Raw genomic sequence first — 461,373 nt, 5'->3', positions numbered from 1 at the left:
TTTTCAATGTCGCCTATTATACTTATTCCAGATGCTCCTGGATTATCCAAGGAGAAGTCAATAGCACTGATAATTGTATCTATTCCGGTAGTATCTGATGCTTCGTCTATTACTAATCCATTTACGCCGTTATTGGATAAGAGTATTCTGTAGGTGTCATCTCCTTGACCGCCTCTCATTGTTCCACCACCCGTACCGGCAATTTCTAAGAAATCATTACCAGTACCGCCACGGAGAAGTGAACCTGTAGCTCCTTTTAAGATATCTGAGCCAGCACCACCAATTAAGGTTGTGTTAATAGCTCCTGGTTCACTAACGAAAGTGTCGTTTCCCGATGTACCTTGAATTGATAGACCTGCTTGTTCTTCTTCAATTTTGAACTGTGCCATAATTAGCGACTCCTCTGATTTTGTATGTATTTTTGAACTTAACTCAAGTTAAGCATTTGCTGGTAAAGATATGTCAATATCAATACTACAGTATTTACAGTTTAAATGTTGAGTTAATACCTTGTCTATTGTAAGTGTAGTTTAATCTACATCCACTAGACATCCACTAGACTTTATGTTTTGATGTGTCCCTAATAACAAAAGTTATAGTGTAATTACTATCTAGTAGTAACTTGACTATTAACAAATGTGTATAAGCTGATTCTTCTGAATTTCTATCATAAAAATGCTATTTTGAGTATGTTGTTCATGAGAACTTCATAAACAACTCATCTAATTATGTAATCTTAAGGGTAGTTACATGATTATTTAGTGTGGATGTGTTTTTGTACTAACAGACTGTGAACCGCTAAAAAGTTTTACTGTTTAAATAGGGTTTAATTTCCTGTAAGGTTGCTATCTGCTTTCTTTTTAAGAAACGATAGGTTTGAAAACAATCCTGATCTACTGGTTGCCGCATTTTTATTTTGTTTAGAGCAGTTTTATAGCCCCGATAAAATCCTTCTAACATATAAAGCGGACGACGAACTTTAAGACCAAACCACATCCCTTTTAATGTAGTTCCTAATAAAGAAATTGCCAACATATTGATAGGAGCATTAAAGTAGGGAAATAAAATATCATTTTGGCGGCCAAAAACATCAGGTCTTTTAGAAATTCGATTTGGGGGTTGGTGGTGGTGAATAGGATCAGCCATACCCAAACGTACATAATAACCTTGTTGTAAAAGTCGTATACAAGCGTCTCCTTCTTCTCCCATATAGAAGAATATCTCCCTGTAACCTCCTATGGCAAGGAACTTTTCCCTGTCAACAGCGTGAGCAGCTGCGACATAGGCATGAGTCACATATATTTGTTTATGATCGGGGGCTTGTGTCCAGATAATTTGATCTTGTAAAATGTTGATAAAAGGAATAGCAACTGCGCCAACTTGTGGGTCATCAAATTCTTTTAGGGTTTGCTCAATTGTGTATTGAGAATTAAGAATTGAGTCGTCATCTAGGGGAAAAACTATTTTGGTTTTGGATAGCTCAATACCTTTATTTCGCTGATAGCAAGGGCCTTTATTTTCGGATGAGCGATAATAGGGGATGTCAGGAAAATCACGAGACATCATTTCACTTGTCTCATCTGTAGAATTATCATCCATGACAATGATATCAACAGCAACACTCTGACGTTTTGCAGCTTGAATCGATTTTTTTAGTAATTCACATCTATTATGTGTTGTAAGTATTATTGTGGCTTGAGCAGTCATCATTAGTAAAGTATAGAAATTAATAGAGCAGATAGATCAGAGAAAATTTTTTTAATTAATTTTGTGAGGCTATAAATAAAAATTATGTTTAGGTTGAGGTTCTGTGCTTAATTACTTTTGCTGGTACACCTACGGCGATCGCTTTTTCTGGTAAATCTTTAGTGACTACACTACCAGCACCTACTACAGTATCATTACCAATAGTAACACCTTTGAGTATTGTTACATTGGCTCCTATCCAAACGCGATCGCCTATTTTAGTGGGTTTGCTCACCATAGGCTGTTCAAGAGGAGGAAAATTTAGGTCAGTTCCATGATTATGGTCTGTTATATAACAACCTGGCCCAATTGCACAATGATTACCAATAGTTACAGATTCAATAGCATCAAGAAAAGTATGACGGTTAATGTAGGTATGAGAACCAATATAAATTTTAGGATGGAGTAGGGTTTCACCACTACACAAAAGAATTACACCTTGATCAAGCGCACAATTGTTTTCAATTTCAATATCCTGGAAATTACGGGAAATTTCAATTTGGCGCATCCAGACGTAACCGTTTAATTTAACCCCTAAAGCACGATAATATAAATTAAGCCACCGGCTTTCTAAACCATTAATTAATCTTTTTCCACCGATTAGAGAAGACCTAATAATTTGCATTAGCTGGCAATTAGTGTTGTAATTTTGCTGATATTATTAGAGCGACTGCTCTCATTTTCCCAGCTAATACTTTTGGTAAATCAATCCAACCTTGCAATTTTGTCAGTAAAGCAACGATGCCAAATACTTGCAGCACAGCTAATTTTAAATAATACTGCCATTGCTGACGGTCTAATATTTTAGTCATTACATAATGACGGTTTACTAAATCCATTTCTGCTAAAACACCAGGGTTATTTTTATGATCACCGGTTTGACTATCATGAAAAATCCTAGCCGTACGAGCATTAACTAATTTCCAATTTTTCCCAACTGTTAACGATAAGGTAACATCTTCCATTAAAGAGTAACCCTTAAAAATTTCTGGAAATAAAGGATTGGGTAATGCTTCCCTAAGATACAGGACACAGGTTGTATTTAGCCATTCGACAGGAACAACTTCCGGTAAATCTTGCCGATCTTCTGGTAATAAATTCATAGCTGGGCCAATACATTTACCTGCATAACTGCTTTCTGACTGTCCATGTAGAAATCGAAAGAGCAAGCGGCTAATATTTCCTGGTGGTAAATATTTTTGATTGGTAATCATAGCATTTACCCCACCAATTTTAGTGTCACTTTGTAGAGCATTCCACAATCTGGAGACACATTCAGGTTCAAATAAGATATCATCATCCAGTAGCAAAATAGTATTTTGAGTTGCATAACTCATTGCCTGATTGCGTTGAATAGCAGCGCCCAGTTTTGTTGCTTTATGGTAGTAAATTTTAGTTAGCAGTCCGGGAATTGTACTGTCACAAATTTGTTGAGTGCTATCATTATCTGAACCATCTACCACAATCATTTCTAAAGGTTGTGCTGACTGTTGGGCTAAAGTCCCAAGCATTCTCCTGAATGGTTCAGATCTATTTCTTGTGGGAACTAAAGCAGTAATGGGTAGTTTAGTTTTCATGCGTATACTTGAATCTAAATTTCAATCATTATTAAAACTACTAGGTTGCTGTGTAGAATATCTAGAACTGCTTTGTATGTAAAAAATCTACATACTGTGATTGAGAAACCTTGGAAATGACCTCTTCATAATTTTCTATGATTGATTCAAGATTATCTGGCACAATCTTCAAAAGAGTAGTACCGATTAAGTGACTATCAATATCTAAAAAATCAAAGATATTATTTAAGGTATTTTGATGTTGTTTTTGTCTTAGTAAATCATCCTCGTAGGTAATAGTAATATGAGGTATGTTTCTCAGAACATCTGCTTCTTCTTTTAAGAATTTTTCACGCTTACTCATAATTTCTATGAGCAGTTCACAATCAACATTAATTTTTGATTTTTCTTTTAATTCTTGACTAACTTTAAGATGATATTGATTTTTATTTAATGCAACTAAGTTTGAAAGTGCATGCCTGAATAAGTTATCTCTTTTTAGGTAGATAATTTTCCAATTATTTTTGTGTAAATTTTCAAGAAAATATTTAGGGTCTTTAATTTTTTGAACTTGAGTTAATTGATATATTTTGACCTTGAATCCATAGATACTCTTGGAGGAATTTTTTGATTTTCCATTAATATAAGAATTAGGAAAAAATACATGATCATACAAAATTTCCCTATCACAATGTAATTTTGGGTGTGAATTGAGTAAGTCACACAATAATGTACTACCTGTTCTACCTTGAGAAAAAATGACAAACTTATCATCTGCTTTATATGAATTTAAAAGAGAATCAAGGTAGATGTTAAATTCATTTTTTCGTCGCGATAGTATGTTGGTTATTTTGGAATTTTTTAAATTCATTTTATTTTTGATTTCTATATTTACAAGACATTTAAAAAAAGCACATCCTCTTAATAAACCGCATATTCATTACAGCGGTTTTCGCTCTAATGAAGTACAATCCAGAGTGGAGAAGCCCCGCTACGGGGTTGACTATAAAAAAGTATACCTCACCACAGCATGAGGTGCTATATAATATCAAAAACATTCTTTATAAAGACCAATCTAAAAAACTCAATCCAGTTAAACATCGTAGCTTCTCAACATCTTCAGACAAAATAGACTTCAAATATATTAAAAGCTGTTCATCCACAACTGGGTATCCAACTTTGCTTTGAAAAACAGTGGGAAAAAGATTACAAAAACGCAATCCAGATGGTAGTTTTGAGATACTATATCCTAAATCAGTCAATCTTCTTTTTGCCGAAGAGCGATGATAGGTTTTATTAAATGCTGGGTGTTCAAATGAGGAATCAACACCTAGAAAATTAAATATTTTTTGGAGAGTTTGATTCCGATTTTTATCTAATTCTTCTAGAGTTAGAAACAAAATTTGGTCTATTTTATAAGTTGATAAAAATTTATCTATCTGAAAATAATATCTACTAGTATTGATATAGTTATTATTTTTATCATCTTGTAAAGCATCAATTAGTGAGCGCTGTTCTTGATGATCTACAAACTGATGGAAATAGTGTGATAAAATTCTATTGATGGGATCACGTAGAATGTAAATTAATTTAGCGTCAGGTGATATAGATGCCATCCGCTGCGGAATCCCTGCAAAAAGATGGTGTTTTGTATAGTTAGGTGAGGACTCACCAAATATTTTTACTTCTTTATTGATAGGAAATTGATTACTATACCAATCTAACCCTTGATTCCAATTTTTTTCTAAGATAAAGAAATCTAATTCTTTTAGGGTTGACATTTGAATATTTGGATGTAAATTTAAATAATTATGTAAACTGCTTGTTCCGCTTTTCATAGCACCAATAATGATTAGATTGGGAATAACCTTATTCATATCTTTTTTTCCTATCTGTTTAATTTAAGTTTAGTAATTGTCTTTTAAATTTAGCTATCATTTCAGCAGATTCAAATCCCAAAGAGTAATATATTTTTTGATAAAACCAAGGGGCTGTAGAATTAGGTAGTTTGAAGTTATTATCTAAATTATGTATTGTCTTGATAAGACTTTTTGCCCATTTTGGATTAAACAACCAAATAATCCTAGCACACTCAAATCTGGATTTATTTATTGCATACAAACGCTCATGATTGAGTTCACCAATTAACCGTAAATGTAATTCTAGATTATTTGTAATTTCTAACCGATGTTGATAGGTTAATGTTTTATCTTTTTTACAAACAGTTGACTCACTCCACTGTCTATAAACTGAACCAGAGTTATGACAATATGCAAATCCTTTTCCAGCTTTGAGTAGTCGTAAATATAATTCATGTTCTTGACACACAGGTTGATCAGTTTTCCAACCTCCTACATCTAAAATAGCCTGTTTTTTCCAAAGCGGACTTCCTGTTTGTGGTAAGTACCAAAGAGCTAATAGTATATATGGATCATGAGGTTTGGGAATAGATAGGACTTCCTGTTTTAACATTTCTGTTTCCCAATATTCAAGAATACTAGGACTATAAATGATATCTATATGAGGAAACTGCTTTAGAAAATTAATCTGTTTTTCAATCTTATCAGGAAGTAAATAATCATCAGCATCTAGATATTGTAACCATGTTCCTGTGCTGAGTTCTAGTAAACGATTTCTGGCAGCATTTCCACCTTTATTTGCTCCTGTTTCCCAATGAATAGAATTACCAAAACTCTTGATTATTTCTAAACTATTATCCGTAGAGCCATCATCAACAACAATTACTTCTTTGTTCAGATAGGTTTGATTTAATGCACTTTCTATAGCTTGTGTGATCCATTTTTCTGCATTGTAGCAGGGAATCAGAATGCTAACTTTATTCATTACAGATTTGTCAATTATAAATTAGGTAAAAACTGTGCATATTCAGTATTTTTGAGACGATCTATTACTTCATCATAATTTTCTATTTCTTCCCGCAGGTCTCTTGAAGTCGTTTTTTTCAACTTTGTTTGAATTGTTTTTTCTGGTAATTTTAAATGGTTACAGATACGGTTGCAAGTTGTTTGATGATTTTCTGAATCCTCAAGATCATGCTCATAAGAAATATTTAAATAATGTAACCCTTCTAATGCCTCATTTTCCCATTTTGTTTGTTTTAATTTTCCTTCCATCCATTCGATTACTTGATCTGGATCAATTTTAATTTTAGTTTTGTTTAATTTACTATTTTCAGAAGTTATCACCCAAGTATTCCGGTACTTACCAATTATTCCAGAGATGGTCTGACGAAAAATATCTTTTCTTTCTAGTCGGATTATTTTCCAACCCTCTGCATAAAAATCACAAATAAACTTGTTTAAATCTATTTTTTGAGTGGCTGTCAAGTGATATGGTTTAACTTTAAATCCCCATGCTACTTCTTTTTGATATTGCCTTGCAGCCATTGATTTTATATAAAGGTTAGGGAAAGAGACTGGATACATCAGTAATTCCCCTTCACAGAGAATTTGAGGATGTGAATCCAGAAGACTTTGTAATAAAGAACTACCTGTTCTACCTTGAGATAAAATAATAAATTTAGTCTGAGGTAAAACTAATTTCTTTGATAATCCTACTGCGTAAGTATAGTATTCTCTAAGAATGATTCTGGATATTTTTTTAGGCATAGATTGTTTGGATAATTGCATGATAATTTCTTTAAATTAAGAGTAATTGATTATTGATTTTGGTAAGACTTTAAAAGTCAAAATTCACTAAGTTAAATTATCTACAACTTAACAAGTCATTGAAAATAGTAGCAGTTTTTTTACCGATTTCATGCCACGATAATTTATCACATTCCTGATTTACTAACTCACTTAATTTGCTTAGATCCATCTGATTACTGAGTTTTAAACTATTAAATAATCCTTGCTGATCTTGATAATCATAAAGCAATAAATTTGCTTGACCTAAAGTTTCCAATATACTATCAGTACGAGGAGCAATAATAGGTTTATTGTAAGACATTGCTAAAATTAGACTACCAGAGGTTAAAATTTTTTCAAAAGGAAGAACTACAACATCAGCAGCACTAAAAAAAATATGTATCTTACTATCTTCTACAAAATTGGCATTAATAACAACTCCCTGGATATTAGCAGCTAATTGATTTAACTTTTGCAGGTAAAATTCATCTAATGCTTTTCCGACTATTAATAAGGTACTGTCTTTAAGAAATTCTTGATTTTCTTCCCAAACTTTGAGTAAGCGTTCTAATCCCTTATAAGGTCTTAGCAAACCTAAGTTAAGATAAACTTTTCCAGATAGTGGAATTCCTAAAATTTTTCTGGCTTCCAATTGAGGAATTGCATGATCATAAATTTCTCGATAGTGTCCATGGGGAACTACATCAATTTTTAACTGATTAAAGTTATAATTTAGAGTAAAATGTTTTATAGATAAAGAATCATGGACAATGATTCTATCTGCTAGATACAACAGATTTTGTTGCACCCAGTGTTCTAGAATTGGAAACTTGGCATCATGGGAAATGTGATTATGAATAGTCCAAACAACTTCTATACCTGCAAATTTAGTTAAAACAATATCTATTAAAAATTTGCATGAATAAATAAATTTGACTATTATATTTTTACCTTTTAAGTATGAATTTAGCCAGTGAAGATGTAGAACATCTATGTTTTGATTTTTTTTTAAAGTTCTATATATTGGCAAGAAACGATAGTATCCATCAGGAAATACAACTTCCACGCCTTCATTGCCTAATGCTTGAGATAAAAGTGTTTGATAGGGGTTGATGGTGCGGTAATCTGGCATCATTAAGACTCTTAGCGGCTTTGTCGTGTCTATATTGCCATCACTCATCACTTTATTTCCTCTAAAAATCTATTTTTCACCAAATGGCAAATACCTTCACGATACATTAAATGCCGAATTTTTCCTACATAATGTCGAGATGGAGAACCATTGATACTACCTTCTAAATGAACATCATAAGCAAGGGGTAGCAATTCCACTCCAAACCGAGAACTACACAAAGCATAAATAGTTTGTTCAATACGCCAGAAATGTCCAATAATATTAGGTAAAGATAAAAATTCTTCTATCCAAGCAAAATTCAAAGAATCTTTATGAATTAGTCCTAATCCTGAATTTATTCTGTCAGCTAAATGGAAACCAAGATGGTTTTTGACAGTTTCAGGATCAACTGTGTAAGCACTTTGCACATCAGCATTCAGTGAATTAAATTTATATTCTGGTTTCTCAATACGATTAAGTAGTTCCGTTGGTTCTTTAAAAAAGAGGATATCACTATCTAGGAGTAATAAGCGATCGCTTTGCAAATATGCAGCAAAATCAAATACTTTAGGTGATAAGTGATTGGTTTTACGAAACTCTAAACAGTGAGGATAAGATGATAGTAATGGTAAAACTTTTTCGTCAGCTTGTTTTCTGTTAATAATTCGCGCTTCTGGAAAATGATACTGTAAAGTTGTAATGTTTTCCTCAGTTAAAGTTCCATCATCATGAATACACAGAGCGTACTGACGCTGAGAAAAATGATAAAAAGATTTCAATGTCCAAACCAAGTTTAGCCAATCACTAGCAGAAGTTAAAACATGAATTTCACACTCTTTGCTAGTATTACCTTTTACAGGTAAAGAACTGAGAATTTTATTTCTCACTATATCCCGATAATAAGCCGTTCCCAGACCATGCTGATAATTTTGTTGGAGTTTGAGAATTAAAGAACCAAGAGACATATAGTTTAATAATTTATGATGGTTGGCAATATTAACGGACTTGTTTAAGTTAGCACGAGAATTCAGTCATTAATTGGTATTACGGAAATTAATTAACTTATACAATTTCATTCACTTTAGACAAATTTCTGTAGGCGGTTTTGGCTTTTTTGTGCAAAGATGAGTAAGACTGTGACCATTGTTTTAAAGTTCTAAACACCTGTAATTCAACTCCAAAGTTATTGTCCTGAGAAGCTATTGTTTGTGTAAAATTGCTTTTGACTTCATCATATAAATTCATATCTAGAGAGTTATGGGATTCAATTAACTTATAAGTATCTTCACTCGGTCTATAAGATTTTCTACTTTGATGACCTACTCGTTGTTTAGTGTATAAGCAAGATGTCATTTTCCAACCTAGATTTTTCTTGAGAAGTAATAAAGTTGGATCAAATTCTTCTGTAATTCCTACAACACTAAAGTAAGACTGAAGGTTATTTTTGGCAATTTCTAACATTTTTTCAGAACATTTACCAAAATCCGTTTCAAAGTTTTTACCTGATAAAAAACGCACCTGAGCATTTTCAGTCAGTTTTGATATCCCACTTGTCACAAAATCTTCTAGTGTCATATTATTTAATCCAACTTCTTTGTGTAACCAGTGGTGAGGTACATTAATAATATGGAAGTAGTCGGAAATAACTCGCTCTACTGGGTGTCTAAGTATGGTTAAATAAGTAAAAGGTCTATCAAAATATTTGTGATACCCAAAACAATAATGTCCAGAAACAATTTTTAATTGCTGTTTCTTGTGATCATCAAAATCTGGAACGAAAAAATCTGAATTATATTGTTGATCTGTTTTAAATATCTCTACCGAGTTATATTGCTTCCCAATAATTGAGTGCATAGTAGTTCCACCAGTTTTTGGTAGATGAATAAAAAATACTAATTTCTCCTGTAATTTGTCGTTTAATTCATTTAACATTTTTATTTTTCCCAGGTTAAATTTTGCTACAGTTGCAGTCAATAGTAGATAGAGAAATATTTGCTTATATAAACAGATTTTTGGTGACTTTTTTTATTTTTTGCTTTACTTTAGATAACATCTTGTCTATTTTACTCTTTTGTAATTTATTTTTCTCAACACCTGTTGTTGATTGATCTGCTGTATGTAATTCTAGGCTTTCTGAAATTGTTTTTTAGGTCTAATAATGATTGTGTACTATGTTCAGTATCTATTTCCAGATTAGACATTTAAAAAAACTGTAAGCTGGAGAGTTTATAATTAAATCTTTCTCTTCTACAGTTAGCTCGACATTATCTTTAAAGTTTATGGTAATAGAAATTGTTTTAGTGTCAGATTTATACAAAATTTCATTTTATAAATCTATTGAACCAATGTTTGAATCTGCCTTGAAAAGATGAAACCAGCAATATTTGTGGATATCTTACAACCACTCCCATAGTCTTAAACCAACGAACTAATTTTCCATCATTATTAATTACAGACTGTTCAACTTCATCTAGAAACTTAACTTTATATAACCATTTACCTTGCAAAATTAATCTTTGCTGCCAAGATAGGTTTGTAAGTTTATCCCACAAAAGAGGACGTACTAAATCTAACAATTCATTAGCTACTTTTTCACTTTGATTTGACTTTTGCTGATCAGTAAATCGGAAACAAGATAACTCAACATCCAAACTATTAATCATACCTCCTGCCTGAATTATTCTTCGCCAATAATCGTAATCCATGACAAAGTAAAGTTCTTCGTTAAACAAACCTATTTTTTCTGTAATTCTTCGACTCCAAAAAACTTCAGGTTGCACAAATTGGCGTTTTTTCCACCATACATCCCATAGGTCTAAAATTTCTGACAAGGTGTTGATATTGCCAAATTGTTCGCCGATTTTTTCCCCTTGCTGATTTACGTACCTGCAAATTCCATGCAGTAAATCTGTTTCAGGAAATTTCAAAAAATGTTCAGCTACTTTAAATAGTGTTCCTGGTAAATAATAATCATCGCTATTTAGATAAGCTATGATCTCACCTGTTGCCTTAGATAGTCCTTTATTAATAGCATGAGTTTGCCCTTGATCCGGCTCACTAACCCAATAGGATATTAAAGACTCATACTTTTTAATAATATCAACTGTATTATCTGTACTACCTCCATCAATGATGATGTATTCTAAATTTGGATAGCCTTGCGAAACTATTGACTGAATAGTTTCTTCAATAAAATTTCCTTGATTATAACTGGGTGTAATAATGGTGATGCGAGGAAAGGTTGAAGTATTGATTAGTTCTGATAATTCATTCTTGTTATCTTTTGCACAGTCATAATTTTCTTTGTGTACTTGAGTAATAGATAATAAAGAATTAACTGTTTGCTCGTTTGTCATCTAAGTTTATAACCTTAACTTAATTCACAGTATACCCGCAACGCTTCATAGTATGACCTAGATATTCTTCAATTAGGTTAAGTTGTTCAGCCGTAAGTTTTTCAAGCCATTGCTTATTTGTTGCTTCACCTATAAACTGAGCTTTCTCTTGTCTTTCATGTCTAGGCATTCCCTTGGTTTCCTTAGAACGCATTTTTTCTACTGCTGCCGCTTGGAGAGCGCGTTGTACATCTTCTGATGTAAACTGAATACCCATTATCGTACTTAGTTTCATGATTTCTGGTTCAGGATTTAGCAATAAGTCTTCATATTTAATCAGTTCTATTTCAACACCTATATTTTCATACCCCATACCTATCCAGGAATTAACGTGTTCTTGCCATGAACAAGGCCAAATTCTTCCAGTAATCCAGTCCCAGATAAACTTATCAAAGTTAATACTATATCTGAAATTGTTTAAGTATTTGTAATGAGATATTAATATGTCTCTTGGGTCTCTAACTATGTAAACTACTTTTTTATAATTTTTAACTGATGCCCTATTTTTAATATTATTGTTAACAACATATGGATAATGACTTTTAATTACATGAAAGTTAGACTTGATTAAGTCTTTTGTAAAAATTGGCTGGTGAATATCTGGAACATAATTTTGTAATTCCTCAATGCTGTCACCTGATTTATGGTATAAAAGTTCAGACATAATAACTCTCATCCATGTGTTTCCTGAACGTGGATAAGAAACTAAATAAACATCATTTTCTGTAGGTTTATATTTTTCAGCAGAACCTGCTTTTGATAAAAAAGTTAATTTACGAATTGACTGAGAAAGTGAATTTTTCATAGCTATATTTTTGGATTTATACCAAATTCTGATTTTAGTTGTCTTCGCTTACAACTTCCCATTGAAGCTCTGGACATAAAACTCCTGGCCAGCGTTGATAGTCTGTGTAGGTTGAGTGATGATTTCCAGCACCAACAACCGAAAACATCATCAGTTCAATGGGTTCTAAGAGATACTGTTTACCTGGAATTCCTGCCCATAGTTTGATCACATAATTACTCAAGTTCATCAATTTTCCAGGAATACGACATATAGAAGTATGATGTCCAGGTAAGCCGTTTTCACTCTGGCGTTGTCCATGGTCTGTAGTTGTAAATGCTATCTCACCAGTTTGGGTTAACACTTGTAAAACTAGACGCATCCCTTCTATATTTTTGAATAACTGATAGTGAATGTGAATGATAATTTCTTCCTGAGCAGAGAATGATGATCTTATTTCTCCACTATTGGAGAATATTGCTACCTTTGATAACCTAAAATTTTCACTACCTGGAGCATCATCTATATCCCATATAGTTTCTCCTGATTCAGCTTGGTTGTTAGCAACTTTTGCTAAATATTCACTAATGCAATCTTCTGCATTTCCTTGTTTAATAATTGTTCCCGCATTCAAGACAATGCCTTGATTACAAAGTGCGCGAACTGCGCCAATATTATGACTCACAAATAAAATTGTTCGCCCTTCAGATGCTACATTTTCCATTTTTCCTAAACACTTTTTTTGAAATGCTGCATCTCCTACCGCTAATACTTCATCTACAACTAAAATCTCCGGTTCTAAATGTGCTGCTACTGCAAAAGCTAACCTTACATACATCCCAGAAGAGTAATGTTTTACTGGGGTATCCAAAAACTTCTCTACCTCAGAAAAGTCTACAATTTCATCAAATTTGCGTTTAATTTCGGCTTTACTCATTCCCAGAATTGCACCATTAAGATATATATTTTCTCTTCCTGTTAACTCTGGATGAAAACCTGTTCCCACTTCCAATAAACTAGCAACTCGTCCCTTAATATTTATGCGTCCTTCAGTGGGTTCTGTAATCCTGCTTAAAATTTTTAATAAAGTTGATTTTCCTGCACCATTACGCCCAATAATTCCAACTCTATCGCCTTGTTTAATATCAAAAAATAAATCTTTTAAAGCCCAAAATTCTTCCAAATTTGGATTTTCTTTGACAGCTTTTGGGTTGATTAAACTACCAAGAGATTTGACCTTGTTAGATATTACATCACGCAATGCTGTATATTTTTCCTTTTGCTGGAGTCCAATAATATATTTTTTACCCAGGTTCTCAACGCGAATAATTGGATAAGACATTTGTTTTTAATTTATTTTAATTTTAAATTAATATCCACAGATTTAAAATCTTGATTCTCTTATTTCGTAATATTTCAGACTCATGCAATATATTTCATTAAAGTCAACGCTTTATGCTTAATTTTATTTTAATATAAAACCTTTTTCATCAACAGATGAATCAGAATCAGATATAAAAAATCATCAACCTTGACTACTAAAAGATATTCTATCAGCCAGCCAATCTAAATCACATCGGCGAACGTTCTTTCCATTTTGCGAAAGTACCAAATGCCACTAAACAATAATGAAAATACGAGTATTAAGGATAGACAAAACCCTGGTAAATATAAAGTTGCTTTACCACCTAAAATTGCCCAACGGAAACCATCTATTACGCCTACCATCGGGTTAATTGAGTATAGCAATCTCCACTTTTCAGGAACAACACTGCTACTAAATCCTACGGGTGAAACATACAAACCAAACTGGACAATAAATGGCACAATATAACGGAAATCCCGATATTGAACATTTAAGGATGCAAACCATAAACCTGCTCCCATTGAAGCAGCAAAGGCAATAGTAATAAATAAGGGTAAGGTCAAAATTCGCCAACTGGGAACGAAATTATACCAAATCATCAAGGCTAGTAAAATCATCCCCGAAATCATAAAGTCCACAAAACTAACTACTATTGCACTTGTAGGTACAACTAAACGAGGGAAATATATTTTAGAAATTAGTCTGGCATTGGTAACTAAACTACTACTACATTCTGACAGCGAATTGGCGAAAAACTGCCAAGGTAACATGGCTGAAAAGACGAGAATGGGGTAAGGTACTCCTTCAGATGGTAATTTTGCTAGTCTTCCAAATATAACTGTAAACACTATCATAGTTAGGAACGGACGAATTAACGCCCAAGCAATACCAATAACTGTTTGTTTATAACGTACTAAAATGTCTCGCCATGCGAGGAAATAAAATAACTCCCGATAGCGCCACAAGTCTTTCCAATATTGCCCTTCTGTTCTTCCCGCTTCAATTATTAATTCTGGTGGGGAACTGATGTCTTTCATAATTTTGCCTATACGAGCCTCAATGGCTTATTTTCTGAATATTATTTTTTTGATTTAATTTTGATTTAATTTTTAATCCAAAAATCTTTGATGCTGTTACCACCCAAAACATGGGATTGTCTAAATGTAAATTCTCCCACAGAAGGATTTCTATGAGGGTTAATTACCCCTGTTGCTTGTTGCCACAGTTCTGTTGGTGCTAATGATAATTCATATACAGATTCTTGTTTGTGGACGTGATACCATTTAGTTTCTTGACAATCTTCACACCAAAAAGCCTCTAACCACTCTCCCTCTAAAGGAACTGCTGTTTTGGCAGCAACTAACATTAAGGCTTCTTTTCGTCTTATCCCTCTCTTTTGTAGCTGTCCTGCTTGTTCAGCAAATAGGCTATATTTTTGACTCATGCTATCCATGTAAGAACTATGCACTGGACAATATATAGCTCTACGTTTGGAACGTTTTCGATTTCGGTCACACCTTCTCTGCACTTCGGCCTCCAAAATTACTTTGATACAACAAATATCATAAGAAGGTTGCGATGGAGGGACTGAGATCAATTAGACCATCGAAGCCCTTCTCCTAATTTAAAAGTTAAGTTATTCAATTGGTAACTTTAAACGTTGGTAAACTAGCTAACTATTATATCATGTTGATATTATTTATCTAGTTTGTTCATACAATTAAGAACTAGATTTTTCTAGGACACGGAAATATTCTTTAGCTATAATTTGCGGTGTAAAATTTGATTGTAAGTACTGTCTAGAGGCTTTACCCATTAATTCTGCTAGTTTGCGATCGCTGCTCAATAAACGAATAAATTCAGCTAGGGCGAAACTATCTCCATTCTCTACGCTTACGCCACATTTACCTTCAGTTATTAGCTGCCGTAAATAAGAGTGTTTTGAACAAATCACTGCTATTGGTCTTCCAGATGCTAATGCTGGGTAAAGTTTACTAGGAGCAACTAAGCTTTCCATCCCAGAATCTACACTTACCAAGGATAAATCGCAAGCTGTTAATGAGTAAGGTAACACTTCCTTGTCCTGATAGGGTAGAAACAGAAAATTGGTTAATCCTGATTTTTTTACCGCCTCCATAAAACTTTTTCGCTTTGCGCCACTGCCAATGCAAACGAACTGTATAGGTTCATTTCTGAGTTGTTTAGCAGTTTCTAGAATTGTATCAGTGTCGTGACACCTGCCCATATTACCAGAATAAAGGACAGTAAATTTGTTAACTAAATTGTGTTGTTTTGCAAACCAATTTTTTTCTTTACTAATAGGTACAATTAATTCAGGATCTCCCCAACTGTGAATTACAGATACTTTATCCGTTACTTCAGGACAGATTGATATTATTCTCTCCCTCATATCAGGACTTAAGACTATAATTCCTTTTGATTTCCGCCATATTCTCCTATTAAGTTCTCTCCAGAATCCTGCTAACCAATGGTTTTTTGGTATTACTCCCAAGGCGATTGCTATATCTGGATACAGATCATAGATTAGACAAACGTAGGAAATACCCAAACAAAGATGGGCTAGATACGCAGCTATGGGTAAAAACGGGGGCGCGGACGTAATTAAAAATACATTATGTTTGCGAAAGTTTTTAATTAAATGCAGAAAAGCACGCAATGTAAACAAGACACCATTTACTGCTTTACCACGAATCCTACCAGACCAAGCTTGTGTAGAACGCGATCGCTGAATACGAATACCACCCAACTTTTCTAGTGCTGGCGCATTTGCAGTTGAAAAAGCATAGCCAGGTTGCCCTGTAAAAACCTCAAGGTTTAAATTTTGCTGCTCTAATTGCCTAGCTAACTCTTCAATTAATTGTCCGGTAGCAGCATAGTCAGGAGGATAAAATTCAGTAATTATTGATACTTTCAATACTGCTTTATTGTTTTTATCCTGTGATTTAGCAACTTCAGATAATTCTAAGGGCGATACAGTTTGTTTGTTATTTTTTTTCTCTTGATGTATTTTCTTATTTTCAGCACTGGTGCTTTTAGATGTGTGTAGCCAGTTTTTTTGTTGACTTAACTCCTGACTAGGGGATGAATTTGATTTGGAAATGATTGTCTTTTTCGGCCAGAATGCCATGGGCTTATTTTCCTGTAGAAAATTTTTTAGAATTACAGGTAATATGATTTACAAAGGTTATCCGGAAATGAGCTTTCCTTCATCTCTATCAATTTCTAAGTAAGTTAACAGTAAATATTCTCAAACAGATACTCATCATTTGCCAACAAAGCTAAACTATTTCCGGACAGAAATCAGAATAATTACTATTATCTATCAAAGATTTGTGTATATAAATTCTGAATTACCATATTGGTAAAGTAATGTCTTGCCAATTTGCCATAATTTTGTCATAAACATCATTTAAAAAAGCTTTTTGTAAGATAACAGAATCTGGGGACTATGTTAATGAGAATTTGCTCAAAACTCATTCCTTCTACTTATATCAGAATATAATTTATTGCAAAAGTTCCTATATTTAATAAACTACACGTACTTTTTAAAACCTCAAACTATACCTCATCGTATCCATACTGAATAAAAAACCTTTCGATTGTTTACTACGATAAGTTTTATAACTTAGACATTAACTAGTTGATTCATTGTATTTGCTAATTAAACTGCGACGCAATTTATCCAAAGCCGTGGATGCACTTAAATACTGAATAAAGGCTCTATTTCGCATAGATCCAAATCTACATTCATAATTTATTACCTGATCTTCCGGACCAGCTAATCCAATATAAACTAAACCCACAGGTTTTGTATCCGTCCCTCCAGTCGGACCAGCAATACCTGTAATACTTAATCCCCATTTAGTATTGAGAGAATTTTTAACACCAACTGCCATTTGTTCGGCTACTTTAGCACTCACCGCTCCAAAATTTTCTAAATCTTCAGAATTAACTGCCAACAATCTAACTTTGACAGAATTATCATAGGCAATTACACCGCCCCAAAAGTAATCAGAACTACCAGGAATTTCTGTTAGTAGTTGCCCTAATCCACCACCAGTACAAGATTCTGCCACAGATAAAGTTCCCCCTGATGATCGCAATAATCCACCAACAACAGAAGCCAAGGTCTCATTATCAGTGCCGTAATAATCTAAACCAGCAATTTCTCTTAATTGTTGTTCAACAGGTGAAATTAATGCTGCTGCTGCTTGTGAATTAGATGCTTTGGCAGAAATTCTTAACCGTACTTCTCCCTTACCAGCATAGGGTGCTACAGTGGGATTAGGTAAATTAAAGTAAGCAGATACTTTTTCAGCTAATACTGATTCACCAATACCCCAAAATTTTAAACTACGGCTATAAATAATCTCCTCACCCCAACCCTGACTTTTCAGAAAAGGAACTGCTGTATCTGTCCACATCCGGTGCATTTCGCTAGGTACACCAGGAAAGGTAAAAATAGTTAATCCCGGACGGGGTTGCCAGATAATGCCTGGTGCTGTTCCCGTAGGATTAGGTAACACTTCTGCACCTTGGGGAATTAATGCTTGTTTACGGTTGCTTGGAGACATCACTCTGTCTCTCTGGGCAAATTTATTAGTGATATCTTCAATAATGTCAGCCCGTTCCACCAAGGGAACACCAAAAAAATCAGCGATGGTTTCACAGGTAAGGTCATCAGGTGTTGGTCCTAGTCCACCGGTGAAAATCAAAATTTCTGCCCTGGATGTGGCAATTTCAATTACTTGTTTAAGCCTTTCAGGGTTATCCCCTACCACTGTTTGATAGTAATGAGGAATACCCAACTTTGCTAACTGCTGGGCAATAAATTGAGAATTACTGTTAAGAATATCTCCTAACAGCAGTTCAGTTCCAACACAAATAATTTCTGCACTCATGAAACTAGAAAATATGAAGACGCTATAGTTATCGGTTAATGCTAATGACTAAAATCAAGATTGTCGAGAAAGTTTCCAAACTCGCCAGATAGCATAGCTTAACACAGAGGTAGATGCACAGGCATAGGTAACACCGCTAGGAATACCAGCAATGGCTAATGCTAAACTACCTACCCAAAGGGTTAAAGAGTAAATAAACAAAACTGTTAACCTATGAGATAAACCAGCTTGGAGTAAACGATGATGTAAATGGCGTTTATCTGCGATAAAAGGAGATTTGCCATGGCGCAGTCGGGATAAAATTACTGCTGACATATCTACAATTGGTACTGCTAAAATTAAATAGGGCAAGACAACAGCAGTAAAGGCAGGGATTTTTACCAAACCAATCACACCTACCGCAGCTAAGGTAAAGCCCATAAAATAAGATCCACCATCACCCATAAAGATTTGAGCAGGGTTAAAGTTATATCGAAGGAATCCCAAGGCCGCACCAGCTAAAGCAGCAGCTATTAAAGCCGCAGCTGGTTGGTGCATAAATAGGGATACCAATAGCATTACCACAGCAGCAATTCCACTTACTCCCGCTGCTAGTCCATCTAAACCATCAATCCAGTTAATAGCATTAACCATTCCCACTAGCCAAATAACTGTAATTGGCAAACTCAACCAGTATAGATTAACAATGCCAATGGTAGGAACAGTGACAAAATCTATACTTACCCCTGCTTTCCAAGCACCAATGGCTATTAATACTTGTAGCAGTAAGCGCAAAAAGGGAGATAGGTTTAATAAGTCATCTGCTAAACCGATGAAGAAAAACCCCATCCCACCAAATGTTACGCCCCAAATTTGCCATTCTTTTTCTGGGGGTAAGTTGGCAAAACCTCCTAACCACCAGACAATTAATAGGGAGATAATAGTACCAGCAAAAATAGATACTCCTCCTAAACGTACCATTGGGTGTTGATGAATTTTTCTCCCACCAGGTTTATCTACACGTCCATTTTTGATGCCAAACTTTTTGACATCGGGAATAGTCCAAAGAACGACTACTGCGGCTACAAGAAAGGCTATCAGATGATAAATCTGGGCAGGCATCGGTATTTCTAATAATTAGTTGGTATCAATACTTGCTGCTTGTTGGAGAAATGATTGGAGGATAAGTGAAAGAAAAACCTGAAAGTTTTAACTATTTACTTTTTCCTAGACCTAATTATTTAAAAATCAGGATTTTCTCCGAGCAGTATTGTGGTTGATATGAAAAAATTTGTGTGAGGATTATTGCTACAAATTATATTTACTACATTTAGGGTATTTATCAGCATAAGAGTTTTTGAATATTAGATATTCACTTAAATAGATAGTTATGTAGTAGATAATCTTGGTATTTAATGAATTATTAATTACAGAGCTTACGCAAAAAATATTGGATAGATTTGATGTTTTTTAGCCCTAATTTAGTGATTTACTGCCAAATTATTTAATTTTTTTAGGTTGTAGACTCAAATCCTTCACTATAGGATTAGCTATTGACTAAACTAAAATTTTTATCCACTCATATTTTAGATTTGAGATCATCATAGTCATCCCAAATCTAAAATAAATTTTTAACTACTTAGACTATGGCTGGAATAGGAACTTCTAAATGAGGGTATAGTGGGAAACGTTCGCATAAGGATGCTACTCGACGACGACAATCTGCTGCTACTGTGTCTGATTCTGGAGAAAGTAGGCGATCGCTAATAATATTACCAATCTCTGTAAACTCCGCTACACCTAAACCTCTAGTGGTCATGGCCGCTGATCCTAATCTCAATCCACTGGTAACAAATGGTGATTCTGGATCAAACGGTACTGTATTCTTATTAGCTGTAATATTTACACCACTGACTAACTTATCAGCCTTTTTCCCTGTCATGGCAACAGAACGTAAATCTACTAACATTAAATGGTTATCTGTCCCATTAGATACTAGTTTCAAACCTCTGTTTTGCAATTGGTTAGCCAAAGCACGGGCATTTTCAATTACTTGGCCGGAGTAGGTTGTAAACTCTGGCTGGAGTGCTTCTCCAAAAGCCACTGCTTTACCTGCAATAACGTGTTCTAATGGTCCGCCTTGAGTACCAGGAAAAACTGATTTATCCAACTTTTTACCCAATTCCGCATCACGGGTTAAAATCAGACCTCCCCGTGGCCCACGTAGGGTTTTGTGGGTTGTGGTTGTAACGACATCGCAGTAAGGAATGGGGTTAGGATGATGACCTGTGGCCACTAAACCGGCAATATGGGCAATATCTGCTAGGAGGTAAGCTCCTATTTCATCGGCAATACTGCGGAATTTTTCAAAGTCAATAATCCGGGGATAGGCTGAATAACCGCAAATTAATAATTTAGGCCGCTCTTTGAGGGCTAAATCACGAATTTGATCATAATCAAGCTGTTCTGTGGTTTGGCTAACTCCGTAGTGTTGAACTTCAAACCATTTACCGGAAACATTGACGGGAGAACCATGGGTTAAATGTCCACCATGGGACAAGTCCATGCCCATAATTTTATCCCCTGGTTGTAACAGGGTGAGGAAGACGGCAAAGTTAGCCTGTGCGCCAGAATGGGGTTGAACGTTAGCATGAGCAGCACCAAATAACTGTTTGGCTCTATCAATGGCTATTTGTTCGATTTTGTCAACAAATTCACAGCCGCCATAGTAGCGTTTACCTGGCAGGCCCTCAGCGTATTTATTGGTTAAGACAGAACCTTGAGCAGCTAATACGGCAGCAGAGGTAAAGTTTTCACTGGCGATCATTTCTAAATGATCACGTTGTCTTTGTAATTCTTGGTTAATTAATTCGTTGATAGCAGGATCAGCTGATTTGAGGATTTCTGAGTTAGTTTTATTCACGGCAATATTCCTTGAATGATCTTTGAGGTTATTGGTGATGTGGATTACAGCACTATTGCAATCAGGGCTATAACTGTTTTTTAAAAGCCTGTTTAAATGTTAACTTGATTATTTAACAACAGGAAAGTTGTGATTTCTATGTATTAATAAGCTTTTTGCAAATTTTGAGATATTTTGCTTGTCTTTAACTGATCATAAGAGTCTACGTATTAATTTTGACTAACAAACAGAAATAACCAAGATATCTAACATACAATAAAATCAGGTGCAGTGAGCAAGTATTTGCTATTTTCTGCGTTCATACCTTGATACTCAAAGAATTGACAGGAGGAATTGAGATGTTAGTCATTTTAACGGATGATCAAATCTTTGCCCCTGAGCAAGTTTGCAGGTCTTGTGTGCTTGCGAATAATAATGGACAACCTCGTTGGCAAGGGGGTAAACTCCGCTGCGGTCAAGCTATTCACAAATGTACGGAGCAAAACCTTGAACAGTATGAGTGTATTATGGGTTTCCGTATTGCTAATATCCAGTAGTCAATAGTTTTTTATTCTCTGGTTTAGTGAGGATAGTAATCTTTATAAGATTCAGTAGCTAGTGGGCAACTTCTATAAAACAGAAATAAGAGAATTATATGGCAATACTGGGCAATTGCGTTATCCTATGTTCAAATAGCTATTAAAATTTAGTCATAGGAGAATTTACTATGAATTGGCGCGGATCTATAACTTTTCCTGATCGCATTTTTGCTTGTTTACCTTATTTAATACCTCTAATTGAGAGCTTGAAATTTGGTAGCTCTTTAATGGCACAGTTTCCGGTATTACAAGTGTTGCTTTTGCCAGTGCTAATAGTTGGGTCAGTTTATAATAGTTTAGGATCAATTGGTCAAATTGTCATATTTTTTGCTCTGTTCTTGTTGGTAGTCAGAAACGAAAAAATCAGTCATTTTATCCGTTTCAATACTATGCAGGCCATTCTTTTGGATATTGTCTTAATTTTGTGTTCTATAGGGTTACAAATTTTAGGTTCGGCTCCAGGTACTGGCTTTGCACTACAAACTTTGGCTAATACGATATTTCTAGGCATTTTGGCATCATTTGTTTATGCTGTTTTCCAGTCTGTTATGGGGCGTTATGCGGAAATACCAGCTATTTCTGATGCAGTACATATGCAAGTTCGCTAGGTTTTAACGTTGGGTAACTGTGTTTTCTAAGCGGCCAATACCTTCAATTTCCACACGGATGCGATCGCCCAAATTTAATGGACCAACTCCCAAGGGTGTACCTGTTAAAATTACATCCCCTGGTAATAGGGTCATTACTTGACTGATGTAAGAAACTAAAAAATCAGGGGCAAATACCATTTGATCAATACAACTAGATTGGACTGGATGGAGTTGATCATTTAAAAACGTCTGTATTTTTGCGCCTGGATTCAATTCTCGGACTATCCACGGGCCTAAAGGGCAAAATGTATCAAAACCCTTGGCTCTTGTCCATTGAGCATCTTTTTTTTGTAGATCTCTAGCTGTCACGTCATTGGCGATGGTATAACCCCAAATTTTGCTCTGGGCTTCCTCTGGTGTACAGTCACAGGTGCGATCGCCTATTACTAATGCTAACTCCCCTTCATAGTCTACCCGCTGGGATTGTGAAGGATATTTAATTTCCATATCTGAGGCAATGACAGATGTAGGTGGTTTGAAAAAAATCAGAGGTTCGGCGGGTACAGCACCTCCCATTTCTGCTGCATGATCAGCATAGTTTTTACCTACGGCGATAATTTTAGAAGGTGAACAGGGAGCAAGAAGTCGGTATTCATCGGGTTCTAAGATTAATTCTGTGGGTTGACCTTCTAACCAAGGTGGAGCATCTAAAATTTCCACATTGAGAGATAGCTGTAGTAACCCGTAGAAAATTTGTCCTTCTTGACTTTTCACTCGCACATAGCGTTGCGCCATAAGTTTAACTTATATCCTTAAATATGTAAATTTTGGCGGATTCAGCTGATGATTACGATCAAAAGCTGGTAAGATTATAATTCCTTGTTGCTTCAGATGCTGATTTTTATCAGTAACTTAGGAATTTTACTTGTATAAATCAGTGAAAGCAGCCTTTTTTGTCCATAAGGTAATTCAGAATATATGACCACAGTTTACGAGACAATGTACATTATCCGCCCTGATTTGGGAGATGAGCAGGTAGAGCAAGTTGTGACTAAATACCAAAACTTTCTAACTGAGCAGGGTGCTGAGAATTTGGAAATTCAAAATCGTGGTAAGCGTCGTCTTGCCTATGAAATTGATAGACATCGTGATGGTATTTACATTCAATTAAACTATACTGCCCCAGCAGCGGCGATCGCTCCTTTTGAGCGTGCTATGCGTTTAAGTGAAGAAGTAATTCGTTATCTGACTATTAAACAGGAAGTACCTGAAGAAAAATCAGAACCAGAAGCTGTACCAGCTTAAAAGTTTCTCAGCGAGGGATTGATTAATAATTCCTCGCTAGTATCCGAATCATTTTTATTTTTGTAGAAAAATTAATTTTTTAGATAAATTTACGTATTTGAACAGTTGTCAATTTCTCTTAATTGCGGTATGTTTTGGATAAAATCATTAAGTGAATTTTTTTCCTATACACTACCGGTATGATAGAAAAACAACAGCACAGATAAAAACTTTGTTACAAATGCCTAAGTTGTTGTTGACTAATTAGGCTGTATATGAAATTACTTTCATAGCTTATTTGACAGAAAAAAGTTTTGTCCTCTGTGTATTCAGGTTATTAGCTAAGGACAAAATCTTGCCTACAATAAGCTTTTGACTTACTCAATCCTGCTTGAAAACAGCGAGTCTCAAATATACTATTCCAGTATTTAAGCATTTACCCAAGCCTACTTTGTCGCAGTTATACATAAGAGATATAAACTACTGTGAGCCAATCAGAAACACCCGACATCCAAAACCTTTCGACTGAAGTATCCCAGTTACGCCAAGAATTGCAGCTTCGGGATCAATTAGTCCAACAGCTGTCTCAAGAACTGTTTCGACTTGTTAAGGGTAACACTAACTTTATTCCTCAAAAGTCGGAAGTTGAGTATGATGTTAGCCAATTAGAAGCTTTAAGGGAACAACTACAAGCAGTTGAAGAGCAAGTAAATTTTTACCAAGAGCAAATTACATCTCGTGATGCGGAAATTCATCAGTTAAGACAGTCAGTGCAAGAGCTAACTGATCGCAGCCGAATGTTAGAGCAGGTAGTACAGGAGTTACCCCAAATTTATCGTCGTAAATTTGAGGAAAGAATGACACCTGTTAGAGACAAAGTCGCTATACTACAAAGGGAAAACCGCCAACTGCAAGCGGAGTTACAGAGTGTTAGTTATCGTCTAGCATTGAAAACTCGTCACTCTAGTCATAGTGGTATAGATCTACCAAATTTTTCTAGTTCAATTCCAATTCATGAACAAGATAGTATATCTGCTCCTCAAAATGTCTAATATAGTAGGTGACAGGGAACAGGTGACAGGTGACAGAGCTAGAAGTATTTCAGTGTCTAAGTTTTAGTTCTGCTTAATGTCCTAACAGCCTTGTCCATTGCTACACTACAGCAAATGTTGATAATGACGAGTTGTAGACATATCAATGATTTTTTGCAGCTAATTTATTTTTAATTAAGCCATTCGCCTAGCGGCTAAACCTCTATTAAATCTACATATAGCTTGAGATAAATAGAGGTTAAGCTTGCTAGAGCGCTGCTTATAATTGTTATATTGAGTAATGTGTTATTAAGGTTAACAGTGAAAAACTTTGTTTAACCTGACTTTTTCCTTATGGATAACAGTTGTTTATCATGCTGTTGCCAAAGTTTTATCTTCAAAGGTAGATAAAATTTCTTCGTAATTATCAACTATTTCAAAAACTGAATCTAAGTGAGTTAATTCTAATACTAATCTAACAGGAGCTTGTACATTACAAAGAACTAGACGACAACCGCTTTCGTGTACAGCTTTGAGTGCTTGTACTAGGGGAACTAAACCAGAACTATCCATGAATCCAACCTCTGCTAAATCTATCACCCACAGTTGCTGAGACTCAAGCTTGACTTCTGCCATTTTTTTGCTCAAGGCTGTGGCAGTCTCTAAATCTATTCTGCCTTGGGGTTTGAAGAAAATAACGGGCTTGTCTTGTGTAAGAGTCATAAATTTCACCAAGTAGTGGAACTGGTAGTGGAAACGCTAGAGAACCAGAATTTTGTTAAACCTGAGCATCTGTCAACAGTAATGATACTAGTTATATAAATCTCAGTACATAACCTAATTGTAGTCACTACAATGAATATGCTACAGAAATCATGGTTAAACAGCGTATAAAATTTGATAGATAACCAAATTATAGGCATAAATGCCTGGGAATTTCGGTATCTAAATTAACTATTACAAAAATCTTATAATTTTTTTGAAAATCATAAGTTTTTGATAATTAGTTACCAAAATTTAATATAGAACTACAGAGCAAGCAATGAAGATTTCAGAAATATGTTGTGAAAGTTTGAAGAATATGATTCAAATTACCGTTGGGTAAGGGTTTGGGAAAAATTTAAACAGAGACACGTAGCTTAAATATGTTGACACCCGAGTCAAAGACAAGCCAAGATATATAAAAAGTAAAAATTTGTAAAGTCGGCGGTGCTGGATGTCTTTTGAGCTAATTTCACTAGAAAATATCCAAGAATTTGCCCAATCTTACGGTTATTGGGCGATTTTTTTAGGAATTTTGCTAGAGAATTTGGGCATTCCTCTTCCCGGTGAAACCGTAACTCTAGTAGGAGGTTTCTTAGCTGGTAGTGATGAACTTAATTACTGGCTAGTCTTGGGTGACGCTGTTACAGGTGCTGTAATTGGCGGTAATTGCGGCTATTGGATTGGTAGGGTTGGCGGTTGGCCATTCCTATTACAAGTAGGAAAGATATTTCGCATATCGGAAGCACGACTACTAGGTATTAAAGATCAATTTAGTGAAAATGCTGCGAAAGCTGTATTTTTTGGCCGCTTTTTCGCTTTACTGAGAATTTTTGCTGCTCCACTTGCGGGAATTGCGGGAATGTCTTTCGGTAAATTCTTGGTGTATAACTTAGCTGGGGCTACGGCCTGGGCTAGTGCAATGGTCTCTTTAGCGTTCTTTGCTGGCAAAATTGTTTCCCTAGAACAATTAGTTACTTGGGTAAGTCAATTTGCGATTTTGGCACTAATTATTTTAGTTGCTGTAATTGCTGTGCCTATTTGGTGGGAATCACGCCAGGTTAAGCATTTAGGAGAATAGGTGATTGGACACAAGTGCAAGGTGCAGGGAAGAATACATTTCTACCTGTCACCTGTCACCTGTCACCTGTCACCTACTTACTTGTTATTTTCCGCCCAAATGCGGGTGGGTAGACCCCAAACATAGATAAAACCTTCTGCGGCTTTATGATCAAATTGATCGTCTGCACCGTAGGTTGCTAAGTCGGGAGTGTAGAGAGTGTTATCACTCCAACGTCCAACTATGGTGGCGTTACCTTTAAAAAGTTTTAACCGCACAACACCGGATACTCGTTCTTGTGTTTGTTGAATAAAAGCATCAACTGCGGCTTTAAGTGGACTGTACCAAAGTCCATTATAGACAAGTTTGGTGTATGTTTCTTCAATACCCCGTTTGTACTGGGTGACATCTGCTGTTAAAGTGAGACTTTCTAAATCACGATGGGCATTGATGAGAACTACCATAGCTGGTGATTCATATATTTCCCGTGATTTGATGCCTACTAAACGGTTTTCAATCATGTCAATACGACCGATGCCATGATTACCAACGATTTGATTGAGTTGTTCGATTAACTCTACTGGTGTTTTGGATTGACCGTTGATTGTGACGGGAATGCCTTTGACAAAGCCGATTTCCAGATATTCTGGTTCATCTGGGGTATTTGCTATGGCTTTGGTCATTTCATAGATTTCTTCTGGGGGTTCGTTGGCTGGGTCTTCTAATGTACCAGCTTCAATACTGCGACCAAGTAAGTTTTTGTCAATGCTAAAGGGAGAAGACTTCTTTACAGGTGTAGGAATACCAAAAGTTTCCCCATAGGCGATGGTTTCCTCACGACTCATTCCCCATTCTCTGGCGGGTGCAAGAATTTTTAAGTTAGGGTTTAAGGCTGTACAGGAAACATCAAACCGAACTTGATCGTTACCTTTACCTGTGCAACCGTGAGCGATCGCATCAGCACCATATTTTTCGGCTGTTTCGACTAATACCTTGGCAATTAAAGGTCTAGCTAATGCAGTTCCTAAAGGATAGCGATTTTCATAGAGCGCATTGGCCTGAATTGCCGGGAATGCGTAATCCTTAACGAAGATATCTTTTACGTCTGCTACAAGAGATTCACTTGCACCTGATTTTAGGGCTTTTTCCCGAACTGGTTCTAATTCATCCCCTTGACCTAAATCCGCTGCTAGGGTAATTACCTCTTCAACTCCCCACTCTTCTTTTAAGTAGGGGATACAAACAGAAGTATCTACTCCACCAGAATATGCTAAAACAACCTTTTTGGCGCGACCCATTAGTTTCTCCAGTTAGAAAAACAAACAATGAGTCATTATTATATATAAACTCAACCGTGTATAGTTTTTTCGTGCAACAGATTTTGAATTAAAATTTTCAAAGTCTGACCTGATCAGCTTTTGAATTCAAGTTTATGTACTCAGACAAATATTTTAGTCAGAAACCTTGACTGTGTTCTGTTTGTCATATTCTGAAGATAGATAATAGTATTTTAGGTAAAACTGTGTTTTTCAGTGTTGTAATACCCACTTACAATCGGTTGCCAATTTTGCAAAAGTGCCTCCGCGCTTTAGAGTTACAAGAGTTGGGTGATCAAACTCCCATAACAGGTTATGAGGTTGTGCTGGTTGATGATGGTTCTACGGACGGGACATTAGAATGGTTAGATGCAAATAAAGAAGAGTTTCCTCATGTACGCTGTTTTGAACAGGATCATGCTGGGCCTGCTGCGGCTAGAAATCTCGGTGTAGAAAAAGCACTGGGAGATACTATTATTTTTATTGATAGTGATTTAGTAGTTTTGTCTAATTTTTTGCAAGCTCATACGGATGCTTTGGTGCAGGGCAGAGAAAAGTTCAAGAGCGATTGCTGTTTTACCTATGGTGCAGTTATTAATACTTGCAATTTTGATCACCCCACAGCCGAACCATATAAAATCACAGATTTTTCTGCGGCTTTTTTTGCTACTGGGAATGTGGCAATTCCCAAACATTGGTTAGAAAAAGCTGGTTTATTTGATACTAGATTTCAACTTTATGGATGGGAAGATTTAGAACTAGGGGTAAGGTTAAAAAACTTAGGTTTACAACTAATCAAATGTCCTGAAGCCGTCGGTTATCATTGGCATCCACCATTTGAATTAACACAAATTGATAATTTAATTGATAAGGAAATTCAACGGGGACGCATGGGGATTTTGTTTTATCAAAAACATCCCACTTGGGAGGTGAAAATGATGATTCAAATGACTTGGTTACATAGGTTATTATGGGGGATTTTATCTTTAAATGGTTTATTCAATGAAAAAACTAGCGCTCCTTTGTTGCAATGGTTAATTAATCTTGGTAAACCACAGTTAGCTTTAGAAATTGCCAGAATTTTCTTAAATTGGTACAACGTCAAGGCTGTTTATCAGGCTTATTCGGAGATAGGAAGCATTTAGTAAATAGGGGTTGCTGTTCAAAGTCTTTGTTTTCCAGCCAAAATAAATCCCCCTCAACCCAGGTTATACAAATGGGTTAGGGGGAACTGTTACAGTTATCAGTTATCAGTTATTAACTCTGTCCGTAATTATAAATCATATGGGCTGATAAATGTTAACTGTTGACTAGGGTAATTTATGAAACTTTACAGAATTATTCTCAACTTTTCTCATCTTTAAGGTGTGGAATTGTTATTTTCTGGTGTTGTTGATAGTGGAGGGGGGGTACTATTGGGAAATACTGGGGAAATACTGGGGTTGATACCTTGTCCTGGTAAGGAAAATGGACTAGGGGCTAAGGGAAAAGAAGGGTTAAGATTATTTTGCGGATCACTCCCTGGAATGGTGACAGTATTAGGTATTGGTACAACTGGGGGAGTGGAAAAGTCTGATAAATTACCAAGTGATTGAGAAGCACCAGGAATAATACCTAAAGAAACTCGATTACCTCCCACCTGTCGGAGCAAATCTAAGGTTTCAATCACATCATTATAGGTGGCTGTGCGAGAAGCATTAAGTACCAATATGCCACTAGGGTTAGTTTCAACGTAGTTTTTTAATCTTGTTTGCAATTCTTCCCTACTTACCTGGTCTTTTTCAATGAAGATTTTCCCAAGAGCATCTATAGTGACAGGTAAAATATTACTGCTTGAGTTAGCAAAAGAGGTCGTACCTGTACTTGCTTTGGGTAAATCAATGTTAATAGCTTGTTGTCTGGTGAATTGCACCGCAGCCAACAGGAAAAAAGTCAGGATACAAAAAACAACATCAATTAAAGGAATAATCTGAATTTGGGCTTCTTCAATGGGAGTATGTAAGTTAACTTTCATTTTCTAGCTCTGGTGGTGAGTTAGGTGAGGTATGGGAGGTTTTTTCTTCAGAGTTGAGTACAGAGTTTTGGTTAAAATTGTTTTTGCGTCGTTTGGAAGTGGAAATAACAGTCTCTTCTTTGGGTTCTTTAATTATTCCTAATTTACTTTGGTTAGGATCTGGTGGAGACTGACGGTAAAGTAATTCTAAATCGTTACCAGCTTTGTTAAAAACTTTGATTTGGTTGACTACAAAACCTTGAAACAAACGATAAAAAACTAATGTCACAATGGCGACTACTAACCCAGTAGCTGTACTAATTAAGGATTCACCAATACCTGTGGTAACACCAACGGTAGATTCTGTTCCTAAATCACCAATCCTAATTGAACCTAATGACTGTATTAAACCTAAGACTGTACCCAATAATCCCAACAATGGGGAAATGGCTATTACAGCTTCTAAGAGTTTTTCTCCTCTCCGCATTCCTGCTACTTCTTCTGCGGCGGTAGACTCTAAAGCTAGTCGGAAGGTTTCTGCATCAATTTTTTGCAAGTGTAGGGGTGCATAGAGAAAACGTCCAATGGGTTGACTGTAGGCTTTTTTGGCTATTTCTGTGGCGATTTCCCAGTTATCGGTGGCAGCATCAAGGACGCGCTCCACTATTTCTTTTTCCTGGGTGAAGATTCGCAACCAGAACCAGAAACGCTCAAAAATCACACTTAAAGACAGAACTGATAGCACTAGTAAAGGCCACATTGCTGGGCCACCTTTTTTAAACAGGTCTAAAATATCCACTTTGTAAGTTTCCTCTTTCCATGATTACAGCAACTATGCCTGGGCATTTTAATTTTAGAGATAATGCACCATTACCACACTCATTTACTCTATCGCTAGGTAAGCAGTTAAAAAAGTATGGTAGGTGATTACCATCATCTATACACAATAGGGCGGTTATTCCCACCGGGAGTTTCAAGGATTATTTGCCAAAATAAAAGTTAATCGCTGATACTAAAGGTTAAAATTATGAGTTTCTCAATTCAATCGCTTTACACTTGGTATCGTAATGTGCTGCGTAATCCTAAATATCGTTGGTGGGTAATTATTGGTACAGTAGCTTATCTTTTAAGTCCGATTGATATTGCTCCTGATTTTATCCCTGTTGTGGGACAGGTTGATGATCTTTTGCTGTTAACATTGTTGGTTTCTGAGGTTTCTGGATTGGTAATTGATGGTTGGAAGGCTCGTACAGGTCGTGTAGAAACTACTGGCGATGATTCTACCTCTACAGATAATACTGTTGATGTTGATGCAGTTTCTGTCAAGTAGTTTGACCTACAAAATACAATTTTATGATTTCCCCACTTTTGCCACCTATGGATAATTAGGGCTTGCTGAAGAGGGGATATTTATTTTGAGGTGAGTTGAATATTTTTGTAATTATTTATCTCTTAGCACTTTAGTTGATATTTTCTTTGGCATCGTGTTATTTTTAATACTTTTTCTGGGCATAATAGGAGTTAGGGAAATTACTGTTGTTAGTGTATTCGGCGAGGGAATTTCAAAATGAAAAGATATATACCTTTTATTTTCATTGGAACTGTACTGTTTGTTGCTGGGGGAGATAAGATTTTTCCTGGTGCGGTGGGAGAAGCAAGCACTCAAGCACGTACAACTGTAAATAATTTTTTTGTTGGTCTTTTTCCTACTTGGGAACCTAAGACTAAACCCTATGAACGAACTGAGAAAGAATTGGAAAACATAGAAAAGAGCAAGTAGGTATCTGGTTGTTAATTTTTTGTGGTTATTATCTCAAGCCTTTAATACTACTCCTCAATTCTGGATAAATTTATAGACTAATAACGCGTTCTCTGAAATTATTTTAACTTTGCCAATGTTCATATCAGAGAACGCACTAACCGTAACCTTAACTTTTTTGCTATTTATCCTCAATAATTTTCTATTTTACAAGCAATAGGCATTCTCCAACCAGTACCAAAAGCACGGTCAGTAATTTTCAGTCCTGGAGGTGCTTGACGACGTTTAAATTCTGCACGGGAAAGTAGTTTTAATACTCGATTTACTATTTCTTGATTATGTCCTGCGGCTACTATTTGCTCTGCTGATTGATGTTTATTAATCACACGTTCTAAAATATCATCTAATATGTCATAAGCTGGTAAGGAATCTTGATCAACTTGACCGGGTTTTAATTCTGCACTCGGTGGTTTGGTAATGATATGTTGGGGAATAATTTCTTGTTGATTATGGGTATTTAACCAATTACAAATAGAGTAAACACGGGTTTTTGGTACATCTGCAATTACCGCTAAACCACCATTCATATCACCGTAAAGTGTGCAGTAACCAACGGCCATTTCTGATTTATTACCTGTAGATAAAAGTAGATGACCAAATTTATTGGATATCCCCATCAATAAAGTCCCACGAATACGGGATTGAACATTTTCCTCAGCAATACCAAATTCTGTTCCTGTAAATAATTCTGATAATGTATGATCAAAATCTTGCATTAATTCCCCAATAGGTAAAATTTGCGTTTTAATCCCTAAATTATCCGCTAATTTTAAAGCATCACTGACAGAATGTTCAGAACTATAAGGAGAAGGCATTAACACACCTAAAACATTTTCTTTTCCTAATGCAATTGTCGCAATAGCAGCAACTAAAGCCGAATCTATACCACCACTTAAACCTAAGACAACTTTGGAAAAATGACATTTTTTGACATAATCTCGCACACCTAAAACTAAAGCTTGCCAGATTTCTTCATCTTCAGATTCATAAGTTGGATTAATAGAATTTAACTGTAAATCTTTTTCTTGTTCATTAAATTTAACTATTAATAAATCAGTTTCAAAACCTTTTGCACGAGAAATAATTTCACCTTGACGATTAAGTGCAAAACTACGACCATCAAAAATTAAATCATCATTTCCCCCAACTTGATTAGTATAAATTAATGGCTGTTGAAACTTTTCTGCACTATGTTTTAACATTGCTTCCCTTAACTGCTGTTTAGCAACTGTATAAGGAGAAGCTGATAAATTAACAATTAAATCTACACCTAAAATTGATAAGTCAGCAATGGGATTAACTGCATAATGACGTTTTCCCCAAAACTCCTCATTATTCCATAAATCTTCACAGATAGTTACGCCAATATTGATATCATCTAAAGCGAAATAATTAGCTTGTAATCCTGGTTCAAAATAGCGGTTTTCATCAAAAACATCATAAGTTGGTAATAGTCGCTTGTGGAAATATTGCTTAATTTCTCCATTTTCCAACCAAGCAATACTATTAAATAAAGATTTACCACCGATAATTTGAGCTTCTTTATTTTTAACAACAGTTCCCACTAAAACAGCTAAATCAGGTGGTAAGTCTTGAGCTAATTTTTTTAATGTACTATCCATTAATTTAAGAAAACCAGGATTCAATAATAAATCTCTGGGTGGATAACCACATAAAGAAAGTTCTGGTGTTAATAATAAACGGATACCATTTACCGCTACTTGTTGTGCAGCTTCTAGAATTTTTTGAGCATTTCCTGATAAGTCACCGATGATGGGGTTAAGTTGAGCAATTGCGATTTTCATATAATAAGAGAATTGGTAATGGGTAATAATTATTTTTGATTTTATTTTAACTATCGCTTGTCACCTATCACCTTAATTAAATAAAAACTAACGGTTTATCCTTAAAAGGTGCAAAAGCTTTCTCATCAAACTTATATAAACTAGCAGGACGACCTGCACCTCTGGATACTTTAATTCCGGTATCTGAGAGAAAACCTAGTTTAAGTAACCGCGCTCGAAAGTTAGAATAATCAGAAAAGTTTTCTCCTAAAACTGTGGTGTATAACTGATATAAATCATTGAGAGTAAAGGTTTCTGGTAAGACATCAAAAGCTACGGGACTGTATTCTAATTTATTTTTTAATCTTCTATGTCCATAGGTGATAATTTCATGGTGGTCAAATGCTAATTGTGGTATTTGTTTAACGGGATACCAAGCAATACCAGCGACTTTATCAGCAATTAATTCTGCTTCTTCAAACCGAACTAAGGCAAAATAACTAACTGATAAATAACGGACTCCATAACTATTAGTTTGTTCTCTGGGATCTCGGTGAGGACCACCAAAAGTGTATAGTTGTTCAAGGTAAAGATTATTAACTTTTATTTTTTCTGCCATAATGCGATAAGCAGCATTTTCTAAAGATTCTCCTTGACGGACTAAAGTACCGGGGAGACTCCAAGAGTTTGAAAATGGTTCTTGCTGTCGCATTACTAGCAGCACTAGAAGCCGATTTTGGGCTGTATCTACGGAAAATATAACGTTATCAACACCGACTTTAAAATCAGCTAAAGGTTGTTGATGGTGAGTAGAATTTGATATTTTATTATGGTTGCGTGCTGGCATTTAAACGTACAAATGCTCCCGATGAATGTAAGCAATTACAGGGGGGGTGAGGGTTTCGATATCTTTTTGTTCACGAAACGCTGTAGAGGAAACATCCAAACCTGTTAAACTAGCTATTTCAATTTTTCCTCCTAAGTTTCTCACTGCTTCTAAACTCAAATCATCTATTACATAACCTGGACGGGGAATTACTAAAAGTTTTACTTGATTTAGTAAATCTTTAATATGATACCACTTGGGTAACTGATTTATTAAATCTGAGCCAATTACTAAGGTATATTCAAAATTATTTCCCCATTTTGATTTTGCTTTTTCTACGGTTTCTAATGTTCGCCAACTACTTAATTCTTGTTCTAAACTAATATTATTTTCCGGTGCGTTTAGATCGGAAATTAATAAATTCAACATTGTGGCTCGATGTTCTAAATGTGTTTGTTGATCCTTGAAAGGATTATCTGCCGCCCAAACTGCTACCCAATTATAACTTTGAGATAGCCACTTAATAATTTTTTGATGTCCTGCGGTTGGTGGATCTGCGCTTGTGCCGAATAATGCAATATTTCTCATATTAATTGATGTCTTTTCCAGTTAGTTTCTTCGTTTTTTCAGTTAACTTTTCTAGCATTTCGGAAATTTCAACTTTAACAGCAAATGGATGTTCTAATCTTCTGATTTCCTCTGGTAAACTAGCTAAGGATGCGGCTGTTCTTTGTCTAATTGTGGTTAGATTCTCTGATGGTTTGATTTGTTTACCTTTTTTCATCAATAACTCTAATAAAGGTTGTTCGGAAACTGGTTTTTCTGCTGATAAACCTAGTCTATCAGTCTTTAATTTACCCTGAGAATAAGAACGGAAAATCTGTTTTTTGCCTGGATAAGTAAATTTACCGCTAGACATTTTCATCACAGGAATACCATCAATATCCACAAGTTTATAAACTCCATTGACTGGAGAACCTGTAACTAATTTTGTACCTAAACCATAACCATCAATTTCTGCACCTTCTTTTTTTAGTCTTTGTATTTCCCATTCGTCTAAGTCACCACTGGCAAAAATTGCCACTTCAGGAAGAAGCGATCGCACTTGTTTTGATAAACTGACTAAATCCCCAGAATCTAAACGTACTCCTTGTAATTTCATTTCCCCGTTCTTGACCTTTTCTGCCAATTTTTTAGCAGCAGCAACGGTATCATAAGTATCTATTAATAACGGCGCACCCGGAAAATATTCATGAAAGGCATGAAAGGCTTTTTCTTCACTTCCTTCTAAGGCTGACAATGCCATGACTAAGGCGTGAGCCATTGTACCACTTGGTTTCTGACCTAGTTGTAATGCTGCTAACACATTGGATGTGGCATCTAAACCACCCGCTAAGGCTGCTCTTGCTGCCCATAATGAGGCTTGAGGACTAAAGGCTCTCCGTGTGCCAAATTCTAATAATGTGGCTTTTTCCCCCGCAATATCACGTAATCTAGCGGCTTTGGTCGCTATTAAAGTTTGATAATTGAGTGTATTTAAAATGTAAGTTTCTACTAATTGTGCCTGCCATAAAGGTGCTTCTATTCTTAATAATGGTTCATTAGCAAACACTGCTGTGCCTTCTGGAACTGCCCACACATCGCCAGTAAAGACACCCTCTGCTAATAATGACCAAAAATGCTCCGGTACATGATTAAAAATTCCTGTTTTCTGTAAAGCAGAAATTTGAGCAGCATGAAAACGAAAATTGGATAAATATTCCAAAACCTGCGCTAAACCCATAGCTATCAAATAGCCGAAACCTTCAGGTAAGCGCCTGACAAACATTTCAAAACTGGCTTGTTTTTGTTCTATCCCTTCTCCAGTGTAACAAGCTGTCATTGTTAGCTGATACAAGTCAGTTAGCAAGCTGTAGTTTTCAGGGTTGATATTTAATTCTGGGTTTTGTCCGCTGTCTTTATTGTGATTAACATCCGCAAAATTTGTCATTTTTAAGCGTCCTAGCAAGAGTGCTTATTTTATTATGGTAGTTTCTACCATAATTAATGTCAAGTCTTAGGCTGATAATGGCTAAAATAGTTATAAATCAAGGAAAATTTAGCTATAAATACCTGTAATTTGATATTTATTAATAGTATTATCGAGTAATAACGGCAAAAAATGGGCTTTGACTTTGAGAGAATTGACAATTAGAATTAATAAAGAGAGTTTGAATTATCCAATTAATTAAGTATTGCAAACATATTTAAAAAATTATTGCGGAAACTTGCAATATATTGCGAAGATGAGCAGTTAATAAATATCGGCAGTAAAGTTATAAATATCTCAGATCAAGAGCATAAAAAAAGGAGTCGAAAATTATGATTATCTCCAGAGTGCTTGCTAGTATGATCCAGTTTATTTCTGAAGCTTTCATGAGAATTTTTAGCCCTACGGATGATGCTTATCCGGTGATTGGTTTTCAACCTTTTACTGGTGTTGCCTATAAAAAACGTCATGCAGCAAATTGGTAAATTTTAGATAGCATTCAGCTATTAGTTAATTATTTATCTAGGGGCTGAATGCTGGCTAATTATCAATAACCAAAACTATCAGCGGTAATAGGAAAAGCATAATCAGAAAACAGTTGATCTCCAATATGTTCATCACTGCTTTCTAAATCGAGAACTTGAATAACTTTGTTATAAATATCTTCTGCTTCTTGAGGAGAATCTCCTATGCTGGTTAATCCTAATTTTCCGAATTGGGAAAGACAACCCATGAGATGAAATACTGATCCTGTTTCCGTGCCAGTATCAAAATGTAATCTATGATGGGCGATAATATCCATTAAATCATTAGGTAATAATCCCCGGTAGTGATCATTTTGTAAATTGTCAGTAGCAATGTAATATTTAGATTTTCCTTGTTGGCTATAAAATAAACCTGTGGATAGATCATAATCGCCATTAGTTAATAATTTTAAGGTCATAAATGGGTGGGTAGTTCCACCTTTGCGGAGGTTAATTTCTATGGCTTGAATATCCCATTTGCCATCACCTTGATCAACGGTAACAAAGTCTACTCCATATCTTTCTAAAGTGCCTTTTTCTGCAAGTTTTTCACCTACTTGTAAACCTAATTGTTGTAGTTGTAATCTGTATTCTTGATCAGCAGGAAAGCGACAACCGAGATAAATTTGACCGTCGGGACCACCGAGAATTTGATCATGGGTGGAGAGAATTTCGACTTTTCCATCAGGTGTAATGCGTCCTTGGACACTGGGAGAACGTTTAATTTCTCCTTCTATAAATGATTCGACTATTGCACCGAGTTCTGGGATACGTTGAGAAAAGTTAGACCAGGTTTCTTTTGTGGCTTGAAAACGCAGATTTACAAAGCGATCGCTAATTGCTGCTACCCTTTGAGCATGGGAACTTTTACCTGGTGCAAAATCTGTTAAAGGTTGTAAATCTAAAATTGCATTTCCTTCACCAGAAATACCCTCATTGAGTTTAACAACCATTCGTTTTAATATGGGTTGACTTTCCCATAAATTTGCCGCTGCTGTTGCTAAATCTGGGGAATTCCAAACCAGGTTACTACCTTTGGGATGGGGTACACCACTATGATTAAAAATTTCTCTACTACCGCTTTTTGTCCCCCAAATATGTAAATCTGGTGCAGCAGCATAGAGAGGTACATTTAATTTTAGTGACAATTCTGCTTCCCAAAAACTGGAATTGTAGCACACCATAAAAGCTTTATCTAACCGTAAAGCTTGACGAATTTTTGCTATTAACCGAGGACGTTCTAATATTTTTTGACTGAGGGGTTTTAGAGAAGCATCATAGGTAGAAAGTAGTAATAAACGATGACGAGCATGGGAAAATGGAATTCCCGGAAGTAGTTGTAAATAATAATCAATAATACTCGGATGTAGTGGCATTGATGTCACATAAATTAACCTAGTCCGGGGATTTCTTAATCGAATTAATGAGAAAAGTAATCTTTCTTCATAGTGTTCACAACCTTCTATTTTTTGTAATTCTCCTTGATCAATACTCAAAGAAGGAATAATTAAAATATCTGCTTCACTTTTATCAAAAATTTCGCTAGTTTTCCAGCGTTCACGTAAAGTTAATTGTAAATTGTGAAACTCCTCAATCTGCTCTAAATTAGAAATATTCATTGTTATCATAATTCATTCCCCGAATAAATGATTATTTTTTCGGTTAATAGGGAAAGGGGAAAAATCTACTTACTGATTAGTTACTTTTTCCCACACCAAGTTACAAATTCCTTCTAACCAAGATAGATACCAATCAATCTTTACTATATCAGCTATATTCTTGGAGAGACTATAAATAATAATTTAATCTGTATCTTTTTGTTAATTCCTTCTACAGCTTGAAATGATATTTTATAATTCTAAATTTTCAACTATCTATACCCAAATTCAGATATTTTATTAAGATATAACCATACTTGCAAACTGTTGAATTAAAAATCAATATATTATATATCTTCCGGTAGAAAAAATTACAGCTTATTTACTTCTAGAGAATGATAACCAGCAATTAGATAATGGTTAAATTAGAAGCAGATGTTAACTAAGGAGAAATCCTACATCTATAGAGGTCTTGTACTTGTTTTCAGTAGTTGGATTAAAAGTGTGTGCGATGTGGGGAGAAAACTTCACACCTATTTGCCAAAAATGAGTGCCTTTTGTAAAAATCTGTTTGCAACTATTCAGGGTGTAAAGGTCTGAAATTACAGACTATTGGGAGTAATATACATAGTTAACCTTGAATTGAAATGTCAATTCAAGGTTCTTTCTATTAGTTATCATAATCTATGAGGAGAAATCAAAAAATCAATCACTCATGATTACATAATTAAATTTACTCCATCAGATAGATGAATAAAGTATAAGTAATTGACAATATTTAAGGATGACAAAGTAAAGTTAAAAACAAGATTGAACATAAAAGATATAATTTAGATAAAAGAGTTTATGATGTCACCAACAAAATTATCTGGTACAGAATTGGTAGATTGTGCGAGAGCAAATGCCAAACAAGGAATACAAATTGCTGCTTATCAATGTGGCTATGGTGATGATGTTAAAACATTTTCTTACTCACTAAGCCAAGCTTGCAAAAATATGAATTTAACGGTTACAGACCTGAATGAATTGATTACCGATCACGATATAATTTTACAACTGGGTAGTGGGGAAATCATCGCTCCTGAAACGGAATCAAATTTATAAAGTTAAATCTGCAAATTTCAAAAATAAATACATCAAGAAAGCTTAGTTAAAAATTGCAAAATCTTTTTAGTTTTTGATGTTAAAAGTGTCCGACGATAAGCATCTGCGGCTTTTTTAATTGCTTCCGCTTGGGTTGGGTAAGGATGAATAACACCGCTTAGTTTACTCAAACCAATTTTATTCACAATAGCGGTAGTAATTTCAGAAATCATTTCCCCCGCATGACTAGCAACGATGGTTGCACCGATAATTTCATCAGTTCCTTTTTTATGATGAATCTTTAAAAATCCCGCTTCTTCACTATCAGTAATTGCTCGATCTAAATTATTAAAACTAATCTTAATTGTTTCTATTTCCATACCCAGTTTTTTCGCTTCCTGTGCATATATTCCTACATGAGCAATTTCTGGATCAGTATATGTCACCCAAGGCATTACTAATTTACTCAGTTGAGAACGTCCTAAACCAAAGGGAGAAAACAGAGTATTTTTAATGACTATTCTTGCTGCTGCATCCGCTGCATGGGTAAATTTCCAATTCATGCAGATATCACCCGCTGCATAAATATTAAGGTTGGTAGTTTGTAAATAATCATTTACCTTCACCCCATACTTTTGATCATACTCTACACCTACCTTTTCTAAATTCAAACCTTCTACATTTGGCGCTCTCCCCGCACCTACTAAAATTTCATTGACCGTTACAGAATCTCGTTTTCCATTGGTTGAAAAATAAAGTTGTTTTCCTTCAGTTACTGTCACCACTTCTTCTAATTGACAATTTAAAACTAAATTAATCCCTTCATCAGTTAAAACCCGTTCTAAAATTTCCGCTGCTTCTCGATCTTCTTTATTCAAAATATGTGAACCATGATGAAATAAGGTGACTTCACAACCCAACCGCCGGAACGCTTGTGCCAATTCACAACCAATTGGTCCACCACCAATTACCGCTAATTGATGAGGTTTTTGAATCAGAGAAAATACCGTTTCATTAGTTAAATAACCAGCCGCTTCTATACCCCGAATTTCTGGTTTTACTGCCCTTGCACCCGTAGCAATTACAGCTTTTTTAAACTTGAGAATTTGCCCATCAACTTCTATAGTATTCTTACTAGCAAATTGACCACTACCTAAAAAAACATCAACACCTAAATTTTTAAATCTAGCTGCTGAATCATGATGACTAATACCGGATCTAATTTTCCGTAACCTAGCCATCACCGTCGCAAAATCAACATCATAATTTTGGGAAACATTGATACCTAAATCTTGCGCTTTCCAAATTTCACCAATGACGCGGGAAGAACGAATTAAAGCCTTAGAAGGTACACAACCGACATTTAAACAATCTCCACCCATGAGATGTTTTTCAATTAATGCTACCTTTAAACCCAAACCTAAACCAGCAGCACCAGCAGCAACAACTAAACCCGCAGTACCCGCACCAATTACCACTAAATCATAACAGTCAGCAGGTTGAGGATTAATCCAATTTTCAGGATGAACATTAGCTACCAATTTTTGATTATATTCATCCATTGGTAAAACTGTAACTCTTTCAAAATCTAACTTAGACATTATTTAATACCTCTACAATTCAAGGATAAATTATCTTATGAAAATCTTATTTAGGCAATTTGATTAAACCCTTAGCACCCATAATTTTCTAATCACATCTTTTCAGTTTCATATATAATCTAATCTCTTATATATTCTGACTCCTAAATTCTTAATCTCTGTGTTCTCTGTGCCTCTGTGGTTCGTTATCTTCCTTCGTAAAGACTGCTTAAATCTTACCAGTAAATCATGAATTATCCTCAGTAACCTCCTGTTCTAAAGCCTTCTTCGCTATCTTAGTTACATACACTGTAACAGCTACTGTAGCCATAAAACCCACAATTCTAATTATCCATGTAATAGTAGGATTAGTAGGTTGATTGTCAGTCCCAATTAAAGCCAAATTTCCAGCTAAAGAACCAATATAAACATACATAATTGTACCGGGAATCATCCCTATACAACCCAAGAAATAATCTTTTAAAGAAACCGCAGTCACTCCAAAAGCATAGTTTAATAAATTGAAAGGAAAAATCGGAGAAAGTCGGGTTAATAAAACAATTTTTAATCCTTGCTTACCAACAGCATTATCAATCGCTGCAAATTTTTGATTATCTGCAATTTTACTACTTACCCAATTTCTGGCTAAATAACGTCCAACCAAAAATGCTAATGTTGCACCTAAAGTTGCACCGATAAATACATAAATAGAACCTAAAACTACATCAAATAAAACACCTGCTCCTAATGTTAAAATCGAACCTGGTAAAAATGCAACTGTGGCAATAATATAAATGCCAATAAAAGCAATTGCTCCTACTGCACCTAAACCATCAATCCACTGTAAAGCATTTCTTAAAATAGTTTGGGGATTAAATGTAGATGTATTTGTGGCTTCCTGTGCTAAAACTATATCTTGTTTGAAAATTAAAACCATGATAATTGATAATAAAGTGAGAATTCCTAATTTACATAGCTTCCGTAGCTTATTTGAGGTTTTCAAGTTTAGGATTTGAGGTTGTGAAATTAGATTGTGCATTGTTTTTCCTATAAAATTGATATTGTTCCAATTTAACTTAGTTAAATTAATTATTTGATTATTTAATTTTTACTTATCAATACATCTGGGTTTTATGTCTCCTGGTTCAATTTTTTCATTCAATGCTTTTTGCGCTATTTTAGTAATATAAAAACTTACATAAATTGTAGCAATTAAACCAACTGCTTGTAGGATATATTGCCAAATCTTAATTTCTAAACTTGTTGGTTGTGTATTTGTAGAAATCAGGGTTAAATTAGTGGTAATAGAACCAATATAAACGTACATTACAGTACCAGGAATTATGCCGAATGAACCTAAGATATAGTCAAATATAGAAACGTTAGTAACACCAAAGGCATAATTTAATAAATTGAAAGGAAATAGAGGGGAGAGACGAGTTAATAAAACTATTTTCCAGCCTTCCTGAGTAACTGCGTGATCAATAGCTTTAAATTTAGGGTGTTTTTCTAGTTGTTGACAAATCCAATCTTTGGAAATGTAGCGACCCATAACAAAAGCTAAAATTGCGCCAATCATAGCAGCGATTAAAACATATACAGAACCCCAAAATAAACCGAATAAAAAGCCACCGTTGATAGTTAATAATGAACCGGGAATAAATAATAAAGTGCCTATATTGTAGATAATAATAAATCCAATCGGTCCCCAAATACCTAAATTTTCTACCCAAGTGATAAATGTTTGTAAATTTTGCTGAATGTTAATAGATTGACTAACGACTATTAGGGTTATAACTAGGCAAGTTAAACATAAAAATTTGAGTTTTCGATTTAATCGGAATTTTCGGAATTTGTGGTTTGGCATCGTGACATTAAGCTGATTTTTCACCGATTATGAATTTATCATCTACCAAGATAGGGTAAGTTAAATGAGAAGCAGCTTAAATTCTGCTGAATTTTTCTTGACGATACCATTTACGGATACGTTCTGGGGAAATACCGCATAAATAGGCAATAATGATGATTTGGTTAAGTAGGGTAGTTTTGAAGATACCTTTTTTTAACCATCTTCTTGGTGATGTTATCACAGGAACTTCGATAAGTGTAATTTTACTGATGCGTTTTAGCTGGCTTATTAAATGAAAGTCTTCCATAATAGGTATTTGGGTAAAATTACCAATTTCATAAAAGGCTTGTTTGGTGACAAATATAGCTTGATCACCATAGGGCATTTGCCATAAATGCGATCGCAATTTTACTCCCCACTCCACCCAACGCAAACCCCAGTCGGGTGCATCTATTTTTAATGCAAAAGCACCCGCTATAGTTTGAGGTTGTTGTAATGCTGTGCGAATCATTTGGTCAAAACCTGGAGGTAAACGAGTGTCAGCATGGAGAAAGAGGAGAATTTCACCACTGGCGATCGCAGCACCTTTATTCATTTGTATAGCACGGCCAGGAGGGGAAGAAATCACCGTTATACCCAAAGATTGGGCGATCGCTGCTGTATCATCATCTGAACCACCATCAACAACAATTACTTCTACATTTGTACTCAGTTCAGTGCTATTAATTGTAGCTGTAATATTATTGGCCTCATTCAGAGTAGGAATAATAATTGAAATCCGGGAATGATCATAATTATGAGAATTTTGGATCATGACTTATAAATAATTTAACTGAAAAATTGCTGTTACCATTTTCTCAGAGGATGTTTGAAAAGTTTAGATATTTTAATTAATCATGCTGTTATTTCTGCAAGTTATTGTGTGCATCACCTTAGTAATTGCTGTGGGATCATGGCTTTCCCAAAGTGCGGATATTATGGCAGAGAAAACCGGACTAGGACGGACTTGGGTAGGTACAATCCTGTTAGCAGGTGTGACTTCTTTACCAGAATTAGCCACCGGAACAAGTGCCATAGTTATCTTCAATTCTCCAGATTTAGCAGTAGGAGGCATTTTAGGTAGTTGTCTGTTTAACTTACTTATTTTAGCCTTATTAGATATTTGCAATGGCACAGAACCATTATTAAAAAGAGCGCAAATTAGTCACGGGTTAGCCGCAAGTTTAGGCTGTATTATGCTGGGTGTGACAGCTACAGGAATGATGTTATCAAGAACAGAAATTAATATAGCCGTGGGAGGGGTTGGTATTCCCAGCATCATTTTACTAATACTTTACTTTGTTAGCGCTCGGATGATTGCCCAATTTGAAACTAGAAGACGTGCAGAAGTATTAGAAGAAGAATTAGAAGCTTTTCAATATCAACACATTACCCCAGTCCAAGCCTATCGCAGATTTGTGATTCTTTCTATTTTCATTGTCATTCTTGGTATCTGGTTAGCATTTTTAGGCGATCGCGTCGCCGCAGTCACAGGTTTAGGTGCAAGTTTCGTTGGTGCGTTACTCCTAGCCACAGCTACATCATTACCGGAAGTAGTCGCATCCCTAGCAGCAATCAGGCTTAATGCCGTAGATTTAGCAGTATCTAACGTTTTTGGCTCGAATATCACCAACCTAGCCATACTCGGCTTTTATGACTTTATCTATCATCAAGGTAGTTTCTGGTTAAACATTAGTTACACCCATATTTTTACAGCTGCGATCGCCATGATTATGACTTCAGTCGCCATTACAGGACTAATTTACCACGCCGTCAGTCGTTCACGAATGTACATCACCTGGGATGGATTAACCTTGATTTTCCTTTATCTTGGTGGGATGTATGTCATTTATCAAGATATTTTTTAAACCTTTCGGTTAATAATTTTTGTAGGTTGGGTTGAATAAAGTGAAACCCAACGAAACCTTTCGGTTAATAATTTTTTGTAAGTTAGTTTGTAGCTTGCTTCCCGGAGGGTACAAAGTGAAACTCAACATTTATAAATTAAACCTTGTAAATGTTGGGTTTCCTAACGTCAACCCAACCTACATAATTTTATTGTTTTAACCTTAACCGACAAGTATTGAGTCGAGGATATTGTCGCCTCACTTGAATTCTTACCCTTTAGACTTGCACTGGGATTTGCAAATTGCTTAATTCTTCATTTAATTCTTTGACTAAAGATGTAACTACTGCTTGAACAGAACCTGTATTTTCAAAAACCTGTCTTTGGCGACTATAACTAGCTCCAGTGATCAATCTTTTTTCTAGTTGTAATAAATATGAGCTATTACCCAAATATTCACCAGTTTCTGCTAATGTATTCAAAATATCTTTAACTATATATTTAATTAATCTACTATTCCCTTGTGAATCTTCAATATAATCAGCATCTACGCCCCAATATGATGCTCGAAATAAATTTTCTTTGGCAATTAACCAAGGCAATGATTTTAATAGATAGCCTGTTGTTTCACTTTCAGATTGATGATATAAATGCACAACTAAGGTATGAATAAAAGCAGCTAAAATCATGGATTCTTTGACTGTTGGTTGAGCATCCATCACCCTAATTTCAATAGTTCCTAAATCCGGTTGTGGGCGAATATCCCAATGAATATCACGAATTAAATTAAACATTCTGGCATTTTGAGCAGTATTAAAAAAATCTACAAAATCTTGCCAGGTTTTAAAACTAGGGCAAATACCATAAGTTCTCATAATTGATAAAAAACGATAACGATAGGAAGCAAAACCAGTATCGTTACCCCACCAAAAAGGGGAACTAGCAGATAAAGCTAATAAAATGGGAAGATAGGGTTTTAGTTTACCCATCATTTTTACAGCTTCATCTCCCGATGGCATTCCTACATGAATTTGCATAGCAAAAGTCATCATTAAATCTGACAAATACCCAGATTTACTTTGCTGAGTAAGATATCTGGGGAGAGGGGTGACATGAGCAAAGCGATCGCAAACTGGATGAGTTCCCGCTGCACAAATTTCCATTCTTAGCTGCTGACACCGAGATTTTAAATCCTGCAAAATAGCTAAAATATTTATTTCTAATTCTGGGATATTTAAACAAACCGGAGAATTAATTTCTACAGTTGATTGGTTAAATTCTGTTTGAATAAAAGGACTTTGAGGATATAGTTCTAAAAGCGGTAAAATACCATCTACCAATTTTAGGGTATAAGGATTAAGCAATTGCAACTCAATTTCCATACCCAGAGAAAATTGAGGAGAACTTTTAAATTCTAAATCACACATAGTTATTAATTAGGCGATCGCCTTTCCCCCCACTCCAGATACTTCATTCATATCTGTTAAGATTGCCGTGAAGTGAACTATTTAACATCAGTCCCAAGCATTAATTTTATCTTCCTATAGATATAGTCTGATTTTTGGCGATCGCTCATCTGGGATTTTCTGAAGTAGATATTGCAATTCCAGGTAAAGATGGAGATGATGTTCCACCGTACCTAGAAAAGCAATTAGCAAAATTATTAACTGAACTGGAAGAATTAGGAGAGGAGCAAAATTAATGAGTCAATACAGTATGATGATTCAATGGTCAAAAGAAGATCAACTTTTCCTAGTTACAATTCCCGAATTTAGCCATCTTGTGATCATGCCTTGCACCCACGGAAAAACTCGTCAAGAAGCAATTTATAACGGTGAAGAAGTAATTGAAATGTACTTAGAAGCTTGGGAAGTAGAAGGTGAATCTATCCCCGAACCCAACAAAATGCAAATTGCTTCTTAATTACCCTTTTTATATAAAAATTAAAATTTATCCCCTTCTTCCTTTGCATCTTTGCTCCTTTGCGTCTTTGCGCGAAACAAAATCCATAGCTATCAGACATCCTATTCCCTCCCATAAAAAAAGAGGTCATCACTGACCCCTCATAAATCTACCAAAATAATCTCTGATATATACAAATTACTTCAAACCAGTATTTGTACCTTGCTTACCAGTAGCTAATTCAACCTTAACAATTTTGCCACCCATTTTTTGAATCCGTTGTTGCTCACGGAACCAATTTTCATAGGGAACTAACTTAGTAAAGTAAGTATTTTGTAATTCACGTTGGGTGCGAGTACGAGTTAGGCTAGGAACACAAGCAGTTACTTTAAACAACCGGGACATATTCTCAAAATCTCCTGATATTGTTTGGAAAAACTTTTTTTATCTCAAATATCTTTGAGTACAAATCTTTAATTTATTTGTAAGGATTTAGCTATCAGTCGTCAACTTTTTAACTATTAAGTCAAAAATTAATATCATTTTGACTCCTGATTCCTGACTCCTGACTCCTGAATTCTTACATTTATGTTTTCAAAGTCTGGAAATCAAACATCAACACTAGACCGCTAATACTCATTTTTCACTAAGCAATAGAACGACCTAGAACTCACATTTGATTTCCAGACCTTAATAAAGCCGCACCTAAATCACTAAGTGCAAAGCCAATCCTAGCTCAAGCCAGAAGAGATGTAGTCGAAGTAAACGCCCATTTCTTTACCAGCGTCAGGACCAACCAAGCTTGCAGTTACTTCTTTCATAGCTTGGATAGCGTTAACGGTAGCACCAACGGGTACACCCAAGGAGTTGTAGGTTTCTTTCAAACCGTTCAATACACGCTCATCAAGGATGGAAGCATCACCAGCCAACATAGCGTAGGTGGAATAACGCAAGTAGTAATCCAAGTCACGGATACAAGCTGCGTAACGACGAGTGGTGTACATATTACCACCGGGACGGGTGATATCAGAGTACAACAAGGATTTAGCTACAGCTTCTTTAACGATAGCAGCAGCGTTAGCACTGATGGTTGTAGCTGCACGAACACGTAGTTCACCAGTAGCGAAGTAGCCTTTGAGCTTTTCTAGAGCAGCGGTGTCAAGGTATTTACCTTGAACGTCAGAAGAATTAATTACAGAGGTAATTGCGTCTTGCATTGTTGTTATTTCCTTATTTCCAACTTGATTACAATAGGTTTTGAGTTTCAGCAGTTATTTAGCTGTAACTTAGCCCATTGCACCAACAACGTAGTCGAAGTAAGCACCAGCTTCGGATGCATCTTCAGCAGACAACAGAGTAGCTGCAACGTTCTTCATAGCAGCAACGCCACCAGCAACAGCGTCAATGGGAGTACCCAAGGACTTGTACATTTCACGTACACCAACGATACCGATTTCTTCGATGGGGGTTACATCACCAGAAACGACTCCGTAGGTTACTAGACGCAAGTAGTAGTCTAGGTCACGAAGACAAGTAGCTGTCATTTCTTGACCGTAAGCGTTACCACCGGGGGAAACAACATCAGGGCGTTTTTGGAACAACTGATCACCAGCTTGCTTAACGATGCGCTCGCGGTTTTCGGTTAAAACTTGAGCGATGCGTAAACGTTGTGAACCAGCAGAAGTAAAGCTCTTGATTTGATCTAATTCGCCGGGGCTGAGGTAGCGAGCTTCTGCATCAGCATTCACGATGGACTTCGTGACGATACTCATTAATGGATTCCTCCAAAACTAATGACACCAGCTTTTACACTGGTAAAACTTTGATTGTTAGATAACAGTTTTGCATCTTAGTACACCGCGAGTTACATTTACTCAACAAAAGTACATAAGTCGAAAAACTTAATTATCCTTCCGGAAAACATTGTCCGGCATTATGTTGAGTATTTATGACTGCTCTTAATATTTTGTAACAATCATTTTCATTTATTGGGCATTGGGCATTGGGCATTGGGCATTGGGCATGGAAACAAAACTTAAGTTCTGTACTGTTACCCATTACCCATTACCCATTACCCATTCCTATTTATTCGCACCGCGACCAGTGAGAACAGCAGGAGACAAACTAGACCAAGATTGTTTTACTAGGTCAGCTTCAGCCTTAATACTACCCAAGTAATTACCCGCTGGTAAAGATGGGAAGCGGTTGTAAGGTACAACATCTTCACCGAAGTAACGAGCGTATTCTGGGCTATTTACCATCGCTTCTACAGCAGCCCTTAAACCGCTATCAGCCAATATTTTGTTATATTGACGGATTTCACCTTGGGTTGCTGGTGCGCGTCCCAATAAGTGACGGAATAAGAACTCAATCACTTTGGTATTGGGATAAGGAGTGTAGAACCGTTTGCGGTAAATTTCTGAACTAGCCAGTTCTAAGACAAACTCACGCACAGTGATTTCACCATTACGCAGTTTGCTTTCTAGATCACTGCGGCGGAAATATCCAGGAACTTGTCCACTAAATACGTCCATGACTTGAACATAGATAGCATTAATTACCTGATTGGTTTCTGGGGAATTTGTCCCACTGGTAGCGCGGTAAATACGGACTGGTTTGCGGCGACTTGTACCCACACCAACTTCTACAGACTGACCACGACCGTCATTGAAGGAACGACCCAACTCAATAAACAAGGGTTTAGACTTGTCCATTTGTTTAGCTTCAGTCGCTAAATCTGCGATCGCATTCGCTAACATTGGTGTATTTTCAGTCTTAATCCGGGGCTTAACAGTTTCAAAACTAGGTACAACCACGTCATCATTTTGCTTAGTTAGCTGGTTGTAAAGCTTCTCAGTGTTGGGGAAGTTAGCCGCAGGTAAAGTTGGGAAACGACGATAAGGAACAGTATCCTCACCAAAAGCTTGAATATACTCAGAGCTATTAACCATTGCGCCAATAAACGCCTTAATCCCTTGAGTAGCCAAGATTTGGTTATACTTGCGGATTTCTGCCTGATTCATAGGCGCACGTCCCAAGAAATGCTTAGTACCCAACTCAATTACCTTAGTGTTGGGATAAGGTGTATAGAATTCCTTCAGGTATAGTTTAGAACAACCCAAACCTTCAATAAATTCCTTCACAGAAATTTCGCCGTTACCTAGCTTGCTTTCTAACTCAGAAAACTGATTCTTAACAATGTAAGGAGGAATATCACGCTCGAAGATTTGACGGTAAGCGCCACCAATCAAAGTTTTAACCGCTACCTTATCTGCCTTACCAGCGATCAGTTTAAAGACTTTAGTTTGCTCACGCTGCTTAGTAACACCTTGGCTAACGCGGAACTCAATGTCTGTTTCTGTCCGCATTTCTGTAACTTCACCCAACTCCACAAAGCGGGGGGTTACTTCCTTCTCAACCTTGTTGATATCATCGCGGATACTACCAACACGCAGTTGACGTAAGGACACACCAGCAGGAGTTAGATAACGTTCGTAAGGAACAGTATCTTCATTGAAGGCTTGATTGTACTCTTCACTATCAATGATGGCATCAACGATCGCATAAAAACCTTTTTTGGCAGCAAGGTCAAAATACTTGTTGTTTTCCTGACGACCATAGGTAGGACGACCTAACAAGCGACGGTGAATATATTCAATCGCTTTACAGACATACAGAGAAGTCCAGTACATCTTGCGGAATAAATCGGACTTCGCCAACATCCGCACAAATTCGCGGACGGTGATATCGCCGTTTTCCAGCTTGATTTCTGCAACTTTTAAGCGTTGACCTTCGTAAACATCACGACCAAATACTTGTAGGTAACAAGCCTTAATTACCGCTTGGGTAGAGCTTTCGGAGAACTTAACACTTGTACCCTTACCAGCATTTCTGCTCATAGTACCGGGTAACTGGTCTAATTTAAACACCTTAGCACCCAAAGAACCAGGAGCAACACTACGTGCTTTAGGGTTGCTGAGTTGGTTATTAATACCAGGGCCTTGGTGAATTAAGATCCGGCGAGTATCCTTACCAAAAGGTGCAGGACTGCTGCTGGGGTTGCGGGTTTCTTTCGGGAAAATCGCCCCAAATTGAATTTCTAAGGGGTCATTACCAGAACCGTAGGGATGTTGATCAGGTAATGGCTGTTCGTAAGCAGAGAAAGTGGTAATAAATTGAGGAACTTTCCGGAAAGGCGCACTGTATCTAAACAGGTCTTGTTGTTGTCCCCAGTTGCGACATTCTTGAGCTTCTTGACCCAGACCCCGAATGTAGGGAACTGTTTCTTCGCCAAAATAATCGCTGTATTCGTTGGAATCTACTAAAGCATCAACTAATGCAGGTAGACCACCATTGGAAATAATTGAGAAGTATTTTTGGACTTCTTCTCTGCTACTTGGGCCCCGTCCTAAAATGTGACGGAATGCTAGTTCAACTACCCGGCTGTTAATAAAAGGTTGGTAAAACTGTTTTTGGTAAAGGGGAGATTTAGCTAAACGACGGATAAACTCCTTCATGGAGATTGAACCGTTTTTGACTTTAGATTCTAAATCAGAGATGGACAAGCTGTAAGCACGGGTAATATCGCGCTCAAATACTTGGCGGTAAGCTGCTTTGATTACTTCAGTTTTTTCAGAAGCAGATAAGCCTGTTTTCATTACGAATTTAGGACGGCGTTCTGCTGCGTTGAAGTAAATTTGCGGCAGTTGTAACCCTTGTTGATCGCCGGATGGACGTTGACGAACTTTTGTAGATGGTGTGGGTGCTTGGAATTCTGTGAGCAACACATCCATGTACTGGGTGACAATTTCTGTGGCTACTGGGTCTTTACGGAAATATGACAAAGAAGCAGCTTTGATTTCTTGTAAAGCGACTATGGTAGCTTCACCAGAACAAGCATTTTCAATAATTTCTCGTAAACCTCTGGTATTTACAGAAATGATATTAGGATCACCTGCGACAATGGCATAGGTGGCATAGCGCAAGAACCAGGATAAATCTCGTAAGCTCTTGGCCATGTTGCTTGGGCCATAACGAGCTACGTTAATGGGACGAAAACCAGGAGGTGTGGGACCACCAGCAGAGGTATTGAAGATGGAACGGAGATTTTCAAAGAAGCCACCACGACTTTCAACGTAGGTGACTGTTCCTAGTGCCATACCTTCTTGGACACTAACACCACCTGCTCCAACCATGGCCATTTCCCGTTCTTGGGGCTTTTCTAAGAAAGACATTGGTGAACCACCAACGAAAATCCGGTTAGCCGCACGAGAAACAATGATTTCAGAATTTTCTGTGAGGGTCTGGGCGATTTCTAGGCGTTTTGCACCAGATGCAAAATAGCTTCCCAGTTCATTTAGTTCACCTTTTCCTAAAAAGCGGTCTTGTTGTTCCGCTTGGGAAATGGTTGCTACAGGTAAAGTTTGATATAGTTGCGGACGCGCAACTGAGCTTCCACCACTTGCCTTAACACTCATTAGATTTCTAAATCTCCTATAAAAAAGTTTATGTGTTAAGCCTGGGTTATTCTAATGCTTGACATATTTGCGTATTTATGAATGTTACGCTTGTAAAACCCAGTAAATTAACCCAGTCAATTTTTAGATTAGAACGTTTTGCGGTTACGCTGCTAGTTTATTAAGAAGTATGTCGAATCTGTCATCTAAATCTGTCAACCGAAGCAAGTACATACTCCATCAAGGTGAGGAAATTTTGATTTTGTGGATAAAAAATATCTATTATGCACAGCATATTTTGTGCAGAAAGTATTAATACTTAAATATTGACTTCAGGTTTAAGGACTTGAATTAACGAGCATACATAGATATACACTAAAATATACTCTCATAAACAAGTCTAACTTCGTATAAATACGAACAAATATCAATATTACTAAATTTATAAAGAGATGAATAGTTGATAATTACTATACAAATTTATACTAAATATATGCTCACTAACAGAGATAATGCGGAAATAATATTTTTACATGAGTGCTAGAATCTTCAAGTATAAAATATGTATAATCTACAGGGTAGATTGAATGTTTGCCTGTATAATAAACTTACTTTCTTTACAAAAATTTAGTTAGATATTGAAACTTTAGACTAGTTTTTATTTTCACTCTAATATTAGGGATTCGGAAAAATTTATGAATGTTAATTTAGATAGCGCAGAATTCTGATGATCAGAACTCATGGAAGGACTTATGGGAGCAAGATAATTACAGGAAACATAGATTAATTAAAAAATATGAATATTTCAGGAAAACCGATGCTAGATAATGAACGCGACAAAATACGCCACCTCTTGGTTGTCCAAGATCCCGAAGGAGAAAGAACTATTCCCCTGTTAGAGGCTACATACTCTTTGGGAAGAGATACTAGAAATGCAATTGTGTTACGTTCTAAGTCTGTATCAAGACAGCACGCTATTTTACTCCGTGTGACTATTCCTGGAACAGAAAATTATGGGTTTCGGATTATTGATGGTAACTTTCAGGGCAAAAGAAGTACCAACGGCTTGTTTGTTAATGGTAATAAATGTTTTTCCCATAACGTTCAGCATGGAGATGTAATTGCTTTTGGTAATCCCCATGCTCAAGCAAAATATTATGCGATATCCAATCTATCAGCAGAAGTATTAGGAGAATCTTTTACAGCATCAGATTTATCTAATCTGATCTCTCAACAAGAAGGAGCAGCGAATCCTTTTGAGACTTTTATTGTTGCTGACACAAATATTGAAGTAGCAGGTGATACTCATTTAACCCGTTTAGCGTCTTTTCCAGAATTGATTCCTAATCCTATTATTGAAATGGATTTAGAGGGAAATATTACCTACTTTAATCCAGCAGCAGCAAATAAATTTTCCAGATTAAGAGAAATTGGTAATAAACATCCTATTTTGGCAAATTTACTCGATGCAATTGAAAATAATCAAGGTAATTCTTTTGTGAGGGAAGTTGAAGTAAATGGGGAAATTTTTGAACAATCCGTTCATTATTTAGCCGAAAGCGATTTAATTAGAACTTTTATTGTTAGAGAAATTACTGAGCAGAAGCAGGCCGAAGCAGAATTAAAACAACGCGATCGCCTACTCCAAGCAGTAGCAGAGGCTGCCAATTATTTATTGTCAGAAATGGACTATGACATAGCCATTGAAAAAGCACTAGCTACCTTCGGATCTGCTGCTAATGGCGATCGCATTTATTTATTCCAAAATCATCCCCATGAAATCTCCGGGGAAATGGCAATGAGTCTCAAGTTTGAATGGACAAAAACAGGGATCAACTCATGTCAACACTATTGGCAAAATCAGACCTATAGAATTTGTGGACTAGAACGTTGGTATACAATGTTATCTCAAGGCTCAACCATCTCTGGGATCACCCAAGAGTTTCCAGTTACAGAAAGAGAGTTCCTAGAAAGAGATCAAATAAAATCCTTGCTCTTTGTACCCTTGCGTTTAGACTCTGGTTTTTGGGGATACTTAGGGTTAGTTGACTGTAGCTTAGAGCGAACATGGTCAACCCATGAAAAATCTAGCCTTGTTACCATGGCTGCCATTATCACTGGCTCTCGTCAGCGTCAGCAGGTAGAAGAAAAAATTCGTTATCAAGCTCTCCATGACTTGCTTACAGGTCTACCAAATCGCTTGTATTTTAATGATTTATTAGATCAAGCCATAGAAAAAGCAACAGAGGAACAAGCAACTTTAGCTGTGATGTTTCTAGACTTAGATCGGTTTAAGATTATCAATGACACTTTAGGACATACACTGGGGGACGAATTATTACAAAGTGTTTCCCAAAGACTCAGACAATCTTTGAGAACAGGAGATATAATTGCCCGCTGGGGAGGTGATGAATTTACTATTTTGCTGCCCAGTGCAACAAATGGGGAAGAAGTAGGCCAAATAGCTGCCAGAATTTTATCAACCTTAGAAGAATCATTTTTCTTGTATGGTCATGAGCTATATGTCAATGCCAGTATTGGTATTGCCATGTTAGATCAACATAGTCCTAACCCAGAAAAATTAATTCAACACTCGGATATCGCTCTGTACTATGCCAAAGATAAGGGCAGAAATAATTACCAATTTTATCAAACTTCTCTGAGTACCAGAACCCCTGAACTCTTGAGTTTAGAGAAAAGTCTTCGTCATGCTTTGGATAGAAAAGAATTTCTGCTTTATTACCAGCCAAAAGTTAATATCCTCACAGGTGAAATTACAGGGATGGAAGCACTGTTGCGTTGGCATCATCCAGAAATGGGAATAGTTGCCCCCAATATATTTATTCCCTTAGCTGAAGCTAGTGGGTTAATTGTACCTATCGGTGAATGGGTATTAAGGGAAGCTTGTAAGCAAAATAAAACTTGGCAAGATGCTGGTTTTTCACTCATGACAGTTGCTGTCAATCTTTCCCCTAAACAATTCCACCAACCTCAGTTAGTGGAAACAGTAGCAGAAATTTTAAAAACAACAGGACTAGCACCAGAATATTTAGAAATAGAAATTACAGAAACAACAGCTATTGAAAATCTCGACTTTACTACAAACATCTTGAAACAATTTGAGCAAATGGGTTTGCCCTTAGCAATTGATGACTTTGGTACTGGTTATTCTTCCTTATCTCGTCTGCAAACTCTACCATTTCATAATTTGAAAATTGATCGGTCTTTTATCAAAGAATTAACAGCAGATGACAAAGTAGCTCATATTATTACAGCTATAGTTAACTTAGGACGCAGTTTAGGTTTAAGACTAATTGCCGAAGGAGTGGAAAAATCGGAAGAGTTAGATTTCTTGAAATTGATTCAATGTGATGATGTCCAAGGATATCTATTCTATAAACCTCTTTCTAGTCAACAAGCTACAGAAATAATTAGAGAAAGAATCAAGAAATCGAACAGTCAGGATTTATAGAATTTGAGAAACCTCAACTAAATTCAATCATAATTAAACTGAATACAGATTTGAAATTGCAGGAAAAATACATGAATCGTTCAAAAATTGTGGCAATTATCACAGGTGTAATTTCTATCCTCTTGGCTATAGCTTATCTAATTGTTGTGCAAATCTTGGATTACCGAGATATGAAGCCAGCCCCTATTAGTTATATCAACTCATCACTTGTCATGATTTTCCCAGGTAATTTACACAATTTACGGGTTGACAAAATCTCTACAGTATAGATTTAAACAGCTTAGATATTTAACGGTAATACATTCAGAATTCAGCATCTGGCTTAGTTTCCTGAAACTTTGTTGAAGACTGATTTCTGAATATTCATAGACTAAAATCTATGGATTTCATTTAATCTTTGGTGGTAAACCTAAATAGGGTTTGCTGTTCGCGGAGCGTGGCGTAGCCATAAAAGTCTTGTCGTGGAGACGTTACGCCACGGTGACAGTTTCAAGAGTTGGATGGGAAAGATTTTTCCTTTCAGCAGGAATTAAATGCCAGGTTTTTCAGTTCTCACCTCATCAAAGCTTGCACTTTTCCAACTTCAAATAAGCTCAAATGCTTTATCTGTAATGCTTTCATATTTATATGCCTGACGGCACGCTACGCGGACAGCCAGCCCTAAATAAAAACAAACGAGTTAAAGAGTAACCGTAGGAGTTAGTTTTTTAGTTGCTTGGCTAACATAGCCATTTGAGCGTATCTATATTTATGGATTTATGTTTTTAAATATCTATAATTGCGATTGTTATGGCAGGGGACAGATGATAGTGCTAGAAGCTTTGGATATCTAAATTTTATCATAAGTTTAAATTGATATTCTAACGGACTTGTCAGTTCGTATGATTTCCATTTAAAATAAAAATTAGCGTTTTAAGAAGATTAAGGCATTAATATGGTGATCATAGATAAAGTAAAAAGTCTTTCACGAAGAAACTTACTGGTATTAGGTACGGGAGTAATTGGTGGTGGATTTGCTGCAAGCATAACTACAAAGTTAGTTAAAGCCGAAGCAACCCGAAAAGCTAATATTACTAATCCAGCAGAAGCACTACAAGCATTATTAGATGGTAATAAGAGATTTGTTGACAAAAAACGTCGTTCTAGAAACGAAATTTATTCGCGCTTACAGGAAGTTGCCAAAGGTCAAGAACCCTTTGCTTCTATCCTTGGTTGTGCTGATTCCAGAGTGCCTGCTGAAATAGTTTTTGATCAAGGTTTAGGAGATTTATTTGTTTGTCGAGTTGCTGGTAATGTTGCTACACCTGAAGAAATTGGCAGTTTAGAATATGGCAGCTTAGTATTAGGTGCAAAAGTGATTATGGTACTAGGTCATGAAAGATGTGGTGCTGTCACTGCCACACTGAAAGGTGATCCAGTCCCAGGACAAATTGGTAGCTTATTAGAGGCAATTCAACCAGGTTTGGAAAAATCTCAAGGACAACCAGGAGACAAATTAGAAAATGCCTGTAAATCTAACATTTTGGTGCAAATTGACAACTTGAAATCTTCACCAGTTTTATCTGAATTAATCAAGGCTAATAAGCTCAGAATAGTCGGTGGTTATTATGATTTAGACACTGGTAAAGTCAGCTTAGTTAGTTAATTCATCTTGGCCAGCTATAACAAGTTTTATATTTTAGCTTTGCCCTATTTTAAGAATGCAGTAAGTATGAATTGTAACTTATACATTTTATACGTACTGCATTCATAGATATAAATCAATAGATTTAATTGAATAAATCAATCAATCCATCGAAATATAAGAATAAATTAGAGCAAATATCGTGAATTTATCTAGGCCAGTAATTCCCTTTTGGCAAATATAAAGGTAATCTATATTTAGTAATATTAAGCAAAAATTAATTTTTCGTATATGTCAGAGCTAGGTTGACAGGGATCAACGCTAGTAGACGTAATCTCTTTGAGTTTGGATGAAAATTATAGAGGTAAGTAAATGTCTCAGTATTTGCTAGAGACGGTTTGGTTAGTTCCTTGCTATGCCTTGTTAGGTGGTGTTTTCGCCTTACCATGGTCTCCAGGAATTATCCGTAGAACCGGACCAAGACCAGCGGGATATGTCAATTTAATTATGACATTTTTGGCTTTTTTGCACTCTGTCATCGCCTTTTCTGCCATTTGGGGACATCCTGCCCAACAAGTATTAATTCCTTGGTTATCTACCGCAGGTTTAAACCTGACCATTAATTTAGAAATATCTGCCATTACGGTTGCGGCCTTAATAGTTATTACCGGGTTAAATTTCCTCTCCCAAGTCTATGCTGTTGGTTATATGGAAAGGGACTGGGGTTGGGGACGCTTCTATTCTTTACTAGGATTATTTGAAGCTGGTTTGTGTGCTTTAGCTTTATGTAATAACTTGTTTTTTAGTTATGTAATTCTAGAAGTTCTCACTTTAGGTACTTACTTATTAGTCGGTTTGTGGTTTAGTCAACCCTTAGTTGTCACTGGTGCGCGAGATGCGTTTTTAACGAAACGGGTGGGTGACTTATTCTTGCTGATGGGGGTTTTAGGACTGTGGACTTTAGCTGGAACTTGGGACTATCAAGATTTAGCTATATGGGCTGAAACGGCAAAAGTAAATCCCACCATAATTACCTTAGTTTGTTTAGCTTTAATTGCCGGACCGATGGGTAAATGCGCCCAGTTTCCCTTGCATTTGTGGCTAGATGAAGCAATGGAAGGGCCTATTCCCAGTACCATTTTACGGAACTCAGTGGTGGTTGCCAGTGGTGCGTGGGTATTGATTAAATTGCAACCAGTATTGAGTTTATCTCCTGTAGCTTCTTCAGCGATGGTAGGTATAGGTGCGGTTACAGCCATTGGGGGTTCATTAATTGCGATCGCCCAAATTGACATCAAACGCTGTTTATCCTACTCTGTTAGTGCTTACATGGGATTAGTATTTATAGCAGTAGGCACACAGCAAAACGACGCAGCATTATTATTAGTCCTCACTCATGCCATATCTGCGGCACTTTTAGTTATGAGTACCGGGGGCATTATTTTAAATAGCATCACCCAAGATGTTACCCAACTTGGTGGTTTATGGTCACGTCGTCCCATGTCCGGTTTAGCATTTATTGTCGGCACACTGGGTTTAATTGGGTTCCCCCCATTAGGTAGTTTTTGGGCATTAATGGAATTAGCTGATGGCTTATGGGGAAATCATCCTTGGTTATTGGGAATTATCATTGCTGTCAATGCTTTAACAGCTTTTAGTTTAACCAGAGAATTTGCTTTAATTTTTGGTGGCAAACCTAAACAAATGAGTGAAAGATCCCCCGAAGGTCTTTGGTTAATGGTTTTACCAATGATGTTTTTATTTGGCTTTGTTTTACACCTACCCTTAGTATTACAAAGTTTATCTTTGTTACCTGATTGGATGACATTAAATAAAGATGTAGCACTGTTATTAATTTGGTCAAGTATTTTTGGCTGTAGTGTGAGTGCAGTCATCTATTTAAGCAACATTCCTAAACCAATTCGTTTACCCTGGCAAGGTTTACAAAACTTACTTGCCTATGACTTTTACACCCCTAAACTTTACAAAATTACCATCATTTTTGGTGTTGCCCAACTTTCAAAACTAGCTGATATAGTAGATAGATTTGTAGTTGATGGCATTGTTAATTTTATTGGTTTGTTCTCCCTATTGGGTGGTGAAGGTTTAAAATACAGCAACAGCGGACAAACCCAATTTTATGCCTTCACTGTTTTATTAGGAGTTAGTGTTTTAGGCGTTTGGGTAACATGGCCATTTTGGGGTATCCGGTTTATGGATTTAGTTTTTTAGTAATCGGTCAGCTTTTTATTAAACCCAATTTCACAATCGGTAATAGACAGTAAAATCATTATCTATTACCAATCACAAATCACCTATTACCTATTACCTATTATGTTGAGTGTTTTAATTTGGTTGCCAATTATTGGCGCAGCAATTATTGGATTTTTACCAGATACAGTTATTCCCAAGGCTAAAGTTAGGTTAGTTTCTTTAACAATCTCATTTATAGTTTTGCTGTGGAATATCTTTATTCTGCTCAAGTTTGATATCAATACACCAGGGATGCAGTTTCAAGAGAATTTACCTTGGAATGAAACATTGGGTTTAAGTTATCAACTAGGAGTTGATGGGCTATCAATTTTAATGTTGGTATTGAATAGCTTATTAACTTGGATTGCAATTTACAGCAGCAGTCAAAATACAGAACGCCCTAAACTTTTCTACTCCATGATTTTATTAGTAAGTGGTGGTGTAGCTGGTGCTTTCTTAGCTGAAAATTTACTGCTTTTCTTCCTATTTTATGAATTGGAATTAATCCCCTTCTATTTATTAATTTCCATTTGGGGAGGAGAAAAAAGAGCTTATGCCGGGATGAAATTTTTGATTTATACGGCAGTTTCTGGGGCTTTAATTCTAGCTACATTTCTGGGTATAGTCTGGTTAGGAGGTTCTCATAGTTTTGCCTTAGATGCGGTCAATACACAAAACCTCTCTGCGGGAATGCAGCTACTTTTATTAATCGGAATAATATTAGGTTTTGGCATCAAAATTCCTTTAATTCCTTTCCATACCTGGCTACCTGATGCTTATGTTGAAGCTTCTGCACCTATCGCTATTTTATTGGGTGGTGTTTTAGCTAAATTGGGGACTTATGGACTATTGAGGTTTGGATTTGGTTTATTTCCCCAAGCTTGGAATGTTATTGCCCCAACATTAGCAATATGGGGTGCTGTGAGTGCAATTTATGGGGCAGTCATAGCAATTAATCAAAAAGACATCAAGCGTATGGTAGCCTATAGTTCTATCGGACACATGGGCTATATTTTACTAGCAGCAGCAGCCAGTACCGACTTAGCTTTAGTTGGTGCAGTCGCACAAATGTTCAGTCACGGAATTATCCTCGCTATTCTCTTCCATTTAGTGGGAATTATTGAAGCCAAAGTTGGCACAAGAGAACTAGATAAACTTAGCGGTTTAATGAGTCCTATTCGTGGTTTACCTATTGTCAGTGCTTTACTTGTTCTTGGTGGTATGGCCAGCGCAGGTATCCCCGGTTTAACCGGTTTCATCGCTGAATTTATGGTTTTTCAAGGCAGTTTTTCCAGTTTCCCTTTACCCACATTATTTTGTGTAGCATCTTCTGGTTTAACTGCTGTTTACTTCGTCATTCTTCTCAACCGTACCTGCTTCGGTAAACTCAACAACGACTTAGCTTATTATCCCAGAGTTATTTGGCCAGAAAAAATCCCGGCATTAGTATTAGCTATTCTCATCCTCTTTTTAGGAATACAACCAACTTGGTTAGTGCGCTGGAGTGAAACCACAACTACCGCAATGGTAGCTACTATTCCTACTCCTGAAAAAACCGTAATTTCCCAAGTGGCATTGAAGTAATTTAAGAATGAGTTCAGAATACGAGAGTTGCCGGATTTAAGAATAAAAAATATAAATATATAAATCTCCGCAACTAATTTTCTTAACTTCGTTCTTAATTTATTTCCTAACTTCAGGAGAAATTAACATGAACTTTAAATTAGTACCCACTCTGATTTATTAACCTCTTAAACCTCTCTACGACTCTGCGTGATAAATTCATAAATATAGGAAATAAAAATGGTACAAACTCCCGATAAACCAACCACCAAATTACCACCATCAACTCACGAATTTGCCGATGTAATTCATCGTCTAGAAGCTGGTGGTTCAATGTTGCCAGATACCCCAGAAAATTTAATGCAAATTATCGGTATTTATAAAGCCTATGCTGTACCGATGGATTTTTACTGGCGGGACTTACTTTACATTGCTGAAAGAGTATTTTTAAATCCTCTGCCAGCTTTTAAATATTTCTTACCTCAAGAATATTTAGACTTACATAACCACTATGCAGGTGATGATGCAGATTTAAGAATTTGGCGCGGTGTAGCTACTGCCCATCCTGAACTTTTGGCATTTATGGAAAAAGGCGAAACTCGCAAAATGCCCAAGATTTTTCATCATTTATTCCATGACAGAATTAACATGGAATTTGCCGAAGCCTGTATGCAAGCAATGTTATGGCATCGGCAAATGTACGCCCCAGTTAATCAATTTGATGCCTATTTAGATTCAGAAGAATATAAGGCTAATGCGGATAAAGCAATTAAGGCTTATTTTCAGAAAAACCCATTGATGCTTGGACTTTATAAACTGTTTCCTGAGATGTTTTTGGAACAGTGCCGGATGATGTCTTACTATTCTAATTTAGGACTTTTCTGGGAAGTAATGGCACCAGTATTTTTTGAAATGTCGGATATTTATGATGAGGGTGGTTTTAAGGGTGTTCCTGATGCCATGGATTTCTTAGTTAATGGTATATTTGCTATTGCTGGTCGTCCTATTTATCATCATCTTTATGTTGATGGTAAATGCTATGAAATTATTCCCAAATCTAAAGGTTTTACTTGGTTATATGAAGCAGCTTTACCCTATGTAGAAGCCGTATTTTATCGGACTGCACCATTTAGAGGGACAAAGTCATATAATGCCCAAGCAGGACAAGTTCCAGATGATCAAAAAGACTTTCATTATGGTATTCTCTACGCTGATGTTTTCCCTGTCGGAACTGCTGGTATTCCTCCCACATTATTAATGCAGGATATGTTACATTTTCTTCCCCCATATCTTGTTGATTATTACAAAAAACATTGTCGGGGTGAAGATGATATTTTGATTCAGTTGGGTGTGACTTTCCAACGTTCAATGTATAATGTGACTTCTGCGGTAATTCAAGCTTTAAGGACTGCACTTTTATATCCTTTAGATGATACTAACCCTAAGCATTTACAGGCAAATAGAGAATTTTTTGAAATGCAATTGAATCGCTTCACTCGTGCTGATTATGGGATGCGGGATGCGGCGAAGTTAAGAAGTATTCAGAGTCAGGATTATAGATGATCTCCCCAACCCCCTGAACAGCCCTGCTTAAAAAGGGGGATTTAGGGGGATATACAGGTATTGGATACCACACGAAAAAGTTTTCAAACAACCTGCTGGCTATTGTGCAGATTTATGATCAAAAGTTAGGAAGAAAAAAGGTGATGTTATTGATAACAGGAAGCTAGACTAGATAAGAAAACTGTAATTTCCAGTTATTGCTATTTCCGCCAGAAAATAGGCATAAAAGCAAAAGTCAACTTATGCCAAAATTAAAAGGGTAAATATTATGACAAATGTTGCTAAAAAGACATTGAAAAAACAGCATTCAACAAAGCGAGTTTCTTGGGTTGGGGCTTTGGCAGCAAGTATGATCATGTTGCCAGGAATTTTGGTAGGTAGTCCCGTTTTAGCACAGAAAGCAGAAACTAAATCTTTGTCCTACGGGGAATTACTCCAAAAAACCGAGCAAGGAGAAGTAAGAAAGGTAGATATTGATGATGGTGAACAAATAGCCAAGGTCTATTTAGTAGATCAAAAACCCGATGAAAAACCGATAGTAGTCAGACTGCTAGATCAAAACGCTGAGTTGATCAATAAACTCAAAGAAAAAAATGTAGAGTTTGGTCGGGTTTCGTCTGCTGAAAGTAAAGTAGCTATGGGTATATTACTAAACCTAGTATGGATATTACCATTAGTTGCCTTAATGCTATTATTGTTGCGTCGTTCGGCTAATGCTTCTAACCAAGCGATGAACTTCGGTAAATCTCGCGCTCGGTTTCAGATGGAAGCAAAAACCGGAGTAAAATTTGATGATGTGGCAGGAATTCAAGAAGCTAAGGAAGAATTAGAAGAAGTTGTCACTTTCCTCAAACAACCAGAAAAATTTACAGCAGTAGGGGCAAAAATACCTAAAGGTGTACTGTTAATTGGTTCTCCTGGAACTGGTAAAACCCTATTAGCAAAGGCTATTTCTGGAGAAGCTGGTGTACCATTCTTTAGTATTTCCGGTTCAGAATTTGTAGAGATGTTTGTGGGTGTGGGTGCTTCCCGTGTCCGTGACTTGTTTAAAAAAGCCAAAGATAACGCCCCTTGTATCATTTTTATTGATGAAATTGATGCCGTGGGGAGACAAAGGGGAGTAGGTATTGGTGGAGGTAATGACGAAAGAGAGCAAACCTTAAACCAACTATTAACAGAAATGGATGGTTTTGAAGGGAATACAGGCATTATTATTATTGCTGCTACCAACCGTCCTGATGTTTTAGATTCTGCATTATTACGTCCTGGTCGTTTTGATAGACAAGTAATTGTAGATGCGCCAGATTTAAAAGGACGTTTGGAGATATTACAGGTTCACGCACGGAATAAGAAATTAGATCCTAGTGTATCCTTAGATGCGATCGCCAGAAGAACTCCAGGTTTTACCGGTGCAGATTTAGCCAACCTCTTAAATGAAGCGGCAATTCTCACCGCTAGAAGACGTAAAGAAGCAATTACTATCCTAGAAATTGATGATGCGGTAGATAGAGTAGTTGCAGGGATGGAAGGTACACCTTTGGTAGACAGTAAAAATAAACGCCTAATTGCTTACCATGAAGTGGGACACGCCTTAGTTGGTACTTTAGTTAAAGACCATGATCCGGTACAAAAAGTTACTCTAATTCCCAGAGGACAAGCATTAGGTTTAACTTGGTTTACACCCAATGAAGAACAAGGTTTAATTTCCCGTTCTCAGATTATAGCTAGGATTATGGCAGCTTTAGGCGGTCGTGCTGCCGAGGAAATAGTCTTTGGGAAGCCAGAAGTTACCACAGGTGCAGGAAATGACTTGCAACAGGTGACAAACATGGCCAGACAAATGGTAACCCGATTTGGGATGTCTGATTTAGGTCCATTGTCCTTAGAAAGTCAAAGTCCGGAAGTATTTTTAGGGCGTGACTGGGGCCAAAAATCAGAATATTCGGAAGAAATCGCTGCTAAAATTGATGCTCAAGTGAGGGAGATTGTTGGTAATTGTTACATCAAATGTAAGGAAATTCTCCAAGAAAATCGCATTGTGATGGAAAATTTAGTTGATTTATTAACAGAACAGGAAACCATTGAAGGGGATGTATTTCGTAAGATTGTGGAAGATAATGTTCAGGATACGGTGAGAGATGAAAAGTTAGCTGTACCGCATTAGGAAGTCGTTAAGAGTATCCATCCTTGGGGATATTTAATGCTCTCCTGGCAAGCTTCAGCTATGGCAGGAGAGTTTTTTCCACATAAATCTGCATAATAGCGGAAAGTGCTGTAAAAAAATCAAACCTCTTCCGCTGCTGGTAAAGGAAAAGTTTCTCCAGCTAAATAAGCAGAAAAATTATTTTGAAAATACAACCAAGAAGTCATATCTTCCCCTTCCAGAAAAGCTTTTGGTGCTTGCTTATATAAAGGAACTCGATTATTAATTTCCGCTTGTAATAATGGGGGTAATTCCGTAAAACCACCCACCTTACTACCAATAGCACTATATATCATTTGTCCTGGTTGTTCACCCATTTTCATCCACGGCAACCATTGACCAATTCTATCCCAACATAATTTTAGTTCTGTGACAGAATTAAGTTCTGAATTGAGTAAATCTGCACTGGGGACAGTAATTTTAAATAATTCCGCAGCTTGATAAGTTGGAGATGGACAATAAGGGGCAAATTGTGGATCTTCGGCTAAAGGATTCGGATAATAGGGAAATAAATCAAAGACAAAAGAAGTATTTTCTCCCTCTACTTGGACAGGTAATTTACCCTTAAATTTACCTTGTACGGGACTATTGGCAACGTGCATCACAGGTACAGTTTCCCCAGTCCAAGGGTTTTCCCATTTCCGCACAATTTCATCATTTTCCGGGTTTAAATAATAGGTCAATTCCCTAGAAGTAAAATCCCAACGTCCTTCTGCTGTGGGAATACAGCGACTGACGCTCATACCCATTATTTTAAATAATAATTGCCGCTTTTCTCCAGGGACAAAACTATAAATTTTACCTGTCCAAACTAAAAAATTAGATTCATTCGGATCTAAAGAGGAACGGGTTTTTACCCATTGTTGGGCATCAACTTCTTGGATGTGAGCTACCATAATATAACCTCATAAATAATTAAACTATTTTTTTTCTACCAAAGTCCAGAAATAACCATCTGGTGCAACAAAGGAAAAACTCATTTCTCCAAATTCGTTACTCATGATGTTAGTAAATTTCTGAGCATGACTAGATTGTACCCGATCAAAATAATCTTCTATTCCTTGCACCTGGTAAGTGTAAAGGGACATTCCCAAACTTCCTGGTTGAGCTAATGTGTAATGAGATTCTAGACGGATATTTTCTGGAAACCTGACTATATAAAGCCTACCACTCCTTGCGGCCATCGCATCAGTCTGGGAAGAACGAGGATCATCAAAAGCTGTAACTATAAACTTTTCCCCTGGTTGGAGATCAAATAAATCTCTTCCTGCTAAGGAAGACTCATAGCTAGTTTCTACATCATCCCGTGTCCGCAATAAACCTAAAACATCTTCATAAAATTTCAGGGTTTGTTTGCTGTCGTCTTGGACTACTAACCCTAAATGGGTGAACTGACTGGTACTAAATGCTGCATCGTGGTTAATTTTCCCGTAGTGGGACATGACATAACCAAAGCGTTGAAATAATACTTGTCTACTGAGGGGTTGCAGTAGTAGCATTTCTCTCACTCCCACCGCTGGTTCAACGAAAGGACGGCTTTTTCTATCTTTTTGATAAATTACTTCCCAGTAAGGGTAACTGTATCTAATAGTTTTACCGATGGCTTTGGCGTTGTCTGCATGGTTTAAAATTCCTAATAAGTTATCAGTTAAAGCTGTAGTCCAGCGATTTCCTTTCACTTTCATGGAACTAATGCCTAAACCTTGATTTATGGGTTCTTCCCAAGTCATCAATCTGATTAAACCATGATCTGCGTCTTGGTGATAAAGACGAACTGCTTTTAGGGGAGAGTTGACCGCATATAATTGATACGCTGTATCTGCTGATAATTCTCCGACTTCCCCAATTCGATAACCAAACTGTTGCCAATATTGAATTGCTGAAATCGGCTCTGGAACGCCAATACAAACTTCGTAGATACCTGCTATTGTCGTCATTGTTCCTGGATTCATGGCCAAATCAATCTTGGTGTCAACTATTACTTGTATTTAGTTTCCTTGATTTTGGCAATTTTATAATTGTCAGCATAACATTATGTGGGTTTTTAGCAATGCTGAACTCCTATGATGGTATCTTTTTTCTAAGTAAGGTTGCAAAAGGTGCAGATTTTTACTTTGTCATCAATGCTGTGGTGGTTTTTGTAGATTGAGAGTGAAAAAATATGGTAATTGAGTTGTTGAAGTTTAAAGTTCCTGGAGAACTACGGGAAACATTTATCCAAAAGGATGAGGAAATCTGGAGTTCTGCGTTATCTAAGTATCCAGGATTTTTAGGTAAGGAAGTTTGGATTAATCCTGATGATTTTACAGAAGTGCTGATTGTGGTACGTTGGCAAAATCGGGAACTGTGGAAAGCTATACCTGAAGAGAAAATAAATGCGGTTTCCCAAGAATTTGACAACTCTCTGGGTTTTGAATATCAAATGTTAGCGGTGAGTGAATATCAAGTACGGAAATATTCTCAGATATAACACCAAAAATTGGTATAAATTAGTTATAAATTAAAATATTGGCGGCTAATTTCAATATTATCCACTAATATGCTGAAAATTGCTGTATAATTTATGTCAAATAATGAGCGATCGCTGGCAATCCATGATTCTGAGTTGTTGAATAAAATAGCCGTGCAACTTTGTCAAGCTATTGTCACTATTTACCATCAACAACCGGAATTATTACTGGAAAAGTACAGAAAGGTTAAATGGGAAAATCAATCTAATCAACTAGCTTTAATTAATAAGTTCATTGAATTACTTAGTGCAAGTCAAAACTGGGAAGAACTGATTAAAAAAGTCCGGGTATCTCTCACAGCAATTCTGGTGAACGAAGCTGCAAATTTGCCAAATATAACAGAATTAGTTACTGAAATTCGCAATCAAAACCCAGCTAATGTTAACTATGCAAATAATGGTTTTATTTCTAATGATTTAACACTTCCTGTATTATCTTTGGGAATTGCTGTTTTACTTTTAGATGCTGAAAATTTGCAAATCAATACAAACACAGAAAAATTTTTAGCTACTGTCTGCAATTTCCCTATTCAAGTAAAAATTGCCTTTGCTAATTGGGGTAATCGGGGTAAATTAGACGTAGAATTACATGAACGTGGTTATGATTTAATTCATGTACCCGCAGGTAGAGATAATGCAGATGGGAAAATGATCGCTTTTGGAGCATCAATTCATGAACTTTATCCTCATGCTAAAGCGGTTTTTGTTTGTTCTTCAGATAAAGTAATGACGAATTTGTGCAACAATTTACAGCAACATGGTTTAATTGTTTATCAAGTTAGTCAGCATGGAGAAAATATCAATATCTTCAATAATACCACCGCTGAAACAACTATTTATAATGTTAAACCATTACCAGAGATACCATCCCTTGAACAATTTATTCTGCAACTAAAAACAATTATTAGAGAAGAGCAAAAGCTAAGTAAAAGTTTTTGGATTAAACTATCTCAACTTTCTCAGATATATAAAGATAAATATCAATTAAATATTAGTCACATTGTCTCTAAACATTTGCCTGGTAAAAGAGCTAGAGATATATTCATTAACTATCCTGCTGATTTTGTGATTCATCAAGTTGATGATGTGGGAGAATTATATGTAACTATTTTTGAAAATAATAATATTCAAGATACAAATCAAAATATATCATTTATAGACGATTTCTCTACACCTCATCCTATATTTAATATTCAATCTCAAGTAGATTTAGAACAAGCAATTAAAAATATATTTATAGAGTTATCACAAACTTCAAACAATGAAAGTTTTGATATTAGTGTTTTAGCCAGTAAATTTAAGCAAAAATATGGTAGATCAATTACTGAGCAAATGAAAGGTTTAAAAATTACTGGTAACTTTGTTAAGTTTTTGCAGTCTTGTAATTATTTTCAAGTTCAACTAACAGATAATAAATGGGAAGTAAGTAAATTTAATTCTGGTTTTGATTCTGGTTTAAAATCTTCAGTGATATCCTCTGAAATTAGTTCAGCAACTGATTTAGAACAAGCCCTAAAAATGATTATATTGGCATTAACAGAAAATAATCAAAATAGTTATGTAGATGCGAGTGTTTTGGGGGTAAAATTTCATCATAAATATGGTAAACCCATTACTAGACAACTGAAAGATATACAGATTAATAGTAGCTTCATTAAGTTCTTACAATCTTGTAATTCTTTCCAAATACATAAAAATGGGAATAAATATAAAGTATTACTGTCCTAGGTAATGGGTAATTGAGGGAAAATAGAGTTGATGACCCAGTTCCCTGACAACGGATAAAAAAATTTTGTCTTCCAATCAACACATTTTTATAATCTTGGACTATAATACAAGTGTAAAGAACCTCATGGGGCTTTAACGGTTTCGACAGGTTGGCGAAAGCTGCTCTGTGATTCAGGTCGAGAGTGAGTCTCCTCTCGCAAATCAAAGGCTCAAACAAAAAGTAAATGCGAACAATATCGTAAGCTTTGCTCGTAAGGACGCACTAGTTGCTGCCTAAAAACCTCTTATAGGTCCGAGCGTCTCCAGTTTGACTCCGTTAAGGACTAGAGACCAAACCCCAACGGATGCTTCAGTAAACGTTCTCTGGTTGGTTTGCTGACTAAGATTAAATCAGAGCATCCTACGTTCGGGATAATGAACGATTCCCGCCTTGAGGGTTAGAAAGGCTAAACCTGTGAACGAGCGGGGAGTCAATACCCAATTTGGACATGGGTTCAATTCCCATAAGCTCCATTTTAAATGATTAACAAGTCCACTTGCACTTTTATGTGTGGGTGGATTTTGTTTTGGAGGTTTTATTTATGTGTTGATATTATCATAGTTGCTGTGAGCGATCAGACGACACGCTAACGGTTTTTATCGAGTATTATGGGGAATAGTGGCTATTTTTTACCCGTTGATGTATGGGAATTGATTTTCAACCATATTTAAAATCTATTTACACTAATTATCAACATTGGTGGAGTTTAGATACTCTAACAAATACCGTAGGTTGGGAAAAAGTTGAGGGTAAAAAATTATCTTCACTGTTTGATTTTGGATTAGAAGCACGGATAATTAAACCAAAATATCAAATTGAAACTTCTGAAAGAACAGAACCTATATTTAATTACCGTCAAATCCTATAGTGATACTTTGTTTTAAAGGTATTTAGATCCCAAGTTATTACAATATTCTGTTATCTGCGACAAATCATTTGTCAAGAAATGCAGAAATATGTATGATAATCTTGGGAATTTGAGTGATACCGAGCAAGAGAAATATTTTAAATATTTTATTGGTATTGCTAACAACATATTCAATACATAATATATGTTCGTGTCAATAACTCAGCTAAAAAATAGCAGTCTTTGATACAAATTTGATTTGACTAAATATATTCTTAATTACAGCGTTAAAAAAACTTTACTAAGACAATGGGGGTGACAAGAAAATATTATTAAGACTCAGGGAAAAAGCATGGTAGCTCTCTCAGAGAACGTTCAACCTCGGTTAACTATACAAACTGTAGAAATTGCTCCTAATACTACAGCGATTCGCTCCCTTGATTGGGATCGTGATCGTTTTGATATTGAATTTGGATTGCAAAATGGTACAACCTATAATTCATATTTAATTAGGGGTGAACAAACAGTTTTAATTGATACTTCTCATCAGAAGTTCCGTCAGTTGTATTTAGATACTCTCAAAGGACTTGTTAACCCTAAAACAATTGATTATGTAATTGTCAGTCATACCGAACCTGATCACAGTGGTTTAATTGAAGATGTATTACAGTTAGCACCGAGAGCGACTGTTTTAGCTTCTAAAGTAGCATTGCAATTTTTAGAAGGTTTAGTACATAATCCTTTTTCCAAAAGAATAGTTAAAAGTGGCGATCGCATTAACATCGGTAAAGGTCATGAAATAGAATTTGTCAGTGCGCCAAATTTACATTGGCCAGATACAATTTTTAGTTTTGATCGTAAAACCCAAATTCTTTACACCTGTGATGCTTTTGGGATGCACTTCTGTGATAGTCACATTTTTGACGAAGATTTAGAAGCAATTGAAGCTGATTTTCGCTTTTATTATGATTGCTTAATGGGTCCCAATGCTCGCTCTTTATTAAATGCAATGAAGAGAATGGGTGACTTAGGTAAAATTCAAATTATTGCCAATGGACACGGACCATTACTATATCATCACCTGGATTTTTTAACTGAGTGTTATCAAAATTGGAGTCAAAAACAAGCAACAACAGAAACTATTGTAGGTTTGTTTTATGTTTCCGGTTATGGTTATAGTGATCACTTAGCTCATGCTATTGGTGATGGGATTCAAAAATCTAGTGTAGCAGTAGAAATAATTGACCTCAAAACAGCAGAATTGCAAGAAATTCAAGAATTAGCAGGTAGAGCATCAGGTTTAATTATTGGAATGCCTCCTACTTCTTCAATTGTGGCACAAGCTGGGATCAGTTCATTATTATCTGTAGCTAAAAATAAACAAGTTATCGGATTATTTGAATGCTATGGTGGTGATGATGAACCCATTGATACCCTGCGGCGTAAGTTTATTGACTTAGGTATTAAAGAAGCATTTCCAGCAATTAGAATTAAAGAAATTCCTAGTGAACACACCTACCAAACTTGTCTAGAAGCAGGTGTAAATTTAGGGAAATTGGTGATGCGAGAACGCAACATCAAACAAATTAAATCCCTCGACGTGAATATGGAAAAAGCGTTGGGAAGAATTAGCAGTGGACTATATATTGTCACAGCTACAAAAGGTAATGTTAGCGGTGCAATGATCGCTTCTTGGGTAACACAGGCTAGTTTTCAACCATTGGGATTTACTATTGCTGTAGCTAAAACTAGAGCCATTGATCAATTATTGCAAATAGGCGATCGCTTTGTTCTCAATGTATTAGAAGAAGGCAACTATCAAAACCTAAAAAAACACTTCCTGAAACGTTTACTTCCAGGTACAGATAAATTTGCTGGAGTTAAAACCCAAACTGCTCAAAATGGTTCACCAATTTTAGCAGAAGCACTCGCATATATGGAATGTCAAGTAGTTAGCAATATGGAATGTAGTGACCATTGGATTTTATATTGCACAGTTACAGATGGCAAGGTTTCTAAACCTGAATCTCTCACCGCAGTACGTCATCGTAAGGTAGGAAACTATTACTAATTGGTGATTGGTGATTGGTGATTATTACCCATTACCCATTACCTATTACCTATTACCTATCTAGAATATTTGATAAATATTATGCTTCTGATTCTATTTCCAAGGCTTTTACATCTGCTCAAAATTTTGTTTCTCAAATTTTCTCTTCACAACAAAAATCTATGACAGAATCTAAACCTCGTGATGTACAAATTGTCCCTATCGCTACAAATACTAAGGGATTTAGAGCTAGAAGTTGGTCACGTCTGCGATTTGAAATTGAATATGCACTTTGTCGGGGTACTACTTCCAATAGTTATTTAATAGAAGGTGATCAAACAGCATTAATTGATCCTCCAGGTGAAGGTTTCACCAGTATTTATCTACAAGCTTTAGAGGGGACAATTAATTTTAGTAAATTGGATTATGTGATTTTAGGTCATTTTAGTCCTAACCGTGTACCAACCTTAAAAGCTATTTTGGAACTTGCACCACAAATTACTTTTGTTTGTTCTGTTTTAGGTGCAAATAATTTGCGTGCTGCTTTTGTAGACCAAGATATTAAAGTTTTGGTGATGCGTGGTAAGGAAATTTTAGATTTAGGAAAAGGTCATGTTTTAAAATTCTTACCTATTCCTAGTCCTCGTTGGCCAGAAGCACTTTGCACTTACGATCCCCAAACCCAAATTCTTTACACAGATAAGTTATTTGGAGTGCATATCTGCGGTGATGATGTTTTTGATGATCATTCACAAGCTTTTCAGGAAGACCAGCGCTATTACTTTAATTGCTTAATGGCTCCCCATGCAACTCATGTAGAAGCTGCTTTAGAAAAAATTTCTGATTTGCAGGTGAGAATGTATGGTGTTGCTCATGGGCCTTTTATTCGCAGTGGTTTGATTGAATTGACTCAAGCATATAGTCAATGGAGTCGCGCTCAAAAAGACCGGGAAATTTCTGTTTCTTTACTGTACGCTTCTGCCTATGGCAATACTGCAACTTTAGCACAGGCGATGGCTTTGGGTTTAACCAAGGGTGGTGTCGCGGTTCAATCTATTAATTGTGAATTTGCTACACCGGAAGAAATCCATAGTACGATTGAACAAACGGATGGTTTAATCATTGGTACTCCTACCATTGGTGGTCATGCACCTACACCTATTCATACAGCTTTAGGGATTGTTTTAGCTACTGGTGACAATAGTAAGTTAGCGGGGGTGTTTGGTTCTTATGGTTGGAGTGGTGAAGCTTTAGATTTGGTGGAAGGTAAACTTAGAGATGCTGGTTATCGCTTTGGTTTTGAAACTTTGAAAGTCAAGTTTAAACCAGACGAAGTCACTTTGAAGTTGTGCGAAGAAATTGGGACAGACTTTGCTCAGAGTTTAAAGAAAGCGAAGAAGGTTCGTGTCCCCCAGCAAGTTGCTACATCTGTAGAACAAGCAGTTGGCAGAATTATTGGTTCTGTCTGTGTGGTTGCAGCTAAACAAGGGGAAGTTTCTACAGGGATGCTAGGGTCTTGGGTATCTCAAGCTACTTTTAATCCACCGGGAATTACAGTGGCGATCGCTAAGGAAAGAGCGGTTGAATCTTTAATGTATCCTGGTGGTAAGTTTGTGTTAAATATTCTCCCAGAAGGTGTTCATGTAGACTACATGAAACATTTCCGTAAAAATTTTGCACCTGGTGAAGATAGGTTTGCAAATTTCCCAACCCTAGATGCAGAAAATGGTTGTGCAGTGCTGACTGATGCTGCTGCATATTTAGAATGTTCTGTCAGTCAAAGACTGGAATGTGGGGATCATTGGGTAGTGTACGCAACTGTGGATAACGGTAAATTACTTAAACCTGATGTGATGACTGCTATCAACCATCGCAAAACAGGAACACATTATTAACTGTTACAGCAGATTTCATGCTAATCAGGTACACAATTGAATATTGAAACTCTTGTGGTGCGGGCATCTTGCCCGCCAATTGTCTACCTCATAACACCGGGAAATGCTGTAATTGCCTGAATCCAGGCCAAGGTCTAGGCGAACGGCCGTTCGCCCTCCTGACTTAGTTCCTATTCGATTTGTGACATTGCTTTTGTTTTAACTTGCTCTTGTCTGTATCTTTTACGAATAGCGAAAGCAGCACCCAAAATACCCAAACTCAACATCGGTGAAAACTCAAAAGGTACAGCGGTAGCACTAAGAGTCCCGAATTGATCATTAGCAGTAAAATTGTTAAAATCCGTAAAACTAATACCAGAACCAGCCGTAGTATCTAGTAGATAACCCAAATCACCATCACCAATAGCGAAACCAGTAGAACTATTAGCATTACCTGATTGAAGAACATTACCACTAGCAATATCGTAATTGAAATTAAAGCTAGGGTTAAAGCTTAAAAGTTGTGAAAGATTGTAGGTTGCTAGTGTACCTTCATTAGTATTGCTAAAAGTGATATCAAAAGCTGTCACTTCATTACCACCAGATAAATTTCCCCCTTCCAGAACTCCGTCTGAGTCCAAATCAACACCGCTAAAAGTTCCCGTCAAAGAAGATGTACCAGCACCGAAAGCATCAGTACCAGTCCAAGTCAAGTTAAAATCTAAGGCATTGGCGGGATGAGAAACACCGAAACCCATCACAAAAGTCAATAGTGAAAGCTGGAAAAAACGATCACGCAAATTGTTGAATAACATCAAAAAATCTCCTCAAGTAATTAAATTAGGGCTTATACAAAGCCACAATAGCTAATCTAAATAGTCACAAAGTCGCTGGCATCAATTAATGTAGAATTAACATTAATCAACCTCATCAACTCCACACCATTGGAATCGAATATCTGCGTATGAGAATTCAAAGCTGAGACAGTCACATCCGTGCTAACGTTGCCAGTGCCGAAAGTTAAACCTCCAGACAAACCTAATCTGTCAAAACCATCGGTAAAATCAATGACAATATCTAATCCGTTACCTGGTTCAACAGCAAAGATATCATTGCCAGTATTACCTCCCAAGAGCAGTGTATCTCCGTAAAGGAAATCTGTACCGAGACCACCATAGAGAATATCATCACCCCCTTCCCCATAAAGTCTGTCGTTACCGGCATTGCCTCTGATTTCATCATTGCCATCACCCCCTTGTAACTTATCGTTAGCAGCAGTACCAAAGATACTATTGTTACCACTGTCACCAGTGGTGTCAGTATTTGCAGTTTTGACAATCAGATCAAAGTTAGTGCTAGTGCTGTTGCTGCCATCATTGACGGTAACAGTAATAATGTTTGTACCAATACCGTCTGCTGTACCAGTGAAAGTTTGAGTACCAGGGTCAAAACTCAACCAACTGGGTGTTCCTGATGCGTTATAGGTAAGAGTATTACCCTCTGGGTCAGAGAAGATAGTGTTAGGAAGGGTAAAGTTAAAGACGCTATTGTTATCAACTGACTGACTAGGAATAAGGGTGTTGACAATAGGTGCTTCGTTAACGTCAGTGACAGTCAAGGTGTAAGCAGTGGTGGCATCTGGTGTTGTCCCTACTGTAAAATCATCTACTTCAACATTGACGCTGTAACTAGTCTTGGTTTCAAAATCTAGCACAGTGCCAGCTTTGACATACAAGCCATTGCTGTCAACTTCAAAGAAACTCGCATCATTACCCGTTAAACTCAGATTATTTATCCCCAGTCCATCATCAGTCACGGCAATATCTGCTACTTTCACCCTACTGGTAGTATCAGTATTTTCTACCAAGCTAGTAATAGTATTGCTGAGAGTGACGGCTGTGGGTGGGTTGTTGAGGTTGACAATATTTAAAGTCGTCGTTGCTACCGCACTAGTATTGGAATGGGCAGCACCGTCATCAACTACAAACTCAATTATCCGGGTAGTAGTATCAGGAGAAGCCGCCGTATTGTTGTAAGTAATGGTGCGGAGGACTTGCTCATATTCGGCAACCGTACCTGCTCCACTCAGAGTCAGAACCCCATTGCTATAACTAGTGGTAATGCTGCCTGTGGTAGTGGCAGAAAGGATTTCATCAGCCCCATCTAAAACGTTGGTAATAGTAACAGTTGCCCCGACTAGGTTGGCTGAATTACTGTCTACTAAAGTCAAGTCAGTATCAACAACTAAGACAGAACGGCCACTAAAAGTAGTATTGAAATCAATGTCATCCGTGTCAATACTAGATAGTTGGGAAAGTTCAAGAACGCCACTAGAGCCGATGCCAGCCCGACCAAACACCACGTAGCTCTGCCCTGAACGACTACCATTGGGGGAGGCATATCTTGCCCCAAGAATCAGGTCATCAATGCCATCGCCGTTGATGTCTCCTGCACCGCTGACTGAAGTGCCTGATCTGTCATCCAGATTAATGCCGTTAATAGCAAAGCCATTACTGCCGTTAAGAGTGGAGAGATTGAGGTTGGAACTAAAGCCACTGCTGCTACCAAACACCACGTAGCTCTGTCCTGAACCACTACCATTGGGGGAGGCATTTGGTGCCCCAAGAATCAGGTCATCAATGCCATCGCCGTTGATGTCTCCTGCACTGCTGACTGACCTACCTGAGAAGTCACCTAAATTAATGCCGTTAATAGTAAAGCCATTGCTGCCGTTGAGAGTGGAGAGTTCGAGGGTGGAACTAAAGCCACCGCTACTGCCAAACACCACATAGCTCTGTCCTGACTCACTAATACCATTGGGGGAGGCATTTGGTGCCCCAAGAATCAGGTCATCAATGCCATCGCCGTTGATGTCTCCTGCACTGCTGACTGAATAGCCTGATCTGTCATCCGCATTAATGCCGTTAATAGCGAAGCCATTGCTGCCGTTGAGAGTGGAGAGTTCAAGACTGGAACTAAAGCCACTGCTACTGCCAAATACCACATAGCTCTGCCCTGAAGTACTGCCGTTGGGGTCGGCAAAAAAAGCCCCAATAATCAGGTCATCGAAGCCGTCGCCGTTGATGTCCCCCGCACTGCTGACTGACCTACCTGAGAAGTCACCTAAATTAATGCCGTTAATAGCGAAGCCATTACTGCCGTTAAGAGTGGAGAGATTGAGGTTGGAACTAAAGCCACTGCTGCTACCAAACACCACGTAGCTCTGTCCTGAACCACTACCATTGGGGGAGGCATTTGGTGCCCCAAGAATCAGGTCATCAATGCCATCGCCGTTGATGTCTCCTGCACTGCTGACTGACCTACCTGAGAAGTCACCTAAATTAATGCCGTTAATAGTAAAGCCATTGCTGCCGTTGAGAGTGGAGAGTTCGAGGGTGGAACTAAAGCCACCGCTACTGCCAAACACCACATAGCTCTGTCCTGACTCACTAATACCGTTGGGGTCGGCACCGTATGCCCCAATAATCAGGTCATCCAAGCCGTCGCCGTTGATGTCCCCCGCACTGCTGACAGACCTGCCTGAACGGTCATTCGCATTAATACCGTTAATAGCGAAGCCGTTGCTGCCGTTGAGGGTGGAGAGGTTGAGGCTGGAACTGAAGCCACTGCTGCTGCCAAACACTACGTAGCTCTGCCCTGAAGTACTGCCGTTGGGGTCGGCAAAAAAAGCCCCAATAATCAGGTCATCGAAGCCGTCGCCGTTGATGTCCCCCGCACTGCTGACTGACCTACCTGAGAAGTCACCCCCATTAATGCCGTTAATAGCGAAGCCGTTGCTGCCGTTGAGGTCGAGGACGGGGGACGCGTTACCAAACACCACGTAGCTCTGCCCTGAACTAATACCATTGGGGTCTGCACGGTATGCCCCAATAATCAGGTCATCAAAGCCGTCGCCGTTGATGTCCCCAGCACTGCTGACAGACCAACCTGCTTGGTCATCTAGATTAATGCCGTTAATAGCAAAGCCATTGCTGCCGTTGAGAGTGGAGAGATTGAGGGAGGAACTGAAGCCACTGCTGCTGCCAAATACTACGTAGCTCTGTCCTGAATTGCCACCATTGGGGGAGGCAAATCTTGCTCCAATAATCAGGTCATCAAAGCCGTCGCCGTTGATATCCCCCGCACTGCTGACAGACCAGCCTGAAATGTCACCCGCATTAATGCCGTTAATAGCGAAGCCGTTGCTACCGTTAAGGGTGGAGAGGTTGAACGAGGAACTGAAGCCATTGCTGCTGCCAAACACTACGTAGCTCTGCCCTGAACTATTACCGTTAGGGTCGGCACGATATGCCCCAATAATCAGGTCATCAAAGCCGTCGCCGTTGATATCCCCCGCACTGCTGACTGAATTGCCTGAATAGTCATCCGCATTAATGCCGTTAGTAGCGAAGCCGTTGCTGCCATTGAGGGTGGAGAGGTTGAGCCTAGAACTGAAGCCACTACGGCTGCCAAACACTACGTAGCTCTGCCCTGAACGTACGCCGTTAGGGTCGGCATTTCTAGCCCCAATAATCAGGTCATCCAAGCCGTCGCCGTTGATGTCCCCCGCACTGCTGACAGACCAGCCTGAAAGGTCATAGGGATTAATGCCATTAATAGCAAAGCCGTTGCTGCCATTGAGGGTGGAGAGGTTGAGCCTAGAACTGAAGCCACTACGGCTGCCAAACACTACGTAGCTCTGCCCTGAACTATTACCGTTGGGGTCAGCACGATATGCCCCAATAATCAGGTCATCTAAGCCGTCGCCGTTGATGTCCCCCGCACTGCTGACAGACCAGCCTGAAAGGTCATAGGGATTAATGCCATTAATAGCAAAGCCGTTGCTGCCGTTGAGGGTGGAGAGGTTGAGCCTAGAACTGAAGCCACTACGGCTGCCAAACACTACGTAGCTCTGCCCTGAACTATTACCGTTGGGGTCGGCACGATATGCCCCAATAATCAGGTCATCAAAGCCGTCGCCGTTGATATCCCCCGCACTGCTGACTGAATTGCCTGAATAGTCATCCGCATTAATGCCGTTAATAGCGAAGCCGTTGCTGCCATTGAGTGTGGAGAGTTCGAGACTGGAACTGAAGGGAATGCTACTGCCAAACACTACATAGCTCTGTCCTGAAGCATTACCATTGGGGTCGGCACGTGAAGCCCCAATAATCAAGTCATCAAAGCCGTCGCCGTTGAAGTCTCCTGCACTGCTGACTGAAAAACCTGAGTAGTCAAAGGCATTAATGCCGTTAATAGCGAAGCCGTTGCTGCCGTTGAGGTCAGAGAGATTGAATGTTGAATTTGTCATGTTTTTGGTTGTTTTTGTCGTGATTATCCTTAATTTTTAGTCTAAAAAGTATCATTGTTGCCAATGGTAATTACTCGTCTAATTTCGTCACTGCGAAAACCGATCGCCATCGGACGACGAATTTGTGGTAATACTGCTATGTCATACAATTCGTTAACTACGCCTTCGATGTTGAGAGAGTGAACGATATCCCCTGTTTTTAGGTCTATAACCAACAAACCGCACCTAGCCGCAGTATCTTTGTCCATCAACTTGTCATCTAGAGGTAAGCCGCTGAGGGTTTTGGTATGACGAGATTCGGAAATACCTACAATGGCAAAGTTGTGATGAAATGCCAGTCCTCTTTGATAGCCTGGACAAAAGGTTATGGCTTGAAATTTTCCTGTTTGTAAATCTGCATAACCAAATTCCCCTGTACCAGAATTGAGTAACCACAATTTGTCTTGATACCACCGGGGAGAATGGGGCATGGATAGCCCTGCTAGGACTATTTCGTTACTGTCAATATCTATGATGCAACCGCCTCCTACCCGCTTTTGTCGCCAGCCCTCGTTAACATCCGACTGACTAATGACGCTGACGTATTTAGGTTTGCCATCTTTTAATGCCAAGCCGTTGAGGTGACATCTATCCTCTGCTGCGAGTTTAGAGATGAATGGTGGTTGCCAAACTGGGACAAAACTATGGGTTTGGCTGACGGTGGCTAAACAGCTAAATAGGGTGTTAGCAAAAACTATTTGTTGCTTGTCATCAACGACAATATCGTGAATATCTAAGTCCCCTGTGATGTAACCAACTTGGGGCAAATAGATGGCATCATGATTATTGTGGATTTCCCCTGGTGCGAGGGTGTTTTCAAATCGCCACAGTTGATAAAGGGTGCTAATATAGAGGCTGTTGCCTGTGGCGTATAAGCCCATACACCTGTCTAGGGTGCGCTCGAATATGGCTAGTTTACCAGTTGGTTCTAAGCCGATGAAAAATACTTTACCGGCTTGGTAAGTCGTAAATACAAGGCTGAGATGTTGTTCATATAGCCAAGGTACAAATTGTCTAGATGCAGTAATTTCTAGTTGAGGCTTTGTTGTGTTCATTTGAATATAGATTTCATGAACGACGTAAAATCATTATTCTTTTAGTATTATTTCGATATAACATTTGTATTTCTAATATACTTAGAAAAGTTAGACTCACCAGCAGAATTTGACTTAGTGGTTACTCATCACTTACTTGAATATACTCATACGTAATACTCACTGTCAAGTGTTTTATAAACTAGTTATTATGAAAATTGGTGTATCATGTCTTCAAATTACCACGAATATATAAGTAGATAATCACATTTGACCATAATTCAGATGCTAAAATCTGAACCGTATTTATAGAAGCATGATTGATAGAATGTTTAGTTATATGTTAATCTCAACAATTGTAAATATAGTATTGTATTTATGCACAGAAAATCGCCCATACATAGGTTAGATGAATCAACAAAGCAATGTAATGAATATGAGTTTAATTTTGGCTGAAGATATAAATTAAGTGAAAAGTGGGTAATCTAATATATGGTAAATATTAATTGAACCTTTCATAACTTTAAAAATGTATAAATTGAAACTCATTGTCTAAAATGAATTTTTATTAAAGCCTTTAACTAATAACTTAATATTCAGATCAAGGTTAAAGCTATGAACCCCCAAGAGTTTAAAAAAATCATCGGTTATTTTATCACCGAGTCACAGGAGCATCTCCAGACCATCTACACAGGTTTATCTGATTTACAAAATACAATTAATAATCAAGAAGAATTAGATGCTATGTTCCGAGCTACCTTTAGTATGAAAGGAGGCTCGGCAATGTTAGGATTTACAAGAATGCAGAAAATTGTCTATTATTTAGAAGACTGTTTAAAATTACTGCATTATCCAATTATTGCTGATCAATCTTTACAGACATTATTCCTAGAAATTTATGATGTAATTAAAAGATTAGTTGATGAAATTAACACTCATGAGGGATTAACAGAAAAGAAAGTTAATGATATTACTAAAAACATTGATCATATTTATAATATTTTAAATTCTCATCTACTTTTTCTAATTAATAAATCAAATTATAAAACCAAAATCACGAATAGAGATACCTGTAAAACCTGGGGTTATGACATCCCATTAAAACTAATTTTATTAGACACCAAAAACTTTTTATGTAGAACCTTTGCTGACTACTTTGAAGGTTTACCCAACGTAGAAATCATTCATGGAACTTTTGACAAATTGCCTTTTTTTGATTGTATAGTCACTGCGGCCAGTTCATTAAAATCAGCCACAAATAAGACTGATACAGCTATCTTAGAATTTTTTGGTCACGATGTTGAACAGGTTATACAAAATCGTATTCAAGCAGAATATTTAGGAGATCAACCCATAGGTACATCATTAATTGTCGAAACAAATCATCCTTTACATCCTTTTATAGCTCATGTTCCCACTTTAAGAATGCAAATTTCCATAGCTGGCAATGATCATGTTTATCAAGCTCTATGGTCTACTTTATTAGCTATTCGTCAACATAATAGATATTATTGTAATTGTTTACATAAGCAAATTAATATAGTCGCTATTCCCGGTTTAGGAACAAGTCCTGGTAGTGTTCCTATTGATGAAATCGCTAGACAAATGTCTATGGCATATCAAAATTTTCTCTTTAGCGTGCCACCTTTACAAAACTCTTATCAGCGTCAAGTTTTAGCTTCAGTTACAGTTTAATCAACAGATGCAAAGTAAAATTTTTTTAAGTTAGGCAATAATTACGGAGACATTCCGAAAATACTGGATTAGTCTTGAATGATAAAGGTGTTAGTAGTAGGAACTTATTTATTATATAAACGTTTTAAATAAAAGACCAACTACTGCCCAGGCAATTTTATAATATTTTCTTCATTCCATGACCTCCAACCACACAAAAATTAAATTTCCTCTGTGGGATTATTTGAACCAACCCCTATTTAGTAGTGATACTAAATTAATTTTGAATCCTCGTAGATTTGAGCAAGTCTGGAGAATTCAGCTTTTAGAAAGATGCTGGATTCAACATTCTGATGCTAGAGGCCATCAACAGTCTTAATTGATAGGGAATAGAAAATATTTGTTTTTGTTCCCGCTTCCAACTCTTGTAAGGGTTTAGCACTGCTAAACCCCTACTAAACCCCTACTAAATGATTCCTGATTATGCTACACTCAAATATTCTCTTGGGAAAGTTCCCATAATTTTTAGTATCTTAGAACTACTAAGTTGCTAGAGTATTTTTAGGTTTTAAATTTTTTAGCTTTAATTTTTAATTACTTATGTCTTTTGTACCTTTGCACATTCACAGTGATTATAGTCTATTAGATGGTGCTAGTCAGTTACCAGAATTAGTAGATCAAGCAATATCATTAGATATGCAAGCGATCGCCTTAACAGATCATGGTGTCATGTATGGTGCTGTAGAATTAATTAAAATTTGTCGTAGTAAAACCATTAAGCCAATTATTGGTAATGAAATGTATATCCTCAATGGTGACATTGAGAAACAAGACCGCAAGCGTCCTAAATATCATCAAGTTGTCTTAGCTAAAAATACTAAAGGTTATAAAAACTTAGTAAAACTCACCACTATTTCGCATTTGCAAGGATTTCAGGGAAAAGGCATATTTGCTCGACCATGTATTAATAAAGATTTACTCAAACAATATCATGAAGGTTTAATAGTCACCAGCGCTTGTTTAGGAGGAGAAATTCCCCAAGCCATACTTAGTAATAGACCAGAAATAGCGAGAAGAATTGCCAAATGGTACAAAGAAGTATTTGGTGAAGATTTTTATTTAGAAATTCAAGATCATGGTTCACAAGAAGACAGAATTGTGAATGTAGAAATTGTCAAAATTGCCCGTGAATTAGGCATTAAATTTATTGCCACTAACGACTCCCATTATATTTCTTGTTTTGATGTTGAAGCACACGATGCCTTACTTTGTATTCAAACCAGTAAGCTAATTACTGAAGATAAAAGAATGCGATATAGCGGTACTGAATATCTCAAATCAGCCGCAGAAATGAAACTACTATTTCGGGATCATTTACCTGATGATGTCATAGAAGAGGCGATCGCCACAACAGTTGAAGTAGCCGATAAAGTCGAACCTTATCACATCATGGATGATCCCAAAATCCCTACTCCCGACATCCCTTCCGGTCATACCCCTGATACCTACGCCGAAGAAGTAGCATGGCAAGGTTTACTAGAAAGATTAAACCGTAAATCTCGCAACGAAGTAGAACAAGTCTACAAAGAAAGATTAGAATATGAATTAAAAATGTTGCAAAAAATGGGTTTTTCTACCTACTTTTTAGTAGTGTGGGATTACATCAAATTTGCCAGAGATAATAACATTCCCGTCGGTCCCGGTCGGGGTTCTGCGGCAGGTTCATTAGTAGCTTATGCCATGAAAATTACAAACATTGATCCCGTTCATCATGGCTTATTATTTGAAAGATTTTTGAACCCAGAACGGAAATCAATGCCTGATATTGATACAGACTTTTGTATTGAAAAACGAGATCAAGTAATTGAATATGTAACTAAGAAATATGGGGCTGATAGAGTCGCCCAAATTATTACTTTTAACAGATTAACATCAAAAGCAGTCTTAAAAGATGTCGCCAGAGTATTAGATGTTCCTTACAGCGAATCGGATAAAATGGCAAAAATGATTCCGGTAGTCAGGGGAAAACCAACAAAATTAAAAGTAATGATTTCCGATGACACCCCAGAACCGGAATTTAAAGCCAGATATGATAATGATGCCAATGTTCGCCATTGGATAGATATGGCCATGCGCATAGAAGGAACTAACAAAACTTTTGGTGTTCATGCCGCAGGTGTAGTTATTTCCGCAGTACCATTAGATGAAATTGTCCCTTTACAACGCAATAATGATGGTTCAGTAATTACCCAATATTTTATGGAAGATTTAGAATCATTGGGGTTATTAAAAATGGACTTTTTAGGATTAAGAAACCTGACTTTAATTCAAAAAACCATTGATTTAATTGAAGAAAGTAAAGGTTATAAAATAGACCCTGATGAAATTACTGGACAAGAAAGAAAAGCACAACATATATTAGCCAAAGGGCAACATAGTACACTACCTAAAGAAGTACAAAAAGCTTATTCACTATTAGAATCAGGCGATTTAGAAGGAGTATTTCAGTTAGAGTCTTCTGGAATGAAGCAAATAGTTAGAGATTTGAAACCTTCTAACATTGAAGATATTTCTTCTATTTTAGCATTGTACCGTCCTGGTCCATTAGATGCGGGACTAATTCCTAAGTTTATTAACCGTAAACATGGTAGAGAAGAAATTGAATATGACACAGGAATTTTAGAACCGATATTAAATGAAACCTATGGAATTATGGTGTATCAAGAGCAAATTATGAAAATTGCTCAAGATATGGCAGGTTATTCTTTAGGACAAGCCGACTTACTGCGTCGTGCGATGGGTAAAAAGAAAGTCGCAGAGATGGAGAAACAAAAAGAAAAGTTTATTGATGGGTCAACCAAAAATGGAGTGAAAAAGCAAGTAGCAGAACAACTATTTGCGGATATGTTAAAGTTTGCCGAATATTGTTTAAGTTATGAAACTGAAATTTTAACAGTGGAATATGGCTTTTTACCCATTGGGGAAATTGTCGAAAAGCAGATAGAATGTAATGTATTTAGCGTAGATAAAAATGGTAATATTTATACTCAACCGATAGCCCAATGGCATCATCGGGGAGTCCAAGAATTATATGAATATTGTTTAGATGATGGTTCAAAAATTAGGGCAACAAAAGATCATAAATTCATGACTACTGCTGGGGAAATGTTGCCCATTGATGAAATATTTGAGAGAGGTTTAGATTTATTACAAGTCCCAAATTTACCAACCTAAATTTAGTTTTTAGGTTTGGGATTTTAACCACTCATCTAAATCATTAATATTCCCAAAATCTAACAATGCTTCTCCCAAGTCTTCTAACTGTTCTATTGTCAAATTGCTAATGGTTTGGATATAACTATCTGTCAATTTTCCAAACCGCTTGGATAACTGACGCAAAAGTAAATTCGTTGCTTCTTCTTGCTTCGCTTCTTGATATACCTTAGTTTGTTTAATATCATTGACTAAAAACATCACTTCTATCTCCTGACGGGTTAATTGTGAAAACTTGGACAGCAATACAGTTTCCAATAAATCTATGATACCTTCTCTTTCTGTGTTGTTGGCAATTTCTGTTTTGGTTCTGTTCATCAAGTTTTTGACTAATTCTGGTGCCTGATTTTCTTTACTGACAATTAATTCAATTAACCCCATCCCAATTGAACCTGATGGTATTTCATCTAAATAAATTCGTTTGATGCGACCATTATTAACCAATTCTTGTTGGTAATTAGTCAATTCTGCCACATCCAAACTACGTTTTGCAAATAAAGCTACAGCTTGCCAATCTTGTTTGGGTTTATATTGATTGAGATAAATGTTGATTTCTGTAATCAATTTCCAGTAAAATTCTGGTTTGTTTTGAAATTGTACCTCAACAAAATAAATGGGTTTTTCCACATTATCTGGCATGAATATTCCATCAAATCGGAAGGCTTTTTCTTTGACTTCTACAGAGGTAAATTCATAACCTACTGCATTTTCTGTAGGTTCTCCGAGTAATTCAAATAATAAAGTGTGGAAGGTGAGGAAGATTTGATAAAATATTGTGTCTGTGTGCATTGTTTATGATAACGTTTTTCTAATCTAGAACTTTATAAAAATTTAACTCATAATATCTACAAACAACACAAATATTGATAATATTACCACCAATGTAAAATTTTTTGGCAAATTGTAATCACAGTCACCACTTTCAAGTAATCTAGGTAAGGTATTTATCGGGTATTTTCTCATGTTGATAATTTTTAAAAATCTGCAAATCTGGGTAACTATCAGCTTAATTTGTTTATTTCTTAGCTGGTCATTTCCAGCCCAAGCTGACATCAAAATTGACCCCAAATTAGAACAACAAGTATTAGAAATTATCCGTCAAAATCCTAAAGCAATCATCGAAAGTGTGCAAGTATATCAACAAGAACAGCAACAAAAAGTTCAACAAAAAAGACAAAGTTTTTTACAAGATTTAAGACGCAATCCTCAAGCTATAATTGGTGATTCTCCTACCACAGGTGCAAAGCAATTTCAAACTGTGCTATTAGAGTTTTCTGACTTTGAATGTCCCTATTGTGCCGAAGCACAAAAAACCCTCAAAAGCTTGTTAGCAAAATATCCCAATCAACTTACCTTAGTTTATAAAAATTTCCCCCTTGTTCAAATTCATGACCAAGCTTTACCCGCAGCCAAAGCAGCTTATGCAGCAGAACAACAAGGTAAATTTTGGCAATATCATGATGCTTTATTTGCAAATCAAGAAAAGCTGGGAGAAAGTTTATATTTAGATATTGCTAAAAACTTGAATTTAGATTTAGAACAATTTAAACGTGACCGCAATTTAGCAGATACAGCAATTCAAAAAGATATCCAACTAGCTAACACACTGGGACTTTCTGGAACACCTTCTTTCATTATTAATGGTAAAAATGTGTCCGGTCTGGTGAAGTTATCAGAAATTGAGGGTATCCTCACTGTAGATAAATAATATCTAGCCATATCAGAACATCCCCGGTTTCTTTCTTATCTCATTTGAGAAGTCGGGGATCTGGATTTTCCCACTTTAAAAAATCACAGAGGTAATTAATGAGTAATTTTAAATTTTGGTTATTACTACCTATCACCTTAGTAGGTGGTTTTTCTCACCAAATTCTACAATCTAAACAATCAATAGAAGAACCAAAACCAGAAATATTAAAATCTGATTCTTCTCAACTATTAGCACAAGCTAATTACCTTTCACCTCTAGAACAACAAATCATCAACGAAACTAACAAAATTAGAACTAATCCTAAATCCTATATACCGATTTTAGAAAACTATCGTCGGCGTTTTCAGGGGAATAAAGTCAAATTATCTCGTAATACTTATTTAATTACTCAAGAAGGAGTAAAACCTGTTGATGAGGCGATCGCTTTTTTAAAATCAGTCCGTCCTGTAGGTGCTTTAACTACCTCTAAAGGAATGTCTTTAGGTGCAAAAGACCACGTTAAAGATCAAGGACCAAAAGGTGTTACAGGTCATAATGGTAGTGATGGTAGTACCCCTTTTACTCGTATTAATCGTTATGGTCAATGGCAAAAAACAGCAGCAGAAAATATTAGTTATGGTTCTAATACTGCCCAAGATATTATCATGCAATTAATTATTGATGATGGTGTACCTTCACGGGGTCATAGAACTAATATTTTTAACCCTGATTTTAAAGTAGCTGGTGTTGCTTTTGGTATTCATAAATCCTATAGACAAATGTGCGTTATTACCTACGCAGGAGGTTATATAGATAATTAAATTTAGTTACTAATTAAGTTATGAAGAAAGTTGATCCGGCTATTATGACCAAGATTAAGTTCCAGTTATCACCAAAACCTTCAAAAACTCAAAAGTAGAAAGAGGGAAAAACAGGCTTTGTGCTAGTTAAAGCCAGATGGGTCATAGAAAGAACCAACTCTTGGATGGAACGCTGTAAAAGTCTAGTCAAAAATTTTGAGCGCACTTTGGATCATGCCACCACCAAGATTAATCTTTGTTTGGCGCGCCTCATGCTTAAAAGACTAGCCACTGGTTAGATAGATCCCAAATGGGTTCTATAGTTCCAAAAAACATAGACAAATATCTCATGCCTTTCGTTGGCCGGGAATAACCCCGACGGGGCGAACTACAACGCCCCCTATCCCTAGACTAAAAGCTGTCGGGACTACTTTTCGTAAAATATTCAAACTACCATTGACATCAGCATGAATGAATAAACCATTACCTGCTCTATAAAGTTTACTTTTGATTCTGCGACCACTAAATTTAACTTCTTTCGAGTCAACTTTGCCATAAGTAGGAATCACATCTTGGTCTAAAAAAGAAGCTACAGAAGTGTAAGACTCCTCAGAAACCAATACATTTATCCCCACTAATTTCGCTTTATAACTCAACTGCTGTACAAATCGAGTATGGGGAATACAAACAAAGTTTTGATTATTTCTACTGCCCAAATTCCCATTCTGTTTCCACAAGGAATTTTGACCTATTACTAAAGTCCCAATCCCACACTTGACTAAATGGTTAATAATTAAGCGACTGGCTTTATGCAGATAATCATCTACTCGAAAATTCCGTTTTTTAGTTAAACTTTGTAATCGTTTAGAGGTCTTTTGATGTGCAGGTAGTAAAGATTGTAAATTGGCTTTTCTTTGATTATAATAACGATTAATTGATTTGATAATCCGCCCGGAAACCAGAACTGGTGTAAATCCCGGCTGGTTTGATGTTAAGGTTGCTAGATTATCTATGCCTAAATCAATCGCTGCTATAGCATTACTGTCTAAACCATAATCTGTTTCCTCTTTTTCATAGACAACTTCTACTACATAATGGTCAATCTTGGGGACAATTCTTACTTGATTTAGATAACAATAATCTACTTTTGTAGGAATGTGAATCTGTGTTTGTGACAGATGAATCAACCCAGATTTCATTTTGGGTTTACTCACTGCTTGGGCTGTATAAACTAATAAATGTCTACCTTTTTCTTTGTGTTTATATTTAGGTAATTTGGGTCTACCTAAAAATTTGGATTTATCTTCTGCATAAGCTTTAATTGCTGCAAAAAAACTTAACCAGTTGCGATGTAGTCCTAATAATACTTGTTGGGCTACTTTGGCTGGTAAGGCCTGGTATGGTTCTGTCCCTTTTAATTGTTTTGCTAAACAATTGTAGTCAAGATATTTTTGAGCAAAGATGAAACTTTGGCGAATGTGAAAGTTAGCATAATTGTAGAGGTTTTTGGCAGCAAAACATAATTTATCAATCTCCTGATAATGGGGATGATTTCTTTGAATGATATGCCGCTCGACTACTTGCATACACTAGCTAGTTTCTATGAATATTCGCCCATATATACTAACATATCTTAGATCTGATAATGCACAAAATTCTTGCTCAGTTCCCTTTGCACAAGAAAAGCTGTATAAGTGATTTTAGCTGACTTCTGTGTGATTAATGACTAGAGATGACTATATTTGTCTATAAATTCGGCGAATTTTACCAATACTATGAAAATACGTCTCATAAATTGTTGTATATTCAAAGTAGTTTTCATGGAATTAGATCACACCTAATCATTCTCTTCCTTTCTGACTTTGTATCTTTGCGGTTTTGCGTGAGATTTTTAAATAGGGAATAACTTTTCAAAAGTAGACAAACTTAATATCCAGAAAAACAAATGAAATCATCAGTTATTATCAAAACACTAATCACATCCTTGGGTTTTTTAGTATTATTCAATCCCAGTCAAGCATCAGCACAAATTATACCTCAACCTTGGGTTTCTGTAGGTGGAAAAGATGGTGATGTTACTTATGCTGTAGGTGCCAAAGCATTAAGTTTAGGTTTTGAAGTGGGAACAGGTGAAGATGGTGCTACAGGTGCAGACATCTTAAAATTTCTCAAATTACCTGTAATTTCCCCTTATGTGGGAGTGGGTTACTATTCAGAAGATAAGGGAGTTGCTTTTTCTGGTGGTGTCCACGCAAACGCCACTAAAAATATTTTTCTCGGTGCTGGATATCATTCTATACGTGGTTTTAATGGACAACTAGGAATAAAATTCTAAATTGATATTGGAAAGACAAATATGCCGATGACCCTTGAAGAACTGAACTGCTGCATAACAGCTTACCCATGTTCTTAATATCATACCTACCAAATCTTCCCCATCTGCAAAACAAATCCAGGTAAAATAGAATCACAATTAACAACATCAGGACTTTCCAAACATTCCTCAACTTCCCCAGAACGATAAACATAAACCTGCCGATTTTGACGGTCAATTAACAACCCCAACTGTATACCAGGTTCTTGCATATATTCATTCATCTTATCCTTTAAAGATTGTAAACTATCAGTAGCAGAACGTAACTCAATTAAAAAATCAGGACAAATAGGAGCAAACCTTTTCTGCTGTTCCGGTGTCAAACCATTCCATCTTTCTAACTTTATCCAACTAGCATCAGGAGAACGTTCTGCACCAGTAGAAAGTTTAAAACCTGTACTAGAATCAAAACAAATTCCCGTCCCATCTTTTTCAGACCAAACATATAACTGTCCAGCAAGATTAAAATTACGATTTCCTGTTTCCGAACCCGTAGGTGGCATAATAGAAATTTCCCCAAACTTATTTCTTTCAATCTTCAAATCACCATTTAACTGACAAAACTCAAAAAATTGATCATCAGTCATAGAAGCAGGCATTTGTAAAACCAAAGGAGAAGAAAACATCATCATTGACTCCATAAACAAATTACCTAACAAAAAATAACAAGGTGCATCCAAAAAACCTCCGCATCTTGAACACACCCCAAAAATAAACTTTAAACCTTTGCGTTTTTGCGGGCAAAAAATTCTTATCCCTTCTTACCCGTTAAAAACTCTCTCAAACTTAACAAACTCGCAGTCTGACCTAAATCCAAAGGTAACATTGATATCCCTTCCAACCGGGACTGTACCCAACCATCACCCCAATACCACTCATGAAAACCATCAATTCCCCCACTGAGAATTAACCGCAAACAATTATTTCTTGCCACATCTACATGATGGTGAATGGGAACTAAACCTGTATAAGTAGTAAAATCAAATCCTGATGTTAATTTCTCCGGCATTCCCAAAGAAAAACTTTGTCCGACTAACCATTTTTGTAGCTGTGTAGGAATTAATAAACTATCGTGAATAGCATCAGCGGATGCTGCAATTTCAATTCTGATTTGGCTTTGTTGAAAAGTACCTAGCATAATTAGTTTGTAATTGGTTCTTTAACTGTCACCGTGGCGTAGCACCTGTCACCTGCCCCCAGAGAACTTACAATATAAAAGTATCTTGTTAAGAATTGTAAGGTTTTTCATGGCAGATCAACTAATTAGAGCGACAGCAGCCGGTGGAGGAATTAGAGCGGTGGGAGTATTAACCACACGTTTAACCGAAGAAGCACGGGTGCGCCATAAGCTATCTTACGTAGCCACAGCAGCATTGGGAAGAACAATGTCCGCAGGGTTACTAATGGCTTCCAGCATGAAACGTCATGGTTCTAGGGTGAATGTGCGAGTCAAAGGGGATGGACCACTGGGTGGTATATTAGTAGACGCAGGTTTGGATGGTACAGTTAGAGGTTATGTACAAAATCCATCCGTAGAACTACCTCCCAATGCCAAAGGTAAACTAGATGTTGGTGGTGCTGTGGGTAACGGCTACCTCTACGTTGTCAGAGACATTGGTTATGGATATCCTTACTCTAGTACGGTTCAATTAGTTTCTGGAGAAATTGGTGACGATATAGCTCATTATCTGGTAAGTTCAGAGCAAACACCTTCAGCTTTAGTTTTGGGTGTATTTGTAGGATCAGAAGGTGTGACTGCTGCTGGAGGGATACTCATACAAGTTTTACCAAAAGCTGCCAGAGATGAAGCCTTAGTCGCCACATTAGAATCACGGGTTTCTGCTTTATCGGGGTTTACGCCATTATTACAAGCTGGGAAAACCTTACCGGAAATTTTTCATGATCTTTTAGGAGATATGGAATTAAGCATTTTCTCAGACACTCAAATGTTGCGCTTTCATTGTGGTTGTTCCTTTGAAAAAGTTTTGGGAGCATTGAAAATATTAGGGGAAGCAGAACTAGAAGATATGATGATCAAAGATGATGGTGCAGAGGCAACTTGTGATTTTTGTGGCAATGTTTACCAAGCTAATAGTGAACACTTGAATCAACTAATTGTGGATTTACGAACGGAAGCATCATCATCTAGTCAAGTATAGAAAAATACTAATTTTTTTAGTTGCAAATGATATCTATGGGGATAGATTATGAAAAAAATAGCTTTTTAATGACCGAAAAGCAAGTTAGTATGGCAAAAATGGAATTCTCAGTTTGACCTAAATTCCTATTTAATTACTTTGGTGTGTGAGATGACAGAACGGGATATTTCAAATAATTGGTCTCCAACCAGAGCTAGAAAGCCGGATCAAAGTACACAATTATCCCGAACTCCAGAAGTCGGGACAACTCAATCATCTGGTGTCCCAGCTACTGGTTACAACTTAAAATCAGTGACGCAACAACAAGATAAAAATTCAGAAACCTTGCCCACAAATCACTCAGAGCCAAAATTTAACATCAACGGTATAGTTGAAAAATTGCCTCGTTGGATGAAAAGTTGGGTATTGTGGTCAATAGTATTAACTGTAGTTCCTAGTGGCATAGGATTTATTTCTATGTCTATGCTGCTCAAACTACCATCAGCACCCAATTGTCCACAAATATTTTGGCCGTTAGCCAGTGCTTCAGTGAGGTTACATTGTGCTTCCCTAGCGGCTTCTAAGCAAAATGTCAATGATTTACTGCAAGCGATCGCCTTAGTCCGAGATTTACCCAAGGATCACCCACTCAGAGGGCAGATTAATGATTTGCTGGAAGAGTGGTCTAGGGATATTCTCCAGTTAGCCGATCAGAGTTTTCAATCTGGGAACTTGGATGAGGCGATCGCTACTGCTAGACAAATTCCTGAAAACCTAGAAGCTCGCAGCATAGTCGAAGAGCAAATTACCAAATGGCAATCCATCTGGTCAAAAGCAGAGGAAATTTACCAGAAATCAGAAACAGAACTACAAGAAAGACGTTGGCAATCAGCTTTTATGCTCTCAGCCAAACTTTTACGGGTCAATAATAGATATTGGTCAACAACAAAATATGATGAACTAAATAATATTATTGTCACAGCCAGGGAAGATGGCGATAAACTTGATCAAGCTGAAAGTTTAGCTAGAAGACGTTCAGTAGATAACTTACTAGAAGCGATTAAATTAGCCAACTCCATTAGTTCCAATAGTTATCTACATCAAAAAGCCCAAGAGTTGATTCCTGATTTTGGCCGCAAAATCCTGGACTTGGCCGAAGCGAGAATGAAACGACGAGATGCCGATAGAGCTTTAGAAATAGCTAGACAAATTCCCTCAATTCCGTCATTACAATCAGAAATTGATGATTTCATTGTTTTGGGTGAAGCAAAACGCAGTGCTTGGGTAGGTACAGTTACTGGTTTAGAAGTAGCCATTTCCCAAGCTCAACAAATAGACGCTTCTAGGGAAATATACAATCAAGCACAGGAATTAATTAGTCGTTGGCAAATAGAAATTGAAGATGTTTCTCGCTTAGATAAAGCTAGAAATCTAGCTAGTCAAGGTACAATAAATTATTTAAATGCGGCTATTTCCGAAGCCCAAATGATTCCCAACAATAACCCCCGCGCTCAAGAAGCTAGAACAGAAATGAGCCGCTGGCGTTCACAGGTAGAATCTATAGAAGATCAACCTTTTTTAGACCGGGCTGAACAAATGGCTCTCTTAGTAGATCCCGTCTCCCTACAAGCAGCGATCGCCGAAGCCAGTCAAATCCGCTCTGGTCGTGCATTATATCCAGCAGCACAGAAAAAAATTAAGAACTGGACAGCGCAAATACAACGCATCCAAGACCAACCTTACCTAGACGAAGCTAGGATGGCCGCATCTAGTGGAGATTTGAATACCGCAATTAGTAAAGCTCGAAGATTAGCCAATTCTGGCAGGGCGCTCGCAGGTGAAGCACAAACAGATATTGATTCTTGGCAAGAACAAATTCGTGCTAGAGACAACTGGAGAAAAGCTAGACAAGTAGCCGTTACTGGTACACCAGAAGCTTTAGTAGAAGCCATCCGGTTAGCTGATCAAGTATCTAGCCGTAACATCCTCCGCATGGATGTCAACGTAGCAATTGATCAATGGAGTCAGCAAATCTTACAAATAGCAATTTCTCAAAGCACATCTGATATTACTAGAGGTATTGAGACAGCTAGGTTAGTTCCTCGTGGTAGTTCAGCTTATACAGATGCTCAACAACAAATCCGAACTTGGAAAAGATTTTTGATGCCACCACCAGCACCCGTAGCAACCCCGGACTTACTACCTACGCCATCATTTACTCCAGTACCGATAACGGAACAATCTTCAGATCCCATAGACGACAATTTGTAGTTTGTAATTACAAATTTCAATGAGCGATTATAAATTATTCACATATATAAAAGGGGACAATCTTGAATTATCCCCCTTTTTTTTGTTGATCATTCATTATCATTACTATTTAACTGCTGCTGGGATTAATTCAAAAACACTGAACCATTACTCTGAATTCTCATAGCATTTCTATCCTGGTTAATATCTGTAGTTTCCTGTAATCTCACCTCTAAACTTCCTATTTCTGAAGCAGGTTCAGGTGTCACCATCAACAGTCCCCCATCTTCCCTTTGAAATGTCACCGTCGCTGGTGTACTTAAATCTCGTAGGGTAACATTTGACTGACCAGATAAAATTCTTGGTGGTGTGTCACCAATTACTTGATAAGAGATTTTTGCATTCGTATTATTGATTAATTTAATATTTGCTTTGCCATTTGCTAAAGCAATTTTAGTAATGGGATCTTGTCTTTGTGCTGTTACTGGGGGTGGTAATAAAGTAACAGGAGGACGGGTTGGTAATGCTGATTGTAAATTGCTTTGTGGATCAAGACGTTCAAATTGATTATAAGGTGGTTCATTAAAAATACTCGGATTGGGATTAAGCAGAGAAGGTGCTTCACCACCAACACCGAATCTATTTTGATCTGGAAACGGAGTAATAATAAAAGGAATAATTCCTAATTCCATCAAGCGTAAAGTAAAAGCATTAGGAGGACATCCAACGGGAACTAATACCCGATAGTTATGAGGTTCTTCATAAAAAATACCGGGACAAGGATTAACTTTAGGAGTCAATGGTTGTACAATTTTTTGAGCCATTGCTACTTGAGAAATGGCTGGTAAACTCATCAACAAACCACCACAAATAATCCCCAAAACTTGAGCTTTTTGGTGAAAAATCATCATATTTTCTCCTGTTATCTGATCTTATATTTTAGATTTATTTCTGTCTGAAACTATCAGCTGCTTATGCTTGTTCCCAAAGTTGGCGAATTTTATCAGGTAACCAAGTAGAAATTTCTTGAATTCTTGCTGCTGATAGTTCATTTTTTGTGGCAGAAAATACAGCTTTAATTACCTTTTCTACATTGACATTACTAGGCATTCCCCCTTCATTTGCGACTCGGAATAAAAAGCGATCGCTATCAATTCCTCTAAAGATTCCTCTCGGTTGTAAAGGTGGACGTATCCGGCTTAAAAATGATACAATTGGGTTAGTATCATGCCACAAATCAGCAATTTCTAATTGCAGAGATTTATCTTCACTTATTTCTGCCGCTTCATGTAGTTCTGCTTCTACTCTATCAGCAGCTTCCGTAGTCATTAAATCCCGCATGACCCGAAAAACAACTTCCGTTAAATCTCTGGCATCAAAAATATCTGATAAGCCACTTTTAACCATGACTTTTTCTAAAAAAGGTAAATCTTTTTCGGCAATAGCAATTGTTTGTTTCTCATCTGAAATGATTGGGGGATTAACTTCTAATTTCTCTAATAGCTTTTGTCCTTTTTCTGTCATTTCCGCTTTTTTAAAAGTTATTAAATGCGGTAAAGGTCCATCCGGTGCGCCTAGAGTATTAGCAATTCGCAAATCAAATTCTTGGGGATGAACTAAATCAGGAACATCTGCTTGCGTTGCGTAGGCATTACCTGTAAACTCAGCATTAATATAATGCTTTTGGTTTAAATAATCTAAATGTCCCAAAAAATCAGATATTGTAATTCTATGGCTGGGAAAATCATTTTGATGAAAATGTACCTCGTGCATCCCTTCACCAGTTTCTTTGATTTTTTTTAGTAAGGTGTAGGTAATATCATTTCTAATCGCAATTGGCATATTTTCCTATAGTTATTATTTTTCATGTTGCACTATATTCAGACTAATAAGTAAATATATTTGTCTCCCTCTACCTCAAGAAACAAATGTTGAATATATAGCAGTTATTACCTATTACCTATTACCTATTACCTAGTCAAAACTAACTGGTAAAATCACAGTAAAAGTAGTACCTTTCCCAACAATACTATCAACTTGGATTTGACCTTGATGATGTTCTACAATAGCTTGAGCGATCGCTAAACCCAAACCAGAACCAGTGGTAATTTTCTGACTTTCCCGACCTTGATGGGTACGCGCTGGATCTACACGGTAAAATCTGTCAAATAACTGAGGTAAGGACTCACCAGGAATACCAACTCCCGTATCACTGATTTTAATTTGTAAATAAGAAACACTGTAACGAATTCCTACAAGTCGCTGTAATTCCACCTCTACACTTCCCTGGGTAGGTGTATATTGCAAAGCATTACCAATTAAATTTGTAAATAATCTCACTAATTCATCCCAATTCCCTATTAAAGTTAGCCAATTTTCTTGTAACTCTGGATCTAGTTCTAAGGGAGGATCAACTAAATTGAGAGTGAGGGTAATAGCTTTCTCTTTAGCTAAAACTTGTTGTTCTTCCACCACTTCTATCAGTAAAGCATCCAAGGGACAAGAAGAAAAAACATCTTGACTAATTCCACTATCTTGTCGTGCTAGAAATAATAAATCATTGACTAATCTACCCAAACGCTGAGTTATTCTTTCTATTAACCTTAATTGTTGACGATAATCAGAAATATTACTAGATTCTAAGTCTAAATCAGCCAGTGCCACTTGGACATTAGTCTGTATTAAAGCAATAGGACTTCTCAGTTCATGGGAAGCATCAGCGGTAAACTGCTTGAGACGTTGATAAGACTCCCCCACCGGTTCCATCGCTTTACCAGAAAGAAACCAACCACTTGCAGCTACTGAAAGCACCATTAAACCACTACCCAAAGCTAAATCAAAAATTAACTGACGACTGGGTTTAGTAACCTCAAACCAAGGATGACTAACACGCAGATATCCTAAAACCTGTCTTCCCATTTCTACTCGATGGGTAACTTGTCTTAATAACAGTTCTGAGTCTCCCCATCCCCCCATTCCCACTAAGCGCACGGTTTCACCAATACGATGACCATGAATGGGAATATGCAACGGTTCAGAAAAAGTAGACCACTGTAATTCACCGGTGGGGCTAAACCATTCTAGGTCAATCCGGTCATCTTCGCCGTTATCCGCATTATTACGAAAACTGGCTTCTATATTTACCCGCAATTTATTAGCTTGGAAGTTAACAGGTTCAATCACCAGGGATCTTTCTACTACTTCCACTACATGATTTAAGGTATCGTCAATTCTTTCTACCAGGGTGCTGCGGACATATAAATATACTCCAGTGGCAAACAAGAGTAGTAAGATAGCAGTAACAGCAGTGTACCAAAGGGCAAGACGGCGACGGGTTGCTTGAAACATATTTCCAAAGTGTTAAATATTTCTTAACCAAAAATTACTATAGTAATTAACTTAATTAAGTTAACTGATTGTCTACCTTGTGCTGCGTGAAATCTACTAGTCTTTAAATAACCATGCCAAAATCTAAAAAAATTACCCCTACTATTGATTTAAGTGATACGCAATACTATATTAACCGCGAGTTAAGCTGGTTAGAGTTTAACACTAGAGTCTTACATGAGGCTTGTGATGAACGGACACCTCTATTAGAACGCCTGAAATTTTTGGCTATTTTTAGTTCTAACTTAGATGAATTTTTTATGGTGCGCGTTGCTGCATTAAAACAGCAGGTAGAGGCAAAGGTTAATTTATTAACTCCCGATGGCCGCACGCCGCAGAAACAATTAGATGATATTAGACTGCTTTTAAACCCTTTAGTCACCAGACATAATGAACAGTTTAAGAAAGTTTTACAACCCCTATTAGTTAATCATGGTATTTATATTCTTGATTACATTGAATTAAATGTTCAACAACGTAATTATTTAGACGAATATTTTAAAGAACAAATATTTCCGGTCTTGACTCCCCTAGCTGTTGATCCTAGTCATCCTTTTCCTTATATTTCTAATCTCAGCTTAAATTTAGCAGTTGTGGTCAAAAACCCGGAAAAAGGGGAAGAATTTTTTGCGAGAGTCAAAGTTCCTAAAGTTTTACCAAGATTTATCCCTTTACCGTCAGAGTTAAGAAATGAGGATAATGGCAAAGTCGTTCATTGGGTCGGTGTACCTTTAGAACAGGCGATCGCCCACAATCTAGAATACCTGTTTCCAGGGATGAAAATTATTGAATGTCACCCTTTCCGCATTACTCGTGATGCTGACTTAGAACTGGAAGAAGACGAAGCAGATGATTTACTATTAGCCATTGAACAAGAACTGCGTAAACGTCGCATGGGTGGAACTCCTGTCAGGTTAGAAATTCAATCCCAAACCCCAGAAGCATTGCGTTCTCGTTTGTTACAAGATTTGGAATTAACTGAAAACGACATTTATCAAGTAGATGATCTGCTAGGACTACGGGACTTGATGTATTTTATGTCCCTACAACTACCAGAACTCAAAGATCCACCACGTCAGTCCGTAGTACCTTCCCGTCTACAACGCCTCAGAGAACCAAATATAGATCCAAATTTATTGGAAATGGAAGAGGGAAAAGACTTTTTTTCTGTCATCCGGGAAAAAGATTTACTGGTGCATCACCCCTATCAGTCATTTACCGGTACAGTCGAAAAATTTATTACTCATGCAGCCTGGGATGCCAACGTTTTAGCTATCAAAATGACTCTTTACCGGACTTCCGGTGATTCACCCATTGTCAATGCTTTAATAGCTGCCGCAGAAAATGGTAAACAGGTTTCTGTGTTAGTGGAGTTAAAAGCACGGTTTGATGAGGAAAATAATATCTACTGGGCTAGGCGTTTAGAAAAAGTAGGTGTTCATGTTGTCTATGGTTTGGTAGGTTTAAAAACCCACAGCAAAATTGTTTTAGTCGTCCGACGGGAAAAAGACCGCATCCGTCGTTACGTCCATATCGGTACTGGAAACTACAACCCAAAAACGGCAAGATTATACACAGATTTAGGTCTGTTGAGTTGTCGGGAAGAATTAGGGGCAGATTTAACCGATGTGTTTAACTTTTTGACCGGATACTCTCGCCAAAAAACCTATCGGGAGATACTAGTCGCCCCTGTAAATATGCGCGATCGCTTCTTGGGACTAATTAACCGAGAAATTGAAAATGCTCAAAATGGTTTTTCTGGGCGGATAGTTGCCAAAATGAACTCCTTAGTTGATCCACAAATTATTACCACTTTATATAACGCCTCCCGTGCTGGTGTAAAAATAGACCTGATTATTCGCGGTATTTGTTGTTTACGACCAGGACTGAAAGATATTAGCGAAAATATCCGCATTATGAGCATTATTGGCAGATTTTTAGAACATTCCCGGCTTTTTTACTTCTATAACAATAGTCAGGAAGAAATTTACATCGGTAGTGCTGACTGGATGCGTCGCAATTTAGATCGGCGCGTAGAAGTTATTACCCCTATTAAAGACCCAGATATTGCCAAGGATTTACAAGCAATTCTGGGAATTATGTTGGCTGATAACCGCCATGCTTGGGATTTACAATCAGATGGTAGTTATATTCAAAGAAGACCAGGTAATGATTGTCCAGAAGCCAATTCCCAAAAAACTCTCATGTCTATGGCTTTATCATCAGCAAGTATCACTTAGGGTTTTCTGATAGCGTACTGCCAACGCGTAAAAGCCAGGTATTCTTGATTCATAGTACAAACACCCGAATTAATTTGTGGTGTTAGAGGCATTTATTCAACCGAAAGATAGATTCAATACTGGTAGTTATTCCCATACACTATGACTAACTATATATAATTTTCTTTTTCGGGAATGTTAATGTTGTCCTGTGAATCTTCTTCTTTGAGAGTTCTGTTAGTTGACGATCATGAACTAACTCGTTTAACCCTACAATTTGCATTTTCTGGACAAGAGAATATGGAAGTCGTAGGTTTAGCAAGTAATGGTCAGGAAGCTATAGAAATGGTTGAATGTTACCGACCTGATGTCATTGTGTTGGATCTACAAATGCCTGTGATGGATGGTTGGTGTGCCTCTAGTTACATTAAATCCATATCCCCAAAAACTCAAATTCTGGCTTTCTCTTCCGTAGAAGACGCAAGTTTGCAGCAAACAAAGGCAATGTCTAGTTTTGATGAAGTTTGTAAAAAAGATACTCCTACCAGTGAACTTCTAGCTTTAGTTAGACAGTTAGGTCAGCGTTTTAAATGTAGTCATTAACATCATTTACGTACGTTTGTTTTAATGCTTTAATATTTATCTTATTTGTTTAACCTAGTCATGGGGCATGGGATATTGGGTTTTTCCCCTGCTTCCCCTGCCTCCTTGTTCTGACAGAAAGACTTTCTCAACAAGCCCTAATTAGTTCCTTCTTCAGGTATGGTGCGTCTAAATTCATCAATTAGATCATCTAATTCGTCCAATGCCTGATTGACATCAACTTTTAAAGTTCCTAAATTTGGTTTTTCTAGTAAACTCAGCAGGTATTCACGTTTACTCTGAACAGAGGCAATTCTTTCTTTGATTGTTTGAATATCCATTGTGTTATTCCTGTATTTCCTGTTCTTAATTAAACTTAACGCAAAATGGGCTGAAGCTGATCAATCAGCACAAATGTCCTGAGTTCTCCGAGAAGTTGCTTTCTAAGAGATGATAATAAAACTAAGATATTAAGAAATGATAAATACTTTCAATTATGCTGGGCAAAATTTCTTTAGGAACACTTGGTTTAACCGTGGGTAGCACATTAACCATCATTGGCTTTGTGGCCTATGCTGCTGATAACGCGACTCTCAACCTAGTCGGTTTTTTTTATGGCATTCCTCTATTGTTAGGAGGATTGGCTCTCAAAGCTAATGAACTCAAGCCCATACCCTTTAGTCAAGAGACGACACCAACGGTATTAGCACTCAGGAAAGATCAAGCAACTGTCACTCAAAATAAGATCCGTAAGGACATCACTAGATTCTGCTACGGACAAGAAGCGCATTTAGACCGAGCTTTAGAATTCTTAGGTCTGAGTCCTAATGATGATGAAAGACCTGTTGTAACTGGTTTAAGAGAAGCAGAAGTAAATGGTGCTTATTCTTTAACTTTAGAGTTTGATTCACCTTTTATCCCTTTGGATAAGTGGTTGCAAAAACAGGAAAAAATGAATAAGTTTTTCGCACCTAATGTAGAAGTAAAAGTTACGCAGCCTGATGAAGATAGAATTGAACTAGAGTTAATTACTATTAATCAACAGTAAGTAGTACAAGCAGTCAGGAGGCATAAAGTAGTAGGCAAAAGGCAGGGGTAGTTAGGAGAAGATTGATTGCCCAATGCCCAATGCCCATTTAAGTACCTGGGCAAAATTAATTGCACATTTGGGAAAACAATAGAAATCTCTGTATCTCTTGTCTGTCACCTGTCACCTGTCATCTGTCACCTTCCCTAAATATGAAATTTATTTTGCACGACTACTTATTCACTTTTCTAGCCTCACTGCATACCACTGTAAATATTTGCCAGGTTCAATATCTAATTCACAACCAGTATCAATTAAATATTGTGCTTGTTCTGTTACTGATGAAAATTTTTTTATATCTTGAGGCAGGTCATCAAATGAGATTTTCTGTAAAGTTTTGACTAATTTTTCTAATAACTCTGCTGCTGTCAGAAACTGTTCTGGTTGATTTGTTTCTAAAACAACAAAGTTATCTTCTTCATACATTAACGGATGTGGCATTTTTTTATTTATAGGATTTGTGCGTAACAATTTAGAAGTCAGGATTAAATAAATAAAATAACTGACTACTGACTATTTATTTAAGATGGATAAACTGGTAACGTAAAATGAAACCATGAGCCACCACCAGGGTTTGAGTCTACCCAAATTTGACCATAGTGCGCTCTAATAATACGCTGGCATAAGGACAGACCAATCCCATACCCATCTTTGCTTTCATCCCGTTCTAGACGAAAATGATTTTCAAAAATGCGATCGCGGTTTTCCAGAGGTATCCCCGGTCCATTGTCACCAATACTAAACTGCACTTTTTGAGTGGTACGATGGAGAGCAGATAAGCTAATGATGCCCCCATTAGGTGTGTACTTAATCGCATTATCTAATAAATTCACTAAAACTTGGCGGATGCGTTCTGGATCTGCATATACAGATGGCAGGTCATTAGGAATATCTGTTTCTACTTTTTGGGATTTAGCAATGCAGCGATCGCCCAGTTCTGCCAATACCTCCAAACTGATTTTACTTAGCTCTAGTCTTTGAGGTATGATCGGCAAATCCGTATCATTACCACGGCCTACTTGTAAGAGATCAGCAATCATCCGATCAATTATTTTTGCTTGAGCGCGAGCTTGTTTAAGCAGGTGTTCAGCCATTAATGGCTTTAAAGTTTTGAACTTACCCTGTTCTAAATCATAGTTATTTTGAAGCGTCTCCATTGCGATTGAAGCAGCAGTTAAAGGATTACGCAGGTCATGGGCTAACATAGACATAATCCTATCCTTAAACTGTAGCTGTTCTTGCAGTTTTTCTTTTTCCTGCTTCAAGTCAAAAATTTCATCGGAAAGTTTAATTAACTCAGCCGACACAGCAACAGAATGAATTGTAGATGTAGGTGATGTCACATATCCATTCTCATCAGAAAGTTCTTTCAAGTCTTCGTGTAACTTCAAAAATGCTTCCGCCGCTGCTTGCCAACGCGGCCACCAGCTTTTTAATTGAGCTATGATGTTACTCCCAGCCAGAGTCTGTTGAGGTTCTGGATGGATTTTCACTAAAGCGGGCGTTGCTACTAACTTAAAATGTTCAGCTAAATAAGGTTGTTGACCAACATCAATAATTTGAAGTTCAAAACTATACTCAGCCTCTAATTCTCGTAAGTAGGCGCGTATTCTCTGTACCTGTTGACGAGATTTTGGCCGTCCGTCAACAAACAGTAACAGCTGGAGTGGAGCCTCAGAATAGATAGGCTGATCCTGGGAAACTTGCATGTAATCTTGTTTCAGCACTGGTAACAACCTGGCGACACTTTGTAGGAAGTGAAATCAACTAACGATGGTCTATGGTCGTTGTTATCTTCCAATTTAATATCTATTTTATATTTTTCATACACTCTGATAAATATCTCACAGCTGATAGATAACTAAGCTTAAAATTTCCCATCACTCTCAGAAAGCAGCCTCGAAATTATTCCCTGCAAACATTAAGTTTATTTACCTTGAATAAAACAAGGAAGATACTAGATAAGTTTGATTATGGCATTAATTCCCAATCATGACAAACCTATGTTCAGCTTTTGCAACTGCCTGACATGGGGACTTTGCGAGTATTAATTTTTCAGCGTACTGTCTTTAGCTGATACTTTTTAAGAATCACTAAAGCCTAGTATTAGTGAGCTTGATTTTTATTTTCCTGTGAGCTAGGTTTTAAGAGATTATTCTCTTATATTAGCACTAGCAGCAGCGAAATAACAATTTTCAGATAGATATAGAGAAATGTATCCCCTGTTTGCTTAATCAGAGTTAAATCCTATCTTTAGCTCTATTATCAAGGATAAATAGAATCGTGCAAATGTAGAGCGTATTCATAAATGAACAAATCTATATCTACGCTTTTTGTAAGTTATAAATCCTCAAACATTGTGAAATCACCACCGATAACAGAAATGCTAGTGTAGAAATTGAAAACAAATTAATTTGTGGTCTTCCTGTGATACTGTCCAAACCCCCAGTCTTATTTTTCAGTATAGCTGTTTTAATTTCTACATTAACTGCCTGTGATAACGGATCAGCAGCTAAGAATTTAGAACAGTCTTTAGCAGCAGATACCAGACTGCAAAGCAACCCCATAGTTTTTGGGGAAACTAAAAGTCAGGCAACACCAACACCGTCTTTAGTTTCTTTACCTACTAACTTTCCCGAAAACATTCCTAAATATCCTAATGCCCAATTAACAGAGATTGAAACGGCTAAAAATTCTGATAACAAAACCGATAGTCGCATTTTAACTCGTTGGCAAAGTGCTGACCCTAGTAATGCGATTACCGACTTTTATAGAAGTCAATTTAAAAATAAGAACTGGGAAATTTTACAACAACCAAAAGATGACACAGAAGGTACTTTTGAAGTCAAAAATGATAATTTATTCTTCAAGGTGTCAATTAAACCTAAATCAGTTACAAATGCAAAAAATAACCAACCTCAAACATCAACAGAATTGTTAATTGAATATACACCTATTAATATAACTAAAACTGAATCTGACTTAGCCAAAAATCCCAGTGTATCACCTTCAATCAATAAATCTGAATTTATAGGACCGAACTTACCTGTTAATAAAGTTGACAATGCAGCTAATAAAGAAGTAAATAACGATACTGAAATATTAAAATCTATAGAATTTAGTGACTTAAATAAAGTTCCACCGGAATGGCGGAAACAAATTGGAGATTTAGGTAAATTAGGCGTTTTATCAATAGCTACAAAGCCAAATAATAGTGTTTCTATGGCGACCAATAGTCAATTATTTGAGCCTGACAAAACCATTACCCGCCGAGAATATGCCCGTTGGTTAGTTGCTGCTAATAATGTCATGTATGCGAATAATCCAGCTAAAAAAATCCGTTTAGCATCTACTAGCACTCAACCAGCTTTTAAAGATGTTTTACCTCAAGATGCTGATTTTCCAGCTATTCAAGGATTAGCAGAAGCAGGATTAATTCCTAGTAGCTTATCTGGGGATGCAACAGCGGTTTTATTTCGTCCTGATGCACCTTTAACCAGGGAAAACTTATTGCTGTGGAAAGTCCCCTTAGATACTCGTCAAGCTTTACCTAATGCTAATCTAGAAGCTGTCAAACAAACTTGGGGTTTTCAAGATACGGAAAAAATTGACCCCAAAGCATTAAGAGCAATTTTAGCTGATTTTCAAAATGCTGAACAGTCAAATATTAGGAGAGTGTTTGGATATACGACTCTTTTTCAACCTAAAAAAGCTGTAAATCGGGCTGAAGCTGCGGCGGCTTTGTCATATTTTGGCCTTCAAAGTGAGGGTATGTCAACAACTGAGGCTTTGAAGTTAAAAGGTGAGTAAGCAAGTCAGGGTTTAGTATTTCTTAATCCTATCATTATAGTTGATAATTTATAGCTTGTATTTAGGGTTTGCTGACTAAGATTTTGTATTAGTAGTTAACTGTACCATCAGGCATTATTGTTTCATGCAAATTAGCACCCATGAGATTTGCTGTACTTATTTCTGCTCTAATGAGAATTGCTTTACTTAAATTAGCACCCATGAGATTTGTTCTAGCCAGATAAGCATCTACCAAATCTGCTTCATTTAGGTTAGCTCCGCGCAGATTCACCCTACTTAAATCGGCTCTACTTAGTCTAGCAAAACTCAGATTTGCCCCACTCATTTTGGCTTTATTTAGCTTTGCATCTGCTAACAATGTACCTTGTAAGTTAATATCTGTTAGTTCAGTTTCACTCAGGTTGGCTCTGTCTAGTCTGGAATTCATCAAATTAGCTGCTTTTAAATTAGCACCTGCAAGGTTAATCTCAGTCAGAGATGCGTTTTGTACAATGGCTTGACTGAGATTTGCACCACTGAGATCAGCACCACGTAGGGTTGACTCACTCAAATTAGCACCACTTAAATCAACTTTTGCTAAATCCGCACCTGTTAAATTAGCACCTCGTAAGTCAGCTTTATGTAGATTAGTACCCCGCAAAATAGCATTGTAGATTCTCTTTTCTTCCCGGAGATTAGCGCCTCTTAAACAAGCTCCTGTCAGGTTAGCACCGCTAAGATTTGCACCACGTAAATCTGCATTCATTAAGTTAGCATCTAGTAGATCCGCTAATGTTAAATTAGCGTTGCGTAAATCTGCACCTTCTAAGGTTGCACCATGTAAATTAGCATCATGCAAATTGGCACTGATTAAACTTGCCTGATTTAAGTTAGCACCACTCAGATTAGTAGATATTAGGTTGGCTTTATTTAATATTGCTCGACTTAGATAAGTAAAAATGAGAATGGCATCTCGCAAGTTTGCTCTATTTAAGTCTATACCAATCAAGTCTGCACCAAATAAATTAACTCCGTTGAGTTGAGCTTCAATAAACTTTGTTTCTCCGTCTGCATATCTCTTAATAATCTCGTTAGCATCCATATTTTTGGCTGTTAATTAATATTGATTTTTCCCGTTTACCCAAGAAGATTCACAGTTTTAGTAACTGTTATTAATTATTATGCTCTTGTCTGAACATATTTATTTTTGGTGGTTCTATAAATTGACAGGTGTTACCTTGATCATCTTCATAAAAGTCGAAATCATCAATATCTGTTGTTGCTAGTTGATATTCGGAGTTAACAATTAACTTATCTTCTTGAAGATGATACTGATTCTTAGGTTGATGTTGATATGGATGACAGGAAATGTTACCATATAAGCTTCGCATGAATTGAAGAATCGCGCCTACTGATTGAATAGTTTCATCTTGATCTCCTAAAGAAACTATACTATTGTTTAGTTTGATTTCAAGCTCTTCAAATGTTTCACAACTAGCAAATAATTTTTGTAATAAAGTATCCAAATTTTCTTGTTTTAGTTTTGACCAATCATCATTTTGAAAATTAAACTGGTTATTCAGAGCAGAAAATAAAACAATTTTAGCTCTCAATGGATTTGTATATTTCATAATATTTTGCCGCAAATCAAAAGGATTATATTCATACTTGATTTGATGGTTTTTCAATTCTTCTACCAAGCTGGCAGATATTTCTTGTTGATTTTGATGATACGTTATGTGTGTTGATTCTTCAGAATGTGCATAATTTAGCACTATTTCTGTATTTTCTGCATGGGTTACATAGAGTTTTTCTAATTCCCCTAAAATAGTATTGGCGACTATGGAATATTCACCAGGTTTATTCAGGGTATTAACGATTTGTGATAATGTATAGTTAACGTGTTCTATTGTTGGATGATGATCATACAATTCTTGAATAAGTTCAGATGATTTAAATGTATTCAATATTTGTTGATCATTTTGCCAAATATTTTTACAAGCACAGAAGATTAATTTTTTAATTCGCCTTGAGTTGGTATGAGTATCTAATTTGTATGCTATTTCATAAATAATAGACTGATTAGTCATAATTAAAGCCCCATCATAGGTTTCGACATAAATTATAGCCGTACTAGCACTCCAGTAGTTAGTAAAAGTTTTTTTACTTCAGTATTGAAAATTAAATTTGATTGATTTTTAATCAGATATAGAATCTTATATTGCCGCAAAATAATATATATATGTCTTTGTTCAAATACAAAAACAAATTGTTGGTTTACTATATGTATTAACGGGTTTACTTAGATGTTGATAATTTTAGTTAAGTACCCATGCAAAATTAATTGCACATTTGGGAAAACAATAGAAATCTCTGTATCTCTTGTCTGTCACCTGTCACCTGTCACCTGTCACCTTCCCTAAATATGAAATTAGGACTTACGCAAGAAGTCTATCAAACTCCTATCCTCTGTATTCTCTGCGTCCTCTGCGGTTTGGTATTCCGTAATTCGTGCGTAAGTCCTATGATAGTAACGTTTTTTCCTGATCACACCGTTGCTAAGTAGTCCAATTTAGTCCTTGATATCTATGTGAGGATTTTATGTTGCCAGGTTTAACAATTGTATGATACATGTGTACTACTCGTGCAGAATAAAATGCTCGTTTTGGTCAGGCGTAGTTACTAAACAACTGTTAAGGCTATTCATCAGCTATTTAATCTTTGTTCGCAGCTATCGCTTGACTTTTGCTATGCCACTTGGATTTGATATTTTTGACTATAAACACCCTTTTATGTCAGGGTTGTATAGATTCATTTGTCACAATCATTTTTCCAATTGGTATCATGGTGGTCAGTCGGAAAAAGTAATAATTCGATTAAAAGGAAAGATTATGAACAGTTGTATTTTAATGGTAGAAATCTATGATGCTCCCCAATTACGGCATACACCGGATGGCTTGGAAGTGACAGAAATGATCGTTCATGTTGCCGGGTTGAGGCCAGATGATCCTTCATACCCTTTAAAAGTAATATCTTGGGGAAATTTAGCCAAAGAAGTTCATCAAAATTATCATCCAGGAGATCGCGTAGTCATTGAAGGTAGATTAGGAATGAACACCTTTGATCGTCCTGAAGGTTTTAAAGAAAAACGCGCTGAGTTGACAATACAAAAAATTCATGTTGTGAGTAAGGGTGTGCAAACAAGTTCACCAGTAGCGGCCACTGTACCACCAGCAGTACAGCATCCCGCAGAAACATATCAACCAGCCCCAATACCCACAACCACAGTACCTCAACCAGCAACCCCAGAACCTGCCTATCAACAGGCAAACTTTCAGCCTCCATCCTATGAACCGATGACAGAGGCAGAACCTGATCCAGATGACATCCCATTTTAATCAGGTTGGCAATAGGTAATAGGTGATTAATTAAAATTATCTGTCACCTGTCACCTGTCACCTGTCAACTATTCTCCGCTGGCTTCTCCCCATTCACGGATAGCGGGGAATACTGAAGAATAGTCATCTTCGGGATAGGACATTTTCATTGCTGACTGTAAAATGTGTTTTACGCCCTCAATACTGCTGAGATTCAAACCAAGGGATTTAGCTTCAGAGATAAATAAATCTATTTCTTTGATCAATTGTTTAGTCGGTAAGTTGGCTTTTGTGTAGTTGCCTTCTAACATCCGCTTCAGGTTTTGATCAAAAATGGGGGCATAAAGTTTACTGTCCCGCAGGACACGCATGAATAAGTCTATTTCTATGCCTTGCATTTGTACAAAAGCTAGACTGAGGGCAAAGCTAGTAGTTAGGGAAGCAATGAGTTGATTGAGGGCTAAAGTTAAAGATGCTGCTGATCCTACAGGGCCAATGTAAACAGGATCGGGGCCAAAATTTTGTAGTAATTTGAGATGGCGTTGGTATTGTTCTTGTTCACCACCGACCATGACAATTAATTTACCTGTTTCCGCTTCTGGGGTACTACCGAGTACGGGTGCTTCTATGTATTCACCACCTGCTGCAACTACCGCATCTCTAATTTCTTGGCTTTCTTGGGGGGTGGTTGTTCCCATTTGAATGATGCTGCGTCCTGATAAAGTATGCCAAGAGGTATCTGTGAGCAAGACGTGATAAATAGCTGCGGCGTTGGAGAGCATCAGAATTATACAGTCAGCAGAGCGAATGGCTTCACGGGGTTTTGTGGCAATTTCTGCCCCGGCTGCTTGTAGCGGTGCTAATTTTTCTGGGGTGCGGTTGTAGGCTATTAGTTCTATGTTGGCAGCTAATAACCTTTGAGCCATCGGTAGTCCCATCAGTCCAGTTCCCAGAAATGCAACCTTCATGTTTCACTTTCCTTAGTCATTGGTTATTGGTTATTGGTCATTGGTAGAGAAGGAAATAGGGAATGGATAGTGGGGAATTTTTTTGTTTCCCCGTTTCACAGTCTTTCTATTTCCCCATCCTCCTATTTTCCAACTAGCCGCCGGCAGCGAAAGTTGCCATAATTACAACTGATAGTAAAATGCCGGGGCTAAGTAGGGTTACTAACAAAATCAATTCATGAGCAGTCATAATTTATTTATTTCCCAAGGTTTTTAACTTTAATGTAATCACTGTTATGCTAGTCCAAGAAGGACAGATTCAGGATTCTTATATATAGTTTTAACCTTTGATAGTCCCCGTCAAAGTGGTGGTTGACAACATGATCAGAAAACTTCGACAAAAATAGACTTTTAATACTGTCACCGTGGCGTAGCACCTGTCACCTCTACTCTGGTATGGTTAGTCCTTGGAGCGATCGCTGACTTTGTGTTTGTGTTAATCCTTTGCTTTGTACTAGAACCCCAAAGTTACCTAGTCCTTCTGGGGAAATTAGCTGGTGTAATGATTCTCGGCGTTTGAGTAGCTGTGATATGGATTTTTCTTGATCGGAAAGGGCGGCTATTCTTGCACCTAAACCCAATGCCATTAAGAATAAACCTTGTTGTGTCCAACCCACTGGATTTAAACCGCATTTTTGACCCCAAACTTCTAAAGCTGTAAAGTCAACATGGGCGGTAATATCTTGTTTGCCGATGTTGATGTAGGGGTTGTTGTGATGACGATGCTGGTAGTAGCACTGTAGAGTTCCTTGCGATCGCCTGGGGTTATAATAACGGCTGGCAGGATAGCCATAATCAATTGTTAACACATAACCTCGTTCCAAGCAGTCTGCCACTATACTCAACCAATCAAAAGCAGCTAAATTAATTTCACTGCGATAACCGTCTTCATAGGCATTTTGGCTGATATCTATTTCCACTAATTGTAAATATTCTGCTAACTGTGGTGTGGATGGTTCACCTATTACTTCTATAAATGAATTTTCAGAATATTCAGAAACATTACTTCCTTGATTTTTCTGAATTGTTACATAAATTTCTTGTAATTTCCCTTCTTGTAAAACAAACTGATGCACGGGGAAAGCATCTACTAATTCATTTGAGAAAAAACAACCGATGATAGAGTTTGGTTTAATTTCATCCAAAGTCAACCATTTTACCGGAAATTCCTTTAATTTTTCTTGTTGTTCCTGTTTTAAACTTGGGGATTTTTCAACAATGATATATTCTACTGCTCTGAAAAAATCCAAATAATTTAATTGTAGATGAGTTAAAATATGGGCTGCTAAAATACCTTTTCCTGCCCCCATTTCTACTAAGTAAAATGTTTTTGGTTTTCCTAAAATTTCCCACATTTGGAAAAATTGGATAGCTAGTAATTCACCAAAATCATTACCTAAACTAGAAGATGTAAAAAAGTCACTCCCTTGAAAACCAATATTAACTGCATTACTGGAATAGTAGCCATATTCTGGATGATATAGCACCATATTCATGTATTCGGCAAAGGTAATACGCTTGTGGGGATTATTGTTGATCTGTTTGGCTATGATTTGATGTAGAGCGGGTTGGGAATCCATAATTTCAAAAAAACTTAACTCTCTAAAACATTAGAGTCTGTAGATAAAGTTTGCGCTGCAATTTGCATCATTTTAATATCTGTTTCTAACCATAAGCGAGGTTTATGACATTGATGGGCTATTAACAAACCCCATAAACCTCTTGGTACCAAAACTGGTACTACTAAGTTAGCACGTACTTGGATGCTGCGAAGAAAATCTCGATGACAAGTTTCAATAGGTTCTAATTCGATATCAGCGATCGCTTTTGTTCTTCCTGCTAAATATAAAGCTGCATACTCGTAGTTAAAACAATTCTCTGCACCAGTTGAACCAAATATTGATAATTCTTGAGAAATCAAAGACTCAAATGTTACCTGTCCATACCATTCTTCATAAAAGTAATACAACACTACACGGTCAACTTCAAGGGATTCTCTCACTTGATTTATGGTATTTCGGATTAATTCATCTCGCTGCATTTTGCTGATCAGTCGCTCAAGTAGTTGCTGTAAACCCTGCTCAAGAGGATGATTAGGAATGTTTTCAAATTCTGCGTTAGAATAAGTTTGCATGATATAGATATAAAATAATAATCAGGTAATTTTTTGGCTTTCTATAGGAACTTATTATAACATTTGAATTAATTCAGCAAAGAATTTCTTGATTAGTCACGATTTTTCCAAAACATAATCAAAACAGTAACTTGAAAAAATGATTTTACTGGTAATTTTAACTAAAAATTTATATTTAAAAAAAAACAGAAAAACACTATATCTCATTTCCAAAGCATTTCATCTTATTTCACATCATATAAAATCTAAAATCCCCGACTCCAGAACGAAATCGGGGATAAGGGTAATTGTAATTATCTATCAACAGAACCCATAATCACGTCAATACTACCCAGAATAACCACCACATCTGCTAGTTTCACACCTGTTAATAAACTAGGCAGAATTTGCAGGTTGTTGAAGTCAGCAGGGCGAATTTTCCAGCGCCAAGGGAAAACATTATTATCACCAACTAGATAAATTCCTAGTTCACCTTTACCGCTTTCGACACGGGAGTAAATTTCACCTTGAGGAATTTTGAAAGTAGGAGAAACTTTCTTACCAACGTATTGATAATCAAAAGCATCCCACTCAGATTTTTTACCCGCCATCATCCGTTGAGCTTCTAGGTTTTCGTAGGGACCACCAGGTAAACCTTTGATGGCTTGTTTGAGTATCTTGACAGATTCCCGCATTTCCCGCATCCGCACCATGTAACGCGCCAGACAATCACCTGCGGTTTCCCACTGTACATCCCAGTCGAAGTCATCGTAACATTCATAGTGGTCAACTTTGCGTAAATCCCACTTCACCCCAGAACCGCGTAACATTGGGCCAGAAAGCCCCCAGTTAATCGCTTCTTCGCGGGTAATTGTACCGATACCTTCAATGCGGCGACGGAAAATCGGGTTATTGGTAACTAAGCGTTCATATTCATCTACTTTAGGTAAAAAGTATTCACAAAATTCTAAACACTTATCTACCCAACCATAGGGTAAGTCAGCAGCTACACCACCAACGCGGAAGTAGTTGTTATTGACCATCCGATAACCTGTAGCAGCTTCCCACAGGTCATAAATCATTTCTCGTTCCCGGAATTGGTAGAAAAAGGGAGTTTGAGCGCCTACGTCAGCAAGGAAGGGCCCAAACCATAATAAGTGGTTGGCAATGCGGTTCAGTTCCAGCATAATTACCCGGATGTAACTAGCGCGTTTGGGAACTTCCACACCAGCTAGTTTTTCCGGTGCGTTAACTGTTACTGCTTCGTTAAACATTCCCGCTGCATAGTCCCAACGACTAACGTAGGGGACATACATGACTGTGGAACGGCTTTCGGCAATTTTTTCCATTCCTCGGTGTAGGTAGCCAATGACTGGTTCACAGTCAACGACATCCTCACCATCCAAGGTAACAATTAATCTGAGAACCCCGTGCATGGAAGGGTGGTGAGGCCCCATATTTAGCACCATTGGTTCAGTGCGGGTTTCTATTCTACTCATAGATTTTGTTGTTCTCCCGTTATCAAGAATTTGTATTGAACCGCCAAGATGCTAACCAGAGGCGATTTACCGCATCTGCTAATTTTCAGCTTGTCAGGATAGCAGGTTTGGAGTTGTACGTGATGTTTTATTTTGTCTAGCTTCTTCAATTATTATAGGGATCTGGCGATTCCAGAGATTAATACTCTATATTTTTTTTCATCTACCTTGAGGGTGTATGTGGGATGGCAATATTTAATCAGTGGTATTATCTAATTATGAATTTTATCTAAATCTGGGTAATTTTGCTGATTTTATGTTGGTGGTTAGTTGGAAAAGAATGACGTTAGGAGAAAAAATTGATAGTGATGAGGTTTTACTAAAGCATGAAATTCTGGAATCTGACTTAGTAATTAATCTATAAATCAATGAGATGCTCATGAAATAGCCTACAAGCAATATCCCTGGTCTATAATTATCACTAAAGGAGCATAAGTAAGAATGAACAAAATATCTGAACAAAAGTTTCTGGTAGCATTAGACATTTGTGAATCATTAATTGATTTTAAATATCGTCCTACAAATTCAACCTACCAAGCAATAGAGTTATTTTGTGAAATCGGTAAAAATCCTTTTGAATTATTAGAATTATGTGAAAAATATTTTATTAAAATTACTAAGGTATGTGATATTATTAAAGAATATGCCACAAGTGTAGATAATTGGCGTGTTGATTGTCCCCTTGGTTTTGGCGCAAAAGATCACTGTAGTTTTTTGAGCTTTTTCCTGAATCTTGATCGTTGTCAATTTGAATATTTCACAGATAATTTTACAACACCAGAAGAAATTGCTGAATTGTTTAAAGATTGGCAGGGAATTGATTTTAGTCCTCTCCTTGAAAAGCAAAAAATAGTTACATTTTAATAAATTAATCAACTAATAATGCAATCAGATTTACAAACTCCCATAGATTTAGATGAAGTTGCTTTTTCTCACATTCCTGTTTTAAGTCAGGAAGTAATTACGGGTTTAGATATTCAACCAGGTGGAAATTATTTAGATTTAACTGTGGGTGGTGGTGGTCACAGTCGCTTAATTTTAGAAAGTGCTGAAAATATAAAAATTACCGCAGTTGACCAAGATTTGGATGCTTTAAATGCAGCAAAAAATAATTTAGCTGAGTTTGGAAATAGGGTTAATTTTATTCATAGCAATTTTGCAGATTTTCAATTTCCTGAACATACTTATGATGGAATTTTAGCTGATTTGGGGGTGAGTTCCTATCATTTGGATAATCCAGAAAGGGGTTTTAGTTTTAGAAATGCTGCTAATTTAGATATGCGAATGAATCAACAACAATCTTTAACCGCTGCTGATATTATTAATGAATGGGATGAAAAAGAGTTAGCTGATATATTTTTTAAATATGGTGAGGAAAGACTTTCACGGAGAATTGCGAGGAGAATTGTAGAAAAGCGTCCATTTAATACGACGACAGAATTAGCAGAGGCAATTTTTTATTCTGTTCCTCCTAAATATCGTCATGGAAGAATACACCCTGCAACTCGTGTTTTTCAAGGTTTAAGAATTGCTGTTAATGATGAATTACAGGTGTTAGAAACGTTGATAGCAAAAGCACCACCCGCGCTGGTTGTTGGGGGGAAAATTGCTATTATTAGTTTTCATAGTTTGGAAGATAGAATTGCTAAACATGGTTTGAGAGGTTCGGAGTTATTAAAGGTGTTAACTAAGAAACCCATTATTGCAACTGAGGAAGAAATTAAACAAAATCCCCGTTCTCGTTCTGCGAAGTTGAGAATTGCGGAGAGGAAATAAGTAGGGTGCGTTAGCGACAGCGTAACGCACCAACACCTTGACAAGTAAACCTTTAATCATGGTGCGTTACTACAATAGTAATTTTCAAGTTTTAACTTAATTCAAATTTTTATTTTTCACTCTTTCAGGATTACCTGTAGGAATTGCTGCAATTAATTTCTGTGTATATTCTTGTTGCGGTTGCAGGTAAATATTTTCCGCTGTACCAGATTCTACTATTTTACCTTGATTCATGACCAAAATGCGATCGCTCATAAATTTGACCACACTTAAATCATGGGAAATGAAAATATAGGTGAGGTTAAATTCTTGTTGCAGTTCTTTTAATAGGTTTAAAACCTGTGCTTGGACAGAAACATCTAAAGCGGAAACCGACTCATCACAAATAATAAATTTAGGGTTTAAAGCTAAGGAACGTGCAATACAAACCCTTTGTCTTTGTCCACCGGAAAATTGATGAGGATAGCGGTTCATATCATCAGCACTTAATCCCACCCTTTCTAATAATTCTACCGCTCTATCTCTTCTTTGTTTTTTAGTTTTACCAACAGCATGAATTAATAAAGGTTCTATTACTGCATTACCAATTTTCATTCTGGGGTCAAGAGAACTAAAGGGATTTTGGAAAACAATTTGCATTTCTCGACGTAATTTTTGTAATGTATTTCCCTTGAGATTAGTGATATTTTGATCATCAAAAATAATTTTACCAGCCATTGGTTCAATCAACCTGAGTAAAGTTCTCCCCAAAGTTGTTTTACCACAACCAGATTCACCCACTAATCCTAAAGTTTCTCCCGGAAAAACATGAAAAGAAACATCATTAACAGCAAGATGATAACGTTTCGTTCCTCCAAAAACACCCCGAATGGGAAAACCAACTTTCAGATTATTAATTTCTAAAAGTGGTTTTTGAGAGGTAATATTTTCTAATCTTGTATGAATTTCTTCCCTGGTTACTTCCCTTGGTGCAGATGGTTCTTGGGGTTTAATTACGACTCTACCATCTCCATCTTCTTCCACATTCATATAATCAGAAACTGTCAGTAATTTATGGGGACGACTATCAAGAGAAGGACGACAAGCGACTAAACCTTTTGTATATGGATGTTGAGGATGACTAAAAATTTGTTCTGCTGCACCATATTCCACAATTTTACCTTTATACATAACTGCAACATAGTCAGCAATTTCTGAAACTAACCCCAAATCATGACTAATAAAAATCATTCCCATGTCACGACTTGCTTGTAATTCTCCCATCAATTCAATAATTGTTGCTTGGACGGTTACATCCAAAGCTGTAGTTGGTTCATCTGCAATTAATAATGATGGATTACAAGAAATTGCCATAGCAATCATGACCCTTTGTAGCTGACCTCCAGACAATTCATGAGGGAAACGTGCTAACATTGCTGATTTGTGTTCCTTCACTAATTGCGCTAACTGAAAATCATTAGGTAAAGGTGTTTGTGGGTTGGTAAAATGCCAATTATTTAAATATTGTGCTTGAATATTTTCATCACTTGGTAAAAGTTTAACTTCTTGTAAACCTGAAATAGCAATTCTTTTAGCTTCAGCTAAAGTCACATTTTGATGTCTCATAATTGCTTCTGTTAGCTGAAACCCAATATTATAAACCGGGTTTAAAGAACTCATTGGTTCTTGGAAAATCATCGCAATATCTCCACCCCGATAGAGTTGCATTTCCTCCGCAGGTAAAGCTAACAAATCCATCGGTTTAGCATTTTCCTGGGGACGAAATAAAATTTCTCCCTCACTCACCTGACCGGGATATTGCAACAAACCCATAATAGCTAACGCTGTCACCGATTTACCGCTTCCAGACTCTCCCACAATTCCTAGAGTCTCCCCTCGACATAAATTAAAGCTGATACCATCCACAGCTTTAACCTGACTACCATCACCGGAAAATTCAACTTGTAGATTGCGAACCTCTAGAAATATTTCTCTCATAAGTCTGAGTTGGTAATTAAACAAGGAACAGGTAATAAAAGAATATATTATATCAAGTCCGTTGAAATAAATAATTTGTAATTCAACCAATCACCCATTACCTAATTTACAACTTAGGTAAAATCTCAGGAATTAAATGACTAGGAATTTTTGATAAAGCTAGATTTTGTCCTTGAATACCTAACTCATTATGGAAGGTACGAATGATTTTGATTATATGATTGAAAGTTGTTTGATAAGCTTCTGGATTTTGCCCTAAACCAGCTAATGCTTGTGCATGATTAGCTAAAGAAGATTCTAAATGTTGAGAAAGCGTTTTCTTATCTTCCTTAAAATAAGGATCTGTAACTAATGTATAATGGGCTAAACCCAAGTTATTATAAGTTGCCAATAAATCAAAACTTAAATTAATTGAATTTAAGGAATTAGCTAAACTCACAGTTTCTTGATAGGTTTTAATACACAGTTGGAGAAAATTTTGACGAATTTCTTTGGTGACTTCTGGTAAATTAGCTATATGCCAATAAGCTGTTCCTAAATTATTCCGAGTTGCAGCACAAGCAGTAGGAGTATTATTCGGTGTGCGATATTTTAAAGCCTCTTGGTAAAAATCAACAGCTAACTGTAAATTTTCCAGTGGTTTATTATATTGAGATAAATTCCAATAAGCAGTACCAATATTATTTTGTAGCATTCCATATTTGCTAGGTTCATCATCAGCTTGATAATAAATCAGTGCTGATTTATAAGCAGTAATTGCTTTCTGTAAATGCTCAATTGGTTCGCTATATTGTCCTAAATGCCAATAGGCAGTTCCCAAGTTATTTTGACAAGCAGCATACTTTAAAGGATCACTTTTTTCTGTACGATAACGTAGTGCTTCATTGTAAGCCTGCACAGCTTTTTGCCAATTTTCTACTGGGTTAGAATATCTAGTTAAATCACCATAAGCTGTGGCTAAATTGTTTTGTACACGGGCATAAATTTCTGGTTGACTATCTGGGGTAATCAGTTTAATTGCTAACTGATAAAATTCAATCCCCTGTTCTATATAAGTTTTTCCTTCTTCACTACTTCCTGGTGTGCGGTGCAACATCCAGTAGAGAGTACCTAAATCATTTAATGTATCTGGTAAATGGGGTGAATTATCATCATGACTCACAGATTCTTGATAAGCAATGATCGCTACCATCAAGTTTTCTAAACTTATTTGTCCTTCTTCAATCCGGGAGCGATATAAATTGCCTAATTTATGATAACCAGTGGCAATTTCTTCTTTTGGTGCTTTCTGAATTTTTAATTGTTCAATTTCCCAAAGTATTTGTTTTGGTTGTAAATTTTCCTCGGCATCTTCAGAAATATTTTGATTTAGTGTGACTTGAACTAAAGACACTAACTCATCATTAATATGCAGCAAGGAAGAAAGTTTAGGAATAACTTGATTATTGGTAAATATTTGCTCTAAATTTTCTGATTTCTCGGCTAAATTCTCATAACTATCTTCTAGGAAATCATCATCTTCAATAAATTTAAACTCTTCAATAGTTTTATTAATTTCTTCCTCGGAAATTATAGATTCATCCGCAACTGATTTGTCAGTATTTTCTAAATCTACACTTCTTAAACTAGATAAATTTTCTGGATAAGAGCGATTATTTACTGTTGGTGTTGGTTCTCCTGCAAAAATAAATATACCTGTCCGACATTGCCAAAATTTGGGTGCTGACTGTTGGATAGTGTACAACCAAGGACGAGGAACCCAAAATAATAAACTAGATTCTAAAAATGAACTAGCTTCCTGGGTAGCAAAATACTGTTCACTTAACCGTAAATAATGAACAAATAAACGTTGTACAGATACTGATTGTTTGGTTAATAATTCTACACCAACAATCTGAAATGCTGGTATGGGTAAAGGACGGCCTGGTTGATCTTTTGTTTCACCAATGATTGGCGGTGGATAATTCGCTAACCATTGATTTATCTGGGCTATGGGGTTAGGATCGTTTAAGTTCAACCTTAATGTTACTAATCTAGGATAGGCAGGAGTGCTAATTCCTCCCGTCTCCCCTAGTTGATATAAAACTTGACCTACCGGATAGGCCAGGCTAGAATGCAATCTAGTGGCTATTTGATTTCTTAGGTGTAAGTCATCACATACGGCAAAAAATATCTGTCGTCGTAAACCAATGCTCAAGGCAAATTTTAGGCGTTGGTAGGTCTGCCGATTCAAGGTAAAATTATCTGTTGTTGAAGTTTCATTCACGCTCATGATGGCTACAAAAGCCTAATTACAATATATATCCTGATTAAAAAATCTCCTTATTTTGCTTTTCACATAAAAATTTTTTTTTCAGGATGAATTAACTTTTCTGGAGTTTGTAAGGTTAAAAGTGTTTAATTAGACTTAAAAATCTATTCAATCCTAGCAAAAAACCAAAAAATCAGGCTCTTCCTTAGATAAGAACCTGAAAAACTAAAGATATTTAATTTTATTAAAGTGTGTTGCTATTAACCAGCACTAGATACGGCGAAGGCTACATAAACCACACCACTCACTAAAAGCGCAGCAGCAACTCCTAAAATAATATAGGTACGCTTCTGCCCATTCGTTGGTGGTTCGGCTTGGTAAACTTTGGGTTCACGGGCAAAATTATTGAGAAGACCGCCTTCTTCTTCGGTATAGGGCATGAAATATTTCCTTATTATCTTCTTTTGTTTAATGTTACAGAGATTATATTTTTACTCTTACATTAAGATATAAAACTTAATATTTTGTTCACAAAACTTAATACTTTTAGCCATTTTTGCTATTGACAAAAGTATTAATTTATGTATTGGCGTAATGACAATATTGTATACTTTCTGCTATATAAAACCTAGACAAAGCTAGACTTCACTTTCTACTTCAATGGGAGCATGGGAGCGGTTATCCCTCGGTAGACTTGCACGCTGTAGCCCAACGCGACTTTCTCAAGTTAAGATTTGGAAACAGACTACCACTATCAATGCTTGGTTTTCGCGTCGGTAATAGTCTTATTCAATACTTGATATACTAGGATTATACATCAAGTTGGGATTTTTCTTAGCTAACTTATGTCAATGTTTGTCAACATAAGTCTATTTTTGACGATAAAATTGTCAACTTAGGACAAACTCTCTTTAAATTGAATTCATTCCTAATTGAGCGCGAATTTCAGTAACTGGAACATTCCAAAATTGATCCCATTTTTGAGTGATGAATTTAATAGGAGTATGAGAACCTAGATGATAACCACGAGATATTTCTGCCATTAAAGGTTTGAATTTAGTAGGTTGATAAAGACTAATTAAAACCATGCTAAAACTTACCAACATGATGCTGATAGGAATGGGAGTTTGTGCTAAGATAAAAGCCTGTAAACCCAATTCACCCACAACATCAGTATCAAAGCCAGCAACTACATGATAAATATCATGGGTAGTTCTCCAAAGCATCTTCAAATAAGAAATATCATCAACAACAGGAACTGTTTTGTAGAAGTTAGGATCAAAGCCTCTAGCTTTCATTTCCTGGGCATAAGTATAACCTAAAGTTCCTTGTGGAAGTTTACTTAATTCATCTAAATTTATCGGTGCAGGTAACCAGCGTTCTGTAAATAAGGAGTTAATTTCCGGATTTTTTTTCAGTTCATCTATAGTTAAATGTGCTATTTCTGTTTGATCAAGTGCATCTTCAAAGTCAAATACTGGATCAGTTCCATCATATTGTGTTTTTACTGCCTTTGATGACAGAAATTGAATGTAAGCCAAGAGTCCTTTATCATTGTTGTAGGTAATAAGATTATCCATGATAATTCTTCATTTGTCTGCGTTTGTAAATACTGAAAATATACTTTTATTATTGGGGATAGTAGAATTATTTTTCCTGTATCAAAAGGGAGATATATTGATATAATTAATTTTTCTGTATTAATCTGTGTCATTACGTGAAATCTATCAGCTACAACTTGAGCATTCGGCATTAATTCTGTTACTAAAGTTTTATAGCTACTCCACAAATCTATACTGACTGCTTCTATATTTTCTAGAATCTCTGTTCCCCATTCCCTAAAACAGGTAAAATTGCAATTAACTTGCTTTGCTCTAAATCTACTAATACCGCACAGTAATTCCTCTGTCCTTTCTGCTAATCTATTTGATCACGTCCTAATCTTTTTAGATTTATAGGTTTTAAATCGGGTAATTCTTGGATAATTCTGATGATGCGTCTTTTATATTAGATCAGTGTGTTGCATATTTATTGTTCTAAAGATAGATACTCTATTTCCGAAAGTCTGTGATAATAAAAGGTGGCAGCATCTGATAAAAAAATTGACTCCATTTATTCTGAACTTCCGTAATTCTAGAATCCCATAACTCCTTTCTCCAGGAGGTAAAACTTATGATAGATACAGATATAAGAATTGTCTCTCTAATTCCTAGCGCGACGGAAATTGCTGCTATACTGGGTTTACAAGATGCCATTGTCGGGCGATCGCATGAATGTGACTACCCACCAGAAATAGCACACCTGCCGATTTGTACCGAAGCCCGTCTAGATGGTAAAGCATCCAGCAACAACATTCATAATAATGTAGGTAAAATCTTACAATCAGCTTTAAGCATCTACAAAATCAAAACTGATGTTTTAGAAAAATTGCAACCTACCCACATTCTCACACAAGATCAATGTGATGTATGTGCAGTCAGCCTACCAGAAGTAGAAAAAGCCATTACCCAACTTACCCACAGTTCACCCCAGATCATTTCTTTACAACCTAATACCTTGCGGGATGTATGGAATGATATCGAGAGAGTAGGCCAAATCTTTGGTGTGGAATCAGTAAAAATACTAGAAAATCTAGAAGCAAGAGTAAAAATTTGCAATCGTAAAATTCAAGGCCTTTCCATCGGAGAAATGCCTACAGTCGCTTGTATCGAGTGGACTGATCCCCTGATGACTGCTGCCAATTGGGTTCCTGAATTAATCCATTTAGCAGGTGGACAGACTTTATTTAGTGCCGTTGGTAAACCTTCCGTCCGAGTAAACTGGGAAACATTAGTTGCTAGTAACCCAGATGTGATCATTTTTATGCCTTGTGGTTTTGACTTACAAAGAACTCAGGAAGAAGCAAAACTATTAACTTTGCGTCCAGAATGGGAACAACTCCACGCTGTCAAAACGGGAAGGGTATTTGTCACCGATGGTAACGCCTACTTTAATCGTCCTGGCCCTCGGTTAGTTGACTCTGTGGAAATTTTAGCGGAAATATTGCACCCAGAAATATTTGAATATGGTTATCAAGGTACAGGGTGGCAAACTTTCAAAAGCTATGAAAAATGTTTGAGTAGGTAAGCAGAAACCATATCATGTCCGTCTATCTACTATTTTGTAGAAATGTTTTTGTAGAAATGTTTTTGTAGAAATGTTTTTGTAGAGACGTTGTTGATTACGTCCCCACAAAGTCGTCAAACTATCCTGGGGATTCTTCAACTTGGCCAATTCTGCGAATGTTGAGAATATCACTCATTTTTTTAATTTGTATAAACACATTTTCCAATTGCGTGCGATCGCGGACATCAATACCTAAATCCATCAGTGCAGGTTGTCCTAAAGCCGTTTTTACATTAGCATGACGGACATTAATACCTTGGTCACTTAACCGGGACAAAATATCCTTGAGGATACCTACCCGATCCAAAGTTTCAATTTGAATATCTATAGCATAAGTGTAAGGACGGCTTTGAGTTTCTATAACTCCGGTGTTCCAACTCACAGGTACTAGCCGTTCACACTCCACATGATCTACATTTTGACATCCTTGGCGATGAACAGAAATACCTCGACCTCTTGTCACCACACCAATAATTCCTTCCCCTGGAATTGGTGTACAACACCCGGCAATATAGTAAACCAACCCCTCCACACCAATAATTGGTGAATCACTCGCACGGGAAGATATCGGTTGTGATTCTCTAGCAGTTTTTGAGGTAGATTCCTTGGGTATAAATGGAATCACATCAGCCACAGGTTGTTCTACCTTAATCACTTCTCGCCAGCGATTCAATACCAAATTTAAAGTAATTTCACCATAACCCAAAGCTGCTAATAAATCTTCAACACTGTGATAGTTGCACTTTTCTGCCACAGTGTGCATGGCATCAGACTTGAGTAAATTATCAAAACCCGTTTTACCCAATTCCTTCTCTAAAATATCCCTACCCCTAGCAATATTCTCATCTCGGTGCGATCGCTTGTACCATTGCTTAATCCGGTATTTCGCCGCCGAAGTCCTCACAAAATTTAACCAATCCAAACTAGGATGGCTATTTTTTTGCGTAATAATATCAACAATATCACCATTATGTAAACGCGTTGATAATGGTACAATCCGTCCATTTACCCGCGCCCCTGCACAATGATTTCCCACCTCTGTATGAATGCGATAAGCAAAATCTATAGTAGTAGCCCCAGGACTTAAAGGTACAACATCACCTTTGGGGGTGAAGACATAAACATCATCTTCAAATAAATTATCCTTGACACTATCTAAATATTCCTGTGCATCCTTTAAATCACTCTGCCATTCTAATAACTGTCGCAGCCAAGTAAATTTCTCATCTGTTCCCGTCACTTGACTATTAGAAGCACCTGTTTCCTTATACTTCCAATGGGCGGCAATGCCGTATTCTGCTATATGGTGCATTTCCATAGTCCGAATTTGCACTTCTAGCGGACGACCTGTTAAACCAATTACCCCAGTATGCAAAGATTGATAACGGTTAGGTTTTGGTAAACCAATGTAATCTTTAAATCTGCCAGGAATAGGGCGGAAAGAATCATGAACTACCGCCAAAGCCCGGTAACAATCTTCATTAGTCTGAACAATTATTCTCAGTGCAGCTAAATCGTAAATTTCATGAAATTCCTTTTGCTGTCGCTGCATTTTTTGATAAATGCTATGAAGATGTTTAGGACGGCCACTCACATCTAAACATTTAATCCCCGCCAGTCGCATTCGATCTTTTAAAACTTCCGTCGCTTTAGTTAATTTTTCTTCCCTAGCTGTTCTTTTTTCGGAAACGTGCTGTTGAATTTCTCTAAAAGCTTCCGGTTCTAAATATTTAAAAGCTAAATCTTCTAATTCCCACTTAATCCGCCAAATCCCCAAACGATTCGCCAAAGGTGCAAAAATATCTCTGGTTTCTTGGGCGCTACGACGACGGCTGGCTTCTGACATATATTGCAGAGTTCGCATATTATGCAAACGATCCGCCAACTTGACCACAATTACCCGGATATCCTGGGCCATTGCTAAAAACATTCTGCGGAAATTTTCTGCTTGGCTTTCGGTTTTGCTAGTGAAATTGATTTTAGAAAGTTTAGTAACACCTTCTACCAGTAGTCTAACTTCTGGACCAAAATTTTCTTCTATCTGTTCAATTGTAACTTCTGTATCTTCAACTACATCATGAAGAAATCCAGCTGCTATCATAGCAGGACTACCCCCTAAATCTCGGAGTAAATCGGCTACAGCAACTGGATGGGCAATATACGGTTCTCCAGATTTGCGTGACTGACCTTGATGGAGTTGATAAGCAAATTTAAAGGCATTACATATCAAAATAGAGTCATTGTGCGTTCGTTCATCTTCCCCCACATTACTTTTTGCTGATGTTTCTCGTAAACATTTCTTAAGCCATTCCGGGAGGCTGACATCAACTGAAGAATCAAGAAGTAAGCTGCTCATACAAGAGATATGATAGGTTTTTAGTGACTAAGTTCAGATATAGACGAAAATGACAGCACCGTCATAATTAGAAGATGCTGTCCCGCTGATGGGTGAAAAGTAGTACAGTCGAGATTTCCTGATTACTTACAAATATATATCCATTACTGGTTTCCAAATATGTAAGTTTAAAAATCTATAACTAATAATTTAAGCCTCAAACATAGTTCAACGCTTGCACTAAAATTAAAGTCTTCAGAAAGCAAATTTTAGAAAGAAATTAAGTTGAAATTAACACATATTGGCTAATTATACGGAAAAAGCATCCAGTTTAATTAGTTTTAGAAGCTCTAACTTCACGGACTGCGTTAAGATTCAACTGGGTACTGATAAGTTCAGCCAGTTGGTTTTTAAGGACAGAACTTATAATTTGTTTGTCTATTTTAGCTGATTTGACATAATATGTCTAATGTTTGGAAAAGTCGTAAAGTTTTGCAATACTATTTTTAGTAAATTTTATTAAAACTTAGATGTCTGTAAATCTGGAAATATATCAAAAATTTGTAACATTACTGGAGTTATTGAGTGATGATATCTCTGAAAATCTATTAGATGCTCCTGGTTTACGTCAAAGTCTGATTGAATTAAAGCAATACTTTGTTAAAGAAATTGCATCTTTAACAGATTTAAACTCACGTCAGCAGTCTTACCATACTGAGATGAGTAAGCAACTGCGTCTGTTAGAATTAGATATTACATTTCTGCAAGGAGCGAAAAAGCCTGAAACCATACAAACAAGAGTGAATAACATTAAAGAACGTCTTAACACCTTGGTATCATTTTGTCAGGCTATGATCAATTAATAGACAGAATACCTATTAATTCAGATTATTTAATTTTTGTTTGCGCCAAACACGATATAAGCCATTTAAACCGAAAATGGATAAACCTAATATGGGAGAAAATTCAAAAGGTACTGGTTCAGCATTAAAGTTACTCACACTCAAGACTCCCGATCCTCCAGAATTATCTACAGTAAATACTCGAAAACCGAAAGTGTCACCGGGATTGACTGTAAAACTCACAGGAGAGGTACTAAATTCTCCATCTGCTGATGCTAATACATTGTATACACTATTGAGTAGATAACCTGCTGTATCCTGTCCATCAATATCCAGTGATGAATAATTCCAATCAAAGCTGACTGCAAATGTATTGGTAGCAGTGGTAGTCCAGTCTGTGTTTCCAGAACTGAAGCTACTATTGTCACCACCAAATAAATTAATTGCACCACTAGCAGCATTAGTTGTGTCAACGAAACCATCAGCGTTACTGTTATTCAATGACCAATTACCAGGATCAAAATCACCAGTAAAACCACTTAAAGCCAGGGTTGGACTAGGTACACTCGCAAAGGTAATACAAGCAACGGAGGTTGCTAAACTCCAACGTACAAGAGAACGGTTAACAAGAGGATGTGCATTGAACATTTTTTACCTCACACAATTATGATTAATATTGAAACCTTTTTGACTAGACAATAGCTGAAAAGTAGTCATCCACTATTAAAGATCCATTGGGTATTGTACCTATCAAACCTGTTACTTCTATAAATAAGTCACTGCTGGAACTAAAGGCAGTAGTACCGTCATTAACAGATACATAGGTACGCCTAGTTGCTGGGGTAGCACCAAAACTAAAGAATACTGCTTGATTAGCCGCTAATGCTTGTGAACCTGCTGTAACTGGATCAGCGTCACTATAAGCAGCTAACACCGCTGCACTTAAATTTGCTGCACTGATAACACCTGCATTAAAGATAGCATCGGGTGGAGTATTTAGGAAAATGCGATCACCAGATCCTGGATTAAAATCACGGATACGATCTTGTGTACCAAAAACGGACTCACTGAAACTTTGATAAACGAAGTTATCAGCACCTAAACCACCCGTGATCACATCTCTACCTAAACCACCATTAATAAAATCATCGCCACTTTTCCCATCCAGAACATCATTACCCTCTAACCCAAAAATACTATCATTCCCATCTCCACCGGTCAGAGTATCATTCCCAGATGTTCCAGTTAGGGATAAATCAGGAATCGTATCATTATCTAAAATGGTAACTACACCTTGACTATCCCCTAGAGTCGCTCCATTAACATTACTCAAGTTCAGGAATAAAGTTTCATTTCCTTCTACCTGAGTATCTCCGACAATGGCCACACTCACCGTCAGTAAAGTATTTCCCGGAGCAAAAGTTAAAGTACCGCTGGTGCTAATGTAATCATTATCAGCTAAAGTGGCCGTACCATCAGCAGTAGCATAATTAACCGTGACAGATTGACCAGAAGCAGCAGATAACTGAACATTAAAGGTAGCTAAAGTAGTACCATTATTTCCTTCAGCTATACTCATATCATTAATACTCAGACTAGGTAAAGAATCGTTATCAATAATTGTCGCTACTGCTTGGGAAGTTTGGATAATGCCATTAGTGGGGTTAGTTAATAATAATCCAAAGGTTTCGTTACCTTCACTAAACACATCTCCAATCACATTCACAGTTACATTTTTACTCGTTTCCCCTGGATTAAAAGTGAGAATACCAGAAACAGAGTTGTAGTCATATCCAGAGTAAGCGCTACCGTTAAACGTAGCATAGTTAACTGTTACTGGTAGGGTATTAGGTGCATTTAGACTGACTGTAAATGTTAAAGGAGTTGTACCACTGTCACCTTCGGTTACGTTTGCCGCAATGACATTAATGTTACTCAACTCATTAACATCATTAATATTGACTGTAAATACTTTCTCAAAAAATAATCCACCTTGATCTGCTGTTCTCACACGGATACTATAGCTATTTTTGCTTTCGTAATCGAAAGCAGCGTTAGTTTGCAGTTGATTTCCAACAATGCTAAAAAAGCTATTATCCGTATCACCTGTACCTGTGACTAAACTGTAGGTAAAGGACTCGTTAGCATCTGGATCTGCACTGCTAAAGCTACCTACTGTTGTACCAATAGCTTGATTTTCGGGGACATTGTTATTACTGAGGAAAAGATTAGTAGGAGTGTCGTTAACAGCAGTAATACTGACGTTACGAGTAGCTAAATTGCTGGTAGCAATACCATCACTAACAGTAAATTCAATTGTGCGTGTTATGGTACTGGGAGCGTCGCTATTATTGGTGTAAGTAATAGAACGGAGAGCAGCTTGGTAATTAGCTACGCTAGATGTTCCTGTTAAATTTAAAACTCCTGTACTGCTGTTGAAACTACCTGTAATGCCGTTTTGATTGACGAAACTTAGGGTATCTTGACTGGAAACAAAACCAGAACTAAATCTTACTGTTGCACCTATAAGATTTACGGAATCAATATCATTGATGATAATTCCTGAATCTATCGCTGTAGTGGCATTTTCCAGATAAGATAGGGTGCTATTGGTTGTGGTGACAGTAGGAGGGTTATTAACAAACGAACCAGTAATAAAATACTGACCCAAACTACCATAATCTGTATACCCAGTACCTAAAGGATTTCCTTTACCAACACCATCAATTTTCAGATAATAAGTTCCCGCAGCAACGGTTGTAGAGATACTTGCAGAAAGTGATTCTGTAAAATTAGAAGATGCAATTAAATTCCCTGCCCCGTTATATAGCTCTGCTAAAATGTCTAGGTTAGGTCCACGTTCAAAGGGATTTACAGTTAGGCTAATAAAACCCGCACCAGTAGAAAAACGGTAAAAATCTACATCTGTATTCCGCTCGATGATCCCACTACCACTCAATGATGTCCCACTTTGGCTGAGTGCTTGAGCAGTGGCAATTGTATTACCAGTATCATCTGCTCGGTAGCCAAAACCGTTTTGGGTGGTAATAATGCTTAAGTCATCTTCTAGATTATTAGCTGCCAGATATTGACCTTTACTCCACTGGGTTAAGTTCTGGTAGTATCCTGCTCCCATAATTCCTGCCCAACCAGTTTCTCCACTACCATGTCCTTGATAGTATTCCTCTGCTGGGCTAGTTCGACCATCATGGTATAGTCCTAAAGTATGACCTACTTCATGGCTAATAGCTTCAGCTGTAAATTTTTCATTACCATTAGCTAGTTGGTCCTCAAAAACAAAAGTGGGAGTATCATTACCCCAATTGAAAGATTTCACATAAGCAACTCCACCAGCACCAGCGCCGAACCAGTCATAACTACTGCCACCAATAGCTACACGCACGCCCCAGCGAGTATCACCAGCACCATTATTAATCAGATCATTAATATCTGTTGGTGCTTGAGTGGTGACGTTGACATTAAAGGGGATAAAGTCTTCGGCTACACGTTGCCAAATATATTGGATACTTGCTAGTTCCTCTGTACTAAAAGAAGCTGTATTGCCATCAAAGTCATAGGCGGGGGTGACAATGTTAGCATTATTATTAAACTGACTATTCCAGAAAGTACCAGAGGTAGTGTGTCCGTTGAAATCTAAGTAAATTGTGTGATTAGCACCTGGTAAGCTGTTGAGGGTAAATGTGTTAGCTAAATTAACGGCTGTCTGTGGTGATGGTAATGTTTGCGGTTGATAATCTTGAGTAATCGGGGGTAAACTGCAAAATGAGCAGGTACAAATTGCTGCTTGTAAATTTTGTGTAGAGGCGTTGTTGTTCGAGTCTTGGTTAGGACTAAGATTGGCAATTCTAGGTTGAGTGACAGTGATGGGGTTTTGACTGTTAAAAGGTAATGAACTACTACTAGAGCTAATACTGGGAATAGCTGCGGTTAATGTGTCAATAAATTCACTTGTAGGTTCAGTTATATTGCTGATTAGCAAACTGCGCCCTGGTATTGTAATTCTTCCGCCTTGGTCTGTTGGTAAATCACTGAAGTCTGTAATTTGCCAGGATTTATTTAGTAAATCAAGTAAGGATTGTTGCAGCATATGTTAGTTTTTCACCTGGTTAAAAAGTATAGTTTGTAACTAAATTGATGGTAGATTTGGGGTAATTATCAATTCTAAATTCCCAAAAGTTCTAATAGTTCCAAAAAACATAGACAAATATCTTATGCCTTTCGTTTGCCGGGAATAACCCCGACTTTCTCGGACTACAACGCCCTCTATCCCTAGACTAAATGCTGTCGGGACTACTTTTTTTTAGTTAAACTTTGTAGTCGTTTAGAGGTCTTTTGATGTGCAGGTAGTAAAGATTGTAAATTGGCTTTTCTTTGATTGTAATAACGATTAATTGATTTGATAATCCGCCCGGAAACCAGAACTGGTATAAATCCCGGCTGGTTTGATGTTAAAGTTGCTAGATTATCTATTCCTAAATCAATCGCTGCTATGGAATTAGGGTCTAAACCATAATCTGTTTCCTCTTTTTCATAGACAACTTCCACTACATACTAAACCCTTGGCATCAAAGTATAGTTACCAAGGAAGATAATAACTATTGATTTACTGATACTGTTAAAAATACTTAACTTTTAATGCTATAAAAACAGCCCTTTACCTATAAGGTTATACAGAAACAAGCTATATAAGTGTGTGTGTTATGGTAAATGTTTTCTTTTACTATTATTACACTAAATAACATACGAAGTTGCTAGTGTCAACATCATTAAATTGACATTCTCATGCTTGCAGCAGGATGTAGTAATCCAAGTTGCTAGTTATGGCGAAAAGTGCTTGCACGTAGTGCGGTACCAGAGTTGAGTGCTAGGTAGCACGTTGTGAAGGCACTGTGTCAGTAAAGTAATAAAATCCCCAGCAATTCTCATTTTGAAAAAATAGAGTATTAACACCGATGTTGGAATTCAAAATATAGTACAAAATATCTATTTTTAGCCATTGTCTCTAGCTAAAAAAACAGCCTGGTCAAAAATAAGTATAAATACTCAATAAAATAGAGGGATGGCCTGACAAAGAATTGAGAAAATCCCGTGTGATAATCAAATAAGAAATTTGTTAGATCCAGTTCTAGCCGCTACTGTCTTTATGGCTTTTCAGGAAGTCTATGAATGGTTAAATAGAAATAGAGTTTTGAAAAAGTTATTTATTAAAAAAAACTAAAAATTTGTTTAGAACTTTATCTAAATTTATTAGTTGAAATCTATTTTTCATGGACAATTTTCTTAACACCTGTCTATCTCCAAGGTTGGATGATAATTATCTGTCAAAATCTGTTATTTTTTTCAAAATGAGAATTGCTGGGTTTTTACTGAAACTACTGACAGTTGTTTCTGCATCGCAGGAGTCAATTTTTGATGACTTTCTTCTCAGTTGAATCTCTACCTACAGTCCTGCATTTTATTACCCGCAACTTGGGTTAGTATTTAGGTAAAGTGTGAAGAAATATGAAATTACGCATAAAAGTAAACTTAAAATGCTAATACTCTAAATATATATTGATAGATAGTCCAAATCACAAGATTCAGAAGGTTTTACCTTTGAATGCTGTTACATCAGCACACCTAATAACTATATGACAAATAATCAGATATATAAATTAGATGTTTAATTATATGTTTAATTGGATGCGTCGTCTCTTTGTTCAGTTTTTTAATAACTCTAGAAAAGTCAATAATGAACCATTAAATAAAGTCAGTTTAATGGTGATAATTTTTGTTGACATTTTTATTCTAATTACTGTTTTTGTCGGTTTAAATGATATTAGTAACTGGCATCTTAGTCCATATCAAGCCTATCCTTGTTATTCAGAATGGGATACTTATAGAAACAGTAGCAGCAAAGATAAAGATTATCAAATTATAGTTAATTCTTTAGGCTATGATAATCGTCCTAGATTTCGACAAGAATATCAACAACAAGAAATTAAAAATTTGGGTAAAGTATCAGAAGTATGTTTAAATTATGGTAAATTAAGAGATAATGTTATTAGTGATGCCAATAATAAAGATTATACTAATATCAATAATATCCAAGGTAAAATTAGTAGCTTAGAATCAGCAAATAGTAATATTCGTCGTCAATATGATTCTACACTATTAGAAAAAATTGCCGGACAGTCTCCTAATAATTCAATTAATAAAGTTAGTGCCGAAAAAGCGAAACAAGAATTAGATAAAAATAGTCAGCAAATTTCCAATCTAAAACAACAGGTTGCTAACTTAAAAAGCACTATTGTGAATAGAAAAGATAGTGTCACTTTTCTTTCATTTCTGCAAGATCAGACACAATTTACAACAGTAGAAAAAGGATATAAAGATGCTTTATTTTGGTATCCTAGTATTCAATTTGGACTACAGGCTATATTTCTCACACCTCTGATTATTATTGCTTTATTAGTCCATCGAGGTAGTCAAAGTAGGGGTTATGGACTCATAGCCTTAATTAGCTGGCATTTGCTGGTGATATTTTTAATTCCTCTGCTTTTAAAAGTCTTGGAATTTTTACAATTTGGGGTGATATTCCAATTCTTATTTAATACTCTTGGTGCTTTATTAGGTGGCTTACTATTCTTAGTTAGCTATGTTTATATATTGTTAATTCCCTTGTTTGGGTTTTTAGTGATTAAATTCTTTCAAACTATTGTTTTTAATCCCAAATCTCAAGCTGCAAAAAGAGTACAAAAATCACAGTGTATTAACTGTGCAAAAACTATTAAAACTTTTCATGCCCATTGTCCACATTGCGGCTATTATCAATATATTGAATGTCACCATTGCCATGAGTTAACTTATAAAAAGTTACTCTATTGTTATCATTGTGGAACTGAACAAAATTTAAGAGATTAAATAATCATATTTTCAATAAAACAGATAATTAACTATGAATGAAACCTTATTTAGTATTGAAAATCTGCGCGTAGCTTATCCCCAACGTCACAACGAAGCACAAACTTGGGCTGTTGATGATGTATCTTTTACACTAGAACCTGGAGAAAAAATGGGTTTGGTGGGTGAATCTGGTTGTGGTAAATCTACTATTGGTAGGGCAATTATGCGGTTATTGCCTAATTATAGTTGTATTGAAGGTAAAGTAATTTTTCGGGGAGATTCGGTATTAGATTTAAACCCCATACAGATGCAAAAATTTCGGGGTGAAGTTGTGGCTTTGATTTTTCAAGATCCAATGACGCGATTAGACCCATTAATGACTATTGGTAATCATTGTTTAGAAACTTTGCAAGCACATTCACCGGAATTATCTAAACAACAAGCGAAAGAAAAAGCTTTAGCAACTTTAGAAAAGGTGAATATTCCCGCTAGTCGCTGGAGTCAATATCCCCATGAATTTAGTGGAGGAATGCGTCAACGGGTTGCTATTGCATTAGCGTTATTATTGAATCCGAAATTAATTGTTGCTGATGAACCGACAACCAGTTTAGATGTTACTGTTTCTGCCCAAATTTTACAGGAATTAACGCGATTATGTGCGGAAGAAAATATGGGATTATTATTAATTTCCCATGATTTAGCAATGGTTGCTGAATATTGCGATCGCATCGGTGTCATGTATCAAGGTAAAGTGGTAGAAATGGGTAACACCGAAACTGTGTTTAAAAATCCTCAACATGAATATACCCAATCTTTATTAAAAGCAGCTTTACATATTCAACAGGAAGAGGGAACAGGGAACAGGGAACAGGGAACAGTAAGTCAAGAAAATCCGATTTTAAAAGTTACTGAACTCAAGCAACATTACACTATAGAACCGAATTTTATTGAACGCATATTTAAAGGTCAAGGACAAACAATTAAAGCTGTAGATGGTATTGATTTAGAATTATATCCAGGGGAAATATTAGGTTTAGTGGGAGAATCTGGCTGTGGGAAAAGTACCCTTTCTCGAACTATTTTACAACTAATTCAACCAACTGCGGGAAAAGTAGAATTTTTAGGACAAGAATTAACCAATTTACCCAGGAAAGAAATCCGTTCTTCCCGTAGACAAATCCAGATGATCTTTCAAGATCCCCATGCTTGTTTAAATCCGGCTATGACCGTGGGACAAAGTATAGCAGATCCTTTATTAATTCACAATTTAGCCAATGCGGAAAAAGCCAAAAAAGAGGTTTTATGGATGTTAGAAAAAGTAGGATTAACACCAGCAGAAACCTATTATCAACGTTATCCATCTGATTTATCAGGAGGACAACAACAACGGGTTGCTATTGCTAGGGCTTTAATTACTAGACCAAAATTGATAATCTGTGATGAACCAGTGAGTATGTTAGATGCAAGTGTACAAACTCAAGTTTTAGATTTGATGTTGCAATTAAAAGAGGAATTTGAATTAACTTATTTATTTATTACCCATGATTTATGGTTGGCTCGGTTTTTGTGCGATCGCATCGCCGTCATGAATGGTGGTAAAATTGTCGAATTAGGAAATACAAAGGAAATCTTTGCTAATCCCCAGCATCCTTATACCAAAACCCTTTTAGCTGCTGCACCTTTATTAGCTAGGGTATAATTTTAGTTATCAAGAATCAGGAGTCAGAATGCAAATTTCACTGATACAGAACTTCCCGCTTTTATGAGGTACAATAACAGCAATTAGTAAACCAGTTTTTTAAATGTTTAGGATTCATTAAGTCGAGTGCAACTGAGATAACTGTTCAATAAATACCTCAAATGCTTGACTATCCATTGAATTATTCATTGTCATTAATCCTACTACTTTTTTTCTCGGAGAGCTATTGAATATGCTTTCATAAAAAAATCATCTTTTTATTATTACTAACTAACTGTACCTCATAATAGCGGGAATTACTGTATTGAAAACAAAATCAATATTTTTATAATTTTTCCAAAAGTTAATAACATTAGTTATGATTTATTAATCAAATTATCCACATATCAAAAGATGTCTAAAAACAACCTTTCCAACTTCCTCCAAAATAAATCCTCTACTTCAGACAAATGGCAAGAAACCATTACACAAGTCGCCTATAGATTTAATAAACAATACGAAAATAAACCCTTTGAAATCCCCGCAGAAGTAGAAGAAATGCCCATTTATCAAGAATGGAAAAGTGGCATCTTAGCTGATAAAATTGCCTCACCATTTTGGGAAATTGCCCAACCACAAAAAAATCAACGTTGTTTAGATATCGGTTGTGGAGTCAGCTTTTTAATCTATCCTTGGCGAGATTGGCAAGCATATTTTTACGGACAAGAAATTAGTAACATAGCCAGAGATACACTTAATTCCCGTGGTTCACAATTAAATTCAAAATTATATAAAGGTGTAGAAATAGGTGCAGCACATCAGTTAAAATATGAAGCAGAACAATTTGATTTAGTCATCGCTACCGGATTTAGTTGTTACTTCCCCCTAGAATATTGGCAATCAGTTTTATTAGAAGTGAAACGAGTATTAAAACCAGGCGGACATTTTGTATTTGATATTCTTAATTCAGAACAACCTTTAGCAGAAGATTGGGCAGTTTTAGAAACCTATTTAGGTGCAGAAGTATTTTTAGAAACTGTAAATGAATGGGAAAAAAATATTAAAGCCGCAGGTTGTAAAATAGTCAAGCGGCAGCAAGGAGAATTATTTGAATTATTTAAAGTCCGGTTTTAAGAGAAAATAAAGGAGTTCTGCAATTTTTCAACATCTTTCTTAGATAGTCACAATGATCATCCGTCATGCCACAAAAACCGACTTACCAGCAATTGTAGCCATTTATAATGCTGCTATTCCCAGTTATATAGCCACAGGAGACTTAGAACCAGTATCCGTAGAAAGTCGTTTAGCGTGGTTTGAAAACCGTATTCCTTCACAACGTCCTTTATGGGTCATTGAGATAGATAATACAATTGCTGGCTGGTTAAGTTTTCAATCATTTTATGGTAGACCCGCTTACACTTCTACCGCTGAGATTAGTATTTACATTTCCCCAGACTTTCAAAAACAAGGTTTAGGAAAACTACTTTTAGAAAAAGCAATTAGAGACAGTCCAAATTTAGGTTTAAAAAATCTAGTCAGCTTTATTTTTGCTCATAATCACCCAAGTTTAAAACTGTTTGCCAAATTTGGTTTTCAACAATGGGGAAATTTGCCCAAAATAGCTGACTTAGGAAATACGGAAAGAGACTTAATTATTATGGGTTTACGAGTTGGAGAAAAGTCAAGCAGCAGATGATAGGAGTTATTTATTTTGGATTTTGGATTTTGGATTTTGGATTGTTTTTGTCAACTCCAATCTAAAATCTAAAAAATCTAAAATTTTCCTTTCCATCTTACTGTTCACTGTAACCTGTCACCTGTCACCTATATATCTAACGAGATGTCAAACTATCAAAGCGATATTCAGTTCCCACCTTGAGTTGATCTCCATTGTATTTGGGAGAATTTAACAAGGAAGAATTATAGGGGTTGGGTAAATCAGGAGTACGAAGATAAGGATCATTCTGTGATTGTTGTTCCATAATATCCTTGTACATAATATTCACTAACTCACCATCTCTAGCAATTTCATTCTCAGGAAATGTAGTTCCAAACTTACGTCCAGGACCGAATAAAAAATCTACCTGACGCTGTAAAGTGCGATTCCCGTAGAAATTCGGATTACTGTTAAAAAATGCTTGATCAATACTATTGGATATTGATTCATAATTTTCATTTTCTGTTTGCATCTGTGCAAGTGCAACTACAGGAAATGTAGTAGTAGCAAGTATCACCAGTAATCCACTCAAGCCTTGTAAATTTATACTCATGTTTACAACTCCTCAATTTTTGGGCGAATCTTATTTTATGCTTAATGTCAGAACTATTATTAGTTCAACCTTTGGTGTAGCACAACTTTTAACGGTTTGTAATGTCGTATTCTACTGAAACATCCAACCCATCAGATATTTGGGCAACTACTACTGATTTAACCACTCTGCGTCAGAAGTTACTAGATTTATTTTGCCAACTTGCTTATCAAGAAGGTGATTTTGTTCTCTCTTCTGGACAACGTAGTTCTTACTATATTAATGGTAAACAGGTAACACTCCACCCCCAAGGAGCTTTGGCTATAGCTAGGCTGATATTAAATATTTTACCAGCAGATACTCAGGCGATCGCTGGTTTAACTTTGGGCGCAGATCCCATTGTTTCCTCTGTCAGCGTGGTTTCTGTCTATGAAAACCGTCCCATCCCCGCGTTAATTATTCGTAAAGAAGCCAAAGGTCATGGCACAATGGCTTATATTGAAGGTCCAAATTTATCCCCTAGTGCAAAGGTAGTAGTTTTAGAAGATGTAGTGACAACTGGCCAATCTGCACTAAAAGCATTTGAACGTTTACAAGCAGCAGGTTATACAGTTGATAAAGTAATTTCTCTAATAGATAGACAACAGGGAGGTGCAGAATTATATAAATCTGCTGGTTTAGAATTTGAGGCCCTCTTTTCTATCAAAGACTTACAAACACACTATCAGCAAAAATAACAGATGACAAGTGACAGGTGACAGGTGTAAGTTTCTATTACCTATTTCCTGTCAAAGTATCCTTTTGGTAAGTAACCCACTTTTTAGTACGTACTTTTCATTTGATATGTAACTACTTTAAGATAAAAACAGTTCTACATTACAGCAGATTTCTTTGATGAAGGGTACAAAATTGAATAATGAAACTCTTGTGGTGCGAGCATCTTGTCCGCTAGATGTGTACCTCATAACATCGGGAAGTGCTGTAGTTCCACAGAATTGATAAAACAGCAATTTTCATAGTTCGATAATTATCTAAAATGAATAGATTTGAATTGCTGCCAAAATATCAAATTTACAAAATAATAAGGTGAAATTATGTCTCAAAATACTATTAACTACATCATCCACAAAAGTAATTTAAGAGGTCATAGTCAAATTGACTGGCTTGATAGTTATCATACATTTTCCTTCAGTCATTTTCATGATCCCAACCGCATGGGTTTTCGTTCTCTAAGGGTAATTAATGATGATCGCATCGCTGCTGGTGCAGGTTTTCCTACACACGGACATAGAGATATGGAAATACTCACCTATGTATTATCAGGAGCAGTAGAACATAAAGATAGTTTAGGAACAGGTTCAGTAATTCGTCCTGGTGATGCTCAAATTATGAGTGCTGGTACAGGAATTATGCACAGTGAATTTAATCATTCACAAACCGAAGAATTGCATTTGCTGCAAATTTGGATGTTACCAAATAAGCAAGGAATTACACCAAGATATGAACAGAAAGCTTTTTCTGTAGAAGATAAAAAAGGAAAACTACGTTTAATTGGCGCTAAAGATGGACGCGATGGAGCGATAACAATTCATCAAGATATTGACTTATATGCTGCTATTTTAGAACGGGGAAATGTGGTGAATTATCATGTTCAACCCCATCGCTATGCTTGGTTACAAATAGCTCAAGGGGAAGTAATTTTTAACAGTCAACAACTCAGCGCAGGTGATGGAGTGCAAATCTCAGGAGCAGAAAAATTAGAAATTAGTACCAATTCAAACGCAGAAATTTTGTTGTTTGATTTAGCTTAAATTTAAATTTAACTTTAACTTTAAAGTCAAAAAACTTACCCCAGTACCAAAAACTTATAAATGGACTGGGCTTTTTTTTCAAATTAATGCTGTGATTCTAAAAGATATTTAACAATTAAAAGACAATTTCGATGATCAGAATCACGCTCATAAATAACGTGATCAGCTACACGCCGAATTAAAAACCATCCATAACCGTGATCTTGTAAAGTACCTGGCTTTGGTTCAGGTATATTATCAGGATTAAAAGGTTGACCATAATCCCAAATTCTAATCTCTAATCTGTCAACCCACAAACTTAATCTAATTTCTATATCTGTTTCCGGCGGTAAAGCTAAATGAGCATGACGGACAGCATTGGTAAAACCTTCTGCCAATGCTAAATTAAGTCTGTAGAGTTGACTATCGGACCAACCGTTTTGAGTTAGATGTTGCTGAGAAAACTTTTCAAACCATTGTTGTACCTGGCTTTGGAGCTTAAGATCGCTCTTCACCGTCAGATGGTCTTGCTGCACTTTAGTAAGCATTGACCTTGACTTGATTGAGTATTGAGTTGATAAAAATGTGATTTATTTTGCGTCTTTATTAGTTTTAGACTGGTTAATAGAGTTTACAGCCATTAGTTGATTGCCAACTGCTATCAAAAATATATTCTCATAAAATTGACACCTGTATAGTTTTAAAAGCATATCAACCATCAGTATGAGTAGCTAGTGGTTAGGAAATCCTTGCGGAGAGTCCTTAGACTCATAACTTGGGTATATGCTCCTAAAACTCACAGGTGTCACAACACTTAGTGGAAATTAGTGCAAAAAGACTGCAAACTAATTTAGAACAATCCCAAAGTCAAAGATTTGTCTAAGGGTAATGCCGCACCAATACCTAACCAAATGGTGACAAGAGTACCAAATAAGAATACTGTTGTCGCAACTGGACGACGGAAAGGATTTTGGAACTTGTTAACGCTCTCAATGAAGGGAACGAGAATTAACCCCAAGGGTACGGAAGCCATCGCCAATACTCCTAACAGTTTGTTAGGTAGTGAGCGGAGGATTTGGAATACTGGGAATAAATACCACTCTGGGAGAATTTCCAAAGGTGTAGCGAAAGGATTAGCTGGTTCGCCTACCATTGCGGGATCTAGTACAGCTAGAGCCACAATACAAGCAAATGAACCCATGATGACAATGGGGAACACGTACAGCAAATCATTAGGCCAAGCAGGTTCGCCATAGTAGTTATGACCCATACCTTTGGCGAGTTTGGCTCTTAAAATAGGATCGCTCAGATCCGGTTTTTTCTGTGTAGACATTTTTGGATGTGGTCTCCTGCTTAATTTAAGTTAAAGCATTAGTGAAAGCTATCAGCTATGCAGTTTAGCCGCTTATTTGTGTATTTGGTAAAAAGCCACAAATTTAGTATGACACTAAGTTCAATTTTGAGGTTTGAAGTTTAATGTTCATAACTTTTGCCGCTAACAGTTTCAAGAATTGTGCTTGTTTCTAACTTAATGAGTTATTTGCTTTCAGTTTAAAACAAACAGCTTGGATCTGGAAACTGCTTTTACCTGTTGACAGGTAACTTTAAATTACAAAGGTCCGGAAATACCTTGTTTGCGGATCATTAAGAAGTGGAACAACATGAATACCGCAATTAACCAGGGTAATACAAAAGTGTGAGCGCTGTAGTAGCGGGTTAATGTAGCTTGACCAACACTAGAACCACCACGCAATAAGTCAGAAATTAAAACACCAACTACGGGAATAGCTTCAGGTACACCACTAACGATTTTTACAGCCCAGTAACCAACTTGGTCCCAAGGTAAGGAGTAACCAGTTACACCAAAGGAAACAGTAATCACAGCGAGGATTACGCCACTTACCCAGGTTAATTCGCGGGGCTTTTTGAAACCACCGGTCAAGTAAACGCGGAAAACGTGGAGAATCATCATTAATACCATCATGCTGGCAGACCAGCGGTGGATGGAGCGAATTAGCCAACCGAAGTTGACTTCGTTCATGATGTACTGTACGGAAGAAAATGCTTCTGTAACGGTGGGTTTGTAGTAGAATGTCATCGCAAATCCAGTTGCAAACTGAATCAGGAAGCAAACTAGGGTAATTCCACCCAAGCAGTAAAAGATGTTGACGTGGGGAGGTACATATTTACTGGTTACGTCTTCTGCGAGTGCTTCTAAATCTAAGCGCTCTTCAAACCAGTCATAGACATTGGCCATAGAATCACGAGTTCCTAAAAATCAGTTGTGTTTGATAAATCTCCCAAATTATAGATTTTGGGATTTTCACAAAGAGTAAGTTGGTCGTCAGAATTGTTAAGATTTTCAGAAACTTAACATTCTGTAAATATGAGATATATTGCGATCTCTTTGCAAGCCAAAGCTGAAAATGTTGGTCACAAAGTAGATTTTATCGTTTTTCAGGGGGGATTTACGTCCCAGTCATTGCTTAACAATTTAATCAGAATGATGTCCCTGCTATCTAAATTCTAGACAAGTCTAGATATTTATGTCTAATTTTAACGAGATTATGAGAGCGGTTATCCCACCTTTTTAGGAAGCAAGCTAAAGTAAACTCACATATCCTCAACAGATGTTACGGATTCTTAGTTGTTCTATAAAAAAAGTAACATAGTCCAGAGATACATTTCATCTAAAAGATTGTAAATGCTAAGTTACAGCTTATTTGCTTGATACAGAAGGAAAGATGGAGTTCATGAATAAACAGGTTTTTCGGTTTGTATTTTCATTATTTTTGGTTTTTGGCTTAGTTTTTGGCTTGGTTTTTGGCTCACTCATTCCACCAGCAATAGCTTTAACACAAGAGCAAAAGCTTGTTTTTGAAGTTTGGCGGATTGTTAATCGTTCCTATCTGGATGATACGTTTAACAATCAAGATTGGAGAGCAGTTCGCCAAGATGCACTCAGAAAACCACCAGCAAATGACCAAGCTGCATACACTGCTATCAGAAATATGCTGGCAAGCCTTGATGACCCTTTTACCCGGTTTCTAGACCCAGAGCAGTACCGCAGTTTGCAGGTTAATACTTCTGGAGAATTAACGGGAGTAGGTTTACAAATTGCCCTCAACTCACAAACAGGAGCATTGGAAGTAATTACACCTATAGAGGGTTCACCAGCAGACAAAGCCGGGATTCAACCACACGATCGCATTCTGAAAATAGAAGGCTTTCCTACCGATAATCTCACACTTGATGAAGCTGCGGCCAGAATGCGTGGACCTATTGGTAGTGTTGTCTCTCTTGTGATTGGTAGAGAAAGTGAGTCAGAGAAAGAAATTATCTTAGTCCGCGATCGCATTGAGTTAAACCCTGTCATTGCCGAATTACGGTTATCCCCCCAAAGAAAACCCATTGGCTATTTGCGTCTTACCCAATTTAATGCTAATGCTGCCATGGAATTAGCACACGCCATCAGTCAATTAGAAACAAAAGGCGCAGCGGCTTATATTCTGGATTTGAGAAATAATCCTGGTGGGTTGTTACAAGCAGGTGTTGAAGTTGCCCGTGAGTGGTTAGATTCAGGAACTGTAGTTTATACCGTTAACCGTCAAGGTATCCAAGGCAGTTTTGAAGCTTTTGGTCCAGCACTCACACAAAATCCCTTAGTGATTTTAGTCAATCAAGGAACTGCCAGTGCTAGTGAAATTTTAGCTGGAGCGCTACAAGATAACGGCCGCGCTCAGTTAGTTGGTGAAACCACTTTTGGTAAAGGTCTAATTCAATCTTTGTTTGAATTATCAAATGGTTCAGGTGTAGCTGTCACCATTGCTAAATATGAAACACCCAACCACCGGGATATTAATAAACTGGGTATTAAACCAGATATAGTCATCCCCCAGCCGCCTATTAGTCGGGAGCAAATAGGTACAGACGCAGATCAACAATATCAAGCCGCAGTGGAATTATTAAACAAAAATTTTGTGGTAGCAGGTTCTTGATGGGGAGAGGGGTAAGGTAAATAACCCAATGCCCAATGCCCAATGCCTAATGCCTAATGACTAATGCCTAATGACTGATAAGCATTATCAATAATGCGTTTTCCTCTCAGAAAGCCAATATTAGCACCGGGGCAGATGTATTTAAGCGTTTCCGGTGTAAAGCGATCGCGTAGAGCTTGAACACTTTTAAGTTGTCTAGGCCAATGAAAGGTTTTAGGTGTACGCAGCGGTACTGCTTCACCTTGCAAATTAGGGAGTAAGTGGCGACCCGAAAATAACACTCCGCCAAATTCACGATAGTATAGACATGAAGAACCTGGTGAATGGCCTGGTGTCCAAATTACTTGTGTGGTGTCATCAAGAGTAAATTCTTGACTGAAGGTAGTGACAGTTAAACCAGGTAACAAATAAGCTTCTTGCTCTTGAATGAGAATCTCACAATCAAGGACTTCTTTGACTTCTGCTGCTTTACCAATAGCACCACGATGAGTAATAAAAAACCAGCGCACAGCACCCGGTGTAGGTTTATCATGACCCAAACACTGCCAAAAATTCTGATTGATTTGCTCAAATGCTGGGCAATCTATGAGGATATTACCTTCATTTCTTACGATAAGATAAGAAGTCCCTCCTAATGTTTCTCTATTGGGTGGGAAGGAAATAATTTTTTTGATCCTTGAGTCAGTAAAATCTGATTTTATTTCCGTAGAGTTGGGTAGGATTTCTCCTACTGGCATTTCTTCAGTAAGTACAGTTTGTGGGGGTTTAGTTGTAGAGAACATCAATTAAATAACTGAATAAATTGTGTTGTTACGTAAGTCATATATTTAATACTCTTTGAATAATCCACTGATTTGTCAAACATTCTCACTCCTAACCTCCTAAACTCCCATAAATCTTCAACTTCTTAATTCCTGAACTCCTAAAATAACATGGTATTTTGGTTTCTACTTATACTGGGAATAGCTACTTATCTGATAGTGCAGCGGAGCGTTGCTAATATCACTAGAACCCCAGTATGGTTGTTATGGTTGGTACTAATGACACCAGCATTTATCTTAACAGGCTGGACATTGATACATGGTGACAAACAATCACCACCACCCAGTTTGATTATTGCTCCTTTGATTATTTGTCTACTTTTATACTGGACTTTATTTTTATGGGGTAATAGAGTTCCCAGCAACCGAACTCAAGGTCAAACCACAGAATCTACATCAGCTAATCATCCTATTACCGAACCATTACCAGTGCGTCCCATAGAAGCAGCCGAAGAAACTAATTTGCGAAATTGTTTTCCTTGGTCTGTTTACTACATCCAAAATATTGAGTATAGACCCCAAGCTATAATTTGTCGTGGTCAGTTGCGAACTAATCCTAGTCAGGCTTATCAGCGCATTAGGACAAATATTGAAGAGCAATTTAGCGATCGCTTCCTGCTGGTATTTCAAGAAGGTATGGATGGGAAACCCTTCTTTGTACTTGTTCCCAATACTAAAACTAATAGACAAAATACAAAGAGTAGTATTGATGACAAAAATCAAGTTGTAAAAGCACTGGTACTGTTACTACTAACTTTAGTAACTACTAGCTTTATAGGAGCGCAAATTGCTGGTGTTGAAGTTAAACAACTAAAATCTGATCTGACTCTTATTTTTCAAGGTTTACCCTATGCTTTAGGCTTAATTACTATTTTGGGTATTCATGAACTTGGTCACTATTCTATGGCTAGATTCCATAGAATTAAGTCAACTTTGCCCTTTTTTATTCCTGTACCTATTTTCTTAGGAACTTTTGGGGCATTTATTCAAATGCGTAGTCCAATTCCTAACCGCAAAGCTTTATTTGATGTCAGTATTGCTGGGCCAATTGCCGGTTTTTTAGCTACTTTACCTTTAATAATTTGGGGTTTAGCTAACTCTGAAGTAGTACCAATAAGTGAAAAAACAGGACTTTTAAACCCTAATGCACTTAACCCTAAATATTCTATCCTTTTAGCTATTCTGTCAAAACTAGCTTTGGGTAGTCAATTAACTCCAAAATCTGCTCTAGATTTACATCCAATTGCAGTAGCTGGACTTTTAGGTTTAATTGTCACAGCATTAAATTTGATGCCCGTAGGACAACTTGATGGTGGTCATATAGTTCATGCCATGTTTGGACAACGCACAGCAGTGAGCATTGGTCAAATTTCTCGCTGGTTGTTACTTACACTTTCTTTAATCCGACAAGAATTTTTATTGTGGGCAATAATTTTATTCTTAATTCCCTTAGTTGATGAACCTGCACTTAACGATGTCACGGAATTAGACAATAGAAGGGATTTATTAGGATTAATGGCAATAGCTGTATTACTGATAATTGTATTACCGTTGCCTGAATTTTTGGCTCGAATTTTACAAATTTCCTAGTTGGGGGAAATTTTTCTCTAAGTAATAGCTAATAGTGAGCTAATCCATAAAAATTTATAAAATCGTCTGATTCCCTATTTAATTGAGATCAGTTATGAATTTATCTTCAACAACCACATTTACAAGTCTAGGGAACTATGCGTGTAAGGCAATTGAAAAAAACTTACACAAAACTCTTAAATGGGAAAATTCTGTGAAGAAACATAAAGATCCTGAAGCACTGCACCAGATGCGTGTAGGAATGCGCCGCCTCCGCACATCTGTGAGTGGATTTGGGTCACATTTGGATTTACCTAAGTCAGCTAGTAATAAAAATATTGGTAAAATTGCCAAAATTCTCGGAAACCTTCGAGATTTAGATGTTCTCAAAGAAATATTAGAGAATAACTATCAACCACATTTACTAGACCAGGAAAAAACTTATTTACAGATAGCTTTTTCTAGTTTATCTAAACAAAGAGATGCTGCATTTTCCCGTGTCCAGAAAACATTAAAAGATGAAGCTTATAAATCCTTTAAGAATAACTTGCAGCAATGGTTAGAAAAACCCAGGTATCAACCATTAGCAAATCTGCCAATTCAGCAGGTATTGCCAGATTTACTATTACCAGAAATCAGCAAGTTTTTATTACATCCAGGGTGGATGATTGGCACAGAAGTTACAGAGTCAGAAGTTGTGATTTCTACTGAATTGACACCAGAACAATTAGAACAATATTTGCAACATCAAGGTGAAATTCTGCATAGTTTACGAAAACAAGCTAAACGGGTTCGCTATCAAATGGAATTATTTGCTGATTTATATGACGAAGCTTTTACTGTCCATATTTCCCAAGTAAAAATTATTCAAGAAATTTTAGGTAATATCCAAGATAGTATGGTTTTAAATGAATGGCTTGTGAATATTTTTAAGTCAGATATGAATGAAAAACTGAGTGGGTTAAAGACATTATTAGCTGTCAATCGCTATCAGTTATGGCAACAGTGGCAACCACTAAAAGCACAATATCTCAGTCCAGAAAATAAGCATAATTTACACTCAATAATAATACAAATTCTATAATTTTAATATTACCAACTATTCGATTAGGTTTTACAGCACTTCCCGATGTTATGAGGTACAAGAACCCCACCCCCAACCCCCTCCCCGCAAGCGATGAGGGGGCTAAGATGTATCTCATAAGAGCGGTTTCCGCTGTATAAGTCTAGCGGGCAAGATGCCCGCACTACATTTAACTATTTTAGGATGATAAAATTTAGCTGTGTAACAGCTTATCCTATCAATTTTTGCCAAGTTGCTGGGCCAACAATTCCATCAGCAGTTAAACCATTTTGCTGTTGAAATCTCTTGATTGCTGCTTCTGTATTTGGCCCATAAATTCCATCGGCAACAGAACCTACACGATACTGTATGTATCTCATTATTGCCCCTGTGGTTTGATTTCCTTGGACTAATCTCTTGGAGAGAATTTGATTAATAGCACTCCATGTTGTTGCACTATTTGCCATTCCTGTAGGTAGAATTCCCACAATTCTCTGGAACTTTTCTACAGCGGAAGTTGTAGCAGGTCCAATGAAGTTATCTTCATCCAAAGTCTTACCATTTTTATCCGTAATTTTCAGTTGATTTAAGGCTTTCTGTAGTCTGAGAATAGTGGTATCTGTATTCTGTTCTTCATCTTTGACTGTGCTGACAGGGGCCGATGCCACTTTACCAGTTAAGCCTTTAACAATAGCATTAGCCATGGCTTCGCTATCGTAGATTTGCATATCTTTGGCAGAATCAATAAAGCAACATTCTACGAGAATTCCTGGCATATTTGTATTTCTAACCACATACAAATGAGAGCCATTTTTAACACCGCGATTAAAAAATCCTAACTTAATAATTTCATTTAATACAGGTTGGGCAATTTTTCTGCCTGCATCACTCATGGCAAATATTTCTGTGCCATTTGCTCTACCATTGAAAGCATTAAAATGAATCGAAACAAAAACATCTACTCTGTTTCTATTTGCTGTATCACAACGTCTACCAAGTGATTGACTAACTGATCTGGCACTACTTGGTGTACAAGATATGGCTGTATGTCCGAGACTTTTTAACTTAGATATAACTTTATTACCTACCTCCATCGTTAAAGTATCTTCGTATTTAATACCTCTAGCTCCAGTGTCTGGAGGGCAATTATGCCCCATATCAATTCCAAATTTCATGGTGTATCCTCAACTTACTTTCACAAAAAGATTAATTTAAGAAAATCGGCTTATTCAGGATTTTTTCTATTCAGAAAACACAGATTTATAATATCACATATCACTATATATATTTATCCAATCATGATCTAACCTATATATTTATAATTACCATAAAAAAAGTTTAAATCTACTTTTGATCATGCTTCCAGCTTCCACAGATACACTCATTATTTTATTCTCTAGGTAGATATTCCCCCATTAATTCGCAACAATGTTTAAGATCAAAGTAAAGAAAAATTTCATAAATGAATCCTATGAAACGTATTGTCTTAATTGCTGGGTTTGAATCTTTTAATGCTGACTTGTACCGAAAAGCGGCTTTTTTGGCTAGTTCTCGCTGTCCTGAGTTGGATATCCAGGTATTTAGCGATCGCAACATCACTACTAATCCCGATGAGGTACAGGCTGCACTTCAAGGTGCTGATGTTTTTTTCGGTAGCTTAATATTTGACTATGACCAGGTTTTATGGCTACGGGAGCATATCACTAATATCCCCATCCGGCTTGTTTTTGAGTCAGCACTAGAGTTAATGAGTTTAACGAAAATAGGCGCGTTTTCCATCGGTGATAAACCCAAAGGAATGCCAAAACCCGTTAAATTCATTCTTGATAAATTCAGTAACGGTAAAGAAGAAGATAAACTAGCAGGTTATATTAGTTTTTTAAAAATTGGCCCCAAATTATTAAAATTTGTTCCAGTCCAAAAAGTCCAAGACCTGCGCAACTGGTTAATTATTTATGGTTATTGGAACGCAGGAGGAACGGAAAATGTTGCTGCTTTATTTTGGACACTTGCAGAAAAATATTTAGGTCTAAAAATTGGTGATATTCCTGCACCTATCGAAACCCCAAACATGGGTTTATTACATCCAGATTATCCAGGTTATTTTACATCACCAAAGTTGTATTTAGAATGGTATCAACAGAGGGAACAGGGAAGAAAGAATTTACCAGTTATTGGTATTTTGCTTTATAGAAAGCACGTAATTACAAAACAGAAATATATTCCCCAATTAATCAAAAAATTTGAAGAATCAGGTTTAATACCTTTACCAATTTTTATTAACGGAGTTGAAGGTCATGTTGCTGTTAGAGATTGGATGACAACTGACCATGAAACCCAACAAAGACAACAGGGAAACATAGAAACTCCTTCCCTTTCTTCCGAAGCAGTAAAAGTTGATGCCATCATTTCTACAATTGGTTTTCCCCTAGTTGGTGGCCCTGCTGGTTCAATGGAAGCGGGACGACAAATAGAAGTTGCAAAACGCATTCTTACTGCTAAAAATGTCCCTTATATTGTTGCTGCACCTTTATTAATTCAAGATATTCATTCTTGGACTCGTCAAGGAATTGGTGGTTTGCAAAGTGTAGTTTTATATGCACTTCCTGAATTAGATGGGGCAATTGATACTATACCTTTGGGTGGTTTAGTTGGGGAAGATATTTATTTAGTTCCTGAACGAGTACAGCGTTTAATTGATAGAGTTAAAAACTGGGTTTCATTACGTCAAAAATCAGCCGCAGAAAGAAAAATTGCCATTATATTATATGGCTTTCCTCCTGGTTATGGAGCGGTGGGAACTGCGGCCTTATTAAACGTTCCTCGCAGTTTAATTAAATTACTTCATGCACTGAAAGAACAAGGTTATCACGTGGGTGAAATTCCTGAAGATGGCGAGGAATTAATTAGACAGGTAAAAGCAGTAGATGAAGAATTGGAAACCTGGGAAAAAAATAAACCTTTTCCCATAAATGCTAACACTGTTCATGTTCATAAATTAGAAAAATGGTTAGGATATCTCCGCACTACTAAGATTGAAAAACAATGGAAATCTTTAACCAGTTCTGGTATTAAAACCTATGGTGATGAGTTACATATTGGGGGTGTACAATTAGGAAATATTTGGATTGGTATTCAGCCACCTTTGGGGATTCAAGGTGATCCAATGCGGTTGATGTTTGAGAGAGATTTAACTCCCCATCCCCAATATGCAGCTTATTATAAATGGTTACAAAATGATTTTCAAGCTGATGCTGTTGTTCATTTTGGAATGCACGGAACTGTGGAATGGTTACCGGGTTCACCGTTAGGAAATACTGGTTATTCTTGGTCGGATATTCTGTTAGGAAATCTGCCGAACTTATATATCTATGCTGCTAATAATCCTTCGGAATCAATTTTAGCAAAACGTCGTGGTTATGGGGTTTTAATTTCTCATAATGTACCTCCTTATGGACGGGCAGGTTTGTATAAGGAGTTGGTGAGTTTACGGGATTTGATTGCTGAATATCGGGAAGATCCTCAGAAGAATTATGTGTTGAAGGAGGGAATTTGTAAGAAGATTGTTGATACTGGTTTGGAGGTAGATTGTCCTTTTGATGATGCGAAAAGGTTGGGTATTTCTTTTACTCCTGAAAATGTGAGGCTGTTTAGTGGTCATGCTTTTGATGATTATTTGGTGAAGTTGTATGAGTATTTACAGGTGTTAGAAAATCGGTTGTTTTCTTCTGGTTTGCACGTTTTAGGTGAAGCACCAAATGAGGAGGAGTTAAAGGGTTATTTGGATGCGTATTTTGGGGAAGAAGAAAGAGAAGAAGAAAAGCAGCAAATTACAAATTTATTAAATCAATCTACTGATGAGTTAACAAATTTATTACGGGGTTTAAATGGTGAGTTTATTCCTCCTGCACCTGGTGGTGATTTGTTGCGGGATGGGGCTGGGGTGTTACCTACGGGGAGGAATATTCATGCTTTAGATCCCTATAGAATGCCTTCTCCTGCTGCTTATGAACGAGGTAGGGAAATTGCTAAGAAGATTATTGATCAGCATTTAGATGAAAATAAGAAATATCCGGAAACTGTGGCGGTTTTATTATGGGGTTTGGATGCTATTAAAACTAAGGGTGAATCTTTGGGAATTCTGTTAGAATTGGTTGGTGCTGAACCTGTGAAGGAGGGTACGGGAAGAATTGTCAGATATGATTTAATTCCTTTGGAAAAGGTGGGACATCCCAGAATTGATGTTTTAGGAAATCTATCTGGTATTTTCCGTGATAGTTTTGTGAATATTATTGAATTATTGGATGATTTATTTAGTCGTGCTGCGGAAGCTGATGAATCGGAAGAAATGAATTTTATTAGGAAACACGCTTTGGAATTGAAAGCGCAAGGTGTGGAAAATTGTTCTGCAAGGTTGTTTTCTAATCCCTCTGGTGATTTTGGTTCTTTGGTTAATGATAGAGTTGTGGATGGTAATTGGGAAAATGGGGATGAGTTGGGTAAAACTTGGGAAAGTCGCAATGTTTTTAGTTATGGAAGACAGGATAAAGGACAAGCAAGACCAGAGGTTTTACAGACTTTATTAAAAACAAGTGACCGCATTGTTCAAGAAATAGATTCTGTTGAATATGGTTTAACTGATATTCAGGAATATTACGCCAATACTGGTGGTTTGAAAAAAGCGGCTGAACAGCAAAGTGGGAAGAAAGTTACAGCTAGTTTTGTGGAAAGTTTTTCTAAGGATACTACCCCTAGAAACTTAGATGATTTGTTAAGAATGGAGTACAGAACTAAGTTATTAAATCCTAAATGGGCTAATGCAATGGCTAGTCAAGGTTCTGGTGGTGCTTTTGAAATTTCCCAACGGATGACGGCTTTAATAGGATGGGGTGGAACAGCAGATTTTCGTGATCATTGGGTTTATGAACAAGCTGCTGATACCTATGCTTTAGATGCAGAAATGGCGGAAAAATTACGTCAAGCAAACCCGGAAGCTTTTAGAAATATTGTCAGCAGAATGTTAGAAGCACATGGTCGCGGTTTGTGGGATGCTGATGGAAATAGGTTGGAAAAATTGCGTCAATTATATGAATTGAGTGATGAAGAATTGGAAGGTGTAACGGTGCATTAGGTATAAGTATAATAGACATCTGCGAAAAAGAATAAAATCAGGCGTTGCATAAATGTGGGATGAATTGGCGGTTGAAACTATTGAAAAATCCTTAGAAATTGGGTAAAATCATCCCCTGATGCAGCAACGCCTTATTGATTAGTCATAACTTCACTTGTTTGAGACTTTACTTCCACCTTCTGCCCGATTTTTGCTTCTGTACCTGCTAATAATCTTTCAATATTGCTACGATGACGGATAATTACATACAAACTACCAGCAACACTAAATAAGATATAAGCTAAAGGTTGCTTAAATAAAATCATTAAAATCGAAACCGCAACAGCACCAGAAATTGAACTTAAAGAAACAATTTTAGAACTAGCAATAACTATTAGAAAAACACCAAAGGTAGCTAAACCAACTTGCCAATTCATAGCTAATAAAATACCTAAACTGGTAGCCACAGATTTACCGCCAGTAAAACCTAAAAAGATAGATTTACTATGTCCTAAAATTGCCGCTGAACCAAGTAATGTAACTAACAAAGGTTGCCATATTTGTACATCTAAATTTTCTGGAATGAAATTATAGTTGATATATTGGGGAGCTAGATTAAATAAAGCATCAACTAGATTGATTGCTAAAACTCCCTTCAAACAATCAACTAACAAGACAAATGCTCCTGGTCCTTTACCTAAAGTTCTTAACACATTAGTTGCACCAGTTGAGCCAGAACCAACTTCCCGGATATCAATTCCTTTTAACAATTTACCGAGAATATATCCAGTAGGAAAAGAACCCAACAGATAAGCTAAGAAAAAAAATACTCCACACACAGACAGCCAAATAACCATAATTTGAGATTTGAGAATAGTTCAGAAGTTAATAATTTATAACAAGAGTTAGAACTCATCAGTCAACAGTCAAAAGAAAAGTAAATATTACCTATGACTAATGACTAATGACTAATGACTAATTAAAAATCATCATCAAAATCCCGATTTCGCATCATTTTCGGATCTGGTGCAAAAGCCAACCACAATGGAAATTGTAGTAAACCTAAACTAATTTGTTCTTCCGAATCATCAACGATAATCAAAGGCATTTGATTAGATTTAACTAATCTTTCCGCTTTTTGGGCTAAAGCTGTAGATGCTTCAAACAATACCACACCTCTATCTGGTCCAAAATCAGGACGACCAATCCCTAAACAATCTTGTAAACCCCGTCGCCATTCACCCAAACGTTCTGGACTATTGGCTAAAATTAGGGTACGTAGACTACCACCGTATAATTTATGTAATATCGAAATTGCCGATGAAGCAATCAAAATATTCTGCAAACGGCTACCCATAGTCCGCAAAGCACCTCTACCACCCAAGGTAAAAAACCAATTTGATACTTTTTCTGCATGAACAGGTTCAAAAGTGCGTCTTAGCTGCCAAGGCGGACCATAATAATCAGGTTGATTGCGATATTGGTCAATTAAACGCCTAATTTGTTTGTTTGTATCTTGAAACTGCTGCTGAGAAAATTGTAGTGTACTGGGTTGTTTTTCTACTGCTTTTGCTTCTCTGACTACAGGTTTTTCTCTTTCTCTCACCGGTGGCACAAGTTGTAACTGCTCTGCGGCAGCGGCTAAATCCTGTAAACTGCCTGTGAGGTAGTCTTTAAAACCTTGTACCCGAATTGCTAAATCTTGTGATGTCCCTGCAAAAGTAGTTCGCATTTCATTACGAATCCGTTCTTGTCTTCTTTCGAGTTGTTCGACGGAAATTTGCAATGCCTGTTTACGTTGTTCTAACAGTTCTAAGGACTCTTGCACCATTTTTGACAGTGCTGTTTGAGTTTCGCTGACTTGTCCCTGGAGGGTTTTGTGGGTAATTTGCAGTTGGGTAATTTCGGCTTTGAGAGCTGCTTCTGTTGCTTGTAACTCAGTTACTCGCTGGGTTGCTTGTGTGTATAGTGAATCAAGTTCCAAATCTGACTGTACCCCGGTTTCTACTTTGGCTGATACCAACTCACTGTTAGATTCTTGTGTCAGTTCTATTTTAGGTTCTTCAGGGAATGTGGATGACTCCAAATTAACAGCATCTAGTTGTGACTGCTCTAATGATGTTGCTGTTTCTGCTGCTAATGCTGAATCATCATCTTTTAAGAGGTTTTCCTGTATTTTCTCTGTAGAACTTTCTGCTGGTGTCTCTTCCCACCATTCATCGGTGAGTTTGGGAGTTTGGGATTCCTCTGGGTTCATAAACAATAATGTAATTCTAAAAGGCAAATAAACCGCAAGCAGTCAGGACTAAATTCGTGGACAACGCTGTTCTAAACAAGATTTTAAGGTTTTGGGGTCAAACAAAATCGGTAAAAAGTGAATACTGTTGATTTCTTTAAAATAAAACAGGATGGGGACTCTATGCCAAAAAATTCGCCAGTTTTGCCATTCTTGGTAAGGAAAACGCTTAATTAACTTTTCACCACGGTAAATATCAAAGTCGGTGGCGGTAAATTGAAACCGCAATGTTACGGCTTGCAACATCAGGAATAATCCTAGTATGGCAAATATTCCCCCTAACCACGGTTGCAGCAATAATAAAGGAATGGCAGTCAATACCAACACAACAGGGATATTGTAACTTGGCTTGAGTTCTACTGTAGATATGCTGTTAGGCACGGATGAAGTGGTCACAATTTTCTCCTTGTTAGTTGTCGGTGATCATAAGTTTTTTAATTTTGACTTTTAACTTTTAACTTGATTACAGTCCTGGGTTTAGTCCTCCACCTGTGCCTTGGAACATTAACCATGATAGAAAAAAGTTGCTAATAAAAATAATTAACAAGGCAGTAACAACGGCTGTGGTTGTTGATTGTCCTACGCCTTTAGCTCCTCCTGTGGTAGTTAACCCCCAGCTACAACCAATGATGGCAATGAGAACACCAAAGCAACTGGCTTTGAGCATGGCACTCAATATGTCCCAAATGTCCAGAAAGTTGCGGGCTGAGTCTAAGAATACTGTATCGGAAAGGTTATAAATGTTGATGGCAATGATCATTCCTCCCAGCATTCCGGTAATTAAGGATAGTAGGGTGAGGATGGGTAACATTAATAAACAGGCAATAATCCGGGGAATGACTAAATAATCAATGGGGTCTGTTTTCAGCATATATAGGGCATCAATTTGTTCGGTGACTTTCATTGTGCCTATTTCTGCTGCAAAGGCAGAGCCTACCCTTCCGGCTAAAATTACTGCGGTCAGCACGGGTGTTAGTTCTCTGGTGAGGGCTACTGCTAAAACTCCCCCGACTAGATTTCCTGCGCCAAAGTTGATAAATTCCCTGGCTACTTGAATGGTAAATACAGCACCCACAAATATGGCTGTGAGTAAGGCAATAAATAGAGAGTCTGGACCAACTGCGGCTAGTTGTTCTAGGGTGTTGCGGCGATGGATTTTTCCTTTCATGAGATGAACTATTACTTGTCCACCTAAAAAAATCGCTGCTAGTAATCGCTGAACCCATGCACCTAAACTGGATTTAAAGATAGTCTGGCTCAATGTTTTAGAGTTAACTCGGTAAATGTCTTCAGAATAGCGGAAGTTCTAGTCATTAGTCATGGGGCATTGGGTCATTTTCCTCTGTTTCACCCTCTCTGTCCTTGCCGAAACGTTAACTTAATTTAAATTATTTCTCAGAAAGTAAATTGACAGTAAAACATGAAAATTAGTCTTTTACAAGTCTTCATAGTTTATATGTTCTTTATATAGCAAGGATTTGGGGGATTTACATCTGTGGGAATATTGCCTGTATTCGATGGTTAAATAAACTTTACCTTTTAATGAAAACTTAAGATTTTTGACAAATTGATTTTTCTGGGGCGATCGCACGTAATGTAGAAATTGACCTAGAGTTCCTCTATGATCTTTTACTTTGCTTTAGGAGTATGTCTGATGATGAGCATATTTACTAGTTTCTTGCGATCTTTGCTGTTAACTGCGGTTTTTAGCTTTATCGCTCCTATGTTTCTGGTGGGAGGCATCTTAGTTTGTCTCTGTGTGTCTGGTTTTATTCCTGGACTACAAGGGCTAACTGAAGATATCCCCTCTCAAATTCTGCATTTTCTCGCTACTTTCGGTACTGGTAGTCCTGTTAATGGTCTATTGGTGATTAGTCTCACTTTTGGTTTTGTCGGTGGCTTATTTGATATCTATGCCTACTACCGTTATCAAATTCTGCGTATTGATTCTTAATTCCGTTATAGATACTTGCAAGCTTAAATATATAGTTTGTACCGTTCACACAAAATTAGAACTAGACTTAATTTAATTAAGTCCATAAAACATTGGTAAGCTATTCCTGATTTCCTAATTAGTTGGTATAGCTCGTTTGTTGTGGCAATTTTTTTGCTTACTTATGGCTTGCCTTTGTTACTAATAAAAGAGTCCCTGCTACAGATTTTCGCAGTGATTTACAAATCTATAGATTTTTTCCCTCTAGGAAGAAATATAGCAAATAGAACTACACACAAAATATGAAAAAAACCTTAAGATTATAAATAGCATGATAATTGCTGGCTTGTTTTTATTAAAAGATTTAGAGGAAGTCAGCTAACCACGGGACAACTTATATTAAATTTATGATTAGCTGATTAAATTACTTATGATTTGGCCGTTTAGACCTAAGTTTCGTAAACAAATTGCGCGGATTGAAATTACTGGTGCGATCGCTAGTGCTACCCGCAAAAGGGTATTAGAAGCCCTAAAAACCGTAGAAGAAAAAAAGTTTCCAGCTTTACTGCTACGTATTGACAGTCCTGGTGGTACGGTGGGAGACTCCCAAGAAATATACAGCGCCCTGAAGCAATTAGGCAAAAAGACGAAAATAGTCGCCAGTTTTGGCAATATATCGGCTTCTGGTGGTGTTTACATTGGCATGGGAGCGGAACACATTATGTCCAACCCAGGCACAATTACGGGTAGTATTGGCGTAATTTTGCGGGGAAATAACATAGAACGCTTACTAGAAAAAGTAGGTGTTTCCTTTAAAGTGATCAAATCCGGACCTTATAAAGATATTTTGTCTTTTGATCGGGAACTAACAGAAACAGAACAAGACATATTGCAAGAGTTGATCAATGTCAGCTATCAGCAGTTTGTACAAACAGTAGCTCAAGCTCGTTCCCTAGAGGTAGAGACTGTAAAAACCTTCGCTGATGGGAGAATTTTTACAGGAGAGCAAGCCTTAGAATTAGGACTTGTAGACCGTTTAGGAACAGAAGAAGAAGCACGACGTTGGACTGCGGAATTAGTAGGACTTGATCCAGAGAAAACACCTTGCTATACCCTAGAAGAACGGAAACCATTATTGGGTCGGATTCTACCAGGGAGTCGTCAGGCCAAATCTGGAATTAGGACTGGAATTGATTGGTGGGAATTTGAAATGTCTACAAGTGGTTTACCCTTGTGGTTATATAGACCGTAGATTAATTATCAATAGTCATTAGTTAGCAATTGTTGCACTAATGACTGTTGACTAATGACTAAATTACTAATTAAGGAGGAATTTGGACGTGGATTGGCAAATGCGGGCAATTCGTGGTGCAACAACCGTTGCAGAAAATAGCGTAGAAGCAATTACAGAAGCAGTGACAGAATTAATTGATGAATTAGAACAGCGGAACAAACTGCGACCAACAGAAATTTTAAGTGTTACTTTTTCTGTCACCCGTGATTTAGATGCTATTTTCCCAGCAGCGATCGCCCGCAGTCGTCCTTTATGGGATAGTGTAGCCATGTTAGATGTTCAGCAAATGCACGTTGAAGGCAGCTTACAGCACTGCATCCGATTTTTGATTCACGCCTATTTGCCAAATTCTGCCCCTGTTCAACACATTTATTTGCGTCAAGCGGCTAAATTACGACCAGATTGGGGTTTAGAAAAGTTACAAACCTCACAACACGCAGTCAAATCAAAGGTTTAAAACTCAGCAGATTTAACAGGTGATAGGTAGCAGTTTTAAAAGCCAAAGTCATGTAGTATATCAGTTGAAGTTGTAGCATCAATTGATGTTCTAAAAATCTTGTCTGTTGTCGTAAATCACATATTGCAGAATTCAGGAGTCTTGATTTATGATGTTTAGGCTCTGCAATTTTGGATTTGGGATTAATTTCCAAAATACAACGGCAATCAGACTCCATATATATAGGGGTTTAAATTTGCAACATCTTCATTTTCACCGACATCCAAAAATCCCCACTACCAATTTACAAACCCCATCCTGTACATCCTTGAATTCTGGACATCCTGATTTAGAAATCTTCTCCACCAACTAACTGACTGATATAATCATCCATAATTACAGGTAACTCCTTAGCAGAATAAACATAAGTTAAAGACAAGAATTTATTAGCAGTAGCTAAAATCTCATCCTTATCTACAATTTCTGCAAGTTGGGAACGACTATATTTACCATTCATCACCTCAAAACTCGCATCAACTATCGCATCCTCAATCACTTCTTCCTCAATTAAATTACTCCATTCATCTTCATTGACATAATAGGATTTTTTATTATCCTTCAAATTTATCTTTTTAATTTCTCTAATAGCATTACGAATAGAAGCAACCCAAGAAGCTGTTAATCTCCGTTCTACTTGGTTTTTAATCAAATGAATCAATAAAATTTTTAAATAGGATTGGATATTTCGCAGAATAGCTTGTTTGCTCATTCCTTCCAATTCATCCACAATTTCTAAAGCTTCTGCGTAATGTCCTTGCAAAATACTATTTCTGAGGTCTATTAATTCCTGAGTCATTGCTTCTAACCTCAAACCTAAAACAAGTCTCAACTCTATACTTCAATTTTAACCAATACTGTTACTGTTGACGTGATGGAAATTTACACCCAGGAATTTCTTACATCCTGTAAATCTAAACTTGAAAAGTTCAAAACTATAATATATATGAGGCGCGGATATATTTCTAGACATATCATTACAATAGCAAAAACTCACAATACTGTCAACTACCCTAGCTGAAATTACCAAAATTCGTTGATTTATTGACAGCATTCTCAATAATAATGAGAATAGACCAGGCCTTATTGCCAAAGTATGTTTGTTAGTAAAATCTCTACGTCTGGGATGAGATTTATAAATTGCAAATTTATTTCACAGTTTGATTTAGGCTTCAAAAACAACCAAAAAAAAATCATCAACAACCTAACCCATAGAGTTAAAATAGGGAAATTGTCAAAATATAAAATGTCTAATGTTTTGGGCTGATAAAATCGCTGCTGATGCACAAGGTTTCCAGGTAGTTAATGATTCTAAGACTCCTTCAGGACGGGTTCACGTCGGGTCATTGCGGGGTGTGGTTATTCATGATGTTATTTACCGTGCCTTGAAACACGCAGGTAAGCCCGTGAAATTTTTATACGGTGTGGATGACTACGACGCACTAGATACCGTTCCCAAATATTTAGACAAGGAAAAATTTAAGCCTTATTTGGGTTTTCCTCTGTGTAATGTTCCTTCTCCTGGTGAGGGTGCGAGTGATTACGCTAAATATTTCATTGGCGAATTTTTTGAAATTTTTGAGTATTTAGGAGTTAAACCAGAAACTTATTTTTTACGGGATTTATATCGTTCTGGTAAACTTAATTCCTACATTGATACTTTCTTAAAAAATGCTCACTTAGTCAGAGAAGCATATAAAGAAGTCAGTAAAGCAGACCGTCCTGATAACTGGTATCCTTTTCAGGTTATTTGTGAAAATTGCGGTAAAATTGCCACAACTGTAACGACCGATTATAACGGTTCGGAGGTTTTTTACACCTGTCAACCAGATGCAACTAACTACACACAAGGTTGTGGTCATTCTGGTTGGGTTTCTCCTTTTAATGGCAATGGAAAATTACCTTGGAAAGTGGAATGGGTTGCTAAGTGGGATGTATTGGGTGTAACTATTGAAATGGCAGGTAAAGACCATTCTCAAAAAGGTGGTTCTAGGGATGTTGCTAATGCCATTTCTCGCAAAGTTTTAGATAAAGAACCTCCTTTCCATTCCCGCTATGAATTTATTCTTGTCAATGGGACAAAAATGAGTTCTTCTAAGGGTGTGGGTTCGAGTGCGCAAGAAATTGCCGATTTATTACCATCTGAGTTATTACGGTTTTTGATGTTAAGAACTCAGCCGAAAACAGTAATTAATTTCTCTCCCAATTATGACACAGTTACCCGTCTATTTAGGGATTACGATACTTTAATTAGTAAGTATCAGGATAATTCTGAATTAACTGAGGAATTAATGTCTTTGTTTTATGCTCAGTTGGGTGATGAGATTAAACCTTTCCAACCTTTTGATTACAGTACCTTAATTTCTCTGTTGCAAGTTCCCCGTTTAAATATTCAGGATGAGGTGGTACAAAGAACTGCAAATCCTTTAACTGAGTATGATCAATTTATTGTAGATCAAAGAATTGCTTCTGCTCAAAAATGGTTGCAAGATTACGCGGATGAGGAAGAAAAGTTAGTTCTGTATTTAGAAGAAGTACCAGAAAAAGCTAATACTTTAACTGCTGAACAGGTAAGTTATGTGCAGAAATTAGCTGAGAATTTAGAAAATGCTGCTAACTGGGAAGCGGAAGCATTGCAAACGGTGATTTTCTCAACTACTAAGGAGTTACAAGTTCCTCCAGCTAATGCTTTTAAGGCTTTGTATCTAGCATTTTTAAATAAAGAACGGGGACCCAAAGCTGGCGGTTTGTTCTCTTATTTAGAGAAGTCTTTTGTAATTTCTAGATTGCAAGATGTTGTGAATTTGAATCAGTCAAAAGTTTAGCTACTTGTTCCCTGTCTCTGACAGGGAATACAGTTTATGGTAAAAATTCCATATCCAGAATTTGAGTCACAGTGTAAGGTAAATCTGCTGGAAAGGTATTTTGAGAAATTCCTGTTTCGTTACTTGCTAGTTTTTTACCTCTGCGGTAGCACTCAGCTAATATTTCTTCTAAATAAGGATTAAGACTAGGACTATCTTGTAATAAATCTTCAATGCGGTTGCGTTGTTCTGTAATTGTATTTTGCCAATAACCACTTCGTAAATTAGGCTGATATTGCCATTTTAGCAAATGCTGTAATAATATCTCCAATCGGCTTTTTAACTCTCGTTTATCTGACCTTCCCAAACTTTCAATCTCCTCAACAACCGCTTCCCAATCTACCCTATCCCATTTTTCAGCGCGGATTAATTCAGCTGTTTGTTGTGTCCATGCGAGAAAATCAGTATCATACAAACGGGTTGCTGTTTTGGGAATAGAAACCATGATGTTTTTCTCCTAGTCTCTTTTTATGTTAGCAGAAGGTAAAGCCTTATTGATTGCATTCCCAGGTAGAAACTGTGAACGAGGATAACGAGGATAAATATTTTTCCTCTGTTTCCTCTGTGTCTCTGTGGTTCGTTATTAAAGATTTAAGTATTTCTAGGAAATTTCATCATAAATTCAAATCCCCTGACGAAATTCTCTAACTGCTTCCAAGGGTGAAGATAATAACAAACAACGACTCAATAAAGATAAATCGGCTCTCGTAGAGTGGTTATGGTAATTTAATAAAAAATAACGGCTAAAACAATTACTATACAATGATTCCATCAATCCAAAACAATAGATTTAATAAAAATTTATTTTGATTTTATTGAATCTCTTGTTACATAATGAATTTAACCAAGTATTAAGTGTTAAATGGTCATATCTAGTCTAGGAGAGCCGATAAATCTAATTCTGGTAATAATTCACTATTACTAACTTTCTCATATTCTGCTTCTCGCAAGCAATAAACCTCAAGTGTGCCATCTTCCCAAAACCAAACTTCGGGAACTTGCATTAATTTGTATTTCTGTAATTTGATAGGACTACCGCTAGTAATCACTACTTCAATACACAAATCTGGTCGCTCTTTATCTGTTTCCAAACAATAAGATAAATCTGCTTGATACTCAACTACACCAGGAATTATCTGCGAATAACTACCACTGGGGAAAAATTCAATTTCTTTAGCTAAAAAATACTGTGCCAGTAACAAACCTATTAAAGATGTTATAAATTCATGCGCTTTACCAACACCCACAATTTCTAAAACTCCCTCGCAATAAAATAAACGCACCCCTGGCACATTTTCAAAGCTATTTTGAATTGCTTGAAATTTTTCCCAACTAACTCCCCGACGGTAGAAGCGTTGTTCTTCTTCTGGTAAAATAATAGAAGTTTCTAAGGCTTGAGTCATAATATTTTCACTCTCCCTAGTGATACACTTAATTTTATCATACCAAATCATTAAATATAGATCCCTGACTTCTCAAAGAATTAGAGGATTTTATGATTACTTTTCTATATTAAATTAAAACCAAATTATCCCGATGAATAACGGTATCTGCATCTACATAACCTAAAATCCCCTGAATATCCCGTGAATGACAACCACGAATTTTTTGTAATTCTTCACTGTTATAATTCACTAATCCTCTAGCAATTTCATGACCGTTAATATCACACAATTGCACTGCTTCTTGGCTGTCAAATTCCCCTTCTATAGTTTTAATTCCTGCTGCTAATAAGGATTTTCCATCTTCAGAAATGGCGTGAATTGCCCCATCGTCTAAATATAATTTTCCTGCTGGAACTAAACCATACGCTATCCAGCGTTTTCTGGCTGATGTGGGTTCTGGTTGGGGTTCAAAATGTGTTCCTATTGCTTCCCCTTGAATAATTTTTTCGATGTCATGAGGAGAACGTCCTTGAGTGATGACGGTTCGCACTCCAGCGGCGATCGCAATTCTCGCAGCAGATATTTTTGTTACCATCCCCCCAGTACCCCACTGTGAACCCTTTCCCCCAGTTTGAATTTGCAAGTCTTCTATGTTGCTGACTAGGTTAATGGGGCGAGCATCTGGTACTGTCCGGGGATCTGCTGAATATAGTTTATCAACGTCTGTCAGTAAAAATAACCAGTCTGCTTCTACTAAACTGGCAACCAGAGCAGAGAGGGTATCGTTATCGCCAAATTTCAGTTCTTCTACTGCTACTGTATCATTTTCATTAACTATGGGAATCACTCCCAATCCTAATAATTCATGAAAGGTATTATAAACATTAAGATAGCGGCTACGTTGTACTAAATCTGCTCTAGTTAATAATACTTGGGCTATGGGTTGTTGTAATGTTGTAAATAAGTCATCATAAATACGCATTAAGCGACCTTGTCCAACGGCTGCTACTGCTTGTTTGAGGGCGATCGCTCTGGGACGTTCTGTTAAACCCAGTCGCGCACAGCCCACACCGACAGCACCGGAGGAAACTAAAACTACTTGATGTCCTTGGTTTCTTAAATTACAAAGGGTTTCTGTTAAAGATGCAATGGTAGAAAGGGCTAATTGTCCTGTTTCTGGTTGTGTCAGGCTAGAAGTTCCGATTTTAACAACTATTGTTTTAGTCATTGGTTATTAGTTATTAGTTATTAGTCATTGGTTATTAGTCAGTTGCCATTTGTTTCCTGCTTCTTTTCTTACCTGTCTCTTGTCCCTTGTCAATGCCTAAAAAATTGTACAGCGCCAATCCCTCTATAGTGAAGGTTGACGCTGTACGGTTTTATATTTGCTTATTATTAGTTAAGGTCTTTATTTGCTTGACCTCATGTTACTAATGCTTATAATCTCCGATTTCTTCAAAAGTTCGAGATTTCTTAAGTATTTCTTTAGATTTACTTTTTTATTGATTCATCAATTTTTGTTAACTTTTGTGTATCTAGGAGTGATCGAAGCACCCAATATTTCTGATACCCAAACTTCAAAATTACGGATGGGATGAGAACGCAAAACCGTATCTCCATGAACAATTGGTTCAACTAAAATAGTGAACATTCCTAAACGATTGCCTGCTATCACATCGGTAAATAGGCGATCGCCTACCATGGCCACCTGATTTGCAGGTAAATTCATGGCTTGAAGTGCAGCCCTAATTTTACGCCGTGAGGGTTTAGCAGCACCTAAGTAATAAGGTATATCCAAGGAACTAGCAATACTACCAATACGGGATTCACTAAGATTATTACTTACTAAGTATAAATCAGTATAAATACGTATTTCTGCTACCCATTGTTGTAGTTCTAGAGAAGCAGCACTTACTGTCACTGGGACTAAGGTGTCATCTACATCTAAAACTAACCCTTTTAATCCATGCTGTTTAACAATATCTGGTGTTAAGGTCAGCACTGAGCCATCTAAAATCAAGTCAGGCTGTAAGAGATTTGTCCAAGCTTTCATAATTTGCAATCATACCTCCAGTTTTCCAGCAGGACACCTAGTTAGTCACTGATAGCAGGTAAAAGGACGAAAAGACTTTTAGGCTCTGAGTTTTATCATCAGTTAATATCTTAATCGTCTTTTCGACTGTTATATAATGCAATTTCTAATTTACAACCTCTTGCAAGCTTTTATCACTGTTACCTGTTACCTGCTATATTAACTATTCAACCTGGTTGAACAGATGTTCCTCCAAAAGTGGTTGCACTTGACGAAATTCTTCAGGAGATAGTAATTCAGGTTTACCTGTGTTAGTGATCCGAGCAAAAAATAGTAGCGGGTCTAAGGGAGTATAAATAGAATACTCTTGATCTTGATGGTAAAAATTAGTCAGTAGCTGTAACTGCTCCGGTTCTAACTCTGTTTCTTCATCTTCAATTTCCAAGGTGAAAATTTCTGACTCTTCCACTGGCGGCAATTCACCTGCTACTGTCAAAGCATAAGCAGTATTTTTAATCATCAAATTTTGCTCAGAAAGAACTGCTTGAGCGGTACTAAAAACAGCATCAATTTCGACATCATCTTCTACCAAAATAGCTTCTTCTTCTTCTCCTTTACCCTGCCAAGCAAAAATTTCTATGGGAGAATCAACAGGTAAAAGTAAAACATATTCTTGTCCATTCACAGAAAGGGAATGCTCAACATAACATTCAAGAGTCCGCTCCTTTTCATCTGTTAAAGTGATAGCAGTAGCGTCGTCACGGTCATTTTCTTCAGGGAATCCAGAGGAATACATAGTCACATTATCTAAATTTATCAATACTCAAACCTACGAGTTTCATTTAACTGTTTGATAACAGTAAATGTCAACTAAAAAGCTAGATATACAATTGAGTAACAGTTTTCAGGATACCATGTGAAAAGGTATCAATCTTCAAAAAATTCTGCTGAAATTTTAGTATTAATACGCCTAGTATCAAGCCACTGTTGCAGAATCAAAGCTGCGGCTTTACGGTCTATCAAACCTTTGTGACGAGAAGGAGAACGATTTTCTGCAATTAGCATCTGTTCTGCTTGAAAAGAAGTTAATCGTTCATCTACATATTCGACGGGTAGTTGTAGAGCTTGGGACAGCCTGTTGGTAAATTTCTGTACATGACGAGCCTGAAAGCCCAAAGAACCATCCATGGAGTATGGTAAACCTACAACTAGAATTTGCACTTGGCGCTCATTCACTATCTGTTGTATTTTTTCCACATCCTCTTTAAATGATTTACGCTCAATTGTGACTAAGCCAGTTGCGATCAAGCCAGTCCCATCACACCCTGCCAAACCAATGCGTTTACTACCCACATCTAAACCCAAAGCGGAGATAAATTTTGATTGCTGCTGAGGTATCACCCTAGTTGTTTTCCTCCTGTGTATCTACCTGTTGAGATTTGTGAGAGGTATCGTGATGATGACCAAAAGCAACAATTTCCGAATTATTGGGTGCTGGTAGGTCTGGTCTGTGCTGTTCTTTTGGTAGCCATGACATCCCACCAGGAACGGGTTTCCGTGCTGGTTGTAGTCCTTGGAGGACTTCTGTCCATTGAATTCCTTCTAAGGAAACAAATTTTGATTCTCGAATTTTATGCCAAACTGAGCGCGACATAATTAAAGTATGTTCTATGCGCTTTGCACCAATTCTTTCTAAATACTCTTCCCGTTCTGGCTGATAATCGGAAGAAGCCAATTGTAGTCCTTGTTGAGGAAAATCTTGAGCAATGCGAGCTAGTTGAGATAACAATTCTGGATACAACCAAGTGTAAGCTGGGTGAACTGTCAAAGTTGCTATATGGGGATTTTTACCTTTACGGTCAAGTTGTACGTGAAAATAACCAATGGCTGCTTTGCGCTGGGGTTCAAACACATAACCGCTGACAATCTCGGTTTTTGTTAACCATTGTTTGAAAGCATCGCAGAGAACACCAAACACGCTGGTTTTAAAATCATGAGTGTGACGATCAAACACCTGACGTACTAGAGGGGGCATAGATGCTGTGTCTAATTGATACAGTAATGGCGCATCAGCATTACTAACTGGTAAAAGATTAGGTAAATCCGGTTCAGTTTGTGCCAACTGTAACAGCAAATCTGGGCTGATTTCCCAGTATGTCATTTCTGCTAATCGCTGAAACCCGTTTTGCCGATAAAGGGATAGGGCTTCAACATCGTTGACGTTAACTTCTAGTAACCAAGTACGGGCTTCTAAAATTGATTCAAAGCAATGCCGCAGTAGTTGTGAACCCACACCTTGTTTATCCACAGCACGGTCTAACATGATCCTGTCAATTCGCCAGGTGCTGCGGGTACGGTTAAATGGTGACACTTGAATCATTCCCAACAGCATCCGCCCTTGTTCGGCGACAAACCCAAAGAAGCGGTATTGTAATGGGTTAGGAAACCAACTCAAAAATTTCAGTACCCCGAACCAGTGGCGTAGCCATTCTATGGTAAAAAAGCTGCCCTTGGAAGAAATATCTGTACAAGAATCTTGAGTTAGCTGTTCAATACCGTCTAAATCACGATATTGTACAGGGCGAATGATGATGTTGGGATTTCGAGAAATTAATGAATTCATTTTGATTCAAGCTGCCATTGAGCATTTACTAGCTGCCTTTGGGGAGGTACTACTATAATCTTAATATTAAAGGCTTTTTAGTCTTAACTTTTGTTCCAAAAGAGTGATTTTGGTAACTAAACATCGAGGGAGTCTATAGTAACTATAAGTTTTGACTATATAAAAATCATCACATCTATAGCTATTTTATGGTTTTTTGAGTACATTTTGTTTTTATTTGTTTTTAATAGTTATTCATCCCTGTCCTCAAGAGGACAGGGAACTTTGCACTTTTGTTTTTTGTTTAAATTTTTTATACTTTTTTAAACTCTATAAACCTTGTCGAGAAACAAACTTTTCAAAATAGGCTTGGGTTTGATGAAGTAGTTCCTGACGACTATCTTCTTGTGTTGGTTTAAGTGTTGGAACCAGATTGCGAGCTTGAAGAGTCATGTGTAACTGTAGATGAGCTACATATTCACTGATATCCTGGGTTTCTTCAACTAAGCCTGTTGATGTGTTTGATTCCCTTGTCACTGTGTTCTCCTTTAGCAAAAATTGTGTGGTTGTATGACACAATCACAGATTATCATACTTATTTTACCTACTCATAAACTAGCATCAATTGTACCAATGATTAAAGCGGTAGGTGCAACAGTTCTTTAACATTTAAAAAACTGGTTTACTAATTGCTGCTATTGTACCGCTTAATAGCGGGAATTGCTGTATATCTCTGTCACCTGTCACCTGATTGTATTCCTGATGTCTGTTGACTTGAATTGAAAGATTTTATCGTTTATCTTGAGTATTCAAGAAAGGATATCTATAAAGGAAACAGATGAATAAAAAAATGAACAAATTTATACTCAGCTTGCTTTCTTCTCCTGTGTTGATTAGTTCCTTATTGACAATGGGAGTAATGGTTAACCAAGCTCAAGCATCAGAAACGAACGTTAAAAACGCCGCCGAAACTCAAGATAATTTGTCTTGCATTCGCAATAAACACAAAGTGGGTTTAGTCTGTGCTAGAGCTTCTGTGTTAGCGCGAATTCCAGAATATCAAACTCAACCTGAAGATTTTGATAAACCTGATGACATTACGATGTTAAAATTCAGTGTTGAAGAAAGCGACAAAGCAATAGATTTGTTTGGCTGTGACTGTCCAGCTTGTATAAATTCTTTAAGAGCAATGCGCGGTGTAACGCCTCTAGTTTATTAGAGATTGGGGATTGGTGCAGGTGAAAAAAGATAACTGAAAACCTGCCCATTTCCCCAAAAATCAACAACTTCCAGCCCATGTTATCCATGTATGGGATAAGCCTATATGCAGAACTTCCTCGGTCATTTCTGGTTCAGAAATAATGACGTTAGTTAAATCTGCATCTTTTAGTTCAGATTCTTCAATATTACTACCAGTTAAATTGGCTTTTTGAAGATTAGCACCACTGAAATCAGCACCGCTTGTATCTGCACCACTGAGATTTGCTCCTCGTAAATTAGCCAAGGTTAAATTTGCACCACGTAAATCTGCATGACTGAGATTAGCTGCTTGGAAATTGACTTTTGTTAAGTCAGCACCAATCAAATTTACTTCACTCAAGTTTGCACCTTGCAAATTTGCCCCATTTAAATCAGCATTGGTTAAATTTGCCCTTTTGAGGTGACAATTACTCAAATTTGCTTTACTTAAATCCGCACCACTCAAATCTGCTTCTGATAAATTGACACCAATTAAATTAGCTTTTGTGAGCTTGGCTTGATGCAGAACTGCTCTTTTAAAATTCCGCTTTCCTGATTTATATTCCCTTAATAAGCTTTGAATATCCATATTTCACCTCTTTATGTCTATGGGTGATTTTAATACTCCTCAAACCACACAAAAGATCATTGGGTAGTTCTATTGTGATTAATATTTTGGGCTTTTGAATGTTTTATTATTAAAAAGATATTTAACTTAATATAATCTCAGTAAATCGGTTAAACTATATGCAATATTCAGAATAAAAATAGAACTATTAACATGACAACTGATTTAACATCTACCAATACTGCTAATTTTCTCACTACCTTAACCCAAACTGCTGCTGCATATCGAGAGGGAAATAAAACCCCTACTGCTGAGGTAGTAGTAGATGCTTTATTAATAGCAGAAAAAGTAGCTAAACAACAACGTCTGAATTATCCTTTTGATTCATTAATGGGTACATGGCGACTTTGTTTTGCAACGGGAACAAAAAAAGTCAGACAGCGCGGAGGAATTATTTTAGGTAAGGGTTTTTACGTGCCAAAATTGGCGAAAATTCAGATATCTTTTAGCCCCATAGGAGAAGAAATTTCTGATCAAGGTAAAGTTGCCAATCAGGTAAAACTAGGATTAATATCATTACAACTAACAGGCCCAGCTAAATATCCTGGTAAAAAAAATCTTTTGGCATTTGATTTTACCCAGATGGAAATTAGTTTATTTAATCGTGTGGTTTATAATCAAGAAATTCGCTCAGGTAACAATAAATCAGAGAATTTCTATCAGCAACCTCTAGCAAAACAGGCATTTTTCGCCTTCTTTTTAGTTACTGAGGACTTCATCGCAGCCCGTGGTAGGGGAGGAGGTTTAGCGATTTGGATTAGAGAAAATTGGAAATATACTTAGAAATATAGAATCTAAAAAAATCTTCTCTTTCTCCGTGGTTAGCTAATAATTATGGTTGGGAAATATTCTCCATAATTTCTATCAGCGATCGCTCAATCACTTTACTTACTAATTGATTACCTTTTAAGTTAAAATGAATATTATCTTGGTACGCACTTTGGGGGTTTTCTATTGAGTTTAATTCAACTAGAAAATCAACATATTTAATTTGTTGTTTTTGAGTAAAATCATTCAATCTTTGACGGGCGACAATTTCATAATCACGGGGGCCTGGTTGACCAATCTCTCTTAATAATGGAGTCATTACCAGTAGAAATTTACTGTTATTTTCCTGAGCAAAATCTTGAATTTTAGCAATAGCTGCTAAATTAATACCGACGCGATCGCCTCCTTCCTTTTGAATTGCTGCTAATTCTGGGATTGGTTTTTGTTTAATTAAATAACGCTGGATCACTTCTAAAATTGCTAAAGGTAGTTTACGATCTGGGTAATTGCGATCACGTCCTACAGGTAAAGAAGTAGGTGTAGTAGCAAACAGATCATCAGTATTAATTAATAACACGATAATTTGAGCTTGAAAATTACCAAACTTCTGTAAATAAGCTAATTCATTTCTCGGACCCCAGGAATTAGCAGAAGCATTTAACACTTCTATTTGCTGGTAATTACTCTGGGGTTGCAAAGAAGTCATGATTAAATTAGAGATGGTATTTTGTTGATCAGTCCACCAACCTCCATTAGCAATAGAATCACCTACCAGTAAAATTCTTAACGTAGAGGGTGGAGGTGTTTTTTGTATGGGTTCGCTTCGCATAGAATATTCATTAATTTCAATGCGATTACCTAAACGTTTAGTGCGTTGATTTGGTGCTAGTAAATAACCAATATCTTCGTCACCGATATAGATTAAAGGATTGCCAAAACCAAACAGCGATCGCAGTATCAATTCTATTGCTACTACCAATCCCACAACTACCGCCAAAATCACCATAACTAATGTTTTCATATATAATCAAAATGTAAATCACAGTATTTAATTATACTATTTTAAAATTTTTAATTAATAATTCGTAATTAGGAAAAACTTAAAACTTTGATCTATCTATATAATTGTCACCAGTCACCTGTTGCCAATATATGAGAAAACTTTGCAAAGCTTAAAGTAAATAATAGTGTGGATTTAACATTATTAGCCTACAGAAAGATTACAATCAAATCGGAATAAAGTGAAACTATTATCAAGGAGGCTTACAAAGGTATGTCCGACTTAAATCGCGGAATTATGAAATTTGAAGGTGCAGATTCACCAAAAGTAGTCACAATCTCCACTGTGGTAGTTTTGGGTTCTATTGCATTACTCATACTATGGGCATTGCAGTCTGCTTATGCACTAAGCTAAAATTACTAGCTAATTTCCAGGACACTAGCAACAAGGTTTTCCAAACTTGCTCAGTGTCCATCAAATCATAAAATAAGTAGTCGTGCAAAATAAATTTCATATTTAGGGAAGGTGACAGGTGACAGGTGACAGACAAGAGATACAGAGATTTCTATTGTTTTCCCAAATGTGCAATTAATTTTGCCCAGGTACTTAAAACCATAAAAAAATTAAAAATACAGCAGCTATCAGCAGTCAGCAGTCAGCTATCAGCAGTAAAAATCTTTTGGTGCAAAGATTTGTGATTAAGATTTGTACCTCATTTACCAACAATATGTTGTATTAAACTTAATTATAAAAAAAAGTTAAAACCACAGACAAATTGTTTGAAAAACCCACACTCACAAATAGAGAAGTGTGGGAATATGTCACATAAAAGAAAAATCTAAAATTCGCAATCAAAAATAAATGTTTGAGCTTTGGGGTTTATTAGTTATTTTAATTACCTGCCCACTCTTAGGGGCAATGCCGTTAATTGCTTGGATTGCTTATGCTATCAAGGGTCAGCGATTAAAGCAAATCGGTACGGGAAATATTAGTGTTTCCGCTGCCTTCTATCACGGCGGTAAATTAGTAGGTATTCTGGCAGTGTTGTCAGAAGCATTGAAAGGAATTGCGGCGGTATTAATTGCCCGTATTTTCTTTCCTGAAGGCTCATTTTGGGAATTAATCGCCTTAATCGCCTTAGTTGTGGGTAGATATGGTTTAGGTAGAGGTGCGGGAACAACAAACGTAGTGTGGGGGTTTTTAGTTCATGATCCCCTGATTGCGATATTTGTCAGTTTAGTAGCAGCTACTGGTTTTCTGGTTCTGCGTTCTCGACAGGCGATCAAATTTGGGGTGTTGATACTATTCCCCGTCTTGGTGGCTGTCCTACATTTTAATGATTTTCCTAGAATTGTGGCTGCATTTACATTAGCGGGATTAATTGGTTGGATTTATACGCAAATCCCCGATGATATGGATCTGTCAGTAGCAGAGGCAGAAACAGACAGCCAGCCGATGATGGAATATTTAAGCAGTGGTGAACAAACGATTATTACCTTAGATGATGATTTAGAACCAGAAACCTTTGGAGCTAAAGCCGCTACATTATCACAAGTTAAACGTTGGGGTTATCCAGTTCCCAAAGGATGGATTTTAGCACCCTTTGAAGATCCAGGGATGTTAATTGATTACCTACAACCATCACCATTATCACCTTTAGTAGTACGTTCTTCCGCCATTGGGGAAGACTCAGAACAAGCTTCGGCGGCGGGACAGTATGAAACAATTTTGAACGTTACCAGTAAGCAAGAATTAGAAATTGCGATCGCACAAGTGAGAGAATCCTATCATCATCCTGGAGCAGTACAATATCGGCGTGATCTGGGTGCGAAAGATGCCGCCATGGCCGTATTAATCCAAGCCCAGGTACAGAGTGTCTTTTCCGGTGTGGCATTTAGCCGTGATCCCATTTCCCAACAAGGTGATGCAATAGTTATTGAAGCCGTATCAGGAAGTCCATCCCAAGTTGTATCGGGAAAAATTACCCCAGAACAATATCGAGTGTTTGTAGTGGGAGAAGATCACCTATCCACAGTGAAATTTGAGGGAGAAGGGAAAATTCCCCAACCATTAATTAAACAAGTAGCTTACCTAGCCAGAAGATTAGAAAAACGCTACTATGGGACACCCCAAGACGTAGAGTGGAGTTATGACGGACAAACTCTCTGGGTCTTGCAAACCCGACCCATTACCACCCTATTACCAATTTGGACAAGGAAAATAGCCGCCGAAGTTATTCCTGGTGTCATACATCCTTTAACTTGGTCAATTAATTTACCTTTAACTTGTGGGATGTGGGGGGAACTGTTCACAATAGTTTTAGGTGAAAAAACCCGTGATTTAGACTTTAGCAAAATGGCAACTCTGCACTATTCCAGAGCCTATTTTAACGCTACTTTTTTAGGGGAAGTGTTTCTAGAAATGGGTTTACCGCCAGAAAGTTTAGAGTTTTTAACTAGAGGCGCAAAAATGAGTAAACCACCTCTAACTTCTACATGGGAAAATTTACCAGGACTAACGAAATTATTGCAGCGAGAAATTAGCTTAGAAACAGAATTTAAGCAAGATTATAGAAAACGGTTTATTCCCGGTTTGACAAAATTAGCCCATGAAATTATTGAAGAATTATCACCAGCGCAGTTATTAAGTAGAGTAGATTTAATTCTGGATTTACTGAACCAAGGAACTTATTATAGTATTTTGTCACCCTTGAGTGCAGCGATTCGGCAAGCTATTTCTGGAGTGAAAGACGAGCAAATTGATCATAGTATTACCCCAGAAGTTTCCTCATTGCGATCGCTAAGAATTTTAGCCGCAGATGTGAAGGAAATATTACCAGAAGTTGAACCAGATCAGGTTTTTGAACAGTTAAGAGAAACGCCAGAAGGGCAAATAATTCTAGATGATTTTGCCGAAATAATGGAAGATTACGGTTATTTAAGTGAAGTAGGAACAGATATTTCTGTACCAACCTGGAAAGAACAACCCCACCTAGTGAAACAATTGTTTATCCAGTTAATCAAAGCAGAAGAACCAAAAAATAGCCAAGACTCAGGAAAACGTAAACAGGGTTTTGTCCAAAGTCGGGTGGATCTCAAAGGTCGAGTTACAGAAATTTATTCTCGGTTATTAGCAGAACTACGCTGGACATTTTTAGTATTAGAAAAAATTTGGTTAAAAGATGGTTTATTGTCACAAACCGGAGATATTTTCTTTTTAAAATTAGGTGAAATTAGAAGGTTAGCCGCAAACGCCGATCCAGAATTGAGAAATAGACTTTCTGAATTATTAGAAAACAGGCGATCGCAATTTCTCCAAGATCATGAAATCATCGAAATTCCCCCCATAGTTTACGGTAATAATCCCCCTCATCCCATCACCACCCCCATAGATACCTCTGACCATATTTTACTAGGTATTCCCGCCAGTCAAGGACAAGTAACAGGACAAGTCAAAGTAGTCAGAAATTTACAAGAAGTAGGGGAAATTGATAAAACAACCATTCTAGTAGTACCTTACACCGATTCTGGCTGGGCAACCATCCTAGTTAGAGCCGGAGGAGTCATAGCAGAAGTAGGTGGTAAACTTTCCCACGGTGCTATAGTCGCCCGTGAATATGGTATTCCCGCAGTCATGGATGTCCGTGGAGCTACTTATCTCCTCCAAGATGGCCAACAAGTAAAAATTGATGGTTCAAAAGGTGTTGTTGAACTGGAAGAATTTATCGCTTAATAGGTTAATTTTCAGGAGATAGAAGATACAGCCGACTTATTTCAAATGAGCTACAAACTTGAATAATTAAACTCTTGTGGTGCGGGCATCTTGCCCGCTAGATGTGTATCTTATAAGATCGGTAAGTGCTGTATATCTCATTCCCATGCAGAGTATAGTAATGAGGGAGGATCAATTATTTACAAATTACGAATTATGCAAAAATGGTTATCAATAATTGGTATTGGCGAAGATGGAATTGAGGGATTAAGTAAAATCGCCATTTCTATTCTTAATCAAGCGCAAATTATCATCGGTGGAGAACGTCATTTAGCAATGTTACCCCCAGGAGATAACAGAGAAAAAATTAGTTGGAAATCTCCTTTTAAAAATTCCATTCAAGAAATTGTTAACCGTCGCCATGAAGGTAAATCAATATGTATTTTAGCTAGTGGCGATCCTATGTTTTATGGTGTCGGTGCAACTATTACTAGACATATTCCCATTGATGAAATTACTATTATTCCCTCACTTTCAGCTTATAGTTTAGCTTGTTCTCGATTAGGTTGGAATTTTACAGAAGTAGAAACTTTAAGTTTATGTGGTCGTCCAGTTTCTTTACTAAATTCTTATATTTATCACGGGGCAAAATTATTAATTTTAAGTGAGGATAAAAATACACCAAGAATTGTTGCGGAAATCTTAAATAAACGCGGTTATGGCAATAGTAAAATTACAGTTTTAGAAAGAATGGGTGGTAAATATGAAAGAATTTTCACAGAAATTGCAGAAAGTTGGAAACAAACAGAAATAGCCACTTTAAATACTATTGCAGTGGAGTGTATAGCCGATGTGGGAATAATTGGTTTATCAAGATTTCCCGGTTTAGCTGACAGTGCTTTTCACCATGATGGACAATTAACGAAAAGAGAGGTTAGAGCAGTAACATTATCAACTCTAGCACCTTTACCGGGAGAATTACTTTGGGATATTGGTGCTGGTTGTGGTTCTATTTCTATAGAATGGATGAGGAGTAATGCAAGATGTCGGGCAATTGCTATTGAAAAAAATCATCAAAGACTCAATTATATAACTGATAATGCGACTGCTTTAGGTACACCAAATTTGCAAATCATTGCCGGAAAATCAACAGAAGTGATCCAAAATTTACCCACACCTGACGCTATTTTTATCGGTGGTGGTGTGACAGCACCAGGATTATTTGATCAATGTTGGGATGCTTTAAGAACTGGGGGAAGAATAGTTGCTAATGTTGTGACTTTGGAAGGAGAAAAAACGTTATTTGCATGGTATGAAAAAGTAGGAGGAAGTTTTACCAGGATTTCTATTCAACGTGCAGAACCAATTGGTAAATTTTTAGGTTGGAAAGGGATGTCTCAAGTGACTCAATGGGTGGGGTATAAGGGATACTAATAGATGTATTTTTTAAAATTTCTGTAAACTGTATTTTTTGTTACATACAATCCTAAAAACCGAAGATAACATAAAACAAATCTTGTAACACAGGAAAACATTTCTAGAACAAACCTTTTTGTTCTCTGTTTATCTTCTTACATTGCAGACAACTAAATATAGGAGTTTGTCTTCTTCAATAATTCACCTTAATTCAATAAAATCATCTAATTTCGACCTCATCTTTGAAGTCGTAATTCACCTAACAAAATTTTGACAGGTATTTATAAAAACCTGTGATTATCCAAAATTAGCTGAACGCAAAGGAGTTTACCGTGCATAGACAAATGTGCTGGTTATCTAAGTCTAGCGGTGATGATGAGAAAATATTGCATTTGCAGACTTCTCTAGGTCAACCTTGGCGACCTTACACAGCGTTTCCTCAATTTTCAGTACCAGATCATAAAATACCCGGTGGTTCTAAAGGTTGGGCAACATATCAAAAACTCTTAAAAGCTGGTTGGACATTAATTCCCAGCGCCCGTGCAAATGAGTTTAGTAATAGTTTGGCAGAATCAAAATCGCACCATGAAAACGCCATAATTAACTCATAATTCATCAGCGAAAGATGGGGGTTTAATCCCCATCAAAAAGCTGTTTTGTTTTCTGTAGATTTAAAACTTTGGCATTTTTGTAAAAACATTTCCGGAATTTCTACACTTTCTCCCCAATGTTGATGTACATAAGAAGCATGAACATGAGGTAAATTCCATCCTTCCAACCCTGTATTTTCTTCGCAGTCATAACGATAAGTATCAAACAATGGTTGTTGAGGATGAGTAATTACATGAGAACGATGAAACTCATGACCATAAATATTTGTTCCTGAATTTAATAAAAAACTATTTTCTAAAACTACCGCCCGACGATATCCTAAAGTTAACCTTTTATCCATTTGTGCATCCGTGGGTAATATTCCCACCATTGACCAAGCCTGATTTTCAAAATCAATAATATTTTCACATAAATACATCAACCCACCACATTCAGCAATTGTTGGTATTCCTGATAAAATCGCCTTTCTTACTTCTTTAATCAAGTTATTATTTGCAGATAATTGTTGTGCAAATACTTCAGGAAAACCACCCCCAAAATACATTCCTTGAATATTTGAAGGTAATTGAGAATCATTTAAAGGACTCCAAAATACTAACTCCGCTCCCAATTCTTCCAACAAATCTAAATTATCTTGATAATAAAAATTAAAAGCCTTATCCCTTGCAACAGCAATTCTCACCTTAGATTTTATATCTTGTATTTCTCTGCGCTCTCTGCGTCTCTGCGGTTCGTTAATCTGAAAATTATTAATCTCTTCAGACAGACATTCACTTACTTGTAAAAGTGGTAATAATTTCTCCCAATCAAAACAACTATCACCCAAATCTGCAAGACGATTAATTATATTATCTAATTCTGGTAATTCTCCAGTAGGAATTAAACCCAAATGACGATCAGGAATACTAATATTATCTTCTCTTCTCAACACACCTAAAACTGGTAATTGTAATTTTCTTAGTGATTTTTTCAATAAAGATAAATGGCGATCACTCCCCACCCGATTTAACACCAAACCAGCAATTTTAATTCTATCATCTAAACTACAATAACCGTGAGCGATCGCAGCTACAGAACCAGATAAACGACTACAATCAATTACTAATACCACAGGTATATTTAATAATCTAGCAACATGAGCGGTACTAGCAAAATCCATTTGATCAATAGGTTCTAAATTTGATGAATTACCCACACCATCAAATAAACCCATTACCCCCTCAACTAAAGCATATTCACATTCTTGAGAATGAATTTCAAAACATTTTTGAATATAACTTTCTGAAGTTAAAACCGCATCCAAATTGCGACAAGGAAGACCTGTGACATATTGATGAAACATCGGATCAATATAATCTGGTCCCACCTTAAAAGATTGTACTTTGAAACCACGACGACACAAGGATGATAAAAGTGTCAGGGTGACAGTAGTTTTCCCGACTCCGCTACGTTCTCCAGCAATAATTAAAGGCATGATTTTGGTAATTGGTAATTGGTTAGAATCAATCCCCGGTTGTGTTAAGTGTATTATATTAATTAAATACAAAATTCAAAAATATATCTGTATGATAGTATAATAAACATATACTTTACTGATTCGTCAACGTTTTGCATTTTGATGCTAAATCAACTAACATAAATCTGTACAATGACACAACAAAAATTGTTAAACGAATTTGTATCTCTTCCTGCTGAAGCACAGCGTCAAGTAATGGACTTTATTGCTTTTTTGCGACAAAGATATGCAATAGTTGAAACTGCTACTCAGTCACCAAATAATGATTTGATAAATGATGGATTTATTGGGATGTGGAGTGAACGTCAAGATTTAACTGATAGCAACGATTGGGTGCGTAATGTTCGAGAAAATGAGTGGTAAAACTCCCATGACTAATTCAACTATTGTTGATACTGATATTATTATTGATGTTGGTCGAGGTGTCATCGAAGCAATAAACTGTTTGCAAAACTTGAAAGCAAATTCTAGCTTGGCAATTAGTATAGTCACACAAATGGAACTAATGGTTGGTTGTGCTAATAAAGCAGAACTACAAACATTAGAAAAATTCCTGAAACAGTTTTTTATTATTAAAATTGACGAGGTAATTTCAGATAAAGCTGTTGATTTATTGCAGTCTTATCGTCTAAGTCATGGCTTATTAATTGCTGATGGTCTAATAGCAGCTACAGCAATAGTCAGGAATTATCCGTTTATCACTAAAAACCAACGAGATTATAGATTTATTCAAGGTTTAAACTTATTACCTTACCAGTAACTGGTGAGGCTGATTACTGAGAAAAATGACAATGATAAGGACAATTATCCTATGCTTAGTGAAAATTCACTAAATCCACAGTATATATCTGAAGATATCTTTCTAGCACAGAAGAAAGTGAATTGGAAAGAGCGATATTCATCTTATCAATAAACCTCTTGCTGTAAAGGTAATTATGGTATGAGAATCATGCAACTATATTTAATTCGTCATGGCATCGCCGAAGAACATCAACCAGAATTAAAAGATGAAGAGCGACAATTAACCAAAGAAGGTAGACAAAAAACCGAAAAAGTAGCCCAAAGATTAGTAAAACTAGGCTTAAAATTTGACTTAATTCTTAGTAGTCCATTTGTCCGCGCTCATCAAACAGCAGATATACTTATTGCAGCCGGACTGAGTTCTCAATTAGAAATATCAGATCATCTCACCTTTGCAGGTGACATTCATAATTGGTTAGAAGACTGGTTTCACCCCAGAAACTTTCCTCAAAACACCCAACTAGCACTGGTAGGCCATGAACCTTGTTTAAGTAGCTGGGCAGAAATTCTCCTCTGGGGAGAAGCAAAAGAACAACTCATCCTTAAAAAAGCAGGTATGATCGGAATAAAACTACCAGATGATGGTTCTCCTGTGGGTCGTAGTCAAATGTTCTGGTTGACACCCCCCAAGTACCTGCTATAACAGTTTTTTAACCCTTCTTATCAAGTGGTTTGTAGTAATGATTACTGTTATGGTGATAATAATCTCTGGTAAGTTAATGTGTCCAGATATTTCACAAAATAAGTGGTGTAGCCATGACACTGTGCGAATACAAGCCTGGTTTAGAAGGCATTCCCGCAGCCCAGTCTAGTATTAGTCATGTAGACGGGCAAAAAGGAATACTAGAGTATCGTGGTATTCGGATTGAAGAATTAGCCGAAAAAAGTACCTTCCTAGAGACTGCTTATCTTTTAATCTGGGGACAATTACCCAGCAAGGAAGAACTAGAAGCATTTGAGCATGAAATTCGCTACCACAGACGGTTAAAATATCGCATTCGGGACATGATGAAGTGTTTTCCCGAAAGTGGTCATCCAATGGATGCACTACAAGCTTCTGCCGCTGCCTTGGGTTTATTTTACTCCCGCCGGGATTTACATAACCCCGTCTACATTCGGGATGCAGTAGTGCGCTTAATGGCCACAATCCCCACAATGGTGGCAGCCTTTGAACTTATGCGGAGAGGCAATGATCCTGTCAAACCACGGGATAACTTAGACTATGCTGCCAACTTCCTGTATATGCTCAACGAAAAAGAACCAGATCCTTTAGCAGCAAGGATTTTTGACATCTGCTTGATTTTGCACGTTGAGCATACAATGAATGCTTCTACCTTTAGTGCGCGGGTAACAGCTTCTACATTGACAGACCCTTATGCTGTAGTTGCCAGTGCCGTAGGTACATTAGGAGGTCCCCTTCATGGTGGTGCTAACGAAGAAGTAATTCAGATGTTAGAAGAAATCGGCACTGTTGATAACGTGCGTCCTTACTTAGAAGATCGTCTGCAAAGAAAGGCGAAAATCATGGGTTTTGGACACCGTGTTTACAAAGTTAAAGATCCACGGGCAAACATCTTACAAAGCTTGGCAGAACAATTGTTCGAGAAGTTTGGCTACGACAAGTATTATGAAATTGCCCAAGAAGTGGAACGGGTAATGGCCGAAAAAGTTGGCAGCAAAGGAATTTATCCTAATGTTGACTTTTATTCCGGTTTAGTCTACAGGAAAATGGGAATTCCTACAGACTTGTTTACACCAGTATTTGCGATCGCTCGTGTAGCTGGTTGGTTAGCACACTGGAAGGAACAACTGGCAGAAAACCGAATTTTCCGACCAACCCAAATTTACAATGGTCTTCATGAAGTTACTTACACTCCCATCGAAAAGCGTTAATTAGCTTGATAGGCAAAAAGTAACTCTGAAGTGGTATTTCCCTGGGATTAGCTGACAAGTACCCAATTTTAGATTTGAGATTTTGAATTCATCCCTTCAAGTGGACAGATTAATAACTGTCATCTTGCAGCTTGATCAGGCGTGTCTTCAAAATTTTTCTATGGATAATTTTTCTGGGGAGATGGGAAGAGGGGGAGAATATTTTCACCAATGCCCAATTACCAATCACTAATCCCAACCATAAGTAGAAGTTGTCATCTTAGATCAAAAGGGGAAAACCATCCAACGATATACTAAACTCATGAATTGGCAACAAATCTACAACTAGGCTTCATCTCAACAGAGATTCTCAACCAGTGAATTTACAGATATTAACTCAAATAATAGTTGTAATTCACAATGACTTGACGACTTAAAAGAGTAGCAAACATGAATGCAGGAATTGACCTCCAAGGAACTTTTATTGAATCCGTCAAGGATTTAGGAATACCAGCAGGGGCAGCCAAAGCGCTTTGGATGCCATTGCCAATGATTCTGATGCTAATAGGAGCAACAGTAGGAGTGCTGGTTGCTACCTGGTTAGAACGGAAAATTTCTGCGGCTGCACAACAACGGATTGGGCCTGAATATCAAGGGCCATTTGGTTTGTTAGTGCCAGTAGCCGATGGTCTGAAATTAATCTTTAAAGAAGACATCGTACCCGCCAAAGCAGACAGATGGCTGTTTACCCTTGGTCCAGTAATTGTAGTAATTCCGGTATTTTTATCATTTTTGATCGTTCCCTTTGGGGAGAATATCGTGATTACCAATGTGGGTATGGGGGTATTCTTGTGGATTGCTTTATCCAGCATTCAGCCCATAGGCTTATTAATGGCAGGTTACGCCTCTAATAATAAATACGCCCTCTTGGGTGGTTTGCGGGCAGCAGCACAATCAATTAGTTATGAAATACCATTGGCGCTGAGTGTATTGGCGATCGCCATGATGTCAAACAGCCTCAGCACCGTAGACATCGTTAACCAACAATCCAACTTTGGTATTTTAGGTTGGAACGTGTGGAGACAACCACTAGGCTTCATCATCTTCTGGATTGCAGCCTTAGCAGAATGTGAACGCCTACCCTTTGACTTACCAGAAGCAGAAGAAGAACTCGTCGCCGGATATCAAACCGAATACGCAGGGATGAAATTTGGATTATTTTACTTAGGTTCTTACATTAACCTGATCCTTTCCTCCCTCCTCGTAGCAATTTTATACTTAGGCGGTTGGCATTCTCCCATCCCTGTAGAAATGCTCAGTGACTCACTAGGATTAAGCATCAACAACCCCATCATCCAAGTAGTTGCAGCCGCTTTAGGTATTACAATGACCGTACTTAAAGCCTACTTCCTAGTATTTCTCGCCATCCTCATTCGTTGGACAGTACCACGGGTAAGAATTGACCAACTGTTAGATTTAGGATGGAAGTTCTTACTACCAGTTGGCTTGGTTAATCTTCTGTTAACCGCAGCCCTCAAATTAGCCTTTCCCTTCGCCTTCGGTGGTTAATAGGTGACAGTTGACAGTTGACAGTTGACAGTTGACAGGTGACAGGTGACAGGTGACAGGTGACAGGTGACAGGTGACAGTTGACAGTTGACAGGGTAATAGTTGTACCAATTACCAATTACCCATTACCAATTACCAATTACCAATTACCAATTACCTATCACCCAACAAGATTAGAGAAGAGACATACAAAAATGCTAAAGTTCCTCAAACAAGTTGGTGATTACGCCAAAGAAGCAGTACAATCAGCCCGCTACATTGGACAAGGTCTATCTGTCACCTTTGACCACATGCAGCGTCGTCCCATAACCGTACAATATCCTTACGAAAAACTGATTCCTGGGGAACGGTTTCGGGGAAGAATTCACTACGAATTTGACAAGTGTATAGCTTGTGAAGTTTGTGTACGTGTTTGTCCTATTAACCTCCCTGTAGTTGATTGGGAAATGGACAAAGCCACCAAGAAGAAAAAACTCAAACACTACAGTATTGATTTCGGAGTTTGTATTTTCTGTGGTAACTGCGTAGAATTCTGTCCAACTAACTGTCTATCCATGACAGAAGAATACGAACTTTCTACCTACGATCGCCATGAACTAAACTACGATAGCGTAGCTCTAGGCAGATTACCTTACAAAGTCACAAACGATCCAATGGTGACACCACTGCGCGAATTTGTTTATCTACCAGCAGGTGTAACAGAACCCCATGGAGTTCCCGCAGACGCTCCCCGTGCTGGTTCTCGTCCAGAAGACTTAGTAGAAAGTGGTAATGGTAATGGGTAATGGGTCATAGGTAATAAATCGTTTTTCCCAATTACCAATTACCAATTACCAATTACCAATCAGTATCTATCAAACATCAAAAGGATCGAAAAAAGTGAATTTAGCCGAAGGAGTACAACTTGTTTCATTTGGCATTTTAGGCGTGATGATGATTGCAGCAGCACTAGGTGTAGTGTTGTTTTCTAACATCGTCTATTCCGCTTTTTTGCTAGGTGGTGTATTCATCAGCATGGCGGGACTTTACCTATTGCTAAATGGTGATTTTGTCGCCGCTGCACAGATACTTATTTATGTCGGCGCGATTAACGTCTTGATTTTATTTGCCATCATGTTGGTAAACAAACGCCAGGATTTTTCCCCTTTACCTAGCGCTGGAGTGCGAAAAATTATTACAGGTGTAGTTAGTCTAGGACTATTTGCCCTGTTAAGCACAATGGTTGTAGCAACACCTTGGGTCTATTCCACTGCACCTATAGCTGGTCAAAATTCCATAGTTGTCATTGGTGAACATTTCTTCACCGACTTTTTGCTGCCCTTTGAATTAGCTTCTGTATTGTTGCTAATGGCAATGGTAGGAGCAATTATTCTCGCACGTCGTGAATACTTACCAGATGAAGTCAACTCTTCTCAAACTATCTTAACCTTACCAGAACGCCCTAGAGAATTAGTTTCTAGTGGCACTGGAACTGAAGAATAGGAGATGGGGAGGATAAATAACCCAATCACTAATCACCAATCACCAATCACCAATCACTAATCACTAATCACCAAATTATGCAACTTCAATACTTCTTATTACTAGCAGCAGCTTTGTTTTGCATTGGTATTTATGGTTTAATTACCAGCCGTAACGCGGTACGGGTACTAATGTCTATTGAGTTGTTGCTCAATGCTGTTAATTTGAATTTAATGGCATTTTCCAACTTCCTCGACTCAACATTAATTAAAGGTCAGGTTTTCACAGTTTTTGTGATTACCGTGGCAGCTGCTGAAGCAGCGGTAGGGTTGGCGATTGTACTGGCTATTTATCGTAACCGTGATACCGTTGACATGGAGCAGTTTAATCTCCTCAAGTGGTAATAGTGCGTGCAATTAAACCAGGTAATCATTGCATATAAAGCGCGAGATTCTCAGAGTAAACGCTGGGCTGAACTCTGCGCTAAACAATTGGAAGCCCGCAATTGCCAAGTTTTGGTAGGGCCTAGTGGACCCAAGGACAACCCCTATCCTGTGTTTTTGGCTTCCGCTACCCAACCCATTGATTTAGCTTTGGTACTTGGTGGCGATGGTACGGTTTTAACCAGTGCTAGACATTTAGCCCCAGCTGGTATCCCCATTTTAGGGGTGAATGTGGGAGGCCATTTGGGCTTTTTAACTGAGTCTGTGGACGAATTTCAAGAACCAGAAAAGGTCTGGGATCGGTTGTTTGATGACCACTATGCAATTCAGCGGCGAATGATGCTACAAGCGGCTGTGTATGAAGGACATCGGACAAATTTAGAACCGGTAACGGAAGATTACCTGGCTTTAAATGAGTTTTGTGTGAAACCAGCTTCTGCTGATAGGATGATTACCTCAATTTTGGAAATGGAAATTGATGGTGAGGTGGTTGATCAGTATGTAGGGGATGGTTTAATAGTATCTACTCCTACGGGTTCAACTGGTTATACAGTTTCTGCCAGTGGTCCAATTATGCACGATGGCATGGAGGCTATTACCATCACTCCCATTTGTCCTATGAGTCTTTCCAGTCGTCCTTTAATTTTACCCCCTGGTTCGGTGATTAGTATTTGGCCTTTGGGGGATTATGATTTAAGTACGAAGTTATGGATGGATGGGGTTTTGTCTACTTCTATTTGGCCTGGGCATCGTGTTGATATCCGCACGGCTGACTGTATGGCTAAGTTTATTGTGTTGCGGGCTAATAATTCCTACTATCAAACCTTGCGCGAGAAGTTACTTTGGGCTGGTACTAGGGTTCATTACGGTAATAATCACCGCAATTAGACTACTAATTTATGACAATTTTTGTGGGGTGGGCATTTTGCCTGCCCTTGTGTATTTCCAGAAATGGAATTTGCGATCGCACTTTGGCTTTTTTGGCAAGGTGCGTTTATTTAATAATTTAATAATTTAGTAATTGTCAGAATCAGGATGTCCAGGATTTGAGGATTGACAGGATGTTAATTTAGTATCTGAATCTGGTGATGATAAAATAAAAAAAGGGCGGCAAAATACCACCCAAAAATATTAATATCAAATTAATGAAAACAGATACGATATTTTACCGCTTATTTCAAGAAATACCAAGTATTTTTTTTGAACTCATAGGTCAATCTCCCGAACTAGCCGAAAATTATGAGTTTTCATCTATTGAAGTTAAACAAACAGCTTTTAGAATAGATGGGGTTTTCTTACCTCACGAAACCACAGACAACCCCATTTACTTCCTAGAGGTGCAATTTCAGCTAGATGAAGACCTTTACAATAGACTGTTTGCAGAAGTATTTATTTATATCCGTCAAAATAAACCTAACAATAATTGGAAAGGAGTAGTTATATACCCGACTCGCAGTATAGACACAGGTGATATTAAACACTATGAAGAATTTTTCCTGAGTCAAAGAGTGAGGGTAATTTATTTAGATGAGATTGAAGAAACAACATCATTACCCATTGGGGTTGCTACAATTAAACTAATCATCACTAATGAAGAAACAGCTATTGCTCCAGCTAGGGAATTAATTGATCGTACCAAACAAGAGGTCAAGTCTCAGCCAAAACAACAACAAATATTAGAAATCATCGAGACCATCTTAATTTACAAATTTCCAAGAATGAATAGGGAGGAAATAGAATCAATGTTTGGACTAAGTGATTTAAAACAAACCAGATTTTATCAAGAAGCTAAACAAGAAGGTAGAGAGGAAGGTAAGGAGGAAGGTAGAGAAGAAGGTAGAGAAGAAGGAGAACTCAAAGCTAAATTAGATGCTGTTCCTGGTTTAGTAGGATTGGGTTTAAGTCAAGAACAAATTGCTCAGGTTTTGAATTTAAGTATTGATGAAGTGAAGAAGATTGTAGAGAAAATGTCAAAGTGATAGTTAATTGATTTAATTTGTCTGAATCAGGATATCCAGGATTTGAGGATTGATAGGATGGTAATTTTTAGATAGTTGGTTTGTTGGTTTGGTGGTTAATTTTGTATTTGTCAGAATCAGGATTTTCAGGATTATAGGATTGACAGGATGGTAATTTTTCGATGGTTTAAATTCTTCAAAAATAATCATTTAAAAACATCCTGAAAAATCCCTAACTTCCCGACAAACAATCATTAAATCACATCCTGTTCGCGTAGCGTGGCGTTAGCCATAAATCCTTAAATCCTGGAAATCCTGATTCTGACAATTCAACGCAGATAAACGCAGATAAACGCGGATGTTAAACAGATTATTTCTTTACTTCTTTGCGTGAGACATTCAGATACCCGACTTATTTTATCACCTATCCTGTATCAAAATCAATTATCATAGAAGTCGGGGATCTTCGCAGTATATTATATTTTATCCTGTAAATCCTCAAATCCTGGTTATCCTGATATGGCTACGCCACGCTTCGCTATCAGACAATACCAGATATACTAAACAATATACATATTTTTACCCATCCTCTTGAATAATGTTACAACCAGGTCAATATTTAAAACAACGTCCCCACTTTGTAGTAGAAGCAGAAATAGGTGGTGGGGGTTTTGGTGTCACTTTTAAAGCTAAACACCGAGATTTGAATTTTCCCGTTGTTATCAAAACTCCCAATAGTCGGTTACAGAAAGATGCAAACTATCCCAAATACGTTAAAGGTTTTCGCAAGGAAGGAAGAATATTAGCAGAAATTACTCAAAATCATCATCCCAACATAGTCAGAATTATAGACTTTTTTGAAGAGGATAATTTACCATGTTTAGTCATGGATTTTGTGAAGGGTGAAAATTTATATAATTTGATTCAAGAAAAGGGTATTTTATCAGAAAAAGTTGCCATTGATTATATCACCCAAATTGCCCAGGCTTTATCTATTTGTCATCAACAAGGAATTATTCACCGGGACGCACATCCTGGTAATATGATTTTAAGAGCAAATAGCAATACTGTAGTTTTAATAGATTTTGGTTTAGCGGGAAATGTAAATAGTCAAAGCATCAATCAAAACGGGAATCTAGCTTTTGCACCTTGGGAACAAATGTTAGAAACGGAAAAATTACCAACTTTAGATATTTACACCCTTGCAGCTTCTTTGTTTTATTTAGTGACTGGAGATACTCCCATTTCTTCCTTAGCTCGGAAAATGACAAACCGTGCTTTAATTGAACCCAAGGAGTTAACTTCCAGAATTAGTGAAAAGTTAAATTATGCAATTATTAAAGGTTTAGAATTAGAACCTCAAAACCGTCCCCAAACTATGCAAGAATGGGTGAGTTTATTTCCTGGTGTTGGTGATGATGAGGTAGAATTAAAATCCGATGTAGGAATGGACTATAGAAAACTACGTGACTTACTCAAAGCTGGAAGATGGAAAGAAGCGGATAAGGAAACAGAAAGGGTAATGTTAGCAGTTGCGAACCGGGAAAAGGAAGGTTGGTTAGATGTTGAACATATTGATAATTTTCCCTGTGCTGACCTGCGAACTATTGACCAGTTGTGGGTAAAATACAGTAATGGTAAGTTTGGGTTTTCTGTACAGAAACGGATTTATCAGGGTTATGGTGGAACGAGAGAATATAATGAAGAAATTTGGAGACAGTTCGGAGACACAGTAGGATGGAGAGAAGGAGGAAGTTGGTTGTATTACTCAGATGTTACTTATGATATAAAAGCACCAGAGGGCCACCTACCGAATACACCATTGTTAAATAGTAGGTGTTATGGGGTGGTTTTTATGAATTGTTTTGTGTGGGGGTGTCTTCCCTCGCGTCGAGACTTGTAGATTGTAGTCTGTAAAGGTTACATAAAATTATTAAGATTTGTGAACACTAGATTTTCCACGAAGTATTGCGGGTTCTGGGTTTTGATTACCTGGTACTCAGGGGGAAGTGGGAAAGAGAAAAAAGATGTAGTCTGTAGGGTGCGTTAGGAGCGCGAAAAGATTATAAAATAAACAAATAAATAAACTACGCGACGTAACGCACCAATATCAAATATCTGAATCTGAATACCCAAATGATTGTAAAACAAGAGTGAAAAATATGACGACATCTGTTGACGAACAAATTATTAAACAAATAATCGCACAATTAAAAACTATGCCAGAAAATTTACAATATCAAGTTCTTAAATTTGCACGTGATTTAACAAATGAAACTCAAATTCAAGGAGTAAGTGGAAAAGAATTACTGCATTTTGCTGGTGCAATATCTCCCGACGATTTAGCATTAATGAATACAGCAATACAAGAAGATTGCGGACAGGTTGATGCTGATGAATGGTAGATATTTATTGGATACAAATATTATTATCGCTATTTTTGCTGGTGAAGAAAACGTGAAAAAGCATCTTGCTGAAGTAGAAAGTGTCTTTATTCCCAGCATTGCACTAGGTGAATTATTTTATGGCGCTAGAAAATCTGGACGTTCACAGCAAAATATAGAAAAGATTGAAGAGTTTATCTCTAAAAATATTATACTTAACTGCGATCTAGAAACATCAAAAATATATGGTGAAATCAAAAATAAATTACGCTTAAAAGGTCGTCCATTACCAGAAAATGATATTTGGATTGCTGCCATTAGTATTCAACATCATCTAACCATAGTAACACGCGATGCTCATTTTCATGAAGTTGAAAATTTATCAATAGTTTCTTGGTAGAATAGAAATAATTGTTATTCAGAAGAAAAATATTATGTCAGAATCAGGATAACCAGGATGATAGGATTTACAGGATGGTAGTTTTTAGATGGTTTAAATAATTCAAAAACAATCATTCAATAACATCCTGAAAAATCCCCAAATTCCCCACAAACAATCATTAAATCATATCCTGTTCGCGTAGCGTGGCGTTAGCCATAAATCCTCAAATCCTGGACATCCTGATTCAGACAGAGAAAATCCTCAACTTACCCACAAACAATTATTAAATCACATCCTAAAAATCCTCAAATCCAGAAAATCCTCAAATCCAGAAAATCCTGATTCTGACAAATAAAATTCCTAACTTTTTAGTAATTTATAATGAAACAAAGACTAGATACACTATTAGTAGATTTAGGTTTATCCCCCTCCCGTCAACAAGCACAACGCCTAATTCAAGCCGGCGAAGTCATGGTAAATCAAACAGTAATTGATAAAGCCGGTACAGAGGTAGATAAAAAAGCAGAAATTCAAGTTAAAGAACGTCCCCCTTTTGTTTCCCGTGGTGGTGAAAAACTCGCTAAAGCTTTAAAGTTTTTTGGTATTTCTGTAAATCAAAGAATCTGTTTAGATGGGGGAATTTCCACCGGCGGTTTTACCGATTGTTTATTACAAAATGGTGCAGAAAAAGTTTATGGAATTGATGTTGGTTATGGACAAGTTGACTGGAAAATTAGAACTGATGAACGAGTAATTTTAAAAGAGCGTACTAATTTACGAGAATTACAACCAGAACAATTATATCCTGAAAATACAACTTTACCTGATTTAATTGTTGTAGATGTTTCCTTTATTTCTTTAACCAAAGTTTTACCAGCAATTTGGCATTTAACCCAAGCACCAAGGGAAGCAATTTTATTAGTTAAACCACAATTTGAAGTTGGTAAAAACCGTGTTGGTAAAAAAGGTGTAGTTCGTGAGCCAAAAGACCATGCAGATGCCATTTTTCAAGTGTTACAAACAGCCTTAGAATTAGGATGGAAATATCGGGGTTTGACGTTTTCTCCCATTACTGGCCCAGCGGGAAATATTGAATATTTGTTATGGTTGGGAATGGAAAGTGAAATTTCAGCACTAGATTTAGCAGAAATTCAAGAAATGACTAAAAATGCAGTCAAGGAGTTTTAATTTGTCTGAATTAGGATTCACAGGATGTATAGCAATGGACAAGACGGTTAGGACATTAAACAGAACTAAAACTTAGACTAGGACTTACGCAAGAAGTCTATCAAATTCCTATTCCTCTGTGTTCTCTGCGTCCTCTGCGGTTTGATATTCCCTAACTCGTGCGTAAGTCCTAAAACAAATTAAATCCCCGACTTCATAAAGAAATCGAGGATCTAAATTAACTAATAATTATCCCTTAACCAGCAGCAACCATTTCTTTTTCCAAACGTTCCAATCTTTCAGCCAAAAGTTTTTCCAAGCTAATTAAAGCCTTAGTAAAACCTTCAATACCTTCAGCTAATTTATCAGAAGCCATCCGGTCAGCAGCGTGCATTTTATCAAAAGTGGCTTTATCAACAGAGATTTTCTCAATAGACATCCCCGCAGCTTTTGCAGGATCAAGTTTACGAGGTAAATCTGCAACTGTGCTTTGCAACTCGGATAACAAAGCAGGAGAAATAGTTAATAAATCGCAACCGGCTAACTCAGTAATTTCGCCAAGGTTACGGAAACTAGCACCCATCACCTCAGTTTTATAACCAAACTTTTTGTAGTAGTTATAAATCTTAGTAACAGACAACACACCAGGATCTTCCGTAGCAGGATAGCTATCCCGGCCAGTATCCTTCTTGTACCAGTCCAAAATCCGACCCACAAAAGGAGAAATCAGAGTAATACCAGCTTCAGCACAAGCGATCGCCTGGTGAACACCAAACAACAATGTTAAGTTACAGTGAATACCTTCCTTCTCCAAAATTTCCGCAGCCTTAATACCTTCCCAAGTAGAAGCGATCTTAATTAAAACCCGCTCCTTGGCAACACCAGCAGCCTTATACTGAGCAATTAAATCCCTTGCTTTGGCCAAAGTAGCATCAGTATCATAGGATAAACGAGCATCCACCTCAGTAGACACCCGACCGGGGATAATTTGCAAAATCTTCAAACCAAAAGATACCGCCAAACGGTCAAAAGCCAAAGTCACCACATCAGCTTGAGTAGCCTTAGCGCCAGCATCCTTCTTCGCTTGGATCAAAGTTTGATCAACAATATCTTGATATTCCGGCATTTGCGCCGCAGCTGTAATCAGAGAGGGATTAGTAGTAGCATCCTGGGGGGTAAACTTTTTAATTGCTTGGATGTCCCCAGTATCTGCCACAACAACGGTTACTTCCCGCAACTGTTCCAGTAAATTCTTAGACATAAAATACTCCGTGAATTTATTTTGTTTAGGATTTACCAATCCCCAATTATTTAAACCCTTCCATCTTCCACACAATTCTGATTCTGGCAATTTTTCTTAATGATTGCCTAACTTTACTAATTGGGTTGAGGCCTCAAACCCATTTTAGATTTTTCAAGCAGTAATTGGCTGTCCAATCGAATGCACTTTAATTAAACTGGTTGTTCCTGACATACCAATCGGCACTCCAGAAGTAATCACCACTTTGTCACCCTTTTTCACACAACCCTTTTCCACAACAGTATTCACCACATTGGTAAACATCTCCTCGGCATTGTAAACAGGCTGAATTAACAAAGGTTCTACACCCCAAGATAACGCCAATTGCCGATAAGCGGTAGCGTCAGAAGTGAGAGTAATGATGGGAGTCAAAGGACGATATTTAGAAATCAACCGCGCTGTATTTCCAGAAGTAGTATTACAAAGAATCGCCTTAGAACCAGTTTCATAAGCCATTCTACATACAGCTTGAGCCACCGATTCAGTCACACTCAAACGCCCGGCTTCATGATTCCAAGTATGTTTAGCACCAGCTTGGATAGTCTTTTCCGTTTGCATAGCGATATTGTGCATCATTTGCACCGCCTCAACAGGATATTCACCCACAGCAGTTTCCCCAGACAACATCACCGCATCCGTACCATCCAAAATTGAATTAGCCACATCAGTAGCCTCAGCACGGGTAGGATCAGGGGAGCTAATCATAGACTCCAACATTTGAGTCGCCGTAATCACAGGCTTACCAATCAAATTACAACGGCGAGTGATATCCTTTTGAATCATCGGCACTTGGTGAATTGGTACTTCCACACCCAAATCACCCCGCGCAATCATAATTGCATCAGCGACTTCAAGGATATCATTCAGTTGCTCTACAGCTTCCGGGCGCTCAATCTTAGCAATCAAACGAATTTTTGCCCCAGCCGATTCAATCATCCGTCTTGCAGGTTCTAAATCTTGAGGCGATCGCACAAAAGAAACCGCCACCCAATCCACACCCAACTGAATCCCAAACCGCAAATCCATCAAATCCTTCTCTGTAATTGAACTTACAGGTAAAGGAGTAGCAGGTAAATTCACACCCTTATGACTAGAAATCAACCCGCCAACATCAACATGAGCGCGAATTTTATCAGTATCACGACCGCTAACAGTTAACTTCACCCGCCCATCATTAATTAAAATCGGTTCACCAACCCTAATCATGGCGAATAAAGTTGGTAGCGGTAAGGGTAATTCCTGAATATTGTCACCCTCATTTTCTAAAACAAAAGTCACCTCACTACCTGTTTCCAGCATCAACCCATCTGCTGGTAATTTCCCCAACCGAATTTTTGGGCCACACAAATCCTGCATAATCGCCACAGGTTTATGTAACTTATCACCAATATCTCGTAAATACTGAAAAGTTTGGGCATGAAAATCATAAGCCCCATGAGAAAAATTCAACCTAGCCACATTCATTCCCGCTTTTACCAAAGCCTCTAGCTTTTCCGCTGAAGATGTAGCAGGGCCAACAGTACAGATAATTTTGGTTCGACGCATAAAAATTACATAGGGTTAATGATTTGGTAGCGCACCCACCGCTTCGCGGAAGTCAAAATTCAAAAGTCAAAAGTAAGAAGATGTAGGGGTAGCGCCCCCGTGCCTACCCCGATTTTGGGTGAGGGGGAGAAAATTTTTACTTATTCCCTGTTCCCTGTTCCCTGTTCCCTGTTCCCTGTCACCTCTTCGCCATTGACAACATCAAATCAACAACACGGTTGGAATAACCCCACTCGTTGTCATACCAAGAAACAACCTTAAAGAAATTGGCATTTAACTCAATTCCTGCGCCGGCATCAAAAATACTAGAGTGTGTATCACCTTGAAAATCTGTGGAAACTACATTTTCATCGGTGTAACCTAAAATTCCCGCTAATTCACCCTCAGCGGCTTTTTTCATCGCTGCACAAATTTCTTTGTAACTGGTAGACTTCACCGTTTTAAAAGTTAAATCCACCACTGAAACATCAGGAGTAGGTACTCGTAAAGCCATCCCAGTTAACTTACCTTTCAACTCTGGTAAAACCAAAGCCACAGCTTTAGCAGCACCAGTTGAAGAAGGAATAATATTTTGCGCTGCACCCCGTCCACCACGCCAGTCTTTTTTACTGGGGCCATCTACCGTCGGTTGGGTAGCTGTCATAGCGTGAACTGTAGTCATTAAACCTTCCGCCAAGCCAAAATTATCATTAATGACTTTAGCGATAGGTGCTAAACAATTTGTAGTGCAACTAGCATTAGAAACAATCAAATCTTTTGTAGGGTCATAAGTGTTGTGATTTACACCCATCACCATAGTTTTCACCTTATCAGGATCTTTTGTCGGTGCAGAAATTACAACCCGCTTTGCACCAGCTTTGAGGTGATTTTCTGCCCCAGCGTAATCGGTGAAAAGTCCTGTAGATTCGACAACATAATCTACACCCAACTGACCCCAAGGCAATTCCGCCGGATTTCTCACGGAAACACAAGGGATAAAATGACCATCAATCACCATTCCATCTTCCCTAGCTTCCACCTTGCTGTTTAATCTACCGTGTGTAGAGTCATACTTTAACAAGTAAGCAAGATTATCAGGTGGAACTAAATCATTAATGCCCACAAACTCAATGTTAGGGTTATTTAGACCTGCTCTGAGTACCAGTCTACCAATTCGCCCAAAACCATTAATACCGACTTTTAACTTTGCCAAAATCAAACCTCCTGCTTAGTGTAGAGATGCAAACAAGGATCTTTGGCCGGAATAATTTTAATCTGACTTAGTTAACTCTTGCAGTCACATAAGATATATATTTTTGGGCATGGGGCATGGGGCATTGGGCATTGGTAAAAATATTTCACAGTACCTCCTAATGAATAATTTATCCATCACATCCTGTACATCCTCAAATCCTGGACATCCTGATTCAGACAAAATTATACTAAAAGTCTTACTGTGTCTATTTTTTAAGCCATTTAAACAAGATTTTGTATCATGACTATCTACACACCTCGGCAAATCGCCAAAACCCCTATTCTTTCGTTGAGGTGTGTCGAATGCTTACTGTGTAAGGATTTGAGCTATGTGTTTGACGAATTTTTTAGATGGTTTTATAATCTTTTTTAGAGGTGTGTGGATTTGCAGTCTGAAATCCTTACTGGGTAAGGGCTGCTAGACGAACTCCCCACCGATTGGGTTAAATCGGAATTAATGGAAACGTTGTGTGGGTTGTTGAAAACGTTCAATAGCGTTTCCCCCACCGATTGGGTTAAATCGGAATTAATGGAAACTGGTTTAGCAGCGAATCAGACTTGTTTATTACGTTCGTAAGCCCCACCGATTGGGTTAAATCGGAATTAATGGAAACGCCTGGATATAGTAATTCTCCATGATTCTTTGATTTATCCCCACCGATTGGGTTAAATCAGAATTAATGAAAACGAAAAAGCCCCCATATTGATGAGGGCTTATTATTTTTTTGGTATTACTGAAACGACATATGAATAAGACTTACGCAAAATATCTCTCAAACTCTCTTACCTTCGTGTTCTTCGTGCCTTCGTGGTTCATTCTTCTGTAACTTCTGCATAAGTCTTAATGAAACTGAAAAATTGCCAAAATTAAACTCTTACTCTCTGCGACTCTGCGCCTCTGCGTGAGAAAAAATCATAAAAAACTTTGCTGTAACTCCTCAAAATTATTAGCTAAAACCACAGTTCGCAAAATATCTTGTAACCGTTCCAAATCATTAACTTGAGAAATTTGAGGCATTAACTCCAAAGCTTCATTACCAAACTTCGCCTCCAAACTCGTCCGTATACTTGATATAATTCCTTCAGCTTTCCCTCGTTCTTCTGCTGCTGCTTTTCCTCTGATTTCTCCTTCCTTGAGTATTTCTTCATACCAAGGTGACTCTCGTAGAACCGCCATATCCCACCTCATAATTTCTTGAACTAACGCACTTTCCAATACAAAAGTAGCAAAAAAGGCTAGAACTGTTTCCAGTTGATTTAAGTCGTCATCTCGACGTAGAATTTGTAGTGCTTCCCTAATTGTAGACTCATTTCCTCCTCCTTTGAGAATTGGCACAAAGGGTAGTAGTGACGGTAAAGATTGTTGAAAGGGAATATTCACATCAACTTCCCACAAATTAATCACCCGATAATCTTGGGTTGCTGTTAATCCGGCCACATTAGATGTAAATTGTGTAAGTATTTCTACATCACTGGTTGGCAAAATATTAATCAGCACCGGATAAGTAGGTAATTGATATTTTTCTTCCGCAAGTCCCGCATAACAACGCATTCGCCTGGGCATTTTGGAGTTATAGCGCAATTGCACTTCATTTAATACTAAAAATTCTCCATGTTCTGGACTTGTGACACGGATTAATACATCACTTTCTCTACTTATCCATTGAAATTCTCCTGATAAAATTTCTTGGGCTTTAATATCAGGAATATCTGTCACCCATCTTACCCAATTGTCGGGCGCAAGGCTAATTAGTTTTTTTGTGCTGGTGTCTGCTGGTTTGGGCATTTGTTCAGATGCACTTTTGTTTAGAAAATCATCATATCTGAAGGGGGAAAGATTGAATTATCAGGGTTTGAGGTTTTTTTAACAGTTTCTCAAGTAAAATCACTATAAGACATTTGCAAATCCCAGATACAGCATATTTTAGGTTGATGAAGTGCAACATTAAAGTTGAACTTTAGACACTAACTTAGTTTAACTCCTGACTTCTGTACGGGCGAACGGCCGTTCGCTACTGAATTATGTTGTAAAATTAATTTCTCAAACGGCACATTGATAATTATGTTAACTGACTGGAAAACTGTTAAATCCTACGAAGATATTTTGTATCAAAAAACCGATGGTATAGCCAAAATTACTATCAATCGTCCCCACAAACGTAACGCTTTCCGTCCCAAGACAGTGTTTGAACTCTACGAGGCTTTTTGGGATGCTCGTGAAGATACAAATATTGGTGTAGTCCTATTTACTGGTGCAGGACCCCACACAGATGGTAAATATGCTTTCTGTTCAGGAGGTGATCAAAGTGTACGCGGCCAAGCTGGGTATGTTGATGATGAAGGTATTCCCCGTTTGAATGTCTTGGATTTGCAACGTCTGATTCGTTCTATGCCGAAAGTTGTCATTGCTTTAGTAGCGGGTTATGCCATTGGTGGTGGTCATGTTTTACATTTAATTTGTGACCTCACTATAGCCGCTGATAACGCCATTTTTGGACAAACTGGACCGAAAGTAGGTAGTTTTGATGGTGGTTTTGGTGCAAGTTATTTAGCCCGAATTGTTGGACAAAAAAAAGCCCGTGAAATTTGGTTTCTCTGCCGTCAATATGATGCCCAACAAGCTTTAGAAATGGGATTAGTTAATACTGTAGTTCCCGTTGAAAATTTGGAATCTGAAGGGATAAAATGGGCGCAGGAAGTATTAGAAAAAAGTCCTATTGCTATACGTTGTTTAAAATCCGCTTTTAACGCCGACTGCGATGGCCAAGCTGGGTTACAAGAATTAGCTGGTAACGCAACTTTACTTTATTACATGACTGAAGAAGGTTCTGAAGGCAAAAAAGCTTTTCTAGAAAAACGCCCCCCGAATTTTCGAGATTTTCCTTGGTTGCCTTAACCATCTTCCCAAGCGCACCTTTTTCCAGGGTGCGATATTAACAATTATTTATTTATAACAAAGACCAAAAATTCTCAAGGAAAATTTTATGTTTACAAACCTGAAAAAAGACTAACTCTGATCTAATTAATAGCAGACAATTACATAACTAAAGCTTGGGCTGTTTGTTCTGTTGATGAACAGTTAACATTTTCTTTCACTGAAGCGGGTAGAAAATCCTCTACATTGGAATTAAGATGAGCAGAAACTGGTATTTCTTGCGCTACTGGTAAACTCCAAGCATCTTCCAAAGATGCCCATGAAGTTGCAAAAGCGGGGATCGCTAAAGAGCAAGCCTTCCAACAAGCTTTGACTGGTGCGCTCAGTTGTTGACACATACCACCACGACGGCCTTCTGGCTGATAATAACGGCAATATCTACAAGCAGATGTTAAAGGGTTAATGGGTTTCATGAGCTTTCATCTTCAGTGTGGTTGAGGAATACTTATCACACTTATATTTTGCTTCTATGACAAAATAGGTATAAAGCCCAAAAGTGATTATATTGTCAGGGTTCTAGCTATTTTCATCTAAAAAAAAGTTTATTATCTCTTTATAATTGCGTTATATTTGTAAATGATTAGTGAGTAAATACACACTTTTATATCCTCAAACTATTGGGGATCAACCTTAATAATCAGACTTTAGATTTACGACTGTTTTATAACTAATTTTTTCATCCCCGAAATTTGAGGTCTATTTGTTAATTTTGAGGTGAGGATTCAGCTATCAGCTATTCCTTGATTAATTAATTTAGCCCGACAGGGAGAACAAACTCCCCAGTGTTGGAGTTCACCGGCTGGTGTGGGACATTGACATTGAGGACATAAGGATAAATACTGCGATCGCTCTTGTTTCATCCTAGCCCAATTTTCAAAAGCTATATTCGCACTTTCCCTACTATTTTTAACTGGAGACATGAACATATTTTCACCTAAGTAACTAGGGTGATCCTGTGGTGATAAAGTTTGTTCTTGAGGTATCAGTAATGGCGATCGCTTCCATTCCGCCGTAGAAAAACGTATATTTACCAAGGGCTGAGGTAACTTTGTATTTAATTTCAGCAGCAAAGACTGACGTTGAAAAGTTAAATTTTGCGCCCAAGCGGCACTAGCGGTTGCTACCGACAAAACATCACGCTGAATAGATAAAGGACGAGTTTGTAAAGCCACCTTAGTCCCAACCACCTCCGGCCAATATTTCAGTAACTGTTGAAAAGGTTGCTGTTCCCGTTGGGTTTCTAGGGCAAGAATACCTAAAATATCATTAACTGATTTCAACGACATACTTTTAAATCCAGTAATAATTTCTCTAAAATCGGAAATTTATGATCCGAGGTAATAAAATTCATCTAGGAATATACAATTTAAAACTTTCAGGCCAAATCACTATGAATAAAAATCCCATAATTGACTCTGAGACTAAATCTTCTCCTGCGTCTGGCTTAAAACCAGAATTAGCTACAGCACTAGGTAGTTTGGAAGTACACTTAGAGCAAGAGTTAACCAGATACCGTCGCACACGCAATGGAATTAGACAACCAAAAAAAGTTAGTTCAGAAAACCACAATACCAATCCAGTCCTACCTGTAAACAATGTAAATGTCACATCGGCACAAAATCAGACTTCAGTAATTCAGACAAATACAATTTTCTCAGAACATCCAGGTTTAGAAACACAACCACATGAAGAAACCAGCCATCTGCCTGGATCTGTAGCTGAAGATACCGCCACAACATTTACCTCACCAACCCCAGCACCAGTCGCAACCAACTCTGTCAGTAGCATTGTACCCACAAAAGTTGAGAAGGATGAAAATGAAACTCTCGTTCCCACAAATTCATCCACACACCCAGATGATTATTTAGAATCGAGTGAAGCGCTGCTGCGAAGTCTCCAAGAAAAACAACCAAAACCCGAAAAACCTCAAAGTCAGAATGATAGTCTACTGTCACCCTTGGGTATTGGTTCAATGCTGTTGTTATTATTAGCCAGTTTGACATTAGGCTATGTAGTCTTTAATCCCCAAACCATGCCACAGTGGGATGTCAGCAAACTCAAATTTTTTAACTTTAACTTGAGTTCTCCATTCAAAGCGGAAAAACCAGATGTGGCTGATGTCAATACTTCAACCATACCAGAACCAAACATCACACCCATAGCTAAATATCCCAATTTGGCTGCTCGTGAATTTCCAGAAGTTAGAGATCCTAATGATGTGATTGGTTTAAAACCTAAAGCTAAACCCACCCCAACCCCCACAAGTACCCCTCTAACACCTGTAGCTATTGCCACACCTAAAACTCCTCTCAAACCACCCGCACTGCCCAGTATTACACCAAAAACCACACCATCAGCAGCAAATACTGTGATCAAACCTTCAGCTGATGGATACTATTATTTAATAGTTGATAATAAAGGTAATGATGCTTTAGCTATGGCGCAGCAGGTTGTTCCTGACGCTTACCTATCAGATGGGACAAAGTACATTTATTTGGGAGCGTTAAAGACAGAAGCCGAAGTAAACAAAAGATTACAGGAACTCAAAGCAAAGGGAATTAAAGCCCGTGTCCGTCAACCATAATCGGTAATTCAATTCTTAATTCACAATTAAAATCATCCTCAACTTGTTGGTTGATAAACAGTGAAAGGAGCAACCAAAATGGAAATATTGAAGCGTGTAGCGCGAGTAATTCGCGCCAATTTCAATGACTTAGTTAATGGTGCTGAAGATCCAGAAAAAGTTTTAGAGCAGACAGTAGCAGAAATGCAGTCCAATTTAATGCAAATGCGCCAAGGCGTTGCCTGTGCGATCGCCACCCAAAAACGTACGGAACGTCAAGCACTAGCAGCACAGTCTCAAACTGAAGAATGGTATCGTCGCGCCCAAATAGCACTCCAACAAGATAATGACATCTTGGCTAGGGAAGCTCTCAGCAAACGTCAAGGATATCAAAAAACCGCTCAAGCCCTGTTTGAGCAAATAGAACAGCAAAAACAAATAGTAGATAAACTCAAACAGGATATGCGGAACTTGGAGCTAAAAATCTCCGAGGTGAAAACCAAAAAAGATATGTATATCGCCCGCGCTCGTTCTGCTCAAGCATCTTACAAACTTCAGGAAATGCTGAGTGATGTTTCTAATACATCTACATTGGGTGCATTAGCACGGATGGAAGATAAAGTTACACAAATAGAATCACAGGCAGAAGTAATTGGTCAACTGAGCGGTGGTGATAATCTGGAAACAAGATTTGCTGACTTGAATTCTATTAGTAATGTGGATGCTGAACTAGCAGCAATGAAAACGCAAATGTTAAATGATGTAAATAATACCTCTTCAGGGAAAAACCCCCTAAAATAGTAACTACCTAAAACTCCACAGTCTTAAATGTGATTAGTTAATGTAGCTGAATTATAGGTTCATGATTCAGAATGGAGAAAGGATACCATTCCTAACTAAAAAGATTAAATTTAAATTAGGTAGCTCTTAAACAGTAAAAAACTCCACTGTCTAACCAAGCGCGTAAACCTCACAAGGAAAAACAAAGTTATGGGATTATTTGATCGTATTAAAAGAGTAGTCGGTGCTAACGTTAATGATTTAATCAGCAAGGCTGAAGACCCAGAAAAAATGCTGGAACAGGCTATTCTGGAGATGCAGGAAGATTTAGTACAGTTACGTCAGGGTGTTGCTCAGGCGATCGCTGCCCAAAAGCGCACTGATAAACAGTACAAAGACGCAGCCACAGAAATGGACAAATGGCAACGCAATGCCCAACTAGCACTCCAAAAAGGTGAAGAAGACCTAGCAAGACAAGCATTACAGCGCAAGAAAACAGTTACTGAAACTGCTACAGCCTTAAAAACTAGCTTAGACCAGCAAACTGCTACAGTAGAAAATCTCAAGAAAAATTTAGTCCAGTTAGAGAGCAAAATTTCTGAAGCTAAAACTAAGAAAGAAATGCTCAAAGCTCGGATTACTGCCGCTAAAGCCCAAGAACAACTGGGTTCTATGGTTAGTAATATGAATACTAGCAGTGCCATGTCAGCATTTGAGCGCATGGAAGAAAAAGTGATGATGCAAGAAGCCCGCGCTCAGTCCGTGGGAGAATTGGCAGGATCGGGTTTAGAAAGTCAGTTTGCTCAATTAGAATCTGGTAGTGATGTAGATGACGAACTAGCAGCTTTAAAAGCAAGTATGCTACCTCCTGCAACTTCTGCTAGTCAGCCACAACTACCCGCAGAACAAACCAGTAAACCAGCTGAACCTGTAGATTCTGAATTAGAAGCTTTGAAAAAGCAATTAGATCAGTTGTAATTTTTGCAAAAATCAAACTGCAATAATTCCCACACCTCTTGGTAGTGGGAATTTTTTATATCTTGGACTGCTAATTTCTGACTCCTGTACGGGTTTAGCACTGCTAAACCCCTACTGACTCCTGAGCTACTTTTACGATAGAGTAATTTGTGTGTCAACTTTTAACAATGCCACCTAATGGAGACTTTAATGAGTAAGGGTGTAATAACTATCACTGACGCTGATTTTGAAACAGAAGTTTTGAAAGCCGATCAGCCTGTATTAGTTTACTTTTGGGCTTCCTGGTGTGGTCCTTGTCAATTGATGTCGCCAATGATTAATCAAGCAGCTACTAAATACAGCGATCGCCTGAAAGTTGTGAAAATGGAAATTGACCCTAATCCTATAACTGTCAAACAGTATCAGGTAGAAGGTGTTCCTGCGCTCAGATTGATCAAAGAAAAGGAACTGTTAGACTCAACTGAGGGAGTCATCAGTAAAGATAAATTACTCAGCTTCTTGGAGCAACATCTAAATAGTAATTAGTCAATGATTATTTGTAGGGGTTTAGCATTGCTAAACCCATACCATTACACTAATACTAATGACTAATAACCAATGAATAAAATAAAATTTGCTAACCGACTACAGTTCTTACAATCTAACGTCTTTGCGGATATGGATACAGCTAAATCTGTGGCCATATCTGCCGGCAAAGAATTAATTGATTTGTCTTTAGGATCTTCAGATTTACCTGTACAAAATCACGTTTTAGAGGCCATTTCCCAATCTCTCTATGACCCCAGTACCCACGGTTATTTGTTATTTCGGGGTACTCAACAATTTCGCCAAGTTGTAGCTCAGTGGTATGAGCAAAAATATGGTATTTCTGTTGACCCAGAAACAGAAGTTTTACCTTTAATTGGTTCTCAGGAGGGAACTGCCCATTTACCCCTAGCAATCCTTAATCCTGGTGATTTTGCCCTCTTATTAGATCCTGGCTATCCCTCCCATACAGGTGGAGTTTATTTAGCAGGGGGGCAAATTTATACAATGCCGTTAACAGCAGAAAACAATTTTTTACCAATCTTGACTGACATTCCCCCTTCAGTTTTATCTCAATCCAAGATGATGGTTCTCAGTTATCCTCATAATCCTACCAGTGCGATCGCTCCTTTGTCTTTCTTCCAAGAAGCGGTAGAATTTTGTCAACAACACAATATTGTTTTAGTCCATGATTTCCCTTACGGAGATGTGGTTTTTACAGACGATAAAATTTCTAATACTCAATCCATAGCTCCCTCTATTTTTCAAGCCGACCCACAAAAAAGTATTTCTATTGAATTTTTTAGCTTGTCCAAGTCATACAATATGGGTGGTTTTCGGATTGGTTATGCAATTGGTAATGCCCAGTTAATCAGAGCTTTAAAACAGATTAAGGCAAATGTTGACTTTAATCAATATTTAGGAATTTTAAACGGAGGGATCGCCGCATTATCAGGCAATCAACAAGGTATAAAAAACACAATTACCACTTTCCGCCAACGTCGAGATACTTTTATCAAAGCCTTACATAAAATTGGTTGGCAAGTTCCCACACCAGAAGCAACAATGTATATCTGGGCAAAATTACCAGAACCTTGGAGTCATAATTCTATCCAATTTTGTACTGAATTGGTTAAACAAACTGGAGTTGCAGCTTCCCCAGGAGTTGGTTTTGGTGCAGCGGGAGAAGGTTATGTCCGTTTTGCCTTGGTGCAAGACTCATCAATATTAGAAACTGCTGTAAGTAGAATTTCTGAATTTATGAGTTAGCTTAAAATAGATAAAGGTATATTTGTAAAATTACCTAAATTTAACCGTGACCACATCATCCCAAGCTTTACCATTAGTTAAAACACCAGAAAAACTAGAAAATCGCTTAACAGAAATTCCCGCAGAACCGGGAGTTTACTTAATGCGAGATAGTAGTGATCGCATTATTTATATCGGTAAATCTCGTAAATTGCGATCGCGTGTTCGTTCCTATTTCCGTGACTCTACCAACAAAACCGAACGCATTAACACAATGGTGAAATTAGTGACAGAAATTGAATTTATTGTCACGGACACCGAAGCAGAAGCCTTAGCATTAGAAGCCAACTTAATTAAACAACATCAACCATACTTTAACGTTTTATTAAAAGACGATAAAAAATATCCATATCTTTGTATTACTTGGTCAGAACAATATCCACGTATTTTTATCACTCGTAAACGGCAATTAGGAAAAGCCAAAGATAAATATTTTGGCCCATATACAGATTCTGGATTATTAAGAGAAATATTTCACCTTTGTAAACGTATTTTTCCCCTCAGACAAAGACTAAAACCTTTGTTTAAAGACCGGACTTGTTTAAATTATGATATAGGGCGTTGTCCTGGAGTTTGTCAACAACTAATTTCTCCCCCAGAATACCATCAAATTGTCCAAAAAGTAGCCATGGTATTTCAAGGTAGAACCCAAGAATTAATTGATATTTTAACAACACAAATGGAAACGGCTGCGGAAGAATTAAACTTTGAAACAGCCGCAAAAATACGTGATCAAATTACTGGTTTAAAATCCTTAACCGCACAACAAAAAGTATCTTTACCTGATGATACCATATCCAGAGATGCCATAGCCTTAGCCGCAGATGACCAACACGCCTACATTCAACTATTTCAAATTCGTGCAGGTCAATTAGTAGGAAGATTAGCCTTTGTTGCTAATTCCGAAGCTGAACCAGGAGCAATATTACAAAGAGTTTTAGAAGAACATTACCAAACAGCAGAAAATGTAGAAATTCCCAGCGAAATTTTAGTACAACATGAATTATTGGATGGAGAAATTTTAGGGGATATTTTAACAGAACGTAAAGGCAGAAAAGTGACAATCATTGCCCCTCAACGGCAAACAAAAGCCGAATTAATAGAAATGGTGGAAAAGAATGCCCAATATGAACTCCAAAGAATGCAAAAGTTGGGTGATAGTAATCAAAAATCATTAGCAGATTTAACGGAAATATTAAACTTATCAGAATTACCAAAACGGATAGAAGGTTATGATATTTCTCATATTCAAGGTAGTAATGCAGTAGCTTCTCAAGTCGTATTTATTGATGGTTTACCTGCCAAACAATATTACCGTCATTATAAAATCAAAAATCCTAATATTACCATTGGTCATTCCGATGATTTTGCTAGTTTAGCAGAAGTGATTCAGAGGAGATTTAGAAAATATATTGAAGATCCTAAATTAACAAGATTCGGTAATTCTGACTGGCCAGATTTAATAATGATTGATGGTGGTAAAGGTCAATTATCTGCCGTAGTTTCTATTTTAGAAGAAATGAATTTATTAGCAGATTTGCAGGTAGTAAGTTTAGCCAAAAAACGGGAAGAAATATTTTTACCAAGAGAATCAAAACCTTTAGAAACCAATTCCGAACAACCAGGAGTACAATTATTAAGGAGATTGCGAGATGAAGCCCATAGATTTGCAGTTAGTTTCCATCGTCAACAAAGAAGTGATAAACTCAAGCGATCGCGTTTAGACGAAATACCAGGACTAGGACACCATCGGCAAAAACTGCTATTAGCCCATTTTCGATCCGTAGACTATATCCGTCAAGCAACCACAAAACAACTAGCCGAAGTCCCTGGAATTGGTACACAATTAGCCCAAGAAATTTATAATTATTTTCATCCAGATCAATAAAATCATTAAAACAGATTGATTAAACATTCTCACTCCTGAATTCTGACAAAAAAAACGGAATAGGAAATAGAAACTGTCCTATTCCTGCAAACTTCAGGTCTGAGTAAAATCTTGATTATTTGACCCAATAGTGAAAAAATTACTCTACGAGTGTCTTTTTAGGTATTCGCATTTTTTTCGCATTTTTGCTAGGAACGCAAGAGGGAAGACGTGAAGGTTTTAGTTGTCGGTAACGGGGGACGTGAACACGCTCTAGCGTGGAAACTGCTACAATCACCAAAAATTGAACAAGTTGTCTGTGTACCTGGAAACGGTGGAACTGCAACCATGCAAGGTTGTCAAAACTTACCCCTAGCAGTAGATGACTTTGAAGGTATAAGTAAATTTGCTGTAGAAAATGATATTTCCTTAGTGGTAGTCGGACCAGAAGTTCCTTTAGCAAAAGGTATTACAGATTATTTGCAAACCAAAGGATTAAAAGTATTTGGGCCAGTACAAGCAGGAGCGCAAATAGAAGCTAGTAAAGCCTGGGCAAAAGCTTTAATGCAAGAAGCAGGAGTTCCCACAGCCAAAGCAGCGGTTTTTACAGAAGCAACAGCAGCGAAAAATTATATCCGCACAGAAGGAGCGCCAATAGTTGTTAAAGCCGATGGTTTAGCAGCTGGAAAAGGAGTAATTGTCGCTCAAACCGTTGCACAAGCAGAAACTGCCATTGATGATATTTTGCAAGGACAATTTGGTAGTGCAGGTAATTCCGTCGTCATTGAAGAATGCTTATTAGGTCAAGAAGTTTCCGTTTTAGCAATAACAGACGGGATAACAATTCGTCCCTTACTACCTGCTCAAGATCATAAACGCATTGGTGAAGGCGACACAGGAGAAAATACAGGTGGGATGGGAGCTTATGCACCTACACCCATCGCCACACCAGAACTAATGGAAAGAGTACAAACAGAAGTTTTGGAAAGAACCATTACCGCATTGAGAAACAGAGGCATTGATTATCGAGGAGTGCTGTATGCTGGTTTAATGGTGGCAGCCAACGGTGACTTTAAAGTTTTAGAGTTTAACTGTCGCTTTGGAGATCCAGAAACCCAAGTGGTTTTATCATTATTAGAAACACCCCTGGAAGATTTAATTTTGGCTTGTATTCATCAACGTCTTGGAGAAATGCCTCCCTTAGACTGGAAAAAAGGTTCAGCAGCTACCGTAGTCGCAGCTTCAGGAGGTTATCCTGGAGACTATGATAAAGGTAAAGTAATTACCGGGCTAGAAGCAGCAAAATTAGCAGGAGCAATAGTATTTCATGCTGGGACAAAGCTAAATGCAGACGCACAAATAGTTACAGACGGTGGTAGAGTCTTGAATATTACTGGTTTAGGTGAAAATTTTCAACAAGCGATCGCTAAAGCTTACACTGGAATTAAAGAGATTCAATTTTCAGGAATGTATTACCGTAGAGACATAGGTCATCGTGTCCTGAACCAAGAATCATAAGTTAGCAGGTTAGTAGTTCTTTCATCCCACCACCATCACCTCCACCTACCTTCTCAACTTTTCCCTAACACCTTTTGGGAATTAACTGTTAATTTTTAAATGGTTGGTTGGGATAGAAAACCAAACAACTACAACTATATATAGTCAATATTTAAGATGCTGGCTTTTTTAACAACAATCCGTAACGTCATTAATCATTGGTGGTACGAGTTTACCCTCCAAACCAAACTTCTAGCAGTTGCTACTCTAGTAGTTTCTCTAATCATGAGCGGACTAACCTTTTGGGCAGTGAACACAATTCAGCAAGATGCCCGTCTTAATGATACCCGCTTTGGTCGTGATCTGGGACTCCTACTAGCTTCCAATGTTACCCCCCTAATTGCTGAAAATAATCTTACAGAAGTAGCTCAATTTTCCCAACGCTTTTACAGCAGCACATCCAGCGTTCGATATATGTTGTACGCTGATGAAACCGGAAAAATGTTTTTCGGCATACCTTTTTGGGAGCCAGAAGTAGAAAATTCCCTCACCATTGAACGCAAAATACAACTACCAGAAGATTATCCCAGTAATGAAGACCAGCCCATGGTGCGCCAACATAATACCCCAGATGGCGTAGTTACGGATGTTTTTATTCCCTTGATAGCAGATAGCAAATATTTAGGTGTCTTAGCTATTGGCATCAATCCTAACCAAACCGCAGTCATATCTACTAATTTTACCCGTGATGTCACTATTGCTGTGTTCATCACAATTTGGGTAATGGTAATTTTGGCAGGAGTGATTAACGCTTTAACAATTACAAAGCCAATTAAAGAATTATTAGTAGGTGTTAAACAAATCGCCACTGGCAATTTTAAACAGCGAATTGACTTACCACTGGGAGGGGAACTAGGAGAACTTATTTTCAGTTTTAATGAAATGGCAGAGCGTCTAGAACGCTATGAAGAGCAAAATATTGAAGAACTCACCGCCGAAAAAGCCAAACTAGAAACATTAGTTTCCACTATCGCCGATGGTGCAGTCTTAATTGATAACAATATGCAAGTGATTTTAGTCAACCCCACAGCTAGGCGTATTTTTACCTGGGAAGGGGTTGATGTAGTCGGTAAAAATTTACTGCATCACCTACCTCAAAGTGTGCAAATGGAAATTAGCCGCACACTTTATGAAATGGCAGCAGGTGAGCGTGAAAGTGCTGAGTTCCGTATTCTTTTAAATCAACCTACTAAACGAACTATCCGTATTCTTTTAACTACAGTCTTAAACCTGCAAAGGGAAAGTATTAAAGGTATAGCCATAACAGTCCAAGATATTACCCGTGAGGTAGAACTCAACGAAGCTAAAAGCCAATTTATTAGTAATATATCCCACGAACTACGCACACCGCTATTTAATATCAAAACATATATTGAAACCCTACATGACTACGGTGAAGATTTAGCTGTCGAAGAACGACAAGAATTTTTAGCCACGGTTAACAATGAAACAGATAGACTTACTCGCTTAGTAAACGATGTCCTAGACTTATCAAAATTAGAATCAGGTCGTACCTACAGCTTTAACGGAGTTGACTTAGCACAAGCTCTTGAGCAAACTCTACGTACATATCAGCTGAATGCCAAAGATAAAGGTATACAACTGGTTCAAGAAGTCACCCCCAATTTACCCCTGGTCATGGGTAACTATGATTTATTACTGCAAGTATTTGGTAATTTAATCGGTAATGCCCTCAAATTTACACCAGCAGGAGGCAAAGTAGCAATTCGTGCTTACCAGTTAGACCCTCAACCTATAATTTCTGGCTCTGCGGCTGATAACAACAACACAAAACAAGAACATTATTTTAATAGCGTCTCTTATGATAACAATTATCATGAACAAGTACGCATTGAAATAAGTGACACGGGAATAGGAATTGCACCAGAAGACCAACAAGCCATATTTGACCGTTTTTTCCGAGTAGAAAACCGGGTTCATACTCTTGAAGGTACAGGTTTGGGTTTGTCAATTGTCAGAAACATCATGGAAAGACATCACAGTCAAGTTCACTTAGTGAGTGAAGTAGGAGTTGGTACTACTTTCTGGTTTGACTTAACCATTGTTAATGATGAAATTTCATCCGTAGCAGCAGACAGGATAGAAGATAAATCCAAAATAATAGCCATATAACTCCCAAGTACAAAAATCAGGATGTTAAGAGGGTGATTAAAAAGCAAGACCTATTTAATGATCGGATTTTTTGAATAAAAAACATATATTCTCTATACAGAATCCCCAAAATAATAAAAGTGCGCTAACCATTACTAACGCACCCTAAAAATTAGCGGCTTTAGAAAAAAATTACCCTGCTAAATTAACTAAACTCGCCACAATTTTGACTTCAAAAACATCCTCAAACACAGATTTTTTATAATCTAAACTCCACAATTCTAAAGCACAATCATCATCAGATTGAGATGAAAAATTTAACATTTTTAATTCTTTTGAATCTGGTAAATAATCACACTGTACATGAGAAATTGCTCCTATTTGTCTCCTATCTAAAGCCACAGCTAATCTTAAAATTGCACTCAGTTGACAAACTATTTGTCGGTGTTCTTTATGCAGTAAATTCCGGTAATTTTCGTGCTTTTTCTTGGGTACAGATTTACGGTGATAACGAGCTAAATTAGCGATGATTTCGATTTCCGTTTCGTTATAACCCAATAATTCACCATTTCTAATTAAATAGTATGAATGTTTGTGGTGTGCAGAATGGCTGATATAATGACCACAATTGTGTAAAATTGCCGCAGCCCAAAGTAATTGACTTTCATCTTTACTCCAGGTATGTAATTTTCCTTGAGTTTGATCAAATATACTTAATGCAAAAGCAGCAACCCGTTCACTATGTTCTAAATTGACTTGGTATTTATTAGCAATTTTGAAAACATTTCGCTCTTTAATTGATGTTTGATAGCGGAGGCGATTATCAATTAAACCGTGGGTTAACATCCAATCTACAATTACACCTTCGCGTAAAGAACGCTCACACAGTACAATTGATTCTACATTTAACAGGCTCATTACTTCCTGTAATATCACTGCCCCAGCTAGTATCACTTCTGACCGCTTTTCTGGCATTCCTGCAACAGCAGCCCTCTCTACATTGTTCATCCGTCGCAAACGTGTCACCCATGTCCGCAAGTCTTGGAGAGTAAATTGATAACCATTGAGGGTGGAAGGAACAACACCCATTTTTTCCTTAGCATGGATGGTTGCAATGGTTTCAATAGTGCCTGATGTTCCTACCAACTGGTGAGATTCGTGAGTCTGGAGATGGGAAAGTACATCTTCTACAGACCTTTCTAACATTCCCCGTGCATAGGCTTGCAGATATTGAAATTCTTGATCACTGATCGGATCAGTGGTAATATATTCTCCTGTTAATCTGACTGCACCTACTTTTGTACTGGTGAGACTGCGGGGTTCTTGGGAGTCTCCTAAAATTAATTCCGTTGAACCTCCGCCAATATCAACAATAATATGGGGTTGATGATTAAATTCCATCCCAGAAAGGACACCTAAATAAATGCGTCGTGCTTCTTCCTGTCCGGAAATTAAGTCAATATTTAAACCTATTTCTGTTTCTACTTTGTGGATAAAATCTTTACCATTGGGAGATTCTCGGACAGCACTGGTAGCGACAGCAATAATACTTTCTGCTTCCAAACTTTTAGCTAATTCTTGAAAACGTCCTAAACAAGCGATCGCCTTTTTGATTACTTCTGGTTTTAATTCTCCCGTTTCTAAATTGCGATCGCCCAATCTTACCGTTTCTTTTTCTTTAGCAATCATTGTAAAAGATGGTAGTGTCGGTTCAATTTTCACTACTACCATGTGTAAAGAATTAGTGCCGATATCAATAGCTGCAATAATTCTATTTTGCTTAACTGGTTGATTTAGTACACTATCCCAGTCAGCTGAAACTACATTCAGCATTTATGTTTCTCTCTATTAAATAACGGATGGCTAATTGTGGGTTTAATCCCCACTCAACACTTACTACGTACAATCTATTACAATCTATCGGCTTTTGCAGTTAAATCTTGACAGTTACCAAAAATCAACAAAAATATCGCCACCTAATCTGCGTTTATCTGCGTCTATCTGCGTTCAATGAAATTCATATCTAATTTACATCCTTTAACCGAAACCCACATCTACAGCCAGCAAATAACGATATTCTATAAATGAAAGTATATGTAAAAGCAAGAAACATGGTAACAACACCAGAAAGTCACCAAGAACCATTATCGCTAATCATTATTCGTCTCTTACGTTGGCACAAACCCGAAGGTAGATTAATTTTAATGATTCCTGCACTCTGGGCTGTGTTTTTAGCCGCTGCTGGTAAACCCCCTGTACCCCTAGTAGGAGTAATCATACTAGGCACTCTAGCTACCAGTGCTGCCGGGTGCGTAGTCAATGACTTATGGGATCGAGATATAGATCCCCAGGTAGAGAGAACACGCGATCGCCCCTTAGCTTCCCGCGCCCTTTCGATCAAAGTAGGTATCGCAGTTGGGATCATTGCCCTAGCCTGTGCAGCAGTTCTCGCCTTCTATCTTAACCCCTTGAGCTTTTGGTTATCTGTAGCAGCCGTACCCGTAATTTTACTTTATCCTGGTGCAAAACGAGTTTTTCCCATACCTCAATTAGTCCTTTCCATCGCTTGGGGTTTTGCCGTATTAATTAGCTGGAGTGCAGTTACACAAAACATTTCTACACCCACCTGGTTACTTTGGGGGGCGACAGTTCTTTGGACTTTAGGTTTTGATACAATTTATGCTATGAGCGATCGCCAAGATGATCAACGCATTGGTGTCAACTCCAGCGCCCTATTCTTTGGTAAATATGCCCCCATCGCTATTGGTATTTTCTTTCTTGGTACAGTAATTCTCCTCACTGGAGTAGGAATTTCAGTCAATCTTAACAATATTTTCTGGTTGAGTTTAATCATTGCTACTGGTGGTTGGACTTGGCAATTTATACGCTTAACCAAACCAGAACTACCCAACCCCATCTATGGTTTCATGTTTCGTCAAAACGTCTGGATTGGTTTTTTAATTTTAGGTGGCATAATTGCTGGTTCTTTTTCCATCCCTTCAATACCATAATAGACAAATTTAGCCCCCTTTTTTGAGGGGGTTGAGGATATCCATCAGTTCCTCAAATTACCATCAGCAACTTTTAAAATCACTTCTCAAATAAACTGTTATTTTTGTTACTAATTTCATTGACTAAATCTAATTTTTGTATCTCTAGCGGTAGATTCAAAATCATCATGATCGCCTTTTAATCAGTAGGGATATTAATTAATCTACTAGCTAGATTTACTCAATTAAATGCAGCAATCTATTTTTGTCAGACTCGCCACAGTTTGTCTATTTTCTCTTGGTAGTTTTAGCATATCTTTAGCCAGTTTTCTCCTCACCAAAACGGCTGATCACAATAGCAGTCCACAGATAATTACAGATGTATCACTTTATCAAGAAATCCGTGATTATAAATGGTCTAATAGCCAACAAATACAACATTTTCCAGCGAACATTCTCGCTAACACCAAACCCGTATCTATGGCTTATTCATCAGGTTGGAGACAAAGCAGTAGTTTTTTCCAAGTTCGCTTAAAACAATCTCCAGAGCAAATTAAAAAATTATTTAATCACTACAATCAAATTGCAGAGCATCAATATCAAGGAGGTGATACAAACGACCATATTAAAAAACCGAATGGCGTTCCCACTACATTTTTTCATACCAGTCAATCTGAGATAGAAACCTTCCCCAACACATATCAAATATTGGTATTAAAAGCACAGGAACAAGGACAACCTGGATTTAAATGGAAGCATGGTAGCAGTTATGGAGTAGCAATTAATATTTCATCTGCGGAAATTGTTTATTGGGTCGAACAGTGGTAATTTAATTTCAGAAAATAAAAATGGGGAAGTTTATGCCTAAATTATTCCCATATTACAGTTCGTTGCAAATCAATAAGCTAAGTAAATTATCCATAACGACTACAAATCCTGACCATAATTGAGTCACTAAAAACTTCTCAATAAATGCCTCAAATGCTTTACTATCCATTGAGTTATTCATTGTCATTTTTGCTTAACTATCGCTTGACAATTAAGACAGTCGCTACGAATCATACTTTTTCCAATTTGGACAAGGTATTGATGTCAAGAAAATAATCTGTATATCTTTAACTAGAAGCACTGGTGTAAAATTTCAAGGCAAACCGCCAAAACCAAGTAGAAACCAAAAATAACACTCCAGCTAAAAATACTGCACCTATTAACCAACTTAACCTACTCTCACCTAACATTGCTTGTGCGGGAACGGTAGTTAAAAATGCAACTGGAACGACAAAGGTAAAGAAGATACGATAAGCTGCTGGATAGGCTACAATTGGATATCTGCCAGCTTCTAATAAACCTCTCAATACTTCAGTCACATTGTATATTTTAACGAACCATATAGTCATTGTTCCCAAGATAAACCACAAGCTGTAAAGAATAACTAAACCACAAGTCAAAGGCAAAATACTCAGTAAATAGTTGTTTATTCCTAAACCCAAACGTTGACCTGCATGGACGATGATGATGCAACCAAAGATTAAATCTGGTAGTCCCCAGGGTGATAGGGTATGAGTTGATAGCCAGAATTGACTGCGGATAGGTTTTAATAGTACAAAGTCTAAAGTACCTTCTTGGACATGACGAACTATGCGGTTTAAATTGGGAGCGAGGAAGGAAGCTGAAAAACCTTGTAGAAGCGTAAAAATTCCTAATACTATTAATGCTGCTTCCCAGGACCAACCTGGAAAAGTGTAGTCTTTTCTGTAAAATAAGAATAAGCCAAAAATGCTACCTGCAAGATTTCCTAAACTGGTGAGGGTAGCTATGACAAAGTTGAGACGATATTCCATTTCTGTAGAAATAGCCGCTGTCCAAAAAAGTCGGATTACTTTTAGGTATCTTTTCATCTATTTTTGTCAGAATTTCCATATTATAAATATGTAATAATTAGCCCAAAAATTAATCTATAAAATCATATAATAATTAACTTTTGGTAACTATTAATGGGTAAATATGAGTTATTAATTTCCAGTAAATATGGTATCCCAATCATCAATTATATGACGTTGAGCCATTAATAATTCTTGTATTCCTGTTTCTGCAACATCTAACAATTGATTTAACTGTTGACGGCTAAAACTACCTTCTTCGGCTGTTCCTTGAACTTCAATAATTCCTAGTTTGTGATTCATGACTACATTAAAATCTACGGTTGCGGCTACGTCTTCAATGTAGTTAAGGTCTAAAAATGCTTCTCCTTCTAGTAGGCCGACAGAAACCGCAGCTATTTGTCCACAGAGTGGAGAACGCGCTAATTTTCCTTGCTGCAATAATTGAGAAATAGCATGAGCGACAGCGATATAACTACCTGTGATTGCTGTAGTCCTTGTACCTGCGTCAGCCTGGAGTACATCAGCATCTACAGTTAATGTCCGTTCCCCTAGTATTTCAAAATCTAAAGCGGCTCTTAAACTACGTCCAATTAAACGTTGAATTTCTTGTGTTCTTCCTGATAATTTCAAGAATTCTCTTTGCTGTCGTTGTTGTGTGGCAGCTGGTAACATCCGATATTCGGCAGTTAACCAACCTTTTCCACTACCTGTTAAAAATTTAGGTACTCCCTCAGTCATGGTAACGTTACACAGTACCTGAGTATCTCCACATTTTGCTAACACTGAACCAGGTGCAAAGCGGGTAAAGTTAGGGGAAAAACTAAGTGGACGTAGTTCTTCACGTTTTCTACCATCGGGACGTTGCCAAGCCATGAAATTGCCTCAAATTTTTTCTATTCTGTGTTTAACATTATCCCTATCATTAGTCATTTATTCATTGGGAACAGGGAATAAGATAAAAAGTTTTTAACTAGGTTGTTACTTACTATGATTGAGCAAACTAAGAATATTGTGCTGTACTTGTTCTGGTGGATTGTCACCATTGATGGTTAATAGACGGCGACGACGGTCATAATATTCTAGAATGGGGATAGTGCAATCATAAAATAGTTCTACACGTCGCTGGACTATTTCTGGTTGATCATCTGGGAGCGATCGCCCTAATGAACGGTTAACCATGACTGCTTCTGGTACTTGCAAATATATTGCCCAATCTAACTTTTCTTGCCAACTGTCTAGTAAAAAATCTAGTTCTTCTGCTTGAAAAGCCGTACGGGGATATCCTTCTAATACCCAACCACTATTCACATCTTCTTGACTCAGACGCAGTTTCATAAACTCAATCATGATTTCGTCTGGAACTAATTCCCCTTTGACAACATAAGCTTGGGCATTTTTCCCTAAATTATGTAGTTCTCTGTGATCAGTGTCTGATTTATTATCAGTTATGGCTGTCCTTAATATCTCCCCTGTAGAAATTAGAGGAACATCAAAATACTTACAAAGCCTGTGTGCTTGAGTGCTTTTTCCAGATCCTGAACCTCCTAAAATCACTAATTTCACAATAGTTCACTCCTCATATTCTCGAAACTCTCTAGGGATTTTTTACCTAAATTCAATGATAAATCTATTTTTTTAATAATTTTCAGTCCCTAGCTCGGATTTTAAATTAATCAACACTACCCAGAATTAGTTTTTATTGTTACCACTACTTTTAAGCAAGAATCACAAAAATGTCAATCACTATATTTATTGACTTGAGAATAAATCTGGTGTTTGACTAAATAAGGTGAATCATCAAATAAACTAGAGATAGACGAGAATATTTTCTTGTCTCAATCCCTAAAACGGCTATTTTAGTTTTTAAACTTAATTATGATGGTTGCACAGCTAGAAACCCCAAGTATCAATTCCAGTCTTAACTTACCATATTCTGTGGAAGGCCTAGTACAAGTTTTCACTAGCCCAAATCGTAACTTTTTTACCAGCGTTATGGCGCAAGCACTGAGAATTGCTGGTCAAGGTACACCAGTTTTAATAGTGCAGTTTCTCAAAGGCGGTATTCGTCAAGGACATGATCAACCTATTCACATGAGTCAAAAATTAGATTGGCTACGCTGTGATTTACCCCGCTGTGTTGATACACCACATTTAGAAGCAGCAGAAATTCAGGCTTTACAAAAATTGTGGGAATATACACAACAGGTAATAGCTGAAGGAAAGTATTCTCTAATTGTGTTGGATGAGTTAAGTTTAGCTGTGAATTTTGGTCTAATTCCAGAAACAGAAGTATTGGAATTTATAGCCAAACGTCCCAGCCATATTGATATGATTTTTACAGGTTCAGAAATACCTAAATCTCTGTTGGATGTGGCAGACCAAATTACAGAAATTCGTCGCAGTCATCAACCATAAAAAACCAGACATGAAACAATTTATATGGCGAGTCTATGAATTGAGAATCTCCTTGTCTTTAAATTGTTCTAATAATTTTTCTACACTGGCATTGTGATCCAGAAATGAGAATAAATGTCTGTAGATTAATTTACCTTCTTGATCTAACACAAACTGCGCTGGTAAAGGTGCGCCTAATGCTTGTCCTGTTTGATATGTTCTAAAAACATGACAACTGGGATTTATTAACAAGGGCATTTTTAAACCTAAGTCTTGCACTACTATTTGACTTTGTTTTTTATCGGTGCTAGTAATCATCAAAATTTCTATCCCCCGATTCACAAATTCCTGATAATTTTCGTTTAAAGCTTTAATGTGGGGATAGCAAAATGGACAATATTGTTTTTCTGTAAAGATCCGAGTGAAGGCTAAAATAACAGGTTGTTTTTCTCGGTAATCTGATAATTTTACTGTCCGATCATTAGTAACATCTGTTAATTTAAAATCTGGTGTTCCTACTCCCAATCTCAATTCATCTAGTGCTGGTTTAGGTAGAAAATTGCGGAAGAATCTTTCATTAAATAAACCTGTAAAATCTGTTGATGTTAGCATAAATAATCTATATTTTTAGTTTAAAAATTCATAGGTAATGGGTAATGGGTAATGGGTAAATATTTAATTAATCACCAATCACCAATCACCAATCACCAAGTCTTTATACTTCTGCGAAGTAAACTTTAGACTTCACAGGATCGGGAACCATTGTTTTTTCTCCAGGTTGCCAACCAGCAGGACAAACTTCATCGGGGTGAGATTGAACGTGCTGAATAGCTTGTAATGTCCGCAATGTTTCTTCAACGCTGCGACCAAAAGCTAGATTGTTGATGGTAGAATGCTGGATAACGCCTTCTTTATCAATGAGAAATAAACCACGCAAAGCAATACCAGCGGCGGGATCAAGAACGTTATAGGTAGCACTAATTTCTTTTTTGATGTCGGAAACTAGGGGATAGTTTAAGTCACCAACACCACCGGATTTGCGATCTGTTTGAATCCAAGCCAGGTGAGAAAATTCGCTATCTACGGAAACACCAAGAACTTCTGTATTCAGTTTCTTGAATTCTTCGTAGCGATCGCTAAATGCTGTGATCTCAGTGGGGCAAACAAAGGTAAAGTCTAAGGGGTAGAAAAACAGAACGACATATTTACCGCGATAGTCGGAAAGTTTGATTGTCTTAAATTCCTGATCATATACAGCTGTTGCTGTGAAATCAGGTGCTTGTTGACCAACACGAAGGCATCCTTCTGTTCCGTATGAAAGTGTCATTAACCTAGTTCTCCTTCATCTTATATCCATTTTTTACGTGGGTTTTTGGGTCAGGTATACCCTACCCTGCCACGTTTGTCACAGTTTAGTTACGATCTGTTACGAATATATCATACTCATTACGATTTTGATTATCTGATAATTAAGGTTTCGCGCAAAAATCTTCTCGATCACACACTTATGAATTACGAATTACAATCGAATGTTTGATTTAGATACAAGAGAATGGTTACTAACAAATGGCTGTGGTGGTTTTGCCAGTGGTACAGTTTCTGATGTGCATACAAGAACTTATCATGGTTGGTTATTTGCGGCGATAAATCCCCCTTCAGGTAGAAAATTATTGCTATCTCATTTAGAGGCTAGTTTAGAAATACCGGGAAAAATCATAGCATTAGGAACAAATATTTGGGCTAGTGGTGAAATTAAACCCACTGGCTATAGATTTCTGCACCATTTTGATATTAACCCAATTCCTGAATGGGTTTGGAGTGGGGATAATTGGCAGTTAAGCAGAAAGTTGGTAATGCCGAATGGGTTAGGAGAAGAAGATAGATCTAATTGCCAAAGAGTTTTGATTGAGTATGGTTACGAGGGGAAACAAGAGGGAATTTTAAGGTTAAGACTGTTAATAGGCGATCGCGACTTTCATCATCAACAAGTTGGGAGTGAGAAAATCCAGTTTTCCCAATTACTCAGTCAACAGGTATTGTGTCTACAGATCAACAATTGCGGGCAATTTGGTACACCTTGGCATTTACGATGGACAAAAGGAGAGTATCAAGCCGATGGTTTATGGTACTGGAATTATGCTTTACCCGCAGAAACCAAAAGAGGATTAGGCGATCGCCAAGACCTTTACAGCCCCGGTTATTTAACAGTTAAACTACAACCAGGGGATACCGTCACCCTAGAAGCCAAAGTAGGTTTACCAGACCCCCAAACACCGATTCTGACATCGGATAGCTTTGTAGAAGCAGTAGCAGCAGAACAAGAAAGACTAGCGCAAACTTTTGGATGGAGAGAAAGCAACTATTCACCTTCACCTACTTATCAACAACTATTAAAAGCCAGTGATCAATTTATTGTCTATCGAGCTTCTATAGATAGTCCGACAGTAATAGCTGGATATCACTGGTTTAATGACTGGGGTAGAGATACTTTAATTGCATTACCAGGATTAACCTTAGTTACAGGGCGGTTTGCAATAGCAAAAGGACTATTAAAAACTTTTGCTGCTTATTGTCGTCATGGACTCATACCTAATGCTTTTCCTGATGAAAATAGCCAACCATTTTATAACAGTATTGATGCAGCTTTATGGTGGATTGAAACTTTAGGACTTTATTTAGAAGCTACCCAAGATTGGCAGTTTTTAGCAGAACAATTTCCCATTGTCCAGCAAATTCACAAAGCCTTCATTAGTGGTACTCATTACAATATTCAATTTGATCCTATTGATGGGCTAATTTCCTGGGATGCGAATGGAGTGGCTTTAACTTGGATGGATGCCTTAGTTGAAGGAGTACCAGTCACACCCCGTTGTGGTAAACCAGTGGAAATTAACGCTTTGTGGTATTCAGCTTTATGTTGGTTAAGTCAATGGGCTGAATATTTGAGCCATGAAGATATAGATAATTCTATTCGTTTACATAATCAAGCCCAACGTTATCAACAACAAGCAGAACAGGTAAAAGCTTCTTTGCAAAAGTTCTGGAATTCCCAGTTAGGTTATTTATATGATGTGATTAATCCAGATGATCTTCGTAATTCCCAAATTCGACCCAATGCAGTTTTAGCACTATCTCTGCATCACTGTGGTTTTTCTGAACAACAAGGCCGTAAAATTTTGGATCTAGCAACTTCTCGACTCTTAACTCCCTATGGTTTGCGAAGTCTTGATCCTGGTGATCCAGAATATGTGGGTAAATGTGAGGGTAGTCCACAAAAACGCGATCGCGCTTATCATCAAGGTACGGTTTGGACTTGGTTAATTGGTGCTTATATTCGAGCCTGGGAGCGTTTTTACCCAGAAGTACCTATACCTTTTGATTGGCAACCGCTTGTAGAGCATTTTTTAGCTGCTGGTTGTTTGGGTTCGATTTCAGAAATTTTTGATGGTGATGCACCGCATATATCCAGGGGTGCGATCGCTCAAGCTTGGTCTGTTTCTGAGGTAATTCGTCATTTTCAATCATGAGGTAAAACCTTGAATCATCCAAAACTATTGTAGTGCGGGCATCCTGCCCGCTATGTGTACGGAGAAGTCGAATTATTTAGCCAACCCTAACTAAACTCCTGCGGTATTTTTTACCCTTTCTCGTTTACCAGTTGCTACCAACCACTGACCACCAGAAGGTGCTAAAGTTACACCCCGACGCACAGGTTTGACAGGAATATGATCTAATAGTTTTAAATCCATTTGTGACATAATAGTTGCTAAAACTAGCTTCATTTCAAACAGTGCAAAGGACATTCCTAAACATTTCCGCTGTCCACCACCAAAGGGTAAATATTCATAGGGTGCAAATTGCTTTTCTAAAAAGCGTTCCGGTTTAAATTTTTCTGCTTCTGGATATAAATCTGGCCGACGATGGGTTAAATAAATACAGCCTAGTAACAATGAACCCTGGGGAAATTCATAACCCATAATTTCCATTGGTGACTGAACAATACGAGGTATAGTTACCATGACAATGGGATAAATGCGGAGAGTTTCGTTACAAACTGCGGTTAAATAAGGAAGGCGGAAAATTTCATTTTTATCTGTATTTTCATCCACATTATTTAACTCATTTAACAGTTTTTCTCTGACTTCTGGTAAACGATGAATCCAATATAATGCCCAGGTGATAGCGGAAGCAGTGGTTTCATGGCCTGCTACTAATAAGGTCATTAATTCATCCCTTAATTCCACATCTGTCATTGCTTCCCCGTTTTCATCTCGCGCTGACATCATCAGGGAAAGAATATCATTGCGATCGGGATCATGATGATCTCTGCGTTCTTGAATTTCTGCATATAATAATTGATCAATTTTTTCTCTTTGTTTTAAAAAATATCCCCAAGGACTCCATGCACCTAAATCTTTTTGTAGTATGGGGAAAAAATTGACAGCTGCACGTAGTGGACTATCACCGAAATTTAAAATTGCACAAAGTAGAGTTTGTAATTCTGTAAATCTTTCCCCTTCATAGATACCAAAAACCGTGTGTAATATCACCTTGAGGGATATTTCTTGCATGGCATCCCTAACTGAAAATGGTTCACCAATTTGCCATTTATTAATGACTTCTGTAGTCAGATTGGTGATAATTTGACCGTAGGCTTTCATGCGATCGCCATAAAATGGAGGTGTTAATAAACGACGTTGGCGTTGATGTTGAGTACCACCTAATAATAATAAAGATTTTTCTCCCAGTAGAGATTTTAAAAGTTGTGAACCTCTAGCATCTAATTTATCTATCGGTGCTGCAAAAATTTCCTGAATTGCTTGGGGATTACTAATCAAAGTTATTGGCTGATCACCAATGATAGATAAATTCACAAAATCACCATAATCTCTGGTGCTTTCTGCCATTAATTCTAAAGGATTAAATAGCCATTGTAACCGTTGGATAATTTTAGGTTTTTCTGAACTAGGTAAGCTAGGCATAACAAAAAATTCCCACTAATTATTATCTTTTTAGCTTAACAAATCTATTTGCAAATTCCCAATATTTACACAAACCAAATATATGTTTCATTGATACTTCTGAAATAAAAAATGTATTATTTTCAGCATTGAAAATTAATCTCGATATTTCTTTCTTGGACAATTTGGTTAAATAATTCTGTCGTTAATGCTGCTTCCACAGGAGAGACACCGGGATTTTTTAGTTTACCTGCTAGTAATAATTTAGCAATACTACCTGTACCCATACCAGCGGCTATCGCTGTATTTTCATGTAGTAAGGTAGAAGTATAAACTACATTTTTTCCGTCTTTTTTACCTGTAACTTCTGCCCTGACTGCTACACCGATGCCAGTAAATATATCTGTAAAATCTGTCATTTGATGACTAACATGAGATAAAAATTCAATGGTTTCATGTTTCTGTATTAACCATTGCGGGAAAATATGAGCAGTAATCCAAGTTAAATGGTTATAAAAATCGGGAACTGATCCAAATTTAGTAATTACGGTTTTAACTGTAGGAAAAGAAAGAGGAAGTGTAACGGTTTCTGGCATATCAAACCAATAAACACCACTACGTAGATAGGGTGCAGGAAATATAATTTCTTCTCTATCTGTATAAGGTTTAATTACCTGCCATTCTCCATTTATCCAAGCTGTAAAAGGATGCTGTAAACCTAAAAATGTAGTTCGCATCACCGTGACACCCGCGCCTCCAGAACCAGAAACCAAATAACTTAAATGAATTTTTTGTGGGGTGTCTAACTTATCAACTAATTGCCTTACCAAACTATTAGAAATACCAGGAAAAATTCCCGTGTTAATAATTGCTGTCACTCCAGCATTTACAGCTTTTTCATGTAAATTAAGGGCTTTTTGGGTATAGGAACGATGATCACTAACATCAAGATAATTGACACCTTGATCAATGCAAATTTCTAAAACTTGGGTATCTCGATGGTGAAAAGGGCCTGCACAGTGAATGACGAGATTAGATTTGGCGATCGCATTTTTTAATTTTGCAGTTTCCTGTAAATCTAAACTTAAATATTCTACCCTTTCACCCAAACTTAAACTATGTTCTGGAGAACGTCCAGTAATAGTAATATTTACCTGAGTATGTTTTAAAATATCCTCGGCAACTGCACTACCAATTCTACCTTTTCCACCTAAAATTAATACACTCTGTGTCATAATAAAATTTTTAAAAACAGTATTTTTATACAGCAGTTTCCTTACACTGTTGGCGGGCAAGATGCCCACCCCACAAGAGTTTCATTATTACAGCACTTTTGGACTAAATGAGGTACACCAATTTTAGAAGGTCTTTTTAAAACTTAAAGTAAGGGTTTAGCATTGCTAAACCTCTACAATACTGTACCTCATAAACCTCGAAACTGCTGTATGATTTGTACCTCATAAGAATGAAATATGCTGTATTTTTATTTATCTCACCCAAATATTCCCCCAAAACTAGACTTAATCGTATTTCCTGCATCCTTCAATGCCTGGGAAATAGGATGTTTAGACTGTAAAAATACCCTAGCACAATTTCGCCCTGGCATTCCTGAAATTGAACCACCAGGATGTGTACCAGCACCAGTCAAAAACAGATTATCAACAGGAGTTTTATAATTAGCTAATTCTGGTAAAGGTCGAAAAAATATCATTTGATCTAAGGTCATATCAATATGATAATAATTCCCCTTGTAAGCACCTAATCTTTCCCCTAATTCCGCTGGACTTTCTACCCTTCTCGCAATAGTTGCTTTTTTCACATTTGGTGCGTAAGTTGCTAATTTATCCACCACTTTATCTGCAACTTTATTTTTCAATTCATCAGTCCAACCTGTACCATTTAAACCTGTTCCTTCCGCACCTGCTATTTGATAAGGGGCAAAAAATTCAATCCAAACAGTATGTTTTCCTGCTGGTGCTAAACTCGGATCAAGCATACTAGGAACTACCACATACATAGAAGGATCACTATCAGGAATTTCCCCTAGTGTACATTTACTATGTGCTTGTTCCACATGATTCATAGAATCGGCAATTAAAATTGAACCAATTAAATATTCATCCTTATGATCATGGTGAGAAAAAATCAATGGTTCATCTAATGCCAAATCTATCTTTAAAATCGTTTCATTATTATTAACTATCCTCCTTTCCAAACGTTCCCATAAATTATCATCAACAGCATCAATCTCTTTTTTTTCAGTCATTTGCAAAAATAAACGTTGAGCATCAATATTAGAAATTACTCCATATTTTGCCCGATATTCTTGACCACCTATTACTCTCACACCCACAGCTTTATTATCATCAATTAATACCTTTTCTACGTGCTGTTCTGTGAGAATTACCCCACCTTTTTTAGTCACCAAATTAACTAAAGCTTTAACTAAAGCACCAGTTCCACCACGAGGTCTAGCCATCCCTGGATTATGGCGCATAGACATCATCATTACACCAATAGCCAGGTTTTTTTGGGAAGGAGGCGCTCCTAATTCTGAAGCTAATCTTGCCAAGGGTGCTTTAATAAATTCCTCATCAAACCATTCATTAATAATATCCTCTGCACTGTTTAACATCGTCCGCACAAAATCCATACTTTTTTGTGTAGAACCAACCACAGAAAATAAATCTTTAAATTTATTAGTGTTATAATTACCAAAAATATCTATAATTGATTTTGGGGGAGCATTAAACATAGGAATCATAGCATTAACTACCCGTTGCCAATAGTTAGTAAACTCTGCATATTTTCTCGCATCTCTTTCATTATAACGAGCGATTTCTGCACAGGTTTTTTCTAAAGATTTATGTGCTAAAAAATATTTACCATCGGGATGGGGACAGAACACCACCGGGTCACATTCTAGGTATTCTAAACCATATTTTGTTAACTCTAATTCCTCAACAACAGGACCCAAATGGATAAATTCATGGTCAATGGCACAGAGGTTAAATTTAAAACCTGGGGCTTCTGGTATACATTCTTCTGTGGTTGCAGCACCACCAGGAACAGGACGTTTTTCTAATAAGAGAACACTGTAACCAGCTTTAAGTAAATAAGCAGCACACACTAAACCGTTATGTCCTGCACCAATAATTACAACATCATATTCTTTCATCTGTTTTGTAATCACAACCTAGTTGTTTAAGTAATAAAATCCTTCATAAATTTACAGTATTTTTGAATATTTTGACAATATTTTTATGATTATTTATTAATGTTATTTTCAAAACACACTTTATATTTTATATAATCTCATGCAGGAAATATAGAAATCCGGTTTGATTGATGAAAAGAGTAAGAAGATTAGGTGCGTTACGTTACCACTAACACACCCTACATATCTACAAAAGAATATATCCTATACCTGATTAAAAGCTAGGATATAATAGACCTCAATACAGTTCAGTACAAGGGATAAAATTATAAATTTAGATACTTACCAATGGTGTTTTATCCATTGATAAATTTCTAAATATTTCGCACCAGGAACATTCCATGAATTATCATATCTCATCCCCTGAATTGCTAATTGTTTAAATTCTTTAGGTTGTTGATACCACAAATCAATTGCCCTTCCCATTGCAGATTCCAAGGCTTGATTATCTTGTTCATAAAACACATAACCATTGCGTTTTTCTGGTGGTAAATTTTGATCATAATCTCTATCAAAAACAGTATTTACTAAACCACCAACTGCACGAACAATGGGAACAGTACCATATTTTAAACCAATCATTTGGGTTAAACCACAGGGTTCATAATTACTAGGAACAACTATCATATCTGCACCAGCGTAAATCAGGTGAGATAATTCCTCATTAAATCCTAATTCTAAATGCACATCTGGGTTATTATTTAAAAATTGTTTTTCATGTTGGAAATGAGCATTAATTGCTGGTTCTGTAGCAGAACCTAACAAGACAAATTGCGCTCCTTTACCCAAAGCGTAGTACATAGCATGGTGAACCAAATGTACACCTTTTTGATTATCTAAACGACCGATGTAAGCAATGATGGGTTTTTGATCATCATCAGCTAACATCAATCTTTCTCGCAAAGCTTTTTTGTTATATGTCTTGATTTCAAAATCATCCCAATTGTAATTATTAGGAATGTAACGGTCAACTTGAGGATTCCAAAAATCGTAATCAATACCGTTGAGAACACCACTAAATTTATTTTGTTGTAAGTGCAAAGTATGACCTAAACCACAACCTATATCAGAAGTTTGAGCTTCTATGGCATGATTTGGTGATACTGTTGTGACAGCGTTAGCATAATTAATCCCGGCTTTCATAAAATTGATGGCAAAAGGATTAAAATTATCCCGCAGTTTATCATATTGGAAGTAATATTCTGGACGGTTTAAATTTGTCGCTTCTAAAGTTTCTACACCTCCCATGCCTTGATGTTTAAAATTATGAATGGTGTAACAAACTCTTTGATATTCCATGCCATGATATTTATAAATTTCATACAACATGACAGGAATTAAACCAGTTTGCCAGTCGTGACAATGGATAATATCTGGTCGTTTATTACTTTGCAGTAAAAATTCTAAAGCTGCTTTGCTGAAAAATGCAAACCGCATATTGTCATCATTGCAACCATAGTAACAACCTCTATTAAAAAAGTTGTCCTCACAGTGGGGTTGAATAAAGAAACAAACTCGACCATGTACCCAACCGCAGTAAACAGAACAGTGAATAGCTGCCCCATACCAGGGGACCCAGAGATTCAGGTAAGCATCATGTAACCCCCAGATGTGGTCATAACGCATACAATCATACATAGGTAGGATGAGTTCAACAGTGTTTCCCCGTCCTTCCAACTCCCGACTGAGTCCATAGACGACATCCCCCAAACCCCCGGCTTTAATGACAGGAGCGCATTCTGAGGCAATTTGTACTATGTACATTCCTAAACCTCGCTTCATAAAACTTTAATTTACTATATAGCAATTGTTGGTTAGGTGACAGCCAGCCAAGGAATAAATTAGTCAGGGAATAAATTCCCTGTCTCATAGCTAAAGTCGGTTCAAACTGACTATAAAAATCTCTAATTTTCAGCTTGGAGATAGCCAGGGAATAAATTCCCTGTCTCATAGCTAAAGTCGGTTCAAACTGACTATAAAAATCTCTAATTTTTAGTTTGGAGATAGCCAGGGAATAAATTCACTGTCTCATAGCTAAAGTCGGTTCAAACCGACTATAAAAATCTCTAATTTTTAGTTTGGAGATAGCCAGGGAATAAATTCCCTGTCTCATAGCTAAAGTCGGTTCAAACCGACTATAAAAATCTCTAATTTTTAGTTTGGAGGTTGATCTAAATCGGTTTCTTGTTCTAAGAATAGAATGGTGGTTTTATTTTGATGGTGTATTTTTTGATTATTCACATAATCAACAGCTTCTTGTAATTGTTTACCTCCTAGTGAAAAAACACCATATCCTTCTTGCCAAGCAAATTTTTTTGTTATGTCTAAATAATGATTATAATGATAGGTACTGCTACCTTTTAAGGTTTTTACAAATTCAGCAACAGATAATTTGGGAGGAATAGAAACAACTAAATGAATATGATCTTCAATTCCACCAATAGCATGAACAATGCAACCTAAATAATTAGCTTTACCAATTAAATAACCATATAATTTATCTTCTATATCACTAGATATTAAAGGTTGTCGTTGTTTAGTAGCCCAAACAATATGATAATATAACCGCCATAACGCCATATTAACTAACTACAACTCAATACTATATTGATTAAGACTATAGCATTACTCACTAACTAAAAAAATAGTCGGTTTTAACCGACTTCAGCTATTAGACAGGGAATTTATTCCCTGGCGAATGAATTGGCGAATGAATTAGCGGATGAATTGTGATAATAAATTCTCCTTATATTTGCCATTGTGAAACTGCTATAAACCGTTGCAACCGATAAGATGTAAAATTTTGGTTACATTACAGCAGTTTTCAGACCTCTCCTATCTCCTCTCCGTGCCTCTGCGCCTCTGCGTGAGATAAAAAAGTCATTCATGAAAACTACAAAATTATTTAAGGTACTCAGCATGACAACGACATCAAAAGCATCTTCCACCGTTCCCAACTTTTGTGAAGGTATTCAATATTTTGGGGAAGCATTGCCAGATTTTGAAAAATATGGTGCAAATCCAGTGATAGAATCGGGCAAAGGTGCGATCGCAAATCCTACAGATACAAAGGCAGTATATCAAACCTTATTAGCTGCCGATGCCCTGCGCTATCTAACCCTACAAATCACTGGTAGTAAGGCTTCTGGACACCCCGGCGGTTTTGCCAGCCAAGCGGAAGCTTATGCAGCTTTGGTCATGCTGGGACATAAAAACATTATCACGGAAGTAGGACATCACGCCCCTGGTTTTTATAGCGCCATGTTCCTAGACCGTTCCTTAGAAGACATGGGCATTTCTACAGTACAACAATTGCGCGATCGCTTTCGAGAAAAGCATGGATTATTAGGACACCTATCCGGCTACATTCCCGGCATTCTCGCACCTGCTGGACCCCTGGGACAAGGACAACATTTTGCCATGGCCGCCGCCCTCTTACACCGTGATAAACTCTTCCCCTTCACCCTGGGAGACGGGGGACTGGGTGAACCCTATATCATGAGTTCAATGGCGCATTTCAACACCGCTTACCCCACCGTCACCAACTTCCTACCCGTGTTAGTGTGGAACGGTTACAGCCAAGAACACCACAGCATGGTATCTCTAAAAACCAATGCAGAGATGATTGCCTATTGGCAAGGTAACGGTTTTGCGGAAGTTGTGTTAGTTAATGCCAAAGATTTTGACGACCAAAACCAAGACGGTGAATATGTTGATAGTACCGCATTTTCCTTTAAGAACCGTCTAGAATTTACCAAAGCGGTATTAGTAGGAATGGATAAAGCCGCACGTTCAGCACTTAGCGGTAAATTGACCGTATTTATTATCAAACAACTCAAAGGTGCAGGAGTTCATGATTTAGGTGCAAAATCACACAACCTCTATCCTAAAGATACATTAGATGCGCCCCACATTATTACAGCATTAAAAAATCGGGCTTTATCTGTAGAAGCATGGCAAACAGTCCGCACCAATGCCGAACGTGCAGGAGGTGGACCAGCAGCGAAAACAGTGGTGACAGAATTTGAATTACCTTTAGCAGATTTAGGTAAATTACCATTAGAAGAATATCAAGTTGGGGCAGTTCCTCAAGTTGCTACAACTGTGATGGGTAAGTTAGTGGGAGTAGTAGGAAATAAAGATAAAAATTTCCTGGTGACAAACGCCGATGGTAACGCCGCTTCAGGAATTGGTAATATTAATGAAGCATTAAAAATCATTCACCCTACCACAGATGAAACCTATCATCAAGCCCCAGGAGGTCAAGTTTACGAACCTTTGAGCGAAGATGCTTGTGCCGGATTAGCCGCTGGATTATCCTTAATGGGTGCGAGAACTTTGTGGTGTTCCTACGAATCTTTTGCTATCAATGGTTTACCAATTTGGCAAACTGTCACCCAAGCAATGGCAGAATTACGCCGCAAAACTCCCTCAACAATTACATTATTTACTGCGGGGGCTTTAGAACAAGGACGCAACGGTTGGACTCACCAAAGACCAGAAATTGAAGCTTATTTTGCATCTTTAATGAGAACGGGAAATGTCTTCCCATTATTTCCCCCTGATGCTAACAGTATTCAAGTCTGTTATGACTGGGCTTTGCAAACAAAAAATAAGGGCATTGTCATTACTGCTAGTAAGTCTCCTTTGCCAATTCGTAGCACCTTTGCCCAAACTGAAAAAGGCTTAATTGATGGCGCGGTGTTATTACATGAAGTTGCGGGTGGGAAGACAGTTGTATTTGCAGTTATTGGCGATATGACTTTAATTCCTGTGTTTGAAGCGGCGGCTTTTTTAGAAACTGAAGGTATTGGTGTGAAGATTGTTTCTATTATCAATCCCCGTCGTTTATATCGTCCTCATGATACAGCTTGGGATACTTGTTCTGAACCTGATAACGGTTTTTTAAGTGATGCCGATTTTGAGCAATTGTTTGGTGGAGATGCCTTAATTGGTGTGACAGGTGGTGCTGCGGCGATGTTAGAACCAATCATGTTACGCAGTAATTCTAAGCGTGATTCTTTCGCCTGGAAGCGTGGGGAAACTACGGCTAGTGCTGGTGAGTTGATGGCTTTTAATGGGTTGACTGCGGAAGCGTTGACTAAGCGGGCTATTGAGTTGGTGCATTAAGGATTTTTAACCGCAGATGTACGCAGGCAAGTATTATTGCGATGTGTATATTTGCGGTTTTGTTTGAAGAATAATCGTAATTTTGCAGATCAATTATTTCATTACAATTATTAGTTGAAACTGAGTTTGTCTGCTAGATCCTGTGTTAAAGCTACCATTGCAGCCGTTGGATTCCATGAACCACTTCGTGTCCAGAGACATCCACCTGTTACATACACATTTTCGATGCCACGCAATTTATAGTTAATATCTACTGGTGATGGTCCATCCGAGTCATGATCATTACCGATCCACAAAGTTGATCCTTCATGTACTAACCCATCCACACGAATTTGACCTGGAGATGGTCGTTTAGCTTGCCATGTTCCTTGATCTTGATCATTATGCCAATATTCAACTGAGTAGCCAGAATTTTCAGGCAGCAATGCTTTCTCTAACATCGCAAAAGTTGCCTCATCCATAGTATCCCAGACTTGGTAATCATTTTCATTAGCTAAAACTTGCAAATTGGAATTGCAAGTTAAATCTGCTCCAGAATTTTTACGAAACCAGTTATTGCTATTTTTGTAATCTATTTCACCCAAAACGGCACAAACAAATACCAAGTAATCTTCGGAAGTTGCTAATTGTTGAGGAGAAGCTGTAGCAACAACATCAGGCATATACCGAGCAGCTAATTGGGCATTTTTAACGGGATATTTATCAGATAAAATTGACAGTTGAATATGAAATTGTCCTTGGTTTTTGGGATCGTTACCAGCAATATAAATTGCCCCCATTTCTAACTGCCCTAATCGATCATTAAAGGGATAACATTTACGTGGTATCCGTGCCACAATAGAACTAATAAAATGAGCAGTAAACCTTTCTCCAACGTTTTTTAACTGAGGAAATGATTCCTTGGGGAAAGAATTATGAATTAATGTTGTCGGTGGCAGCGTTCCCATTGCTAAAATGAGTTTGGCATTACCAAGACTAATCACACCCCGTGATGTTTCTAAAGCAGTTGCTTTCCCATTTTGTTCGAGAATTTGATGAACAATGCAATTGGTAACGATGCGGAATAGAGACTGATTATTTGAATTTTTATGTTCTAACTGTACTTGTTTTCCAGCTAGTGTTAATAATGGTCCAGGGATGCCATATTTGCTAAAATCAGTATCGTTTGATCCTGCTGCTAATGGTGCTGCTTCAACACGGTTAACGTTGGGAATGCTGGAGTAATTTTTTGTCAGCATTGCCGTTAATGATTTTTGCATAATTCCGTAAATAGGGTCATTCCCACAGGTCGGAATATTGAAAAAATGATTATTTTTTTGATGGCTGTCAATTTCATTAGCTGAAACAACATTTAGGAGTTTTTTCGCTGAGTCGAAATTTTTGTGTACTGCTTGTTTGGTTATGTCTGGCCAACCTGCCATTTCTGCGTCGGATGGTTGGGGACACCAAGCACTCCATAGGGTGGAACGACCACCAAAAAAAGGAACTATTCCATGCTGCCACCTAATATATTTGGCATTATGGGTCTTTTCAGATAATGTCCAAGGGAAGGTTTCTGATAAACCACCTAATGTTTTTTGATAGGGTAATGGTAGGTTTTGGAAATGTTCTGGTAAAAAGAAACCCCCACGTTCAATAATCAGAATATTTTTGTGAGGATCGTGTTTGAGAATACGTTCTGCAAAGGCATAGGCACAAAAACCACTACCAATAATAATGTAATCAAATTGCATTTCTTCCCGGACTTTCTTCCATTCTGTTTCCGATACGAAGAAAACATGATCCATTACTTTCTGTCCACTGGGACTTTGTGGACCTGGTGTGGGATAGCCATGATTAAAGTTAGACGATGCACTAAAAGTCATTGTGTATATTTCTTGTATTTTATGATTTTAATCCTTACCATATTAGTTAATCCTAAGTCAAGACAACCTACGCAGCTTTTCCATCCCGTCCGTGTTAATCGCTCTAGAAAGCCGCTCAAACTTACTTAACTCGTAACCGTTTAGCAAGTAGGTTATTTGACACCAAGAAACCCAACCATACCCACCATTAATAACACTAAATTACAATCCAAAAACCCTGTATCTGTTCACATCATTTCACCCAATCATCACCAACTATCATGTAAATAAGAGAAGACAATAGAACCATCACAGATACATCTGAAAATATTCACCTCACCTGAGAATTATCACCCGAACTAAATCAAACGCCCTATTGTGGCATAATTGCCGGAATAACTTGATTTTTATTGCGCCGATAAATCAGAAAATCACTATCAAAAGTTAATAAAAAACTATCATTATAAAGTTCAGACATACGCACCAAACAAGCATCTGCTAAAGACATCGGAACAGATTGATAAATCTTGAGAAGTTCACCAATAATTAGCGCTTCATCATCCAAATTAAAAGGTACTTTAATAACTCCATTCTTCACCAAACTTATCACAGCATCTTGACCACCATAAACATTTCGCAACAAAAAACAAGCCTCAGAAATTACAGCTTCACAAGTTAATAAAGGAGGCTCAATATTATCCCATTGTGATGTTACCCAACCATGAAACTGATCACGACGATTAATTACAGCCACCAATGGACCCGTATCTAGTAAAACACATCTCCTCATCATGCACCGTAACCATCCATATAATCTTTATTAGTAGATAAATCATCGGCTGCTTCCACACAACCAACGTATTCTTGAGCCATAGCTAAAGCCGAAATTCCTGATTTTTTAGTTTGATTAGATAACCCTTGTTTTTGCATTTTAGCTAATAAAAATTCTACAAAATCTAACGCCTCTTGTTGTTTATCAGGAGGTAATATTTTTACCTTATCTATAATTATTTCTTCAACAGTCATTTGATTTGCCCTTGAGGATAAATTAATATTTACTGCTCTGCTTTTTTATTTTATCATATCACTCACTTATTATAACCAAAAAACCCTGTATCTGTTCACATCATCTCACCCAAATATCACAAGCTATCATATAAATAAGAGAAGACAATAGAACCATCACAGATACACCTGCAAACATTCACCTCACCTGGGAATTATCACCCGAACTAAATCAAACCTCCTACCGATAGGCTAAAATTAGTAAACAAGCCTTTTCACAAGATCACCAGTATGCAAGTTAATAATCTTACCATTGATCAACTAAAAGACCTGATTCGAGAAACAGTTAGAGAAACCATAGAAGAAATGCTAATAGATCCAGATACAAATCAAAGCATCAAAGAGAATTTCAAACAAGAACTATTAACCATTAAGAAACGTAGAGAAACAGGTGTTAGAGGTATTTCCACAGCAGAAGTTATGCAAAGACTAGGTTTAGAAAACAGATGAATTACCTAGTTGAGTATGAACCAGAAGCACTAGCAGACCTAGAAAAATTGACAAAATCGGTTTGTCAAAGAATATTTAATAAAATTAATTGGTTAGCTGAAAATTTCGACCAAATTACACCGCAACCCCTGACTGCTGACTTATCAGGTTTCTTTAAACTGAGAGTTGGAGATTATCGAGTAATTTATGAATTTGACGCAGAGAAAAGAATTATTTTTATTGATAGAATTGGACATCGGAGAGAGATTTATAACTAAATCATTTACTTGATTTTAAATTATTTGTTAGGGTTAATTAAACGCACTTATTAAAACCTAAAAACTCTGTATCTGTTTACATTATCTCACCCAACCATCACCAACTATCATGTAAATAAGAGAAGACAATAGAACCATCACAGATACACCTGCAAACATTCACCTCACCACCAGAATTATCACCCGAACTAAATCAACTATCTGTTAACATAGTGAATGATAGAATTAACAGCAAAGTAATGATTGAATTACAACAATTGCAAGAACAGGTATTAAAATTACCAATCAAAGAACGCTGGAATCTTGTGCAAACCGTACTAGCATCAATTCAACAAGAAACCCTATCCTCTATTTCTCCTCAACCCACCCTAGAAACCTTATCTGAACTTGACCCCTGGACACAAAGCCTAATAGGTGTAATTAGCTTAGAATCAGAAAATCCAGAGGAAAGTTATGTTAATTACCTAGAGGAGAAATATAGTTGAAACGAGTATTATTTGACAGCGATGTTTTGCTGGATATTTTAGCACAGCGTCAACCATTTGTTATTGCCTCAGCACAAGCACTAAATACAGTAATGAAAAGACAGGTGCAAGGCTTTGTTTCAGGACACGCTGTTACCAATATATTTTATATTTTACGCCGCCAAATTGGTAGCGAAGCAGCACGTAAATTAATAGAAAATTTATTGCAACATATTCAAATTGCCAGCGTTACAGATGAAGTAATTCATCAAGCTTTGCAAAGTCCAATTAAAGATTTTGAAGATGCGGTGACAAGTGCAGCAGCAATGGCCGCAGGTTTAGAAATAATCGTAACACGAAATAGATCTGATTTTGTAGAGTCTTTAATACCGGCAATGTTGCCAGAAGAGTTATTGAAAATGCTTTGAAAAGTAAGAATGACATAGAAATTGTTTTTGACAATATTCATCATAAAGGCATTACCCGATTAAACTGGATACAGAATCTCTATTCACCTATTTTAGATGCAGGATTAGAGTTTCAAATCACAGAAACTTACTTTTAACCTAGAAATTTAGTGAGTTAAATATGGATAATCTCTACAACTTACTGCAAAAGATCAAAAAGTCTATTGTGATGACAGGAGAAGTCATAGAAGACTATCCTGAAGATACAAGAGGTCATAGTTGTTTGATATTGGGATTTGGACAAAATAACCGAGCAATTCACGTAGTTTGTTCACCCAAAGACGAATATTTAGCAATTATCACCGCTTACATTCCTGATTCAACACAATGGTCATCTGATTTCACAAGGAGACTTTAAAATGGAATGCTTATATTGTAAAGGACAAATGCACCGAGGAACAGCCCCATTTACCATTGATAGAAAAGGCTATCATATTTCTTGGGATGCAATTCCAGCATGGGTTTGTGATCAATGTGGTGAATCACTTTTTGAAACTCATGAAGTTGAATTAATTCAAGAAGCTCTCACCGTTTTAGACCGAGAAACAGCCAACTTAGTAACTTCATCATCACCTTAGTTAGTAGGTTGGGTTGACGCAAGGAAACCCAACAACACCCACCATTAATAACACTAAATTACAACACAAAAACCCTGTATCTGTTCACATCATCTCACCCAAATATCACCAACTATCATGTAAATAAGAGAAGATAATAGAACCATCACAGATACACCTGGAAACATTCACCTCACCTGATAATTATCAACCGAACTAAATCAAATTTCCTACTCTACCATCATCGCGTAGTTTATAATAGAATCATACCGAAAAAATTTACTCAATTGAGGAGTTAATGATGGTAATAAAAATTGCAGAAATATCTAAAGATATTGACAACTTACCAGAAGAAGCCCAAATCTTACTACTTGATTTTATTCAATTACTCAAAAAACGTTATCCAAAACTAGAAAATCAACACATAGAAAATGAGATAAATTTCTCATCTACCCAAAAACAAAAACCACATCCACTAGACACATTTATAGAAAAACATGGTGCTTGGGAAGATGAACGCACAGCAGCAGAAATAGTCAAAGAGATTTATGATAGCCGGACTATTTCTAACTACGATATTAGCTTATGACTTATTTATTAGATACTGACATCTGCATTTACTGGATTAAAAACATTAATTCCGTCAGAGATAAAATTCAACAAATAGGATGGGAGCAAATTTCCATTTGCAATATCACCGTTGCTGAATTGTATTTTGGTGCTTATAATTCTCAAAAAGTAACGGAAAATTTAACTCGTGCAGAAAAATTCATTCAAGATATTGAAGTTATACACTTAGATAATAATGCCGTCAAAAAATTTGGAGAATTAAAAGCAGAACTTAGAAAAACAGGACAACCAGTAGCAGATTTTGATTTATTAATTGCTAGTGTTGCAATAACTAGAAACTATATTTTAGTAACTAACAACACTCGTCATTATAGCCGAATTTCCGAGCTAAAATTAGAAAACTGGATTGCACCTTGAAAACCCTGTATCTGTTCCCATCATCTCACCCAACCATCACCAACTATCATGTAAATAAGAGAAGACAATAGAACCATCACAGATACACCTGGAAATATTCACCTATTTTAAATTCACTAAACCTAGACTAATCTGAATTGCTTTATCTACTTGTTCCATTGTGACTGATTCCAGAACACCCAACCGTTTAATTAATCTTTGTTTATCAATAGAACGAATTTGATTAAGAAGCGCAACAGAATTAACCTGTAAACCTCCTTCTGGTACTTTAATTAGCACCTCAGTAGGATACAAAGGTTCTGTAAACTGAGAAGTAAGAGCAGCTACAATAGTTATAGGACTATATTGATTAGAAACGTCATTTTGTAAAATTAAAGCTGGTCGTGTTTTTTGTATTTCTGAACCAATAGTTGGATCAAAATTAACCAAGTAGATTTCACTACGTTGGGGATAGATAATTTTTCCTTTACTTAACACGCTTCCTCTTCCAAATTAAACCACTCTTCAACTAATCCTAAATCACGTTTCGCTCTTGTAATAGCCCCTTGTTTCAACTGTTCTTTGATATTACTAAATTCACTGTAATTACCATTTGCATATTCATCGCGTACTAATTGAATTTCCTTTTCAGTCTCTTCATCTTCGCGCCAATTTTCCTCTTCAGCATCAGCAATAGCTTCATTAAGAAGCTGCGAAATTTGCCGTTTTTCTGATAAACTTAGCGCATTCAAGGAGTTAATTAATAACTCCATCGGAATAAATAGATTTAATCCTGCCTGTGACATTGCTTTTATCATGATGCGATCATTATTCTACATTATATCAAATGATGGTGGATCAGTCTATAAAAACCCTGTATCTATTCACATCATCTCACCCAACCATCACCAGCTATCTTGTAAATAAGAGAAAACAATAGAACCATCACAGATACACCTGCAAACATTCACCTCACCTGAAAATTATCACCTGAACAAAATCAAATTCTAGATTTACAAACTACTAGACTAAAAATATCAAATTAGGCTATACTACTGATAGTATGACTGTGGGTAGGATATGGCTAAAATCTCAATTTCATTGCCAGATGAACTACTAAATTACATTGACCAAAAAGTTGAAAACCGTAGTGCATTGATTGAAAATCTCTTGAAACAATGGCAAGAAAAACAACAAGATGAAGCACTAGCCGCAGCTTGCGCTTTGGTTGATGAATTAGAATTAGGTTGGGAAAGTGAATGGCAAAACATAGCGATTACCGAATGGGAAGCATCTGGATAGTAACATTTGACCCATCCGTAGGTACAGAAATTCAAAAAACTCGTCCAGCACTGATAATTTCTGGGACTTTGTTTAACAACCAACGCAGCAAAGTCACAGTTTTACCTTTTACTTCCGCAAAACCTAATAACCCCCGCATTTCACCTGCGGTAGTTGAAGTACCTACATCAGCGAAAAATGGACTTTCTGTAGATAGTCTTTTGATATGCGTTGAACCCATGACATTTGACAAAGTTCGTTTAACTCAACAATTAGGAGAATTAGAAGCAGAATTACTAGAACAGACACAAAGCATTTTGCGGAGATATCTTAGTTTAAACAGTAATTAATAACACTAAATTACAACCCAAAAACTCTGTATCTGTTCACATTATCTCACCTAACTATCACCAACTATCATATAAATAAGAGAAGATAATAGAAAAGATACGTAGGGTGCGATAGCGATAGCGTAACGCACCATTATCAAGGGTTTGGTGCGTTATGAACTTCGTTCTAACACACCCTACAATACCTAATTTTTTCAAAATTCAAATATTAATCCTATATAAATAAGAGAAGACAATAGAACCATGATAGATACACCTCACCTGAGAATTATCACCTGACTATGAGTTATAATCACAATAAATTCATAACCATAAAATTACTATGACTATCCAAATCCTAGACAAAACTACCACAATTTCCGAACAGCGATTTCTTCTACCTGGTTATTACACCTGGAAGGAATTTGAAATCATAGAAACCTTAACCGCAGATGCAGCAGATTTGCGAATAATTTATCTTGATGGGTGCATTGAATTTATGACGCTTGGTGAACAACATGAAATGATTAAAACCATTCTTGGTTTTTTACTAGAATTATATTCCTGTGAAATAGGTATAAATCTGATTCCAGTAGGGAGTGCTACTCGTCGCGCAAAAGAAAAGAATGCTTCCTTTGAACCTGACGAATCTTATTATATAGGTGAAAAGAAAGAAAATCCAGATTTAGCAATTGAAATTAATATTACCAGTGGAAGTATTGATAAACTAGAAAAATACAAACGGTTTAATATTACTGAAGTTTGGTTTTGGGAAAATAATCAATTGTCTTTATATCATCTCAAAAATGATAACTATGAGCAAATTAATCAAAGCGAATTATTGCTAGATTTAGATATAGACTTATTAGCGAGTTGTGTTTTAATGACTTCTATTATTGATGCAAGAACCGCATTTATTCAAGGTATTAAAAAGTAGTAGTTTGTAAGTTGGTTTGACGCAAGAAAACCTGACAATAGCCACCATTATGAAACAGATTATCACTCAAGTTGACGCTTTTGCTAATAAACCATTTCACGGCAACCCGGCTGCTGTTTGTGTGTTAAAACATCCCCAAGAGGACTACTGGATGCAGCAAGTAGCGGCTGAAATGAATTTATCAGAAACTGCTTTTTTAGTTACAGAAGATAATGGTTTTAATTTACGCTGGTTTACACCAACAGTAGAAGTTCCCCTTTGTGGTCATGCAACTTTAGCCAGCGCTCATGTATTATGGTCAGAGGGGCATTTATTACCTGATGAAATTGCATATTTTCATACTAAAAGTGGAGTATTAGTTGCCAAGAAAAAAAGTAATTGGATTGAATTAGATTTCCCTGTTAATTATTCCCAAACTGTAGAAGCACCAGTGGAATTAAATACAATTTTGGGTGTTAGTTATAAATCAGTTTCTCTTAACTCCCTTGGTTATTTAGTAGAAGTTGAATCTGCGGAAATAGTGCGAGAAATGCAGCCAAATTTTCAAGAGATGCAAAAATTAGATGTTGCTAATATAATTGTTACCAGCATTGGTGATGGAGAATATGATTTTGTTTCGCGGTTTTTTGCTCCTGGGTTGGGAATTAATGAAGATCCCGTAACTGGTGCAGCACATTGTTGTTTAGCACCTTTTTGGCAGGAAAAATTAAATAAAAATGAGTTTTTAGCTTATCAAGCTTCTAGTCGGGGGGGTGTGGTAAAAGTTTATTATCCTGGAAAAGATCGGGTGTTTTTAGCAGGACAAGCTATAACTGTAATGCGTGGTGAGTTACAGTAGGTCATGGGTCATGGGTAATAGGTTAAGAAAATTAACTCATTTATATTTAAAGGAATAAATGGTGACTAAAAAGATTACTTCTAAAAGTAGTAAAAGTGTTTTGAAAGCTTGTGAGTGGCAAATTGAAGAATTACCAGGATTGAATCAGGAAGAACTTTCAAAACTCCAAAATTCTGGCATTAATACCACATTAGAATTAGTGAAACAAAGTAAAACCCTAGAAGCTAAACTTGCATTAAGTAATAAATTACAAGTGCATATTCAATATATCCATAAATGGGTGGCTTTAGCTGAATTAGCAAGTCTGCCTAGTGTGGGGATTGAATATTGTGGTTTATTACTTCATGCTGGGGTGATTTCGGTGGCACAGTTGGCGGAAATTCCTACTCACAGATTACATCAGCAAATTATGCGGTTACAGGTGGCAACTTTACAACGTCGTGATTTATGTCCTCCGGTAGAGTTGGTACAACAATGGAGTCAACAAGCAAAGGTGATTGGTAGTAGGAATTTTTAAGATTTAAGTTTCGCTCTTTGCAATGCCTCCTTAAATTCTATCGCACTTTGAAAGTGTATCTGCGGTTGTTTGTTTGCAGTTGGAATGAATAGGATTTTTTTGTCTGATAGCGTAGCCATATCAGGATAACCAGGATTAAAGAATTTAATTGATAAATTGGTGGTTGGGATTTTTTAGATGTGGTTGAAAATGACAATGTTGAAAGTTGAAAATTTTACTATATATGCGCCCACAGATTTTCACTCGTAACATAAGTGTACAACAAAAAAATCGGCTTGTCAAGTCTTAACCCAAATTAAAACTTTCAGGATGTGAATAAAAATTAAGTTACACATTCGCGTCTATTTGCGTTTAACTTTGTTTTTTTAAACTATTCCTTCACCAATACCCCATTTAAAAAGATATCTGCTAAACCTTCGGCCATCTGTTGCATTTCTTGGGGAGAGGCGTTAGGTTCAATGAGGGTATGATCAGAAAAACCAGCAACTGCGAACATTCCTAAGAATACCTTAGCGACTAATTTGGCATCCATCCGGCGATATACTCCTTTATCCATAGCCGTTTGAAAGAATGCTTCTGCCACATCGGTCATTTTATCAATAACTTCTGTTTGAATGCGATCGCGCAAATCTGGGTGAAACTGCACTTCCATGAAACAAACCCGCATCATATCCATGTTTTTTTGCATATTCCACATTCTACGCCGCATTACCTGGGCTACAGCTTTATAACTACCCATTTCGCTTAATTCTGTCAGCAAGTCGGTGAGAATTTCCACCCAGCCATTAGTAGCCACCTCCACCAAAATCGCCTTTTTATTGGCAAAATGACGAAATAGAGTACCCTCAGCCACTCCAGCCGCTTGTGCTAGATCGCGGGTTGTCGTCCCATCAAATCCTTTAGCAGCAAATAAACGTCTGGCAGCGTTGATAATGCGATCGCGGGTTTGTATCTCTACTGGTGGGGAAGAATTAAAAGCTTGCATAATAGTAGTTATTGCTGTATTGCCGGCACAGAAATTGTAGCAATATTGTCTAACGTCAAATCCAAAAAACACAGAAACCTTAATACAAGATTAACGCTGTGTTTATTTGTTAACCTAATTCTCAAGAAGTGTAAATTTACTTGAATTTTTGCTATGAAACATTCGACTTTAGAATTTAGATTGAGGATTTTAGATTGGTTCAAGGAGAGAACTAAAACTATTAGCCGTCTATTTGCGCTAACCTTAGTATTGATAATATTTTGTTGGAGTGTCACGCCGCAACTAGCTATAGCATTACAACCTAGTCAGACTTCTATTCAACCATACTTAGATCGGGTAATTAAGGAATTAACAGAATTTCGCCTGGATAATGGTTTAAAATTCATTGTTTTAGAACGACATCAAGCCCCTGTAGTTTCTTTTCTCACCTATGCTGATGTGGGTGGTATTGATGAACCAGATGGACAAACTGGAGTTGCCCACTTTTTAGAACATTTGGCTTTTAAAGGTACAAAACGCATCGGTACAACTGACTACCAAGCCGAAAAACCGCTGTTAGAAAAGTTGGAAGAATTAGACAAAAAAATTAGAAGTGCAAAAGCCAAAAACCAAAAATCAGCAGTAGACGAATTAGAAACTAAGTTTAAATTAGTAGAAGCTAAAGCAGTCAAACTGGTTAAACAAAACGAAATTGGGCAAATTGTAGAACAAGCGGGAGGAGTTGGTTTAAATGCTACTACTTCCAGTGAAGCTACCCGCTATTTTTATAGTTTTCCTGCTAATAAATTAGAACTGTGGATGTCATTGGAATCAGAGAGATTTTTAGATCCTGTATTTCGGGAGTTTTATAAAGAAAAAGATGTAATTTTGGAAGAACGCAGAATGCGGGTAGAAAATTCTCCCGTGGGTTTGATGGTAGAGAAATTTATGGATACGGCTTTTAAAGTTCATCCCTACAGAAGACCAACAATTGGTTATGACGAAGACATCCGTAATTTAACCCCAGAAAATGTGAGAACGTTTTTTGAAAATTATTATGTTCCTAGTAATTTAACCATTGCGATTGTTGGTGATGTTGATCCTGATGAAGTTAAAAAATTAGCTCAAGTTTATTTTGGCAGATATCAAGCAAAAACTAAAGGCCAAGCGAAAATTACTTCAGAACCTCAACAAACAAAAACCAGAGAATTAACTTTAGAATTACCTACCCAACCTTGGTATTTTGAAGGTTATCATCGTCCGGCGATTACTGATCCTAATAATGCCGCTTATGATATCATTGCCAGTTTATTAAGTAGTGGGAGAACTTCTAGACTGTATAAGTCTTTAATCGAAGAAAAAAGAATAGCTCTTGCTGCTCAAGGTATTAATGGTTATCCCGGCGATAAATACCCCAATTTAATGTTATTTTATGCTCTCACTGCACCTGGTCATACAGTGGATGAATTAGCGATCGCTCTCAGAACGGAAATTGATAAATTGAAAACTGAACCTGTATCTCCAAAAGAATTAGAACGGGTGAAAAATCAAGCTAGGGCGGGTTTATTACGTAGTCTTGATTCTAATATGGGCATGGCACAGCAATTATTAGAATATGAAGTAAAAACCGGTTCTTGGCGCAATTTATTTAAACAATTGGATGATATTGCAGCAGTGACACCAGCAGATATTCAACGGGTAGCACAAACAACTTTTACTCCAGAAAATCGCACTGTTGGTAAATTATTGTCAAAGGGAAAATAGGTGACAGGTGACAGTTTAGCAGTGCTAAACCCTTACAAAAGTAAATACTTGAAGACGTAAGCGGGTAAATATTTTTACCCATCACTCCACATCATTATTGAGAGAAACTCAGTCAAAATAGAGGATAGAAAAATCAACATGATAAAGGGTAAAAAATTGAAATTCTCACTAAAGTTTTTGCAGGGTTGGCGGTTTGTTTCCGCTTTAGTGATTGCGTTTTTGTTGACATTTAATTTTTCTTGGGTAGCAACAGCAGCAGCAAAACATTACACAGATTTACAGTTTGCACCTTTACCAGAAATTAAATTACCTCAGTATGAAAGATTGGTGCTGGATAATGGTTTAGTTGTGTATTTGATGGAAGATCATGAGTTACCTTTGGTAAGTGGAACCGCACTGATTAAAACTGGTAGCCGTTTAGAAGCGGGTGATAAAATTGGGTTAGCGGAAGTTGCAGGTTCATTAATGCGAACTGGTGGAACTGTTAATCATTCCGCAGATAAACTGAATGAGATATTAGAACAAAGAGCAGCATCAGTAGAAACAGATATTAATGAAACTGCTGGTAGTGCCAGTTTTGACAGTTTAACTGAAGACTTAGAAACAGTATTTGGGTTATTTGCAGAAGTCTTGCAAGAACCAGCATTTACCCAAGAGAAGTTAGATTTAATTAAAACTCAAGCTAGAGGTGGAATTGCTCGCCGTAACGATAATCCTAGCGAAATTGCGAGTCGGGAGTTTAAAAAATTAATCTACGGTCAAGATAGTCCTTATGCGCGGACAGTGGAATATGCAACTTTGGATAAAATTAGCCGGGAAGATGTGGTTAATTTTTATCAGCAATATTATTATCCCAATAACATGATTTTAGGGATAGTTGGTGATTTTAATCCTAAGATTATGCGATCGCTGATTGAGAAAAAATTAGGAAATTGGAAACCTAATCCTAACATTTCTAAAATTCAAGTACCTGAAGTATCATCAGCTAAGTTAGGCGGAGTATTTTTTGTAGATCAACCCCAACTAACGCAAAGTAACATTTTGATTGGACATTTAGGGGGAGACTTCAAAAACCCTGATTATCCAGCATTAAGTGTCATGAATGGGGTATTAAATGGATTTGGTGGCAGATTATTTAACGAAGTGCGATCGCGTCAAGGTTTAGCTTACTCTGTTTATGGTGTTTGGAGTCCCCGTTTTGATTATCCAGGAATGTTTATAGCAGGTGGACAAACCCGTTCTGATGCTACAGTTCAATTTGTTCAAGCCTTAGAAGCAGAAATTAAACGGATCCAAAATCAACCAATTACCACAAAAGAATTAAATTACGCCAAAGAATCTACCCTCAATTCCTTTGTATTTAATTTTCAAGATCCCAGTCAAACCTTATCACGGTTGATGCGCTATGAATATTATGGTTATCCCGCTGATTTTCTGTTTCGTTATCAAAAAGCCGTCACCGCAACTACCACCGCAGACGTACAAAATGTAGCCAAAAAATACCTTAAACCAGAAAATTTAGTCACCTTAGTCGTAGGAAATCAAACCGCGATTCAACCACCATTAACCCAATTAGCATCACAGGTGACACCCATAGATGTAACCATACCCGATTCTCAAACCCAAGCCCAAAATTAAAAGCCAATATTTATCACTTAAATCCTCAAATTCTTGCATAAATCAGGAATTTGGGGATTAATTTTTTTTTAGAGGTTTAGCAATGCTAACCTCCTACATTAATTTATCAGCAATTTTCAGTTTCACAGACAAAACTATGGAAATTCTGTCTGAAAAATCACCTCAAAAATATTGACTTTGGCATTCACAACTTCAAAATATAAGTGAGGGAGTTTAAGCATTTAAAGCATCATCAAGTAATTATCACCATCAAGGTATTTAAAGAGGTAACAAAATGGTAAGTACAAAAATTAAGGATCTAGACTATCAGCATAAAGCTGATTTTATAGCCGATATCAGTCCTCAAGAGATGGAAAAGATCCAAGGTGGTGTCACCCGCGGATCATGGAGAAGATCCGGTCAAAATAGAACACTTAATAGACAACCCGCAACAACTGGACTCCCAGAAATTGACGCTCGGATTAATTCATGGGAAGCCGAATTGGAAAAAAACTATAATCAGTTAGGTCTAAACTTTGATTTTTAGGATTTAAGTTAAAACTCATCATTCTCAGGTGTATTTTGAGATTTATTCAGAATACACTTTTTTTTATTAAATAAATATTCATATCTAAAAAAAATGTCTATAAACGAACAAAAAATAAGACTAAAATCATTAAATTATGTCTTTTAAAGATGATGCAAACCCTTGAAATCTAGAAATTAATTAAATAAAAATAGATGTAACAGCGAAGGAGACAACAAATTAACTGTTTGACTCTAATCACTGTAAACAAGTCAAGCTTTTGGAGAAAAATCATGGCTAATATTAAACTTGCTGAATTGAATGTTGCTGGTTCTGAACTGTTCCAAGATTCTGAAAGTTTCTTGAATGAAATGAATGATAGCGAGGGAATCTTAGTACAAGGTGGTTCTGGTTCTTATTTACCAGACTTGCTTGACTACAGCATCAAGAGTAAGGAATTTGCATTACTAGGTTTTGCTATTGATTCTGCTGTATCTCTTGCTAAATCCTTCAGCAAGCACGGTAACAACTGGTAATAGCTTGATAGTTTATCAATCATACCTCTACTGATCACAATTCTGTATGAGGTTGAACTAAATAAATGATGTAGAGATTTTATTTATAACTTCTCTACATCACAACCATTCTCAATCTCATCACTGAAAACAAGTCAATTTTTTTGGAGAAAATCATGGCTAATATTCAACTTGCTGAATTAAATATTGCTGGTTCTGAATTATTTCAAGATACTGAAAGTTTCTTGAATGAAATGAATGATAACGACGGAATTTTAGTACAAGGTGGTTCTGGTTCTTATTTACCAGACTTGCTTGACTACAGCATTAAGACTAAGGAATTTGCATTACTAGGCTTTGCTATTGATTCTGCTGTATCTCTTGCTAAATCTTTTAGCAAGGGTGTCCGTTACTAATAGCTTGGTAGTTTACCACTGATACCTCTACTGAATCATAATTCTGTGTGAGGTTGAAGTAAATAAATGATGTAGAGATTTTATTCATAACTTCTCTACATCAAAATCAATCTGAATTTAACTACTGAAAACAAGTAAATTATTTGAGGCAAAAATCATGGCTAATATTAACATTACTGAATTGAATATTGCTGGTTCTGAACTATTTCAAGATTCTGAAAGCTTCTTGAATGAAATGAATGATAGCGAGGGAATCTTAGTACAAGGTGGTTCTGGTTCTTATTTCCCAGACTTGCTTGACTACAGTGTTAAGAGCTATGAATTTGCGTTACTAGGCTTTGCGATTGATTCTGTTGTATCCTTAGCGAAGTCTTTCAGTAAACATGATAATTACTAATACTAACTTAGTAAGTTTAGTCTAAGTTAGATAGCTCTCTTGATAGTAATTTATCGGGGGAGCTAAACAGATTGATTGATTTTAAAAGGGCTAGAAATAAATGGCAAACATCAAAATAATGGATTTATCTTCTTGGGAAGAAAATAACTTTCTTATTGATGTCAATGATACAACTGCTGTGTCTATCTTAGGAGGAGCAAGTAATAATTTTTCTGAATTAGTAAAATTTGCAATTAAATCTATGGAATTTATTTTAATAGCTTATGCTATTGATTCCATTTCCAGATTAGTGACTTACTTTGATGAGAGTTATTAATGTTCTCAGTTCTCATACCTGCAATTTTGAATACTGATTGATTGAAAACTATGGTATTTGTATTAAGTTCTCAAAACGTTTTTAATTATCTCATCTCCAAAGGAATATGTAATCAAGAAGATGAGTCATTGAGCAAAATTGAGCCAAAACCAGCTAAAAACTTTAATTTACTCATTAACTTACCAGATGGTCGGCAATTATTAGTTAAACAAGAACGTTTGACTAAAGAAGGTAAAATTCGCGGTGAGTTTTTAGAGGAATGGCAAATACATAATTTTTACCAAACCTTTCCAGAAATAAGTCATATACGCTCATCTTTATCGGAAGTAATTCATTTTGATGAGGAAAATTCCATCATTGTTTTTAATTATCTTAATGACTATCGTGACTTATCAGAATTTCATGCTAAAGAGAATATATTCCCCGTAGAAATAGCGCACTCAATTGGAGAAACCTTAGCAACGATTCATCATTTAACCTTAAATAACTCAGATTATCAGAAATTTTTTCAAACCTCAGAGACAATCAAAAGTCAAATAAATTATGATTTGACTAGAGGGTTAGAGAGAATTACACCAGAAGTATTTGGTTCTGTGACAGCAGAAGGGTTAAAATTCTTTTCTCTCTATCAAAAATATGATAATTTGGGAAAGGCGATCGCAGAGCTAAGTCAAGCTATTAATTTATGTTGTTTAACCCACAATGACTTAAAGTTAAATAACATTCTTCTGTCTAAAGGTTGGGAATCACAAATTAATCAAACAGACGCTAACGTCAATCACAATATAATTCGTTTAATAGATTGGGAAGATGCAGGTTGGGGAGATCCCGCTAGTGATTTAGGTGCAATGATTGCTAGTTATTTACAAATTTGGCTCTACAGCATGGTAACAAGTAAAACTATCCCCATAGAAAATTCTTTGCGTTTAGCTGCAATTCCCCTAGCACTTTTACAACCTTCTTTATCAGCATTGGTAACAGCTTATTTTGCTAACTTTCCCGAAATTTTAGAACAGCGTCCTGATTTCTTGAACAGGGTGATACAGTTCGCTGGTTTTTCGTTAATTAGGTCTATTCAAGCCAAATTACAACACGAAAGAAGCTTTGGTAATCCAGGTATTTGTATTCTCCAAGTTTCTAAGAGTTTGTTATGTCGTCCTCAAGCGTCAGTCACCACAATTTTTGGCATGGAAACTGAAGATTTATTACCCACAAAGTTATCAGTATCTATTGCTTAAATCCTGAATTATTTAACTCCTGACTCTTTGATTTCCTAATTTTTTCCATCTCTACATTTTAAACCCATGCAAGTATTAGATTCTCTCCAGTCTCAACTTTCAGAACTACCTCAGCGATTGCAGACATCATTAACTGATATTGTCAATCAGATTGAAATTAAATCTCTTTACTCTATTAAACATCCCAGTTATCCCACTATGGAATTACCGGAGTCAATTGTCTATCGCTTTTCCCAGTTACCTCTAGAAATTCAAAATCGGCATTTAGGTATACAACTGCGTAATTTTATATACAGTGCCTATTATAACGGTACTTTGAGTCCCGATCTCAACTCTGATCAAGAGAAAAAAAATGCTGAATTACCCAAGAATTTGGAAAATAATAGCTTATTCGGCATAGATTTAGAATTTTATGAAAATCTGCACACCAGGAACAAAAGTCAAGGTTACTGGAGTCATAATTGGCAAGTAGTCAGGGAAGAAACAAATGGCAGTGTAGTAGTTCATAGAAATGGATTAACACTCCATGTTGATCCAGAATTGCATATTTTACCAACGAAAAACGGAATTAATGTTGGTAAGTTTGTATCCATAAAAATGCCCAAGAATTTAGTGCAAAATGGCTTTTATATGGCTGTAGCTAATGTTGGTTCTCAAAATGGTCATCAAACTGCACGTATTTATTTCAATTTAACACCAGAGGGAGCAGCAACGGTGATGGAAAGTCTCACAGAACAACTCAATAATATAGATTTTTCCTTTTCCTTTAAAGCTCTATACAATCCATCTGACTATAGACGTTATGACTCAGCGGTACTTTACTTTAATAAGGGCGAATATGAGGTACTTTATCCAGTTTTACAAAGAATATATGAGGAAAATAAAGCCTATTTTCAGGAACAAGTACCTTTATTTACGAAGTTATTAGCGCCAGGTTTAGCTTGTGCTGAAGAACCAGATCAAACATTTGCAGATCAAGAAAGTTTTGGTACTCATCGCTGTCAAATTATTGCTAATGGTTTAATTTCTGCTTGGCAGGAAGGTGATAATAGTCCAGAGAGTCGTATGGCAGCTATTTTTAAAGAATTTTCAGCACATAAAGTTCACATCCAACATCCCTATCTTAATTATCGCTCGCAGGATGTTTACACTCTTTTATGCTAATTGATTTCGAGTTTGAGTGTTGGTAGGGTTAATCAATTAATTATTTTTGAGGTGATGGTATGATTCAAGAAAATTTTCCTAAACATAAACAAGTTGATCGAGTTTTTAAAAATTCCCATTTTCAAGAGATTATTAAAGCTATTATTCTTGGTAAATATGCCTGGGCTTGTGTTTTATTTCTGCGGTTTTCTGGGTATGACCCCCTAGAATATATACCTTATGAAACTTATGAAAAGTTAATGTACGATAATTCTTTAGTTCATGAAGATCATCAAAGTTGCAATCATACAAAGCCGAAAAATACTGTTTTTAGAATCTATTAAGCTAAAGTTTATGGTGGGCAATGCCCACTAATTTTTATATTTGATATAAAAAATATAGGCTAGTTTCAGTAACAGAATCACCTAACAAAATAGACATCTCCGAGAATTACATCACTTCCCGCTATTATGAGATACATCTTAGCCCCCTCATCGCTTGCGGGGAGGGGGTTGGGGGTGGGGTTCTTGTACCTCATAACATCGGGAAGTGCTGTAAATGAGAGACGTTCCATGGAACGTCTCTAGCATCTTTTTTAAATATGTCTAATCAATGAAGTAAATGAAGTATTGGTTGTTTAATTAGTGGTCGTCAAGACCTGTGCAGAAGATGAATCATTTTTATCTTGATAGGTTTCTAGGTTGGCAGTGATTGTTAGTTTTTTAATTTCTGTTTGTAACCAATCACTAAATAAATCTGCCATAATTTTTAGGTTGATTTCTTCATTCAATTCAGGTTGAATAATTTCTTCAATCATAATGATATGAGCGCCTTTTGATGTAATAATTGGTTTGAGAATTTGGGGGGGATTAGCTGCAAAAATAGCCGCAGCAATTTCTGCTCTAAAATCTCGACGTTGACGGATACCTTGATACCCTCCTGCACGACGTTGTTCTGGGTTTTTGATGTATTGACGAGCAACTTCGTGAAAACTAATTTCTCCTTCTTGTAAAGCATAAAATATTTCTAAAGCTAAATCTTCATCTTCTAAGATGACTTGATATGTTGCTGCTGCTACATAATCAAGTTGATGAGCATAAAAAAATGGTTCAACTTTATCTGCAAATAGGTGATTAGCTAATTTTGTAGATAGTAAGTTGGTATGGGCTATTTCTTCAAAGTTATCTAAGGAAAGATGATGTTTTTCTAACCATGTCCATGTATCCTCTGCTTTAAGTAATTGATTTGCTAATCTCAAGTTATCTGCTGCTATTTGTAGTTCTTCTGTGGTGATAGCAATACCTACTTTTTTGGCTTGATCAGCAATAATTTTTCTGGTGGCGATCGCTTCTAAAATATTAGGAATTTGGCAAGATATCTTAGTATGATAAAGAATATCTTCAGCAGAAACGTTTATTAATTCTAACATGATCTAACTCCTGTGATGATTATCTAATTTTCACGAAACCTAATTAAAGATTTAACCCATTATTTTGCAGCTTTTTGAATGGATCTAAAATAAAGTCAATTACACGACGTTGACGAATAATAACTTCTGCATTTGCTGTTTGACCTGGGGTGAGAAAGACTCGTTTATTACCGACTTGAATATAAGGTTCTGCTAAGGAAATTTCTAATTCATAAGTTTCTATCTGAGTGCGGCTATTTTCGTCAATTTTGGTATTAGGAGAAATCCAGGTAATATAACCTTTACTAATTCCATATTCCTGGAAAGGATAAGCATCAAACTTGATTTTTACTGGCATTCCAACTTTCACAAAGCCACTTTGTTGACTAGGCATTTGTGCTTTTAAAATTAAGGTAGAACCTTTGGGAGCAATTTGAGCAATCATTTGTCCAGGTTGGACTACAGCACCTGGTTTTTTAATAGGCAATTCAAAGATCGTGCCATCAATAGGCGATCGCACCACTCGCTGTTTTAACTGCAATTCTAAAGATTTAATTCTACTCTTAGTTTGAGCAGTTTCCGATTTAAGCGCAGTAATTTGTGACTGTATATCTTTGAGTTGTTCCTGATTTTTGAGTAAGGTTAATTTTCCAGCTTGCAGTAAACTTTGATAGCTATTTTCTTGTTCCTGTAAACGCAGTTTTGCCTGTTCTATATCTGACTTAGCTTGTACCATCATTGCTTTATATCGGTTCAATTCTTCTTGTAGTCTTAGATTAGCTAATTTGATATTGGCTTTGGCTTCTGCTTGTAAACGTTCACTATCTTCTGCTGTCTTTTCTAATTCTACAACTTTAATTTGAGAAATTGCTCCTTCTTCTAATAGTAAACTATAGCGTTGCACTTCTAACAAATCTCGATTTAATCTACTTGTGGTTAGACGATAGGCCGTTTGACTGGTATTTATATTATGTTTTGCTTGCTCAACTTGTGCCATTTTTTCTAATTTTTGTAAATTATAGGCACTTTGTTTTGCAGTTAAATTTTCTCTGGCTTGATTAAGTTGAGCTAATTTTTCTAATTGTTGGGATTGGTTTTGCTGTTCTTGAATATTAATCGCTAATAACACTTGATTTTTGAGTAGTTCTAATTGTGCTTGACGACTAACTAAACCCTCTGATTGGGCTTGTGCTTGTTGTATTTCTGTTCGCAAAATATCAGATTCCATTTCCATTAAAACCTGTCCAGCTTTAACGGTTGATCCTTCTTGAAAATTAACAGCAATTACACTTCCAGTCACTCTACTATCTAATTTTTGAGTTGCACCTTTGGGTTCTATTCTCCCTGTGGCATTTCCGGTTTCATCTACTTTAGAAAGCATTGCCCAAGGTAAAGCTATAGTTGTAAAACTAATCAGTAAATAAAGTATTGATCTTGTCCATGCTTTTGGTAAGGCATCTAGTAATTCTTCAGTTCCATAAAACCAATCTTTCTCTTGATTTATTATTTGTTTTTCAGATTGAAGACTGGTAGCATTGATCTGATTGGATATGGAAAATGATGAGGAAGAATTATAAGTTGATTGTGGCATAACTAATTTAGGATTGAGAATTAATAAAGCGAAAAACTTCAGAGTCGTGATTATTCCTACTAACTACTAACTACTAACTACTAACTACTAACTACTAACTACTAACTGTTAACTGTTGTTGATTGAGATAGTAATAATGTCCTTTTTTGGCAATTAGTTCTTCATGAGTACCACTTTCAACTAAAACACCCCGATCCAAAACTAGAATTAAGTCTGCATTTCGCACGGTAGAAAGACGATGAGCAATAATTACACTTGTGCGCCCTTGGAGGATTTTTTTGAGATTATTCTGAATAATTCTTTCTGATTCAGAATCTAAATGACTGGTAGCTTCATCTAATATTAAAAGGCGTGGATTTCCTAATAATGCACGGGCGATAGCTAGGCGTTGACGTTGCCCCCCAGATAACATCCCTCCAGCTTCACCAATTTCAGTTTCATAGCCCATAGCCATGCGTTTAATAAATTCATCTGCTCCTGCCATTTGTGCAGCTTCAATAATTTCTTCTAGGCTGGCTTCTGGATGGGCAATGCTAATATTTTCTCGAATCGTACCACCAAATAAAAATGTATCTTGATCAACTACTCCTATTTGCGATCGCAGGGATTTTAAGGAAATACTAGTTACATCTTGATTGTCAATTAATACTCTACCATCTGTCGGTGGATATAAACCCAAAATTAATTTTGATAATGTTGTTTTTCCTGAACCACTTCTACCAACTACTGCTACTGTTTGTTCTGGTAAAATTTCAAAACTGAGATTTTCTAAGATATTAATATCGCTTTCTGGATGATAGCGAAATGTCACATTATCAAAGCAAACTCTCCCTTGTAGCCTGGGTAAACTTTGTCGAGGTTGGGCAACTAAATCTTCTTCTACTTCTGCTTCTAAAACATCGTTAATTCTCTCTGTAGATACAATCACTTCCTGTAATTGATTCCACAATACAATTAACCGCTGAAAAGGTTGGATTACATTACCTAACAACATATTAAATGCGACTAACTGCCCAATAGTTAATTGATTTTGAATTACTAACCATGCCCCAAACCATAGTAATCCAGTAGTCGCTAAAGATTGAATTGTTGAACTAATGATCTGGAGTTGGTTACTAATTATTTGACCCTTAAATGTTTTCTTGATCAAATTATTTAGTAGTTCTTCCCAATGCCAACGTACTGTTTGTTCAATCGCCATGGAACGAATTGAGGAAATTCCTGATAGGCTTTGAATCAAGTAACTATTTTCTTGGGCTAAGGCACTAAATACTTCGCGGCTAATTCGTTTTAAAAATGGTGTAGCAAACAGGGCTAAAAATACAAAAGGTGGGACAATAGCTAATACTAATAAAGCTAAAGGTGGACTATACCAAAACATTAAACCCATGTAGACAAACACTGTGAGTAAATCTAAAATGATAGATAGGGCTTCACCAGTTAAAAAGTTCTGAATTTTTTGATTTTCTTGGACACGGGAAATAATATCTCCAACATAACGAGACTCAAAAAACGATAAAGGTAAACGAAATGTATGTTTAATAAAACCCACCATCAAAGATACACTAATGCGGTTAGCAGTGTGATCTAATAAATATTGTCTGAGTCCATTAATTGCTACCCGAAATAACCCAAAAATCAGTAAACCAAAGCCAACAGTATTTAAAGTAATCGTACTACCTTGAACAATTACCCTGTCTAATAAAAGTTGAGTAAATAAAGGTGTGATTAATCCAAATATTTGAATTAGAAGTGAAGCTGCAAAAACCTCTAATAAAACCCGATAATGGGGTTTAACTAATTCAAATAATTGCCAAAATGGTGTATTTGCTTCTGGGGTTTCTTTGAGTGATTTAGTAGGTTGTAATAATAGTGCATAACCAGTCCAACCAGTTTTAAATTCCTTAATAGTTAGCTGAAGTTGGCCAATAGCTGGATCGCCAACAATTACCCGTTTTTTAGTAATTTCATAGACGACAATGTAATGTTTACCTTCCCAGTGAGCGATCGCGGGTAATGCTTGTTGTGCAAGTTTATCTAAACTAGCTTTTACTGGACGAGTAACAAAACCAATACTTTCAGCCGCAGCGGTTAAACTTCGCATAGTCGCACCTGTACGGTTCACATTTGCAAGATCCCGCAAGCGATTGATACTAAAATTTTTACCCCAGTAACGGCTGATCATTACTAAGCAAGCAGCACCACAATCAGAAGCACTTTGTTGTTCAAAAAATGGATAGCGCTTGCTAATTTTGCGCCACCAATTTCCAGCGGTAACGGTAGGACTAGGGAAGTATTTTTGAGGTTTTTTCGGCTTTGGTGGAGGCGGAACTGTCGGTTGTGTAAATTCAATTATGTTTTGACTAGGAGGGTTAATTTTCTGTGTGAGAGGTTTACTAATCGGCGTATTTTCTACATCAATCAATGTAGATAGTTGTGGCCAATTTTGTAGTGCTGTTTGCACATGATCATTATATAATATGTAGATTTTGCTTGGTTTTTTAGCTTGCCAATTTACTGTTTGATGATTGACAAAAATATCCCCTGGGGTTAATTTTTCTTGTTGTTCATTTTCTAATTCTCCCTCACCTACTAACAATAGTTTAGCATTTTTCATGATTTGGGAATTTAAATCCCCAATATCTAGATTGTGTTTAGTAAATAGAGATAATGCTGTTAACATTGACTCTATTGATTCATGGCGAGGTATAGCAGAATTTTGACACAATAACAACAATATATCCCAAAGTTCTGCTTTACGTAATAGGCGATCTCTTACACCAAAAACCTGATTAATTACCTCTTGAGAAAGATAACCAATTTTTAAATTTATAGAAGCCCTAGCAACATAATCATGAAAATTATATTCAGGAAATAAGGTCAATTCCCCAAAAGATGAGCCAGATGTCAAAGTAGAAATTAAGTTATTTCTACTATCTAATAATCTGACTTTACCGGCTAAAACTAGATAAATTCCTGGTGCTGCGGTTTTCCCTTGCCAAAATTGCTTGGCGATGGGAGGCTCAATTATTTCTAAGGCTTGAAGACAATTTTTGAGTTCTTGTTGGGATAGAGATTCACCCAATAAATCGGAAATTTGTGCCTCTAAATATTCCTGAGAAAAATTTGACTTCATCTGCTTTAAATCCAAATATTAGTGATTGCCCTGATTCAAATTAAATGACCAACTAAAACTAGGTTCGGAGTTAGACTTTAAAGAAGTAGATTTTAAATCGCTAATTTTGATACTACTATCCTGATTTTGCTCATTTTTTTGTATTGGAGAAGTTTTGGGTTTTGTAGAAAGTCCCATTTGTTTAAGTAAACGATTAATATGGCGATCGCTAATTTCAATCCCTAATTCTTTAGCTAAATGTTTACTCAACCATCGCGCAGTCCAAGAACTAAAAGCATAGCCATATTCACGGGGACTATTACTTACTAATTCCTTCAATCTTGCCATATATTCACTATTAACTATTTTAGGTCTACCTATTCTTCTTTCGTTCCATTTATGAGCCATTCCCGCCTCAGCTATCCCCATCCAATATCTGGCCATTTCCTGAGAACAACCCATGATTTCACAAATAGAAGCTTGAGATTTGCCCATATCTGCTAATAGGATAATTTCAATCCTGCGGCGATATTCTGTTTGTAAATTAGTCTGTAGTTTTTTTAGCAATGTTTTCCGTTGAAAGGATGTTAAAAATCTGCTTGCTTGCACATCGTAAAGATCACAAATTTCATAAATTTGAGAAGATGATGACATAATTCTTACCAGTTATCGAATACCTTAAAATCTTGGTAAATGTATCCCTGATTCCTGTTAATAATGTCAGTTTTTAATTACTAAATTATCTGGTCAAACACCTAAAAATATTTATAGCAATGCAAACTTTGGCAAGGCTAATAGATTACAAAATCCAGAATTATTGACCGCAGATGAATACAGATAAAGACAGATCAATCAATGGATTTGATAATTATCTACAGCCTTACATAAAAGTTGTATAACCTATTCCACAAATGACATTGCAGCCTAAAAACTATTGTTCTAAGTTGAGAAAGCCCCTTATTTCTCAACACTAACTTAACATTATTGTTTTCTCATCCGCAGATTTTCATAAATCTGATATATGTGTACAAAAGCTAACAAAAAATTTAGAGTTATTCACTCTTAATTTTTAGCAATCTCTATTCATCTCTAGATATTCCTACATTTTGACTAAAAGTTTATACAAGGTCTGAATATGTTTATTGAATCTTCATATTTATCTTACAACATCTTTATATTTTTTGCGCCAATACTTTAGTTTGATAAACTCAAATGTTTGTAATTTTTAATCTATTTAGATGTTGCTGATTTAAAATACTATTCAATTGCTAAATTGAAGTATAAAAAGCATTTTTTTTGCAGATAAAATCAAACATCCTTCTATCCAGAGGTATAAACATACATTCAATCACAGCAGAAATAAAAAAACTTACATCTATCCTTAGCACGAGGCATCAATTATAAGTTACTAATAGCTGAATATTTAATTTACAAGTTGTGGTAGTAACAAAAAAGAAGCTGTATAATGTACCAGCTTCTGGGATCTGTTCATAAATTGCCAATTTTTAGAGTATAGAGAATCCTGCTTGGGAGAAATTAGGATTAACTAAACAGAAGTTAAATAGATGAATATCCTATCAGCCTGAAAATTTCACCGTAACTTTTCAATTTTCCAGTCTACTATTAGTGTTATAGTTTTGAGCTATTTTAAGTCCAAAAAATCACACATACAATAATAGTATGACATTGATCACAATCTCAATTGAAAAGTCAGCCACTACTCTCATTTGTGATTGTTATAAATACCTGGAAAAAATTACCACCAGTAGTTACGACTAATTTGTTTTGGTGTAAAAAGCAATCATTTAGCTGTGGATATTTAGCCTCAAGATAGTTTACTGTAACGTTGTTATTTATAATTTAGAGGATTTTACGGGTATATATTCGCCATTCTGGCAGAATCTTAGATAGATAAGTAGTCAGACAAAATTAAATTCACTCGTCGAGGCAGAGAACAGGGGTAAAATTAGTATTTTGATTCAAGTACATACCGCTAAAAGAGTAATTTGATGGAAAAATCATGAGAGAGAAAATGATTTATAAAAGGGATGAATTGTGGGAATTATCTAATAGAATCACAGGAATTGAACTAGCTTCTAAAACTGCTTGAGATACCGAGCCTATTAATACATTTTCCCAGGTTTGATGTCCTCTTTTTCCCATAATAATTGCCGTGACATGATCATCTTGGGCAATACGAATAATCTCCTCTGGAATCGTTCCAGTCATTGTTACAAACCTATGTCTAATATCTGCCAGTATTTTTTTAGTTTCTACCTCTAATTGTTTAAAATCTTGCTCATGACGACTATTGACCACGTGCAAAACTATCACTTCTCCGTCACTGCGACGTGCTAAGTCTGCCGCTTTTTTTAAAACTTCTGTGGATAAATTAGACGTATCTACCGCAGCTAATAATACAGTTTTAGTAGTAACTGTCACCTTTGTGGGATCAATTTCTCCCCTTGTTAATAATTTAGGTGCAAAAGCCATTGTTGCCCAAGCACCGATGGGTGCGGTAATCAAAATAGAAAGGGCGGCGATCGCTAAAATTATTTCTCCTCCTTCTATCCCCTGGCTTAAAGGAATAGCCCCAATAGCCGCTTGTACTGTAGCTTTAGCGGAATTTCCTGGTAATAAAAACAGTCTTTCCCGCCAATTCCAATTACTACCTAAAGTTGATAAATACCAGCCGAATATCCGCCCAATTAATAACCCAATGGCTAAAATTAAAATTCCAGGTAATAGGATTTTACCTAATACTTGTAATTGAATAGTTGCCCCCAACAAAACAAACAGAAAAATCTCCCCTACTACCCATAAACTATCAAACCCACCTCGTAAATGTCGCGCTAATGGAGCATCTAATTCTATCAAAAAAAATCCTAATGCCATTGTCGCCAAATAACCAGAAAAGTAAGGTAAAATATGAGCAGTAATTACTAAAAACAAAGCTAAACTTGCGGCAATAATTGTATCTTGAGTAGTATTTTGAGTCCAGTTTTGTTGACTTAATAGAGAAACTAATAATTTAGCAGCTAAATAACCTAAAATAATCCCTAAACATATTTGTAAAATAATTTGGAAAGGTAGTAATTGCAAAGCATTTAACGTTAAAATACCCAAGATATTAACTTCTTCAACAGTCCCCTGTCCTAAAAAATTAATTAATAAACTAAACACTAATAAAAGCAGAACATCAGATAACGCACTACCAGTTAAAATTGCATCAGGAATACCTTTGGTTACACCCCAACCTAAACTTTTTAATCTCAACATTCCCGGTACAATTACAGCGGGAGATTCAGCACCAATCACACAACCTAAAAGTAAACCAGTGGGAAAGTTTAATTTAAAAATTACCATAGCAGCAAAAGCAATGGCGATCGCCTCCATAGCCGCAGGTAAAAACCCTAACCGCAATGCCACACTTCCCTGTTGAGTCAGTTTTTCCCGATCCAAACCTAACCCAGCTTTCATTAAAATAATCATCACTGCCACAGTTCTTAATTCATCAGCAGCATTTAATACATCTAAACTGATAACATTTCCTACCTGAGAACCCAATAAAATCCCCACCAAAATCATGCCAATTAAAGGCGGTGCGCCTAAACGACGGGTGATTTGTCCAGCAAAAAAACCCAGAAATAAAATCAAAATTATGCTAAATAACATTCTTAATCCCTGAAGGTGTAATTTGTAGAGAAATACTTACTACAGGAGAGTGAGAATTTTATATAGCTCTACTCTCCCGCAGTCCGTGGGAAAAGTAGGAACTATTAGCCTTTACATAGGCGGTTTTGGCGAGTTCCATCGCCGTTAAAGAGAACTCATTATATCATATATTTTTATTTTCATGACTATATTAACGAAATAGGATATCTTTTGATAATATAGCTATATAAATCATACTATATTAACGAAACCGATAATAATGAGCAATTTTGCCAGAGCAGGTAGATATGTAGAACAACCTGGAAAATATAAAGCTTTTATACCTAATCCATTACCCCCTCTACCTGAAATCAAGATAGATCAAGAGATGTGGCAAATCCTATCTCAAGCAGATTTAGCATTAGGTCGCCTAGATGGTTCTACTGATGCCTTACCTAATCCAGATTTATTCGTATTCATGTATATTCGTAAGGAAGCCGTTCTTTCTAGTCAAATTGAAGGTACACAAGCCTCACTGATGGATATTTTGGAGTTTGAAGCTAAAGCGATAGAACCAGATAATCCTCAAGATATAGCCGAAGTAGTTAACTACATTGCATCTGTTAATCATGGTCTTGAAAGGTTAACTGATTTACCTGTATCTCTCAGGCTAATTAAGGAAATCCACAAAAAGTTAATGAATGGAGTAAGGGGATCTGAGCGTGATCCTGGAGAGTTTCGCCGTACTCAAAATTGGATTGGTGCTGGAGGTTGTTCCTTGAATAATGCTACTTATGTTCCTCCACCTCCATACGAAATGAACCAAGCTCTAGACAATTTAGAAAAATTTCTCCACGATTCAACACCAATACCTGCATTGATTAAAATTGGATTAGCTCATGCTCAGTTTGAAACAATTCACCCTTTTCTTGATGGTAACGGGAGAACTGGTCGTCTACTCATCACTTTTTTACTATGTGAACAAAATATACTGAAACGACCATTATTGTATATATCTTACTATTTCAAAAAACATCGTACTGAATACTATGACCGTCTTCAAGCGGTGAGAGATAATGGTAACTGGGAAGACTGGCTTAAATTTTTCTTACGTGGAGTCTATGAAGTTGCTCAAGAAGCATCTGCAACTGCTCGCAAAATAGTCAGTATGAAAGAAGAACATCGCCAGTTAGTGTTAAATGAAATGGGTCGTCGTTCAGGTAATGCAATAACTTTACTAGAAAGCCTCTATTTCAAACCAATTGTCGCTGTAGAAAATGTGCAGGAAATAATTCAATTATCGTATCCTAATGCAAATACACTAATAAAAGAAATGTGTGATTTAGGTTTACTCCAAGAAATTACGGGACAAAAGCGTAATCGAGTCTTTGCTTACCAACCATTTCTAGATGTGTTCAAAGAATAGTAACAATATAAGTTGGTAGCTAAACTAAATCATATTTTTCAAGGTGTAGCGAGAAAACCGTACTGAGAGTTAGAGGTTTTCATCACTGTATCTTCTAGTTGAACTCGATACAATAGGAACATAGCTAAATAGAACCAATATTTCGTAAACATTAAACAAAACTAAACCCCATAAACAGGAGATAAAAATATGGGAAACCAATTCAAAACCGCTGCTTTATTAGCTGCACTCAGTGGTTTATTAATTGCCATTAGTTATTGGGTAATTGGTGGTACTGGCGGCTTAATCATAGGCATCGGTTTAGCAGCAGTTACTAACCTATTTTCTTGGTATCAATCTGATAAAATTGCCCTAGCTGTTTATCATGCCCAACCTGTGAGCGAAACTCAAGCACCAGGACTATATCGCATGGTAGAAAAACTTTCTCAACGTGCTAACATTCCCATGCCAGGAGTTTACATTGTTCCTGGACAAACTGCTAATGCTTTCGCTACAGGGAGAGATCCAGAACACGCTGCGGTAGCAGTTACAGAAGGAATTTTAAACATCTTACCAGAGGATGAATTAGAAGGTGTAATTGCCCACGAACTCACCCATATTATTAATCGTGATACCCTCACTCAAGCTGTTGCTGCTACTGTCGCCGGGGCAATTTCTTTCCTAGCACAAATGTTAAGTTATAGCCTGTGGTTTGGTGGTGGTTCAAGGGATAATGACAGAGGGGCAAATCCTTTAGGAATGCTATTAACAGTCATGCTTGCTCCCGTAGCTGCTACAATAATTCAGTTAGCAATTTCCCGCACTAGAGAATTTTCTGCTGATGCTGGTGCTGCCCAATTAACAGGCAACCCCCGTGCTTTAGCTAGGGCTTTACAAAGGCTAGAAGCAACCGCTAGACAAATGCCTTTAAATGCTAATCCTGCTTTTGAACCATTATTAATTATTCACCCTATTTCTGGTCAATTTTTAGGTAATTTGTTTTCTAGTCACCCAGCAACTGAGACACGTGTGGAAGCATTACTAAAATTAGATCAACAGCTATCAACAACGGCTTATTAAGTAGTAGAAAACCAATTTTCATCTACGAGTCAGCTTTGTAAATTAAGGATGTGTGAATTATGACTAATAACAACATTGAATCTTCAGCAATTGTCGAGGTCAATTCCCAAACTAGCGACATAGTAGAAACAGAAATGGTAGGAGAAACAGACGAAGTTAAAAATGCCACCAAAGCATTAATTGAAGCCATTAAAAAACGCGCCCAAGCTGAGGCTGAATCAGCCGGTACTCTCACCCGTGACACTTATTTGAATGCTGTGCGTCAAGCGAAGGAAACGATTGAGGGAGAAAAATTAATTGAACGGGATAGGTTAGAAACTGCCTGGAAAACCATTCAAGAAGAAACTGAGAAAAATTGGCATTCTTTGTTTCATGATATTTCCACTTTAGGCAATCGCTTCCAAGATGCAGCTAAAGCCGCTTGGGATACGTTTAATGCCCCTCGTAATTAAAATTTAGCTAGTTTTAATTAGATATAGGAATAATATTTGATTTTTGAAATCATTTGTGTAGGTAGGCAAGAGGCACTCATGCAAGAGGCAAAAGGGTTGTAGAGTATTTAGGTGTACGGAGTTTTTTCAATAATCAAGTAGGAGTCCTATAGTTTTTGTCAGATGTAGGGATGCAGCTTTGCTGTGTCTCTCTTTGTTTTGAGGATACAGAACTTCTATGACTTAAAGCATAACTTTGCCACCCTTTAAACCATAACCTTGCCGAAATGTCAAATTAATCCGATTCTGAACTGCCCCAAAGCCAGCTTCTCGTCCGGGTCCGGCTGAGTCACCATAAGCAGCAAAGGTAAATCCACTAGGTCACCAACTGGTAAACGGGTTTTAAAGGCTTCTTGATGGGTTTCGACTAAGGTACTTCCTTGAAAGTGACGTACCCGATACTCGTAATCTGTATTATAATTAACTCCTGTGACGGTGACAGTATGGTTGATGCGACTGCCAACTCCAGTATTTATAGTGCTAGGATTGGGTGCAGAAGTCCATGTACTAGTACCTACAGGACGATATTCAACAATAAAATTATCTGTTGATAAACTGCCGGTGGTTTGCCAAACTAGGGCAAACTGATCTGTTTCTGAACCAGCATAACCATCAAGTGGGGCATTCCCTAGTTGAAGTCTGGGGGTTTGATATATTGTCGCCATGTTTTTTTAGTAGATACAACACAAAATACAAAGAATAAAATATGGGGTATTAATTTAAATTAATGGAAGTATAAGTTTAAATTAACGACGGATGTATTTTTTTATTAAAAATTGGCAATTTCTCTTCATTTATTAGTTAATTTATGTGACATTTAACTTACATATTTACATATTGATGTCTTCATCCATTCTTTGTTCTAAAATCTTCCACTTGCTTCAATTGTTCAATTAGACCAGCACCCATGACTAATAACTAATAACTAATTACCAATGACTATTTTAGAAACACTTACAGCAGATTACTCTAGATTTCCAGAGAATCAAACCTATAGCATTTATGCAGAAGATGTTTATTTTCAAGATGCTGTTTTTAAATTTAAAGGATTAGAACTCTATAAATGGATGATTAAATTCATTCAAACATTTTTCCTGAATTTAAAAATGGATTTACATAATATTCAACAACAAGAAAACATGATTAAAAGCGAATGGACTCTGAGTTGGAATTCCCCTCTTCCCTGGAAACCAAGAATCTCCATCTCCGGTTGGAGTGAACTACGTCTGAATACGGAAGGTTTAATAAATTCTCACATAGATTATTGGCACTGTTCCAAATTAGATGTACTTAAACAACACCTATTTTTCGCAAACAAAGGATAATGTAAATAAATGTAAATAAAACTCAGCCAGGACAGAATTATTCATGCGTGTAATTTTGATGACAGGAAAAGGTGGAGTAGGTAAAACCTCCGTCGCAGCAGCAACTGGACTCCGTTGTGCAGAACTCGGATATCGGACATTAGTATTAAGTACAGATCCGGCACACTCCTTAGCAGACAGCTTTGACATGGAACTAGGTCATGATGCTAAACAAGTCCGTCCCAACTTGTGGGGAGCAGAACTAGACGCATTGCAAGAATTAGAAGGTAACTGGGGTGCAGTCAAACGTTATATTACCCAAGTTTTACAAGCAAGGGGTTTAGAAGGTATCCAAGCCGAAGAACTGGCAATTTTGCCAGGAATGGACGAAATTTTTGGTTTAGTGAGAATGAAACGCCATTATGATGAAGGCGAATATGACGTTTTAATTATTGACTCCGCACCTACTGGTACAGCTTTACGGTTGTTGAGTTTACCAGAAGTTGGCGGTTGGTATATGCGTCGTTTCTATAAACCATTTCAAAATATTTCCGTAGCACTGAGACCTTTAGTTGAACCGATTTTTAAACCCATTGCTGGTTTCTCTTTACCGGATAAAGAAGTAATGGATGCACCCTATGAATTTTATGAACAAATAGAAGCATTGGAAAAAGTATTAACTGATAATACTCAAACCTCTGTCAGACTTGTTACCAACCCAGAAAAAATGGTGATCAAAGAATCTCTGCGCGCTCATGCCTATTTGAGTTTATATAATGTAGCCACGGATTTAGTTATTGCTAACCGTATTATTCCCAAAGAAGTGGAAGATCCATTTTTCCAAAGATGGAAAGAAAATCAAGAACAATATCGCCAAGAAATACATCAGAACTTCCTACCTTTACCAGTAAAAGAAGTACCTCTTTATTCAGAAGAAATGTGTGGTTTAGCAGCATTAGAAAGACTAAAAGAAACACTTTATCCTAATGAAGATCCTACCCAAGTTTACCATAAAGAAACTACCATCAGAGTAGTGCAAGACAACAACCAATATAGCTTGGAATTATTTTTACCTAATATTCCTAAAAGCCAAATTCAACTCAGTAAAAGCGGAGATGAATTAAACATTACTATTGGTAATCATCGCCGTAATTTAGTATTACCTCAAGCTTTAGCTGCATTACAACCAGCAGGGGCATCTATGGAAGATGATTATTTAAAAATCCGTTTTGCGTAAGGCGTAACAGCTTAATTGGAAGAGTGGGAGAGTGGGAAAAAATTAGTTCTTTATTCTCCTGACTCCTAGAACTCCCTACTCCAACAAATCCGGTTCTTCCCGTACAATCTTTTCATATAAGGATTGAAAAGAAAACCAACCAATAATATGAGAACCTACTTGACTATGGGTAAAACGGGCAGTTTCTGGAGAAATTAAAATTGGTTTTCCCGCTGCTTCTGCTAATAATTGCGCTTGACAAGAACGATCCATTGTAATAAACCACCAGATAGTTTCATCTACGGAATTACCTACAGTTAATAAACCATGATTGCGTAAAATGATCGCTTTTTTATTTCCTAAAGTTGCTGCAATGCGATCGCCTTCATTAGTTTCTAAAACCACTCCTGTATAATCATCAAATAAAGCGTGATCTTCATAAAAAGCACAAGCATCTTGAGTTAAAGGATCAAGCAACCTACCCAAAGTTGACCAAGCTTTACCATACAATGAATGAGCATGAGCAGCAGCAATCACATCAGGCCTTGCTTGATGAATACGGGAATGAATCGCAAAAGCAGCCGTATTAACAATTTTATTACCTTTGACAACTTCCCCCTCATGGTTAACCAATAATAAATCAGATACGCGGATATGACCAAAATACATTCCAAAGGGGTTAACCCAGAAACAGTCTGTAAACTCTGGATCACGGACAGTAATATGTCCTGCAACTCCCTCATCAAAACCATAACGCGCAAATAAACGGAAACCCGCAGCTAGACGTTGTTGACGGTGTAAACGTTCATCTTCGATGTTGTCAAATTTGGGTGGTGTGGGAAAAATTAAATCTGCCATGGATGAATTTATAAATTAGAGTTTGGATTAGTTAGATACGATTGATGCGGGTGAGTTGGTGTATCAGGGTATTTTAAAATCAGGAGATTATTTTTTACCATAGGTGTAAGATAGCTAGTTCTGAGAGTATGGGGAGAACGATTTAAAATATTTGCTAATTGTTGTTGTGTTAAATATTGATTTTGACAGATTTTTAAAATTATTTCTTCCATTAATTGTTTAGAAACCTTTCTTTTGTCTCTAACTGGTGTAGCAATGGTCACTAATTTCTGTAAATGATCGGAGCTATCATCCAAATGATCGGAGCTATCATCCAAATGATCGGAGCTATCATTCAAATGATCGGAGCTATCATTCAAATGATCGGAGTTAGCTTGTTCTAATAAATTAACTAAAGAATTGTTAGGTAAACTATATTCCGTCCATCTACCGTGACCGAATTTTTCTAAACAACCATTATCTACTAAATATTTAAGACTATCTCCTATATCTCTAGGATGTTTTTGGCTATGATATTGGATATTAGTATTACTGATTTTTCCAAATTTATGGGCTAAAACTAATATAATTTTTTCTAATTCTGGTAAATTAAAGTAGTTAGTGCCAACTATAGCTGTTAATTCTTTTTCTACTTGTTCAGGAATTAAACTAATCATTGGTAAAGCTACTGTCGTGATGTCTAGGTCTAATTTTTCTCTAACTAAAGGAATAAACCATTGTTGTTCTTTCCAAGCTCGTAAAATTTTAGCAAAACCTGAACCTGCTTTTTCCCCTAGACCAATCATTTTAAACATTTTTTGTAAATTGGGATTACGTGGTTCACTTATTCCCCCTTCATAAAGTTGACTAATAGTAATTCTTAATCTTCCTGGATTTGAAAACCAAAAAATATCGTGAAGTTTAAAAATAACCATAGGTTTTGTTGAGAGGTAATCTGCATGAATTAAACTATTAACCAAGACTTCTCTTAATGCTTCATGAACATGAGTTTCATCTTCTCTGATTGAATTTTGGTCTAGTTTAAAAGGAACAGCTAAATCATGTACTAAACGGTTATAAACACGATGATAAAAGTTAAATAAATTTGCTTCCCATTTACCATCTAAAGTAATTCTATATGTCCAACGTTGTTCAGGATCATTAGATAAATTTTCTTGATAATCAAGATGATAATGGGAAAAAGCATCTAAAATACTGCGCTCTTTACCAAACATTAATAACCCGGCAATTGTTAATCCTTCTTTTCCTGTATTACGGTCTTTGTTGTAACCACCTAATTGCAACATCAATTCTTGATCATTTAATATTAACCAAGGATGGTCAGGTTCTCGATTACTAAACCTTTGCCGATATATTTTGATAGTTCCTGAATCAAGGTCATTCATATCAAAATGATCTAAAACCTGAGAATCTTGAGCTTCATTACCTTGATCTCGAAGCATTTGTTTCACTTCTTCTTCGCTACATTGATGATCACCATCAAAATAACGTTTATATGTTCCTGTAATGGGATTTTTATTAATATAAACAGGACGCTGAAGACGATTGGCTGGAGGTACTTTAATAATAATGATATCTTTGTCTTCAATTTTAGTAATTGTCACATCTGACTCTTGACAGATGGGAACACTCAATTTTTGAGGGTTATTGTGATTATTCCAAAAATCTTTTTTTTGTTGAGTGGGATTATTAATACCATTAATTTTAAATTTCTGTTTATTTTCTGTGACACCTAAAATAATATATCCACCGCTAGTATTAGCGAAAGCAGAAACAGTTTCCCAAACATCCTTAGATAATTTATCTTGGGATGCTTTAAATTCATAATCATAATCTTCACCAAGGTTTAGCCTCTGAATCAGATTTTCTAATTCCATATTCGTGTTTTTCGTGACAGATCCAATAAATTATAACTTTCTAAATTGACAAATACCTAAAACACATACGGAAATGTAGCAACTTTCAAATTAATAATCTCGACTTAAATGGTCAGATGTTCCCAAATCACCATAAAATAATTAACGCTGTATCTTCAAATATTCAGACAAATAAAATGACATTATTAAAAGATCAAGTTGCCATTGTTACCGGAGCATCTAGAGGAATTGGCCGAGCGATCGCCCTACAACTAGCATCCCAAGGGGCAAAAATCGTAGTTAACTACGCCAGTTCCAGCACCGCAGCCGATCAAGTAGTAGCAGAAATCACAGGCAATGGTGGCGAAGCCATCGCCCTCCAAGCAGACGTTTCCAAATCAGATCAAGTAGACACACTCATCAACACCACCATAGAAAAATTCAAACGTATTGATATCTTAGTTAACAACGCAGGTATTACCCGCGATAATTTGTTATTAAGAATGAAATTAGAAGAATGGCAAGCAGTTATAGACTTAAATTTAACAGGCGTATTTTTATGTACAAAAGCCGTTAGTAAAATCATGCTCAAACAACGTTCCGGCAGAATTATCAATATCTCCTCAGTCGCCGGACAAATGGGTAATCCTGGACAGCCTAACTACAGCGCCGCCAAAGCTGGGGTAATTGGGTTTACAAAAACCGTCGCCAAAGAACTAGCTACCCGTGGGATCACAGTTAACGCCGTAGCACCAGGATTTATTGCTACCGACATGACCAGCGATATTAAAGCCGAAGGAATTTTACAATTCATCCCCTTGGGTCGTTTTGGACAACCAGAAGATATTGCCGGCATGGTGCGCTTTTTAGCAGCTGATCCCGCCGCAGCTTACATCACCGGACAAGTATTTAACGTTGATGGTGGCATGGTGATGTAGGTAAGTGATGGGGTGAGTGGGTGATGGAGAGGTATCAACTTAAAAGTCAAAACTCCTATACCAGTCACCAGTCACTAATGCTGAATAATTCTTTGCACAACCGTCACCCCCAAAAGCAAAATCACACTAACAGCAGAAGCGAAAATAACAGGTAAAGTCATACCTTGTACCGTCATAGCAAGTACATTAAAAAATAAAGTAACTGACCACAAAGTAAAAGCAGCACGACGTTGAGAAAAACCCCACGCTAATAAACGATGGTGTAGATGATCTTTTCCTGGCGTGCTGAGGGGATTTTTTCCTGCTAACAGTCGCCGGACAAACACTTGAGTAGTATCTAACACTGGCAACATCAAAAATAAAACCGTCGGTACAAGGGCAAAAACCGTACTTTGTTGTAACTTCCCTAAAATGCTAGTAGCTGCCAGGACATAGCCAAAAAAATACGCCCCAGCATCACCCATAATGATCCGCGAAGGGTAAAAATTATGGCGTAAAAAGCCCAAGGCTGCACCTGCCAAAGCAGCTAAAACTAGGGTAGCCGCTGCCCGGTTATCAAATTGAGCAGAAACCCCCAACAAACTCATCGCCGTAATAAAACTGATCCCTCCGGCTAAACCATCCATCCCATCCATCAAATTAATGGCATTGGTAATACCCACTACCCACAACACAGTTAAAGCCATTGATAGTAAGGAATCAATCGGCGTACCAAACATAACCTTAATGCTGATACCATTAGCCACTAGCAATAGTGCAGTGATAATTTGCGCCCATAAGCGAACAGAAGGAGGTAAACCAAATTGGTCATCAATAAAACCAACCAAGACCAAAATAGAACCCCCCAAAAGAACCGTGAGGACTTGAGCTAAAACTCCTTGCAGTTCAATAGGTCTGAGTAGACTAGCCAATACTAAAGCGGCGATAACACCAGCATAGATAGCTAAACCACCAGCATTAGGTAAAGGTTCTTGATTCAGTCTTCTAGCATTTGGTTGGTCAGCCCAACCCACCCGCAAAGCAAATTGACGAATTGCCGGAATTAAACGCCAAGTTACCAGGCAGGCCAAAATAAAAGTAAATACCACAGCTAACCAGCCGGTGCCGCTAGGGTTAGCAATACCAAGGGATTTAAGGGAGTTTTCTAGATTCATCTCCCGCTACAACCATTACTGTTAGAGTTTAAAATGTTCATTCAAAGTAATATTAATCAATTTTTTATCAGTATTTCTTAAAATCCGTACTTCAAACACTTAGCACTCTTGACCTGTGAGTGCTAAATTGTCTAATGGATAGAGATAGAAAAACAAGACATGGCTAAAATCATTTCCTTCGATGAAGAATCACGGCGAGCGCTAGAAAAGGGTATTAATGCCCTAGCGGATGCGGTGAAAATCACTCTTGGACCCAAAGGTCGTAACGTCCTTTTAGAAAAAAAATTTGGTATACCTCAGATTGTTAATGATGGTATCACCGTTGCCAAAGAAATTGAATTAGAAGATGCTTTAGAAAATACCGGAGCAAGACTAATTCAAGAAGTGGCTTCTAAAACCAAAGATGTAGCTGGTGATGGTACTACAACTGCTACCGTTTTAGCACAAGCCTTAGTTAAGGAAGGATTAAAGAACGTAGCCGCAGGTACAAACCCCATTTCCCTAAAACGGGGTATGGATAAAACTGTAGAGCTATTAGTAGCAGAAATTGCGAAGATAGCCAAGCCAGTAGAAGGAAGTGCGATCGCTCAAGTTGCTACAGTATCAGCAGGTAACGACGAAGAAGTCGGTAGTATGCTGGCACAAGCAATGGAGAAAGTCACCAAAGATGGTGTCATCACCGTAGAAGAATCCAAATCCTTAACTACCGAACTAGAAGTAGTAGAAGGGATGCAAATTGACCGGGGTTATATTTCTCCCTACTTCATCACCAACAACGACCGGATGACAGTAGAGTTTGAAAACGCCCGTATCCTGATTACTGACAAAAAAATCAGTAGCATTCAGGATTTAGTACCCATCCTGGAAAAAGTAGCCCGTAGTGGTCAACCTTTATTAATCATCGCTGAAGATTTAGAAGGTGAAGCTTTAGCAACTTTGGTAGTTAACAAAGCAAGGGGAGTTTTGGCAGTTGCTGCAATTAAAGCCCCTGGTTTTGGCGAACGTCGCAAAGCCTTACTACAAGATATCGCCATTCTCACCGATGGACAGATGATTTCTGAAGAAATTGGCTTAAATTTAGACACAGCCACTTTAGAAATGCTGGGTACAGCCCGGAAAATCACCATTGATAAAGAAAGCACCACCATTGTTTCTGGTACTGAAAACAAACCAGAAATCGAAAAACGCATCGTTCAAATTCGTAAACAGTTAGAAGAAACTGATTCCGAATATGACTCCGAAAAACTTCAAGAGCGTATTGCTAAATTAGCTGGTGGTGTAGCAGTCATCAAGGTGGGAGCAGCTACAGAAACCGAACTCAAAGACCGGAAACTACGGATTGAAGATGCACTCAACGCTACCAAAGCAGCCGTAGAAGAAGGTATTGTTCCCGGTGGTGGTACAACCTTAATTCACCTAGCTGCAAAAGTAGACGCAATCAAAAACAGCCTTGATGCCGAAGAAAAAATTGGGGCTGAAATTGTCCAAAGAGCCTTAGAAGCTCCTTTGCGTCAAATTGCTGATAACGCTGGTGTCGAAGGTTCTGTAATTGTGGCCAAAGTTAAAGAAACCGACATCAACATCGGCTACAACGCTGCAACTGGAGAATTTGAAGACTTGATTGCCGCAGGTATCATTGATCCGGCTAAAGTTGTGCGTTCATCATTACAAAACGCTGTTTCTATTGCCGGTATGGTATTAACCACCGAAGCCATAGTCGTAGAAAAACCTGAACCACCATCTGCTATGCCTGCTGACGCTGGCATGGGTGGCATGGGTGGCATGGGTGGTATGGGCGGCATGGGCGGCATGGGTGGTATGGGCGGCATGGGTATGTTCTAACCCACCTTTAACCCAGTGAAATACCCAAATTAATACATAAAGGACACAAGATCATTTGATGATCTTGTGTCCTTTGTTTAAGAACTGTACTTTACTCATCTGAATTTTTGCCAGCCAGTCTATCTAAAAAAGATAAATTCACAGCTAAATTAATAATACCTTCATTGGTGTTAACATCCTTAATTTCAGCATTATTTAAGGCTACAATGTAAGGCTGATTATTAATCCAACCAATAATTGAACCACCAGAAGAACCTCCAGTTGTGTCGCAATCATGTAAAAGTATATCTTTTTGTTCCCCTACAATACTACATCCTGCTTGAAAACCAGCAGTCCAACCAGCACCAGCACTTAAAAATTCATAACCTCTTTTATTGGAATTAGGATAATCGCCTGAATAACCAACAAAATAGAATTTTTTGGGATTATTAATCATCGTTGAAACTGGTATATTTCTCCAGCCCAAATAACCATATTTTCTACCAATAGGTTTATCCAATACAACTACTGCCCAATCTTGAGTTTGATTAGTGAGTGCATCTGCTCTAAAATCAGTACCATAAATTACTCTTTCTGCAAAAGCAATATCTTGTCTATTAGCAACTTTACCGTTAATTACATTAGGTAAAAAAGCAATTTCTCTACTAAGTTGATGAGTTTTTGTATCAATCACACAATGGGCATTTGTTAATACTACATCTTCTGCTATTAAAGTACCCGTACAATGATAATTTTTTGCGTCTGTGGTAGTTCCTTGAATCCTACCAATAGCAGACCAAGGATATTCTCTACTTAGCATTGGTTCACGGTTATCATCACCAATAATACCCCGATCTCCAGCATAAGGTTTTTTAGATTGTTTAAAATCTCTCGGTTTAAAAGGATTACCAGCAGCAGATAAATTTAATTTACCTGCATTTTCTAATTTTACGAAAGTGGGGGCATTTGTTGGTTTAACTTTGGGTTTAACTTGTGCTTCCACAGATAAACCAGCAACAGCTACAATTACCGCACTTGCTGTTAATAAAGCAAATAGTCTTTTAGACATGGTAAACACTCCTCATTCAAAATTCTGTAATGTGTAGATTTTTTGGTAATTCGTAGGGTGTGTTAGCGCAGCGGAACGCACCATTAATGAGAAAATGAATCTTTGACTTTTAAATTATAAAATGCCAAGGAATAAATCCTGTTGCAGTTACAATTTTTGTAACCAATAATTTTTATATTGACTCAGATATCCTTTAATAATCATGGGCAGGCAGGATGCCTACCCCACAAACAGAGATTTAAACCTATTTCTGCCATTCACCTTGCACGGTAAACGCAGCCCAAAAACGGGGGTCTTGGGTTTTTTGTTGTTGCCATAATTTTAACTGGGCATTTCTTAAAGCCACAATAGGAGACTTACCATCTTTCAATACTTGACCAGAAAATTCAGTCATTAATTCTGCTGTCGCGTCATCATTAACCTTCCATAAGGATACCACAACTTTAGCTGCACCAGCATACATGAAACCCCTAGTTAAACCTATTAAACCTTCTCCTTTAATTTCCTCACCTAAACCAGTTTCACAAGCACTTAATACCACCAATTCCGCAGGTAAATCTAAGTTGAAAATATCATTCAATCTTAAAAATCCTTTTTTGGGTTTTCCTTGTTTGTCGAATAATGATAAAACTATCCCCGATAACTCTGGATTTTTCATATCAATTAATCCATGAGTGGCAAAAAGTACCATCTGATATTGATTTAACTTTTCTCTGATAACCCATTCATAATTAGCATCAAAATCAAAGGCTTTAATACTTTCGTTATTAGGAACAAGTTTTAAAACTTCCTCTCCTTCTTTACGAGTTCCTGGAAGTCGAGATAATGAACCTCTATTAGCACTAGAACGGCTTAAAGCAGAACGTTCTAAATCTAAATCTGTAGATAAACCAACTTCTGTTTTACCCGTGATGCGACTATCATTATTACTAAAAACTGGGTCAGCTAATACAGCTAATTTTTTCGGTGCTGTTTTGCGGTTTTGGAGTTTTTCCCGGTGGGTAGCTAAACTGGTGACGGAAGGTAAATTAATGATTTCATGATTGACTAATAAGGGTTGATATTTGACCTCTCCCCCTACCCCTCTCCTAGAAGGTGAGGGGAGTTTATCTTTCTCCCCATTCCCTTGCAGGGAAGGGGGTTGGGGGGTTAGGTCAGATAATGCAGCAAAGGGGATTTGATGTAAGATACCATCAGCGACAATTACTAACCGTTTTTTCCCTAATTTATCAGCCACAGGTTTAAGAATTATTTGACTGAGTTCATTAGTTGCTTTAGCTGTTTCTGCTACATATTGGGCGGTTTCCTGGGGTGATGCACCAGCAATAACGGGCGCTTTTAATTTGTTAATTAATGGTTGGGCAACTTTTTTAATATCTGCTTCCTTGGGTAATTGATAGGTGGTAAAACTGTTATGAGTGACTAACCATAAATAACTATTTTCTGCACCTAATGAATATTGTAAAAGAACTGTATCGGGGTCTAATTGTTGTTGAATTTGGGGTAATGTGAGAGGTTCGGGATATTTTAAGTCTGCGTATTCTTTGTTAGTAGCGCGGAGTTGATTTTTTAGTTCCTTTTGTTGTTGGATAATATTTTGAATTTCTTGCTTAGTGGTTTGGATAATTTCTTCGGGAGGTTTTGGTTTACTCATCAGTTCTGAGAGGAGTTTTTCTTTACCATCTCTCAGGGACAGTAAGCGGGTTTCTTCGGCTAGGAGTTGGGGGTTAATGTCTTTACGGATGTTGATGTTAGCTTCGGTGAGAAGTTCAACTAAACCCCTAGCGCGGTAACGTTCACTAATGTGTAGTGCTTGTGCGTCGTAGCCTTTGTTGGGGTTTTGTTTGTGTAGCTGCATTAACAGGTCTATGTAGAATTTGTAGTAGTCCTGTTTGGTGGCGAAGTAGGATGTACGTAATTCTGTACTGGCTATTTTGGTGCGTAGTTCTTCAATGATTTTGATAGCGGCTTGAATGTTGGCAAGGGCTGCTTGGAGGTTTTTTTGTCTGCGTTGTATTAGGGCAGTATTGTATAGAGTAGTGGCTTCTCCGTCTTTATTACTCACTGCACGTGCTAGGGGAAGTGCTTGGTTCAAGTATTCCAGTGCTTTCTGTTTTTCTCCCAGGGAGTTGTAGACTAAGCCAATATTATTGAGAGTAGCAGCTTCAACATCCCTATCCGACACTGCACGTAATATAGGAAGTGCTTGGTTCAAGTATTCCAGTGCTTTCTGTTTTTCTCCCAGGGAGTTGTAGACTAAACCAATATTATTGAGAGTAGCAGCTTCACCACCCCTATCCCCCACTGCATGAAATAGGGGAAGTGTATCGTTATAGTATTTTAGTGCTTTTTGTTTTTCTCCCAGGGAGTCGTAGACACCGCCAATATTATTGAGGGTAGTAGCTTCTCCACCCTTATCCCCCACTGTACGTCTGAGAGGAAGTGCATCGTTATAGTATTTTAATGCTTTTTGTTTTTCTCCCAGAGAGTCGTAGACAGCACCAATATTATTGAGAGTAGTAGCTTCACCACCCTTATCTCCCACTGCATGAACTAAAGGAAGTGCTTGGTTATAGTATTCTAGTGCTTTCTGTTTTTCTCCCAGAGAGTCGTAGACAGCACCAATATTATTGAGAGTAGTAGCTTCACCACCCTTATCTCCCACTGTACGTCTGAGAGGAAGTGCATCGTTATAGTATTTTAGTGCTTTTTGTTTTTCTCCCAGAGAGTTGTAGACTAAGCCAATGTTATTGAGAGTAGTAGCTTCTCCACCCCTATCCCCCACTGCACGATATAAGGGAAGTGCATCGTTATAATATTTTAGTGCTTTTTGTTTTTCTCTCAGAGAGTCGTAGACACTGCCGATACCAAGCAGAGTAGTAGCTTCTCCACCCCTATCCCCCACTGCATGAAATAAGGCAAGTGCATCGTTATAGTATTTTAATGCTTTTTGTTTTTCTCCCAGAGAGTCGTAGACAGCACCAATATTATTGAGAGTAGTAGCTTCACCACCCCTATCCCCCACTGCATGAACTAAAGGAAGTGCTTGCTTATAGTTTTCCAGTGCTTTCCCTTTTTCTCCCAGGTCGAAGTAGACATTGCCAATATTATGGAGAATAGTAGCTTCACGACCCCTATCCCTCAATGTACGATACAGGGGAAGAGCTTGGTTATAGTTTTCTAGTGCTTTCTGGTTTTCTCCCAGGTCGGAGTAGACATTGCCAATATTATGGAGAATAGTAGCTTCACCACGCTTATCTGCCACTGCACGATACAGGGGAAGAGCTTGGTTATAGTTTTCTAGTGCTTTCTGCTTTTCTCCCAGGTCGGAGTAGACATTGCCAATATTATTGAGAGTCATGGCTTCACCACCCCTATCCCTCAATGTACGATATAGGGGAAGTGCTTGGTTATAGTTTTCTAGTGCTTTCTGCTTTTCTCCCAGGGAGTTGTAGACACCGCCAAGAACATTGAGAATAGTAGCTTCACCACCCTTTTCCCCTACTGCACGATATAGGGGAAGTGCTTGTTCCCATTTATTAATTGCTTGTAATAAAGATTTCTTTGTACCCTGCCGATAAAGCTGTATTCCTTCTTGCAATAGCCTTACAGCCTCAGCAAGTATGGCTTCCTGTTGTGTTCCTTGCTGTTGTGCTATCTGTAACCCTGTACCTCTGGGCATTGCTGCCACTGAGTCCACCAGTAACACCGCAGTTAGCAACATTGTTAACCCGCAACGGCTAAATATCGGTAGCAAACCCCGGTCATTTCCCTGGTATTTCATGATTTTGCCTCTATTACTCCTCACTACTTGGATTGTACGAGGGGTAATTTATGATCTGGGGTGCTGTTGCGTTTTTTGTAACAATGCTGGTGAGGAATCCCAAGACTTACGTACAGGGTAGGAAAAATATGGGTTTGAGATTGCTTTCCTTCGCTTGCAATGAAAAAATACGTTAATTTTTAAAACTTACGCATTTTTACGAAACGTCGAGATTGGAATCTGGTTTAATTTCTGATAGCTTGCGTGGCGTAGTCATAAAGAGAGGTAGGGTGAGTAAAGCCCTGGGGGCATGGCTGCACTAAAGCGATAGCGTAACGCACAAAACCCTTAATCATACTGCGTTACGAACTCTGTTCTAACACACCCTACAATACTATTACCTAGTTAGGAAAATTTTCATGATTAGAAAAATTCGCCGTCTTGCTAAAGTTATCAATAAATCATCTACTAGAAAGAAATATTATCATCAACCAGGTACTGCCCCAGGAACAATAATTGTTGATGAAAATTCTCAACATCCACATATTATCTTGATTGATTATAATCAGATTAATTTAGTTCATCAAGAAATAATACATCCAGAAGATTGCAGCCAATATTTAGATACAGAGTCTGTTTCTTGGGTGGATGTTCAAGGTTTAGGTAATCGAGATATTTTAGAAAGATTAGGTCAAGTTTTTGAATTACATCCTCTGGTATTAGAAGATGTGGTAAATATGGCAGAGCGCCCTAAAAGTGAAGATTATGAAGACCAATTATTAATTATTGCCAGGATGGTAACACCAACCCATATAAATGAAGGTTTTCATAGTGAGCAAGTTAGTTTCGTTTTAGGCAAACATTATTTACTCACAGTTCAAGAAGAACCAGAATATGATTGTTTTGAAGGAGTCAGAATGAGAATTTCTAAAAGTAAGGGAATTATCCGCAAACAAGGATCTGATTATTTGGCTTATGCTTTATTAGATGCGGTTATAGATGGCTTTTTCCCTGTGTTAGAAATTTATGGAGAAAGAATAGAAGAATTGGAAGAAGAAGTAATTACCAATCCTACACCACAAACATTACAGAAAATTTATCGGATTAGAAGGGAATTATTACAACTGCGTCGCGCTATCTGGCCACAAAGAAATGTCATTAACTCCTTAATTAGAGATAGTAGTGAAATAATTAGTGATGAGGTCAGAATTTATTTAAGAGACTGCTATGATCACTCTATCCAAGTTATAGATATGGTAGAAACTTACCGAGAATTGGCATCAGGATTAATGGATGTATATCTTTCAGCAGTTAGTAATAAAATGAATGAAATTATGAAATTTTTAACTGTGGTTTCCTCTATTTTTATTCCTCTCACCTTTTTAGCTGGTATATATGGAATGAATTTCAATCCTGAAAAGTCACCGTTCAATATGCCAGAACTAAATGCTTATTGGGGTTATCCATTATGTTTAGGAGCAATGGCAGTGATTGCCGGTGGGTTAATTTTCTTTTTTTGGCGACGGGGGTGGTTATCAAATTCTGTTAAGGTTAAAGATTAATATTTGTAGATAAAAAATAAAATATTCTGTTTTCAAACAAGTAAAGGATGAATTTATGCAATTGCCAAGTAGTGATCAAAATTTGATAGTCTTGATGGTTTATTTCTTAGGAGTGTATTACACATTCAATCGGATGGTTGAATCTATTGATGATATGGTTAAGGTGGATTTTCTGAAAAGTTCTGCTGAAGAACAATTAAAAGAGCAGAATCTTGATGATAAAGTAGATATTTCTTTTAAAGTAGGCAGTTATTCTTTGGAAAAATTAAGTGATAATTTAAAAGAATTGTCAATTAGTATTGAAAATAAATCTGAAGGCTTGGCTGTATATGTTGATTGGGATAATAGTTCCTGGGTAGTTGAACATAGTAAAAAATCTCGGCGAGTGATTCGGAAATATCCTGATTTAAGTCGGGATTTGGCAATGCCGCAAGTTCCTACCATCATCGCACCGAATAAAACAATTTCGGAAACTGTCACCGCAGAAGATATTTTAAAAAGAGATGAAAAAACCGGAGTATATCAACCAGGTGAACCTTTAATTGATATTGTGGGCATGGAAAAACAAAAAGATTTCAAAAAGCTATATAAAGATTTTATGGATAGGAAGAAAAAGGTAGAATTTTCCTTTCAATTAGTGTTAAGAATTTCTGAATTACGGGTTGGTTTAGCTCCAGGAATTAATGTTCCTCCCATATCAATTATCAATTGTCCTTTTACTATTGAAAAACTACCCTGGACTTATGCTTTACCTTGGAATAAGAAAAAGTGATAAGAAATAACACAGAAGTGGCGATGAAAGTTTACACTAGGAGTAGAGAGAAAGTAGGCGCAGGCAGTTGCAGATCAGTTATTTAAACTGGTTTGAGGAAAGTCCGGACTCCCGAAAGACCAAACTTGCTGGATAACGTCCAGTGCGAGTGATCGTGAGGATAGTGCCACAGAAAAATACCGCCTTTTTCAGTGAATAAGGTAAGGGTGCAAAGGTGCGGTAAGAGCGCACCAGCAGTATCGAGAGGTGCTGGCTCGGTAAACCCCGGTTGGGAGCAAGGCCGAAGGAACTATGGTTGGTTTTTTACCAGTTCCGTTCAGGAAGAGCCGCTAGAGGTGTTTGGTAACAGGCATCCCAGATAGATAACTGCCCTCGCAAGAGAACAGAACCCGGCTTATGTCCTGCTTTCTCTTTTTTAAATGAATTCTGGATGTTTGATTTTTTTGTAGTTAGTTTTTCTGGTCTTTTGGGGGAGTGATATCACTATGGTAGCACTAAGTATAAACCAGATATATTCACTCAATTTACCAAAGTTAAATAGGGCTTGCTGAATAAATCTCAAAACATTACAGGTAAACTATTTTAGCGATTTTGACTTTCAAAAAATGCAAGCTTTGATGAGGTGAGAACTGAAAAACCTTGCATTTAATTCCTGCTTCAAGGAAAAATAGTTCCCATCCAACTCTTGAAACTGTCACCTGTCACCTGTCACCTGTCACCTGTCTCCACGACAAGACTTTATCAGCAAACCCTAAATAGTTAAAAAGTGTGAAAAAATTATAATGGTAAATAAACAATAAATCGAATTTTCACTTTATGAATTTCAACATAGATTTAAAAGAGCTTGCCCGCAGAGAAAGCGAACAAGTGGAATGGAAAGAAAATGGAGATGATATTAAGATTGCTGAAGGAATAGTAAAAACTATTTCTGCATTTGCTAACGACATTGCCAATGTTGGTGGGGGATATGTTGTTTGTGGAGCAAAAGAGATAAAGGACGAACATGGCTTTCCCAAAATTCAATATACAGGTCTTAGTGCTAATAAATTAAAAGCAATCGAAGGTCAGGTAACTAAATATTGTCAGAATTATGTTGATCCTGCCATAGCACCTCGTATTGTTGAAATCGAAAACCCTGAAAATAACAGCACAAGAATTTTAGTATTTGTAGTTTTACGGACTCGTCATGCTCATGTATACAGAGAGAAAGAAACTTCTCAATATTATGTTCGTATCGGTCGAGAAACTAAGGAAGCCAGAAATGGTGTTTTGAGGCAATTATTAACAGAAAAACAAGAAATAGAGTATTTTGATAAACGTACAAATACTCGTGCGACAGAAGCCGATATTGATATACTTGTATTTAGAGATAGTATGCAGGAAATGGGGTTGCTTTTTCCTGAAAAGTCATTAGAAGATTATTTTTCTGATAGAGAACAAATAGCAGAATTGGTTTCTCCATTGTTTGTACGGACAGATTTAGATGGTATATTACGTCCTAGAAATTTTACCTTATTGATGTTTGGGAAAAAAACAAGTATTACATCCAAGTTTCCAGAAGCATATACTATTTTATCAATATATAAAGGAACAGATCGCAGTGAACAAACAGCAGAACGTTACACTTTAACCGGAACAATTGTTGAGCAAGCTAAAAGATCCATAGAACTATTAAATACTCAAGCCTATACTGCATTTGATAAAACAAGCAGTAAACCAAATCAGGTTAAGTATCCTATGCGTGCTTTACAAGAAGCAGTAATTAACGCTATTGTTCACCGTGATTATGAAGTACCTGAACCTATTAGAATCACAGTATTTGCAGACAGAATAGAAATCAGGTCTCCAGGTACTTTACATTGGGGAGTTGATAAAGAGAAATTTAAGCAAGGAAAAGCAAGTCCTAAATGGAGAAATCAGAGTTTTGCATACTTATTTAATAAACTGCAATTAGCTCAATCAGAAGGTCAGGGTATCCCAACAATTATTCGGACAATGAGAGAAGAAGGATGTCCCGAACCAATCTTTGAAATTGAACCGGAAAGTCTGACTTGTATTCTTCCTGCACACCCAAGACATCAAATTATTAGAGAATTACAAGAAATTCAAGACAAAGTTATTTTACAGAAGTATCAAGAAGCTAAAACTCAAGTTTTAACACTCTTAGAAAAAGATTTGTACAATTTTAGGTCACTAGATTTGTATTGTGAGGTTATTGCTAAATTACAACTTCCCAATGAACTTTATAATTTTCTGGAAACAAAGAAATTAGATTTTTACTTAGTTAATCCCAGCACACTCATCAATATTGCTGATATTCTTGCTTCTAATAAAGACAATCTTCCCTATCAAAATATGGCAAATAGAGCTTTATCTGTAGCTATGTCTGGTAAAATAGAAGAAGGTCAAATTGTAAAAGCTGTCGTCAATCTTAAAAAGATAGGTGAACCAGATGATGTGATAGAATTTGTGGGTGAATCTATGTTAAAATATCCTAATCTTGCTCAAAATTCCACACTTTTGGAAAAACGGGCAACAGCTAAGATGGATATGGCAAAAAAGTGTATAAAGACGGCACGAGACTACAAAAGCAAGCCAAGAACAAAAGCAAGGGCGTGGGAAATGTGCCGAGAATTGTTGGCAGAAGCAGAACGAGATTTGAATTTGGCGTTAGAAAATGTAGAAAATCCCAATGAGAAATTTTTTATTGAAAAGGATATTAATTTCTTGAACGAATTGAAAGATACTTCCAGAAAACCATCAAAATAAATACTCTAACTTATATTTATACCCTATAATTTAATGCTAAGTTAATATTTATCATCCCTTTTTTCCATACCCATCCAATGTCCCGCGTTTATCCTCGCCGTCAAAGGCAACTTGAAAGTTTAGTTCAAAAGTTAGGTCTGTCAACAGATGATCCGATCAAGTGGGAATTACTCGATTTGGCACTCACTCATGCTACTGTTTCTGAGTCTGCCAATTATGAACAACTTGAATTTGTTGGTGATGCGGTTGTCAGACTGGTGGCTGCTGTGGTTTTATGGGAAAATTATCTTGACTGTTCTGTAGGTGATTTTGCGGCTATTCGTTCAGTTTTGGTGAGCGATCGCATTCTCGCTAAATTAGCTAGGGAATATGGTCTAGAATTATACTTACTGGTCGCTGGTAGTGCTACTGCTGATCTGGTAGGTCAAGAGTCCCGTTTAGCAGATGCTTTTGAGGCAGTTTTAGGGGCGCTCTATCTCAGTACCCGTAATTTAGATTTAATTCGTCCTTGGTTAGATCCCCACTTCCAGGAATTAGCACAAGAGATTCGTCTTGATCCAGCTAGGTTAAATTACAAAGCGGCTTTACAAGAATGGACTCAGGGAGAGTTTAAGGTTTTACCAGAATATCGTGTGGTGGAAGTTAATCAACCCCACCTTCTTCATGAACGTTTTGTAGCTGAAGTCTGGTTACATGAGAAAATGCTAGGAAAAGGTAAAGGCCGTTCTATTAAAGCAGCTGAACAAGCTGCCGCTAAAATTGCCTATTCGGTTGTGACAGAAGAAGAAAAAGAAGATGAATAAATTAAAACTTTAAAGATTAAAACTCAGTAATTTTTTCATCGCAGGGAATAGGCAACAGAGTTGAAAGTCTTTTATGATATTGATTTTGTAGCCAATTGTGTATCTCCTCCAAGTGCATACCACTGTATCCCTAATAACTAATAACTAATAACTAATGACTAATAACTAATGACTAATAACTAATGACTAATATTAAACTGGCTGTTATTGGAGTGGGACGTTGGGGAGTGCATTTGTTACGGAATTTTGTAGCACATCCTCAAGTAGATGTAGTTGCGGTAGTAGATCCGAGTTTAGAAAGATTGACAGCAGTAAAACAACAGTTCAATCTTGATGAAAATATATTGTTAACGACTCAGTGGGAGTCAATTAAAAGTATTTCCGAATTGACAGCAGTAGTGATCGCCACTCCCGCTACTACCCATTATCACTTAATTAAAGATTTTCTCCAGCATGGATGTCATGTTTTAGCGGAAAAACCCCTCACCCTTGATCCAGAAGAATGTCGGGAATTATGCCAACTAGCAGAGTATCAGCAGTTGATCCTCATGGTGGATCATACCTATTTGTTCCATCCCGCAGTGGAAAAAGGTCAAAAAGTAGTTCAGTCAGGTCAATTAGGCGATTTACGATATTGTTATGCTACCCGGACTCATTTAGGACCAGTACGCCAAGATGTTGATGCACTGTGGGATTTAGCAATTCATGATATTGCAATTTTTAACACCTGGTTAGGAATGTTACCTGTAAAAGTAGAAGCGAAAGGTACAGTGTGGTTACAAGAAAACCCAAGTTTATCGGATTTAGTTTGGGTAACTTTAACGTATCCAAACAACTTTCAAGCATATATTCACCTCTGCTGGCTAAATACTGATAAACAGAGGCGGTTAGGGGTAGTTGGTAGTCAAGGAAGTTTAATCTTTGATGAAATGTCAGCTAAATCACCACTAACTTTTATACATGGTGAATTTAGTCAACAAGGGGATTTATTTATTCCCATCAATCAAAGTCAGGAAGTAATAGAAATTGAAAAAGCTGAACCATTAGGAAAAGTGTGCGATCGCTTTGCTAATTGTGTAATAAATAACACTCCCTCCTTGATTTCCTCTGGGTGGGTAGGTAGAGAATTAGTAGAAATTCTCACAGCTTTAAGCAAATCTCTCCATCAAAATGGCAAATCCATCAAAATCAGTAATGCTTAATCAAGGAATATAAGTAAATTTATTTATATTAAATATATAAACTTGATGCAAAAAACTTATGCTCATATATATGTAAAGTACAAATTTTAACAGGACAATTATGACATCTACCCCCCAAGATTCAACCCCACCAACAGAGATCAAGTCTCTCACTGAGTATATAAAACTCAATGCACCAGCTATTTTTATCACCGATGCTCACATAGACTTAGTCAAAGAAATACAATCACTGCTAAAAATAGAAGTAGATGGGATTGTCGGACCTTTAACCAAACAAGCATTTATAGAATTTAAAGCAGAAAATGAACTCAAATATCCTTTAGGTTTAGGAGTAACAACAGCCAAAGAATTACTCAAGTTAAAGGATACGGAAGAAGTCAGTTCTGATCAAGAAGAGACTAACTCAAAAGGAACATTAAACCCCTCTGCTGGTTCAAGAACAGGTTCGACGATGAGAATTCCTGGAGGAAAAATAGTCTATGCAAATGAATATATTGTGGAAGGAATCCCCCTCACTTGGGGTGAAGCCACTAAAAACTGTACACGCATTCCCACAAGTTCTGAATATGTAGCCAACGCCATCCGACTAGCGAAGACTTGGGGAGAAGTAAGAGATAAATTTGGCTCACCCATTAGAATTACCTCTGGTTATCGTCCACCAGCCGTAAATAGAAGTGTTGGTGGTGTTAGCAATAGCCAACATATTTACTTCCGGGCTTTAGATATGCAGCCTCTGAATGGAGATTTTAGGAAACTGTGGGAAGTTTTAAAAGACTCTCAATTTGCAGGTTTGGGAGATGCAGTATTTATGGGGCGAAATAAAGGATTTTTCCATGGTGATATCAGACCTGGTAGCCGAGTGATATTTCCCTATTAGTTAATAACAAGAATCTATTTTTAAATTAGGGAGTATTAATTATTGATAATGCTCCTTTCTGTTTTACCTTGTTTAGATAACAGAGAAACATCAATCAAAGGTAATTGAATTTTTAATGTTGTTCCTTGATTTAAACCCAAACTTTCTAGAGTGATTGTCCCGCCCATCAGTTCAACTAAATTGCGGGAAATTGCTAATCCTAATCCAGTCCCTTCAAACTTGCGTGTGGTTGTACCATCTACCATCACAAAAGGACGGAAAAGTTTATTTTGTTGGTCAGGATCAATACCTATACCTGTATCTTTTACAGAAACAATTACATAGAATCTACTCTTATTTTCCTCAATTTTTGCACTAATAATAATGCTACCTGTATCTGTAAATTTAGTAGCATTACCAATAATATTAATTAAAACTTGTTTGAGTTTTACCTCATCTGCCTTAACAGGAATGGGTTTATTACCTATTTCGCATTTTAACTGTAATCCTTTCTGTTGAATATTTACAGATTGTAAATTAATAACTTCTAATAACAATTGATGTAAATCCAGAGGAGCAGTAAAAACCGATAATTTACCTGCTTCAATTTTAGAAATATCCAGCAAATCATTAATAATACCTAATAAATGAATCGCCGTATCATCTGCTCGTTTGAGAAATTCTAATTCTTCCTCTCGACTATCACATAAATCATCTCTGACTAAACGGACACAATTAATAATAATATTCAAAGGGTTTCGCAATTCATGGGAAGTTGTCGCCAAAAATTGACTTTTCACAGTATTAGCTGACTTTGCTTCCTTCCAGGCTATTTCTAATTCTTCTGCCCATGCTTTAAGTCTTTCAACCATTTGATCTAAAGCTTGAACAAGTTGATTAAATTCCTTAATTTTAAAGTTATGGGGAATTGGTTGTGCTGCATGGTGACTGTGAATATTTAACGCATAGTCTCTCAGTTCTTCTAAAGGACTAGCTAAATAGGGAGCTAAATATAGAGATACCCACAAACCCGCACCAATTAAACCAACCGTTAAAGCCATGAAAATTAACTTGATTTCGTCTAAACCAGAGAGTGAATCTTGGACACTAGATACAGAGAAAATAATCCATTTTCCTGGCTTTCCCTGTGTAATGGGACTAGGAATTGCTGTGTAACCAACTACAAATTCCTTAGCATCTGTAAAATTGATATAAGTAGAATTATTTTCACCTTGAATAGCATGATTAATAATAGTTTTGAGATTAGGAAAATTTACATAACTTTGAATATTTTTACCTATTTTTTCCGGGGACATATAAGCAAAAATTTTGCCATTTTCATCAATGACTATCAAAGAACCTGTCAGAGAACCGGAATGATTTTCTGTTTGTCGGTGTAGTGTGGTTTTTACCAATAAAACATAAGCTAAATTGCCGCGTAAATTATTAACTGGCTGAGACAATAGTAATTTTAGTTGATCTTCTTGGTTAGTCTGACCAGTTCTACCCGGTTTTTGTGGAGGAATGAGAGTAATTTTAACTTCTTGATTAGTAAAAGATAATGGCTGATCATTAATTAATTGATTACCACAGGTACTGGCAATAATCGGATTTTTCTGACTGCTTTTTTGTTTATTTCTGGGTAAATGTTGCAGTTGAATACAATCAATTGTATTAGGTAGTGCTTCAGCTAATTGAGTTAAAAATTTTTCCGCCTTTGTTGCTGAACCAGACTGGATAACCTTTGTTTGACTGGCACTAATTAAATTAATTTTTAAAGCAGCAATCATATTATTAATTTTTTCACCCTTATAAATAGCACTGTCTTTTAAATTTTCTCTGGCAGTATTCAAGAGACTAGAACGTGCTTTATTCAGAGTTACCATTTCTCCAATTAATAAAACTGGCACAAATACCAGTAAGATTCTAGTTACTAAAATGCGCCGAAAAGACGATTGACGAGACTTAACCATTGATTGTCTCACTTAATATCTGCAAACCACAACAATTAAAACGTAAATTAAAAAGTACAATGGGAATAGGTAAATGAGACATTTTAGTAAAAAATATTAATTAGATTGTAGTTGGTTAAAATTATCAAACTTTAATTTTTCAAAAAGAAACTATAGATACAAAAAATATAAAATGTTAGATTAAGTACAGATTTCTTGAACATGATGCAAAAACGTCCTCATACTACAGTAGTTTTAGCCATGAGTGCAGATGGCAAAATAGCCGATTTTAGGCGATCGCCCGCCCGTTTTGGCTCAACGACCGATAAAGCACACCTGGAAGCACAAATCGCTGCTGCTGATGCTGTTGTATTTGGTGCTGGTACTCTCCATGCTTACGGTACAACACTCACCATCTCTCAGCCAAGATTGTTGCAACAAAGAACCACAGAACATAAATCTCCCCAGCCATTTCATATAGTGATTTCTAGTTCTGGCAACATTAATCCGGATATTAAATTCTTTCAGCAACCTGTAGAACGCTGGCTATTGACGACTACAAAAGGCGCGAAATTTTGGCAAAACCGTGCCGAGTTTGACAGAATTTTAGTCATAGAAACAACAACAGGAAATATTGATACTTGTGCAGTTTGGCAACACCTAGCAAGTTTACAAATCAAAAATATCGCAGTATTAGGTGGTGGTCAATTAGTTGCTTCTTTATTAGAATTTGATTTAATAGATGAATTATGGTTAACTATTTGTCCTTTAATTTTAGGTGGTGATACTGCACCAACACCAGTAGCAGGACAAGGATTTTTATCAAATTTAGCACCCAAGTTAGAACTAATAGAAGTCAACACAGTTGAACAAGAAGTATTTTTGCATTATCGGCTACATAAAAACCATCAACGATTAAATCCTGTTTAATACTTGTTATACCAATTCTGTATAAAGATGTGTCAAATTTAGAAAGGAACAAACCACAGAGACACAGAGAACACAGAGGAGAAAAAGCATGGTTTAAAAATTCGGCGCGGCCTCACAAAGAAATGGTATTAGGTTATGTTTAATTAGATTCACCTACTTGCATCATCAAAATAGATATTCATCACTACACAATGGTAAAATCACCTAAATCTAACTATTCTGTACTTTGGACTCATACGCTGGCTGATATTCCGCAAACAGCCTGGGATGCTTTAGCTATACCACTCAAAACACCCTTTTTAGAATGGGACTGGTTAAATAATATGGAAACCTCCCATAGTGCGACTGCTAACGCTGGTTGGTTGCCAAATCATTTAACAATATGGCGAGATCAAACTTTAATTGCGGCTGCACCCCTGTATTTAAAAGGTCATAGTCAAGGGGAATTTGTTTTTGATCATCAATGGGCAGATTTAGCTTATCGTCTTGGTATAGAGTATTATCCGAAATTATTAGGGATGTCCCCATTTACCCCAGCCGAAGGTTATCGGTTTTTAATTGCTCCTGGAGAAGATGAAGACGAAATTACAGCGATGATGGTACATGAAATTGATGATTTTTGTCTAAAAAATAGTATTTCCGGTTGTCATTTTCTCTATGTTGATCCTCAGTGGAAACCTGTATTAGAAAAACAAGGTTTTACAGCTTGGTTACACCATAGTTATATTTGGGAAAACGCTGATTTTCAGTCTTTTGATAATTATTTATCGGTATTCAATGCTAACCAAAGAAGGAATATCAAACGGGAACGCAAAGCCGTAGCAAAAGCTGGTTTACAAATGCAAGTGATTTCTGGGGAAGATATTCCCAAATCACTTTTTCCACTCATGTATGAATTTTATGCTGACACCTGTGATAAATTTGGGTGGTGGGGTAGTAAGTATCTCAGTAAAAGATTTTTTGAAAGTTTATATCATAATTATCGTCATCGGGTAGTATTTTTTGCTGCTTATAATCAAGAAGATCAGCATCAACCTGTGGGGATGTCTTTTTGTTTATTTAAGGATGATAAACTCTATGGACGTTATTGGGGCAGTTTTCAAGAAATAGATTGTTTACATTTTGATGCTTGTTATTATGCACCAATTGAGTGGGCGATCGCTCACAACATCCAAAGTTTTGATCCCGGTGCAGGTGGCAGACACAAGAAACGCCGTGGTTTTCCTGCCAAACCCAACCATAGTTTACACCGATTTTACAACAATCGTTTAGGAAAAATTCTCCGTTCTTACATCCTAGAAGTTAATCAAATGGAAGAACAGGAAATCCAAGCAATTAACGCAGAGTTACCTTTTACTCAAAATAATGTTTAAAACAGGTAGCTAAAGAATTAAACTGGATCTGTAATCTCAAACACCATCTAAATAAGTTATCTTTTGATCATGACTATAAATTTAATACTTGATGATTTAACCGCCATTGATGATAAACTTTCCCACCGTCATATAGAACTTGATCCTAACGGCTATTTCATTATTTACATTGACTGCAATGAAAGATTGATTTACGCCAAGCATTTTACAAACGTCATTGATGAACGTGGTTTAGCTGTAGATCCAGAAACAGGTAAGGTAATTCCTGCCAAGGGTAAAGTAGAAAGAACTCACACCACAGTATTTAGCGGCCGGACTGCTAAAGAATTATGTGTCAAAATATTTGAAGAAACTAAACCCTGTCCAATCACTTTCTTAGATCATGCTGCTTATTTAGGTAGGGAATTTGTCCGGGCTGAGATTGCCTTAGTGACTGGGAAAGAATACGTACAAGATTAATTTAAGAAGTCAGGAGTCAAAAGGTAATAACCTCCTGACTAATGACTAATGACTAATGACTTGTGTAGAAGAAACACATCTTCCCAGGTTCGGTTTCTTTGACCATGAATTAATGATTCTCTTGGTAAATTGATAATCAAATGATTTTAAAGTTTAAAGTAATTGCCATGAGTAATCTTTCCCATTCTCAGCCAGATTATTTTGCATCTGAAGAAAATCAAGATCAATTTTGGCACTACATACAGTCTCTAACCCCAGAAACAGTAAATCAATTATCTAAACCTAATTCATCAGAAGTATTTGAAGTTATTCAAAAATCTATTGTTGCCACATTAGGTAATTTACCTCATGATAAATATAATACGGTGATCACTACCAGCCGCGATGAATTAGGTAAGTTATTAGGTTCAGCAATGATAGATGGTTACTTTTTACGAAATGTAGAACAAAGATTAGAAATGGAAAAGCATTTCCAATAACTGAGGAGTTAGAAGTCAGGAGTCAGGAGAAAGAATTAATTCCCATACTCTGTATGGGAAAGAGGAAAGCTGAATGCTTACTTACAACCTAAAGATTCACGGGTATCTACACCAGTTTTAGAGTTAACACCACTAGCATTAACACAGAGTTTTTTGATCTCTACTCCATCTAAAATCGCATCGGTAAAATCTGCACCAGTGACATCTACATTCTCAAACACAGAACGCAGCATCATGGCATCCGTAAACAAGGAATCAGTTAAATCAGCATTCTTAAACTTGACTAAATAAGCAATACCTTGGCGAAAATCTACACCATGTAAATTCGCATCCTCTAACAAAGCACCGTTAAACACAGCACCCCGGAGGTTAGCATTGCTAAAATTAACATTCTCTAATACCACATTGGTATACTCATTACCTGTTAAATCCTGACCAGAAAAATCTTTAGTTTCTACTTCATCCCCAGCAGAACGAGTAATACTAGAAGAACTAGCGGCTTGTGCTGATAGAGGGGAGACAAACAAAACTACAGTTAAAACCATACTAGCGAGTATTTGCCAAAGTTTCATAATCTTTGCTTAATAAATCTCAACATTTTCACTATTAACTATTAAACCGCACCAAGGACTTAGGTAGAAAAATAGAGAGTTATCGCAGGTGACGGGAACTGATACCGTAGGATAAGTAAATGTTGATGATCCCTAAAAATACCTGTGGCTAAATCAGAAAATCATACCCAATCTCTATTACAAACTCCCTTATATCACCTTGGTGTAGAACTCAAAGCTCGCTTTACCAGCTTCGGTGGTTGGGAAATGCCAGTACAATATAGCGGTATCACCCAAGAACATCAAGCTGTGAGAAATGCAGCGGGGATGTTTGATATTTCCCACATGGGTAAATTTACTTTCCAAGGTAAAAACCTGATTTCCCAACTAGAGAAATTAGTACCATCAGATTTAAGTCGTTTACAATCCGGTCAAGCACAATACACAGTTTTATTAAATCAACAGGCGGGGATCATAGACGATATTATTATTTACCATCAAGGTGTAGATAATACAGGCACAGAAAAGGTCGTGATGATCGTTAATGCGGCAACTACCGACAAAGATAAAAACTGGTTATTAAAACATCTTGACCTAACTAATATTGAGTTTCAAGACCTGTCACGGGATAAAATCTTAATTGCTGTTCAAGGGCCAAAAGCTACTGGTTATATTCAGTCTTTGGTAGCGGATGATCTGAGTGTAATTAAAGCCTTTGGACATTTAGAAACCACCATCTTTGATCAACCAGCCTTTTTAGCGCGGACAGGTTATACCGGGGAAGATGGCTTTGAAGTCATGGTAGCTCCCGAAGTGGGGATAAAATTGTGGCATTATCTCTATGAATCTGGTGTGACTCCCTGTGGCCTTGGTTGTAGGGATACATTGCGTTTAGAGGCTGCCATGGCACTGTATGGTCAAGATATTGATGATACCACCACACCCTTAGAAGCTGGTTTAAGTTGGCTGGTTCATTTGGATACTAAAGGTGATTTTATTGGCCGTAGTATTTTAGAACAGCAAAAGACCCAGGGAGTTAAGCGTAAACTCGTAGGTTTACTAACCCAAGGTAGAAACATTCCTCGTCATGGCTACCCTGTATTATCATCAGGTCAGACCATAGGAGAAGTTACCAGTGGAACACTGTCACCCACCCTTGGTTATCCGGTAGCTTTAGCTTATGTTCCCAAAGAATTAGCAACCGTTAAGCAAGAACTAGAGGTGGAAATTCGTGGTAAAACTTATCCTACTGTTGTAGTCAAACGTCCTTTTTATCGCTCAAAAAATCGGACTAAATGATCCTTTTTCAATTTTTTGAGGAATAATGTCTCTTGGGTTACTCTGGTAACACTAATCTGGTAACAATAAATTTATTAACGTGGAAGAGGAAGTGCTATGGATTTGGAATATCCGCAAGAGCTACAGTATCAAGATACCCATGAGTATGTACGTTTAGATGGAGAAATTGCCACAATTGGTATTACTGCCTATGCTGTAGATCAATTGGGTGATATTGTTTTTTTGGAAGTTCCCGATGTGGATGAAGTGATTACTAAGGGAGAGGGATTCGGTAACATTGAGTCAGTGAAAGCTGTCGAAGAACTCAAAGCTCCTTTGAGTGGTACAGTGATAGAACGTAACAGTGCAATTGTTGACGCTCCTGAACAATTAGCTGATGATCCTTATCATGATGGTTGGTTAATTAAAATCCGTGTTGATAATCTGGATGAAATTGACGAATTAATGACAGCTGATGAATACAGTGCTTTGGTAGAAGGTGAGTAAGTAATTTTCATGTTTGTGGGGTGCGTTAATAACGCACCATTTCTAGAATTGAGGTTGACAGTATTCGTTTTGTAAACGGGACAATTTTTGAGGCGAACTTACCTATTTCCAAGTAATCATTACAATATATTAAATAGTAATGTAGGAGAAAAATAGGTGGTAGCAAATCTATCTCGTCCTCAGTCTAGCGATCGCAACATCTTAGCTCAAAGTAGTAACAAAGTCAGCAATTTCAGCCAAAGACACATCGGACCAAACTCTGATGATGTTCAGCAAATGCTGGTAACATTAGGTTTGAATAACCTAGATGACTTAATTGCTAAAACCGTACCCCAGGGAATTCGCTTAGATAAAAAGTTGCAACTTCCAAAAGCACAAAGCGAATATGCAGCATTAGCAAAATTAAAACAAATCGCTGAAAAGAATCAAGTTTACCGTTCCTACATGGGTATGGGGTATCACGACTGCATTACCCCCACAGTGATTCAACGCAACATCTTAGAAAATCCCGGTTGGTACACCGCTTACACCCCCTATCAACCAGAAATCGCCCAAGGACGTTTGGAAGCACTTTTAAATTTCCAAACCATGATCATAGACTTGACAGGTTTAGAAATTGCTAACGCTTCCTTATTAGACGAAGCGACAGCAGCAGCAGAAGCAATGAGTATGAGTTATGGTATCTGCAAAAATAAATCCCATAACTTTTTTGTGTCTAATGCGTGTCATCCCCAAACCATTGACGTATTACAAACCCGTGCAAAACCTCTAAGTATCAACATCATCATCGGTGATCATCAAACCTTTGATTTTTCCGAAACCATCTTTGGGGCAATTCTGCAATATCCCGCAACTGATGGTAAAATTTACGACTATCGCAACTTTATAGAACAGTCCCATGCTCAGGGTGCATTGGTGACAATAGCGGCAGATCCTCTGAGTTTAACATTACTCACACCCCCCGGTGAATTAGGGGCAGATATAGCGGTAGGAAGCACCCAGAGGTTTGGTATTCCGATGGGATTCGGTGGACCTCATGCGGCGTATTTTGCTACTAAAGAGGAGTATAAACGCTTAGTTCCAGGGCGGATTGTGGGTGTATCAAAAGATGTTCATGGTAAATCTGCTTATCGGTTAGCTTTACAAACCCGTGAACAACACATTCGCAGAGATAAAGCCACCAGTAATATTTGCACAGCGCAGGTATTGTTGGCAGTGATGGCGGGGATGTATGCAGTGTATCATGGACCCGATGGTTTAAGGGGAATTGCGGAAACTGTTCATAAACTCACCGCAACTTTAGCAGCAGGTTTGCAAAGTTTAGGTTATAAAATTGTTAATGAAAACTTCTTTGATACTCTGCGGATAGAGTTAGGAAATACCAGTTTACAGGCAATTTTAGAAGCTGCGGATGCGAGAAATATCAACTTGCGAATTTTTGATAATTCTGATGTAGGAATTTCCTTAGATGAAACCACAACAGAAGCAGATGTAATTGATTTATTACAAGTTTTCGCACTGCAAGATCAATTACCTTTTAATATTGCAGAAATCACTTTTTCAAGTTCTCATATTTCCCAAATTCGTGAAAGTGAATATCTCACTCATCCCATTTTCAACCGCTATCATTCAGAAACGGAATTATTGCGTTATTTACATCAACTAGAAACCAAGGATTTATCATTAACAAGTTCGATGATTCCCTTGGGTTCTTGTACCATGAAGTTAAATGCAACTTCCGAAATGATTCCGGTAACTTGGGCAGAATTTGGCAAAATCCATCCTTTCGCGCCAATTTCCCAAACCAGAGGTTATCAAATCCTGTTTCAACAATTAGAAAACTGGTTAGGAGAAATTACAGGATTTGCGGGAATTTCTTTACAACCAAATGCGGGTTCTCAAGGTGAATATTCTGGACTTTTGGTAATTCATGAATATCACCAAAGTCGGGGAGAAGGACACAGAAATATTTGTTTAATTCCCCAATCTGCACATGGGACAAATCCTGCAAGCGCGGTCATGTGTGGGATGAAAGTTGTCGGAATTGCTTGTGATGATCAGGGTAATATTGATGTTGCTGATTTAAAAGCCAAAGCTGAAAAACATAGTAGTGAATTAGCAGCGTTAATGGTGACATATCCATCAACTCATGGAGTATTTGAAGAAGCAATTCAAGAAATTTGTGCCATAGTTCATGAACATGGTGGACAAGTTTACATGGACGGGGCTAATATGAATGCTCAGGTGGGTATTTGTCGTCCTGGTGATATTGGTGCTGATGTTTGTCATTTGAACTTACACAAAACTTTCTGTATTCCTCATGGTGGTGGTGGTCCGGGAATGGGTCCTATTGGTGTCGCTTCCCATCTTGTACCGTTCTTACCTGGACATTCTGTAATTAAATTAGGTGGTAATTTGGGTGCGGTTTCTGCTGCACCTTGGGGAAGTGCGAGTATTTTGGTAATTTCTTGGATGTACATTGCAATGATGGGTGCAGAGGGGTTAACGGAAGCTACCAAAATTGCGATTTTAAATGCTAATTACATCGCTAAGAAATTAGAATCATTTTATCCAGTTTTATATCAGGGAAAAAATGGTTTTGTAGCACATGAATGTATTTTAGATTTACGTGCTTTGAAAAAATCAGCAAACATCGAAATTGATGATGTTGCGAAGCGGTTAATGGACTATGGTTTTCATGCTCCTACGGTTTCTTGGCCTGTGGGTGGGACAATTATGGTAGAACCAACAGAAAGCGAATCTAAGGAAGAATTAGATCGTTTTTGTGAGGCGTTAATTGCGATTAGAAAGGAGATTTCTGAGATTGAATCTGGTAATATGGATCTGCAAGATAATGTTTTGAAAAATGCGCCTCACACTGCGGAAAGTTTGATTGTTGGTGAGTGGAAACATGGTTATTCTCGTGAACAAGCTGGTTATCCTGCAAGTTGGAGTAAGGAATATAAGTTCTGGCCAAGTGTGGGTAGGATAGATGCTGCTTTTGGGGATAGGAATTTTGTTTGTTCTTGTTTACCGATGGAGGCTTATAGTTAATTAATTGTAGGGTGCGTTAATGAAATGTAACGCACCATTTTGACTATGGAAGATAACGAATAGGCTGCGCTTGTGCATCAGCAAATTCGTACCAATTCAATTGAGTTTCCCCTATATATTGAACATGAGCTAATTTAATTTTATATCTATTGTTTTCCTGAACAAACTGCACACCAGCATGATTAGCAATATATAATTTATTTTTTTTCGTTTCATCTCGCTGATATATAATAACTCTATCAATTGGACGATTTACATCAATCTTCCAATCTCCTGTTAAACCTGTGTTATTATCACCAAACTCAAGCAGTGTACCATCAGTAAAAATTACCATTACATTTTCATCTAGTTTTATAAAACTGCGAGCTTTCATATCTAATTTCTCCAAAAATGTAAGGTGATAAATAGCAAATGAAATAAGGTTTTGTATAACTATAGCAAATCCAACTCCTGATTAAACTATAAGTAACAAATTTTTACCTAAGTGTGATTGCTTATCTTTTACTTTTACCTTAGAAAACTCAACACTTTCACAATAATATAGATGATGATTAAATGATTAAATTATTAAATTGTTGGGTTTCACTGCGTTCTACCCAACCTACAGTTTGTATGGTTCGTTGGTAATTTGTAGGTTATTGGTGGGATGCTGAAATTGTCATTGTCTGAATCAGGATGTCCAGGATTTGAGGATTTACAGGATTGTAATTGATGAATTGTCTGTAAATATTGAAAGATGATAAAATACAATTACACCAACAGTCAAGAAGTAACAGCAGATAATTTAATAATTTAACAGATAATTTATCTTATCAATCATCCCAAAGTCTCTATTTCTCATAGACAATCAAACAACAACATCCTGAAAATCCTATAATCCTGAACATCCTGATATGGCTACGCCACGCTTCGCTATCAGACAAAAACATTGATGATCAGTAATTACCCATATATAATATTGATTATAATAACCACACCATAGGTTCTAAACATAAAATGCAAATATTTCATCCAGGACTCAGAGAACTACTATTAATTAATCAACACTTATCTAATCATAAAATGGGATTTGTTTCCATAGAAAGACCAATTCCCAAATGGTTTATCAAATTCACTCAAACAATTCCCAGTTATTCCGTAGGATTACAGTTAAGACGTGAATATCGCCATTTTTCTATGGGATTACAAGCAGTATCCCTTAAAGATGTTGATAGTATTTATGTGATGGAAATATATAACCAACATCTTTTAATATTATTACCAATGTTAGTTTTAACAGGTAAAAAAGTATTTTTAGGAATTCATGGAAATCAATTATTTGCTCAAGAAAATAAAATTAAATATCTAGGCTTCGTTTATTTACAAAAGTTCCTAAAATTAAACCCTAAATTCAAAGTAGTTCTTTTAGAATTAGATGATGATTATGTCAGCGAGAAGTTTAAATTTCCAGAATCTACTAAAATCGTAATTCCCCATCCTATCATCAGTGAAGTTACACCAAAATTACAACCGGGAGAAAGGTTAAATCACAATGATAAAATCAAAATTGGTATTGTTGGAATTATTCGAGAAGATAAACCAATTAATAAGATTTTAGGAAAACTTAGAAATTATGTTTCTCAAAATTCTCAGCAACTAGAATTATTCATTGGTACACCTCTTAACCAAAAACCAAAGTTTTTAGAAAATGCCACAGACATCACTTTTATTGATACTACAAAAGATGAAGATTATCTCAAAGCCTTACAAAAATTAGATATTTTAGTCACTGATTTTGATCAAGAACGTTACTATTATCGCGCTAGTGGTGTTATCAGTGATGCAGGTTCTTGTGGATGTTATATTATCGCTCCAGATTATCCAGTAATTAAACATCAAATTAACTGGCCAGTAGTTATTGGTTCATCCTATTCTAGTTTAGATAATTTGGAGCAAATCATTGAACAAGCAATAATTCATCTTCGAGAAATAGGACAAGATAATCACTGGTTATGGAGAGAAAAAAGAAATGCAGAATATATTGCTAAATTACTATTTGCTGATGTTTAAAGTCTTCGTTCTACCATCAACATCCGTTTGTAAGATAACCACCCACAGACTAACATCACCATAGCAAACCAGAATAAAAACCAAAAATGTGAGACGATATCATTAAATTCATCACCCTTAGCCCAAACCCCTAAAAGTGCTTCATTCATGTGGTAAATTGGATTATATTGAGCGATATCTAAAAGAGTTTGCGGAAATAAAGAAGTTGGTAAAAAAGCACCACCTAAAATTAATAAAGGTACACCAAAAGCTGCCACTAAAGCATTAACATCTTCAATGCGTCTAGCTAATTGTGTACCTAAAATAAACCCTAAACCTACATAAGCGATGATACTTAATAAAATAATCATCATTCCTAAGAAAATAGAACCTTTAAAAGTAGCACCCCAAAAAGCAGCAATGGTGTAAACTAATAAAGATTGTCCAATCCCAATAACAGTATGAGCGAGAAAAATTCCTAAAAAGTAAGATGTACCACTTAAAGGAGAAATAAACAACCGTTTCAGAGTTTGTTGTTCTCGTTCTGCAACTACTGTGGCCACGCTTCCACCCAAACAACTAAAAAACAAAGCTGCACCAACTAAAGTTGAAGGTGCTGCACTTTCAAAAGCTACCGCCATCGTTAATTTTGCCCGCTCAGATAAAATAAACCCGTTGAGAATTAAAATGGAGATGGGGAAAATACTCCAAAAAATTAAGCTCCGTCTGCGTCGCAGCAATTCAATTAATATCCGTTGAGTAACTGCTATAGTTTCACGCCAATATTTCATATTGATTTAAGATTTATATAAGTTCATTACTAAGCAAATTTATATTATACTAAGTGCAGAGTGGTCAATTAATAAATAACATATTACACTATCTAAGCATCTTGTTATTGCAGAAGTTAAGATATTACAGATTTATCTATAAATTCGACTTTTGCATATAAAACCTGCATGGAGAATTATGTCAAACACTACCATTAGCCATTAATTTATGCAGCCCTAATTAACTAATGTTTGCTGGCTGATAATAAAACTTTTTCTATTTGTAGCCTTGATTTACTGTCACCGTGCATAATTAAAATCAATTGCATCAACCATGAGTCAACAATCTAATTTACCAGAATCATCTATCATTTCTCGACGTACACTGCTAAAGTTATTCGGTGTGGGTACGATAGTTGGAGTAACGGGTTATTCTCGTTTTAGTAAACCACAACCTTCTGTTTTTCAACCAGATAATCTTGATTTACCCAAAATATTAAATACTAATAAAACTGTTGCTGTAATTGGTGCTGGTTTAGCTGGTTTAGCTTGTGCATACCAATTAGTTAAACGAGGTTTTACAGTTAAATTACTAGAAAAATCTCCACAGTTAGGTGGTAAAATTGCCAGCTGGCAAATTGAAGCTGCGGGGGAAAATTTCCAAATGGAACATGGGTTTCATGGCTTTTTTCCTCAATATTACAACTTAAATAGCGTGGTTTCTGAACTAGGAATAACAGATAATTTTCAATCTTTAAATTATTATTCGGTAGTTTACCACAATTCTCAATATCAACCAGAGGTTTTCCGTCCTAGTAGTTCTGCTTTTCCTTGGAATATCATTGATTTAGCTGTGGCTTCCCCCAACCGTTTAAAATGGGGAATAAATCTCACAAAAGTTAAACATTTACAAGTTTTTCAAGCCATTACAGGTTTTCAAAGAGATAAAAACTATCAGCGATTTGATCATATCTCGGTAGCTGATTGGGTATCTACAGAATTTCCTCAAGGTTTATATGATTTATATTTTCTCCCCTTTGCTAAATCTAGTTTAAATGCACCAGATTTAATGAGTGTGGGTGAACTCATGCAATTCTTTCATTTTTACTTTTTTGGTAATCCCGAAGGACTGGCTTTTAATGGTACAAAAGATGATATGGGAACGAGTTTAGTTGAACCTATCGCCCAAGCAATTCGCAAAAATGGTAACATCATTACTGATGCAAATGTCAGTGAAATTATTGCTGAAAATGGGAAAATATCAGCAATTAAATATTATGTAGGTGACAATAATCATGATGTGCCTTTTTGGGTACAGCGTAATTCAATTGTCAATGAAAAAGAAGATCAAAAAACTGAATATTTTGGGGCTGCGGATGAAGTTTATGCCCTCAAAAATGGTAGTGAAGAAGCTATTTCTCTGACTTGTACCCATCAGGGTTGTACTGTACAAAAAGCCGCAGATGGTAAATTCCATTGTCCTTGTCATGGGGCCGTATTTACAGCAGATGGTAAAGTAGTTAAAGGCCCGGCTCAAAGAGATTTAGCTAAATTTAAAGTGGTACAAAAACAGGATGATAATTTGCAATTGTTAGCAAGTAATCAACAATCATCATCTCCAGAAATAATTACCGCTGATTATTATGTTTTAGCTACTGATGTACCGGGAGTTCAACAATTATTTAAACGCATGACTGGAGATGTAGATGAAAAATTGCGGTCGCAAATTGAAGAATTAAGTATTGCTGATCCCTTCGCTGTTTGTCGCTTCTGGTTTGATCAAGATTTTACATGGGAACATAGTAATTTTACATCTTTATCTGGTTACAAACTAACCGATAGTATTACCCTATATCACCGCATTCAAACCCAATTTATTGAATGGTCAAAACGTACAGGTGGAAGTGTAGTAGAATTACACGCTTATTGTTATAAAGAAAAAGAATTTCCCACCCAAGAGGCTTTATTAACAACCTTTGAACAAGAACTTTATAATATTGTTCCGGAATTACAACAAGCTAAATTACTACATCGAGAATTAGTTAATCAACATAACTTTTCTGGATATCCACCCAATAGTTACAAAGAACGTCCAGAAACCAATACAAACATCACGAATTTATTATTTGCAGGTGACTGGGTAAAAATGCCTTTTCCCTGCGGTTTAATGGAAAGGGCTGTTAGTAGTGGTTTATTAGCTGCCAATGCAATTTCCCATCGTGAAGGGTTGCAGCAAAGAACACTTTTAACAGTTAACCCTGAAGGTTTACTGCGAATTTAATCTCTAGGACTTACACACTCTGACTACAAACTAAAATATCGTCTTAGTTGTGTAAGTCCTGATGAATCCTCCGAATTTAGCGCATCTTCAGGCAGAAATGGTCTTACGACTCACAAAAGGTCAAGATAATTTATATCCGTTTTCCCTGTACTTTTAACCCTCTTTTTGCTTTGATTATTTTATTATCATTGAAGTCAATAGGTTAGGTTGTAAATTACTTAAAACCGATAACTCAAAACCTGAATTTCCGTACTTTCCGGTAACCCCTGAGCATTAACCGCCATCGTATCACCATTACTTCTGCGTACATTTACACCAGGCATCAACGCCAGAAAATCATCTACCGGAGTAATATCACAACTGTTTGGGTCAGCAGCCTGAGTCCGATAATGGGTAGGAATAACCAACTTAGGATTTAACACCTCAACTGCCTGTTTTGCTTCCTGGGCATTGTAAGCTTTATCACTACCACCCACAGGCACTAAAGCCACATCAGGGCGGCCAGTCAAGATTTTTTGCTCAATAGAAATTGGTGCAGCCGCACCCCCTAAATGTAAAATATTTACCCCGCCTTGGCTCCATTTCCACGCAGTATTTTTACCAAATCGTTTACCACCTATACGGTCGTGGTCTATGGAAATTCCCTGAAATCTCAAACCCTTAAACTCATAAACCCCTGGTTGATAAATCAACTGCGGATTTCCCGGTAGTCCTTCCACTGCACCTTCATCTAACAGTTGACTACTAATCAAAACCAAATCGGCTGCTATTTTAGGCGCACGATACCCAGCAGTACAACCCAGAGTTCGAAAAGGATTGACAAGAATTTTTATCCCCCCACCAGTAAACAAAAAGCAAGTGTGACCCAACCATTGAATTGATACACCATTAGATTGGGCATTAACTGGAAGGTGAGAACCGAAATTAGTAACTAAAGCAGTTGCTAAACCAGCACCAGCATAACCCAATAACTCTCGTCGTTTCATGAATCACTCTCTTACCTGTAATTGTTCCAGAAAATTTCTGAGTAACTGCTTACCCGCAGCAGTCAAAACACTCTCTGGATGAAATTGGACTCCCTGAATATGAGGATAGTTCCGATGTCTTACTCCCATAATTGTGCCATCTTCCACCCAAGCAGTAATTTCTAATACTTCGGGACAGCTATCTCGGTCAATCACCAAACTATGATATCTGGTAGCGGTAACAGGATTTTCTAAACCTTGAAAAACTCCAACTCCCTGATGAGATACCAAGGAGGTTTTACCGTGCATCAATTCTGGTGCAGAAACAATTTTACCACCGAATACCTGACCTATACTTTGATGGCCTAAGCAAACACCTAAAATTGGTAAACTAGCACCCAATTTTTTAATCACATCTAAGGAAATTCCCGCATCTTCTGGACGACCTGGGCCTGGGGAAATTACTACAGCATCAGGTTTTAAAGCACGAATTTCTTCTACAGTAATCTTATCGTTACGAAAAACTTGTAACTCAGCAGCTACAGGAAAATCCGATGCTAATTCTCCTAAATACTGTACTAAGTTGTACGTAAAGCTGTCGTAATTATCAATAACTATAATCACAATTATTACCTAATTTATGGAAATTAAAAGCCAGTATCTCCCTTTAAGCATTTTTAGATCAAGGGGAAACAAAATACAACTTCCTTTCCCAAAATTTTTAATCTTCTGGAAAATATACATTTACAAATATCACAAATATATTCTAAATAGTAGTCATGATTAAAGCTACTAGGGGAGGAAGTAAAAGTGTAGCAGCGACAAGCAGAGATACTAGGGCAGATACTAACACTGCCCCTGCTGCACAGTCTTTAGCTACTTTAGCTAAATCATGATATGTTTGCTTGACTGTCAAGTCTACTAAAGACTCGATTGCTGTATTTACTAATTCTAAGGTTAAAACTAGACCGCTAGTAATAGCTATTATAGATATTTCTACTGGACGTAGATGTAATAAAAGACTCAATCCAATAGCAAAGGCAGAAACAGCTACATGAATACGAAAGTTGCGTTGAGTTTGAAAACTATAGGTGATTCCAGCCCAAGCATACTTAAAACTGACCAATAAGTTGGAAGCTATCTTCCAGGAAAGTTCCCTTTCTTTAGACACAAGTGTTGGTAAGCGATTGGGTGTTGGTGGTGGAGATATGTGTTGAGACATTGGTTATATCAACATTTAGGATTTAGGACAAAAAACATGACTGTTACACAGTTGACAATTTCAGAAACCTTAGATCGGTGAAAGCTTAACATATAACATTCTAAGGTTTTAATCTTGGTCAATTTTAAAGACTAGATGAAAATTTAGGCAAATTCTAAGGAATTTATGACAATTGTTCTGTCAACCTAGTCACTTTCAGTCCAAATCTTATCTTTGATAACTATTCAACGTCAATAATAATACCTACAGCTTCAAGTAATGTTACTTGTTTCCCTAACATTTGCTGCAAGCTGTCTTCATCTGGGTGATCCCAACCTAAAACGTGTAACAAACCATGGGCGGTTAACCAGGCTAGTTCTGTGGTTAAACTATGTTGCTGTTGTTGTGACTGGCGTTTGGCTGTATCTATAGAAACAATAATATCACCTAAGTACAGAGGTTGAGAAACCAACATTTCCTCAGTTTGGGGAAAGTCATTTTCTAAAGCGGCAAAGGCTAAAACGTCTGTAGGTTTATTTTGTTGACGGTATTGGGCGTTGAGTTCTTGAATTTGGGCATCATTGGTTAAACGCAAGCCTATTTCATAACTCGATGCTGGTGGAAGTTCAGTTATGAGAATTTCTAACCATTGGTTAAACCAAGTTTCCCAGGTTTGATTAGATATGGGTAAATGAGTATTATCCTGATTTGTTGGTATCTCTGGGGAAATTTCTGGACAACAATTTTCGATGAATAATTCTAATTGAGGATGCACAGAGTTTCCTTTGTTAGCGACTTAGGTAAGCAAGACCTACCAGAACAGCTAATAATCCTACCGCAGTTAGTCCAAAATGTTGGAGGGAAGTCGCACCTTTTCTCACCATGTTCCGCATCGCTAGTTTGACATAGCTGGGTTTGGGTTCGTTTTCAGAAGAATTGCTCATAATTATTTCATTAATAATCTCTACATATAACTTTACATCATCCCATGGGGCATTGGGCATTGGTTATAAGTAGTCGTGCAAAATAAATTTCATATTTAGGAAAGGTGACAGGTGACAGGTGACAGGTGACAGGTGACAGGTGACAGACAAGAGATAGAGATACAGATATTTCTATTGTTTTCCCAAATGTGCAATTAATTTTGCCCAGGTACTTATTTACCCAATCACCAATCACCAATCACCAATCATCTAACTATCTACTAATTGATTTTCTTGACGGAGATAGGATTGGATGAAAGCATCTAAATCACCGTCCATGACATCACCAATGGCGGTTGTTTCTGTATTTGTCCGTAGGTCTTTCACCATTTGGTAGGGATGAAAAACGTAGTTACGGATTTGGTTTCCCCAGGATGCTTCCACCATATCACCGCGAATTTCGGCGATTTCTTTAGCCTTTTGTTCTTGGGCAATGACTAATAATTTGGCTTTGAGACGGGCTAATGCCTTTTCTTTGTTTTGTAATTGGGAACGTTCTTCGGTACAACGTACTGCTAAACCTGTGGGCAGGTGAACTATCCGCACGGCTGTTTCTACTTTGTTGACGTTTTGCCCACCTTTACCACCAGAACGGGTGGTGGTGATTTCTAAATCTTTCTCTGGAATTTCTAACTTGACGCTATTGTCTATTTGGGGCATTACTTCCACCCCGGCAAAACTGGTTTGGCGTTTACCGTTGGCGTTGAAGGGAGAAATTCTGACTAGGCGATGAGTACCTGTTTCAGAACGTAAGTAACCGTAGGCGTAACGTCCGGTAATTTCTAAGGTGGCTGATTTAATACCCGCTTCGTCTCCTTCTGATTCTTCGGCTAATGTAACTTTGTAACCGTGATCTTCTGCCCACCTGGTGTACATCCGCATGAGCATAAATGCCCAGTCTTGAGCATCTGTACCACCTGCACCTGCATTAATGGTTAAAACTGCGCCTTGGTTGTCGTAAGTGCCAGAAAGTAATTGCTGTAGTTCCCATTGGTCGAGGTCGCGGCTGAGTTTGCTGATGGTAGCTTCTGCCTCTTGCAGTAATGCTTCGTCGCTTTCTAGTTCTAATAGTTCAACGACTGCTTTTGTATCTTCTATATTTGTCTGCCACTGATGATATTGATTTAAGTGGGCTTTGAGGTCGTTGAGTTCCTGAAGTGTTTGTTGTGCTTGGGTTTGGTCGTCCCAAAATTCTGGCTGGGCTGATATTTGTTCCAGGTCATGAATTTTGGCTTTGAGTGCAGGTAGGTCAAAGATAGTCCTGGGTTTTACCCAGGCGGCTAGACAACGTTTCGATTTCCCTTTTGATTTCTAGGACTTCCATAGTGTGAACGAATTTTGGGCAATTATGGGGTGATGTGGATATTTTGGTGTTTATGAGGATGGATTGCTGATTTTAGCGATCGCTATTTATTTATATTTCTGATTTTAGCTGTAGTTGTACAATTTATTGGTAATTGGTTGTCAAAATTACCGAACAAATAAATCAGAAATATTTTTGGCATTTACAGAATTTCCATAAATTTCCATAAATATTATGGTTTTTTCTTAACTTTTATTTAATACAAAGATGATAAGGTTCTATTTATCCCAGGATTATGAGATAAATCTATACTTTCTATACTTTGATGAGTATATCATCGAAAGTATAGTATGGGTGCAGGATTGAGTACGCAATCGCCTAATTAAATGAGTTAGTACGAATTCGGTTAAAAAGCTAAAAGTATGATTTTACTCAGCGACATAACTTATTTTTGGAAATTAGGTGATAGCAATTTTAGAGATTGTCAACCTCACATAAATATTAAGGATTATTTAAGATGCTTGCTGTGCATAGCATGAAAAGTGCTGACCAGTTGAATCTAAAGTCAGGATCAACTTTGCAAGAATTACCAGTTTGGACTGTTTATCTAGAATTAGATCACCCAGGAAGTGAATTATCTATAATTTTTGAGCAAAATCCCTTGCTGCCAGGTATTATCTTAACTAAAGATAAGCTATGTGTAGGCATGATTTCCCGACGGCTATTTTTTGAACAAATGAGTCGTCCTTATGGTTTGGGTTTGTTTGCTGGTCGGCCTGTTGAATATTTATATAATTTTTTGCTACCTGAGATATCTATTTTATCTGAAGATACACCAATTGTAGATGCAACTCAAATGGCTTTGGGGCGATCGCCTAAACTTGTTTATGAACCAATAGTAATCATAGATGAGTCTTCCCAATATGGTTTACTAGATTTTCATCAATTACTATTAGCATATTCTCAAATTCACATCCTCACAATTGATAGACTAAAAAAAGAAAAAGAACGAGTGCGGATGGCCAGGGCAGATTTTCGTGATCTGCAACAAAACTACACTCGATTATTACAAAATGAGAAAATGATTGCCTTAGGGCAATTGGTAGCAGGTATTGCCCATGAAATCAATAATCCTATCAATTTTATTTATGGTAACATCACCTATGCCATTGATTATGTAGAAGACCTAATGTACATTCTTGAATGTTGTCAAAAAGGAAAGTCTTATGATGATGTAGCAATAGAAGCCAAGAAGAGAGGAATTGAAATATCATTTATTATGGAAGACTTACCGAAATTATTATCTTCCATGAAAGTTGGTGCTACGAGAATTAATGAAATTGTTTTATCTTTACGTAATTTTTCTAGACTAGACCAAGCACACTTAAAATTTGTAGATATTCATGAAGGCATTGAAAATACATTAATTATTTTACAACACAACTTAAAAGCTAGACCTGATCGTCCAGAAGTTCAAGTAATTAAAGAATATGGTAAATTGCCATTAGTAGAGTGTTATGCAGGGCAACTTAATCAAGTATTTATGAATATCATTGCCAATGCTATTGATGCTCTATCAGAAAGTTATAAATTATCAACTTGTAATCATGATAAAAATAAATCATCTTCATCTTTGCAAAAAGATTTAATCATTCGTATTCATAGTGAGGTAAGTGATGATAATCATGTGATAGTGCGTATATCTGATAATGGTATGGGAATACCAGAAAATGTACAAACACGACTGTTTGATCCTTTCTTTACTACTAAACCAGTAGGTAAAGGAACGGGTTTAGGTTTGTCAATTAGTCATCAAATTATAGTAGAAAAACATTGTGGACAAATTTATTGTGTATCTCATATAGGAAAAGGTTCTGAATTTATTATTAAAATTCCTATTGAAGCTGTTAACAGAGAACTTGAGTAATTTTTTTGGGATCGAAAATGTTAACTAATTCCATCAATTCAATATATTTAAAATCTTCTAGGCCTTTATAGGCATTGGAGTCTGGGATTTAATAAATATAAATTCTAGGTATTAAACTTTAGTCATTTTAGTTTATACCATAAAAATAATGCAAGAGCCGAAAATACTCAATGCCCAATAACTTTAAATATATAATCTTTCATAAACCCTATGGTGTTTTAAGCCAATTTACCCAGGAGTCGCCTAAACACATTACCCTCAAAGAATATATTGACATCCCTGATATCTATCCCGTAGGACGCTTAGACTGGGATAGCGAAGGCTTAATGTTATTAACCAACGATGGTAAATTGCAACATCTTCTTGCCAACCCTCGGTTCGGCCATAAACGCACCTACTGGGTACAAGTAGAACGGATTCCTGATACAGAAGCCATTAATAAATTATGCACAGGGATAGAAATTAAAGATTATCGGACTCGTCCTGCTCAAGTTAAGCTATTTTTAGAAGAACCCACCGTTAGCGATCGCCAACCCCCCATTAGATATAGAAAAAACATCCCCACAGCTTGGCTAGAAATGACCCTCACCGAAGGTAAAAACCGTCAAGTACGCCGCATGACAGCCGCTGTAGGTTTCCCCACTCTACGCTTAATTAGGGTAAGTATAGCCCACCTAAAATTAAACGGTTTACCTTTAGGAGAATGGCGAACCCTCACCTCCTCAGAGATCAAAGATTTAAAAAAAATCTAAAACTCCGGAATTGATCAGGTTATACAGGTTTAAAGTTTTATGAGTGCCAGTTTTCATCAACGAGAACTCAGAAACATATCTTCTATGCGTCCTCTGTCGTTAGTTATTTCATACATTGTGTATTAACTTCTATCATTGTCAGGTTGTATGGGATAAAATTAGTTTTTCTTCCTCAACTCCTGCTCCATCCAGTCCACACTACTGATTTATTGTATTTATTGTATTTTATGAGTAAAAATTACAGCTTTCTGGTCATATTTCAAAGTTTGAGAGAATAATTTTTCTCCATTACCAATTACAATTTGTCTGTTACCCATATTCTCTGATGAATATACAATCTATTATCTATCCACCTTCATCAGAAGTTGCTAATAGTAACACTGGGAATTGTAGTGGCTAGAAGCATCTTAGAAGCAAAGTCAAGGAATTTCTACTATGCTAATTTGCCCTCATTGCAAATTTGAAAACCCCAACGATAACAAGTTTTGTCAAAGTTGTGGTACATCCTTAACTAACAAAACCTGTTCAAAATGTGGTGCTGATGTTCCTTTTAACACTCGATACTGCCAAGAGTGTGGTACAGAAAGCGGCAAAACTTGGTTAGCAATAATTACCCAAACAACATCTACTACTGCACAGGTTGAAGACGAAAAACTATTACAAAATACAGCAGCCCAGGATTACCTTACACAACTAAATGTAGGCTCATTTCTAGACCGAGGAAAACGCTATCAATTTCTAGAATCCTTACTTAGTCGAGAAAATATCCCTGGTAATACTCAAATCATAGTTAGGGTTTTAGATTGCCAACCCTTTCACATTTCGCCAATTGAAGCCATGCTGGAAAATCAACCCCAGGACTTAGTGATCCCATCATTAAGTGTAATTGGCATACCTAGTTTAGCTCAAGCTTACGTATTATTGCAAAGAGAATCACCCTCAATAATTCCAGAAATACACGATGCTTGGCAGCAAGATAATATACAATTTGTTTTACTTGAAGATCGGTCTAACTGGCAATTGCTACTAGATGGATGGCAAGATCATAATACTCATCCACTACAGCGGCTACACTGGTGTTATCAAATGATCCAACTATGGATAATACTAGGAAAGGTGAATTGCCGTCATAGTTTATTGGATCTATCAAACCTTTGTTTAGATGAAGACCAAACCCTGGGTTTAAAAAGGTTACATACAGCAACATCCACCGATAATTTGCCCATAGATACAGAAAATGCAGGTAACCCTTTAACAATCAAGGATTTAGGGCGAGTATGGTACAGTCTATGCAAACAGTCTCAACGTACTGAACTAGGCTCTATTGTGCAGATGTTAGGTGATTTAGAAGTTGGTAAAATCAATACCTTAGAAGAATTGCGATCGCGTCTAGAAGAAATTGCCACAGAAATACAACCAGCAGCTCAAACTAACAATTCCACACAAATGCAAGATACTTCTTCCCCAACTCGATTACAAGATGACGATTGGGAAACCAGCGAAAAAAACGAAGACGCACCCACTATCATCCTCTCAATGAAATTAAGGAGTTTAGAAGATGCAGGACGTACAGACGTTGGTAGACAACGTGATCACAATGAAGACTATTTTGGCATTGAAAACAGCCAGCAGAAATTAGAACTACCCAGAAATCGCAATGTACAAGCAAAAGGTTTGTATATTCTCTGTGATGGGATGGGGGGTCATGCAGGGGGAGAAGTCGCCAGCGAACTAGCTGTAAATACCCTCAGACAATACTTTCAAGCAAACTGGACTGATGAGGAACTACCCACAGCAGACACCATCAAAAGCGGGGTTTTTCTAGCCAACCAAGCTATTTATGATCTTAACCAGCAAGGACTGCGTTCTGGTGTTGGACGCATGGGTACTACTTTGGTAATGTTACTGGTACAAAATACCAAATTAGCTGTCACTCATGTAGGAGATAGTCGTCTTTATCGCTTTACACGCAAAGGCGGACTACAACAAATGACTGTAGATCACGAAGTTGGTCAACGGGAAATTTCCAAAGGTGTAGAACCAAGTATTGCTTATTCCCGCCCAGATGCCTACCAACTCACCCAAGCACTAGGGCCAAGGGATGTAAACTTCGTCCATCCAGATGTAGATTTTTTCGAGATTCGAGAAGATACTGTATTGTTGTTAGCGTCGGACGGTTTATCAGATAATGATGTAGTAGAAAATAATTACCAAACTCATTTAGCACCTTTACTAAGTTCTAGTTCAAATCTGGAATTAGGTCTAAGTGATTTGATTGATTTAGCAAACGAACAAAACGGCCACGATAACATTACAGGTATACTAATTCGACTCAAGGTTTCTCCTGATCAGCAAAGTTGGCAATAAACTCTTAATTATTAGGCTTTCTCGTGGTTACTCTGACCTTATTAGACCAGCATTATAAAACACCCGTAAAACAGTGGTGTTTTGAAATGTCTACCGTGATTCGCATCGGCCGCGCGGTTGATAATCACGTGGTTTTAAATGACAGTTTAGTTTCTCGGTATCATCTGGAACTCAAGCAGCTAACAAATGGGAATAATGGTGATGCTTGGCAGGTTATCAGCCAAGGTACAAACGGTACTTTTCTGAACGGTACTCTGATTAGTAAAAGTACAATTTCTGATAACTCCTTGCTGCAATTGGCACAAGGTGGTCCCATACTCAAATTTCAAATTCAGGATCTTCCAGAACCAACAGTTTCTCCTTGGACACCCGCACCCCAGGAAACTGAACAGGTTTCTTCTTCTCGTTGTCAACATGAAGGTAACTCACCTAACAATATTTTCTGTATTCACTGCGGCCAACCTATTACTGTCCTCAAGCGCATTCGTCACTATCAAATCCTACGCACTATAGGACAGGGTGGTATGGGTACTACTTATTTAGCTTGGGATGCCACGGGTGAGAGTACAGGAGTACCGCAACTGTTAGTTCTCAAGCAAATGAATGCCGACATGGCAAAAATTGCCAAAGCACGGGAATTATTTGAAAGAGAAGCCAATACCCTAAAATCTCTTGATGATCCGGGAATTCCTCAGTATTATGATTTCTTTGTAGAGGATGGTAAAAAATACTTGGCTATGGAGTTAATTCACGGTCAGGATTTAGAGAAAAGGATACATCAAACTGGACCAGTTACACCCCATCAGGCGATCGCTTGGATGATTCAAACCTGTGATATTTTAGATTACCTACACAATCAAGAACAACCACTAATTCACAGAGATATTAAACCAGCTAATTTAATGGTGAGAAATGCTAATAACCAGGTTGTAGTTTTAGATTTTGGTGCGGTAAAAGAAACAGGGACAGCACCAGGAACTAGAATAGGTGCAGAGGGTTATTGCGCTCCTGAACAAGAAAGAGGACAACCCCTAACACAATCAGATTTATATGCAATCGGTCCGACAGTAATATTTTTATTAACTGGGGAAAATCCTTTAAAATTTCTCCGTCAAAGGGGAAAAGGTTTTTGTTTTGAACTAAAAAATGTACCTACCATTACTCCCCAACTACGGGAAGTTATTGAACGTGTTACCGAACCCTTACCACGGGATCGCTTTCAAACTGCTAAGGAATTAGCTAAGGCTTTAATGTCTGTCCCTAGCTAACAGAATCTGATCAGCAGTGAATTTTAATTCTGGAAAAATAGGGGCAACTATCTGTTCATTGCGTTTCCCCATCATGAAATTCATAAAAACCATACTCTGGTTTCCCTTGAATAAACTCTTCAAAAGTTATTTACCAGGTTTTTGATCAGGCTTGAGTCATTATTCAATGCCTGGAAAAGTGCCTTGAAAAGTAGTAATCGAAAATGGGAAATGGTTAATAGAGTGATCCATCTTCCCACTTCCCATTATTTCTAATCTTCGTCCCAAGTTTCTACCGCTAATAAATCGCCAATGGGGTCTTGCATACTAAAACCAAAATCTAGTAGTTCCCGTTTCCAATGCTGCCAATCATCGCCATAGAGTAAGGCAATTTTCCAGATGCTATCCGTAGTCTTAATAATGTCGGATTCTACGAGTGATTGCATATTACGTTGCAATTTCACCATGGGGTGAATCACTTGTTGAGTCATAAATATGTATGTAGTTCAGATTTTATTTGAGTAAATGCTTGATTAAAACTGCTTTCCGGCTGGTAATTATTACTGGTGCGTAGGTCTTTATAGTTGGTAAAGCTAGTCTTAACTTTCTTAGTTTACCATATTTTACCCTTGTCAGTTAGTGGTGAACTTATATATGTTCGGTAATCCCTACCACAAAAACTACAGGAAAGTCAGTTTTAGTATTTGAATTTTCATTCAGTAACTAACAATAGCATAAAAATCAAAAAATGAGCAATATTTCTTCCCAGTTCCATGACTATTTTTGAGGTTACAGCACTTCCGGCTGTAATGAGGTACACTAGATTAAAATACAAATGCTTTTAAATGAAATCATACTCTGTGGATCTTCGAGAAAAAATAGTTGCTGCGCATATTCAAAAAAACATATCAATCAGGAAAGTAGCTAATATATTTTCTGTGTCAAAAAGTTTAGTACAAAAGCTGGTAAAACAACAAAAAATTGATGGAGATTTACAACCCAAGAAGCGAGGAAAACCACAATTTAGTCATCTGACAAATGCGGACATAGATTTAAGAGAATTGGTTGAAGCAAATTCGGATGCAACATTGATAGAATTGTGTGAATTATTTGCAGATAAAACTGGTAATTGGGTAGGTCGAAGTGCAATGTGTTCTGCATTACAGAAATTAGGATTAAATCGTAAAAAAAAAACAACGCGGAGTACCCAAGCAGGAACAGAAAGAGTTCTGAATTTAAGATTAGATTATTGGGATCAGGTCAAAAATATAGAGCCAGAAAATTTAGTATTTCTGGACGAAACTGGTATCCTACTTGGCTTAACGAGGACTCATGCCCGCTCACAACTAGGAGCAAGAGCTTACTCTGTCAAACCCTTTTATCGAGGCTCAAAGGTTACAGTAATTGGAGCTATTAGTATTAAAAAAGTAGTTGCATTAATGACAATGAATGATTCAATGGATGGCAACGCTTTTGAAGTATTTGTTGAAAAGTTTTTAGTGCCACAGTTATGGTCGGGAGCAGTAGTAGTAATGGATAATTTATCCGCACATAAACGAGATTCAATTGTGTCAATGATTGAAGCTGTTGGTGCTTCAGTTCTTTGTTTATCCTCATACTCTCCTGATTTTAATCCAATTGAATTATGGTGGTCACAACTCAAATCTTTCTTACGTAGCTTTACTCCAACCACAACAGAAATGGTTGATAAGCTAATCTCAGTTGCACTCGACTTAATAAATCCTCAACATTTAAGAAACTGGTTTGCTAGTTGCTGCTACTGTACCTCATAACAGCCGGAAGTGCTGTATTCACTGATGATGATATTTGCAAGACAATCGCAACTATTGATTGATCCGATGATTGCTGAAATACCAAAACACAGTCCATTGCCACAGTTTACTTGATCAAAATAGTTATAAGAAAAACAAATATACTTACCAATATTTGCATCAGTTTAATTGAATTAAAGCTTAGACATTGATACTTTGCTCCAGTTTGTGGGTATCCTCATATTATCAGGGGCGAGCCGCTGTTTATTGTTATTTACCGCAGCACACATTTATTTATGAAAAACTCAGAAAATGAACACTTAGTTAAGCGAAATCAGCAAATAGAACTTAAAATCAGGATTATTACGTATATTTCTCTATTGACATTTGGCGCTTCTATGATTGTTAGTGGGTTTCATACAGTGTTTGAGAGTTGGGAACAAGCTCAAAAACCTACCCTTAACCCAAATACAAGAAATTTTAACAATTAGTTGGAAACTAAAGTAACATTAAAAACATCAAAAATCAATTACTGAATAATCACTAATTTTTAATTAGTAATCAAATCAGGTTTGAGTCTCTAATAATTGGAATTAAGAATTAGTATTGGTAATATCAGACTACCTAATGGAATTATCATCAGACTCTAGCAACTGTTAATGGGTATGAGTAAACCTGGTTTTCATTATGGAAGTGATTGAATTATCAATAGATAAGTGACATTGTCAAAAGGCTACAGTTATAGTTTTAAAAAACTTATTCTGTAGCCATTTTTTATATTTCCAAATTGAGGTCAGCAAATTATCAAATAAAGCAAAATTGATCTGATTCAAAATTACAAATTGTGGGCATAAATTCCACCTTATATTTACCTTACCAACTGCATAGCAGCATTAAAAAACTGACGAGATAAACCTTTAGTTACAAAAATAGTCGTTAACAAATTAACCACAGCTACCATAAAAATAATTAAAATTTCATAGGATACTGCTTCTAAAGCGGATACTCCAGCTAATAATTGTCCACTGGTAAAAGTCGGTATTGTCACCATGCCAATCAGCATCATTTGATTCAAAGTGGGTAGAAATGCAGCTTTGATAGCGTCTTTGCGGTATTGACTAACAGCTTGTTGGGGTGTTGCACCTAAACTGAGGTGTGTTTCTATTTCTGTCGGAAATTGATTGATGGCACTGACGAGCCTTTCTCCTGCTACTGCGGCAGCATTCATGGCATTGCCGATTAATATACCACCAAGAGGAATTAAATAACGTGGTTCATACCATCGCTCAGGTTGGATAATCAAAAAATTGGTATAGAGCAAAATTAGGGATGTACTGACAAAAATTACTACCCAAACTAAAGGCAGTACCAGAGGAAGTTTAGGGCTGATCCGATTTCGTGCGACAATCGCCGTAATTGTGAGAATGATTGTTAAAATTCCCACAACTGCCCAAATATTATCAACGGCAAAAATGAAGTCTAAAACGTATCCTAAAACTATCAGTTGGAGGATGGTTCTACCGGTGGCAATAGCTAAGTTTAATTCTAGTCCCAATTTTTCCCAGACGGATAAACCGATGGCGATCGCCATCAAAGCTACAGCTAATACCAAATCCACAATATCTAATTTAATCAAATCCGCCATGTGTTGATCTAAATCCTGAGATATCCTACTAAAAACAGCCTACACAGCAATAATTAAAAATTCAAACTTCAGACAGCAAATCTCACCCCTAACAGGGTATCTTTTGTATCTCCCCATAAAATAAGAACTATGATCCAAAGTGTAAATTCCGTTCCCGCATTTGATATAAAACAGCAATATGCAGCTATTGAAGCCGAAGTTAGTCATGCTGTTCTAGAAGTTCTCAGTTCTGGACGTTATATTGGTGGTCCAGCGGTAGAAGGGTTTGAACAACAGTTTGCGGCTTATCATGGTGTAGATGAATGTGTAGCCTGTAATTCCGGTACTGATGCTTTATATTTAGCCTTGCGTGCTTTAGAAATTGGTGCAGGGGATGAAGTTATTACCTCACCTTTCAGCTTTTTTGCTACTACTGAAGTAATTAGTGCTGTGGGTGCAACACCTGTTTTTGTAGATGTTGATGCTACTACCTTTAATTTGGATGTTACCCAAATAGCCGCAGCTATTACACCTAAAACTAAAGCTATTATCCCGGTTCACCTGTTTGGTTTACCTGTGGATATGACTGCATTGATGGCGATCGCCCAAGATCATAATTTAGCAGTAATTGAAGATTGCGCTCAAGCCACCGGTGCAAGTTGGAATAATCAAAAGGTTGGTAGTATCGGACATATTGGTTGTTTTAGCTTTTATCCTACAAAAAATCTTGGTGGTTGCGGTGATGGGGGTGCAATTACAACTAATGATAGTGCGATCGCTGCTAAACTACGGGTATTACGAGAACATGGCAGCAAAGTCAGATATATTCACGAAGAAATTGGAGTCAACAGTCGTTTAGATGCCATTCAAGCCGTCATCCTGCAAATTAAACTCCGCTATTTAGACATTTGGAATAAACAAAGGCAACAAATAGGTGCTTATTATTATCAATACCTTAGTCAAATTCCTGGTATTATTCCTCCTCAAGAATTACTAGGAGGGGAAGCCGTTTGGAATCAATATACCATCCGCGTTTCTAGCGAAGACAGAAATGGTGCAAGTTCCAAATATAGGGATTGGGTAAGAACTCAGTTGCAAGATCAAGGAGTAAGTACCATGCTTTACTATCCTCGTCCTTTACACTTACAGCCAGTATATGAAAGTCTAGGTTATCAACCAGGACAACTACCAATATCAGAGCAAGCCTGTCATCAAGTTATCTCTTTACCCATGTTCCCAGAACTAAAACAGGAACAGCAAGATAAGGTTATTTATGCGTTGAAAGATTGTTTCAGTTAAAACAGGTGACAGTTAAAAGGGAGAGGTGAAAAACTTCTCCCCAAACTCTCTCTGATGTGGAGAAAGATATTGATTTTACTCCTCCTCTAATAATTGTTCTATAAATCTTTTTACTAAAGAAACTTGAAAATCATTACCTGCGGGAGTGAGAATTCCTTTTCGCATTAGTTTTTTTATAACTCCTTTATCTTTTTGGGTGGAAGTTTCACCATAAATTAAACGTCTAAGAAAATCACGGTCTTTATCTTGTAAACTTGTCCATAATTCCCGAAAATATTGATCACCTCTTTCTACAACTGTATCAATAATAAATTCAACATCTTCATAAGTGACTTTTGCTGTTTTCGGTTCGCGTCTATTTCCTCTAATTTCACGGTTAATTAATTCAACCAATTCATAACACACCAACTGCACTAAATATGGTTGACAGTGAGTTAATTTAATAATCCCATCTACCGCAGCATCTTCATAAATTGCCGGAAATTCTTCCACAGGTTTTAAAATTAATTCTTGTGCTTCTGACTCTTGCAGGTAAGTCATTCTTAAAGCACGAGTATTTATTAAATAATCACTCCAATAATCAGGAAGTTCAGATAATTGATGTGAACCACTAAAAAGTAAAGTCCACTTTTGTTGATGTTGGATAATATTACGAATAAAATTTAAAGGCGCACGACTGTTTGTGGTTTCTACAACTTCGCTGAGACGTTCAAATTCATCCAAACAAAGCAGAAACTTTTTATCAGGATAACTGCGTTCTATATTTGTAAACCAAGTTTGTAAAGCGGGGAATGGATCTTTTTTTAATTCCTCCTTATCTGGATAAGGTAATGATATTTTACGGGGTAAACGTTGTCCAGCTTCAATAATTTGTGTGGCGAGATTTTTTGCTAAACCTGTTAAAGTTGTCGCTGCTGCTGTTCCTTGCAAATCTACTAATAAAGGAATTATATTGGGTACAATTCTGTGGGGTAAATATTTGAGGGCGGAAGTTTTCCCGGTTCTGCGTCCACCAAAAAGTAATAACACTGGTCGTTGTTCTGAAAGTGTCAAATTTTCAATTTCTCTAAAGATGTCAATGCGTCCTTTAAAACGATTTTTGGCGGTTTCTGGGTCGAGGGAATTACCAGCAATATAAACTTGGGGTATTTCTTGGGTTTTTTCTGCTTGTTCTTTTAAAGTGCGTTGTCCTGTTTCCAGAATGCTTAACCAGCGTTCCACTACTTTGCTAAACTGAGTAGTGAATCCATAATTTCTATTAAAAGCGAGATTTTGTTTGAGTGCTTGTAAATCTTTAATAGGAATATTTAATAATTCAGATTTACGATAAGGTGAAGTAGCTTCATCTGCTGCTCTGACAGCTTGACTAATTTCTAAAAATGGCAGTAAAATATTATCTAATCCTTTCGGTGTTTGGGAAATTTTCAGAATAGGTTGATTAGTAATGGCGATAATATCACTAACTCTTTGAAAACGAATAAAAGTATCTGCATTAATATCAATAATTACCCTAGATGCTAGTTTTTGCTGATTGGTATAAGAAATTAAATAATCAAGAGTTGCTTCAGCAAACTGGGGATGAGTTTTATAAGTCTCAAAAATCATTTCATCTAAGAATGGTAAAGGCAAAATAATCAGTTCATCAAAAAAGGGGGGGGTGAAACGTAAATAATAATTAATAGACTGGGGTTGCCAACGAGAACCTAACCAACAAGTAAACATCCATAATATTTCTGGCAACCAAAAATAAACCCGCAGCACACCTAAAACCCAGGCCACGCCGAACGCCACGCCGAACGCCACGCCTACCGCCACGCCTCCCGCCACGCCTACCGCCACGCCTCCCGCCACGCCTCCCGCCACGCCTACCGCCACGCCTACCGCCACGCCTCCCGCCACGCCTCCCGCCACGCCTCCCGCCACGCCTCCCGCCACGCCTCCCGCCACGCCTCCCGCCACGCCTCCCGCCACGCCTACCGCCACGCCTACCGCCACGCCTACCGCCACGCCTACCGCCACGCCTACCGCCACGCCTCCCGCCACGCCTCCCGCCACGCCTGATAAAAATCTAAATGCTAAGAAGATGATAAGGATGGAAAAAGCAAGAGTAACTAATCTAGTTTTGCTATTACCGCGTACAACTATCAAACCAATCAACCAACCCAACAAAAAAGGGCAACTGCGAAGCCAATTAAAGTTTTCACCACTAGCTAGAGTGTAAATTGGTGCGACAATTAGTGTTGCCAATATTGGGACTATGGCAGTTAACCAAAAAACCTGTTCAGCATAGCGACGTAAGCGGGGATTAGTGCTGAACTCAGCCTGTTTATCAAAGGGGTTATCTCTGGGCTTGAGTTCTGGATGGATATCCCGTAACCAATTTTCAAAGGTGTAAGGTTTGAAGTAAATCCAATAGAATAACCTGATACATTCACCTATATAAGTTTTAAATTTAGCGATTGACTTTTCTTTTGTGTTTTCTTGACTCATCCTTGCACCTGGAAATAAATCTGTTGATAACTTTGATTTTTGACAAATACTGAACCTATGACTATAAATATTGAAATGGTGTGTTATGTTAAGTCCGCTTGATTACTGATAATTAACCCGGAATTACCCCACCCCGCCAAAGCTGCGCTTTGTCTCCCCTCTCCGCTTGCGGGGAGGGGATTAAGGGGAGGGGTGCAATGACTGTGGTAAAGATAACTAATTTCCTGGACATGATATTAGATTTTCGTTAAAACACTTTACTTGAGACCCAAACTGTTACGGATAAAATCCCAAACTTCATTCAAGTTCAACACACCCGCAACAACCAAAGCGAACATAAATAAAATCACTAACCCAATAATCCAATTACTAATATCATCTACGCTACCACCAATAAATTTAGGAATTTTCCCCAAACGCACTGGTAAATCCCAAACTAACCAACGCACTCGCCGTTTCCAACTTCGGGAATTTAATTGAGATGGTAAACGTTTAGATTCATCATAAAAACGTTTTTTTACCCATTCTTTATCATGCCCATGCTGACGTGCTTCACACACCAAACCACCAGCTATTTGTAGTAAAAAAGGATGATTTAACCCTAGTTGTTGAGTTAAACGCTGTTCATCCATACTCAAAGCAGGTTGCAAATTATTGTTATTTTTAGCTGGTAGAAGTAGCAAGTCTTTTACCTCATCTTCTTTGAGTTCAACTAACTTGATGACATGACCCAAATTGAAAAAAGAAGAGGTGAATTTATACTTTTTGCTGTAAAAATCTAACTTTTTTTGGGAAGCAATAATTAACATTAAGGTGTTGCTGTCCATTAAGGAACGCAAGTTGTCATAAAATCCATTGTTAAATTCACTCTTGTTTTCAAACAGCGTTTGAAAGTCATCCAAACACAACACAGGTAAAACACCCTCTTTTTTCCACTGTTTCATGGCTTCAGAAAAAGCTGACCTATCCAGGGGTGTAACTCGCAAAGGGTCACTCAAAGCCTGATTATTATTCACATTGGAAAAACTCAGCAACTCTTGAGCAATAGCTTGATAAAATTGAGTTTCTGCTTGACATTGAACATTTCGCAAAGATAGATAAACCACCACATAACGGCTAGGGTTTTGTACTCGCTGTTCCCAGGTCTGACAAAAGTGAAACAGCAAAGAAGATTTACCAATTCGTTTATCACCATATATATTAATACTGGTTGGTTGTGCGCCAGTCATCCGGGAAACCATAGGCTGTAACTCATCCTGACGACCAACAAACAACCTGGAATCTTCAATCATTCCCGCCGCCACAAACGGGTTAGGGGGAAGAGAATTTGTAGTCATTTTTAAGCAAGATTTATAACAATAAATTTAGATATTAGCACTTAAAATAATAAACCGAAAACTCTGTACAGAATAATTACTCTTGAGTTTCAATAAAGGTGAGAGGGTTGGGTGTGGGGTTAAAGTATCTCACCGAGAAGATTTATAATTTTCACTTATGTTAATTTGATTTTCATTTACATATTTAAAACTTACCACCATTTTCTCTTAACATTTTTTAACTTTTTATTGAGAATTATTTTTATTTACTCACGGTATTGCAATAGTTTCCGGCATTTGCTATAATTTTTCAAAATTTCATAATCAGGGTAAGTGTGTGCAATTTTGTAAAAATCAAAAATTGCCATTTTCAACTCCTTTGTATACAAGTATTTGCAAAATCTATACTTAAATCATCTTCAAAAAACACTGAGAGAAAATAGATATTACTCGCACCAATTTTAGGGGCAAATTTATCTAAAAACATTTATAGTACAAATCAACTCTTGACAAAAAAGCCTTTATAATCATCTGCGTTTTTTGTATCTAGAGTTTGCTAAAGGGAACAGGAAGCAGGGAAGGACAAGATTTTTATCTGTCACCTGTTACCCCTAAAGGGGTTCGCCACTTGTTTATGCCGGGAAACCCGTCCACCACAGTGGCTCACCTGTCACCTTATATTTATGCAAATGTACGAATATTAGCAGTAGCCAAAGCTTCAACCAAACCACGTACAGCCGCAATCATGGCAATTTCGCTGTTGAGTTGGTTAATAGCAGAACCCACACCCACACCAGCAGCACCAGCAGCTACAGCCAAAGGTGCAGTCACATTAGAAATACCAGAAGCACACAACACAGGTACAGAAACAGCGCGGGAAATTTCATAAGCAGCAGCTAAAGTAGGTGCAGCCTTTTCAATCAAACCCAAACTACCAGCGTGAGCAGGTTTGCTGCTAGTACCACCTTCAGTTTGGATGATATCAGCACCAGCTTTTACCAAGTCTTCAGCTAGTTGTACCTGTTTATCCAAAGTCAGAATGTGGGGAACAGTCACAGATAAAGTGATGTTTGGTAACAAAGCGCGGGTTTGGTGAGTTAACGCCAAAACTTCTTCCGCCTCAAATCTGCGTCCTTGGGCATAAAAAGCATCAAAATTACCAATTTCAATCAAATCAGCACCAGCAGCAACAGCAGCAACAAACTTTTCTGGTTCAACCGCAGAAACACAAACTGGCAGACTGGTTAAACTCTTAGCTAAATTCACTAAATCCGCATCAGCAGCAATATCAACAAAGGTTGCACCACCGAATTCAGCAGCTTTCACAGTAGCAGCAACACTTTCAGCATTAAAGTTATTTAAACCGCTAATTACTTTGAGAACACTGCGGTTAGCAAACGCACCTTGCAATTTAGGAAGCATGGTCATAATTCTTTGTTTGAATCTATTGAGTAGGAATATTTTTACACTATCTCGATGATTACTGCTAGAGGGGATTGGTGATTAGGTTATTCATTTACCCCATCACCCCATCACCCACTCACCTACCTGCTTGCTAATAATGCCTTAGTTGCAGACTCACCTAAAACTTGAACTTGTTTGTTGAATCTCCAATTTAACAAAGCAATAACCGTTAAATCAGCTAATAGTGCCATAAACATCGTTCCTAGAGTAGCTTCTTCTACAGCAGCCCAAGGAACAGTAGAAAATAACCAAGGAGTGGGATTTTGATGTGGTTGAATTTTCAAAACTGAGAACACAATCAATGGTAGAAATACAGATGTTGCAACACTACCAACTGCCCACAAATAACGTTTGGGGTTTTTCATCAATAACATTAATTGAGCAATGCTGGCATAAATAAGCATTACAGCTACAGATAAAGCTAGAGCAAGTAACGCTTTACCTTGTTCTCCATTGTTGATAGATAAATCTTTGGGAAAAATTGCCACCCAAATTATCAAAGGTGTGGCAGCAATGACAAGGTTAACAGCGACGGATAGGATAGCTGGGCTTTTTTCCCCTGAGACTAAATCTTGCCAAACAGGTTGTTTTGGCTGATTTTGATGGCGATATCTAGCCCAATCTTGGATATTTTGACGAATCGGTGAAATTACAAAAATTAAACTCAGCATTAAGGCAGCATTGATGATGATAAGTGCGGCGAAAATTTCACCTTTTCGACCATCTAATTTTTGCATAATGAAGCCCAAAAACATCACTTGGGTAAACGCCATAAATACATAACTTTGGGTTTTACTCAAGATGGTAGTTTGATGATTGCGAAAACACCGTTTAATTACTGCCCATACACCATAGGCACAGATTCCATAATTAAGTAAGTAAAATCCGATTAAACTGGCTACATTTTTGCCAATTGGTAAGTAGAAGAACTGTATTTGTTCTAGTGATGAATCTCTATATCTATTGAATAAATTGGGAAATAGATAATTGGAAATATCCCAAGGACTAAAAAACCTAAACCAAGCTAAGGGAGTATTAAAATCATTGTGATGAGGAGAATTTGATGCTATGATCATTGTCATAAACAAGAATAACAAAACTCCACCACTACCCAGCCAAGGTTGAAAGCTGCTAAACGAGCGACTAACTAAACCATATAACAAGGCTGCACTATAAAAGAAACCACAGCAACCAATGAGAATAGCGTAGTAACCAAGAATGTAACTAGAGGCGATATTGGCTGATTTTCCCGCCCAAAAATGTAGAGGAATAGCGGTGAGTACAAACAGATAAATTAAACTGGGAACACCTAGCATTTTTCCAGTTAAAATACTGGTTTCTGATTGGGGACTGAGGCGAAGAAAATTGAGTGTACCTTTATTTTCTTCTTTGGCTAGGTCACTGATGAGTAAATAAGTTCCAGCCACTAATAGTGTAAAGATAAAGATTACACTAAATGCTATAAAAATGTATTCCCAATGATCTCGCCACCACAATTGAAAGTTGATTTCATTGGGAGGACAAAGGTTTTTGAATAAGTGAGTCTGTAACTCGCTGATTTTTATGTCAATGTCTTTAATTTGTGCTTCTAAGTTGGGAATTATATTCTGATCTGAAAGCTTGATTCGTTGATAATTACTTAATTGTTGTGTAAGTTGAGATTGTCGTTGATAAAGTTGAGTTTCTTGCTGTTGCAATGCTGGCCAGAGATTACAGTAAGAACCTCTTAAAGAATATTTTTCACTGGGATATTGTCCTAACTGATATAAGAATACTACGAGTTGCAATAAAAATGAAGAAGCAACTGCAAGTAGTACATTAAGCGGTTTGAGTCTTCCTTTTAGTTCTCTAAATAGTTGAGGATTCCATTCACCTACTCTGTCTATAAAATTGAGCATCATAGAAAAAATCTCCAAGGTTGAAAATATAGATTTATTAACTGATTGAGTGTGGGGAGAGGAGGAGAGGGGGAGAAATATGTATCTTCTGAATTCAGAATTATGAATCCTTTTAAGATGCTTGTTTATGTCCTAATTTCAGGAATATACTTTCTAGGTCTTCTTGGGTACAATGAAAGTTAGTTAATGGGATACCGAGGCTAATTAGCGATCGCAATAACTCAGCCGCCTCTTCTTGACTTCCTGAAAAATTTACCCGCACACTATTCTGACTGTGTATTACCTCCCACTCTTCTATTAAGGAATAATTTTTGATTTCTCTGACCAATACATCTATGTTGCCCAAAGTTGAGATAAAAATTTGCTGCCTAGCTAAACGTTGATACAAGGTTTGCAATGAGGCGCTTTCTACTAAAAACCCTAATTCCATAATGCCCACGGAGGTACATAATTCAGCTAAGTCGCTTAAAACGTGGGAGGAAATTAAGATTGTCATCCCCGCTTCTCGCAAAGCTTTAATGATTTCCCGAAACTGCATCCTGGCAATGGGGTCAAGTCCAGAAACCGGCTCATCTAAAAGTAGTAATATCGGTTCATGGATAATTGTCCTCGCTAAACTCAAGCGCTGTTTCATCCCTCTGGATAGGGTAGAAATCATGCTGTTTCTTTTATTACCAAGTTGAATCAGTTCTAAAACTTCATGTAGCCTTTGAGTACGGCGTGGTTGTCGTAGGCGATATAAACGGGCAAAATAATCTAAATAATCCCAAACTGTTAAATCTTCATACAGTGGGTAATCATCAGGTAAGTAACCAAGATGACGCTTTAATTTAGGATTGCTTTTGTCTGGTAATAAACGTTCTCCACTAATATAAATCTCACCTGTAGTTGGTTCTTCAGCGGTGGCTAACATCCGAATTAAGGTTGTTTTACCCGCGCCATTGGGCCCGATTAATCCATAAACTTCACCCGTCTGTATTTCTAAGTCCACATCATTGACAGCAATGTGGCGTTCAAATTGCTTAGTGAGTCCAGTGGTACGAATTGCTATTTCTTTTACCATAGCTGCTGGGGTGCGGCTTGCATTTTACAGTTAAGCTAACCTATTGCTACAGGAATTTCTACTATCGTTTCGGAAATTGAAACTAGGTCACTAATTTTCGTATTTTATCGTATAAATTTTATCTCTGTTCTTGATTTTACTCTTTCACTGAACACAAATTTTAAAAAAAGACGGTAAAAATTCTGTCTTCGGTTAAAAAAAGCAAATAGATATGGTAATTTTCAACTTGGGAAATGCTATGTTTATGGTTATTTTTAGGATTCTCGTTAGAAATGATACAAAAATCACATATCACTCAATTTCAGTATGCAGCGCAGCATAAACCCAACCAGTTAATTTACGGAAGTGGACAAACGGCAATTATTACGGGTTGGACAGTGAAACAGGCGATCGCCAAACATCTACAAACATCAGATTATGCTGTCATTGGTCAGTTATACTCACCAACAAGGGGCATAAACTTACTTATTCGTAACCTGTTGTTAAATCCTCATGTTCGTTATTTAGTGATTATTAACGCTACTAAAGAAGATAGAAATGCAGGTGCTTCTCAGTGTCTATTAGACTTTTTTAATTCTGGTGTTGAAGAAAATATCAGTGATACTGGCCGCAAATCTTGGGTAATTCGTTCTCAGATTCCTGGATATATTGATATAGAAATTGATATTAATGCCTTAGAAAAATTACGTCAGTCTTTGGAAGTTGTAGAAGCAAAATCAATTTCCGAAGCAGTAGAAAAAATCCAATTTTACGCTCAAAAACCAACAATTGAACCTTGGGGAACTCCTTTAGAATTTCCCATGTTGACAATTGAACCCACAGTTTTACCAGGTACACGCTACGGACACAGAATAGAAGGTAAAACCATTGCCGAAACATGGGTAAAAATCATTCACCGGATTAAAACCACAGGTACAATTAGACCCACAGGTTATGATGGAAAATGGCAAGAATTAATTGATTTAATGGCAGTTGTCACCGAAGAACCAGAGGATTTTTATTTTCCTGAACCCAATTATTTACCAATAGATAGAAGTTTTTTAACAGAATATATTTCTCAAGTTTTAGATGATGCACCTAGTCGGGAAGGTGTGAAATATACCTATGGACAGCGTTTGCGTTCTTGGTTTGGGAAAGATCAAATCGAACAAGTTGTTGATAAGTTAATTGGAGAAATTGACGCTGCTAGTGCAGTTATGACCTTATGGGATGTCAAAGATCATGAAAAAGGTGGTAGTCCTTGTTTGAATCATATTTGGTTGCGAGTTGTGGATAATGAATTATCATTAACTGCAACTTTAAGAAGTAATGATATGTTTGCTGCTTGGCCAGCAAATGCAATGGGTTTAAGGGCTTTGCAAAAACATATTCGAGATCAAATTAATCAACGTTCTGAATATGATTTACGAATGGGACCATTGATGACTATTAGTCAATCTGCTCACATTTATGATGATACTTGGAGTAATGCAGAACAACTGATTAAACAGCAATATGCAGCTGTTTGCAGAAAATTAGATTATGCTGACCCAGCAGGTAATTTTTTAATAGAAGTAGCAAATGGTGAAATCGTAGTTACTCATACAACTCCTGGGAGTGGTGAAATAGTCGGTTGTTACTCTGGTAAAAATGCCTTGAAATTAGTTAGAGAAATTTGTACTGCTTCTCCTGCGATACGTCCAGATCATGCTGCATATTTAGGGATGGAATTACAAAAAGCTGTAGACTGTATTAAAATTGACAAGCCTTATGTTCAAGATCAATAACCGCTAACAAGCAACCATATTGGGAACGGTTGTAGAAAATTCTCATGCTGTCTAAAGGTCAGGGAGTATTTCATGTCTGTTTTGAGTGATCGAGATATTATTAGGGAGCTTGGTAAAGGGATATATTTTCATCCTCTTAAACCATCTCCCAAATCAAAACGTCTAAAAGGCAGCATACGTGCCACTGATTTATGCTTTACTGCTAGTGAAAATGCTTATTCAATAGGACTACAGCAACCCTTACTTATTCAAACAGAACCAAAGCCAGATAAGCCTAACGAAGAACAGAAATTTTTCTACATACCACCAAGAGATACTGCTTTGGTATGGACTGATGAATCAGTTTGGCTTAGTAATCAATTTCGAGGTCCACTTTATTCTGTAGTTGAACAAGCATCAGAGGGCTTAGGTCATATTGGTACAAGAGTTAATCCTTGTTGGGCAGGAGTTCTTTGTATACCCCTACATAATCTTTCAGATAAACCACTACGAATTGATGTGAGAAATGTTAACAAACCAATTGCCTATATGGCTATTGAAAAATTAAGTTCCTCAACTAATCCAGACTCCGATAACCCTGGAAGAATGGATTTGATTGAGGGAAAGCCAAATAGTCAAGCGATATCAGAATTTTATAATAAAACAGAAAATCTTTGGATGAAGGATAGCAGAAAACTTAGAGAAAAAATGATGTACGAATCAGAGGAATATCAAAACCTTAAACAAGATTTAAAAGATACATTAATAAGTTTTCTAGGTTCAAGTGAAGATACTAGATGGAATAGAGGAGGTATATTAGCAGCTACATTATTTGCGGGAATATCAGCTTTATTTACAGCACTTACTTATTTCAACTCTCCTCCAAATCCTAATCTCAGTCCAACGAATACAACACTAACTCCAAGCCCAAAGAAATAGTTTTCTTCAACTTCCTTCTTAAAGATATTCATATCTTAACTGTTGTGTTCCCTGAAAAAATTAATCTTTGGTTATTCAACACCAAAAGAAATAAACTAACTTGTAATGCAAGGTGATTTATAAAAATGTACAAAGTATATGTATCTGGTGCGCTCACTGATATTAAAAACCCAGCAGAAACTAAAGCACTGTATGAAAAAATAGGTGCTGTTTGTGAAGAAGTAGGTCTTCAACCTTATGTACCGCACCTACACACTGATCCAGTAAATAATCCTGATATTACTCCCCGTGAGGTGTTCGATAAAGATAAGCAGCAAGTAAGTATATCAGACTTGGTTATTGCTTATCTTGGTTCGCTTTCTTTTGGTGTAGGAATGGAATTAGCTTATGCAGAGAGTAACAAAATTCCCATTATTCTTCTGTACGAAACAGGAAAGCGGATATCAAGATTTCCTCGTGGTATTCCCACTGTGATTGCTGAAATTCAGTTTAATGATCATGAAGATGCTTTAAACCAGTTAAAAACCTTCTTATTAAATTGGAAGCAATAGAATATAAGATTTTTATTGTCAGCAAAGCAGTAGAATCAATTTTAAAATTAACAACCTATGCAAGATATTGACCTATCTCACGAACACCATCAAAGACCAACTTGGGATGAATACTTTCTCATGTTGGCTAAACTAGCAGCTACTCGCTCAACCTGTCTAGCTTTTCCAGTAGGTGCTGTAATAGTCAAAAATAAACAAGTAGTAGCCACAGGTTACAATGGTTCACCATCAGGATCTGCCCATTGTACAACTCAAGGATACTGCTACCCAGACTTAAGTAGTTGTGATGCCAGTAAAACCTTACCATCAAGGGCTGTACACGCAGAAGCCAATGCGATCGCCCAAGCTGCTAAATATGGTATATCAACAGATGGAGCTAGTATTTACGTAACTTTAGAACCTTGTCTATCTTGTTTAAAGTTAATCATTTCTGCTGGTATCAAAGAAATCTTTTATGAAACTTCCTTTAACAGCGCGGAAAAAGCCCAAGTCAGAGATTCCTTTATTCAGGAAAGCTTAGTAACAATACATCAAGTTCAGCTTTCTGAATTAGTAGCAACAAAAGCAGCAGAATCCTTACTAGGTTTGACATCCATAAAAAACTGAAAAACTCTTATTTGCTTGTTTTTAACGAGCGCGGCAGGATTCGAACCTGCGGCCGATTGCTTAGAAGGCAATTGCTCTATCCACTGAGCTACGCGCCCAAACCTAAAAATTAACTTTTTAGAAAGTTACCGTAAAACATTATATATCTTTTTAGCAGTAATTAGCAAGAGGAAAATAAAAATTTTCTATGTGTAAATTTAATGTATGCCATCATCTGTGAAAGAATTCTTTTCATGTAAATACTGATGTTCCTGAACCAGTATACTGGTAAAGTATTTGGCAAACGTCTAATTTTAATTCACCATAATATAAACTATTATACTTTTGGCCATATCGCCCAAAACAATGATACATCCCTTATCAAAACAGCCCCTCTGAGGAATTAGTTGCAAGTACCATGTTTATTCTTAAACGTCAGGATGTTGAAATATCTACTGTTCAGCACCCAACGAGGGATCAGCAGGTGCCGATCCTCAGTTATCAGGGGCAAACCTTTCGCTTAGTAAGTGTTTTCAAAGCTAGTCAAGAAGTAGAAGCAAAAGCACTATGGAGATCCCTTACCGATAATCGAGGTAAAGCCTGTGTTTTACTAGAAGAACCAGAACGCTTTAGCGTTTGGGGAAAAATCCGCTTGGAACAGTTAGGTACGGATACGGGTAGCCATAGTAGTGCTGAAATACTGACCTTAGCGAGTATCTTGTTGTTACAAGCAGTTTACATGGATATTGAAGATTTACTAGGTAATCGCCAAGTCAAGTTATTTGAGAAAGATATTACTGGGGTACTACAGCAAAAACAATTTCCCCAAGTATCTTCCCCAGAGTCAGCAAAAGCTTTAATCACCGTTGAACCTTCACAAATGCCAAAACTGCCTACTTGGCAAGAAACTCATGTCATTATTCTCCTGGAAGAACTGCACAAGCTAGGAAAAATATATTTTGGTGACACAAACTTTGCACATCAATTAGAGGACAGGCTACAAGACATGGAAGATGATGAACTCTTAGTTTTTCTCGCTTGGTTAAATCAGTCTCCACTCGGTAAACTTTGGCATTAGTATGGATATTACGGTAACTATTTGGTATTCAAAAATTCACTCTCAGTAGTTGCGAATAAATATTTTACAGCTACTAATCGTTGTTTTAGAATCAAATACTGCCTGATTTATCAACTATTACATACGACATTGATTGATTAACTCAAAATACAGCTACAGTGCATTTACCTGGTGAAAACCTATGACTAATTCATACGACACTACGTACAAAGCCCAACCTTTTTTCACAACACAAAGGATAGTTTTGATGGGCATTAGCTGGGCAGTGTTAGCCCTGTTATACTTTTTGTTGTTCAGTGCCAAAACTCTTGATCCTGCTAGTGGTAAAGAAATTCGTGAAACCTGGTACTCGGTGGGAACATACATTTTTGAAATCCTTGCGTTTTTAAGTGCAGCTGTTCTCTGCTGGCGAAATTGGCAAAGTACCCAAATTATCAGTAATCGCAAGGTTTGGCTATTTATTGGTTTGGGAATGTCTGCTTATTTTATAGGTGGTCTAGTGTTTGGCTACACAGAACTAATTCAAAAACAAGAAGCAGATATATCTTTTGCTGATGCGTTTTATGTCCTCAATTATCTGCTTCTGGGTATAGGTATGTCCCTAGCCTTGTTCTCCCGACGGATTACTTTGGAAATCTGGCAATGGTTGATTGTGTTTGCAATTGGAGTTGTGGGAATTCTGATTGCCTGGTTTATTGCCCAGCAAAATCCAGCCCCTTCACCAGAATTAGATCCTTTATTGCTCAAAGTAAAAATAGCAGTAGATTGGTTTTACATAGTCAGTGATGTGCTGCTGTTAATTATCGCTACAATTATGTTATTAGCGTTTTGGGGAGGAAAAGTTTCCCTTTCCTGGAGAATGATTGCAGCCGCTGCATTTTGCCTCTACATTGCAGATATGTGGTTTAAATATGCCACTAACTCTATTGCAAATTACGAAAGTGGAGACATACTAGAAGTATTCTGGATATTTAGCGGAGTGTTATTTGGTATGGGTGCTGCTCTGGAATACGAAGCATCAATGAGCCTTAAACGGCGTACCAGTGGACGCAAACGAACTTAATCAATTTGGTGTCTACCGTGAGAAAATTAACAGATTCTGACAAACAAGAAATTCTCAAGTTATATAGAGAAACTGCCGAAACCACCTCGACTTTGGCAGAACGCTATGGAGTAAGTAACTCAACAATTAGCAGGTTACTCAAAAGTACCTTACCAGAAGAAGATTACGAATATCTTGTTTCTTTAAAACGTGCTGCTAGAACCCCTGAAGGCAGAGCGCAGGTCAACTATGATGATCTACCACTGTTGAGTGGACAGACAGATACATCACCAGAAACCAATGATCAGCCTTCCCCAGTTTTGCTCAAGCTGGAAGAGAGCAAATCACCTCTTACAGAAACTCCTCAACCTCAAGAGGATCAAACTCAAGAGGAGGAACAACGCCAAATTCCGGCAATTAGAAGGGTAAAAACCCGTTCTTCCGCTACGGAAAAACCTGATCTACCCATAATTAGGGAAGTAATTAAGGAGGTAGAAACTCCTAAACCCAAACTATCAGAAGTTCCTCGGATTAACAAAAAAGTCATTGATGATGAAACCCCAGCGGGTAAAGTTATTGACGATATGTTTGATGACGATTTACTCAATGAATCTGATGATTTGGATGATTTGGATGATGATTTGTATGATGATGAGGAAGAGTTTGACGACGACGATTTTGAAGAACCTACTCCTCTATTCACAAATCGTAGACCCGGAGAAGCTCCGGTTCAGGTTTTACCATTGTCGGTGGCACATTTGCCCAAAACTTGTTATTTGGTGATTGACCGTTCTGCGGAATTAATTACTAGACCTCTCAAGGATTTCGGTGATTTGGGCCCTATTCCTGTGATTGAAACCCAGCAAAAAACTCTACCTATCTTTGATAATCATCGAGTTGCTAAACGCTTTTCTACTAAGCGCGATCGCGTGATTAAAGTCCCTGATAGTAGGATGCTGCACAAGGCTAGTAACCATCTCCAAGCTAAGGGTATAACTAGGCTATTAATTGATGGTCAAGTCTACTCTTTGTCTTTGGTTTAATTTGACAGTTGACAGTTGATAGGTGACAGGTGACAGGTGACAGGTGACAGTTAACTAATGACTAATGACAACCTACTAGCTAAATCCATAATGTCTTGTTTGCGGGCGATTTGTTCGAGCCATTCATTGGGAATGCTTTCCCAACCGTAGTAAATTCCGGCTAAACCACCAGTGACAGCCCCAGTAGTATCCGTATCTCCGCCTAAGTTAACTGCTTTTAGTACCGCTTGGGCGTAGGAGGAACTATTTAACAAACACCATAATGATGCCTCCAAGGTATCAACAACGTAACCACTAGAGTTAATCTCTTCAATAGGTATTTGAGCAATTTCACCGCTGAAAACTCTGTCAAAAGAAGGTTTTTCTAAGGCATATTCACCACTAGAATATAGTGCATTAATCTTTTCTAATCCTTGCAGATAAGCCACATTCGGCTCAAAACCTGTAAGTAACTCTATGGCAATACTAATATAAATTCCACAAGCCATTTGCGATCGCAGATGACCATGAGTAATACAGGAAACTTGGTGTACCTTTTCTATCAACTCCTGAAAATTCCCAGCCTGATAAAAATAAGCCATCGGTAAAATTCGCATTAACGAACCATTACCATTGTTATATTCCTGGCTACCACCAGCTGTTTCCGGTGATGCTCCCTTGTGCCAATTCATGATAGCTTCTAAGGTAGTGTTACCAATATCAAACACTTCCCCATGAGCGCCCCAATAACCCTCACTATACCAACGATAAAAGGAATGGGCGATCGCATCTAAGGAAAATCCCTCACACAGAGATGCTGCTAAACACAAAGTTAGTGAACTGTCGTCAGACCAAGTTCCTGGAGGTTGACACCATGTACCACCACCTTGCATGGATGTGACTGGGGAAAGGGTACGATCAACACGGCTAGTAAATTCCACTGGTACACCAAGAGCATCTCCCACACATACGCCCATTAAACCTGATAACACCTGCTTTGCAGTCACCATAATTTTCGATAGAGTTAAACTTTCAAAATCTCAATTTGCCATCTGGAATCATCAAAGATATATGTGTAATTATAATTACTGATTCAAAAATTTACTAAATATCCAAAACCTTAAATATATTGCATCAATACTAACAAGGATTTTAGTAAAATTAAAAATCAACTGGAACATTTTTAACTGATCCTCGACAGAGCATTTAACAGTAAAACTTCTGATATATGGTGAACAATATGAAACGCCTTCTCAAATCTTTAGTCACAATTTCTGCTTTATCTTCCTTAGTAATTGCTCCTATATTTCTTTCTGCTGGTAAAGCTGCGGCAGAAACTCAAAAAGGAACAGATGCTAGTTATATCGGCGCTGGTGTCGCTGCTGGTGTTACCAATGGTGGACAAAACGGTGATGCTGCCACCTTGGGTGGTAATATCACTGGACGTGTAAAAATAGGAAATACTCCTTTTTCGGCACGGGGTAACGTCCTGTGGAGTGATGAAACAACCGCAATTATTCCTGAAGTTTCCGTAGATGTTCCCATCGCTAATAGAACCAATGCTTTCATTACTGGTGGTTACTCTTTTGTCGAATCTGATGGTAAACCAACTCCCTTGGGTAATAGAGATTCCGTAGTTGTTGGTGCTGGTGTGGAATCAGAAGTTACTAAAAACTTCCTAGTTTACACAAATGCTAAAGTTGGACTCAAAGCTTATCAAAATAGTCCCGCTTCCGCTGTCAGCATCAATGGTGGTATCGGTTATCGCTTTAGATAAGTGATTGGTGATTGAGTACAAATAACTAATGACCAATGACCAATGACTAATCAGTATCTGTTGACAAACTACACAGTTTAGCCGATATGTCAACAGATAAATATAAAAAATTTGTGTATTGCTTAAAAGCTATAAAATACTAAAAATGCTGGTTCTGTTAAGTGTTAAATCACTTATGAAGCCGGCTTTTCACTGTGTTAAAATTAGGTTATTATTCATAATTCCGACCGGATTTTTGGTGTTGTAATAAATGAACCGATATTAATAAACTCCGAATTCGGCTTTTACTACTGCATTTACCCTATTGAGAAACATACTACTGTAATGGTTAACACTGCTCCTGCTCCCGTTAGTAATCGGCCACCTTCCAAAGTCGAAGGTATCAAAGAAAATAGTAATTTTTTGCTTGAACCTGTAGCGACAGAAATTCTTGAGGATACAACTCATTTTAGTGAAGATGCGATTCAGATTCTCAAATTTCATGGGTCTTATCAACAGGATAACCGTGATAATCGCGTCAAAGGACAGGAAAAAGATTATCAAATGATGCTGCGGACAAGAAACCCTGGGGGGTTAATACCACCACAGCTATATTTGGCCTTGGATAAATTAGCTGATGAATACGGTAATCATACTTTACGAGTTACCACCCGCCAAGGTTTTCAGTTACACGGGATTTTGAAAAAGAATCTGAAAACAGCTATCTCTACAATTGTTCAAAATCTTGGTTCTACTTTAGGCGCTTGTGGTGACATTAACCGTAACGTTATGGCACCCGCTGCACCCTTCAAAAATCGCCCAGAATATCAGTATGCTTGGGAATATGCCCAAAATGTCGCTGATTTGCTCTCACCTCAAACCGGTGCTTATTATGAAATCTGGTTGGATGGGGAAAAAGCGATTAGTGCTGAAGAACACCCAGAGGTAAAAGCAGCTAGGGAAAAAAACGGAACTGGGACAATTGTCCATGATTCCGTAGAACCAATTTATGGCACTCATTATATGCCACGTAAGTTTAAAATTTGCGTGACAGTTCCCGGTGATAATTCTGTTGATTTGTATACCCAGGATTTAACGTTAGTAGTCATTACTAATAAAAAGGGAGAATTACAAGGTTTTAATGTTCTTGCTGGTGGTGGTTTGGGAAGAACTCACAACAAAGAAGAAACCTTTGCTCGCGCTGCTGATCCTATTGGTTATGTTACAAAAGAAGATGTTTATGATATTGTTAAAGCCATAGTTGCTACTCAAAGAGATTATGGCGATCGCACCAATCGCAGACACGCTAGATTAAAATATTTAATCAATGATTGGGGTGTAGAAAAATTCCGCACCCAAGTAGAAGAATACTTTGGTAAATCTGTCGAACCATTTAAAGAATTACCCAAATTCAAATATCAGGACTATCTAGGTTGGAATGAACAAGGAGACGGTAAACTCTTTTTGGGTATTTCTATAGATAATGGTCGAGTCAAAGATGAAGGTGAATTTAAGCTCAAAACCGCTTTAAGGTTAATAGTTGAACAATTTAATTTACCTATTCGTCTCACACCTAACCACAATCTAATTTTCTACGAAATTTCCCCAGCAGATAAAGAAGCAATTCAAACAATTTTAGATCAGTGTGGTGTCATTGCTGACCCTGATCAAATTCCTGCTTTAACCCGCTATGCTATGGCTTGTCCCGCTTTACCAACTTGTGGTTTAGCAATCACAGAATCAGAACGGGCAATACCTGGTATTTTAGAAAGAATCAGAGCTTTATTAGATAAAGTGGGTTTACAAAAAGAACATTTTGTGGTAAGGATGACTGGTTGCCCTAATGGTTGCGCTCGTCCTTATATGGCAGAATTAGGGTTTGTTGGTAGCGCACCAGAATCTTATCAAATCTGGTTAGGTGGTTCACCAGACCAAACCAGATTAGCTAGACCAATCATTGAAAAACTGCATCACAACGACATCGAAAGCTTTTTAGAACCAATTTTCATCTATTTTAAGAAGTTTCGCAAAGGTAAAGAGAAATTCGGTGATTTTTGCGACAGAGTAGGTTTTGATGCTATCCGCGAATTTTCTGACACCTACACCCCTGGAACACCAACCAGCAGCGGAAAATCACGCCATCGGGTAAGTCTGCGGGATGACGTTTATTCCCAACTCAAGGAAACCGCAGAACAGCAAGGTAAACCCATGACTGAGTTAGTACATGAGGCTTTAGATAAGTATTTCCAAAGTCTGTAGAATCTTCTCAATTAAAGATACTGTAGGGGTTTAGCAGTGCTAAACCCTTTTTCGTTTTACGGAAATTTTTGTTTAGGCTTGACAAGTCGAAAAAACTATTTTATAGTATATGTTATGGGTGGAAAAGGTGCGCCCATATATAACGGGTTTTGAAAAATTCAGGTTTGTTTTTTCAGAAGTTTGAGTTTTGAACCTACAGACGCGAATAATTTTTAATGTTGTTAACAACAATCTTGTAAATTCTCAAATCCTAACGCTGACAAATAATGCTACAGTGGGTTTGATATAAACTTATATAGGAATCCGGTTTTATTTCTAAAAATATACGTAGGGTGCGTTAGCAATAGCGTAACGCACCATTATCAAGATTTTGGTGCGTTACAAACTTCGTTTTAACACACCCTACAATACTACAGTGGGTTTGATAAAAACTCATATTATTACTGAGCGAGTTAAAGATGGTGTACTTTAACCCAGGACAAAAAATTAAACGCGGACAATATGAAATAATTGAAATTCTGGGACAAGGAGGGTTTGGTGTCACCTATCTTGCAAAAGATGATAAACGCAAAACCCAAGTAGCTATTAAAAGTCTCAACGTCTTTTCTCTGCAACAACGTTATCGAGACAAAAATGGAAATAGTGAAGGTTTTGCAGAATTTTTCGCTGAGGAACAAGACAAATTTAACACCGAAGCGATGGTGTTAGCGACCTTTGACCATCCCCACATTGTGAAAGTCTATCCAGAACTGTTCCAAGAAAAAATTCAAGATGCAGTTTTATCTTGTATGGTGATGGAATATGTACAAGGAAGAAATTTACAAAAATATATAGGAAGTCAGGGAACTTTCAGTGAAAGTGATGGTTTAAAGATTATCGAAGAAATTGGCACAGCTTTAGATTATATTCATAGTAAAAATTATCTACATCGAGATATTAAACCTGCCAATATTTTACTGCGAGAATCTGACAAAAAAGCGATATTAATAGATTTTGGGTTAGCGCGGGAAGTCAATTTTGCCGAAACCATGAGTTTAACAAATGCGAAAACTCCAGTTTTTGCACCACCAGAACAATTTGAAAACCGCAGTAACTTTACCCCCACATTAGATATTTATTCCCTTGCTGCAACATTATATGTAATCATCGCGGTGGATGAACCTCCTTATATTCCTCTCCCTAGTCCTTATCTCAATGCTAAGATCATGTTGGATCTGAAAATGGCCATTGAACCACCACAAAAATATAATTCTCAAATTAGTCAAAAGGTGAACGATGCTATTTTGAAGGGGATGGAGTTAGACTATCGAAAACGTCCCCAATCTATGGGAGAGTGGTTTGGTTATTTAGGAATAGAAAAACCTAACCCCCCTAAACCCCCTTCCCTACAAGAGAATGGGGATATTATAGCTTCTCTCCCACCAGAAGAGAGGTTTGGAGAGAGGTTAAACCTGAAAACCTTTAACTTTAAAGTTGTCACCACTAACCGCAAAGGAGAAATAATTAAACGACGCAACCAGTCAGCAAGATATTTTGTCGAAGACTTGGGAAATGGGGTGATGTTGGAAATGGTGGAAATACCCGCAGGAACTTTTATGATGGGTTCACCGGAAAATGAAGACGGAAGATGGAATCCTGAAGGTCCACAACATCAAGTTACCCTGGAAAGTTTCTTTATGGGTAAATATCCCTTGACCCAAGCACAGTATCAAGCTATTTTAGGTAATAATCCTGGTAGTTTCAAAGGTGATGGTTCGACTTCGCTCACCAACCAACGTCCTGTTGAATATGTAAGTTGGGATGATGCAGTGGCATTCTGTGAAAAGTTAAGCCAAAAAACAGGTAAAAACTATAAGTTGCCTAGTGAGGCACAATGGGAGTATGCTTGTCGAGCGGGAACAACTACACCTTTTTATTTTGGTGAAAGTATTACCCCAGATTTGGTAAACTACAATGGTAATTATTCCTATGCCGATGCACCAAAAGGTAAATATCGAGAACAAACCACTGATGTAGGAACTTTTCCCCCTAATGCTTTTGGTTTGTATGATATGCACGGTAATGTATGGGAATGGTGCGAAGATAGCTGGCAAGATAGTTATATAAACGCGCCCATAGGTGGTAGTGCTTTAAATAGACAAAGCGATACAAAGACGATGCGGGGTGGTTCCTGGGGCTACTTTCCTGAGAACTGCCGTTCCGCGTGTCGTTACGGCAGCTACCGCGACTACCACAGCAACTTTATTGGTTTTCGTGTTGTCTGCGTTGTTGGGAGACTCCGGTAGCACTCTATACTTTTTTCCTCTTGCCCTTTGCTCTTGTTCTTTTTCCCTTTTCCCGCCGAAGGCGGAATTTTTTTTAGAATTTTAGCAGTGTGTTTTTCAGGAAGTTGTGTTTTGAAAACCTGAGATTTTGAAAATACGTTATATATGGACGCACACTTTTCCACCTATAACATTAGAATAATGGAAGTTGAGATTTTTGTCAAGGGGCGAACGCGGATAAACGCAGATGAACGCTGATTTATTTGTCAGCATCAGGTGGTTATTGAGTTTCGACTACGCTCAACTACCGCGAAGTCGAGATAATGTCCAGGATGTAAGGATTTTCAGGTTGGGTGATCTGAAAATCTCAACTTCCCAAAAATCAATCTTTCCCAAAAAAATCTTGTAAATCCTTAAACCCTATATATATGCGCCCACAGTTTCCCACAATAACAATATAACCCAAACGCAAAAAATTGTCAACAACCTCCACCAAAAAAAATTATCTTCCTCTTCCTTTGCGCCTTTGCGTCTTTGCGTGAGATCCCAATCAAGCTATAAAATAGAAAAACCTTAAAAACTCCAGAATTGGATAAAAATAAAAATTATGGCGACTGAACTTGTAGAAGAACTAGGTCAAGCCGTAGAACAGCGTCGCAATTTTGCGATTATTTCTCACCCTGACGCTGGTAAAACTACGTTAACAGAAAAGTTACTATTATACGGAGGTGCTATCCATGAAGCAGGAGCGGTAAAAGCTCGTAGAGACCAGCGTAAAGCGACTTCTGACTGGATGGCGATGGAACAGCAACGGGGTATTTCTATCACCTCCACAGTTTTACAATTTATTTACCGCAATTGTCAAATTAATTTATTAGATACTCCTGGACACCAAGATTTTAGTGAAGATACCTATAGAACTTTAGCAGCAGCAGATAATGCGGTAATGCTGATTGATGCGGCTAAAGGGTTAGAACCCCAAACCCGGAAACTGTTTGAAGTGTGTAAACTCAGAGGTATTCCTATTTTCACCTTTGTGAATAAATTGGATCGTCCGGGGAGAGAACCGTTAGAATTGTTAGATGAAATTGAGCAAGAGTTAGGTTTACAGACATATCCTGTAAATTGGCCGATAGGGATGGGCGATCGCTTTAAAGGAGTTTTTGACCGTCATCAACAGCAGATTCATTTATTTGAACGTAGCGCCCACGGTAGTAAAGAAGCCGTTGATACTGTGATGAATCTAGGTGATAGCAGAATTGAAGAGTTGTTAGAACCAGAACTTTATCATCAACTCAAAGATGAGCTAGAACTATTGGAAGGAGCAGGAGCAGAACTAGATTTAGATTTAGTCCATCAAGGAAAAATGACACCCGTATTTTTCGGTAGTGCCATGACAAACTTCGGTGTAGAACTATTCCTGAAAAACTTCCTTGAGTATGCCCTGAAACCTGGTACACATAACAGCACTGCGGGAGAAATTCCCCCCACCTACCCAGAATTTACGGGATTTGTGTTCAAACTCCAAGCTAACATGGATCCCAAACATAGGGATAGGGTGGCTTTTGTCCGGGTTTGTACAGGCAAGTTTGAAAAGGATATGACAGTCAATCATGCTCGCACAGGTAAAGCGGTGCGTCTGTCTCGGCCACAAAAACTATTTGCCCAAGATCGAGAGTCTATTGATGTTGCCTATGCGGGAGATGTAATTGGGTTAAATAATCCCGGCGTTTTTGCAATTGGCGACACAATTTATACAGGGCAAAAACTAGAATATGAGGGAATTCCTTACTTTTCCCCAGAACTATTTGCAACTTTAAGAAATCCCAACCCATCAAAATTTAAGCAATTTCAAAAAGGTGTTTCCGAATTAAGAGAAGAGGGTGCAGTACAGATTATGTATTCCACTGATGAAGCTAAACGTGAGCCAATTTTAGCTGCTGTGGGTCAGTTGCAATTTGAAGTTGTGCAGTTTAGATTACAGAATGAATATGGTGTAGAAACTATCTTAGATATTTTACCTTACAGTGTAGCGAGATGGGTCGAAGGTGGTTGGGAAGCTTTGGAAAAAGTGGGACGTTTATTTAACACAACTACTGTAAAAGATAGCATGGGTCGCCCTGTTTTATTGTTCCGCAATGAGTGGAATTGTCAACAGTTACTAGGAGATCATCCAGAGTTAAAATTAAGTGCGATCGCTCCCGTTTTTTCTGCTCAACAACCTAGTAATTCGTAAATGAGGGAATAAAAAATAGGCTCAATTGTTGTGATTCTGACTCCTGTACGGGCGAACGGCCTTTCTGCCCCTTCTGACTCCTTCAACTCCTGAATAAATTTATTCGGGAACTCGCATCTATTTTGTGAAGTTGTAATTAGATAGCGTGCCTGACTGAGAAAAAATTGGAGTAAGAATAAGTCTATGCCTTCATCTGAAAAATTAGCTTTGGAGGCTGGTTTAGTTGCCCTTAAACAGGAAAATTACTATGCAGCCATTACTCAACTTGTCCCCCTTGCAAATATTCTGGATCAAAGCAATGCTTGCTTGCAAGCGCAAGTTGGTTTAGTAATGGCTTATGCCCATACAGGGGAAACTGATCAGGCGATCGCTTGGTGTAATAATCTCATTGAAAGTGATAATTCCCAAGTCCAAGAATGGGCAAAACGCGCCCTTGATCATTTAATTAAGCGTGAAAAACGCCTAGAATCTCAAAAGAAGTCAAATTACGCTAAGTTAACACAGCAACAAGCCAAAATTTCTAGAAAGATTAAATCTCAAACTGCTTTATCAAATGCCAAATTTAATATTTCTAGAGATGGAAAAACTACCGAAAAAAAGAACATCAATTGGCGACAAGCTAGACGTGCTAAAGTTTGGCAACCCCTGCGTAAATATAATTTTATTTCTTCCCGACTACTAGCATTAGCAACTTTTATGGTTTTGTTTGCTGTGTTAGTTGCCATGGTGGAGTCGGTAATGATTTTAACTAACCAAATTTTAGACAAATTTCCTTATGTTAGCCCCTTGCCATTTTTATATAATAGTCCCAGTTCATTCATATTAGTTTTATTATTATTCCTGCTGGGATTATCACCGTGGTTATTAGATTGGATATTGACTGAATTTTACCAACAAAAACCTTTAGCAAAAGATAATTTGTACAATTACAGTCGTGAAGCAGTCAGAGTCACACAACGTACTTGTCAAATGCGACATTGGCCTATACCTGAATTAAAGATTTTGCCAATGACAGCACCAATGATGTTTACCTATGGTAATCTACCTCGTACAGCCAGAATTGTTGTCAGTCAAGGACTTTTGGAACAATTAAATAATGATGAAATAGCCACTATTTATGGTTTAGCTTTAGGACAAATTCGCCGCTGGGATTTTGGAATTATGTCCTTAGCTTTTTTAGTCACTTTACCCATTTATAAACTTTATCAACAAGCCTCAATTTGGGGCAACAAAAGTGAAAATAGCCTCTGGATCTGGACTACTACAGCAGTGGCTAATTTAAGTTATGGAATTTGGTGTTTAATTACTGGTATAATCTTACTAAATTCTCGATTTCGCGTTTATGCCAGCGATCGCCATGCTGCGGAAATTACAGGTAATCCTAATGGCTTAATTCGGGCTTTACTAAAAATTAGTATTGGTATTGCTGACGATATCAAGACAAAACAACAAACCAGCTGGGAACTAGAAAGTGTGAATATTTTAGCCCCAGTAGATGTTAAACAAAGTCTGTGTTTAGGCAGTGTGATAGAAAACCTGCGTTGGGAATCATTCTTAATGTGGGAAAGTAGTAATCCTTATCGCCAATGGTTTACTATTAATAGTAGTCATCCTTTAATGGGCGATCGCCTCCAACGTCTATGTCAAATTGCTCGTCATTGGCATCTAGAACCAGAGCTATATTTCATCACTCCAGAATTATTGCAAGTTAAGCCCCAGTCCTTTCTACTACAAATTGCCCCTTGGTTAGGCATTCCTTCCGGACTTATCTTAGCTGGTCTATTTTGGTTAAGTTGGCAAACCGCTTACACCACTCATGTTGTTAACCTAAAATGGATTTATGATGATTGGTCTTTTATCACAGGATTTTTAATGATTGGCTTTAGCGTTGGTACATTAATGAGAATCAACAGCTTTTTCCCAGAAATTAATCAACACAACTTACATAATGACCAGCAAGCACTGAAACTATTAATAGATCCTTCAGTATTACCAATTGATAGCATCAGCGTCCGCCTAGTTGGTAAACTCATAGGTCGTCCAGGCATCGGCAATAGTTTATCCCAAGACCTGATTTTACAAACTAACCTGGGCTTAGTTAAACTCCATCATATTCCTTGGTTATCACCATCAGCCCATCCTCAAAAATGGATCGGCAGACAAGTTACAGTCACAGGTTGGTTACGTCGAGGAGCGACACCTTGGATAGACATCCAAACATTGGAAACTCAAACAGGTAACATTATTAACAGTCCCCATCCCATTTGGTCTACCGTTTTAGCCGTTGTAGCCCAAGCTTGGGGAGCATACATCATGCTGACAGCCCAATCTATAACCGGGTAGTTTAGATACATTCTGCGGAAAATTTTCTCAAAGATAAGTTTGGAACAATGTCAACAAAATTTGCACATTCTTTCTAAGAGTGTTACATTTATTCATGAAATGCACAAATATTTTTAGATTACATCTCTGAATTCTGTTTGTTCACTAGCACAACAGCGTAATCGTCCAATCTTCAAACAGCAGCTAAAGGATGATTTTTGTTGAAATTCTACCCCTTGCGTAAAAAACTCATTGTATGCTATGATGTAATAATGCTTTATATCGGCGAAAATTTAAGTGCTAGATCAGCTGTGTGGTGAATGCCATAACAATGTAAAAGATGGTATTTCATTCTCTAGGTAGAAGCTAAGAGTATTTTATTGATATACGGCGGTGGATAGTGAGTTATCAAACTTATAATTCTGAAGATTAAGATGGTATTAGCTGCACTTCATAGCGGTTTTATTTTAAGTCAATATGATTATAGTCAACAACTATATTGGCAAGCATTGTCCAATTTATAGACCAACATGAATATTAAAAAATATCAACATCACAGCAGAGCAAACATCATTGCCAATAACGAATTTAAAAGAATTGACTGGATTTTAGTCATTAGTTAGTATAAGTAAGCATATTCTTATATACCATTATGCAGTTAGTAGAAAAGCAAATTATCCAAAGCAATAATCCCCATGATCCGGAGATTGAATCTTTGTATTTATTTGCCAAAAGCCTCTACAATTATACTGACTGTTATATGATAGGAAACATTCTCAATTTACCTGTGCAAATAGCCAAAAAATCATTACTTTTATATATTCATAGGTCAAAATTTTGGGTGGCATCTAATTCATATATGGAACGTAAGTCTAAATATCAATTTATAAATAATTCTCTAAGAAAATTAAGCTTGCCAAAATGTAATCATCATCAAAAAAATAAATATTTATCTTTATCAATTTATCCAGATTATGCAGAAATTCAAATGACAATAAAAAATATAATGGGTACTTTTGTGATTAGAGATAATATACTGTATAGACATCATGGTAAATTAGTTATGGCAGACAAATACAATCAACACAAATTTGTATTTTTCTGCCTGGAATGGGTTGTGAAGTTGTGGAGCTACAAAGCCAAATTATCAGAGATGAAAACCTTGTTTGATGATTTTTTTACCAACATAATTTTTAGTTGTTACCAACATCCAAATAGGGTTTCTAGGTATGATGAAAGTTACCCTTTCCAATTTACATTTAGTCTTCAAAAAATTAGCACCGATTTATATAAAATAGGTAATAATTCATTGATTCATGCAGATATTAATGATAGTTTAAATATCTCAAGAGAATTAGTCCCAATAGCTTTTAGCTGAGGGATATAGGGCGCTGTAGTTCGTCCTGTCGGGGAGATACCCTGCGAACAAACAGCAAGATATAAATAGGGCTTGCAGTTTGGAACTATAGCGTTTATGGCTGGTATTAATAAAATTGGTTGATGGAAATTTTTAGTTGATTAACAACATCTACTAAAAAAAAACCAAAACCAATTTACTCTGTCAACACAAGTTCATTTTTACCCTGGAGGTATAGTTCATGTCTGTTCGTTTATATATAGGTAATTTGCCCAAAGAAGAAATAGATCGTCAAGAGTTGCAAGCAGTATTTGCAGAAGAAGGCGATGCTGTCACCACCAAATTGATCAAAGATCGGAAAACAGGTAAATGTCGTGGTTTTGGATTTTTGACAGTCAACAACGACGAACAAGCAGACCAAATTATTGAAAAGTATAATGGTCAATTGTTCAAAGACACTGCTATCAAGCTAGAAAAGGCATTACCTCGGACTAAGGGTGACGAAGGTGAAGATCAAGGTAGTAAACCTACCAGCACTCCCACACCTAGTCCCAACAAAGAAGGTCGTCGTGAAAAAGGTGCTAAAAAGTCCCGTCGTGGTGGTGGTGGATCTCGTGAAAGCTCTAGCAATATTGACTCAGACGCAATTCGTCCAGATCCTCGTTGGGCGGCTGAATTAGAAAAACTCAAAGAGATGTTAGCTGCACAAGCTACCAACTAATTGTTTAGGAATAGAGCTTGTCCTAAGTTGACAATTTTATCGTCAAAAATAGACTTATGTTGACAAACATTGACATAAGTTAGCTAAGAAAAATCCCAACTTGATGTATAATCCTAGTATATCAAGTATTGAATAAGACTATTACCGACGCGAAAACCAAGCATTGATAGTGGTAGTCTGTTTCCAAATCTTAACTTGAGAAAGTCGCGTTGGGCTACAGCGTGCAAGTCTACCGAGGGATAACCGCTCCCATGCTCCCATTGAAGTAGAAAGTAAAGTCTAGCTTTGTCTAGGTTTTATATAGCAGAACTAGAAATTAAGGATCAGTTGCAGTGATTTTTAATTTTGCATTGTTCTTTAGTGGCCACAGTCACTAAATTGATCGGAAATCATCAGCCCTCGTGGACTGTTTTTTGTGCAAACAACCAACAACAACAGAGGTAGTAAGCAGTGCTGACAGCCAGACTATACTGGGCGATCGGCACTGCTTAATTTTATGGCAACTATCAGCAGGAATATATTGAACTTTTTTACAAAATCGTATCTTATTTAACAAAAAAAAATAATTCACAATAATAGTATAAGCAAATACACTCATTACAGGAGTAGTTCTACCATTAAAGCTTGGTAAGCCTATCACCTCTGTAAAAAATTCATGGCATTGTCTTTACTAATAACTTGCATGAATTTTTAATATCAACAGCTAGTTTAAACGACGATTTTCAAATACTTGAATAATATGTTTGTGGTACTCAAATATAACCACTAAAGTCATTAACTAATTATTAATTGATGACTATATTTTAGTGAAAATATTTTAATAAAATAGGTATTTAGTAATGATTGAGATTTAAAAAATAGAATTTAATCTATCAATATTATTGAATATTCATATCTAATAAATAGGTAAATTTAACCAAAGAATAAACACAGGAAAATATTTTTAATTTACAATGAAAGTTACATAAAAGTTTTCTAAAGAATTCAGTTATATGTGATTTACACCTAACTGAAAGCTTCCGATTTATTATCTTGTGATCATCAGCAGCATACAACCTATGAACTCAACCAGTAACAAACGCATAGCTTTGATTTCAGTCCACGGTGATCCGGCAATTGAAATTGGTAGAGAAGAGGCTGGAGGACAAAATGTATATGTCCGTCAAGTGGGTGAAGCACTATCCCAACTAGGATGGGAAGTTGATATGTTTAGCCGGAAAGTGAGTGCTGATCAAGACAATATTGTTCAACATAACCCCCGCTGTCGAACCATTCGTTTAACAGCAGGACCAGTTGAATTTGTGCCACGGGATCATGGTTTTCAATATTTGCCAGAATTTGTAAAACAGTTATTGAAATTCCAAAAAGAAAACGGGATTAAATATGAAGTGGTTCATACCAACTACTGGTTATCTAGTTGGGTTGGTTTACAATTGAAAAAAATTCAAGGCAGTAAACAGGTTCATACATATCATTCTTTAGGAATAATCAAATACAACACTATAGATAATATTCCTTTAGTTGCTAGTCAACGTCTAGCTGTAGAAAGAAAAGTATTAGAAACAGCAGAAAGAATTGTGGCCACAAGTCCACAGGAAAAACACCACATGAGAACTTTGGTTTCCCAACAAGGAAATATTGATATTATTCCTTGTGGTACGAATATTAAACACTTTGGTTCAGTGGATCGGGACACTGCAAGAGCAGCTTTGGGATTTGATGCAGATGCTAAGGTGGTGTTATATGTGGGAAGATTTGACCCCCGTAAAGGGATAGAAACTTTGGTACGTGCGGTGCGGGAGTCAAAGTTTTTTGGTGATAAAAATCTGAAGTTAATCATTGGTGGAGGAAGCACACCAGGTAACAGCGATGGTAGAGAACGCGATCGCATTGAGGGAATTGTGAAAGAATTGGGAATGAGCGAATGTACCATCTTCCCTGGTTTGTTGAAACAGGAAATTCTTCCCACTTATTACGCTGCGGCTGATGTTTGCGTTGTTCCTAGTCACTATGAACCTTTTGGATTGGTTGCAGTGGAAGCTATGGCCTGTGGAACACCAGTGATCGCTAGTGATGTGGGTGGACTTCAGTTTAGTGTGGTGAATGAAAATACTGGTTTGTTAGTACCACCCCAGGATGTGACTGCTTTTAGTCATGCTATTGACCGAATTTTAGAAAATCCTGAATGGCGTGCAGCATTGGGTAAGTCTGCTAATATGCGGGTGATGAGTAAGTTTAGTTGGGATGGTGTAGCTAGTCAGTTGGATTCACTTTATACTGAGTTGTTGCAACCTGTGAAAGAAAGGGTTTTGGTTGCTGGTTAAGTAATTTTTTGGCCGGGTTATTTTTGATATCCTCTACTTTTTGTGGGGGATATTTTTTCGCGCAATCTCCGTCAGGAGATCCCGCAGGGTAGTCGCAAAGAAGCAAAGTACGCAAAGAGAGGAAGGGAAAACAAGTGACTTTTAGATGGGTATTAAATGGGTAAATTATTCGGATCTATTCCTTGGGAGAGTAAATATTCTATCAATTTTTCTTTTTCTTGACGTTCTTTGTCAATTTTTTCTACTGCCCAAAGTAATAAGTTCCCATCTTTATCCCACCATCTTAACCAATAACCTGTTCTACCTTCTTTTGTGCCTTGCCAAGTTCCTAAAAATAAGCCCATACTATCAACCCAATGACGACCATTTTCATCTGGTTGTTTGAGTTGATATCGTTCATTTTCTAATTGATAAAATTCTAATAATCCATTTTCAGGATCGAAAATTATGTAAACTGGAACTTTTAAAATTTGTTCATAAAAAAACCATTTGCCAGGGGGATAAGTGCGTTTAAAGGAATATTCTCCACATTCAGTATGGGATAAAAATTCCATTATGACTGCGGGTATATCCCCTTCTAAATTGGGTGTATAGCTTCTTCTTTCTGGTAAAATCTCTTTCACTGAGGGAATATATAACCAGTCTGGTGCTTTGACAATAATTTGGTTATTGACTGTAGCACAAAGTCCAAAGTTAGAAGCTATTAACATTTGTGGTTGGATGAAACCTGCTATTTCTAAACTTTCTCTTAATGCACCTGCTAATATAGGTTGTCCTGTATTTTCCACTGGTTCATCCTCTAGGTGAAAATCATTTGGTAATGCTTCCCAAGAGATAACCAGTTCTGTTATTTTTTGCAGTTCGCTTAGTTGGGTGGGCATTTTCAATTACCTTTGGTTGATTTATTTTTATTTAACTTGTGATTTGATTTATTCATAAATCAGCGTCAATAAAGGTTCTGAAACTTGGATTAATAACAACCTAGCAAAATTACTATCAAATATTTCTGAACAATGTTACATAAGTAATTGGGTGATATCATTACACTAGCAAAAATGCAGTTAACAATAAAATCCTTTTTCTCCATTCAGTGCAACAACAGATGACTCCACCTGTGATAACTCCCAACCTAAAGGCTAAAGTGGATAGAGACTCAAGCAGGTACAACAATGGAAGTTCAAGAAATCAAAAAATTCCCCAAACCTAGAAAAATAGAAAGTCAACCCACCCCCTCACAACACATCAAGATATTAGACTGTAATCAACCAGTAAGTAGAGTGATATTTGAATGCTGGCACTGTAAACAAGGTATTTTGAGTGAAGTAGATGTCACCTCATCCCAGTTTCTAGAAATTACCTGCCCCAGTTGTGATAAAACAGGTTTAAGGTTAATGGCAGATAAAGTCTTGTCAACCACACCTATTCCTTCACCCTGGCAGTAAATACCCTGTAAAGCGCAATGCTGACTGACGGTAAATTAACATAAAAACATCACCCGACTGGGAATGAATTCCCAGTCTCATAGCAAAAGTCATCTAAAGATGACTAAAATAAACGGTAAAATTTTTAGTGAACTTTAGTTTACTTAGGTTATTAGCCATGAAATTCATTTCATGGTGGGTGTGGAAGCTAACAAATAAGCCCACAAAACCTTCTTCCCTTTGTGTCCTTCGTTCCTATGCCTTCGGCACGCTACGCGAACGTGGTTCTTTCTTCCGTGTTTCCTGCCTAAGTTCTATAATTCTGAATAGCCTAAACCTAAAAACCAGATTATTAATAATTAATTATTTTGCAACCCGTTGACTTTACCACCCTCATCGCAACTTGCAGCGAACTCCGCGCTAACTGGCTACCAGCACGCACAGAACAAGTTTACCAGCGCGATCGCTATACTATTACCATAGCCTTGCGAACCATGAAACAGCGGGACTGGCTAGATATATCATGGCATCCCCAAGCCACCAGAATTTGTATAGCCGAACCACCACCACGCACACCAGATACATTCACCTTCAGTCAACAACTGATCCATCAATTAGGTGGTTTAGCCTTAATAGCTATAGATTTTATCGCCCCTTGGGAACGAGTAGTTGATTTAAAATTTGCCCGTCGTCCTGGAGAAGCAGCACTTTATCACCTGTACGTTGAAGTCATGGGTAAATATAGTAATGCCATCCTCACCGATGCTAACAACGAAATTATCACCGCTGCCCATCAAGTTAGTCAACAGCAATCTAGCGTTCGTCCTATCCAAACCGGACAACCCTACGAAACACCACCGAAACTGACGGGAACTATACCTAATCTCAATGAATCACAAACCCGCTGGCAAGAAAGGGTAAGTTTAGTCCCAGGTGCAGTTAAAAAGCAACTACTAAAAAGTTATAGCGGTTTAAGTAGTTCTCTACTTACCTCAATGTTGCTGGCAGCTAATATATCACCAGAAACCAATACTGATACTTTAACTACTGATGACTGGGATAGACTATTTGCACATTGGCAAGAATGGTTACAAACTTTAGAAGTTGGTAAATTCCAACCTAGCTGGATTGAAAATGGCTATACTGTCATGGGTTGGGGTGAAACAGCACCAGCCAAAAATATCCAAGAATTACTGAATCAATATTACACCGATCAATTAAATCAACAGTTATTTTCCCAACTGCGCCATCAATTAACTCAGAAATTAAATAACATTCTGGGTAAACTAGGTACTAAAGCAAAAACTTTTAAAGACAGGTTACAACAGTCAGATCAAGCAGATGAATATCGCCAGAAAGCTGATCTATTAATGGCACATTTGCACAACTGGCAACCGGGGATGAAAGAAATCATTTTAGAAGATTTTGAAACAGGTAAACCAGTTGCCATTACCCTACAACCAGATAAAAACGCTGTCCAAAACGCCCAAAAGCTTTATAAACAACATCAAAAACTCAAACGCGCCCGTGCAGCAGTAGAACCCTTACTATTAGAAGTACAGTCAGAAATTGACTATTTAGAACAAGTAGAAGCTGCCATTTCTCAAATAGACAATTACCAAACAGCAGATGATTTACAAGCTTTAGAAGAAATTCGGGATGAATTAATTGAACAAAAATATTTAGAAGATTTAGAATATCGTCGCCGCAGCATCACCGAAACCGCAAGTACCAACTTTCATCGTTATCGCACCCCCAGCGGTTTTGAAGTCTTAATTGGTCGCAACAATAACCAAAATGACTATCTCACATTTCGGGTAGCGGGAGATTATGACTTGTGGTTTCACGCCCAAGAAATTCCTGGAAGTCATGTTTTACTAAGACTTGAACCCGGTACAGTTGCTGAGGAAGCAGACTTAGAATACACGGCTAACATTGCAGCTTACTTTAGTCGCGGCCGTCAAAGTGAACAAGTACCAGTGGTTTACACCCAACCCAACCGAGTCTACAAACCCAAAGGTGCAAAACCAGGATTGGTAATTTACAAACAAGAAACGATTATTTGGGGAAAACCAGGAATAATAGGTGACAGGTGACAGGTGACAGGTGACAGGTGACAGGTGACAGTTAAGAGGGAATAGGGAATAGAAAATTCTTTTTTCATTCTCCTGACTCCTGCTATAAGTCATAAATTCCTGACTTTTAGACCTTGACGGATCTTCCTCATCTGCCTAGAAATATAAAGAATTACTTAACTGGGGGCGGATATTTTTTGAGAATTTTACATGAAAAATCTGTACTGGCTGTTACAATCTTGTTAAGAAAAGTTGCCCGTTGCATTTTGGGAACGCGCAATTTGGTTTTGACTCTATTGAGAAGACAACACGAACAACGTTTTTTATTGTGAGACCAGCTGTGGGAGGCTGGTCTTTTTTCCACGTTATAGTGATTTTAAACCTTAAAAACTAAAAGTAGTTCTCAGCGCCCCAATAACTACATCATTATTATTATTGTTATGGTTTGGTGCTGTTAACCAAATAACTCCAGGGGTAATGGTGATATTTTCACTGACTCGATATTGATAAAATGCCTCTACGTGATATGAGGTATTAGCATCTTCAGCTACTACGGCGGCGGTAGAGTTAGTAACTTTTGGTTCCATACCCAGGATAATACCAGCCAAGTTACCTTTTTTACCCAAGTCGGGAAAACCAAGCGTAACCGCATAGTTCCAAATATCTACATCTCCTTTTGCACCTGTTAACACTTTACTGTTGGTATATCCCGCCCAACCACCGACAACAAATTTTTCACTAATACCAATAGATGCTTGCACACCATAGGAATTACTGGAAAATGCCTCGGTAACACCATCAAAGGTGGCAGTGGTGCTACCTGTTGCTAGTGATGTATTGTAGGAATTGATATACGTTAAACCCAAAGTAATGCGATCGCTTGGTCTGACTGTCAACTGTGCCAAAGCACCATAGGGTCCATCAAATAAACCACTTTTGGCACTCGGATCATTAGCTGTACCACTTAAATATCCTAAACTTACTCCTAATGCGTTACTAAACTGATGAGTCACACCCAAACCCGCACCACCTATTTGTCCATAGATGGGGTTGCGTGTACCAAAGGTAGACAAAGCACCAAACGCCCCATCCCCATCAAAAATATTAACTGTACTGGTAACGTCGTCTGCTGCACCACCTTCAGCGATCGCAATTACTTGTGTTTTCTTGCCTACGGGAAATTTGTACCACAATGTACCCAAGTAAGCGTTGTTAGTTCCATCACTACCAGCAAAAAATAAGTTACCTTCAGGTGTCCCCAGATCAGGACTATTGATATTATTACTTTCTATCCTAGTGAATAGCGTATCTTGACCAGTAAAACTACTAACAAATTCAATTCTAGCCCGTGCGCCAAAGGTTGTACTACTGTTAGTATCGTTGTCACCTGCTAAAACATCACTGACAACGCCTACAACTTGACCCTGGAGTTTACTGGTAGTAGAAAATTGATTTGCTTCTAATTCAGCGGTTCTCGCTTCTACAGCATCTACTCTTCCCCGTAGGGTTGCTAGTTCGGCAGAAAAATCTTCCTGTAGTCTTTGCAATGTAGCTAAATCTTGTTTTGATACCATATCAGCCGTCGCTGTGGCAATTAATTCATTGACTCGATCTAAGCAAGCATTTAAACCGGCTGCAAACTCATATCTTGTTAATGCGCGATTTCCACGATATGTACCGTTGGGATAACCTGCTATACACCCATAACGTTCTACCAAGGACTGTAAAGCTTGAAACGCCCAGTCTGTAGGCTGAACATCGGAAAATTGAGATACCGATGTAACTTGTGATATTAAATTTTGTTGATAATTATGATTAATTTTTTCCAGGCTAGAAACAGCTAAAGCTTCATTCGCTTCTGTGTTCCCTGGTGTTTCTCCTGCCAAAACTGATGTATTCAAACATAGCATTACACCACAAACTGCTGGAATAGACAGATTATTCGATATTTTAGACATTGTTCCACACACCCATTTACTTACTTTTTACAACCATACAGAGAAGTTTCTTAACCTTGGTTTTAACACAGTTTATTAAGAAATATTCTCAATATACTAGCAGTCAACAAATCTTTTAACTACATGGTTAAAAATTCTTAGCACTTGAAAAAAACAATATTAAGGTAGTATTTTTAGAAAAAATGTAATCTATACTACTTAAACCAAAGAATCTTGTAAATCTTGATAGTTTTGTTACCAACAGCTAGAGAGAATGATAATAATTCTTATGTTAATGTATAATCTGAGTATGATTATTAGTCAAGGTATTGATGTCAATAAAGTAAGTATTCTGGATTATGCACAATAAACAGAGAGATAAAATCAAAAAAAACGGTTTAAACCCTTTAAAAAAATGGATTATACTTATTTTCTCCCTATTTGTGTCGTCAATTGTGGCTGGATGTACCCAAGCCAGGGAAAATACTGATGACAATGCTACGCAGTCATTGGTCAATAAATCCGAAAAAACTCAAATCTTAACGACATTTTTGCCAGTGTATTTATTTACCAAAGCTGTAGCTGGGGATGTAGCAAATGTGGAGATTTTAGTACCTCCAGGAACAGATGTACATGATTACCAAGCTACACCAGATAATGTCAGAGCGATCGCCACAGCCAAGATTTTAGTAAAAAATGGCCTAGGCATGGAAGAATTTCTCACAGATACAGTTAAAAATGCCGAAAATTCGCAATTAGTAGAAATTGATGCCAGTAAAGGTATTAAAGTTATAGATGATGATATCGTTACAGCAGGGGAAAAAACAGAAAAGGATCATAATCATAAACATGAACACTCCCAAGGAAACCCCCATGTTTGGCTAGATCCTGTATTTGCTAAACAACAAGTTATCAATATTCGGGATAGTTTAATTGTTGCTGATCCTGAAAATAAAGACATTTATCAAACTAATGCTGCGGCTTATATTCAGGAATTAGAAAATCTTAATAATGACTTTCAGCAGACTTTGAAAAAAACACCAAACTGCACATTTATCACTTTCCATGATGCCTTTATCCATCTGGCTAAACGTTATCAACTCCAGCAAATTGCAGTAGTAGAACTTCCTGAAGATCAGCTTTCACCAACAGATGTACAAACAGCTATCAACGCAGTCAAAAAGTACAAAGTGAAAGCCTTATTTAGTGAACCAGGAGTAGACAATAAATTACTGAATAGCCTTTCTCAAGATTTGAATTTAACTTTATATCCTCTCAATTCTTTAGAGAATGGGGAAAAAAATCCCCAGTATTATTTTCAAGCAATGAAAAGTAATTTAGAAAATTTGTCAGCAGGATGTAAATAATTCATAATTCACAATTTGAAATAGTGCATCCGGCACACTGAGCGAACGAACGTAATTAAAAATTAATAATCAATAATCAACAGTCAATTATTTGTCTATTCATGTTTAGATTCAGTTAATGCAGATGAAGGAAGATCAAGAATCAATAGAATTACCAATATTAAAAGTAGAAGGTTTGACTGTCTACCAAGGAAACTTTCTCGCTTTACGTGATGTTTCCTTTGAATTATTTCCAGGAACAGATACAGCTATAGTTGGACCAAATGGCGCTGGTAAAAGTACCTTAGTTAAAGCAATTTTAGATTTAATTCCTCGTCATTCTGGAAGAATTGAAATTTTTGGTCGTCCCATGTCCCGATTAGGAAATTTACGTAACCAACTAGGTTATATGCCACAAAACTTTATTTTTGATCGTACTTTTCCTATTTCTGTCAAAGAATTAGTAGAACTAGGAATAGGTAACAGGAAACAGGGAACAGGTAAGAATAAAAATTTATTGTCCTACTTTTTGCAAAATCAACAAGAAAAATCAACCGCAGTCAAAGCAGCTTTACAACGTACAGACGCTTATCATCTCAGAAATCAAGCCATTGGCACTCTTAGCGGTGGTCAACTAAAAAGAGTATTATTAGCTTACTGTTTAGTCACACCCCGAAAATTATTAGTATTAGATGAAGCTTTTGCAGGGGTTGATATTCAAGGTGCGGCTGATTTTTATGCTTTACTCAATGAGTTAAAACGAGAAGAGGGATGGACAGTTTTACAAGTTTCCCATGATATAGATATGGTAAACCGTCATTGCGATCGCGTCCTCTGTCTCAATCAAACTTTAGTATGTTCCGGTCATCCAGAAATAGCCCTCTCACCCCAAAATCTCCTAGCAACTTATGGGCCAGGTTTTAGTCGTTATCAACATGAACATTAAATAATTCGTAATCTTACCTTTGGAAACGCTGCGCGTTAGTGAAACTCCTCTGTTAGCGAAGCTCTCCCGAAGGGAGCAAGAGGCACGTAATTCGTAATTATTTTAAATATTCTCTGTTACCTGTCACCTGTCACCTGTCACCTGTCACCTGTCACCTGATTATTAATCTTTTTCATCTATGTGTTCAGCAACCGCTTGATACAGATGGAAAATATGACTATCATGAAGACGATAAAAAACATTTCTTCCCTGTTTGCGATAACTAACTAAACGCATAGCCCGTAAATTCCTTAATTGATGAGAAACAGCAGATTCACTCATATCTAGCAAAGCAGCTAAATCACTCACACAAAATTCTTGATTAGCTAATAAAGAAAGAACTCTCAAGCGGTTAGCATCTCCCAAAAAGCTAAAAAACTCTGCCATCCGTTGGGCTTTTTCCGTACTGATTAATTCATGGGAATTTGTTTCAAGAATATTATGTTCTAAAGTAAGACGTGGATTAGATTGAATCATGGTTTTTTGTAAATCAAGTTATATAGATAGACAAGAAATTTTGTAAATTTAAGTAAATGTAAACATATTTTTCAAATTTATTAAAATTCAATAGTCAATCATGATGAAAATAAAAATAATATTTTTTAATAAAATTTTTTCAAAATAGATGAAAATAATTTTAAATCTAATTAAATCTAAAAAATATGGACTCATTGATTAATATTCACAGTAAATTTTTAGTGATTACTAATCTTCTGGAGTTAGTAAACTTATTACAATTCCCTTTTATGCAACGTGCAATCATTGGTGCTGTATTAATGGGAATACTAGGTGGCTTATTGGGCAGCTTTGTCACTCTTAGACAGTTGTCATTTTTTAGTCATGCTGTTAGTCATGCCGCACTTGTAGGTGTAACATTAGGTGTTTTACTAGGTATCAACCCTACCTGGATGTTGTTACCCTTTACATTAATTTTTGGTGTAATTGTCCTTTACCTAATTGACAACACAGATTTAGCTAGTGATAGCATCCTTAGTATAGTCCTATCAGGAGCATTAGCCATAGGTATTATTCTGGCCAGAATGATTACGGGGTATCGGGGTAATTTAATGGCTGTACTGTTTGGCGATATTCTCGCTATTGACACCACTGATTTAATTTTGACCGTATTGGTACTTTTAGGTAGCAGCGCTTTTTTACTATCAACTCTGCAACAGCAAATTCTATTAACCCTTAACCCAGATGTTGCCCAAGTCCAAGGTATACCTGTGCAATTATATCGCTATGGGTTCGTAATCTTACTATCTCTAGCTGTAGCAGTAGCCATTAAAGCCGTTGGGGTTTTATTGGTAAACGCCTTTTTAGTTATTCCTGCTTCCACCGCTAAATTAATGAGTCACCATTTTAGGCGATTTCTGATTTTGTCGGTCATTATTGGTTCTAGTAGCAGCGTGGTAGGAATGATAATTTCTGGTGCTTTTAAGCTGGCTTCTGGACCGGGTATTGTCCTAGTACAGTTCCTCGTTTTCATCATTGTTTTCACTTGGGTAAAGTTAAGGCTAAAAGCAGCATAAAATTTTTTTAAGAAAACCCCTTGACGAATTCTGTTTCTTTTGCTAAATTTAGTAATCGTGGTGAGAAAAAGAAAACCACAAGCCGGGATAGCTCAGTTGGTAGAGCAGAGGACTGAAAATCCTCGTGTCACCAGTTCAAATCTGGTTCCTGGCATTTGATTTAGAATGATAGATAAGAATAGGAATTAGCGATTAATTTAAGTCCTACTTAATATAAGTGAGTGCAAATCTTTCTATACCTGCTAAATCAGCATGGATGGAAATATCACGATATTTACCGTTATTTTCTAACAATTGTCTCACCGCATCCGCTTGTCCGTCCATCATTTCAATTAACCAAATTCCCCCAGTCTGTAAATAAGCAGGAGACACTGCAATTAAATGACGAATACAATCTAAACCATCAACACCACCATCTAAAGCTAAATGGGGTTCATGGTTAACTACTTCCGGTTGTAGGGTTAACACAGTTTCGCTGGGAATGTAGGGGGGATTTGAGACCATCCCCGCAAACTTTCCTTGCAAGAGTTCTAAGGGTTGCCACCAAGCACCCTGATAAAATTTAATCCTTTCATCAAAACCCAAATTTTTCGCATTTGTTTGAGCAACAGCCAAGGCTTCTGGACTACAATCTACAGCATAAATTGTGGCATTTGTCAATAGTTCAGCTAAACCCAGAGCGATCGCACCACTGCCAGTCCCCAAGTCTGCCCAATTCCCTGATTGTAAACCATTAGTTTGGGCAGCAGCTACAGCCAAATCAATCAAAGTTTCTGTTTCCGGCCTAGGAATCAAAACCGCATCAGAAACAGTAAGTTGAAACTTGCGCCAAGGGGTAACACCAGCAATATACTGTATGGGTAAGCGTTCATGTAAGCGTTTTTCCCATAACTGGTTTAGTTCTTTTAGAGAAAACCGCATCTCAATCTGAGTCAATGTTTTGAATGACTCCAAACGCAATGCTAATTTATCTAAACCAGCTATTTCTTGTAACAGCCAATCTACTTCTAAGCATGGAATATTGTGGGCGATCGCACTTTGAACCGCAACATTGCGCCATTGCCAAAGCTCTGAACCAGAAACCATCTTTGGCTGTTGCTTAGTCATACTTAGTCCTACCTAGAACATAAACTTTTGTAGACATTCAGCCTTATTTCTTAGGTAGAGTTCTGATGTATTCCCTCGACTCTGCGGATGGAACTAAAACTACCTGAGTTAACCAAGAATCATTTTTGTCCTTTAAGGTTTGGATCACCCCATTTACATCTATCACCTGAATATCAGCTGTGGGGAACTTAGGTTTTACCTTGCTCAACAAACTTTGTGCATCTTTTTTACTCAAGAACAAAGGAATCATTTGCTCTTTCTTCTCACCCATTTGAATAGGTACATAACCTTTGTCTGGTGAAAATCGCACCGCAAAAACAGGTACACTAGACTTAAACTTTTCTTGATCTATTTTTTGACCACTCGCTTTCAGTAAAGTTAAAGCTCCCTGAATTTCTTGATCTACTGGTTTAAAAGCAAACAATAGTCGGTTTTGCTGATTCTTCGTTTGTTGTAACTGTTGATAAATAACTCCTAATGGGACAGCAGTTACTTGTAACTTTCTAGCCATCTCCTCCAGTTTAGGATTTTTATTTTTAGCTTTCCGCAAATCTTGGATAAACTTCTCAGCTTCCTGACGACTCATGTAGACACCCGTTACAGATGCAGATTGCTGTCCATTTTTTGCAGGGAGAGTACGACTCAGAGGTAAACCTTGATCGTTAGTAATCAAATAAACAGGTACTGAATCCAACTTTTCCTTGACTTGTTGTTCTGTTAATGCCAGTACAGGAAGATTAAAAGCGGTAACACTACTAAACAGGGTACTACCCACTAAACCTAGTGTTAAACCCCAACGTACTAACAATGACTTCATTACTATTCCTCAACTAAATATTAATAATTGAATTAACCTAGACAATCAGTAAAAGGTTTGATTTTATACAGGTAATATTAGCTTTAATTATGTGGCAAGTCATTAGATATGTCAATCTCAATCACTTACAGTGTCCATAGCAATCTTAAATGATCCTTTCAAAATCAATTACCTGTTATCCGAATCCCTGTTTACTATTGTCTATTGTATCCACCATTTACAAATCAAATAGGAATGCTATGGATATATGGAATTGTTTTGAATTTTCTCTTGTTATTTACTACTAAATTCTGTCTTAGTCTAATATATTTTTCCTCCGATGGAACTTGACATCCAGGACTCTTAATCAAAAAAATACTATTCTGTGATTTTTCTTATTTAATTCAGAGGACGCTAGAAATTCATCAATCGTTCCAATCATAATCGCTCAAATTCACCGACTTCAAATATACAAAAATTCCACTATTCCCCTTTGCTGACATTATCAATATCTTGTTGGATACATACAGTTTCTATCAAGTTATTTTATGGATTAAATAACTTAAAGCTACATACACGATATACATATATTTTATTTTATAAATAAAGTCGGGATGACAGGATTTGAACCTGCGGCATCCTGCTCCCAAAGCAGGCGCGCTACCAAGCTGCGCTACATCCCGTTAAACTCGCTCTTATCAGCAAGTTTTCTGTGCTTTAAACATATCTATTAGTATATCATACAAAAAACATTTTGAAAAGGCTTTGGACTAAAAAAATTAATCATGGTTAAAAAATAATTTTCCTGCTTACCGAAACTAAACCTGTTGAAGTTTAGTAAAATTGCAGGCAATCAATCATCTGTAAACCTATAGACACACCATGGCAAACAAAGTCAAAATTTCACAAAATAATGGTAGACACTAATAGTCTTTACAAACTTAGCATCATTGGGGATACCAAAACATCCCTTTGATACCTTCTGGATCTGGCATAAAACCCATAGTTCGGTAAAAATCTACAACATGGGGATCAGCAAACAGAGTTACATTGCTAATTTCTTCACTTCTAAGTTTTTTCAGAACATATTTCATCAAAGCTTTGCCCATTCCTTGACCTTGAAAGTCTGGGTGGACTACCACATCCCAAATGGTGGCATTAAAGGCGTGATCTGAGGTAGCACGAGCAAAACCAATTAAACGTTTTTTATTCCCTCGTATTTGCCACATCGAGGCTACGAGAAAACTGTGTTCAATGGCCTTTTTTACTTTTCTCAGAGGACGACGTGACCAGCCAACCGCATCACAGAGTTCTTCAAGTTCATAAAGGTCAATTTCTCGTTCAGTGCTAAACACGATGCTATCGCCTTCGGCACTAGAGTTACCCCTATTACTTTTTTTTAACTCTTCAAAAGCGGCTGCTTTGTTTGTCGCTACAGATTCAGAACTAGTAAACCAAGTTTTCCAAAAACCCATGCCAGCGCGGTTCGGGTAACATAATTGAATTAATTACATTTCTATATAAATAGCTACTAGAAATATAGTCAACTATTTTTAGCCTTTTAAGGTTAAAACCTAACGGATTAACTGTGAGTTTCCGTTATATATAACCTACTCAAATCTACTTTGAGCTATCCCTGCGCCACGCTACGCGAATGCTTCAGAGATACGTTTAGTTTTTGCTTCACCTTGGAAGTGTAGGCACTACCAAGTCCACAGGTTGAAACTGCCTAGCTGGCAGATTTTAATAGATTTGTAGTTGCGTTTACGCGTCTGTGACATTCAAATCCACAGTTATCACATTAACACTTCAACTGGCAATAAATCCACCAACTAAAAATATATCATCAATGGCTGAATATGGCCACATCGGATTATATTTTTGGTATTCAAACCATACACTAGAAACAATTTAGTTATCTAAATATCTGCTTTTAGCTTTATCTTGCCTCAATTTCATAAAAAATGTATTTGAGACTTGCTAAACTAACAAGCATTATTAAACGCAACTAATACAAACAACAATCTTAACAAAAAATCCTTTAAATAGTAAGAATATCGAATTCATCTATAGCTGCCTGAATAAACGTACAGTCTTGATAAATCAAGAGACTAAGGTGTTTTTATGGAAATATTGCAAGTAAACTAAGTAAAAATCTTCATCGCAAATCTGATGACCTGGCGGATTTAATAGGTCACAAAAGTCAATTATGTATAATTTCAGTTATTAACTGGTATGATATCTAACTTATTGTCCTATTTCCATAATTAGGTAAAAGCAATGATCAAGCCTCGCAAACGAATAAATATCAAAGCGAATTAGTGCGTAACACAGTTTTTAGCTTAGTGTTAAAAAAGCAAGCAAGTCTCACCTCCAACCATGACTTCTGGTCTAAAATCCTCGACATTGGAACTCCTGAAACGCTTTAATCGTGCGTTTCCACAATTTTATGAACAATTTGTTAGCAGTGAAATTCAGCTGCAAAATTTACGTCTAGCATACCGTTTATATAAAACTAAACGGGCTGTAATAGAGATAAAATCGGAAGGCAGCAAAAGCGCTCTGCATTTTGCATACCGCAATCAGTCCTTTCTTCTCAGTGATATTTTTGGTGTCCTAGCAGCTTATGGTTTAACAATTCATGGCTTGAGTCTTTATGGTCAGATTCAACCACCAATGTTGGTTTTTATCAAACTACTTGTATCTCGTGGTAGCAAAGCCCTGACGGAAAAAACTGCCGAAAATGTTTGTCGTGCTATTCGTGAGGCTTTGGGAAATCGCTTTGAGGTAGAAGAAATGTTAGCAGTAGAATTTAACCTCAATGCTGGTTTGGAACAAGTACAAACAGAATTCTATGTTGATCCTGTTTTTCATCTTCCTGCTTTAGTTATAGAAGCTGATAATCAACCAGGATTATTTTATAAAGTTATGTACGCCATTTGGCAGGAAGACCTATTAGTAGTCAATGCTAATTTGTTAGTTTGGCGCGGACGTACAAGACTCATACTCTACTTACTAGGGCCAAACGAAAGTCTAATTCCTGAATATCTTGGTAACAAAATTGCAGAAGGGGTGCGACAAAGATTACTTGGTCAGTAGTCAGTGGTTACAAAAAGTAAAATTTCTGAACATCTTTTACCTTTGATCGCAATAGACAAGGTGGTTAGGATATTTATAGACAATAAAACCCAGATACAAAAAGACTTTTCACTCTGTCACCTGTCACCGGGTATACCTCTTACCTTGCCATCATGATGATTTTCAACACCAAATGACCATCTAAGTATTTTTATCTTTACATTTTAGTTGCAGCCCGTCGGGTTAGGATATCCGTATGGCAACAATAGAAATCTTTGGCGTTCCACACTCTTATGAGTTAACAGCCCCGACATCTTGCCCCCATGCTTTAGTATTCATTCACGGTTGGCTGAATAGCCGTGGATATTGGCAACCTGTTATTTCTCGTCTGTCAGATGATTTTCAGTGTCTTTCCTATGATTTAAGAGGCTTTGGTAAATCTCAGTCCCGCAGTAAATTCCAGTTGGAAGGAACAGAAAGAGTTTCACAACTAAAGTTCATCAATGACACTACCACTCAAGTAGTGAATGATTCTGTTGATTCTCTTTATTCTCCCTCTGCCTACGCTAAAGATTTAATAGCCCTTTTGGAAACATTGAATATTGGGAGCGTTTGGCTAATTGGCCATTCTTTAGGTGGCACTATTGCTTTATGGACTGCTGCCAAATTACCAGAGTGTGTCAAGGGTGTTATTTGTATTAATGCAGGTGGGGGAATTTATCTAAAAGAAGCTTTTGAGCAGTTTCGCGCTACTGGTCAAAAATTCCTACAAGTTAGACCACGTTGGCTTTATCAAGTGCCTCTCATTGATCTGCTGTTTACAAAAACTAGCGTTTTACGTCCTTTGGCTCGCTACTGGGCGCGTCAAAGAGTAATAGATTTTGTTGTTGCTGATCCAGAAGCTGCTTTGGGTACACTTTTAGACTCTACTACAGAAGACGAAGTGAACCGTTTACCACAGTTAGTATCACAAGTAAAACAACCAGTTTATTTTTTAGCTGGTGCTGATGATAAGGTGATGGAGCCTAAGTATGTACGCCATTTAGCCAGTTTTCATCGGCTTTTCCAATATGTTGGTGATAATTATATTGAAATTCCTGATTGTGGACATTTGGCAATGTTAGAACAACCTGATGCTGTAGCTGATCATATTCGATCATTGGTGATTGGTGATTGGTGATTGCGTTATTAATTCACTCCATCTCCCACTCTCCCACTCTCCCTACTTCCCATACAATTCCATGACTTTAGTTAAAGGTAGTCGAGAATGAACGCCCAAGGTGAAGGGTGATGTATGACCACGAGATAGATGATCTGCGGCTGCACAACCGATCATGGCGGCGTTATCGGTACAAAATTTTAAGGGGGGGAAGAGGACTTGGAAATTATGCTTTGCGGCTGCTGTCTGTAAATGCTTTCTGAGTCCGCTGTTAGCTGCTACTCCCCCACCTACGGCAATTGTTTTTAAACTATGGTCACCAGCACAGGCGATCGCCCTTTTAGTTAGGGCTTTGGCTATGGTTTCTTGAAAACTGGCGGCAATATCGGCTATTGGCAATTCTTCACCATCTTTTTCCAAGTTCTGTACCAACCTTAATACCGCCGTTTTTAAACCGCTAAAACTAGCATCATAAGGGTGATATCCGCCCCCAGATAGAGAGATTTTTCCTTCTGGCAGTGTAAAAGCCTGGGGATCACCTGTTTGAGCTAACTTATCAATTACAGGGCCTCCAGGATAACCGAGTTTTAATAACCTGGCGACTTTATCAAAGGCCTCTCCTGCCGCATCATCACGGGTTGTTCCTAAAGTTTCGTAAATACCACAATCTTTAACATAAATCAAGCTTGTATGTCCGCCTGAAACGAGTAAGCTAAGAAATGGGGGATCTATGTTGGGCTGTGCCAAGTAAGTGGCGTAGATATGACCTTCTAGGTGATGAACTCCCAAAAATCGTTTTTCATACACCATAGCCAAGGTTTTAGCGGCTGTTAAACCTACCAGTAATGCTCCTACCAATCCTGGCGCACAAGTAGCCGCAATGCCATCTATTTGTCCCCAGTCCATCAAACTTTCATCCATAGCTTGCGCTATTGCTTGATTGATGATTTCTAAGTGTTGCCGTGATGCTACCTCTGGAACTACCCCGCCATACTGTCTATGGACGGGAATTTGTGAGGTGACGACACTGCTACAAACTTCACGATTCTTAACAATGGCTACAGCTGTTTCATCACAACTGGTTTCGATAGCTAAAACGGTTGTCATGGTAATTGATGATTGGTAATTGGGCATTGGGCATGGGGCATTGGCAAAAATCTTTTTTCTTCTGCCTCTTCTGTTCCCTATTCCCTGTTCCCTGTTCCCTTTTTCCTTACTTTTGGTTGCGAAGCTTTAACTTTTATTTACTTAAACTTTACTCGATTCCCAGCCAAGAGTATGATGACTTGCTAGTTATCTAAATCAAACATTGTACAAGCCGCTTCGTTTTGTACATAAAAGTTCTAGTTTTGTAATAAAAGGAAACAACTCAATGCGACGATTGTTTGCTTTGATTTTAGCGATTGGTCTCTGGTTCAACTTTGCTCCCTCAGCAAATGCTCTGGGTGCAAACCTTGTACCTTGCAAAGACTCTCCCGCATTTCAAGCATTAGCTCAAAATGCCCGTAACACCACTGCTGACCCAGAATCTGGTAAAAAGCGGTTTGAGCGTTATTCTCAGGCTCTATGTGGCCCTGAAGGCTATCCTCACTTGATTGTGGATGGTCGCCTGGATCGTGCTGGTGACTTTTTGATTCCTGGTATTCTCTTCCTCTACATTGCTGGTTGGATCGGCTGGGTAGGTCGTGCTTACCTACAAGCAATCAAAAAAGAAGGCAGTGCTGAACAAAAAGAAATCCAAATTGATTTGGGTTTAGCTCTACCTATCATCAGCAGCGGTTTCGCTTGGCCAGCAGCAGCACTGAAAGAATTACTTTCTGGTGAATTGACAGCGAAGGATTCAGAAATTACTATTTCTCCCCGCTAATTCATCCATTCCTATTTACTTGTTTTTGGAGACTCAATTCATGGCTGACAAAAGCGATCAATCATCCTATTTGATCAAGTTTATTTCCACAGCACCTGTGGCAGCTACCATTTGGCTGTCCATTACAGCGGGTATCTTGATTGAATTTAACCGCTTTTTTCCAGACTTACTTTTCCATCCTCTACCATAGAGGCAAAATATAATTGATATCAGTAAATAGTAATTAGTTTAAGCTTTATAACTATTTACTGATAAATGCCACCATTGTGAATTTTGAGGCAATATAAAATATGGCACAATCAGTCAACGCTTCCAAGAATCTCGCCAGTGATCCCAGAAATCGGGAAACAGTGAGACCCGCTGGTCGTGATCCCCAAGATGGAAATTTAGAGACTCCAATTAATTCTTCACCCTTGGTGAAGTGGTTTATTGGTAATCTCCCCGCTTATCGTCCTGGTCTAAATCCTTTTAGACGTGGTTTAGAAGTGGGTATGGCTCACGGTTACTTGCTGTTTGGACCTTTCCATAAGTTGGGTCCATTACGTAATGCTGACAATGCTACCTTGGCTGGGTTGTTGGGTAGTATTGGTTTAGTTGTCATTCTGACAGCTTGCTTGTCAATGTATGCTAATAGCAATCCTGATAAAGCATTAGCGAGTGTGACTGTACCCAATCCGCCTGTAGATGCTTTTAACTCCAAAGAAAGCTGGAACAACTTTGCCAGTGCTTTCTTAATTGGTGGTATTGGTGGTGCAGTAGTTGCTTTCTTCTTGACTGTTAACTCTGGTCTTATCCAAGGTTTAATCGGTTAATCTGATTGGTGGTAATGGGTAATTGATCATTGGTAATTGTTAATCATGTGATTGTAATTACCCATTACTAAATAAAATTTCTGCTTATGCAAATAAAATCGCTTCGATTTGGTGCAAGGCAGTTTCAAAATCATCATTGACAATTTGAATATCAAACTCCCCAGCAGCTTGAATTTCTGCTTGAGCGCGATTTAAACGACGGGCGATCGCCTCTTCAGAATCTTGTCCCCGTCCGCGTATCCGGTTTTCTAATTCCAAGAATGTTGGTGGAAGTATAAAAATACTCAAAGCATTTGGGTAAGAACGCCTAATTTGTCTTGCCCCTTCTAATTCAATTTCTAGCACCACTAACTTGCCAGATTTAATTTTTTCTAGCACTGCTGCACGGGGTGTGCCGTAATAATTATTGGCAAATTCTGCCCATTCCAAAAATTCACCTTGAGCCACTAATTTTTCAAATTGGCTGCGGTCAACAAAGTAATAATTTTGACCATTTATTTCTCCTGGGCGGGGAGAACGAGTTGTAGCAGATACAGAGTAGTACAGTTCTGGATGACGCTCCAGAAGTTTCTGCATGAGAGTTCCCTTCCCAACGCCACTAGGACCGGTTAAAACAACTAATTTGCCTAGAGAAAGAATTTGTTGGGTAGTAGCACCACTGTAAATTGGTAAAACTTGCATTATCCGTTTAACTTTTGATTTGGTCGCTAAATGTTTTTCCCTAGTCTTACATCTTGCTGATATGACAAAGAGAGACTAGGGAAGTTTTAAAATTGGTGACAGAAAACTTACATTAATTTATATCCTACGGCCGAAATGCTGTAAATAGGGGCTTTGATTGCCCCACCTTTAAATTAATTATCCACTGTATGATGATCGCGGGAAATGACAAAGCGATTTGCTACCGTTTCCGGCTGAATTGCTGATAAAACAATATGACTAGAATCAGTAATAATTACAGCCCTAGTCCGACGGCCATAGGTGGCATCAATCAGTTGTCCTCTGTCTCTAGCGTCGGTAATAATACGCTTAATGGGAGCAGATTCTGGACTGACAATAGCAACCACTCGATTGGCTGATACGATGTTCCCAAAACCAATGTTGATTAATTGAATATCCATAAAAAAACAGGCGCTCAAAGCGCGAGAAAAAGCTTGTGATAAACATATTCTCATGTTATACCTAAAAAATCGGAGTTACAACGACTAAAGTGTTGATATCTTGAGTTTTTATCTAACAACTGCTTTTTTTTAGTTATTTATTAGCCAATAATACTAAAAATATCTCTCCAGGTATATGAAAAATTATATTCATCAAGGCTAGTGATTTTGTGCTTGTTAGTCTAAATTCTAATTTACATAAGCTGTAACACTAAAGAATTTGTGATAAAAACTTCCGTGATCTTTCTTCTTGTGGTGCGGTAAAAAATGTCTCAGGTGTTGCTTCTTCAACGAGAGAACCACTATCCATAAGAATTACTCTATCAGCAACTTCCCGCGCAAAACCCACTTCATGAGTGACGACAACCATTGTCATTCCTTCACGAGCAAGATTTTTCATCACATCTAATACCTCTCTGACCATTTCCGGATCTAAAGCTGAAGTTGGTTCATCAAATAGCATGATTTTGGGTTGCATTGCTAAGGCACGCGCTATAGCTACCCGTTGCTGTTGTCCACCAGATAACTGTCCTGGATATTTATGTGCTTGGGCTAAAATTCCTACCCTTTCTAACAGTTGCATTGCTAATTCTTCCGCTTTAGCTTTTTGTAATTTCCTTACCCAAATAGGTGCGAGGGTAATATTTTGTAAAACTGTTAAATGGGGAAATAAATTAAACTGTTGAAATACCATTCCTGCTTCTTTGCGGATGGTTTCAATATTTTTTAAATCACGACTGAGAGTAATTCCATCAATAGTAATTTTACCTTGTTGATATTCCTCTAAAGCGTTAAATGTGCGGATAAAAGTTGATTTTCCCGAACCAGAAGGACCCATTAAAACGACAACTTCTCCCCGGTTAACAGTGAGACTAACACCTTTAAGAACATGAAATTTACCATACCATTTATGAACTTCTTCAGCGATAATAACAGGTTCTTGAACTTGCATGATTTTAAACCTCAATTTAGTACGTTTTTCTAATTACCTAACTGCTTTTCTAATTTACGAGCAGCGAAGGACATGGAATAACAAAATATCCAATAAACAAAACCAATGAATATATATACCTCTGCATATTTTCCCAAAAATCGTGGTTGAGCTAAAATAGTTCTAGCAATACCTGTTAATTCGACTAATCCTACTAAAGATAACAGAGAAGTATCTTTAAATAAACCAATAAACTGACCGACAATAGCCGGAATAACAGCGCGTAAAGCTTGAGGTAAAACAACGAATATTAATATTAAAGGTGTATTTAAACCTAATGCTTTTGCTGCTTCAGATTGTCCCCTGGGAATTGATTGTAACCCACCGCGCACATTTTCCGCCATGTATGCAGCACTGAATAAAACTAATCCAGCAATACCTCTAACTAAACGATCTAAACGTAAATCTGCTGGTAAAAATAGAGGTAACATAACCTGAGCCAGAAACAGAATACCGATTAATGGTAGTCCTCTAAATATTTCAATATAGAGAATAGAAAACCAGCGAATTATAAATAACTTACTTGTTCTCCCTAAAGCTAATAATACACCAAAAGGAAAAGAAAGAATAATACTAACTGTTGCCATTAACAAAGTTAGTAATAAACCATTCCATAAATTTGTAGATACAGATTTTAAACCAAAACCGCCACCAATTAACCAGATATTAATTGCAAAAGATAATAACCAAGCTGGTGCAAGTAAAGGAATAATAAATTGAGAAAATCTATTTTTAATAACATTTTGATGCTTAGTAAAAACACCCCAAGTAATTAAACCTAAAACCGTAATAATTCCGGCAACGATCCAAATACGCCAATATAAAACTTGGGGATATCTACCAACTAAAAAAAGATGTAAATTAAGATAAACAACTTGCCATTGTGCTTGAGTAAAAGACCAAACCAGAATATTTTTAATTGCCCAAAATATAAATATAAGACAAACTATAGTTGATAATCCATTATACCACGTACTAAAAAGGTTTTTTCTGAACCAACTTAACATATTCATCTGTAAATTATTCCCTAAAATAAAACTATTGTTATTAACCTTTCTCTTCCTCTGTGTTCTCTGCGCCTCTGCGGTTCGTTACTCATCTTTCCTTAATTTGTACAGAACGATTTAATAAATTCATCATCAAAGAAATAAATAAACTCAAAATCAGATAAGTAAACATAATTAACAACATCACCTCTACAGCTTTACCTGTTTGATTAAAAGTAGTAGAAGCGACAAAATAAACATCAGGATAACCGATTGCGATCGCCAAACTAGAATTTTTAGTTAAATTCAAATATTGGCTAGTCAGCGGGGGAATAATCACCCGTAAAGCTTGGGGAAAAATGACAAAACGCATCACCAGACCAGGTTTTAAACCAAGCGATCGCCCAGCTTCCCATTGTCCTTTAGCAACTGATTTAATTCCTCCTCTGACAATTTCGGCAATAAAAGCACCAGTGTAAAAAGTTAAACCTAGTAACAAGGTTGCAAACTCAGGAGAAAAATTAACCCCAAAAACTTCAATTCCATTTTGACTAAAACCAAACACACCCAAAACAGAAACTTTATTGTCTACCTTGGGGAAATTCAGAAAAACAGAGAAATACCAAAATAGTAACTGTAATAATAATGGAGTATTTCTAAAAATCTCCACATACACAGAACTGATATTTCGCACCAACCAATTATCAGATAAGCGAGCAATCCCCGCAGTTATCCCCACAATTGTCGTCAGGATAATTCCAGTAACAGCTATTTTTAAAGAATTCAGCAACCCTATCAATAAAGCTCGGATATAGTTATCAGTGGGACTATAATTGATCGGAGTCTCCCCAATATCAAAAGATGCTTGTTGTTGGAGAAAATCAAACCCGAAATTAATTCCTAACTGTCGTAAATTGCGGTTGAGATTCATCCCTAAAATCACAACTATAGAAATAGCTAAAACTACAGCTATAACTTGTGTGGCAATTTGCCAAAAGAGAGAATCTCGCCAAATTGGAGGTTTGGAATTAGTCATTATTCATTATTCATGAGTTATTAGTTAATTGAAGCATTGGGTATTTAGTTATCAGGAGAAGACATAAGACAAGATGCGAAAGGTAACATTTCTTTACAGTTAATCAATCTTTCTTCCCCTGCTTCCCCTGTGTCCTTATCTAAACGGAGGTGCGTAGAGTAAACCACCTTTTGTAGCCAGTTGATTTTGATTGCGGGGAAGATTGAGCTTTGTTTGTGTCCCCAAATTGCGATCATAAATTTCGCCGTAATTACCAACGTGCTTAACTACTCGCGCGGCAAAATCACTACTTAAACCTAATCCTGCTCCCAAATTGCCTTCTGTACCTAAAAAGCGCTTAATTTCTGGATCATTACTGTTAGCGAACTCAGCTAGATTTTGAGAATTAATTCCTAATTCTTCAGCTTTAATCAAAGCATAAACAACCCACTTAACCGTATCTCGCCATTGAGGATCACCTTTAGCAACTGCCGGGGCTAAGGGTTCAGAAGAAAGTAACTCATCGAGAATGATATTATCTTCTGGTTTGGGTAAAGTTGTACGCCGGGAAACCAAAGCCGAACGATCAGCCGTGATCCCATTACAGCGACCTTCTGCGTAAGTTGCAAAAGTAATATTGATATCTTCAAAAACAACAGGTTTGTAAGTAATACTCCGTTTCCGCATTTGGTCAGCTAAATTTTGTTCAGTGGTTGTCCCACTTTGAGCGCAGATAGCTTTATCTTTTAAATCTGCTAGGGACTTAACACCGCTACTTTTATTAACCATCATTGCTTGACCATCATAAAAAACCACTGGTGCAAAATCCAAACCAACAGAAGTATCACGGCTGAAAGTCCAGCTAGTATTACGGCTGAGTAAATCTACTTCTCCAGTTTGTAAAGCAGTAAATCTTTCCTTAGAGTTCAGGTTACGAAATTCCACTGCATTGGGATCATCAAACAAAGCCGCAGCCACAGCACGACAAACATCCACATCAATACCGCTATAGTTACCATCTGTACCCACAAAACTAAAGCCTGGTAACTCACCACTCACACCGCACATTAGCTGACCACGGGTTTTTACTATACTGCCGATATTGCGAGTGATTGGTTTTGTCGTGTTATCCGTTGTTCCTGATTCACCACCACAAGCACTGAGGGTAAAAATGAAGGGAGCTAAAATTAGAGCTAAAGCTGATTTGTGTATATTCATAAGCCTAAAGTTTTAAGAACAAGAAGTTTAATCAAAAAGCTACCAATTTATCAAATTCAGCCAAGGAACACAATACATGAAAAGCAATGCCCATAGCAGGTTAAACTAGGTGTGGTGACAGTCGCTCCAACGTTCCTTATGAGGTTTTTATGGGGGCTAATCTGAAACAAATAGCCAATTATTTAGATAACCTTGGCTGGGAATATCGCTTTGATCAAGAAGAAGACAGAATTATCACAGGTGTGGAAGCTGATCACCTAGAAGATTTTCTGATCGTTGTTCAGTTGGATGAAGATGGAAAATTTTTCCGCGTCTTTGCACCTCAAGTTTTAGCAGGAGTGAAAGAACATCCTTACAAAGCTTCTATCCTACAAACAATGTTGGCCATTTCCTGGGAAACCAAAATGTTGCAATGGGAGTATGATCCCTCCGATGGGGAAATTCGTGCCATTATTGAATTTCCCTTAGAAGATTCAATACTCACAGAAAGACAATTCCATCGTTGCTTGAGTGGATTAATCCAAGTAGTTGACAGCGTAGCCTTACCACGTCTTCAACAGGTGATGGAGACAGGAGAAGATCCCGGTAACATAGAGTTAGGGGAAAGACTCTTGCTGAGTATCCAAGAAGAAGCCCCTGGATTACTCGATTTGTTAGAAAAAGCAATAGAAGCTAGAAAAAGACGGGGCAGTTTTTCCGACGAGTAAGCAGGATCATCACTGTAATAGCTATACTCCAAAGTGATAACCTCACTAATATAAAGAAATTTTTTAAGGCTGGATTTTATGACATCCTATACAACCTCCTCAGCCAAAGCGGAAATGAGTGAACTCCGGCGGTTGAAAAGCTTACTACCCCCAGAATTACAAAGTTGGGTGACAGTTGAAGGTACAACAGAGGTAAGTCCTCCTCTGGTTCGTTGTGAAGAAATTGGTAAAGACCAAGTAGAAATCCAAATTGACTTGGTGAAATGGGACGCTTTAGCCATGGATCAACGTAATCTGTTGTTTTGGCATGAAGTCGCCAGAATTCAGAATGATACAGTTCCTAAAGATGGTTGGGAAATGGCAGCACTAGCTATTGGTTTAGGTGGTGCTGTGGGTGAATTATGGGTACAAGATGGTTTATTGCTGGTACTAGCCTTGGCTCTTTGTGGGGTTTCCGGCTGGAGACTATATCAGAAGAATAATGGAGAAAAGCAAATCAGGGAATTGCTGGATGCTGATGAAAAGGCGATCGCCCTAGCTACCCGCTTTGGTTATAGTCTCCCCAATGCCTACAAGAGTTTGGGTAGTGCCTTAAAAACCTTAATTGACACTACACCCAGTAAACGTCAGCGTTCTCGCTATGAAGCCAGACTGTCTGCCCTCAAACGTAGTGCTAACAAAGCCAAAGCCAAATCAAAATCCACCGATGAAGGCAGATTTTAAGGAAGATGGGGCGACTTGCACTGAGCGATAGCCTGCGTGGCGTAGCCATAGCCGAAGTGTGGGGAGATGGGGAGAAATATTTACCTCCTGCCTCCTGCCTCCTGCCTACAACTGGTTTAACATTTTGTGTGTCTGGGGTATAACCCGCACTTGTTTAACAAATTTTTTCATCAAGGCTTGCCATTCTAAAACTTGATCGGGAAGGGGTGCTAAAACAGGCACTTCACTAAATTTTTGCGTTTCGGTTAGGGGTGTAACAGGTTGCAAAAATATGGGTATATTTTCATTAACTTCCCTGACTAAACTAGCAGCACGTTCCAATTCGCCAGGATCTGTCCTTTGAGAGACAATTATCTTGACAAAAATTTCTAAATTTGCATCAAGGCATAGTTGGAGAAATTGTTGATGTTCTGTCCAATGACTTTCACCACTCACGCTAGGGATTTTTAAATCCATGCCCACGGAGTCAAGATAGGGCAAAATCATGGGCAACTGTTCTGGACGATGTCCTCCGGTTTCCAGATAGATAGGTAAATTAGTGAGCGATCGCACCTCTGGTAAAAACTGCGCCAAAAAAGGAGCATGAAGAAGAGGTTCGCCTCCAGTTAAGCTGATACTATCGTGTAAAGAAGGCAAATTTTGTCTTGTTACCCATTCAACTAACATGGAAATAGAAATAGGATTAGAGTAGATTTCAAAATCTCTTAGTCCAGGAGAACGCTCTATATGACAGGAAGAAGGTGCATTCCAGGTATGGGCGCTATCGCAAAAGTGGCATCGCAAGTCACAAATACCAAAGCGAATAAAAATTTGACGTGTCCCGACGTTGAGTCCTTCTCCTTGAATAGCAGAAAAAACTTCAACCAGGCGTGCAGTAGGTTTAACTGTAGTTTTAGCAATCATGAGATGATAGGTAGCAGTGCAAGTCCAATAACGGCACAGCGCGAGCGATCGCCCCGATTTGGTGCAACAGCAAGTATGTTTATAACTTCTTGTTCCATTGTCAACCCTAATCAGGGATATACCATCTTTTAGCTAACAACTAGCCATTAGTTCTTAATCCTACTTTTTTAACATTAGGTTAAGTAATTTTCTAGGACAAAATCATGTTTGGCAGATTAGATTTAGATGGCAACTAAAGTGCATAGCTTCATGAGTAGCCAACCCACAGAGGCAAATTTCCCAGTTACTTACCTGAACGATACCGCAGTAGTCCAGGTGTCAATGCGTTTGAGCGTGGTTGAGGCTGTCGGCTTTAAGCAAACCTGCCAAAACCTACTCCAAGCTGATTCACATCCCCAACAGGTAATCATTGATTTCCAAAATACTATCTTTATGGATAGTAGCGGTTTAGGTGCTTTAGTGAGTAATTTTAAATATGCCCAAGAACAAAGTATCACATTTAAACTTTGTCATGTCACTCCCCAGGTGATGGCAGTATTAAATCTAACAGGATTAGATCAGGTATTTTCTATTGAGTCTTATAAAAGCTTCGAAAGCACGGAATCTAATGATTCAGGAGATAATCGGAAAACTGCTGGTCGAAAAGTAGACCCCCTCCCACAAACTCATCCTTCTGTGGCCTCTTGGATGAAAAGAGTCATTGATATTATTGGATCATTGGTAGGTTTAGTAATTACAGGGTTTTTATTTATTCCCATTGCGATCTCTATCCAACTCAACGATCCAGGCCCGATTTTCTTTAGACAAACTCGCTGTGGGTGGATGGGTAAACGTTTTTATATTTGGAAATTCCGTTCTATGTGTGTAGATGCGGAAGCCAAAAAAGCCCAAGTGAAAAACCAAGTAGAAGGTGCTTTCTTTAAAAATGAAAACGACCCCAGAATCACTAAAATAGGACGCTTTTTACGTCGTACCAGTTTAGATGAACTGCCGCAATTTTGGAATGTCCTCAAAGGGGAAATGAGTTTAGTTGGCACTAGGCCACCTACCCCTGATGAAGTAGAAAGATACGAAGTCCCAGAATGGCAACGTTTAGATGTTAAACCAGGCATGACCGGAGAATGGCAGGTAAACGGCCGTTCCACAGTCCGCAGTTTTGAAGATGTAATTCGTCTAGATTTGCAGTATCAGCAAAATTGGACTTTAGTTTACGATTTAAAACTGATTTTCAAAACCATAATCATATTGTTTCACAAAAACAGTGGTGCTGTTTAATAGTTATCAGTTATCAGGGATAAAAATCACCCAAATTTACCTCTGAAAAAGTTTTATTTTTGACAACTTAATTGATTTTTTTAATTTACCCAAGCCTCATATAGCTTAGGGTAAATTTTACTTTATATAAAAATTTACCAAATCTTCAAGAAAAGTTACTGATAAAAGACAGCATAAAGGCATAATGTAATATACTGCAAAGTAGCATTAATGACGGATACTCTTTGTCATTCAGCACAAAAACCAGGTAGCTCTGACTAATTTGTTATGCGGATTTTAATCTATTCCTACAATTACCACCCAGAACCCATTGGTATTGCCCCGCTAATGACGGAATTAGCACAAGGACTGGTCAAACGTGGACACGAAGTCCGCGTTGTCACAGCTATGCCAAACTACCCCGAACGTCAAATTTACCCAGAATATCGCGGTAAGCTGTATTTAACTGAACATAAAAATGGCGTTCACATTCAACGCAGTTTTGTATGGATTCGCCCCCAACCAAATTTATTAGATCGGGTTTTATTAGACGCTAGTTTTGTTGTCACCAGTTTTATACCCGCATTTATGGGTAAACGCCCAGATGTAATTATTTTAACTTCTCCATCTTTGCCTGTTTGTATCCCCGCTACCCTACTAGGATGGTTACGTAACTGTCCAGTGGTCTTAAATTTACAAGATATATTACCCGAAGCCGCAGTCCATGTGGGATTGCTCAAAAATAAATTATTAATCAAAATATTCACAGCATTAGAAAAGTTCGCCTACGCCAAAGCGACAAAAATCAGTGTTATTGCTGATGGATTTGTAGAAAATTTACTTTCCAAAAACGTACCAGCTAGTAAAATTGTCCAAATTCCCAACTGGGTTGATGTCAACTTTATCAGCCCCTTACCAAAAGAAGCAAACCCTTTCCGAACTACACATAAACTCAATGGTAAGTTTGTAATCTTATATTCTGGCAATATTGCTCTCACGCAAGGCTTGGAAACTGTAATTAAAGCTGCTGCCAAACTACGAGATATTACTGAAATAGCCTTTGTGATTGTGGGTGAAGCAAAAGGGTTACAAAGATTACAACAACACTGTTTAGACTGGGGCGCAGATAATGTTTTATTATTGCCTTTTCAACCCCGTCAAGAACTACCACAAATGTTAGCAGCCGCAGATGTGGGCTTAGTTGTACAAAAGAAAAATGTAATTTCCTTCAATATGCCATCAAAAATCCAAGTTTTGCTTGCAAGTGGCAGAGCAATATTAGGATCAGTACCAGACAATGGTACAGCAGCTAGAGCAATTACAAAAAGCGAAGGGGGAGTTATTGTTCCTCCCGAAGACTCTCAAGCCCTAGCAACAGCAATTTTAGACCTTTACCAAAAACCAGACAAGGTAAAAACTCTCGGTGAAAATAGCCGTAAATATGCCGTAGAGCAATACGCTTTTGAGCAAGCACTTAATCAGTATGAAGCACTTTGCGATTCATTAACAGCAGATGATAAAGTAATCAATCACCCATCTGTGACTAAACAAGAAGTTTAAGCAAGAATTTTTCGGATCTTACCAACCGTAAATCGTCAAATCAAACACATTTTTTCCAATACAAGTATGTGAAGATATACCAACTTAACTGGTAAGAATTTCCTACCATTGCACTTTTTTAGTTGGGATCAATTTTTTGATTTTATGCGAAAAAATTCCTCAAACCCTCTTTTTTCCATCAAAAGACGACAATTTTTCACATTAATTGCGACAGCATTAACCACAATGCTTGTAGTAATTGGCTTACCAACCGTGACTTCAGTCCCCGTAGTAGGGCAGTCAAATACCAACCTACTTATTTCTGTGGCTGCCAGTATGAAAGATGTGATGGAAGAAATTAAGCCTCTTTACCAACAAAGTCAAGGAAACATCAAAATAAATTACAACTTTGGTGCGTCTGGTGCTTTGCAAAGACAAATAGAACAAGGTGCGCCTGTAGATATGTTTATCTCTGCGGCTAAAAAGCAAGTAGATGGTTTGGAGGCAAAAAATCTTTTATTACCTGGTAGTCGTGTAGTTATTGCTAAAAACCGTCTAGTTTTAATTGTACCAAATAATGTTTCTGGTATTAGTAGTTTCTACAATCTCCCAGATACAAAAGTTAGAAAAATAGCCATCGGTGAACCTAGAAGCGTACCGGCTGGACAATATGCACAACAAGTATTGCAAAAATTAAACCTGTGGGACAAACTAAAATCAAAACTGGTTTACGCTAAAAATGTCCGTCAAGTTTTAGCATCTGTAGAAAGTGGAAATGCTGATGCTGGGTTAGTTTATGCCACTGATGCCAAAATCTCTAATAAAGTCAAAGTTGTTGTTGCAGCAGATGAAAAATATCACTCGGCTATTATCTATCCCTTAGCAATAATCAAACGTAGTAAAAATATTGATGCAGCTAAGAATTTTACCGAGTTCTTATCTAGTGAACCAGCCAAAGCTGTATTTAAAAAATATGGGTTTATTCTACCTTAGCTATGGCTGAAATTAAATTCCTGCATTTCTGAATTATGCAGGAATAACAATTAACAGGATTAATTTAATTAACAATGTGCATTTTAATTTTAAAAAATTCCTAATCTTCACTCATTTTGACTTGTCCCAATAACTTATTTATCCAAGGACTAGCAATAAAGATTGCTGCCAAAACTAATAAAAATACAGAAATCCCAAAAATTTGGTCATTAGGAATTTCTAATACACCTCGTAAAATAATTTCTCTTAATGCAGAAACAATGGTAATTTCTACGGCAGCACCGACGGATATACTATGTTCTTGGATGTAATCTACTAATAGCCTAAATAATTCTACAAGTATCAAGATAAACAAAATATCAGATGTTACTTGTCTTAAATCTAAGGGATTTAAAAAGGAGATGAACATATCCCCTAATCTGATCAACATTACACAAAATAAACCCACGCAAAGCGAAATAACAATAATATCTTGAAAAATTTCTAAATTACGGACGATTCTATCACGTTGAAACCAACTATTTACTTCTACAAGTATGCGTTTTGGCATAATCGCTCCATTATATATATTTTTATTGCTGGTAATCAATAATCTTAAATTAAAACTGCAATTGACACTGTTTATATAGAGCATTAATCAATTATTTAAACCAACTTCTACAAATATATATTTTACTAACTCTGATTTCTATAATAAAAAGCTAACCCAAAACAATCTTTTAATCTAGCTTTAGATAGATGATTAAGTTATATTTTTCTATATTTAGATATATAAATTTAGGGAGTTATTAATTATGTCGTTAACGATGATATTTTTTGATTATCATGTCTATAAACTATCTATGCTCAAAAATTTTTTAACATATATTCTTTACTAAGCGGGTAATATATGAACCAAGATAATTTTTTACCCTTAAATACACCAGTAGATGTAAGTAATTGTGATCAAGAACCGATTCATATACCTGGTTCAATTCAACCTCATGGTATTATGATAGTTTGCCAAGAACCTAAATTAAATATTATTCAAATTAGTCAGAATACTTTTGAAATCGTGGGTATCCCTCCTGAAGATATATTAGGTAAAACTCTAAAAATATTGTTTAATAACTCGCAAATTCAGCTAATCAAAAAATCTTTAGCAGAAATTTCCGAAAATATTAATCCTTTAGAATTATATATTCATACCCAAAAAGGTAGAAAAACTTTTGATGGCATAATTCATAAATCAGATGAGCTAATAGTTATAGAATTAGAACCTGTTAGTGGTAAAATAAATGATTTTCTGACTTTTTATAAATTGGTACAACCTATTATTTGCAAGATGCAGAGATTAGTAGGTTTGGATGAATTTTGCCAAAATATGGTCAAAGAAATCCGTAATTTAACAGGCTTTGATCGAGTCATGGTTTATAAGTTTGATCCTCAAGGTGCAGGTGAGGTCATAGCAGAAGATAAGTTAGAAAGCTTAGATTCTTTTATGGGTTTACATTATCCAGCTTCGGACATACCTAAGCAAGCGAGAAAACTATATACTCTTAATGTTTTGCGTTTAATTCCTGATGTGAATTATCAATCTGTAAAACTAATATCTATTGACAATTCAGTTAATAATCAACCCTTGGATCTAAGTGGGAGTGTCTTAAGAAGTGTTTCACCTATACATATTGAATATTTGAAAAATATGGGTGTGAATGCTTCTATGTCAATTTCCTTAATTAGAGAGCAAAAATTATGGGGTCTAATTGCTTGTCATCATTATTTATCCCCTCAATATATTAGTTATAAATTACGTACAGCTTGCGAATTACTGGGTAGGGTAATTCCTATGGAAATAGCTGCTAAAGAAGAAAATGAGTATTTGGCACACAAATTAATTTTGCAGAAAATTTTATCTAATTTATTAAATAATTTGACTGAAGATGATGATTGGATAGAAGCTTTAATTGAAAACAGAAGTCAACTTTTGGAATTAGTCACAGCCCAAGGAGTAGTAGTTTGTAACGCAGAAAATATCAAAATGATTGGTAAAACTCCTATCTTAAAGGAAGTAAAAAATATTCTGGAATATCTGAATAATTACATTTTTAATCAATGTGCAAGTGATTATATGTATGTAACAGATTGTTTGCCTCAAATTTACCCAACAGCAGAAAATTTTACAAATGTTGCTAGTGGTTTGTTGGCAGTCATGATTTCTCAGGAACATAAACAATATATTTTATGGTTTCGTTCTGAAGTAATGCAAACTGTAAATTGGGCGGGAAATCCTCATAAACCAGTGGAAATAAATGCTGATGGAAATATTCAGTTATCTCCCCGGAAATCCTTTGATTTGTGGCAAGAAACAGTAAAACTAAAATCTTTACCTTGGGACAGATGCGAAATTGAAGTGGTCCAAGAATTAAGAAATATAATTGTGGGTCTAGTTTTTAAAAAATCAGAGAAAATTTCTAAAATTCATCAGCAATTAATGCTGGCTTTGCAATCAGCAAAAATGGGAGTATGGGATTGGGATTTATTGCAAAATCATATTGTTTGGTCTATTGGTCATAATCAATTGTTTGGGTTAGTAGAACTAGATTCTATAGATACTTATGAGGGTTTTAAATCATTGATTGATCCACGAGATCGGGAATCTGTGGATTTAGCTATTAATCAGGCCTTAGTTGAACAGCATGATTATTATCAAGATTTTCGTGTGGTTTGGCCTGATGGTAGTAGCCATTGGCTACAAGGTAGAGGTAAATTTTTCTTAAACGATGTAGGTGAAGCTGTACGATTTTTAGGAACAGTAGTAGAAATTAGTGATGTTTACGACGAGCTTCGTAAACGCAAATTAGCCGAAATTCAACTGCAAGAACTGAATTTAGATTTAGAAAACAGAGTCAAACAAAGAACTTTAGAATTAGAAAACTCTCAAGCAGCATTACAACAGCAAGTTAAACAGCAGCAACTGGTAATGGCGATCGCATTACGCATTCGTCAAAGTTTGCATCTGCATGAAATCCTCAACACTGCTGTCACCGAAGTACGCGAATTTATCCACGCAGATCGAGTATTTATTTATCGCTTTGAGCCAGACTATAGTGGGTATATTGTGGTGGAATCTGTTAGTGATGATTGGAATTCTGCCTTAAATGTCAAAATTGAAGATACTTGCTTCATGGAAACTCGTGAACAAAAATACAAACAAACCGACTTTCAAGCAATAGCAGATATTTATACAGCAGACCTAACAAAATGTTACCGTGATTTACTAGCCCAATTTCAGATCAAAGCTCACTTAGTAGTTCCCATTTTTCGGGGAGAAACCCTATGGGGATTATTAGTTAGCAACCAATGTGAGACACCAAGAAACTGGCAACCTTGGGAAATTGATTTCCTCCAACAATTAGCAACACAAGTAGGCATTGCCATTCAACAATCGGAACTATATCAGCAATTAGAACAAGAACTAATAGAACGTCAGCAAATAGAAACAGCCTTACGAGGGAGCGAAAACTTATTTCGTTCTCTCAATGAATTTGCACCTGTAGGTATTTTTAAAACATCCTCTCAAGGAAAAATGCTCTATAACAATTCTAGCTGTCAACAAATTTGTGGTTTTACCCTGGAACAATCATTAGGAAATAGTTGGATAAATTTTATTCATCCTGAAGATTTAGAAGTATTTTTACCTCAGTGGAATGCTGGAGTATCAACACATCACCAACTCTCTACAGAAATACGTTTTGTCCATGAAAATAAAGCTATTCGTATTTGTCGGCTGATTGCCGTTCCCATTTTTTCTGATGCTAATGAATTCTTGGGATATGTCGGCACAATCGAAGATATTACAGATGAACAAGCAATGGATAAAATGAAAAATGAGTTCATATCTATAGTCAGTCATGAACTAAGAACTCCATTAACATCTATTCGTAGTTCTTTAGGATTACTAACTACTAGTAGCATTAGAAATCAACCAGAAAAAATGCAGAAAATATTAGAGATTGCGTCTAGTAATACAGAACGTTTAACCAGATTATTAAATGACATTCTTGATTTAGAACGACTAGAAACTAACAAATTTATCCTGCACAAAAAATCCTGCGATGCTATGAAACTGATCAGCAATGCAGTGGAATCCATGCAAACAAAAGCCCAAGAAGAAAATATTTGTTTACAGATATTACCCGGTTCTGGCCAAGTTTGGGTAGATGTAGATAGAATTTTGCAAACTCTCATCAACCTAATTAGTAATGCCATTAAATTTTCTCCTCCTCATACTACAATCAAACTAAGTGTTGAAGAAATGCCAGATAGCTATTTATTTAAAATTCAAGATCAAGGTAGAGGCATTCCTAAAGATAAGTTAGAAAGCATTTTTTGTAAGTTTCAACAAATAGATGCTACTGATTCACGGGAAAAAGGAGGAACAGGTTTAGGTTTAGCTATTTGTCGTAACATTATCCAACAGCATGGAGGTAAAATTTGGGCAGAAAGTGTTTTAGGGAAAAGTAGCACTTTTTATTTTTCTATCCCTAAGTTAGTCAGTAAAATTAGCAACCGAGAATAAAAATGACAGCAAAAAGTATTTTAGTCATAGATGATGAAGCTGATTTGGGATTCCTGATTTCTACTTGTCTAGAAGAATTCAGTGTTTGGCAAGTTTTAACTACTGACAGCGCTCATCAAGGTTTAAAGTTAGCTCAAACAGAAAAACCAGATGCAATACTTTTAGATGTGATGATGCCAGAAATAGATGGAATAACTTTATTTGGTTACTTGCAAAATAACCCTAATACCCAAAAAATACCAGTGATTTTTATGACTGCTAAAGTACAAAATTCAGATTTAGAATTATATAAAAGTTTAGGAGTTAAAGGAGTAATTACTAAACCATTTAATCCCTTTACTCTTGTGAAAAGAATTACAGAAATTCTGCAATGGTAATCATCTCTTAATTCCTAACCATTCACACACAAAAGTTTATATATTTTTGTATATCAATTGCTAAAGAAAATATGTGGAAAATTAGATGAAATCAAAAATCAACTATATAAACAGTGATAAGGGAGTGAACGATTGTTAGATTGGAATATCTCAAAACCTGACGTAATTTAAAACCTGATTATCCAGAATAAAAGAGATTACGTTAGTATCTTGTTCTTTTCAAAAAGGACTAAATTATATGACTAAATCACACCTATCCCCAGATGATTTGCCTACCTATAAAACTATGCAAATCAGTGAAGTATTAATGAGTCAACTGGAAGAAGTCACGAAAAAACGCTTTTTCCAAGGATGTGATAATATAGTTCGCATTGTATTATCCAATTGCCATTGGTATTTCAAGGTTAATGGTGGTATTTTAATGTTAATCATGGTTTGTCATGATATAGAAAGTTACCAAAATATCATGATTAATGTTCCCTATTTAGCAGAGAAGTTAAAGCTGTTTGCTAACAAAGCTAAAATTAGTATTAGTTCACCAGTCAATAATGGTATTCCCTGGGTAATGAATGTTGATCAACCTTGCTATGGTGAAGATGTAAATAATTCATAAATCAGGGAATAGGAAATAGGGTGATTAATCTTCCCTTGTTTTCCCTGACCAAAAGAATGGGATACAAGCCCCGTCCTTCTAGGACGGCTTTATGGTAAAATTTAGGTATAGTCGCCATAGGGCATTGGGAGACTCTAAACGGACATGGAGGGACGGTAAGACCACTTGTGGCGCATCCCAGCGAAGTGTCAAGGAATCCTCGCTCCTTTAGGACGAGGAGGTATGTCAATTCTTCATTTAAGAATCCATTTCCGCTAATTCTAACCAGCGTTCTGTAGCTGCATCCACAGCTTGCTTGAGTGCTTCTACCTGTTCATATAACTTTTGCACTTGGGTATAATTGCCTGGAGAAACATTCAGTAGTTCTTTTTCCACTGCTGCTTTTTCTGCTTCTAACTGGGCAATTTTACCTTCTAACTGCTCAAATTCTTTTGTTTCCCAATTAGATAAGCGACGACGTTTTTTAGGTTCTACTTCTGAAGAATTGGATTTTTCCTCAGTATTATTTTTGGGTTTTTCTTGGGTAGTAGCTGCTTCCTGTTGTTGTGCTGCTTCTTCTGCTTTTTTATAATCTAAATAAACCGAATAATTGCCAGGATATTGTCTTAAATTTCCACCCTCTTCTAATGCAAAAATAGTATCCACAGTTCGGTCTAAAAAATACCGATCATGGGAAACTACAATTACAGAACCAGAAAAATCTTCTAAATAATCTTCTAAAACCGCTAGTGTTTGTACATCTAAATCATTTGTAGGTTCATCTAAAATCAAAACATTCGGCGCACTAATTAGCAAACGCAACAAAAATAACCTCCGTTTTTCTCCCCCAGAAAGTTTATTAATAGGTGCATATTGCTGACTTCCAGGAAATAAAAATCTCTCTAACATTTGGGAAGCGGTAATCTTTGTGCCATCAGCGATATTGATAAATTCCCCTTCTTCTTTAATGTAGTCAATCACGCGCTGATCTTCATTAACTGCTGATAGCAATTCTTCAGAATGTTGATCAAAATAAGCAATGTGAATAGTGCTACCAATTTCTACAGTCCCAGAATCTGGTTGAATTAATCCGGTGATAATATTCATTAAAGTTGATTTACCAGCACCATTCCCACCAATAATTCCTATTCTATCTTCAGGACTAAATTCGTAGGTAAAGTCATTAATTAAAGTTCTGTTGTTATAGGCTTTGGTAATATTATTCAGTTCAATAACTTTTTTACCTATTCTCCGGCCAACTGTAGAAATATCAACTTTACCCTGAGTTTGTTTAAACTCAGTTTCTCTCATAGCTTCGATGCGTTGGATTCTCGCTTTTTGTTTGGTGCTTCTGGCTTTTGGCCCTCTTTTTAACCATTCTAATTCTCGACGTAATACACCTTGATGTTTCTGTTGACTACTCACAGCAGATTCTTCTGCTAAAGCTTTCTTTTCTAAATAATAAGAATAATTGCCAGAATAACTGAAAATATCACCACGATCAATTTCGATAATTCTATTAGTTACTTTATCCAAAAAATAACGGTCGTGAGTAATTAAAAATAATGCTCCGCGAAAGCGGTTTAAGTAACTTTGTAACCATTCCACAGATAAAGCATCCAGATGGTTTGTAGGTTCATCCATTAGTAATACATCTGGTTCAGCTAATAAAGCTGTTGCTAGTGCAATACGTTTTCGATAACCTCCTGATAAAGTGCCAACTTTCACATCAAAGTCGGTAATTCCTAATTGAGTAAGAATGATTTTAGCATTAGTTTCTAAGTCCCATGCACCGGTTGAGTCCATGCGCTGCATCACATTAGATAAACGGGACATTAACACACTATCTTCAGGATAATGAGCTAATTTATCAGTGAGTTCTTCATATTCTCTTACTAAAGTTGTGTGTTCACCACTATCAGCAAATATCTGTTCTAAAACTGTGAGATTTTCGACGATATCTGGTTGTTGAGGTAAATAGATAATCTTAGCACCGGAGTTAGTTAAAATTTGTCCGCTATCAATTGATTCTAGTCCCGCTATCATTTTTAATAGGGTAGATTTACCAGAACCATTAGTACCAATTAAACCAACTTTATCGTTAGTATCAATACTAAATGTGGCATCTTTTAAAATTTCTTTGATCCCAAAATCTTTTTTAACTGATTGTAGTGTAATAATACTCATAAAATTTTCTTAATTTATTAATTGGTGATTGGTGATTGGGAAAAACAGTTTTCTGTCACCTGTCACCTGTCACCTATTCTTTCTTATCCCACAAATAAGTCTAAGGGTAAATGTCCATACATTTCATTTACTCCCCCTTCTTTGTAGGATTGACAAGAAACCAATACACCACGATGATGACCGGCATAGGAATCTAAATAACATAGTCCATTTTTACCGTTTAGTTTGATGTAAACTGGACCCTCTGGCTGTGGTAAGTTATCTGGGGCTTGATAACCAAAAGCGTGAGAAAAGGTTTTCATGGCTAAAATTCCCTCTTCTGCTGTATCTGCACAAATACCTAAAATTTGGTAGTCAGAGAGTTTAGTCAGTAAAATTATAGCCTGACGAGTTAGGGCTTTTTCTAGTGGCTTGAGGATTGGAGCTATGTCTAAACAGTTGAATTTGTTGAGGATTTTCTTAGCTTCGGAAACGGTAAGGGTGGTGCTGTTGGAAGTTGACATAGGGCTATTTGATTTGTAAATTTACTGGTGTAGACAGGCAAAAAGCAACAGAAGATGGGTAGATGATAGATGGTTAAGATAGACCTAACTAAAGTAGAAATTAAATAGTCATTCCAGATATTGTGTGGACTGTGATTGAGAGATTCAGGATATGTAGTAAAAATAAAATAAAATTTCGATTATCATACTCTATATCTTTTAAAAAATCTTCCATTTGCTGTTTCTTGATGTGATGATTATTTTTAATTAAGTATGGGTTTGACAATGCTAAACCCACACTTACTTTTAATCCATGAATACTGTGATTGTGTATACCAATCAAATCAAATTTAGTTGGACATTTTCCCCAAGTTGAAAATGAAAGGTACGCTACTTTGAGAACCTTCACCCATAACTAACACTTTTGGCATTTGCGCGCCACCTGTTCTCCAAGCTTCGATAGCTTCTTTTTGTAAAACCAATTCTCCTCCTTGAGCTTTGAGAGTTTCTGCTAAGAGTCTTTGTGCTTCGGCTTTACCTTTGGCGCGGTTGATATCTGCTTGGGCTTCTTGTTCGGCTTCTCTAGCTATGTAGACGGCTCTTTGCGCTCGCTGTTCCGCAATTTGTTTTTCTTCCACTGCTCGCGCAAATTCTGGAGAAAATGTGAGGTCAACTACGCTCGTATCTAGTACGATTATCCCATATTTATCCAAGCGATCGCCTAATGCCTGATCAAAATCTTCTTTTAATTCAGTTCTTTTCGTAATTGCTTCTTCAACTGTGCGTTTTGCTGCTGCTATTTTAAATGCTTCCTGGGTTTGGGGTGCAATAATTTTAGAAACAATATTTTCTAGTGTACCTTGTTTTCTCCTCACTTCAACTACTTGTATAGGGTCAATCCGAAAGTTAATAGCAAATCTAGCAGTCAGATTTTGCAAATCTTTGGTAGAACTTTCGGCGGGAACTTCAAATTTTTGAACCGTTAAATCATACACATCTATCACTGAGATAAATGGTGGTTTGAGGTGAATACCTTCTGTTAAAACCCCATCTCTAGCCTTTCCTAAGATGCTTATTACTGCTGCTTGTCCAGGGTTCAGAATTACAAAGGAGTTTAAGCCCAAAATTACTAAGATAGCAGCTATTATCCCTATAATTGAAGTTTGCAAACTTGCAAATTGTTGATTTCTCAAGATTATATCTCCTAGTAGATACTGATTTTTGAGTAAAGTAACACAAAATTCCAACTGTCAGTAGTCAGTAAGAAGCTAAAAAACTAAATACTGAAATAAGCTGTTGTAAATTTTCTACTCAACTCTTCTCAATTGATCGGAAATTTAGCTTTTATTGATCACCATTTGCTTATTTCTGAATTTTAACGACGAATTTGTGGTAACATTAACTGCACAAAACCGTGAACAGCTAGTGGCTATAGGAATAAAATCTCACAAGGCATCAAGAAGGCATAGGCATTCTGGACATCCCCTGCAACGCCTGCTTAACTACGGACATAAATATCAGCGACAAATTTGGCTGGCTGTGGGTGCTTCGGTTTGCAATAAGGTTTTTGATTTAGCACCACCGGCATTAATTGGGATTGCTGTAGATGTTGTTGTCAAACAACAAGATTCTATCATTGCTCAGTTGGGTATTAAAAATATTTCTGGACAATTTGTTGTTTTATCTCTGCTTACGGTTGTTACTTGGATTTTAGAATCATTTTTTGAATATCGCTACAAGTTGTTATGGCGAAATTTGGGACAGAATATTCAGCATAATTTACGCCTGGATGCTTACAAACATCTGCAAGAGTTGGAATTAGCCTATTTTGAAGAACGTAGTACAGGCGGTTTAATGTCTATCCTGAGTGATGATGTCAACCAATTAGAGCGTTTTTTAGATGTGGGTGCAAATGATATTATTCAAGTTATTACCACGATTTTAATTGTCGGTAGCACATTTTTTATTTTAGCTCCTGGTGTGGCTTGGATGGCAATGTTACCCATGCCTTTTATTCTAGGTGGTTCGGTAGCTTTTCAAAAGTTTCTTGCGCCTCGCTATGCTGATGTCAGGGAAAAGGTAGGCTTACTAAATGGTAGATTGTCTAATAATCTGAGCGGAATTACTACTATTAAAAGTTTTACTTCCGAAGATTATGAAGCCTCAAGGGTGGAATTAGAAAGTGATGCTTATCGCTTGAGTAATGCCAAAGCAATTTCTCTTTCTGCTGCTTATATTCCCATTATTAGAACACTAATCTTAGCAGCCTTTACAATTCTCTTAGTATCTGGAGGAATGCAAGTAATTGATGGTAAATTAGCGGTAGGTGCTTATAGTTCTTTGGTATTTTTGGTACAATTATTATTGTGGCCTTTAACCAGATTAGGTGATACTTTTGACTTATATCAAAGGGCTATGGCTTCTACAAATCGGGTGATGAATTTGTTAGATACTCCAGTAGCTATTCACACAGGAAATATTAATTTACCCATTGATATGGTACGGGGGGAAGTTGAATTTAACAATGTGACTTTTGCCTATTATGAACGTCCACCAATACTTAAACATTTATCTTTATCAATTCCAGCGGGAAATACCATTGCTATTGTTGGTTCTACAGGTTCGGGTAAAAGCACTTTAGTTAAACTTTTACTGCGATTTTATGAAGCACAGCATGGTAAAATTTATCTAGATGGTGTGGATTTACAAAGTTTAAATTTAAGGGATTTACGCCGTTGTATTGGTTTGGTTAGTCAGGATGTGTTTTTGTTTCATGGTACAGTAGCCGAAAATATCGCCTACGGTACATTTGAAGCTACCAATGAAGATATTATCACGGCTGCAAAAGTGGCAGAAGCAGATGATTTTATTATGGGTTTGCCCCAAGGTTATGAGACAATTGTGGGAGAGAGGGGGCAAAAATTATCTGGGGGACAAAAACAACGCATAGCTATAGCTCGTGCAGTTCTCAAAAATCCACCGATTCTAATTTTGGATGAAGCGACATCCGCAGTAGATAATGAGACAGAAGCTGCTATTCAACGTTCTTTAGAAAGGATAACAGTAAATCGGACAACTATTGCGATCGCGCATCGTCTCTCTACCATCCGTAATGCTGATTGTATTTATGTGATGGAACATGGAGAATTAATAGAGTCAGGAACTCACGAACAACTACTAGAAAAAAATGGTGTTTACTCCAGCCTCTGGCGTGTACAATCTGGGTTAAAATAGAAATAGAGAAAATAAAAATTACGAATTAAGAATTACAAATTACCAATTATTATGTTTAGTAGTGGCAAAACAGAAGAAGGGGATACCAAATGGCGGCGACAAATAGATAGATTTGTCAAAGAAAATCAACAGGAAGTAGCTGCTTTATTTTGGGGTTTATGGTTAGAAAATGGCAATAGCAAAGGTACTATCGGCATAGATTTACAACCCCAGCCCCATTTTGTTTATTGTCCCCAAATTGAAATCGAAAAATTAAATGATCGAGTTGAAAACCGACTCCAAGAAATTCTCGGTATTATTGATAATAATAACCCAGAAATAGAAGTAGTGATGATTGGAATTGGTAAAGGAGAAATTAAATTAATTCAATTTGCACCAGAACCAACACCAAAGGTATGTTTTGAACAAATTGGTAAAGATGTAAATAGTCTCTTAGAATTTTTAGAAGCGAAAATGAAACCAGAAATAACAGGTTAAACAAAACATCTAAAACATCTGCGTTTATCTACGTCCATCTGCGTTTAATTTCTCAAGTCCCAAAAAAGCAATTATTAATTCGACATCAGGATTTACTCCACCTGTAAATTTGGGGATTTGTACCATCCAGCAATTATTTATCAGTACAGCATAATTTAAAGGAAATCATGGCTAAGAAACGTCTCACTGATTTATTACAAGAAGAAACTCAAAAATTTACACCATCTCCCGTTGAACCTGCAATTGACGTGACTGCTGAGAAAGTCATAGAATCTGATGTATCTCAAGATGAAGAAGTTACAGCAAAAACAACATCTACAGATTCAAGCACTCCCACTAAATCAGACTTAGAATTCACAATTGAAGATTTACAAGCAACTCTAGAACAACACCAAAATCAAGAAGTTGATTTACAACAGGAAATCTCTGAATTAAAAACAGCTTTATCTGAACAAAAAACCTTAGCTGAAAGATTAGCTAAAGAACTTTATGAAACTAAAAAAACAGCCTTACAATTAGCAGAATCTAATTCTCAACTAATTGCAGAAATGAAAGATATCAAAAACAAACCTGTTCCAGAACCAACAAAAGAAATAGCTAAACCACCTGTTAAAGAAAGCTCAAAATCTATAATAATCAATCCCCACAAATCCTACAGACCAGCACCAAGGGTAGTGATTAAATCAAACACAAGCAATGATGAATTTAAGGATAAAACCTGGTTATTTGATTAGATGTTTAACATGATTCATTAACACCTTGCAATTTATTTAGTGTAGTAAAAATGTAGTTTTAAATGAGCAAGAGAGAATGAATCAAGCATGGTATGATTGGGCTGGTCGTGTATCAGAGAAATTTTCATGAATTCAGATATTCAAAACATAAGATGGGGGATTCTCGGTACTGGTAAAATTGCTCAAAATTTTGCTTGTAGTTTGGCAGAAATTAATAGTGCAGTCAAACAATCTGTAGTTTCTAGAAATCCCGATCATGCAGTCTGGTTCTCCCAAAAATTCGGCTTTACTCATGCACATCGAACCCTAGATGAATTTTTTAACGATCCAGAAATTGACGTAATTTACATTGCTACGCCTACAAATTTACATTATGAACACTGCCTCCAAGCCCTAAATAGCGGCAAAGCTATTCTTTGCGAAAAACCATTTACTCGTTCATGGGAAGAAGCATCCCAAGTAGTAGAAAAAGCCCGCTCTTGTGGTCTATTTTGTATGGAAGCGATGTGGATGCGGTTTAATCCGTTTATCCAAGAATGCAGAAAACTGATTCAAGATCAGCATATTGGAAAAGTCTGTTCCGTGAACATAGGAATCGGCTACCAAAAGGATTTATCAAAGCTAGGACAACCAGAAGATGGACATGGGGCAATGCTTGGTTTTGGCTGTTATGCTCTGAGCCTAGCTTTCTTCTTATTTGGTGAACCGCAAAATTATCAATGTCAGTTAATTTGCACAGATGCAGGAGTTGATGTTAATTGTGCAGTAATCCTCATTTATCCACATCATACTGTTTCTATCAGTATCAGTATCAACACCACAAACTCTAATGATGTTCATATTTTTGGTACAGATGGAAGTATTTACATCCCATCACCATTTATAGATGCAACAGATATGCGGGTGTTGAGCAACAAAAGTCCAAGAATGGGATTAACACAGCGAATTGGCCGGAAGTTAACAAGGATAGCCAAACCCATCACCAGTTTATTACCACAATCTACCAATCCTGCCAGCATCGGCCTGATCAGAGAAGCCGAAGAAACCATGCGTTGTTTGCGTTTAGGGTTAAAAGAAAGTCCAGTCATGCCTCTCAATGAATCACTATTAATTCATCAACTGCTGGACAAAATTAAATCATCAGCGGTGCTGAATTGAAGTATGAAATTGAAAAATCAAAAAATGAAACTCTTACTCTCCGCGCCTCTGCGTGAAAAAAAATCATACTCTTAATCAGCAACGCCAAATCATCATAGTCACCGAAAACAACTTTATATCAAAGGCTCAATAGCGGGAAAAGTGGTTTCAATTTCTTTGTGATAGTTAAATTTTTGCGGATATTGGAGACATTCAATCAATTCAACAATATGAAGTCCTAACTCGCCAGATAGACGATGGGGTTGATTATTCTTGATTGCATCCAACATATCCTGTGGACCTCGGAAGAAATCAACAAACTTGAGCGACCCAGCAGGCTGAAATGATTTACCTTTAAGCATTGGATACCGTTGATAATAACCCAAGTTACCAGTTGGTATTTTCAAGCGTTTGGCTGCATACTCCAGCTTTGCCTGGATCTTAATTTGTAGCCGCTCGACAAGTTGAAGATTTTCATAATCGGTATCTCTGTGAATTAACACAGATTCTTGATCATTACGTAAATAAGGAACAAAGAGAACTCCATCATCCCCAATCACCGTGAGAGATTTATCCTTAGGAGCAACTAATCCCGCCGTCACTCTGGCAACAACACCGTCATTATACTCAAGACAGCCAACGGAAAAATCTGGTGCCATCTGATCAACTGGAATTCCCTTATCTGGTATTTGGCAAGAAGAAAATGCTGTTACTCTTTGTGCTGGTCCAAAAAAGGCAGCCAACCAGGTGAGAAAGTAACCTGCGTGTTCATAGGTACAACCTATTTCAAATTCATCCTTGGCAGGCCAATAAGCCCCGGATTTAGTTTGCCATGACCAAGGTTTCATCTTGGGAGCAATCATGCCATCGTCGAAGTTGGCATAAACTAATCGCACTTTGCCAATAGCCCCCTCTCTGATAGCTTTCCAAAGGGTTTGGGCTGTGTCACTTAATACACTACAGGGAGCGCAACCCAGTCTGACATTTTTTTCTCTGGCCATATCTATGAGAAGACGTGCTTCCTTCATATCCATTCCCAGCGGTTTCTCAGTATAAACGTGTTTATTGGCGTTAATAGCAGCAGCAGACACAGAGAAATGACTTCTAGGATTGGTCAGGTTCAGGATCATTTCCACTGATGAGTCCGCCATCACCGCTTCTAATGTTGGATAAGCCTGGAGAGAGAAATACTGACAAAACTCATCTCTTCGATGGGGATTCTGATCAAAAGCTCCCTGAACAATAAATTCGGGATGGGATTTGATGTTGTTTAGATACTGATCAGCAACATAACCACATCCAATAATGGCAATTCTCATCGGATTTAGAATTATAATTATGACAAAATTAACATTTCCCGACTTAGAAATACGGGGATTCTTGATTTAATACTCGCCGTTAGACGACAGGATAACTAAAAATATTAACTCAGCACTGAGTTAATGTATTGTGCTGTAATTTCCGCTTTTTCCACATGGGGAATATGTCCACAATCTTTAATCCAAATTAGTTGACTTTGGGGGATTGCTTTGTGAAATTTTGGCGCATCCTTAGTTCCGAGAATTTTGTCATGATCACCCCACAAAATTAGGGTAGGTTGTTGAATATTTGCTAATTGTTTTAATTGATAAGCTGAGTAACCACCGCTTTTAGTAAAAGCAATTAAAGATTTATCCCAGTCAGGCATTTTTAGATGTAACTCTGCACAAAGTAACCCATCTGGGGAAACCAAAGATTTGTCATAATACGCAGAACGACAAATACGCTCCCTTACCTTGGAATTACGTAAAAATTCTGCTGCTAAATTATATAATTGGGGCAACATCAATTTACTTAACGCCGAACCACCTTTTAACCCTGCACTATCAATTAAAATAAGTTTTTGCACTACTTCCGGGTATGTAAGAGTAAAATCAATTACTGCCGCACCACCCATAGAAGCACCTACCAAAATTACTGGTTGGTTAATTAGGGTTTTCCAAAAATAGTATAAATGGGTTTTAATGGCCAAAGGATTATAAGCTACATCTGGCTGTCTATCTGTAAAACCAAAGCCCAGCAAATCCACTGCCCAAACCTGATTTTTTTCTGCTAACAAAGGTATAAGTCGGCGAAACTCCAACACCGAACTATCAAAACCATGCACTAATAAAATCGGAATACCTCCACTACCTTCATGTACGTAAGTAGTGGAAATTGGTTCAGGACTCAAAGGTGTAGCAATTCCTTGACTTTGGATACTTTGGGCCAAGGCAATAGAAGTGGGTTCTGTCAACCCCCCGACGGCAGCGGGTAAAAAACTTGGAAACATAAAAATTAGTGTACATGATCTGGAATACCCATCAGCAAAAAGAAAATCTTGCCAAATGACAAAATGAGTACCAAAGCCTCGTACAATATATATCACCCTGATTTGAGGAGAATCAAGCCATGCCAATGGCGGTTGGCGTAATCGAAACTTTAGGCTTTCCCTGTGTACTCGCAGCCGCAGACGCAATGGTTAAATCTGCCGCTGTCACCATCGTCTACTATGGCATCGCAGAAAGCGGACGCTTGTTAGTAGCAGTGAGGGGTCGTGTCTCGGAAGTTAACAGGGCAATGGAAGCAGGAATAACTTCTGGAGAGGAAGTTTATGGTGGTCAAGTAATCACCCATTATATAGTTCCCAATCCTCCAGAAAATATAGAAGTAATTCTACCTATCCACTTCACTTCTAAATCTGAACCTTTCCGGATCTTCTAAACAAGTTGTCCTACAAAGTTGGTCTTACAGCTTTGTCAAATTAACTTGTAGCCAATAATTTTATTTATAAAGGAGCTTAGTAATGTCACTACAAGCAGTTGGATCGTTAGAAACAAAGGGTTTTCCCGCAGTATTAGCAGCAGCAGACGCAATGGTAAAAGCTGGCCGAGTTACCCTAGTAGGTTACATCAGAGTTGGTAGTGCCAGGTTTACCGTAAATATTCGTGGTGATGTTTCTGAAGTGAAAACTGCTATGGCTGCTGGTGTAGAAGCAGTAGAAAACGTACATGGTGGTACTCTAGAATCCTGGGTGATCATTCCCCGTCCCCATGAAAACGTAGAGGCAGTTCTTCCTATTGCTTACACGGATCAAGTTCAGCAGTATCGTGACTCTGTAGAAAATCCAGTGATTAGATCAGCCAACGTCAGATAAATTCAACTTTCCAGCAGTACAGGTGATAGGTAACAGGCTTAAATGTGAGTATGAACTGCATAGTTAGAGGTATTATGGTGATTTTTACCTAATGACTGGTTGTTTTCCTCCCGTCCTACAACCTGCACTCTGTGACTGATAAAAAATAAAAAATGATTCACCAAATCATCAACTTATGATTTAATCACTCAAATAGTTAACAATAATTACTGTATCTAAGTGATCTCTGTCACAGTAAGTACATTACCTATTTATAGTAATATTCTGAATACTGAATTAGTTAGGAGATTTCTGAGTTCACCAAATTAGCTCCTCAGCTACTTGGGAAAATGCTTTTTGATAGAAAATCAAAACAGGTTGTTAATTTTATCTGTTAAATTTCTTGAATTACGATAAATTAGGGGATCTCATTGTGCTATCAAATATGCGCTTATATAAAGTAATGCAGGGTCAATTTTTTTAGTCTATCTTCCTATTATCTAATAAATGTCAAGACTTGTAAACAAGTTTGAGGCAAATAATTACAAAAACTTGAAACTAACACAGGTAAACATCCGTCAAAAGTAAAGATTAATCAAAGCAAATCATTTTTACCTTTTTAGCCTGAGATGAAAAAGGCAAAAGACTTCAACTAAAAATTCATTAATTATTTCAGTCAAGCACAACTTAATAAAGAATTTTCAGTATCAAAATTTTTTGATAAGTCATGCGAGATAGATTTTGAAAGCAAAACTACTAGTTTATTATTTACGTTGGTATGGGGGTTGTGATGCAAACTTTAAATCGGAGTTTCGAGGAGCGCAATCTCATTATGGGAAAAGATGAGGCAAACCTAGCCCAATATTGGCAAAAACGACTTGAGGCTGAATGCCCAGAACAAAGTGAGGCAGCTAGACAGAGTATCATACTTTGGTTATTGGGCTTAGACTCAACCAGACTTTCTCAACTCAACCCCAAAGAGTTAGAAGTTGCTAAACAAGCAATGGAATATCGCTGGCGAATCTTACGACAACGATACTTAGGAATGGGACGAGATCGGGCATATCGTAACCTAATCAGTCGGTTAGGCAGCGTAATTACACTGAGAAATAAAATTCAGACTTGGATTTCCCTCAGCCGCGATCGCCAACGCAGTGTAATTGATGTCTTGCAAGAGCTACTTCAAGAACTGCTGCAAAGCGATTCATACATGAAACAGCAGATGTCAGATATATCAGCAATTAGTCAAGATCGAAGATTGCAAGACACCTTACTCTTTGCCAGCATTGAAGAATATTGTTTGCGTCCAGTACGTAACCAGCCTTTATTAGCGTATCGTTTTGTCAACTACCTGCGGCGGATTCAGCGTGGTGGTTTAACCCAAGTTCCAGTGAACGACTTAATTAGACTGGTTTCTGACGAAGTTCTTTCAGACGACACAGATAATCCACTGAACTTAGTTGACAATCAAGCGATCGCTGAATATCAAGAAGCACAACAATTAGAGGAACAACAATCCCTGCGTCAAGCAGTCAACCAGGAATTTGAAGAATACCTATTGCAAAACTTAGGACAACAGGCAGTAGACTGGCTCAAACTATACCTACAAGGTAAACCCCAAGAAGAAATAGCCAAAAAACTCAATAAGCCCATCAAAGAAGTGTACAGACTCAGAGAAAAAATCAGCTATCACGCCGTACGTGTATTTGCGATCAAAGGTAAACCCGAACTGGTAGATAATTGGCTGGCAACGTCCTTACAAGAACATAACTTAGGCTTAACCCAAATTCAATGGCAGCAACTAGAAGCAAAAATCACTCCTTTAGGTAAAGAGATTCTTAAACTCAGAAAAGCAGGGAATTCCATAGAAACTGTAGCTGAAAATTTACAAATCAAAACTCATCAAGTTATGGGTGAATGGACAAAAGTGTATCTAACTGCTCAAACTTTGAGAGGTAAAGAATAGCTTACGCCATGCAGCCCTATCAACATGAAGGAAACGAGGGAGAAATTTATCTTTCCCTTGCCTTTTATCTTTCATGTCTTCGGTGATTAATTAAACATAAAACCAGACATAATATTAATAGTATTGGCAAACTACTTATGACTTATGCTACTGTAGAGCCAGTGTCTAAGCTAAAACAATTTACAACAGCCATAAACAGTTAGTAAAAAAATTTACTGACTGCCAGGCCTTGTGATCAAAGTTGTTTGCCTTTTACTATCTCAAATATCCCGTATATTAAATTGAATTCATTCCTTGTGAATATTTCATGCAAACCGAGGTTTTTAGCGATATTTTCCCCTTGTTGAACACAGCCAATCCACAAACATTGGAATGGTTGATCAACGTTGCAGTTGAACACGAATACCCTGCTGGAAGAGCAGTTTTAATGGAAGATACTTGGGGTAATGCAGTCTACTTCCTAGTATCCGGGTGGGTAAAAGTCAGACGTACCAGTGGTGAAGATTCCGTAGCAATAGCAATTTTAGGTCGGGGTGACTTCTTTGGCGAAATGGCGGTTTTAGATGAATCTCCACGCTCAACGGATGTTATATCTCTTTCACCAGTTAAATTGCTCACTATATCTAGAGAACGGTTTATTCAAATACTGTTTAAAGATCCACAATTACATCATCGGATGTTACAACTAATGGTACGCCGGGTCAGGCAAATTAATATCCGCCTACAGATGAGGTCTTGCCCACCAGCGATTAAACTAGCTCACACCTTAGTTAGTTTGGCTGAAAACTATGGAAAAAATTCACCCCAAGGCAAAGAAATTTTGTATATTCCCTTTAAAGACTTAGCAGAAGTTACGGAAATTACCCTAGATGAAACTACCAAAATTATAGAAAAGCTCAACGAAAAACAATGGATAAAAATTGACACTGCGAAAAATTCCATATATATTGTGAATTTCCCACAAATGGTAAATTTAGCTAACAAATTCTAAGCTTGATTGGTACTGAGTCTTGAGTAACCATCTGCTAAAGAAATATTGACTATTGACTATTATCTATGAACTGTTGACTATAGACTAATAACCCTCCCTAGACTCGGCAGTCGTCATGAATAAAGCAACAGTAGCCCATCTAGACTCCCAAACTCAGGCAGTCCAGTCATCTATTCACTATTGGGTAGCAATGCCTCAACCAGAAACCCATCTGTTTGAGGTAACTTTGCATATTTTCAACTACCCATTATCTGTAATTAATTTGAAAATGCCAGTATGGACACCTGGTTCATACTTGGTGCGAGAATATGCCAAAAATTTACAAGATTTTGCCGCATTTGCAGGGGCTGAAACTTTATCATGGCGGAAAATTAGTAAAAATAATTGGCAAGTAGAAAAAGGAGATGCTTCTGAAGTTATCCTCCGTTACCGTGTATTTGCCAATGAGCTAACAGTACGCACCAATCATTTAGACAATACTCATGGTTACTTTAATGGTGCGGCACTATTTTTAAGAATTTTAGATTGGGAAGATCAACCCATTAATATCACTATTGTACCACCAACCCCACAATGGCAAATCACTACAGGTTTACCCTCAGTTAAAGAAGAAGTAAATACATTTATAGCCAAGGATTTTGATACTTTAGTTGATACTCCTTTTGAAATTGGTAGCCATGAAATATTTAACTTTGAGATATTAGGAAAAACCCATGAATTAGCAATTTGGGGACAGGGAAATTACCAACATGAAAAACTGCTGGAAGACTTTAGCAGAATTATTGAAGTTGAAGCAGAAATGTTTGGTGGTTTACCGTATCAACGATATGTATTTATCTTACATCTTTTGTATCAAGCCTATGGAGGATTAGAACATAAAAATTCTTGTTCCTTGATTTATCATCGCTTTGGATTTCGTAATCAAGATAAATATGAACGTTTCATTCAATTAGTAGCTCATGAATTTTTTCATCTTTGGAATGTGAAGCGAATTCGTCCCCAAGGTTTGGAGACTTTTGATTATGATCAAGAAAACTATACAGATTCTCTGTGGTTTTGTGAAGGAACTACAAGTTATTATGATTTAGTGATTCCTTTTCGGGCAGGAATTTATGATATCAAATCATATTTCAATCATCTCAATCAAGAAATTACTAAATATTTGAAAACTCCAGGACGTAAAGTCCAAATACTTTCTGAATCTAGTTTTGATGCTTGGATTAAACTATATCGCCCAGATGCTAATAGTGGTAATTCCCAAATTTCCTACTATTTAAAAGGAGAAATGGTATCACTTTTACTAGATTTATTGATTCGCTCCCTTCATCAAAATCAACGTTCATTTGATGATGTAATGGTAAAAATGTGGGAGCAATTTGGTCAGGAAGAAATTGGTTATACTGCCCAACAATTACAAGCCGTAATTGAATCTGTAGCCGGAATAGATTTAGCTGATTTCTTTAAGTGTTATATTCACAGATTAGATGATTTACCATTTAATCAATACTTGCAACCTTTTGGTATCCAATTGGTAGCAGAATATGATCAAACACCCTATTTAGGAGTGAGGATTAAAACCGAAAATGGTAAGGAAATAATTAAATTTGTAGAGATGAGTTCACCTGCACAAGCAGCAGGTATTGATGCCGGAGATGAGTTGTTAGCAATTAATGGCATGAAGGTGGGAGCAAATCAATTAAATGAGCGATTACAAGATTATCAAGCGCATGATGTGATCGAAATTGTAGTTTTCCATCAAGATGAATTACGTCAATATTCTGTTACGTTAGAGCCGCAACATCCTACTAAATATAAGTTACAAGCAGTAGAAAATCCTGATCAGACTCAGGAAGAAAACTTTTTCGGCTGGTTAGGTGTGCCATTATCAAGTATTAGATCAGGAAAATGAGGAGATTGAGAAATGGGGAGAAAATTTAATTACTAATTCTGACTCTTATAGGGGTTTAGCTCTTATAGGGATTTAGCAGTGCTAAACCCCTACTGGCTTATGTATGGCTTTTGAGAACTCCTGGTTCGTGCTGAATTGGTAAAACATCTAAAATATCGGTTTGAGAACAATATTTTAAATCTTCAAGGCATTCTAAACGCAGTAGTCGTTTACCATGACTAGCTTGGTGAAATAATCCTAGTAAGTCATTTTGCCACTGAGAATAAAGAGCGATCGCACTGGTAACTTCGTCATTACCAGTTATATCTTCTAAAGAATCGTTGCCTTGTTGCCAAATACTATGGGCGATCGCACCAGCACAAACCGTATCCTCTAAGGAAAAACTACCTTCCCACCCAGAACCAACTATCCAGACTGTTTCTGGTTGCTTTTCTAAAAGAAAGCGCACCACAGCATCTCGATTAATTAAAGCTGCGGCTAAAACAATAGGCGCATTTTCTATCCGCTGCAAAGCACGAGTACCATTAGTGGTACTAATAAATATGCGTTTTCCCTGTACTAACTCTGCGGTGCAATCTAGCGGCGAGTTCCCTAAATCAAAGCCAGCCACCTTACTACCGCCTCTTTCTCCAGCCCGTAATCGTTTTTCAGATGGCCATTGTTCGCTCACTGCTACGAGTTTATCTAAATCACTGAAAACTTGCACAGCCTCGCCTCCAGCTGCTAAAACTGTTGCCATTGTGCTAGTGGCTCGCAGGACATCGACGGCGATCGCGCATTCTGGCGCTTCCTCAGTTGGGGTTAATTCTGGAGTATGATATATAAATATCTTCACGGGCTAGATATACCTGCTCTATACTACTGACGTTATATTCTACCTATTTGATGTCACCAACTATTGATCATATCTTTACTAATACATAAATACTAAAAAACGCAAATAGCTTACATATCTGAGTTTTTGAGCTTTCGAGACTAAATATTAATTATTCTCATTAAAAATATAGAAAAAGCTGTTGTCAGTCACTATATTCTAAAAAGAATCTAAATATACAAACTAAAAATAGGGGCAGTACGGATAAACTCGTGAATGATGTTCAACATCATGGACTGAATGCAAGTTATAATTCTCTTGCGGAGCAACTTTACAAAAATTTATGAATAACTCTCCTAACCCTCTTGTGCAAGCCTTTTTTGTAGGCAGAGCAGTAGCAGAAGTAATTAACGAGCGCGTAGAAGTAGCCCTCACTGACGCTTTAAGTGAACTTGGTAAATTTGATGCTGAAGCTAGAGAGCATTTACGCCAATTTACAGATGAAGTAATAGAACGGGCTAATCGGGCTACAGCAAACTCAGAAAATGGTACAACCACAAATAGTAATAGTGGTTTTGATGGGGGTTCGATTGACTTACAAACGGAAATTGACGAACTTAGAGCAGAAATTGCCCTATTAAGAACTGAACTACAAAATTACCGCAGTACGTCAAAATAGAGGTGATTGGTGATTGGGGAAGAGGTGATTGGGTTATTAGCCTCCCCATCTCTCCATATCCCCACCCTCCCATCTCCCTACCTCACACGAATTGCTAAATTTTAGGAAGCTGAGTGTCTGCTTTGACCACTAATTCAATGAATACCCAACGGTATCACAACAATATGGAACAAGGTTATTCAGGAAAAGCTTACCGTTGGAATCGGGAAAAATACTCCAGTAAACGCCGCTTTATAGATATTTGGTCATTTGTTTTGACCTTCATGTTCAAAATTTGGCGGTATAATAAAAACTGGAGTTATCCTGGTGGTGTCACGGAAGCTAAACAAGCGGCTAGACGTAAAGCCCAAGCTATCTGGGTCAGAAACACATTTTTGGACTTAGGACCAACCTTTATTAAAGTTGGCCAATTATTCTCTACCCGTGCTGATATTTTCCCCAGTGAATATGTAGAAGAACTATCTAAGTTGCAGGATAGAGTCCCAGCATTTAGCTATGAGCAAGTAGAAACTATTCTTGAGCAAGAATTAGGTAAAAAAATCCCACAATTATTCCAGAGTTTTGAACCTGTTCCCCTGGCTGCTGCTAGTTTAGGACAGGTACACAAAGCAATTCTACATTCTGGAGAATCAGTAGTCGTCAAAGTACAACGACCAGGACTCAAGCGGCTATTTGAAATTGATCTACAAATTCTTAAAGGTATTGCCCGTTATTTTCAAAGCCATCCTAAATGGGGACAGGGCAGGGATTGGATGGGTATTTATGAAGAATGTTGTCGAATTCTTTGGGAAGAAATTGATTACCTCAATGAAGGTCGCAATGCTGATACTTTCCGGCGCAATTTTCGTAGTTTTAATTGGGTGAAAGTACCCAGAGTTTATTGGCGTTATGCTACATCTAGAATTATTACCTTAGAATATGTTCCAGGTATTAAGGTGAGTCAATATGAGGCTCTAGAGGCTGCTGGTGTAGATAGAAAAATGATTGCCCGTTATGGCGCTCAGGCATATTTACACCAATTACTCAATAATGGTTTTTTCCATGCCGATCCTCATCCTGGTAATCTGGCAGTTAGCCCCGATGGTGCTTTAATTTTCTATGATTTTGGGATGATGGGGCGCATTAAAGCCAATGTCCGTGAAGGTTTAATGGAAACTCTATTTGGTCTTGCCCAAAAAGATGGCGATCGCGTGGTCCAATCTCTGATTAATTTGGGAGCAATTCAACCAGTAGAAGACATGGGCCCAGTGCGACGTTCTGTCCAGTATATGCTGGATAACTTTATGGACAAGCCTTTTGAAGCCCAATCAGTAGCAGCCATCAGTGAAGACCTTTATGAAATAGCTTACAATCAACCATTCAGATTTCCAGCAACTTTCACTTTTGTGATGCGGGCTTTTTCTACCCTAGAAGGAGTTGGTAAAGGTTTAGACCCAGAGTTTAATTTTATGGAAGTTGCCCAGCCCTATGCAATGGAACTTATGACTAATAATAGTGGTTTAGAGGGGAATAGCATTTTGAATGAATTAAGTCGTCAAGCAGTACAAGTCAGTAATACTGCTTTGGGTTTACCACGCCGATTAGAAGATACTTTAGATAAGTTGGAACGTGGCGACATTCGGATGCGAGTCCGATCTTTAGAAACTGAACGTTTGTTACGACGGCAGAGTAATATTCAGATGGGAATGAGTTATGCTCTGATTATCAGTGGATTAACAATTTCAGCTACTATTTTACTGGTAAATGATTTTATCTGGTTAGCAGTTGTCCTTGGTTCAATTGCTGCTGTCATCTCAGTGACACTGATTCGCCTAATTTCCCGCCTTGACCGTTTTGATCATAAGTATTAATTATTGCCGAAAAAATTTATGAAACTTACCTTCACGGGTTATACCGATCCGGGACTTATTCGTTCTAATAATCAAGATGCTTACTATATAGACCCTGAAGGGCGATTTTTCATAGTGGCTGACGGTATGGGTGGTCATGCTGGTGGAGAGGAAGCCAGTCGTATTGCTACCCAAGAGATCCAATCTTATTTATCAACAAATTGGCAATCTTCTCAATCTACCAAAGAATTATTAGAACAATCTTTGTGGGCTGCCAATACAGCTATTATACAAGATCAGCAAAGCCATCCTCAACGTGCTGACATGGGAACTACTATTGTGGTAGTGGTTTTACGTTCTCAACCAGAAAAACCAGAAACACCTTTGTGCGCTCATGTGGGAGATTCACGTTTATACCGTCTGCGAGAATCAAAACTAGAGCAAATTACAGAAGACCATACTTGGATAGCTAGAGCGATTAAACTGGGTGATCTTTCCGCCCAGGAAGCTAGGTTACATCCCTATCGTCATGTCTTATCCCGTTGTTTAGGACGTGAAGACTTGGATCTTGTGGATATCCAAATATTAGATGTCAAAGTTGGCGATCGCTTACTTTTATGTAGTGATGGACTAACAGAAGAACTTGTGGAACAACAAATTCAAAGCTGTATTGAAAATTCTCCTGTACTAGATAAAGCTGCTTATGCTCTAGTTGAAGCAGCAAAGGAAGAAGGTGGACACGATAACATCACGGTTATCCTTGTTTCTGTGGATGACAATTCTTAATTGGTTTAATTGGTGGTTATTTTGATGACTGATGACTAATTACCAACAACTAATCGCAAATAAAGTAAATATACTCATCATTTTGTTCAATTTGAGCTTTTTTTCTGTTTCCAAATTGCTACAAATATCTTTAAGCCTCATCAAGTTCAATGAGAGGCTTAATTTACATAATCCAAAGAGTTAACATTTGTAAAGTTCTCAACCAATACTATTCTCATTTAGCTTTCGTCTATCAACCTTCTCCAAGTATTAACCCGACTGAATATGCAGTAAAGGTTTTGCTTGCTCTTTTTACTTTACCGAAATTAGATGAGTTAATATTGGATCAATCATCAATGATGCTTATTTTCCGTAGGTTAATTTACCTAAACCATAACTGGAAAATATGAACACGTCCCAGAAACATTCAATTCAATGCCAAGTACAAAAAAATGAATCACAAATGACTGGGCAATTTGTCAAACAATTGTTATCTTTCTTAATACAGAGTCAAAAATTCTTTGGTGACAGCTAAAGGCTCAAAGAAAAAGCTTTCAGCCATTCTGTTACTGAATATTTATTGTTCGCGTTGTTTTTTAGGGGTTAACTATGAATCAACCAATTGAACTTTCTTTAGAACAGCAATTCAACATTCGTTCATTTGCCACTCAAGTTAAGGATATGAGCCATGAGCAAGCTCAAGAGTTTTTGGTTAAGCTTTACGAGCAGATGGTTGTTAGGGAAGCGACCTACAAAGAGCTTCTCAAGCATCAGTGGGGATTAGATTCAGGTTCCACTATGGCATAGAGTTAGGTGAGCTTTTGTCTGAGTGGACGACCTCCTTCTCTTGCTCGGTTCTATTGGCAGAACAAAGCTGGGGATGTCGGGGCGTCAACTTTGATATTTCGGGGGCGGTCACTGGGTTTTTTTTCCAGACAACCCATCACCAAGTCTTGTATCCGCTTGGGTATAGTAAGACTGGAATTAGCTTCCTGAAAAGATATTGGTTTTTGGAATTTATGAGTTTGATACCATGCTCCGAAGGAGTGATTTGTTGGTATTAGTGGCATTTTAGAAGTGAGCATTTCAAACATCATTACCCCTAAACTGTAAATATCAGAGCGGTTGTCTAGTTCCTTACCTTCAATTTGTTCGGGAGAAGAATAAGCCAAAGTACCCAAATAGAATTTTGTTTGATCACTGTCAGACATGACTAACTTAGCAATACCAAAGTCTAGGACTTTGACTAGTTCTCCAAAACTGGGATCTTGGATGACTAGCATATTGCTAGGTTTGATATCACGGTGAATAATTGTGCAAATAACTCCATCTACGGAAATACCATTGTGAGCAGATTGTAAACCCAGACATATTTGTCTGGCCATGCTCAGAAATCTAGATGTGGAAATATTTCGACTCCGAATTACAGAACTGAGACCTTGTCCTTGTAAATATTCCATTACGTAATATGGAGTATTATGTTCATCTACTCCATAGTCCATGACGCGAACAATATGAATACTTTTTTGCCCTAGTAAAGCACAAGTTTTTGCTTCTCTTTCAAAACGTTCTTGTAAGCGCATTTTTTCGTTTTGTATAGATATAGCAAGAAACTTGATAGCAACAGGTACACCACCCAACAAGATATCCTTAGCACGATAAACCCTTCCCATTGCTCCAGTACCAACTAGTTCCTGAATCTGGTAACGGTTACTCAGCAAGCGCTCGATGTTGGGGTCTGACATGAAAAACTTGACTCCAATACTTAACTTAACAATGATAAAAAATAGACTTTCTGTTAACAACCTAACTAGGTTTCAGTTTGAGTAGTTTTTCACAGAGGAAATATATAGAGTAAGGGTAAGAGTTAGTCTACTTCAGTAGATTCACGAACATAAACTAGGACTTACTAAAGTTTTCTCATTTTTTTATAATTTTATAAATTTTTGTGACATTAATTCATACATCAACCTATGATATCACTTATTGCAAGTGTATAGTATATTTAGTGACTAAAAATTGAATGTGTAAAGTTATATTACCTTTCCACTTAGAGTATTCCAACTGTTATTTTTATCGTAAATATACTGTTTATGTTTGACGTTCTAAACTTGCTTCCATGGTACTTGTGAGGAAATGTCCAGCAAGAATACCGCTAGTTAGATAGTAATTATTCTCAGAAACTTGATGGAGAGTTTCAAAACCGCTACGACGCTGGCGATCGCCCAATACCCAGTAACGTTGTACTATAGTGTCTGGGCAAATCCAACCCTCTCCTTCAATTTGGCCTAAGATATTGTGTTGGAGTAAAAAAGTATACTGGCGATCGCTATCGTGGAGTCTACCTTTATATTGACAAGATATTTCTAGGCGATCGCTACCGGGGAAAACCAGTTTTGTGACCATAGAAAACCAGTCATCACGATCCCAGACAACCATAGTCATACCTTTAAAACTGATCGGCATACTATCCCTTTCCAGCCAACTCCCCTGCATCATCCAGCGTCCTGGTTCTAATAAAAAACTGTGAGTCACCTTGTAAATTCCTTTAGTTTTTTCAACAAGTTAATTATCACTAAGGGTTAAGTAGAAAGACTTCAACTGGGTTATTTAATCAGTGTTTAACCAATGTAACTATTTATATCCTTACTGGCTCACAGTCAAGTTTTCACCAGGTTTACCTCTCCTAGAAGCACTTCTTGAATTGCTCCTGTGGCAGTTGGTAAGTTGCCAGGAATACCTAACTGTCTCCAATAGGCTAAAACAGCAAAAGCGATCGCTTCTTTAAAAGCTGCATTTAAGCCGATATCATCTGTAGTTAAAACTGTTACAGACCCCAACAGTAACTGTAACCTATTTCTTAAGTAAAGATTTCGACTACCGCCCCCACATAATAATACCCGGTCTGGCATCCTTTGTAAAAAATTGCGATAACTATTAACAATTGAAGAGGCTGTTAACTCCGTAATAGTTGCTAGTACATCGGCTGGACTGAGTTGATAGGCTTGACAGTCTTGTAAACACTGATGTAAATAATTTACACCAAATAATTCACGCCCAGTAGATTTAGGTGGTGGCAAATGAAAATAATCTTGACTTAACCATTGTTCTACCAAAGCAAAACAGGGATTACCACTAGCAGCCCAGTCACCATTTTCATCGTAACTTTTAGTACCATTACTAAAATTCTGTACTGCCAAATCGAGGAGACTATTTCCAGGGCCAGTATCCCAAGCACGAATTTGGGTTAGCCAATCATCACACCGAGGAGGCATATAAGTAACATTGCCAATACCACCAATATTTTGAATACAACTGTATTCCTGGGGGTGACTCAGTAAATAGGCATCAACCCTGGGAACTAAAGGCGCACCGTGACCACCAGCAGCAATATCAGCCACACGGAAATTACTGATAGTAGTAATATTTGTATAATTGGCAATTACAGCGCCTCGACCTAGTTGTAAACTATAGCCGAGAGATTGATGATTTTCTCCATGTTTATGGGGAGGTAAATGGTAAACAGTTTGACCATGAGAACCAATTAAAGTAGCAGGGGGATAACCAGTTTGAATATTTTGGGCAGCTTGGGCAAAAACCAGAGCGATCGCATCATCTAATTCAGCTAATTCAGCCATTGAGATAGCCTCACCAGCACAGACAGCCAAAATTCTTTCTTGTAGTTCAGGAGGATAAGGATAGGTTTCCCCAGCCAATAACTCAACTTTTAAATCTAAATCTGTACCAACAATTTCCACCAAAGCAGCATCTATGCCATCAACAGAAGTGCCACTCATTAAACCAATCACACGAGTCGGGTGCATTTATTGAAATTCCAGTATAATTGCAAAAACAAGCCTATCTTAAATGTTACCTTAGTTACTGATAAAAGCCACCACTTTTAAAAATCATACAGAAGTCAGAATAGTTATCAAGTAATAGCTTGTAAATTTTATCTGAGACTAAATATAAAAATTATACTTTTTCAGTAGCGATAATATGTAAATCAATATTTTTAAGTAACCGTACCAACTTTTGAGTTAAAGAACCCTTAAAAAAAATTTCCCACCGTGATCGTTGACTTTCCCCAATAACAATTTGAGTAATACGGTATTTTGCGGCTACTTCCGCAATTGCTTGAGCCACATTACTACCATTAAACCTGATAAAAGTTCCTGTAAATTCCTGACATAAATTTTCACAGATATCAATATGTAAACTTTCCTCCTTAGTTAAAAACCGATCAGGATTCATCACAAACAAAACATATAAAGGAGCATTCATGTAACCTGCTAACCTAGCGCCTCGACGTAACAATTGCAAAGAATTAGAATAAGTAGAAATACAAACTAAAACCCGTTCATGAACACTACAAACTTGGCCTTGTAAATTAGCAGCAAAAGCATCATCTTCAACATTATCAGCCACTTCTCGTAAAGCCAACTCCCGCAGAGCAATTAAATTACGTCTTTGAAAAAAATTATTTAAAGCTTGTTGAACTTGTTGGGGTGGATATATCTTCCCTTCAGTTAATCTTTCCTGTAAAGTTTCTGGTGTTACATCTACCACTAACACCTCATTTGCTGTTTCTAAAATGCGATCTGGAACACGTTCACGCACAATTACCCCAGTGATTCTAGCAACTAAATCATTCAAACTTTCCAAATGTTGAACATTCATAGTTGAATAAACATCAATACCCGCAGCCAAAATCACCTCCACATCTTCATAACGTTTTTGTCTAGAAGAACCGGGGACATTAGAATGGGCTAATTCATCAACTAACACTAGTTGAGGATAACGATTAATAATTCCTTGTGTATCCATTTCTGGCAACATTAAATCACCACGATGCCAAAACTTTGGGGATATTACTTCCAAACCCTCAGCTTTTTCTGTGGTTTCCTTGCGTCCATGAGTTTCCAAAAGTCCAATTACAACATCAACACCTTCCTGTTTCAGTGCGTGTCCTTCTTCCAACATTTTGTAAGTCTTACCAACTCCAGGAGCCATGCCAATAAATATTTTATGCTTTCCCCTTTTTTCTGAATACATAAAATAACTGTAAATTTGCTCAAATGACTAATAACTAATAATAATTAATAGCTAATTTATTGATTTTGTCTACGGTTAATTTCTTGTAGATCAAGAGCATAATTTAAACGTAAAACATTAACACCTGGTTCACCAAAAATCCCTAAAAATCTACCATCTGTGTACTTATTAATTAAAGGAATAATATCATCTTCCTTAATGCCACGTGCTTGGGAAACTCTAGCCAACTGTTGTCGTGTTGCTTGCAAAGAAATATGAGGATCTAACCCAGAACCAGAAGAGTAAATTAAATCAGCAGTAGGTTGTATATTTTTATCTTCAAATTCTGATGCTACCTCAATAATTCTATTAGTTAAATCTGGATTACTAGGAGCAAGGTTACTACCGCCTGATATGCCCAGAGGAATAGCTTTTTTACCTTGACTATATTTCACCGCACTAGGACGACTATAAAAATATTTATCTGAAATAAAAACCTGACCAATTAAGGAAGAACCAATAGGTTGAGCATCTATGTTTAAAACAAGACTACCATTTGCAGAGTAAGGAAAAGCAACCTGAGCAAAAAATACTAATCCTAAAGGATAGATAATTGCAGCTAATAACCAAAGTAATAAAGTCATCCGCAGAGCGCGGAAAGTTTCTCGAATAAATAGCATAGTTGGTAATTGGTAATTGGTAATTCAAAAATTTATATTCTCATTCACCTTTTATCTATTATTAAGTTAAGCCAACAAATGTAATCAAAACATCTATTAATTTAATAGCAATAAATGGAGTAATCACCCCACCAAAACCATAAATAAGGATATTGCGTTGTAGGAGTTGATTCGCACTCAAAGGTCGAAACTTAACACCTTTCAAAGCTAAAGGAATCAGAAATGGAATAATCAAAGCATTATAAATTAATGCCGAAAGCACAGCTGAATTAGCACTATTTAGCTTCATAAAATTCAGACTTTCTAAATTAGCCGCAACAAAAATTACAGGGAGAATAGCAAAATATTTAGCGATATCATTAGCAAAGGAGAAAGTTGTTAATGCTCCACGAGTAATCAATAATTGCTTACCAATGCTGACGATATCAATTAGTTTGGTGGGATCAGAATCTAAGTCCACCATATTAGCGGCTTCCTTTGCGGCTTGAGTTCCCGTATTCATAGCTACGCCAACATTAGCTTGCGCTAAAGCAGGAGCGTCATTTGTGCCATCTCCCGTCATTGCTACTAATTTACCTTCTGCCTGTTCCCGTTTAATGACAGTAATTTTATCTTCTGGTGTAGCTTCGGCAATAAATTCATCTACTCCGGCTTCTCTAGCAATGACAGCAGCGGTAATGCGGTTGTCTCCGGTTAACATGACAGTACGCACACCCATACGTCGTAGTTGGTCAAAACGTTCGTGGATGCCAGGTTTAACAATATCTTTGAGATAAATGACACCGTAAATTTCGTTATTTAAACAAACAGCTAAGGGTGTACCTCCGTGATGGGAAACTTCCTCATAAGCTGTATCTAATTCTGGGGTTTCCTTACCATGACGAGAACGGACAAAACTTTTGATTGCACCTACTGCGCCTTTTCTGGCCTCATAGCCACCGGGTAAATTAGTCCCACTCATGCGGGTTTTAGCGGAAAATTCTACTCCTTGGGCCTGTTTGCGGTCTATATCAAATTTTGCCCCAAATTTTTCGGCGAGTCTGACTATAGACTTACCTTCTGGGGTATCGTCAAATATACTAGCGGCTAAAGCAATATTAGCTATTTCTGCCATTGAATGACCATTGATGGGTATAAAAGCTTCTGCCAAGCGATTACCAAGGGTAATAGTACCTGTTTTATCTAATATGAGAGTGTTGATATCTCCTGATGCTTCCACTGCTCGTCCTGAAGTAGCAATAATATTAAATTGGGCGACTCTATCCATACCTGCAATGCCAATAGCATTAAGTAAGCCGCCAATGGTAGTGGGAATAAGTGCTACTAACAGGGCGATTAAGACAGTAATATTAATGGGACTGTTGACGTAGTAAGCAAAGGCGGGCAGGGTTGTGACTACAAATAAAAATACTAAAGTTAGGACTGCCAACAAAATTGTTAAAGCCATTTCATTGGGTGTTTTAGTGCGTTCTGCCCCTTCTACTAAGTCAATCATCCGATCAATAAATCCTTTACCGGGATCAGTGGTGATACGGATGATTAATTCATCGGAGATAATACGTGTACCGCCGGTAACAGAACTAGCAACATCTGAGCCTGATTCTTTGAGAACTGGGGCTGATTCACCGGTGATAGCTGATTCATCTACAGAAGCAACACCTAAAATGACTTCCCCATCTGCGGGGATAATATCACCAGCAACAACGTAGACAGTATCACCTGTTTTCAGAGTGGTGGAAGGAATTTCAGTAATTGTGCCGTCAACGACTATTTTTTTAGCACTGGTTTCGGTTCTGGTGGATCGTAAAGCATCGGCTTGGGCTTTACCTCGTCCCTGTGCTAAGGCCTCGGCAAAATTAGCAAATAGAACAGTTAAAAATAAGGTTATTGTTACCAGTCCATTAAATAGTTGAGAGTTTTTCTGGGTGACTGGCCCAAATATGGGGGGATAAATGGTGGCAACTAGGGTAATAATCGTTCCTAGCCAAACCAGAAACATGATGGGATTTTTAATAGCAGATTGGGGAGATAGTTTAATAAAAGTATCTCTAATTGCCCTGATGTAGAGTCCTTTGGTGCTGACTCTTGATTTTCTGCGTTTGAGACGGCGATCGCCTGGACGAAAACGAGAAGATTTTGATCTGGGGGTAGTTGCAGCAGAGTTCATAGGATTCAGGAGAAGAGTGGGTGAGGGGGAGAAAGATTGTTACCAATTACCAATTACCAATTACCGATTACCCATTACCGATGTCCTAATTCCCAGAGGCTAGTTTAAAACCTTCGGCGATGGGTCCTAAAGCTAAGACTGGGAAAAAGGTGAGAAAAGCTAAAACGATGGTTATACTTGCGGCCACGACAGTAAATAACAAAGAGTCGGTTTTGAGAGTACCACGAGTTTGGGGAACTGTGATTTTGCCAGACATACTATCAGCTAGAAGAAGCATGGCAATAATGGGTACATAACGCCCGGCGAGGATGGTGAAACTGGTACTCAAATTCCACCAAACGGTGTTGTCTTTTAAACCTTCTAAGCCAGAACCATTGTTAGCTGCGGCGGAAGCATATTCATAGGCTACTTGGGAAATACCATGAAAACCGGGGTTACTTATTCCTGAGAGGGAAATAGGATAGGCTAGGGCGATCGCACTAGGTACTAAAACTATGATCGGGTGAGTCAGTAAAATAATGCTGACAAGAAATATTTCTCTTTGTTCGATTTTACGTCCAAAAATTTCCGGGGTGCGTCCTACCATTAATCCAGTTACAAATACTGTGACCATCAGATAAATGAATAGGTAGGCTGTTCCTGTTCCCTGTCCTCCCCAAATAATCTGTACAAATAGGTTAAATAAACCAGAAAATATGCCTTGAGGCATCAAGGAATCATACATTCCATTCACTGCACCGGACATGGTAGCGGTGGTTGTGACTGCCCATAATGCTGTTTCTGCCCAGCCAAACCTGACTTCTTTTCCTTCTAAATTTGGGAGTGAAGTGTTTAAGGCTTGGTTGATAATTGGGTTTCCTTGCAGTTCACCCATGGCTGCTATCCAAATTAAGATCGCAAAAATTATAAATACCATCCAAAATAGTAACCAACTTTGTTTGCGGTTATTAGCAAATACACCGTATGTATATATTAAGGATGCCGGAATTGCCATCATGGCGATGATTTCTATTAAATTAGTCGCACCATTGGGATTTTCAAAAGGATGGGCGGAGTTAGCAGCAAAAAAGCCACCACCGTTATTACCTAGTAGTTTAATCATTTCAAAACCAGCTATTGGACCTCTGGCAATGTACTGATTTACTCCTTCTAAGCTTTGGATTACCAATGTTCCTTGTAATGTTTGTGGTACACCTAAAGCGATGAGAGCGATCGCCCCAATCACAGAAAGAGGTAATAATATCCTAGTAATTGCACTGGTAATATCAACATAAAAATTACCTAATTTTCTACCAGTTAAACCTCGAATAAATGCAATTCCCACTGCTAAACCTGTGCCAGCGGAAGTAAACATTAAAAACCCTAAAGCTGCTATTTGGCTAAAATAACTTAAAGTTGTTTCTCCTATATAATGCTGTTGATCAGTATTAGTTAAAAAAGAAACTGTGGTATGTAAAACTAGATCCCATGTAGGCATACCCAAGTTATTAGGATTCCCCGGTAGCATTCCTTGAAAAGCAATTATTAAATAAACAGAAATCCCCATAATTAGGTTACTGCTGATTAATGCCCGAATATATTGCCAAACTGTCATCTCTTCTTCTTTGGCAACGCCCCCGATTAAATATATGATTTTCTCTATGGGATTCATAATCGGATCAAGTATTGTACTTTCTCCTAAAAAGACACGAGCTATGTATCCTCCTAATCTTGGAGTAATAGTTATCACAATACACAATGTTAAAACAATTTGTAAAAAACCTTGTCCCATCTATTTATTACTCAATTAAACTAAATTTATAATCAATCAGTGCTACAAAATCATACCTAACTTAATGGTAAATTTGGTTGCTAGGAATTAGATAATGTTTTATATCATCCCAATTTATCAATCTTAGTTAACAATTTTCGAGATGTTTGTGGAATTTAGTATTAAGAATATTTTTTACTCCAGCAAGAATATCAAAAAATGTGATGTTTTAATTACACTAATACTGTGAAAATGTATTAGATTACACTATCTAATCAGTTACATGATGTTAATTGGATCTACGTCAATCGTTAAACTAACTGAAGCAGGACAAAGCGCTCTGATTTCTCCCCAGTCTGGTAAATTCGGCAGTGCATCAGGAGCAAACTTTAATAATATTTGCCAGCGATAACGGTTAGCTACTCGTAAAATACTAGCGGGTGCTGGACCTAATATTTCAAACCCTGTTTGTTCACTGAAATTTGTAGCGATGATTTGGGCTGTATTCTGGACTTGAATGGGATCAAGGCTACTCAAACGTAATAAGATTAATCTACCAAAGGGTGGATAATTAAGAGCTTCCCGTTCTGCTAATTCTGCATCACAAAAAGATTGATAGTCATGGGTTTTGACGGCTTCAATGACTGGGTGTTCTGGGGTGTAGGTTTGAATAATTACTCTCCCTGGATCTTCTCCTCTTCCTGCCCTCCCAGCAACTTGGGTGAGGGTTTGAAATGTCCGTTCATTGGCACGATAGTCTGATAAATGCAGTAATCCGTCAGCGGCAACTACTCCCACTAAGGTAACTTGGGGTAAGTCTAAACCTTTGGTGAGCATTTGTGTTCCTACTAATAAGTCGGCTTCACCGTTGGCAAATTTGGTGATCAGGTTACGGTGTGCGCCTTTGTTGCGGGTGGTGTCGCTGTCAAACCGAATTAATTTTAGGTGAGGGAATTGACGGTTAAGTTCTTGAGAGACTCTTTGTGTACCACTACCGAAAAATTTGAGGTAAGGTGAACTACATTCGGGGCAGTGGGGAGGATGCGATCGCCCATAATTACAATAATGACATCTTAATAGTTCGGCTGCTCCTGCTTCTACATGATGATAGGCTAAGGACACATCACAGTTGGGACATTCCAACACATAACCACAACTACGACAGGAAACAAAGGTGCTATGTCCGCGACGATGAATAAATAATATTCCCTGTTGTTTGTTTGCTTTTAACTCTTCTAAAGCTGTTTGTAAGGATCTACTAAATATCGATCTATTTCCTGCTTTCAACTCATGGCGCATATCCACTATTTCTACAGGTGGTAAAGGTTTGGAGTTGATGCGTTCTGGAAGTGAAATATAAATATGTTCTTGTCCCCCCTCATCGCTTGCGGGGAGGGGGCTAGGGGGTGGGGTTTCCGGGTTTCTCACACTCACCCAACTTTCTAACGAGGGGGTAGCAGAACCTAAAATGAGGGGGCAATTTTCTAATTCTGCACGCCATTGGGCAACTGTACGAGCGTGGTAGGTGGGGATGGGTGCATCTTGTTTAAAGCTGCTGTCGTGTTCTTCGTCGAGGATGATGATGCCTAAGTTGGGTAAGGGGGCAAATATGGCACTGCGTGTTCCTATAACTACCTGGGGTTCTCCGGTAAACATTTGTCGCCAGGTGTCGTAGCGTTCACCATCGGCAAGGGCGCTGTGATAAACCTGGACTTTGTTGCCGAAACGGGCGCGAAATCTATCTGTGAGTTGGGGTGTGAGTCCAATTTCTGGGACTAATACTAATGCCGATTGGCCTTGGTTGAGGAGGGGGGCGATCGCCTGGAGGTATACTTCGGTTTTTCCTGAACCTGTGACTCCATGTAATAAAACTTGGGTAAATTGATTTAATGTTTTGATGGTTTCTAAGGCTTGGCTTTGGGCTGCTGTTAAAGATTTGGCTTGATCCCCAGCTACGGAGGGGTTTTGTTCTCTGCGTAATTTTTCCCGTTCTTCAATTACTACATAACCTTTTTTTTCTAAGGCTTTTAAAGTAGATGTACTGGTGCTACAAGTTTGTAATAATTCTGTTTGCCATAGTTCTCCACCTTGTCGTTTTAAAACTTCGATAATTTCTTTTTGCCGGGGTGTTAAATCTTCTTCGTTGTTATCTAATAATGTGACTGCTTTTTGGAGTTTGGGTTGATTTATTTTTGGTGGTTCTAGGTAATTTTCTGCTAATCCTAAGCGAATTAATTCACGAGTTCCTCTATAAGCAGATTTAATTTTTTGTTGAATGTAATAATAACTATAGTCACCACTGGGGGTTTTTTGTAAAAGTTGGATCACTTGTTGGGCGGTTGGTGACATGAAAACAGCCGTATTACTGGAAACATCTTGGTTTTTTCCCAGGGGTGTTAAACGCAGACGACGTTGCGATCGCCCCAATAAACCAGGTGGTAAAGCTACCCGAATGACTTTAATTAGGGGCGTATAGTAATAAGCAGCAATCCGGTTAAGTAATTGCCAATAGCTGCTAGGAAAAAAACTTTTACTAACAACATCTTCTACTTCCCGAATTTGTTCTGGTGTTAAATTTTCTGGAAGTTGAGATAAAAACCTAATTGCAATCGCTCCTACCTGTTGTGATCCAAAGGGAACTGTCAAAATATCCCCTGGTTTTATTTCTAACTGTTCTGGTAATTTGTATGTATATAAATCCGTACTTCCTGGACAATCTACTAATACTTCAATCCATTGATTAAGATTTATTTTTGACTGGTATAACTCTCCTGGTTCAGCGACAAATAAAGAAGATAAATTTATATCCTGAATATACATATTTTCGGCTTTTTTAATAGATATTTGCTCATTTAACTGGATATAGTTAACCAGTCTTACTTAAACTTAATTCCCTACTTTACTACAGGTAAACTGTATTTCGCAATACTTTTATTGTTAATCATACTTGATAATTTATATTTTATGTATTTTACTAAACAAATTGTTTTCTACAGTATGTGCAATAACTATTTGATGCTAACTACATAAATCAAGGTATATTAGAAGTTATAGAATGGTTTTTTGAGGTTACTAAATAAGGAGTAGACTTTTTCCATCTCTTGATAGATATTCAATATGTTGCCTGTATGAGATGCTTTTAAACAATCAAGATTATCCGGATTTTAAACTATGTTTTTTGTAATTTGGATTATTTAGGAAGCTTTAATTTCTTAATCAAATTCACACAAAAATTTGGGTAAATACATGAAAATTTAAGATATAGGATCTTTAGATGGAATTTTTATATTTGTTAAAGTTGAGAAAGTTTGAGGGGATTTGACAGATTTGGTGATTAAGAAAGAAATGAGGAATCAGCCTACTGGTAGCGGGAAAAGATGGTATTTTGGGTGCAATGGCAATATGGTTTGTCTCTATGATTAACCAAAACATGACTAGCAGACACGGATTTTCCTTGCCAATTAGGAATTGTAGGTATTTAGCCATCAGCTATGAGTTAGTAACTTTCGAGGCTGAAACACAAAAAATTGGCAGTATTTGTTAGGATGTCACTGACTGAATTTAATGTTTTTGAAAATCTTTGCTATTCCTAATCTTGGCTAACTCCAGATTTTTATCTGGGTTGAGCCGTACTAAACCCCTACTCAATACTACTTACTTGATTAGTCTGAGAGTGATTAGTTAGTTGGGGAAAACTTACAAGGGTAAAGGTGTTTTTCCTCCTTTCCTCCCAAACTAGAAAACCCTAACAGTTTTGAACCTCTACTGAATCCTAAATTCTTACAGGAATTTTCAAAAAGATTGTATTTGGCTAAGTAAATGGGTGTATTTGTCCTTATGGGGAAAGCTACCAGTCCTCTAATGAGCAGCTGTCACTAAATTATGTACCAAACAAAGCAAAAATCCCGAAAGGAAACTATGAATATTGCTGAATTGGGAAAAATGGAAACACTCGATAATGCTGCTGATCATGAAGAACCATCACTTGATAGTTTAGATGCAGTAGTATTTGAAGACTCTTCAATTACCGAAAATTTGGACTCAGAAACGAAAGACGGGGATCAAATGGCCGCTGCTCGTCCTTCGGGATACAATAAAACCGAACATGATGATGCTGTGGGCGCGTTTTTTAAGGAAATGGCGCGTTATCCTCTGCTCAAGGCGGAAGAAGAAGTAGAATTAGCTCGTCGGGTGAAGTTTTTGGAAGATGTCAAAGATCTACAAGCATCTCTAGAAGCTGAACTGGGAAACACTCCTAGTAAAAGTGAACTAGCAGCTAGATTTGATCTGACAGAAAAACAATTAGAAAGCCGATTATATCAAGGAAGGGTAGCAAAGCGGAAAATGATCCGCTCAAATTTGCGGTTAGTAGTTTCTATTGCTAAACGATATCTAAACCGGGGCGTTCCTTTCTTAGATTTAATTCAAGAAGGGGCTATGGGGTTAAATCGCGCTACAGAAAAGTTTGATCCCGATAAAGGCTATAAATTTTCAACTTATGCTTATTGGTGGATACGTCAAGCTATTACACGAGCGATCGCCAATGATGCTCGCACTATCCGTCTACCTATTCACATTGTTGAAAAACTCAACAAACTGAAAAAAGCCCAGCGAGAACTTAAACAAAAATTCGCTCGCAACCCAACAGAAACGGAAATGGCTGAATATCTAGAAATTAGTGTTCAGCAACTGCGTCAACTACAACAACTGCGTCGTCAAGCATTATCTTTAAACCACCGTGTTGGTAAGGAAGAAGACACGGAATTAATGGACTTGTTGGAGGATGAGGATAACCAATCTCCAGAAGCAAAAATGAATGAAAACATGATGCGTCAGGAGATATGGGAAGTTTTAGGTGATGTCCTCACCCCCAGGGAAAAAGATGTCATTTCTTTACGCTATGGACTTACAACTAGCGAACCTTGCACTCTCGAAGAAGTGGGTAATATGTTTAACCTCTCCCGTGAACGAGTGCGACAAATTCAAAGTAAAGCCATGCGCAAGTTACGCCGTCCCCATATCGCTAAACGTTTAAAGGGTTGGTTAATTTAAGTCATTAGTCATTGGTCATTAGTCATTGGTTATTAGTGATTAGTTATTAGTTAAGCAAATTTACACACTTAGCTATAAACTATTTATTGACTGTCAACTATAGACTAAAGACTAATGACTTCTCAAACTAATTTAATTATCCGTTTTGCAGAACCAAATGATAGTGATGCTTTGTTTGCATTGATTCAAGGATTGGCAGAATATGAAAAACTATCTGCTGCTGTTACTGGTAATGCTGAAGCTTTAAAAGATCATTTATTCGGTGATACAAAATATATAGAGGCAATTGTAGCTGAAGTTGCAGGTCAAGCGGTAGGTTTTGCTTTATTTTTTCATAATTATTCTACCTTTTTAACTAAGCCAGGAATTTATTTAGAAGATTTATTTGTTCTCCCAGATTATCGCCGTCAAGGTATTGGTAAAGCACTACTGAATAAGTTAGCAAAAATAGCTGTAGAACGCAATTGTGGACGCTTAGAATGGAGTGTTTTAGATTGGAATGTTTCTGCCCAGGAATTTTACCGCAGTATGGGTGCAGATATTTTAGAAGATTGGCGGATTTGTCGGGTGAGTGAAGCAGCTATCAGTGAGTTGGCAAATAAATAATAGTCTTGCAAATATGAGGGATGAGATTATAAGAAATTTATATTTTTTCCTTCATATTCTTAATATTTAATTTACTATTATTGCCTTAATTATAAATTTATAAATCCGATTTAATATACTTTTAATATATTTCCTAAACCCTTGCTCATCATACCTAATAGCCTATTATCACTAATAATTTAAGCCAAGTTTGACAGCCTGTCTCTTGACTAATAGAACTACATTTAAAGAGAATAATTAAAGAACAATATCCCTGAGCAACGATTGTTGTAGAGAGAACACGACATGAGAAAGATTATTTCTGTATTACTTTTAGTTGTTACAATCTTCACCTTTGCTTTTAGTAGTCCTGCTTTAGCAGCAGATGCGGCGGCTGGAAAAGCAATATTTGCAGCTAATTGTAATTCTTGTCATTTAGGTGGTGGAAATACAGTAAATGCTGCCAAAACTTTGAGTAAAGAACACTTGGAAGGTAATAGTATGTACTCCCAAGAAGCTATTATTTCTCAAGTTACAAATGGTAAAAATGCTATGCCAGCCTTTAAAGGTCGTCTTGATGATGGACAAATTGCTGATGTAGCTGCTTATGTAATGGAACAAGCTGGTGCTGGTTGGTAGTAAGTTAATTAGTATTTGAATAATTAACAATGTGCGGGGCTTTTTGTCCCGCTACTCTTGTAATGTAATATTTAACCTTTCTTTACATACATCGGTGTTTGACAACCTGTCGTTTGACTAATGCTACTTAATCAAAAGATAATTATCCTGGATATGACAATTAATCAATAATTGCTGTAAAGAGAACACGACATGAAAAAGATTATTTCCGTATTGTTGTTAGGCGTTACAATTTTCACTTTTGCCTTCAGTAGTCCAGCTTTAGCCGCTGATGCAGCGGCGGGAAAAGCAATATTTGCAGCTAATTGTAATGCTTGTCATTTGGGCGGTAAAAATGTAGTTAATGCTGCCAAAACTTTGAGTCAAGCAGATTTGGAAAAGTACGATATGTACTCAGCAGAGAAAATCATTTATCAAGTGACAAATGGTAAAAATGCTATGCCAGCTTTCAAAGGCCGTTTACAACCTGAGCAAATTGAAAATGTTGCAGCTTATGTAATGGCACAAGCAGAGAATGGCTGGAAATAAGTGAATGAGTAATTGAATAATTGACAATGTGCGGGGCTTTTTGTCCCGCTACTCTTGTAATACTAATAATGCTGAAATTTTCAAAGGAGATGTTGATGATTTATTTCTGGCGATTAATTTTCAGTTTCATGATTATTTTTGCTATGATTTTTTCATCTTTTGATGCGAATTCATTAGCTTTAGAACAAAGTGAAATTACAGCAAGTGATTGGTTTAGATTGGGTGTAAATCAAATGCTGCAAGATAATTACCAAGCTGCTATTAAGTCTTTAAGTTTGGCAATTCAACAACAGAATAAGTATCCAGCAGCTTACAAAAATCGTTGTTTAGCTTATTTACAAATACAAGATTATCATGAAGCGATCGCAGATTGTAGTCAAGCATTAAATTTATTACCTCAAGATTCAGAGGTTTATCTTCACAGAGGATTAGCACAATACAGACAAGGAAATTATGTAGATGCTATTAAAGATTATAACCAAGCACTGGCTATAAAAACAGATGATTTTCGTGTTTATTATAATCGGGGAATAGCTTTTGCAGCACAAGGCAATTTTTCTCAGGCTATTACTGATTATAACCAAGCTATAAGTAATATTCCTAAAAATAATACCGATAGTAATTTAATATTAGCTGATATATATAATGACAGAGGACTGGGTTATTTTGAGTTACAAAATTTATCCGCAGCTATGGAAAATTTTAATTTAGCAATTAATTTAAACTCCGATGATGAGAGAGCATATTTTAATCGGGGTTGTATTTGTGGACGGAGTGGGGATAATATGGGAGCGAAGTATGATTTTTCCCAAGTCATTAGACTTAATCCTAGTCATGCTCAGGCTTACTTAAATCGGGGCATAGCTAACTATAATTTAGGATTATACCAAAGAGCGATCGCTGATTTGCAAATAGCATCAGAAAAGTTTGCACAGCAAAAACAAACACTTGCTTACCATAAAACTTTAGAATTACTAAAAACCTTGCAAACACAAATATCATTAGCAGTTAAAATTGTGTAAAAATGACTTTTTAAACTGTCACCTGTCACCTGCTATAAATATGAGAGCAAGAATTGAAAATCAAGTTTTATTTATTCACCGTGAGGATGTCCCTGAATTTAAAAAAGGTGGTTCGGTAGTCAGAAATTCTTATTTTTGGGCTTTACGTTCTATTGCTGGCCGTGCTAGACGTGGTAGTGATTGGGAATATGAATCTGAGGTATGGTTAGCTTTAGCAAGAATGTTAATGTCTTTTACTGAGTCGGGATATTTAGGATATAAAGAAACTGTCTTAGAGTTTCCCTTATCTCAGGGGGAAATTCCCAGTGTTTTAAGAGATGTAGCAACCTGGGAATAATTGGCAACTATGAGTTTTTTGGTATCCTGATTTCCTATGGTTTTGGTTTACCTAATTCTACAAAAGGTTGGTTTGCTAATTCTTTTAAACCAACTGATTCTAACAATCCTAGCCATAGTTGCGGGTTTTCCTTTCGCAAGGAAGCAACATTATAAATAGTGTCATACCAAATATTATTCCTGGCGTAAATTTCAGCTTGTTTGAGAGGTGTTGCTTGCTGAATATAACTATTTAGTAAAGAGCCTATGTTAGTACGTTCTAATGACCCGGATACATACTCATCTCTACTTCTATCTTGATCATCACAAATTAAAGTAAAGTACCAATAATATTTTTTACCGACTTTCAGAGAAGCATTAGCGGGGATATTTACTTCAACTATTCCTGATTGATTTGGTGGTGTAAAATTGGTTTCGTAAATGTTGTTTCCTTCTTCATCTATAACTACAAATTCGCCATTTTCTGTTTTATTTTGAGGAACAAAAATGTATAATTTGGAGGTATCATTAGTTGTTTTTCCTTCATTATCCCATGTTGGCATTATTGCTGTTAAAGATTGTTTATCTTCTTCGGAAATAATACATGAATTGCCTCTTCTTCCTCCTGCACCTGATCTTTTTGGTTTGCCTCGATCTGCTGATGATGGGAATTTAATCATCTGTGCAAGTTGGAGATTTTTTGTTTGCTGCGTAGGTGCGGTTTTTGGTGAGTGATTTGGGGTAATTTGTGCTAAAGACGGTAAAGAAAAGCTAGATAAAATAATTAGTGTAGGGGAAAGCCCAACAGCAATTTTTAAGAGAGAATTAATATACTTTTGTAAAGTTATCATAGTCAGATTTCCCTTGATACTTAATTCATTTTCAAATTCCAAAACCCAAATTCCGTATTTCTACTAAATATTGAGAAGTTTTCTCAGCTAGGAAATGGGTTCAAAAACCATTTTAGGAATTAAGATATGATCTTGTATTTGCCCAATTCCTAGAAAGCGGGTTTCTTGTTCATATACTCGCACTATTCCCAACACATCTTGATCTACGGACACTTGCTGACCTTGACACCATTTTTTGGCAAATGTTCCTGGTAAATTCACAGAAGGTAATTTTTCTAAAGCTGCATCTGGGGGGATGGGTTGAAATGTGCCGGTTTGTAGTTGGTTTTCTAGTTCTGTTAGGGTAAGGCTATTTTGTAGGTGAAAGCCGCTGCTTTCTGTCCTTGTTAAAGCGGCCAGTGTTGCGCCTGTATTTAATATTACTCCTAAGTCACGGGCGATCGCTCGGATATATGTTCCTGCACCACAGGCGATCGCTAGATCCAATTCCGGGAAATCACTGTCACGCCAGTCTAAAATGTCTATCTTAAAAATTTCCACTAACCGTACTGGTGCTGCTATTTTTTCACCCTGACGTGCTAAATCATACAATCTTTTACCCTCTACTTGAATAGCACTATAACTGGGGGGTATTTGCTCAATTTTACCGATAAATTGGGGAATTTCTGTTTCTACATCTGCTAATTTTAAATCAGGGCAAGACTGAGAAATGATAACTTCCCCTTGTAAATCATCAGTATTTGTACGTACTCCAAAGCGGACAGTAGCTTTGTAAGCTTTTTCACTGGGTAAATATTGTAATAGTCTGGTGGCTTTTCCCACAGCAATGGGTAATACACCAGTTGCGGCTGGATCTAAAGTTCCTGCGTGTCCCACTCGTTTTAAACGTAACAGTTTTCTTACCTTTGCTACGCAGTCATGGGAAGTCCAGTCATAGGGTTTGTTTAAATTGAGAAAGCCTTGCACAGAATAGTTCTTAATTATTAACTTGTAATTCGTATTTAATTATATTCTAAAACATTACAAAAATAATTATATGAAGTAAAGATACGGCAATGGCTAATATCCAATATCCAAATTCAATTATGGTAAAAGGGAGTTGTTTTTGAATATTATTATCTAATGTTGGCACTAATTGTGGATTTTTTAAAGACTGAATGAAACTTAAACCTAATGATTTATCAGCGATATTTGCAGCATAACCTGCATTTAAATAGGGTATATATTCTGGTTTTCGAGATACGTAGGTTTGGAAAAAAGGCAAACTTAAAGCATTAATATAAGTACGGGCTTGAGAAGCATTCCCAACCATATCTGCGGGTAATGATATTTGCTTACTTCCTGGTTGACTATTACCAATAGTGGAAAAATGTGTACCACCAATTAGCATGACAAGATATTTATCAGGATTATTTAACCAAGAGAAAGGTATTATTTGTTCATATAAAGCAGGTGCAACTGTATCTTCGCTGCTACTAATAAACATGACAGGGGTTTGGATTTGATTTAAGCCAGATTTCCCAAAAATAGAACTGGTGATTGGGTTAATAGCGATCGCTGCTTTAACTCTCTCATCTTGGAGGTCAATTGACAAGTTGGAATTATCTTCTCTTTGAGATTTAGGTAATAATTCTAAGGCTCGACATTGCAACAATAAAGACATATTCCAAGTATTTTGTAGCCTATCTGGATGACAGTCTTGATCTAATTGTTGAAAATTAATTTTTGCCCCAGCTAAAGCTAATGCGGTATAACCACCAAATGACTGTCCCATTACTCCCACTTGTTGCAAGTTTAATTTGTCTTGAAACTGTGGATTAGATTGGTTATAATTCTCTAGTTGATCTAAGATATATTTTATATCTAAAGGTCTATTGATAAATTCTTTGGCTTCTTTAAATTTACTATTATGATTATGACTAGTAAATAATTGAGGATGATTGGGAAGAACTACCGCTAATCCTTGGGATGCTAAGTGTTTAGCTAAATAGTGAAAGTTGCTACTATTTAAACCCAATCCGTGAGAAATCACGATTACTGGTGTAGGATGCTGAACATTAGGTAGATAAACATCAGTTAACAAAGAGCGATTTCTGGTCGCATCAAAAAAGTCTAACCTGATGTTTTTTGATGTGACTTTTTTGGGTTTTTGTAAGCTAAGTAATTGAGATAAATTGGTTTTTGATCCAGTAGCAGATTCTATTTTTGATAATTCTTGAATAGTTGCGATCGCTTGATTAGTTTCTGTAATTAGATTTTCCAATTCCCCAGCTATTTCTAAGCTATTAGCTAAGTCAACATGGATACTAATACTAGGATAATGGCTTAAAATATTTAAGAATGTTAATCCTCCTGGTTCTTTGGATGCAAAAATAATAGCATTACGTAAATCATTTACTGCTGTTTCAGTATAAGCAGATTTATTTTTAATTAATTTTGCCAACCTATGTAGCAAAAATTCTCCCTGTTCTGTATATAAAAATTGGGTAGCAACAGCAGGACTTATTTTTATTGATCTCAGCAGAATTTCCCTTAACTTTTGCAATTGTTGAGGTGCAATATAATCCTGATAACCCGCTAATTCCTGATCAATATTTCCCGTTTTAGTAAACTTTTCCAAACTAATTACAGGAATAGGAATTTCTAGAATAGAATAAGAAACATATATTTTTTCTGCTGCCATTACAGTATTACTAATACCAAAAATTGGCAGCAAGATTGACAGCACCAGCAATAAAGAATTTTTTCTTAGTCTGCTAGTCCAAGTACCAAATAAACTATTCATCGCTCAAATATTGTGGTGACGTTGTTCAGCGAGGCGTTAAATTTGGTAGTTTTTCAGACACCCTATTAATTCATCTATATACTATTGTCTGTCGCTGTTTTCTGGATATTTTTGAGCTTTTCTGTTGAGAATCAAAATTTAGCTGTTAATAGAGCTAATCGCATTATGCACCCGAATCAAATAAGCTCTACTAATTTATATGGGAACTATGTATTTTACTAAGATTTTAGCTGAAAAATTAAATTGTTGCTTCAGTATTTATTGTATAGTTTTAAATGTCAACTTATTTCATTGAGTCTCACAAATAAGGTTATAAATGAATTCAATAAACTTTTTATCAATCCTAAATAAAAACTTAATTTATAAAAAACTTCACTGACATTTATACTCGCATCAGGAAAATCCAAAAAATTAAAATTAACAAAATTTTATCCTTAGAAATCCGAAAATAGTTATTTGATGTTGTATCTAAAATATATCAACTACTTAAAATAGCTGAAAATACGATGAACGGGAAAATAAAAACCCTAACTATTGCGACTCTGACCTTAACCGCTTCTATTTTCACTGTGGGAATAGTAACAGCACAAACAAAATTAACTTCTCAAGCAAAAGTAGCTATTAATGGTATTGGTGCAATTAAAATAGGAATGAATCTTCCTGAAGCTGCTCTTGCTGTGAAAAATCGTTTGTATGTTTCCTATGCAGGAAATGATAGTTGTTACTATTTGGAAACAGAAGGAGAACTCAAAGGTGTTTCCTTTATGGTGACAAAAGATGAAGCTAAAAGTCGTCAAAAATATATTACCAGTGATATAATTGCAAGAGTAGATATAGATAACCCCAAAATTACCACAATTTCCGGGGCAAAAATTGGTGATTCAGAAGCAAGAATTAAATCACTGTATGGTGGACAAATTCAAGTTAAACCACATCCTTATAATAACAATGGACATTATTTAACTTTTGTTCCTAAAGATAAAGCTGATCAAAATTATCGAGTGATTTTTGAAACCGATGGTCAGCGGGTAACTAGGTATAGAGTAGGTAAATTACCCGAAGTGGGATATATAGAAGGGTGCATTTAATGTAAACTTTTGTAAAGAAGTGCGTAATTCTCAACCTCATCTACCGATAAGTCATTAACAAACTTAGAGAATGTTCGAAAAAATCTTGGTAAACATTCTTTTAAATAGGTTTCAGATAATCATGAAAATTACAAAATATGACTATCTTCTATGCAAATTAATACTTGATATATTTCAACCAGTATTAAGCATTATTTTGTATTTACTTTTGGTTTCAATTTTACCAATTATTCAGAATGAATACATAGCGATTCAATTTCCCTCAGCACCAAATCGCGGTTGTCCTGCAAGAACAGTAGCAGGAGGGAGAAGATTTACTCGTAAAAATATGGTAGAGATTGAAAACGTTAGCGAATTTATCAACCATTAATTCAACAATCAATCAATTAAAAATCTAGGTATTTTCTCCTTTAGAGGATTATATCAAAGAGTATAGAAAAGAGTTAAAATTACTATACCATTGTCCTTATAAAAGGAGAAAGAATAAATATGCGACTACCAGATGAACCAGATATACCAGCACAAATTAACATCGTCCCCATGATTGATGTTATTTTTGCGATTTTGGCATTTTTTATTATGTCAACTTTGTTTTTAACAAAATCAGAAAGTTTACCAGTTAATTTACCAAAAGCATCTACAGCATTACAAAATACCACTTCCTTAAAGTTAACATTGACTGTAGATAAAACTGGAAAAATGTTTTTAAATAAACAACCCATTCAGTTAGAAGATTTAGGAACTGAGTTAACTAAACAATCAAAAACTAATCAAGAATTAGTAGTGGTTTTGAATGCAGATGAAAGTATTAAACATGGTCAAGTTGTAGGAATTATGGATAAATTGAGAACTATTCCTAATGTGAAATTTGGGATAGCGACTAAAAAAGAATAGTTATTTTTTTAGATATTGGGTTTCACTCTCTTCAACCCAACCTTGTATCTTAGAGGTATGTGAGAGCAAGACCAGTACCCATGATTTTTGTCCCCATCTACCCTGGCAATTTTACCTGTTTTAGGGAATGAAAAAACCCTACCTATCACCTCATTTTCAACTGTTACCTATCTCCTTTAGTTATTTCTACATAAATATGCTCTAAGCGGATGGGTTGACGGGAAATAGAATCAATGGGTATTTGATCAAAGATGGTGAGAATTTCTTTTAATTCTAAGGGGTTTGGGAGTAAAAATGTTAAATCACTACCATAACGTCGGGTGATAAAACCAGATTTTTCAGCGATGGCGATCGCCTCTTCTTCTTGGGTAGTTTTTAATACTAACACCTCCTCTCCAGGAATTAATTTTTTTAACTCTGATAAACTCCCCTCTGCTAAGATTTTACCATTTTTCAAAATCCCAATTCTGTTACATAGTCTTTCTGCTTCATCTAATAAATGAGTTGTTAATAAAATTGTCAGTCCTTGATTTTTGAGTTGCTTAATTAATTCCCAAATTTCATATCTTGCTTCTATATCTAAACCTGTAGTTGGTTCATCAAGAATGACTAATTGGGGTTGATGTACTAAAGCAACTGCAATATTCAATCTTCTTTGCATTCCTCCGCTGAGGGTTTCTACAGGACTGTTTGCTCTATCTAATAAGTTAACAGCAGTAAGAGTTACATCTATTTGTTGTTTTTTTGTTTGTTGATCTAAACCATAAATATCAGCGAAAAAATTAAGATTCTCTGCACAGGAAAGAGTTTTGTATAAGAGGTTTTCTTGGGGTGCAATACCTATAAATTTTTTGGTATTCTCGGAAATTGGTTGATTATTAATGGTGATGTGTCCATTATCAGCATGAAGTAAGTTACAAATAATATTAATTGTGGTGGTTTTTCCTGCTCCATTTGCACCTAGTAAACCGTAAACTTCTCCTGATGAAATATTAAATGTTAAATCTTGTAGAACTTTTCTGGTTTTGTAAGCTTTATTGAGGTTTTTAATTCTGAGCATGGTTTTGATGTAAGTATTTTGCTGGTTGTATATATCAGATTCACTGATTAAAAATATTTAAATCCCCGAATAATTGAGTCTCTCAGCAATAACAATAAGTAAATTAACATAAAATCTAGAAATATTAAATGCCATCACAAAACTTTATTTTGACCACAAACGCCTCAATTAAAAGTTACACGAACAAGTTTCAGATATCCTCTAAGACTAATTTATTCTTGACTGTAAGTAGAAATGTTAAAAATCGGGTATATTTACAATCATGAATATAAAAAGCAGTATGCTATAATCACTCTGCATAATCATTTCCTGTTTAACAAGGTTAATCAATTTTATGAATCAAGCACTTCTTGTTTTTTTATGTTCTCCATCTAGTATATTAATCTCTATTTATGCCGTTATTTTATCCCTTCTACGTTCAGTGGGATTTATTCGTCGTATCCCCTCCTCAGCAGTTATTTTACCTCCTGCTGCTCCAGGTAGTCTTGGTGATGAAGCGATGGTGGTAGGACTTGTAAATTACCTCAAACAAAAAGGATTAACCAATATTAGTTTAGTTGCCTACAATGTTAAGGAAAAGTATCCAGTTGAAACCCATGAATATCTGGATATGAGAGACTTCTTTATTTATCGAAAATGGTATGGTTTTTTAGGAAAATTTATAGCATTTGGCTATCGAATAAGTCAGTATGAAAGATTTTATTGTTTAGGTGCTGATTTAATGGATGGCTACTATTCAGATTATGCAACATTCAAAAGAGTTAAAATGGTAGAAATGGCTGCTAAGTTAGACCTCATCTCTGCAATTTTAGGCTTTAGCTATAATCGTCAACCCACCCAAGTTTCTGTTAAGGTTTTGCATGATTTGCCAAGCCAAGTTAGGCTTTATGCAAGAGATATATTTTCTTACCAAAGATTAATAACAGAAATACCATCCGCCTCTGTTAACTTAGTAGCTGACTTAGCTTTTTTATTATCTCCTATTGATACCTCCGAAAAAGTTGACAAATCATTTCAATGGATCGAAACTCAAAGAAATCAAGGCAAAAAGATATTAGGGATAAATGTCAATAATTTATTAATTTCTAAATTACCTGAACAGACAACTGACACTTTAGTTCAAAGTTTTGTAGATAGTATAATTAAGGTGTCGGAACAAAATACGAATTTAAGTTTTATGTTTTTGCCCCATGATTTTCGGAATATTCAGGGTAATTTAAGTGATGATAAACTAGCTAATAAGATCATAGAAAAACTTCCCATGCATATTAAGTCTAGCTGTTTTAAAATTCCTTTCCCATGTCAAGCGGCAGAACTGAAAGCAATAGTTAAATATATTGATTATGTTATTAGTAGTAGAATGCATTTAGCTATTGCTTGTTTAGGACAGGAAACTCCTGTTGCCTGTGTAAGTTACCAGGATAAATTTGCCGGATTATATCAACATTTTGATCTAGAACCACCTATTATTAGCCCAACGGAATTATTTGAGCCAAATAGTACAAAGCTAGTTGATTTAATTTCGAATTTAATTCAAAAACAAGATCAGTTAAAGCAACAAATTAAACATAAGTTACCAGATATCAAAAAAATCTCTATGATTCCTATAGATTAAAATACTGTTTATGAAAATCATCAATATCCCTCGATAGCAGTTAAATAATCTAAAACTAAATTACAAAGCCTTGATTCACAAGAATTTCATTGTTGATAAATTAAAGATAACATTATCATTTTAAGACTTCCTGGAATTGCTTTTGATCACGAATTTTATCAAAATCTGTGTCTATTTTTGCTAGTTCTTTGTATTTTTCAGGGAGAATTTTGATGGCTTTATCTAATGCTTCAACAGCTAATAAAAGATTGTTTTGCAGGGCATAATTACAAGCTTTATTGTAGTATGCTTGATGGGCATTTGAGTTAAGGGTGATTGCTTGGTTATAAGATGCTAAACCTTCTGTGTATCTTTTTAATTTTGTTAAGGCAATTCCTCTATTTATCCAAGTTTCAAACTTTTCTGGATTAATAACTATGGCTTCATCATAGGATTTGACGGCTTCTTGATAACGGCGCAAAGCTGATAAAGCATTTCCCCGATTATACCAAGCTTCATTTTTATTAGGACGAATAGCGATCGCTTTATCATAGGATTCTAGAGCTTCTTCATAGCGATGTAAAGCGATTAGAGCATTACCCCTATTTACCCATATTTCTTCACTGTCTTTTTTCAATTCAACGGCTTGATTGTACAATGCTAGAGCTTCTTTATAGCGATTAGCATCTAAAAAATTATTGCCTTGAGTTAGGAGTTTTTTAGCCTCTTGAGTATCTTGTACTTCTGCTATTAATTGAGCTACATTATTTTCTTGTACAACTTGCTTGGTATATTCTGTTGATGATACCGCTACATCAACGCATCCTGTTGATAAAAGACCAACACATCCACAGGCAATCAAGTATCTCCGAAAAACCATACTGCACCTACAGAACTCAATATATAATGTTAAAACTTCTGGATAATTAAAAGTCGTATCCAATTCAACTAAAGTATTATCAATTGTCTTGTGTTTTACCAAGGAAAAAATAAAGATTTGGAAAAGTTTTTATTAAATCATGTGAATCATATCATATTTAAGTAAAATCAAGCAATTACTTGATAAATTTTGCTTTCATTTTACCTGTAATCCTGTCATGATTAAATTGTAAACATTCAGCTATTAGCTGAACGCTGACTGTTGAATGCTGCAATTAAATTCTTAATATTAACCAAGACTCAGAAGATGTAACTCTTTTTAACCCATCTATCATGTTCTATTAAAACTGTTATCAACTATGACTTTTAGGAGTTTGGTAGTATGGCTGTTAATACCCCAAATTTTTGGCCCAAATTTCTGGTACTCAAGAATACAAGTTATGCTACTTTTTTCAAAAATTTTACACTTATCAGCAATGCTAAACTAGCACTGACTGATTCATTCTGTTTCATAAGCAACGGAACATGAGAACATAGAAAAACTCAACTAAAATTAAGACAGTCTGATTAACATGGAAAAATCAACGGTTGTAATTACAGGTACATCCTCTGGTGTGGGTTTGTATGCTGCAAAGGCCTTAGCAGCAACTGGTAAATGGCACGTAGTTATGGCCTGTCGAAATTTGGAAAAAACCCAACAAGCAGCCCAAACTGCGGGAATACCGCAGGATAGCTATAGTATCATACATTTAGACCTGGCTTCTTTAGATAGTGTCAGAAAATTTGTCCAGGACTTTAGAGCTACTGGTAAATCTTTAGATGCTTTGGTTTGCAATGCGGCTATTTATATGCCCTTGCTAAAAGAACCTTTATATAGTCCAGATGGATATGAGTTAAGTGTAGCGACAAACCATTTAGGACATTTTTTACTGTGTAACTTGATGTTGGAAGATTTACAAAAGTCTTCTGCTGCTGAACCCAGACTGGTAATTTTGGGAACTGTCACCCATAACCCCAATGAGTTAGGTGGAAAAATTCCCCCCCGTCCAGATTTGGGAGATTTGAAAGGGTTTGAAGCAGGATTTAAAGCACCTCAAACTATGATTGATGGCAAGAAATTTGAACCTGTTAAGGCCTATAAAGATAGTAAAGTTTGTAACGTCTTGACGATGAGAGAATTACACAGACGCTATCATGAGTCAACTGGTATTACCTTTAGTTCTCTATATCCTGGTTGTGTAGCAACAACCCCCTTATTCCGTAACCATTATCCCCTGTTCCAGAAACTGTTCCCTCTCTTCCAGAAGTACATTACTGGTGGGTTTGTTTCTGAAGAACTAGCTGGTAAAAGAGTAGCCGATGTAGTTACTGATCCAGCTTACAGTGAATCTGGAATGTATTGGAGTTGGGGAAATAGACAGAAAAAAGAAGGTAAGTCCTTTGTGCAAAAAGTTTCCAACGAGGCCAGCGACGATGCAAAAGCTGAAAAGATGTGGGAACTAAGTGCTAAGTTGGTAGGACTAGCTTAATCAATTTTTGTTTCTTTTTGTTGATGTTTCCATAAAAAATAAATTTACAATGCAATTGTCAGGAGTAAAAAGTCAGTGATAGGATAATTTACTCCTGACAAATTTTGAGAAAATTTCCAGGTAATAGTCGGAAATTGATTTATGTGAACTGTATAAAATAACGTATAAACTGTAAAAATAGGATCAATTTCTAAAATTATCAGAATATTCAAAAATAGTAAGTATGAGTAAAGAATCTAATTCTTCTTATCCACCAGAAGACAACTCAGATCAAAATTTACAAACGGATAATTTTCTGGATGGTTTAGGTGATAATGAAATTACAGAGAAAATTTTGGCTGAACAAGATGCTTTATCAGCTATTTCCCATTTACAATCTCACCATCATTCTGATGTTTTAAAGTCTGATCAATCTAGCGGTAATGTAGTTTCTAACTATCAATCTTCCGTAAAACCGAGAGCTTTAATTTCTACAATATTAGCGATCGCTCTCACTTCTATTGGTATTATTATCAATAACCCATTCTTGGGAATTTTGGGAACTCTAGTAACTTTAGGTTTATCCATAACTATGCTTTTACCTTGGATAATTAACCTTTTACCTTGGTTAGAAGCAAAATTTAAAAAATGGTTTTCTCCCCAGGAAATAATTCTATTGTTAGGGTTAATTGGTTTATCTGTCAGTATTATTGGGTTATTAAAATTTACTGGTGTTGGTGAAATTATCCTCAGTTTAGGAAAGTTTATTAACTGGGATGCTTCGGGAACTTTAGCGGAATGGTTCGGTGCTTTAGGGCAAATTTCTATTGCTGTTGTTGCAGTTTATGTAGCCTGGCGACAATACATTATTTCTAAGGATTTAACTATTCAACAAAATCAATTAACGGTTCAACAAAATATTATTACGCAACAGCAAACTATAGATTCTTATTTTCAAGGTATATCTGATTTAGTATTAGATGAAGAAGGATTATTAGAAGACTGGCCACAGGAAAGAGCGATCGCAGAAGGACGTACCGCTGCTATTTTTAGTAGTGTAGATGGGAGTGGAAAAGCTAAAATTCTCCGCTTTCTTTCCCGTTCCAAATTATTAACACCATTAAAACGCGATCGCCGTCTCGGTAGAGCCATTCTTGATGGTGTCGGTGGTTACGCCGAAGATAGGTTAGAAGGAGTACGAGTAATTGACTTAGGGGTAATGTTAGCAGGTGCAGACCTTTCCAAAACTGATTTACGGTGGATTGATTTAAGTGAAGCGAACCTAGTCCGTGCTAACCTCAGTGGTTGTGATTTAGTCAAAGTCAATCTTTCCCGCACCATTTTATACGATGCTAATCTTAGAAATGCTGATTTAAATGGTGTCCGCTTTTTTTATGGTTATTTACAAAAAGCCTCACCCCGCAGTCGCATCCATCCCCCCAACTATGACACTGGAGAACACACTGGTGCAGTGGTTGAAAACGCTGATTTTAGCAAGGCTGAAAGAATGTCAGATTCAGTCCGTCGTTACTGCTGTGCTTGGTGTGGAGAAAAAAGCAGAAAAACCATTCCCGGTGGTTGTCAAGATGTTGAGAATTTATTAGGGAGATAAAATTATTTGAACTTAACTTACTGCTGTTTAAATATTTCATCCACAGGAATTTGATAACCATTAGCCAACCTATTTGTCATATTAGCAGCACCAGTAATCGCCATTAATTCCCCAAACATTGTATCAGTCATGCCTTTATTTTTAGCTGCGGTACTGTGGGAAGCAATGCAATATTCACAGTTATTAGTTACACTCACCGCAATGTAAATTAATTCTCGCGTTAATGGATCAATTTCACCTTCACCTGCCATAATTTCCTTGAGATTTTCCCAAGTTCGTTTTAATGTTGGGGGATGATTAGCTAATGCTTTCCAGAAATTGTTGATATATTCAGTTTGTCTAGTAGCGCGGATATCGTCGTAAACTGCACGTACTTCTGGGTTAGCGTCTTCGTATTCAATCAGGTTAGTCATAGGATTTATATGGTTATGGTTGTTAATTGTTTATTTAATATCATAAATTGAGTTATTAATACTAGCTTGTGGTGAAAATGTTTAAAATGTTTATTTCCTCACTCCTATTAAACGATTAAATAATATATAGTTAGACTTAGGAGCAGATAATTTTAACATTTTTTCTGGAATATCATGATTATCTGTGGTTTTTTCTTGCGTTGTTCTTTTATCAATATTAATATTTCTAATAGTTACAAACCGATAAACATAACTATCAAGAAAATGGGAATGTCCCCAAAACTCTTTACCTACTTTCTGAAAATATTCAACACAACACTTTGCACCTTTAAGCTGCTGAATAATTTCCCATTCTTTGGCAGTTTTTCTCTTTGCTTTCATCTCTATACAGAGAATAACTTTTTTCCTGTCAGTATCAGCAACAATGATAAAATCAGCCCGCTTACACTCACCCTTTGAACCATTAAAAATAGTATTTGGTGCAGGAAATTGATCTGCTTTAATCACAATAAATTGATCTTCATCTGGTATACCACGAATTGTTACAAAACAGTTAGGTAGATCAGGTTCTTCAAGAGTCACTATTTTTTTACCATTCTCATCTTTTAATGGTACAGTTGCAGTATTTTTTATCATCTCTTTCAAGATAGCAATATCAGACATTACTATTCACCCCAGACAATTGCTTCTTGAATACGGTTCATAGTTTCAATGGTTTGATCAAAACTACGAGCTTCAATACCTAATTCGGAACTTATTTGTGCTGGGATTAAAGTTTGACATTTAGTTTTTTTAGCCCTACCATCTAATTTTACCAATGCCTCTTCAGCAATATAGACTTTAATTTTTTCAGCAGATATCAATTCTTCTGAGCTATAACCTTCTGTTTTGGCAATTTCTGTGAGATGGGGTTTATCATGATTGAGCATGATCAAAGTATTCAGTTCTTTAATAATATAATCACTGTGAGTTGTAATAAATACTTTAACACCTACATTCACAAGTCGAGCAAATAACCGAGCTACACGACGTTGGTTTTCAGGATGAAGGTTTAATTCTGGTTCATCTATCATCAGTAAATCACCTGGTTGAGCTTCGTGTCTCAAATAAAAACCAATATCTAAGAGAGAACGGACAGCACTAGAACTTTCATCCATAGAAAGTTTAACTCTTTTTCCAGCAGGTAAATAATAAAGTTCATCATTGCGAGTCACACTATATTCACCACCGATAATATCAGCAAAATGTTCTAAGATATCAGGGTGACTTTCATAGATAAAACTGTTTTTTTTAACAATAGTTTCTAGTCTGCGGATAAAATCTACATTGGTTTTAATAGGAAGTGCATAATCTCCATAATCTTTAAGTAAAAGTTCTGTCCTATCAATGTTGTCTCCAGCAGAACCAATTTCTTCCAATAAACGATTCCGATCAAAATTTAAATCTTTACGAAAAATTGCCGCCCCGGTTCTTTCACTACTAGCGATAAAAGGACGAGGTAGTTTGTTTTTAAAAATAATATTTTTTAACGCATCACTAATATACTTTTCAATGATAAAATCAGGTATTTTGACTTTTTCTTTATTCCCTACTAAAGTAATTACTAATTCTGTGCTGCCTTTACTTTTGGCGATAGAAAAAAGTGAAGATTCTCCAAAGTTAATAGTGATATCATATTGATCTAATAAGTTAATATTTTTTGTTTCTAACTTAAACTCAAATTCTGTATTTTTAAACCGATTAGAGGATGCAGCAAAAATTTCAGATAATTCTCGACTATATACTTCACAGCCTTTAGCTACAATTTGATCAACTTGTTGAGCATATTCTTGAATGTCAATAAGAGTTACGCCGTCTGTAAGTAATTCTGTAATTTTGTCATGATTAATAGTAATTGGAAACACTTTACGCCACCTATATAAAAAGCCAAATAAAGCATAAGTAGCATAGGTTTTACCAGTATTGTTATAACCACAAATAATTGTCAAATCACCAAGTGTAAATTCGGCTTGTTTTAAAGCACCAAGATTTTTGACTTTAACTTTCATGGCCGTATCCTTTAACATTTGGATTGACTTGCTATCAGCAATTATTGAAGTTTTTCAGTTTCTAAATATGCCTGAGCATTAACTTTTCTATCATATCTTAATTAAGATGAAAAACAATAATTATATTCTCAGATAGGATTGCAATGTAAAATAATTACAATTCTCACAAAAAAATTCATAAGCACAGACAATTTTGCCAGGTTTTACATCCTCCAAAAGTCTATCAAACCAGGACATAAAAAACATGAACAACAAAATTCGCGCTATTGTAGTTGACCCCAATGTACCAGGACGCTTGGCTTTAAGCGAAGTTGCAGCACCTACCCCAGCCGCAAACGAAGCTATAATCAAAGTTGCATCAATATCACTCAATCGTGGCGAAATCAGACGCGCTGCAAATGCCCAAGCTGGTTGGCGGCCTGGTTGGGACTTAGCCGGTACTGTGGAAACTCCCGCCGCCGATGGTTCAGGGCCAGCACCAGGAACGCGGGTAGTGGGTTTTCTTCCCTCCGGCGCTTGGGGTGAATTGGTTGCAGTACCTACCCACTCCTTAGCAGAACTTCCCCACTTTGTATCATTTGCTCAAGCTGCCACACTCCCCGTAGCGGGTTTAACAGCATATCATGTCTTGAAAAAAGGCGGTTTTCTTCTCAACAAACCTGTGTTAATTACTGGGGCATCCGGTGGTGTTGGTAACTTCGCTATTCAATTAGCCCGGTTAAGCGGCGCAAAGGTAACAGCACACCTGCGTAATTCTAAGTATGAAGCGGTGGTTAAAGAAGCAGGAGCGCATCATATCGTTATCGGTGAAGATATTGCACCAGCGAAAGAATATGGGCCATATCATTTAATTGTGGACTCTGTAGGCGGTTCTGTGTTGGGAACAGCTATAGGTTTACTAAGTACAAATGGTAAAGCTGTGGTGTTTGGAACTACAGCCGGACGAGAGGTGACATTTAATGCAGGTAATCTTTATGCCTTGGGAGGTGCGAGTATTTACGGTTTAATTGTTTTTCATGAACTCAAACAAGAACCAGCATCTGTGGGGTTAAAATGGTTAGTTGAGTTGGTAGAATCTGGTCAGTTACGTCCTCACATTGATATCGAAGCACCTTGGACAGAAATTGCTGATGTTGCTCAACAATTGCTAGATAGACGTTTTCCAGGTAAAGCTGTTTTGCATATTTCCTAACTGATTAAAATATTTGAATAGGGGTTTAGTAATGCTAAACCCTAACTAAAATTGTCGTTAAAAATTTATTTACTTTTCTTGAAGTTGTTGATAATCTTGTGGTGTATCAATATCAATTGCACCTAAAGGGAAAGGAATACTCAAAACATCTTCTGTATAGGTTTTAATAATTTTTCTTGCTCCCATATCTTGAGTTAAATTGGCTAATTTTAAAAAGTAATTTTTGTTAAATAAAACAGGTACTCCTAATGTATCTGCATATTTACAAGCAATGATAGGTTTATTGGTTGAATGGTAAGATGTGACTAAATTATTAATAATTTCTACTGTCAGAAATGGTTGATCACAAACAGTAATTACTACCGCTTCTAAATCAGGATAATTTTCTGTTATTTCCGTGATTCCATATTTAATTGAGGAACTCATTCCTAATTGCCAATCTGGATTTTCTAGGATTTTAATTGCAGTTTCATGAATGTGATTACGGATATTTTCGGCATTTGCTCCTAATACTAATATGACTGGATTACATACAGACGCAATTACATTTTTTATTGTTCTGTTAACTAAATTTTCTCCTTGATAATATAACAGTTGTTTTGGTGAACCCATGCGAGTTGATGCACCAGCGGCTAAAATAATTATCCCAACATTGGATTTATTCATATTTACAATCATTAGATATTCAAGATTTGGTGCGTTACGCTATCGCTAACTCACCCTACAATTACTTTTATTTAATTTTTACCTCCTGGATTTCATTTCTTTGATTAATTGGTTTTGTGCGATTTTTTAAAAACCCACCATCCCGATTTTTAAGTACAGCTTGAATTTCCGCAACTATAGATAAAGCTATTGTTTCCGGTGTATCTGCACCAATATCTAAACCGACGGGAGCATAGAATTTTTCTAATTGCTTGGATGTCAATTCTCCCACATCTGACTGTAAATCAGTTAGTAATCTAGCGGTACGCTTTTTAGAACCTAAACAACCCAAATATTTAATATGAGATGGGATCAAAAGTTTGAGAACTGCTAAATCATCAAAATAATTATGAGTCATTACCACAGCAATAGAATTTTCATTGACAGATACCTGTTGATGTAAAATCTCTCGACGGGTGAGAATGACTTTATCCGCACTGATAAAACGTTCTTGAGTTACTTCTAAAGCGCGACAATCAAAAATAGTAACTTTCCATCCTAATGCTTTGGCAAAGTTCATAACTGGAACAGCATCACGGCCAGCACCAAAAATCATTAAGTTTGGTGGTGGTTGAATAAATTCAATAAAAACGTTAACTTCCCCTAAAGGAAGTTGATATTTATGAAAACTTGAATGTTGATTTTCTAAAGCTGCTTTGCTATCTTTAATTAATGCTTGTTGTAAACTAGATTCAGGAATATTACTATTTACAAAATCATCTGAATTGAGTGTTAAACACGCTCCCAATTGCACATCAATATTACCAGTAACACTAAAAATAGTAGCAATAATTCCTGATTTTTGTGCGGATAAACATTGATGAATAAACTTTAAAGGATTAACTGAATTCTCCTTTTCTAAGGACTCAATTAAAATATCTACAACACCATTACAACCCAACCCAAAACCCCAAATAATATCTTCTTCTGCATTGGTGTCATAGGTAATTACTTTTGCTTTTTTATCTGTCATTAAGCGGGTATGCTCAATTACATCATTTTCTAAACAACCACCGCTGATAGTTCCTACTATCTCACCTGATGTTGTCATCAGCATCCGCGCACCAGGTTGACGGTAAGTAGAACCTTGAACATTGACAACAGTTGCTAAAAATAATTTTTTGTTGTTGTGCTGATTGTCTAAAAATGTTTTAATAATAGAGTTTATCTCTTTCATTTTTCGGTCTATATTATCAGTGTTTTGATATTGTAGCTTAAACAACGTTCACTTATAAACTCGTATCATGAATAAACCAAATAAGCTATCTCAATTCCCAGTTTATTCATTCAATTATTATTAGCTTGTGTCTCGGAAATTTGAAAAATTATCTCTTCCAAGGTTCTTAATAAATCTTGTTCATTATAAGGTTTAGAAAAATAAGCTCTAGCTCCTAATTGCATTGCTAGTTGCCGATGTTTATTACTACTACGAGAGGTCAACATAGCCACAGGAATACTTTTTAAATCAGTGTGAGATTTTACTCTTTCTAAAAAGCTATAACCATCTAATCTTGGCATTTCAATGTCACAAATCACAGCTTGTACCTGCAAACCACTTTCTAGTTTTTCCCAAGCATCTTGACCATCTTTAGCCTGTTCTACTTGATAACCTCCTTTTTCCAAAGTTAAAGCTAAATAACGCCGCACATTTATGGAGTCATCAACAATTAAAATTATCCCTTTTTTATGATTTCGTCTTGTCACAGGTCTAGCTTTTTGTGGTTTCAGAAAAGCCGTTTTTAATTTAGTTTTTGGTAATTTATTTGTTTTATGAGGACGTTGATTATTTGTTGCCCAAGATACTAATTCATTAGTATTTACTAAAGGTACTACTCTACCATCACCCAACATTGTACAGTTGCTAAAACCATCAGGTAAAGGTATATTTCCTTCTACTTGACGAATAGCAACTTCTTGTTCACCCCAACAACGATCTATTTGTACAGCTATTTGTTGATGATCATTTTTAATGATTAACACACTACTAGCATTAATTTTTGTGGTACTTTCTATTTCTAAATGATTATAGTGAGAAGAGTTAAATTCAAAATAATTACCCAAGCGCATTAAAGGTAACATTGTATCTTTCCATTTAATAAATTCTCCTCCATCCATTGAGAAAACTTGATCATCTGCTAATAAAAATATTTCCAAAACTACATCTGTAGGAAATGCCAAAACCATGCGATTATGTAAACCGCTACCTATGTCACTTTCTATTAATAAAACTCGCGCTACAGACAATGTAAATGGCACTGATAAAATAAAAGTTGTCCCAATTCCTGATTGTGTATCAACCTTAACGTCACCTCTGACTAATTGTAGATTATTGCGAACTACATCCATACCCACACCCCGACCAGATAAGGCTGTCACTCGTTCAGAGGTGGTAAAACCTGGCTCAAATATTAATGATAATAATTCTTCTTCACTAGCAGCGGCTATTAATGCGGTGTCTAAACCCATGCTAACGGCGCGGTGACGAATTTTTTCTAAGGAAATTCCTTTGCCATCATCACTGATAGTCACTATTGTGCGATCGCTGCGATGAAATCCTTTAATTTCTATCAATCCTTGTTCCGATTTTCCTAATTTACGACGAGTTGCTGGATCTTCAATACCATGATCGAAAGCATTCCTTAATAAGTGCATTAATGGCTCATTCAAAGCCTCTAAAATACTGCGTTCAATTAATGTTTTTCCACCTTCTATTTTTAACTGTACATTTTTACCATACTCAACATTTAAGTCACGAATTGCTCTAGGGAAACGCTCTACTAAATCAGATAAAGGACGCATTCTTACTTGTGTTAGTTTCCTCTGTACTTGTTTAGAGGTTTTATTAAAGTTCCTGGCAATTTGATCGGTGTCATCAACACTAATTTGAATATCACTAACTACTTCTGCTACCTGCACAATAGTTTCCATCACATCTTGAGATAGCAGATTTAATTTTTGATAACGTTCTAAATCTATTTCTAAATTATTTACTTCAGATACTTGTTTTTGCCCTGCTGATGTGAATAACTCAGAAGACATGATTTGATTGATAATTTTTTCATAACCTGATCTAACTTCTTGATTTTCTTGATTTAGGGTTTGTACTCTTTGACTCAGTCCCAAAACCAGTTTTCTTAATTTTTCTAATTGGGAATTTAAACCATTCCGTTGAATAATAATCTCTCCAAATAAATCATTAATTTCTTCTAATTGTTTACTAGGAACTCGGACTGTATTCTCATGAATATCCTTATCTTTAGAAATATTAGAAACATCAATTTTTCGCTCAATGTGTTGATAATCAAGGGTAGTGATTTCCGGCGTAAAAGCAATATTAGGATCAGGAAATTCTACCGCATTAATTTCTGGTGGTAATTCTATTTCTAAAGATTCTAAATCAGGAATTAACTCATCCGCTATCAAGTTATTTTCCTGAGTTTCTACTGTAATTTGAGTATTAACTTGTGCAGGATTTTGATGAACAACAGTTTCTCCTAATTCTATTTCTGTTGGTAATCTATTTCTTTGATTTGTTAATACTAAAGCTTGCGATCGCCTCCAAGCTGCTAATGCTAATTGAGTAATTTCTACACAGCGTTCTGGTTGTGTTTCTAAACATTGAGTGACTGAATCACAAAGTTGGATAAAACTAGGTAATTGTAACATTTCTCCCAACCCAGCCAACTCTCCAGCCATCACTCCTAATGCTGTTTTTAACTCAGTTGTAGAACTATTGGTTAACAAAGATTCTAAATGTTGTAAACATTCCTCCACCTCCGTTTCAAACAGTAAAGGAATAATATCTTGTCCATCTTCCGGTGATAGCATTGTTGTAATATCCTCTGGAGAAGGATCACCTAAATGCTGATGCAGTTCCTCAAAAATAGGATAACAAAAAGTTTGTAACCACTTTTCATCAAGAGATTTTCTTTCTGCCAATAAATCTACAATTTGTCTTAACCAATCAACTCCAGATAATAATAAACTCTGTAAATGCGTATCAATTTTTAGAGAATTTTTGCGAGTTTTAATAACCTTAAAATAATCCTCTAACCGATGAGCTAAATTACTTAAAACCTTAAAGCCCATCATCGCTGCACCACCCTTAATAGAATGTGCGGCTCGCATAGCAGCATTAATCTTATCTAAATCCAGATGCTGACTAGGATCAATTTCTAATAATATACTTTCCAGGGTATTCAAATAATCAGTTGATTCCTCCAGAAACTGCATCTGAATTTCTAACTCTTTATCACTAGTCATAAATTATCATCCCTTATCTATTTATTAAGTGTTGAACATTTAAAAAATCAACTCAAAAACTAATTTATTAATTGACATTCCAGTTGGCAACTTTACTTTCTAACTGCTGGGAAATATCCGCAGTGTTTTGTAAACAATCAGAAATTTGCTGATAATAATCCCTATTATTTTGAGAAATAGTCGCAATTTCTGCTAACAATTGATTAATTAAATGTGATGTTTCCACTTGAGATATAGAAGTAGTAGAAATCGAATTAACAAAAGTCTCTATTTTTGCAGATATATCCACAACTTCATGCAAACTCTGCTTGGCATTAACAATAACCTGTTTCCCCTCAACTAAATGATTTGCACCTATTTCCATCGCTTGTACAACTTCTGTTGTGTCTCCTTTCATTTTTTCAACGATTTGTTCCAGTTCCTGAACTGCTGCTGTACTTCGTGCTGCTAACTCCCCTACTTCTTCAGCAACCACAGCAAAACCTTGACCTTCTTCTCCTGCACGTGCAGCTTCAATTCCTGCATTTATTGCTAATAGATTGGTCTGAATCGCAATCTGATTAATCAAAGAAACAACGCGAGATATTTGTTGAGAATATTCTCCCAACTGTTTAATTTTATTAGCTGTATTATCTACCGTTTGTTGCCAAGATAAAATATTTTCTACCGTCAAATCCATAGCTTCTCCACTTTGATTAGTGGTATAGTGGAATTGATTGGTTACAGTAGTAATTGTTTCAGCTTCTTTGGCTAAATTTGCCAGCAAGTTAGTCATCTTTGTGACAGTAGCTAAGGTATTATTAATTTTATCAATTTGTGCATCTCCAGCCGCTTTTACATCATTAATTGCATCTTTTTTATTGTCAATGCCTCTATTGATTTCTCTAGTATTATCCTTAATTTGACTCACAATATATCGCAGTCTTTCTAAAATAGAATTAAACAACTTGGCAACATTACCAATTTCTCCATCTCTCACCTCTACTTGTACTGTTAAATCACCATGAGTAGCTTGTTCTATCTGGTTAATTAAATCTAAAATCTGTGAATGTAAATTATCTTTTTCTTGCCATTGTTGCTCAATTTTAGATATTTGATTAACTTGAATATCCTCTTTTTGATATTCGCCAGTATCTTTGATTTCTCCTGCTTGCAAAGGTTCTACTTGAGTCGTAGCTAATGTATTTTCCTTGGTGATACTTTTGCTTAACCAAACTACAAGCAATGTCATTAATAATGCTAGTGAAGCTGACACATTAGCAACTAGCTTTAAAAATTGTTTCTGTGGTTGAAAAGCTGTCACCCTATCTTTCGCTAAAATCAATTTCCAGTTTAAATCTGGTAAATCTGCCAATTTCTGTAACGATAAATAAGTCACTAACTGTGGACTTTGATAAATTGTTTCAACTTTTTTTAACTTATTAACATCTTTCTGATTTACCAAATTAGCTAAACCAGGATATATTACTGTAGCTGCTTGAGCTAGTAAATTCTGCTGTGGACTGAGAAAAAACTTACCTTGAGGATCAACTAAATAATAGTCATTTCTATCGTCTACGGAACTGTTGATATACTCCATGAGCATTTGCATAGATACACGAGTTCTAACGATAGCAACAGTTTTTCCTGTAACCACTTCTTTCACAGGTGCAGCTACATAAATCACTACAGCATTATTGTTTAATACTTCTGGTTGACTAATTACTGGAGCATTTTTTTGTAAAACTTCTTGAAAATACTTGAGATTTTTTTCTTGATTACTAATTCCTCCTTGTGACTGCAAAATAATATTACCATTCAAATTAAATACTGCTACGTGATCATAGCCTTTGTAAGTTTTAACAAACTGATTTAGTAGTGCGGTTTTTTCTGCCAGTGTTGTACTTTGAGCAACTTGAGGATTAGTTAAAAATGGTAGTTTGGCAAGAATTTGAATGTCACCATATCTGGCTAACATAAATCTTTTAATAACATCACCTAAGCTAACAGCTTGACTTTCTTGGGTTTTGATCACCTGGTTACTAATCAATTTACTACCAAAATGATAACTAATCATTCCCAGTCCTAATATCGGCACTGTCCCGATAGCTACAGAAACTAATATTCCTTTGGTGTGAAATTTTAGTTGTCGGAAATGTTTAATTAAATTCTTCTGCAAATAGTTCTTATCTTTTTGATCCTGAGACTCTTTATCTTTAACTACTTCTTGCTGCTGATCACTAACTGATGATGATTTTTGGATAAATGTTTTATTGTTATCCTGATTTTGATAGGTAGTATCGTTTTTATTTGACATAAATAAACACCTCTAAAACTTAACTGCTATTAAAATTTGTTTGCTATTTAATTTGTTACTTAATCATTCACAGAATGAGCATAATTAACAATATTGCTTGCATCTAACACCAATAATGTTTCTTCTTTTTGTTCTACACATCCAGATAAATAAGGTACTAAACTAGCTGCTACTTGTCCGATAGGAGAATGAATGTCATCTGTCATTAATTTAGTTGTACCTTTAATTTCTTGTACTACTAAACCTAATAGATTGGACTCTACTTTAATCACGATAATATTGTAGTGTCTATGATGATATTCTAATCCTTCTAAATTGAATAATTTGGGCATATTGATTACCCAAATAATCCGACTACGCCAATTCATTAATCCTAATACATAAGGTGGCATATTAGGCATGGATGTGACAGATCCAATCGGTACAATAATTGCTTCTTGGATATGAGTAATTGATAATACAGCAGTAGTTTGTTGATTGATTTGAAACTGAAGATAGCTATGTTCTGAAACATTGTTGCTGACTTGAGAATTAAATTTCAATTGAGAACTAGTCATGGTTTAAATGCAAGATTTTGAAACAGCAATTTATTAAATTTAAAATGGATAGGATTTAAAATTTTAGAATTTAACCAATGTGTTTGGATACCATCTTTAGTAAATCTGTTCTGGTAAAGGGTTTAGTTAAATAACCAGATGACCTCACAATTTTTGCCTTTGCTTTATCTACAAATCCTTTTCTACTTGTCACCATAATAATAGGTATATTTTTAAAACCTGAATGTTTACGTAATAAAGAACATAACTCATAGCCATCTAAGTTGGGCATTTCCACATCTAACAAAATTAAGTCTGGTTTACTTCTGATAATTTGCATTAAGGCTTTGATAGGATCGTTAATTGTGACGACTGAGAATATCTTTTCATCTAAAAAATGTTGAATAGAATTGAGAACAGCTTGACTATCATCAATACAGGCAATTGTATATGATGTTTTTTGAAATCTCAATAAATCCTGACTTGAATTGTCTTCAGTATATTTTTGCTTTAATGTGCTATCGTCTACTTTTTGTGGAGATTTTTTCTGATTTGTAACTGTGCTGGTTAATATTTTTTGCACCGGAATATTTCGACGTTCAACTAACCGTTTCTGACATTGTTCTACAATTAATTGCAAATCTAAATAACAAAACTTTTGTAATTCATTTAAGCCATAATCAGCATTTAATTTATAGTTACCAGCTTTTAAAGAAATAAACGATTCTAGAACCTCTTTGACTATTTCTTCTATCAAAGTTCCTGCTTGTGTAGGGGTAATATATTCTTGATTCACAAGCCAGCAAACAGCATGATAATCAGCATTAGGTATCAGTTGACTATGATCTTTATCCCCCAATATCAACCCCATCTGCTCATAGGTTGTATCGTTAAAAGCAGGAATTTCCTGATTTAATCGGTGTAAATGGCTTTCTAGACGTTCAAAGACTTTATCTGAATAGGTAGCATAAATTAATTTACCTTCTTCTAAATAAATTGACCAGGAAGAAACATCAGTATATACACTTAAACATCCAGTTACTTTTTTAGTTTTTAATTGTGCTAAAAGAGATAAAGGATGTAGTTTGTTAAATAACCTATTGTTACCTAAAGAACTTGTCATAATTTTGCTTTTACTTTAGATACATGAAAAAACCGATGATTTGAATTTATATAACAAATACATCACAATTACTACAACTTACAAAACATCCAGGTTATGTGATCATAAATACAAAGTACGATGTTTTATATCTTCTATGAATACCTAACAATAACAGTATTAATCAAAGATTATCAAATCTTAGTCAGTTTATAGATAGTTGACTAAGTAACTTACTCATATTGTGATTATCAGGCATTTTTGTAAAATTACTCCGAAAATGTTAACAAGAAATTATATTCTATATTGTTAAATACTGAAAAGTATGGCAGGTGAAAACTGGGAAAACAATGTTATTTAGTTTTCTGCTTATTTACTGTGGGTTTAAATAGCCTAAAAATTTAGCTGGGACAGTGATTATACATCTCCAACCCAGCTAGGATACTTTGATTTTGTTTTTAGTGCGGATGAAAGGACTTGAACCTTCACTCCTTTCGGAACTAGAACCTAAATCTAGCGCGTCTGCCAATTTCGCCACATCCGCATTCATTAGTATCCCAATTTAGCACAGCAAATTTAGAATGTCAAGATAATATTTAGTCCTGACCAAAAGAATGGGATACAAGCCCCGTCCTTCTAGGACGGCTTTATGGTAAAATTTAGGTATAGTCGCCATAGGGCATTGGGAGACTCTAAACGGACATGGAGGGACGGTAAGACCACTTGTGGCGCATCCCAGCGAAGTGTCAAGGAATCCTCGCTCCTTTAGGACGAGGAGGTATGTCAATCGGTTATCCTTCCTCCCCTATTTACATTACGGCTACACGGGGGAGACGATGTTTGAAACCACAGAGAATTTCCCAGGCAATGGTGTTTAATTGATTAGCCCAATCATTTGCAGATATTTGTTCTTTCCCCTGTTGTCCCAATAAGGTGACAATTTCGCCTTCTTGTAGGTCGGGTATGGAAGTTACATCTATCATTAACTGATCCATGGTAATGGCGCCGATTTGTGGGACAGGCTGATTACGTAGTAAAACTTGCATTTGGTTGGAAAGATTGCGGGGAACTCCATCTGCATAACCAATCCCAACTACGGCAATTCTCATCTCTTTGGGTGCAATAAAATGATGACCATAACTCACCCCTGTTCCTTTGGCAATAGTTTTTACATGGGTAATTCTGGCTTTAAGTTGTAATACTGGTTGCAGTTTAATTTTATTTTCCAAGTGAGTAGCAGGATACAGACCATACATAGCTAAACCTACACGCACCATATCATAGTGTAATTTAGGATCTGCCAGGGTAGCGGCGGAGTTGGCTAAATGCAAACTGGGAATTTTGATCCCTCTGGCTTGAATTTGGGCGATCGCCTCTGTAAATCTTCTCTGTTGTTCTTGCATAATCGCCGGATCAGGACTATCTGCGGTAGCTAGGTGAGAATAAATACTGGCAATATTTAAATGGGGTAGTCCTTGTACTAATTGCACAAAATCACCTGCTTTTTGCCAATCAGTTCCTAACCGTGACATTCCTGTATCTAATTTGATATGTACAGGGATGAAAGAATTATCACCAAGGGCTTCTAGAGTATCAGAAAATATTAAAGCTTGTTTAGGGCTACACAGTGTTGGTTCAAGTTTCCACTGGGCGATCGCCTGAATTTGTTCTGCTGTGTGGGTAGCACCTAAAATCAAAATTGGGGCTTTTATCCCTTCTTCTCTTAATTGAATACCTTCAGGAACTGTCGCCACTCCTAACCAACTCGCCCCAGCTTCTAATACAGTTTTAGCAACGGTTACAGATCCATGTCCATAAGCATCAGCTTTTACCACTGCCATTAACTGAGTCTGCGGAGTTAAAAATTTAACTAACTGCTTGATATTATCAGTCAAAGCCCCCAAATCAATTTCCACCCAAGCACGTTGAGAAAACCACGCGTAAGTATTGCACTCTTGACTATCAGCAAAACTAGGGGTCTGTTTGCTACTGAACATTGCACTTCACTCCTATCACACCACTGCAAACCTTCTAAATAATTTCAACGATCCTGAATTTGCCCTCAAAGCCATATCAATTTAATCAGGAAAGTTTACCGTTAATCCGGGAGTTTGTACAAGATGCTGAGTAAGTAGGTGCTACGCCACGGTGACGGACTAGAAAGTCTGTTTCAAAGCTTCATTTTTTGATTCTTTGACTAGTTTATCTGTCTATCTGTGACTAAAATGCTCAAATTCTGGTAAAGACGTGGAAAGTCTATACCAGAGATATTTGATAGAAAAATCAGCAATAATGATGATTGATTACCTATCAATTCCTGTTATTTATGCAACTAGGAAAGCCCAATAATGCGCCCCTTCTTCTGCGATATAGGGACCATCCATAATGGAATTAATTAACTTGATTGTTCCTCGTACCAATAAGCGATCTACAAGTTCTTGATAATCACTGCTGTCATAGTAGCTTTTTCTGGTACTAATGACTAATAATCCGCCAGGTTTTGTAATTCTAATTAACTCTTCCAACGCTGTAGAATGTACGTGTCCTAAAGTGAAAACACCACAACAGACAATAATTTCATATTCATTGTCTTGATATGCTTCTATTTTGCGATTCATATCGCATTTCCCTTCTAGGGAGTTGTAAGCATTAGTATTTTCAGCTATTTCAACCATATTCTGGGATAGGTCAAAACCATCTATTTTGCCGAAACCTTTTTTTTGTAGTTCAACACCTACTAAACCTGTACCACACCCGGCATCAAGAATTTTTAAATTAGTTTTACCAGCATCAAGGTGGAAATGATTTTCTAGGATTTTAGCCAGATAGTCAGCTATAAATTTTGGGCCAGAATATTTTTCATTAGACACATCTAGATCATATTCTCTAGACCATTTGTCATAGTATTCTTGTAATTGTTCAGGATTGTAAGATAATTCGTGGGCTTCTTTAATAGCATCCCAACTGTTGTTATTTTTTTCTGTGATTAGATTATTGTTCATTACTTATGTCACCAAATTTTCTACAAGTGGTGTTGCTGATGTCAATTTTGAATCCTCTGGATTCATTTATACTTTCGACTTAGACATGAATTTAGCAACCACGAGAGCATATTATCATTTTTATCTACTTTCTTATCATGGAAATTACTGTAATATGCTAATTACATCTTAAAATTAGCTACTTTTTTCATCGGATCTAGCTAATTACCCGGAGATGTCATAATTCAGCCGCTGATACATCACAGAACGGATAAAATACTTATGGAAAGGCGATTAGGATAACATTTCTTTTATTGATAATTGTCAAAATAATCTCGTAAATTTGTTAAAAGTAATACTTTTTTTGAACAGTTAAAATAAAATGTAAACAAATATAAAGGTAAAAAAAATGACAAAATTAATGAATGCTGTAATTTTGACTGGATATGGTGGCCCTGATAAATTAGTTTATACCCAAGTTCCTAAGCCCCAACCCCAAAAAGGAGAAGTTCTGATCAAAGTGGGAGCTTGTTCTGTCAATAATACGGATTTCAATACTCGCACTGGTTGGTATGCAGCACAGGAATCTTTTCAAGATATCCTGCAAGATCAGGCTCAAAATAGTGTAGATACATCCACCAGTTGGCAACAAGCAGGAATTACATTTCCGCGCATTCAAGGTGCTGATATAGTGGGGACAGTGGCAGGAATTGGGGATGGTGTCAATCCAGACATACTCAATCAAAGAGTAATTTGTGATCCTTGGATTCGCACAGGGAAATTAGCGGAATATAAATATATTGGTAGTGAAATTGATGGTGGGTTTGCAGAATACACAGTAGTACCTGTCACGAATGTTTATCCTCTTAGTTCTTCCCTCTCAGATGTGGAATTAGCAGCTATTCCCTGCGCTTATTCTACAGCAGAAAATTTAGTTACTAAAGCGAGGGTATCAGCAAAAGATACGGTATTAATTACTGGAGCATCTGGTGGAGTAGGTAGTGCAGCTATTCAACTATGTAAAATCAGGGGTGCAAAAGTAGTTGCAATTGTTGGTGCAAATAAAGAAAGATTTGCTAGGTTATTAGGAGCAGATTATGTATATTACAGAGATGAACAATTAGCGTCTAATTTAAATAAACATCAGTTCACTGTAGCTTTAGATGTGGTGGGAGGAGATAATTTTCCACTGCTGTTGAGAAATCTAGAAATTGGTGGTAGATATGCTACATCAGGAGCGATCGCCGGGCCAATGGTAACTCTAGATTTACGGGATTTAATTTACAAAGATTTAGAAATGATTGGGGCAACTCGCTTAGAATCAGCAGTATTCCAAAGATTAGTTGATTATATAAATAAAGACCTTTTGAAACCAGTTGTGGATAAAGTTTTTCCTTTGGCACAAATCCATGAAGCTCAGAAAATTTTCCAAACAAAAAGCTTTTTCGGTAAAGTTGTCATTACCCTATCTATATAATTTAGTTTTATTAACAAAAATTTTGGTTGAGGCTGTCAGGTGTTATTTTGAAGGATGAAAACTTTACGAAATCACCATTTGAACCTCAAGCATGACTGAAACATTAATAGAATCTTTGCTTAATCATCTGACTTTATCAACAGAAGATAAACAGTTTTTTAAACAGCATGGATTTATCAAACTGAAAAATCTTTTGACAAATGAAGCTATCAATGAACTACAAAAGTTAATATCTCAATCCCAGGCTATGCAAACCCCTCCTAAATCCTACTCTGGAGATATATCACGCCTTGGTTATGATATTGAAGAAAAAATTACTCAAGATATATGTGATTCAGCTATTTTTCAAGATGTGATGAAACAATTAACAGAAGATAGAGGAGTAGCTTTCATTCAAGGTATAGGATTTGAATTACAAACAAATCAGACAGGATTTAATTGGCATCATGATATTATGTCATTGTGTCACGTCATGCCAGATGATTTAGCATACACATTATGGATTCCACTTGATCCGATTCATACTCAAGAACAACATGGAGGTTTGGCTTATGTCTCACGTCAAGTTTATTCTGCTAAATACTATTTTGATCTGATTTGGCAATTAGTAAAACAAGATCAATTTAGTGATTTTGCCCAGACAGAAGATGTGAAAAATTGGGATTTTCAATCTGCTGATCCAATAGAAACTTTTTTGTTAGAAAAAAATAAAGTAGAAGATGACTTTGCATTAGGTGATGCTCTCTTATTAGATAAATTTGTTTGGCATAAAAGTTGCACCTTCAAAGCAGGAAAATTACCATCCAGAAGGGCTTATGTCATGCGTTTTGTTGATGGACAAGCTCGCTACTCAAAAACTATGATGGAGGGTACTTATTCCCTTGTAAAAGCTACCAGTAACGATCTTCTCACTAATTTTGGTTATCAACTTGCTAAGTTTCTGCAAGAAGGTGAAATGATTGGTGATAACCTTACAAGGTTTAGAAATAAATAAACTCAAATTTATAGATCATGAAAATTACTCGCATCTCCGTATATAAAGTTAATTTACCCCTCCAACATCCCTACCGACTCTCCGGGGGAAGATTATATTTTGACAAACTCGACTCTACCATCGTCGCTATAGATACAGATGAAGGTATCCGTGGTTGGGGTGAAGGATGTCCCTGGGGTTCTACCTATCTTCCCGCATTTCCTAGAGGGGTAAGAGCAGGTATTGAAGAGTTAGCACCACAATTGGTCGGACTTGATCCCCGACGTACTGATTTTATTTATCGGACAATGGATCTAGCTTTACCAGGACATCCCTATATTAAATCTGCATTGGATATGGCTTGTTGGGATATTTTAGGTAAGGTATCTGGACTACCTTTATGTGAACTATTTGGAGGGAGGATAGACGAACCTGTTACAGGTCAAAATTCCGTTCCCACCGGGACACCAGAGGAAATGATTAAATCTATTCAATGGGGACAGGAACGGGGTTATGTTGTTCATACCTGTAAAATTGGTGCTGATGTAGCTTTGGATATTGAAAGAATTAAAACTGTCAGTGCTTACTTACCAGGAAATGAAACTGCTACCTTTGATGTTAACCGGGCTTGGTTAATGGATGAAGCACTCAGGGTAATGAATGCAGTCAAAGATCATGTTTGTTATTTTGAAGAACCTTGTGAAACCTACGAAGAAACCCGTCAAGTCCGACGACTTACTTCTCATCCGATTATCTTAGATGAATGTATTCAGAAATATGGTGATATTGTCCGTGCTAATGCTGACAATGCCTGTGAAGCTATTGGTTTAAAAGTCGGTCGAGTGGGAGGGTTAACAAAGGCCAAACGGATTAGAGATTTTTGTATGGAACGGGGTATCAGAATGAATATTGAAGAAACAGGCGGTAGTATTATTGCTGATACAGGAGCAATACATTTAGCTCAAGCAACTCCCAGAATATTTTTAAGGGCTTCTTGGTTGTGTCATGATATGTTAACTGTTGATACTGCTACAGGGGGAGCGCGAAATCAAGGTGGTAAAACCTTTGCACCAGATGTTCCCGGTTTGGGAGTAGAACCGAAAATGGATGTTTTAGGTGAGGCGATCGCTATATATCAATAGACCTGTTGTAAAATTCAAAATTAAATCTTTGTGAGGCGATTTTTCCTCAGTCTTCGCATGGATAAAATTTTTACATAACCTAAGTTGATCAAAATATGAGCAAAATTCTGGCTTTATGGTCTACCTTTCGTGCAGTCTCTACCGCATTTGAGTGCATGATGCGAGAACGAGGAGATTTTGTGGTTTTCCACGAACCCTTTGGGCTTTCATTCTACAATAGCGAAGAACGGCGCAATACTAATCGTTATCCAGATGCTGAAATCAAAGCTGAGAATAACTATCAAGCCACAAAACAAAAGTTGCAGGAAGAAGCTAAACAGCACCAAGTCTTTATTAAAGATATGCCCTACTATATCAGTCACTTAATAAAACCTGAGTTCGTAGCTGAGTTTGAAAATACTTTTCTGATAAGAGATCCAGCTAAAATGCTTCTTTCTTTGCACTACCGATGGCCAGATTTTACCCTAGAAGAAACAGGTTACGAATCCCTGTATCGTTACTTTATGATGGCTATAGATATTAGTGGTAAAATACCTGTACTAATAGACGCTCACGATATACTAAATAATCCAGATTTAACCATTAAAGCTTATTGCAATGCAGTGGGCATTCCTTTTATTCCAGAAGCCTTAAGTTGGGAACCAAAATCTCGACCAGAAATTAATCAGTGGGAAAATGGTTTGTGGCATAGTTCTCTTAGTACCAGCACAGGATTGAGAGATAGAAAGCACAAGGAAATTTACTATGGAACGGTGGAAGATAACGATCACTTAAAGCAAGCCTACGAGTATTGTTTGCCTTATTACCAAAAACTTTACGAACATAGACTGCGGATTAAATAACTAAAGATATAGCCATTACCATGCTAGTGAGGTCAATTTTTTTCTTTTTAGGTAACAGGGAATAGGGAATAAATTGGTGTGTACTTCATTAGACTGGGAAACGCTATATAATTCTTCCATAGTATATTAAATAAATATCTATATCTATATGAAAACATGGTTAATTCCCACTATGGGTGCTTTATTTTGTTGGGCTGGTTGGGCTTTTTTACCAAAACTAGCTATTCAAAATATTGATACTAAAAGTATTTTAATTTATGAAGCTCTTGGTGCATTAACAATTGCATTACTCGTTTTAGTTAGTATTGACTATAAACTAGAACTAGACTGGAAAGCCGGTAGCATTGCCTTTATTAGTGGCGCTTTAAATATTTTAGGTGTTCTCTGTTATCTTCAGGCGATCGCCAAAGGAAAAATTTCTCTAATTTCTACCATATCTGCCCTTTATCCTCTGTTAGTAATTATTTTAGCTGTATTTTTTTTCCAAGAATCTTTAACCTTAAAACAATTTTTAGGTTTAGCACTAGGTTTATCCAGTATCATCTTACTAGCGACTTAGTTTCCTGAACAATTATCCTGAATAAATTCATGAGTAACATCCAAAGAATTGCTTACATTGGCACAGGTTCAATGGGCAAACCGATGATTTTTAAACTCTTAAAAGCGGGATATCCTGTACAGGTTTATGATAAATATCCAGAAGCAGCAACAACAGTAATCGCAGCCGGTGCAGTTTGGTATAATAGTCCTAAAGAAGTTGCTGAAAATGCTGATATTGTAGTGACAAATCTTCCCTTACCCCATCATGTGACAGAAAATATGTTAGGGGAAAATGGCGCATTAGCGGGGATGAAAAAAGGCTCAACTTGGATTGATTTTTCCACCACCGACTATCACAACACCCAACATATTGCTAACGAAGCTAAGAAAAAAGGTGTCTATAGTTTGGAATCTCCTGTGAGTAATTTATCCCACATGGGAGTAGATTTTGCTAACGTCAGTTTTTATGTCAGTGGCGATAAAGAAGGTTATAATCTGTGTGAGGAAGCCCTAAATAATATGGGCAAAATTTCCTTTTTTGTCAGCAATAAAATTGGTAAAGCACAAACAGTAAAGTTACTAACTAATTTACTGTTTTACACAGGGATGGTTGTTGTTGGAGAAGTGCTGGCTATTGCTAAAACCCAAGGCATTCCCTTAGATTGGATGTGGGATTTTATGAGAGCATCCAGTGGTAATTGTTTTGTTTCTGAACAAGTTACCCCATTTATCTTTGACGGTAGTTATGACTATTCTTGTTCTCTAGAAATTACTGTGAAAGACACAGATTTAACCGTAAAATTAGCAGATGAATTAAATGTTCCTTTACCTATCGGCAGAATAATTGAAGCTAGATATCGCCAAGCAGGAGAGAAATATAAACCCCATGATAATCACGTCATGGTCACAAAATTAATCGAGGAAGAGAATAATTTTGATCTGAGAGTACCAGGGTTTATCGCACCTTCTCCCTATGGTTTAAATCGTAGTTATGTTCATGCTTCGGAATTAGTTACCGACAGTTTTGGTAGAGTTAAACCCCTCCCCTATCAACTAACTTATGAGCGCCCTAAACAGCAACTAGAGGGTAAATTAGAAGAAATTGCTCAAGATTTGACAGATTTCATGGCTTATGTTAACTATATCATTTTACAAGAAGCCTATATGCTAGGTAAGAGTATGGGATTATCCAAAAATCTATTAGTAGATGTAATTCGCTGGAGTTGCGGCACAAGTTGGGTTTTTGATCATGAAGATTCATTTCAGCCAGATAGCAATATTGTCAAAAAAGTCAGACAATATGATTTTGGTAATAAAACAAAGATTCCCACAATTACGAAAATTATCGCTTTGTTGGAGAATCAATAAATAGTTGGAAATGGTACTACCAAAATCAACTTTTCCCGATTGTAAATTAGAGAGATAATACCAATGGAGCATCTACCAATTATATCCTTATCCGAGTTAGATAAAAATGAAGTTGATAATCAAGAAATCAAAAGATTATATGACACTTGTTATGAATGTGGTTTTTTCTATTTAAAAGATCACGGAGTTTCTAAATCTAGTATTGATAAAACTATAACTGCATCAAGAAATTTCTTTCATCTTCCAGAAGAGATTAAACAACAGTATGGACATGATGTACAAAAAGTTTATCCGCCAACCTCACGGGGTTATGTTCCTTTACTTGGTGAATATTTAAATAAAGAGATTGGTTTTGATCCGAAAGCAATTTTTGATTTAGGTTTAGATAAACCATTATCAGAACAACCATTTACAGGACCGAATATTCTGCCAGATGATAACATTGCACCAGACTTTGCTGAATCTCATTACAACTTGCAAAAAGAAATAATGACAAAGGTTGTTCCTAAATTGTTAAAAGCAATTGCTATATCTTTAGGTTTAGAACCAACCTGGTTTGATCCATATTTTGATGATCCTGTTTTAATCCAGCGGACAATTTACTATCCAGAAAAATCTGGACAAGCTGGTAAACATACAGATAATGGCATTTTTACTGTTTTAATTCAAGAACAACTACCCCATCCTTCTTTAAGGGTTTACACAAAAGATAAATGGATTGATGCACCCTGTTTAGAAGATACATTCATTATCAATTTAGGGGATATGCTGCAAATGTGGACTAACGGTTTATTTGTAAGTACACCCCATGCAGTCATTCATGAATATCCAGGTACTCGGATCTCAATACCTTTTTTCATTTACCCAAATATTGATGCCATCATTAAACCATTTGAAACAGAAAAAACAATTAGTTCTAAAGAAGTAATGCTCAAAAACTTTGAATCTATTTGGGTAGATCATAAAGGGGCTGGTAGAGCAGAAGAACTTGTATAATTGCCATCTTCAGCTATCAGCTAAAACTAGATCATAGATCAACTTTAAAAACCATAATACTCAATACTCAGATCCTCTAATTCTTGAAGAATTCAGGGATTTATATTCAAGGTGTTTTATATCTAAATCCTATTAATTAATATGTTAAAATTAAATAAATCTGTCTGTAAACGAAAACTGAATTTAGTAAAATCTAGCCTTTGCAACAACCCTGTATTTTTAAAGTAGTTAGTTATTGACATATCAGAAAATGAACAATCCAAAACCTAAAATAGTCATAGAAAATCTGATTAAAATTTACGGAGATAAACCCCATGCTGCATTGAAATTATTTAACTCAGGTGGAACTAGAGATTCTATTTTAAAAGCAACCGGTAATGTTTTGGGGATTGCAGATGTATCTTTCAAGATTAATGAAGGTGAATTATTTGTAGTTATGGGATTATCTGGTTCAGGTAAATCTACTTTAGTTCGCTGTATCAATCGCCTAATTAATCCTACCAGTGGACATATTTACATAGACGGTGAAGATGTTGCCCATGTTGACGAGAAGCGGATGCGAGAAATTCGCCTCTCTAAAGTATCAATGGTATTTCAACGATTTGGACTATTTCCTCATAAAACAGTAGCGGAAAATGTGGAATATGGTTTAAAAGTCAAAGGCATGGATGCAGAAGAACGCCGTCAGAAAGCCTTGGAAAATTTAAAAAGTGTTGGTTTAGGACAATGGGGAGATTATTTACCTTCTTCCCTCAGTGGTGGGATGCAGCAAAGGGTAGGTTTAGCCCGTGCTTTAGCCACAGATGCAGATATCCTGTTAATGGATGAGGCATTTAGCGCCCTTGATCCCTTAATTCGCCGAGAAATGCAAGATGAACTATTAAGACTACAAAAAGAACTACATAAAACAATTGTCTTTATTAGCCATGATATCCAAGAAGCATTAAAAATTGGCGATCGCATCGCAGTCATGAAAGATGGTGCCATAGTGCAAATTGGCACACCAGAAGAATTAATCACTCAACCCGCTGATGATTATATCCGCTCCTTCATGGAAGAAGTTAACCGCGCCCAAGTAATTAAAACCGGTTCAATTATACGTCACACCACATTTTTGGTACTTGGAGAAGACATACCTAGTGAAAAGTTAAAGAAAATGTCAGCGGAAGAATATATATGCGTTGTAGATAGCGATCGCCAACCCATAGGCATGGTTAACCAAGAAACTTTAGCATCAGTTGTACAAGAACAGTCTGATATTACCGCAGTCATGGAAACAGACTTTCCCCAAGTAGAAGCAAACAGTAATCTAGAAACTACTTTTCCTCTCTATCAACAAGGGCTACCCATCACTGTAGTTGATGAAGAAGGTAAATTCCAAGGCATTGTAGAAATAGCAGATGTCCTAGAAAATATCAGTCCCTCAGATAATTAATGTTATTAGTCATTAGTCATTAGTAGTTTTTTCCAATCACCAATCACCAATCACCAAATTCTGTTCATGTTTATAAATCTATCATCTGAGATACTAGCAACAAATAGCCTAGACGCAATACTTAACCCCTTTGAACTTTATACCTTACCCCTAGAAGATTGGATTACCGATGGCGTTGACTACGTAGTTGATAACTATCGTCCATTCTTCCAAGCCATTCGTATTCCCATTAGCTGGACTCTAGAAAGTATACAATGGCTGTTCCTGAGTATTCCACCACTTATCTTCATCATTTTACTAGGTTTACTGGCTTGGCAATTAGCAGGAAGTAAAATAGCCATTTTCAGTGTCATAGCCTTGAGTTTAATCGGCTTTGTTGGGGCTTGGCAACAAGCAGTAGTATCCCTCTCCCTGATATTAACTGCCGTAGCTTTTTGCATGGTAGTGGGTATTAGTCTTGGTATTCTCTGCGCCAGTAATGAGAAATTAGAAAAATGGCTACAACCCCTCCTGGATGCCATGCAAACCCTACCGTCATTTGTCTATTTAGTACCAGTAGTAATGTTATTTGGGATTGGGGAAGTTTCGGGAGTTATAGCCACCTTTATCTTTGCAGTACCTCCCCTAGTACGCCTAACTAATCTGGGAATTAGGCAAGTATCCGAAGAAGTAGTAGAAGCAGCTACAGCCTTTGGTTCTACCCCTAGACAAATGTTATGGGAAGTACAAATTCCCCTAGCGATGCCTACAATCTTAGCTGGTGTAAACCAAGCCATCCTCTTAGCTTTATCCATGTCAGTAGTCACATCCATGATTGGTGTCAAAGGCTTAGGGGGTATGGTTTTACAAGGCTTAGGAAGTTTAAATGTAGGACTAGCTTCTGTAGGGGGATTAAGTATTGTCCTGATTGCAATTATGCTAGACCGTATGACTCACGTTCTCGGTCAAACAGACAGTCAAGTTGATTGGAAACAACGTCCTCCCATCAGTTTTTTCTTGTCTCCATCAACTCAATATGGTGCGATATTCGCTTCCACAATTATTTCCATCTTGCTAGTGACTTCCATCTGGAGATCAATACCGGAAACTAAAACTGCTGTCCAAGAACAATTACCCGGTACTGGCATTGAAATAAAATCTGTTCACAGTAGCTTACAAGAAGAACGTTTCCAAACCGAGATTGTTAACATGGCTTTGAGAAAACTCGGTTACGCAACTCCAGAACCACAACGAATTGAACCTACCACAATGCATCTAGCTTTAGGACAAGGCGACCTAGATTACTCACCTGTGCATTGGGAAAAAGGTCACAATACGTTTTTTGAAGAAAGTGGTGGTCAGGAGAAATTAGAACGAGTTGGTGTAATTAGTGCTAATCTCTTGCAAGGTTATCAAATTGATAAAAAAACCGCTGATAAATACAACATTACCAACATTGCACAACTCAAAGATCCCAAAATTGCCAAACTTTTTGACTCTGATGGAGATGGTCAGGCCAATTTAACTGGGTGTAATTCTGGTTGGGGTTGTCAGTTGGTGCTTGACCATCACCTCAAAGCCTATGGATTAGAAGATACGGTAGAACAAGACAAAGGTACTTACTCAGCCCTGATTGCAGATACTATTACTCGCTATAAACAAGGTCAACCAGTCCTCTATTATACTTGGACTCCGATGTGGATGGCTGGTGAGTTAAAGGTTGGTGAAGATGTAGTTTGGTTAGAAGTTCCCTTCACTTCTCTACCCGAAGGACAGGAAAATCTGACAGAGAAAGATACTACAGCAATGGGTAAAAATTTAGGATTTGCCATTGATGATATCCGCATCTTAGCTAATAAGGAATTTTTAAATCAAAATCCCGCAGCCAAGCGTTTATTTGCACAGATTAAAATTCCTGTTGATGATATCAACAAACAAAACCAACTCTTTAAGAATGGGGAAAATAGTACAGAAGATATCCGTCGTCATGCTAGGGAGTGGGTTAAAAATCATCAAGCTGAGTTTGATAGCTGGGTTGAAGAGGCTAAGAAAGCTTCAGGTAATTAATAATTGGGCATTGGGCATTGGGTTATTCACTACCTCATCGTAGGACTCCTGCCCATTATTCCTAAAAGTATAAAATATTCTCATATCCCCAGGAAGATATATTTGTGTTAAAATATATAAAACTAATACCTTGAGCTAATATCAATGGGGAAGGTTTTAGTCCTAAACGCCTCCTACGAACCGCTCAACATTACCAGTTGGCGACGTGCCGTAGTTTTATTAATCAAAGGCAAAGCAGAACACGTAGAACACAACGGTAAAGTCATCTACTCGGATTTTCCGTTACCCACAGTGATTCGGTTGCGCCATTACGTCCGTGTTCCTTACAAAGAAATTCCTATGACTCGTCGCAATATCTTGCATCGTGACGGTCATAGTTGTCAATACTGTGGTTACACAGGAGATGATTTAACACTTGATCATGTTATGCCGCGATCGCGTGGTGGGGGTGATGTCTGGGAAAATCTCGTTACTGCCTGTGTGCGTTGCAATGTTAAAAAAGGTTGTCGTACACCCCAAGAAGCAAAGATGCCTTTGCGCCATCCACCCCGTAAACCTTACAGTAGTCTGTATTTTGAGGTAACGAAACATCTCAAGAGTGGACTGCATCAGGAATGGCAAAAGTATGTAATAGGGCTTTGACATCAACACAACAGTAATTAAGCAACAGGGGTAATTAATCTTCACCCGCTGATGTATCTGCTTGACCTTAGCTAGGACAGTATATCATACATCTGAGGTTAAAATTACCCTTCAGCTGTGTTTTTGTGGCTTTTCGGGTGAAGCACCCAAAGCTAGATAATTCGTTTGCCCAAATTATAGTTAGCCATTGACTACACAGATTTACTATTATACCTCATTTTTTGAGGTATGAAAACTTTTTACTATAAATTTTTCATTAAGATTTACACAAAAACAGACTTTCAACTCTATCACCTGTCACCTCGTGCTGTAAAAGCGGTATCTGGAAAATCACTAAATACTCCATCTAGTCCTAGTTCAAAAAATAATTTATATTCCTGTTGTGGGTTATTGTGAAAATCTACAGGTAGGAAATTATTCTCATTTCTAAATGTCCAAGCATGAACTAATAAATCCTCAGCATGGGCATTTTTAATTAAAGATGTTGGAGACTGTATTTTATTGTTTATATTGCTGGGAATAATCAGGTTTTTATTAACTCCTATCGCTTGTGCATATTCGGCAATTTTCTTTAAACCCAAAGGTTGAATCATATCTTGATAGGTGTTAGTATTTCCATTCACAGTAAAATCATAGGGTTGACCTGTATGGTTAATTAATTGTACTAAAAGAATATCTGTTTTTTGTGATATTTCTTGCAAATTACTAACTTCAAAAGATTGAATAAATACAGAAATTTTAACTTCTTGCAATGCAGTTAACAACGGTAATTCTAATGGTAACCCTATTGATTGAAAATAACTGGGATGTTTAGTTTCTGGGTAAATACCAACATTATATTTTTGGGCTAAATCAATTATTTCTTGTAGGGTAGGAATTGGCAAGATGCCATGATAATCTGTATTTTGAGGACGAATTTCTGGGATTCTTTCTTCTGCTGTTAAAGTTTTAATTTCTGCTAATGTCAAATCTTCTGTAAACCAACCTGTTTTAATTTCTCCATCAATGATTTTTGTAGTTTTCAAATGGGCAAATTCAGGATGTTCAGCAATATCTGTAGTTTGGGAAATTTCATTTTCGTGACGAGCAATTAAAACCCCATCTTTGCTAATTACTAAATCTGGTTCAATATAATCAGCACCTAAATCAATTGCTAATTGATATGCAGCTAATGTATGTTCGGGACGATATCCACTTGCACCTCGATGAGCGATGATTATTGGGGGTGTTTGGCTCGTTTTTCTGATCATCTCATCAAGAAATTAATTATCTCTGTATTTTAACTGAATTACTTGTTTTTAATCTAACCGAATATTACAATATTTTACAGTAATATTTTGTAGATGTTCACAGCATTTAAAATAAATATATATCATATCATAAATAACTGAAAATTTGGTTACAGTTATGACAAGCAATAATATAGAAGTAGTCTTCAGCTTTGATACCACTGGTAGTATGTATCCTTGCTTGACCCAGGTGCGGAAAAAGATTAAAACTACTGTTACTAGATTGATGGATGAACTTCCTTTAATTAAGATAGGAATTATCGCACATGGTGACTATTGTGATGCAGATTCAAGCTATGTGACAAAAATTTTCGACCTGTCTGGTGATGTAGATGAAATTTGTAATTTTGTCGAAAATGTTGAACCAACCTATGGGGGAGATGCACCAGAATGTTATGAATTAGTATTACATCAAACACAATCTCTATCTTGGTCAAAATCTGCTAGTAAATCATTGGTTTTAATTGGTGATGATATTCCCCATGCACCAGCACATAATCCCCAAAAGTTAAATTGGCGTAAAGAAATAGATAAATTAGGTGATAGCGGAATTATGGTTTATGGAGTTCAAGCACTCAATCGCTCTCATGCTACACCTTTTTATCAAGAAATAGCTGAAAAATCGGGCGGTTTTCATATCAATCTTGATCAATTTTCTTATATTACTGATTTGTTTTTAGCTGTTTGTTATCAAAATTCATCAAATGAACAATTACAAGCTTATGAACAAGAGGTAATTGAGCAAGGAAGGATGAGTCGGGGATTAAATAAAATATTTAATACCATGATGAACCGAGAAGGTGTTTCCTATTATGAAGATAGTGATTTAAAAGCAGTTACTCCCGGACGTTTTCAAGTTTTGGAAGTAGAACAAGATATTTCTATCAAGGCTTTTGTATTGGAGAATGGGTTAAGTTTTAAAGTTGGTAGAGGCTTTTATGAGTTTACCAAAACAGAAACTATCCAAGCTAAAAAAGAAATTGTTTTGATGGATAGAAAAACAGGTGATTTATTTGCAGGTGGTGCAGCTAGGGAATTGTTAGGTTTACCTATGGATGCAAGTATTAGAATTAAACCTAGTAATTTAGAACAATATGTGGTATTTGTACAAAGTACCTCAGCTAATCGTAAGTTGATTGGTAAAACTAGGTTTTTATATGAGGTGGAAGATTGGGATAGTTAAAAGAATTTAGAATGCAAAATTTAGAATTTAGTCTGAAAAAGTCGGTCAGTAAATATTATTTTTACTGACTCCTACTTACAAGAGATAGATTTAAAATTGAGATTATTCGAGATATTATAGATATTCGGAGGTATTAAGTTTTTATTTTCTAACTATTATCATGAACTCAACTCAGTCTGAAGCTAAACGTATAGAAGAATTACGACGATTATTACAACAAGCTAGTTATGCTTACTATGTCTTAGATAATCCCATGATGGAAGATACGGTTTATGACCGACTGTATCGAGAGTTACAGGAGTTAGAAACCCAACACCCAGAATTAATTACTCCTGATAGTCCTACTCAGCGCGTAGGGGAAAGACCAACAACCCATTTCACTACAGTACGTCACAACATACCTTTGTATAGTTTGGAGAATGCTTTTAATATTGAGGAGTTACAAACCTGGGATAAACGTTGGCGAAGACACCTACCTAATCAGTATTTACACGATAATGTGGACTATGTAGCAGAGTTGAAAATTGATGGTGCTGCTTTGGCTTTGACTTACGAAAACGGTATTTTAGTAAGGGGTACAACTAGGGGTGATGGGGTAACGGGTGAAGATATTACCCAAAATGTGCGGACTATTCGCTCAATTCCCCTACGTTTGAATTTTGACGGGATACCAGAAATTGCCAAGGTGGAAGTACGGGGAGAAGCATTTTTACCTGTAGAGGTGTTTCAAGAAATTAATGAGAAACGTCAAAAAGCAGGTGAACAGTTATTTGCGAATCCTCGTAATGCTGTAGCTGGTACACTCAGACAGTTAGATCCTCGTATTGTAGCACAGCGGCAGTTAGATTTTTTTGCTTATACCTTGCATATTACAGGTGTGGATGATTCTGGAGTTGCTAATACTCAATGGGAAGCTTTAAAACTTTTACAAAAGTTAGGCTTTCGTGTTGATGGGAATCATAAACTGTGTCATTCCATTGATAAAGTCGCGGAATATTACCAATATTGGGATACGGAAAGGTTAAATTCCCCCTATATGACGGATGGGGTAGTAGTAAAATTGAATACGTTTAAAATCCAAGAACAACTGGGGTTTACACAGAAGTTTCCCCGCTGGGCGATCGCTCTTAAATACGCAGCAGAGGAAGCACCAACCCGTGTAGAAAATATCACTGTTAATGTGGGCAGAACTGGCGCGTTAACTCCATTAGCGGAGATGAAACCAGTACAATTAGCAGGTACTACTGTTTCCCGTGCTACCTTACATAATAGCGATCGCATTACCCAATTAGATATCCGCATCGGTGATACCGTCATTGTTCGCAAAGCTGGGGAAATTATACCAGAAGTCCTAAGTGTAATTAAGGAACTACGTCCCCCCGATACAACACCTTTTATTATGCCTTCCCATTGTCCCGTATGTGGTCAACCTGTGGTGAGAGAATCAGGAGAAGCGGTTACTAGATGTGTAAATGCTTCCTGTGCAGCAATTTTGAAAGGGGAAATCGAACATTGGGTAAGTCGGGATGCGTTGGATATTAAAGGAATGGGGGAGAAACTGGTACATCAACTGGTGGATAAGGGTTTGGTGCATTCTGTTGGCGATTTATACGACTTGACAGAAGATAAGTTATGTGCATTGGAACGGATGGGGCAAAAATCAGCCCAAAAATTGATTAGTGCGATCGCACAATCGAAAAATCAGCCTTGGCATAGGGTATTATATGGTTTGGGTATCCGTCATGTCGGTAGTGTCAACGCACAGTTATTAACGGAGAAATTTACCACCGTAGAAAAATTAGCTGCTGCGAGACAGTCGGATATTGAAGGTGTTTATGGTATCGGTGCGGAAATTGCTCAGTCAGTTTATCAATGGTTAAATGTCAGTGCAAATCAAAGTTTGATTTCTCGTTTGCAAAGTATTGGATTGCAATTTGCAAACATGGAAAAAGCAGAAGTTGCAACTGAGGTGAATGATAATTTTGCAGGTAAAACTTTTGTGGTGACTGGTACTTTACCAACTTTAAAACGGGATGAAGCGAAGGATTTGATTAAAAAAGCTGGTGGTAAAGTTAATGATTCTGTGAGTAAGAAAACTGATTTTTTGGTTGTTGGTGCTGACGCTGGTTCTAAGTTGGAGAAAGCGGAAAATTTGGGAATTAAACAGTTAAGTGAAGCTGAGTTATTGGAGATGTTAAAACTATAATTTTTATAGTAGGGTGTGTTAGCGATAGCGTAACGCACCATTTTTATTATTAATGTCTCACGCAAAGACGCAAAGACGCAAAGTTTTGTAGGTTGGGTTGATGTGAGGAAACCCAACTTTTTTATCCTTAATATCTTACCCAAAGACGCAAAGAAAGAGTAACAAACCGCAGAAACGCAGAGAACACAGAGGAAGAGGGTTTTTTAGGTTGGGTTTTTATTTGATGGGGAATTCAGGAATTAAGTTATCAATTTCTATCATTATTTCTAAGGTTTCCGTTAATGCAATGACTATTTTTTGATAATGGGTAATTTCATCCTCTGATAATGTGCGTTTGGCATTTTTTCGGTCTTTTAACCATTTATCTAATACTTGATATCCACCAATTTTAAATTCCCAGATGTGTTGGGGAATATCGGTAAAGTAATTTTGTTTGTTGATATATACTCTTTGTAGTTCTGAGTTATAGGTAACTTCAGTAATTTGGTTATCTGCAATTTCCTGATAGGTGGTTATTGGATGATTGAGTTTTGATGATTTCATTAAATGCAGGTTTACTAATTCTTCTCCTTTGGTGGTGAGGGAGTTAAATAATTCTTGATTATTTGTTAAAGGAAGACGAGGAAAATCTATTTTTAAAAACTCTGC

Annotated in this window: 403 protein-coding genes, 4 tRNA genes, 2 other RNA genes, 3 pseudogenes, 1 CRISPR repeat array and 1 riboswitch (2 of these 414 cut by a window edge); of the genes and pseudogenes, 217 read left to right on the top strand and 195 right to left on the bottom strand. The window is 37.0% G+C overall.

What is annotated here, in order from left to right; all coding sequences use genetic code 11:
• From WJM97_RS17670 to glyA, 20 genes are all read right to left on the bottom strand, one after another.
• Positions 1-389 carry the beginning of a calcium-binding protein gene (locus tag WJM97_RS17670; RefSeq protein WP_353930093.1) on the bottom strand. Its footprint begins 727 nt before the window's first position, so only the first 389 of its 1,116 coding nucleotides appear in the window; its start codon is at positions 387-389; its stop codon lies off the left edge, out of view.
• A 409-nt stretch (positions 390-798) separates the two neighbouring features.
• Positions 799-1,710 carry a glycosyltransferase family A protein gene (locus WJM97_RS17665; protein ID WP_353930092.1) on the bottom strand — a complete coding sequence of 304 codons (912 nt, stop codon included), beginning with the start codon at positions 1,708-1,710 and terminating at the stop codon, positions 799-801.
• A gap of 85 nt (positions 1,711-1,795) precedes the next feature.
• Positions 1,796-2,371 carry an acyltransferase gene (locus WJM97_RS17660; RefSeq protein ID WP_353930091.1) on the bottom strand — a complete coding sequence of 192 codons (576 nt, stop codon included), beginning with the start codon at positions 2,369-2,371 and terminating at the stop codon, positions 1,796-1,798.
• Between the two features lie 10 nt (positions 2,372-2,381).
• Positions 2,382-3,323, bottom strand: a complete 942-nt coding sequence (locus WJM97_RS17655) for a glycosyltransferase (RefSeq protein ID WP_353930090.1) — start codon at positions 3,321-3,323, stop codon at positions 2,382-2,384.
• Positions 3,324-3,384: 61 nt separating this feature from the next.
• On the bottom strand, positions 3,385-4,173 hold the full coding sequence (locus tag WJM97_RS17650; RefSeq protein ID WP_353930089.1) for a hypothetical protein: 789 nt from the start codon (positions 4,171-4,173) through the stop codon (positions 3,385-3,387).
• A gap of 190 nt (positions 4,174-4,363) precedes the next feature.
• Positions 4,364-5,179, bottom strand: coding sequence for a sulfotransferase domain-containing protein (locus WJM97_RS17645; protein ID WP_353930088.1), 816 nt, complete (start codon positions 5,177-5,179; stop codon positions 4,364-4,366).
• A 19-nt stretch (positions 5,180-5,198) separates the two neighbouring features.
• Positions 5,199-6,146, bottom strand: a complete 948-nt coding sequence (locus WJM97_RS17640) for a glycosyltransferase (RefSeq protein ID WP_353930087.1) — start codon at positions 6,144-6,146, stop codon at positions 5,199-5,201.
• Between the two features lie 14 nt (positions 6,147-6,160).
• Positions 6,161-6,952, bottom strand: coding sequence for a hypothetical protein (locus WJM97_RS17635; RefSeq protein WP_353930086.1), 792 nt, complete (start codon positions 6,950-6,952; stop codon positions 6,161-6,163).
• Between the two features lie 76 nt (positions 6,953-7,028).
• Complete coding sequence (locus WJM97_RS17630; protein WP_353930085.1) at positions 7,029-8,132, bottom strand: glycosyltransferase; 1,104 nt, start codon at positions 8,130-8,132, stop codon at positions 7,029-7,031.
• A complete protein-coding gene (locus WJM97_RS17625) occupies positions 8,132-9,031 on the bottom strand; it encodes a hypothetical protein (protein WP_353930084.1) in 900 nt (299 codons plus the stop codon). The genes WJM97_RS17630 and WJM97_RS17625 overlap by 1 nt, the downstream gene beginning before the upstream one ends.
• A gap of 97 nt (positions 9,032-9,128) precedes the next feature.
• Positions 9,129-9,998, bottom strand: coding sequence for a sulfotransferase family 2 domain-containing protein (locus tag WJM97_RS17620; protein WP_353930083.1), 870 nt, complete (start codon positions 9,996-9,998; stop codon positions 9,129-9,131).
• A 389-nt stretch (positions 9,999-10,387) separates the two neighbouring features.
• Positions 10,388-11,422, bottom strand: coding sequence for a glycosyltransferase family 2 protein (locus tag WJM97_RS17615; RefSeq protein WP_353930082.1), 1,035 nt, complete (start codon positions 11,420-11,422; stop codon positions 10,388-10,390).
• 19 nt (positions 11,423-11,441) lie between these two features.
• Entirely contained in the window at positions 11,442-12,266 is an 825-nt protein-coding gene (locus WJM97_RS17610) for a sulfotransferase domain-containing protein (RefSeq protein WP_353930081.1), read from the bottom strand.
• A gap of 34 nt (positions 12,267-12,300) precedes the next feature.
• Positions 12,301-13,587, bottom strand: coding sequence for an ABC transporter ATP-binding protein (locus WJM97_RS17605; RefSeq protein ID WP_353930080.1), 1,287 nt, complete (start codon positions 13,585-13,587; stop codon positions 12,301-12,303).
• A 224-nt stretch (positions 13,588-13,811) separates the two neighbouring features.
• Positions 13,812-14,648, bottom strand: a complete 837-nt coding sequence (locus tag WJM97_RS17600; RefSeq protein WP_353930079.1) for an ABC transporter permease — start codon at positions 14,646-14,648, stop codon at positions 13,812-13,814.
• A gap of 65 nt (positions 14,649-14,713) precedes the next feature.
• A complete protein-coding gene (locus WJM97_RS17595; protein WP_353930078.1) occupies positions 14,714-15,139 on the bottom strand; it encodes a hypothetical protein in 426 nt (141 codons plus the stop codon).
• A 192-nt stretch (positions 15,140-15,331) separates the two neighbouring features.
• Entirely contained in the window at positions 15,332-16,759 is a 1,428-nt protein-coding gene (locus WJM97_RS17590) for a glycosyltransferase family 4 protein (RefSeq protein WP_353930077.1), read from the bottom strand.
• Positions 16,760-17,264: 505 nt separating this feature from the next.
• A complete protein-coding gene (locus WJM97_RS17585; protein WP_353930076.1) occupies positions 17,265-18,533 on the bottom strand; it encodes a competence/damage-inducible protein A in 1,269 nt (422 codons plus the stop codon).
• A gap of 54 nt (positions 18,534-18,587) precedes the next feature.
• Positions 18,588-19,634, bottom strand: a complete 1,047-nt coding sequence (locus WJM97_RS17580) for an MraY family glycosyltransferase (protein ID WP_353930075.1) — start codon at positions 19,632-19,634, stop codon at positions 18,588-18,590.
• Positions 19,635-20,151: 517 nt separating this feature from the next.
• Positions 20,152-21,435 (bottom strand): serine hydroxymethyltransferase, encoded by a 1,284-nt coding sequence (gene glyA, locus WJM97_RS17575; protein WP_353930074.1) that lies wholly within the window; start codon positions 21,433-21,435, stop codon positions 20,152-20,154.
• 338 nt (positions 21,436-21,773) lie between these two features.
• Here glyA and WJM97_RS17570 point away from each other — a divergent pair, with 338 nt between their 5' ends.
• Both WJM97_RS17570 and WJM97_RS17565 read left to right on the top strand, forming a co-directional pair.
• The gene (locus WJM97_RS17570) at positions 21,774-21,971 is read left to right on the top strand and encodes a hypothetical protein (RefSeq protein WP_353930073.1); all 198 of its coding nucleotides are present in this window, start codon (positions 21,774-21,776) and stop codon (positions 21,969-21,971) included.
• Between the two features lie 170 nt (positions 21,972-22,141).
• The gene (locus WJM97_RS17565) at positions 22,142-22,621 is read left to right on the top strand and encodes a Tic20 family protein (protein WP_353930072.1); all 480 of its coding nucleotides are present in this window, start codon (positions 22,142-22,144) and stop codon (positions 22,619-22,621) included.
• Between the two features lie 3 nt (positions 22,622-22,624).
• Here WJM97_RS17565 and WJM97_RS17560 read toward each other — a convergent pair whose 3' ends face one another.
• On the bottom strand, positions 22,625-23,398 hold the full coding sequence (locus WJM97_RS17560; protein WP_353930071.1) for a fumarylacetoacetate hydrolase family protein: 774 nt from the start codon (positions 23,396-23,398) through the stop codon (positions 22,625-22,627).
• A gap of 183 nt (positions 23,399-23,581) precedes the next feature.
• Between WJM97_RS17560 and rpsF the strand changes: the two genes are divergently transcribed.
• Together rpsF and WJM97_RS17550 are read left to right on the top strand one after the other, a co-directional pair.
• Entirely contained in the window at positions 23,582-23,908 is a 327-nt protein-coding gene (rpsF, locus tag WJM97_RS17555) for a 30S ribosomal protein S6 (RefSeq protein WP_353930070.1), read from the top strand.
• Between the two features lie 464 nt (positions 23,909-24,372).
• The gene (locus tag WJM97_RS17550) at positions 24,373-24,939 is read left to right on the top strand and encodes an Npun_F5560 family protein (protein WP_353930069.1); all 567 of its coding nucleotides are present in this window, start codon (positions 24,373-24,375) and stop codon (positions 24,937-24,939) included.
• A 351-nt stretch (positions 24,940-25,290) separates the two neighbouring features.
• On the opposite strand, the gene WJM97_RS17545 is transcribed toward WJM97_RS17550, so the two are convergent.
• Complete coding sequence (locus WJM97_RS17545; protein ID WP_353930068.1) at positions 25,291-25,641, bottom strand: STAS domain-containing protein; 351 nt, start codon at positions 25,639-25,641, stop codon at positions 25,291-25,293.
• 493 nt (positions 25,642-26,134) lie between these two features.
• On the opposite strand from WJM97_RS17545, the gene WJM97_RS17540 reads away from it, so the two are divergent.
• Positions 26,135-26,761, top strand: coding sequence for a DedA family protein (locus WJM97_RS17540; protein ID WP_353930067.1), 627 nt, complete (start codon positions 26,135-26,137; stop codon positions 26,759-26,761).
• Between the two features lie 77 nt (positions 26,762-26,838).
• Here WJM97_RS17540 and WJM97_RS17535 read toward each other — a convergent pair whose 3' ends face one another.
• A complete protein-coding gene (locus WJM97_RS17535) occupies positions 26,839-28,038 on the bottom strand; it encodes an argininosuccinate synthase (RefSeq protein WP_353930066.1) in 1,200 nt (399 codons plus the stop codon).
• A 197-nt stretch (positions 28,039-28,235) separates the two neighbouring features.
• On the opposite strand from WJM97_RS17535, the gene WJM97_RS17530 reads away from it, so the two are divergent.
• On the top strand, positions 28,236-29,201 hold the full coding sequence (locus tag WJM97_RS17530; RefSeq protein ID WP_353933202.1) for a glycosyltransferase: 966 nt from the start codon (positions 28,236-28,238) through the stop codon (positions 29,199-29,201).
• 215 nt (positions 29,202-29,416) lie between these two features.
• Here WJM97_RS17530 and WJM97_RS17525 read toward each other — a convergent pair whose 3' ends face one another.
• Both WJM97_RS17525 and WJM97_RS17520 read right to left on the bottom strand, forming a co-directional pair.
• Entirely contained in the window at positions 29,417-30,070 is a 654-nt protein-coding gene (locus WJM97_RS17525) for a biopolymer transporter ExbD (protein WP_353930065.1), read from the bottom strand.
• Entirely contained in the window at positions 30,060-30,848 is a 789-nt protein-coding gene (locus tag WJM97_RS17520) for a MotA/TolQ/ExbB proton channel family protein (protein WP_353930064.1), read from the bottom strand. Before WJM97_RS17520 ends, WJM97_RS17525 begins: the two co-directional genes overlap by 11 nt.
• Before the next feature lie 228 nt (positions 30,849-31,076).
• Here WJM97_RS17520 and WJM97_RS17515 point away from each other — a divergent pair, with 228 nt between their 5' ends.
• Both WJM97_RS17515 and WJM97_RS17510 read left to right on the top strand, forming a co-directional pair.
• Positions 31,077-31,379: a YkvA family protein gene (locus WJM97_RS17515; RefSeq protein WP_353930063.1), complete on the top strand. Its 303-nt coding sequence runs from the start codon at positions 31,077-31,079 to the stop codon at positions 31,377-31,379.
• Positions 31,380-31,616: 237 nt separating this feature from the next.
• The gene (locus tag WJM97_RS17510; protein ID WP_353930062.1) at positions 31,617-31,829 is read left to right on the top strand and encodes a hypothetical protein; all 213 of its coding nucleotides are present in this window, start codon (positions 31,617-31,619) and stop codon (positions 31,827-31,829) included.
• Between the two features lie 170 nt (positions 31,830-31,999).
• On the opposite strand, the gene WJM97_RS17505 is transcribed toward WJM97_RS17510, so the two are convergent.
• The 4 genes and pseudogenes from WJM97_RS17505 to WJM97_RS17490 all read right to left on the bottom strand — a co-directional run bounded on the left by WJM97_RS17505 (position 32,000) and on the right by WJM97_RS17490 (position 36,468).
• Positions 32,000-33,673: an NAD+ synthase gene (locus WJM97_RS17505; RefSeq protein ID WP_353930061.1), complete on the bottom strand. Its 1,674-nt coding sequence runs from the start codon at positions 33,671-33,673 to the stop codon at positions 32,000-32,002.
• A 76-nt stretch (positions 33,674-33,749) separates the two neighbouring features.
• Positions 33,750-34,499, bottom strand: coding sequence for an NUDIX domain-containing protein (locus tag WJM97_RS17500; RefSeq protein ID WP_353930060.1), 750 nt, complete (start codon positions 34,497-34,499; stop codon positions 33,750-33,752).
• Positions 34,442-35,066, bottom strand: a pseudogene (locus WJM97_RS17495) (nicotinate-nucleotide adenylyltransferase). Before WJM97_RS17495 ends, WJM97_RS17500 begins: the two are co-directional and overlap by 58 nt.
• Position 35,067: 1 nt before the next feature.
• On the bottom strand, positions 35,068-36,468 hold the full coding sequence (locus tag WJM97_RS17490) for a nicotinate phosphoribosyltransferase (protein WP_353930059.1): 1,401 nt from the start codon (positions 36,466-36,468) through the stop codon (positions 35,068-35,070).
• A gap of 371 nt (positions 36,469-36,839) precedes the next feature.
• On the opposite strand from WJM97_RS17490, the gene WJM97_RS17485 reads away from it, so the two are divergent.
• Positions 36,840-36,992, top strand: a complete 153-nt coding sequence (locus WJM97_RS17485; protein ID WP_353930058.1) for a nicotinate phosphoribosyltransferase — start codon at positions 36,840-36,842, stop codon at positions 36,990-36,992.
• Between the two features lie 62 nt (positions 36,993-37,054).
• Here the strand turns inward: WJM97_RS17485 and WJM97_RS17480 are convergent, their stop codons facing one another.
• On the bottom strand, positions 37,055-38,659 hold the full coding sequence (locus WJM97_RS17480) for a peptide ligase PGM1-related protein (RefSeq protein ID WP_353930057.1): 1,605 nt from the start codon (positions 38,657-38,659) through the stop codon (positions 37,055-37,057).
• Positions 38,660-39,475: 816 nt separating this feature from the next.
• Between WJM97_RS17480 and WJM97_RS17475 the strand changes: the two genes are divergently transcribed.
• The gene (locus tag WJM97_RS17475) at positions 39,476-39,733 is read left to right on the top strand and encodes a hypothetical protein (protein ID WP_353930056.1); all 258 of its coding nucleotides are present in this window, start codon (positions 39,476-39,478) and stop codon (positions 39,731-39,733) included.
• Between the two features lie 32 nt (positions 39,734-39,765).
• On the opposite strand, the gene WJM97_RS17470 is transcribed toward WJM97_RS17475, so the two are convergent.
• From WJM97_RS17470 to WJM97_RS17455, 4 genes are all read right to left on the bottom strand, one after another.
• Entirely contained in the window at positions 39,766-41,313 is a 1,548-nt protein-coding gene (locus WJM97_RS17470; protein WP_353930055.1) for a mercuric reductase, read from the bottom strand.
• 226 nt (positions 41,314-41,539) lie between these two features.
• Positions 41,540-42,331, bottom strand: a complete 792-nt coding sequence (locus tag WJM97_RS17465) for a TVP38/TMEM64 family protein (RefSeq protein ID WP_353930054.1) — start codon at positions 42,329-42,331, stop codon at positions 41,540-41,542.
• 69 nt (positions 42,332-42,400) lie between these two features.
• Positions 42,401-43,159 carry a TVP38/TMEM64 family protein gene (locus WJM97_RS17460; RefSeq protein WP_353930053.1) on the bottom strand — a complete coding sequence of 253 codons (759 nt, stop codon included), beginning with the start codon at positions 43,157-43,159 and terminating at the stop codon, positions 42,401-42,403.
• Between the two features lie 76 nt (positions 43,160-43,235).
• A complete protein-coding gene (locus WJM97_RS17455) occupies positions 43,236-43,955 on the bottom strand; it encodes a TIGR04283 family arsenosugar biosynthesis glycosyltransferase (RefSeq protein WP_353930052.1) in 720 nt (239 codons plus the stop codon).
• Between the two features lie 82 nt (positions 43,956-44,037).
• On the opposite strand from WJM97_RS17455, the gene WJM97_RS17450 reads away from it, so the two are divergent.
• Positions 44,038-45,048, top strand: a complete 1,011-nt coding sequence (locus WJM97_RS17450; RefSeq protein ID WP_353930051.1) for a sodium:calcium antiporter — start codon at positions 44,038-44,040, stop codon at positions 45,046-45,048.
• A gap of 256 nt (positions 45,049-45,304) precedes the next feature.
• On the opposite strand, the gene WJM97_RS17445 is transcribed toward WJM97_RS17450, so the two are convergent.
• Entirely contained in the window at positions 45,305-46,453 is a 1,149-nt protein-coding gene (locus WJM97_RS17445) for a YbdK family carboxylate-amine ligase (RefSeq protein ID WP_353930050.1), read from the bottom strand.
• Between the two features lie 134 nt (positions 46,454-46,587).
• Here WJM97_RS17445 and WJM97_RS17440 point away from each other — a divergent pair, with 134 nt between their 5' ends.
• Both WJM97_RS17440 and WJM97_RS17435 read left to right on the top strand, forming a co-directional pair.
• Positions 46,588-46,728, top strand: a complete 141-nt coding sequence (locus tag WJM97_RS17440; protein ID WP_353930049.1) for a hypothetical protein — start codon at positions 46,588-46,590, stop codon at positions 46,726-46,728.
• The gene (locus WJM97_RS17435; protein ID WP_353930048.1) at positions 46,728-46,949 is read left to right on the top strand and encodes a type II toxin-antitoxin system HicB family antitoxin; all 222 of its coding nucleotides are present in this window, start codon (positions 46,728-46,730) and stop codon (positions 46,947-46,949) included. The genes WJM97_RS17440 and WJM97_RS17435 overlap by 1 nt, the downstream gene beginning before the upstream one ends.
• Positions 46,950-47,126: 177 nt before the next feature.
• On the opposite strand, the gene WJM97_RS17430 is transcribed toward WJM97_RS17435, so the two are convergent.
• The 4 genes from WJM97_RS17430 to WJM97_RS17415 all read right to left on the bottom strand — a co-directional run bounded on the left by WJM97_RS17430 (position 47,127) and on the right by WJM97_RS17415 (position 52,405).
• Entirely contained in the window at positions 47,127-47,333 is a 207-nt protein-coding gene (locus tag WJM97_RS17430; protein ID WP_353930047.1) for a phycobilisome linker polypeptide, read from the bottom strand.
• Between the two features lie 326 nt (positions 47,334-47,659).
• Positions 47,660-48,145 carry an allophycocyanin subunit beta gene (gene apcB, locus WJM97_RS17425; protein ID WP_353930046.1) on the bottom strand — a complete coding sequence of 162 codons (486 nt, stop codon included), beginning with the start codon at positions 48,143-48,145 and terminating at the stop codon, positions 47,660-47,662.
• Positions 48,146-48,214: 69 nt separating this feature from the next.
• A complete protein-coding gene (gene apcA, locus WJM97_RS17420) occupies positions 48,215-48,700 on the bottom strand; it encodes an allophycocyanin subunit alpha (protein WP_353930045.1) in 486 nt (161 codons plus the stop codon).
• A gap of 309 nt (positions 48,701-49,009) precedes the next feature.
• The gene (locus tag WJM97_RS17415) at positions 49,010-52,405 is read right to left on the bottom strand and encodes a phycobilisome rod-core linker polypeptide (protein WP_353930044.1); all 3,396 of its coding nucleotides are present in this window, start codon (positions 52,403-52,405) and stop codon (positions 49,010-49,012) included.
• A 796-nt stretch (positions 52,406-53,201) separates the two neighbouring features.
• Between WJM97_RS17415 and WJM97_RS17410 the strand changes: the two genes are divergently transcribed.
• The 7 genes from WJM97_RS17410 (at position 53,202) to ftsH (ending at position 65,023) form a co-directional block, all read left to right on the top strand.
• Positions 53,202-55,856, top strand: a complete 2,655-nt coding sequence (locus WJM97_RS17410; RefSeq protein ID WP_353933201.1) for an EAL domain-containing protein — start codon at positions 53,202-53,204, stop codon at positions 55,854-55,856.
• A 71-nt stretch (positions 55,857-55,927) separates the two neighbouring features.
• On the top strand, positions 55,928-56,125 hold the full coding sequence (locus tag WJM97_RS17405) for a hypothetical protein (RefSeq protein ID WP_353930043.1): 198 nt from the start codon (positions 55,928-55,930) through the stop codon (positions 56,123-56,125).
• Positions 56,126-56,790: 665 nt separating this feature from the next.
• The gene (locus WJM97_RS17400) at positions 56,791-57,501 is read left to right on the top strand and encodes a carbonic anhydrase (protein ID WP_353930042.1); all 711 of its coding nucleotides are present in this window, start codon (positions 56,791-56,793) and stop codon (positions 57,499-57,501) included.
• Positions 57,502-57,852: 351 nt separating this feature from the next.
• Positions 57,853-59,712: an NAD(P)H-quinone oxidoreductase subunit F gene (locus WJM97_RS17395; protein ID WP_353930041.1), complete on the top strand. Its 1,860-nt coding sequence runs from the start codon at positions 57,853-57,855 to the stop codon at positions 59,710-59,712.
• A 102-nt stretch (positions 59,713-59,814) separates the two neighbouring features.
• Entirely contained in the window at positions 59,815-61,317 is a 1,503-nt protein-coding gene (locus WJM97_RS17390) for an NADH-quinone oxidoreductase subunit M (RefSeq protein WP_353930040.1), read from the top strand.
• 219 nt (positions 61,318-61,536) lie between these two features.
• The gene (locus tag WJM97_RS17385; protein ID WP_353930039.1) at positions 61,537-62,859 is read left to right on the top strand and encodes a CO2 hydration protein; all 1,323 of its coding nucleotides are present in this window, start codon (positions 61,537-61,539) and stop codon (positions 62,857-62,859) included.
• Between the two features lie 268 nt (positions 62,860-63,127).
• Positions 63,128-65,023 (top strand): ATP-dependent zinc metalloprotease FtsH, encoded by a 1,896-nt coding sequence (ftsH, locus tag WJM97_RS17380; RefSeq protein ID WP_353930038.1) that lies wholly within the window; start codon positions 63,128-63,130, stop codon positions 65,021-65,023.
• A gap of 119 nt (positions 65,024-65,142) precedes the next feature.
• On the opposite strand, the gene WJM97_RS17375 is transcribed toward ftsH, so the two are convergent.
• Positions 65,143-65,958: a DUF1838 domain-containing protein gene (locus WJM97_RS17375; RefSeq protein WP_353930037.1), complete on the bottom strand. Its 816-nt coding sequence runs from the start codon at positions 65,956-65,958 to the stop codon at positions 65,143-65,145.
• Positions 65,959-65,982: 24 nt separating this feature from the next.
• Complete coding sequence (locus tag WJM97_RS17370; protein ID WP_353930036.1) at positions 65,983-67,014, bottom strand: VOC family protein; 1,032 nt, start codon at positions 67,012-67,014, stop codon at positions 65,983-65,985.
• A 209-nt stretch (positions 67,015-67,223) separates the two neighbouring features.
• On the opposite strand from WJM97_RS17370, the gene WJM97_RS17365 reads away from it, so the two are divergent.
• The 6 genes from WJM97_RS17365 (at position 67,224) to WJM97_RS17340 (ending at position 74,131) form a co-directional block, all read left to right on the top strand.
• Complete coding sequence (locus tag WJM97_RS17365) at positions 67,224-67,532, top strand: TIGR03792 family protein (RefSeq protein WP_353930035.1); 309 nt, start codon at positions 67,224-67,226, stop codon at positions 67,530-67,532.
• A gap of 93 nt (positions 67,533-67,625) precedes the next feature.
• The gene (locus WJM97_RS17360) at positions 67,626-69,299 is read left to right on the top strand and encodes an NYN domain-containing protein (RefSeq protein WP_353930034.1); all 1,674 of its coding nucleotides are present in this window, start codon (positions 67,626-67,628) and stop codon (positions 69,297-69,299) included.
• Positions 69,300-69,425: 126 nt separating this feature from the next.
• Positions 69,426-69,815: a transfer-messenger RNA gene (ssrA, locus tag WJM97_RS17355) on the top strand.
• 167 nt (positions 69,816-69,982) lie between these two features.
• The gene (locus tag WJM97_RS17350; protein WP_353930033.1) at positions 69,983-70,207 is read left to right on the top strand and encodes a hypothetical protein; all 225 of its coding nucleotides are present in this window, start codon (positions 69,983-69,985) and stop codon (positions 70,205-70,207) included.
• Between the two features lie 331 nt (positions 70,208-70,538).
• Entirely contained in the window at positions 70,539-72,257 is a 1,719-nt protein-coding gene (locus WJM97_RS17345) for a diflavin flavoprotein (RefSeq protein WP_353930032.1), read from the top strand.
• Positions 72,258-72,418: 161 nt separating this feature from the next.
• Positions 72,419-74,131: a diflavin flavoprotein gene (locus tag WJM97_RS17340; protein WP_353930031.1), complete on the top strand. Its 1,713-nt coding sequence runs from the start codon at positions 72,419-72,421 to the stop codon at positions 74,129-74,131.
• A 170-nt stretch (positions 74,132-74,301) separates the two neighbouring features.
• On the opposite strand, the gene WJM97_RS17335 is transcribed toward WJM97_RS17340, so the two are convergent.
• The 3 genes from WJM97_RS17335 to WJM97_RS17325 are packed head-to-tail and all read right to left on the bottom strand — an operon-like array spanning position 74,302 to position 80,515.
• The gene (locus WJM97_RS17335; RefSeq protein ID WP_353930030.1) at positions 74,302-74,925 is read right to left on the bottom strand and encodes a hypothetical protein; all 624 of its coding nucleotides are present in this window, start codon (positions 74,923-74,925) and stop codon (positions 74,302-74,304) included.
• 56 nt (positions 74,926-74,981) lie between these two features.
• A complete protein-coding gene (locus tag WJM97_RS17330; protein WP_353930029.1) occupies positions 74,982-79,421 on the bottom strand; it encodes a putative Ig domain-containing protein in 4,440 nt (1,479 codons plus the stop codon).
• Between the two features lie 41 nt (positions 79,422-79,462).
• Entirely contained in the window at positions 79,463-80,515 is a 1,053-nt protein-coding gene (locus WJM97_RS17325; RefSeq protein ID WP_353930028.1) for a TIGR03032 family protein, read from the bottom strand.
• Between the two features lie 594 nt (positions 80,516-81,109).
• On the opposite strand from WJM97_RS17325, the gene WJM97_RS17320 reads away from it, so the two are divergent.
• Together WJM97_RS17320 and WJM97_RS17315 are read left to right on the top strand one after the other, a co-directional pair.
• Positions 81,110-82,189: an Hpt domain-containing protein gene (locus tag WJM97_RS17320; protein ID WP_353930027.1), complete on the top strand. Its 1,080-nt coding sequence runs from the start codon at positions 81,110-81,112 to the stop codon at positions 82,187-82,189.
• Between the two features lie 579 nt (positions 82,190-82,768).
• Positions 82,769-85,402 carry a DNA polymerase III subunit alpha gene (locus WJM97_RS17315; RefSeq protein WP_353930026.1) on the top strand — a complete coding sequence of 878 codons (2,634 nt, stop codon included), beginning with the start codon at positions 82,769-82,771 and terminating at the stop codon, positions 85,400-85,402.
• 9 nt (positions 85,403-85,411) lie between these two features.
• On the opposite strand, the gene WJM97_RS17310 is transcribed toward WJM97_RS17315, so the two are convergent.
• Entirely contained in the window at positions 85,412-86,230 is an 819-nt protein-coding gene (locus WJM97_RS17310; protein ID WP_353930025.1) for a DUF2887 domain-containing protein, read from the bottom strand.
• 172 nt (positions 86,231-86,402) lie between these two features.
• On the opposite strand from WJM97_RS17310, the gene WJM97_RS17305 reads away from it, so the two are divergent.
• Positions 86,403-87,149 carry a thioredoxin domain-containing protein gene (locus tag WJM97_RS17305; protein ID WP_353930024.1) on the top strand — a complete coding sequence of 249 codons (747 nt, stop codon included), beginning with the start codon at positions 86,403-86,405 and terminating at the stop codon, positions 87,147-87,149.
• A gap of 98 nt (positions 87,150-87,247) precedes the next feature.
• Positions 87,248-87,952 (top strand): CAP domain-containing protein, encoded by a 705-nt coding sequence (locus tag WJM97_RS17300; RefSeq protein WP_353930023.1) that lies wholly within the window; start codon positions 87,248-87,250, stop codon positions 87,950-87,952.
• Between the two features lie 326 nt (positions 87,953-88,278).
• On the opposite strand, the gene WJM97_RS17295 is transcribed toward WJM97_RS17300, so the two are convergent.
• Positions 88,279-89,517 carry a transposase gene (locus WJM97_RS17295; RefSeq protein ID WP_353930022.1) on the bottom strand — a complete coding sequence of 413 codons (1,239 nt, stop codon included), beginning with the start codon at positions 89,515-89,517 and terminating at the stop codon, positions 88,279-88,281.
• Between the two features lie 359 nt (positions 89,518-89,876).
• Here WJM97_RS17295 and WJM97_RS17290 point away from each other — a divergent pair, with 359 nt between their 5' ends.
• On the top strand, positions 89,877-90,266 hold the full coding sequence (locus WJM97_RS17290) for a hypothetical protein (protein ID WP_353930021.1): 390 nt from the start codon (positions 89,877-89,879) through the stop codon (positions 90,264-90,266).
• An 86-nt stretch (positions 90,267-90,352) separates the two neighbouring features.
• On the opposite strand, the gene WJM97_RS17285 is transcribed toward WJM97_RS17290, so the two are convergent.
• Both WJM97_RS17285 and WJM97_RS17280 read right to left on the bottom strand, forming a co-directional pair.
• Positions 90,353-90,931 (bottom strand): Uma2 family endonuclease, encoded by a 579-nt coding sequence (locus WJM97_RS17285; RefSeq protein WP_353933200.1) that lies wholly within the window; start codon positions 90,929-90,931, stop codon positions 90,353-90,355.
• A gap of 125 nt (positions 90,932-91,056) precedes the next feature.
• Positions 91,057-91,443, bottom strand: a complete 387-nt coding sequence (locus tag WJM97_RS17280; RefSeq protein WP_353930020.1) for a hypothetical protein — start codon at positions 91,441-91,443, stop codon at positions 91,057-91,059.
• A gap of 109 nt (positions 91,444-91,552) precedes the next feature.
• On the opposite strand from WJM97_RS17280, the gene hslO reads away from it, so the two are divergent.
• Positions 91,553-92,464: an Hsp33 family molecular chaperone HslO gene (hslO, locus tag WJM97_RS17275; protein WP_353930019.1), complete on the top strand. Its 912-nt coding sequence runs from the start codon at positions 91,553-91,555 to the stop codon at positions 92,462-92,464.
• Positions 92,465-92,614: 150 nt separating this feature from the next.
• A complete protein-coding gene (locus tag WJM97_RS17270; RefSeq protein ID WP_353930018.1) occupies positions 92,615-94,714 on the top strand; it encodes a chromosome segregation ATPase in 2,100 nt (699 codons plus the stop codon).
• A gap of 125 nt (positions 94,715-94,839) precedes the next feature.
• Here WJM97_RS17270 and WJM97_RS17265 read toward each other — a convergent pair whose 3' ends face one another.
• The 3 genes from WJM97_RS17265 to WJM97_RS17255 form a co-directional block, all read right to left on the bottom strand.
• Entirely contained in the window at positions 94,840-95,604 is a 765-nt protein-coding gene (locus WJM97_RS17265) for a hypothetical protein (RefSeq protein WP_353930017.1), read from the bottom strand.
• A 61-nt stretch (positions 95,605-95,665) separates the two neighbouring features.
• On the bottom strand, positions 95,666-96,535 hold the full coding sequence (locus tag WJM97_RS17260; RefSeq protein WP_353930016.1) for a DUF2267 domain-containing protein: 870 nt from the start codon (positions 96,533-96,535) through the stop codon (positions 95,666-95,668).
• Between the two features lie 132 nt (positions 96,536-96,667).
• Positions 96,668-98,041 carry an ATP-binding protein gene (locus WJM97_RS17255; RefSeq protein WP_353930015.1) on the bottom strand — a complete coding sequence of 458 codons (1,374 nt, stop codon included), beginning with the start codon at positions 98,039-98,041 and terminating at the stop codon, positions 96,668-96,670.
• 113 nt (positions 98,042-98,154) lie between these two features.
• Here WJM97_RS17255 and ppk1 point away from each other — a divergent pair, with 113 nt between their 5' ends.
• Together ppk1 and WJM97_RS17245 are read left to right on the top strand one after the other, a co-directional pair.
• Positions 98,155-100,320 (top strand): polyphosphate kinase 1, encoded by a 2,166-nt coding sequence (gene ppk1 / locus WJM97_RS17250; RefSeq protein WP_353930014.1) that lies wholly within the window; start codon positions 98,155-98,157, stop codon positions 100,318-100,320.
• Positions 100,321-100,494: 174 nt separating this feature from the next.
• On the top strand, positions 100,495-100,902 hold the full coding sequence (locus WJM97_RS17245; RefSeq protein WP_353930013.1) for a response regulator transcription factor: 408 nt from the start codon (positions 100,495-100,497) through the stop codon (positions 100,900-100,902).
• A gap of 137 nt (positions 100,903-101,039) precedes the next feature.
• Here the strand turns inward: WJM97_RS17245 and WJM97_RS17240 are convergent, their stop codons facing one another.
• Positions 101,040-101,222 (bottom strand): hypothetical protein, encoded by a 183-nt coding sequence (locus WJM97_RS17240; RefSeq protein WP_353930012.1) that lies wholly within the window; start codon positions 101,220-101,222, stop codon positions 101,040-101,042.
• Between the two features lie 155 nt (positions 101,223-101,377).
• Between WJM97_RS17240 and WJM97_RS17235 the strand changes: the two genes are divergently transcribed.
• Entirely contained in the window at positions 101,378-101,929 is a 552-nt protein-coding gene (locus WJM97_RS17235) for a DUF2854 domain-containing protein (RefSeq protein ID WP_353930011.1), read from the top strand.
• 219 nt (positions 101,930-102,148) lie between these two features.
• Here WJM97_RS17235 and WJM97_RS17230 read toward each other — a convergent pair whose 3' ends face one another.
• The gene (locus WJM97_RS17230) at positions 102,149-102,409 is read right to left on the bottom strand and encodes a chlororespiratory reduction protein 7 (protein WP_353930010.1); all 261 of its coding nucleotides are present in this window, start codon (positions 102,407-102,409) and stop codon (positions 102,149-102,151) included.
• Between the two features lie 80 nt (positions 102,410-102,489).
• Positions 102,490-103,695, bottom strand: coding sequence for a histidine kinase (locus WJM97_RS17225; RefSeq protein ID WP_353930009.1), 1,206 nt, complete (start codon positions 103,693-103,695; stop codon positions 102,490-102,492).
• A 700-nt stretch (positions 103,696-104,395) separates the two neighbouring features.
• Between WJM97_RS17225 and WJM97_RS17220 the strand changes: the two genes are divergently transcribed.
• Positions 104,396-105,778: an S-layer homology domain-containing protein gene (locus WJM97_RS17220; RefSeq protein WP_353930008.1), complete on the top strand. Its 1,383-nt coding sequence runs from the start codon at positions 104,396-104,398 to the stop codon at positions 105,776-105,778.
• 88 nt (positions 105,779-105,866) lie between these two features.
• Here WJM97_RS17220 and WJM97_RS17215 read toward each other — a convergent pair whose 3' ends face one another.
• Positions 105,867-106,859 (bottom strand): pentapeptide repeat-containing protein, encoded by a 993-nt coding sequence (locus WJM97_RS17215; RefSeq protein WP_353930007.1) that lies wholly within the window; start codon positions 106,857-106,859, stop codon positions 105,867-105,869.
• 70 nt (positions 106,860-106,929) lie between these two features.
• Positions 106,930-107,847 carry a hypothetical protein gene (locus WJM97_RS17210; RefSeq protein ID WP_353930006.1) on the bottom strand — a complete coding sequence of 306 codons (918 nt, stop codon included), beginning with the start codon at positions 107,845-107,847 and terminating at the stop codon, positions 106,930-106,932.
• 801 nt (positions 107,848-108,648) lie between these two features.
• On the opposite strand from WJM97_RS17210, the gene WJM97_RS17205 reads away from it, so the two are divergent.
• Positions 108,649-109,155, top strand: a complete 507-nt coding sequence (locus tag WJM97_RS17205; RefSeq protein ID WP_353930005.1) for a single-stranded DNA-binding protein — start codon at positions 108,649-108,651, stop codon at positions 109,153-109,155.
• Positions 109,156-109,223: 68 nt separating this feature from the next.
• Here WJM97_RS17205 and WJM97_RS17200 read toward each other — a convergent pair whose 3' ends face one another.
• The 4 genes from WJM97_RS17200 to WJM97_RS17185 all read right to left on the bottom strand — a co-directional run bounded on the left by WJM97_RS17200 (position 109,224) and on the right by WJM97_RS17185 (position 113,753).
• Positions 109,224-110,102 (bottom strand): NAD(P)-dependent oxidoreductase, encoded by an 879-nt coding sequence (locus tag WJM97_RS17200; RefSeq protein WP_353930004.1) that lies wholly within the window; start codon positions 110,100-110,102, stop codon positions 109,224-109,226.
• Positions 110,103-110,527: 425 nt separating this feature from the next.
• Entirely contained in the window at positions 110,528-111,721 is a 1,194-nt protein-coding gene (locus tag WJM97_RS17195; protein WP_353930003.1) for a class I SAM-dependent methyltransferase, read from the bottom strand.
• Between the two features lie 14 nt (positions 111,722-111,735).
• Positions 111,736-112,275, bottom strand: coding sequence for a GAF domain-containing protein (locus WJM97_RS17190; RefSeq protein WP_353930002.1), 540 nt, complete (start codon positions 112,273-112,275; stop codon positions 111,736-111,738).
• A gap of 293 nt (positions 112,276-112,568) precedes the next feature.
• Positions 112,569-113,753, bottom strand: coding sequence for an NAD(P)H-quinone oxidoreductase subunit H (locus tag WJM97_RS17185; protein WP_353930001.1), 1,185 nt, complete (start codon positions 113,751-113,753; stop codon positions 112,569-112,571).
• 241 nt (positions 113,754-113,994) lie between these two features.
• Between WJM97_RS17185 and WJM97_RS17180 the strand changes: the two genes are divergently transcribed.
• The 3 genes from WJM97_RS17180 (at position 113,995) to rsmH (ending at position 115,568) form a co-directional block, all read left to right on the top strand.
• Positions 113,995-114,156 (top strand): hypothetical protein, encoded by a 162-nt coding sequence (locus WJM97_RS17180; RefSeq protein ID WP_353930000.1) that lies wholly within the window; start codon positions 113,995-113,997, stop codon positions 114,154-114,156.
• A 77-nt stretch (positions 114,157-114,233) separates the two neighbouring features.
• Complete coding sequence (locus WJM97_RS17175) at positions 114,234-114,656, top strand: hypothetical protein (RefSeq protein WP_353929999.1); 423 nt, start codon at positions 114,234-114,236, stop codon at positions 114,654-114,656.
• An 18-nt stretch (positions 114,657-114,674) separates the two neighbouring features.
• Entirely contained in the window at positions 114,675-115,568 is an 894-nt protein-coding gene (gene rsmH, locus WJM97_RS17170; protein ID WP_353929998.1) for a 16S rRNA (cytosine(1402)-N(4))-methyltransferase RsmH, read from the top strand.
• A 96-nt stretch (positions 115,569-115,664) separates the two neighbouring features.
• Here rsmH and WJM97_RS17165 read toward each other — a convergent pair whose 3' ends face one another.
• The 6 genes from WJM97_RS17165 to WJM97_RS17140 all read right to left on the bottom strand — a co-directional run bounded on the left by WJM97_RS17165 (position 115,665) and on the right by WJM97_RS17140 (position 121,771).
• On the bottom strand, positions 115,665-117,545 hold the full coding sequence (locus tag WJM97_RS17165) for an ABC transporter ATP-binding protein (protein WP_353929997.1): 1,881 nt from the start codon (positions 117,543-117,545) through the stop codon (positions 115,665-115,667).
• A 106-nt stretch (positions 117,546-117,651) separates the two neighbouring features.
• Complete coding sequence (locus tag WJM97_RS17160) at positions 117,652-119,817, bottom strand: tetratricopeptide repeat protein (protein WP_353929996.1); 2,166 nt, start codon at positions 119,815-119,817, stop codon at positions 117,652-117,654.
• A 239-nt stretch (positions 119,818-120,056) separates the two neighbouring features.
• The gene (locus WJM97_RS17155) at positions 120,057-120,236 is read right to left on the bottom strand and encodes a ssl1498 family light-harvesting-like protein (RefSeq protein WP_353929995.1); all 180 of its coding nucleotides are present in this window, start codon (positions 120,234-120,236) and stop codon (positions 120,057-120,059) included.
• A 471-nt stretch (positions 120,237-120,707) separates the two neighbouring features.
• A complete protein-coding gene (locus tag WJM97_RS17150) occupies positions 120,708-121,376 on the bottom strand; it encodes a Coq4 family protein (RefSeq protein WP_353929994.1) in 669 nt (222 codons plus the stop codon).
• Positions 121,301-121,585 (bottom strand): transposase, encoded by a 285-nt coding sequence (locus tag WJM97_RS17145; protein WP_353929993.1) that lies wholly within the window; start codon positions 121,583-121,585, stop codon positions 121,301-121,303. Before WJM97_RS17145 ends, WJM97_RS17150 begins: the two co-directional genes overlap by 76 nt.
• A gap of 141 nt (positions 121,586-121,726) precedes the next feature.
• Entirely contained in the window at positions 121,727-121,771 is a 45-nt protein-coding gene (locus WJM97_RS17140) for a KxYKxGKxW signal peptide domain-containing protein (RefSeq protein WP_353933199.1), read from the bottom strand.
• A gap of 197 nt (positions 121,772-121,968) precedes the next feature.
• On the opposite strand from WJM97_RS17140, the gene WJM97_RS17135 reads away from it, so the two are divergent.
• A complete protein-coding gene (locus WJM97_RS17135) occupies positions 121,969-122,922 on the top strand; it encodes a cobalamin-binding protein (protein ID WP_353929992.1) in 954 nt (317 codons plus the stop codon).
• Positions 122,923-123,040: 118 nt separating this feature from the next.
• Here the strand turns inward: WJM97_RS17135 and WJM97_RS17130 are convergent, their stop codons facing one another.
• On the bottom strand, positions 123,041-125,317 hold the full coding sequence (locus WJM97_RS17130; protein WP_353929991.1) for a bifunctional (p)ppGpp synthetase/guanosine-3',5'-bis(diphosphate) 3'-pyrophosphohydrolase: 2,277 nt from the start codon (positions 125,315-125,317) through the stop codon (positions 123,041-123,043).
• Positions 125,318-125,826: 509 nt separating this feature from the next.
• Here WJM97_RS17130 and patD point away from each other — a divergent pair.
• Complete coding sequence (gene patD, locus WJM97_RS17125) at positions 125,827-126,159, top strand: heterocyst frequency control protein PatD (RefSeq protein WP_353929990.1); 333 nt, start codon at positions 125,827-125,829, stop codon at positions 126,157-126,159.
• 15 nt (positions 126,160-126,174) lie between these two features.
• Here patD and WJM97_RS17120 read toward each other — a convergent pair whose 3' ends face one another.
• The 3 genes from WJM97_RS17120 to WJM97_RS17110 all read right to left on the bottom strand — a co-directional run bounded on the left by WJM97_RS17120 (position 126,175) and on the right by WJM97_RS17110 (position 130,704).
• A complete protein-coding gene (locus WJM97_RS17120; RefSeq protein ID WP_353929989.1) occupies positions 126,175-126,786 on the bottom strand; it encodes a hypothetical protein in 612 nt (203 codons plus the stop codon).
• A gap of 43 nt (positions 126,787-126,829) precedes the next feature.
• A complete protein-coding gene (locus WJM97_RS17115) occupies positions 126,830-130,246 on the bottom strand; it encodes a Calx-beta domain-containing protein (protein ID WP_353929988.1) in 3,417 nt (1,138 codons plus the stop codon).
• A gap of 203 nt (positions 130,247-130,449) precedes the next feature.
• Complete coding sequence (locus tag WJM97_RS17110) at positions 130,450-130,704, bottom strand: transposase (RefSeq protein WP_353929987.1); 255 nt, start codon at positions 130,702-130,704, stop codon at positions 130,450-130,452.
• A 529-nt stretch (positions 130,705-131,233) separates the two neighbouring features.
• On the opposite strand from WJM97_RS17110, the pseudogene WJM97_RS17105 reads away from it, so the two are divergent.
• The 5 genes and pseudogenes from WJM97_RS17105 to WJM97_RS17085 all read left to right on the top strand — a co-directional run.
• Positions 131,234-131,356, top strand: a pseudogene (locus WJM97_RS17105) (ISNCY family transposase); the annotation flags it as partial.
• A 473-nt stretch (positions 131,357-131,829) separates the two neighbouring features.
• Positions 131,830-133,062 carry a hypothetical protein gene (locus WJM97_RS17100; protein ID WP_353929986.1) on the top strand — a complete coding sequence of 411 codons (1,233 nt, stop codon included), beginning with the start codon at positions 131,830-131,832 and terminating at the stop codon, positions 133,060-133,062.
• 34 nt (positions 133,063-133,096) lie between these two features.
• The gene (locus WJM97_RS17095) at positions 133,097-134,743 is read left to right on the top strand and encodes an ABC transporter ATP-binding protein (RefSeq protein ID WP_353929985.1); all 1,647 of its coding nucleotides are present in this window, start codon (positions 133,097-133,099) and stop codon (positions 134,741-134,743) included.
• 393 nt (positions 134,744-135,136) lie between these two features.
• Entirely contained in the window at positions 135,137-135,856 is a 720-nt protein-coding gene (locus WJM97_RS17090; protein ID WP_353929984.1) for a class I SAM-dependent methyltransferase, read from the top strand.
• A gap of 52 nt (positions 135,857-135,908) precedes the next feature.
• Positions 135,909-136,418, top strand: a complete 510-nt coding sequence (locus WJM97_RS17085) for an N-acetyltransferase family protein (protein ID WP_353929983.1) — start codon at positions 135,909-135,911, stop codon at positions 136,416-136,418.
• A 136-nt stretch (positions 136,419-136,554) separates the two neighbouring features.
• Here WJM97_RS17085 and WJM97_RS17080 read toward each other — a convergent pair whose 3' ends face one another.
• Positions 136,555-136,992, bottom strand: a complete 438-nt coding sequence (locus WJM97_RS17080) for a hypothetical protein (RefSeq protein WP_353929982.1) — start codon at positions 136,990-136,992, stop codon at positions 136,555-136,557.
• 101 nt (positions 136,993-137,093) lie between these two features.
• Between WJM97_RS17080 and pyrE the strand changes: the two genes are divergently transcribed.
• Entirely contained in the window at positions 137,094-137,708 is a 615-nt protein-coding gene (gene pyrE, locus WJM97_RS17075; RefSeq protein ID WP_353929981.1) for an orotate phosphoribosyltransferase, read from the top strand.
• 357 nt (positions 137,709-138,065) lie between these two features.
• Positions 138,066-138,782, top strand: coding sequence for a pirin family protein (locus WJM97_RS17070; protein WP_353929980.1), 717 nt, complete (start codon positions 138,066-138,068; stop codon positions 138,780-138,782).
• 83 nt (positions 138,783-138,865) lie between these two features.
• On the opposite strand, the gene WJM97_RS17065 is transcribed toward WJM97_RS17070, so the two are convergent.
• The 3 genes from WJM97_RS17065 to petB all read right to left on the bottom strand — a co-directional run bounded on the left by WJM97_RS17065 (position 138,866) and on the right by petB (position 141,018).
• A complete protein-coding gene (locus tag WJM97_RS17065; protein WP_353929979.1) occupies positions 138,866-139,309 on the bottom strand; it encodes an anti-sigma regulatory factor in 444 nt (147 codons plus the stop codon).
• Positions 139,310-139,611: 302 nt separating this feature from the next.
• Positions 139,612-140,094: a cytochrome b6-f complex subunit IV gene (gene petD, locus WJM97_RS17060; protein WP_353929978.1), complete on the bottom strand. Its 483-nt coding sequence runs from the start codon at positions 140,092-140,094 to the stop codon at positions 139,612-139,614.
• A 276-nt stretch (positions 140,095-140,370) separates the two neighbouring features.
• Positions 140,371-141,018, bottom strand: coding sequence for a cytochrome b6 (petB, locus tag WJM97_RS17055; protein ID WP_353929977.1), 648 nt, complete (start codon positions 141,016-141,018; stop codon positions 140,371-140,373).
• Between the two features lie 487 nt (positions 141,019-141,505).
• Here petB and ctpA point away from each other — a divergent pair, with 487 nt between their 5' ends.
• On the top strand, positions 141,506-142,759 hold the full coding sequence (ctpA, locus tag WJM97_RS17050; protein WP_353929976.1) for a carboxyl-terminal processing protease CtpA: 1,254 nt from the start codon (positions 141,506-141,508) through the stop codon (positions 142,757-142,759).
• A 53-nt stretch (positions 142,760-142,812) separates the two neighbouring features.
• Here the strand turns inward: ctpA and WJM97_RS17045 are convergent, their stop codons facing one another.
• Positions 142,813-143,541, bottom strand: coding sequence for an MBL fold metallo-hydrolase (locus WJM97_RS17045; protein WP_353929975.1), 729 nt, complete (start codon positions 143,539-143,541; stop codon positions 142,813-142,815).
• 150 nt (positions 143,542-143,691) lie between these two features.
• Here WJM97_RS17045 and WJM97_RS17040 point away from each other — a divergent pair, with 150 nt between their 5' ends.
• Positions 143,692-145,170, top strand: a complete 1,479-nt coding sequence (locus WJM97_RS17040; protein WP_353929974.1) for a site-2 protease family protein — start codon at positions 143,692-143,694, stop codon at positions 145,168-145,170.
• Between the two features lie 94 nt (positions 145,171-145,264).
• The gene (locus WJM97_RS17035) at positions 145,265-146,233 is read left to right on the top strand and encodes a CHAD domain-containing protein (RefSeq protein WP_353929973.1); all 969 of its coding nucleotides are present in this window, start codon (positions 145,265-145,267) and stop codon (positions 146,231-146,233) included.
• Positions 146,234-146,442: 209 nt separating this feature from the next.
• Here the strand turns inward: WJM97_RS17035 and WJM97_RS17030 are convergent, their stop codons facing one another.
• The gene (locus WJM97_RS17030) at positions 146,443-147,387 is read right to left on the bottom strand and encodes an N-acetylmuramoyl-L-alanine amidase (protein ID WP_353929972.1); all 945 of its coding nucleotides are present in this window, start codon (positions 147,385-147,387) and stop codon (positions 146,443-146,445) included.
• 296 nt (positions 147,388-147,683) lie between these two features.
• On the opposite strand from WJM97_RS17030, the gene bchH reads away from it, so the two are divergent.
• Positions 147,684-151,343, top strand: coding sequence for a magnesium chelatase subunit H (gene bchH / locus WJM97_RS17025; RefSeq protein ID WP_353929971.1), 3,660 nt, complete (start codon positions 147,684-147,686; stop codon positions 151,341-151,343).
• Between the two features lie 131 nt (positions 151,344-151,474).
• On the opposite strand, the gene plsY is transcribed toward bchH, so the two are convergent.
• From plsY to WJM97_RS17005, 4 genes are all read right to left on the bottom strand, one after another.
• Positions 151,475-152,179 (bottom strand): glycerol-3-phosphate 1-O-acyltransferase PlsY, encoded by a 705-nt coding sequence (gene plsY / locus WJM97_RS17020; RefSeq protein ID WP_353929970.1) that lies wholly within the window; start codon positions 152,177-152,179, stop codon positions 151,475-151,477.
• Positions 152,180-152,301: 122 nt separating this feature from the next.
• The gene (locus WJM97_RS17015; RefSeq protein WP_353929969.1) at positions 152,302-153,579 is read right to left on the bottom strand and encodes a DUF3086 domain-containing protein; all 1,278 of its coding nucleotides are present in this window, start codon (positions 153,577-153,579) and stop codon (positions 152,302-152,304) included.
• Between the two features lie 48 nt (positions 153,580-153,627).
• Positions 153,628-154,014, bottom strand: coding sequence for a DUF3119 family protein (locus WJM97_RS17010; protein WP_353929968.1), 387 nt, complete (start codon positions 154,012-154,014; stop codon positions 153,628-153,630).
• A 67-nt stretch (positions 154,015-154,081) separates the two neighbouring features.
• Positions 154,082-154,879, bottom strand: coding sequence for an MlaE family lipid ABC transporter permease subunit (locus WJM97_RS17005; RefSeq protein WP_353929967.1), 798 nt, complete (start codon positions 154,877-154,879; stop codon positions 154,082-154,084).
• Positions 154,880-155,275: 396 nt separating this feature from the next.
• Between WJM97_RS17005 and WJM97_RS17000 the strand changes: the two genes are divergently transcribed.
• The 3 genes from WJM97_RS17000 to aroH all read left to right on the top strand — a co-directional run bounded on the left by WJM97_RS17000 (position 155,276) and on the right by aroH (position 157,302).
• A complete protein-coding gene (locus tag WJM97_RS17000; RefSeq protein WP_353933198.1) occupies positions 155,276-155,572 on the top strand; it encodes a hypothetical protein in 297 nt (98 codons plus the stop codon).
• Positions 155,573-155,981: 409 nt separating this feature from the next.
• Positions 155,982-156,803, top strand: coding sequence for a signal peptide peptidase SppA (gene sppA / locus WJM97_RS16995; protein WP_353929966.1), 822 nt, complete (start codon positions 155,982-155,984; stop codon positions 156,801-156,803).
• An 88-nt stretch (positions 156,804-156,891) separates the two neighbouring features.
• Positions 156,892-157,302: a chorismate mutase gene (aroH, locus tag WJM97_RS16990; RefSeq protein WP_353929965.1), complete on the top strand. Its 411-nt coding sequence runs from the start codon at positions 156,892-156,894 to the stop codon at positions 157,300-157,302.
• A 328-nt stretch (positions 157,303-157,630) separates the two neighbouring features.
• Here the strand turns inward: aroH and WJM97_RS16985 are convergent, their stop codons facing one another.
• Positions 157,631-158,137, bottom strand: coding sequence for a DUF29 family protein (locus WJM97_RS16985; protein WP_353929964.1), 507 nt, complete (start codon positions 158,135-158,137; stop codon positions 157,631-157,633).
• 454 nt (positions 158,138-158,591) lie between these two features.
• Here WJM97_RS16985 and lysS point away from each other — a divergent pair, with 454 nt between their 5' ends.
• A complete protein-coding gene (gene lysS, locus WJM97_RS16980) occupies positions 158,592-160,163 on the top strand; it encodes a lysine--tRNA ligase (protein ID WP_353929963.1) in 1,572 nt (523 codons plus the stop codon).
• A gap of 34 nt (positions 160,164-160,197) precedes the next feature.
• Here lysS and WJM97_RS16975 read toward each other — a convergent pair whose 3' ends face one another.
• The 8 genes from WJM97_RS16975 to WJM97_RS16940 form a co-directional block, all read right to left on the bottom strand.
• The gene (locus WJM97_RS16975; RefSeq protein WP_353929962.1) at positions 160,198-160,647 is read right to left on the bottom strand and encodes a DUF29 domain-containing protein; all 450 of its coding nucleotides are present in this window, start codon (positions 160,645-160,647) and stop codon (positions 160,198-160,200) included.
• Between the two features lie 427 nt (positions 160,648-161,074).
• Complete coding sequence (locus WJM97_RS16970; protein ID WP_353929961.1) at positions 161,075-161,605, bottom strand: Uma2 family endonuclease; 531 nt, start codon at positions 161,603-161,605, stop codon at positions 161,075-161,077.
• Between the two features lie 109 nt (positions 161,606-161,714).
• Positions 161,715-162,815: a glutamate 5-kinase gene (proB, locus tag WJM97_RS16965; RefSeq protein ID WP_353929960.1), complete on the bottom strand. Its 1,101-nt coding sequence runs from the start codon at positions 162,813-162,815 to the stop codon at positions 161,715-161,717.
• A 282-nt stretch (positions 162,816-163,097) separates the two neighbouring features.
• Complete coding sequence (locus tag WJM97_RS16960; RefSeq protein ID WP_353929959.1) at positions 163,098-163,640, bottom strand: YqeG family HAD IIIA-type phosphatase; 543 nt, start codon at positions 163,638-163,640, stop codon at positions 163,098-163,100.
• Positions 163,641-163,842: 202 nt separating this feature from the next.
• Positions 163,843-164,415, bottom strand: a complete 573-nt coding sequence (locus WJM97_RS16955; protein ID WP_353929958.1) for a DUF3727 domain-containing protein — start codon at positions 164,413-164,415, stop codon at positions 163,843-163,845.
• 131 nt (positions 164,416-164,546) lie between these two features.
• On the bottom strand, positions 164,547-165,020 hold the full coding sequence (gene ruvX, locus WJM97_RS16950) for a Holliday junction resolvase RuvX (RefSeq protein ID WP_353929957.1): 474 nt from the start codon (positions 165,018-165,020) through the stop codon (positions 164,547-164,549).
• 1 nt (position 165,021) lies between these two features.
• Positions 165,022-166,242 carry a GNAT family N-acetyltransferase gene (locus tag WJM97_RS16945; protein ID WP_353929956.1) on the bottom strand — a complete coding sequence of 407 codons (1,221 nt, stop codon included), beginning with the start codon at positions 166,240-166,242 and terminating at the stop codon, positions 165,022-165,024.
• Positions 166,243-166,551: 309 nt separating this feature from the next.
• On the bottom strand, positions 166,552-166,758 hold the full coding sequence (locus WJM97_RS16940; RefSeq protein WP_353929955.1) for a hypothetical protein: 207 nt from the start codon (positions 166,756-166,758) through the stop codon (positions 166,552-166,554).
• 313 nt (positions 166,759-167,071) lie between these two features.
• Here WJM97_RS16940 and WJM97_RS16935 point away from each other — a divergent pair, with 313 nt between their 5' ends.
• Positions 167,072-167,440, top strand: a complete 369-nt coding sequence (locus WJM97_RS16935) for a hypothetical protein (RefSeq protein WP_353929954.1) — start codon at positions 167,072-167,074, stop codon at positions 167,438-167,440.
• Between the two features lie 60 nt (positions 167,441-167,500).
• On the opposite strand, the gene WJM97_RS16930 is transcribed toward WJM97_RS16935, so the two are convergent.
• Positions 167,501-168,049, bottom strand: a complete 549-nt coding sequence (locus WJM97_RS16930; RefSeq protein WP_353929953.1) for a pentapeptide repeat-containing protein — start codon at positions 168,047-168,049, stop codon at positions 167,501-167,503.
• A gap of 192 nt (positions 168,050-168,241) precedes the next feature.
• On the opposite strand from WJM97_RS16930, the gene WJM97_RS16925 reads away from it, so the two are divergent.
• Positions 168,242-168,871 carry a hypothetical protein gene (locus tag WJM97_RS16925; RefSeq protein ID WP_353929952.1) on the top strand — a complete coding sequence of 210 codons (630 nt, stop codon included), beginning with the start codon at positions 168,242-168,244 and terminating at the stop codon, positions 168,869-168,871.
• A gap of 49 nt (positions 168,872-168,920) precedes the next feature.
• Here the strand turns inward: WJM97_RS16925 and WJM97_RS16920 are convergent, their stop codons facing one another.
• The gene (locus WJM97_RS16920; protein WP_353929951.1) at positions 168,921-169,877 is read right to left on the bottom strand and encodes an SGNH/GDSL hydrolase family protein; all 957 of its coding nucleotides are present in this window, start codon (positions 169,875-169,877) and stop codon (positions 168,921-168,923) included.
• Between the two features lie 252 nt (positions 169,878-170,129).
• Between WJM97_RS16920 and WJM97_RS16915 the strand changes: the two genes are divergently transcribed.
• The 4 genes from WJM97_RS16915 (at position 170,130) to WJM97_RS16900 (ending at position 175,594) form a co-directional block, all read left to right on the top strand.
• On the top strand, positions 170,130-170,270 hold the full coding sequence (locus WJM97_RS16915) for a hypothetical protein (RefSeq protein ID WP_353929950.1): 141 nt from the start codon (positions 170,130-170,132) through the stop codon (positions 170,268-170,270).
• A gap of 447 nt (positions 170,271-170,717) precedes the next feature.
• Positions 170,718-173,588: a glycerol-3-phosphate acyltransferase gene (locus tag WJM97_RS16910; RefSeq protein ID WP_353929949.1), complete on the top strand. Its 2,871-nt coding sequence runs from the start codon at positions 170,718-170,720 to the stop codon at positions 173,586-173,588.
• A 195-nt stretch (positions 173,589-173,783) separates the two neighbouring features.
• Positions 173,784-175,001, top strand: coding sequence for a precorrin-6y C5,15-methyltransferase (decarboxylating) subunit CbiE (gene cbiE / locus WJM97_RS16905; RefSeq protein ID WP_353929948.1), 1,218 nt, complete (start codon positions 173,784-173,786; stop codon positions 174,999-175,001).
• Between the two features lie 314 nt (positions 175,002-175,315).
• Positions 175,316-175,594, top strand: coding sequence for a hypothetical protein (locus tag WJM97_RS16900; RefSeq protein WP_353929947.1), 279 nt, complete (start codon positions 175,316-175,318; stop codon positions 175,592-175,594).
• 32 nt (positions 175,595-175,626) lie between these two features.
• Here WJM97_RS16900 and WJM97_RS16895 read toward each other — a convergent pair whose 3' ends face one another.
• Entirely contained in the window at positions 175,627-177,069 is a 1,443-nt protein-coding gene (locus WJM97_RS16895) for a cobyrinate a,c-diamide synthase (protein ID WP_353929946.1), read from the bottom strand.
• Positions 177,070-177,243: 174 nt separating this feature from the next.
• Here WJM97_RS16895 and WJM97_RS16890 point away from each other — a divergent pair, with 174 nt between their 5' ends.
• The 14 genes from WJM97_RS16890 to WJM97_RS16825 all read left to right on the top strand — a co-directional run bounded on the left by WJM97_RS16890 (position 177,244) and on the right by WJM97_RS16825 (position 189,169).
• Positions 177,244-177,474, top strand: a complete 231-nt coding sequence (locus tag WJM97_RS16890) for a hypothetical protein (protein ID WP_353929945.1) — start codon at positions 177,244-177,246, stop codon at positions 177,472-177,474.
• A 7-nt stretch (positions 177,475-177,481) separates the two neighbouring features.
• Positions 177,482-177,871 carry a type II toxin-antitoxin system VapC family toxin gene (locus tag WJM97_RS16885; RefSeq protein ID WP_353929944.1) on the top strand — a complete coding sequence of 130 codons (390 nt, stop codon included), beginning with the start codon at positions 177,482-177,484 and terminating at the stop codon, positions 177,869-177,871.
• A 189-nt stretch (positions 177,872-178,060) separates the two neighbouring features.
• A complete protein-coding gene (gene sixA / locus WJM97_RS16880) occupies positions 178,061-178,555 on the top strand; it encodes a phosphohistidine phosphatase SixA (protein WP_353929943.1) in 495 nt (164 codons plus the stop codon).
• Positions 178,556-178,668: 113 nt separating this feature from the next.
• Entirely contained in the window at positions 178,669-179,805 is a 1,137-nt protein-coding gene (locus WJM97_RS16875) for a citrate synthase (RefSeq protein WP_353929942.1), read from the top strand.
• 429 nt (positions 179,806-180,234) lie between these two features.
• Positions 180,235-181,353 carry an NADH-quinone oxidoreductase subunit NuoH gene (gene nuoH, locus WJM97_RS16870; protein ID WP_353929941.1) on the top strand — a complete coding sequence of 373 codons (1,119 nt, stop codon included), beginning with the start codon at positions 180,235-180,237 and terminating at the stop codon, positions 181,351-181,353.
• A gap of 194 nt (positions 181,354-181,547) precedes the next feature.
• Positions 181,548-182,138: an NAD(P)H-quinone oxidoreductase subunit I gene (gene ndhI / locus WJM97_RS16865; protein ID WP_353933197.1), complete on the top strand. Its 591-nt coding sequence runs from the start codon at positions 181,548-181,550 to the stop codon at positions 182,136-182,138.
• 94 nt (positions 182,139-182,232) lie between these two features.
• Complete coding sequence (locus WJM97_RS16860; protein ID WP_353929940.1) at positions 182,233-182,835, top strand: NADH-quinone oxidoreductase subunit J; 603 nt, start codon at positions 182,233-182,235, stop codon at positions 182,833-182,835.
• A gap of 77 nt (positions 182,836-182,912) precedes the next feature.
• On the top strand, positions 182,913-183,218 hold the full coding sequence (gene nuoK, locus WJM97_RS16855; RefSeq protein ID WP_006199065.1) for an NADH-quinone oxidoreductase subunit NuoK: 306 nt from the start codon (positions 182,913-182,915) through the stop codon (positions 183,216-183,218).
• Positions 183,219-183,224: 6 nt separating this feature from the next.
• Positions 183,225-184,145 (top strand): NAD(+) kinase, encoded by a 921-nt coding sequence (locus WJM97_RS16850; RefSeq protein WP_353929939.1) that lies wholly within the window; start codon positions 183,225-183,227, stop codon positions 184,143-184,145.
• Positions 184,146-184,402: 257 nt separating this feature from the next.
• Positions 184,403-185,236, top strand: a complete 834-nt coding sequence (locus tag WJM97_RS16845; RefSeq protein ID WP_353929938.1) for an Rpn family recombination-promoting nuclease/putative transposase — start codon at positions 184,403-184,405, stop codon at positions 185,234-185,236.
• A 577-nt stretch (positions 185,237-185,813) separates the two neighbouring features.
• The gene (locus WJM97_RS16840; RefSeq protein WP_353929937.1) at positions 185,814-187,118 is read left to right on the top strand and encodes a serine/threonine-protein kinase; all 1,305 of its coding nucleotides are present in this window, start codon (positions 185,814-185,816) and stop codon (positions 187,116-187,118) included.
• 259 nt (positions 187,119-187,377) lie between these two features.
• Complete coding sequence (locus tag WJM97_RS16835) at positions 187,378-187,620, top strand: hypothetical protein (protein ID WP_353929936.1); 243 nt, start codon at positions 187,378-187,380, stop codon at positions 187,618-187,620.
• Positions 187,610-187,999, top strand: a complete 390-nt coding sequence (locus WJM97_RS16830) for a type II toxin-antitoxin system VapC family toxin (protein ID WP_353929935.1) — start codon at positions 187,610-187,612, stop codon at positions 187,997-187,999. Before WJM97_RS16835 ends, WJM97_RS16830 begins: the two co-directional genes overlap by 11 nt.
• 360 nt (positions 188,000-188,359) lie before the next feature.
• Positions 188,360-189,169 carry a TlyA family RNA methyltransferase gene (locus WJM97_RS16825; RefSeq protein ID WP_353933196.1) on the top strand — a complete coding sequence of 270 codons (810 nt, stop codon included), beginning with the start codon at positions 188,360-188,362 and terminating at the stop codon, positions 189,167-189,169.
• Positions 189,170-189,404: 235 nt separating this feature from the next.
• Here WJM97_RS16825 and WJM97_RS16820 read toward each other — a convergent pair whose 3' ends face one another.
• From WJM97_RS16820 to WJM97_RS16805, 4 genes are all read right to left on the bottom strand, one after another.
• Positions 189,405-190,409 carry a transaldolase gene (locus WJM97_RS16820; protein WP_353929934.1) on the bottom strand — a complete coding sequence of 335 codons (1,005 nt, stop codon included), beginning with the start codon at positions 190,407-190,409 and terminating at the stop codon, positions 189,405-189,407.
• Between the two features lie 153 nt (positions 190,410-190,562).
• Positions 190,563-191,993, bottom strand: a complete 1,431-nt coding sequence (pyk, locus tag WJM97_RS16815) for a pyruvate kinase (RefSeq protein ID WP_353929933.1) — start codon at positions 191,991-191,993, stop codon at positions 190,563-190,565.
• A gap of 178 nt (positions 191,994-192,171) precedes the next feature.
• Positions 192,172-193,185 (bottom strand): type I glyceraldehyde-3-phosphate dehydrogenase, encoded by a 1,014-nt coding sequence (gap, locus tag WJM97_RS16810; protein WP_353929932.1) that lies wholly within the window; start codon positions 193,183-193,185, stop codon positions 192,172-192,174.
• A 470-nt stretch (positions 193,186-193,655) separates the two neighbouring features.
• Positions 193,656-193,915: direct repeats of the CRISPR family, unit length 37 nt; unit sequence CCCCACCGATTGGGTTAAATCGGAATTAATGGAAACG.
• A 224-nt stretch (positions 193,916-194,139) separates the two neighbouring features.
• A complete protein-coding gene (locus WJM97_RS16805; protein ID WP_353929931.1) occupies positions 194,140-195,012 on the bottom strand; it encodes an Rpn family recombination-promoting nuclease/putative transposase in 873 nt (290 codons plus the stop codon).
• A gap of 276 nt (positions 195,013-195,288) precedes the next feature.
• Here WJM97_RS16805 and menB point away from each other — a divergent pair, with 276 nt between their 5' ends.
• The gene (menB, locus tag WJM97_RS16800; RefSeq protein WP_353929930.1) at positions 195,289-196,122 is read left to right on the top strand and encodes a 1,4-dihydroxy-2-naphthoyl-CoA synthase; all 834 of its coding nucleotides are present in this window, start codon (positions 195,289-195,291) and stop codon (positions 196,120-196,122) included.
• Between the two features lie 140 nt (positions 196,123-196,262).
• On the opposite strand, the gene WJM97_RS16795 is transcribed toward menB, so the two are convergent.
• Both WJM97_RS16795 and WJM97_RS16790 read right to left on the bottom strand, forming a co-directional pair.
• Positions 196,263-196,574 (bottom strand): hypothetical protein, encoded by a 312-nt coding sequence (locus tag WJM97_RS16795; protein ID WP_353929929.1) that lies wholly within the window; start codon positions 196,572-196,574, stop codon positions 196,263-196,265.
• A gap of 309 nt (positions 196,575-196,883) precedes the next feature.
• The gene (locus tag WJM97_RS16790; RefSeq protein WP_353929928.1) at positions 196,884-197,447 is read right to left on the bottom strand and encodes a DciA family protein; all 564 of its coding nucleotides are present in this window, start codon (positions 197,445-197,447) and stop codon (positions 196,884-196,886) included.
• 104 nt (positions 197,448-197,551) lie between these two features.
• On the opposite strand from WJM97_RS16790, the gene WJM97_RS16785 reads away from it, so the two are divergent.
• From WJM97_RS16785 to nblS, 8 genes are all read left to right on the top strand, one after another.
• Positions 197,552-198,745, top strand: a complete 1,194-nt coding sequence (locus WJM97_RS16785; RefSeq protein WP_353929927.1) for a hypothetical protein — start codon at positions 197,552-197,554, stop codon at positions 198,743-198,745.
• A 78-nt stretch (positions 198,746-198,823) separates the two neighbouring features.
• Positions 198,824-199,525, top strand: a complete 702-nt coding sequence (locus WJM97_RS16780) for a PspA/IM30 family protein (protein ID WP_353929926.1) — start codon at positions 198,824-198,826, stop codon at positions 199,523-199,525.
• Between the two features lie 189 nt (positions 199,526-199,714).
• Positions 199,715-200,482, top strand: a complete 768-nt coding sequence (locus WJM97_RS16775; protein ID WP_353929925.1) for a PspA/IM30 family protein — start codon at positions 199,715-199,717, stop codon at positions 200,480-200,482.
• A gap of 189 nt (positions 200,483-200,671) precedes the next feature.
• Positions 200,672-201,007: a thioredoxin family protein gene (locus tag WJM97_RS16770; RefSeq protein ID WP_353929924.1), complete on the top strand. Its 336-nt coding sequence runs from the start codon at positions 200,672-200,674 to the stop codon at positions 201,005-201,007.
• 72 nt (positions 201,008-201,079) lie between these two features.
• Complete coding sequence (locus tag WJM97_RS16765) at positions 201,080-202,276, top strand: LL-diaminopimelate aminotransferase (RefSeq protein WP_353929923.1); 1,197 nt, start codon at positions 201,080-201,082, stop codon at positions 202,274-202,276.
• Positions 202,277-202,322: 46 nt separating this feature from the next.
• A complete protein-coding gene (gene uvrC, locus WJM97_RS16760) occupies positions 202,323-204,203 on the top strand; it encodes an excinuclease ABC subunit UvrC (RefSeq protein WP_353929922.1) in 1,881 nt (626 codons plus the stop codon).
• Between the two features lie 210 nt (positions 204,204-204,413).
• Positions 204,414-205,700, top strand: coding sequence for a phosphoribosylamine--glycine ligase (gene purD, locus WJM97_RS16755; RefSeq protein WP_353929921.1), 1,287 nt, complete (start codon positions 204,414-204,416; stop codon positions 205,698-205,700).
• A gap of 156 nt (positions 205,701-205,856) precedes the next feature.
• Positions 205,857-207,872, top strand: coding sequence for a two-component system sensor histidine kinase NblS (gene nblS / locus WJM97_RS16750; RefSeq protein ID WP_353929920.1), 2,016 nt, complete (start codon positions 205,857-205,859; stop codon positions 207,870-207,872).
• A gap of 171 nt (positions 207,873-208,043) precedes the next feature.
• On the opposite strand, the gene WJM97_RS16745 is transcribed toward nblS, so the two are convergent.
• Positions 208,044-209,684 (bottom strand): Ppx/GppA phosphatase family protein, encoded by a 1,641-nt coding sequence (locus WJM97_RS16745; RefSeq protein WP_353929919.1) that lies wholly within the window; start codon positions 209,682-209,684, stop codon positions 208,044-208,046.
• A gap of 278 nt (positions 209,685-209,962) precedes the next feature.
• On the opposite strand from WJM97_RS16745, the gene WJM97_RS16740 reads away from it, so the two are divergent.
• Together WJM97_RS16740 and WJM97_RS16735 are read left to right on the top strand one after the other, a co-directional pair.
• On the top strand, positions 209,963-210,862 hold the full coding sequence (locus tag WJM97_RS16740; RefSeq protein ID WP_353933195.1) for a 4-hydroxybenzoate solanesyltransferase: 900 nt from the start codon (positions 209,963-209,965) through the stop codon (positions 210,860-210,862).
• A 228-nt stretch (positions 210,863-211,090) separates the two neighbouring features.
• The gene (locus tag WJM97_RS16735) at positions 211,091-211,669 is read left to right on the top strand and encodes a hypothetical protein (RefSeq protein ID WP_353929918.1); all 579 of its coding nucleotides are present in this window, start codon (positions 211,091-211,093) and stop codon (positions 211,667-211,669) included.
• 52 nt (positions 211,670-211,721) lie between these two features.
• On the opposite strand, the gene WJM97_RS16730 is transcribed toward WJM97_RS16735, so the two are convergent.
• The 4 genes from WJM97_RS16730 to WJM97_RS16715 form a co-directional block, all read right to left on the bottom strand.
• Positions 211,722-211,850 carry a hypothetical protein gene (locus tag WJM97_RS16730; protein ID WP_353929917.1) on the bottom strand — a complete coding sequence of 43 codons (129 nt, stop codon included), beginning with the start codon at positions 211,848-211,850 and terminating at the stop codon, positions 211,722-211,724.
• A gap of 106 nt (positions 211,851-211,956) precedes the next feature.
• Entirely contained in the window at positions 211,957-212,739 is a 783-nt protein-coding gene (locus tag WJM97_RS16725) for an ABC transporter permease (protein ID WP_353929916.1), read from the bottom strand.
• 114 nt (positions 212,740-212,853) lie between these two features.
• The gene (gene rph, locus WJM97_RS16720) at positions 212,854-213,597 is read right to left on the bottom strand and encodes a ribonuclease PH (protein ID WP_353929915.1); all 744 of its coding nucleotides are present in this window, start codon (positions 213,595-213,597) and stop codon (positions 212,854-212,856) included.
• 105 nt (positions 213,598-213,702) lie between these two features.
• Positions 213,703-214,287, bottom strand: a complete 585-nt coding sequence (locus WJM97_RS16715; RefSeq protein ID WP_353929914.1) for a nucleoside monophosphate kinase — start codon at positions 214,285-214,287, stop codon at positions 213,703-213,705.
• 315 nt (positions 214,288-214,602) lie between these two features.
• Between WJM97_RS16715 and WJM97_RS16710 the strand changes: the two genes are divergently transcribed.
• Entirely contained in the window at positions 214,603-215,139 is a 537-nt protein-coding gene (locus tag WJM97_RS16710; RefSeq protein ID WP_353933194.1) for a P-loop NTPase family protein, read from the top strand.
• A gap of 33 nt (positions 215,140-215,172) precedes the next feature.
• Here the strand turns inward: WJM97_RS16710 and WJM97_RS16705 are convergent, their stop codons facing one another.
• Positions 215,173-215,730, bottom strand: coding sequence for a redoxin domain-containing protein (locus WJM97_RS16705; protein ID WP_353929913.1), 558 nt, complete (start codon positions 215,728-215,730; stop codon positions 215,173-215,175).
• Between the two features lie 103 nt (positions 215,731-215,833).
• On the bottom strand, positions 215,834-216,445 hold the full coding sequence (locus WJM97_RS16700) for a peroxiredoxin (protein WP_353929912.1): 612 nt from the start codon (positions 216,443-216,445) through the stop codon (positions 215,834-215,836).
• Between the two features lie 202 nt (positions 216,446-216,647).
• Here WJM97_RS16700 and WJM97_RS16695 point away from each other — a divergent pair, with 202 nt between their 5' ends.
• Positions 216,648-218,645 (top strand): amylo-alpha-1,6-glucosidase, encoded by a 1,998-nt coding sequence (locus tag WJM97_RS16695; protein WP_353929911.1) that lies wholly within the window; start codon positions 216,648-216,650, stop codon positions 218,643-218,645.
• A gap of 90 nt (positions 218,646-218,735) precedes the next feature.
• Here the strand turns inward: WJM97_RS16695 and WJM97_RS16690 are convergent, their stop codons facing one another.
• From WJM97_RS16690 to tnpA, 5 genes are all read right to left on the bottom strand, one after another.
• Positions 218,736-220,100, bottom strand: coding sequence for a cytochrome P450 (locus tag WJM97_RS16690; protein ID WP_353929910.1), 1,365 nt, complete (start codon positions 220,098-220,100; stop codon positions 218,736-218,738).
• 122 nt (positions 220,101-220,222) lie between these two features.
• Positions 220,223-221,314, bottom strand: coding sequence for a saccharopine dehydrogenase NADP-binding domain-containing protein (locus WJM97_RS16685; RefSeq protein WP_353929909.1), 1,092 nt, complete (start codon positions 221,312-221,314; stop codon positions 220,223-220,225).
• Positions 221,315-221,571: 257 nt separating this feature from the next.
• Positions 221,572-223,257, bottom strand: a complete 1,686-nt coding sequence (crtO, locus tag WJM97_RS16680; RefSeq protein ID WP_353933193.1) for a beta-carotene ketolase CrtO — start codon at positions 223,255-223,257, stop codon at positions 221,572-221,574.
• A gap of 321 nt (positions 223,258-223,578) precedes the next feature.
• Positions 223,579-225,060, bottom strand: coding sequence for a glycogen synthase GlgA (glgA, locus tag WJM97_RS16675; protein ID WP_353933192.1), 1,482 nt, complete (start codon positions 225,058-225,060; stop codon positions 223,579-223,581).
• Positions 225,061-225,450: 390 nt separating this feature from the next.
• A complete protein-coding gene (gene tnpA / locus WJM97_RS16670) occupies positions 225,451-225,876 on the bottom strand; it encodes an IS200/IS605 family transposase (protein ID WP_353929908.1) in 426 nt (141 codons plus the stop codon).
• A 339-nt stretch (positions 225,877-226,215) separates the two neighbouring features.
• Here tnpA and WJM97_RS16665 point away from each other — a divergent pair, with 339 nt between their 5' ends.
• Entirely contained in the window at positions 226,216-228,426 is a 2,211-nt protein-coding gene (locus WJM97_RS16665) for a phosphoketolase (RefSeq protein ID WP_353929907.1), read from the top strand.
• 110 nt (positions 228,427-228,536) lie between these two features.
• On the opposite strand, the gene WJM97_RS16660 is transcribed toward WJM97_RS16665, so the two are convergent.
• The 3 genes from WJM97_RS16660 to WJM97_RS16650 form a co-directional block, all read right to left on the bottom strand.
• Complete coding sequence (locus tag WJM97_RS16660) at positions 228,537-230,291, bottom strand: GMC oxidoreductase (protein WP_353929906.1); 1,755 nt, start codon at positions 230,289-230,291, stop codon at positions 228,537-228,539.
• Positions 230,292-230,643: 352 nt separating this feature from the next.
• A complete protein-coding gene (locus WJM97_RS16655) occupies positions 230,644-231,063 on the bottom strand; it encodes a PIN domain-containing protein (RefSeq protein WP_353929905.1) in 420 nt (139 codons plus the stop codon).
• Complete coding sequence (locus tag WJM97_RS16650; protein ID WP_353929904.1) at positions 231,060-231,296, bottom strand: DUF2281 domain-containing protein; 237 nt, start codon at positions 231,294-231,296, stop codon at positions 231,060-231,062. Before WJM97_RS16650 ends, WJM97_RS16655 begins: the two co-directional genes overlap by 4 nt.
• Positions 231,297-231,566: 270 nt before the next feature.
• Here WJM97_RS16650 and WJM97_RS16645 point away from each other — a divergent pair, with 270 nt between their 5' ends.
• From WJM97_RS16645 to WJM97_RS16605, 9 genes are all read left to right on the top strand, one after another.
• Positions 231,567-231,785: a hypothetical protein gene (locus tag WJM97_RS16645; RefSeq protein WP_353929903.1), complete on the top strand. Its 219-nt coding sequence runs from the start codon at positions 231,567-231,569 to the stop codon at positions 231,783-231,785.
• A complete protein-coding gene (locus WJM97_RS16640) occupies positions 231,782-232,042 on the top strand; it encodes a type II toxin-antitoxin system RelE/ParE family toxin (protein ID WP_353929902.1) in 261 nt (86 codons plus the stop codon). The genes WJM97_RS16645 and WJM97_RS16640 overlap by 4 nt, the downstream gene beginning before the upstream one ends.
• 212 nt (positions 232,043-232,254) lie before the next feature.
• Positions 232,255-232,527, top strand: coding sequence for a hypothetical protein (locus WJM97_RS16635; protein WP_353929901.1), 273 nt, complete (start codon positions 232,255-232,257; stop codon positions 232,525-232,527).
• Positions 232,524-232,934, top strand: a complete 411-nt coding sequence (locus WJM97_RS16630) for a PIN domain-containing protein (RefSeq protein ID WP_353929900.1) — start codon at positions 232,524-232,526, stop codon at positions 232,932-232,934. Before WJM97_RS16635 ends, WJM97_RS16630 begins: the two co-directional genes overlap by 4 nt.
• Entirely contained in the window at positions 232,931-233,071 is a 141-nt protein-coding gene (locus tag WJM97_RS16625) for a papain fold toxin domain-containing protein (protein ID WP_353929899.1), read from the top strand. Before WJM97_RS16630 ends, WJM97_RS16625 begins: the two co-directional genes overlap by 4 nt.
• 23 nt (positions 233,072-233,094) lie before the next feature.
• On the top strand, positions 233,095-233,331 hold the full coding sequence (locus tag WJM97_RS16620; protein WP_353929898.1) for a DUF4258 domain-containing protein: 237 nt from the start codon (positions 233,095-233,097) through the stop codon (positions 233,329-233,331).
• A 1-nt stretch (position 233,332) separates the two neighbouring features.
• A complete protein-coding gene (locus WJM97_RS16615; protein WP_353929897.1) occupies positions 233,333-233,551 on the top strand; it encodes a YgiT-type zinc finger protein in 219 nt (72 codons plus the stop codon).
• A gap of 280 nt (positions 233,552-233,831) precedes the next feature.
• Positions 233,832-234,119, top strand: coding sequence for a hypothetical protein (locus tag WJM97_RS16610; RefSeq protein ID WP_353929896.1), 288 nt, complete (start codon positions 233,832-233,834; stop codon positions 234,117-234,119).
• Positions 234,116-234,517: a type II toxin-antitoxin system VapC family toxin gene (locus tag WJM97_RS16605; protein ID WP_353929895.1), complete on the top strand. Its 402-nt coding sequence runs from the start codon at positions 234,116-234,118 to the stop codon at positions 234,515-234,517. The genes WJM97_RS16610 and WJM97_RS16605 overlap by 4 nt, the downstream gene beginning before the upstream one ends.
• 102 nt (positions 234,518-234,619) lie before the next feature.
• Here WJM97_RS16605 and WJM97_RS16600 read toward each other — a convergent pair whose 3' ends face one another.
• Both WJM97_RS16600 and WJM97_RS16595 read right to left on the bottom strand, forming a co-directional pair.
• Entirely contained in the window at positions 234,620-234,994 is a 375-nt protein-coding gene (locus WJM97_RS16600) for a type II toxin-antitoxin system PemK/MazF family toxin (protein WP_353929894.1), read from the bottom strand.
• Entirely contained in the window at positions 234,988-235,314 is a 327-nt protein-coding gene (locus WJM97_RS16595) for a hypothetical protein (RefSeq protein WP_353929893.1), read from the bottom strand. The genes WJM97_RS16600 and WJM97_RS16595 overlap by 7 nt, the downstream gene beginning before the upstream one ends.
• Positions 235,315-235,576: 262 nt before the next feature.
• Between WJM97_RS16595 and WJM97_RS16590 the strand changes: the two genes are divergently transcribed.
• The 5 genes from WJM97_RS16590 to WJM97_RS16570 all read left to right on the top strand — a co-directional run bounded on the left by WJM97_RS16590 (position 235,577) and on the right by WJM97_RS16570 (position 238,398).
• Positions 235,577-235,798: a ribbon-helix-helix domain-containing protein gene (locus WJM97_RS16590; protein WP_017803783.1), complete on the top strand. Its 222-nt coding sequence runs from the start codon at positions 235,577-235,579 to the stop codon at positions 235,796-235,798.
• Positions 235,756-236,127, top strand: coding sequence for a type II toxin-antitoxin system PemK/MazF family toxin (locus WJM97_RS16585; protein WP_353929892.1), 372 nt, complete (start codon positions 235,756-235,758; stop codon positions 236,125-236,127). Before WJM97_RS16590 ends, WJM97_RS16585 begins: the two co-directional genes overlap by 43 nt.
• Before the next feature lie 322 nt (positions 236,128-236,449).
• A complete protein-coding gene (locus WJM97_RS16580; RefSeq protein WP_353929891.1) occupies positions 236,450-237,043 on the top strand; it encodes a Uma2 family endonuclease in 594 nt (197 codons plus the stop codon).
• A gap of 49 nt (positions 237,044-237,092) precedes the next feature.
• Entirely contained in the window at positions 237,093-237,881 is a 789-nt protein-coding gene (locus WJM97_RS16575) for a PhzF family phenazine biosynthesis protein (protein WP_353929890.1), read from the top strand.
• Positions 237,882-237,939: 58 nt separating this feature from the next.
• Positions 237,940-238,398: a DUF4332 domain-containing protein gene (locus WJM97_RS16570; protein ID WP_353929889.1), complete on the top strand. Its 459-nt coding sequence runs from the start codon at positions 237,940-237,942 to the stop codon at positions 238,396-238,398.
• 370 nt (positions 238,399-238,768) lie between these two features.
• On the opposite strand, the gene WJM97_RS16565 is transcribed toward WJM97_RS16570, so the two are convergent.
• On the bottom strand, positions 238,769-239,383 hold the full coding sequence (locus WJM97_RS16565) for a helix-turn-helix domain-containing protein (protein ID WP_353929888.1): 615 nt from the start codon (positions 239,381-239,383) through the stop codon (positions 238,769-238,771).
• Positions 239,384-239,536: 153 nt separating this feature from the next.
• On the opposite strand from WJM97_RS16565, the gene WJM97_RS16560 reads away from it, so the two are divergent.
• The 10 genes from WJM97_RS16560 to WJM97_RS16515 all read left to right on the top strand — a co-directional run bounded on the left by WJM97_RS16560 (position 239,537) and on the right by WJM97_RS16515 (position 247,638).
• Positions 239,537-241,126, top strand: a complete 1,590-nt coding sequence (locus tag WJM97_RS16560; RefSeq protein WP_353929887.1) for a pitrilysin family protein — start codon at positions 239,537-239,539, stop codon at positions 241,124-241,126.
• Between the two features lie 138 nt (positions 241,127-241,264).
• Positions 241,265-242,764, top strand: a complete 1,500-nt coding sequence (locus WJM97_RS16555; protein ID WP_353929886.1) for a pitrilysin family protein — start codon at positions 241,265-241,267, stop codon at positions 242,762-242,764.
• Between the two features lie 274 nt (positions 242,765-243,038).
• Positions 243,039-243,290 carry a hypothetical protein gene (locus tag WJM97_RS16550; protein WP_353929885.1) on the top strand — a complete coding sequence of 84 codons (252 nt, stop codon included), beginning with the start codon at positions 243,039-243,041 and terminating at the stop codon, positions 243,288-243,290.
• A gap of 272 nt (positions 243,291-243,562) precedes the next feature.
• Positions 243,563-243,805: a hypothetical protein gene (locus tag WJM97_RS16545; protein WP_353929884.1), complete on the top strand. Its 243-nt coding sequence runs from the start codon at positions 243,563-243,565 to the stop codon at positions 243,803-243,805.
• 155 nt (positions 243,806-243,960) lie between these two features.
• On the top strand, positions 243,961-244,200 hold the full coding sequence (locus tag WJM97_RS16540; protein WP_353929883.1) for a hypothetical protein: 240 nt from the start codon (positions 243,961-243,963) through the stop codon (positions 244,198-244,200).
• 157 nt (positions 244,201-244,357) lie between these two features.
• A complete protein-coding gene (locus WJM97_RS16535; RefSeq protein ID WP_353929882.1) occupies positions 244,358-244,597 on the top strand; it encodes a hypothetical protein in 240 nt (79 codons plus the stop codon).
• Positions 244,598-244,697: 100 nt separating this feature from the next.
• A complete protein-coding gene (locus WJM97_RS16530) occupies positions 244,698-244,913 on the top strand; it encodes a hypothetical protein (protein WP_353929881.1) in 216 nt (71 codons plus the stop codon).
• 50 nt (positions 244,914-244,963) lie between these two features.
• A complete protein-coding gene (locus WJM97_RS16525) occupies positions 244,964-246,151 on the top strand; it encodes a phosphotransferase (protein WP_353929880.1) in 1,188 nt (395 codons plus the stop codon).
• Positions 246,152-246,217: 66 nt separating this feature from the next.
• On the top strand, positions 246,218-247,315 hold the full coding sequence (locus tag WJM97_RS16520) for a T3SS effector HopA1 family protein (protein ID WP_353929879.1): 1,098 nt from the start codon (positions 246,218-246,220) through the stop codon (positions 247,313-247,315).
• 59 nt (positions 247,316-247,374) lie between these two features.
• Positions 247,375-247,638: a HetP family heterocyst commitment protein gene (locus WJM97_RS16515; protein ID WP_353929878.1), complete on the top strand. Its 264-nt coding sequence runs from the start codon at positions 247,375-247,377 to the stop codon at positions 247,636-247,638.
• A 293-nt stretch (positions 247,639-247,931) separates the two neighbouring features.
• On the opposite strand, the gene WJM97_RS16510 is transcribed toward WJM97_RS16515, so the two are convergent.
• From WJM97_RS16510 to WJM97_RS16490, 5 genes are all read right to left on the bottom strand, one after another.
• Positions 247,932-248,723 (bottom strand): peptidylprolyl isomerase, encoded by a 792-nt coding sequence (locus WJM97_RS16510; RefSeq protein WP_353929877.1) that lies wholly within the window; start codon positions 248,721-248,723, stop codon positions 247,932-247,934.
• 43 nt (positions 248,724-248,766) lie between these two features.
• On the bottom strand, positions 248,767-250,293 hold the full coding sequence (locus WJM97_RS16505; protein ID WP_353929876.1) for an HlyD family efflux transporter periplasmic adaptor subunit: 1,527 nt from the start codon (positions 250,291-250,293) through the stop codon (positions 248,767-248,769).
• Between the two features lie 94 nt (positions 250,294-250,387).
• The gene (locus WJM97_RS16500) at positions 250,388-253,429 is read right to left on the bottom strand and encodes an ABC transporter transmembrane domain-containing protein (protein ID WP_353929875.1); all 3,042 of its coding nucleotides are present in this window, start codon (positions 253,427-253,429) and stop codon (positions 250,388-250,390) included.
• 18 nt (positions 253,430-253,447) lie between these two features.
• The gene (locus WJM97_RS16495; RefSeq protein WP_353929874.1) at positions 253,448-254,062 is read right to left on the bottom strand and encodes a helix-turn-helix domain-containing protein; all 615 of its coding nucleotides are present in this window, start codon (positions 254,060-254,062) and stop codon (positions 253,448-253,450) included.
• Between the two features lie 1,383 nt (positions 254,063-255,445).
• A complete protein-coding gene (locus tag WJM97_RS16490; RefSeq protein WP_353929873.1) occupies positions 255,446-257,083 on the bottom strand; it encodes a cation:proton antiporter in 1,638 nt (545 codons plus the stop codon).
• 88 nt (positions 257,084-257,171) lie between these two features.
• A riboswitch (Fluoride riboswitch) is annotated at positions 257,172-257,235 on the bottom strand.
• Between the two features lie 107 nt (positions 257,236-257,342).
• On the opposite strand from WJM97_RS16490, the gene WJM97_RS16485 reads away from it, so the two are divergent.
• The 3 genes from WJM97_RS16485 (at position 257,343) to WJM97_RS16475 (ending at position 259,999) form a co-directional block, all read left to right on the top strand.
• Complete coding sequence (locus WJM97_RS16485; RefSeq protein WP_353929872.1) at positions 257,343-258,488, top strand: Fic family protein; 1,146 nt, start codon at positions 257,343-257,345, stop codon at positions 258,486-258,488.
• A 189-nt stretch (positions 258,489-258,677) separates the two neighbouring features.
• Complete coding sequence (locus WJM97_RS16480) at positions 258,678-259,547, top strand: zinc metalloprotease HtpX (RefSeq protein WP_353929871.1); 870 nt, start codon at positions 258,678-258,680, stop codon at positions 259,545-259,547.
• 59 nt (positions 259,548-259,606) lie between these two features.
• A complete protein-coding gene (locus tag WJM97_RS16475) occupies positions 259,607-259,999 on the top strand; it encodes a hypothetical protein (protein WP_353929870.1) in 393 nt (130 codons plus the stop codon).
• A 269-nt stretch (positions 260,000-260,268) separates the two neighbouring features.
• Here the strand turns inward: WJM97_RS16475 and WJM97_RS16470 are convergent, their stop codons facing one another.
• Positions 260,269-260,703, bottom strand: a complete 435-nt coding sequence (locus tag WJM97_RS16470; protein ID WP_353929869.1) for a fibronectin type III domain-containing protein — start codon at positions 260,701-260,703, stop codon at positions 260,269-260,271.
• A 270-nt stretch (positions 260,704-260,973) separates the two neighbouring features.
• Between WJM97_RS16470 and WJM97_RS16465 the strand changes: the two genes are divergently transcribed.
• Together WJM97_RS16465 and WJM97_RS16460 are read left to right on the top strand one after the other, a co-directional pair.
• Positions 260,974-261,363: a DUF2358 domain-containing protein gene (locus WJM97_RS16465; protein WP_353929868.1), complete on the top strand. Its 390-nt coding sequence runs from the start codon at positions 260,974-260,976 to the stop codon at positions 261,361-261,363.
• Positions 261,364-261,406: 43 nt separating this feature from the next.
• Positions 261,407-262,579, top strand: a complete 1,173-nt coding sequence (locus WJM97_RS16460; protein WP_353929867.1) for a TRC40/GET3/ArsA family transport-energizing ATPase — start codon at positions 261,407-261,409, stop codon at positions 262,577-262,579.
• Positions 262,580-262,654: 75 nt separating this feature from the next.
• Here WJM97_RS16460 and WJM97_RS16455 read toward each other — a convergent pair whose 3' ends face one another.
• Both WJM97_RS16455 and WJM97_RS16450 read right to left on the bottom strand, forming a co-directional pair.
• Positions 262,655-263,416, bottom strand: coding sequence for a class II aldolase/adducin family protein (locus WJM97_RS16455; protein WP_353929866.1), 762 nt, complete (start codon positions 263,414-263,416; stop codon positions 262,655-262,657).
• An 8-nt stretch (positions 263,417-263,424) separates the two neighbouring features.
• Positions 263,425-265,293, bottom strand: a complete 1,869-nt coding sequence (locus WJM97_RS16450; RefSeq protein ID WP_353929865.1) for an RNA-binding domain-containing protein — start codon at positions 265,291-265,293, stop codon at positions 263,425-263,427.
• A gap of 176 nt (positions 265,294-265,469) precedes the next feature.
• Between WJM97_RS16450 and fabG the strand changes: the two genes are divergently transcribed.
• The gene (fabG, locus tag WJM97_RS16445; protein ID WP_353929864.1) at positions 265,470-266,210 is read left to right on the top strand and encodes a 3-oxoacyl-[acyl-carrier-protein] reductase; all 741 of its coding nucleotides are present in this window, start codon (positions 265,470-265,472) and stop codon (positions 266,208-266,210) included.
• Between the two features lie 74 nt (positions 266,211-266,284).
• Here the strand turns inward: fabG and WJM97_RS16440 are convergent, their stop codons facing one another.
• On the bottom strand, positions 266,285-267,364 hold the full coding sequence (locus WJM97_RS16440) for an MraY family glycosyltransferase (protein ID WP_353929863.1): 1,080 nt from the start codon (positions 267,362-267,364) through the stop codon (positions 266,285-266,287).
• Positions 267,365-267,523: 159 nt separating this feature from the next.
• Here WJM97_RS16440 and groL point away from each other — a divergent pair, with 159 nt between their 5' ends.
• On the top strand, positions 267,524-269,206 hold the full coding sequence (gene groL / locus WJM97_RS16435; protein WP_353929862.1) for a chaperonin GroEL: 1,683 nt from the start codon (positions 267,524-267,526) through the stop codon (positions 269,204-269,206).
• A gap of 91 nt (positions 269,207-269,297) precedes the next feature.
• Here groL and WJM97_RS16430 read toward each other — a convergent pair whose 3' ends face one another.
• Positions 269,298-270,254, bottom strand: a complete 957-nt coding sequence (locus WJM97_RS16430; protein ID WP_353929861.1) for a trypsin-like serine protease — start codon at positions 270,252-270,254, stop codon at positions 269,298-269,300.
• A gap of 244 nt (positions 270,255-270,498) precedes the next feature.
• Complete coding sequence (locus tag WJM97_RS16425) at positions 270,499-274,038, bottom strand: CHAT domain-containing tetratricopeptide repeat protein (RefSeq protein ID WP_353929860.1); 3,540 nt, start codon at positions 274,036-274,038, stop codon at positions 270,499-270,501.
• 398 nt (positions 274,039-274,436) lie between these two features.
• Here WJM97_RS16425 and corA point away from each other — a divergent pair, with 398 nt between their 5' ends.
• The 7 genes from corA to WJM97_RS16390 all read left to right on the top strand — a co-directional run bounded on the left by corA (position 274,437) and on the right by WJM97_RS16390 (position 282,002).
• Entirely contained in the window at positions 274,437-275,579 is a 1,143-nt protein-coding gene (gene corA / locus WJM97_RS16420; protein ID WP_353929859.1) for a magnesium/cobalt transporter CorA, read from the top strand.
• 55 nt (positions 275,580-275,634) lie between these two features.
• Positions 275,635-276,351 (top strand): hypothetical protein, encoded by a 717-nt coding sequence (locus WJM97_RS16415; protein WP_353929858.1) that lies wholly within the window; start codon positions 275,635-275,637, stop codon positions 276,349-276,351.
• Positions 276,352-276,400: 49 nt separating this feature from the next.
• Positions 276,401-276,764, top strand: an RNA gene (rnpB, locus tag WJM97_RS16410) — RNase P RNA component class A.
• Between the two features lie 403 nt (positions 276,765-277,167).
• Entirely contained in the window at positions 277,168-279,120 is a 1,953-nt protein-coding gene (locus WJM97_RS16405; protein WP_353929857.1) for an ATP-binding protein, read from the top strand.
• A 77-nt stretch (positions 279,121-279,197) separates the two neighbouring features.
• A complete protein-coding gene (rnc, locus tag WJM97_RS16400; RefSeq protein ID WP_353929856.1) occupies positions 279,198-279,923 on the top strand; it encodes a ribonuclease III in 726 nt (241 codons plus the stop codon).
• A gap of 182 nt (positions 279,924-280,105) precedes the next feature.
• Complete coding sequence (locus tag WJM97_RS16395; RefSeq protein ID WP_353929855.1) at positions 280,106-281,125, top strand: Gfo/Idh/MocA family oxidoreductase; 1,020 nt, start codon at positions 280,106-280,108, stop codon at positions 281,123-281,125.
• A 100-nt stretch (positions 281,126-281,225) separates the two neighbouring features.
• Complete coding sequence (locus tag WJM97_RS16390; RefSeq protein ID WP_353929854.1) at positions 281,226-282,002, top strand: D-Ala-D-Ala carboxypeptidase family metallohydrolase; 777 nt, start codon at positions 281,226-281,228, stop codon at positions 282,000-282,002.
• A gap of 35 nt (positions 282,003-282,037) precedes the next feature.
• On the opposite strand, the gene WJM97_RS16385 is transcribed toward WJM97_RS16390, so the two are convergent.
• A complete protein-coding gene (locus tag WJM97_RS16385; protein WP_353929853.1) occupies positions 282,038-283,954 on the bottom strand; it encodes an ATP-binding protein in 1,917 nt (638 codons plus the stop codon).
• Between the two features lie 201 nt (positions 283,955-284,155).
• On the opposite strand from WJM97_RS16385, the gene WJM97_RS16380 reads away from it, so the two are divergent.
• The 4 genes from WJM97_RS16380 to WJM97_RS16365 all read left to right on the top strand — a co-directional run bounded on the left by WJM97_RS16380 (position 284,156) and on the right by WJM97_RS16365 (position 287,174).
• Entirely contained in the window at positions 284,156-284,863 is a 708-nt protein-coding gene (locus WJM97_RS16380; protein ID WP_353929852.1) for a RibD family protein, read from the top strand.
• A 191-nt stretch (positions 284,864-285,054) separates the two neighbouring features.
• Complete coding sequence (locus WJM97_RS16375) at positions 285,055-286,236, top strand: GNAT family N-acetyltransferase (RefSeq protein WP_353929851.1); 1,182 nt, start codon at positions 285,055-285,057, stop codon at positions 286,234-286,236.
• Positions 286,237-286,311: 75 nt separating this feature from the next.
• Positions 286,312-286,695, top strand: coding sequence for a DUF4346 domain-containing protein (locus tag WJM97_RS16370; RefSeq protein ID WP_353933191.1), 384 nt, complete (start codon positions 286,312-286,314; stop codon positions 286,693-286,695).
• A gap of 140 nt (positions 286,696-286,835) precedes the next feature.
• A complete protein-coding gene (locus WJM97_RS16365) occupies positions 286,836-287,174 on the top strand; it encodes a DUF760 domain-containing protein (RefSeq protein ID WP_353929850.1) in 339 nt (112 codons plus the stop codon).
• A gap of 77 nt (positions 287,175-287,251) precedes the next feature.
• Here the strand turns inward: WJM97_RS16365 and WJM97_RS16360 are convergent, their stop codons facing one another.
• Complete coding sequence (locus tag WJM97_RS16360; protein WP_353929849.1) at positions 287,252-287,746, bottom strand: pentapeptide repeat-containing protein; 495 nt, start codon at positions 287,744-287,746, stop codon at positions 287,252-287,254.
• 144 nt (positions 287,747-287,890) lie between these two features.
• On the opposite strand from WJM97_RS16360, the gene gcvT reads away from it, so the two are divergent.
• The 3 genes from gcvT (at position 287,891) to gcvP (ending at position 292,564) form a co-directional block, all read left to right on the top strand.
• Positions 287,891-289,024 (top strand): glycine cleavage system aminomethyltransferase GcvT, encoded by a 1,134-nt coding sequence (gene gcvT / locus WJM97_RS16355; RefSeq protein ID WP_353929848.1) that lies wholly within the window; start codon positions 287,891-287,893, stop codon positions 289,022-289,024.
• A gap of 96 nt (positions 289,025-289,120) precedes the next feature.
• Positions 289,121-289,510 carry a glycine cleavage system protein GcvH gene (gcvH, locus tag WJM97_RS16350; RefSeq protein ID WP_353929847.1) on the top strand — a complete coding sequence of 130 codons (390 nt, stop codon included), beginning with the start codon at positions 289,121-289,123 and terminating at the stop codon, positions 289,508-289,510.
• A gap of 156 nt (positions 289,511-289,666) precedes the next feature.
• Positions 289,667-292,564 (top strand): aminomethyl-transferring glycine dehydrogenase, encoded by a 2,898-nt coding sequence (gene gcvP, locus WJM97_RS16345; RefSeq protein WP_353929846.1) that lies wholly within the window; start codon positions 289,667-289,669, stop codon positions 292,562-292,564.
• Between the two features lie 43 nt (positions 292,565-292,607).
• Here the strand turns inward: gcvP and WJM97_RS16340 are convergent, their stop codons facing one another.
• Entirely contained in the window at positions 292,608-292,937 is a 330-nt protein-coding gene (locus tag WJM97_RS16340; protein ID WP_353929845.1) for an HNH endonuclease, read from the bottom strand.
• Positions 292,938-293,560: 623 nt separating this feature from the next.
• Here WJM97_RS16340 and WJM97_RS16335 point away from each other — a divergent pair.
• Positions 293,561-294,613, top strand: coding sequence for a glycosyltransferase family 1 protein (locus tag WJM97_RS16335; protein ID WP_353929844.1), 1,053 nt, complete (start codon positions 293,561-293,563; stop codon positions 294,611-294,613).
• On the opposite strand, the gene WJM97_RS16330 is transcribed toward WJM97_RS16335, so the two are convergent.
• Complete coding sequence (locus WJM97_RS16330) at positions 294,610-295,383, bottom strand: ABC transporter permease (protein ID WP_353929843.1); 774 nt, start codon at positions 295,381-295,383, stop codon at positions 294,610-294,612. The genes WJM97_RS16335 and WJM97_RS16330 overlap by 4 nt on opposite strands.
• A 313-nt stretch (positions 295,384-295,696) precedes the next feature.
• On the opposite strand from WJM97_RS16330, the gene WJM97_RS16325 reads away from it, so the two are divergent.
• The gene (locus tag WJM97_RS16325) at positions 295,697-297,643 is read left to right on the top strand and encodes an FAD-dependent oxidoreductase (protein WP_353929842.1); all 1,947 of its coding nucleotides are present in this window, start codon (positions 295,697-295,699) and stop codon (positions 297,641-297,643) included.
• 218 nt (positions 297,644-297,861) lie between these two features.
• Here the strand turns inward: WJM97_RS16325 and WJM97_RS16320 are convergent, their stop codons facing one another.
• The 6 genes from WJM97_RS16320 to prfB all read right to left on the bottom strand — a co-directional run bounded on the left by WJM97_RS16320 (position 297,862) and on the right by prfB (position 302,116).
• A complete protein-coding gene (locus tag WJM97_RS16320; protein ID WP_353929841.1) occupies positions 297,862-298,629 on the bottom strand; it encodes an MBL fold metallo-hydrolase in 768 nt (255 codons plus the stop codon).
• Between the two features lie 3 nt (positions 298,630-298,632).
• A complete protein-coding gene (locus WJM97_RS16315) occupies positions 298,633-299,232 on the bottom strand; it encodes an aminodeoxychorismate/anthranilate synthase component II (RefSeq protein WP_353929840.1) in 600 nt (199 codons plus the stop codon).
• Positions 299,233-299,374: 142 nt separating this feature from the next.
• On the bottom strand, positions 299,375-299,830 hold the full coding sequence (locus tag WJM97_RS16310) for a diacylglycerol kinase family protein (RefSeq protein WP_353929839.1): 456 nt from the start codon (positions 299,828-299,830) through the stop codon (positions 299,375-299,377).
• A 220-nt stretch (positions 299,831-300,050) separates the two neighbouring features.
• Complete coding sequence (ybeY, locus tag WJM97_RS16305) at positions 300,051-300,584, bottom strand: rRNA maturation RNase YbeY (RefSeq protein ID WP_353929838.1); 534 nt, start codon at positions 300,582-300,584, stop codon at positions 300,051-300,053.
• Between the two features lie 13 nt (positions 300,585-300,597).
• Positions 300,598-300,753 carry a DUF3285 domain-containing protein gene (locus tag WJM97_RS16300; protein WP_353933190.1) on the bottom strand — a complete coding sequence of 52 codons (156 nt, stop codon included), beginning with the start codon at positions 300,751-300,753 and terminating at the stop codon, positions 300,598-300,600.
• A 249-nt stretch (positions 300,754-301,002) separates the two neighbouring features.
• Positions 301,003-302,116, bottom strand: a protein-coding gene (gene prfB, locus WJM97_RS16295) for a peptide chain release factor 2 (RefSeq protein WP_353929837.1) whose coding sequence is annotated in 2 segments (ribosomal slippage) — positions 301,003-302,043 and positions 302,045-302,116 — 1,113 coding nt in all. Because the reading frame shifts where the segments join, the coding sequence is not laid out codon by codon here.
• 496 nt (positions 302,117-302,612) lie between these two features.
• Here prfB and WJM97_RS16290 point away from each other — a divergent pair.
• The 4 genes from WJM97_RS16290 (at position 302,613) to WJM97_RS16275 (ending at position 308,409) form a co-directional block, all read left to right on the top strand.
• Positions 302,613-304,022: an ATP-binding protein gene (locus WJM97_RS16290; protein ID WP_353929836.1), complete on the top strand. Its 1,410-nt coding sequence runs from the start codon at positions 302,613-302,615 to the stop codon at positions 304,020-304,022.
• Between the two features lie 170 nt (positions 304,023-304,192).
• Entirely contained in the window at positions 304,193-304,774 is a 582-nt protein-coding gene (locus WJM97_RS16285; protein ID WP_353929835.1) for an rRNA large subunit pseudouridine synthase E, read from the top strand.
• 435 nt (positions 304,775-305,209) lie between these two features.
• Positions 305,210-307,141 carry a serine/threonine phosphatase gene (locus tag WJM97_RS16280; protein ID WP_353929834.1) on the top strand — a complete coding sequence of 644 codons (1,932 nt, stop codon included), beginning with the start codon at positions 305,210-305,212 and terminating at the stop codon, positions 307,139-307,141.
• Positions 307,142-307,164: 23 nt separating this feature from the next.
• Entirely contained in the window at positions 307,165-308,409 is a 1,245-nt protein-coding gene (locus tag WJM97_RS16275; RefSeq protein ID WP_353929833.1) for an FHA domain-containing serine/threonine-protein kinase, read from the top strand.
• A gap of 251 nt (positions 308,410-308,660) precedes the next feature.
• Here WJM97_RS16275 and WJM97_RS16270 read toward each other — a convergent pair whose 3' ends face one another.
• A complete protein-coding gene (locus WJM97_RS16270) occupies positions 308,661-308,879 on the bottom strand; it encodes a DUF4327 family protein (protein WP_353929832.1) in 219 nt (72 codons plus the stop codon).
• A gap of 354 nt (positions 308,880-309,233) precedes the next feature.
• Between WJM97_RS16270 and WJM97_RS16265 the strand changes: the two genes are divergently transcribed.
• Positions 309,234-310,181 carry an IS630 family transposase gene (locus tag WJM97_RS16265; protein ID WP_353929831.1) on the top strand — a complete coding sequence of 316 codons (948 nt, stop codon included), beginning with the start codon at positions 309,234-309,236 and terminating at the stop codon, positions 310,179-310,181.
• An 847-nt stretch (positions 310,182-311,028) separates the two neighbouring features.
• On the opposite strand, the gene fetB is transcribed toward WJM97_RS16265, so the two are convergent.
• Positions 311,029-311,805: an iron export ABC transporter permease subunit FetB gene (gene fetB, locus WJM97_RS16260; protein WP_353929830.1), complete on the bottom strand. Its 777-nt coding sequence runs from the start codon at positions 311,803-311,805 to the stop codon at positions 311,029-311,031.
• Between the two features lie 129 nt (positions 311,806-311,934).
• On the opposite strand from fetB, the gene WJM97_RS16255 reads away from it, so the two are divergent.
• Positions 311,935-313,083: a DegT/DnrJ/EryC1/StrS family aminotransferase gene (locus tag WJM97_RS16255; RefSeq protein ID WP_353929829.1), complete on the top strand. Its 1,149-nt coding sequence runs from the start codon at positions 311,935-311,937 to the stop codon at positions 313,081-313,083.
• A 75-nt stretch (positions 313,084-313,158) separates the two neighbouring features.
• Here WJM97_RS16255 and WJM97_RS16250 read toward each other — a convergent pair whose 3' ends face one another.
• The 5 genes from WJM97_RS16250 to WJM97_RS16230 form a co-directional block, all read right to left on the bottom strand.
• Positions 313,159-315,573 (bottom strand): AAA family ATPase, encoded by a 2,415-nt coding sequence (locus tag WJM97_RS16250; protein ID WP_353929828.1) that lies wholly within the window; start codon positions 315,571-315,573, stop codon positions 313,159-313,161.
• A gap of 257 nt (positions 315,574-315,830) precedes the next feature.
• Positions 315,831-316,910 carry an ATP-binding protein gene (locus tag WJM97_RS16245; protein ID WP_353929827.1) on the bottom strand — a complete coding sequence of 360 codons (1,080 nt, stop codon included), beginning with the start codon at positions 316,908-316,910 and terminating at the stop codon, positions 315,831-315,833.
• 660 nt (positions 316,911-317,570) lie between these two features.
• Positions 317,571-318,317 (bottom strand): DUF561 domain-containing protein, encoded by a 747-nt coding sequence (locus WJM97_RS16240; protein ID WP_353929826.1) that lies wholly within the window; start codon positions 318,315-318,317, stop codon positions 317,571-317,573.
• A gap of 116 nt (positions 318,318-318,433) precedes the next feature.
• Positions 318,434-320,254, bottom strand: coding sequence for an ABC transporter permease subunit (locus WJM97_RS16235; RefSeq protein ID WP_353929825.1), 1,821 nt, complete (start codon positions 320,252-320,254; stop codon positions 318,434-318,436).
• 109 nt (positions 320,255-320,363) lie between these two features.
• Complete coding sequence (locus WJM97_RS16230; protein WP_353929824.1) at positions 320,364-321,314, bottom strand: ABC transporter ATP-binding protein; 951 nt, start codon at positions 321,312-321,314, stop codon at positions 320,364-320,366.
• Between the two features lie 272 nt (positions 321,315-321,586).
• Here WJM97_RS16230 and WJM97_RS16225 point away from each other — a divergent pair, with 272 nt between their 5' ends.
• The 4 genes from WJM97_RS16225 (at position 321,587) to WJM97_RS16210 (ending at position 325,155) form a co-directional block, all read left to right on the top strand.
• Complete coding sequence (locus WJM97_RS16225) at positions 321,587-323,080, top strand: thymidylate synthase (protein WP_353929823.1); 1,494 nt, start codon at positions 321,587-321,589, stop codon at positions 323,078-323,080.
• A gap of 72 nt (positions 323,081-323,152) precedes the next feature.
• A complete protein-coding gene (locus WJM97_RS16220; protein ID WP_353929822.1) occupies positions 323,153-323,998 on the top strand; it encodes a hypothetical protein in 846 nt (281 codons plus the stop codon).
• A gap of 125 nt (positions 323,999-324,123) precedes the next feature.
• Positions 324,124-324,549, top strand: a complete 426-nt coding sequence (locus WJM97_RS16215) for a nucleoside 2-deoxyribosyltransferase (RefSeq protein WP_353929821.1) — start codon at positions 324,124-324,126, stop codon at positions 324,547-324,549.
• A gap of 57 nt (positions 324,550-324,606) precedes the next feature.
• Positions 324,607-325,155 carry a dCMP deaminase family protein gene (locus tag WJM97_RS16210; RefSeq protein ID WP_353929820.1) on the top strand — a complete coding sequence of 183 codons (549 nt, stop codon included), beginning with the start codon at positions 324,607-324,609 and terminating at the stop codon, positions 325,153-325,155.
• Between the two features lie 25 nt (positions 325,156-325,180).
• On the opposite strand, the gene WJM97_RS16205 is transcribed toward WJM97_RS16210, so the two are convergent.
• A tRNA-Arg gene (locus WJM97_RS16205) sits at positions 325,181-325,253 on the bottom strand.
• 299 nt (positions 325,254-325,552) lie between these two features.
• On the opposite strand from WJM97_RS16205, the gene WJM97_RS16200 reads away from it, so the two are divergent.
• From WJM97_RS16200 to WJM97_RS16190, 3 genes are all read left to right on the top strand, one after another.
• Positions 325,553-326,212, top strand: a complete 660-nt coding sequence (locus tag WJM97_RS16200; protein WP_353929819.1) for an Npun_F0813 family protein — start codon at positions 325,553-325,555, stop codon at positions 326,210-326,212.
• 181 nt (positions 326,213-326,393) lie between these two features.
• Positions 326,394-327,275, top strand: a complete 882-nt coding sequence (locus WJM97_RS16195) for a hypothetical protein (protein ID WP_353929818.1) — start codon at positions 326,394-326,396, stop codon at positions 327,273-327,275.
• Between the two features lie 17 nt (positions 327,276-327,292).
• Positions 327,293-328,297, top strand: coding sequence for a transposase (locus tag WJM97_RS16190; protein WP_353929817.1), 1,005 nt, complete (start codon positions 327,293-327,295; stop codon positions 328,295-328,297).
• 50 nt (positions 328,298-328,347) lie between these two features.
• Here the strand turns inward: WJM97_RS16190 and WJM97_RS16185 are convergent, their stop codons facing one another.
• On the bottom strand, positions 328,348-329,286 hold the full coding sequence (locus WJM97_RS16185; RefSeq protein WP_353929816.1) for an ADP-ribosylglycohydrolase family protein: 939 nt from the start codon (positions 329,284-329,286) through the stop codon (positions 328,348-328,350).
• Between the two features lie 230 nt (positions 329,287-329,516).
• On the opposite strand from WJM97_RS16185, the gene WJM97_RS16180 reads away from it, so the two are divergent.
• The 8 genes from WJM97_RS16180 (at position 329,517) to WJM97_RS16145 (ending at position 343,515) form a co-directional block, all read left to right on the top strand.
• On the top strand, positions 329,517-330,053 hold the full coding sequence (locus WJM97_RS16180) for a hypothetical protein (protein WP_353929815.1): 537 nt from the start codon (positions 329,517-329,519) through the stop codon (positions 330,051-330,053).
• A 324-nt stretch (positions 330,054-330,377) separates the two neighbouring features.
• Positions 330,378-332,291, top strand: a complete 1,914-nt coding sequence (gene sir / locus WJM97_RS16175; protein ID WP_353929814.1) for a sulfite reductase, ferredoxin dependent — start codon at positions 330,378-330,380, stop codon at positions 332,289-332,291.
• Between the two features lie 458 nt (positions 332,292-332,749).
• Positions 332,750-334,576 carry a bifunctional serine/threonine-protein kinase/formylglycine-generating enzyme family protein gene (locus tag WJM97_RS16170; protein ID WP_353929813.1) on the top strand — a complete coding sequence of 609 codons (1,827 nt, stop codon included), beginning with the start codon at positions 332,750-332,752 and terminating at the stop codon, positions 334,574-334,576.
• A gap of 586 nt (positions 334,577-335,162) precedes the next feature.
• Complete coding sequence (gene prfC / locus WJM97_RS16165) at positions 335,163-336,791, top strand: peptide chain release factor 3 (protein ID WP_353929812.1); 1,629 nt, start codon at positions 335,163-335,165, stop codon at positions 336,789-336,791.
• 183 nt (positions 336,792-336,974) lie between these two features.
• The gene (locus WJM97_RS16160; RefSeq protein ID WP_353929811.1) at positions 336,975-339,134 is read left to right on the top strand and encodes a M48 family metalloprotease; all 2,160 of its coding nucleotides are present in this window, start codon (positions 336,975-336,977) and stop codon (positions 339,132-339,134) included.
• Between the two features lie 631 nt (positions 339,135-339,765).
• Complete coding sequence (locus WJM97_RS16155; protein WP_353929810.1) at positions 339,766-340,491, top strand: hypothetical protein; 726 nt, start codon at positions 339,766-339,768, stop codon at positions 340,489-340,491.
• A gap of 220 nt (positions 340,492-340,711) precedes the next feature.
• Positions 340,712-341,191, top strand: a complete 480-nt coding sequence (locus WJM97_RS16150; RefSeq protein WP_353929809.1) for an RNA-binding protein — start codon at positions 340,712-340,714, stop codon at positions 341,189-341,191.
• Between the two features lie 1,058 nt (positions 341,192-342,249).
• Positions 342,250-343,515 carry a glycosyltransferase family 1 protein gene (locus tag WJM97_RS16145; RefSeq protein ID WP_353929808.1) on the top strand — a complete coding sequence of 422 codons (1,266 nt, stop codon included), beginning with the start codon at positions 342,250-342,252 and terminating at the stop codon, positions 343,513-343,515.
• A gap of 152 nt (positions 343,516-343,667) precedes the next feature.
• Here the strand turns inward: WJM97_RS16145 and WJM97_RS16140 are convergent, their stop codons facing one another.
• Complete coding sequence (locus WJM97_RS16140; protein WP_353929807.1) at positions 343,668-344,396, bottom strand: Uma2 family endonuclease; 729 nt, start codon at positions 344,394-344,396, stop codon at positions 343,668-343,670.
• Positions 344,397-344,684: 288 nt separating this feature from the next.
• Here WJM97_RS16140 and WJM97_RS16135 point away from each other — a divergent pair, with 288 nt between their 5' ends.
• Positions 344,685-344,957 (top strand): hypothetical protein, encoded by a 273-nt coding sequence (locus WJM97_RS16135; RefSeq protein ID WP_353929806.1) that lies wholly within the window; start codon positions 344,685-344,687, stop codon positions 344,955-344,957.
• A 347-nt stretch (positions 344,958-345,304) separates the two neighbouring features.
• The gene (locus WJM97_RS16130; RefSeq protein ID WP_353929805.1) at positions 345,305-347,032 is read left to right on the top strand and encodes an NFACT family protein; all 1,728 of its coding nucleotides are present in this window, start codon (positions 345,305-345,307) and stop codon (positions 347,030-347,032) included.
• A 362-nt stretch (positions 347,033-347,394) separates the two neighbouring features.
• Here the strand turns inward: WJM97_RS16130 and WJM97_RS16125 are convergent, their stop codons facing one another.
• Positions 347,395-348,969, bottom strand: coding sequence for an iron uptake porin (locus WJM97_RS16125; protein ID WP_353929804.1), 1,575 nt, complete (start codon positions 348,967-348,969; stop codon positions 347,395-347,397).
• Between the two features lie 338 nt (positions 348,970-349,307).
• Here WJM97_RS16125 and WJM97_RS16120 point away from each other — a divergent pair, with 338 nt between their 5' ends.
• Positions 349,308-350,315, top strand: coding sequence for a zinc ABC transporter substrate-binding protein (locus WJM97_RS16120; RefSeq protein WP_353929803.1), 1,008 nt, complete (start codon positions 349,308-349,310; stop codon positions 350,313-350,315).
• Between the two features lie 124 nt (positions 350,316-350,439).
• Positions 350,440-351,240 (top strand): metal ABC transporter ATP-binding protein, encoded by an 801-nt coding sequence (locus WJM97_RS16115; protein ID WP_353929802.1) that lies wholly within the window; start codon positions 350,440-350,442, stop codon positions 351,238-351,240.
• Between the two features lie 162 nt (positions 351,241-351,402).
• On the opposite strand, the gene WJM97_RS16110 is transcribed toward WJM97_RS16115, so the two are convergent.
• On the bottom strand, positions 351,403-351,756 hold the full coding sequence (locus WJM97_RS16110; RefSeq protein WP_353929801.1) for a metalloregulator ArsR/SmtB family transcription factor: 354 nt from the start codon (positions 351,754-351,756) through the stop codon (positions 351,403-351,405).
• 185 nt (positions 351,757-351,941) lie between these two features.
• Between WJM97_RS16110 and WJM97_RS16105 the strand changes: the two genes are divergently transcribed.
• Both WJM97_RS16105 and WJM97_RS16100 read left to right on the top strand, forming a co-directional pair.
• Positions 351,942-352,811: a metal ABC transporter permease gene (locus tag WJM97_RS16105; protein ID WP_353929800.1), complete on the top strand. Its 870-nt coding sequence runs from the start codon at positions 351,942-351,944 to the stop codon at positions 352,809-352,811.
• Positions 352,812-352,892: 81 nt separating this feature from the next.
• Positions 352,893-352,965, top strand: a tRNA-Phe gene (locus tag WJM97_RS16100).
• 50 nt (positions 352,966-353,015) lie between these two features.
• On the opposite strand, the gene prmC is transcribed toward WJM97_RS16100, so the two are convergent.
• From prmC to WJM97_RS16080, 4 genes are all read right to left on the bottom strand, one after another.
• Complete coding sequence (gene prmC, locus WJM97_RS16095; protein WP_353929799.1) at positions 353,016-353,918, bottom strand: peptide chain release factor N(5)-glutamine methyltransferase; 903 nt, start codon at positions 353,916-353,918, stop codon at positions 353,016-353,018.
• 43 nt (positions 353,919-353,961) lie between these two features.
• Entirely contained in the window at positions 353,962-354,735 is a 774-nt protein-coding gene (locus WJM97_RS16090; RefSeq protein ID WP_353929798.1) for a Tic22 family protein, read from the bottom strand.
• A gap of 588 nt (positions 354,736-355,323) precedes the next feature.
• Positions 355,324-355,397: transfer RNA gene (locus WJM97_RS16085), tRNA-Pro, on the bottom strand.
• 264 nt (positions 355,398-355,661) lie between these two features.
• Complete coding sequence (locus tag WJM97_RS16080; protein ID WP_353929797.1) at positions 355,662-356,189, bottom strand: GNAT family N-acetyltransferase; 528 nt, start codon at positions 356,187-356,189, stop codon at positions 355,662-355,664.
• A gap of 904 nt (positions 356,190-357,093) precedes the next feature.
• Here WJM97_RS16080 and WJM97_RS16075 point away from each other — a divergent pair.
• Together WJM97_RS16075 and WJM97_RS16070 are read left to right on the top strand one after the other, a co-directional pair.
• Positions 357,094-357,813 (top strand): hypothetical protein, encoded by a 720-nt coding sequence (locus tag WJM97_RS16075; RefSeq protein WP_353929796.1) that lies wholly within the window; start codon positions 357,094-357,096, stop codon positions 357,811-357,813.
• Positions 357,814-358,048: 235 nt separating this feature from the next.
• Entirely contained in the window at positions 358,049-358,972 is a 924-nt protein-coding gene (locus WJM97_RS16070; RefSeq protein ID WP_353929795.1) for an alpha/beta hydrolase, read from the top strand.
• A gap of 42 nt (positions 358,973-359,014) precedes the next feature.
• Here WJM97_RS16070 and tsaD read toward each other — a convergent pair whose 3' ends face one another.
• On the bottom strand, positions 359,015-360,058 hold the full coding sequence (gene tsaD / locus WJM97_RS16065; RefSeq protein ID WP_353933189.1) for a tRNA (adenosine(37)-N6)-threonylcarbamoyltransferase complex transferase subunit TsaD: 1,044 nt from the start codon (positions 360,056-360,058) through the stop codon (positions 359,015-359,017).
• Positions 360,059-360,323: 265 nt separating this feature from the next.
• On the opposite strand from tsaD, the gene WJM97_RS16060 reads away from it, so the two are divergent.
• From WJM97_RS16060 to WJM97_RS16050, 3 genes are all read left to right on the top strand, one after another.
• Entirely contained in the window at positions 360,324-360,818 is a 495-nt protein-coding gene (locus WJM97_RS16060) for a Photosystem I reaction center subunit III (RefSeq protein WP_353929794.1), read from the top strand.
• 40 nt (positions 360,819-360,858) lie between these two features.
• Positions 360,859-361,008: a photosystem I reaction center subunit IX gene (gene psaJ / locus WJM97_RS16055; RefSeq protein WP_353929793.1), complete on the top strand. Its 150-nt coding sequence runs from the start codon at positions 360,859-360,861 to the stop codon at positions 361,006-361,008.
• Between the two features lie 100 nt (positions 361,009-361,108).
• On the top strand, positions 361,109-361,630 hold the full coding sequence (locus WJM97_RS16050; protein WP_353929792.1) for a photosystem I reaction center protein subunit XI: 522 nt from the start codon (positions 361,109-361,111) through the stop codon (positions 361,628-361,630).
• An 84-nt stretch (positions 361,631-361,714) separates the two neighbouring features.
• On the opposite strand, the gene gmk is transcribed toward WJM97_RS16050, so the two are convergent.
• The 6 genes from gmk to WJM97_RS16020 all read right to left on the bottom strand — a co-directional run bounded on the left by gmk (position 361,715) and on the right by WJM97_RS16020 (position 367,000).
• A complete protein-coding gene (gene gmk / locus WJM97_RS16045; RefSeq protein WP_353929791.1) occupies positions 361,715-362,311 on the bottom strand; it encodes a guanylate kinase in 597 nt (198 codons plus the stop codon).
• A 173-nt stretch (positions 362,312-362,484) separates the two neighbouring features.
• The gene (gene remA, locus WJM97_RS16040; protein WP_353933188.1) at positions 362,485-362,751 is read right to left on the bottom strand and encodes an extracellular matrix/biofilm regulator RemA; all 267 of its coding nucleotides are present in this window, start codon (positions 362,749-362,751) and stop codon (positions 362,485-362,487) included.
• Positions 362,752-363,001: 250 nt separating this feature from the next.
• Positions 363,002-363,742: an amino acid ABC transporter ATP-binding protein gene (locus WJM97_RS16035; protein WP_353929790.1), complete on the bottom strand. Its 741-nt coding sequence runs from the start codon at positions 363,740-363,742 to the stop codon at positions 363,002-363,004.
• A gap of 29 nt (positions 363,743-363,771) precedes the next feature.
• Positions 363,772-364,794, bottom strand: a complete 1,023-nt coding sequence (locus WJM97_RS16030; protein WP_353929789.1) for an amino acid ABC transporter permease — start codon at positions 364,792-364,794, stop codon at positions 363,772-363,774.
• Between the two features lie 82 nt (positions 364,795-364,876).
• A complete protein-coding gene (locus WJM97_RS16025; RefSeq protein ID WP_353929788.1) occupies positions 364,877-365,803 on the bottom strand; it encodes an ABC transporter permease subunit in 927 nt (308 codons plus the stop codon).
• A gap of 135 nt (positions 365,804-365,938) precedes the next feature.
• Positions 365,939-367,000 (bottom strand): amino acid ABC transporter substrate-binding protein, encoded by a 1,062-nt coding sequence (locus WJM97_RS16020; RefSeq protein WP_353929787.1) that lies wholly within the window; start codon positions 366,998-367,000, stop codon positions 365,939-365,941.
• A gap of 149 nt (positions 367,001-367,149) precedes the next feature.
• Between WJM97_RS16020 and WJM97_RS16015 the strand changes: the two genes are divergently transcribed.
• A complete protein-coding gene (locus tag WJM97_RS16015; protein ID WP_353929786.1) occupies positions 367,150-367,707 on the top strand; it encodes a hypothetical protein in 558 nt (185 codons plus the stop codon).
• 78 nt (positions 367,708-367,785) lie between these two features.
• Entirely contained in the window at positions 367,786-368,430 is a 645-nt protein-coding gene (locus tag WJM97_RS16010; protein WP_353929785.1) for a DUF3318 domain-containing protein, read from the top strand.
• 105 nt (positions 368,431-368,535) lie between these two features.
• On the opposite strand, the gene WJM97_RS16005 is transcribed toward WJM97_RS16010, so the two are convergent.
• Positions 368,536-369,333, bottom strand: a complete 798-nt coding sequence (locus WJM97_RS16005) for a 7-carboxy-7-deazaguanine synthase QueE (RefSeq protein WP_353929784.1) — start codon at positions 369,331-369,333, stop codon at positions 368,536-368,538.
• A gap of 225 nt (positions 369,334-369,558) precedes the next feature.
• Between WJM97_RS16005 and WJM97_RS16000 the strand changes: the two genes are divergently transcribed.
• The 3 genes from WJM97_RS16000 (at position 369,559) to modA (ending at position 373,119) form a co-directional block, all read left to right on the top strand.
• Entirely contained in the window at positions 369,559-370,608 is a 1,050-nt protein-coding gene (locus tag WJM97_RS16000; protein WP_353929783.1) for an anti-sigma factor antagonist, read from the top strand.
• A 267-nt stretch (positions 370,609-370,875) separates the two neighbouring features.
• Complete coding sequence (locus tag WJM97_RS15995) at positions 370,876-372,147, top strand: glycosyltransferase family 4 protein (protein WP_353929782.1); 1,272 nt, start codon at positions 370,876-370,878, stop codon at positions 372,145-372,147.
• Positions 372,148-372,291: 144 nt separating this feature from the next.
• Positions 372,292-373,119 (top strand): molybdate ABC transporter substrate-binding protein, encoded by an 828-nt coding sequence (modA, locus tag WJM97_RS15990; RefSeq protein ID WP_353929781.1) that lies wholly within the window; start codon positions 372,292-372,294, stop codon positions 373,117-373,119.
• Positions 373,120-373,219: 100 nt separating this feature from the next.
• Here modA and WJM97_RS15985 read toward each other — a convergent pair whose 3' ends face one another.
• The gene (locus WJM97_RS15985; RefSeq protein WP_353929780.1) at positions 373,220-373,669 is read right to left on the bottom strand and encodes a phosphate-starvation-inducible PsiE family protein; all 450 of its coding nucleotides are present in this window, start codon (positions 373,667-373,669) and stop codon (positions 373,220-373,222) included.
• A gap of 339 nt (positions 373,670-374,008) precedes the next feature.
• Here WJM97_RS15985 and WJM97_RS15980 point away from each other — a divergent pair, with 339 nt between their 5' ends.
• From WJM97_RS15980 to WJM97_RS15970, 3 genes are all read left to right on the top strand, one after another.
• On the top strand, positions 374,009-377,680 hold the full coding sequence (locus WJM97_RS15980) for a GAF domain-containing protein (RefSeq protein ID WP_353929779.1): 3,672 nt from the start codon (positions 374,009-374,011) through the stop codon (positions 377,678-377,680).
• A gap of 2 nt (positions 377,681-377,682) precedes the next feature.
• The gene (locus WJM97_RS15975) at positions 377,683-378,057 is read left to right on the top strand and encodes a response regulator (protein WP_353929778.1); all 375 of its coding nucleotides are present in this window, start codon (positions 377,683-377,685) and stop codon (positions 378,055-378,057) included.
• A gap of 238 nt (positions 378,058-378,295) precedes the next feature.
• Positions 378,296-378,670 (top strand): hypothetical protein, encoded by a 375-nt coding sequence (locus tag WJM97_RS15970; protein ID WP_353929777.1) that lies wholly within the window; start codon positions 378,296-378,298, stop codon positions 378,668-378,670.
• Positions 378,671-378,907: 237 nt separating this feature from the next.
• Here the strand turns inward: WJM97_RS15970 and WJM97_RS15965 are convergent, their stop codons facing one another.
• The 3 genes from WJM97_RS15965 to WJM97_RS15955 all read right to left on the bottom strand — a co-directional run bounded on the left by WJM97_RS15965 (position 378,908) and on the right by WJM97_RS15955 (position 382,511).
• A complete protein-coding gene (locus tag WJM97_RS15965) occupies positions 378,908-380,836 on the bottom strand; it encodes an ABC-F family ATP-binding cassette domain-containing protein (RefSeq protein WP_353929776.1) in 1,929 nt (642 codons plus the stop codon).
• Between the two features lie 83 nt (positions 380,837-380,919).
• Positions 380,920-381,339: a DUF1824 family protein gene (locus WJM97_RS15960; protein WP_353929775.1), complete on the bottom strand. Its 420-nt coding sequence runs from the start codon at positions 381,337-381,339 to the stop codon at positions 380,920-380,922.
• Positions 381,340-381,668: 329 nt separating this feature from the next.
• Complete coding sequence (locus WJM97_RS15955) at positions 381,669-382,511, bottom strand: prohibitin family protein (protein WP_353929774.1); 843 nt, start codon at positions 382,509-382,511, stop codon at positions 381,669-381,671.
• A gap of 232 nt (positions 382,512-382,743) precedes the next feature.
• Between WJM97_RS15955 and WJM97_RS15950 the strand changes: the two genes are divergently transcribed.
• From WJM97_RS15950 to WJM97_RS15935, 4 genes are all read left to right on the top strand, one after another.
• Complete coding sequence (locus WJM97_RS15950; protein WP_353933187.1) at positions 382,744-384,552, top strand: ABC transporter ATP-binding protein; 1,809 nt, start codon at positions 382,744-382,746, stop codon at positions 384,550-384,552.
• Between the two features lie 48 nt (positions 384,553-384,600).
• On the top strand, positions 384,601-385,029 hold the full coding sequence (locus tag WJM97_RS15945; RefSeq protein WP_353933186.1) for a hypothetical protein: 429 nt from the start codon (positions 384,601-384,603) through the stop codon (positions 385,027-385,029).
• A 167-nt stretch (positions 385,030-385,196) separates the two neighbouring features.
• On the top strand, positions 385,197-385,763 hold the full coding sequence (locus WJM97_RS15940; protein ID WP_353929773.1) for a hypothetical protein: 567 nt from the start codon (positions 385,197-385,199) through the stop codon (positions 385,761-385,763).
• 126 nt (positions 385,764-385,889) lie between these two features.
• Entirely contained in the window at positions 385,890-386,921 is a 1,032-nt protein-coding gene (locus WJM97_RS15935) for a Gfo/Idh/MocA family oxidoreductase (protein ID WP_353929772.1), read from the top strand.
• 113 nt (positions 386,922-387,034) lie between these two features.
• Here the strand turns inward: WJM97_RS15935 and WJM97_RS15930 are convergent, their stop codons facing one another.
• Both WJM97_RS15930 and WJM97_RS15925 read right to left on the bottom strand, forming a co-directional pair.
• A complete protein-coding gene (locus WJM97_RS15930; protein WP_353929771.1) occupies positions 387,035-388,219 on the bottom strand; it encodes a Gfo/Idh/MocA family oxidoreductase in 1,185 nt (394 codons plus the stop codon).
• A gap of 104 nt (positions 388,220-388,323) precedes the next feature.
• Entirely contained in the window at positions 388,324-389,211 is an 888-nt protein-coding gene (locus WJM97_RS15925; RefSeq protein WP_353929770.1) for an alpha/beta hydrolase, read from the bottom strand.
• A 119-nt stretch (positions 389,212-389,330) separates the two neighbouring features.
• On the opposite strand from WJM97_RS15925, the gene WJM97_RS15920 reads away from it, so the two are divergent.
• The 5 genes from WJM97_RS15920 (at position 389,331) to WJM97_RS15900 (ending at position 394,920) form a co-directional block, all read left to right on the top strand.
• Positions 389,331-389,642 (top strand): carbon dioxide-concentrating mechanism protein CcmK, encoded by a 312-nt coding sequence (locus WJM97_RS15920; protein WP_353929769.1) that lies wholly within the window; start codon positions 389,331-389,333, stop codon positions 389,640-389,642.
• Positions 389,643-389,724: 82 nt separating this feature from the next.
• Complete coding sequence (locus WJM97_RS15915; protein ID WP_353929768.1) at positions 389,725-390,075, top strand: carbon dioxide-concentrating mechanism protein CcmK; 351 nt, start codon at positions 389,725-389,727, stop codon at positions 390,073-390,075.
• 757 nt (positions 390,076-390,832) lie between these two features.
• Positions 390,833-392,020, top strand: a complete 1,188-nt coding sequence (locus tag WJM97_RS15910; protein WP_353929767.1) for a HetZ-related protein 2 — start codon at positions 390,833-390,835, stop codon at positions 392,018-392,020.
• A 307-nt stretch (positions 392,021-392,327) separates the two neighbouring features.
• Complete coding sequence (locus WJM97_RS15905; RefSeq protein WP_353929766.1) at positions 392,328-393,011, top strand: Crp/Fnr family transcriptional regulator; 684 nt, start codon at positions 392,328-392,330, stop codon at positions 393,009-393,011.
• A gap of 115 nt (positions 393,012-393,126) precedes the next feature.
• Positions 393,127-394,920: a M61 family metallopeptidase gene (locus WJM97_RS15900; RefSeq protein WP_353929765.1), complete on the top strand. Its 1,794-nt coding sequence runs from the start codon at positions 393,127-393,129 to the stop codon at positions 394,918-394,920.
• 97 nt (positions 394,921-395,017) lie between these two features.
• Here WJM97_RS15900 and WJM97_RS15895 read toward each other — a convergent pair whose 3' ends face one another.
• Positions 395,018-395,755 carry a 2-phosphosulfolactate phosphatase family protein gene (locus WJM97_RS15895; RefSeq protein WP_353929764.1) on the bottom strand — a complete coding sequence of 246 codons (738 nt, stop codon included), beginning with the start codon at positions 395,753-395,755 and terminating at the stop codon, positions 395,018-395,020.
• A 322-nt stretch (positions 395,756-396,077) separates the two neighbouring features.
• Between WJM97_RS15895 and WJM97_RS15890 the strand changes: the two genes are divergently transcribed.
• The 4 genes from WJM97_RS15890 (at position 396,078) to WJM97_RS15875 (ending at position 399,814) form a co-directional block, all read left to right on the top strand.
• Positions 396,078-396,413 (top strand): DUF6825 family protein, encoded by a 336-nt coding sequence (locus WJM97_RS15890; protein WP_353929763.1) that lies wholly within the window; start codon positions 396,078-396,080, stop codon positions 396,411-396,413.
• 164 nt (positions 396,414-396,577) lie between these two features.
• A complete protein-coding gene (locus WJM97_RS15885; protein ID WP_353933185.1) occupies positions 396,578-398,263 on the top strand; it encodes an AarF/ABC1/UbiB kinase family protein in 1,686 nt (561 codons plus the stop codon).
• Between the two features lie 18 nt (positions 398,264-398,281).
• Complete coding sequence (locus WJM97_RS15880) at positions 398,282-399,028, top strand: protein phosphatase 2C domain-containing protein (RefSeq protein ID WP_353929762.1); 747 nt, start codon at positions 398,282-398,284, stop codon at positions 399,026-399,028.
• 588 nt (positions 399,029-399,616) lie between these two features.
• A complete protein-coding gene (locus tag WJM97_RS15875; RefSeq protein ID WP_353929761.1) occupies positions 399,617-399,814 on the top strand; it encodes an NblA/ycf18 family protein in 198 nt (65 codons plus the stop codon).
• A 92-nt stretch (positions 399,815-399,906) separates the two neighbouring features.
• Here the strand turns inward: WJM97_RS15875 and WJM97_RS15870 are convergent.
• The 8 genes and pseudogenes from WJM97_RS15870 to priA all read right to left on the bottom strand — a co-directional run.
• Positions 399,907-400,752 (bottom strand): annotated as a pseudogene (locus WJM97_RS15870) (serine/threonine-protein kinase); the annotation flags it as partial.
• Between the two features lie 346 nt (positions 400,753-401,098).
• Positions 401,099-401,542, bottom strand: coding sequence for a hypothetical protein (locus WJM97_RS15865; RefSeq protein WP_353929760.1), 444 nt, complete (start codon positions 401,540-401,542; stop codon positions 401,099-401,101).
• Positions 401,543-401,667: 125 nt separating this feature from the next.
• On the bottom strand, positions 401,668-402,831 hold the full coding sequence (locus WJM97_RS15860) for an anhydro-N-acetylmuramic acid kinase (protein ID WP_353929759.1): 1,164 nt from the start codon (positions 402,829-402,831) through the stop codon (positions 401,668-401,670).
• Positions 402,832-402,982: 151 nt separating this feature from the next.
• Positions 402,983-404,062, bottom strand: coding sequence for a sensor histidine kinase KdpD (locus tag WJM97_RS15855; protein ID WP_353929758.1), 1,080 nt, complete (start codon positions 404,060-404,062; stop codon positions 402,983-402,985).
• A 56-nt stretch (positions 404,063-404,118) separates the two neighbouring features.
• A complete protein-coding gene (kdpC, locus tag WJM97_RS15850; RefSeq protein WP_353929757.1) occupies positions 404,119-404,721 on the bottom strand; it encodes a K(+)-transporting ATPase subunit C in 603 nt (200 codons plus the stop codon).
• 61 nt (positions 404,722-404,782) lie between these two features.
• Positions 404,783-406,888 carry a potassium-transporting ATPase subunit KdpB gene (kdpB, locus tag WJM97_RS15845; RefSeq protein ID WP_353929756.1) on the bottom strand — a complete coding sequence of 702 codons (2,106 nt, stop codon included), beginning with the start codon at positions 406,886-406,888 and terminating at the stop codon, positions 404,783-404,785.
• An 85-nt stretch (positions 406,889-406,973) separates the two neighbouring features.
• Positions 406,974-408,659, bottom strand: coding sequence for a potassium-transporting ATPase subunit KdpA (kdpA, locus tag WJM97_RS15840; protein ID WP_353929755.1), 1,686 nt, complete (start codon positions 408,657-408,659; stop codon positions 406,974-406,976).
• A gap of 258 nt (positions 408,660-408,917) precedes the next feature.
• Entirely contained in the window at positions 408,918-411,458 is a 2,541-nt protein-coding gene (gene priA / locus WJM97_RS15835) for a primosomal protein N' (protein WP_353929754.1), read from the bottom strand.
• A 1,062-nt stretch (positions 411,459-412,520) separates the two neighbouring features.
• Here priA and WJM97_RS15830 point away from each other — a divergent pair.
• From WJM97_RS15830 to WJM97_RS15805, 6 genes are all read left to right on the top strand, one after another.
• Complete coding sequence (locus WJM97_RS15830; protein ID WP_353929753.1) at positions 412,521-413,690, top strand: RpoD/SigA family RNA polymerase sigma factor; 1,170 nt, start codon at positions 412,521-412,523, stop codon at positions 413,688-413,690.
• Positions 413,691-413,804: 114 nt separating this feature from the next.
• Positions 413,805-414,296 (top strand): GNAT family N-acetyltransferase, encoded by a 492-nt coding sequence (locus WJM97_RS15825; RefSeq protein WP_353929752.1) that lies wholly within the window; start codon positions 413,805-413,807, stop codon positions 414,294-414,296.
• Positions 414,297-414,581: 285 nt separating this feature from the next.
• The gene (gene petJ, locus WJM97_RS15820) at positions 414,582-414,914 is read left to right on the top strand and encodes a cytochrome c6 PetJ (RefSeq protein WP_353929751.1); all 333 of its coding nucleotides are present in this window, start codon (positions 414,582-414,584) and stop codon (positions 414,912-414,914) included.
• Positions 414,915-415,106: 192 nt separating this feature from the next.
• A complete protein-coding gene (gene petJ, locus WJM97_RS15815) occupies positions 415,107-415,442 on the top strand; it encodes a cytochrome c6 PetJ (RefSeq protein ID WP_353929750.1) in 336 nt (111 codons plus the stop codon).
• 68 nt (positions 415,443-415,510) lie between these two features.
• Complete coding sequence (locus tag WJM97_RS15810; protein WP_353929749.1) at positions 415,511-416,464, top strand: tetratricopeptide repeat protein; 954 nt, start codon at positions 415,511-415,513, stop codon at positions 416,462-416,464.
• 40 nt (positions 416,465-416,504) lie between these two features.
• A complete protein-coding gene (locus WJM97_RS15805; protein WP_353929748.1) occupies positions 416,505-416,801 on the top strand; it encodes a hypothetical protein in 297 nt (98 codons plus the stop codon).
• Between the two features lie 34 nt (positions 416,802-416,835).
• On the opposite strand, the gene WJM97_RS15800 is transcribed toward WJM97_RS15805, so the two are convergent.
• From WJM97_RS15800 to WJM97_RS15790, 3 genes are all read right to left on the bottom strand, one after another.
• On the bottom strand, positions 416,836-417,630 hold the full coding sequence (locus WJM97_RS15800; RefSeq protein WP_353929747.1) for a DUF928 domain-containing protein: 795 nt from the start codon (positions 417,628-417,630) through the stop codon (positions 416,836-416,838).
• 87 nt (positions 417,631-417,717) lie between these two features.
• Positions 417,718-418,596 carry a tRNA pseudouridine(55) synthase TruB gene (truB, locus tag WJM97_RS15795; RefSeq protein WP_353929746.1) on the bottom strand — a complete coding sequence of 293 codons (879 nt, stop codon included), beginning with the start codon at positions 418,594-418,596 and terminating at the stop codon, positions 417,718-417,720.
• A gap of 46 nt (positions 418,597-418,642) precedes the next feature.
• A complete protein-coding gene (locus WJM97_RS15790; RefSeq protein ID WP_353929745.1) occupies positions 418,643-420,415 on the bottom strand; it encodes an alpha/beta hydrolase in 1,773 nt (590 codons plus the stop codon).
• Positions 420,416-420,921: 506 nt separating this feature from the next.
• Here WJM97_RS15790 and WJM97_RS15785 point away from each other — a divergent pair.
• The 3 genes from WJM97_RS15785 to WJM97_RS15775 all read left to right on the top strand — a co-directional run bounded on the left by WJM97_RS15785 (position 420,922) and on the right by WJM97_RS15775 (position 422,397).
• Positions 420,922-421,503, top strand: coding sequence for a hypothetical protein (locus tag WJM97_RS15785; protein WP_353929744.1), 582 nt, complete (start codon positions 420,922-420,924; stop codon positions 421,501-421,503).
• Between the two features lie 121 nt (positions 421,504-421,624).
• Positions 421,625-421,873, top strand: coding sequence for a hypothetical protein (locus tag WJM97_RS15780; RefSeq protein ID WP_353929743.1), 249 nt, complete (start codon positions 421,625-421,627; stop codon positions 421,871-421,873).
• 119 nt (positions 421,874-421,992) lie between these two features.
• Complete coding sequence (locus WJM97_RS15775) at positions 421,993-422,397, top strand: biopolymer transporter ExbD (protein ID WP_353929742.1); 405 nt, start codon at positions 421,993-421,995, stop codon at positions 422,395-422,397.
• Positions 422,398-422,560: 163 nt separating this feature from the next.
• On the opposite strand, the gene WJM97_RS15770 is transcribed toward WJM97_RS15775, so the two are convergent.
• Positions 422,561-423,457, bottom strand: a complete 897-nt coding sequence (locus WJM97_RS15770) for an ABC transporter ATP-binding protein (protein WP_353929741.1) — start codon at positions 423,455-423,457, stop codon at positions 422,561-422,563.
• A 334-nt stretch (positions 423,458-423,791) separates the two neighbouring features.
• Here WJM97_RS15770 and WJM97_RS15765 point away from each other — a divergent pair, with 334 nt between their 5' ends.
• The gene (locus tag WJM97_RS15765; RefSeq protein ID WP_353929740.1) at positions 423,792-425,072 is read left to right on the top strand and encodes a polysaccharide pyruvyl transferase family protein; all 1,281 of its coding nucleotides are present in this window, start codon (positions 423,792-423,794) and stop codon (positions 425,070-425,072) included.
• Positions 425,073-425,187: 115 nt separating this feature from the next.
• Here WJM97_RS15765 and WJM97_RS15760 read toward each other — a convergent pair whose 3' ends face one another.
• Positions 425,188-425,931, bottom strand: a complete 744-nt coding sequence (locus WJM97_RS15760; protein ID WP_353929739.1) for a tetratricopeptide repeat protein — start codon at positions 425,929-425,931, stop codon at positions 425,188-425,190.
• A gap of 571 nt (positions 425,932-426,502) precedes the next feature.
• Between WJM97_RS15760 and WJM97_RS15755 the strand changes: the two genes are divergently transcribed.
• Complete coding sequence (locus WJM97_RS15755; protein ID WP_353929738.1) at positions 426,503-427,459, top strand: protochlorophyllide reductase; 957 nt, start codon at positions 426,503-426,505, stop codon at positions 427,457-427,459.
• 223 nt (positions 427,460-427,682) lie between these two features.
• Complete coding sequence (locus WJM97_RS15750; RefSeq protein ID WP_353929737.1) at positions 427,683-429,050, top strand: pentapeptide repeat-containing protein; 1,368 nt, start codon at positions 427,683-427,685, stop codon at positions 429,048-429,050.
• 17 nt (positions 429,051-429,067) lie between these two features.
• Here WJM97_RS15750 and WJM97_RS15745 read toward each other — a convergent pair whose 3' ends face one another.
• The 3 genes from WJM97_RS15745 to WJM97_RS15735 all read right to left on the bottom strand — a co-directional run bounded on the left by WJM97_RS15745 (position 429,068) and on the right by WJM97_RS15735 (position 431,511).
• Positions 429,068-429,463, bottom strand: coding sequence for a carboxymuconolactone decarboxylase family protein (locus WJM97_RS15745; RefSeq protein ID WP_353929736.1), 396 nt, complete (start codon positions 429,461-429,463; stop codon positions 429,068-429,070).
• Positions 429,464-429,553: 90 nt separating this feature from the next.
• Entirely contained in the window at positions 429,554-430,126 is a 573-nt protein-coding gene (locus WJM97_RS15740) for a hypothetical protein (RefSeq protein WP_353929735.1), read from the bottom strand.
• Positions 430,127-430,128: 2 nt separating this feature from the next.
• Complete coding sequence (locus WJM97_RS15735) at positions 430,129-431,511, bottom strand: AAA family ATPase (protein WP_353929734.1); 1,383 nt, start codon at positions 431,509-431,511, stop codon at positions 430,129-430,131.
• Between the two features lie 244 nt (positions 431,512-431,755).
• Between WJM97_RS15735 and WJM97_RS15730 the strand changes: the two genes are divergently transcribed.
• The gene (locus WJM97_RS15730) at positions 431,756-432,703 is read left to right on the top strand and encodes a zinc-binding dehydrogenase (RefSeq protein ID WP_353929733.1); all 948 of its coding nucleotides are present in this window, start codon (positions 431,756-431,758) and stop codon (positions 432,701-432,703) included.
• A gap of 69 nt (positions 432,704-432,772) precedes the next feature.
• Here WJM97_RS15730 and WJM97_RS15725 read toward each other — a convergent pair whose 3' ends face one another.
• From WJM97_RS15725 to WJM97_RS15685, 9 genes are all read right to left on the bottom strand, one after another.
• Complete coding sequence (locus WJM97_RS15725; RefSeq protein ID WP_353929732.1) at positions 432,773-433,369, bottom strand: nucleotidyltransferase family protein; 597 nt, start codon at positions 433,367-433,369, stop codon at positions 432,773-432,775.
• 67 nt (positions 433,370-433,436) lie between these two features.
• Positions 433,437-434,585 carry an XdhC family protein gene (locus WJM97_RS15720; protein WP_353929731.1) on the bottom strand — a complete coding sequence of 383 codons (1,149 nt, stop codon included), beginning with the start codon at positions 434,583-434,585 and terminating at the stop codon, positions 433,437-433,439.
• 110 nt (positions 434,586-434,695) lie between these two features.
• A complete protein-coding gene (locus WJM97_RS15715) occupies positions 434,696-437,671 on the bottom strand; it encodes a hybrid sensor histidine kinase/response regulator (protein WP_353929730.1) in 2,976 nt (991 codons plus the stop codon).
• A 67-nt stretch (positions 437,672-437,738) separates the two neighbouring features.
• Positions 437,739-439,967 carry a methyl-accepting chemotaxis protein gene (locus WJM97_RS15710; protein WP_353929729.1) on the bottom strand — a complete coding sequence of 743 codons (2,229 nt, stop codon included), beginning with the start codon at positions 439,965-439,967 and terminating at the stop codon, positions 437,739-437,741.
• 59 nt (positions 439,968-440,026) lie between these two features.
• Positions 440,027-440,524 carry a chemotaxis protein CheW gene (locus tag WJM97_RS15705; RefSeq protein WP_353929728.1) on the bottom strand — a complete coding sequence of 166 codons (498 nt, stop codon included), beginning with the start codon at positions 440,522-440,524 and terminating at the stop codon, positions 440,027-440,029.
• A gap of 70 nt (positions 440,525-440,594) precedes the next feature.
• The gene (locus WJM97_RS15700) at positions 440,595-441,629 is read right to left on the bottom strand and encodes a response regulator (RefSeq protein WP_353933184.1); all 1,035 of its coding nucleotides are present in this window, start codon (positions 441,627-441,629) and stop codon (positions 440,595-440,597) included.
• Between the two features lie 438 nt (positions 441,630-442,067).
• Positions 442,068-442,149 (bottom strand) — tRNA-Leu (locus tag WJM97_RS15695).
• 265 nt (positions 442,150-442,414) lie between these two features.
• Entirely contained in the window at positions 442,415-443,602 is a 1,188-nt protein-coding gene (alr, locus tag WJM97_RS15690; RefSeq protein WP_353929727.1) for an alanine racemase, read from the bottom strand.
• Between the two features lie 327 nt (positions 443,603-443,929).
• The gene (locus WJM97_RS15685) at positions 443,930-444,607 is read right to left on the bottom strand and encodes a methyltransferase domain-containing protein (protein WP_353929726.1); all 678 of its coding nucleotides are present in this window, start codon (positions 444,605-444,607) and stop codon (positions 443,930-443,932) included.
• 388 nt (positions 444,608-444,995) lie between these two features.
• On the opposite strand from WJM97_RS15685, the gene WJM97_RS15680 reads away from it, so the two are divergent.
• The 10 genes from WJM97_RS15680 to WJM97_RS15635 all read left to right on the top strand — a co-directional run bounded on the left by WJM97_RS15680 (position 444,996) and on the right by WJM97_RS15635 (position 456,047).
• Positions 444,996-446,063: an alcohol dehydrogenase family protein gene (locus tag WJM97_RS15680; protein ID WP_353929725.1), complete on the top strand. Its 1,068-nt coding sequence runs from the start codon at positions 444,996-444,998 to the stop codon at positions 446,061-446,063.
• A gap of 91 nt (positions 446,064-446,154) precedes the next feature.
• A complete protein-coding gene (locus WJM97_RS15675; protein WP_353929724.1) occupies positions 446,155-447,057 on the top strand; it encodes a hypothetical protein in 903 nt (300 codons plus the stop codon).
• A gap of 17 nt (positions 447,058-447,074) precedes the next feature.
• Positions 447,075-448,178 (top strand): mandelate racemase/muconate lactonizing enzyme family protein, encoded by a 1,104-nt coding sequence (locus WJM97_RS15670; RefSeq protein WP_353929723.1) that lies wholly within the window; start codon positions 447,075-447,077, stop codon positions 448,176-448,178.
• A gap of 95 nt (positions 448,179-448,273) precedes the next feature.
• Entirely contained in the window at positions 448,274-449,020 is a 747-nt protein-coding gene (locus WJM97_RS15665) for a hypothetical protein (RefSeq protein ID WP_353929722.1), read from the top strand.
• Between the two features lie 148 nt (positions 449,021-449,168).
• Entirely contained in the window at positions 449,169-449,579 is a 411-nt protein-coding gene (locus WJM97_RS15660; protein WP_353929721.1) for an EamA family transporter, read from the top strand.
• Positions 449,580-449,608: 29 nt separating this feature from the next.
• On the top strand, positions 449,609-450,928 hold the full coding sequence (locus tag WJM97_RS15655) for an NAD(P)-dependent oxidoreductase (protein ID WP_353929720.1): 1,320 nt from the start codon (positions 449,609-449,611) through the stop codon (positions 450,926-450,928).
• A gap of 63 nt (positions 450,929-450,991) precedes the next feature.
• Positions 450,992-451,924 carry a 2-oxoglutarate and iron-dependent oxygenase domain-containing protein gene (locus tag WJM97_RS15650; protein WP_353929719.1) on the top strand — a complete coding sequence of 311 codons (933 nt, stop codon included), beginning with the start codon at positions 450,992-450,994 and terminating at the stop codon, positions 451,922-451,924.
• Between the two features lie 250 nt (positions 451,925-452,174).
• Positions 452,175-453,359 carry a glycine betaine/L-proline ABC transporter ATP-binding protein gene (locus WJM97_RS15645; RefSeq protein WP_353929718.1) on the top strand — a complete coding sequence of 395 codons (1,185 nt, stop codon included), beginning with the start codon at positions 452,175-452,177 and terminating at the stop codon, positions 453,357-453,359.
• Positions 453,360-453,425: 66 nt separating this feature from the next.
• Positions 453,426-455,405 (top strand): glycine betaine/L-proline ABC transporter substrate-binding protein ProX, encoded by a 1,980-nt coding sequence (gene proX / locus WJM97_RS15640; protein ID WP_353929717.1) that lies wholly within the window; start codon positions 453,426-453,428, stop codon positions 455,403-455,405.
• 144 nt (positions 455,406-455,549) lie between these two features.
• Positions 455,550-456,047, top strand: coding sequence for an HNH endonuclease (locus WJM97_RS15635; RefSeq protein ID WP_353929716.1), 498 nt, complete (start codon positions 455,550-455,552; stop codon positions 456,045-456,047).
• 290 nt (positions 456,048-456,337) lie between these two features.
• On the opposite strand, the gene WJM97_RS15630 is transcribed toward WJM97_RS15635, so the two are convergent.
• Positions 456,338-457,297 carry a glycerophosphodiester phosphodiesterase gene (locus WJM97_RS15630; protein ID WP_353929715.1) on the bottom strand — a complete coding sequence of 320 codons (960 nt, stop codon included), beginning with the start codon at positions 457,295-457,297 and terminating at the stop codon, positions 456,338-456,340.
• A 157-nt stretch (positions 457,298-457,454) separates the two neighbouring features.
• On the opposite strand from WJM97_RS15630, the gene WJM97_RS15625 reads away from it, so the two are divergent.
• Together WJM97_RS15625 and ligA are read left to right on the top strand one after the other, a co-directional pair.
• Positions 457,455-458,519, top strand: a complete 1,065-nt coding sequence (locus WJM97_RS15625) for a vWA domain-containing protein (protein WP_353929714.1) — start codon at positions 457,455-457,457, stop codon at positions 458,517-458,519.
• A gap of 160 nt (positions 458,520-458,679) precedes the next feature.
• Entirely contained in the window at positions 458,680-460,725 is a 2,046-nt protein-coding gene (gene ligA, locus WJM97_RS15620; RefSeq protein WP_353929713.1) for an NAD-dependent DNA ligase LigA, read from the top strand.
• 216 nt (positions 460,726-460,941) lie between these two features.
• Here ligA and WJM97_RS15615 read toward each other — a convergent pair whose 3' ends face one another.
• Positions 460,942-461,373, bottom strand: the final stretch of a protein-coding gene (locus WJM97_RS15615) for a type ISP restriction/modification enzyme (RefSeq protein WP_353929712.1). The gene runs 2,802 nt beyond the window's last position; the window shows 432 of its 3,234 coding nt (coding positions 2,803-3,234); the start codon falls outside the window, past its right edge; its stop codon occupies positions 460,942-460,944.

This window comes from Okeanomitos corallinicola TIOX110 (assembly GCF_038050375.1).
GTDB lineage: Bacteria > Cyanobacteriota > Cyanobacteriia > Cyanobacteriales > Nostocaceae > Okeanomitos > Okeanomitos corallinicola.
This window is presented reverse-complemented; position numbering and strand designations above follow the sequence as displayed.

Coding starts and splice junctions, on each gene's coding strand:
- WJM97_RS17665 (WP_353930092.1), bottom strand. CDS start 1,710: ATGATGACTGCTCAAGCCACAATAATACTTACAACACATAATAGATGT.
- WJM97_RS17660 (WP_353930091.1), bottom strand. CDS start 2,371: ATGCAAATTATTAGGTCTTCTCTAATCGGTGGAAAAAGATTAATTAAT.
- WJM97_RS17655 (WP_353930090.1), bottom strand. CDS start 3,323: ATGAAAACTAAACTACCCATTACTGCTTTAGTTCCCACAAGAAATAGA.
- WJM97_RS17650 (WP_353930089.1), bottom strand. CDS start 4,173: ATGAATTTAAAAAATTCCAAAATAACCAACATACTATCGCGACGAAAA.
- WJM97_RS17645 (WP_353930088.1), bottom strand. CDS start 5,179: ATGAATAAGGTTATTCCCAATCTAATCATTATTGGTGCTATGAAAAGC.
- WJM97_RS17640 (WP_353930087.1), bottom strand. CDS start 6,146: ATGAATAAAGTTAGCATTCTGATTCCCTGCTACAATGCAGAAAAATGG.
- WJM97_RS17635 (WP_353930086.1), bottom strand. CDS start 6,952: ATGCAATTATCCAAACAATCTATGCCTAAAAAAATATCCAGAATCATT.
- WJM97_RS17630 (WP_353930085.1), bottom strand. CDS start 8,132: ATGAGTGATGGCAATATAGACACGACAAAGCCGCTAAGAGTCTTAATG.
- WJM97_RS17625 (WP_353930084.1), bottom strand. CDS start 9,031: ATGTCTCTTGGTTCTTTAATTCTCAAACTCCAACAAAATTATCAGCAT.
- WJM97_RS17620 (WP_353930083.1), bottom strand. CDS start 9,998: ATGTTAAATGAATTAAACGACAAATTACAGGAGAAATTAGTATTTTTT.
- WJM97_RS17615 (WP_353930082.1), bottom strand. CDS start 11,422: ATGACAAACGAGCAAACAGTTAATTCTTTATTATCTATTACTCAAGTA.
- WJM97_RS17610 (WP_353930081.1), bottom strand. CDS start 12,266: ATGAAAAATTCACTTTCTCAGTCAATTCGTAAATTAACTTTTTTATCA.
- WJM97_RS17605 (WP_353930080.1), bottom strand. CDS start 13,587: ATGTCTTATCCAATTATTCGCGTTGAGAACCTGGGTAAAAAATATATT.
- WJM97_RS17600 (WP_353930079.1), bottom strand. CDS start 14,648: ATGAAAGACATCAGTTCCCCACCAGAATTAATAATTGAAGCGGGAAGA.
- WJM97_RS17590 (WP_353930077.1), bottom strand. CDS start 16,759: ATGGCATTCTGGCCGAAAAAGACAATCATTTCCAAATCAAATTCATCC.
- WJM97_RS17585 (WP_353930076.1), bottom strand. CDS start 18,533: ATGAGTGCAGAAATTATTTGTGTTGGAACTGAACTGCTGTTAGGAGAT.
- WJM97_RS17580 (WP_353930075.1), bottom strand. CDS start 19,634: ATGCCTGCCCAGATTTATCATCTGATAGCCTTTCTTGTAGCCGCAGTA.
- WJM97_RS17570 (WP_353930073.1), top strand. CDS start 21,774: ATGTTAGTCATTTTAACGGATGATCAAATCTTTGCCCCTGAGCAAGTT.
- WJM97_RS17565 (WP_353930072.1), top strand. CDS start 22,142: ATGAATTGGCGCGGATCTATAACTTTTCCTGATCGCATTTTTGCTTGT.
- WJM97_RS17560 (WP_353930071.1), bottom strand. CDS start 23,398: ATGGCGCAACGCTATGTGCGAGTGAAAAGTCAAGAAGGACAAATTTTC.
- rpsF (WP_353930070.1), top strand. CDS start 23,582: ATGACCACAGTTTACGAGACAATGTACATTATCCGCCCTGATTTGGGA.
- WJM97_RS17545 (WP_353930068.1), bottom strand. CDS start 25,641: ATGACTCTTACACAAGACAAGCCCGTTATTTTCTTCAAACCCCAAGGC.
- WJM97_RS17540 (WP_353930067.1), top strand. CDS start 26,135: ATGTCTTTTGAGCTAATTTCACTAGAAAATATCCAAGAATTTGCCCAA.
- WJM97_RS17535 (WP_353930066.1), bottom strand. CDS start 28,038: ATGGGTCGCGCCAAAAAGGTTGTTTTAGCATATTCTGGTGGAGTAGAT.
- WJM97_RS17525 (WP_353930065.1), bottom strand. CDS start 30,070: ATGAAAGTTAACTTACATACTCCCATTGAAGAAGCCCAAATTCAGATT.
- WJM97_RS17515 (WP_353930063.1), top strand. CDS start 31,077: ATGAGTTTCTCAATTCAATCGCTTTACACTTGGTATCGTAATGTGCTG.
- WJM97_RS17510 (WP_353930062.1), top strand. CDS start 31,617: ATGAAAAGATATATACCTTTTATTTTCATTGGAACTGTACTGTTTGTT.
- WJM97_RS17505 (WP_353930061.1), bottom strand. CDS start 33,673: ATGAAAATCGCAATTGCTCAACTTAACCCCATCATCGGTGACTTATCA.
- WJM97_RS17500 (WP_353930060.1), bottom strand. CDS start 34,499: ATGCCAGCACGCAACCATAATAAAATATCAAATTCTACTCACCATCAA.
- WJM97_RS17490 (WP_353930059.1), bottom strand. CDS start 36,468: ATGACAAATTTTGCGGATGTTAATCACAATAAAGACAGCGGACAAAAC.
- WJM97_RS17485 (WP_353930058.1), top strand. CDS start 36,840: ATGATTATCTCCAGAGTGCTTGCTAGTATGATCCAGTTTATTTCTGAA.
- WJM97_RS17480 (WP_353930057.1), bottom strand. CDS start 38,659: ATGATAACAATGAATATTTCTAATTTAGAGCAGATTGAGGAGTTTCAC.
- WJM97_RS17475 (WP_353930056.1), top strand. CDS start 39,476: ATGATGTCACCAACAAAATTATCTGGTACAGAATTGGTAGATTGTGCG.
- WJM97_RS17470 (WP_353930055.1), bottom strand. CDS start 41,313: ATGTCTAAGTTAGATTTTGAAAGAGTTACAGTTTTACCAATGGATGAA.
- WJM97_RS17465 (WP_353930054.1), bottom strand. CDS start 42,331: ATGCACAATCTAATTTCACAACCTCAAATCCTAAACTTGAAAACCTCA.
- WJM97_RS17460 (WP_353930053.1), bottom strand. CDS start 43,159: ATGCCAAACCACAAATTCCGAAAATTCCGATTAAATCGAAAACTCAAA.
- WJM97_RS17455 (WP_353930052.1), bottom strand. CDS start 43,955: ATGATCCAAAATTCTCATAATTATGATCATTCCCGGATTTCAATTATT.
- WJM97_RS17450 (WP_353930051.1), top strand. CDS start 44,038: ATGCTGTTATTTCTGCAAGTTATTGTGTGCATCACCTTAGTAATTGCT.
- WJM97_RS17445 (WP_353930050.1), bottom strand. CDS start 46,453: ATGTGTGATTTAGAATTTAAAAGTTCTCCTCAATTTTCTCTGGGTATG.
- WJM97_RS17435 (WP_353930048.1), top strand. CDS start 46,728: ATGAGTCAATACAGTATGATGATTCAATGGTCAAAAGAAGATCAACTT.
- WJM97_RS17430 (WP_353930047.1), bottom strand. CDS start 47,333: ATGTCCCGGTTGTTTAAAGTAACTGCTTGTGTTCCTAGCCTAACTCGT.
- apcB (WP_353930046.1), bottom strand. CDS start 48,145: ATGCAAGACGCAATTACCTCTGTAATTAATTCTTCTGACGTTCAAGGT.
- apcA (WP_353930045.1), bottom strand. CDS start 48,700: ATGAGTATCGTCACGAAGTCCATCGTGAATGCTGATGCAGAAGCTCGC.
- WJM97_RS17415 (WP_353930044.1), bottom strand. CDS start 52,405: ATGAGTGTTAAGGCAAGTGGTGGAAGCTCAGTTGCGCGTCCGCAACTA.
- WJM97_RS17410 (WP_353933201.1), top strand. CDS start 53,202: ATGCTAGATAATGAACGCGACAAAATACGCCACCTCTTGGTTGTCCAA.
- WJM97_RS17405 (WP_353930043.1), top strand. CDS start 55,928: ATGAATCGTTCAAAAATTGTGGCAATTATCACAGGTGTAATTTCTATC.
- WJM97_RS17400 (WP_353930042.1), top strand. CDS start 56,791: ATGGTGATCATAGATAAAGTAAAAAGTCTTTCACGAAGAAACTTACTG.
- WJM97_RS17395 (WP_353930041.1), top strand. CDS start 57,853: ATGTCTCAGTATTTGCTAGAGACGGTTTGGTTAGTTCCTTGCTATGCC.
- WJM97_RS17390 (WP_353930040.1), top strand. CDS start 59,815: ATGTTGAGTGTTTTAATTTGGTTGCCAATTATTGGCGCAGCAATTATT.
- WJM97_RS17385 (WP_353930039.1), top strand. CDS start 61,537: ATGGTACAAACTCCCGATAAACCAACCACCAAATTACCACCATCAACT.
- ftsH (WP_353930038.1), top strand. CDS start 63,128: ATGACAAATGTTGCTAAAAAGACATTGAAAAAACAGCATTCAACAAAG.
- WJM97_RS17375 (WP_353930037.1), bottom strand. CDS start 65,958: ATGGTAGCTCACATCCAAGAAGTTGATGCCCAACAATGGGTAAAAACC.
- WJM97_RS17370 (WP_353930036.1), bottom strand. CDS start 67,014: ATGAATCCAGGAACAATGACGACAATAGCAGGTATCTACGAAGTTTGT.
- WJM97_RS17365 (WP_353930035.1), top strand. CDS start 67,224: ATGGTAATTGAGTTGTTGAAGTTTAAAGTTCCTGGAGAACTACGGGAA.
- WJM97_RS17360 (WP_353930034.1), top strand. CDS start 67,626: ATGTCAAATAATGAGCGATCGCTGGCAATCCATGATTCTGAGTTGTTG.
- WJM97_RS17350 (WP_353930033.1), top strand. CDS start 69,983: ATGGGAATTGATTTTCAACCATATTTAAAATCTATTTACACTAATTAT.
- WJM97_RS17345 (WP_353930032.1), top strand. CDS start 70,539: ATGGTAGCTCTCTCAGAGAACGTTCAACCTCGGTTAACTATACAAACT.
- WJM97_RS17340 (WP_353930031.1), top strand. CDS start 72,419: ATGACAGAATCTAAACCTCGTGATGTACAAATTGTCCCTATCGCTACA.
- WJM97_RS17335 (WP_353930030.1), bottom strand. CDS start 74,925: ATGTTATTCAACAATTTGCGTGATCGTTTTTTCCAGCTTTCACTATTG.
- WJM97_RS17330 (WP_353930029.1), bottom strand. CDS start 79,421: ATGACAAATTCAACATTCAATCTCTCTGACCTCAACGGCAGCAACGGC.
- WJM97_RS17325 (WP_353930028.1), bottom strand. CDS start 80,515: ATGAACACAACAAAGCCTCAACTAGAAATTACTGCATCTAGACAATTT.
- WJM97_RS17320 (WP_353930027.1), top strand. CDS start 81,110: ATGAACCCCCAAGAGTTTAAAAAAATCATCGGTTATTTTATCACCGAG.
- WJM97_RS17315 (WP_353930026.1), top strand. CDS start 82,769: ATGTCTTTTGTACCTTTGCACATTCACAGTGATTATAGTCTATTAGAT.
- WJM97_RS17310 (WP_353930025.1), bottom strand. CDS start 86,230: ATGCACACAGACACAATATTTTATCAAATCTTCCTCACCTTCCACACT.
- WJM97_RS17305 (WP_353930024.1), top strand. CDS start 86,403: ATGTTGATAATTTTTAAAAATCTGCAAATCTGGGTAACTATCAGCTTA.
- WJM97_RS17300 (WP_353930023.1), top strand. CDS start 87,248: ATGAGTAATTTTAAATTTTGGTTATTACTACCTATCACCTTAGTAGGT.
- WJM97_RS17295 (WP_353930022.1), bottom strand. CDS start 89,517: ATGCAAGTAGTCGAGCGGCATATCATTCAAAGAAATCATCCCCATTAT.
- WJM97_RS17290 (WP_353930021.1), top strand. CDS start 89,877: ATGAAATCATCAGTTATTATCAAAACACTAATCACATCCTTGGGTTTT.
- WJM97_RS17285 (WP_353933200.1), bottom strand. CDS start 90,931: ATGTTTTCTTCTCCTTTGGTTTTACAAATGCCTGCTTCTATGACTGAT.
- WJM97_RS17280 (WP_353930020.1), bottom strand. CDS start 91,443: ATGCTAGGTACTTTTCAACAAAGCCAAATCAGAATTGAAATTGCAGCA.
- hslO (WP_353930019.1), top strand. CDS start 91,553: ATGGCAGATCAACTAATTAGAGCGACAGCAGCCGGTGGAGGAATTAGA.
- WJM97_RS17270 (WP_353930018.1), top strand. CDS start 92,615: ATGACAGAACGGGATATTTCAAATAATTGGTCTCCAACCAGAGCTAGA.
- WJM97_RS17265 (WP_353930017.1), bottom strand. CDS start 95,604: ATGATGATTTTTCACCAAAAAGCTCAAGTTTTGGGGATTATTTGTGGT.
- WJM97_RS17260 (WP_353930016.1), bottom strand. CDS start 96,535: ATGCCAATTGCGATTAGAAATGATATTACCTACACCTTACTAAAAAAA.
- WJM97_RS17255 (WP_353930015.1), bottom strand. CDS start 98,041: ATGTTTCAAGCAACCCGTCGCCGTCTTGCCCTTTGGTACACTGCTGTT.
- ppk1 (WP_353930014.1), top strand. CDS start 98,155: ATGCCAAAATCTAAAAAAATTACCCCTACTATTGATTTAAGTGATACG.
- WJM97_RS17245 (WP_353930013.1), top strand. CDS start 100,495: ATGTTAATGTTGTCCTGTGAATCTTCTTCTTTGAGAGTTCTGTTAGTT.
- WJM97_RS17240 (WP_353930012.1), bottom strand. CDS start 101,222: ATGGATATTCAAACAATCAAAGAAAGAATTGCCTCTGTTCAGAGTAAA.
- WJM97_RS17235 (WP_353930011.1), top strand. CDS start 101,378: ATGCTGGGCAAAATTTCTTTAGGAACACTTGGTTTAACCGTGGGTAGC.
- WJM97_RS17230 (WP_353930010.1), bottom strand. CDS start 102,409: ATGCCACATCCGTTAATGTATGAAGAAGATAACTTTGTTGTTTTAGAA.
- WJM97_RS17215 (WP_353930007.1), bottom strand. CDS start 106,859: ATGGATGCTAACGAGATTATTAAGAGATATGCAGACGGAGAAACAAAG.
- WJM97_RS17210 (WP_353930006.1), bottom strand. CDS start 107,847: ATGACTAATCAGTCTATTATTTATGAAATAGCATACAAATTAGATACT.
- WJM97_RS17205 (WP_353930005.1), top strand. CDS start 108,649: ATGAACAGTTGTATTTTAATGGTAGAAATCTATGATGCTCCCCAATTA.
- WJM97_RS17200 (WP_353930004.1), bottom strand. CDS start 110,102: ATGAAGGTTGCATTTCTGGGAACTGGACTGATGGGACTACCGATGGCT.
- WJM97_RS17195 (WP_353930003.1), bottom strand. CDS start 111,721: ATGGATTCCCAACCCGCTCTACATCAAATCATAGCCAAACAGATCAAC.
- WJM97_RS17190 (WP_353930002.1), bottom strand. CDS start 112,275: ATGCAAACTTATTCTAACGCAGAATTTGAAAACATTCCTAATCATCCT.
- WJM97_RS17185 (WP_353930001.1), bottom strand. CDS start 113,753: ATGAGTAGAATAGAAACCCGCACTGAACCAATGGTGCTAAATATGGGG.
- WJM97_RS17175 (WP_353929999.1), top strand. CDS start 114,234: ATGAACAAAATATCTGAACAAAAGTTTCTGGTAGCATTAGACATTTGT.
- rsmH (WP_353929998.1), top strand. CDS start 114,675: ATGCAATCAGATTTACAAACTCCCATAGATTTAGATGAAGTTGCTTTT.
- WJM97_RS17165 (WP_353929997.1), bottom strand. CDS start 117,545: ATGAGAGAAATATTTCTAGAGGTTCGCAATCTACAAGTTGAATTTTCC.
- WJM97_RS17160 (WP_353929996.1), bottom strand. CDS start 119,817: ATGAGCGTGAATGAAACTTCAACAACAGATAATTTTACCTTGAATCGG.
- WJM97_RS17155 (WP_353929995.1), bottom strand. CDS start 120,236: ATGCCCTATACCGAAGAAGAAGGCGGTCTTCTCAATAATTTTGCCCGT.
- WJM97_RS17150 (WP_353929994.1), bottom strand. CDS start 121,376: ATGGATAATCTTATTACCTACAACAATGATAAAGGACTCTTGGCTTAC.
- WJM97_RS17135 (WP_353929992.1), top strand. CDS start 121,969: ATGATAGATACAGATATAAGAATTGTCTCTCTAATTCCTAGCGCGACG.
- WJM97_RS17130 (WP_353929991.1), bottom strand. CDS start 125,317: ATGAGCAGCTTACTTCTTGATTCTTCAGTTGATGTCAGCCTCCCGGAA.
- patD (WP_353929990.1), top strand. CDS start 125,827: ATGTCTGTAAATCTGGAAATATATCAAAAATTTGTAACATTACTGGAG.
- WJM97_RS17120 (WP_353929989.1), bottom strand. CDS start 126,786: ATGTTCAATGCACATCCTCTTGTTAACCGTTCTCTTGTACGTTGGAGT.
- WJM97_RS17115 (WP_353929988.1), bottom strand. CDS start 130,246: ATGCTGCAACAATCCTTACTTGATTTACTAAATAAATCCTGGCAAATT.
- WJM97_RS17100 (WP_353929986.1), top strand. CDS start 131,830: ATGTTTAATTGGATGCGTCGTCTCTTTGTTCAGTTTTTTAATAACTCT.
- WJM97_RS17095 (WP_353929985.1), top strand. CDS start 133,097: ATGAATGAAACCTTATTTAGTATTGAAAATCTGCGCGTAGCTTATCCC.
- WJM97_RS17090 (WP_353929984.1), top strand. CDS start 135,137: ATGTCTAAAAACAACCTTTCCAACTTCCTCCAAAATAAATCCTCTACT.
- WJM97_RS17085 (WP_353929983.1), top strand. CDS start 135,909: ATGATCATCCGTCATGCCACAAAAACCGACTTACCAGCAATTGTAGCC.
- WJM97_RS17080 (WP_353929982.1), bottom strand. CDS start 136,992: ATGAGTATAAATTTACAAGGCTTGAGTGGATTACTGGTGATACTTGCT.
- pyrE (WP_353929981.1), top strand. CDS start 137,094: ATGTCGTATTCTACTGAAACATCCAACCCATCAGATATTTGGGCAACT.
- WJM97_RS17070 (WP_353929980.1), top strand. CDS start 138,066: ATGTCTCAAAATACTATTAACTACATCATCCACAAAAGTAATTTAAGA.
- WJM97_RS17065 (WP_353929979.1), bottom strand. CDS start 139,309: ATGCTTACTAAAGTGCAGCAAGACCATCTGACGGTGAAGAGCGATCTT.
- petD (WP_353929978.1), bottom strand. CDS start 140,094: ATGTCTACACAGAAAAAACCGGATCTGAGCGATCCTATTTTAAGAGCC.
- petB (WP_353929977.1), bottom strand. CDS start 141,018: ATGGCCAATGTCTATGACTGGTTTGAAGAGCGCTTAGATTTAGAAGCA.
- ctpA (WP_353929976.1), top strand. CDS start 141,506: ATGGAGTTCATGAATAAACAGGTTTTTCGGTTTGTATTTTCATTATTT.
- WJM97_RS17045 (WP_353929975.1), bottom strand. CDS start 143,541: ATGTTCTCTACAACTAAACCCCCACAAACTGTACTTACTGAAGAAATG.
- WJM97_RS17040 (WP_353929974.1), top strand. CDS start 143,692: ATGGTATTTTGGTTTCTACTTATACTGGGAATAGCTACTTATCTGATA.
- WJM97_RS17035 (WP_353929973.1), top strand. CDS start 145,265: ATGAATTTATCTTCAACAACCACATTTACAAGTCTAGGGAACTATGCG.
- WJM97_RS17030 (WP_353929972.1), bottom strand. CDS start 147,387: ATGAAATTTGGAATTGATATGGGGCATAATTGCCCTCCAGACACTGGA.
- bchH (WP_353929971.1), top strand. CDS start 147,684: ATGAAACGTATTGTCTTAATTGCTGGGTTTGAATCTTTTAATGCTGAC.
- plsY (WP_353929970.1), bottom strand. CDS start 152,179: ATGGTTATTTGGCTGTCTGTGTGTGGAGTATTTTTTTTCTTAGCTTAT.
- WJM97_RS17015 (WP_353929969.1), bottom strand. CDS start 153,579: ATGAACCCAGAGGAATCCCAAACTCCCAAACTCACCGATGAATGGTGG.
- WJM97_RS17000 (WP_353933198.1), top strand. CDS start 155,276: ATGAGCATATTTACTAGTTTCTTGCGATCTTTGCTGTTAACTGCGGTT.
- sppA (WP_353929966.1), top strand. CDS start 155,982: ATGATTTGGCCGTTTAGACCTAAGTTTCGTAAACAAATTGCGCGGATT.
- WJM97_RS16985 (WP_353929964.1), bottom strand. CDS start 158,137: ATGACTCAGGAATTAATAGACCTCAGAAATAGTATTTTGCAAGGACAT.
- lysS (WP_353929963.1), top strand. CDS start 158,592: ATGTTTTGGGCTGATAAAATCGCTGCTGATGCACAAGGTTTCCAGGTA.
- WJM97_RS16975 (WP_353929962.1), bottom strand. CDS start 160,647: ATGGTTTCTATTCCCAAAACAGCAACCCGTTTGTATGATACTGATTTT.
- WJM97_RS16970 (WP_353929961.1), bottom strand. CDS start 161,605: ATGACTCAAGCCTTAGAAACTTCTATTATTTTACCAGAAGAAGAACAA.
- proB (WP_353929960.1), bottom strand. CDS start 162,815: ATGACTAAAACAATAGTTGTTAAAATCGGAACTTCTAGCCTGACACAA.
- WJM97_RS16960 (WP_353929959.1), bottom strand. CDS start 163,640: ATGAAAGCTTGGACAAATCTCTTACAGCCTGACTTGATTTTAGATGGC.
- WJM97_RS16955 (WP_353929958.1), bottom strand. CDS start 164,415: ATGTATTCCTCTGGATTCCCTGAAGAAAATGACCGTGACGACGCTACT.
- WJM97_RS16945 (WP_353929956.1), bottom strand. CDS start 166,242: ATGAATTCATTAATTTCTCGAAATCCCAACATCATCATTCGCCCTGTA.
- WJM97_RS16935 (WP_353929954.1), top strand. CDS start 167,072: ATGAACAAATTTATACTCAGCTTGCTTTCTTCTCCTGTGTTGATTAGT.
- WJM97_RS16930 (WP_353929953.1), bottom strand. CDS start 168,049: ATGGATATTCAAAGCTTATTAAGGGAATATAAATCAGGAAAGCGGAAT.
- WJM97_RS16925 (WP_353929952.1), top strand. CDS start 168,242: ATGACAACTGATTTAACATCTACCAATACTGCTAATTTTCTCACTACC.
- WJM97_RS16920 (WP_353929951.1), bottom strand. CDS start 169,877: ATGAAAACATTAGTTATGGTGATTTTGGCGGTAGTTGTGGGATTGGTA.
- WJM97_RS16915 (WP_353929950.1), top strand. CDS start 170,130: ATGTCCGACTTAAATCGCGGAATTATGAAATTTGAAGGTGCAGATTCA.
- WJM97_RS16910 (WP_353929949.1), top strand. CDS start 170,718: ATGTTTGAGCTTTGGGGTTTATTAGTTATTTTAATTACCTGCCCACTC.
- cbiE (WP_353929948.1), top strand. CDS start 173,784: ATGCAAAAATGGTTATCAATAATTGGTATTGGCGAAGATGGAATTGAG.
- WJM97_RS16895 (WP_353929946.1), bottom strand. CDS start 177,069: ATGCCTTTAATTATTGCTGGAGAACGTAGCGGAGTCGGGAAAACTACT.
- WJM97_RS16890 (WP_353929945.1), top strand. CDS start 177,244: ATGACACAACAAAAATTGTTAAACGAATTTGTATCTCTTCCTGCTGAA.
- WJM97_RS16885 (WP_353929944.1), top strand. CDS start 177,482: ATGACTAATTCAACTATTGTTGATACTGATATTATTATTGATGTTGGT.
- sixA (WP_353929943.1), top strand. CDS start 178,061: ATGCAACTATATTTAATTCGTCATGGCATCGCCGAAGAACATCAACCA.
- WJM97_RS16875 (WP_353929942.1), top strand. CDS start 178,669: ATGACACTGTGCGAATACAAGCCTGGTTTAGAAGGCATTCCCGCAGCC.
- nuoH (WP_353929941.1), top strand. CDS start 180,235: ATGAATGCAGGAATTGACCTCCAAGGAACTTTTATTGAATCCGTCAAG.
- ndhI (WP_353933197.1), top strand. CDS start 181,548: ATGCTAAAGTTCCTCAAACAAGTTGGTGATTACGCCAAAGAAGCAGTA.
- nuoK (WP_006199065.1), top strand. CDS start 182,913: ATGCAACTTCAATACTTCTTATTACTAGCAGCAGCTTTGTTTTGCATT.
- WJM97_RS16845 (WP_353929938.1), top strand. CDS start 184,403: ATGAAAACAGATACGATATTTTACCGCTTATTTCAAGAAATACCAAGT.
- WJM97_RS16840 (WP_353929937.1), top strand. CDS start 185,814: ATGTTACAACCAGGTCAATATTTAAAACAACGTCCCCACTTTGTAGTA.
- WJM97_RS16835 (WP_353929936.1), top strand. CDS start 187,378: ATGACGACATCTGTTGACGAACAAATTATTAAACAAATAATCGCACAA.
- WJM97_RS16830 (WP_353929935.1), top strand. CDS start 187,610: ATGAATGGTAGATATTTATTGGATACAAATATTATTATCGCTATTTTT.
- WJM97_RS16820 (WP_353929934.1), bottom strand. CDS start 190,409: ATGTCTAAGAATTTACTGGAACAGTTGCGGGAAGTAACCGTTGTTGTG.
- pyk (WP_353929933.1), bottom strand. CDS start 191,993: ATGCGTCGAACCAAAATTATCTGTACTGTTGGCCCTGCTACATCTTCA.
- WJM97_RS16805 (WP_353929931.1), bottom strand. CDS start 195,012: ATGCCCAAACCAGCAGACACCAGCACAAAAAAACTAATTAGCCTTGCG.
- menB (WP_353929930.1), top strand. CDS start 195,289: ATGTTAACTGACTGGAAAACTGTTAAATCCTACGAAGATATTTTGTAT.
- WJM97_RS16795 (WP_353929929.1), bottom strand. CDS start 196,574: ATGAAACCCATTAACCCTTTAACATCTGCTTGTAGATATTGCCGTTAT.
- WJM97_RS16790 (WP_353929928.1), bottom strand. CDS start 197,447: ATGTCGTTGAAATCAGTTAATGATATTTTAGGTATTCTTGCCCTAGAA.
- WJM97_RS16785 (WP_353929927.1), top strand. CDS start 197,552: ATGAATAAAAATCCCATAATTGACTCTGAGACTAAATCTTCTCCTGCG.
- WJM97_RS16780 (WP_353929926.1), top strand. CDS start 198,824: ATGGAAATATTGAAGCGTGTAGCGCGAGTAATTCGCGCCAATTTCAAT.
- WJM97_RS16775 (WP_353929925.1), top strand. CDS start 199,715: ATGGGATTATTTGATCGTATTAAAAGAGTAGTCGGTGCTAACGTTAAT.
- WJM97_RS16770 (WP_353929924.1), top strand. CDS start 200,672: ATGAGTAAGGGTGTAATAACTATCACTGACGCTGATTTTGAAACAGAA.
- WJM97_RS16765 (WP_353929923.1), top strand. CDS start 201,080: ATGAATAAAATAAAATTTGCTAACCGACTACAGTTCTTACAATCTAAC.
- nblS (WP_353929920.1), top strand. CDS start 205,857: ATGCTGGCTTTTTTAACAACAATCCGTAACGTCATTAATCATTGGTGG.
- WJM97_RS16745 (WP_353929919.1), bottom strand. CDS start 209,684: ATGCTGAATGTAGTTTCAGCTGACTGGGATAGTGTACTAAATCAACCA.
- WJM97_RS16740 (WP_353933195.1), top strand. CDS start 209,963: ATGGTAACAACACCAGAAAGTCACCAAGAACCATTATCGCTAATCATT.
- WJM97_RS16735 (WP_353929918.1), top strand. CDS start 211,091: ATGCAGCAATCTATTTTTGTCAGACTCGCCACAGTTTGTCTATTTTCT.
- WJM97_RS16730 (WP_353929917.1), bottom strand. CDS start 211,850: ATGAATAACTCAATGGATAGTAAAGCATTTGAGGCATTTATTGAGAAG.
- WJM97_RS16725 (WP_353929916.1), bottom strand. CDS start 212,739: ATGAAAAGATACCTAAAAGTAATCCGACTTTTTTGGACAGCGGCTATT.
- rph (WP_353929915.1), bottom strand. CDS start 213,597: ATGGCTTGGCAACGTCCCGATGGTAGAAAACGTGAAGAACTACGTCCA.
- WJM97_RS16710 (WP_353933194.1), top strand. CDS start 214,603: ATGGTTGCACAGCTAGAAACCCCAAGTATCAATTCCAGTCTTAACTTA.
- WJM97_RS16705 (WP_353929913.1), bottom strand. CDS start 215,730: ATGCTAACATCAACAGATTTTACAGGTTTATTTAATGAAAGATTCTTC.
- WJM97_RS16700 (WP_353929912.1), bottom strand. CDS start 216,445: ATGACACTTTCATACGGAACAGAAGGATGCCTTCGTGTTGGTCAACAA.
- WJM97_RS16695 (WP_353929911.1), top strand. CDS start 216,648: ATGTTTGATTTAGATACAAGAGAATGGTTACTAACAAATGGCTGTGGT.
- WJM97_RS16690 (WP_353929910.1), bottom strand. CDS start 220,100: ATGCCTAGCTTACCTAGTTCAGAAAAACCTAAAATTATCCAACGGTTA.
- WJM97_RS16685 (WP_353929909.1), bottom strand. CDS start 221,314: ATGACACAGAGTGTATTAATTTTAGGTGGAAAAGGTAGAATTGGTAGT.
- crtO (WP_353933193.1), bottom strand. CDS start 223,257: ATGAAAGAATATGATGTTGTAATTATTGGTGCAGGACATAACGGTTTA.
- glgA (WP_353933192.1), bottom strand. CDS start 225,060: ATGTACATAGTACAAATTGCCTCAGAATGCGCTCCTGTCATTAAAGCC.
- tnpA (WP_353929908.1), bottom strand. CDS start 225,876: ATGGCGTTATGGCGGTTATATTATCATATTGTTTGGGCTACTAAACAA.
- WJM97_RS16665 (WP_353929907.1), top strand. CDS start 226,216: ATGACAACGACATCAAAAGCATCTTCCACCGTTCCCAACTTTTGTGAA.
- WJM97_RS16660 (WP_353929906.1), bottom strand. CDS start 230,291: ATGACTTTTAGTGCATCGTCTAACTTTAATCATGGCTATCCCACACCA.
- WJM97_RS16655 (WP_353929905.1), bottom strand. CDS start 231,063: ATGATGAGGAGATGTGTTTTACTAGATACGGGTCCATTGGTGGCTGTA.
- WJM97_RS16650 (WP_353929904.1), bottom strand. CDS start 231,296: ATGACTGTTGAAGAAATAATTATAGATAAGGTAAAAATATTACCTCCT.
- WJM97_RS16645 (WP_353929903.1), top strand. CDS start 231,567: ATGCAAGTTAATAATCTTACCATTGATCAACTAAAAGACCTGATTCGA.
- WJM97_RS16640 (WP_353929902.1), top strand. CDS start 231,782: ATGAATTACCTAGTTGAGTATGAACCAGAAGCACTAGCAGACCTAGAA.
- WJM97_RS16620 (WP_353929898.1), top strand. CDS start 233,095: ATGGATAATCTCTACAACTTACTGCAAAAGATCAAAAAGTCTATTGTG.
- WJM97_RS16615 (WP_353929897.1), top strand. CDS start 233,333: ATGGAATGCTTATATTGTAAAGGACAAATGCACCGAGGAACAGCCCCA.
- WJM97_RS16610 (WP_353929896.1), top strand. CDS start 233,832: ATGGTAATAAAAATTGCAGAAATATCTAAAGATATTGACAACTTACCA.
- WJM97_RS16605 (WP_353929895.1), top strand. CDS start 234,116: ATGACTTATTTATTAGATACTGACATCTGCATTTACTGGATTAAAAAC.
- WJM97_RS16595 (WP_353929893.1), bottom strand. CDS start 235,314: ATGATAAAAGCAATGTCACAGGCAGGATTAAATCTATTTATTCCGATG.
- WJM97_RS16590 (WP_017803783.1), top strand. CDS start 235,577: ATGGCTAAAATCTCAATTTCATTGCCAGATGAACTACTAAATTACATT.
- WJM97_RS16585 (WP_353929892.1), top strand. CDS start 235,756: ATGGCAAAACATAGCGATTACCGAATGGGAAGCATCTGGATAGTAACA.
- WJM97_RS16580 (WP_353929891.1), top strand. CDS start 236,450: ATGACTATCCAAATCCTAGACAAAACTACCACAATTTCCGAACAGCGA.
- WJM97_RS16575 (WP_353929890.1), top strand. CDS start 237,093: ATGAAACAGATTATCACTCAAGTTGACGCTTTTGCTAATAAACCATTT.
- WJM97_RS16570 (WP_353929889.1), top strand. CDS start 237,940: ATGGTGACTAAAAAGATTACTTCTAAAAGTAGTAAAAGTGTTTTGAAA.
- WJM97_RS16565 (WP_353929888.1), bottom strand. CDS start 239,383: ATGCAAGCTTTTAATTCTTCCCCACCAGTAGAGATACAAACCCGCGAT.
- WJM97_RS16560 (WP_353929887.1), top strand. CDS start 239,537: ATGAAACATTCGACTTTAGAATTTAGATTGAGGATTTTAGATTGGTTC.
- WJM97_RS16555 (WP_353929886.1), top strand. CDS start 241,265: ATGATAAAGGGTAAAAAATTGAAATTCTCACTAAAGTTTTTGCAGGGT.
- WJM97_RS16550 (WP_353929885.1), top strand. CDS start 243,039: ATGGTAAGTACAAAAATTAAGGATCTAGACTATCAGCATAAAGCTGAT.
- WJM97_RS16545 (WP_353929884.1), top strand. CDS start 243,563: ATGGCTAATATTAAACTTGCTGAATTGAATGTTGCTGGTTCTGAACTG.
- WJM97_RS16540 (WP_353929883.1), top strand. CDS start 243,961: ATGGCTAATATTCAACTTGCTGAATTAAATATTGCTGGTTCTGAATTA.
- WJM97_RS16535 (WP_353929882.1), top strand. CDS start 244,358: ATGGCTAATATTAACATTACTGAATTGAATATTGCTGGTTCTGAACTA.
- WJM97_RS16530 (WP_353929881.1), top strand. CDS start 244,698: ATGGCAAACATCAAAATAATGGATTTATCTTCTTGGGAAGAAAATAAC.
- WJM97_RS16525 (WP_353929880.1), top strand. CDS start 244,964: ATGGTATTTGTATTAAGTTCTCAAAACGTTTTTAATTATCTCATCTCC.
- WJM97_RS16520 (WP_353929879.1), top strand. CDS start 246,218: ATGCAAGTATTAGATTCTCTCCAGTCTCAACTTTCAGAACTACCTCAG.
- WJM97_RS16515 (WP_353929878.1), top strand. CDS start 247,375: ATGATTCAAGAAAATTTTCCTAAACATAAACAAGTTGATCGAGTTTTT.
- WJM97_RS16510 (WP_353929877.1), bottom strand. CDS start 248,723: ATGTTAGAATTAATAAACGTTTCTGCTGAAGATATTCTTTATCATACT.
- WJM97_RS16505 (WP_353929876.1), bottom strand. CDS start 250,293: ATGCCACAATCAACTTATAATTCTTCCTCATCATTTTCCATATCCAAT.
- WJM97_RS16500 (WP_353929875.1), bottom strand. CDS start 253,429: ATGAAGTCAAATTTTTCTCAGGAATATTTAGAGGCACAAATTTCCGAT.
- WJM97_RS16495 (WP_353929874.1), bottom strand. CDS start 254,062: ATGTCATCATCTTCTCAAATTTATGAAATTTGTGATCTTTACGATGTG.
- WJM97_RS16490 (WP_353929873.1), bottom strand. CDS start 257,083: ATGTTATTTAGCATAATTTTGATTTTATTTCTGGGTTTTTTTGCTGGA.
- WJM97_RS16485 (WP_353929872.1), top strand. CDS start 257,343: ATGAGCAATTTTGCCAGAGCAGGTAGATATGTAGAACAACCTGGAAAA.
- WJM97_RS16480 (WP_353929871.1), top strand. CDS start 258,678: ATGGGAAACCAATTCAAAACCGCTGCTTTATTAGCTGCACTCAGTGGT.
- WJM97_RS16475 (WP_353929870.1), top strand. CDS start 259,607: ATGACTAATAACAACATTGAATCTTCAGCAATTGTCGAGGTCAATTCC.
- WJM97_RS16470 (WP_353929869.1), bottom strand. CDS start 260,703: ATGGCGACAATATATCAAACCCCCAGACTTCAACTAGGGAATGCCCCA.
- WJM97_RS16465 (WP_353929868.1), top strand. CDS start 260,974: ATGACTATTTTAGAAACACTTACAGCAGATTACTCTAGATTTCCAGAG.
- WJM97_RS16460 (WP_353929867.1), top strand. CDS start 261,407: ATGCGTGTAATTTTGATGACAGGAAAAGGTGGAGTAGGTAAAACCTCC.
- WJM97_RS16455 (WP_353929866.1), bottom strand. CDS start 263,416: ATGGCAGATTTAATTTTTCCCACACCACCCAAATTTGACAACATCGAA.
- WJM97_RS16450 (WP_353929865.1), bottom strand. CDS start 265,293: ATGGAATTAGAAAATCTGATTCAGAGGCTAAACCTTGGTGAAGATTAT.
- fabG (WP_353929864.1), top strand. CDS start 265,470: ATGACATTATTAAAAGATCAAGTTGCCATTGTTACCGGAGCATCTAGA.
- WJM97_RS16440 (WP_353929863.1), bottom strand. CDS start 267,364: ATGAATCTAGAAAACTCCCTTAAATCCCTTGGTATTGCTAACCCTAGC.
- groL (WP_353929862.1), top strand. CDS start 267,524: ATGGCTAAAATCATTTCCTTCGATGAAGAATCACGGCGAGCGCTAGAA.
- WJM97_RS16430 (WP_353929861.1), bottom strand. CDS start 270,254: ATGTCTAAAAGACTATTTGCTTTATTAACAGCAAGTGCGGTAATTGTA.
- WJM97_RS16425 (WP_353929860.1), bottom strand. CDS start 274,038: ATGAAATACCAGGGAAATGACCGGGGTTTGCTACCGATATTTAGCCGT.
- corA (WP_353929859.1), top strand. CDS start 274,437: ATGATTAGAAAAATTCGCCGTCTTGCTAAAGTTATCAATAAATCATCT.
- WJM97_RS16415 (WP_353929858.1), top strand. CDS start 275,635: ATGCAATTGCCAAGTAGTGATCAAAATTTGATAGTCTTGATGGTTTAT.
- WJM97_RS16405 (WP_353929857.1), top strand. CDS start 277,168: ATGAATTTCAACATAGATTTAAAAGAGCTTGCCCGCAGAGAAAGCGAA.
- rnc (WP_353929856.1), top strand. CDS start 279,198: ATGTCCCGCGTTTATCCTCGCCGTCAAAGGCAACTTGAAAGTTTAGTT.
- WJM97_RS16395 (WP_353929855.1), top strand. CDS start 280,106: ATGACTAATATTAAACTGGCTGTTATTGGAGTGGGACGTTGGGGAGTG.
- WJM97_RS16390 (WP_353929854.1), top strand. CDS start 281,226: ATGACATCTACCCCCCAAGATTCAACCCCACCAACAGAGATCAAGTCT.
- WJM97_RS16385 (WP_353929853.1), bottom strand. CDS start 283,954: ATGGTTAAGTCTCGTCAATCGTCTTTTCGGCGCATTTTAGTAACTAGA.
- WJM97_RS16380 (WP_353929852.1), top strand. CDS start 284,156: ATGATGCAAAAACGTCCTCATACTACAGTAGTTTTAGCCATGAGTGCA.
- WJM97_RS16375 (WP_353929851.1), top strand. CDS start 285,055: ATGGTAAAATCACCTAAATCTAACTATTCTGTACTTTGGACTCATACG.
- WJM97_RS16365 (WP_353929850.1), top strand. CDS start 286,836: ATGATTTTAAAGTTTAAAGTAATTGCCATGAGTAATCTTTCCCATTCT.
- WJM97_RS16360 (WP_353929849.1), bottom strand. CDS start 287,746: ATGAAACTTTGGCAAATACTCGCTAGTATGGTTTTAACTGTAGTTTTG.
- gcvH (WP_353929847.1), top strand. CDS start 289,121: ATGGATTTGGAATATCCGCAAGAGCTACAGTATCAAGATACCCATGAG.
- WJM97_RS16340 (WP_353929845.1), bottom strand. CDS start 292,937: ATGAAAGCTCGCAGTTTTATAAAACTAGATGAAAATGTAATGGTAATT.
- WJM97_RS16335 (WP_353929844.1), top strand. CDS start 293,561: ATGCAAATATTTCATCCAGGACTCAGAGAACTACTATTAATTAATCAA.
- WJM97_RS16330 (WP_353929843.1), bottom strand. CDS start 295,383: ATGAAATATTGGCGTGAAACTATAGCAGTTACTCAACGGATATTAATT.
- WJM97_RS16325 (WP_353929842.1), top strand. CDS start 295,697: ATGAGTCAACAATCTAATTTACCAGAATCATCTATCATTTCTCGACGT.
- WJM97_RS16320 (WP_353929841.1), bottom strand. CDS start 298,629: ATGAAACGACGAGAGTTATTGGGTTATGCTGGTGCTGGTTTAGCAACT.
- WJM97_RS16310 (WP_353929839.1), bottom strand. CDS start 299,830: ATGTCTCAACACATATCTCCACCACCAACACCCAATCGCTTACCAACA.
- WJM97_RS16300 (WP_353933190.1), bottom strand. CDS start 300,753: ATGAGCAATTCTTCTGAAAACGAACCCAAACCCAGCTATGTCAAACTA.
- WJM97_RS16290 (WP_353929836.1), top strand. CDS start 302,613: ATGCTTGCTGTGCATAGCATGAAAAGTGCTGACCAGTTGAATCTAAAG.
- WJM97_RS16285 (WP_353929835.1), top strand. CDS start 304,193: ATGCCCAATAACTTTAAATATATAATCTTTCATAAACCCTATGGTGTT.
- WJM97_RS16280 (WP_353929834.1), top strand. CDS start 305,210: ATGCTAATTTGCCCTCATTGCAAATTTGAAAACCCCAACGATAACAAG.
- WJM97_RS16270 (WP_353929832.1), bottom strand. CDS start 308,879: ATGACTCAACAAGTGATTCACCCCATGGTGAAATTGCAACGTAATATG.
- WJM97_RS16265 (WP_353929831.1), top strand. CDS start 309,234: ATGAAATCATACTCTGTGGATCTTCGAGAAAAAATAGTTGCTGCGCAT.
- fetB (WP_353929830.1), bottom strand. CDS start 311,805: ATGGCGGATTTGATTAAATTAGATATTGTGGATTTGGTATTAGCTGTA.
- WJM97_RS16255 (WP_353929829.1), top strand. CDS start 311,935: ATGATCCAAAGTGTAAATTCCGTTCCCGCATTTGATATAAAACAGCAA.
- WJM97_RS16250 (WP_353929828.1), bottom strand. CDS start 315,573: ATGAGTCAAGAAAACACAAAAGAAAAGTCAATCGCTAAATTTAAAACT.
- WJM97_RS16245 (WP_353929827.1), bottom strand. CDS start 316,910: ATGACTACAAATTCTCTTCCCCCTAACCCGTTTGTGGCGGCGGGAATG.
- WJM97_RS16240 (WP_353929826.1), bottom strand. CDS start 318,317: ATGACCATGCTTCCTAAATTGCAAGGTGCGTTTGCTAACCGCAGTGTT.
- WJM97_RS16235 (WP_353929825.1), bottom strand. CDS start 320,254: ATGATGCTCAATTTTATAGACAGAGTAGGTGAATGGAATCCTCAACTA.
- WJM97_RS16230 (WP_353929824.1), bottom strand. CDS start 321,314: ATGGTAAAAGAAATAGCAATTCGTACCACTGGACTCACTAAGCAATTT.
- WJM97_RS16225 (WP_353929823.1), top strand. CDS start 321,587: ATGATACAAAAATCACATATCACTCAATTTCAGTATGCAGCGCAGCAT.
- WJM97_RS16220 (WP_353929822.1), top strand. CDS start 323,153: ATGTCTGTTTTGAGTGATCGAGATATTATTAGGGAGCTTGGTAAAGGG.
- WJM97_RS16215 (WP_353929821.1), top strand. CDS start 324,124: ATGTACAAAGTATATGTATCTGGTGCGCTCACTGATATTAAAAACCCA.
- WJM97_RS16210 (WP_353929820.1), top strand. CDS start 324,607: ATGCAAGATATTGACCTATCTCACGAACACCATCAAAGACCAACTTGG.
- WJM97_RS16200 (WP_353929819.1), top strand. CDS start 325,553: ATGTTTATTCTTAAACGTCAGGATGTTGAAATATCTACTGTTCAGCAC.
- WJM97_RS16195 (WP_353929818.1), top strand. CDS start 326,394: ATGACTAATTCATACGACACTACGTACAAAGCCCAACCTTTTTTCACA.
- WJM97_RS16185 (WP_353929816.1), bottom strand. CDS start 329,286: ATGGTGACTGCAAAGCAGGTGTTATCAGGTTTAATGGGCGTATGTGTG.
- WJM97_RS16180 (WP_353929815.1), top strand. CDS start 329,517: ATGAAACGCCTTCTCAAATCTTTAGTCACAATTTCTGCTTTATCTTCC.
- sir (WP_353929814.1), top strand. CDS start 330,378: ATGGTTAACACTGCTCCTGCTCCCGTTAGTAATCGGCCACCTTCCAAA.
- WJM97_RS16170 (WP_353929813.1), top strand. CDS start 332,750: ATGGTGTACTTTAACCCAGGACAAAAAATTAAACGCGGACAATATGAA.
- prfC (WP_353929812.1), top strand. CDS start 335,163: ATGGCGACTGAACTTGTAGAAGAACTAGGTCAAGCCGTAGAACAGCGT.
- WJM97_RS16160 (WP_353929811.1), top strand. CDS start 336,975: ATGCCTTCATCTGAAAAATTAGCTTTGGAGGCTGGTTTAGTTGCCCTT.
- WJM97_RS16155 (WP_353929810.1), top strand. CDS start 339,766: ATGCAGTTAGTAGAAAAGCAAATTATCCAAAGCAATAATCCCCATGAT.
- WJM97_RS16150 (WP_353929809.1), top strand. CDS start 340,712: ATGTCTGTTCGTTTATATATAGGTAATTTGCCCAAAGAAGAAATAGAT.
- WJM97_RS16145 (WP_353929808.1), top strand. CDS start 342,250: ATGAACTCAACCAGTAACAAACGCATAGCTTTGATTTCAGTCCACGGT.
- WJM97_RS16140 (WP_353929807.1), bottom strand. CDS start 344,396: ATGCCCACCCAACTAAGCGAACTGCAAAAAATAACAGAACTGGTTATC.
- WJM97_RS16135 (WP_353929806.1), top strand. CDS start 344,685: ATGGAAGTTCAAGAAATCAAAAAATTCCCCAAACCTAGAAAAATAGAA.
- WJM97_RS16125 (WP_353929804.1), bottom strand. CDS start 348,969: ATGTCTAAAATATCGAATAATCTGTCTATTCCAGCAGTTTGTGGTGTA.
- WJM97_RS16120 (WP_353929803.1), top strand. CDS start 349,308: ATGCACAATAAACAGAGAGATAAAATCAAAAAAAACGGTTTAAACCCT.
- WJM97_RS16115 (WP_353929802.1), top strand. CDS start 350,440: ATGAAGGAAGATCAAGAATCAATAGAATTACCAATATTAAAAGTAGAA.
- WJM97_RS16110 (WP_353929801.1), bottom strand. CDS start 351,756: ATGATTCAATCTAATCCACGTCTTACTTTAGAACATAATATTCTTGAA.
- WJM97_RS16105 (WP_353929800.1), top strand. CDS start 351,942: ATGGACTCATTGATTAATATTCACAGTAAATTTTTAGTGATTACTAAT.
- prmC (WP_353929799.1), bottom strand. CDS start 353,918: ATGACTAAGCAACAGCCAAAGATGGTTTCTGGTTCAGAGCTTTGGCAA.
- WJM97_RS16090 (WP_353929798.1), bottom strand. CDS start 354,735: ATGAAGTCATTGTTAGTACGTTGGGGTTTAACACTAGGTTTAGTGGGT.
- WJM97_RS16080 (WP_353929797.1), bottom strand. CDS start 356,189: ATGGGTTTTTGGAAAACTTGGTTTACTAGTTCTGAATCTGTAGCGACA.
- WJM97_RS16075 (WP_353929796.1), top strand. CDS start 357,094: ATGACTTCTGGTCTAAAATCCTCGACATTGGAACTCCTGAAACGCTTT.
- WJM97_RS16070 (WP_353929795.1), top strand. CDS start 358,049: ATGGCAACAATAGAAATCTTTGGCGTTCCACACTCTTATGAGTTAACA.
- tsaD (WP_353933189.1), bottom strand. CDS start 360,058: ATGACAACCGTTTTAGCTATCGAAACCAGTTGTGATGAAACAGCTGTA.
- WJM97_RS16060 (WP_353929794.1), top strand. CDS start 360,324: ATGCGACGATTGTTTGCTTTGATTTTAGCGATTGGTCTCTGGTTCAAC.
- psaJ (WP_353929793.1), top strand. CDS start 360,859: ATGGCTGACAAAAGCGATCAATCATCCTATTTGATCAAGTTTATTTCC.
- WJM97_RS16050 (WP_353929792.1), top strand. CDS start 361,109: ATGGCACAATCAGTCAACGCTTCCAAGAATCTCGCCAGTGATCCCAGA.
- gmk (WP_353929791.1), bottom strand. CDS start 362,311: ATGCAAGTTTTACCAATTTACAGTGGTGCTACTACCCAACAAATTCTT.
- remA (WP_353933188.1), bottom strand. CDS start 362,751: ATGGATATTCAATTAATCAACATTGGTTTTGGGAACATCGTATCAGCC.
- WJM97_RS16035 (WP_353929790.1), bottom strand. CDS start 363,742: ATGCAAGTTCAAGAACCTGTTATTATCGCTGAAGAAGTTCATAAATGG.
- WJM97_RS16030 (WP_353929789.1), bottom strand. CDS start 364,794: ATGAATATGTTAAGTTGGTTCAGAAAAAACCTTTTTAGTACGTGGTAT.
- WJM97_RS16025 (WP_353929788.1), bottom strand. CDS start 365,803: ATGACTAATTCCAAACCTCCAATTTGGCGAGATTCTCTCTTTTGGCAA.
- WJM97_RS16020 (WP_353929787.1), bottom strand. CDS start 367,000: ATGAATATACACAAATCAGCTTTAGCTCTAATTTTAGCTCCCTTCATT.
- WJM97_RS16015 (WP_353929786.1), top strand. CDS start 367,150: ATGGGGGCTAATCTGAAACAAATAGCCAATTATTTAGATAACCTTGGC.
- WJM97_RS16010 (WP_353929785.1), top strand. CDS start 367,786: ATGACATCCTATACAACCTCCTCAGCCAAAGCGGAAATGAGTGAACTC.
- WJM97_RS16005 (WP_353929784.1), bottom strand. CDS start 369,333: ATGATTGCTAAAACTACAGTTAAACCTACTGCACGCCTGGTTGAAGTT.
- WJM97_RS16000 (WP_353929783.1), top strand. CDS start 369,559: ATGGCAACTAAAGTGCATAGCTTCATGAGTAGCCAACCCACAGAGGCA.
- WJM97_RS15995 (WP_353929782.1), top strand. CDS start 370,876: ATGCGGATTTTAATCTATTCCTACAATTACCACCCAGAACCCATTGGT.
- modA (WP_353929781.1), top strand. CDS start 372,292: ATGCGAAAAAATTCCTCAAACCCTCTTTTTTCCATCAAAAGACGACAA.
- WJM97_RS15985 (WP_353929780.1), bottom strand. CDS start 373,669: ATGCCAAAACGCATACTTGTAGAAGTAAATAGTTGGTTTCAACGTGAT.
- WJM97_RS15980 (WP_353929779.1), top strand. CDS start 374,009: ATGAACCAAGATAATTTTTTACCCTTAAATACACCAGTAGATGTAAGT.
- WJM97_RS15975 (WP_353929778.1), top strand. CDS start 377,683: ATGACAGCAAAAAGTATTTTAGTCATAGATGATGAAGCTGATTTGGGA.
- WJM97_RS15970 (WP_353929777.1), top strand. CDS start 378,296: ATGACTAAATCACACCTATCCCCAGATGATTTGCCTACCTATAAAACT.
- WJM97_RS15965 (WP_353929776.1), bottom strand. CDS start 380,836: ATGAGTATTATTACACTACAATCAGTTAAAAAAGATTTTGGGATCAAA.
- WJM97_RS15960 (WP_353929775.1), bottom strand. CDS start 381,339: ATGTCAACTTCCAACAGCACCACCCTTACCGTTTCCGAAGCTAAGAAA.
- WJM97_RS15940 (WP_353929773.1), top strand. CDS start 385,197: ATGGCTAAGAAACGTCTCACTGATTTATTACAAGAAGAAACTCAAAAA.
- WJM97_RS15935 (WP_353929772.1), top strand. CDS start 385,890: ATGAATTCAGATATTCAAAACATAAGATGGGGGATTCTCGGTACTGGT.
- WJM97_RS15930 (WP_353929771.1), bottom strand. CDS start 388,219: ATGAGAATTGCCATTATTGGATGTGGTTATGTTGCTGATCAGTATCTA.
- WJM97_RS15925 (WP_353929770.1), bottom strand. CDS start 389,211: ATGTTTCCAAGTTTTTTACCCGCTGCCGTCGGGGGGTTGACAGAACCC.
- WJM97_RS15920 (WP_353929769.1), top strand. CDS start 389,331: ATGCCAATGGCGGTTGGCGTAATCGAAACTTTAGGCTTTCCCTGTGTA.
- WJM97_RS15915 (WP_353929768.1), top strand. CDS start 389,725: ATGTCACTACAAGCAGTTGGATCGTTAGAAACAAAGGGTTTTCCCGCA.
- WJM97_RS15910 (WP_353929767.1), top strand. CDS start 390,833: ATGGGGGTTGTGATGCAAACTTTAAATCGGAGTTTCGAGGAGCGCAAT.
- WJM97_RS15905 (WP_353929766.1), top strand. CDS start 392,328: ATGCAAACCGAGGTTTTTAGCGATATTTTCCCCTTGTTGAACACAGCC.
- WJM97_RS15900 (WP_353929765.1), top strand. CDS start 393,127: ATGAATAAAGCAACAGTAGCCCATCTAGACTCCCAAACTCAGGCAGTC.
- WJM97_RS15890 (WP_353929763.1), top strand. CDS start 396,078: ATGAATAACTCTCCTAACCCTCTTGTGCAAGCCTTTTTTGTAGGCAGA.
- WJM97_RS15885 (WP_353933185.1), top strand. CDS start 396,578: ATGGAACAAGGTTATTCAGGAAAAGCTTACCGTTGGAATCGGGAAAAA.
- WJM97_RS15880 (WP_353929762.1), top strand. CDS start 398,282: ATGAAACTTACCTTCACGGGTTATACCGATCCGGGACTTATTCGTTCT.
- WJM97_RS15875 (WP_353929761.1), top strand. CDS start 399,617: ATGAATCAACCAATTGAACTTTCTTTAGAACAGCAATTCAACATTCGT.
- WJM97_RS15860 (WP_353929759.1), bottom strand. CDS start 402,831: ATGCACCCGACTCGTGTGATTGGTTTAATGAGTGGCACTTCTGTTGAT.
- WJM97_RS15855 (WP_353929758.1), bottom strand. CDS start 404,062: ATGTATTCAGAAAAAAGGGGAAAGCATAAAATATTTATTGGCATGGCT.
- kdpC (WP_353929757.1), bottom strand. CDS start 404,721: ATGCTATTTATTCGAGAAACTTTCCGCGCTCTGCGGATGACTTTATTA.
- kdpB (WP_353929756.1), bottom strand. CDS start 406,888: ATGAACTCTGCTGCAACTACCCCCAGATCAAAATCTTCTCGTTTTCGT.
- kdpA (WP_353929755.1), bottom strand. CDS start 408,659: ATGGGACAAGGTTTTTTACAAATTGTTTTAACATTGTGTATTGTGATA.
- priA (WP_353929754.1), bottom strand. CDS start 411,458: ATGTATATTCAGGATATAAATTTATCTTCTTTATTTGTCGCTGAACCA.
- WJM97_RS15830 (WP_353929753.1), top strand. CDS start 412,521: ATGTACCAAACAAAGCAAAAATCCCGAAAGGAAACTATGAATATTGCT.
- WJM97_RS15825 (WP_353929752.1), top strand. CDS start 413,805: ATGACTTCTCAAACTAATTTAATTATCCGTTTTGCAGAACCAAATGAT.
- petJ (WP_353929751.1), top strand. CDS start 414,582: ATGAGAAAGATTATTTCTGTATTACTTTTAGTTGTTACAATCTTCACC.
- petJ (WP_353929750.1), top strand. CDS start 415,107: ATGAAAAAGATTATTTCCGTATTGTTGTTAGGCGTTACAATTTTCACT.
- WJM97_RS15810 (WP_353929749.1), top strand. CDS start 415,511: ATGCTGAAATTTTCAAAGGAGATGTTGATGATTTATTTCTGGCGATTA.
- WJM97_RS15805 (WP_353929748.1), top strand. CDS start 416,505: ATGAGAGCAAGAATTGAAAATCAAGTTTTATTTATTCACCGTGAGGAT.
- WJM97_RS15800 (WP_353929747.1), bottom strand. CDS start 417,630: ATGATAACTTTACAAAAGTATATTAATTCTCTCTTAAAAATTGCTGTT.
- WJM97_RS15790 (WP_353929745.1), bottom strand. CDS start 420,415: ATGAATAGTTTATTTGGTACTTGGACTAGCAGACTAAGAAAAAATTCT.
- WJM97_RS15785 (WP_353929744.1), top strand. CDS start 420,922: ATGAACGGGAAAATAAAAACCCTAACTATTGCGACTCTGACCTTAACC.
- WJM97_RS15780 (WP_353929743.1), top strand. CDS start 421,625: ATGAAAATTACAAAATATGACTATCTTCTATGCAAATTAATACTTGAT.
- WJM97_RS15775 (WP_353929742.1), top strand. CDS start 421,993: ATGCGACTACCAGATGAACCAGATATACCAGCACAAATTAACATCGTC.
- WJM97_RS15770 (WP_353929741.1), bottom strand. CDS start 423,457: ATGCTCAGAATTAAAAACCTCAATAAAGCTTACAAAACCAGAAAAGTT.
- WJM97_RS15765 (WP_353929740.1), top strand. CDS start 423,792: ATGAATCAAGCACTTCTTGTTTTTTTATGTTCTCCATCTAGTATATTA.
- WJM97_RS15760 (WP_353929739.1), bottom strand. CDS start 425,931: ATGGTTTTTCGGAGATACTTGATTGCCTGTGGATGTGTTGGTCTTTTA.
- WJM97_RS15755 (WP_353929738.1), top strand. CDS start 426,503: ATGGAAAAATCAACGGTTGTAATTACAGGTACATCCTCTGGTGTGGGT.
- WJM97_RS15750 (WP_353929737.1), top strand. CDS start 427,683: ATGAGTAAAGAATCTAATTCTTCTTATCCACCAGAAGACAACTCAGAT.
- WJM97_RS15745 (WP_353929736.1), bottom strand. CDS start 429,463: ATGACTAACCTGATTGAATACGAAGACGCTAACCCAGAAGTACGTGCA.
- WJM97_RS15740 (WP_353929735.1), bottom strand. CDS start 430,126: ATGTCTGATATTGCTATCTTGAAAGAGATGATAAAAAATACTGCAACT.
- WJM97_RS15735 (WP_353929734.1), bottom strand. CDS start 431,511: ATGAAAGTTAAAGTCAAAAATCTTGGTGCTTTAAAACAAGCCGAATTT.
- WJM97_RS15730 (WP_353929733.1), top strand. CDS start 431,756: ATGAACAACAAAATTCGCGCTATTGTAGTTGACCCCAATGTACCAGGA.
- WJM97_RS15725 (WP_353929732.1), bottom strand. CDS start 433,369: ATGAATAAATCCAATGTTGGGATAATTATTTTAGCCGCTGGTGCATCA.
- WJM97_RS15720 (WP_353929731.1), bottom strand. CDS start 434,585: ATGAAAGAGATAAACTCTATTATTAAAACATTTTTAGACAATCAGCAC.
- WJM97_RS15715 (WP_353929730.1), bottom strand. CDS start 437,671: ATGACTAGTGATAAAGAGTTAGAAATTCAGATGCAGTTTCTGGAGGAA.
- WJM97_RS15710 (WP_353929729.1), bottom strand. CDS start 439,967: ATGTCAAATAAAAACGATACTACCTATCAAAATCAGGATAACAATAAA.
- WJM97_RS15705 (WP_353929728.1), bottom strand. CDS start 440,524: ATGACTAGTTCTCAATTGAAATTTAATTCTCAAGTCAGCAACAATGTT.
- alr (WP_353929727.1), bottom strand. CDS start 443,602: ATGTTCAGTAGCAAACAGACCCCTAGTTTTGCTGATAGTCAAGAGTGC.
- WJM97_RS15685 (WP_353929726.1), bottom strand. CDS start 444,607: ATGAACAATAATCTAATCACAGAAAAAAATAACAACAGTTGGGATGCT.
- WJM97_RS15680 (WP_353929725.1), top strand. CDS start 444,996: ATGACAAAATTAATGAATGCTGTAATTTTGACTGGATATGGTGGCCCT.
- WJM97_RS15675 (WP_353929724.1), top strand. CDS start 446,155: ATGACTGAAACATTAATAGAATCTTTGCTTAATCATCTGACTTTATCA.
- WJM97_RS15670 (WP_353929723.1), top strand. CDS start 447,075: ATGAAAATTACTCGCATCTCCGTATATAAAGTTAATTTACCCCTCCAA.
- WJM97_RS15665 (WP_353929722.1), top strand. CDS start 448,274: ATGAGCAAAATTCTGGCTTTATGGTCTACCTTTCGTGCAGTCTCTACC.
- WJM97_RS15660 (WP_353929721.1), top strand. CDS start 449,169: ATGAAAACATGGTTAATTCCCACTATGGGTGCTTTATTTTGTTGGGCT.
- WJM97_RS15655 (WP_353929720.1), top strand. CDS start 449,609: ATGAGTAACATCCAAAGAATTGCTTACATTGGCACAGGTTCAATGGGC.
- WJM97_RS15650 (WP_353929719.1), top strand. CDS start 450,992: ATGGAGCATCTACCAATTATATCCTTATCCGAGTTAGATAAAAATGAA.
- WJM97_RS15645 (WP_353929718.1), top strand. CDS start 452,175: ATGAACAATCCAAAACCTAAAATAGTCATAGAAAATCTGATTAAAATT.
- proX (WP_353929717.1), top strand. CDS start 453,426: ATGTTTATAAATCTATCATCTGAGATACTAGCAACAAATAGCCTAGAC.
- WJM97_RS15635 (WP_353929716.1), top strand. CDS start 455,550: ATGGGGAAGGTTTTAGTCCTAAACGCCTCCTACGAACCGCTCAACATT.
- WJM97_RS15630 (WP_353929715.1), bottom strand. CDS start 457,297: ATGATCAGAAAAACGAGCCAAACACCCCCAATAATCATCGCTCATCGA.
- WJM97_RS15625 (WP_353929714.1), top strand. CDS start 457,455: ATGACAAGCAATAATATAGAAGTAGTCTTCAGCTTTGATACCACTGGT.
- ligA (WP_353929713.1), top strand. CDS start 458,680: ATGAACTCAACTCAGTCTGAAGCTAAACGTATAGAAGAATTACGACGA.